Here is a 461,373-nt window from a genome sequence, read left to right as displayed (position 1 = left end):
AGCTGCTGTGGTACGGGCTATAGCACGTAACACCTTTTCTTTGTCACCAGTAAAAGTCTCCTCTAACAGATTACGATACGTATAAGGACATTCGGACTTTAGGCTCACAAAGTAGCTACGGCCAAACAACAACCATGTTCCCGTAGAATAAAATCCAACAGGAGCAGGAGAGCCAATACCTGCTTTACGCAGCATCTGTGCGTATTGATAAGAACGGCGGGCTTTAGAGGCACGAAAAGAATTATAAACAACTCGATTAATCAGGTGAGGAAGCTGATATGACTTCACTATCAACTTTCTACCATGTATTTCAAACTCTTTCAATTTATTTCTTCCTTCATATATCAACGTTCCTCCATTCTCAAAATGCACAGGTAATACACGTACAAAAGAAGATAAGTCCTGAAAATCATCTCCAACGAAGACTCTCCGAGGGTGGATTATTCGGGAAATCCGATTGATTAACCTTGACCAGGAACGCTGATAACGTAACGGCCCTCCCAATTCCCGCTCAAAGAAATCAGGATGTCGTCTATTTAGGACGTCAATCACATGCTTTTTTAGCAAACGGTCAGTAACACGTTTAGACTGTTCGCGCACCCGATAAAACAAACCTATTTCCGGCAACTTTACAACCTTTCCTCCATCCTTTAACATTGAGATCCAAAATTCCCAATCTTCACGAGCCACGATCTCCGCACAGTATCCTCCAATTCTTTCCCATTCGGACTTACGGTAAACAGCACAAGTATCCATCATATTTTTACGAGCAAGCAATGATAGCGAGAAAGGTGGTAATACCCATTCGCCCGAACGGTCTCCGAAAAACTCGGCACGTGGACAGACCACTTTTACTTCCGGATCCGACTCCAGTATATCTACAGCAGAATGAATCAATTCTTTACTAATACGATTATCAGCATCGACCGGCAAGATATATACTCCGCCTGCTTTAGAAATAGCATGATTACGAGCCGTAGCAACGCCACTATTTACTTGTGTGTAAACCCTTACATTTTCATACCGGGACTTATAGCTTTCGGCAATTTCAAAAGAACGGTCTTTCGAACCATCATCCATCACAATCACCTCAAAGTTCGGATAATCAGAAGACAGGACAGAATCCAGTGTCTCCTCCAGAAACTCCTCCATATTATATACAGGAATAACTACAGATACTAACGGCTTTGCCATACCATCAAATTTTATCCAATCCTTTAGTGAACTTCAACCAGTAATATTTAAGCGGATTCGTATATTTCAACTGTTTCCATGGACGACTACTATGCGGGCGATGCCATACAGTCAAAGTAGTAAACAGATAATTGACAAAACCTTTTTCAAGTGCTTGATGGGAAATGGTTACATCAAACCAGTTCTTTTCCGGATTCAAAGAATGAAAATCAAAAGCACGCAGAAAGTCGGTTGTCAGCAAAGAACAGCAGAAACTAAGATGTTTCTTTTCCGGAAACACCTGATTTTCTTTGCCTTTCGCATATAAATAGGGATAATTAATTACCTCGTTCTCATCTACTGTCACAGCAGCAGCTATTCCACAGTTTTGTCTGGACCGCGCACCATCAAAAAGAGCCTGCAAAGTGTGTTTTTTCACAATTACATCAGATTCAACGATCAGCAAGCCTGCTTCAGCGGCAACAGCCTTTTCTTGTGCCATCTGAAGCACCAGCAAATAATTGGGAGAAGGATGAGAAGTGATCTCGCACAGATTAATTAACTCAAATCCCATCGCCAGGGATGCTTCTTTCAGTCGTTTCGTGTTTTCATCGGTGCTGAAATCATTATAAATAGTATAATGAAAAGGAACGGTGAAATCTGATTTTAAAATAGCCTCAGCTGTTTGCAACGTCAACTCAATAGAATCTTTTACCGGAGTAATAATGTGGATACACTTCATTATTGATATAAATTGTCTAAGTTCAAACTTATCGTAATGCGCATTACCGGGCAAATCTATGCAATATTTTCCATATAGCCAATCTTTCCTGCTTTTTATTTCCTACCTTTGCATGCAAACCCCTGATCAATCATGAAAGTTATTGTAGACAACAAAATACCTTACATCAAAGAGGCTATTGAGCAAATAGCCGATGAAGTAGTATATGCTCCGGGAAAAGATTTCACCCCGGAACTGATACATGATGCCGATGCATTAATTATCCGCACACGTACGCATTGTAACCGTTCACTGCTTGCCGGAAGCAAAGTAAAATTTATCGCAACCGCTACAATAGGATTCGATCATATCGACACAGCCTATTGCCGGGAAGCAGGTATCACATGGACCAATGCCCCGGGATGTAATTCGGCATCCGTTGCACAATATATCCAATCTGCCCTGTTCATTTTACAACAAACCCATGCAATGAAGTTGCATCAAATGACCATTGGCATCGTAGGCGTAGGAAATGTAGGAAGCAAAGTAGCTGATGTAGCCCGAAAATTAGGAATGCGAGTAATGCTGAACGATCTTCCCAGAGCAGAAAAAGAAGAAAGCACAATGTTCACTACTTTAGAGAATATAGCCAAAGAGTGTGACATAATCACATTTCATGTACCTTTATATAAGGAGGGAAAATATAAAACTTATCATTTGGCAGACAAGCACTTCTTCCGTTCACTGAAAAAGGGGGCGATAGTCATGAACACCTCACGCGGTGAAGTTATCGAAACAGAGGCACTGCTCGATGCTCTTCAGTCAGGTACCTTGTCCGATGCTGTCATTGATGTATGGGAACATGAACCGGATATCAATCTTAAATTATTAGAGAAAGTAATTATAGGCACTCCTCACATCGCCGGATATTCCGCAGACGGAAAAGCAAACGCAACCCGAATGTCACTTGAAGCCTTATGCCGGTTCTTCCGGATTGAAGCCGGCTATCAGATTGTTCCTCCGGAACCGGAAAACAAAATAATTTCCGCAACAACTTATGAAGCGGCCTCCCTGCAAATTTACGATCCCCGACGGGACAGCGATACACTAAAGACCCATCCGAAGCTATTTGAACAACTCCGGGGAGATTACCCATTAAGGAGAGAAGAAGGAGCATATAAGATTAATATCGGTTGATTTACTATTTAACCCTGATAATGCCGATCCTCAATAAGAGGATATTAAATATCGCATGAGGCTGTGGTGAAAAGAGTTTCGACACAACCTCATACGATACTATAAAACATTTCCTCAGAAAACCAGCTCTATAAGAAGGTATTTACGGTTTGTTCTATGATCCTGGGAAACCATTCATATTCCAATGCATGAACTTTTTTAGCCACTTCCGCAGGGGTATCTCCGGGAAGTACTGAACATTTAGCTTGAAAAATGATACTTCCCTCATCATAATGCTCGTCTATATAATGTATAGTAATACCACTTTCGGACTCTCCTGCCATTACCACCGCCTCATGCACCCGATCGCCATACATCCCCTTTCCCCCAAACTTAGGTAAAAGAGCCGGATGAATATTTATAATTTTATTAGGATAAGCATGCAAAAGTGCATCCGGTATACGCAACAAGAAGCCGGCTAACACTATCAGGTCAATCTGATGTTCACGCAGCAAATCCAAGATGGATTCCGCTATTTCCCAATCAGACTTCGGAAAAGCCCTACAGGGCACTCCTAAACGATGTGCACGCTCCAAAACATGCGCGTCCTTCCTGTTAGAAAGAACTAATTTTACCCTGACTGAATCATTTCCCTCGAAATACCGGATAATGTTTTCAGCATTTGTACCAGAGCCGGAAGCAAAAATAGCGATGTTTTTCTCCATAATCAGACCTTTTAGTGCACAAAACAGTGAAAAATGTGCAAAAGATTGCATTTATTTAATCAAAAATTTGCGCAGGACGATAAATATTTATTCCTTTGCACCGCAAATTTAAAGAAATAAAACTAATTATTAATTAAAAACTTAAAGTTATGTCTGAAATTGCATCAAGAGTGAAAGCGATTATCGTCGATAAATTGGGCGTAGAAGAATCAGAAGTTACAGAAACAGCAAGCTTCACTAACGACCTGGGAGCTGATTCTCTTGACACTGTAGAACTTATCATGGAATTCGAAAAAGAATTCGGTATCTCTATTCCTGATGACCAAGCTGAAAAGATTGGCACAGTACAGGATGCTGTAGCTTACATCGAAGAACACGCTAAGTAATTCGATTTCATCAGTATGGAATTAAAGAGAGTTGTAGTAACAGGTCTGGGCGCCATTACTCCTGTTGGCAATACTGTCCCGGAATTTTGGGAAAACCTCGTGAACGGGGTTAGTGGAGCAGGACCTATTACTCATTTCGATGCATCGCAATTCAAGACTCAATTTGCATGTGAAGTGAAAGGCTTCGATGTAACTCAATATATCGACCGCAAAGAGGCACGTAAAATGGACTTGTACACACAGTATGCCGTTGCCGTTGCCAAAGAAGCGGTTGCAGACTCGGGTCTTGATATCGAAAATGAGGATTTAAACAGAATCGGCGTTATTTTTGGTGCCGGTATCGGTGGTATACGTACATTTGAGGAGGAAACAAGCAATTATGCCCTTCACAAAGAAAACGGTCCTAAGTATAATCCGTTCTTCATCCCTAAGATGATTTCAGATATTGCTGCCGGACAGATTTCTATTATGTATGGTTTCCACGGCCCGAACTACGCAACTTGTTCTGCATGTGCAACTTCTACTAACGCCATCGCCGATGCATTCAACCTGATCCGTCTGGGTAAGGCAAACGTGATTGTATCCGGTGGTTCGGAAGCCGCTATCGCAGCAGCCGGTGTAGGAGGTTTCAACGCTATGCATGCATTGTCAACTCGTAACGACGAACCACAATCAGCATCTCGTCCGTTCAGCGCGAGCCGCGACGGTTTTGTAATGGGTGAAGGTGGAGGATGTCTGATTCTTGAAGAACTTGAACATGCAAAAGCCCGTGGCGCAAAAATATATGCAGAAGTAGCCGGTGTAGGTATGTCTGCTGACGCTCACCACCTGACAGCATCTCATCCGGAAGGACTTGGTGCAAAACTGGTGATGATGAATGCCCTGGAAGATGCAGAAATGGATCCTAAAGAAGTGGATTACATCAACGTTCACGGTACATCCACTCCGGTGGGTGATATATCGGAAGCCAAAGCAATCAAGGAAGTATTTGGCGAACATGCTTTTGAGTTGAATATCAGTTCAACCAAATCAATGACAGGTCACTTGTTGGGTGCTGCCGGTGCGGTAGAGTCTATTGCAAGTATCCTTGCCATCAAGAACGGCATCGTTCCTCCGACTATCAATCATGCCGAAGGTGATAACGACGAGAACATCGACTATAACCTTAATTTCACGTTCAACAAAGCACAGAAACGTGAAGTTAACGTTGCCCTTTCGAATACATTCGGATTTGGTGGTCACAATGCTTGTGTAATCTTCAAGAAATACGCTGAATAAAGTCGTGTTACGTAATAAAATAGATAAGATAAGGCTCCTGTTCTGTAAGGATAGAGAGTCTTATTTTTGTTTTTATCGCATACTTGGATTCTATCCACGCAACATCCGGCTATACGAGCAGGCTCTCCTGCATAAATCGACAGCTGTACGTTCGGAGAAAGGACGTCCGTTGAACAACGAACGCCTGGAATTCCTTGGTGACGCCATTCTTGACGCCATCGTAGGGGATATTGTCTATCAACATTTCGAAGGTAAAAGAGAGGGATTCCTGACAAACACCCGTTCTAAAATAGTTCAGCGTGAAACATTAAATAAGCTGGCAGTCGAAATAGGCCTGGACAAACTTATCAAATATTCTACACGTTCTTCTTCCCACAACAGCTATATGTATGGGAATGCGTTCGAAGCTTTTATTGGAGCCATTTATCTTGACCGGGGATATGAATGTTGCAAACAGTTTATGCAGAAGAAAATCATCGAGCCCTATATAGATCTGGACAAACTCTCACGCAAAGAGGTGAACTTCAAGTCTAAACTGATTGAATGGAGCCAGAAAAACAAGATGGAAGTTTCTTTCGAATTAATAGAACAGTTCCTTGACAAAGAGAATAATCCCGTGTTTCAGACAGAAGTCCGGATTGAAGGCATACTCGGAGGATCCGGTACAGGATACTCCAAAAAGGAATCACAACAGAATGCCGCACAGATGGCCCTCAAAAAAATCAAAGGAGATCCTGAGTTCATGGCAGGTGTACAAGAAGCCAAAGTACAGAATAATATCTCCACAGAAGATACACCCGACGATCCTGAAATAAACCAGACAGAGGAATCTCCGCAAGTTGATAAAATAACATCAACTGAAAATATCAGTATATAATCTAAACACCTCCGATTATTATCCGAAGCATATTCCCATCCTGCGCCCTTGTACAACAAGGTCATGTTCTTCAGTCACTAATTTCAACTTTCCGGCCACTTCTTCTAATGCAACGGAAGATATTTCATCACCTTTCAATGCAATCATACGTCCAAACTGCCCATTAGCAATCAGCTCCGTTGCATGCCCTCCCATTCGGGTAGATAAGTTACGGTCGAAAGGTGTAGGTGAGCCACCGCGCTGAATATAGCCAAGCACCGTTTCACGCGTCTCAATACCTGTCTCATATTCAATTTCCTGGGCGATGTATTCGGCAGCACGCTTACGCCCATCAGTCTGGATACCTTCGGCAACGACCACAATCGAATAAGGTTTCCCCTTTTTTAAACGATTTAAAATTGTATCCCCTATATTTTTTATATTATAAGGTATCTCCGGAACCAAGATTACATCTCCTCCTCCTGCCATACCCGAGTATAGAGCAATCCATCCTGCTTTATGCCCCATCACTTCGATTACCATCACCCGCTTGTGAGAGCTTGCCGTAGAGTGAAGCCGGTCGATAGCATCTGTAGCAATGCTCACTGCCGAATCGAATCCGAAAGAGATATCCGTACCCCAGATATCATTATCGATCGTCTTAGGAACAGAAACGATATTAATTCCCATCGCTGCAAATTTTGCGGCAGTCTTTTGCGTACCATTTCCACCGATACACACCACGCAATCAAGTCCCAATTCAGCAATATTACGTTGTATCAGCGCCGGTTTATCCACATCCGAAATAATACCTTGCTTACGGAACGGCTTCTCGCGTGAAGTTCCCAACATAGTACCACCCAGGTTTAGCAATCCGGACAAGGATTTTTCAGTAAACGATTCTACCTCTTTCGTCAGCAATCCCTGAAAACCACTGTGAATCCCCACAACTTCCATTCCATAATGATTAATGGCCGTTTTACACACCCCGCGAATCGTAGCGTTTATGCCGGGGCAATCTCCTCCGGATGTAAGAATTCCGATCTTCATTGCTGCTCTTTTTTTATTGAATATTACGTATTTAAAAGAAAAAAGTTACTCATCTGTCTGCAAAAGCATGACATATCTTCACTTTTAACTATTATTTCCGTCGTAAAGATAGAAAAAAAAGATAATTAAGGCTATTTTTGCACGACTAAACATTATATGTTAAAGAGCAATGAATATTACAAAGATTATAAGCAAAGTATTTGATTCCCGTTTAAAAGCCATAGATCTTTATGATACACAAGCCGGAGATATACAGCACCGGGTATTGACCCGTCTCGTAAAACAGGCAGAAAATACTGAATGGGGAAAGAAGTATGATTATAAATCTATCCGCAATTACGAAGACTTTAAAAACCGACTCCCCATACAAACCTACGAAGAAGTAAAGCCCTATGTGGAACGTCTCCGTGCAGGCGAACAAAACCTATTGTGGCCTTCAGAAATACGCTGGTTTGCAAAATCCTCGGGCACCACAAACGATAAAAGCAAGTTTCTTCCGGTTAGCAAAGAGGCCTTGCAGGATATTCATTACCGGGGAGGAAAAGACGCGGCCGCAATCTACTTCCGCATGAATCCCGACAGCCGTTTTTTTTCCGGTAAAGGACTGATTCTGGGAGGCAGCCATAGTCCGAACCTGAACTCCAACCATAGTCTGGTAGGTGACCTTTCAGCCATATTGATCCAGAATGTAAGTCCGCTGATCAACCTGATACGTGTGCCAAGCAAGCAAATAGCATTAATGGACGAATGGGAAACCAAAATTGAAGCTATCGCCAACAGCACCATACCGGTAGATGTAACCAATCTTTCGGGTGTTCCTTCCTGGATGCTGGTCTTAATCAAACGTATTCTTGAAAAAACAGGCAAGCAGACCTTGGAAGAAGTATGGCCCAATCTGGAAGTATTCTTCCATGGAGGCGTCGCTTTTACCCCTTACCGTGAACAATATAAGCAAGTCATTCATTCTTCTAAAATGCATTATGTCGAAACCTACAATGCATCGGAAGGCTATTTCGGGACACAAAACGATTTCTCCGACCCATCTATGTTATTGATGATTGACTATGGTATTTTCTACGAATTTATTCCTTTGGAGGATGTGGAAAAAGAGAATCCCCGCACCTATTGCCTTGAAGAAGTAGAGCTAAATAAAAATTATGCTATGGTGATCTCCACTTCCTGCGGATTATGGCGGTACATGATCGGGGATACTGTGAAATTCACCAGAAAGAATCCGTATAAGTTCGTCATTACAGGACGTACCAAGCACTTCATCAATGCTTTTGGTGAAGAGTTGATCGTAGATAATGCAGAAAAAGGGCTTGCCAAAGCATGTGCTGAAACTGGTGCTCAAGTCAGCGAATATTCCGCTGCCCCCGTATTTATGGATGAAAATGCCAAATGCCGTCATCAATGGCTTATTGAGTTTGCCAAAATGCCCGATTCCATCGAAAGATTTGCGGCGGTACTGGATACTACACTGAAAGAAGTAAACTCCGACTACGAAGCAAAACGATGGAAAGATATCGCTCTCCAACCATTGGAAGTGATTGTCGCACGCAAAGGACTTTTCCATGACTGGTTAGCTCAAAAAGGGAAATTAGGTGGTCAGCATAAAGTACCGAGACTCAGCAATACAAGAGACTACATTGAAGAAATGATTTCTTTGAATAAACAATGAACGATAATCGATAAACGATGAACGATGAATGGGCTGTGTGCTATCCGCATACGATTCATCGTTCATCATCCATCGTTATAATCCCTCCTCCCAACAACAAACCATCCTTATAGAAAGCGGCTGCTTGTCCTTCTGCAATGGCGGACAAAGGTTCGTGTAGTTGTATATGTAATAATCCCTCCGGAGTGATTGTGACAGAACAATGGTTTTCCTGTTTCCTATAACGTATTCTCACAATAATATCATCATAGCCCAGCAGGCGGGATTCGTTGATTATATTCCAGTCTTTCAACCACATCTCTGACTTTTCAAGGGACTTTAAAGGAGCCAATATCACTTCATTGGTTTCAGGATGGATCTCCTTTACAAAAACAGCACGGTTCAGTTGGATGCCTAACCCCCTGCGTTGCCCTATAGTATAAAAAGGATATCCCTCATGCCAGGCAATAAAATTGCCGCTTTCATCGAGGAATCTGCCTTTGCCCACTTCCCGGATTATTTTATTGCTCCTGTCGCCTCCCGCATCGCAAAGATGCTTTTTCAGAAAACTACGATAATCAAGTGGACAGAAACAAACCCCGATGCTATCTTTCTTTTTTGAAACTTTCTCAAAACCTCTTCCGGCAGCATAAGCACGTGCTTCAGGTTTAGTCATCTCACCCATCGGAAGCAACATACGTTGCAAAATATCCTGTTTTAATCCCCACAGAAAAAATGACTGGTCTTTATCCGGATCTGCGGCAAGCGTAATATAATAGCTTCCATCCATCCATTTCTTTCTCACATAATGACCGGTAGCTAAATAGAAAATACCCATTTCATCGGCAATCTTGGCCAACAAAGGCCATTTTAACCAGTTGTTGCAAAGAGTACAGGGGACCGGAGTATGTCCGGCCATATATTCATCGATAAAGTAATCAACAATTTTCTTCCGGAAAATCTCGCGCGCATCATAAGTGATGTGTTCGATACCTAAACGAGTTGCTAATGCACGGGCATCTTCCAAGTATTCCGTAGAATCATTAAACTCATAGAAACGAAAGGTAACTCCCGTTACTTCATAACCGGCTTCAAGTAATAGCATGGCAGCCACAGAGCTATCCGTACCACCGCTCATTCCCAATAAGACTCGTTTGTTTTCCTCCATCATACCGCAAAATTACATAAAATCCCGTATCTTTGACCTTCCAAACCGGACAGAATGAAAAAAGCACTTTCCACCAACCAAGTTGTCATTGTACTCGTAGAGCACCCTGTTCTGGGGATATTACTCATCCCCTACACTGTCAGCCGAACCCCTGACAACACGTTGGAAGTGATCGAACAAGCTTTCCATGCCTCTCCCGATGCGATCAAAAAAATGAATGAAGCAGAACAAAAAGCCATTGACATTGCTTCTCATTATACTGAAAAATATCTGATGGGAGTCTATTCCCGTGAAAAAACAGTCCCTAAATTCCTCCGCAAACTGGCCGAGGACAATAACAAACTTAAAGAACAAATCCGTCCTTTCATAGAGAAGAAACTGTTGGAGATGTTAGAACTGATACGCACCAGGCAACTTCCGTTTTATCAGAAACCAAGTGGAAGCAAGCAACTCTATGAACACCATGCATACCGTGTCCATCCCCACGATTTAGAAGCCCATTTCTCTTTTAAAGTAACCGAGGAATATTTCAGCTATCAACTGCAATGCTACTATGACGACCTGCCGGTTTCACTGATGGAACAAAAACCTGTCACTGTCCTCACCTCCAATCCTGCCACCTTATTGCTGGGTATGGATTTATTTACTGTCCCCCATATTGAAGCTTCACGCTTACTGCCTTTCACCAAGAAAGAACGTATCAGCGTGGACGCTTCATTGACTGAAAAATACATAGACAATATCATGATTCCCCTTGCGTATTACCATGAAATCAATATTCAAGGAGTCAAAGTGATCAGAGAAAGACGTCCGTGTGATGCTTATCTCTACCTTGAAGATACAATCTATAATGATACTTTGTTACGGCTTGATTTTCGTTATGGAGACCGGACTTTTTCACCTCATGGTTCCGATGGAATCAAGAAAATCATCTTCCGGGAGCAAGAGAATGGACAAACTGTCATCCACTATTTCCAACGTAACTCAACTGCCGAGAAGCAGGCAATCCGTCTGCTTCAAAAAGCCGGATTACAATGTGTCAGTGATTCCCATTTCAAACTATCGCCTATCGCTCCCGAAAAAAACATTACCGAGTGGGTCAGCCGTCACCGGGAAATGCTACTGGAAAAGTTTATCTTATCAAGTGATACGCACAAGAAGCCATACTATCTTCCGGATATCCGGATAGAACAGGATTACGAAGATAGCCCCGACTGGTTCGAATTACATATCAATGTCGTCATAGACAATCAGAAAATTCCCTTTAGCCGATTCCGCAAAAATATACTGGACAACAACAGAGAATATCCCCTCTCTGACGGACGCATTATCCTCCTCCCCGAAGAATGGTTCACCAAATATGCCAATCTGCTTGAGATAGGTAAAGAATCAGGTAAGAACATCCGACTGAAGCGTCCTTTTGTGGGTGTAATAAAATCGATCCTGGAAAAAGGTCCAGGTATAGTAACCGACGTCCGATTGGAGAAACCAATCCCTGTACCTGCAGGACTCAAGGCCAATCTTCGCCCCTATCAGCAGAAAGGTTTCTCATGGATGGCAAACCTATACCTCGAAAAATTCGGAGGATGTCTGGCCGATGATATGGGCCTTGGAAAGACCTTGCAAACCCTTACACTTTTACAATACATCTACAAACCGGGAACAGCCGCCTCAACAAATCAGGAAACAAACAGCCTGGAAGAGAAAGAAAACACTCAAGGCTCTCCTGTACAAAAGGAAGCTTTCTTCGATGAAAAGGGGCAGTTATCACTTTTTCCGGTAAAAACCGAAGCCCTCAACGCCTCCCGAAGCGGACAAAACGACTTGCAATGTGCTGTACTAAATCAAAAGAAAAGCCAGACACCACGTCTGCATGCCACCCTTATTGTTGTGCCTACCTCGCTTTTGCATAACTGGAAACGGGAAGCATCCCGTTTTACCAGCCTGTCAATGACGGAATATAACGGAAACTCCGCCAATGAAATCAATCGTTTGTCAAAGCACTTCGACCAATATCATCTGGTCTTTACCACTTATGGCACGATGCGCAATAATATTGCGACTTTATCCCAATATAAGTTTGAGTACATAGTTCTCGATGAAAGTCAAAACATAAAAAACAGCGAATCACTTACATTCCGTTCAGCGATACAATTACAAAGTAAACACAGGCTAATTCTGACAGGAACTCCTATTGAGAATTCCCTGAAGGATCTTTGGGCACAGTTTCATTTTCTACAGCCTGAACTTTTAGGAAACGAGACAGCGTTCAGCAAACAGTTCATCAACGCCATCCGTCAAGGTGACGAACGGATGAAGTTTCGTTTACGACAACTCATTTCCCCATTTATACTACGCAGAAGCAAGCAGGAAGTAGCTCCGGAACTACCGTCATTAACCGAAGAAGTGATTTATTGCGACATGGCAAAGAAACAGAACGAGCTCTACCAACATGAAAAGAACAGTCTCCGGAACATTCTGCTGGAACAGACCGTAGAGAAGGGTCAGCAACCGCTCATAGTACTCAACGGGATTCTCCGTTTAAGGCAACTCGCCTGCCATCCGCAGATGATTTTACCCGGTTTCATCGGTGAATCCGGTAAACTAAACCTGATTATAGAGACCTTCGAAACACTCCGGAGCGAAGGCCATAAGGTCCTGATCTTTTCTTCTTTCGTTAAACATCTGGAATTGGTGGCCGATGAGTTTCGTAAACGTCAATGGGATTATGCTCTTCTAACAGGCTCTTCTACCAATCGCCCGGAAGAGATTGCACGCTTTAGCCGTGACCCCAGGATACAAGCTTTCCTTATCTCACTAAAAGCCGGAGGAGTGGGCCTCAACCTGACACAAGCAGACTATGTGTTCATCATCGATCCCTGGTGGAACCCGGCAGCCGAAGCACAGGCCATTGCCCGCGCGCACCGTATCGGACAAGACAAACAAGTAATTGCTTACCGTTTCATCACGCAAGGAAGCATAGAAGAGAAAATCATACAGCTACAAGAGGAAAAACGAAAACTGGCGGAAACTTTCATCACAGAAACAGATCAGCTCCCCACACTAACCAATCAGGAGTGGGCGGGACTTTTGTAAACTTTCCCCTCTATTAAATATTTAATAATGAGTATTATCGCTGAGTGCGCTACGAGAAAAGTCATTGTTTTGTAGTTTGAAGACTTGTTGGCAATTACTAAAATATTGTATTGATCTTGGTACGACATGTAATATCATCTCTTCATGTAGTCCAGGCTTATCTGTAACTCTTTTTACAAATCACTCAATATTGAAAACAACCCCAGAAGGTGTGTTTTTATCAATAAAAATCCGCAAACACAAAAACATTATTACTTTCCTCATCTTCAAGAAGTGAAGCAACCTGTTCTTTGAGTTTACCGCTGAGCTTGTTTTTGTAATATGCTTCTTCGAGTTCAGCAAAATCCAGTTCAAAGTGGTATGCATGTTCATAATAATTTAAAAGCCGGGGATTGATATACAACTCTTTTCCTTCAAAATCGGAAAGAGTTATTTTGGGGCGAAACAGTTCTCCTGTTGCTTTGTTGCGCATATAATACTTTGGTGTCGGAGATTTCGCTGTTTCCCGATAAGGGTAAACCGCTATAAACTGATATTTTCCCGCATCCATGCAGATATCCATAACCGTCATTGAGGTTTGACTGCTCAATATTGGTTTTTTGTGCATATATGGAGTTAAATGCTTTTCTTTGCTGTAATGAAAAACGGTGTCGGATTCAGGATTGTATAAAAGTAATCCGTCAGCCGACTTTCTCACACGTCCGTAACTCACCTGACCAGTAAATACACTGTTCAAATCTTTATAACTCAGATCTATATTTTTGTTTGGTAGTGAGATATAATCCAGCACTGTACCATCCAATTTGGAAATAAGAAAGAAAGCTGAATCAATGGTTTGTACTATACCTGGGGCATTGCTTTGCATGATAGATTTCCACAATTTCGTGTTATCATACACCAATATGGACACATCGTCAAATAAGGCCATTTGTCCGTTAACATTCGTCTGAGGTAAATTTATTTTCCTTTTGAATTCACCCAATGATGAATAGACCATAATATGATCGCTAAAGTCGGGCGAAACAAACACTTCATCATTTGCTTCGTCATACATTACCGAATATGCATCTCTGTATTCTTCCGATCCCTGTCCCCTACGGTTAAAATGTGATTTGGGATTTCCCTCTTTTGAGAAAAACAGCACGCTGTTCTGAGAGCGGTCTATAACAATAATATTGTTTTCGGTTACATAATCAATGCTGCCTTTATAGAGATAATCATCATTTTTCGAATTGAGGTACAGATAAGAGACATCCGCAATATCGGTGAGCTCAATTTTCTTTTCGGGATATTCTTTGGTGACATCAATAAATGCCAGTTTCTCTTGCAGTTCCTTATTAGAGGTGCAACTTGCAATTACAAGTGATAGAACTAAATAAAATACTTTTCTCATATTCATGATCTTCAATTTTAATTAATTAACAGAGCCTTATCATCCACCAAAATAGATGATAAGCATTTAATAAAGAGTAAGTTGTCAATTATGGACAACAAACAGACTCTGAATTAACTTTGCAACAATGTAGATTGCCATTAGAACACCTGAATACATACGGATAACCATCTGGGCACAACGAAGACCCGCTTCCCCCGAAAATCACCTTCATTTCCAGACCTTCCAATACTACTGCATTTTGCAGTTTGTTTAGAGGCGGTAAAAAAAATTCTAACAAAGTTTCCATATCAGTCTGATAGTTGCTTTCTTTGAAGTGACCAAACTTAAAAAAGATGTACCAAACTGATTTAACGGAAACAGAGTGGCAATATATAACAAAAGTGTTGAACCCGCAAGCAAGAAAGCGAAAATATGATTTACGAATGATTTGGAATGCAATCTTTTATTTAGTGAAGACCGGTTGTCAATGACGTATGCTCCCTCTTGACTTGTTGTTAGAGAAACTACGTGGATATGTACTTGTAAAACGGGGTCAAAATATAGAACCAAGTGTAAAACGATATTTCTTGATAAAAAGAAAACCAAATAAATATTCTACCATATTAATTTAAAATACTTCAAGCACCCCAAACAAGATTAACAAATTTTGGAAAAGAATATTTGCTATCATCTATAAGACTTACCATATTTGTAAACAACACCATAATATTATGAAAAGAACAAGCTTGATTTTAGTAATTCTGAGTCTATGTTTTTCATCATATGCTCAATATACTGATCATGAAGAATGCTAATGGCAAATACAATGGCTATTTAGGAGTTAACTATTTCAAAAATTGCAAAGAGATACTTTTAGATTTTAAAAATATGATAATAATGGTAGAATAAGAAAAAACAATAAAGTTCAGTTTCTATACAATAGACAGGATTCACCGAATGCTTACCTTTTATTGTTATAATAATAATCGATTTCTGTTTTATCAAATTCTTTCAGATCAATACTATATACATTGCGCGAGGGATCTCCCATATAAAATCCTCCCAAAATATATAATTTCCCATCAAAGTAATACAAAGCTGGAGATTTCAATTTCAGATCTATCATATACGAACGAACTTGCCTGCTTTTTATATTGAACGTCTGCACAACACCTTGTTCAAAAATATAAATTATATCATTATGATAAGCTAAACTGGGCCAGCCAAGCCGATATAACAAATGTCCGGCATTGGTCCATGCGCCTGTCAATAAGTTATAACATTCAAGACTCCGTCCGCCACCGTTACTATTTCCGATTAAATAAATACAATGATCAACCAGAATTGCATCAGGAGCTTGCCTAATCGGCATTTTTCCCAACTCATACCAGTAGCCGGATTTTAAATTCCATAAATGCATTTCATCCGAATAGACTCCTTCATTATTTTGCAAAACCTTTTTAACACCGCCTAAAACAATCATATTATCTTTATACACAACGGATCCCAATAGAGTCGCTTGATGCGGATTAGTATAATCTGTCCAAACGGTATCACGCTTAATATCATATATTTCTATTGCATTATCCAGATAATCAACAATTCTGGTTTCAGACAATCTCTTTCCACCTAAAATAAAAATTTTTCCATCATAATAACCCGCCGTATGATATGCCCTTTCTCTAAACTTATGCCTGATCGTCTCCCACTTATCTTGCTTGATATCATATCTATACATCATGTTACTATATTTTTCCCAAAATAGAGTAGAACGTATATTACTCTGAAAGGGACCGCACGACGTACTCCCTCCTACAATATAAATCTGCCCATCTACCAAGACCGAAGCAAACGAATAGACTCCTCTTTTCAATGGAGACAATATTTCATAATGCAAAAAGCGATTTAAATGCCTATTGCTAAAAATAGATACTTCTTCCAAAACCCGATTATTCTCTATTAAAAAAACGGTACATCTATTTTTAATTAAATCACCATAAGACAATTTCTTGTGCAAATAATTAATATGAGAAAAATATAAAGTATCATTCAATGACAACGAATCATATTTCTCTAATGAGAACACACCCTTTTCATCACTGATAGCTATGACTCTCCTATCTTTCAAACAGATATATACATTTGAAAGAGGAATGCTATCCTTTTCACTCACGACACACGCTCTGTCCTGGGCTTTCCCAGTTACATAGCAAAAAAGGAATATTAAAAACAGATTTCTCATATAACAAATATTAAATAAAAATCAACCTTGAACCATAACATTAATAGGTTCCAATGCAATGATCCAAGGTTGACTACCTATATTTAGCAACATATATCCGAACTAAGGGGACATACATATATAAATAATATAAATGCCTGTCAGCAAGGATTCACAAGAGTAATATAGCAATTATTTTTTATACCCTTTAATAATATAGATACCCGATTATGTCATTGCCATACAATGATCATCATCAAAATCATCTCCCCAACAGGAAGAATCCGAATTGCACCCTTGATGTTCATCAATGCCACAACCAACAAAATAAGGATCACAACTTTCCGTTGGACAAATTGTCATACCTTGTAAAGCACACTTGCAAGAGTCCATTAAAGTACAATCTCCTCCGCCTCTCATGTTTTGCAGATCTTGCATACTCAATAACTCAAGTCTTTCTTCAAGACCCATCTCATCATTAAACTCAACTATTTGAGTATTTAATGAAAACATTTTATCTTTTTTCATGATTTCAATAATTAATTAATATATAATTTTCAAAATAATTGCGCATCAAAAACAATGAATTACCATGATAAGGTAGACACACTTTCAACAAATTATATAAATATGCATCCTTTTTTTTAATCAAAGTAAAAGGATCTCGTCCTTCTATCTTAGATGTAACCTTGTTAGAATACTCTTTCAGGACAAAGAGAGTAACCACCTTATTTACAACCAAATACAGCACCTCCTTTCTATGAATAATATCTAAATTGTTTCTGTTCAATAGATGTAAAATATGATCTTTTATTTCTCTGGATAATATACTCTTGAACAATTGCCTTTTCAAACAAGCATCATCTATTTCACAACATATAGCATTCAACATATTTCCACTATCATATACACACTGCGAAGAATAGACATATCTTAGAGGCATATTATGATAACTATATAAATATTTATCCATATTCCGTCGAATACAAGCCTTAGAAAACACAAATATACTGATACTCTTTCCTTTATATAAAAAGCTCACCGCATATGAGCATTTCAGTCTTTCTGACAATAATAGTAAGTCAATATCACTATTCTTTTTGAAAGTTCCATCTGCAACAGAACCTGCTATGGCTATGGAATCATTCGGAAAAACTAAATGCAAATAATCAATAATTTCATGTGCAATTTCTATGTGCTTCATCTTATTTTCTTCACAATTATTGGTCTCTTCCTATTTTTATAGTTCATATCTTCAAGAATATCTAATAATAAAATAACAGATGCTTCTGAAAAATCTTCTTGCAATAATCCCCGAAGGCGAATAGCACTACTAGATTGATCTATCAAATCCGATTCAATACAATTTAATAATTTCACAGTTTGCTTTTCCAATTGAAATAAAAAAAAGTCAGGATTAAATAAATCTCTATTCTCTATATACCTCAATACATTCTCTATACAAAACTCGAAATTAGAAATAGCACATTTTTCTAATAGATCCTCTTCCGTCAGCAACATAACAATAGTAGAAATATCCACCTTCATAAAACATCATAATTATTCTCTAGAATCTCCTTACAAACTGTTTTCATCAAATATTTGAAACTTTGTGGATACTCATTACAATTTCCAAAACTTATTTCACCAGATTTTCTTAAAGATCTGACCAAACACCCACCACCACAAAAAAGTACAAATTTACATTGTATACATTTTGTATCGCTAACTCTATGGCCAAACCATTTAATCGATTTAGTATCATCAATACAAAAATCAGGTATATATCTTCCAACCCTATGTTCTGGCAAACCAACTACATCCCAACAAGAATATAAATCTCCAAAAGGATCAAAAATAATATTATTTGTCTGAGCTCCACAGAAACTCCCCTTATATGAATGTTTTCTATTCAATAATAAATTTTTCAACAGAGCCAAAGTCCCACAGTCTTGACAAAAGATCTTTCGTTCAGTTATCTCTTTGTTCTTTATTTTATCATTATAGTATTTCAATAAATCCAACTGCCCCATTTGAGAATGTTGAATTTGTTGTTTAACATCAACCTCCTGACGTAAAAGGGCACAATAAGCTCTGAAATTTTTATATTTATACCACCCTTTATCTTCAAAAAAACTGAGTAAGTTATGAATCTTATTGATTGTATACAAATCAGAATTTATCCGCACATTAACAGGAATACCGCACTTTAATAAAAAATCAATATTATTAGTTATTTTCATAAAAGAATCGCTATTCTTAAAATGAGGTTTTCTCTGATTTTGAATTTCTTCAACTCCATCAACAGTTATCTGAAACGAAAATAAATTACTATTTTTTTGTAACATAAAAGCATAAGCATCTATATCATATCCATTAGAAGTAACCCTAAAAGTATGATCAATCCGCTTTCCTTTTTCCACTATATATGATATGACATCATAGTTTTCTCTTAAAAGGGGCTCCCCTCCGTACAATGCTATTGTTTTAGAACTTTGATTTACCTTATCCTTTTCAGTAATTATTTCAAAGGCTTTATCAACCTGTTCCAAAGTCATCGTCCTCTTAGATAAAGAATTACACCCATTTAATATATTATCTTCATAACAATATATACACCTCAAATTACATGCATATGAAACTATAAAATGAAAATTATATTTTTGAAATAAATGATTCTCACGAGCTCTATCGGACAGACCTTGAACCAATTTTATTTCTTCACTTTTTGTTAATGGTGTCACATATCCTCTTTTCTTCAATTTACTTAGAATAACATCAGGCAAGTCTTCCAGTTTTTGTCCAGTTTTCAGAGCCCAATAAACATCTTCATTTACTATGTCAAAAGCTTGAGTATATCCGTTTAAAATAGCGAATAAGTTTAGCTTACTATCTACATTCACTAATATATTATAAGATGATGTTCTCATATTATTTTATTATAAGATTATAGTATTGGAATTTCATCACTCACAAATTTCTGGATCTCGGCACTACTATTTTAAATTGTTCCTTCAATCCAAACCCATCCCGTATCAGTCAAAACCCAAGTTCCACCTTTTATAGAATCTAATTCTTCTGGTGACAATTTTTCTAATATTTTTTCCATCTTATTATAATTTTGGTATGTTGCAAACATAGTGCAATATCCTTTAATTCTTTATAACAAACACCTAATACCTATATACTCAAAACTATATTTTTTAATTATATAAATTATTAGAAACCATTTCTTTCATCAATTAAATATCTATTTATATCTTTGTCACACTTCAAACAAAAAAAATCATGAAAAAAGAACTACTGCTTACCATCTTAGCTTCTATAGCCTTAATCCTTCTTCAAGTTTTCTGGATAAACAGTATGTATCAGAAATATGAGAATCAATATACGGAAAAAATAAATAAAGCATTTCTTAACGCCATCGAAAAGGAAGTAGGCCTTCGTTCCATGCATATAGAACAATCAAAGCACTCTACAATCTTTATAAAATCTGTTGAATATATGTCCGAAGAAGAACGAGCCGGATATAAAGGAGACACCATTGATTTAGTGCATTTAGAACAAAATGGAGTAGCACGAAACGTCTCTGAACTCCTTACACAAATTAAGCAAGATGGATTACTAGCGATTCAAAAACCTCCGATTCTATCAATCATTGATAGTCTTTTTCAAGATGAACTCTACGACCTAAACATTAATCACTATATTACTCTACGTAATAAAGAAAAACAAATAATAGATTCTGTTGGAAACGCTCATCTACAATCCCATTTTCAAATCATTACAAACCAAAAGCCAATTGGCACCAAAGGACTCCTCTACATACAAATAGAATCAGGACTTCCCAATGACACGATCTTATCTCAAATGCTCTATTCTCTAATAGCATCCATATTGATTGTCGCTATAGTATTAGGATGCCTTATTTTTCAGCTAACCGTCATTCGTAAAAAGAACGAAATATTAAAAAATCGCGAAGCAAGTGTAAATGGAATAGTCCACGATCTAAAATCACCATTAAATGCACTTATAACTCTAACTTGTTGGCTCACAAAAAATGAATCAGACCACAAAAAGAAACAACTAATGAACGAAGTTATCAAACGAGCCAAACACTTAACAACACAAATTGAGTCCATATTAATCTGTGCCAGAGGTACAACACAGCACATCATTTTACAAAGGACAAAAATAAACATAGAAAAAGTAATTAAAACAGCCATCGGAAATATCTGCATAGACTTAAGTTCAAAACCGCATAGTATTGAAATAGTGAACGAGTCACCAAACATAGAGTGTTTAGCCGATCAACTCTACATAGAGAATGCCATAAAGAACCTAATAGAAAATGCTCTGAAGTACTCTAATGATGGAGTGAAAATACAAATAAAAATAGTTGAAATTAGTCAAGGCATACAAATAGAAGTAAAAGACAATGGCTGGGGAATCGCTCCTAAATACCAAAAGAAGATATTCAGTCAGTACTATCAGGTTCCCCGAAAAACATCGCAAATCCAGAAAGGATATGGCATAGGATTATCATACGTTAAATATATAATTCAGGCACACGGTGGAAAAATACAGCTAAGAAGCCGAGAAAATGAAGGAAGTACGTTTACTTTTTATATTTCAAAATAAGATAAAAAGATGGAAGAAAAACTCAAAATTTTTTTTATTGATGACGATATCGCACTTGGACATATATATACCATGATTCTGCAGGAAGAAGGTTATGAAGTTCTTTATCAAACTTCACTAAACGGAGCAAAGGCTTGTATCGTTGAAACACATCCAGACATGATCGTACTCGACGTAGAAATCGGAAATAAAAATGGCATTGAGGCTGTACCGGAATTGAAGGCAATAGCCCCTAATACTCCTATATTATTTATATCTTCACACACAAATAGCCAATTGATAGTCCAAGCACTAAGTGCAGGTGCAGTAGCTTATCTGAAAAAACCTTTTGAAATTGATGAATTAATTGCATATATCAAAAGGTATGCAATTTCACATCCATATCAAATAAAGATAGGTTCTCTTTTATTAGACACAGACACCCAATTGCTATGCACTAAAGAATTGAAAGTTATTAAACAACTGAGCGAAGCAGAATACAAACTACTTAAACTTTTGGTTGCTTATAAAGAACAACTTGTTGAACGTCGGCAAATAGAAGAAGAACTATGGGGGAAAGCAAATGGAAATGAACAAGGAATAAATAATTTAATATCAAAACTACGCAAATACCTGTCTATTGACCCTACCATAGAACTCGTAACTATACCCAGAAATGGTTATAAGCTCTCAGTAAATCTAAGTTAATTCAATATTCATCTCAGAAAAACCACTACCTTTGCACCCTCAAAACCCAAACAAAAGCGACTGATGAAATACAAACTCCTCGTACTCGACTTGGACGGAACACTGACCAACGCTAAAAAAGAGATAACTCCACGCAACCGAGAAGCACTGATACGTGTACAGCAACAGGGTGTGAAACTGATACTTGCATCGGGACGTCCTACCTTTGGTATTGCACCCTTGGCCGACGAACTGCGCATGAAGGAGTTCGGCGGATTTATCCTCTCCTATAACGGCGGAGAAATTATCGACTGGAGTACCGGAGAGATCGTTTATGCCAATGTATTGCCGGACGAAGTGATACCTCGGCTATACGAATGCGCCACACGCAACCAACTCCCTATCCTGACTTACGACCGGCAATATATCATCACTGAATATCCCGATGACGTGTATGTCCGGAAAGAGGCTTTCCTCAATAAAATGCAGATATATCCTTCCAAGGATTTTCTGAAAGATATCCGTCTGCCACTTCCTAAGTGCTTGATCGTGAGTGAGCCACATCGTCTGATTCCCATTGAAGCCGAACTTTCGGTAGAACTGCAAGGTCAACTGAGTATTTACCGCTCGGAGCCCTTCTTCCTCGAACTGGTGCCACAGGGAATAGACAAGGCACAATCTTTATCTGTCTTACTTAACAAGCTGAACATGAACCGGGAAGAGATGGTGGCTGTAGGCGACGGCTACAACGATCTTTCAATGATTCAATTTGCCGGATTGGGTGTAGCCATGGGCAATGCACAGGAACCGGTAAAGAAAGCCGCCGACTACATTACCCTTAGCAACGAGGAGGACGGTGTAGCTGCGGTCGTAAACAAGTTCTTTACAAAAGCACCCGAGAAGGGGGAGACAACAGTTTAAACACAGAAATTAATAAGAAAGCAAGTTGATTTCTCCATGATATTAACGCGTTATATATAAGTATATTATCATTCATCATACTAAACTTATCTCAGCCCGTATACCCGGGCCGGTGGGCCCGGGTATACGGGCTCATGGGCACAGGCATACGGGCTCATGGGCACAGGCATACGGGCTCATGGGCACAGGCATGCGGGCTTATGGGCCCGGGCATGCGGGACGAGATAAAGTCCGGACCATTTTCACTAAAGATACTAAGGAAAAGGAAATGCTTTAAACGGCATAAACAGATAGATAACACACTATATACAATTACAGATCAATACCTTATCCATCAAAAACAGTGGGTGGAAGATGGAAGATAAAGGTGGAAGATAAACGGCTTGAAAACGCTATCTTCCACCCATTCATTTCGTTGATAATTAGACAAATAAACAGAAAAAGGTGGAAGATGGAAGATCGGAATGCATTTTTCGTATGAGTGGCCCGATCTTACATCAGACACATATACTTACAGAGAATAATCCGGCAGAACACGTCCCAATTCAAATTATTTATTCTAACTTTGTGGTTTAAAACAGAATAAATCTCAAACGTTATGGAACATCAACTGACGATTTACAACACTTTAGATAGAAAAAAAGAGCTGTTTGTGCCTTTGCACGCTCCACATGTGGGCATGTATGTCTGCGGACCGACGGTATATGGCGATGCACATCTGGGACATGCCCGTCCGGCCATCACGTTCGACGTACTCTTCCGTTATCTCACCCGGTTGGGTTATAAAGTGCGATACGTGCGTAATATCACCGACGTAGGCCACCTGGAACATGACGCAGACGAAGGGGAAGATAAAATTGCCAAGAAAGCCCGTTTGGAACAACTGGAACCCATGGAAGTAGTGCAATACTACCTGAACCGGTACCATAAAGCCATGGAGGCACTGAACGTACTTCCCCCCAGCATTGAACCACATGCCTCGGGACATATCATCGAGCAGATCGAATTGGTAAAAAAGATTCTGGATGCCGGCTATGCATACGAAAGCCAGGGTTCGGTATACTTCGATGTAGCCAAATACAATAAAGACTACCACTATGGCAAACTCTCGGGACGCAATCTGGACGATGTACTGAATACAACCCGCGAACTGGACGGACAGGAAGAAAAACATAATCCTGCCGACTTTGCCCTTTGGAAGCGGGCACAACCGGAACACATCATGCGCTGGCCTTCGCCATGGGGTGACGGTTTCCCCGGCTGGCATGCCGAGTGTACAGCCATGGGACGTAAGTATCTGGGCGAACACTTCGACATTCACGGAGGAGGCATGGACCTTATCTTCCCGCACCACGAATGCGAAATCGCACAGTCGGTAGCTTCACAGGGTGACGATATGGTTCACTACTGGATGCACAACAACATGATCACCATCAACGGCACCAAGATGGGCAAGAGTCTCGGAAACTTCATCACGCTGGATGAATTCTTCAGCGGCTCACACAAATTGCTGACTCAGGCTTACAGCCCGATGACCATACGATTCTTTATCTTGCAGGCACACTACCGCAGTCCGGTGAATTTCAGCAACGAAGCATTACAGGCAGCAGAAAAAGGACTGAGCCGACTGATGGAAGCAGTGGATGGTCTGGAGAAAATCACTCCTGCAGCTACTTCGAACGTCGACGTAAAAAGCTTGCGCACGAAATGTTTTGAAGCGATGAATGATGACTTGAACACTCCGATTGTGATTTCACATCTCTTTGACGGAGCCAAGATGATCAATAATATCATTGCCGGAAACAATACCATCTCTGCCGATGACCTGAAAGAACTGAAAGAAGTATTCCATACATTCTGCTTCGATATCCTGGGCCTGAAAGAAGAAATCGGCTCGTCAGACGGACGTGAAGCCGCTTATGGGAAAGTGGTCGATATGCTGCTGGAACAGCGGGTGAAAGCAAAAGCTAACAAGGACTGGGCTACGAGTGACCTGATCCGCAACGAACTGACTGCACTGGGATTCGAAATTAAAGATACTAAGGACGGATTTGAGTGGAAACTGAATAAATAAAATCTCAGAAAATTATTTAAAAGCACCACAAAGGACGCGGAGGGAACAGGACTGATAACTTTTTCTGTATACTCCGCGTCCTTTTGTAATAAATCGGAACAGATATTAAAATGACAGCACAAGAATTCTTTAAAAATGACCTTTTTGCCACCAACGCAGGTGTAGAGTTGATTGAAATAAGGGAAGGATACAGTAAAGCAAAACTGGAAATCAAGCCCGAACATCTGAATGCAGGACAACGGACACAGGGAGGTGCCATCTTTACTTTGGCTGACCTGGCACTGGCAGCGGCAGCCAATTCACACGGCACACTGGCCTTCTCCCTTTCTTCCAACATCACCTTCTTACGGGCCAGCGGACCGGGCGACACGCTTTATGCCGAAGCACGAGAACGCTATACAGGACGCAGTACGGGTTACTATCAGATAGATGTAACCGATCAGGAAGGCAGGCTGATAGCCACCTTTGAGTCAAGCGTATTCCGAAAAAAAGACGAAGTTCCGTTTACTTTGTAATGATAGAGGTCTGGGGATGACGGTAACCGCTGACACTCCGCAGGAATGCTTTGGCCGAACCAAAGTTAAGGTGCATATCCAACCGTACCGGAAGATGATTCCGGTCGTCTGTTACATAAAACGTTATAACCTCTTTCTCCTTTCCCTTTTTATTGTACTCTACCAGTGAGAATATCAGACAGCGATAGGTCGTATCGTTTTCGGCAGTAATCTTCTTGATACCCCTGTAAATGAGGGTCTGCTCCTCTACCTTACGCCCTGTCGCCATCGGAAACTGAATACGTTGGCCGACGGTGTAATCTTTCGGATCGAACGAACGGGCCTGCGCCAGAATACTCAACATATCATAAATACACCGGGTATCGCTTTGCTCTGTCTCTGTGACACTCCCATCTTTACGCACCCGTTTCTGGTTGACGTAGCACATCCCGTTCCGGAAAGAAAAACGGGCTTCATCAACGGTATAACGTTTTCCTTCTTCGGCACCTTTCCTGAAATAACGTGGCTCGAGTTTCTCCGTCATGACACTCGTTAAGGTGTCCCGCATCTTAAAAAAGAAATCGGCTTCCTTACTGCTGATGGCCAGCAGATTGACCCGATAGGCAGGTTCGGAATGATACGTTGTGGAATTGGTGGTCAGACTGGCCAAGCCTACTTTCTTCCAGATGAATTTCCAGTTGAAATAGAGTTCGTACATGACGTGCTCACCGGATTTAAACGCATCGTTTTTCGCTTCACATTGTGCGTTACCCGACAATGGGAAAGCAAAAAGCAGAGCAATAATAAGACATACCAACTCTTTCCGCCTAATTGTTACGGCGGTTACGGTTAGCATTTTGACTATCTCGGGTCTTTTTCTTCTTGTCTTCATCTGGTTTCTGTTTTTTAAGTTCGTCCGGCTTTTGCTTATCCAGAGACACAGCCGTCACATTCCAGTCCTGAGTGGCATCCCAGTTCGCTTTAAATTCAATGATATGCGGATAGTAGTATACCATCTCCGGCTGTATACCCTTTTCGTAGTCACCGGGATCCCATACTCCGTTACCGTTGGTGTCATTAATCAACCGGGCTCCATATTTGCCGGGATTCAGATAATAGAACTCCGCCCTCCCGTCAACCACCGGACGCCGTCGAAGCACTTTATCCTGATTATCCAACAGTTCGACAAAAGCAATAGAATCTGCTCCGGTTATATTGAGGAACACGTTACCATATTCTTCGATCTGGCGAACCTTGAAAGCTTGTTTTATTTTATTGGTAAACAAGCCATAAATACCATGAAAAGCTGTAGAGTCAACGGCAAACTCATACTCTCCTCCGGGTTCCCAGTCATAATAGAGATTATAGCGGCGCACATCCAGTGAATCATGTTCGAACTCAAAAGAAACATCCGTCCATATCGTATCTACCTTCTGTCGAAGATGGATAGCGGCACTGTCAAAGCGCGCGACCGGTTCTTCGAAAGTCAGGGTAATATAATCGAATACGTCCATAGATGAAGGCGCGTGAGTATTTACCGACAAAAACTTGGTAGGTTCGGGCTCATCGTCTTTCTTCTTTTTCTTTTTAGGTTCTTCTTTCTTCACTTTCTTCGCAGCCAACCTCAGCGTATCTGTACGTGGGACCAACTGATTTAACGTATCTGTGTACAAATAGTTCAAACTCAACGTAAGCGTATCCTGCTTATAGAGCAACGAGTCGCGTATCCAATAATGGATAGTATCGTTACGGAATGTTTTTTCTACAATAAAAGCGTCCTTTTCATCGAAGTTCAGTCCTTTCAGTACAGGTAAAGAGTCCGCCGGAGCCGAAAAATACAAAGAAAACTTTTGGGGAGTAAGGCGTTCACTCTTAACCAGATATTGTGAAACAGAAGGTGTTTTGAACGAACGGAGCACAATATTATCGGGCAGGTAATAAGTATACTTCTGTTCAACAATAGTATCGATAGTCAGTGAGTCGACCCATGTGGTATCCTGACGTATCCTCTCTTCAAAGCGGGGAATAATCAATGAATCATTGAAAGCTACAGCTTCGGCTTTCTGATTATAGAAAAAGTTCTGATCGGCATCCATCAAACCGAAAATACGATATTTACCCGGTGCAACTCCACGAATCGTAAAATGCCCACGACTATCGGTGCGAGCCACACGATCAAAAGGTAATTTGGTAAAAGCCGAGTCATTCAGGTTGGAATGAAGCCCCACTAACATACCTTTTATAGGCTCCAGATCGGAAGCCTCAAGTAATGTGCCCGACACCTCCATCGTATCAATGGAAGCTCCCGTAGAGAACGTAAACGCAAAGTTACCAAGCGGGTTACCTTCATTGTTATCAACAATGGCATCGGAGAAATCGATAGTATAAGTTGTATTGGGTTTTAAAGAGTCGAGAAGATTTACGGTGATCCGCTTTCCTCCGGGTTTTATTTCGGGTTGTTGCAACTGGGGGGGCGAAACCACTACCTTTTCATTAGCCTTCTCGAGCTTAATGAACTCATCGAAATCAAGAACAATCTTTGACTTTTTATTATTTACAGCTCCTGCTGCCGGCGCACTGCCGATGAAGCGGGGTGGCGTTTCATCAAAAGGTCCTCCATCCGGACGCCCCATACTGGCACAAGAATAAAGAGTAGCCATCAAAATAGCGACGCCCAACAGACTACGGATGAATCGTTTTTTTCTATGTATACTGTCTTTTAACATGCTGCAAAAATAAACCTTATCCATTAATTAATGCTATACTTTACACTAATTTATTCAAAAAGAGTCTGCTTGACAAGACAAAAAACGTATCTTTGACCAACAATTTACAAACCTAATAAGATTAACCCCATGAAAAGACAACTGCTGACTTGCTGCCTGGCGATATGTAGCCTCGCAACCATGGCTCAACATGACGAATGGAAAAACCCCGAAATTAATGCGGTAAACCGTGCACCGATGCACACCAATTACTTTGCTTACTCTTCAAGTGAAGAAGCAGCGAAAGCTGACAAAGAAAACTCAAGTAACTTTTTAACCCTGAACGGAATCTGGAACTTCAACTGGGTGAAAGATGCCGATGCACGTCCGACCGACTTCTACCGGACTGACTATAACGACAAAGGATGGGGACAAATGAAAGTTCCCGGTGTATGGGAAATGAACGGTTACGGTGATCCTATTTATGTGAATGTAGGTTATGCCTGGAGAAACCAATACAAAAACAATCCGCCTTTTGTACCCATAGAAAACAATCATGTAGGTTCATACCGGAAAGAGATCATCATCCCTGCCGAATGGTCAGGAAAAGAGATATTCGCTCACTTCGGCTCGGTAACCTCAAATATGTATTTATGGGTCAACGGTAAATATGTAGGCTATAGCGAGGACAGTAAGCTGGAAGCCGAATTTAACCTGACCAATTACCTGAAACCCGGTAAAAACCTGATCGCTTTCCAAGTATTCCGCTGGTGTGATGGAACATATCTGGAGGATCAGGACTTTTTCCGCTACTCCGGAGTAGGACGTGACTGCTACCTATACAGCCGCAATAAGAAATATATTCAGGACATTCGTGTAACGCCTGATTTGGACGCCAATTATACAAACGGTACACTGGATATAGCACTCAACCTAAACGGAAGCGGAACGGTAGAACTGAATCTGGCAGATCCGACAGGGAAAAACGTAGCCACAGCCCAAGTTAGCGGAAACGGTAAAAAGTCTGTTGGCATGAACGTAGACAATCCCGCAAAATGGACCGCAGAAACACCCAATTTATACACATTGACTGCAACATTGAAAAGTGGTAACAATACCACCTTGGAAGTGATCCCGGTCAAAATAGGTTTCCGCAAAATAGAACTGAAAGGCGGACAAATCCTGGTAAACGGTCAGCCGGTGCTTTTCAAAGGCGCCGACCGTCATGAAATAGATCCGGACGGCGGATATGTTGTTTCACGTGAACGCATGCTGCAAGACATCTTACGAATGAAACAGCTGAACATCAATGCCGTACGTACCTGTCACTATCCGGACGACAATCTGTGGTACGACCTTTGCGACCAATACGGCATTTACGTAGTGGCGGAAGCCAATGTAGAATCACACGGAATGGGATATGGCAAAGAGACACTTGCCAAAAATCCATCTTATAAAAAAGCACATCTGGAACGCAACCAGCGCAACGTACAAAGAGGGTATAACCATCCTTCCATCATCTTCTGGTCTTTAGGGAACGAAGCCGGATACGGTCCGAACTTCGAACAATGCTACACATGGATCAAGAATGAAGACAAAACGCGTGCCGTACAATACGAACAGGCAGGCACCAATCAGTTCACAGACATTTTCTGCCCGATGTATTACGATTATGATGCCTGCAAGAAATATTGTGAAGGCAACATAGACAAGCCCCTGATTCAGTGCGAATATGCCCACGCCATGGGTAACTCACAGGGTGGTTTCAAAGAATATTGGGATCTGATACGTAAATATCCGAAATACCAGGGCGGATTCATCTGGGACTTCGTTGACCAAGCCAACCACTGGAAGAATAAAGACGGTGTAGATATTTACGGATACGGCGGCGATTTCAATAAATATGACGCTTCGGACAATAACTTTAATAATAACGGTTTGATCAGTCCCGACCGCCGTCCGAATCCGCATGCCCATGAAGTAGGATATTTCTATCAGTCCATCTGGACCACTCCCGCAGACCTTGCCAAAGGAGAAATAAAAGTATATAATGAAAACTTCTTCCGCGACTTGTCTGCATACTATATGGAGTGGCAATTACTGGCAGACGGCGAAGTAATGCAAGCCGGAGTGATTCAGGACCTGAACGTGGCTCCACAACAAACAGCTACCCTTAAACTGAATCTGAATACGGAAAATATCTGCCCATGCAAAGAACTGCTACTCAACGTTGCTTACAAACTGAAATCCGCCGAAACATTGATGCCGGCAGGAAGTACAGTGGCATATGACCAGTTGACCATCCGTCCGTACAAAGCCCAAACTCCGGAATTAAAGAACCGGAAGGCATCTAACATTGCCGTTCATGTACCGGTTATCAAAGATAACGATCATAACTACCTGATTGTAGAAGGTGAAAACTTCATTATTGAATTCAATAAACACAATGGCTATCTTTCTCGCTACGAAGCAGACGGCATACAGTTATTGAATCAGGGAGCCCAACTGACTCCCAACTTCTGGCGTGCTCCTACCGACAACGACTATGGGGCAGGATTGCAGCACCGGTATGCCGTATGGAAAAATCCGGGACTGAAGTTAACTTCTCTGAAACAGAATATTGAAAACGAGCAGGCGGTTATTCAGGCAGAATATGACATGAAAGCCGTAAAGGGTAAATTGTTCCTGACTTACGTCATCAACAATGAAGGCGCCATCAAAGTAACTCAAAAGATGGAAGCCGGCAAAGAAGAGAAAGTTTCTGATATGTTCCGCTTTGGCATGCAAATGCAAATGCCCGAGAACTTTAATGAAGTAGAATATTATGGCCGCGGTCCGATAGAAAATTACGCCGACCGTAATCACTCTACCATGCTTGGCAAATATCGCCAGACAGTTGCCGAACAATTCTATCCATATATCCGACCGCAGGAGACCGGAACCAAGACCGATTTACGTTGGTGGAGAGTATTGAACGTCAGCGGAAACGGCTTGCAGTTCGTAGGCGATACTCCTTTCTCTGCTTCTGCCCTGAACTACAGCATCGAATCTTTGGATGACGGAGCACAGAAAGACCAACGTCACTCTCCTGAAGTGCCGAAAGCTCCTTTCACCAATCTGTGCATTGACAAGGTGCAGATGGGATTAGGATGTGTCAACAGTTGGGGAACACTTCCGCTTGAAAAGTACCGCGTACCTTATCAGGATTATGAATTCAGTTTCATCCTGACACCTGTACGTCATAAAGTCAACATGTAAGGAATTAAAAAGAAACTCCTCAAAGCAACAATCAAACAGTGATCCGGAGTGTTCCGGATCACTGTTTTTATATATACCTTCTCCCGCTCCACTTATGCAGTGTTTCCAACGAGAATGACAGATACCTTTTGACAGCTTTTTACGCAACACCTATATTAATTAGAGAAAAACATAGTTAAAAAACAGCTATTCAAAGAACATCAAGATGGAAAAAAGAGTACTTTTGCGCAAAAAACTGATTAAGTACATTCGGTTTTCTCTCCCTTATCATTGAAGGGTTAGCACGATAAATCACATTACCACAAAATGGACATCATTATAAATTGAATATAAAGAAGGTATGAAAAGTAAAATTGTTTTATTTGCATTTTGTTTAGCCCTCCTGTCGAGTTGCGGCAAAAAGGGATTTGACCTGAGCGGGGGAACCCCGGAATGCGCAGTGCAGGTGCTGCAACCCACTACAGTAAATCTGAAGAGTTCCTATCCGGCCACTATCAAAGGTAAACAAGACGTAGAAATCCGTCCGCAAGTATCGGGATTCATCACAAAAGTTTGCGTAGACGAAGGTTCTATGGTACGCAAAGGACAGATATTGTTCATCATCGATCCGGTACAATATGAAGCCGCTGTCCGTTCGGCCAAAGCAGCTGTAGCTACTGCAAAAGCCGGAGTGAACACACAAGAAATCACAGTGAACAACAAACGTGAATTAAATAAAAAGAATATCATCAGTGATTATGACCTGGCGATGGCAGAAAACTCTCTGGCATCTGCCAAAGCACAACTGGCTTCCGCACAGGCACAACTGATAAGTGCAGAACAAAATCTAACCTTCACCAATGTAAAAAGCCCTTCAGATGGTATTGTCAACACAATTCCTTATCGTCTGGGAAGCCTTGTCAGCCCTTCTATCCAAACTCCGCTGACCATCGTTTCGGACATTAACGAAATGTATGTCTACTCTTCACTGACTGAAAAAGATCTATTGGCACTGGTACGTAAAGACGGTTCTCAGATTTCAGCTGTAGAGTCTTATCCGGAGGTAGGGCTTGAACTATCGGACGGAACCACCTACGCCGATAAAGGTAAAATGTCCACCATTAGTGGTGTCATCAACCAAAATACCGGAGCAGTAAGTATTCGGGCCACTTTCCCTAACAAAGAACATTTGCTGAGAAGCGGTGGTATGGCCAACCTGATCGTACCCTATCATCTGGAAAATGCAATTGTTATTCCGCAAAAAGCTACAACGGAAATACAAGACAAGAAATTTGCTTTCGTATTGCAGCCGGACAATACTGTAAAGATGACTGAAATAAATGTTTTCAATGTGGATAACGGACACGATTACGTAGTGACTTCCGGCTTGAAAGCTGGTGAAAAAGTGGTCTTGGATAATGCCAGCACCCTGAAAGACGGACAGGCAATCAAACCAGTTACTCCGGAACAGGCTAAAGCCAACTTCCAACAAGCACTTGAAGAGAAAAAACAAGGAAAATAAAATCAGCATAGCAAGTTAAATATGAAACTAGATAGATTTATTAATCGTCCGGTACTATCTACGGTGATCTCCATCGTTATAGTAATCTTGGGTATTCTGGGCTTGATTTCGCTGCCTATTTCCCAATATCCGGATATTGCCCCACCTACGGTAAGCGTTTCGACCACTTATCAGGGTGCTAATGCACAAACGGTATTAAACAGTGTAGTCGCCCCGCTGGAGGAGCAAATCAACGGTGTGGAAAACATGATGTACATGAGTTCCACAGCAACCAATACCGGTGAAGCCCGTATTGACGTATACTTTAAACAAGGCACCGATCCGGATATGGCCGCGGTAAACGTTCAAAACCGCGTAGCCAAAGCACAAGGTCTGCTACCCGCCGAAGTAACCAAAGTAGGCGTCATCACTTCAAAACGACAGACCAGTATGTTGCTGGTATTCTCTTTATATAGTTCCGACGACAAATACGATAACGAATTTCTGGAAAATTATGCCAAGATCAATCTGGTGCCGGAAGTGCAACGCGTACCGGGTGTAGGTGACGCCATGGTGCTTGGTGCAGACTATTCAATGCGTATCTGGCTGAAACCGGATATCATGGCCCAATATCACCTGATGCCTACCGATGTTTCCGCAGCATTGGCCGAACAGAACATTGAGGCTGCTCCGGGAGCATTCGGTGAAGAGGGTAACCAGACTTTTCAATATACTCTGAGATACAAGGGGCGCCTGCAAAGTCAAGAAGAATTTGAGAATATTGTAATCCGTGCTACTGAAGACGGACAGGTACTTCGACTGAAAGACATCGCCAGTGTAGAATTGGGACGTCTGACTTACGGATTTACCAATAAAGTGAACGGGCATCCGGCAGTAACCATCATCGTATTCCAGACAGCCGGTTCGAATGCGACAGCTATTATCAACGACATCCTCGCCTTACTGGATAAATCAGCTTCTACCTTCCCACCGGGCGTCAAAGTAAATGTATCACAGAATGCCAATGACTTCTTGTTCGCCTCTATTCATGAGGTAGTCAAGACATTGATCGAGGCATTTATTCTTGTATTCATTGTGGTATACATTTTCCTGCAGGATCTACGCTCTACATTGATTCCTGCTATTGCCATCCCGGTTGCATTGATCGGTACGTTCTTTGTCTTATATCTGATTGGGTTCAGTATCAACCTTCTGACACTATGTGCCATGGTACTTGCCATAGCGATTGTGGTCGATGATGCGATCGTCGTCGTGGAAGGCGTCCATGCAAAACTTGACCAAGGCTATAAATCAGCCCGTCTGGCTTCCATCGACGCCATGAATGAATTGGGAGGTGCCATCGTTTCTATCACATTGGTAATGATGTCTGTATTTATTCCGGTAAGTTTCATGTCCGGTACTTCCGGTACATTCTATCGCCAGTTCGGTCTGACAATGGCTATCGCTATTGCACTTTCGGCCTTGAATGCTTTGACATTGAGTCCTGCACTGTGTGCCATCCTACTGAAACCACACGATCCGAACAAAAAAGAAAAAGTGACGCTTGCCAAACGCTTCCATGCTTCATTCAATGCGGCATACGATACGATTTTGAAAAAATATAAGAAAAGGGTACTTTTCTTCATCCAGAAACCTTGGCTTACAATCAGTGCGGTAGTAGCCGGCTTTGCCCTGATGATTTTCCTGATGAATATCACCCCGACCGGTTTGGTTCCGAATGAAGATACAGGTACCATCATGGCTGTTGTCGACATGCCCCCGGGTAGTTCTAAAGAACGTACCGAAGCGGTGATGCAACAGGTAGACAGCCTGATAGCTTCAGAGTCGGCAATCGACAGCCGTACGATGATTGTAGGCTATAGCTTCATAGCAGGACAGGGACCCAGCTACGGTTCATTTATTTGTAAACTGAAAAACTGGGATGAGCGATCCATCAAAGAACGTTCAGACTTTGTTTCGGGCATGTTATACCTCAAAGCTCGTGAAGTGATTAAAGACGCCCGTGTACTGTTGTTCGCTCCACCGATGATTCCGGGTTATAGTGTGTCCAACGGTTTTGAGATGAACCTACAGGATAAAACGGGAGGTAGCCTTGACAAATTCTATGAGGTGGCTCAGGATTTCATCTCTAAATTGCAGGCCCGTCCCGAAATTCAATCAGCGCAAACATCGTTCAATCCGAACTTCCCGCAATACATGATAGACATCGACGCAGCTGCCTGTAAGAAAGCCGGACTATCACCTAACGATATTCTGACCACTTTGCAAGGCTACTACGGTGGTTTGTATTCTTCAAACTTCAACCGCTTCGGTAAAATGTATCGCGTAATGATTCAAGCGGAACCGAACAGTCGCACCAACCTCGAGTCGCTGAAGTCAATCAAGATACGCAATGGTAACGAAATGGCGCCTATCACTCAGTTTATGAATATTAAGCGCATCTACGGACCGGATAATATCAAGCGATTCAACATGTTTACCGCTATGACCATCAACGGTTCTCCCGCTGACGGCTATAGTTCCGGTCAAGCCATCCAGGCAATGCAGGAAGTAGCCGAACAGACTTTACCTACAGGATATGGCTATGAATTCTCGGGTATGACCCGCGAAGAACAAAGCTCCAGTGGCAGCTCCACAGCTATGATCTTCGTTCTTTGCTTCGTATTCGTTTATTTGTTGCTGAGTGCCCAGTACGAAAGTTATATTTTACCATTGGCTGTATTGCTTTCTATTCCTTTCGGTCTGGCAGGCAGCTTCATCTTTGCCCACCTGATGGGATTGGCCAATAATATCATCCCTATTTTGGGAGCAGCTACCAACAACATTTATATGCAGATTGCATTGATTATGTTGATAGGTTTGTTAGCAAAGAATGCGATCCTGATTGTCGAATTTGCCCTCGACCGTCGTAAGATGGGTATGAGCATCACCTGGGCTGCCGTATTGGGAGCAGGTGCACGTCTCCGTCCTATTCTGATGACCTCTTTAGCAATGGTAGTAGGTTTGATTCCGTTGATGCTTGCCATGGGAGTAGGTGCCAATGGTAACCGTGCTTTGGGTACAGCTGCGGTAGGCGGTATGTTTATCGGTATGATATGCCAGATATTTGTGGTTCCTGCTTTGTTCGTTCTCTTCCAGTATTTACAGGAGAAGGTGAAACCTATCGAATGGGAAGACATCGATAATACAGATGCAGAAACAGAAATTGAACAATACGCTAAATAGGAATAAAGAAAAGAATATGAAGAAACAAATTATAGGTATGTTGTGTGCAACTGCTCTCCTGAGCAGCTGCCACATCTATAAATCATATGACAGACCTAAGGATATAGAAGCTTCCGGGCTTTACCGGGATACAGTATCTGTTGCCGATACTTTGGTATCCGATACTGCCAACTTCGGAAATCTGCCTTGGAGAGAGGTCTTCACAGATCCTCAGTTACAAGCGTTAATCGAACAGGGACTGACTCACAATACTGACCTGCTGACTGCCGCACTGAAAGTGAAAGAGGCACAGGCATCGCTGATGTCAGCCCGCTTGGCTTATGCTCCTTCACTCGGATTGTCACCACAAGGAACCATCAGCAGTTTCGACAAACATGCGGCAACGAAAACTTATTCACTGCCTGCAACTGCCAGTTGGGAGATCGATTTGTTCGGCAAACTGCTGAATGCCAAACGGGGTGCACAAGTAGCATTGTTACAAACGAAAGCATATCGCCAAGCTGTACAGACCCAGATCATCTCGGGAATTGCCAATACATACTACACGTTATTAATGCTCGACCGTCAGCTCGACATCACCGAACAGACCGCCGACATCATGAAACGTAATGTTGAAACTATGCAAGCTATGAAGGATGCCGCTATGTTCAACACGACCTCTGCCGGAGTGGAACAAAGCAAAGCTGCCTATGCACAAGTATTGGCCTCTATCCCGGCCATTCAGCAGAGTATCCGCGAAACCGAAAATGCCATGTCTATGCTGCTGGCACAGGCGCCGCAGACTATTCAACGGGGAGTCCTTGAAGAACAGCAATTGCCGGAAGAGTTTTCAGTAGGTGTTCCTTTGCAGCTACTTTCTAACCGTCCGGATGTAAAAGCAGCCGAAATGGCTCTGGCCAGCACTTATTACAATGCAAACTCAGCCCGTGCCGCCTTCTATCCGCAGATCACAATCAGTGGGTCAGCCGGATGGACCAACAGTGCCGGTAGCGCCATTGTCAACCCGGGTAAACTGCTGGCATCCGTACTTGGTTCACTTACTCAGCCGCTGTTCTACCGGGGTGCAAACATCGCCCGTCTGAAGATAGCCAAGGCACAACAGGAAGAAGCTAAACTGGCTTTCCAACAGAGTATACTGAATGCAGGAAGTGAAGTAAGCAATGCACTGTACCAGTATCAGAGTGCTTCCGAAAAAACGGCTTCCCGCAAAATACAAGTGGAATCATCAGAGAAAGCATCTGAATATACAAAAGAATTGTTTAAATTAGGGACGTCTACTTATCTGGAGGTATTGTCGGCCGAACAATCTTTGCTCAGTGCCCGTTTATCTCAGGTAAACGATACTTTCGACCGGATGCAGGCTGTAGTAAGCCTTTATCAGGCATTAGGCGGCGGAAGAGAAGATTAACTTTAAATACAATACAATTATGATTAGTCCATTAGCATCGATAGCCCCCGGGGCAAAAATCGGTAAGAATGTCACCATTCAACCGTTCGCTTACATTGAAGATAATGTCGAAATAGGGGACGACTGCATCATTATGTCTTATGCCAGCATACTGAATGGTACGCAGCTGGGAAAAGGTAACAAAGTGCATCAACACGCCGTACTCGGAGCGGAGCCACAGGATTTCCATTACAAAGGAGAAGAAAGTTCACTGATCATCGGTGATAACAATCATATCCGCGAGAATGTAGTCATCAGCCGGGCCACTTTCGGCGGAAACGCCACAAAGATCGGCAACGGCAACTTCCTGATGGACAAGGTTCATGTCTGTCATGACGTACAAATCGGTGACAATTGCGTAGCCGGTATCGGTACTACAATTGCCGGAGAATGTGCCTTGGACGATTGCGTGATCCTGAGTGGAAACGTCACACTCCATCAATATTGCCATGTAGGACAATGGACGTTGATTCAGAGCGGTTGCCGCATATCAAAAGACGTACCTCCTTATGTTATTATGGCCGGAAATCCGGTAGAATATCACGGAGTAAACGCTGTAGTATTGCAACAACATAAAAATACGAGCGAAAGGGTCTTGCGACATATTGCCAATGCTTACCGTTTGATCTATCAGGGCAATTTCAGCCTGCAGGATGCAGTACAAAAAATTGTAGACCAGGTTCCCATGAGCGAAGAGATAGAAAATATCGTTGCATTCGTCAAGGAGTCAAAACGTGGAATCGTAAAATAGGCACAATCATCTGCCGATAAAGAAAAGGTGTAGTCATCCTGGGATGGCTACACCTTTCTTTTATTATTTTCCATGCTTTTACACAGGCAGGTTCATTCTATTCAAACTCCAAGGTATCGAAGAAATCGGGACGATGGAAATCCGGTTTCTCTATTTTAATCGGATTCCATGAAAGGAAATGCGGGGTCTGCAATTCGTCTCCACATTTGTAGAAGTTCGCAGTAATCGTTTTTCCGTCCAGAGAAGTAATATTGTGTTTAAAGAATGCTGTATATGGAATGATCAGCGCCACTTCCCAGTTACACTCTTCAATGCGTTCATTGAACGGCTGGCGTCCCAGGCTGGCCCAACGCTTTACCTGATCCATCACTTCCTGAGAGGCACGCTCCCGGTCGTTACGTTCTGCTCCGGCACCTATAAGAATCGTCCCGATACAGTTGCATTCGATGTTATAATAAATACCGTCACCGGCAGGCACAGAAAAGAACTCCACGCAAGAGTCCGTCCACACAGACCCGTTGTCCTCTCCGTACTTAGCCCTCACACTGGCCTCTTTCACATTAAAGTGCAACAAAACAGCATCATCGCTATGGGCTATACGGAACTCCACTTTCGGACGATAAGGATAAGCTTCCCAATTCACATTATCAATAGTCTGGAAACCGATCTTTTCTTTATCCAGTAATTCGGGAAGTGCATCGACCTCCACATTAGCAATACTGATCTTTTTTACTTTCATGGTCTATTCTATTTTTATCTTGCAAAAATATATACTTTATTCCAGTATTTCATTCTCCATCCGGTGCTATTTTACAACCTTTTCCGAAAACGTTTACTTTCGGGTATCCTTTTTCATGGTCAGTCAGATGATTTCCTTACCTTTGCAGCGTGAAACAACCATCTTACATTGATTTAAGATAATAACTTCAACGGGTAAATCCCCATTGTATATAACAAATAACACAAAAAATGAAGAAGCATCTAATTTTATCTGCCTGCCTGATGATGGCAGTAAGCAGTTTTGCTCAAAAGAAAGACTTTAGTTATAAGTTTTACGGACAGATTCGCACAGACCTTTATTACAACAGCCGTGCTAACGAAGAGACAGTAGACGGATTGTTTTACATGTATCCCAAAGACGAAGTACTCGATGAAAACGGCAAGGACCTGAACGCAACTGCCAACGGTAGCTTTTATACCTTATATACCCGCCTGGGAATAGACGTAGCCGGCCCTAAATTGGGACGTGCCATGACTTCTGCCAAAGTAGAAGTGGACTTCCGCGGCTCAGGAACTTCCTACTCCACCATCCGCTTACGCCATGCCTACCTGAACCTGGATTGGGGACGTTCAGCTCTCTTACTCGGCCAAACCTGGCATCCACTGTTCGGTGATGTATCACCACAAATACTGAATCTTTCGGTGGGTGCACCTTTCCAGCCATTCAGCCGTGCCCCTCAAATTCGCTATCGCTATACACATAAGGGATTCCAACTGACAGGAGCCGCAATCTGGCAATCGCAGTATTTATCGCAAGGCATTGCCGGCAAGAGCCAGGCTTATATAAAGAACAGCTGTGTCCCCGAATTCTATCTGGGACTCGATTATAAAGCCAACGGATGGATAGCCGGAGCAGGCATAGAACTTCTCTCCCTGAAACCCCGTACAGAATCTAAAATAGATGATAAAGTTTATAAAGTGAACGAACGCATCACCACTTTATCTTATGAAGGACATGTAAAATACAGCAATAAAGACTGGTTTGTAGGGGCCAAAACCGTATTGGGCTCTAATCTGACACAAACTTCGATGCTCGGTGGATTCGGAATCAAATCGATCGATAAGCAGACCGGAGAACAGAAATATACACCGATCCGGGTATCCAGTTCATGGCTGAACGTTGTATACGGACAGAAATGGAAACCGGGTATCTTCCTGGGATATGTCAAGAATCTGGGGACAAGTGATGCTTTAGCATCCGGTCAACTGTACGGAACAGGAACCAATGTAGACCAGGTAGTAACTGCCGGAGCCGAACTGACATACAACGTCAATCACTGGAAGTTTGGAGTGGAATATACCTATACTTCCGCTGCTTACGGTTCACTGAATCTTAAAAACGGCAAAATCATCGATACGCATTCCATCGGTAACAACCGTATCGTAGGTGTAGCCATGTTTATGTTTTAAAAACAGATGAATAATACATTACCTATCCACTTCGCTCCGCTTCAGGGATATACCGAGGCAGCCTATCGTAATGCCCATGCCGCCGTTTTCGGCGGCATAGATGTCTATCATACTCCTTTTGTACGAGTAGACCGGGGAGAGTTCCGCCACAAAGACGTTCGGGACATTCTACCCGAAAACAACCGGGTGGCCCGCCTTATCCCGCAACTCATAGCCTCCGAAGCGGATAAAACAGAGCGTATGATCGCCCTCTTCATCGAACAGGGCTATCGGGAGATAGACATCAATCTCGGCTGTCCTTTCCCGATGTTGGCAAAACGACAATGCGGGTCCGGCATGCTGCCTTATCCCGACAAGGTGGAGGCATTGCTAAAACAAACGGAACAATTTCCCGACATACGCTTTTCGGTAAAGATGCGTCTGGGATGGGAAAAACCGGATGAATGCCTGTCACTGATACCGTTGCTTAACGCTGCTCCCCTGACCGAAATCACACTCCATCCCCGGTTGGGCATCCAGCAATACAAAGGCGAGGTAGACATGGAGGGATTTACCTCTTTCTACGAAGCATGCAGACATCCCGTAGTCTATAATGGGGATATCCTGACCATAGCGGACATCCACCGCATTACCGACAAGTTCCCAAGCCTTGCCGGAGTGATGATCGGACGCGGATTACTGACAAACCCTGCATTAGGCTGGGAGTACAAAGAAGGCAGAAAGCTTTCTCCCGAAGAGTGGCATGAAAAGCTTAAGGCACTGCACACAGCCGTTTTCCTTCATTATGAAGAGCAGATACAAGGTGGCGAAGCGCAACTGGTAACCAAGATGAAAACATTCTGGGAATATCTGGCTCCACAGATCGACCGGAAAAGTTGGAAAGCTATCCATAAAAGCACTACGCTCACCAAATACAACATTGCCGTCCGTTCGGTATTCTGACAGAAAGTTCATCCGGACAATGCGTAGTTTGGCATCCGTTTCATTATCACTGATAGTCAGCAAATTATATTTACCTGTATTTTCCTTTCGATGTAAAAGCATTTACCCCGGCATGTAAAGGCTTTTACGTCGGCATGTAAAGCCATTTACCTCGGTACGTAAAACCATTTACTCCGGTACGTAAAATCTTGACCAGCACACGGCGATGTTAGTCGACCTACATACCTTGGAGCAGTAACCTATCTTTTCTTTAAAAGAGAGGGAGTCCTTGAGTGATCCTCCCCCTGATACCAGATTCTCTACGGATGCAATTCTTTAAAAGTCTGATTCTCTTCTTTCACCTGCTTCACAGTTTCATTCAAATCGTCAATCGGCAGATCGTATCCATACCACCCGGTATAGCAATCAGTTACATACCATTTACCGTCAATCAAGTCGAATATCACACGTAAGTCAACTTCCGACTCCTCATACCCAGCTTCAAACTCTTTATGGGTAGGTTCGTTCACCGTAAATTTAGAAACATAGATTCCTCCTTCCTCCTGGGTAATGCGTTCCTCTTTTAGAGTCTCGCCATCCAGCAACGGCCATTTCTCTTGTGTAAAGGGGAAGGTTTTCTCGCTATTTCCATCGTCCGTCATCAGAGTGATGGGAGTTTTTAACGGAAATTTCACACGGGTATACTGGAAAGAAGCACTTGAGGTGAACTTCTTCAGAAACGTCTGGAAAGGTTCATCAGCCGTTTCCGCAGTAGCGGCACTCTCTGCCTTCGCTTTCGAAGTATTTCCACAGGAAATAAAGCAAATGCCTCCCATCAGGGTAAGCATAAACAGACAAAGCACAAATCTTTTCACTTTCATAATGAATGGGTTATTAAGACGGGGAATCCCACCCCGCATTTTCAGCGGGCAAAGATAATATATCTTCCTAATATCCAATCGGGAAGGACAGAATTATTTATGTTTCAGGTATTCATATCCGAAGCGGCAATAAAGACATTTCTTCTTGTCGCAATATTCCTTCTGTAACTGTAATAACGCCTGACTGTCCGCTGCTGTCCGGACAGGAATTCCGGCTTCGCTCCACATGCGGGTGACGTAGTTGTTTTCAGCTTTCAACTCTTCAAGCAATGAAGCTGCGCGTTCACACAACCTTTCGTCTGCCTTATGCAAACCGTAAGCATACAGAAAAGGTATGACCGTATTGATAATGATCAGTTCCCTTGCACCGGAACCGATGCTTTTCTCCTTCCGGGGAGAGGTCCTGCCAAACATGAAGTGCTCCTCCCAATAAGCAGAAGTATGGCCGGAGAAGATCGACTTTAACTCTTTCAGGGTTTGCGCTTCCATGACACGTGAAAACAAGGAACGTTCTTTGTAATATAGGGAAGCCAGTTGTGCCAGCCTCACATGTGGAAAATTGCCGGGACGAAGACGGAGAAAACGCCACAAAGAAGCATTCATCACCGGCGGAAGTTCAAACTTATGTTGCAGATAACGGAATTCCTTCTGCATCCAACTGAAATAATCGTCAACAGGTTCTCCCTCCAGCAAACCGGCCTGTCCAAAGAAGAAAGCTTCCACTTGTGTCAGGTCGTCACGATGCTTATCGATGGAGCGGAACGGAAGCAGATTCGCCCAGGCTTCAAAAGCATCTCCATTCAGTCCGAAACCAAAATTACGTGCCAGCGTGATGAAAAAGGCGTCCTCCCAATGTTGGTTGCAGCGCTGAAGCCGCCGGGATATGGTCTGGTTCTTCTGATCGAAACGCTCGGTCTGTAAAGCTGTCAGCCAGGAATGAACCGTTAGTTTGGAAAGAGTTTCCAAGATCGAATAGCAAGGTGGATGTACGTCTGCCCGGCAAAGCTCGTCATAATGTTCCCTCACCCGGCGGGGACAGGCCAACCGGAGTTGCGGGACAGGTTCACCATTGGTGCGGTATATCTCACAATCTATTTCCGTGGCAATGTGTAAAATCACTGAGTCATAGGCTATATCATGATCATGCCCGTGACGGAACCAATCGGAAGAGACTGCATGTATTTCGACATTACCTACCCAAAGCGTACCGTCAATCTTTAGTTTGGCATTAAAAAAATCGGGGCCTGCATTAGGATTCGGCAGTCCCGTATCAATCACTTCAACAGGCAGCCCGGTGGTTGTTTGCAGTTCATGAAGAGGAAAGATTTTGTGTTTCCACACATAGTGTAGGAGGTGTTCCATTGTTAACAAGACGTTAATGTGCTCGACAAATGTAATAAAAATCCTATCTTTGCGACTAATATTTTGGATATAAAGTCTATAAAGTCAGTAAAACAATGAAAATAGCATTAATAGGTTACGGAAAAATGGGCAGGGAAATCGAAAAAGTAGCCCTCAGTCGCGGACACGAAATTGTCAGCATTATCGACATCAATAATCAGGATGATTTCGAATCCGAAGCGTTTAAATCGGCAGATGTGGCTATTGAGTTCACTAATCCCATGGTAGCCTACAGCAATTATATGAGAGCTTTCAAAGCAGGTGTAAAGTTAGTTTCGGGCAGTACCGGATGGATGGCAGAGCACGGCGATGAAGTAAAGGAACTATGCAGCAAAGGTGGAAAAACCCTGTTCTGGTCATCCAATTTCAGCCTGGGCGTAGCCATCTTCTCGGCAGTCAATAAGTATCTGGCTAAAATAATGAACCAGTTCCCGGCATATGACGTGACCATGAGTGAAACCCACCACGTGCACAAGCTCGATGCACCAAGCGGAACGGCCATCACGCTGGCAGAAGGTATTCTTGAAAACATGGAACGTAAAAACGTTTGGGTAAAAGAGGAAGCACACTCAGCGAACGAGTTGCCGATTCACTCCATCCGTGAAGGCGAAGTATTCGGTATCCACACCATCCGTTACGATTCGGAGGCGGACAGTATCTCCATCACCCACGATGCCAAAAACCGGGGAGGTTTTGCTTTGGGTGCGGTACTTGCCGCAGAATACACAGCAACCCATGAAGGCTATCTGGGTATGAGCGATTTATTCCCATTCTTAAAAGACTAACATCATGAGAAAAGCAACACGTACTCAATGGATAAAGTGTTCCATTGCCATTCTTCTTTATCTGATCTTCCTGATCTGGGTGAAAAGCTGGTGGGGACTGATTGTGGTTCCTTTCATTTTCGATGTTTACATTACCAAGAAAATCCCCTGGTCATTCTGGAAGAAGTCAAAGAACCCGACTGTCCGAAGCGTAATGAGTTGGGTAGATGCCATCGTTTTCGCTTTGGTAGCAGTATATTTCGTGAACATCTATATCTTTCAGAATTATCAGATCCCATCCTCCTCACTGGAAAAATCATTGCTGGTGGGAGACTTCCTGTATGTAAGCAAGATGAGCTATGGTCCCCGTGTACCGAATACTCCGCTATCGATGCCATTGGCACAGCATACACTGCCGATACTGAACACCAAGTCGTACATTGAGTGGCCTCAGTGGAAATACAAACGTGTGCCCGGGTTCGGTAAAGTAAAACTGAACGATATTGTAGTGTTTAACTTCCCTGCAGGAGACACTGTTGCGCTGAACTTTCCGGATGCCGACTTTTATACACTGGCATACAACATCGGGAAGCAGATTTATCCGAATCCGATCAATATGGACAGTCTGACCCGGGAACAACAGAAAACAGTATACGATTTATATTACAATGCCGGACGAAAAGAAATAATGTCCAATCCCCAACGGTATGGCAAAGTTGTCACCCGTCCGGTGGACCGCAGGGAGAATTACGTAAAACGTTGTGTAGGGCTGCCGGGCGATACACTCCAAATTATCAACGGTCAGGTGATGATTGACGGGAAGGCAATAGAAAACCCTGAGAACCTGCAATTCAACTACTTTGTGCAAACTACGGGTCCGTATATCACAGAAGAGATGTTCCGCGAACTGGGGATCAGTAAAGCCGACCAGGGATTAACTCCCGAAGGAGCAGGTTATGAAGAAGGGTTGGTTGAGTTAGGAATGGATGGACGAAACGCCCAAGGCAGGCTGAATCCTGTATATCACCTTCCGCTCACAAAAAAAATGTATGATACTCTGTCCGCCAACAAAAAGTTGATCAGCAAAATCGTGATAGAGCCGGAAGATTATGCCGGAGACATGTATCCTCTGAATTTATATACTCACTGGAACCGCAGCAATTACGGCCCTATCTGGATTCCGGCAAAGGGAGCCACTATCACGCTGACTCCGGATAATCTGCCTATCTACGAACGTTGCATCACTGCCTACGAAGGCAATAAACTGGAACAGAAAGAAGACGGAATCTACATTAACGGTGTGAAGACAGACCAGTATACTTTCCAGCTGGATTATTACTGGATGATGGGTGATAACCGGCATAATTCGGCTGATTCCCGTTATTGGGGATTCGTACCCGAAGACCACGTAGTAGGTAAACCGATCGTCGTATGGCTGTCATTGGATAAAGACCGTGGCTGGTTTGACGGTAAAATCCGCTGGAACCGCATCTTTAAGTGGGTAGACTAAGTAGTAATGAGAAAGGGATTTAAATGGATTATAGCATTTGCCGGAGCAATAGTTATCGTATTATTGCTCCGCGGCTTTGCTTTTACCTCATGCCTGATACCTTCATCGGGCATGGAGAACTCCCTTTTCCAAGGCGAACGTATTCTGGTCAATAAGTGGAGCTACGGACTTCGGGTACCTTATATGTCACTGTTCTCCTACCACCGCTGGAATCCAAGGCGCATTGATAAAGACGACATCGTCGTATTCAATAATCCCGCGGCTATCAAAGAACCGGTCATCGACCGGAGAGAAATCTATATCAGCCGGTGTATCGGTGTACCGGGAGATACTTTGCTTATCGATTCACTATTCAATGTAGTAGACCGCAACACACAACTCGGACCGGACCGGAAACAACTCTACACTTATCCACAGACCAAGGAACAGCAGTTAGACTCACTACTTTCCATTCTTTCCATCGGCTCCAACGAACTGATGGGGCAGCATGAAGGCAAGAATGTACGAAGCTTCAGCCGTTACGAATATTATCTGCTTGAACAGGCGATGAACGGAAAAAGCTGGATACAACCTCTGAGCCAAAGCCGGCAGGAAGAAACTAAACCGCTCATCATCCCGGGCAAAGGAAAGGCCGTCAGAGTTTATCCGTGGAACAGGACCCTGTTGCGGAATACGCTGGTGTTGCATGAAGGCAAACAAGCGGAAATCCGGAACGATACGCTCTACATCGAAGGTCGCCCTTCACAGCATTGCTATTTTACTAAAGATTATTACTGGATGGCTTCCAATAACTCGGTAAATCTCTCCGATTCCCGCTTGTTCGGCTTTGTGCCGCAAGACCATGTCATTGGGAAAGCTTCACGAATCTGGTTCTCAAAGAAAGACCATACGGGAATCTTCAACGGATACCGCTGGAACCGATTCTTCCAACCGGTGAAGTAGTCAGTCCCACAAACCACAAATTAGATATCAGCAACCAAGTAATCATAAAGTATCAACCACCCATGAAAGTCGCTTATCTCTCTTCTGCCTACCTGGCACCCATAGAATATTATAGTAAACTGTTGAATTACGATAAAATATTCATCGAGCAGCACGATCATTACATGAAACAGACCTACCGGAACCGCTGTACTATTGCAGGTCCGGAGGGAGAACTGGCACTTTCTGTTCCTACCGTAAAACCGGAAAACCCGAAATGTCCGATGAAGGATATCCGGATTTCCGACCATGGCAACTGGAGGCACCTGCACTGGAATGCAATGGAGTCGGCCTATAACAGCACCCCTTTTTTTGAATATTATAAAGACGATTTTCGCCCTTTCTATGAAAAGAAATATGAATTCCTCACAGATTTCAATGAAGAATTGTGCCGGCTTGTATGCAAGCTGATAGATATACAACCTGATACGGAACGAACCACCGAATATAAAGCGGACTTCGCCCCGAACGAAATAGACTTCCGGGAAGCCATCCATCCCAAAAAGAATTTCCGCCAAGCCGATCCGGAGTTTATTCCCCAACCTTATTATCAGGTTTTCGAAACCCGTCACGGGTTCCTGCCCAACCTGAGTATCATCGACCTCTTATTCAATATGGGACCGGAAAGTTTGTTAATACTGCAACAAACAATAGCCAATCCCCGATAAAAGGAGTCGAGCAGAAATTAATTTCCTTCCTTTTTTGAACCGTTCCATCAACTTTATAACTATATTTGCATGCTGCGTGTGCGATAACGGAGCTATAGAAGAAGTTTAAACTTAAAATATAATAGTATGGCAAACTTATTTAGTGTAAAGGATAAGGTAGTGGTCATTACCGGTGGAACAGGAGTATTGGGAAAAACAATTGCAGTCCATCTGGCAGAAGAAGGTGCCAAGGTCGTTATCCTCGGACGTAAAGCCGAAGTGGGCAACGAGATAGTAAAAACAATATGCGCCAAAGGGGGCGAAGCTCTGTTCCTGGCAACCAATGTACTCGACCGGAACATCCTTGAACAGAACCTGGCAGATATATTGAAAGCTTATGGGCGGGTAGACGCATTGCTCAATGCGGCAGGCGGCAATATGCCGGGAGCTACGATTGCACCGGCAAGTGACATCTTCGATCTGAAAATAGATGAATTTCAGAAGGTAGTGGATCTTAATCTGACCGGTACCGTATTGCCGACACAAGTATTTCTAAAACCGATGACAGAGCAGAAAAGCGGAGCTATTGTCAATTTCTCCTCAATGGCAGCTTTCCGGCCTTTGACACGTGTGGCCGGTTATTCGGCTTCCAAAGCAGGCATTTCCAACTTTACCGCATTTATGGCCACAGAAATAGCCAAAAAGTTTGGTGAAGGAATCCGTATAAATGCCATTGCCCCCGGTTTCTTCCTGACAGAGCAGAACCGCACTTTACTAACCAATCCGGACGGAACATATACTCAACGAGGACAGGATGTCATCCGCCAAACCCCATTCGGACGTATGGGACGCGCTGAAGAGTTATGCGGCACAATACAATACCTGATCAGCGACGCAGCAAGCTTCGTAACGGGCACTGTGGCCATAGTGGACGGCGGATTCAATGCTTTTGCAATGTAAAGAGACCTCTCCCATGCATCTTCCCTCCCCAGAGATAAAACGAACAGAATGATTAAACCTACTTTCAAAAGTAAAAAATGACTTATGAATCAACCTTATATCACTTCATCAAAGAATAAACTCTTTCTTTCCGAACAAACCTGGCGCTGGTATGGACCGGATGATCCTGTCAGCCTTTGGGACATTAAACAAGCCGGAGCTACGGGAATTGTCAACGCTCTCCACCACATCCCTAATGGCGAAGTATGGACTGTAGAAGAAATTATGAAACGAAAGGAACTGATCGAATCCGTCGGTCTGCGATGGTCGGTAGTAGAAAGTGTCCCGGTACACGAACACATCAAAACCCAGACAGGCGATTACAGAAAATACATCGAAAACTACAAAGAGAGCTTACGTAACCTCGGTAAATGTGGAATTCATATCGTTACCTACAATTTTATGCCCGTACTCGACTGGACTCGCACCGATCTTGCCTATACCCTACCCGATGGCTCCAAAGCACTTCGTTTTGAACGTGCCGCTTTTATCGCTTTCGATCTTTTCTTACTGAAACGACCGGGTGCAGAGAACGACTATACCGATGAAGAAAAAGCCAAAGCAAAAATTCGTTTCGAACAGATGGACGCAACGGAGAAACAACTCCTTGTCCGTAATATGATTGCCGGACTTCCCGGTTCGGAAGAGAGTTTCACGCTGGAGCAGTTTCAACAGGAACTGAATCGTTACAAAGGTATCGACGCGGATAAGCTACGTGCCCACTTAATCTACTTCCTGAAAGAAGTGACTGCGGTAGCAGACGAGGCCGGTGTAAAGCTGGTGATTCATCCGGATGACCCACCCTGCCCCATTCTGGGTTTACCGCGTATCATGAGTTGTGCGGCCGATTTTCAGGCACTGATCGATGCTGTGCCTAATGAATCGAACGGGCTTTGTCTCTGTACCGGATCACTTGGAGTAAGCAGTGCCAACGACCTGGAAGGTATGATGAAACAATTCGGCGATCGTATCAATTTTGTCCACTTCCGAAGCACTCAGCGAGATTCCGAAGGAAATTTCTACGAAGCCAACCACCTGGAAGGAGACGTAGATATGTACCGGGTCATGAAAGCTTTCCTTGAATTACAACAGAGAAGAAAAGTATCTATCCCCATGCGTCCGGATCATGGACACCAAATGGTGGACGATTTAAAGAAGAAAACCAATCCGGGATACTCCTGCATTGGACGCCTGCGCGGACTTGCCGAGCTAAGAGGACTGGAAATGGGAATTGCAAAATCAATCTTTTAAAAACACGAAAAGGCAGTAAAAGACCTTTTCACCCACCGCTGCCTCCACAGATTAACACAGAAATTAAGACCGAGACCTACTCGATCTCTGTTTTTCTGTGGAGCCAGCGATAGTTTTGACACATTTATAAGGCCTCATCCTATCTGCTGCCTATACACTTCCTCTTTAATTCTTTCCACCTGTTCAGACAGTCGGGGAGAATCTTCATTTCCCATAATCCAAAGTGGACAGGCGTTCTCCATAGCATGATAAGAAGGCTGTACATAGGTTTTATCGAGCACCTTGTATCCGTTACGCCGATAATAGTTCACGCGCCGGGTAGTCATTTCATCTTCCGTAGGCTCTACTTCCAGCAGGCGCAGTCCTTTCAGGTGTCCGGCCACATAATCAAGCACCTGCTGCCCTATCTTTTTATTCCGCATTTCCGGGAATACAGCCAGGTGTTCCAAATAGTAGAAGTCACCCATATCCCAGTATACAAACATTCCACTCAACTCTCCATCACATTCAATAGCATTGAAATACATGGGGGTATGGCTCTCAATCATTCGTTTCAACTGCCCGATTTTTCTTCTCTCACTTTCGGGAAAAGACTCCTCGTACAAAGTAATCAAACGGTTCAGACGTGAATCGTCAGCACTCGTAATACGGCTTAATGTCATCATAATTTTTTAGGTTTTCAGGCAAAGATAAGCGGAATAAGCCGGAAGACAGCAGACTTTAAACATTTTTACGCTATCTTTGTGAGCATAACCCCTGATTAATTTAACACATTATGAAAACCTCATCCCCCCAACGAGTCGCTGCGGTCGATGTATTCCGTGCACTCACCATGTTCCTTATGCTTTTTGTGAATGATATTCCCGGACTCAGAAACATCCCCCATTGGCTTGGACACGCAGCAATGACAGAAGACATGTTAGGCTTCTCCGATACTATTTTCCCGGCTTTCCTGTTCTGCATGGGCATGTCTATTTCGTTTGCGGTACAAAACCGATACCAAAAGGGCGATTCACCGCTCCAAGTGATTATGCATATTATCTGGCGAACCGTGGCACTGGTTGTTATGGGACTCTTCTCAGTAAACAGCGGAGGAGTGGCAGGACTCTCCCATCCCTGGTTCTCTATCATTATGGTGATTGGCTTCTTCCTGATCTGGGGAGTATACCCTAAACCGATAACCACCCGAAAGAAATATCTCTATACGGGAATGAAGACAGCAGGTATTTTACTGCTGACTTTCCTGATCCTCTACAAAGGATTTCATGGAGCACCTTTCCAGCAGAAATGGTGGGGAATTCTGGGCCTTATTGGCTGGACCTATGTAATCTGTGCCTCTGTATATTTATTTACCCGGGAAAGCCTGGTACCCAACCTTTTCGTCTGGGTACTGTTTATCGTTCTGGCATTGCTGAATCATGCAGACGTCCTACCGCTTCCATTCATACCAAGTGATATGACATTACACGCATTCGGGATATCGGGCATGCTAACTTCACTATTGATGCAAAAATATGCCAGCCCCGAGCACCCCGGAAAGTTTATAGGGATATTATGCGGTCTGGGCCTCCTTATGCTGGCAGCCGGCTTTGCCTCACATCCTTTCTGGATTATCTCAAAGATACAAGCCACTCCAAGCTGGTTCTTCTTCTGCACGGCAGCTTTCTTCCCGTCATTCGGCTTCTTCTATTGGCTGACTGACATAAAAGGCAAAACCGGCTGGTTCGATATTATCAAACCGGCAGGAACCGCAACCCTTACCTGCTATATCATTCCATATATCTGGTATGCAATGCAACAACTACTTGGCTTACACTACCCCACCGCATTGGGCAGCGGCATACCGGGATTAATGAAATCGGCCATATTCTCACTGATTATTGTCGGTATCACAGGATTACTGGTCAAAGCTAAGATTAAACTAAAAGTATAAATCAAACTCCGCAGACTGAACCATCCAAGGTGACTAATGGCCCCACTGCCGGTCAGCTCCTTTGGACGGTTCAATCTCCTATTATTAAAAATAATTAATAACCCGAGAAAAAGCAAAGCCACCCGAAGTAAAGATCCGTATTAATCCATACATTTGCCGCCAATTATGGCAGCATACATCAAACTATTAATGCTATGCCTGTTATTTTTGGTATTCGGTATCCAGAAAAGCAGTGCTCTACAACCCGCCAATAACGGGGTGACAGTCACTACTGCCGTAAAAAGCCATACTCACAACATACCTTCTTTTGATAACTCAGGACATGACCTATTCGACTTTAATCAAGGGATACTGGTCAAAAAGGCTGTTTCGGATTCGGCCAACCCGTATAAACAAAGCAATAACCTCCATCCGGCTGCCAAGACGGACTCTCAGAAATTAATAACATTCAAAGAATACACTTCTTTTTATACTCTTCATAACAGAGTTAAGCCTGCACCAAAATACTATGTATTTGCGCTCAGGCATATTCTTATTTAGCACTTTCTGTACTACGGGTGTCTATGCGATTCGGCATAGCCCTGATTATGATGTTTTTTTAGTTTATATATTCCAAGGTCAGAGAGTGCATCGTAAAGATTTATATAAGTATTAATTGTGTGTCTAATAGTAATGTCAATCCTCAGATGCACCCTCTTCCTTTTCTTCTTATCTGTAGATCAGTGTAGAAAGATATTCCTCTGCGAACATCTCATTGGCTACCTCCAGCAACCCTTCTGCAGTTAATGCTTCGATTCGCCGGAAAACAGATTCGGATGATTCATACTTGTGGTAATGCAAGAAGGTCTTTGCCATCCCCAACGCATTATTTTCATTATTATCCGAAGCAACTCCAATCTGCCCGATCAGTTGTTTTTTAGCAGCCATCAGCTGCGAAGAGGTCATTTTCACATCCCGCATCCTTTTCAGTTCTTTGTAAGTCAACCGCAGACAAGTATCCACATCCGCAGGATCGGTTCCAAAATAGATGCAGAAAGCTCCCGTATCCGTATACGATGTCAGATTGGACTCCACAGTGTAGACCAATCCTCTTCGCTCTCGGAGAGAAACATTCAGGCGACTGTTCATCCCCGGACCACCCAGAATATTATTCAGCAGATACAAGCCGGTACGTTTATCATCATAAGCATTGTATCCCCTACTGCCAATCATCACATGCGCCTGATGGGTCTCCTTATGGACAACCAAATGCTCCGGTACGTAAAGGGGAGGCGGAGTACGGTGATTATCGACTCCAATCAACGGAAGGTCTGCCAACAGTTTCTCCACCTGACGGACTATTTTCTGAAAGTTGAAGTTGCCCAAAACAAAGAATACCATATTGGAAGGTTGATAGAACCGGGAAGTAAAAGCAACCGCATCCCCGCTTCGGAATTGCTTCAGCAATTCCGGCCTGCCCAGAATGTTGCGTCCCAACGGATGATTCCGGAAAATCATATCTTCAAAGTCATCGAAAATAAGCTCCGAAGGAGTATCTTCGTATGACTGTATTTCGTCGATAATCACTTCCGTCTCCTTTTCTATCTCGTTCTGCGGAAAAGTGGAGTGAAAAACAATATCTGCCAGCAATTCCAGTGCCCGCCCAAAATGTTCGGTCAGGAATGCCGAATAGATCACCGTCTCTTCCTTATTGGTATATGCATTCAGGTCGCCTCCTACATTCTCCATACGATTCAGGATATGCCATGCCTTCCGTTTCCGGGTACCTTTAAAAATCAGGTGCTCCACAAAGTGGGCCATTCCTTGTTCGTTTTCAGCCTCATCACGGGTGCCGGCATCTACGGCAAATCCACAATAAGCCACCTTTGAAAGCGAAGGCTCATGGATGATGCGAAGACCGTTGGACAGGGTATGTATATTATATTGCATTTCTGCACGGGTACTTAACTGCTTCATTCTTACTATTAAGTTAGGTTGAGGATACAAAAATACAATAAAACTTATTGTCGTTTATAGAAAATTGCAGATATTTGTAAGCTATAACATCAATAACCCTTATGGAAAAGATAGGAATTTTCTGTTCCGCGTCCGACAGCATCGACCCGACATTCTTCGATGCAGCCCATCAGATTGGCGAATGGATGGGAAGAAACGGCAAGACACTTATCTACGGTGGTGCCAACCTCGGACTCATGGAATGTGTGGCAAAGGCAGTCAAAGAAAGCGGGGGACGTGTCATCGGTGTAGTACCCTCCAAACTTGAAGAGAACGGCAAAGTGAGTACATATCTCGATGAAATGATCCGCACACACAATCTGAGTGACCGCAAGGATATCATCCTGCAACAGTCGGATGTATTGGTGGCTCTCCCCGGCGGTATCGGCACGCTGGATGAAGTATTTCATGTCATGGCAGCCGCTTCCATCGGTTATCACCAGAAGAAAGTGATCTTCTACAACGCAAATGGTTTTTATAGCCCGTTGCTTGCCGTACTCAGCGAATTACAGGCAAGAGGATTTGCCCGCCATCCGCTGTCCTCCTATTATGAAGTAGCAAACACATTTAATGAATTAACAACTAAGATATAATGATTGAATCGATTCAAGAACTCCTGCAAAAGGAAGCACAAGCCGTGCTGAATATTCCCGTGACCAATGCCTACGAAAAGGCGGTTGAGTTGATTGTGGAACAAATACACAGAAAAAAAGGCAAACTTGTAACTTCCGGCATGGGTAAAGCCGGACAAATAGCGATGAACATCGCCACTACGTTTTGTTCGACCGGTATTCCCTCTGTCTTCCTGCATCCCAGCGAAGCGCAACATGGCGATCTGGGCATCCTGCAAGAGAACGACCTGTTGCTGTTGATTTCAAACTCGGGCAAAACCCGTGAAATCGTAGAGTTAACGCAGTTGGCCCACAACCTGAATCCGGGCCTTAAATTCATCGTTATCACCGGAAACCCCGACAGTCCGCTTGCCAGCGAATCAGATGTATGCCTGAGTACAGGCCACCCTGCCGAGGTTTGTACACTGGGCATGACCCCTACTACCTCGACTACGGTAATGACCGTCATCGGCGATATCCTCGTGGTACAAACAATGAAAAGGACTGAATTCACTATCGAAGAATACTCCAAACGCCATCACGGTGGTTATCTGGGTGAAAAATCAAGAAAACTATGCGTAAAGTAATCGGCATCGGAGAGACTATACTCGATATCATCTTCCGGAACGACCAGCCTTCGGCAGCCGTTCCCGGAGGCTCTGTTTTCAACGGCATCGTTTCTTTAGGACGCATGGGAGTCAATGTATGTTTCATCAGCGAAACGGGCAACGACCATGTTGGAAACATCATCTTGCAATTCATGCGTGACAATCATATCCCGACGGATCACGTCAATGTGTTCCCGGATGGCAAATCGCCCGTATCCCTGGCTTTCCTGAACGAACACAGCGACGCGGAATACATCTTCTATAAAGACTATCCCAAACAGCGGCTGGACGTTTTGTTCCCTCCCATCAACGAAGATGATATCATTGTCATCGGTTCATATTATGCCCTGAATCCGGTTTTACGCGACAAGATTCTGGAACTGCTGGACATAGCGAGAGAGAAAAAAGCGATTGTATATTATGATCCCAATTTCCGTTCTTCACATAAGAACGAGGCTATGAAGTTAGCTCCAACCATTATCGAGAATCTGGAATATGCCGACATCGTAAGGGGATCTCTGGAAGACTTCTATTACATGTACGGAATCAAAGACGCAGAGAAGATCTACAAGGATAAAATCAAGTTTTATTGTCCGCTATTCCTTTGTACAGCCGGAGCAGAGAAAATCTCGCTGCGTACCAACACAATATCGAAAGAGTATCCTGTCACCCCGTTGCAAGCAGTCAGTACCATCGGTGCAGGAGACAACTTCAATGCCGGCCTGATCTACGGCATGTTAAAATATGACGTCCGTTACCGCGACTTGCAAAACCTGAGTGAGGAGACCTGGGATAAGGTGATACAATGCGGTCAGGATTTCTCCGCAGAAGTCTGCAAGAGTTTCAGCAACTCCGTATCGGAGGAGTTTGCGGCAAACTACCGTTAATGCTTGTCAGTTACGAGCTACAAGCAACAAGTAAATGTGCATCATCCGGCATAATTACCCGTAGCGTGTAGCCCGTAGCTAATTACTATTAACGTTGTCTAATTATAGCAAAGTAATTATACCATGTAACAAGAATCCATATCTTTGCAAATAGTGCTCTCAGACAAATACGAACTATGTACAAAAACCTGTTCAATTTACTAACTATTTTACTTATTCTGCCTTCGTGCACAGATATGTCTCCTAACATTTCGGTGGTTTGCGAAGAGAATAATATAGGAAACTGTATTCTTAAATGGGAAACAACCCCTCTCATCAAGGGGCAGGTGAAAGTATATGCATCCGACAACCCGGAGTTCATACCCGAAGACAATCCCGTCGCCATGGCTAACATCTCCGACGCACGGATAACGATTGTGACCAACGATCCTTCCAAACGCTCCTATTATACAATGGTATTCAATGACAAATACCGTGTAAAAGTGGCTCCCCGCAATGTAAATATGCCCGGTATACAGAACTTCCGCGACTTGGGAGGATATAAATCCGCTACAGGAAAGCACGTACGCTGGGGCAAGCTCTACCGTTCGGCACAGATAGACAGCCTGAATTGCTTTGCCTTCAGAAAACTACAGAATCTGGGCATCAAAACCATTCTGGACCTGCGCTCCGAAAGCGAACTCCATAATACGCCTCCTTTGCAAAAAGGATTCAATGTGGTGCATATCCCTATCAGTACGGGTGATATGGAACATATCCTGCACGGCATACAACAAGAGAAGATCAAGACGGATACCATTTACCACATGGTGGAAGGGATGAACCGCGAACTGGTGGTAAAATACCAGAAGGAATACAAGGAAATATTCGATATCCTGCTCGACAAAAACAGCTATCCGGTAGTGATTCACTGCTCGTCGGGAAAAGGACGGACCGGCATCGTATCTGCCCTGATACTGGCTGCTTTAGATGTTAATGCGGATATCATTATGGAAGATTACCGTCTGAGCAACGATTACTTTAATATCCCCAAAGCGTCCAAGTACGCTTATAACCTGCCCGCCAACTCGCAGGAGGCCATTACCACTCTTTTCTCGGCAAAAGAAGATTTCCTTAATGCAGCCAAAGACGAGATAGAGCGCAAATACGGTGATGTATCCACTTATCTGCAGAAAGCAATCGGTCTGCAGCCCGAGGACACACACAGACTACGCAACATCTTGCTGGAATAACGCATTTTTTGTCCATCATTATTTATTGTTATCATTCGTAATTCACAATTAATCCGTATCTTTGCACCCGAATATAAAGATATACAGAGATTTAATGAAGACATTTGAAGAGCTTGGCGTTTCTCCGGAGATACGTAAAGCTATTGAAGAGATGGGATACGAGAATCCCATGCCGGTACAGGAGGAAGTGATTCCATACCTTTTAGGAGAGAACAATGATGTAGTAGCTCTTGCACAGACAGGAACGGGTAAGACCGCAGCGTTTGGCTTGCCCCTCATCCAAAAAATTAACGTAAAAAACAGAATCCCCCAATCACTCGTTCTATGCCCTACACGTGAGCTTTGCCTCCAGATAGCGGGCGATCTGAACGATTACTCCAAATACATTGACGGGCTGAAAGTATTGCCCGTATACGGTGGTTCGTCCATCGACAGCCAAATACGCAGCCTGAAACGGGGTGTGCACATCATTGTTGCCACACCGGGACGTCTGCTCGACCTGATGGAACGCAAAACAGTATCGCTTGCCACTGTCACCAACGTGGTAATGGACGAAGCGGACGAAATGCTTAACATGGGCTTTACGGAGAGTATAAACGCTATTCTGGCCGATGTTCCGCAGGAACGCAACACACTGCTTTTCTCGGCTACGATGAGCCCCGAAATAGCCCGTATTTCGAAGAACTACCTTCACGATGCAAAAGAGATTACCATCGGACGCAAAAACGAAAGTACAAGCAATGTGAAGCATGTGGTATATACCGTACACGCAAAAGATAAATATGCTGCACTGAAACGCATCGTAGACTATTATCCGCAGATTTACGGTATCGTCTTCTGCCGTACCCGTAAAGAGACCCAGGAGATTGCCGATAAACTGATGCAGGAAGGCTATAACGCCGATTCACTGCACGGAGAACTTTCGCAGGCACAGCGTGACACGGTGATGCAGAAGTTCCGTATTCGCAACCTCCAGATACTGGTAGCCACAGACGTTGCCGCACGCGGACTGGACGTAGACGACCTGACACACGTCATCAACTACGGGTTGCCGGATGATACGGAAAGCTACACACACCGCAGCGGACGTACCGGACGTGCCGGTAAGACAGGTACATCGATTGCGATTATCAACCTGCGTGAAAAGGGAAAAATGCGCGAAATAGAGCGTATCATCGGCAAGAAGTTCATTGCCGGCGAAATGCCTACCGGCAAACAGATTTGCGAGAAACAGCTTCTTAAAGTGATCGATGACCTTGAAAAAGTAAAGGTAAACGAGGAAGACATTAACGACTTCATGCCCGAAATTTATCGTAAACTGGAATGGCTGAGCAAGGAGGACCTTATCAAGCGCATGGTATCGCACGAGTTCAACCGGTTCGTGGATTATTATCGCAATCGTGAAGAAATAGAGGTGCCGACAGACAGCCGCAGCGAACGTGCCGTAAAAAGCCGTGACGGCAAGAGTGGCCGCCAGGCTGAACCGGGCTTCACCCGACTTTTCATCAACCTGGGTAAGATGGATAACTTCTTCCCCCATGAACTGATTACCCTGCTCAACAATAACACCCGTGGAAGAGTGGAACTGGGACGTATCGACCTGATGAAGAACTTCTCGTTCTTCGAAGTAGAAGAGAAACAAGCGCAGAACGTAGTAAAAGCATTGAACCGGACAAACTGGAACGGACGCAAGGTTACGGTAGAGGTTGCCGGAGAAGAGGCACCTACAGAACGCAGAGGACTCGGAAAACGGAATGAAGGCAGTGACCAGGGCGGCAAAAGAAGAAATACAGCCGCATCGGCCGACCGCAAGGATAAAGGCAGAGCCGGTAAAGACGGAAAACAGGCGGACACCCGGAAAGCCCAAAAGCCCAGCCGCGAGGAACGCGGATATTCCGCAGCACGTGGTCCCAAAGGTAAAGATGAATGGAAGCAGTTCTTTAAAGATGCCGAACCCGACTTCAGCGAAGAGGGATGGGCAAGAAGAAAACCCAAGAAGAGCTAAGGACAAAAAGATAGGAAGAACGGCCTGTCAACTTTCAAAAAGACCTGATTAGCCGTTTCCTGCTTACTTCCCTTTCTTATAAAATTTCTCTTTCGGAGAGAAGCCGGATGAAAGCCCGGCTCTTCACTTCACTTAGCAACGGTCTGAGCGGGGTGAAGAGCCGGGCTTTCTCACTCCGAAGAGCAGGCTTCCGGACGAAATGCAACCTGCATTTCCCCCGAAAGGTTACTCCATCCGGAGCAAATGCTTACTCCATCGGAGGAAGAGACCTTCTTCATTCCCACTTTTTCCGAAAAAGCTTCTGTTCACAAGCTGGTTCATTTCAATAGAGCAGCAACCGAAAACTATCAAAAAGAGTTCAAACAAGGAAATTAAGTAACTATTTATTTGCAATCATCCGACATTCTCTAAAAATAGAAAGCAGATCAAGCGAATCAAAGACAGCACATTGCGAACCTAATGCAAATTCCGGACGTTTTTTCACACCAACCGGAGAGAAGTCCGAAATAAACGATTCTGGAAGGGTCAGAAAAGCAAAAAGTCAAAATGATAAGAAAAGATTAAGTCAAGGTTCCCTTATTTATATTGTCCCCAAAAACACTACCTTTGCATGAATTAAAAAAACAGGTAATAGTTTTCGGGTATGAACAAATTTAATGGTTTCCTTTACGGTCTGCTTTCATCGGCCTCCTTCGGGCTGATTCCTCTTTTCACCATCCCTGCCATGCGTGAGGGAATGCACTTCGAATCCATCCTGTTTTATCGGTTCCTGTTCGCCTGCTTAGCTTTGGGATGTATCCTGTTGCTCGACAAACAGTCTTTCCGTATCAGCCGCAAAGAAATCCCTTCGCTGTCGCTACTTGCCTTCCTCTATCTGATGTCCGCAGTCTTCTTGTTCTGGGGATATAAATTCATGGCAAGCGGGGTAGCCACTACCATCCATTTCATGTATCCGGTACTGACCACGCTGATTATGATGATCTTTTTCCGCGAAAAGAAGTCAGCCTGGCGCTTCTTCGCCATCGCTCTTGCCGTAGTCGGTGTCTCCTGCCTTTCTTACGGCGACAGTTCCGGTGGAATTACTGCCATCGGATTGTTCATCGTTCTCCTGTCGGCTTTGGGATATGCGCTTTACCTGGTTACGGTGAGTCAACTCAAGATCGGACAGATGAAAGGGCTAAGGCTTACTTTCTATGTTTTTCTGTTCGGTACGCTTTTCCTGCTGGTGGGGATAGGCGCGACCACGGGTATTCAAGCCATTCCCGACTGGCATACGGGAGGAAATCTGCTGCTGCTGGCATTGATTCCAACCGTAATCTCTAACCTGGCATTAGTACAGGCCGTAAAAAGCATCGGCTCCACGCTCACTTCCGTACTTGGAGCCATGGAGCCGGTAACAGCTGTTTGTGTAGGTATCTTTATGTTCGGCGAACCCTTTACGCGAAGCATCGGAATCGGCATTCTGCTCATAATCTCAGCAGTAATCGTAATCATACTGAGACGTTAGGGTAAGGGCTTACTTCTTTCGGTCTTCTATTTTCAGTTCTTGTATCAGCTGGCTTGCTTTTCCGAACTTTTCGATAATGAAGAGCATATATCGTACATCGACCCCGATACAGCGTTGTACTTCGGGTTCGAAAACGATATCGCTACTCATCGCTTCCCAATTCCCGTCGAATGCCAACCCCAGCAATTCACCGTTGCCGTTGAACATGGCACTGCCGGAATTGCCACCCGTAATGTCATTGTTTGAGATGAAACATACATTCATATCTCCCTTTTCGTCGGCATAACGTCCGAAATCACCTGATGCCAGCAGGGACAGGACCTCCGGCTGTACAGCAAAGTCGGGGTCACCACTGTGCTCCTTTACCTTCTCGAAAATTCCCTTTACCGTGGTATAATAGTCATAGTCGGCACCGTCGTAAGGTGAATAGCTGCCTATGGTACCGAAACTCAGCCGCATTGTCGAGTTGGCATCCGGATAGAAATTGCGGTCGGCATACATCCTTCTCATGGCGGCATTAAACTCGCGTTCGTCCTTTTCTATATTATCAGAAGCCTCAGCCATCTGACTACGCATATCGAAAAATTTCACAATCAGATCAATGCCGAGCGAAACTGCAGGGTCATCAACCATATGGAAAGTAGTATCGCGTTCCAGGAAACGCTTCAAGCCGCGTGGAGAAGTGATCTCAGAATGAGCATACAATGAATCAACATACATCTGCTCATTGCCTCCGTAAAGCGTATCTATGGTTTGGTAAAGATCGGGCAGATATGCCTGGTCCACTTTGCTCCGATACTCCTTCAACATGGCTACAAACACTTCTTTATCAATGGTCACATCATAGTTTGCATATTTATCGAGCAACTTCTGGAGCTGAGCCACCACCTGCTTCTGTTCCGCTTCGAAGTCGAAGTTCAGGATGGTCAGCGCAAATTGCACCAATTCAGGACCGTTAATAAACGACTCTCCGAAATAGGCCATCGCCCGGTTCACCTCTTTACGATCCTTGTAGTTCAGTTCGAGCGACGACATCAGGTGCAGCAACTTCTCCCGTTCTGACGGAGTCTTCTGAATCCACTTTCGGAGCGCGTCTTCCGCCTGACGCTTCTTATCCAGCACCTTTAGTTTACGTATGGCTTTATTGGTCCCGATACTGTTTTTCCAGTAATTGGAACTTTCGTCATATTTCGACGCATATTTGATACGGATAGAATCTCTCCGGTCCATCTCACGTTTCCAAATGGCCTGTTTCACTCCGCGGACGTCGATCATAGCCTGATTCATCCCGTTCATCATTTCCTCGATACCAAACGAAGAAAGATAACGTTCTGTACTGCCGGGATAGCCCAACGTCATGCAAAACGAACCTTCTTTATATCCATCCAACGTAATCGGAGCTACATATTCGGGGTGATAGGGCACGTTATCGGGCGAATAGTCCGCAGGGCGGTTCTCCTGATCGGCATAAATGCGAAAGACACAGAAATCGCCTGTATGACGGGGCCACATCCAGTTGTCCGTGTCCCATCCGAACTTACCGATAGAGGACGGTGGCGCAAACACCAGACGCACATCGTTGAAATCGCGGTAAACGGAAAGCCAAAACTCATTGCCTCCGTAATAAGCATCTACAATGCCAACCAATGTGGAGTCTTTTTTCGAGACTTCATCCTCTATTAATATCATCATCGAATCGATGGCTAAACCTCGTTCAGCTTCGGTCATACCGGGTGTTGTAGCTTTCAGGACCCGGCGGGTAACGTCTTCTGTACGTAGCAGGAAGCGGACATACAACTCGGGATTGGGCAACTCTTCTTCCCGGCTATGCGCCACGAACCCGTCTTTCAGATAATCGTGGTCAACCGAACTATGTTGTTGTATGCTGCTGAACCCGCAGTGATGATTGGTAAATACCAGGCCATCCTCGGAAACGACTACTCCCGAGCAGAATCCTCCGAAACTGACCACAGCGTCTTTCAGCGACGGACGCTTCGTACTGTAAAGCCGGTCGGCAGGCATCTGCAATCCCAGTTCTTTCATCGCTTTACGGGTTTCTTTATTCAGATTGCCCAGCATCCACATACCTTCATCGGCATGCAATGAAGCCGGGTAGAGAAAAAGCAAAACCAGACACAGAACTTCCCCCCATCTCTTTCTGCTACAGAAAGAGTTAATTACTTTGTTTCTATTCATTTATATTAATCATGTTTATTCATCTTCTTCTCTCCCGCCATATGCTTCCCGTCATTCTTCAACAATCAACCGGAGTTTCTTGGCTCCTACCCGCGCCTGAAGCCACGCACTGATTTTCTCCTTTTCATCGTTCTTCGGATGGCGGGTAAACTTCAGCACGGCAAGTGCAATTGTATCTGTTTTCATCGAATCGACCGTCGTCTCAATCGTATGCGAAATAGATAAAGCCGTCACCGAAGGATAAAGTACTTTCAGTTCCGGAATGATTTTCCGGCTCATTTCATCGTAAGACTTATATCGTTCAAGGCTCTTCTGGAGTGTGGTTATCTTGACTTGTTGTTCCTGCAAACGTTGCTCGCTATTCTTATAGAAATCTTCCATTACCATGGCACGAATTGACGAGAGGTCCATCGCATCGTTATTGTTCATTCCCTGCAAAACAATCAGCTTCGTATTTTCCAGTTTATAGTCTTTCATCTTGCTGCGGGCAATGGCGATGGAAGCTTCCGGCACTTCCGGACCGATCAGCACGACACGGATCTCGCATGAATCTCCTTCGTAATGGATCTTCTTATTCAGAACCTGGGTATTATCAAAGTTGAGTTGTTCGGAGACAAAACGATTGGCCGCCGTCTCGAAAAAGGTACTCCGGATAATTCCCATCGTAAGATAAATAGCCGGACACATAGTCAGAATCACGATAAATACGATATATTGACGTACCTTCTTTTCACGGTTCTTGTCTACAAACTCTTTTCGCTGGAAGTGCATCAGCCGTACACCGATAAACGTGGCAAGACTGATAAATACGGAATTGATGAAATAGAGGTAGAATGCTCCCAGAAAATAGATCAGATTGCCGGAAGCCAACCCATAACCTGCCGTACAGAGAGGCGGCATCAATGCAGTAGCAATGGCAACACCCGGAATTACATTTCCTTTCTCTTTGGTAGAAAGGGCAACCACTCCGGCAAGTCCACCGAAAAGTGCGATGAAAACGTCATAAATTGTCGGTGACGTGCGTGCCAGCAACTCCGACTGCGCTTCGGCAATGGGAGTAAACAGGAAAAAAATAGTAGCCGTCGTCACGCTGAACGCCGTAGTAATCAGGAAGCTTTTCAGAGAGCGTTTCATCAACTCAAAGTCGTTCAGCCCTACCGATAGCCCCACTCCCATGATTGGTCCCATCAACGGTGAAATCAACATGGCACCAATAATGACGGCCGTCGAATTGACATTCAGTCCGAGTGAGGCCATGAAGATAGCAAAAATCAGAATCCAGAGGTTAGCCCCTTTGAACTCCACACCTTTCCGGATGGAATCAACCGTTGCCAGTTCGTTGTCTTTGTCCTTTCTCAGGTCCAGATATTCTCTGAGAAATGCCTTAACGGCAAAAATGTTTCGATTGTCTGCCTTCATAACTATTTCTTCTTAATAAATCGGTTAATCACAGGAATCTGGCTCAATGGCAAATCCGTCCGGATAACATAAGCCACAAATATCAGTAACAAAACGGTACGGAAAGCCAGGCGAAGTACCACATTTTGAATAGGTATCAGCTCTCCTGCCGCATAGAGCACTGCTGTAAGCAACACATACATACCGAGGTGCTTCAAGTCATAATGGATGGGGTATTTTTTCTGTCCGATCCAATAAGACAGAACCGTAATTACCCCATATCCGGCTACCGAAGCCCATGCCGAGGCCACGAATCCGTAAGTGGGAACCAGCAGTACATTCATTCCGACGATAATAGCACATCCGACCATGGAGAAATAAGCTCCCCAACGAGTTTCATCGATCAGCTTATACCAGAACGAGAGGTTAAAATAGATGCCTTTGAATATTTCCGCGCCAATCACGATGGCTACCACACTAAGTCCAGCCCAATAGTCGGGCGGCACCATATAACGCAAAATATCGAGATAGAACATGACTGCCAGAAAGGCAAGCAGCGCAAAAATAAGGAAATACTTCATCGCCTGGGCATACATCCGGCGATTGTCTCCTTCTCTTTGCTTACCAAACACAAACGGCTCATAGGCATAACGAAAAGCTTGAGTGAACATAGCCATCACCATGGCAATCTTGGTGGCAGCACCGTAAATGCCAAGTTGCACCAACCCTTCCTGACGATCGGTAAAGAGGAAAGGATAGATAATCTTATCCACCGTCTGGTTCAAAATGCCCACCAGGCCAAAAATCAATATCGGAAAAGAATAGACAAGCATCCGCTTCAACAGTGCCTTGTCCACCCGATAGGCAAAGCCACGAAGCTCGGGAATCAGGCAAAGAAGTTGCAAACAGGTCGTTATCAGATTGGTGACAAAGATGTACCCTACCAGATAGGTCGGATTATAGAACCAATCCACCGATGCGGGAAAATGCACATGCAACCACGGGCAAAGCAACAGGAAGAACAGGTTCAGAACGATATTGGCAATGATGGAAATGAACTTAATGGCAACAAATTTAATGGGACGCTTTTTATAACGCAGATAAGCGAACGGGATGCACAGGAAAGAATCGAGCGCCATGACCACTATCATCATCCCGATGAAGTCAGGATGATCGCCATAGTCCAGAAAATTAGAAACAGGCTGAAGGAATGTCAGACAAAGGACGGCAAAGATAAGTGAAATACCTCCTACCGAGATCAGTGAATTGGCATATACTTTTGCCGGATCTTCTTCCGACTTATTGGCAAAACGGAAAAAACCGGTCTCCATCCCGAACGTCAACAGTACCATAATCAACCCCGCCCAGGCATATACGTTGGTGACAACCCCATATCCGCCGGATGCGGCAGGTAAGACCGCTGTATGTAACGGCACCAACAGATAGTTCAGAAACCTACCAACCATACTACTCAGCCCATACAGGGCTGTATCTTTTACCAATGACTTTAATCCGGCCATGTTGTTTTTGTGTATCTAATCATTAAACAGTGTCTTCTGACTATCGTAAAGGCTGCGCCCAAGATGTTTGTAAGCCAGTTCCGTCACCTCACGTCCCCGGGGAGTACGCTTCAGGAACCCCTCCTTGATAAGGAATGGTTCGTATACTTCCTCAATCGTTCCGGCATCCTCACCCAGGGCAGTGGCAATCGTTGTCAATCCCACCGGGCCACCCTTAAACTTGTCAATAATGGTGCAGAGAATCTTATTATCAATTTCATCCAGTCCGTATTTATCGATGTTCAGTGCTTCAAGCGCATAGTTAGCAATCTCCGTGTCGATAGACCCGGAACCTTTCACCTGTGCAAAGTCGCGCACCCTGCGCAGCAGCGCATTGGCTATACGAGGGGTTCCACGACTCCTTGAAGCTATCTCACCGGCTGCCTGAGACGAACAAGGCACGTCGAGTATACCTGCCGAACGGCGGATAATGCCACTTAATATATCGTCGTCATAATACTCCAAATGCAGATTGATACCGAAACGGGCACGCAAAGGAGCCGTCAGCAAACCGCTGCGAGTTGTTGCCCCCACCAGTGTAAACGGGCTCAGATCAATCTGGATACTACGGGCCGAGGGCCCCTTATCGATCATGATATCGATACGATAGTCTTCCATGGCCGAATAGAGATATTCTTCCACTACCGGTGAAAGACGGTGAATCTCGTCGATAAACAACACGTCATTCGGTTCAAGACTGGTCAGCACCCCGGCCAGATCACCCGGTTTGTCGAGTACCGGTCCGGAAGTTATCTTAAATCCCACACCCAACTCGTTAGCGATAATATTCGATAAAGTAGTCTTCCCCAATCCGGGAGGTCCATGCAGCAATACATGATCCAGCGCTTCACCCCTCAAGCGAGCCGCCTTGACAAAAATGCGGAGATTATCGACCACCTTGTCCTGCCCGTTGAAGTCTTCAAAGCTCAATGGACGGAGGGCGTTCTCGAAATCCCGTTCTCTGCTGGTCAGTTGATGATCCCGTATATTAAAATCTTCTTCCATTTCTTTTTTATAAATAGGTAGCAAAGATATAGATTTCATCACAGAGTAGCACAGCGTTTCACAGAGTTTTTCCTTTGAAACGAGAAGTTCACCACAGAGGACACAGAGTTCACAGAGGATGACATCCCTATAAGCAAGAGATTAAATCTCTCGGTTCCCCGGATCCCTGTAGCCAATCCTGCAATACCCCAATTAACGCTTCATGTAATATTTTCGTTCGGCTTCCGTCAGTTTTTCTATCGAATAACGCAACATAGTTCGTGGCATCACCATCCTGTATTTATCCAAGAATTGCAACAGCAAGTCCCGGTCCTTCTTTCCCATCTCACGGAGCATCCAGCCTATAGCCTTCTGCATCAGGTCGTGCTTATGCTGCAACAACAACTCTGCCAGACGAAGAATATCGGTGAAATCGTTATTTCTGATCAAAGTAACAGTAGCCACTACCGCGATGCGCTGCTCCCACAGCAGATTACTCTCAGCCAGCCGATAAAGATCGTCACGTGATTTATCTCTCAGATATTCGCCTACAATATAAGGAGCCGACAGGTCTACCAAATCCCAGTTGTTAATACGTTCCGTTTGAGACAGATAGAAACGATAGATAGCCTCCCGCTCTTTCTCGTCGGACTTTTTAAACCGTTCCACCATCATCAGCAATGCACACAACCGGCATTCGTGCCACTCCGACTGAAGCAATTCGGCCATTACCTCAAAAGGGATGTCCTTATGCCTTTTAGCCACAATACGAGTATTGGGCACTACTACCCCAAGAAACTTGTCACCTTCGCCATACTGCCCTTTTCCGGTTTTAAAGAATCCGGGAAGATATTCCCGCTTCACCGGATCAACATAAGTCTCCAGTTCTTTTTGAATTTCTATCGATTTCATCGAGACAATTGAGTTTATAAAGTTACATCCTGACAAAAATAGGCAAAAAAGCCACAATGAATAGAAACATATTCTTAATTTTGTAGGAAAATTAACGGGCATATTTATGGTTCTAAATTATATCTGGATTGCGTTCTTTGTGATTGCTTTCGTAGTTGCCGTCTGCAAACTCCTGTTCTTCGGCGATACCCAAATATTCACGGAGATTATCAATTCTACTTTCGACTCTTCTAAAACAGCATTCGAGATTTCCCTCGGACTCACCGGTGTCTTGTCCCTTTGGCTCGGAATAATGAAAATCGGTGAAAACAGCGGACTGATCAATGCCCTTTCACGCTGGCTGAGTCCGGTCTTCTGCCGCTTGTTTCCGGACATTCCGAAAGGACATCCGGTCATGGGTTCTATTTTTATGAATATGTCTGCCAATATGCTGGGACTCGACAATGCCGCTACCCCCATGGGACTGAAAGCCATGAAAGAGTTACAGGAACTGAACCCTAAAAAAGACACCGCCAGTAACCCCATGATTATGTTCCTGGTGATTAATACTTCCGGATTGATCATCATCCCTATCAGCATTATGGTCTACCGGGCACAGATGGGAGCTGCACAGCCAACGGATATTTTCATCCCCATCTTGCTAAGTACCTTTATCTCCACACTGGTAGGAGTCATCGCTGTCAGTATTTCCCAGCGCATCAATCTGATAAACAAAGCGATATTGACACTTATGGGTTGCCTGAGCCTTTTCTTTGGCGGAATCATTTACCTGACAGCTACGCTTTCACGCGAAGATATGGGAATTTATTCAACCTTGACAGCCAATGTGATCCTGTTTTCTGTCATCATATTATTTATCGGCACAGGCATTCGAAAAAAAATCAACGTATACGATTCTTTTGTAGAAGGTGCCAAAGAAGGCTTCACCACAGCAGTCCGCATCATTCCTTACCTGGTGGCATTCCTCGTTGGAATCGCGGTTTTCCGTACTTCGGGGGCTATGGATATACTCGTTGGAGGTATCGGCTCCATTGTGGCATTCTGTGGACTTGACACCGGTTTTGTAGGTGCACTGCCGACTGCCTTAATGAAATCACTCAGTGGAAGCGGTGCCAATGGCTTGATGATCGATACCATGAAGCAATTCGGACCCGATTCATTTGTCGGTCGCGTGAGCTGTGTGGTTCGCGGAGCTTCCGATACCACTTTCTATATTCTGGCTGTTTACTTCGGCAGCGTAGGCATCACGAAAACACGTAATGCGGTGACGTGCGGACTGATTGCCGATTTTGCCGGAATCATTGCAGCAATTCTAATCAGTTATTTATTCTTCTTTTAAAAAGAGTCGAATATATTAACCGGACAAATTATGATTATGGAAAAGAAAACCACTACCATCCGTCTTATCTATCCCCAGTGGTAAGGGGAAGTGATAGCTCACTGAATGCCGGATATTCCGGCAGAAAATGCCTCAAGAGGCTATTATTGGAGAGCACAGTTTCTAAGCATGTTGGCACCTGAAAGCACTCACCGTACAATTGAAGTGCCAGTTTCTATGGACATAAATGACCGGGCGACAGAAAACGGCATTTGTTCGTACCGGGTTACATTGGAACAGACCCGATCAGCACTCCATTCTTTACAGGAAAACAATCCAGATAAGATAATTACACTCGGTGGCGAATGCTCGGTAAGTGTTGTCCCATTTACCTACCTGGCCGAGAAATATCCTGATGATTTGGCCATTGTCTGGATAGATGTACATCCCGATGTAACCCTCCCCTATGATGAATACCAAGGATATCATGCCATGGCATTGACTGCTTGCTTAGGAATGGGTGATAAAGAGATTATAAGCCTTTTCCCGGGAAAAGTCAAAGCATCTAATACTCTCGTGGTAGGTCTACGTTCTTGGGATGCAGGAATGAAAGAACATCAACAAGAATTAGGTATCCAAGGGCTATCTCCGGCAGAAGTCCGTAACGACAGTTCGGCAGTACTGGGATGATTGAAAAGCACCGGAGTATCTAAAGTAGTCATTCACTTAGATTTAAATGTTTTAGATCCGGCAGAGATCATTGCCGGTGTAGGTGTCGAATCGGACGGGATGAAAATAAATGAAGTGGTAAGAGTAATCAATAATATTGCTTCCGGATATGATTTGGTAGGACTCACCATAGCGGAGCCGATGCCCCGAACGGCAATCAAACTGAGGAACCTGCTCCATCAGTTGCCACTCATAAGGTAGAAACAATCCCCGGCGTTTGGCGTACAAGAAAAGAAATGGTGAAATTCAAATTATATGTGTGCTTAGAACTAAACATAAAATCCTCGTACCGCTAATCAGTTTAAATGATATCGTCTTCCAATTTCCCATCTTCCGAGAGTATTTCTTTGCCATTTTTCTCTACAACAAGAGTGATGTCTGCAATCCCCGACACGGCTATTTTATTACGGAACACCTTGTATTCATAGATATTATTTTTAAATGTAATCACGTGATTTCCTCCACTTCCACTAAATTCTATTTTTCCGTTTTCCAAGACTAAATCCGGCTTGGTCGATTCCGAGTTCTCTTTCTTCCAACAGGCATACCGGTACGTGCCCTTTTTCAGTTCATCTATCCTTATAAGATAGTTTTTTGTCTTAAATTTATATACTTCCCCCTTGAAGTCATGTCGCAAACCTGGGGATAGGCCACCTTTTACTTTGGAGGTAAGTTTCTTGGCAAGCTTTTTCTCATATTTGCTTTGATAATTCACAGCTGTAATTTTTCCGTCGTAATCCATCCAAAGTATGCCATCGTCGAACATTATTCCTCTCCATCCCATTTCCGACCATTGATCAAGATTCGAACTCGTAATGATACGGATTAAATCTTCATCGAAGATTGAATCGAATCTTTCTTTCAATTCCACTGCATTCTCAACACTTGGTATAGGAGATATCCTCTTCAACGGATAAACTATATTTTCGGATATTTCGTCGACAGCCTTTTGCCGGAACAATTTTTTGAGATATTCGATGTTTTGTATATTAGGATTCTGCCCATCGTTACTTTGTACGTTCTTTTGCATCGTATCAATTTTGGATATTGACCAAACGACTGCTTTTTTACCGCCTTGTTCCTCTGCCTTGTAACCATACGCCGAAAGTCCTATGAAGCTGAATAGGGAAATCAAAATATACGGTATTACTTTTTCCTTTATTACTATTTTCATTGATTCAGTTATTCTTCTTAAACGATTTATATTTCATCTTCGGGCGGTACAAAAAACTACTTGGTCAGTACCGCTGAACAATATATTCCCAAAATTGCTCTTAGCTTGCGAATTTTGCTTACCCCAAAGGCTTCCCATCTCATCTTCCCCCGGGTGTTACTCCTTATGCGATTCTTCTCCTTAGGAACTCCAGATCGTTTTTGATAAGGGCATTCAGACATTCAATAACATCCTCTTTTGTTTGACCAGTGATCTCACTGACATAATCCTCCACGACCGTTTGTGGTTGACGAAAAAACTGCTTCTTCACCACGCTTATAGGACGTTTGTAAAAGATATAAAATTCGGGATCTTCGGGATCACCGACAGCCGAGATCGTAAGCCCGTTTTTATTCGCTTTATTCTCCACTTCCAGCGAGGGGGAAAAATAAATGTCCATCTTCCTCGTTTCAGCGACTTCTATCTGCTTCAGATAATAGCCCCACTGAAAATCATTGAACAACCCAATAACGCAGTCAGGGGCTATCATTCCTTTTTCTATCACTTTCGGATTAAGTGGTTCGCAAACACTGTATCTAAACTCTGTCATAGTATTGCATGTAAATAGTAATATCTGACTTGGATAATTGTCATTTGCAAATATATAAAAAACAAAATAATTACGGTCTCAAAAGATAGTATTCTTTCTGTCCAATGATACTCCGATCGGACAACCTACCCAATTCAACATTTCACGATTTTTCCTCTATACCGCTTCTACTTTCCGAAGATTTGGTTATATTTGCAAGCAAATAGTGTCTGAAAACCAGGCAAATAAGTTCTTTGAAAACGATCTTAAATCCTACTACCAACCCAAAGGAAGTAACGGAACAGTATAATTCATCAGCCTTATTACTGCGATTTACGCTTATCCTCAATTTTAATTCTTATCTTTGTCTTTGAAAGAAGGAAACACTTTTTTTAAAGTACATCGGAAGCACGGTAATTCTCCCCAAAAACTGCGTATTCCGATCATTATAAAAAATCAAATAATATGGCCGTAACTTATCAAACAGAGGGTATCAAAATGCCTGATATCAAGAAACGCGAGACTACCGAATGGATCAAAGCTGTAGCTGCCACTTATGGGAAAAGGATCGGTGAAATCGCCTATATATTCTGTTCGGATGAAAAAATACTGGAAGTAAACCGCCAGTACTTACAACACGATTACTATACAGACATCATCACCTTCGACTATTGTCAAGGTGACCGTCTTTCTGGAGATTTATTTATTAGCCTGGAAACGGTAAAGACTAACTCAGAACAATTCAATACGACTTATGACGAGGAATTACACCGTACCATCATTCATGGAATCCTCCACCTTTGCGGCATTAATGACAAGGGACCCGGAGAGCGGGAAATCATGGAAGCGGCAGAAAACAGGGCATTGGCTATAAGGAAACAGTGATACTTGAAAAATAATAAGGTGGAATGAAGTAATTTCTTCATCTTTACTCCACTCCACCTTTACAGGTAAACTCAAGTTCAGGTTATTTTTTTAGCAGACACTTTGACAAAGGAATATAAACAGAGAATTGCCAGTTTGAGAAACGGCTATCTTTAAAAGCCGAAATCTTATTATTTTTCACAAGTCCTTGTTTATAAGAAAAGGCAAGTTCAGCAGGCCCAAAATCATAGCCAATTTTAGCCAATACAGGAATATCAAATGTTCTTGTTTCCCATATATAATAGGTTGGTTGTACTCCCACACCTACATGAAGTCCTTTCACTATTTGAAAGTTACATGTTCCTGCCAATGACAAAAACAAATTCTGTTTATCACCGGATGCCTCACTATATATCGTATTCTCTTCAGCAGACAAATAGCTAATCCTATAATCACACTTACTATATCTAAACAGTGCGTCTACATCATAAAAAAACGTCCTTTCTGAGGAATACATTAATACATTATGGTCTTCAGTAAAGAATCACATTGATAAGAGCGATAAAACGCATCAAACGCTTTCTGATAAAGAGATTGAGTAAAAATAAATCGATGGTATTAATTGGGCTAAAGCTTGGCTTTATAAAGGGCGGATCCAAAAACAAATGAATATGACTGAACAGGCTTTGAAGAGTTGCTTTACTGCTTTGCAGGGAGTTGAAGGAAATACCGGGGAGGAATTAAAGCTGAAAGGAATGCTATATGAAGATATGGGATCTTTTTTAGCATAATAATCTAGTGCGGCATCAATCGTGAATCGCAGGGAAGAAGTCGCAAAAAGTTTTTATCAGTAGCCTGCGTCAAAAGTAAACTGAAATATGCTCGGTCACCCGCTGAATAAGTAGAAACATCAAGTTTACGAAGATAAGCCAACGTACGTTCAGGAGATATCTCCATCAAAGAATCGGCATATCTCAAAGAATACGGATACGGTGACGAAGAGCGTTGACAAGAAACTACTCCGCTCACTAAAGACAATAAAAAGATAAAACCAACAAATGTCTTATTCATAATTATAATGCTTTATGATGACAAACTTACGATTCTTTTCAGCCACTTCCAAATTTTTCAAGGGAAGACAACTGTCTATCTGTCATTCTGTATTTTTAAACCTTTCTAAAACGCTCTATTTCCGTCCAACCAAACAATACTCAAAAAAACGCTGGCATTTTGAATTAGATAAATTCAATAAGATAAGAATTTATACCCTTCCCAAGCAAAAAGACCAAACAGAAAACCAGAACATGGATATTAGAAAGCAAAAAATAGATGCATTCAACAAAAAGACATTTAATAGCATAAACACTTCTGATGAATTTCAGAAAAAGAAAAGGTGTTTTTTACACTATTAAATAGCTTATTGAGTGTAAAGTTCATCCTCTTTTAACAAAAAACCAACTTCATGCTAATACGATGTTAACTTCGTACTTGGAAAGAATTAGTATCTTATCAACAAAAAGTTAACTTCCCGAAGGTATGAAGTTAACTTCATTTGACCGCCTACGCTCCAAAAGAGCCCCAATTGCTCATATTTTTGGCTATTGAGAACATTTCGTCCCAAATAGCGTTTTTTAAAACGTTCAAATCACAAACGTTTTGACAGTAAAAAGGCAAAATTAAGATCTTATCGATAAATTAAATCATTGGTTTGTGATACCTATAAACACTTAAAACTTATTGCATAAAACCCGCAACTGGCAACTTTTTCGTAACTTTGCGCGGTTAAGAAATAAACATTGATTCAATGGATTTTAAGTACGACGTTATTGTAATTGGTGCTGGACATGCAGGCTGTGAGGCTGCTGCAGCGGCAGCAAATTTAGGCTCAAAAACCTGCCTTATCACTATGGATATGAACAAGGTGGCGCAAATGAGCTGTAACCCTGCTGTAGGGGGGATTGCTAAAGGACAAATTGTACGTGAGATAGATGCTTTGGGTGGCTACATGGGATTGGTAACAGATCAGACAGCTATCCAGTTCCGTATACTAAATCGTTCGAAAGGACCGGCTATGTGGAGCCCGCGTGCACAGTGCGACCGGAATAAATTTATCTGGACCTGGCGTGAAATATTAGAAAATATACCTAATTTACATATCTGGCAGGATACCGTAAAGGAAATCATCGTTGAAAACGGAGAGGTTGTGGGACTGAAGACTTTCTGGGATGTGACGTTTCACGCCAAATGCATCGTATTGACCGCAGGAACTTTCCTGAACGGACTGATGCATGTAGGAAAAACAAAACTTCCGGGTGGACGTATGGCAGAACCGGCCTCTTACGAATTAACCGAATCCATCGCGAAACATGGCGTTGAATACGGACGAATGAAGACCGGCACTCCTGTACGTATTGACGGAAGAAGCGTACATTACGAACTGATGGACACCCAGGATGGTGAATGCGACTTCCACAAATTCTCCTTCATGAATACCAGTGTGCGACATCTTAAGCAATTGCAATGCTGGACGTGCTTTACAAATGAAGAAGTACATGACATTCTGCGCAACGGCCTATCCGATTCTCCCCTTTTCAACGGGCAAATACAAAGTATCGGACCACGCTATTGCCCGAGTATCGAAACAAAGATCGTAACCTTTCCCGATAAAGAACAGCACCAGTTATTCCTTGAACCGGAAGGGGAAACTACGCAGGAATTATATCTGAATGGATTCTCTTCATCTTTGCCGATGGATATACAGATAAAAGCACTGAAGAAGATTCCCGCTTTCAAAGACCTCGTTATTTATCGACCGGGATACGCTATCGAATACGACTACTTTGATCCGACACAACTAAAACACACGTTGGAATCGAAGAAAATCAGAAATCTCTTCTTCGCCGGACAAGTAAATGGTACTACCGGATATGAAGAAGCCGGCGGACAAGGTATCATTGCAGGTATTAATGCACACATCAATTGCCATGGCGGGGAGCCTTTCACCTTAGCAAGAGATGAAGCATATATTGGCGTATTAATCGATGACCTCGTGACTAAAGGAGTTGACGAACCTTATCGCATGTTTACTTCACGAGCCGAATATCGCATTCTTCTTCGCATGGACGATGCAGATATGCGACTCACAGAAAGAGCATACAAATTGGGGTTAGTAAAAGAGGACCGCTATGCTTTATTAAAGAGCAAGCGTGAAGCAATAGAAAGCATCGTAAACTTTGCCCGTAACTATTCAATTAAAGCTGCATTAATAAACGATGCACTTGAAAAATTAGGGACTACTCCCCTACGCCACGGATGCAAGTTGATTGATTTGATTAATCGTCCGCAAATTACAATAGAGAACATCTCCGAACACATACCGGCATTTAAACGCGAATTAGAAAAAATCACAGATGAAAGGAAAGACGAAATTCTGGAAGCTGCAGAAATTCTAATCAAATATGAAGGCTACATTGGACGGGAACGCATCATCGCTGACAAGTTGGCGAGACTTGAAAGTATTAAGATAAAAGGCAAGTTCGATTATGACAATCTTCAATCACTTTCGACTGAAGCCCGGCAGAAGCTTAAGAAAATCGATCCCGAAACAATAGCGCAAGCAAGCCGGATTCCCGGTGTTTCGCCAAGCGACATCAACGTATTACTGGTCCTTTCCGGACGATAGGGCACTTGCGTTTCACGTGAAACAAAACATTTAAAGAAACGATATAAAACAATGATTATGAGCAAAGAGAAGCTTAAAAAAAGCATCCGGGAAATACCGGATTTCCCAATACCCGGAATTTTATTCTATGATGTCACTACACTGTTCAAAGACCCGGAGCGCCTCCAGGAGCTCTCGGATATTATGTACGAAATGTACAAAGACAAAGGGATCACCAAGGTAGTAGGTATCGAATCACGGGGCTTTATTATGGGCCCGATTCTCGCAACCCGCCTCGGAGCAGGATTCATACCTATCCGCAAACCCGGGAAACTCCCTGCCGAGACAATGGAAGAAAGCTATGACAAAGAATACGGCAAAGATACAGTGCAGATACATAAAGACGCCTTGAACGAAAATGATGTAGTATTATTGCACGATGACCTGCTGGCAACCGGAGGCACAATGAAAGCCGCCTGTAATCTCGTAAAGAAACTCCATCCGAAGAAAGTATATATCAACTTCATTATTGAATTAAAAGAGTTGAATGGGAAAAAAGTATTCGAAAACGACAAAGACGTAGAGGTACAATCCGTATTGTCGTTATAAATAAAATGAATATATTTGCAGGGCATAGTGATAATCACTATGCCCTTTTTTATGAATACAGATCAAGAACTTAAAACCAGCGAATACTTAAAAGGAATTGTTTCAAACCTTCCTGAAAAGCCCGGCATTTATCAATATCTGAATGCCGAAGGCACCATTATCTATGTAGGAAAAGCAAAAAACCTGAAACGAAGAGTTTATTCCTATTTTAGCAAAGAACATCAACCCGGAAAAACCCGTGTATTAGTAAGCAAGATCGCAGACATACGCTACATCGTAGTAAATTCAGAGGAAGACGCGTTACTGCTTGAAAATAACCTGATCAAGAAGTATAAGCCGCGCTACAATGTCCTGCTGAAAGACGATAAAACATATCCGTCCATCTGTGTACAGAACGAATACTTTCCAAGAGTATTCAAAACCAGGCGTATCATCCGAAACGGTTCATCCTATTACGGCCCATATAGTCACGCTCCGTCCATGCATGCCGTACTCGATTTGATAAAGCACTTATACCCTTTACGCACATGTAGCCTAAACCTTTCACCTGAGAATATTCGTGCAGGGAAGTTCAATGTATGCCTTGAATATCACATCAAGAACTGTGCCGGACCATGCATCGGACTGCAATCACAAGAAGAATACCTGAAAAACATCTCTGAAATAAAAGAGATCCTTAAAGGGAATACTCAGGAAATAAGCAAAATGCTGTACCAACAGATGCAGGAATTAGCCGCTGAAATGAAATTCGAGGAAGCACAAAAGGTGAAAGAAAAATACGCATTAATCGAAAATTACCGTTCGAAATCCGAGGTTGTCAGTTCGGTGCTGCATAACATAGATGTATTCTCGATCGAAGAAGACGGTGAGAAATCAGCTTTCATCAATTATCTCCATATCACAAACGGAGCTATCAATCAGGCTTTCACTTTTGAGTACAAGAAGAAACTGAATGAAACAAAAGAAGAACTGCTCACATTGGGCATTATCGAAATGAGAGAACGTTACAAAAGCGCTTCGCGTGAGATTATCGTTCCTTTCGATATAGAAATGGAGTTGAACAACGTCACATTTACCATACCTCAGCGAGGCGATAAAAAGAAGCTGCTGGAACTATCTCTACTCAACGTAAAACAATATAAGGCTGACAGGATGAAGCAAGCTGAAAAACTGAATCCCGAACAACGCAGTATGCGTCTGATGAAGGAGATTCAGCAGGAGCTACATCTGGACAGATTACCGATGCAAATAGAATGTTTTGATAACTCAAATATCCAGGGGACAGATGCAGTGGCAGCCTGCGTAGTCTTTAAGAAAGCAAAGCCATCAAAGAACGATTACAGAAAATACAATATCAAAACAGTTGTAGGTGCCGATGATTATGCCTCAATGAAAGAGGTTGTCAGAAGACGATACCAACGCGTCTTAAAGGAAGAATCTCCCCTGCCCGACCTGATTATCACTGACGGTGGAAAGGGGCAAATGGAGGTAGTCAGACAAGTAATGGAAGAGTTGCAACTGGACATCCCTATTGCCGGGCTTGCCAAAGACCGCAAACACCGAACTTCTGAAGTGCTTTTCGGTTTCCCACCTCAAACAATCGGCATCAAACAGCATAGCCCTTTATTCCGGCTATTGGAACAGATCCAGGATGAAGTACACCGCTTCGCCATTACTTTCCATAGAGACAAACGTAGCAAACGACAGGTATCATCCGCTCTGGACAGCATCAAGGGAATCGGGGAAAAAACGAAAACCCTCCTGCTGAAAGAGTTCAAAAGCGTAAAACGTATCAAAGAAGCTTCTATGGAAGAAGTGGCCACGGTAATAGGTGAATCGAAGGCAAAAATCGTAAAAGAGGGTCTCAATAATCGCTAAAAATAGCTATCTTTGCAATAGTAAAGATAAGCAATATAATTCGAATGAGAGTAGTTATACAACGCGTCAGCCACGCTTCAGTCACAATTGACGGACACTGTAAATCCGCAATTCGGGAAGGAATGATGATTCTGACAGGTATTGAAGATACGGACGGACAGGAGGATATTGACTGGCTATGCAAGAAAATCGTAAATCTCCGCATCTTTGATGACGAAAACGGAGTTATGAATAAATCAATCTTAGATGCAGGAGGTGATATATTGGTAATCAGTCAGTTTACGCTACACGCATCTACAAAAAAAGGAAACCGTCCATCCTATATTAAGGCCGCCAAACCGGAAATATCAATCCCGCTTTATGAACAATTCTGCAAAGATTTGAGTTGTGCATTAGGGAAGGAAGTGGGAACAGGAGAATTCGGAGCCGATATGAAAGTAGAATTATTGAACGATGGGCCTGTAACTATTTGTATTGATACCAAAAACAAGGAATAATGACATTAGAAGAAGCACAGAAAGCCGTCGATTCGTGGATACACGAATACGGTGTACGTTATTTCAGCGAACTGACCAATATGGCTGTTCTCACGGAAGAAGTAGGCGAATTGGCCCGCATTATGGCTCGCAAATATGGCGATCAATCTTTTAAGGAAGGCGAAAAAGACAACATCAGTGACGAAATAACAGACGTACTCTGGGTGCTCCTGTGTATCGCGAACCAAACCGGCGTAAACCTCACAGAGGCATTTGCACGAAATCTGGAAAAGAAAACTCAAAGAGATAATAAAAGACATATCAACAATCCAAAACTGAGAGAACATGGAAATGAATGATACTCCTCAAGACAAGTACCTGACCGCTCTGGCTAAGTACAACACGCAACTGAACGATGCTGACGTACAGGCTCAAGTTGCAGCATTAATCGATAAAAAAGTACCGGAGAACAATACGGAGGAGGTAAAAAAATTCCTTTTCAACTGTATTGATCTGACCACACTCAATACGACAGACAGCGATGAAAGTGTCATGAGATTCACTGAAAAAGTGAATCAGTTCGATAATGAATTTCCTGATCTGAAGAACGTTGCGGCAATCTGTGTATATCCTAATTTTGCACAGGTGGTAAAAGACACACTCGAGGTGGAAGGTGTAAATATCGCTTGCGTATCAGGAGGATTCCCCTCTTCGCAAACATTTACTGAAATAAAGATAGCAGAAACCGCAATGGCAGTGGCTGACGGAGCCGACGAAATAGATATCGTGATTCCTGTAGGGGCATTTCTAAACGGTGACTACGAAACGATGTGTGAAGAAATTATGGAGCTAAAGGAAACTTGTAAAGAGCATCATCTGAAAGTAATCCTTGAAACAGGTGCTCTAAAGACTGCCTCTAACATTAAAAAAGCTTCTATCCTATCGATGTATTCCGGAGCCGATTTCATCAAAACATCCACCGGAAAACAGCAACCAGCAGCAACTCCGGAAGCAGCTTATGTAATGTGCCAGGCCATCAAAGAATACCACGAACAAACCGGAAATAAAATAGGTTTTAAGCCGGCTGGCGGCATTAACAGCGTAAATGATGCCTTGACTTATTATACCATTGTAAAAGAGATATTAGGTGAAGAATGGCTCAGTAACAAACTGTTCCGTTTGGGAACCAGTCGTTTGGCAAATCTGCTCCTGTCTGAAATTAAAGGCGAAGAACTAAAATTCTTCTAAAGGCTACATTAGCAATCAAATATGTCATGCCGTGTCGTCCCCTTTATTAATGTGGGGTGACACGGTATTTTTATTTAAGAAAAACTAAAGTTACCTATAGAGAAGTCAGAAGATTTTTCTATCTTTGCGTTGATATTAGCCCACAGAGAATAGGCTAAATCATTGTATTAGAGAACGTTTCAATTATTATCTTTTTCCTGGAATTCGGCAAAATTCATGTTATGAAAGGTAATAAGCAAACGGGTCTCACGCACCTTCACGTATATACTCTTGTTATATATCGAACGGAGCGTGAGACTGTTGCTTGTATCATCATAACGGCTTGCCGAAGCCCCAGGAAAGATACAGAGCAACAGTTCTCACGCTTTTCGGTTAACAAAGAATTAAAATAAACAAGAGTATGACAGAACAGGCATTATTTCAACAATTCAACCGGAACCAACAAAGGGAGAGTTTAGACAAGGCAAAGGAAACCGGATTATTTATCAGTCTGATTCCAAGTCTGCAAGAGCATTTCTATGTAGATAGTCTGACAACAGGAGCAAACCAAGAAACCCTCTCTAAACTTCTTCAGAGAAGTCCAAGAATCAAAAACGAAACGGCTGTTATTGAAATGATTCACTTCCTGCATGATGAAGGCGACCGTACTTCATTCAGTATTCTCCTACCCTTTCTACTGTCAGAATATGCTCCCAAAGAACTGGAGGAAAAACTACGGGAGCGTTTTTTCGGCATTGAACTTTTCATACGAAAATGCAACAACCTACACAATTTTATCACTTGTACAAAAGCTGGTCAGGCTGTTGAAATCAAAGAAGAAGACTTAAAAAAAGGGGTATTAGCATGGGATATGGGAAGAATGGTATGTCTGGTACGGATAGCCTACGATACCGGATATATTAATGAAGACCTTGCGTGGAATTATATTTGTTCGGCGGGCCAACAATGTATGCAAGCTTTTAGCAATTGGACTGAAGTAGGAAAAAGTTTCCTTTTGGGACAAGCAATGGAGGCTTCTGAAAAAGAAAAACAGGAAAGAAATATTAGCCTCTACCGAAAAGCGACAGAAGATGAAGAAAGCCCATGGAAAAAAAGAACACTGAAATAAAAAAGTTATTTATCTCGATCAACGACATAATCCACATATGTAATCAGGGCAGTCTTTACTGCCGAATCCGGGAGTATACGCAGTAAATCAAGAGCGCGTTCTTTATATTCGTACATTACTTTTATGGCATACTCTATCCCTCCGTTTTGTTTGATAAACTCAATCAAACGGGCTATTTCGTCTACTGTAGCCGTACCATCCTTCACTTTGAGAGCCATTTCCTGCGCCCATGCATCATTAGTAGTATTAAGTACATACAATGCGGGTAAAGTCAACTTACCCTCCAGCATATCGTTTCCGGTAGGTTTACCAATCTCTTTACTCTCAAAATAATCGAAAATATCATCTTTTATCTGGAAGCAGATTCCAATATTTTCGCCAAAAAGACGCGCAAATTCAGCCTTTTCATCGGTTATTTCTACCGAAAGCGCTGCAGCCTTGGTACATGCTGCAAAAAGAGCAGCTGTCTTCTTGCGGATAACATCAAAATAAATCGTTTCGGAATATTCCCGGTTACTGACATTGGAAAGTTGCAGTATTTCTCCTTCTGCCAGATCTTGTCCTAAACATGCTACCACACCGATAATATCATGGTTGCGAGTGCGCTCGGCATGTACCAGACTCGTTGCCAAAAGAAAATCCCCCACCAATACCGCTACTTTATTATTAAAAATAGCATTTACTGACAGTTGACCACGACGTTCCGTGCTTTCGTCCACTACATCATCATGCACCAGACTTGCCGTATGAAGAAGTTCAAGGGATACAGCTGCATGTAAAGTAGCAGGCTTTATTTCTCCATAAAGCTTTGCTACAAGCAACACAAGAATAGGGCGCATCATCTTACCATTCCTCTGCCGGATGTGAGCAATCACATTATTAAGCAAAAGATTTGAACTGGACAGAGAACTATCAAACAGATTTTTGAAATCTTCCAGCTCCGTAGTAATCGGGGACTTTATTAAAGATAAGCTATCCATGCACACACTATTTGAGCACAAAAGTAATAATAAAACGGTTAATACGGTATTTTTTTGTACTTTTACCATGAAAAAACTGAAAAATATGAATCAAAACAGCAAACTGTTCCTCTTAGATGCTTATGCTCTTATATATCGGGCGTACTATGCGTTCATAAAAAATCCCCGCATTAATTCCAAGGGATTTAATACATCGGCCATACTGGGATTCGTTAACACTCTGGAAGAAGTATTGAAGAAAGAGAACCCCACTCACATCGGAGTTGCATTCGACCCATCAGGCCCCACGTTCCGCCACGAAGCTTTTGAGCAATACAAAGCCCAACGCGAAGAAACTCCGGAAGCAATCCGCCTTTCCGTACCTATTATAAAAGATATCATCAGAGCTTACCGAATTCCCATCCTCGAAGTGTCGGGATACGAAGCAGATGACGTAATCGGGACTTTGGCAACAGAAGCCGGGAAACAGGGTATCACCACTTACATGATGACTCCCGACAAAGATTATGGTCAACTGGTAACAGATCATGTATTCATGTATCGCCCCAAATATGGAGATAAGGAATTTGAGGTAATGGGGATAGAACAAGTAAAAGCTAAATTCGATATCCAATCTCCGGCACAGGTTATCGATATGCTCGGACTGATGGGTGACTCCTCCGATAATATTCCGGGATGCCCGGGAGTAGGAGAAAAAACAGCTCAGAAATTAATTGCTGAGTTTGGCAGCATTGAAAATCTCCTTGAACATACCGATCAGTTGAAGGGAGCATTGAAGACAAAAGTTGAAACGAACCGGGAAATGATCATTTTCTCAAAGTTCCTGGCAACAATTAAAATAGATGTACCGATCCAACTCGACATGAATTCACTTGTCCGCGAACAAGCAGACGAAGAAGCACTCCGCAAAATCTTTGAGGAGCTGGAATTTCGTACATTGATGGAACGGATATTCAAAAAAGAATCATCACCGTCCCCCTCTCCTGCCGGACCACTGTTTAGTCAAGAAAATAGTCCCATTCAAGGTAATCTATTCGAAGAATTTACGCCCGACACTCCAACTGAAGAGAAAAAATCAAATCTGGAAAGCTTAAATTCATTAACCTACGACTATCAACTCATTGATACTGAATCAAAAAGACAGGAAATAATTAAAAAATTGCTGACATCAAAAATTCTTGCGTTAGATACGGAAACAACCGGAACAGATCCGATGGATGCAGAGTTGGTCGGAATGAGCTTTAGTATCGCCGAAAATCAGGCATTTTATATTCCGGTACCAGCGGGACGAGAAGAAGCGACTAAAATCGTTCAGGAATTTGAATCTGTTTTCAAAAACGATAAGTCACTCAAGGTTGGACAAAACATAAAGTATGATATGCTCGTTCTTCAGAACTATGGCATTGAAATCCGAGGCAGACTCTTTGATACCATGGTGGCACATTATGTACTCCAACCGGAGCTTCGGCATAACATGGACTATCTGGCAGAAATTTACCTGCATTATCAGACGATCCATATTGAAGAGTTAATTGGGCCGAGAGGAAAAGGACAAAAAAACATGCGCGACCTCTCTCCCAAAGATGTTTATCTGTATGCCTGTGAAGATGCAGATGTCACGCTTAAGCTAAAAAATATCCTGGAACAGGAATTAAAGAAGAATGATGCTGAGAAATTATTTTATGAAATAGAAATGCCTCTTGTTCCCGTTCTTGTCAATATCGAAAGCAACGGAGTCCGTTTAGATACGGAAGCATTGAAACAATCGTCAGAGCACTTCACCACAAGATTACAGAGTATCGAAAAAGAGATCTATAACCTCGCCGGAGAAGAATTCAACATTGCATCCCCCAAACAGGTAGGAGAAATACTGTTCGATAAATTGAAAATAGTAGAAAAAGCTAAAAAAACAAAGACCGGACAGTACGTCACCTCAGAAGAGGTCTTAGAAAGCTTACGCAACAAACATGATGTTATCGGTAAAATACTGGAATACCGAGGGCTAAAGAAACTATTAAGCACTTACATTGATGCTCTTCCACAACTGATCAATCCAAGAACAGGCCGCATACATACCTCATTCAATCAAACTGTTACTGCAACAGGAAGACTCAGTTCCAGTAACCCTAATCTGCAAAACATTCCGATCCGGGACGAAGATGGCAAAGAAATCCGTAAAGCCTTTATTCCCGATGACGGTTGCAGCTTCTTTTCCGCCGACTATTCACAGATTGAATTACGTATAATGGCGCACTTGAGCAAAGATAAAAACATGATTGATGCTTTTCTCAGCGGCTATGATATTCATGCTGCTACAGCGGCTAAGATCTATAAAGTAGATATAAAGGAGGTAACTGCAGACATGCGGCGTAAAGCCAAGACTGCCAACTTCGGCATCATTTATGGTATTTCCGTTTTCGGTTTGGCCGAACGTATGAATGTAGACCGCAAAGAAGCCAAAGAACTGATAGACGGTTATTTTGAAACTTATCCGCAAGTAAAAGCCTACATGGACAAAAGTATTCAAGTGGCGCGTGAACACGGCTATGTTGAAACCATTTTCCATCGCAAACGCTTCCTGCCGGATATCAACTCACGCAATGCGGTAGTGCGGGGATATGCAGAACGCAATGCAATCAATGCTCCGATACAGGGAAGTGCAGCGGACATAATCAAAGTTGCTATGGCCCGTATTTATGAACGTTTTAAAGCTGAAGGCTTGAAAGCTAAAATGATTTTGCAAGTACACGATGAACTGAACTTCAGTGTACCGGTAAAAGAAAAAGAGATAGTAGAGCAAGTGGTTATTGAAGAAATGGAGAAAGCCTATCGTATGCATGTCCCTTTAAAAGCAGATTGCGGATGGGGTACAAACTGGCTGCAAGCACATTGATAACAATCATTAACCATTCATTCAGAAAGCTACTTAAAAAGCATCTAAAAATACTTACTGTTTATATAAATATCCGGCAAACTACCTGCCGGATATCTTTTTTCTATTAAATGGATCAAAAAGTAATCTCAACCGGAAGCCAACAATTGACAATATGATAAAAAACTTCGGGTTTTATGCATTTATATCCGTTTTATATGTAACTTTGTCGCCGTTAAAACCAACTAACATTGGAAATTTGACAATTCAAAGACTTAAAAACAGATATCATGAAAACAACAGGATTTTTAAAAACAGCAGTATTATCAGCAGTTCTTTTAGTAAGCAGCATTACAGTTTGTGCACGGAACTATGATAACAATCTTATTTATAACTCTGAAGAAGAAAACGGCATGCTTGTAGGACAAACCGTTTATAAAATGGAAGGTTCTTCTTTGGCCAATTACATGAAATACAACTATAAATACGATACCAATAAACGTATGATTGAAAGTCAGACCATGAAATGGAACAGCTATAAAAATAACTGGGAAAATGATCTGCTCGTTCGCTATACATACGAAGGCAAAACTGTTACTACAAACTATTATAAATGGAATAACCGGAAACAAGAATTTATACTGGCTCCGGAAATGACTGTTACAATGGATAACCCTAATCTATAGTTCTCCAATACTTTACTCTCTTAAAGATCTAACACAATACATACTCTGAAAAGACCGTTGCAGTAGCTTCGGTCTTTTTTTTGTGTCACGTGAAACATAAAAGAGTAAATCAAAGAAATGACCTTTAAAAGTACCCCGACAAAATAGCCGGAGTTTTTTCACAAAAAGCTCCGGCTTTACCCAACCAGTCAACTATCAAGAGAATTGTTTAATTGTTTAATACTGTTCATCTCAGTATTTTTTAAGAGTAATCGTACCTCACAAAGATACAAGCAAAGAGAGAGTACAACAACTCCTCTTTATCTAAAAATAGGATATATGGTTGCAGACAAGGTATAAATGGCAAAATAAAAGCTTATCTGACAGAAAAACCTTAAATTATACAGAAGCGTTCTTGCAACTCCTTCAAAAATCCCCGTGAAATAACTAAGTCCTCTTTATCACTAAAAGGAGGATAAAGCAGGCACTGCTTACTTTTAATCATTGCCAAATAATTGATGTTGATTATAGCCGACTGGCTGATCTGTACGAATGCATCGGAGTAACCGGTTATATCCCCAGCCGTTGTATTTTTCTTCAAACAAAGCTTTGTTTGATTAAAAAGCTCCACTTGCCACAAGCGCTTATCTTTCAAATATTCAAAATATCCTATTTCTTCAAGACGGAGAAATCTGAAACCTGTCACTGTACTGATCATAAATAGATCCCTACCGGGAATTAAAGTACCGACAGCAGAAGAGAAAGAGGGAATGGGTTGGGCAGCAGCCATTGTTTTACGGTAACGCTCAATAATCAAGTTCAGTTCTTCAGTATCATAAGGTTTCAGCAAATAATCGAAGGCTGACTCACGCAGAGCCTGCAGCAAATATTTATCATAAGCAGTATAGAAAACGACTTTCATGTCCCACAAGACCTGCTCACGAATCTCACTAAGCAAACGGATTCCTTGAATATCAGGCAATTCTATATCCAGGAACAAAAGGTCAGGATGTATATCCATGATAAGCTTCTTCCCTTTTGCCCCATTGCCGGCTGTCCCTTTTATCTCCAGATCAGCCTGCATTTCCAGATCCCGACGCAAAGCCTCAATAGCAGCCTTCTCATCATCTATAATAATCACCTTATACATATTTCCTATCTTTATAAATTGTAAGAATAGCCAAATGGTATATAGACTAAAACCTGTGTTCCGGTCTGCCCATTATTCGCCAGATTTTTTATCTCGAAACATATCTTCTCTCGATTTTTATCATTCAATAGCTGAATGGTCTGATAAAGTACCTTCAACCCTGTTCCTGTCCCACGCGCAGATGACATAGTTTGTGGTGAATATCCACGCCCATTATCACAAATATCAACCAATATACCATTGCCTCTCCGGCAGACTGATATGCGGAGCGACTTTAAACCTTCGATTCCGGCCAGCCCATGTTTTAATGCATTCTCTACCGGTATCTGTACAATCATTGAGGGGATGATCACTTGTTGAATATCCAAGCCCCCTTCGATCTTTATATCCATTGAAAAATCATCTCCGAGCCGTCCCTGCTCCAGACGAATATAGGTTTTCACAAATTCCAGTTCATCATAAAGAGAAACGCTAAGTTTCTCCGTAAACTCCAAACTCTTACGAAGCAGCCTGACCAGCTCCGTAAGATCATCACACAAAGCCCCGTCACCCTTAAACTGACTAATCTCACGATTCAGCACATTAAATGTAAAATGGGGTGAAATACGGTTTCGAATATTCTCCATGCGAAGACGCCCGATCTGATTGATATGCCGTTCCTGAAGAAACATACGCTTCTTCTTCATATACCAATAAATACATCCTGCCACGACAACAGATACAATACAAACCAAAGCCCATATATATGCTGTCAGTTTCAGTTCCTTCATCTCCCCTCTTTGCTTCTCAATCACCAACTCTCTACGCATCACAATCGTATCCTGCCGATAACGCATATCCAATTCTGCAACGCGAGTACGAACCCGTTCATTGCGAATAGAATCATTAAGTTGAAGATCGTATTTCTGATATTCATAAGCCTTTTTATAATCCCCTACCCGTTCGTAATAATGCTGAAGGTAGTGATTACGTATGTTTATCATATTGGCATCTATATGTCCATAATTGGCCGAACGTTTGATAATTTGTCCGGCAAGAGCCACATTCCCCTTTTTAAGTGCAAGCTCAATCATTTGTGTCTCTATGTAATAGAGCGCCGATTGATTCCCGATTTCGGAGAAGAATCTATAACTTTCGTCCAGATATAGTTGCGCTGAGTCCAGTTTATTGGTTATCACATAAAGCTCACCGAGATTTGCCTTACAAAGATTCTGCTCAAAAACCATTTGCGGATAAGACTCTACCACATCCAATGCACGACTGATGTAACAGACAGCCTGGGGGTAATCTTTCTTATAATAAAAATGATTTCCCCGGTTATTCAGATAAGTCCATTTCTCAGAAACGCTCATCCGGTCAAAAAAAGCCCCGGCCAACTCATAATAATGATTGGAAAGTTCAAAGTCGCGCAATTCCATGTATGTCTGTCCGAGACCATAATAAACCGGAAACTTATTACGATCCGGTAATCCGAGGGAATCACAAAGAAACAAGGCCCGGCGATAGTAATACGCAGCATACGTATAATCTCCTTTATGAACATTGGCATCAGCCAGATTTATGCATAAGTCCGGCAGATAGTCCGGCTCCTTTCCCTGTAACCTTTCTTTGTATGCTTTTTCATAGGAGATGATTGCAGAGTCGGGCTGAGTACGCTGCATCAGAACGTTACCCTCTATATTATAAACGGTAGAAAGCAAATCATGTACCTCCGGTGAAGGTGTAACCTTGTCGCAAAAACGCTTAATAAACTGGTTATAATACAGGATTGAATCAAAATCCGCCGTAACAAAATAAGATTTGGAATAGAATGATAAAAGACGGTAATAGGATAGGCTGTCAGAGGTGCCCGATAAGGCTTGTCGCAACAGATGACGTGAATATTGAGTATTGGTAAACAATGAATCCTGGGCGCACCGTTCCACAGAGTCCGGACTCATGCCCGGAAAAGCTAAATCAGAATGGCTTGTGTTTTGTTTACAGCCCGTTAACAGTAATAACAAACAAAAAAATACAATTGCCCGGTTTGTTTTATGCCTCATTGTTTTGATTTCACGTGTAATACCCAACAAAAATACATCCTTTTTTTAAATTCGATAACAAACGAACTACTTTTTATGCGCAATTATTCATATCTTTGTAGCCAATATAATTAGAATAGCCTCATAATGAGTCCACTGAACTTCACTCACATCCTGACACAAACAGTCGATGAGCTATCGGAAAGCGAATCATACAAAGGACTGTTTCACCAACATAAAGACGGTGAGCCATTGCCCTCGCCACGGGTATTGTGCGATGTTATCGAATTAGCGCGCTCCATTCTCTTCCCGGGATATTACGGAAACTCAACAGTCAACAGCCGCACTATCAACTACCATATCGGTGTCAATGTAGAAAAACTGTTCAATCTGCTCACAGAGCAAATTCTTGCCGGATTGTGTTTTGGCAATGGTGACCAATGCAATGAATGCACCGAGTCGAAACGTGAAGAAGCGGCTCGTCTGGCGGCTAAGTTCATCAGTAAACTCCCCCATCTGCGTCGTGTTTTGGCCACAGATGTGGAAGCAGCCTACAATGGTGACCCTGCCGCACAAAGTTTCGGTGAAGTGATCTTCTGCTATCCCGCCATTAAAGCGATCAGCAACTATCGCATCGCACACGAACTCCTGGAATTAGGAGTACCGCTAATTCCGCGTATCATTACCGAAATGGCACACAGTGAAACCGGAATCGATATACATCCGGGTGCAAGAATCGGCACACATTTCACCATTGACCACGGTACCGGTGTGGTGATCGGAGCCACAAGTATCATTGGCAATAACGTGAAACTCTATCAGGGAGTGACACTGGGTGCAAGAAGCTTCCCCCTGGATGCTGACGGCAAACCGATTAAAGGTATTCCACGCCACCCCATTCTGGAAGACAATGTGATCGTCTACTCCAACGCTACCATTCTGGGGCGGATTACCATCGGACGTGACGCCACCGTAGGCGGTAATATTTGGGTAACCGAAAACATACCGGCAGGAGCCAGAATCGTACAGACAAAAGCAAAAAAATAATATAATTAACAACATTAAAACGCCGGTCGCACGGTCCATAACCGGAGCATTAACACACTGGCATGCTATCCATTTTATGAGCGAACAATTTGAAATGATTGCCAAAACCTTTCAGGGACTGGAAGAGATACTGGCAGGGGAATTGACAACACTTGGAGCAAACGACGTACAAATAGGACGCCGTATGGTTTCTTTTACCGGTGACAAAGAGATGATGTACAAAGCAAATTTCTGCCTGCGTACTGCAATCCGTATTCTAAAACCCATCAAGCACTTCACCGCAAAAGATGCTGACGCTGTTTACGAACAGATCAAAGCCATTCGCTGGGAAGAGATCTTGGATGTAGACAAGACTTTTGCCGTTGACGCAGTAGTATTCAGCGATGAATTCCGTCATTCCAAGTTCGTCTCTTACAAAGTAAAAGATGCCATTGTCGACTATTTCCGCGAATTGAACGGAAAGCGTCCTTCTGTACGCATCAGCAAGCCGGATGTACTACTGAACATCCACATTGCACAGACCACCTGTACCCTCTCACTCGACTCTTCGGGTGAATCACTTCACCGGAGAGGTTATCGCCAGGAAGCTGTAGAAGCTCCATTGAACGAGGTTCTGGCAGCCGGGATGGTTTTAATGACGGGATGGAAAGGCGAGTGCGACCTGATTGACCCAATGTGTGGTTCGGGTACTATTCCCATCGAGGCGGCTTTAATTGCGCGTAATATTGCCCCGGGAGTGTTCCGAAAAGAATTTGCTTTTGAAAAATGGGGAGACTTCAATCAGGATCTGTTCGACCGGATATACAACGATGACAGCCAGGAACGTGAGTTCACTCATAAGATATATGGTTACGACAATAACCCGAAAGCCAATGAGATAGCAACCCATAATGTAAAGGCAGCGGGAGTATCGAAAGACATTATCCTGAAATTGCAACCATTCCAGCAATTTGAACAACCGGCTGAAAAGTCGATTATCATAACCAATCCCCCTTACGGAGAACGTATCTCGACCAACGACCTTCTGGGACTGTATAATATGATCGGCGAACGCCTCAAACATGCTTTTGTCGGAAACGATGCATGGATACTGTCTTACCGTGAAGAATGCTTCGACCAGATCGGACTGAAACCGAGTATAAAAACCCCGTTATTCAATGGTCCCCTGGAGTGTGAGTTCCGCAAATACCAGATCTTCGACGGTAAATATAAGGAATTCAAGGGTCAGGAAAGTGGTGATGAAAACAGCGAACGTGCTCCAAGAGAAAGAAGAGAATTCAAGCCACGCCGGGAAGAAGGCGGATTCAGAGGGGAAAGAAGACCGCGTGAAGAACGTAGTTCGGGATATGGAGACAGAAAACCGAGAGAATTCAAAGGGAATCGTGAGCCAAGAATCGAGAAACCTCAGGAAGACTAAGCTATTTCCCGACAGAAGCCTGTAAATGGATGAATCGGCTGCCATCCGGCTCTTCGTACCTGAGCACATCGTTCTTGCCCGGATAAGCGCTGTCATCCAGTCAAGAACGACGAACTTGGGCAGAGTACAAATCAAAGGATCTAAATAATGATAAAGCAAATCATGAAAACCAACAGTAAACAAAAGAATGCTTTATTAGTAATGCTCTTATCTTTACTAATACCAAACGTTATGGCACAAGAACCCAAAACGCCGACCTTGGAAGACCTGATCCCAGGCGGAGCCACCTACCGTTCTGCTGAGAATCTGTTCGGCCTGCAATGGTGGGGCGATGAGTGTATCAAACCGGAAATAGAGGTAGTGTTCATGATAAATCCCAAAAACGGGAAGGAAACACCACTGACCACCCGTAATATAGTAAACAAGGCGTTAGAAGCCGGCAACCACGGTAAATTGCAACACTTCCACAATGTCAGCTTCCCATGGCCGAAGAAAAGCCTGATGCTGATCAGTCTGCCGGACAAATACATCGTTTACGATTTCGACTACCGCGAGATTATCAGTACGCGCCCAGTTCCCAAAGAAGGCGTCAACAGAGATTATCAGCCCGAAACGGGGCATGTGGCCTATACCATCGGCAATAATCTTTATGTAGACGACAAAGCCGTAACCAACGAACCGCAAGGCATCGTATGCGGCCAGGCTGTCCACCGCAGAGAATTCGGAATCAAAAAAGGGACCTTCTGGAGTCCTTCGGGCAACCTGCTCGCTTTCTACCGCATGGACGAAAGCATGGTGGCCCAATATCCTTTGGTTGACATCACCGCTCCCATTGCCGAAGTCAACAACATCCGTTACCCGATGGCGGGAATGACCAGCCACCAGGTGAAAGTGGGCATCTATAACCCTGCTACCGGAAAAAGCATCTATCTCAATGCCGGAGACCCGACCGACCGCTATTTTACCAATATCAGCTGGGCGCCGGATGAAAAGAGCCTCTACCTGATAGAACTGAACCGCGACCAGAATCATGCCAAGCTCTGCCAGTATAACGCCGAGACAGGCGACCTGATGGCTACTCTTTTTGAAGAGGAAAACGACAAGTATGTAGAACCTCAGGAACCGATTATTTTCCTGCCTTGGGACAGCAGCAAGTTTATCTACCAGAGCCAGAAAGACGGCTTCAGCCACCTCTACCTGTACGACACAAGCGGCAAGCAACTCCGCCAGTTGACCGAAGGCGAATGGCTGGTTAAAGAGGTGCTGGGTTTCGATGCCAAGAAGAAGGAGATTATCATAGCAAGCACGGAGTTCTCGCCCTTGCAGAGCAACCTGTTCCGCGTGGATATCAAAACCGGGGCACGTACTCCTCTGGGCAGTGGCGAAGGTGTGCACAGCGGCAAACTAAGCCCTTCGGGACGTTACCTGATTGACCAGTACAGTTCTCCAAGCGTCCCGCGCAGCATTAATATCCTTGACGTACAGAACGGTAAAAGTGTCAACCTGCTCACGGCAGCCGATCCCTTTGCAGGCTATAAGATGCCAAGCATCGAAACCGGTACCATCAAAGCGGCAGACGGCAAAACAGACCTGTATTACCGCCTGATCAAGCCGGCAGACTTCGATGCGAACAAGAAATATCCCGCCATCGTCTATGTATATGGCGGCCCCCATGCACAAATGGTCACCAACGGTTGGCAGAATGGGGCACGCGGCTGGGACATTTACATGGCGAACAAAGGCTACATCCTGTTTACCGTGGACGGACGCGGAAGCGACAACCGCGGACTCGACTTTGAGAACGTCACTTTCCGCCATCTGGGCATCGAAGAGGGAAGAGACCAGGTGAAAGGAGCCGAATTCCTGAAAAGCCTCCCTTACGTCGACGGAAACCGCATCGGAGTACACGGCTGGAGTTTTGGCGGACACATGACCACTGCCCTCCTCCTCCGCTATCCCGAGATCTTTAAAGTAGGTGTAGCCGGCGGTCCGGTCATCGACTGGGGATATTACGAAGTGATGTACGGCGAACGCTACATGGACACTCCGCAAAGCAACCCGAAAGGATACAAGGAGTGCAACCTGAAAAACCTGGCGGGTAACCTAAAGGGACATCTGATGATTATCCATGACGACCACGACGATACTTGCGTGCCGCAACACACCCTTTCGTTCATGAAAGCCTGCATCGACGCCCGCACGTATCCGGACCTCTTCATCTATCCGTGCCACAAGCACAATGTGTCGGGACGCGACCGTGTGCATCTGCATGAAAAGATAACCCGTTATTTCGAAGACTATTTATAAAGATATAAATCCTCAAAAAGACATGAAGATATTACTGTTAGGTTCGGGCGGCCGTGAACACGCCCTGGCATGGAAGATCGCCCAAAGCCCGAAAGTAGAAAAGCTGTTCATCGCGCCCGGCAATGCCGGAACCGCTGAAGTAGGCGAGAACGTAAACATCAAAGCAACCGATTTCGACTCTTTAGGAGCATTCGCGCTTGAAGAGAACATCGACATGATTGTAGTAGGGCCGGAAGACCCATTGGTAGAAGGTATCTACGACCGTTTCCAGAACAATCCCTGCCTGAAAGAGATTGCCGTCATCGGCCCGTCGAAGGAAGGAGCCAAGCTGGAAGGCAGCAAAGAGTTCGCCAAGGAATTCATGCAGCGCCACCACATACCGACAGCCCGCTACCGGAGCGTAACGGCCGATACACTGGACGAGGGACTGGCATTCCTCGAAACGCTCGAAGCCCCCTACGTGCTGAAAGCAGACGGACTTTGCGCCGGTAAAGGTGTACTGATCCTGCCTACCTTGGAAGAGGCTCAAAAAGAGCTGAAAGAGATGCTCGGCGGTATGTTCGGCAATGCCTCGGCAACGGTGGTCATCGAAGAGTTCCTGAGCGGCATCGAGTGCTCCGTATTTGTGCTGACGGACGGCGACCATTATAAGGTGTTGCCTGTGGCCAAAGACTACAAACGCATCGGTGAAGGAGACAAAGGGCTCAATACCGGCGGCATGGGCAGCGTGACTCCCGTCCCGTTTGCCGACGAGGTGTTTATGGAGAAGGTGCGCACCCGCATCATCGAACCGACCGTCAACGGACTGAAAGCCGAAGGCATCGTCTACAAAGGCTTCATCTTCCTGGGACTGATCAACGTAAAAGGCGAACCGATGGTGATTGAATACAACGTCCGCATGGGTGATCCCGAAACGGAAAGCGTGATGCTGCGCATACAAAGCGACCTGGTAGAATTGCTGGAAGGCGTGGCCGAAGGCAACCTCGACACCCGGTCACTCGTCATCGACCCGCGCACAGCCACTTGCGTGATGATGGTCAGCGGAGGATACCCCGAAGCCTACCGGAAAGGGTACGCCATCAGCGGACTGGAAGCAGCCCGGGCAACGGACAGCATCCTGTTCCACGCCGGAACAGCCATGAAGGACGGTCAGGTGGTGACCAGTGGCGGACGCGTGCTCGCCATCTGCTCTTACGGCAACGACAAGGCCGGGGCACTGGCACAATGCTACAAGGTGGCCGACATGATTGACTTTAAGGACAAGAACTATCGCCGCGACATCGGCTTCGATTTATAATGAGAAACCAAAGACTACAAGGCCGGATAACGGCGGGCAGATTCACACTGCCTGTCGTTATCTTTACGTGTATCGCCTGTTGGGTGCTGACCTCCTTTCTACTGCCCGGACTGGAGACGAAAGAGTCGGCCTACTCTCTATGGGATATCGTAAACATACCCGCATGGGCCAACCGCATTGTCAGCTTCCTGCTCTTTGCCGCCATCGGCTATTTCCTGATAGAGCTGAATAATACGTTTGCCATCATCCGCATGAGGGCATCCGTGCAGACATCGCTTTACTTTCTGCTCATCACGGCCTGTCCCGGCATGCACCTGCTCTATGCGGGCGACATTGCCGCCGTAGCCTTTCTCATCTCGCTTTATTTCCTGTTCAAGAGCTATCAGGACCCCCGGCCCGCCGGATACCTGTTCCACTCGTTCGCCTTTCTGAGCGCGGGCAGCATCGTGTTTCCGCAACTGACGTACTTCATCCCCATCTGGCTGTTGGGGGCATCCAACTTCCAGGCGCTCACGTTCCGCAGCTTCTGTGGGGCAATGACAGGCTGGAGCGTCCCTTACTGGTTCTTACTGGGACATGCGTTCTTCCACAACGAAATGGCGCTTTTCTATCAGCCGTTCGTCAACCTGATCAGCTTCCGGCCCATCGACTTCGGGCACGATTTCCGTTTGTGGGAAGTCGTCACGTTAGGCTATCTGTTCATCCTGTATGTGGTCAGCTCGGTGCATTGCATCGTGGCAGGATACGAGGATAAGATACGGACGCGCGCTTATCTGCATTTCCTTATTTTCCTCAACTTCTGCATCTTCCTGTTCATCGTGCTGCAACCCACCCTGAGCATGAATCTGCTTTCGCTGCTGCTGATTGGCGTCAGTATCCTGGTGGGACACCTGTTCGTACTGACCAACAGCCGGACGTCCAACCTCTTTTTCATCGGTTCGATGGTTGCCCTCATCGCCTTATTCTGCTTTAACATATGGACGCTTTTATAGAAACCGTTTCACAGATACTCATTGACTGGGGTTATCCCGGCCTGTTCATTTCGGCGCTGCTGGCCGGAAGCATCGTCCCATTCAGTTCGGAGATCGTACTGTTAGGGCTGGTGAAATTAGGGCTCGACCCTGCTCTCTGCCTCATTTCCGCTTCGTTAGGGAACACAGCCGGAGGGATGACGTGCTATTACATGGGGCGCCTGGGCAGAGTAGACTGGATTGAGAAATACTTCAAGGTCAAGAAGGAGAAGATAGACAAGATGCAGCGTTTCCTCCGGGGGAAAGGCGCCCTGATGGCTTTCTTTGCCTTCCTGCCGGCCATCGGCGAGGTGATATCGATGGCCTTAGGATTCATGCGGAGCAACGTGTGGCTGACCACCGCTTCGATGTTTGCCGGGAAACTGATACGTTACATCATCTTGCTGAAAGCGATGCAGGAAGCCCTGAACCTGGTTATGTAAAGAACTGAAAGATGGAAAGAATCATTGAATATACTGCCGACGGAAGTGCCACTCTCTTCGTTCCCGAACTGGACGAGCACTATCATTCCGTCAAAGGGGCCCTGACGGAGTCCTCGCATATCTTCATCGACATGGGGCTGAAGACTTCCGCCGCCCCCTCGCCCCGCATCCTCGAGATAGGGTTCGGAACGGGGCTGAACGCACTGCTCACACTGATCGAAGCGGAAAAGTCGGGCAGGCAGGTACACTATACAGGTATCGAGCTCTATCCCCTGCCGTGGGAAACGGTGGAGAAGCTCGGATATACTAACGGGGAACGGCAGGCGACCGGCGACGAACAGGCTGCGCAATGGATGAAGGCTCTCCATACATCGCCCTGGGGAGAAGACGTGCGGATCACTCCACATTTCACCCTGAGGAAGATACAGGGAGACTTCACAAGCATGGAGTGTCCGTCGCCGATCGCTGATCATTCACCGTCCATCGCTGATCATTCACCGCTATTCTCCCTTATCTACTTCGACGCTTTCGCGCCGGAGAAGCAGCCGGAGATGTGGACGCAAGAACTATTCGACCGCCTGTACGTTATGATGGAAAAGGACGGAATACTGACTACGTATTGCGCCAAAGGAGTGGTACGGAGGATGCTGCAGGCAGCAGGATTCACCGTGGAACGGCTTCCGGGCCCTCCGGGTGGCAAAAGGGAAATATTGAGGGCGAAGAAGATACCTCTCACCACGGAGGACACGGAGGACACAGAGAGCATTTTCCCTTTCATATCTTAAAAGCAAGAGATTAAAACTCTGTGCCCTCTGCGTCCTCTGTGGTGAACTAAAACGATAACAAGGATAACCATTATGAAAACCAACCGAATACAACAGCCGACAGTCGCCCCCGCCTTCCCCTTCCCGGGGAGAGGAACCGGAGGTGCGGCCGTCTTCGCTTTTCTTTTTCTGCTCCTCCTTTCCGCCTGTTCCGGGCGTGGAAAGGACAGTACCGGCAAACGGATCATCACCGTCACCATGGAGCCGCAACGGTATTTCACCGAAGCCATCGCCGGAGACAAGTTTACCGTACGCAGCATGGTGCCCAAAGGCAGCAGCCCCGAAACATACGACCCCACCCCGCAGCAACTGGTGTCGCTGGGCGAGAGCGAGGCGTACCTGCGCATCGGATACATCGGCTTCGAACGTTCGTGGATGGACCGGCTGATGAACAATACGCCCCACATCCAGGTGTTCGACACTTCGAAAGGGGTAGACCTGATCTTTGAATCCGCCTTCGATCACGGCGACCACCGCCACGAGGGAGGCGTGGAGCCGCACATCTGGAACTCGGCAGCCAACGCACTGATCATAGCCGGAAACACGTTCAAGGCACTCACCGTGCTCGACAAGGAGAACGAGGCATACTACAAAGCCCGCTACGACTCGCTCTGCCAACGCATCGAGCAGACGGACAGCCTGATCCGCCGGACGTTGTCGGCACCCGGAGCCGACCGTGCCTTCATCATCTACCACCCGGCCCTCTCTTACTTTGCACGCGACTACGGGTTACACCAGATCAGCATCGAGGAAGGGGGTAAGGAACCCTCACCCGCCCACTTGAAAGGGCTGATGGATCTCTGCCGCAAAGAAGGGGTACGGATCATCTTCGTGCAGCCGGAATTCGACCGCCGCAACGCTGAAATCATTGCCCGGCAGACCGGAACACGGGTGGTACCCATCAATCCGCTTTCGTACGACTGGGAGGAGGAGATGCTGAACGTAGCGAAAAGCCTCAGCGGATTCACCACAGAATAGTCATGAATAAGAGTTCACCACAGATTACACGGATTAACACAGACCTTTTTATCCCAGAACCAACAAGACAGAATATCAATCTGTGCTAATCTGTGTAATCCGTGGTGAACTCCCAATCCCCAACCAACCTATGGATAAAGAAAAAAACAGCCACAAGCATACGGAAGGAACAGCCTCTGCCTCCCTCCTCTCCATCCGGGGCCTTTCGGCCGCCTACGACGGACGCACTGTGCTCCACGATGTCAACCTGGAAGTCTACGAGCGTGACTTTCTCGGTATCATCGGTCCCAACGGAGGGGGTAAGACCACCCTCATCAAGTGCATCCTGGGACTGCTCCGCCCCACGGGAGGAGAGATCGTCAAGCATCACGAACCGCTCACGACGGGCTATCTGCCGCAGTACAGCTCGATCGACCGCTCCTTCCCCATCTCGGTTCTGGAAGTGATCCTGTCGGGACTGAGCTCAAAGAAATCGCTGATCAGCCGCTTCGACGACCCTCAACGTGAGAAAGCCCGCCAAGTCATCCTCCGCATGGGACTCGAGGGACTGGAACACCGTGCTATCGGGCAGCTGAGCGGCGGACAACTGCAACGCGCCCTGCTGGGACGCGCCATCATCAGCGACCCGCAACTGCTCATTCTCGACGAACCGAGCACCTATATCGACAAGCGCTTCGAAGCCCGCCTCTACCAGTTGCTGGCCGAGATCAACCGCGACTGCGCCATCATCCTTGTCAGCCACGACATCGGGACGGTGCTGCAACAGGTGAAGAACATCGCCTGTGTGAACGAAACACTGGACTACCATCCGGCCGCAAGCGTCAACACCGAATGGCTGGAACGGAATTTCAACTGCCCCATCGAGCTGTTAGGACACGGCACGCTCCCCCACCGGGTGCTGGGCCCGCATTGCCATTGCCACGAGAGCGGCGAGGAGCGGTGAACGCCGCCGCACCCTATACAAAAACTCCGCTCTGCACTACCTCACATAAAATCTGAAGTAATGCAGAACGGAGCCCTTACACAATCCTCCTTCCCCAGCCGAAGAACGGCGCCCTCCCTACATTTGGAAGAAAGCCTTCCTTGAACTGGGAAATCCTCTTTCCCCGAAATCAGGCTGTAGGATCATCTACGATACCACCATCTCCTCCTGAAGGAAGACCGATAACCAGATTACGGATCACCGTACGAGGCACTTTCAGTAGCTTATTACCGGTTGAAAACTGTGTAGTCAATCTCAGTTCATAGGTTCCGTCTTTCAAGTCGGCAGGAAGTAGCACCAATACTTCCGAGGGGTTGTTTATGGCAATCATATCCATCGGTAACTTCGTTTCTGTGCCTTTTTCGTCAATCAATACGATACCTACGGCAGAGTCTGTGCCTGCTACTTTGATATTCTTGCCCTGCAGGCGATAGTTACGTCCGGCAGTTGCACTGCCATCTGTGGCACGGGTGGCGGCGTCTTCACCACCGATGAAGTAGGCCGGGTCACCTTTGGCTCCCAGAATTTTCACATTGGTCCGTGCGATAGCTTCACGTAAATCCTTATCCTGATTGAAGGAAACATAGATAGAATTTTTCTCGGGATTCCATACTCCACCGTCTATTACCCCTCGAAACTGTGGTACGGCACGAAAAAGCCCCGTATTGACAGAGTATCCGTTCAGTACCAGTTCTGATACCGTACGCTGAAAAAGATCGACGGCATGCTTTAAAGTCTCTGCCCGCAAACCGGTATCTTCTTTCTTCATTTCATCCAGTACATCGGATAGCGTCAGGTTTCCGGCGCTCTCCAATATCAGGATTTTGTCTTCTTTGTTGTCGGTGGTCACGGTATTGTCCGCAAGCCAGCCTTTGAGTTCGGTTTTCATGATCATTACGATTTTAATAATTTATAAATCTATTATTTTACACAGCGGACACTAAATCCGTCTCCTTTAGTACTTGAATTAACTTCCGCTTTATTATTCTCAAAATTAAGTGAATATGCAATACTACTACTATTGTTAGTACTGGTCCAATAACGTGCGTATCCACTTTCTGTAGCGGTAGTGCCACTTCCCCCACTCCAAGTTCGCGCACCTGCCAAGGGTAAAAATAAACCTTTGGAATTATTCATAAACCACATTCCCTTATTACCTCCGCTAGTTACAGCAGCTTTATCCGTACATCTGGATAGCGATAAGCATTCATTCCTTGATGGAGTACGCCAGCCCGTTCCGTAATCACTTTTAAGTCTTGTACATGGGTCTATATTATTTCCACTATAATCTTTATACCATGGATAATAATATCCGTATTCTGAATAAGTTCCCCACACATAATTAGCAGATCCTGTGCTTTTCAGATTCCCATCTGCCCAGGTCAGTTTGGCTAAATTTGTTTTATCAGTTGCAGAACAACCATTTGCAGTTAAATTGATACTTCCGGAAGGTACATTAATTCCGATGGCTTTCTTAAATTGTATTTTCATCGTATAGCTTTTTCCCTCTTTCAGTTGCACGCTTTGGGTGGAGGTGATTTCCGTATTGTTGGGCACGGTCCGTCCGCTTATTGTCAGCGTATTGAAATGCACTGTAATGGTCCTGGCCCCTGCAAACGGAACCATGCGTATGATTGTACTCAGGGTCGTGTTCGGACTGAATGCGGCCGTATTATTCGTGTTGGCAGCTACCACATTGGTCGAAGGACCGATCTTCCACGATGTGGAATTTCCCCCTTGCTTTACGTATACACCCGTGCAATTGCTGATCGTATTGCTTGGAAACCCGGTAGGACTGATGGTAATCGTCAATTTACATAGCTTCTGGCCGAAGCTCACCGGAAGAAGATTGTGGCTGAGGCTGTTTACATTCGTTATATCTCCGGAATCGAAGGTCATGAAGTCCTTGCTCATGTTAGGGATAGACACTGTACTGCTGTTGTAGGCATACGTGGAAGGCATAGTTCCCAAGTCGGCAGCGGCAGTGGTATTAAAGGAGTAGCCCACCACGCGTATCGTTCCCGAGCGTGTCAGCAATTTCCCTTGTTTGAGTACAGGAGTGCCCGTACCATTGGAGGTGTAATCGGCGGCCGACTGGAAGACATAGTTATTTCCGGACTTCCAGAAAACAATCAGCCGGAAATAAACTCCCGCAGGCACTGTTGCACGGGTATTTGCACAGGGTAGAGTATCTTCCGTCAGTTCCATCGAGGCTATCCGGGGACCTTCATAGTCCGGTTGCTCTCCCGTGCGTGTAGGGGAGAAAGCTTTTACCCCCACCCATTCGGCGATCAGGGGAGAGTGGTTACGGGGCGAAGCGTCATTAAAAGAAGATGAATGATAGTTGTTGTCACCCGTCAGGCTGATATGGATGGGGATTAATTCGTCGGCAGTATCCCCGCTGTCAGCAGACAGGGGAGTCATTCTGTCATCTTCCGCACATCCTGCTATCGAAAGGCAAAAACACAGCCATAAGGCTTTACCGAGACACTCTCGCATAATAAAAGTTCTATTCATATACTAAGATATTAAAGTGAATAATCGTATCAAAGACACATTGCGGACCTATACATCCTCGTATAAGTCCGGAAAGGCTGTTTGATACCACTTTTATTATGCGTAAGTTTGTGTATTACAATCAGATATAACGGTCTTGGACACACAATGGTGTTTCAAAAAACGTACGTCTGATGAAACACCGTTTTTACTCTTCACACTGGATGCAAGGGAAATAGATAAATAATTGATAATTAAAACAATGTGGAAATATTTGCACAGATAAAAAAAGCGTCTTATCTTTGTTGCATCAGACGTACGTCTTTTGAAACATCGTTCCCAAAAGTTAAATTTGCATCTTAATAAACCTTCTTGGTCCATAAAGGGTGATTCATAAATTGATCTCCACTTCTTCTCAAAAATTGCCCAATAATCTAATTACGTGCGCGTTGTATAAAAGTCTTTATTTAGTGGCTTTTATTATTCAAAATATTTAATCGATCCATAACTTATATACTTTTGAAGGTCTTGGTCATAAATAACAATTAATTATTTAACACAACGAACTGCCAGTCCAGATGCCAAATAATCAAGGCCTATTCCTGCCGAACCATTGGAAAAAACGAAGCGTTTAGAATCATTTTTATTATATGTCGAAGTCCAATACTGTCCTTCTGTGCCTCCACCACTAGTAGGATTACCGGTCGAACTGCCTCCACCCCAACCTATCCCTCCAGAAGCCAATAGGAAAATACCAATACTCTTATTCATAAACCACATGCCACCATTTGTTAACACCTTATCTGTACATCGGGATAATGAAATGTAGTCACTTTCAGATGGGGTACGCCATCCTGTACCATAATATGCAGTATTCAATTTAGAACATGGATCTGTGTTATTTGTAGTTTTGTTCCCTGTATAAGTGCTATACCAAGTATAATAATAACCTCTATCTGTTGCAGTAGTCCACACGTAATTCGTATTTCCGGTACTCTTTAAATTTCCTGTTGCCCATCTCAGCTTTGCCAAATTATTTTTATCACTTGCTGTACATCCGTTTTGTGTCAGGTTAATGTCACTTGCCGCCAATTGTACTCCCAATTCAAACTTTAGCGTAATGGTATAACTCTTTCCTGGTAGCAACTGTACATTCTGGCTCGAGGTGATATTCCGGTTATCCGCGTTAAAGTAATTACTAAGTTTCAGCGTACCGATATGCACCGTGATCGCCCGTGAACCCGAAAAAGGAACTAACCGCACAGTGGCAGTAGAATTATCGCCAATATTGAATGTAGGTGTATTTCCGGTATTGGCACTTACATTATTTGTAGAGGGACCTATCGTCCAGGCGGACGCATTACCGCCCTGAAAAACATATACGCCCGTACAGTTGGTAAACGTGTTGCTTCCAAACTGCGACAAGGAGAGCTTAACCGTCAGCTTGCAGAGTTTTTGCGTGAAACTAACCGACAGGTTGTGGTTGATTGTACTCACATTCGCTATGTCCCCCGAGTCATAAACCATAAAGTCATTACTCATATTCGGGATAGTGACGGAAGTACCGTTATAGGCATAGGATGAAGGGATCGTTCCCATCGCTGTCGTACTATTGAACGAGTATCCGATCACACGGACAGTTCCCGCTCTGGTGAGTAACTTTCCTTGCCTGAGTGTGGGAGCGGAAGCCCCGTTCGTCGTAAAATCCGCTGTCGACTGGAACACGTAATTACTGCCCACCTTACGGAAAGCGATCAACCGGAAATAAATGCCGTTGCCCAATGTAGCGGCACGGGTAGTGACTTGCGGCTCTTCGCGGAGTGTCATCCGGACCACTGAAGGACCCTCGTAAGGTACGGCAGCAGGTATGGCCCTGCTGGCGGGTGATTCCTTAACCGGTACCCATTCGTCTACAAGCGTTCTTCCCCCGGTTGTGGCGGGAGTATCAACATGACTTTCCATATAGCTGCCATCCTCAACCCGGCTGACCGTAATAGGGATCACATCCCCTCCGTCCGGTTCGGGGCTGTCGGGGTTCACAACATTGTCTCCACACGATGTTATCATTAAAAAAGCCGCGCACACACAGCATGTGCTTAACGCACGAAAGCCTACATACAGAAGTTTTGCCTTTGTATTCATAATTCAAATGTTTAAAAGTGAATAAAATAGATCGTACTCAGCATGGCCTTCCCATTAAGAATGGACAGGCCGGCTATAGCAGGCTGTGAATACAGCTTTTATTTTGCGGTAAGTTTGTGTAAGTTAGATAGATAGAACGGCTCTTGTGTTTCAAAAGACGTTCGTTTTTTGAAACACGGTCTTTGCTCTGTGCGCTGAATACAAAAAGAAGAGATAAATGGCTGATAATTAAAATGATGTAAAAAGATTTGCACAGATGAAAAAAGCGGCTTATCTTTGTTGCATCAGACGAACGTCTTTTGAAACTCCTGTTTTGATTCTCCCATATGATAATTCTTCATCTTCAATTATTCTTATTCTTAAATTTAAGAACAACCGTTACCGTTTCTTAATTCTCCCCTCCAAACTCCTAAAACTCTACACTTTCTACGGCTATCTTCACGTAAATCATTATCTTTGCGCCCGTCTATCATGTTAACAAATAACTAACTATAGTCTGAATGAAACAGTACAAAACCGTAAACAACCTCGTGGGTTGGATCACCTTCCTGATCGCCGCTACCGTCTATTGCATGACGATAGAGCCCACAGCCAGTTTCTGGGACTGCCCGGAATTTATCACTACCGCCTATAAACTGGAAGTAGGACACCCCCCCGGAGCACCCTTCTTCATGCTCACGGCCAACCTTTTCACGCAATTCGTCAACGACCCGGCACTGGTAGCCAAAATGGTCAACTACATGAGTGCTCTGATGAGCGGCGCCTGCATCCTGTTCCTCTTCTGGAGCATCACGCACCTGGTCCGCAAACTCGTCATCACGGACGAGAACGCCATCACACGCGGACAACTGATCACCGTCATGGGTTCCGGACTGGTAGGCGCACTGGCCTATACATTCAGCGACACATTCTGGTTCTCGGCCGTCGAAGGAGAAGTATATGCCTACTCCTCGATGTTCACCGCCATCGTATTCTGGCTGATACTGAAGTGGGAAGACGTTGCCGACCAACCGCACAGCGACCGCTGGATCATCCTCATCGCTTATCTCACAGGCCTCAGCATCGGCGTGCACCTGCTCAACCTGCTCTGCCTGCCGGCCATCGTACTGGTATACTACTACAAGAAAGTGCCGGGCGCCAACGCTAAAGGCTCCCTGCTGGCACTCGCCGGATCGATGGTACTGGTGGCAGCGGTGCTCTACGGCATCGTACCCGGCGTCGTAAAAGTGGGCGGCTGGTTCGAACTGCTGTTCGTCAACTCCCTCGGAATGCCGTTCAACACCGGCGTGATCGTCTACATCGCCCTGCTGGCAGCCGCCATCATCTGGGGCATCTACGAAAGCTACAACGAGAAGAGCCGCACCCGCATGAACCTCTCCTTCCTGCTGACCATCGCCATGCTCGGCATCCCGTTCTACGGACACGGAGCAGGCGCCGTCATCATCGGCATCCTCGTACTGGGCGCACTGGCCCTCTACCTCTTCTACGCATCGAAGCTCAACGCCAAGATACGCATGTCCGCCCGCACCATGAACACGGCGCTGCTCTGCACCATGATGATCATGGTGGGATACTCCTCGTATGCCCTCATCGTGATCCGCTCGGTAGCCAACACGCCGATGGACCAGAACTCACCGGAAGACATCTTCACGCTGGGCGAATACTTAGGACGCGAGCAATACGGCACACGCCCGTTGTTCTACGGCCCGGCCTACTCCTCGAAAGTAGCGCTCGACGTGGAAGACGGCTATTGTGTTCCCCGCCAGAAAAGTGCGGACACCAAATACGTCCGCAAAGAGAAAACCTCACCGGACGAAAAAGACTCGTACGTCGAACTTCCGGGACGCGTGGAATATGAATACGCGCAGAACATGCTCTTCCCCCGCATGTACAGTTCGGCACACGCCGCTTATTACAAATCCTGGCAAAACATCACCGGATATGACGTCCCCTACGACCAATGCGGAGAGATGCTGATGGTGAACATGCCCACACAGTGGGACAACATCAGGTTCTTCTTCTCCTACCAGCTCAACTTCATGTACTGGCGCTACTTCATGTGGAACTTTGCCGGAAGACAAAACGACATCCAGAGCAGCGGCGAAATAGAGCACGGCAACTGGATCACCGGCATCCCGTTCATCGACAACCTCATGTACGGCGACCAAAGCCTTCTGCCACAGGAACTGAAGGACAACAAGGGACACAACGTCTTCTACTGCCTCCCGCTTCTGCTGGGAGTCATCGGACTCTTCTGGCAGGCATGGCGCGGACAGAAAGGCATCCAGCAATTCTGGGTGGTATTCTTCCTGTTCTTCATGACCGGTATAGCCATCGTGCTCTACCTCAACCAGACACCGGGACAGCCCCGCGAACGTGACTACGCTTACGCAGGCTCCTTCTACGCCTTCGCCATCTGGATCGGCATGGGTGTAGCGGGCATCGTCCACCTCCTGCGCAGATACATGAAAGAAGTTCCCGCAGCAGCCCTTACGTCGGCAGTCTGCCTGCTCGTACCCATACAGATGGCCAGCCAGACATGGGACGACCACGACCGCAGCGGACGCTACGTGGCACGCGACTTCGGACAGAACTACCTGATGTCACTTCAGGAAAGCGGCAACCCCATCATCTATACCAACGGCGACAACGACACCTTCCCGCTGTGGTACAACCAAGAGACAGAAGGTTTCCGCACCGACGCACGCACCTGTAACCTGAGCTACCTGCAGACCGACTGGTACATCGACCAGATGAAACGCCCGGCTTATGACTCCCCCGCACTGCCCATCACCTGGGACAGAACCGAATACGTGGAGGGACAGAACGAATACGTACCCATCCGCCCGGACTTCAAGAAGCAGATAGACAAAGCCTACAAAGCCGCCGAAGAAGAAGTCCTGAACGGCAAGAACCCGGAAGCCCTGAACAACATCCGGGCACAATTCGGAGACAATCCTTACGAACTGAAGAATATCCTGAAATACTGGGTACGCACCAAAGACGGACAAGCGGTGATACCGACCGACAGCATCGTTGTCAAGATCGACAAAGAAGCCGTACGCCGTTCGGGTATGATGATCCCGGCAGCGTTGGGCGACTCCATCCCCGACTATATGCACATCTCGCTCAAAGACGAAAAGGGCAACCCCAAACGCGCCCTCTACAAGAGCGAGCTGATGATGCTCGAGATGCTGGCCAACGCCAACTGGGAACGCCCCATCTACATGGCCATCACCGTAGGCACGGACAACCAACTGAATATGCGCGGGCATTTCATCCAGGAAGGCCTCACGTACCGCTTCACCCCGTTCGATACGGAAGCGCTCGAAGCAACCATCGACAGCGAGAAGATGTACGACAACCTGATGAACAAATTCAAGTTCGGAGGCATCGACAAGCCGGGCATCTACATCGACGAGAACACAATGCGCATGTGCTACACCCATCGCCGCATCTTCGCCCAACTCATCACACAGCTGATGAAAGAAGGCAAGAAAGACAAGGCGCTGGCCGCATTGGAATATGCCGAAAAGATGATTCCCGCCTTCAACGTACCCTACGACTTCCAGAACGGGGCACTCGAGATGGCAGAAGCCTACTACCAGTTGGGAGATACCGCGAAAGCCGATCAGATCATCGACGAACTGGCGAACAAGTCTGTGGAATACCTCACCTGGTATCTCAGCCTGGACGACAATCATCTGTTGATGTCGCAGCGTGAATTCATCATGCACCTCAGCGCACTGGATATGGAAGCCAAAATGATGGAGAAATACAAGTCGAAACTGGCCGGCAACTATACTCCGAAAGTGAACGAACTATATAACATTTACGTAGGACGCATGAAAGTCCATCAGTAATCTGTAACCGAAGAAGATGTTTATAGAGCAACCGCCTTGGTTTTTCCGTGCAATCTATCCCGACGCTATCTTCCGGATGGACCCTGACGAGAAGGCAGTTTACCTGACCTTCGACGACGGCCCCATTCCGGAAGTGACGCCCTGGGTACTGGAGTTGCTGGACAAACACAACATCAAGGCTACTTTTTTCATGGTAGGCGACAACATCCGCAAGCATCCGGATGTGTTCCGTATGGTAGTGGAACGCGGACACCGCATCGGCAACCATACGTTCAACCACATCCGCGGCTTCGAATATCTGTCGGTAAATTATCTGGCCAATACAGACAAGGCCAACGAGCTGATGAAAACGGACCTGTTCCGTCCGCCTCACGGGCACATGCGCTGGATGCAGTACATGACGCTGAAGCGCCACTATAAGATCGTCATGTGGGACCTCGTCACACGAGACTACAGTAAGAAGCTCCGCCCGCCGCAAGTGCTGGCCAATGTAATGAGATATGCCCGCAACGGGTCTATCATTACCTTCCACGATTCGCTGAAGTCCTGGAACAACGGAAACCTGCAATACGCACTTCCCCGTGCCATCGACTTCCTGAAAGAGGAAGGATACGAATTTAAGATCCTATAATGGAAACGAAGATAAACAGTAAAGCCCTGAAAGCCGAAGCCTTGCGCCTCGGCTTTTCTGCTTGCGGCATAGCACCGGCCGGGCCGGTCGATCCCGTACACCGGGACTTTCTGAAGGAATGGCTGGGCTCGGGCAGGCACGCCGAAATGGCTTATATGGCCAACCATTTCGACAAGCGCTGTGATCCGGCTCTGCTGGTCGAAGGCACCCGTTGCGTAGTCTCCGTAGCCCTGAACTACTACCCCGCTACCCGGTTACCCGAGGACGAGTACCAATTCGCATGGTATGCCTATGGGATGGATTATCACGACCTCATGCGTGAGAAGCTGACCACCCTGTTCCGCTTCATACAGGAATCAGACGTACCGGAACTGGACGGACGTGTGTTCTGTGACACCGCCCCCGTACCCGAACGCTATTGGGCCTGGCGTGCCGGCCTCGGATGGATCGGGAAGAATACCCAACTGATCATCCCCCATGCCGGATCTGCCTTCTTCTTGGGAGAACTCTTCCTGAACACGGAAGCCGACACATACGACCGCCCCCGGCCGAATCGCTGCGGGACGTGTAACCGCTGCCTGCAAGCCTGCCCCACGCAGGCTTTAGAAGCCCCGTACGGCCTGGATGCACGCCGTTGCCTTTCATACCTCACTATAGAGAATAAAGGCGAAATTCCGGCCTCTATTTCCCCTCTGATGGGAAACCGTGTTTATGGATGTGACGAATGCCAGAAAGCTTGTCCCTGGAACCGGTTTGCCACTCCTTGCCGGACACCGGAGCTGCAACCCTCGCCGGAGTTTATGAATATGAAGAAAGAAGACTGGCAACAACTAAGCGAGGAGAAATACAGAACCCTCTTCAAAGGCAGTGCCGTGAAGAGGGCTAAGTATAGCGGACTAATAAGGAATATAAAGCAGATGGAAGACTAAGAGTCGGGCTATGACCGGTTCTTCAAAGCCTTTCGCTCTTCACTGGTCAGTCTTCTTCCTACCTTCTTCACGTAACCCAATTATTATCCGCATGTTCTCGCTATATCATCTACCTGCAACCCCTTCCCGACATAGCGATCGTTTTGCTGACACCAGCAAAATGATCGATTATTTGTCAGGTAACTCTTTTATTTCACCGTTACCGTCAGCGGATTACGTATCTTCCGGGCAAAATCGGCCATATAGGCATTCCAGGCAGCAGCGTCTTTTATATCGGCTTTATCCCAGGCAGCTCCCCAGTAATAAGTAAAGTCAGCTCCCGGTTCATACTCGCTGATAGCCAGCACATGCCCGTCGGCACCTCCGCGCAGCTCTTTCTTCTCTTTCTCCGGGAACAGAACAGGTTTCGCCTCCTTCACCAAAGTAGGGAACGCAGCACCCACAAAGATTTTACCGTTGTCATTACCGGCATTATCCGTCGGGTCCACATAAGTGATGTATCCCTCTGCCGCATTCGCCACCACAGCTCCATCGGGTTCATGCAATACGATGCCGACGGCCAGAGGCATTGTCTCTTTCAGATTGGTATAAGAAACAATCGTTTTGTTCAGATGCGAACCCGCATCCAACGTAATCACACGTGTTTCGATCACGCCGGAGTCTCCCCTTACCACCAACGGATGATACACCAGCCTCACAGTGAAACGCAACGGACCATTATCCAGTATCTCCTGGGTAGCGTAACAATACGGATAAATAATTGTATCACCTGCCATTAACGCAGCTGTGCCCCCTCCCAAAGTAGGACCGACCTTATAACAGTCCAGTCCGTTGCCATGGTCCACATGATAAGAAACCGACCGGTAAAGCTCCTGCGCGGCTTTAGGATCCGTCTTCCCGAGTTCTGCTATTTTAGCTTTTGTATCCGGGTTCAATTCGCCTTCATAGCGAGCTTCCACCACCGGCTCAGTGGTGTTGTACTTCGTCCAGATATCATATCCGAAAGCACGCTCTCCGGTTTCCTGTAAAGCAGGTCCGTAAGTACGGAAAGCCACCAAATCGTTCTCCCAGGCCACGTCATCCACCCGTTCGGGATAATATCTTCCGCAAGCCTTCACCGGACACTCCTGGGGAATGCCCGCCTTTATCGTGTAAACAGTCGAACCATTCGCCTGTACACTGACCGGAAATATCACTTTCTCGTCGGAAGTTATCTGATAGGGTACTTGCTGCCCTTCGGCATCCACCACGACTATCTGCGCGGTATCGGGTAACTGCAATTTAGAGGAAACCTCGCTCATGGATACTTCTGCCATCTCACCGTCACGTTCCAGCGAAGTGGCATTGGATACCGTAACAGAAACCGACTTACCCGCTTCATTGCAAGCCAGACACAACAAAGCGAGTGCGGCAAAAAGAAAAACTTTCTTCATTGATTCAATTGTATTGATCAGATTCATTTAGGTTGTTTACCGATATAAGCCAAAATACCGCCATCTACATAAAGCACATGACCGTTCACGAAATTCGAAGCATCCGAAGCCAGGAATACGGCCGGTCCCATCAGGTCTTCCGGTGTTCCCCAACGGGCAGCAGGAGTCTTGGCTATAATGAATGAGTCGAACGGATGGCGCGAACCGTCCGGCTGCACTTCACGCAAAGGCGCCGTCTGAGGTGTGGCGATATACCCCGGGCCAATGCCATTACACTGGATATTGAACTCACCATACTCGGACGCAATGTTGCGGGTGAGCATCTTCAGCCCGCCCTTGGCAGCGGCATAAGCAGATACTGTCTCACGCCCCAGCTCACTCATCATCGAACAGATATTGATGATTTTTCCATGCCCCTTCTTAATCATTGAAGGAATCACGGCTTTCGACACAATAAACGGGGCATTCAGGTCCACGTCAATCACCTGCCGGAACTGCTCCGCTGTCATCTCACACATCGGGATGCGCTTAATAATACCGGCATTATTTACCAGAATATCAACCACTCCGACCTCTTTCTCGATCCGTGCAACCAAAGCATTTACCTGCTCCTCACGCGTGACGTCGCACACATATCCACTGGCCTCAATCCCCAGTTCCTTATATGCAGCCAACCCCTTGTCGACCAGCTCCTGACTGATGTCATTAAAAACGATCTTCGCGCCTGCCTCTGAGAAAGCAGTAGCCAATGCAAAACCGATACCGTAAGATGCACCTGTGACCCATGCCACTTTGCCCTTTAATGAAAAGTTTACCATACTTATAATGTTTTAAAAAAACTCATCTCACTTCCATTCTCTAAAAAGAAATATTCATATCAAACACCTTATTTCAAGTCCGTGATTAACGAAAAATCCTGGTCACCATAATCAAGGTTCTCCCCCCCCATGCCCCAGATAAAAGTGTAACTGTGAGTTGCCGCTGCCGAATGAATGGACCATTCCGGTGACAATACTGCCTGATCGCCCTTCATCCATACATGACGGGTTTCGTCAACCTCACCCATGAAATGGCATACGGCATGCTCCTCCGGTACCTCAAAATAGAAATAAGCCTCCATACGGCGGCTGTGAACATGTGCGGGCATCGTATTCCACACACTCCCCGGAGCCAGTTCGGTCATTCCCATCTGCAACTGGCAGGTAGGTAGCACCTGGTTTACAAGCATCTTATTAATATTGCGATGATTCGAGCCTTCCAACGTACCCATTTCAGCAACCACCGCATCGGCTTTCGTTACTTTCTTATCAGGATAATTTCGGTGAGCGGTCAGCGAATTAAAATAAAATTTAGCAGGATGTGCGGCATCTACACTCTCAAAAGTTACTTCCCGATCGCCCGAACCCAAATAAAGCGCTTCTTTATAAGCTAACTGAAATATCGCATTCCCCGCTCTCACAACGCCGGGACCTCCGACATTGAAAATACCCATTTCACGACGGGTCAGGAAATAAGGAGCTTTCAAAGGATCGATAGCTTCCAACTTCAACACTTCATTTACCGGCATGGCTCCACCCACTACCATACGATCATACATGGAGTATACCATATTCACTTCGTCGGCCGAAAAAACCTTCTCTATCAGGAAATCTCTCCGGATTCTCTTGGTGTCATAGCTTCTTGCGTCTTCCGGATGGGCAGCATAGCGAATCTCATAGTTTGTTTTCATATTTCTTATTTATAAGTTTACATTAGGTGCCGCTCAGACAAACATCGTTTGCGTACACGACACAAAAATAAGAAAAGAAAACGGGATTTGAGAATAAATTGCGCCCAATTATCCTGCACAGATAAATAACATTAATCTTTTGGATAATTAGGGCTATAAAGTAAGGTCTGATCTCTTACTACCAGCTTTCCATCTTTTACAAAATCTGTTCCCCTCTCTTGCAAGTGACAGACCATTGCTTTACGCATCTCAGCCAACCGGTCTGCATAACGACTGTCTCCAAAAAGATTTCTCCGTTCTCCGGGATCTGCACTTAAATCGAACAATTGCTCTTCGCCCGTATGAATAAACCAGATATACTTCATTTTACCGTCAGTAAGCGCACACCAATAATTATCGGCACTATAGCAGGTGGCATGTTCCAGATCAATATATTTCCGCCAGCCATCATTATTTCCTGAAACCAGTGCAACCAAAGACTTGCCGTCCATATCATCCGGTACCGTTCCCCCTGCAAGTTCGATGAAGGTAGGCAAAAAATCACGTAACTCTACCGGCTGTTCTATTCGTTTTCCTTTAATAGCCTGTGTAGTCATGGCAGAAGGCCATTTTATAATATAAGGAATCTTCGCCGAACCTTCATAGGCATAGGTTTTCCGCCAATGATAATGGTCACCCAACATATCACCGTGGTCAGCCGTATAACAAATGATTGCGTTCTCGTACATTCCTTTCTCTTTCAGGGCCTGAATAATCTGCCCAATCTGATCATCAATAAACGTCACATTCGCATAATAATGGCGTCGGGAATTGACAGCGTATTCTTCTCCTAAATTCGCGAAAGGGGCGTCTTTCGCAACCTTTTCCGGATCTTTACGTTCAGCATACTTTCCACACCAATCCCCAACAAACGGTACAGGGATATCTGCCTTTTCATACATATCCAAATATCGCTTCGGAGGATCATACGGACTATGAGGGCGGGCAAAAGAGACTTTCAGGAACAGCGGCTGATCACTTTCATAATTCCGTATTAATTCACAGGCTGTTTGCCCCGTCCAGGCCGTAGGATGTAATCTTTCCTCAAGTTTATAAGTTCCGGCATTATGATTGTTCCACCCGATTCCCGTTAAATCCGGGTTCTTCCCGGGCGCCTGCAACTGAAACCATTCCCGATAGTCACTAATAAAATCACGGGTTTCACTACGCCCGCTCTCGTCTACCAATGTAGCATGAAAGCCATGCAAGGCTTTCTGTGGAAACCAGTGCATCTTCCCTATTCCAAAAGTATAGTAGTCCAAATCGCGCAACATCCGGGGCATTTCATATTTATATTTGGAAGCGACCTTTCCATACCCCAACATCCCATGGTGCCATGGAGACATCCCCGTAAGCAAGCCGGCACGCGCGGGCGTACTACTGGGGGCAGAACTATAACCACATACAAACAAGCTGCCTTCCTGAGCCAACTTATCTATGTTAGGAGAAATGACGGCTTTATTCCCCATGCAATGTAAAGCATCTCCACGATGCTGGTCACTCATAATAAAAATGATATGTGGTTTCCCTCCTTTTGTGGCAGGAGCCTTAGAGGAGCCGGACGAATCATTGTTTGACTCTTGGTTTTCACCATTAAATGCATAAGTCAACGGAGAGGTTGCCAAGCCTGCTCCTACAGCAAGTGAACACTTCAGAAAATCGCGACGTTTCATTGATTATTAGATTTTAGTATTAACGAATAGGCAAAAATAGGCAAAAAGAAAGAGAAAGAAGAAAATTTTTTCCCCAATTTACCCACTCATACGGAAAAAGTATTTCCATCTTCCATCTTCCACCTTTTTGTAGTTTACCATCTGATATTCCGCAATTTATCATGGTGGAAGATCGTCTTTTTAGGCTATCAATCTTCCACCCTTATCTTCCATCTTCCACCCTCCATTTTTGGCAGAAAGCATATAGTAAACTGCTGTTATATAGACATATAAAGTTAATTCCCTATCTATTTATACCTTGAAAAGTATTTCATTTTCCTTGCTATCTTTTATATAAATGGTCAAGGCTCTATCTCGTCCCGCATACCCGTGCCAATGGGCACGCATACCAAGGCTAATGAGCACAGGTACACGGGCTAATAAGCCTGCGTACACAGGACGAGATAAAGAACGTACCATCTCAATTAATTATTAAGGTAAATAGCATAACATGAATAGGAGATGATGGATAATACAAGCTGACCTAAAGGAAATTCGGTCATACAAAAAGAAAAATGCCTTGGAAATAATTTACTTTCAAGGCATTTGGGGGTTGTCCTACCAAGATTCGAACTTAGACAAACAGAACCAAAAACTGTTGTGCTACCATTACACCATAGGACAAGCTCATGCGCTTTCTGTTAAAAAGCGATGCAAAGATAATGCCATGCAAGTTATTTTCCAAATCTTTTTAGACTTTTTTGTATAATAAGTCTCGTTAGCCGCGGCTAATTGCTACCTTTGTACTTACAGAAATCAATAAAGTAAACGAATAAATTCAGTAAGTATGAGAAAACTTTTTGTATGCATTGCATTGGGTCTCACCACGCTTACCGGCAATGCCGCATCACCGCTATGGATGCGTGACGTACAGATTTCGCCGGACGGAACAGAAATAGCATTCTGTTACAAAGGAGATATTTACAAGGTACCTGCCGGAGGAGGGGTAGCCACCCAGCTTACAACACAACCATCGTATGAATGCACACCGATTTGGTCGCCGGACAGTAAGCAAATCGCTTTTGCCAGTGACCGTAATGGCAATTTTGACATTTTTATAATGCCGGCGACAGGAGGTACGGCACAAAGACTGACTACCAATTCTGCATCCGAACTCCCTTCAACTTTTACACCGGACGGAAAATATATTCTATTTTCAGCATCCATCCAGGATCCCGCACAAAGCGCCATGTTCCCGACAACAGCCATGACAGAGCTCTACAAGGTCCCTGCAAACGGAGGACGTACGGAACAGGTGCTGGGCACCCCGGCCGAAGCAGTTTGTTATGCAACATCGGGGGAATTCTTCCTTTATCAGGACCGTAAAGGTTTTGAAGATGAATGGCGGAAACATCACACTTCGTCCATCACCCGTGACATCTGGATGTACAACACTCAAACAGGAAAACATACCAACCTGACCAATCACGCCGGAGAAGACCGCAACCCCATCCTTTCACCGGACGGAAAAAGTGTATATATATTAAGTGAACGCGAAGGCTCGTTCAATGTCTACAACTTCCCATTGGACAACACACAGTCTCTTAAAACGGTGACATCTTTCAAAACACATCCTGTGCGTTTCTTGTCAATGAGTCATGACGGAACATTATGCTATGCGTATGACGGGGAAATATATACTCAAAAAGGTAATGCCACTCCACAAAAAACGGACATAGACATTGTCCGCGATGATCAGGATAAAATAGCAGACCTGACTTTTACAAACGGAGCGACATCGGGAACCGTATCGCCGGATGGAAAACAGATTGCGTTTATCGTACGGGGAGAAGTATTTGTGACCTCGACAGATTATGCCACCACAAAACAAATCACCCAAACACCTGCACGCGAAGCCGGACTCACTTTCGCCCCGGACAACCGTACCTTGGCCTACGCAAGCGAACGTAACGGCAACTGGCAACTTTTCCTGGCTAAAATAGCCCGTAAAGAGGAGGCCAACTTCCCGAATGCCACTATCATCGAAGAAAAAGTGTTACTGCCCTCCACAACCGTGGAACGGGCTTATCCGCAATTCTCACCGGACGGTAAAGAACTGGCGTTTATAGAGGACCGCAACCGCTTGATGGTAGTTAATTTAGACACGAAAAAGGTTCGCCAGATCACCGATGGATCCACTTGGTTCAGCACCGACGGAAATTTCGACTACCAATGGTCACCTGACGGAAAATGGTTCACACTCGAGTTTATCGGTAACCGGCATGATCCATATTCAGACATAGGATTAGTGAGTGCACAGGGTGGCAGCCCGATCATCAACCTGACTAACAGTGGTTACATGAGCGGATCTCCCCGTTGGGCACTGGACGGCAATGCCATCTTGTTCACGACCGAACGATATGGGATGCGTGCACATGCTTCCTGGGGTTCACAAAACGATGCCATGCTGGTATTCCTCAATCAGGATGCTTTCGATAAGTTCCGTCTGAGTAAAGAGGATTATGAATTGCAGAAAGAACTGGAAAAGGAGCAACAGAAGGATAAAGAAAAAGCTTCTGCTAACCTGAAAAAAGGCAAAAAGAAAGATCCCAAAGCAGAGACTGAAAAGAAAGACGAGGTAAAAAACATCGTAGTGGAGCTGAATGGGCTCGAAGACCGTATCATCCGCCTCACTCCCAATTCTTCGAATCTGGGCAGTACCATCATCTCAAAAGACGGTGAAACCCTCTACTATCTGTCAGCATTCGAAGGTGGATTTGACCTATGGAAAATGGATCTCCGCAAAAAAGAAACCAAGCTGCTTCATAAAATGAATGCCGGATGGGCTTCTATGAATATGGACAAAGAAGGAAAAACCCTGTTTGTCCTGGGAGGCAACACCATGCAGAAAATGGACCTCAGCGGAGAGACTCTGAAGCCGATCAGCTATAAAGCAGAGATGAAAATGGATTTAGCCGCAGAACGAGAATATATGTTCGACCATGTATATAAGCAGCAGCAGAAACGTTTCTACAACACCAACATGCACGGAGTAGACTGGGATGCCATGTCTGCTGCTTACCGCAAATTCCTGCCGCACATCAATAACAACTACGACTTTGCCGAATTGCTGAGCGAATGGCTGGGTGAACTGAATGTATCGCATACCGGCGGCCGCTTCTCTCCATCCATTCCGGGAGATGCCACAGCCAGTTTGGGAGTGCTTACAGACTGGAATCACAAAGGAAAAGGTGCATTGATCATGGAAGTGATTGAAAAAGGGCCGTTCGATCACGCCCGCTCGAAGGTGAAAGCCGGAACTGTCATTGAAAAGATCAACGGGCAGGCAATAACTCCCGAAACAGATTATCTGACGTTACTGAATGACAAAGCCAATAAGAAGACGCTTGTTTCGCTATACAATCCGCAAAACGGTGAACGGTGGGAAGAAGTAGTAATCCCGGTCGGCAACGGAACCCTCAACAATCTGCTTTACAAACGCTGGGTGAAACAACGGGCGGCCAATGTAGACAAATGGTCCAACGGACGTCTGGGATATGTACACATACAGTCGATGGGTGATGGCAGTTTCCGTTCCGTCTACTCGGATATTTTAGGAAAATACAATAACCGCGAAGGTATCGTTATAGACACCCGTTTCAATGGTGGTGGCCGCCTTCACGAAGATATCGAAGTATTGTTCAGCGGCAAGAAGTATTTCACTCAGGTTGTTCGCGGACGCGAAGCATGCGATATGCCCAGCCGCCGATGGAACAAACCATCTATCATGCTGACATGTGAAGCCAATTACTCGAATGCGCACGGTACACCATGGGTATACAGCCACCAGAAATTGGGTAAATTGGTAGGTATGCCCGTACCGGGAACTATGACCAGTGTTTCATGGGAACGCCTGCAAGACCCATCTCTGGTATTCGGTATTCCTGTCATAGGCTATCGACTCCCGGATGGAAGCTATCTGGAAAACACACAGCTGGAACCGGACATTAAAGTTGCCAACTCACCGGAAACAATCGTCAAAGGTGAAGATACGCAATTGAAGACGGCAGTAGAGGAATTACTGAAAGAACTCCCGGCAGATAAAGCAGGAAAGCATTAATCTGCCACTCCACAAAGAAAAAGGATGTCTCACAGGGTCAATTTGCCTATTACATGGCACCCCCTTTTGAGACATCCTCTTTTTTATATTAAAGTTTCACTCAACCCGCCCCCTGAATGAAAGGCGGAAAAGAAAACTCCTTATTTAGCGATAATCAAATAATAGTTTTTCTTACCACGCTGAACCAACAGATACTTTTCATCAAGCAGATCAGCAGTAGTAATCACCTGATCAAAAGCAGCCAACTTCTCTTTATTCAAAGAAACACCGCCACCCTGAACCAGTTTACGCATTTCACCTTTTGAAGCAAATACAGCAGCATTGTCAACGAACAGGTCAACTGCTTTCACTCCCTCTGTCAATGCATCACGTGAAATCTCAAATTGAGGAACACCTTCGAACACAGCCAGAAGTGTGTCTTCGTCCAGCTTTCTCAACGCATCGGATGTAGCATTGCCAAACAAGATATTAGATGCATCTACCGCAGCATTGTAATCCTCTTCAGAATGAACCATTACAGTTACTTCCTTTGCCAAACGTTTCTGAAGTGCTCTCAAATGCGGAGCTTCATTATGTTCAGCAACCAACCCGTCGATTTCTGCCTTATCAAGCGAAGTAAATATCTTGATATAACGTTCTGCGTCAGAGTCACTCACATTGAGCCAGAACTGATAGAATTTATAAGGAGATGTATAACGAGGATCCAACCAGATATTACCGGATTCTGTCTTACCAAACTTTCCACCGTCAGCTTTGGTAATCAACGGACATGTCAGTGCATAAGCCTCACCACCATTGGTACGGCGAATCAACTCAGTACCGGTAGTGATATTTCCCCACTGATCGGAACCACCCATCTGCAATTTACATCCTTTGGTTTCATAGAGGTGAAGGAAGTCATAACCCTGCAACAACTGATAAGTAAACTCTGTAAACGACAATCCGTCACGGGCTTCACCGTTCAGGCGCTTCTTTACTGATTCCTTAGCCATCATGTAGTTTACAGTGATGTGTTTACCCACTTCACGAACAAAATCCAAGAAACTGAACTCCTTCATCCAATCATAGTTGTTCACTAATTCGGCTCTATTAGGAACATCAGATTCGAAGTCCAAAAACTTAGCCAGCTGCTTCTTGATACAAGCCTGATTGTGGCGTAAAGTCTCTTCATCGAGCAGATTACGTTCTGCCGACTTACCCGAAGGATCGCCAATCATACCTGTTGCACCACCAATCAAAGCCAATGGTTTATGGCCGCAACGCTGGAAGTGTCGCAAGATCATCACACCGCATAAGTGTCCGATATGCAACGAATCGGCTGTCGGATCAATACCCAAATAAGCAGTAACCTGTTCTTTCGCCAATAACTCTTCTGTGCCGGGCATCATGTCATGCACCATTCCACGCCATCTTAGTTCTTCTACAAAATTCATCGAATGATAATAAGTTTTAAAGTTTAATTAGGGCAAAAGTACGACTCTTTATCGGAACAAGCAACTCTTATTGCCTAAAAAAGACGTTATTAATGTTTTGCTGTACTTGTTGCATGAGTTTGCAAACAGGCATCTCCAGAAGTAAAGCAGCTCGCTCATAAAGGCTATGGATATCTATCAGACTTTCATCTGTCTCCAGAAACAAGTATTCCGAAGGTATCTGTCGAAGCGCTTCCTCCTGATACTTCTCTCCCAGTGAAAGATAAATTCCCTCCCGGATATATTGCAGAGCCAATTCTTTTTTCCCGCGGAAACCATGTATAATCCAGGGGTTAGAAGGCTGCATTTTCCTTTTAAAGCGGATAATTTCATCTGCTGACCGCACTGCATGAATTACTAACGGATATCCCATTTCGTGTGCAAGTATAGCCTGCTTCTCAAATGCTTCTTGCTGCAACACATAGTCCGTCTGTGCCAACTTGTCGAGACCTGCTTCGCCAATTGCAAGAACCTGAGGAGAATGGATAGCTGACAACAACAGTTCCCACTGGCGGACGAAACTCTCACGGGTCAGGTACCAGGGATGAATCCCCACAGAATAGTAAGCACCGGCCAGCGGAATAAATTCTGCCGGCTGACAATTTTGTATTGCCTGCCCCGGTTCTGCAGGCAGCCGATGTGTATGTATATCCAGAATATTCATAAATCACTAAGGAACGGGATCATACCCAGATCCACCCCACGGATGACAACGAAGTATCCGCCTGACGGCAAGATAAAGCCCCTTAAAAGGACCATGTTTCTTAATCGCTTCAATAGCGTACTGCGAACAAGTAGGCGTAAAACGACATGAAGGAGGGGTCATGGGCGAAATACAAGCCCTGTAAAAGTATATGGGAAGCAATAATATATATGAAAGCAGACGTTTCATACCAATCTCTCGCTGATACGGGCCAGCAGAGTCTTCATTTTCTCCTCTATTTCGGCCGAGGACGTTAATTCGTCCGAAAGATAGATGAAAGCAATAGCCAACTGTTGCTGTTTATCGGTTAAAGTCTGCAATAGTAGATGCTTATGCAACCGGTACGCCTCACGCAATTGGCGTTTCACCCTGTTCCGCTTTACCGCGCGTTTAAATCGTTTCTTCGAAACGCTCAATAAAACAGATGCCTGAGCATCCTGATTTTCCACAGGCATATACACCACACGCAACGGAAAGATGGAAAACGACTTAGAGCCGCCTGCAAACATCTTCTCAATCAGAATCTTACTATTCAGCCTTTCGGCCTTGCACAGGGTATTTGCCATAATAATTATAAACGGCAAACAACAAACAGTAAACAATGCTACAGATAAATATGCCTGTTCATTGTTTACCGTTTGCTGTTCACCGTTTCATTTATTTTCCTTTATTGTTTTCCTTAATAAACAAATCGAGAGCAGCCGTCATTGAAGGAGACTTCACATTAGGTGCTTCCAAATCCAGACGAAGTCCTGCATCACGAACAGCCTGTGCTGTTGTCGATCCAAATGTTCCGATCTTGATATCCTTCTGATCGAAATCAGGGAAGTTCTTTTTTAATGAAGAAACTCCCGCAGGGCTAAAGAATACCAGCATGTCATAATCAAACTCCTCTCCTTCCATAAAGTCGTTACTAACAGTACGATACATTACGCATTCGGTATGCTGAATATTATTCTTATCCAACAGATTCTTCACGTCATCGTTATGTACATCCGACATCGGAACGAGATATTTCTCTGTTTTATGCTTCACAATCGAAGGAATCAAATCTTCAATCTTACCCGTAGCTCCGAAGAAAATCTTACGCTTACGATACTGCACATATTTCTGAATGTAAAGAGCAACAGCTTCTGTTACACAAAAATACTTCATCGTCTCAGGGATCGTCACACGTAACTCCGTACATAAATGGAAGAAATGATCAATCGCATGGCGTGAGGTAAATATAACAGCCGTATGATCAAGAATCGATACTTTCTGTTGTCTGAATTCTTTCGCAGAGACGCTCTCAACCTTGATGAAGGGGCGGAAATCTATTTTTACACCATACTTTTCAGCAATGTCGTAATAAGGAGATTTCTCTGAAGCAGGCTTAGGCTGCGACACTAATACTTTCTTAATTTTCAACGTCCTAAAAATTTATTATCAAAACATTATTTAGCTGAATCAGACCCTGATAGACTATTAAACAAGGTATGATTTCAAGGGCACAAAAGTATAAAATTAAAAGGAAAACCCCATAAATATTACAGGAAAAAAGCTTTAGCCACTTGTAAAACATCAATATTTTAGTAAAAATTACCAAAATGCAACCAATTGAAACTAAAAAGGTAACATTCAGATCAAAATAAACCAGAAACAAAACAAACGGAAATAAAGCAAATCCAAGGTAGTAAATCAGCGTAGAATAAGACTCCAGCCATATATCTGTTTTACTTTTGTCAAAAAACACCCATCCCAAAAACGAATATATAATCCACTTGAATAAAAAATAGAATATGCACACAGCAACATAAACTCCCAAGAGCACATGAGGCGAAACGCGCTCCATCAGTGAGGGCCGGACATCATTAAAATAGTTAAAGATACATACACCTCCAAGAACACAAGTCTGCACAGTCAACAATAACAGATAACGCATATCAGCTGCTGTAGAGGAAGCAAAAATACTTGTTCTTTCACGATGCAACATAAAATCTTTAACTTGTTGCAACAGGAATTTCTTACTGCGCGCCAATACATACGAAGAAATAAAGAAACATCCCAGCAGTATCATTGCCAACCCGTCATCCGTCCTTGGAGAGTAAGGGATCGATATGCCATCCACTCCCGTAACCGTCTCGCTCACCGCCTGTAAATCAACCGCCGCCAATGTATCTTTCGGAACACAAGCTTCATGGAAGGTCTGCGGCAAAGTATCTGCCACCTGCACACCGACAGAGTCCTGAGGAGAAATCATATAGCAGCAAACTTACGGATGGAACTGTCCCATACGGGTATTGAATAAACCAGATCCACAGCCTCTTCCGGAGTATGGGCTACATGCCAGATATCTCCATGCTGTTTCCTCATGAAATTACCGTCTATGGCTTTGTCGAGCATTGTCAACAAAGGATCGAAAAAGCCATTGGTATTCAATATCACGATCGGTTGAAGATAAAGCCCCAACTGTTTCCAGGTGATAATTTCAAGTAACTCTTCCAGGGTCCCGCATCCTCCGGGCAATGCAATCACAGCATCACTCTTTTCAGCCATCAGTCGTTTACGTTCGTGCATACTGTCCACCTCGATAAGCTCCGTCAAGCCGGTATGATGCCATCCTTGCTCTACCATAAAGTGAGGGATCACTCCGGTCACTTCGCCTCCGTTCTGTAATACGGCATCAGCCACCGACCGCATCAACCCTATATTTCCCGCTCCATTTATCAAACGGATATGCCGGGTTGCCAACAACTGTCCTAATCGCACAGCTGCATCAAAATAAATCTGATCTATTTTCGTACTTGAAGCACAATATACACATACGGAAGCTATTTGGTTCATTTCTTGCATGGGTTTGGTTAAACACGATGCAAAAGTACCAAATTTCAAGGAGAAAAGAAGAAGGCCGCCTTGTTTTCTCCCCATATGGGATAAAAACAAGTACGGCCCCCTATAATAAATAGCTGTAAAGCTACGCTGATTACAAACCGAAAGCTTCTTTTACTTTGTCCACATAGTCAAGTTTTTCCCATGTAAACAACTCTACCTCCATAGTCCGGTCACCTTCATAACGAGAGTGGAAATGCTTAGTCACTACCTGAGGTTCACGCCCCATGTGTCCGTAAGCGGCCGTTTCACTGTAAATCGGATAACGGAGTTTCAAGCGATCTTCAATAGCCTTTGGCCGGAGGTCAAACAACTCATCAATCTTTTCGGCGATTTCACCATCACTCATTTTCACATTACTGCGGCCGTATGTATTTACATAAATATTAATCGGACGCGCCACCCCGATAGCGTAAGAAACCTGTACCAACATTTCGTCGGCAACACCGGCAGCTACAAGGTTTTTAGCAATATGACGAGCAGCATAAGCAGCACTGCGGTCTACTTTACTGGGATCTTTACCAGAAAAAGCACCACCACCGTGAGCCCCTTTACCACCATAGGTATCAACAATAATCTTACGTCCGGTTAACCCTGTATCTCCGTGCGGACCGCCAATAACGAATTTACCGGTCGGATTTACGTGATAAACAATATTATCATTGAACAAGGCAAGAACCTTCGGGTGATTGATAGACGCAATGACACGAGGCATCAATACCTCAATCACATCTTTCCGGATTACCGCCAGCATCTCTTCATCCGCCTTCAGTTGGGCAGCAGCAGAACCATCAGCCGGCAATATAAATTCATCATGCTGTGTTGAAACAACAATTGTATCAATACGCACGGGAGTACCGTTATCGTCATATTCAATAGTTACCTGGCTCTTTGCATCCGGACGGAGATAAGTCATTTCTTTACCTTCCCGGCGGATATCGGCCAATACAAGAAGTATTCTATGTGCCAGGTCAAGCGACAACGGCATATAGTTCTCAGTTTCGTTGGTTGCATAACCAAACATCATTCCCTGGTCGCCTGCCCCCTGATTCATAGGGTCCTCACGTTCTACACCACGGTTGATGTCGGCACTCTGTTCATGAATGGCAGAAAATACACCGCACGAATTACTTTCGAACATGTATTCGCCTTTCGTGTAACCAATCTTTTGGATCACTTCACGTGCTATCAGTTGTAAATCAACATAAGCACCTGTTTTCACTTCTCCCGCAAGTACCACCTGTCCGGTAGTCACTAAGGTTTCGCAAGCTACTTTCGAACTGGGATCGTAAGCCAACAGTTTGTCAAGCACAGCGTCCGATATTTGATCGGCCACTTTATCGGGGTGTCCTTCAGACACCGATTCGGATGTGAATAAATATCCCATAATAAAATTATGAATTATGAATTATAAATTATGAATGCGGACAGAAATCAAAAAGAGTAGAAAACGCATACAGAAGGGAATGTTGTTTTAGCATTTTTTTCTGTGGTTGCAAGCTACTCAAATCTTTCCACACTTCATTTCATTGGCAAAGGTAGATAATATTTTGGATTTATTGCTACTTTTGCTTCGTATTAACAGACTATCTTATGAAAAATAAACTAAAAACCGCTATTATACTATTGGTGTATATTGCTGTCACAGTGGGTATTTATGCCTTTATTTGTTATCTGAACCATCAACCGTTTGACGACCTGCGCATATTGTATGCCGTATTGATCGGCTGTGTGGCTTACCTTCCACGGCATTTGATGATCCGTAAATTACGAAAGAACCAGAAATAGCTCTCTAATTGTTTTATGAAGTACCGGATGGACAACGTCCGGTGCGATTTCGGCAAGCGGCTCTAAAACAAATTTTCGTTCGTCCATCAATGGATGAGGCAATGAAAGCCTTTCGTCCTGTAATATCTTATCACCATAAAGCAAGAGGTCAATATCAATCAGACGGTCGCTATATACCCCATCATGTGATTTATGTAAACGCCCTATTTCCTGCTCTATCTGTTGGGTCCTTTCAAGTATATCGAAAGGAGACAGAGACGTCTCCACTCCCGCCGCAGCATTCAGAAAGTTATTATCAGATTGAAATCCCCAGGGGGCAGTAGCATAAAAAGCGGACAGGGAAATCACTTTCCCTATCCGCTCTTCTATTTTCTGTACAGCGACACGAAGATTCAACTCCTTATCACCCAAATTAGTACCTAATCCCAGATATATTCTCATCACTTATCCAAAATCAGCATCGCATCTCCATAAGTACCAAAACGGTAGCCTTCTTTCAATGCTATGTGATATGCATCCATTACCTGCTCGTAACCACCAAAGGCAGCCACAATCATCAACAGAGTAGAAAGTGGCATGTGGAAGTTGGATACCATAGCATTAGCCACTGTAAAATCATACGGCGGGAAAATAAACTTATTCGTCCATCCTTCATATTCTTTCAAATGCCCGTCTGTGCTCACCGTGCTTTCAATGGCGCGCATCACAGTTGTTCCCACAGCACATACATTCCTACCAAGATCCTTGGCACGGTTCACAATCTTAACAGCTTCTCCGGTTACGAACATCTGCTCAGAGTCCATCTTATGCTTTGTCAGATCCTCTACGTCGATGTCACGGAAGTTACCGAGCCCTGCATGCAATGTGATATACGCAAAGTCTATGCCTTTTATTTCCATACGCTTCATCAATTCGCGGCTGAAGTGCAGACTCGCAGTAGGTGCTGTCACGGCTCCTTCGTTTTTAGCGAAAATAGACTGGAAACGTTCTGCATCTTCTTCTTCCACCGGACGGTTAAGAATCGTATGCGGCAGCGGAGTTTCACCTAACGCATACAATGCTTTTTTAAATTCGTCATGAGGACCGTCATATAGAAAACGGAGCGTACGTCCGCGTGAAGTAGTATTATCAATTACCTCAGCCACCATTGAATCGTCATCACCGAAATAAAGCTTATTGCCTATACGGATTTTACGTGCCGGATCCACCAATACGTCCCACAAACGCAGCTCTTCATTCAGCTCACGCAGTAAGAACACTTCGATACGTGCACCGGTTTTTTCCTTATTTCCGTACAAACGGGCAGGGAATACCTTGGTATCGTTGAATACAAACACGTCTTTATCATCAAAATAGTTCAGGATGTCCTTAAACATCTTGTGCTCAATCTCTCCCGTACGCTTGTGGAGTACCATCAAGCGCGATTCATCCCTATACTTTGTAGGGTGCAAAGCAATCTTTTCTTCGGGTAACTTAAATTTAAATTGCGACAGTTTCATGATAATAATGTGCGTTTATTAATTATTTTATTTCTTACTTTTCTATTTCAATCAGATATCTCAACTTCCTGCTGATCTATCCATTCTGCAAATTTTGCAGGATCCAGGCATTGCTCCAACTTTATCTCCCCCACACGGGTACGTATCAATCCGGTCAGATGTGCACCGCTTTGCAAGGCTTCCCCGATGTCGCGTGCCAATGCACGGATATAAGTTCCCTTGCTGCATACCACCCTGATCTTAATTTCCGGTAAGTTACATTCCAGCAGTTCTATCTCGTCAATCACCAGCAATTTGGGCTTCAACTCCACTTCCTGACCTTTACGGGCCAAATCATAAGCACGCGCACCATCTACTTTGCAAGCCGAGAATGCCGGAGGCACTTGCTGTATTTCACCAACAAATGTTTTCAACGTCTCTTCCACCAACTCCCGGGTGATATGCTCCGTAGGATAGGTAGCATCAATCTCATGTTCCAGATCGTACGATGGAGTAGTGGCACCCAACTGAATGGTAGCAATATATTCCTTTGTATGATACTGAAATTCCTCTATTCTCTTGGTAGCTTTACCTGTACAAACAATCATTACCCCTGTTGCCAGCGGATCGAGTGTACCTGCATGCCCCACCTTCAATTTCTTCACTTTCATCCGTCGGCAAATATGGTACCGGGCATGCCCTACGACCTTAAAAGACGTCCACCCCAACGGTTTATCAAAATAAAGTACTTCTCCTTCTTTAAAATTCATCCGTTACTTATTGCAATTGTGAAACAACGATGGTGACCACTCCTGCTATTGCACAATAAATAGCGAAATAAATCAGTTTTCCTTTTTTGACGATATTAATCATCCACTTGCAAGCCAGGCACCCTGAGACAAAAGCGGCAATAAAACCCACTATCAGTGACAAAGCCGGAATATCTCCCGCAATAGCCTCACCTTTTATCATCTTCATAGCATCCAGCAAAGCTTCTCCCAATATAGGCGGTATCACCATCAGGAAGGAGAATTGCGCCAGTTTTGCTTTATTATCACCTAATAATAAACCTGTAGCAATTGTACTGCCCGAACGAGACAGTCCCGGCAATACGGCACAAGCCTGCGCCAGCCCAATGATAAACGCGTCTTTCATCGAGATGTTCTCTTTCTGACGTGGTTTTGCATAATAAGAGAACGACAGCAAAGCAGCCGTAAGCAACAGCATGCAGCCAACAATCAGCAATCCCGAACCGAAAACAGCCTCAACTTCATCCTTGAAAAACACACCGACGATACCAATAGGAATCATCGAAATTAAAATATTGATCACATAACGTGTTTCGCTGTTCATCTTAAACTTAAACAGGCCACGGAATATCCAATCTATTTCTTTCCAGAGAATGACCAATGTACTGAACACGGTTGCAACATGTACTACAATGGTAAATGCCAGATTCTCTTCTCCCTCTATACCAAACAAAGCCGAGCCAATAGCCAAATGCCCGCTACTGCTCACCGGTAAATATTCAGTCAGTCCCTGAATCAATCCAAGGATCAGTGCTTCAAACCATTCCATCCTGTTTTATTCTTTTGTTTTAGGTTTGCGCATTACGCCATATATCATAAAGATAAAACCCAGGAAGCAAACCACCGGAGCCACTTTAATTCTTCTCACACTGAAAATATCCGCCTGAAACACCGCTTCCGACGATGAAGGTCCTGTCATCAGGATAAAACCCAAGATAACCACTGCCATGCCGATGGCAAGCAAAATGAAGTTCGTTTTATCGAAGGCAAATTTCTGTTTATCACCCATTGTTATTTACAATTAATTTATTTACATCTATAAATCCAGAACTACACGTAGTACAGCGTGCTTGCTTTCATTCTCAGATATTTATTAATAGAAAGATAAGCACACAAGAAAGTGATGACCACTCCGAATACCAGTACTGCACCCGATACCAACAACATGACTTCAGGTGTAATCACCCGAATTAATTCCGGCTCGTACGACACAAGCCAATAAGCGGCTCCCATCAGGATTGTATCTGCAATAAAAGCAGCTAAAACCCCACTCCATATATTTCTTTTCAAAAATGGCCGACGGATAAATCCCCAGCTTGCTCCCACCAGTTTCATGGTATGAATCAGGAAGCGTTTTGAATAAATAGCCAGCCGGATCGTATTATTAATCAGCGCGAAAGAGATAAATGTCAGCATAATGGCCAATCCCAGCAGCACCAAGCTGATGTTACGTATGTTTTCATTGACCGCGTCAATCAGATCTTTCTGATATAACACATCTTGTATGTTGGTATTCCTTTTAATCAATTTCTCAATCTTCGCGATACTGTCAGAGTTCGCATAATCAGAATGCAATTTAATCTCTATTGAGGCCGTAAACGGATTATACCCTAAAAACTCTTGCGGATCGGTGCCCATAGCCTCGGTCTGCTCTTTCAATGCTTGTTTCTTTGAAATATATTCCGTCTCTTTCACGAAAGGTTCATTATTCAGCCGTTTCTGAAGCTTCAGAATATCCGTTTCTTTCATATCATCGCTGATCAATACAGAGAAATTTATATTTTCGCGTACATAAACAGACAAGTTATTGGCTGCCAACACAAAGAACACCACAAGCCCCAGTAACAGCAATACCAACGTGGTACTGATGCTGGAAGTTATGAACTGCATATCAAAATATGACACAGCGTTATTTCTGCTTTTACTCTTCATCAGCGTTTCTTTCTGAATACATAAATCATTGAACTGCTTCGTTCCTTTTTGGCCTGGGCACTCAACCAAGCCGCCGATCCGGTCCACATACCTTTTGCAAAAGAGTAAGCACTCCCTTTATGTTTCTCAGTCAGCATCGACACATAAAAAGCATCGAATGGCATCGGATGACGGGCTGCCAGGATAAATCCATGTTTCGACCCAAACTGCTGAATCGTGGCAGGCGTAAAATGCCATAAATGACGGGGTACATCATAAGCAGCCCAATATTTCCCATATTTTATTGCATCGTATGACGAACAATTGGGCACAGCCACTATCAAGACACCTTTCTCGGTCAATAATTCGCGCAACAACTCCCACGTTTCATCCAGATGCTCCAAATGTTCCATAACATGCCACAGCGTAATCACATCAAAAGAACCGGAAACGAACCCTTTCAATGCAGACTCCGGCTTTACATCCAATCCGAAATGTTCGCGGGCAAACCCACGGGCCTGCACACTCTTTTCCACGGCCTCCACTTCCCATCCCCTATTCTGCATCGTATGGGCAAAATAACCTGTTCCCGTACCAATATCCAATATTCTACCGGTTTTACGATGCGACTCTTTCATAACCAAACGTGCCTTACGGCCAAGCATATACTGACGTACATGATGGTAAATGGCATTCATGGCACCTTTCTTCGTGTCCGAATGGGAAATATAATCAGGTGTTTCGTAATATCTGCCTATCTCCGCCTCTACCGGGACTCCTTGTGTAAAAGTAAATCCGCAATCTTCGCAGGTGTACAAGTCAAACTGTTCACCGGAAGCATAAAAATCAGTACAGGTCATAGCACATTTCAAATGTGTGCTCCCACATAGCGGACAGGCATTTATAGTGAGTTTATTCATTGGTTTTATCTGCATATTTAAGCGTACCCCGAAACGTCAGGACACACTCCACCCGAATTTGGTGCAAAATAACAAATAAAAAGTGACGGATAGGCATTTCCTTAAGGAGGTTTAACAATAATGGCAAGGCAACTGTTCGTTCATAGCAATCATTCCCACTTCACATCTCCTTTTTCATAAGTAAATATACGCTCCGCCGTCTTTCCTTTCCAGCGGCAGTTCTTCAACATCAACAATGCTCCCCGGGGTACTTTCTCAAATACAAGATACCCTTTGTTATCGGCTTGCTTACGCTCCACAGTCTTCCAACCATTGTTCCAATATCTTAACTCAAATTCATCCGGACAGAACAATTGTGTTTTCAGGTAAGAAGTCATTCCAATATGACTGACCATATACTCTTTTCCCAGATCTATATCTACCAGCCTTTCTGCCACCCTGCCTCGATAGCCCGTCGCCCCCAAACCATCGGTTATCATCCCGGGCACTTCATTCCTTCCGGTAGCCCTCATCGGAGTAATTATCCTCACATTCCCGATCCGTCCTTCTTCCGTATAAAAAGAAAGCTCCCCCAAAGCAATGCTATCCGACGGTAATAATAACCTTACAAAGCGGTAAGGTAATCGTGCGGACACCTTCCGTACAACCGGCTCCAGAGCCAGCGAGTCCGTCCATCTGCACAGTTCTTCTTCTGATTTTCCATCAAGTAATCCTACTATCCGGCTTCCTTTCATACACCCCAGATATTCCCTATTCTGATCATAAGCCGGCGCTCCCGTCACCATCCTCACGGCAACCTCCTCTGTTTCTTCATTTCCGCTCAGCTTCTCCATCGTTCCGTCATTCCGCAATCTGAAAGGTTCTGCTGCGGGCAATAATCCCCCCCGCTTGTAATAAACGGGTAAATAAACCATGTCCTTACCCATTTCCCGAAAGACAGCCCTCCCGTTTTCTATCTTTGCCCACTGCACAGGGTGCCAGTCCTGATATCCGAACACAGCCAAATAAGCATATTTCACCCCTTGAGGCGCCTCACCTGTCAACTCCACCGTTACGTCGGCCGTTTCAAAATACTCCGAAGAAACATCCACCTTTTTCACACTACGAAATAGCTCCGGAATATCAGCTTTATCCACCTCTACATCTGCCAACGGTCCTTCAATATGATTTGAGTAGGTATATCTGTATACCTTCGGAAGGCGGAATCTTCCCCAAAGCTCATCATCATCCCGGTTATTATAAATCCGCTTATATTTCCAGCGATCATTATCCCAAAACGCCTCAAAAGCATGCGATTCCCCGTCTATTAGCACCACATTCCAGGTATGCGAATTATTTCGGTTTCCCCATGCCGGGACAAAGTCAATGGCAACCGGAATCCCCAACGATGATAATAACAAAGAGTTATACCAACAGCGCTGTGCACATAACCCATGACGCATCTTCTCAAAAGTCGCCGCATTCCATATCGGAATCTTCGTCCCCCAAAAACCGGAATGAGTCAGATACTTATATTCGTATAACAACGAATCGATCTCTTGTTGCCAATCCTTTCCCTCTTTCACAAAATACTTTCCCTGATGCCGTTTGTTGAACTCCCGGCGTGCATTGTCAATCGATAAGCCATTCTGTCGCCTATAAGGCAGTATATACTCACAAAAGTCTTCAAACGAACAGTTTCTTGAATGCACATTCTCCACCCATGCCCGAAATGCCAGATCAATTTCCCGGATTAAATCTTCCGCCTTCATGCGGGTAATATCATAGTTAAGTTCCTGCCTCACCCGATGTCGATTACTAAAATCTTTCCAAAGACTATCTACCTGTTTCCCCCATTCCGTTCCTACCCGATAGCCATACTTTTGTCCCAATGAATCATAAGCCTCATAAAAAGCAGAACAATCCTGCTCTACTATCGGATTAGCTCCATAACTTCCGGGCATATTGCCAATCAAGAAGCGTGCCGCCTCCAGCTTCCGGCCATCTCCTTCATAATGCTTCAGCACCGCTTCAAGTTCATTACGGTTATTGCCCGAAAGGGATAAGGCCTCCTCCACTTGCCTGTCCCGATCCCCACATGAGGAAACAAGGCAAAACAAACCGATCGCTATAAATATTCCACTCCTTTTCATTCTATTTTTTTAGCAATAAACTCTAAATAGCATTGTGTCAACTCAAGGTGGTCCTTAAGAGGATAAAAAGAAAACAATATACTAATTGTACCTTTTTTCAAAGTATCGCTACAACAATCCATATAAGAAAAAAGTTACTGACAGCCAGTCCTATTAATACTATCTTAATCTTTATATTCATAATACAATAACACCGGATTTGCATCACCATCCAAAGAATCCAAATCATTTTTCCCAATCACTTCATCCTTCACAAGGCCTTGAGAGATAAAATACTTCATCTCAGGCAAATGACAGGGTTTAAGAGAATAGAAAACACCTCTATCACTCGCATACAAAAAAGTAGGTATCTGCCTGTGTGATGGTTGCTCTCCGAACAACACATCATCTTTAGAGCGATCAAACACCATAGTTTCACCCGTACTCTTATCATACAACGCATCCGTCCCCATCATTCCTTGCATATACGAAAACCCAATAACAGAGTCGTTCACAAACACATCAGATAGATTATAGGCCCTTCTTTGTGCCCCTAAATGCTGAATCAGCTTCATCATAGCCAATCCTTTGGTCGAAGGATTATCAGTAGTCCCAAGTATTTCTAAATCTGTTTTACACACCCAATCCTGACTCTTCACTACCATATAAGGAATAACCTGATCCCCATTCACATAGATAATCGTATCCATAAAGTCCTGAACAAAAAGAGCAGACTCAGTTCCTAAATTAAAAAACATATTCCCTTGAAGAGCTATCCCGTCCCAACCCTTTTTGTAATCAGCTACTTTAAAAAACATTTCTACATTACCTTCATTATCAAAGTCGATTCTTTGTAATAGGTAATGCTCTTGTCCAGGTTCATCTTCCAATTGATAATCAATATTTGCGTACAAGTACCCCTTTGAGAAAAACATCCGATTCAATCGATGTTCAACATTGCAAACTCCTAAATACTTTCCCGAAGCAATATCATACTTAAATATCTTTTTTTGATTATAATCGAATATATATATTTCCCCTTTTTTTGTATCAATCGTAAAATCTGCCGGCTTAGAATATTCTCCCGGTCCACTGCCCACATCACCTATCTTACGGATAAACCGCCCTTTAGAATCGAAAAGATATACTCCGCATGCTATCTCTTCATCAAGTACAATATAATGACCTTTATAAACCTGCATTTTATTAACGTCTCCCATCAACACAGATTTATCCATTGCCAAAGGAATCACTCTTACAGATTTAAACACATCAGAATACAAATACCAATCTTTCTGAATGGCACTATCCAGATCAGCTATATATATTTCGTTCTTTGAAGAAGCATTCTGTTTCTCCCCCAAAGAACAAGAAGAAAAAGCACTAAGAAACAATAAAACCGATACTATACGGTACCAAGCAATCTTTTTATTGACAAGGTATTGATCTCGTAAAATCATTTTCTGCAATTTGTGCTCCATAACAATCATAAAAATAAACCGCAGTTCCACATCCACCCGGACTGCCCCCTATTTCATCTTCAGCCAAAGCTTCTAAAGCTTCAATAGAAGCCAACCAGTCTTCTATCAGAAGACTTCTCCGCTCTTGTAAACATTACATTTGTAACAGTACCTAAAATCAATAGAACACCCATCACACTTAAAACAAGTTTTTTCCTCATAATAATCAAATTTAAAGTTCAACAAATATATTCAATTAACTCTTCATTTCAAACTATTTAGCATTCCCCATTATCTTTAATCGCAATGGAGACGCGGAAGAGTTACAGTATACCGTAATAGTTTTATTAAAGTGCTCCGGATGATCCGCTTTATAAGTTACAATGATATCCAAAGACTTCCCTGGTGAAACCGGTTCTTTTGAATACTCCACGGAAGTACACCCACAAGAGGTAACCACATCATCAATAACAAGCATATTCTCACCGGTATTATATAAAGTAAAAATACAATGCTGAGCCTTCTCCCAAGAAAACTCTCCAATGTCGATAAAGGAGTTAGAAACAGAGACTTCCGTCATTTTTTTTTGCAATTTTCCCCATTCTACATTTTTCCCTGAAATAATGTTAACATATAATTCTGAAATTTTAGAACTATAAACTGGATTCCCCATCGCCAACACTTTATTGTTCTCATTTAACAAAAATGTTTGAAGCATTATTTCATGTGGAAAATGATTCAATTTATTAAGAGAGTCGTTCTCATCAATATAGACAAACTGATTAAACTTATTCCTCTGCAAAATTGAACGCAATTCTTCCACATCAGAAGGATATGCATAAAAGAGAAACCTAACAGAAAAATCTCCTAAAGAATCTATTAAAGCCATAAATAACTTCCATTCAGACAATTTCATTTTACAATTTAAGCATCCAGCAGAATCTACATACGTTAATATCGTATAATTTACACTATCATTTAAACCCATTCCCAAATGAGAGAAAGCTTCATTATCAGGGAATACAATTTCTCGACCAACCCAATCATTTACAATTTTTTCAGCCCGAAAATCAGAACATCCCATAAACAAACAAATGCCCCAAAGCATGACTGCGGCTCTATATCCCATTACTCTTAAATATTTATTTGGCCTAAATCAATATAATATAAAGCAGGATTTAAATAGGTATCCAAACCAAGGCATATAATCATATTCTTATTTCTCCAATAGGACAAACTTCTTATTTTTTTATCCAAATTTAAAACCTTATATGGCATTCCTTCCCAATCGAAAATTAAAATTTTATTAGAATAAAACACTTCATCTTTTAATTTTATCGCATCTTCTAAAGTGTTTTCGTTATAAAGGGCAAAAAGAAATTGATCATTAGTCGCTACGGAAGAAACTCCCAGTTTTGTTTCTTTTTCTAAAGCAGCACTATTCATTCCTCCTACAGTAGAAAAGACAGGAAGTGTACCAACAACAGACCTGATCAATCTGATATTTTCAAAATCCGTAAAGTCATAGACTTCAAAGACATCTCCATATACTGAAAACCACGCCATCCTCTTTTTAGCAGGAGAAACTACAGAAGGTCCTTGCAAAATTTGGGTAACAGCTTCAGGAGTTTTATTCTCAAGGTAAATGTCATTACCAAAGTCTATGAACTTATTCAAGTTAGTTCTTACAGCAAAGTGCTTAACCGTACCTGCTTTAGTAAAAAAAGCCAAACTATCATCATAGGAGATCGAACAAATTCTTTCTTCAGGCAAAATGGCATCTTTCGTTAGAATAGAAAAAGTATCCTTCAAAAGAAATGTTGAAACAGATTGCCCCATAACATCATGAACATAAAACCCTTTCTCATTATTACAATATCCCATTGTTTGCACATTAATAACTTCATTTGCACCTTGTCCTTTAGATAAGAAACGTTTAAAATAGGCTGTTTTATAATTATAACACGATAATAGAGAATTCAATTTGGGTTCAGATAAAATTATATAATCTCCAACTCCTAGAATCATGTCTGGAGCTTGTAGCGAATCCATTGGATATCCTTTTATTTCAAACAATTGTACCTCTTGATTTTCAGCAAACAAATCTAAAAATAATTGACTTTTCTCTTGCTTACAAGAAATTAGTAACAACAGCAATAATACACTCACATATTTCATAAAATTCAAATTATTAGAAATTAAAAACAAGAGGTATCCGAAAAGTTAATATTAGCCTCTCTCTTTCAGAAAAATCGGAAGCACGATTGACCTTAGGGATACCCCACTTTCTCACTTATTAATTCGATGTAATGGTACACGTTACTTCAGGAGCTTTTACCTCATCGTGACAAGTTCCCCACAAAGCAAGACAACATGTATATGTTGTTTCAGTACCGGCTAATGCTTCAGCATTAGCTAGCACTATATTCGACATTGTCATTTCTGCTCTCTGTGACTGATATATATTGTAGCCTGCAAAAGTTGCGACTACAGCGACTATCAGGGCCGCAAAAACCTTTTTACTCATAATCTACTTTTTTATGATGTTAATTATTCTGTTGTTTGTCGTGTCTCTCTTTCGGGGAGCCACCTCCTCCGTAGAAAAAGTAAATGCTACATTTACTCATTCCAATTAATTTTTTGCTATCTTCGTACCGGGCAACCTCCTTTTTTAAAGGTTATCCGGGAGTGGACAATTCTAAGACTTTTCCCAGGACGTAGATCGTTCCACTCCCTTTCTAACCCAAGTTAATAATGCAATGAATGATTATAATGTGATAAGATTTATATAAAAGAGTCCTCACTCCCCAAGACTAAATCCTTGAACCACATATTCTACTTTGATATGGTTAATAGGACAATCTACAGATCCGTCACCTAAGCAACCTAAATTGGTAACGTGTTCACCACCGGCAAGCGCCTCTACATTTTGCAAGAATAGGGAATTCACTCTCTTAGGAGTTTTCGCGGCAGGCCAATACCCGATCAAGGCTATTAAACCAAGCCCAAAGATCAATTTCATATAGTTTTTCATGACTTCAAAGTATAAGTGTTAATAACTGGCAACAAAGGTAAAAAGAGATTTTGGATAAACCGCTATCAATTTTATTGCCATTTATTGCCATTTATGTCAAATCATTGTCAACAAGGTCGTCTATGAACAACATACGATAACGATCGCTTCCAAAACGCCTGAAACAAACACCACAACCAGTTTGCTCTAACCTCTTCCCTAATTTGTTTCCGGCAGAACAAAACATATTTATCTGAACGTTCGATTGACCTTTCCAAATAAACTTAATGATATCCTCATCAGTCACAGTATAATCGGGAGCATCTAAAAAAAGCTTTAGAATCTGACACTGTTGGGGGGACAAAGACATTTTCTTGCCATTACAATTAAGAACTCTATTCTGGGCATCAAAAACAACTCCATGACGTAAACTATATAGTTGTCCTTCTACTTTACAAATCTGCTTTATTAGAGGTACCTTTTCTTCCGGAGATGTTTCTTTTTCAACTATTATTTCACGAATCACCTCTTTCTCAACAATAACTTCCTTTTCAACGACAACCTCATAAGGAACCTCCTTTAATTCCGGAGGCCGATTTACCATTTTATAATAAAAGCAGATAAATAAAAGCATCAATAACAAACAAATTACAATCCATCCAAAAGGTTGCCAATGATACCATAATATTGTTTTACAACTAAAATCTAAAAGACCGATGACCTCTATCTCACAACGATTACCTATATATGAAGTCACAACCTCCAAAGAAGTATCCCACACACCATCGTGACTGGATGAACTAATAATCTTTCCTTGAAGATTTTCCATCCGCACATGTATAGTGGACTCTGTATCAATGTGATCTTTCTTAAGCATACTCTGCCAATGTTCATTTAAAGAATCCGGCAATAAATGGGATTTCTCACATAGGATAGAGTGTATTGACCGGTTTCTCAGATTCCGAGAAATGTTCTTTTTACTTTTCAAAGAATCAACCTCGTACGCTTTTTTCCCTTCTGCTGTTGTAATGCAAATTTTCAAAGGTAGAGTATCGGATGAACTCTCAGCAAACAAGTGAAATAGATTTAAATCTCTTTCTTTTCTTTCCATCTCTTCTTGAAGCATCTGTACGAATAGTCTCTCCGCCTGTTTATGTATGCCCATCTTATTTCGTTGATAGAAATAGGCTCCAACCAATAGTGATAGGATTATCACTCCAATAACACACGAAAGCAATTCATTTTTTGTCATTTCGATTTATTTTACTGACAAAAATAATATTATTTCCTAACAAGAAGCTAAAAGACAGAAAAAAATTAAATAACAAATTTAGAGATATACAAAACAGTTTGTAAGCATTCTGTTCATTTCACACGCAAACAAAAACTCTTGTACGAGTCAACTAATTCCAATATTCCTCCAAGATAGATTGTATTCAGTACCGTTCCAAATTCATCACGGTTATTGCCCGAAAATAACAAAGTCTCCTCCCGCTTGTCTGTTCCACCCCTGCATAAAGAAAGATTTGAAAAACAAAAAATATACATATCAAGCAAACTCGTAACATCCTAACAAAAAAGTCAGTTTAACTGATAACAATAATAATGATAGCGCTCTTCTCCACCATCCGTTTCTTTTGTCATCAGGCAGAGTCGTTCATCATTACTATCCACCGAGATGCATATACCCCATCTATCCAATATCACTTTCTTTACAGCACGTCCTTCCCAATCAAATACATAAACTTCATTTGCTATTGCCTTATTTTTCCCAATTTGCCCACTGTAAAGTGCATAAACATAGTTTTCAGTGGCTACCCCACGAAGAAATCCTTTAGGAGAATCGGCAGAGACATTAACAGAAGACACTTCGTTAGTAGATTGATTCTCAAATAACGGCGTATACGTATTCAAATGTACTACACTTTCCAGGCACGTGTCATTTACCACTTTCTGAATAGATAATAAATCGCACTCATACGCCAAGTAAGCAAAACGTTTTTTATCCGGCTTCATAATAAGATCCCCCTGGAACAACAAATAGTTTACATCCCGATTTACCGCTTGCTCTGTTTGTGGAAAAGGGAGATATTGATTTAAAATCTCTTTCTGATTGCATTTTGCTATCAGGCCACTTTCAAAAGTCCCACTCCCGTAAAATATGGAATCCGAATATGCATATACCCTATTCATTCCTAACTTAGGAGCTGAAACACAATCTATCTTTGAAAGACTGCCTTGAGCTAAACTATCAATTCGAAAAGAACTTATAGTTTGCAAAGACTGATCATACAGTACCAAGGTATTTGATAGCCTACTATAGAATCCGCATATTTCATAAAATCCTTCCATTTAGGCAATTGCAATTTACAACTGGAACAACCCAACGAATCGACATAGGTCACGATCTTATAATCCGAAGCAGGGATTTTAAAATCGACAGGAGTTTTTCCATATAACGTAAAACTAAGATTTGTCGGAAATTGTACCTCCTTCCCATTCCAATTTTTAACAAGTTCTTCAAGTTTTTCCTTCTCGGTCTGCTGACATGAGATTAGAAAGAGAAAGCAACCCAGTATAAATATAAGATTTTTCATTTAAAATAAAATTTGATTAAACAGGGGTTATCATCTTCTAAACGCTCTTCCAGCTTCTTATATTCCTCTGGAGGAAGCACTTTTTCATAGTTTGGAAAGTCTTCATTGAAAACAATACAAGTCAGGAAATCTTCATTAAAGGCTAAAGGTTCAAAATGAATGTCTTCTGTTGTTTTTTCAAAAAAGAAACTTTTGCCGTCTTCCTTCCGGTAAAATAGATTTTTCGAATGCTTAAGCCCAAACACCAACATGATATAATAGAATTTATCATTCTGATATTGATCGCATAAAAAATAAGGCACAGTAGAATCACGTAAATACTGCAACATTAATTTATATTCTTCAACCTTTTTATCCTCTAATAAAGTGAATCCATACTCCTTCAAATCAAGATTATCTTTTCCAAAATCCCAACGGTATGCAACCCGTAAGCTATCTGTCCTTACTTCATATACTTCATTTTGATAAGGATTGGAAAAATATACTTTATGTTCATAATTATAAAAAGGTTTAGAATTCAGAATAGTGAAAACGGGAGGCACATGCCAAAATTCTTTCACATTCTTGAAAGACTCTTTAGAAATGACGCTGATACAATTATCACTCTCAGAGGCAGGTAATGTCCATGTAACGAAATACTTACTCTCCAGCTCCTCTATCAATTGATAATTTGCCCTCGTTGGCAGTTCTATTTCTTTTATGAATTTTCCATCCAGAGAATGCACATAAAGAGAGCCAAATGGAGATAGCATATACACTGCATTTTCTTTTTCTTTAATAACGGCATCGTATATTTCACGATACTCTCCGGGACCTTGTCCCTTTTTACCTATTTTATGCAAAAGATGCCCTTCTTCATCAAAAGAAAACACAGCCGGAACCCCTTCATCGACAATATAATATCTGTTATCTTTAATAATAACTTTCACAGGCCTTACAAGAAAGGAGCTATCATTGGTTTCCAATGGAATGACAGATATTTTAGAAAATAATTCTTCCGTTGCAACAGGGCGTTCAACCAAATCGACATGTAATACTTCACAGTCGGTTTTATCTCCAGTACTTTTACATGAAAAAAGTATAAACAAGAGAAGTGTTAACAAGATATTCTTCATAACTTTATTAGATTAGATTAACAATGCAGGAAGTTATACCAAAGTGTTTTTCATGTCTATATACGTTTTAAATACGTGCAAATATAAGCCATATTTTTCTTATACTCACCATATAGTGCGTTACAAAGCGCTACAAGACCTCAATTTCCGGCAGTTGCAACTGAAAAAGATCCCTATTGTGCTGAACAATAGAAATAGAAGGATCGATTTGAAGTACCTTAACTAAGCGGTGCTTAGCTGTCCGGAAACACTCCCGACTCCCTCCGGATAAACACTTCTCGATTTCCTTACGTGTCAATTGACAATCAGTAGCATTTAAGAAAACCAGCAAGAGAGTATAGGACTGGAGATTAAGTGAAATTATTTCCTCATTGCACTCCAGTGTCTTTTTATATACATCAAAGGTCAGTATAGGACTCAATTTATAGATCAAGGATTTTGTTCCCAACAGTTCTTTTGCCTTTTTTAGTTCCGCTATTTGCCCTTCGTACGCCTTTGACTTTTGCTCCAGATCCTTCAACAGCATGTCCTTTTCCCGAGCATCAGATTGCTCCATTTCAACCTGTTGCGCATATTGATCCCATATACTCTCTAACTCTTCTAATTTTTCTTCTTCTTTGTTTAGCTTCTCCACCAATAGTCCACACTCAGACTGTGTTTTAAACAAGTGCTTTCTCACCCTAAACAAATAGATCAAAAAAACAATCAAACACAAAGCTATACCAACAATCATTCCGAATGGAAAGAAATGATATCTACAAACCGACCACCAAGTATAAAATAAAAAACCGGAAACCTCTATTTCACATCTCTCCCCCAAATAAACAACAAACTTCAACTCTGGAGACAGATTGACAGTTTGGCTTTTTCTATATAAGATCCTATTTTCCAAGTCTGTAGTTACTATTTCTATCGCAACTCTTGCCAGAATATGTCGTGTTTGCAGGCTATCCGCCCAGGTCTGACTCAAAGTCATGAGAGATAACTGCTTCTCGGAACAAATAACAGAGTGTAATGAACGTTCTCTCGATATCTGAGAAAGATTTTTCCGGCTCTTCGCAACATCCACTTTATACTGTCTGGATCCGGTTTCGGTCATAATCGAAATACGTGTCACTTGATATCCCTGAAAAAGAATAAAATAAATCCAATGCTTCCCCTTTCTTTTTCATTTCATCTTTCAACACTTGTATAAATAGGTTTTCTGCCTTTATATGCATCAACTTCTTATTCCTTTGAAAGAAATAATAACTAACATACTGCTTATTCATGACAATATATGTATTGTACGGATTTAGAAGAAGCACAATGGCAAGTTATTGAAGTTAACACTCAAATTCCACAAGATGCAGATTAAAGTATCTTATGATTCTTAGAAAAATATTTTCTTCATACAGTCTAAGTTCATCTTGACAGCCAAGATACGCATCTTAAGGCGCAAGATGTGTATCTTGGTGCGTAAGATGTACATCTTGCGTGCTAAGATGAACTTTAATTACTGACCTGAGCAAGTTTACCTCTCGCGTTTTAGAACTTTTAGTAAAGTGATTTGCCGTTTTAAGATTGGTTTCTTAACTTCTTTCTGTTTTTTAGTAGCATCACCCCGTAGTGAATCTATTTAAGCGGAAAACCGTTTATAGACAGCTTGCTTTATTCTTGAAAATTGTAGAATACACATCAATTTAAAGATAAGCAAGACAGTTCATAAGCATTCTGTTCATTTTCCGCAATTACATAGATTAGATTGTTTTTCTCATCCACAGCTATATTTACAAGACCGTGGTTAGCCTTAATTTTACTTGTTGGAAGTCCTTGCCAACTAAATACAGTAATCTCTGAAGGTAAAGCTTCGCTTCCTCTATTATGCAATAATGCATAAATACTATTATTTGTTGCATATACATCTTCGAAACCAATCTGAGTCGTTTCATTGGAAACTACATACGCCGGAATTGCTCCTTCAGCAATACCATATTTAGGTTCGTAAATATAAAGCGTTTTATTCAATGACAAACGACAATTTTCGTCCAAGTCAAATAGCTCCAGGATCCCTCCCAGATAGGTCGCATTCAACATCTTCGTCCTGTCCGGTTTTAACTTGGTTTTGGTATTACTACAGAAAACCGACCATACTTCTTCTTCATTATTTGTATTTAAACAATCAGAGAAAGAATTGTATAATTGAGTAATCTTTCCATCTTTTAATAATCCAAACCGAAGATCCTTATGGTTCGCTTTTACAAGAAAATCCGAATCTTTAAGAGAAAGCATATCATAGATTATTGTGGGTACCTCAGAGTGTGGCAAGCTACCATAATTCACTTGCATAACTTCAGATTTCAATGAATCTTTTAAAAAAGAAGAGACATCATATTTCACTATTTTACGCATTGAAGAATCGTATGCATACATGTTTTTTCCATCTTCAGATAAATTGAATGCCCCCACATTTATAAAATCAGCAGGCCCCTGACCTTTTTCTCCAAATGATTTTACAGGTACTCCCTTTAGAGTAAACAGATGAAAGAAGTTATTATTAACATTATCCAACACCAGTAGCATTGAGTCTATAAGCTCTATTTGCAAAGGATACGAAAATAAAAACGTATCATTTAAAACAACCAGTTCCCGTGATATGCTATCGCTACAAATAACTTCGTTTGAAAACTCAACCTTCTCTTTTGCCGGATGACATCCCCAAAGAATAATCCCTATTAAGATTAATACACTAACATTTTTATTCATAAGCATTCGATTTTAGGCGGACTAAAAGCTTTACTTAGCTTTCAGACCTAAAGGTTTCTACTTTAAAGTCCTTTAGGAAGTGACTGATTTGCCTGTTTTAAAGGGAATAGAAATACTTCCACTCCCTTTGATAAACACGCAGCTATCTTTCTTTAGAGATAAGATACTGAATACAACTTTAATCTCCTAAACTGTATCCCTCATATACAACCTCTACCTTGTCATGGTTTACAGGACAATCTACAGAGCCCGGCCCATAACACAGAGTGTGCGTAAAATCTTCCCCACTTGCCAGAGCTTCTACATTTTGCAATAAAAGAGGATCTACATTCTCAGATTTTTCCACCGGTTTTAGATACCAAACCGAAACGATGGCAACCAAAAGAGAAGCCACCTTCAAATACTTAATTTTCATCAGATATATGTTTTAATTATTCACTGCAAAGTTAAAGGCTATTAACCAATAAAGCATCATTTATTGCATTACAAATTATTACATAGTATAAAAAGCTTCATAAATTACCCCTTTTCAGGAAGTACTAATTGATATTTATCAATATCCCTTTGAAAAATAGTAATATCAGGATCCACACTCAACAAAATACGTAGACGAGAAATAGCCACTCGCAAACGAACCATACCTCCACCACCATTTTTCCACAGGCATTCTAATAATTCGTCGTAAGTTAAAATATACTCGGGAGCATTCAAAAAAGCATTCAAGAGTCGACAAGCCTGCGAAGTAAGAGGAATAGCTCGATCTGCACATATTAATACTTTTGCATAAGAATCAAAAGTAACTTTTGGACTCAATACATAAAGCAATGGTTCTTTACCAGATTCCCTTAATTCTTTAAGCTTTTGAATCTGTTCCTCATACTCTTTCAGCATCTTCTCCATTCTTTTTCGTTCTTCTTCACGCTCTTTACCTCTTGCTGAAAGATCTTTAACTCGATTCTCATATTCTTTTTGCTTTTCCTCTAACCTTTTCTGATCCTTTTCTAATTTCATCCGAACCTTTCTTTCACGATCACAATCAGTGGCCAAACGTATCTTGTCAATTCGAATTTTGGATATATATCTCTTTATCAGAAGCCAACAACAGAAAATAACAATAAGAACAGCTACCACACCACCTATCACTTTAAATGGAGTGGAATGATACTGATATACAGCCCACCATGGATAAGAGTAAAAACCAATAATCTCAAGTTCACATCTATTACCCACATAAAAAGTAAATCTGTGTGTCCCGGAACAAAAGTCATTGCAATCCTTACATTTAAAAAGAGAGATAGTATTATCCAAGTTAGTTACTGATATGTGTATATCAGATTGGACAAAAATTTCCCGCCTTTTGAGCTCCTCGTCCCAAAGTTGGCGTAAAGTGTCTACTGACAAACAAGTCTTCATACAAACAATAGAATGCCAAGATCGTTCTGCCATATTTTGCGAAATATTCTTTTCACTTTTCTTAGCATCTACAGTATAAACCTTAATTCCATCACTGGTTGTAATGCGTACCGTTAGAGGAATAGTATCGGTCGTTACCTTAAAAACATAAAACAGATTCAACTCTTGTTGCTTTCTGTGCAACTCTTTCTTGAGCACTTCTACTAAAAGGTCTTCTGATTCGGTACGCATTGCCTCCACATTTTTCTGATAGAAATGAATGCTGACCAAAAATGCTTGCATTATTATACCCAAAATCCATAAAAATAATCTAGAGCGTTTCATCGTAGTTTGTTTTTGCAAACAAATGTAATACTTTACAATATTATCTCAAAATCTCACTACCAATTTCACTGATTAACAGAGGATAAACATACAATCGCCCGGTTATTGATATAAAAAATAGAACCCTAAATGTTTACCTCAAACAACAATAATCAAAAGATTATTTATTTCACCGCATTTCCCATATTAAATTCTAAAATAATTTAACGATTAGGCTAAAAAAGAAATTTTGACATAATACGTCCATTTCAACGCATTACAATTTATTACATACCATCACATTATTAAAAACCAACCCATTAACAGGTAATAAAAAGTAATACATTCTTTTTAATTAAAAGAAGCACATACAATTAACAGATAAGAAATCGAGGCTGGGTGTCAGGGTAATATTGTTTTAACAGCCTCACTCTCCCCCAACTCAATGTATAAAACAAAAAAATTGTCTAAGGAAAAGATCTCGACATTAAGCAACCGTCTAAATATCAAATATTTAGAAAATGATAAAACATTCATAAAAGCATCTGCAAACATAAAGGGAGCTATTCTGACATTACGATTATTCCACTATCAGAAGGTACCATAAAGTATGTAACCAGGAGTTATTTTTATCCCTGGGAGTTATTTCTACCATTTTTTATGTAATCAATCAGTATCTAAATATAAATAATAAGCGGGCAAAATCTGATAAGTGAAGCATAGATCATGAAAATAAACCTGATTACCTCACAACTATAAAATCCCCTCCATACGGCAAAGTCTAAAACAATCGTAAATATATACATTAAAATCCGTTACCAGATATTACCCATATCTTTTAAAAGATTATACCCAATCAAGCTGTACAAAAAGCCCTATAATTGCAGCACCAACGACTAATTGGGAATTCCCCCCAAAAAAGAAGTTTGAAAAAATGATGGTTTAACTATGAAAACAAAATTAATAATTATCTAAATACAGTTATGGAACCAGTTATTCTATTTTTACAGTTGATCTTATTGGACACACAATTTAATGATGTATGTCCTTGTATGCAAACCGATGTACAACTCGACCTTACAAGTCAGTACCAAACAGCTACTTTTATACCTGCTTTCTTATGGCAGATGTCATGGGTATACCCGATTGAGGGTTTGGTAATAGGGTTGTTTATTGTTCTCATGATACGTTATAGAATCATGTATAACACGAAACTCTTTTCCCACGAAAAACTGGGCATTGTTCAAAACATAGCTCATAAAACTCAAACCCCACTGACTCTGATGCATCACTTACTGGAAGAAATCGCCTCTGACAACCTTCCTGAACCTACATCTCAAAAGTTAAAGCGAGTGCTTGGCTACACCAGCCACATCATGAACAGCTACCAGAATATTGGAATATTCAGCAATATAGAGAATGAAATATATCCTGGTTCTCCCATTGAGTTTGAACTTTACACTTTCATTACCTCAATCACCAATCAATGCCAGAGTTATGCCAATACTCGCCAGATACAATTAAACGTCAGCAAAGATTTCGGCTATATCAGTTGCCGGGTAGACGAAATTACCATGACTGCAGCCTTACAATGCCTATTGAGTAAAATAATCGATGCCACACCTTGCAAAGGTTGCATTAATATGAACGTGTCGCACCTGAACAACCATTGGAGCCTCCGGATTACCAATGGACCAGAATGCAAACAGGACAATAAAAAGTTACTTTCTCTACTCTCTGCCCTTATGTTGATATACCACTGTGGGAATCTTCAAATCATAAAGAAGATAATCCGCTTACATGGTGGAAAATTAATCGGGGATTGCCATAGGCGAATTATTACTTTTCAAGTTATCGTTCCCATAAACGGTTGCTGCAATACAATCCAATGTCCGGAAGTGGAAATTCCTACCATAAAAGATGGCAAGATGGGCCGTTCTGATAAAAATAGGTCACACGTACTGTTAGTCATGTCAGACAATGAGTTGAGTAGCTACTTAAATGAAGCCCTCTCAACCCTCTTCCGGATAACTATTCTTAATAATCCGGAACGTTTATCCAATTTCTCCGGTCAGCGAACACCAGATATTATCATTATTGATGAAATAGTGAACGGTATAGGCGGAAAAGAAATTTATTCCCGGATAAAATCAAATGCCAGCATGGTTCAAACTCCCGCCATTCTCCTGATGAACTTCAATGATAATAGGAGTTATCTCACCCATATCCATTGTGGAGTAGATAAATTGGCACCACGTGCAATCAGTATTTGCAGGCTTAAAGCGGATATACAAGTACTTATAAATAAGCATAAACGTATCAAACAGCTTCTGGAAACCAATTTGCCTGCCGACCTCCCTGAGACAACTTCGAAGAGTGAAGAGAACACCCTATTTATGGATAAAGTAAATAAGCTTCTGGAAAAGAATCTCTCATCAGACAATTATACGGTCGACATGTTAAGCGCCGATATGGGAATGTGCCGTACTACATTCTATACTAAATTAAAAGAGATTACAGATAAAGCACCTGCAGAGTACATGTATTATTTTAAAATGAATAAAGCCAAAATTTTACTGGTTACACAAAAATACACCGTTACAGAACTAAATTAAAAGAGATTACAGATAAAGCACCTGCAGAGTACATGTATTATTTTAAAATGAATAAAGCCAAAATTTTACTGGTTACACAAAAATACACCGTTACAGAAATAGCAACCTATTTAGGCTTTTGCGATGCTAAATATTTCGGAGCAAGATTCAAGAAGTTCTATAAAGTGCCGCCTACGCGCTATATCAAAGAGATTTTATAATGCCCGTAAGGGTTTATAACCTTTTCATGATCTCGTCCCACATACCTGGGCTCATAAGCCCGGGTACGTGGGACAAATCTATTATCAAAAACCTGAATGTTCATTCTTATTCTCATAAGAATCTACTTCCCGGTTTTTCTCACCGGAATAGTTCCATACGATTTCATCGGTATACTCCTTTCCTTTGATTGCGGCTACAGCTTTCAGAACATTTTTCCCATCAGCAAGTACCACATTATCGAAGATGTAATGCACATCGGTATATCCTTTGCGAATACCGCCCAGTTCTTTTCCATTCAGATATACTTTAGGAGTCCCGATATTAGAATAGACAGTAACGGTAGTCATTCGTTTTTCACGATCGACATTACGACGTTGCGTGAGATAAAGAACCGGATTCTCACTCCAGTTGGCCTTGTACCAGAAATAAGAGTCTTTCTTTATTTTACGGTCAAAGGTAACCAGGCCTTTCATATTACGTGCGGGAACACCGCCACGTGTCCACATCGGTACGGCAAAATCAAACATATTCCAAAGATAAGAAGCGATGATATATGGATGGTCTTTGATGACACTCCACTGATATTCGTGTGTCTTAGTCTGGAATGTTTCCGGATAGAACGGCTTGCCCCAATTGAGGGCGTCACCCAAATATTCGGTTTGATGGGCCAAGTTGGCATCGGCACCATATTCAGTCAACATCAGCTTCTGATAAGGATATTCTTTTTCAAGTTGTTCTACCCAAGGCTTGATATCCTGTATCTTCTTCTCGTACCAACCGAAATAACGGTTCATACCCTGTATATCCGCATTCAAATTGACCGGATGTTCCATATGTCCGTATCCATTGACCGAAACGGTATAACGATCCGGATCTTCCGTCTTAGCAAGATCATGAAGAGATTGGGTCAAGGCAGCTGTATATTCATGAGGCTGATATACTTCGTTATGAAGCCCCCATACGTAAATAGAAGGGTGATTGAAGCTTTGACGGATTAGTTCACGAAGCTGGCTTTGGGCATTTTCCGCTTCGTATCCGGTCACCCGGTTTACACAAGGTATTTCGGCCCAGATAATCAGTCCCAGTGTATCACAACGGGAGTAGAGATAATCTGACTGTTGGTAGTGGGCAAAACGGACAGTAGTAGCCCCCACATCCATTATTGTAGCCAGATCGAAGTCATGATGTTCATTCTTAAGCGCACTGCCCAGTCCCCACCAGTCCTGATGGCGGGTTACGCCATACATCGGATACTTTTCTCCATTCAGAAAAAAACCTTTCCCGGCCACAATCTCATATTTACGCACACCAAGAGGTTGCACCACCTCGTCAATTACTTTTCCATCTGCCATCAGCTTGCAGACAACCTTATAGAGATAGGGATCTTTGCGTCCGTGCCAGAGGTGCGGATCTTTCATCTTAAAAGTAGATGTATAGGTCTGTGTTCCTTGCGGAGTCAGGTCGAACGACTGGCTGTGTACACTTACTTTACGCCCATCCTGCGTATAAATAGCATTTTCAAGAGTCAAAGCAGCAGGTTGGAGCCTGGCATTATCCAATTTTACCTTCACAGTTATATCGGCTGACTTTTTTGAAACATTCTTTTGGGTAATATAAACACCCGGAGAGGCACAATCGGTAACCGTAATGTTATTCTGCTCAGTTACAATCAGCCATACGGGACGGTAAATACCACCATATACTCCGAAAAGATTCTGATTGACCGGAATTACGTTGGGACGGGCCTTATTGTCGGCTTTAACAACGATCTCGTTCTCTGTTCCGAACTGAAGGACCGTACCTATTTCACAGGCAAAAGCAGAGTAGCCACCCTTGTGAGTGCCGACCAATTTTCCATTGACGTATACTTCCGAACAAGCCCCTACTCCTTCGAAACGCAGAAATATACGTTTATCTTTCAAATCTTGAGGAAAAAACTGTGTTTTCCGATAGTAACCCACCCCTTCATAGAAAGAGCCCGATTGAACTTGCATATCCTTGGCATTCCAGGTATGTGGAATCTCAACAGTCTCCCACTTTCCGTCCCATTGTGAAGCAGCCCGCATCGGATCGGCTGCAAAAGGACCTTTCTTAAATTGCCAGCCGGTATTGAATGCGGTAACCTGTCGTGCCATCAAGGGAGAAATACTACTGCACAGGCATAAGCATGCAATAATTAAATAAGATAGTTTTCTCATAATATTTTATTTTAATGATTGGTCACCTTTTTGCGGGTGAACGCACAGATAAGGAAATTCTACTATGTCAATGCATCCCGGTACTTGTCTGTCGTAGCGGAAGTTTCTTTAATTTGCAATTTGATTATAAAGGGTTCTCCCGGATTTTGCGAAGGCATAGCTACATTATATTCATTCCGGGTGGTCTCGACAACCTTCAGTTCCTGTCCGTCCGGTAAAGCGGCTTTCTCTATTTTTGTGCCTTTCGGAACCTTTACATCAAGGAAACCCGAATAGGGACAATTGAATACAACCATATAAATCTCTTGACCTTTACGGGTATAGTATCCCCAGTCTCGTTTATCCCATCCGGCATAGCCACAGCCATAAATACACTCACCATACTTCTTCATCCATTTACCCAAAGCTACAGCCAACTCCTTCTCTTCCGAACGGAAATCACCATCGGCCTGAGGACCGAAATTGACTACCATATTCCCTCCCATCGATACAGCATGCACAATACGGTCGATTACTTCTACCGGAGTCTTGACATAACTCAGCGACCAATCCTTATGATATCCCCACTGATTTTCGGGAAGGGTCATACAAGCTTCCCAATCCCATTTAGTCACCTGCAAGTCCTCCACCGGATCAGGAAGACGACGTTCGTACCCCGATTCATAATCTCCCATAAGACAGCCATTGCTATCGAAGTGTCTCTTGCCATAATCATCGGCACGAAGCCGGCTATTGACAGTGACTCCCGGCACAAGATTCTTCAACATCTGCTCTACATGAGCTGTCCACCAACCATTCTTCTTAATACTTGCATCCCAAGTGCCGTCGAACCAAAAGTCCTTAACCGTCGGATAGCGGGTAGCCAATTCCTTCAACTGATTATCGGTGAAAGTGAGAAAACGGCTGAAAGCAACGCTATCTTCTTTCGATGAAATCTCATAACGATAATCCGGATGGCTCCAATCCATTACCGAAAAGTAGAAATGCACGTCGATACCTTCATCATTGTAGGCTTTTACCAACTCGCCTAAGATATCTTTCTTAGATGGAGTCTGCGCTACGGTATATTCACTATACCGGCTCGGCCAGAGACAGAATCCTTCGTGATGTTTCGTTGTTATCTTGACGTATTTTACTCCCATCTCTTTGGCCATTCTCGCCCATTGGCGTGCATCAAATTTTACCGGATTCCATTGTTTCATCAGCCCCAGCCATTCAGAAGCAGGAACTTTAGCCCACGACTTGAGCCATTCGGCAGCTCCATTATATACTTTACCTTTCCATTCGCCACCGGGAATGGCATACAGTCCCCAGTGAATGAATTCTCCCAAACGATTGTCGCGAAACCGCTTCATAGCTTCGTCCTGACGCTTGCCGATGTTAGTGGCACCATATTTTAAAGGAATTTCCTTTTTAGGTTCTTGAGCTAAAACATGAATTGAAATGCAGAGTGCAATTAAAATAAATAGTTTGTTCTTCATGGTGTTCTATTTTCTAAGGTACGCACAAAGATAAAACATTGTAGCCATATAACAAACAAGGTGTAGCCATACGTTCTCAATGACTACACCTTTTATTTTATATGCAAAACTACGGATTATCCGAAAACTTCTTCACCTTTCAGCGTGGCAGAACTGGCTTCCGTAATTCTTACGTTCACAAAATCGCCTATCCGGTGAGTACCACGATCGAATACAACCACCCTGTTCTGCTCGGTACGGCCGAACAACTGATCGCGCGAACGTTTCGAAACACCTTCTACCAATACTTCATAGGTCTTTCCGATACAGCGGGTATTGGATTCAGCAGACAAACGATTCTGCAAAGCAATTATTTCATTCAGACGACGGACTTTTACCTCCTCGGGAACATTGTCTTCCAGATGTTTAGATGCATAAGTACCGGGACGCTCGGAATATTTAAACATAAATGCCGCATCATAGCCACAAGCCTCCATCAGCGAAAGTGACTCCTGATGATCTTCCTCTGTCTCGGAGTGGAAACCGGAGAATATATCCGTAGTAAGCCCGCAATCGGGGACAATACGCTTAATAGCCGATACACGATCCAGATACCATTCACGCGTATATTTACGATTCATCAACTTAAGAATACGCGAGCTACCGCTTTGCACGGGAAGGTGAATGTGTTTACATACATTAGGCACTTGTGCAATCACCTCCAAAGTTTCATCACTCATATCTTTGGGATGCGAAGTTGTGAAACGGATACGTACATCCGGCGCCGCCTCAGCTACCACACGAAGCAACATTGGGAAGGTAACCACTTCTCCTCCCTCCTTCTCAAAACGATAAGAGTTTACATTCTGCCCCAACAAAGTAATCTCTTTGTAACCTTTTGATACCAGATCGGCCACTTCGTTCAGAATACTTTCCACATCCCGGCTGCGTTCACGACCACGGGTGTAAGGCACTATACAATAGGTGCAGAAGTTATTGCAACCACGCATGATGGATACAAATCCGGAGATATGGTTACCGCAGATACGTGAAGGAATCACATCCCGATAGGTTTCCGTAGTCGAAAGCTCTACATTCATTGCCTTCTCACCCGCTTCCACAGAAGCGATCAGTTCCGGAAGAGTCAAATAAGCATCCGGCCCCACTACAAGATCTACATGATGATGTTCAATCAAATCATCTTTCACTCGCTCGGCCATACATCCCAACACGCCTACAATCAGATGCTTCTTCTTTTTCTTCATCGAATGAAAAAACTCCAGACGATTCAGAATCTTCTGCTCGGCATTGTCACGGATAGAGCAAGTATTCATAAATACCGCATCAGCCTCTTCCAGCGTTTCGGCAACCGAATAACCGGCCATTTGCATCACAGAGGCAATTACTTCACTATCGGCCACATTCATCTGGCAGCCATAAGTCTCGATAAACAACTTCTTGTTGTCATCAGCAGTTGCGGATTTAAAGTCCGCTCCCGTCAATTCGTTCATAAATTCAGAATTTAAATTTGTACCTGCAAAGATACAGCTTCATCCTCAAAAAGTTGTGAAATGAAACCAAAATAACACTTTTGCTTATCGATTCAGAGGCAAAAGGATAATTTATGTTAATAGAACAAACATTTATGGCGTAAGGATTTGGCACTATTAATTTTATTTCACACATTTGTGCAATGAAAGAAACATTAGATTTTTTCATAGTTAAGGTTTAGGTTAAAAAAATTAAGGGGAGCTGTGAAGCTGCCCTTTTTTCATACCAAAATATTGGTATCAATCAGATTAAATGTATAACTTTGGCGGACTGTAGAAAATAAAAGTACTATGGATGATATTTTAAAAGTCCTCGTCATTATGGCTGTTTTCGCATTACCTCTTATCAGACAGATCAAAAAGAGCAAAACGGAAAGATCTGCCCAAAAACCTTTCGTACCCATTCCGGATACGGAAGAGGCCGAAGTCCTTCAAACACCGCGAAAACATCAAACATTCCGTTCCCAACCGCTCCCTCCGAAAGCGGAAGTGAAGAAAAATAAAACAATTCCTCCGAAAATGGAAGCATCCCCGACAGATGATCCGGAATTTACCATTCGCTCGGCTGAAGAAGCCCGAAAAGCCATTATCTGGTCCGAAATTCTGAATAGAAAATATTGAAAGATTATTCCTAACACGAAAATAATACTATAATTATGGCATTCAAATCCATTTCTGCAGCAGAAGCTGCCAGCCTTGTAAAACATGGCTATAACATCGGCCTCAGCGGTTTTACCCCCGCAGGAACGGCCAAAGCTGTCACTTCCGAAATAGCGAAAATAGCGGAAGCGGAACATGCAAAAGGAAACCCTTTCCAGATCGGCATCTTTACCGGAGCTTCTACCGGCGACTCATGTGATGGCATATTATCACGTGTAAAGGCTATCCGTTATCGTGCCCCTTACACAACCAATCCCGATTTCCGTAAAGCAGTGAATAACGGTGAGATTGCCTATAATGACATTCACCTTTCACAAATGGCACAAGAAGTGCGCTACGGATTCATGGGAAAAGTGAATGTAGCTATCATCGAAGCTTGTGAAGTGACTCCGGATGGAAAAATCTATCTGACAGCTGCCGGTGGAATTGCACCAACCGTCTGCCGACTGGCCGATCAGATCATCATTGAGTTGAACAGTGCACATAGCCAAAATATGATGGGAATGCATGACGTGTACGAACCGCTCGACCCGCCTTACCGTCGTGAAATTCCAATCTACAAACCGAGTGACCGCGTCGGACTACCTTATATACAAGTCGACCCGAAAAAGATTGTAGGTATCGTAGAAACAAACTGGCCGGATGAAGCCCGTTCATTTGCGGCTGCCGATCCTATTACTGATAAGATTGGTCAGAATGTGGCCGACTTCCTGGCTGCCGACATGAAACGTGGCATTATTCCTTCCACATTCCTTCCGTTACAATCGGGAGTAGGTAACATCGCCAACGCAGTTTTAGGAGCCTTGGGACGCGATAAAACAATCCCTGCTTTCGAAATGTATACCGAAGTTATCCAAAACTCTGTGATCGGATTAATCCGTGAAGGTCGTGTAAAATTCGGAAGTGCCTGCTCACTGACCGTAACCAATGACTGCCTGCAAGGCATTTATGACGACATGGACTTCTTCCGTGATAAACTGATTCTCCGTCCGTCTGAAATCTCTAACAGTCCGGAAGTAGTCCGCCGTTTAGGAATCATCTCTATCAATACCGCCATTGAAGCAGATATTTATGGTAACGTAAATTCTACCCATATCGGTGGAACCAAGATGATGAATGGTATCGGCGGCTCGGGCGATTTTACACGGAATGCTTATATTTCCATCTTTACTTGTCCGTCAGTGGCTAAAGAAGGCAAAATCAGTTCCATCGTTCCGATGGTTTCTCATCTGGATCACAGTGAGCACTCCGTTAATATCGTTATTACCGAACAGGGAGTAGCCGATTTGCGTGGCAAAAGTCCGAAGGAAAGAGCACAGGCAATCATCGAAAACTGTGCACACCCGGATTATAAACAAATCTTATGGGATTATCTGAAACTGGCCGGTAATAAGTCACAGACTCCTCACGCCATTCAAGCTGCTTTGGGAATGCATGCCGAACTGGCTAAAAGCGGAGATATGAAAAACGTGAACTGGGCAGAATACGAAAAATAAACGATAAACGATGAACGATGAACCGACTGTGACTTCTACAAAGTGTTCATCGTTCATCATTTACAATTTACCAGTATTTCGCATACTTTATTTTGAAAATTCCTTGCTTTGGCTGCCGACAATACATTTTGGTTCATAATGGCAAAGGCCACCTGATGACCGTTAGCCATCTTTAGGTAACCGGCTAATGTGTTAATGGCAGTATAAGATCCCGTTTTGGCATGTACATTCTTAAATGCCGACCCTTTTTTCATACGATTCTTAAGTGTTCCATCAATACCTGCAACCGGAAGAGCTTTATAGAGCTTCCGAAAAATATCCGTTCTCGAATAAGCAAACTTCAAAAAATCAACCAACAGGGCAGGAGAGAGGTAATCGTAATTTGACAATCCACAACCATCAGCTATTTTATAATTGTCCGGATCATGCCCCAAATCTTTAATCAGCCGATGGATCTCATCGATCCCGTCTTTAGCCGAAACTTGCTTTTTGCCTGTAGCTTGTGCTCCTAAACGGCAAAGTAATGCTTCCGCACTCAAGTTATCACTTTCTTTCATAATCTGGTCTACTACTTTCTGAACGGGACATTCCCAACGTGCCATGCGGGTAGAAAGACTGTCGGGCTGAAAGCTGTCGAAAGCATACTGCTCCGAAATCTCTATCCCTCTATTACGTAAACGTTCGACAAAGGTATGCAGAAAGAAGTCCTGCGAAGAATACACATTCACATCACCAATTCTTCTATTCTCTACATTTCCACTGACAATAAGATTATTTTTATTCTCTAACCATCCTCTCGAAACAGAAAACTTACCGGCAGAAGGAGTACGTGTCTCAGTTTCATTGATCACAGTATAATAAGAGGACGATGGTTCAAAACTCAGGCGCGCCGAGTCACCACGTATCGTTCCCGGTACAGCCGTTACTTTCACTACACCTTTATGATACATCAATGGCGACAAATAAGGCTGAAAAGAATAGGGAGTATCATCCCATGCCCAACCGCTTCCCCAATAAAGAGAATCTTTCATCGATATATCTCCATAGATTCTCCCTTTCAATACTGAAAAAGGAAAAGTTATCACTTCCTCCACCAATGCATTCATACCTTCATCGTCAAACTCCGGGTCAAATCCGCCAATCACATAAATGTCTCCGCGGAGCGTATCATGTTCTATAGTACCTTTATACCACACTTCGGTCCGGAAAGGTTCATCTGCATCCGGCCGGGCAAGCGCGGTTATAGTAGTTAATAGTTTCATGGTAGATGCCGGACGCGAAAGCTTGGCATCACGGTATGTATAGAGTGATTTCTTTGCAGTCAGATCATACACGGAAATACCAACTTCGGAACCTTGGGGCAATTCCTTCTTAATAAGTGAATCAATTGCGGCGAAATCTACCTGCCCCCGGATAATAATTGAAAAACAAAAAGAGAATAAAATAAATAAATTCAGTTTCTTCATAATGCTTATAAACAACGAATGACAAGTCATAAATTACGGGTTACGAGTAATTGCGCCATTATACGCATGATACTTATAACCCGTAACTTACAACTTGTAACTCTTACAATGCTTCACGGAATATTTCGGCAACAGTAGGATGGGGAAAAACAATCTTCTTCCATTCGGCCGCTTTTAGTTTCATTTCTATGGCCATACCTGCTAATGTGATAATTTCAGAAGCCGGATTGCCTAAAACATGTGCTCCCAAAATCGTATCATCATCTCCAAGCAATACTTTACATACACCGTTTACCCCTTCATTTTCGGCAACAAAACGTCCAGAATATGCCATAGGAAGCTTTACAGCACGATAAGCAATACCTTTCGCAATAAGGGACTCTTCTGTTTGCCCGACTCCGGCTATTTCAGGATTGGTATACACTACACCGGGAATAGCACGATAACTCATTGTATCTGTTTTACCGAGAATTGCATGTACGGCTACTTCCGCTTCACGAACTGCCGTATGTGCCAATAAAGAAAATCCGGTTAAATCCCCACATACATATACTCCGGGCAATGAACTTTCCATCTGCCCGTTTACTAAAATACTTCCGCGCTCTGTCCGTTGAAGATTCAGGTTCTCAAGTCCGAAACCTTTTGTTACCGGACGGCGACCTACACTCATTAGCAATTTCTCCGCAGTCACATTTCCGGCACCATCTGCATTCTCATAAGAAACTAAGCACCCCTCCTCTGATTGTGCCAACGAGACAACTTTAGTACTCAACAGAAATGTAATGCCCCGTTTGGCATAGTCAGCACGCAACAGAGCAGAAAGCTCTTTATCCATGCCTCCCAAGATCTCGTCCATCATTTCAATGACGGTCACTTTCACACCCAGACTGCTGAAGAATGATGCAAACTCCATACCAATCACTCCACCACCTACGATAGCAAGCGAAGCGGGCAATTCCTTATTGTCTAATGCTTCCCGATGTGTCCAATAATTTACCGTATCGATTCCGGAAATAGGAGGAATGAAAGTCTCGGATCCTGTGCAAAGAATTAAGTTATCACATTCATAGATTTCTTCGCCACAGCAGATTTTGTTTTTGTCCAAGATTGTTGCTTCTCCATTTATGATAGTAACATTATTAGACGTTAATTTTGATTTAACCCCCAAAACCAACTTGCGTACTACCTTCGACTTACGAGCAATGATCTTCGAAAGATCAAACGAAGCCTCAGAAACTGTTACAGCATACTTTGAAGCATGTTTAGCCCCATCATATGTCTTTGCCGAATAGAGCAATGTTTTTGTAGGTATACACCCTTCGTTTAAACAAACTCCTCCTAAATTCTGTTTCTCAAAAAGCAACACGCTTAAACCTGCTTTTCCAGCAGCTTCGGCAGCAGTGTAACCGGCAGGTCCCCCGCCGATAATAATAACCTGGTATTTCATAGCTTACTAAATTAAGTTTCTTGTTTTTTCAATCAGTTCTATAAATTCCTTTTCTTTCACCGGAAGTACAGAAGCATATTTTCCATTTCCATATTCTATCAATAAATAGTTTGTCACTGCAAAATTTCCGAATTTCATAGAATGCACTTTGCGGACTGAAGTAATTTCTGCTATGGGAATAGTTTTCTTACGGATAAACCGCCCATAGTTAAGTATCAGCAAACCGTCAGTGGTAACAGTATAAACTGTATGTATGATCTGTTCGATGATAACAATCAGAAACAACATCATCAAAGTAGCCAATATAATATTCTTACACCATAAGAAACCAAAAGCATTAATGCCCAATACAACCAGCAGAAAATACTGGTACCAGACAATGCGAGCATGAAAAATACGGTTCATTTTGTCAGATTTTTGGCGGAAAGTTAGTAAAATTATGAATTAATGGCAACGAAAAGCACAACGAAAAAACTTATTTTGTAGCTTTGCGGTGATAAACACTAAAACTTATGGTTAAAAAGTTCGATTTCCTCGTAATCGGTTCCGGTATCGCCGGAATGAGTTTTGCCCTAAAAGTGGCACATAAAGGAAAAGTTGCCCTTGTTTGCAAAAGTGGGCTGGAAGAAGCAAACACTTATTTTGCCCAAGGAGGAGTGGCCTCAGTGACCAATCTGCTGGTAGACAATTTCGAGAAACATATTGAAGACACAATGATTGCTGGTGACTGGATCAGCGACCGTACTGCTGTAGAGAAAGTCGTGCGTGAGGCTCCTGCGCAAATACAAGAACTGATCAGCTGGGGTGTAAACTTCGACAAAAATGAAAAAGGGGAGTTCGATCTACACCGGGAAGGCGGCCATTCGGAATTTCGTATTTTACACCATAAAGATAATACCGGCGCTGAAATTCAAGACAGTTTGATTCAAGCTGTACAACAACATCCCAATATTACGGTAATTGAAAATCATTTTGCCATAGAAATCCTGACACAACACCATTTAGGAGTAACTGTCACCCGCCAGACACCGGACATAAAATGCTACGGAGCTTATATACTCGATCCCCGAACAGGTAAAGTGGATACGTATCTGGCCAAAGTGACACTAATGGCAACAGGTGGAGTGGGGGCTGTTTACCAGACCACTACTAATCCGCTTGTAGCGACCGGAGACGGTATCGCCATGGTATACCGGGCTAAGGGAACCGTAAAAGACATGGAGTTCGTACAATTCCATCCGACAGCTCTTTACCATCCGGGCGACCGTCCTTCTTTCCTTATTACGGAAGCAATGCGTGGATATGGCGGTGTGCTCCGCACAATGGACGGAAAAGAATTCATGCAAAAATATGATCCACGTTTATCTTTGGCACCCCGTGATATCGTGGCACGTGCCATTGACAATGAAATGAAAAATCGTGGGGACGACCATGTTTATCTGGACGTAACACACAAAGATCCTGAAGAAACCAAAAAACATTTTCCTAACATATACGAGAAATGCCTCAGCTTAGGAATCGACATTACCAAAGAATATATTCCCGTAGCACCATCCGCACACTACCTGTGTGGAGGTATTAAGGTAGACTTGAACGCCCAATCCTCTATTGAACGTTTGTACGCTGCCGGCGAATGTTCGTGTACAGGTTTACATGGAGGCAACCGGTTAGCCTCAAACTCGTTGATAGAAGCAGTAGTTTACGCAGATGCTGCCGCCAAACATTGTTTATCGGTGATTGACCAATATTCTTATAACGAAGAGATTCCGGAATGGAATGATGAAGGTACCCGCTCACCGGAAGAAATGGTACTTATTACTCAAAGTATGAAAGAAGTAAATCAGATTATGAGCACTTATGTTGGTATTGTCCGTAGCGATCTCCGGTTGAAACGCGCTTGGGACCGCCTGGATATCCTATACGAAGAGACCGAAAGCCTGTTCAAACGCAGCGTGGCATCTAAAGAAATATGTGAACTGCGCAATATGATTAATGTAGGTTATCTGATTATGCGCATGGCTATGGAACGTAAAGAAAGCCGTGGTCTGCACTACACGGTTGACTATCCACACGCCGGTAAATAAAGAAACAGTATTATTAATGCATAGAAAAAAGGTGGGGCCATAATTAAACAGCTCCACCTTTCTCCAAAATACAGTCTGATTCTATTAATAATTTTCTTTCTTAATTTCGAAATATGCTTGTGGGTGCAGACATGCAGGACATACCTCAGGAGCTTCCTTACCTGCTTCGATATAACCACAGTTACGGCACTGCCATATAACTTCTCCTTCTTTGGCAAATACAGATGCAACTTCAATGTTCTTCACGAAAGCAAGGTATCTTTCTTCATGACCTTTTTCCGCAATAGAGATATTACGATACATAGCGGCGATCATCGGGAAACCTTCCTGCTCTGCAACATCTGCAAAATGAGGATAATCCATAGACCATTCTTCGTGTTCACCGGCTGCGGCAGCCTGCAGATTCTGAAGAGTGTTGCCGATAACACCAGCAGGATAACTTGCAGTGATTTCAACCATACCCCCTTCAAGGAACTTAAACATACGTTTTGCATGTTCTTTTTCCTGATCGGCAGTTTCTGTAAAGATAGCTGCAATCTGTTCGTAACCTTCTTTTTTAGCCACGCTTGCAAAATAAGTGTAACGCATTCTTGCCTGTGATTCACCTGCAAATGATGTCAGCAAATTCTTTTCTGTCTGAGTGCCTTTAATACTTTTAGTCATAATCTGATATATTTTAGATTGGTAATTACGTTTGTCGGTTACTTGCCTTTATTAATAACGCAAATATAAGGATTTAGTTCACAAAACCCGGAATTTTATTCATTAATAATATCTATTGCAATATAGACAAAACTGATCAAAAATAAATAAGATGTTCAAAAACATCTTATTACCATTTATTTTATGTAATTTTGCAACCTCGACTTTGCAAAACAAGGATTATAACGACATTTATCACATTATATATAAGTAAAGAAAGAAATGAAAGTGTTTGATTTCAAACCAAGGTTATTCTCAGCCTTGAAGAACTACTCTAAAGAAACGTTTATGGCCGATTTGATGGCAGGTATCATTGTAGGTATCGTAGCCTTGCCTCTGGCCATCGCATTTGGTATCGCATCAGGCGTATCACCCGAAAAGGGAATTATCACGGCTATTATTGCGGGGTTCATCATCTCGTTGCTCGGAGGAAGCAAAGTACAGATCGGAGGACCTACCGGAGCATTCATTGTCATCATTTATGGCATCATCCAGCAATACGGAGAAGCAGGATTGATTGTAGCTACCCTGATGGCCGGCATACTCCTTATCTTATTGGGAGTTTTTAAATTGGGCGCAATTATTAAATTTATTCCTTACCCGATTATTGTAGGTTTTACCAGCGGTATAGCCGTCACCATTTTCACAACACAGATTGCTGATATTTTCGGATTAAACTTTGGTGGAGAGAAAGTACCGGGAGACTTTATCGGAAAATGGATGATTTATTTCCGCCATTTCGATACAATCAATTGGTGGAACACTATTGTGAGTATTGCCAGTATCATCATTATTGCCATTACCCCCCGGTTCTCAAAGAAAATTCCGGGTTCCCTTATTGCCATCATTGTAGTAACGGCAGTAGTATATTTATTGAAAACATACGCCGGTATTGACACCATCGATACCATTGGCGACCGTTTTACAATCAAATCCGAATTACCTGACGCGACCATGCCTGCACTCAATTGGGAGGCCATCAAGGACTTGTTCCCGGTAGCTATTACCATTGCCGTTTTGGGAGCAATCGAATCGTTATTGTCAGCAACCGTAGCCGATGGTGTAACGGGCGATAAGCACGATTCAAACACCGAACTGATTGCCCAGGGAACAGCCAACCTTATCACACCGTTATTTGGCGGTATTCCTGCTACCGGAGCCATCGCCCGTACAATGACAAACATCAATAATGGCGGTAAAACACCGGTGGCCGGTATAATCCATGCTGTAGTTTTATTGCTGATCCTCCTTTTCCTGATGCCTTTGGCACAGTACATCCCAATGGCATGTCTGGCAGGAGTATTGGTTATCGTATCTTATAACATGAGCGAATGGCGCACTTTCAAGGCATTACTGAAAAATCCCAAATCGGATGTAACAGTACTGCTTATCACTTTTTTCCTCACCATCATCTTCGACCTGACTATCGCCATCGAAGTAGGCCTGGTGATTGCATGTATCTTGTTCATGCGCCGTGTAATGGAAACTACCGAAATATCTGTCATCAAAGACGAAATAGATCCGAATGACGAACTGGACATCGCGGTGCGCGAAGAACATCTGATAATACCTGCGGGAGTGGAGGTATATGAGATTAATGGTCCGTACTTTTTCGGCATCGCAACCAAATTTGAAGAGACAATGGCACAACTGGGCGACCGTCCCAAAGTACGCGTCATACGTATGCGTAAAGTTCCATTTATCGATTCAACCGGTATTCATAACCTGACCAGCCTCTGCAAAATGTCTCAAAAAGAAAAGATCACCATTGTGCTCTCGGGAGTAAATGAAAAAGTGCACAACACGCTCGAGAAATCCGGCTTCTATGAATTACTGGGAAAACAAAACATCTGTCCGAACATTAATGTAGCACTGGACAGAGCCAAAGAAATTATGAATTTATAATCTGATACTATCTGCACACAACAGGCGGGTGGAAGTGGACGGAGGTCACTTTCATCCGCTTTCCTTATTTTTAATAATCACCAATTCTATGGATTTTGTGTTGCATTATACCTTTTTATAGGTATTGTAGACTCTTTCATGTACACATACCTTTGCGGCTCGCTAATTTTTAATATTAATTTAATGCCGTTAAATGTATGAAGCAAATGTATAGTGCCCTGCTTGTATTAGTTTTACTAATATTCCCATCGTTACTTTTTGCCACAGAATCAGAGTCCGCCGATAGAGTACCCACCATCCGTGGAGTAGTCTACGATGAAACAGATACACCATTGGCTTCGGCCACTGTCCAGATAGAAGGAACCACCATCGGAACAACAACCAATAGTGAAGGCCGTTTTATTTTGCGCAATCTGGCTCATAAGGTTTACAAGATAAATATCAGTTTTGTGGGATATGTCACTCAGACGCGTACTGTTGATCTCACTTCAAGGAATGTGGCACAACTCTCTTTCACCCTCTTACCTGACGAAAACTTATTATCGACAGTAGAAGTATTCGGAGAACGATATAAACAACCGAAAAAACTGGATGCCATCACCCGCATGCCATTACGCCCCAGTGAACAGATACAGAGTATTTCTGTAATCTCAGAAAAATCGATTGCCGAACAGGGAGCACTCACCGTAATCGATGTTACAAAAAATGTACCCGGAGTTACTCTTTTCGGATCGTATGGCGGAGTAAGAGAAAGTATGTCCATCCGCGGATACCGGGGAGTACCCATTTTAAAGAATGGAGTCCGGATAGATTCCGATTTCCGCACCGGATCTGCTTTATCCGAAATGCAGGGAGTAGAAAGTGTACAGGTTATCAAGGGTTCTGCAGCCGTCACACAAGGTATCGGAAACGATCTCGGAAGTGCAGGCGGAGTAATCAACGTAGTAACCAAAACACCCAAGTTCACCAATGAAGGAGAAATATCTTTGCGTGCAGGCAGCTGGGGATTGTTCCGTCCCACATTCGACGTACAGTCCGTTCTGGATAAAAATCAGACGATCGCTTTCCGTATGAACGGTGCCTTCGAACGTTCGGATAATTATCGCCCGGTCATCCATTCCAATCGCGTATATATCAACCCTTCATTAGAATGGCGTCCGGACGACAAAACAAGCATTACCATAGAAATGGATTATCTGAATGATAACCGTACTCCTTATACCAGTTCAGTCAATCTATCGAAAGATACGGAAGAGAATCTCTACGACATGCCACACAACAAATTCCTGGGATTCAAAAACGATAATGTAAACAACAAGACGCTGACTTATGCCGCACGCATCACCCGCCAGCTGACAGATAATATCAGTGTGCGGGCAGCATACTTCGGCTCTTCATATAAAGTGGATAATACAAGTACTTCCGTAAAAACCGTAGTCAATAAAGAATATAACATGCGTAGAAGAACGATTTCACGTTCATTACGCGATGACCGCAACTCAACTTTCCAGCTTGACTTCATCGGCAGAGATATTTTCACCGGCCCTGTTAAACATACATTCCAATTGGGATTCGACTACAAAAACACCGATCTGTCGATCACCAATTATACCCCTGTCAATATAGACACTATCAACGTACTGGCCCCGAGTATCTCGAATGTGCTACCTGTCGCGGTTAAATTTGTTCCCGAGACCCCGGTAAAATCCAATTCTTCAAGTTATGGAATAATGGCACAGGAGGTAATGACTTTTAATAAGTATATAAAAGCTATTCTGGGACTGAGGTACAGTTATATCAGCAGCCAGGACGATACAAGTGCAGGTCCCACTACCGGAGATGCCTGGAATCCGATGTTGGGCATCATGTTGACTCCTATAAAGAACATCAATTTGTTCGGTTCATATACAACCACTACCAGCCTCCTTCATGCGGCCAGACGAATGGAGAACGGAGACGAAATAGGTCCGTCGAATACCCGCCAATTTGAGGTAGGCATCAAGTCTGACTGGCTGAATAACCGCCTGCGCTTTAATCTGACATATTTCGATATCCTTACTAAAAACCTCTCTTATAGTACTTATCATCCGGGAACTACGCAACCTACCGGTTATTTTGATAAAGCGGGAAGCCTGAAAAGAAAAGGTATCGAAACCGAATTAAGCGGAAGTATACTTGAAAACCTCCAAGTAATGATGGGTTACGCTTATCTGGATGCAAAATACGAAAACAGCCCGGCCTTTAAAAATGGTTCAGCCCCGATGAATACCCCTAAACATACTGCTAACGGATGGATTCAATACCGATTTGACAAAGGAGTATTAAAAAGACTATCAGCCGGTATAGGAGTCTATTTCGTAGGTAAACGTCCTGTGAATGATTTTGCAATCAAACCGGACGGACACGGTTCCATGACCAACGAAAAGCCTTTTGACATGCCCGGTTATACTACAATAAACGCCCAGTTGGCCTATAGTATCCACAAGTTTACTGCCCGTGTATACCTGAACAATTTGTTCGACGCATTAGGATATAATTCTTACTATCGTGGAGGATACATCAACCAGATCGATCCACGTAATTTCTCAGCAATAATCTCTTACCGTTTTTAAATGAAGATAAAAAGATATTGCCGTTATATTCATCTTTGGCTCTCCCTTCCGGCAGGGATTCTGATCAGTATTATTTGCTTTACAGGTGCCATCCTCGTATTCAAAGAGGAACTCCTGGCAATGATGGGATATGAATCTATCCGCGAAAGTCCGTTAATGATAGTGATGAAGCTGCATCGGTGGCTTATGGATGATACCCGGACGACAGGCAAAATGATAGTAGGCATCTCCACTCTTTTTTTCATCTTTATATTGATCAGCGGGCTTACAGTTTACTGGCCACGCAAATGGAAAAAAAGCCGGCTGACAATAGAACACCAAAGAGGAAAACGGAGATTCATGTTCGATCTACACTCCGTACTGGGATTCTATGGAGCACTTATCTTGCTGGTATGTGCACTGACCGGATTAATGTGGTCCTTTCAATGGTACAGAGATGTAGTAAGTTTTATCTTTGATGTGGAAGTAAAACGGGGGGCTCCCGTCTGGAAAGTAGTACGTGCCTTACATTTCGGAACCTATGCAGGAATGTTTTCAAAAATCATCACCTTTATTGCTGCTTTGATAGGAACTTCATTACCTATCACAGGATATTGGATGTATTTGAAAAGAAAAAATCTGGTTTAACTTCCTTCCTTCAATAAAGGAAAGGTACTTTTCCGGATAAGAAAATATAAGAGGATGTATCGAAACTCACCACAGAGGACACAGAGTAACTTTAGAGTAAATCTAAAGTAATATTCTTAGTCTATGATAATCTGTGTAATCTATGGTGAAAGAGTTTTGATACAACTCCTCTTACTTACTTTACTCAAGTATTTAATCTTTCCCGGACTGATCGGGATACAGCGATTTATAATAATTGATACGTTCTGTCCATGGCCTGTATTCAAATGGAAATACGTGTTGCTTCTCTGCCCATTCATCCCATTTTTTCTCCAGTGTTTTTACTTTTTCCGGATAATTGGCAGACAAATCGTTTTGTTCAAACGGATCCTGCAATAAATGGAACAACTCCCAGGGTTGCTTACCATTGGCCCTGACTAACTTCCAGTCCCCGGATATGATTCCACAAGATGTCTGATGTTCGAAAAACAAATCTCTTTTCGGTAGCTTCTTTCCTTTTAATGCCGGAAAAATGGTTCTACCTTCCGGAGCATTAATCGAATGATTCCTAAACTCCCGGGGATATTTCACAGAAGCTATATCCAGACAAGTGGGAAAAAGATCGATAATGTGAGTGAATTCATGACAAACCACTCCTTTCTTCCCATCAGGTTGCCCGCCTCCATACATTACAATCAAAGGTGAACTGGTACCTCCCTGAAAACACCATTGTTTGTAACTGCGGAAAGGAGTATTACTCAAATCAGCCCGCAGCTGTGTGATCAGATCACCTTCATTGGTGGCTCCATTATCACTTAAGAATAAAAATACGGTATTATCAAATATACCTTTCTCTTTAGTGGTCTTTATTACTTCTCCAATACCATCATCCATAATTTCAATCATAGCGGCATAAGTAGCCATCTCCGTAATCCAACGTTCCTGTTGCTGCGGAGTAAGACTATCCCAGGCCGGCCGTTTTCCTCTGAATTCCCTCTCAAATATCGGCAGCTGTTTTTCGGAATCCGTTAAACCATTTTTCCGGATGCGCTCGAAACGCTGTTTACGCAACACATCATATCCCACTTTATATCTTTCACGGCAAGCGTCCACTCTTTCTTTAGGAGCCTGCAAAGGTAAATGAGGGGCATAGTGGGCCAAATACATAAACATAGGCTCATCAACCGGATGCTGACGGATAAAACTAACGGCAGAGTCGGTAATGGCTGTGGTATAATAATAGTCTTCTGGAAACTCTGCAATATGCTGTAACCCGGAATATACGGGTTTCGGAGTATAATAACTTCCACCTCCAGAAAGACAACCATAGTATTTTTCGAATCCCCGCTCAACCGGATAGCTTCCATTCGGCTTGGAGAATGCACCGTCAACGGTAACATGCCATTTACCACTCATATAAGTATGATATCCGTTTTCCCGAAACACTTCTGCGATAGTAGGATATTGCTCTGATATTTGACCTCTATATCCGGGACGATGTTCATCTACAGCAGTCATCCAACCCATACCTACTTCATGTTGGTATCTGCCTGTCAACAAAGCAGCTCTGCTGGGACAACTGCGCCCTGTGTTCTTAAACTGGCTGAAACGTATTCCGTTTTCCGCCAAGAAATCTATATTGGGCGTATGCACTTCTCCCCCGTAACACGATAAATCAGAAAATCCCATATCATCACACAAAATCAGAATAATATTGGGTTTCGTTTTATCCGGATTTGTTTTATGGTTTGTCGCTTGGGCTCCCCAAGCATTCTGCATACCCGTGGTAAACAGCAGGGAACATATCAGATAATTGTTTTTCATAGGTTCAAATGATTTAAAATTTACTCTTTTATCCACACTCCTGTAATCTCTGCCACATAGACATGATGCAGACCTCCATGGGTAGTATACCACTGTTCATAGACAGACGGATCCAGAAAATTTTCTTTCTTCAGCACATCTGTGTACATTTTCCGACATTCCATATTAAGCCTTCCCTGTTCAAACAGAATATTACCTTTATCCGTAATAATTGGCTTTAATCCGGTTTCTTTTATCTTATCTACTTCACGTCCCGACTTAGAACCGCATATTTTATGTATGGCCTTATTCTCCTGTCCTAAAAAAGAAAGAGTAAAATAATCGTTATTTTGTATAAAATCGAACGTATATCTTTCCGGACGAATAAAAACATAAACCACCGGTTTATTCCACAAAAAACCAATACCTCCCCAATTGGCGGTCATGGTATTAAACGCATCTTTATTACCAGCAGTTACCAGCATCCATTCTTTACTGATGGACTCAAAGAAATTATCAGTAAGTTCGTTGATATCAATTGATTTCATCCTATTAAAATCTGTTTATAAATGACATATTAAAAATAATTCTCAATAAGAAGCAGAGGCCGAAAGTCCCTCTTTCGTAAGAAGAGCCACAATCCGGTCTAACTCCTCGGGAGTGGCTTTCTGCAAGTCCTGATCGGGAGTTTCCCGATCGATCGTATAAATCATTACCTGTCTCGGGGCGATATCCTTCACAACTTCCAGCCAGGGAAGTACATACTTGTCAGAAGTATTATCCACATCTTTCCCCTTATATTTTCCTTTCATAAACATAGTCTGCACGATACAATTGCCTTTAAAAGCTTTTAAAAGTCCGACTGTTCCATTCAGATCGTATCGTCCGTTCGGACGATCTACAGTCCGGATATACTCTTCATCCACCGTGTCCAACTTCAAAATATTATTATCCACCCGGTTCAATGCATTAAATACAGCCGGACGATTGATAAAAGTAGCATTGCTGAGTACACTTACTTTTGCTTCCGGAAAATATGCATCACGCAAAGCAAGCGTGTCTTCAATTATTTCCGGAAAGTGAGGATGTGCAGTCGGTTCACCGTTTCCGGCAAAGGTCAATACATCAGGAGCCGGACCATTGCTCTTCATTTCTTTAAGTTTATCTTCCAGAGCCATACGGACTTCTTCGCGGGTCGGTAATGAAGATTTAGGACGATGTTCGCCATTGTAACCACATTCACAATAAATGCAATCGAAAGAACATACTTTTCCGTCGGAAGGAAGTAAATTTATTCCAAGTGAGACCCCTAAGCGACGTGAATGAACCGGTCCGAATATGGGAGAAGGAAAAATAATAGTCATACTTAATTCTGTTTAATCTTAGAAACTGTTTTGAATTTCTACAAAATTACTAAAACTTTAGACGCAGCTGCATTTGTATATCCGTTTTTTTATTTCCCCTGATCAGGTCGTTGCCGGAACCTATTTCATCACGATCAAAATACGTAGTTTGTCCGAGCTTGGCAATTGCTGTCCAATGCTTGTTCATATCATAGCGAAAATGAATAGCCAAGCGAATACCTTCTCCCTGAAAAGATGGAGTATAAAAAGAATACAGCAACCCTTTCTCGTAGATATAAATACGTGAATCATAATCGTCTGTATGGAAATAACTACCTTGCAATTCTGTTGTCAGAGGCAACCGGGAAAGTTTCCATCCGGCCTTTTGCGTCAGTTGATAACCTTTCCCCGCCGTTTTCCCGGATGAATGAAAATGGTTATAATCTACCGTTGTCCGGAAAGATAACGAAGAACAGGGTAAATAGTTCAAACGATAACGCAGCCGGTGATGATAGGTAGGCAGAATCACCTTTCCCTTCGTAGCGGTCACATCACGCTCTTTCCGTTTATAACGGTAATTCACATACATATCAACCGTTTTCGACGGAACGTAATCTGCCTGAAAGAACAGATCCACTCCTTTCGAAGCCTTACTTATCCGGTACCTCCACCAGGGAAAAGAAAACAGATCGGCAGAAATGAAAAACGTCCAGCGACTAAAAGGATTTACAGAAGCAGCTAAATACCATCCGTTTTCATTCTGAACACTACTTCCTTCACTAAATGAATGAGCAAACATAGCCCAATAATCATGTGAATAATAACGGTGAACCAACATCAACCGTATATCTTGTAAAGGAGAATAAAGTACCTGATTCATAAAAGCCATACCACTGATCCCCAAAGCAGCTTCTCCTTGTATAGAAAAACGATGAAAACGATATTTATAATCCATACCCAGATTATAAAAAGAACGACCATGCAGATTGTATTTTGAATAGTCTTTAAGTTCCGGTTCATAAGACCTGTTAAAACAGTAGTAAACACCGGTTATACCCAGTTGATAACTATTCCCGGTATAGCTGATATTTCCTCCGCCCATCTGCATAACCAATTGATTCATTTTATCAGCTTCCTTTTTGCTTCGATGTAAACCTGTTTTATAAATCGAGGTAATTTCACCGTCTTTTATCACTCCATCCAACGAACGATGTGAATAAAATACAGAAAGTGTCCATTGTTTCCATTTTAAAGCTATGGCACTCCCACGGAAATAATTATATTCATCGGTAGAAGCATGTCTGCGTATCCCTGTATTTCTGAAAGTGAAAGACGAAGAATAAGCTGTTTTTCCAAACATAGAACCTTGTCCGAGTACCAGTCCCTGACCGAAATTCAACCGATAGTTTCCTACAATTCCCGTTTTCAGTATTCCTATATCATGAAGGAGTAGATAGAAAGAGTAGTAATCGTATCCCTGCTTATTATGTAAAGCTCCGAAAGGTTCGCCGCTATCTTTCTCGGCAACTATGCCTGCATAAACTTTTTCCCGATAGTGAAATCCGTATTTCACCGAGTTATAAACAGCAGGACCCAGGTAATTTTTCTCATATCCCTTACGCCTATACAAAGGCACATCCATACGAGTCACCACTTCATGTTTTCCATATTTTAAAATCTGCTTTAACGTAACAGACTCTTTCTTATCAACAGGCTCTACACAGACAAAAGGAAGCAGATATTGAATAGTCTGCCGATCCAACTCCTCCACTAACTGAAGTTCATAGACAGTCTGCATCGATCCGTGAATATAAATGTACGCAAGTAAATTCTCAATCTGAACATCATTAAGAAAAGGAAACCGCTGTAGCTGCTCTTTGGTGGCAGAGTTTATATTAACAGGGTTGTTAACAAGATCGGTTAATTCCTCCAATTCATTCTCCCAATTGCGCGTATTCCCTTCTTCATCGGCTATTGACAGGTTTTCCATTATGTCCTCCCAAGGATAATCCGAATTATTCTGAGCATGGCAAGTAGAAGTTATCAACGCTATATTAACAAGTAGAAATACACAGAATATAGATATATATCTATTCATTTCATGTGTGATTATTGTGTTCTAAATAGTAAACGAATTGTCGAAGATAATTTAAATAGGTTAATGCTGCAAGGAAAATCATAAATATAAATTTATTCCCTTATTTTTGCAAAATGAATATGAGGCTTATCATAGGACTACTGATGTTATCCATCGCCTTATTGTTTTCTTCTGCATCACAGGCACAGGAAAAAACAAATCTCGGTGGATATCTGGTACCTATGTGTGTTTATAACGGTGATACAATACCTGCCTTTCAGATTCCGACCATCCACATATTCAAGCCTTTAAAATTCAGGAATAAGAAAGAGCAGATGGAATATTACAAATTAGTGAGAAACGTAAAAAAGGTATATCCCATTGCCAGAGAAATTAACCAGACTATCATTGAAACTTACGAATACTTACAAACTTTACCCAATGAAAAAGCCCGGCAACGCCATATTAAACGAGTAGAAAAAGGGTTGAAGGAACAATATACTCCACGAATGAAAAAACTCTCTTTTGCACAAGGCAAGCTGTTGATAAAGTTGGTAGACCGCCAAAGTCATCAGAGTTCTTATGAACTGGTAAAAGCATTCATGGGGCCTTTTAAAGCAGGCTTCTATCAGACATTTGCTGCTCTTTTCGGAGCCAGTTTAAAAAAACAATATGACCCCGAAGGAGAAGATAAGCTGACTGAACGCGTGATAGTATTAGTGGAAAGCGGACAATTGTAAATCCGCTGCTTAATAACCAAGCAATTAATAGCTTCGAAACCAACTATAAATTGTTTATCAACAGCCTACCAATATCCTATTTCAACTTCTTAAATAAGTCCCAGATAACAATTCCCGCTGTTACCGACACGTTCAATGAATGCTTTGTACCATATTGAGGAATTTCAATGCAACCATCCGAATGGTCAATAACCTCCTGCTGCACTCCTTTTACTTCATTTCCCATAACTACAGCATATTTCTTCGAACGGTCCAGTGTTAACTCATCCAACATGATACTCCCTTCCGCCTGTTCGACAGAGTATACCACATATCCTTCACTCCGGAGGTTATCAACCGTTTCAACTGCGTTATTAACATACTTCCAATCCACTGTAAACTCGGCTCCCAAAGCTGTCTTATGCATCTCGGGATGGGGAGGAGTAGCCGTAATTCCACACAGATAAATACATTCAATCCGGAAAGCATCTGCCGTACGAAACACAGAACCGATATTATGCAAACTCCGTATATCGTCCAACACTACAACTAAAGGCAATTTATCAGCTTCTTTAAACTCTTCTATACTTATCCGGTTCAGCTCGGTTATTTTCAATTTTCGCATGATGATGTTGTTTCTGTTAGTATGTTGCAAAAGTAATTCTTTTCTTGTTAACATAGGTGTTGATAACGGTTTAAAACCTGTCAAAAGAATCAGCATATATTTTGAAAACTAATTCTTGCATTATTCAAATGAAGGTATAAGAGCAACGGGATATGAACAATACAAAAAAGTTAGCTTCAACTTTCCAAGCATACTTCAACAGATTTTTCAGTACTAATTAGCCTGTTTATATCCATAAAGTTTTTAACTTTGCACTTTATCAACAAGGTGTTAATGAAGTTAGCAATATAGCTTATTATCAATAAATAGACACGTTCATAAACTGATTATAAACTTAGATAAGTAACTAATAACTTATCCGGCAAGAAAAAGCCGATTTATTTGCTAACACTATTAACAGGCTATAATCACTAACAAAGGATTTCTTTTTAAAAGAAGAGAAAAAATAAGAATATAATGAATCGAGAAGAATGGGTGAATAAGGGATTCGTTGACGAACCCGTAGACAAAAGCATTGATCTGAAAGCAGCCATCAATGAACTGAAAAAAGAAAAGAATGCGGTAATCTTGGGACACTATTACCAGAAAGGCGAAATACAAGATATTGCCGACTACATTGGAGACAGTTTGGCTTTGGCTCAAATTGCAGCCAAAACCGATGCGGATATTCTTGTGATGTGTGGCGTTCATTTCATGGGAGAAACCGCAAAGGTGCTTTGTCCGGACAAGAAGGTACTGGTGCCCGACTTGAATGCAGGATGTTCGTTGGCAGACAGCTGTCCGGCGGACAAGTTTGCTGAGTTTGTGAAGGAACATCCGGGATATACGGTGATTTCGTACGTAAATACAACGGCAGCAGTCAAAGCAGTGACGGATGTGGTGGTTACTTCGACTAACGCAAAACAGATTGTGGAAAGTTTCCCGAAAGATGAAAAAATTATTTTCGGACCGGACCGTAATCTGGGGAATTATATAAACTCGATCACAGGACGTGAAATGCTGTTATGGGACGGAGCTTGTCATGTGCATGAACAATTCTCGGTGGAGAAAATAGTGGAGTTAAAAGCTCAATATCCCGATGCCGTAGTACTGGCACATCCTGAGTGTAAAAGTGTAGTATTGAAACTGGCCGATGTAGTGGGGTCTACGGCTGCCTTATTAAAATATGCAGTGAACAGTGACAAGCAACGGTTTATTGTAGCTACCGAAGCAGGCATCATACATGAAATGCAAAAGAAGTGCCCGCAAAAAACATTCATTCCTGCCCCTCCTAACGATAGTACCTGCGGATGCAATGAATGTAACTTCATGCGGCTGAACACGCTGGAAAAGCTCTATAATTGCCTTAAATATGAATTCCCTGAAGTAACTGTTGACCCGGAAGTTGCTAAAGAAGCAGTGAAACCGATTAAACGAATGTTGGAAATTTCAGAGAAACTGGGTTTATAAACAGGCTGTGAATAAATAGTTAACTTTACGGTTAATAATTGATAGATCTATGATATGAAAGAGTTGTATTATACTTATATATAAAGGTATAATACGGCTCTTTGTTATTAACAGGGATAGTTGAAATCTCTGTTAATAATAGAATATAGGTAATTTGATAGAGCAGGTTCATTCAATCGGAAGCTATTCTTTAAAGAAGGGATGAAAAAGTTGGTAAAGAATGATAGAGAAGTAATGGTATTAAAAGAACTAAAGTTAGAATTATAACGCAAAAACATGGGGATGTTTTATATGAAAAGATCCCCATGTTATATATCAAAACATCCGGATGTTATAACTAATAACATCCGGATGTTTTGATAATGGAGATTTAAAGTTTTGGACTGGATAAAGTGCAAAAAGAGTTCGTTATATACACGCTGTTGTGTTATACTATAATCTCTTTTAGCAGGAGATAGATAAATGAATCCTCCGGAGGAAAATTACATTCCTCCGGAGGATTCATTTATCTATCCGTTTTTATCAATCAGATGGAGCGGAGAAATTCGCATAATTTGTTTACGGCTAAAGCACGATGACTGATTTGATTTTTTATTTCATTTCCCAGTTCTGCAAAAGTCCGGTCATATCCTTCGGGGATGAATACAGGATCATATCCAAAGCCTGAATTACCTCTTTTTTCCTTGATTATTTCGCCTTTTATCACTCCTTCAAAAAGATACTCTTTTCCGTCCAGAATAAGCGAAATGGCAGTACGAAACTGTGCTCTGCGGTTTTCTTTTCCTTCCAGCTCCTGCATGAGTTTCAATATGTTGGCTTCTGCATTATGTCCTTCTCCTCCGGCAAAGCGAGCCGAATATACACCGGGAGCCCCTCCCAATGCTTCAACTTCCAATCCGGTGTCATCACCAAAACAGTCCAATCCATAGTTTTGGTAAATAAAGGATGATTTCAGATACGCATTACCTTCCAGAGTGTCCGCTGTTTCGGGAATATCTGTATGGCAGTTTATATCGTCAAGGCTGAGCAGTTCAACTTTATCTGCTAATATGGATGATACTTCTTCCAGTTTATGTGCATTATTAGTGGCAAAAACAAGTTTACGTTTCATTGTCTGTTATTTATTTTAGATTTTAATCGACTTGACTTAACCGATTGAGAATAATTAGTGAGGTTCTTGAGAAACAGAGATAACAAGTTAGCAATGGTTCGATTTTCAGCGATTTGCGGTGCTATACTGTTAAATAACTCTTTCTGGATACAAAAGTATAACAATTCTCTGAATGTACAAATATTGACTTCTTAATTTAGGTTATTCAATTCTTCATAGATATCTGCTGATGTGTACACCAGCCTGACAATAAATGTGGAAGATAAGGATACAGTGATGAATTTAATCGGACTGAATACTTCTGATTTTTTTCAGCAGTGGAAGAATATTTGAAAGATTCGATATGCCCACTATGAAAATTAAAACGATATTTAAATAAATATAATTGAGTTTGAATTTATTTTTTCTTCAAATATTTTCGTAAAATGGGAATTCGCTTGAATATGTGTCCAATAGAAAGTACGTTCATTAAAATTCCAATTTTATAGTGGCATAACCCTATTGAAGAGTTTGCCCCATCTACGTTGAACAATATAATACCTGTAAGAACAACAAGTGTAAATGTTGCGGATAACCATAATGTAACTCTACTTTTCTGTCCTATTCCTTTGTTTACAATTCCTTTATACCAATTCCAATGAGTTATTATATGGAATATGACGGTTATCAGGAACAATAAACTTGCTATCACATGAAATACCGCCCAATTGTGCCATATTTCATGGTCGTTTTCATGTGCGGCAATATGCAGTCCTATCCCTGTGTATGAGGTAAGGATAAATAAAGGTATTAATATCCAGTCTATTATATATATCCGTTTCATCTTTTTTAATTAGCTGATTTTACGGATACAAAGGTCATGAATTTGATACCTACAGTACGATAACAATTGTAAAGAAATGAATTAACGTCTTTTTCTTATTCGAGATAATGATACAGGGGTAATACCGAGATAGGAAGCTATGTAATGTTGCGGAACTCGTTGTATAATATCGGGATATTCTTTTAGCAGTTCCTCATATCGTTGTTGTGGGGTGTTCTTTATACGGGAAAGAAACAACTGCTGGTAAACATGAAATCGGTCTATGAGCTTTTCTTCATATATTTGTTTTAATGAGGGTGTTTGTTCAATAAGATGATAAAAATCATCTCTTTTTATCGTTGATACTTCCGTGGGCTCAATACTTTCCAATGAAAAAAGACTCGGTTTACGTCTATATAAACTATCGAATGATGCAACAAAATCTCCCTCAAAGAAGAATTGGAAAGTAATGTCTTTGCCTTCATTATAGAAAAAAAGACGTAAACACCCTTTACGAATTAAGTACAGTCTATCGGCAATCTTACCTTCTTCCAGCAATATCGTCTTGGATGGAATAGACAGGTTATTAGTTCCTATCAGGGATTCAAATAGATTATTTAAGTAATTAGCTTTTGTCATAATGCAAAGTTGTGAAAAAAATAAGGTTTCGCGTTTATTCATTTTGCGACTCCTTTTTAGAAATATTTGGGAGGAAATTCTGTGCTGTTTGGCTTTAATGTGGCTTTTCTTTGGCCCTCAATCAAATAAAAATAGAGCGTAACGAATATAGTTTCAAACTTCTTCGCTACGCTCTATTTTCATCTGTTTTTTCGCTCTGGATTTATTTTATTTTCAGGCGGTCGAATCCTTCGCCGTATACACCGATTACTGAGCTTTGTGAAATGAAAGCATTCGGATCGATATCCTTCACCAGGCGGAAGATGTCGAGAGACTGGCGTTTATAGGCAAGCACGACTAATACTTTTACATTGTTTTGGCTATACCAGCCTAATCCGTCAAGCACGGTTACCCCCCGATGGGTTTCTTTCGTTATGCGGTCGGCAATCTTTGCATAATCTTTCGAAAAGATAAAGAATTGTACAGACTGGCGGGCGCTGTTAACCACGTAGTCCAGCACAAAACCAATGATGAACAAGGTAACAAAACCGAATATCACTCTGCGCCAGTCATTGAAGATGAAGTAGCATGAACTGATAATGATGATATCACAAAACATAATCATTCGTCCAAGAGTAACATCCTTGTATTTATTAACAATGGCTGCAATGATATCAGTACCGCCTGTGCTGCCGTTATTATTGAATACCACCCCTAATCCGAGTCCACACATGATGGCACCGATAATACAGGCCATGAAGTCTTGACCTTCTCCTACCAACTGAAGCGGAGCTCCTTTATCGTCCACAATAACCAGTTGGAAGAACCATAAGAAGAAAGTGAGCATAAAGATGGCGTATGTCGTCTTTATACTGAACTTCGGACCAAGTATCTTAATGGCAAATGTCATCAGCACAGCATTGATGATGAAATAAGACCATTGGATAGGAAAGCCTGTTGCATAATAGATGATGGCACCGATACCGGTTGTTCCACCTGTAGTAATCTGATAAGGAATAAGAAAGGCTGTCCAGCCTAACGCATAACTTATCAGTCCGAGAGTGATAAAGATATAATCTCTCAACTCTCGCATTACATCGGATTTTGTGGGTTTGCTTATCATTTTGTGTGTAGGTATTAAATAACAACGTTAACAATCTTCTTCGGAACTACAATAACTTTTTTCGGTGTTTTACCTTCTGTCCATTTCAACGAGCGTTCGTCAGCAAGTACGGTGGCTTGAATTACATCGCTGGCGGCATCTGCAGGAAACTCCATATTGAAACGGGCTTTGCCATTGAAAGAAATCGTGTAATTAACCGTATCTTCTACCAGGTATTGTTCATTAAATGTCGGCCATTGTGCATCACATACGGAAGTGGTGTTTCCTAATGTATCCCATAATTCTTCGCAAACATGGGGAGCGAAGGGAGCGAGGACCACAACGAGCTGCTCCAATATCTCTTTTTTGCTGCATTTCAAACTTGAGAGTTCGTTGACACAGATCATGAAAGCACTTACCGAAGTATTGTAGGAGAACTGTTCAATATCACCGGTTACTTTCTTAATGAGCTTATGAAGTGCCTTTAGTTCGTCTTTGGTAGCCGGTTCGTCTTTTACCAGATACTCGCCGTTTCTGTCATAGAATAGCGACCAGAATTTTTTAATGAAACGATGTACGCCATCTATTCCGTTCGTGTCCCAGGGTTTGGATTGTTCAACCGGTCCGAGGAACATTTCGTACATACGAAGTGTATCGGCGCCATATTTTTCGACAATCATATCCGGATTAACTACATTGAACATAGATTTACTCATCTTTTCAACAGCCCATCCACAGATATATTTACCGTCTTCCAGGATGAATTCGGCAGTTTCGTATTCGGGTCTCCATGCTTTGAAAGCTTCCAGATCGAGAATATCGTTAGATACAATATTTACGTCGACATGAATAGGAGTTACCTCATATTGATCTTTCAGGTTCAGAGATACGAAAGTATTGGTATCTTTGATACGATAAACAAAGTTGCTTCGTCCCTGTATCATTCCTTGATTGACCAGTTTCTGGAAAGGTTCTTCAGCTACAGATATGCCTAAATCATGCAGGAATTTATTCCAGAAACGTGAGTAAATCAAGTGTCCGGTAGCATGTTCCGTACCGCCCACATACAGGTCTACATTTCTCCAGTATTGATCTACGGCAGGAGCAACGAGTGCTTCGTGATTACGTGGATCCATATAACGCAAATAATAGGCAGAAGAACCTGCAAAGCCTGGCATTGTATTCAGTTCCAATGGGAAAATGGTTACATTGTCGATTTTGTCATTGTCTGTCACACACTTGTTGACAGTATCCCATGCCCATTTGGTAGCATGTCCCAATGGGGGCTCACCTGTTTCTGTAGGAAGGAATTTAGCTACTTCCGGCAACTCTAACGGGAGACAACTTTCATCGATCATGTAAGGCATTCCGTCTTTATAGTAAACCGGGAATGGTTCGCCCCAATAACGCTGACGCGAGAAAATGGCGTCACGTAAACGGAAATTTACTTTTACACGTCCCAATCCGGTTTCTTTGATGTATTCTTTGGTTTTAGCAATGGCTTCTTTTACAGTTAAGCCATTCAGTACGAGGCCCCCTTCAGGAGTTTCCGGACGTGGAGAGTTCATCATAATACCCTCTTTGGCGTCGAAGCTTTCTTCACTGACGTCGCAACCTTCAATCAACGGGCGAATTTCCAGATTGAAATGTTTAGCAAAAGCATAGTCACGGCTGTCGTGTGCAGGTACAGCCATGATGGCACCAGTACCGTAACCTGCCAGTACATAATCACTGATCCATACCGGTATAGGTTCATTGGTTAATGGATTAATGGCATAACTTCCGGAGAATACGCCACTAACACTACGATCGGCGATGCGTTCGCGTTCGGTACGTTTTTTGGTACGTTCCAGATAAGCGTCTACTTCTGCCTTTTGTGCAGGGGTCGTTAATTGGGATACCAATTCACTTTCCGGGGCAAGCACCATGAAAGTAACTCCGAATACAGTGTCGGCACGAGTCGTAAAGATGGTAAATTCAAGATCGGAATCTTTCACTTTGAAATTCATTTCAGCACCTTCACTACGTCCAATCCAGTTACGTTGGGTTTCTTTCAGTGAGTCAGTCCATTCTACGGTTTCAAGTCCGTCAAGTAAACGCTGCGCATAAGCAGATACACGCAGACACCACTGGCGCATCACTTTTTGAATGACCGGATAACCGCCTCTTTCAGAAACACCGTCAACCACTTCGTCATTGGCAAGTACGGTACCCAAAGCCGGACACCAGTTTACCATCGTATTGCCTAAATAGGCTATACGGTAGTTCATTAAAATTTCCTGTTGTTCTTTTTCACTCTTAGCTTTCCATTCGTCGGCTGTGAAATTCATTTCTTCACCACAGGCTATATTCATGTTTTTCGTTCCATTGGCTTCGAAGGCTTCGATCAACTCTTCGATGGGACGTGCCTGTTTTTCATCATTACAGTAATAGCTGTTGAACATTTTTATAAATGCCCATTGAGTCCAGTGATAATATTCGGGATCACAAGTACGTATTTCACGGTTCCAGTCGAATGAAAATCCTATCTTATCCAACTGTTCACGATAACGGTTGATGTTATTGATGGTAGTAATTGCAGGGTGTTGTCCGGTCTGGATAGCATATTGTTCGGCTGGCAGTCCGTAAGCATCATAACCCATCGGATTCAGGACATTAAATCCTTGCAGGCGTTTATAACGTGCATAGATGTCCGAAGCAATATATCCGAGCGGATGACCTACGTGTAATCCGGCTCCCGAAGGGTAAGGGAACATATTGAGTACATAGAATTTTTGTTTGGATGCATCTTCATTTACTTGGTAGGTATGGTGGTCTACCCATATTTTCTGCCATTTCTTTTCGATCTCCCTGAAATTATATTCCATAGCGATAACCTTTTGTTTATAGTGATTTATAATATATACTTTAATATGAGGGAGCAAATTTACATGATTATTTTCAGATAACCACGAAGATAGCTAAAAAACAAAATAGGTATGAAAGGGAAGGATCAGAAAATAAAAATCTTATATTTGTTGATAATTTAAATTTTAGTGTTTATATTTGTAATCATTGATTAGACATATGATTACTCAAAAGATAAAAATGATGACATTCATTCAATAGGTTTGAGCACGAAGATGTGCTGAAAGGATAACGATCGGGATATAATCTTTATGGAATATATCCCGATTTTTTTATTTTTCGGCCAATATGATCACCGGATTCTCATCATTTTCTTGTATTTCATACGAGATCAGATATTTTCCGTTATCAGACATGGATTTAGGTATGAATGAGTGTTTTTCCGGTATGGCGAATGAATATTGCGGATAGGGGAGTCGGATATTACCGGATTTCTTTTCTTTTAGATCATAGTAGAGCAGATAATTTTGTTTATTGGCTGTTGCCGAAAAGAAGAGTTTATTATCCCATTTTCCGATAAGAGTCAATATCGCCGCATTATCAAAAACACTTTTTCTGGGATCTGTCAGTGTGTATCGTGCATCTTCCGCTACTTTATATTTTCCTAATTCAATATGCCATTGCGAGACGGGTTGATATTGATTATCAATGGAAAAAATAATCTCTCTTTGAAGAAAGTGTGACCATCTGTGTGGAATGAATTACATTCATTTGGAAGGGAAATTATTGGAATTTGTGGAGTAAGGACATAAAAAAAGGAGCAACGCCTTGCTCCAACCTTTGTTAACCTTAAATCTAATACTATGAAAAACACATTGCAAATGTACGGCTTTTCATGGGAATAGCAAATAATCCAAGAATAAAAGCATGTTTTATAACACGTTTTAAGAAAAAAGTGCGGTTTATTAAATGTTTTAGGATCTTTAATTACTATTTTTTGTGGTGAATCGGATTGAAACGATGTTTATCGTGATTCCCGATGAGACATGGAGTAGGGACATAAAAAAAGGAGCAACGCCTTGCTCCAACCTTTGTTAACCTTAAATCTAATACTATGAAAAACACATTGCAAATGTACGGCTTTCCACGAAAACTGCAAATAATTCTGGTGAAAAACGGTATATTATAATATATTTTAATGGAATTAATAAAGTTATTAATAAATATACCTCCTTTTGAAAGGTTTATTTAGAAATTGGTGTAACCGATTTTATTGGCGGGATAATTGGTAAGGTTAGTAAATATACATCTTTTTAGGTATGGTAAAACTATCTGTTAAGGTAGGTAGATTAGTAGGAAACCCTTATCTTTGCCTTGTTATTTATGAACTTAAAAAAGAAGACTATCCGTGAGCAATGATATTGAATTAACCCCGATGATGAAACAATTCCTTGACCTGAAGGCTAAGCATCCGGATGCAGTGATGCTGTTCCGGTGTGGGGACTTCTATGAAACTTATTCTACCGATGCGATTATTGCGGCTGAAATATTAGGAATTACTCTCACGAAACGCGCCAATGGGAAAGGAAAAACCATTGAAATGGCAGGTTTTCCTCATCATGCATTAGATACTTATTTGCCGAAGCTGATCCGTGCCGGTAAGCGGGTGGCTATATGTGATCAGCTTGAAGATCCCAAAACAACGAAAAAGTTGGTGAAGCGTGGCATTACGGAGTTGGTCACTCCCGGTGTTTCTATCAATGATAACGTTTTAAATTATAAAGAAAACAACTTTCTGGCTGCTGTTCATTTCGGAAAATCCGCTTGTGGAATAGCATTTCTGGATATTTCTACCGGAGAGTTTTTGACAGCAGAAGGACCTTTTGACTATGTAGATAAGCTGCTGAATAATTTTGCCCCAAAAGAGGTTCTTTTTGAACGTGGAAAACGTGGAATGTTCGAAGGAAACTTTGGAAGTAAATTTTTTACTTTTGAACTGGATGACTGGGTATTTACCGAATCCAGTTCCCGGGAGAAGTTACTGAAACATTTTGAGACGAAAAATCTGAAAGGATTTGGAGTTGAGCATCTTAAAAACGGTATTGTTGCTTCCGGAGCTATTCTGCAATATCTGGACATGACGGAGCATACCCAGGTGGGGCATATCACTTCATTAGCCCGTATTGAAGAGGATAAGTATGTACGTCTTGATAAATTTACAGTGCGCAGCCTGGAGTTGATTGGTAGCATGAATGATGGTGGAAGTAGCCTTCTCAATGTAATCGATAAAACTATCAGCCCTATGGGAGCGCGTCTGCTGAAGCGTTGGATGGTATTTCCGTTAAAAGACGAGAAGCCTATTAACGATCGATTAAATGTAGTAGAATACTTTTTTCGTAAACCGGATTTCAGGGAGTTGATCGAAGACGAGTTGCATCGGATTGGAGATTTGGAACGTATCATTTCGAAAGTGGCCGTCGGGCGGGTTTCTCCACGTGAGGTAGTACAGTTAAAAGTTGCTTTACAAGCAATTGAACCTATTAAAGAGGCTTGCCGGCAAGCTGATAACCCCAGTTTGAATCGTATTGGAGAGCAGTTGAATCTCTGTATTTCTATTCGCGACCGCATTGAGAAGGAAATTAATAATGATCCTCCTTTGTTGATAAATAAGGGAGGAGTCATTAAAGACGGAGTGAATCCGGAACTGGATGAATTACGTCAGATAGCTTACTCGGGTAAAGATTATTTGCTTCAGATACAGCAGCGTGAAAGCGAACTGACAGGAATACCAAGTTTGAAGATTGCCTATAACAGTGTTTTCGGATACTATATTGAAGTGCGGAATGTACATAAAGATAAAGTGCCGCAAGAGTGGATACGCAAGCAGACATTGGTAAATGCAGAGCGCTACATTACTCAGGAATTGAAAGAATATGAAGAAAAGATCCTGGGTGCAGAAGATAAGATATTGGTATTGGAGACCCGCTTGTATACAGAATTGGTGCAAGCGCTGAGTGAGTTTATTCCTGCCATTCAGATCAATGCTAACCAAATAGCACGCATTGACTGTTTGCTGTCATTTGCCAATGTAGCTAAAGAGAATAATTATATCCGTCCGGTTATTGAAGACAGCGATGTGCTGGATATTCGTCAAGGGCGTCATCCGGTAATTGAAAAGCAATTGCCGATTGGAGAGAAATACATAGCTAATGATGTGATGCTGGATAATGCAACGCAGCAGATTATCATTATTACGGGTCCGAATATGGCCGGTAAGTCGGCTCTATTAAGGCAAACTGCATTGATCACCCTGCTTGCACAGATTGGTTCATTCGTTCCGGCCGAGAGTGCTCATATCGGATTGGTGGATAAGATATTCACACGTGTCGGTGCCAGTGACAATATCTCTGTAGGAGAATCTACTTTTATGGTCGAGATGAATGAAGCATCTGATATTTTGAATAATGTATCTTCCCGAAGTCTCGTTTTGTTTGATGAATTGGGACGTGGTACTTCTACTTATGACGGAATATCTATAGCTTGGGCCATTGTGGAGTATATTCATGAGCACCCGAAGGCAAAAGCACGTACACTTTTCGCTACCCACTACCATGAACTGAACGAGATGGAGAAATCTTTTAAGCGCATAAAGAATTATAATGTATCGGTTAAGGAAGTGGATAACAAAGTTATTTTTCTCCGGAAACTTGAAAGGGGTGGAAGTGAGCACTCTTTCGGTATCCATGTGGCCAAGATGGCCGGTATGCCTAAAAGTATAGTGAAACGTGCCAATGAAATTCTGAAGCAGCTCGAATCTGACAACCGCCAGCAGGGAATTTCAGGTAAGCCGCTGGCAGAAGTCAGTGAGAATCGTGGAGGTATGCAGTTGAGTTTCTTTCAGCTTGATGACCCGGTCTTATGTCAGATCCGGGATGAGATACTTAATCTGGATGTGAATAATCTGACTCCGATTGAAGCATTAAACAAACTGAACGATATCAAAAAGATAGTCAGGGGCAAATAATTATTTAAGAAATTCTTCCACCTTTTTATAAAATAGAGATAAGTGGTGTCCGTCAATAAACCCATGATGAATGGTCATAGCGATGGGCATCACTAATACACCACCTCTTATGACGGCTTTACCTGCATTCATCAACGGGTAATTACTACCGTGACGATGTTCCTGCGTACAGGTCAGTGAGGTAAAATATAAATCGGGAGTGGCGCTGAGCAGCACTACATCCAGTAGATCATTACCTCCTGTCTTTTCTGCTTCATAAGGGTCTTTATCCGGATTTATTCTGTTAATGATGGCTTTGGCTTCTGTATGGAAAGTTTTAAAATCAGGATGCCAGGGAAGTCGTACAGTAAAAAAACGTCCGTTATCTGCCACTTTAATGGGAGTCAGCATATCCACTGTATCGAAATAGACTACCTGTCCTTCAGAATCGATGCGGAACCGGAATTCTTTAATTTCATTGACAGCACGCAACACGGCATAAAGATAGTGCAGGAAGAAGGATTCTCCGGCAGCTTTGGCACGGGTTTTGGCACCCGAACATTCTACTTCTGAAGTAATAGAAATAGTAGGATTCTGGAAACCAAGGAAAAACTCGTAATTTTCTTTTCTTTCCCAGGTTTTAATATCAATAATATGTTTCATTTTGCACTCTTTTTCTTTCCATAGAAAAACATAAAGTAAACGCCGATGATTACGAACGGAATACTTAACCATTGTCCCATATTCAGTGCCATACCATTTTCAAAGTCCACCTGATTTTCTTTCAGGAATTCAACGAAGAAACGGAAGGTAAAGATGGCTGTCAGGCAAAGTCCGAAGAAGAATCCCCGGTGTAGTTTCTTGCTGTAGTTCTTATAAAGGAACATCATAATCAGGAATAAGATAAAATAGGCTATTGCTTCGTAAAGCTGTGCCGGATGGCGGGGTTGCATGTCTACCCGTTCGAAAACGAATGCCCAGGATACATCTGTTACCTTACCGATAATTTCAGAGTTCATTAAGTTGGCAAGGCGAATGAAACAAGCTGTGATAGGAGTGGCTACTGCAATCATGTCTACCACATCCATATAATTCATCTTTGTTTTACGGCAGTAAAGCCAAAGGGCAATAATCAGTCCGAGCGTACCTCCGTGGCTGGCCAGTCCTTCATATCCCGTGAACTTCCATCCGCCTCCGGGAAGAAATTTGACCGGAAGTATCATTTCCCAGAAATGATTCAGGTAATATGCCGGATCGTAGAACAGGCAATGTCCTAATCGTGCTCCGATGAGGATGCCGAAGAAACAATAAAAGAAAAGCGGTTCGAACTTCTTTTCGTCTATCTTCTTATCACGGTACTGATAGTGGACTACCACATAAGCAAAGAATATTCCGATAGCCCACAGTAGTCCGTAATAACGGATTGAGATGCCGAAAAGATTGAATAATTCCGGATTCGGATTCCAATTGATAGATAAAAGAAGGTTGTTCATAATTATTTCTTTATAGTTTGATGAATTTTTTAGCAACTTCCCGATAGGTAGGTACATCAATGTCCTGTTCTTCAGCTGCTGTTATCATATCGAAAAGCAGACCCTGTACCTCTGATTCGTGTCCGCGTGCTATGTCTTTTTGCATGGATGCCGTGCTCTCAGGAGCCAGCTTATCGATAACTTTCAGATTGTATGTGACTATATCTTCTTTAAATTCGATTCCAAGTTTCTTTCCCAGGGCTGCACTTTCGGTAGAGAGTCCAATGAAAGTGTCGCGTACCTTACCCGGTTTCTGCACTTCTCCCATCGGAACATTATAATAGGCTCCGGTGACTGCCATAGCCGAGATGAAAGACCATTTAATGAAGGTATCACGATTAATATCAGGAGAGATTTCAACTTTAATGCCGCTCTCCTGTAAGTCTCTCTGTACGGCTTCCATCATTCCCACAGGAACGACAGTTCCGCGGTGTGCACCATATACCAGACGGAAAATAGTTCCCATCTGAGTGATTTCGCTCGGCCCGGAAACAAACCCTACGATGTAGATACATCCGTCCAGTACAGTGATTCCCGGTACCAGACGTTGTATGCGCGGCCCGGTACCGTATACGTTTAATATAGGAATTACAATTGTATTTTCATGGGAAGCCCGTTTGATAAGTTCTGTGATGGAGTCTACGGAATATCCTTTAACACATACAAATATCACGTCAGCTTTTCCGTTATATTCTTCTGCCGTGCAAGCGTCCATCCGTAATGTATGTTCACCTTTTAAGTCCGATTTCAGTTTAAGTCCGTCCTGTTGTATCGCTTGCAGATGTGCTCCGCGGGCAATGCAGGTAACGTTTTTACCGGCAAGTGACAGAAAGCCGGCGATACTTCCGCCTACGCCTCCGGTTCCTGCGATAAGATAACGAAGTCTGTTAGTACTTTCCATGTTCATGATATTTTCTTGTGTTGCTTGTTAGGCATAATATACGGGCGCAAAGATAATGATTTGCTTGAAGATAGTGTTAGAAAGCGGGGAGTTTTCGTTTTGAGGGGAGGAGAAAAAAAGAGCTGACCATTTGATCAGCTCCTCAGTCTATAATTGAAAATAGATGTCTTATACATTGAAACGGAAGTGCATGATATCTCCATCCTGTACTACGTATTCTTTTCCTTCTACGCCCAACTTTCCGGCTTCTTTAACAGCAGCCTCCGAGCCATATTGCAAGAAGTCTTCATATTTGATTACTTCTGCGCGGATAAATCCTTTCTCAAAATCGGTATGGATTACTCCGGCGCACTGTGGGGCTTTCCAACCTTTTTCGTAAGTCCAGGCACGTACTTCCTGTACGCCGGCAGTGAAATAAGTTTCAAGGTTCAGCAGTTTGTAGGCCGATTTAATAAGGCGTGCTACGCCCGATTCTTCCAAACCGATCTCGGCGAGGAACATTTGGCGGTCTTCGTAAGTTTCCAGTTCGGCGATGTCAGCCTCTGTTTTTCCGGCTACCACGAGGATTTCGGCATCTTCGTCCTTAACGGCTTCACGTACCATGTCCACATATTTGTTTCCGTTGACTGCACTTGCTTCGTCTACATTGCAAACATACATTACAGGTTTGCTGGTAAGCAGAAACAATTCTTTTGCTATTTTTTGTTCGTCTTTCGTTTCAAAAGTTACTGTACGTGCCGATTTGCCCTGTTCCAGCGCATCCTTGAATTGCACAAGTACGTCATAAGCTTGCTTGGCAGCTTTATCACCTCCCGTTTGGGCTTGTTTCTGCACTTTCTGTATGCGGCTCTCGATGGTTTCCAGGTCTTTTAGCTGCAACTCGTAATCGATGATTTCTTTATCCCGTACCGGATTCACACTTCCGTCCACATGAGTTACATTATCGTCGTCAAAGCAACGGAGTACATGGATGATGGCATCGGTTTCACGAATGTTAGCCAAAAATTTGTTTCCCAGTCCTTCGCCCTTACTGGCACCTTTCACAAGTCCGGCGATATCTACGATTTCTACCGTTGTAGGAACAATACGGTTGGGATGTACCAATTCGGCCAGTTTATTTAAACGCTCGTCAGGTACAGTAATTACACCCACGTTCGGTTCGATCGTACAAAAAGGGAAGTTTGCCGCCTGTGCTTTCGCGTTGGACAAACAATTGAAAAGTGTTGACTTACCTACGTTGGGTAGTCCGACAATACCACATTGCAATGCCATAATATTATAATCTTTTTTATATTATCAATCAGTTGTGTATTTCTATCAAATGGAAGAGTAACCCTATAAAGTTGAAAAAGAGTAATTACTCTAATAATATTCCGTTTTGGGGTGCAAAGATAATCAATTTTAGGCTAATGCAGTCATCTGCTTTCCCTTTTTGTCCAAAATGGGATTGCCTTTTACTACCTGGATCACAGACAATGAGAGAGAATTTATGTCACTGTGCCGTTCTGAAAGAAATTTCATAGGGTTTTATGCCATCTCCTTCCGGAGTGCGGAAAGAAAGCCCTAAAAGAGTGATTCCATACTCTTTTCCGGGTAACAATTCTACTCCGATAATCACAGTACGGTTGTCATTGGCGTAGTTGACGTTTAAAATCTTAGGCATTGCATCCATTCCGAGGTGACCATAATTGATAGAGTATCCGCGGCCCACCAAAGGACGGTCGAAGTGGATAGTAATAGTTTTGATGTCGCTCCGAACGGTTGTATCGCCGTTGGTAAATTCGTCGATCGAAACTACTTTGGGACGGATAGAATCATAGTTTGCGGTGTATTGGGCAAAGCCTGTGTAAGCTTCTGCCAGCCGTGGCATATAGCTGTTGAGAGTCGGGTATGTCGTGCGGTCAGAGGCATACTTCTCGAGTTCATCGACCAGCTTGCTTATCCAGACAAAGCCACGTGTTTTTTGTATGACGGTTTCTTTGGTGATTTCGACAGCCGGGAAGTTATGGTCTTTCATGTATTTTATGACTGCCGCACGTACCATTGCTTCGGTGAGGACAATAGACCATTGTCCATAGGCTTGGTGCGCCATTTGTTCGCCAACCGCAGCATAAATCTGTTCGCCGCTTGTGCGGAACATTTCCGGATCGAAGCTTACGAACGAATGGTTGAATTCGTGGATTAAAATTGGTAAGATTAATTCAGATGGATAAACAACCATTCCTACGGAATCGGTAACCCATGCTCCCATGATTGAAAATACATTATGTACGTTTTCCTTGTCAGTGACACTCGGTCCATAATTTCCCGAACCGTTGCCCATTGAAAGTATAATGTGAAACCGGTCGTTGGACTTCTGCCCATAGAAGTCATTATACCATTGGATATCTATGTTTTTGTAAATAGGCATAAAACGATTTACAGCCTCTTTATATAAGTTTTCGTTTGAGTGATAAAAGGCATCGAAACGACTGTCTTTGACAAACTTCTTTAGCAGTTTGATGAATGGCCCTACTTGATTCCTATTCCAACGAGAGTCCAGTGAACCATAATCTTCGGGCAGATTGAACTGGTCGTCGAGATTGACGGCCATACTCATCACTGCATCGTATGAAACACCGTCAGTCTTGACCAACGAGCGTACGAATAGTATAAGTTCGTGGTTTTTATATGGAGAAAAATGCGATTCGATGCGGTCTGTGTAGAGTTTGAAATCGTTTTTGCTATACTCCGGATTACCCGTTAAACGGAAAACAATGCTAAGTAGTTCGACTCTCTTATCTACTGTCGGCCGGATGAGCATACTGTCAGTTTGTGCCTTTACCTGTTGTGCTGCACAGATTAGCAGCGTAAACATAATGAGGGTGATCTTTCTCATATTGAAATAAGTGTTTGGAGGTTATGATATTGACAAAGGTAATTAAATAGGAATTAATACAGCCACTTCTCTATACTTTTTTGATATTGAGTGCATAAAGGAAGCTATTATTTTTTCAAACAGTGTCGTTATTGTATTATATTTGCCCAAGTAATTCACAAACACTTAATAGCATGAAAAAGTATTTATCATTTATTCTCCTGTTCGTTGCCTTCACCTTACAGGCACAGGAGACGTACAAAACAGTAAAAGACATTTCGTATATTTCTGCGGGGGAAACGGATGGTTACCGTAAGGAACGCTGTAAACTTGATGTCTATTATCCGGTTGGGAAAAAAGACTTTCCAACGATTGTCTGGTTTCATGGCGGAGGATTGGAAGGGGGAGGAAAACACATTCCTGAGATGTTTATGAATCAAGGATTTGCAGTAGTCGCTGTCAATTACAGGCTTAGTCCTAAAGCTAAAAACCCTGCTTATACCGATGATGCAGCCGCTGCCGTTGCCTGGACCTGTAAACATATAGAAGAATATGGAGGTAGTCCCAAACGTGTTTTTGTTACCGGACATTCGGCCGGAGGTTATTTGACTTTAATGGTCGGATTAGATAAATCATATCTTCGGAAATATGGAGTAGATGCTGACAGCATAGCTGCGTATCTTCCTATCAGCGGGCAGACTGTTACACATTTCACCATACGTAAAGAACGCGCGCTGCCCGAAGGTATTCCGGTGATAGACCGGTATGCGCCTTGCAACAAAGCCCGTAAGAATACACCTCCTTTTATATTGATTACCGGTGACCGGAATTTGGAAATGGCAGACCGTTACGAAGAAAATGCTTTGCTGGCTTCAGTACTGAAGAATATTGGTAATCAGAAAGTATCACTTTACGAATTGCAGGGCTTTGATCACGGGCAGGTATATACTCCGGGTTGTTGTCTGGTGGCGAATTATATTCGTCGTTTTACTGTGTCCGGAATGTAACCGGCGGTTCGTTTGGATTCTTTAGAAAGATATTTCTCCCTCATTCGTAGTACGAATTTACCATACTTATGGTATTGAGAATGAACCAAATCTGCACTACTTTTGTCCTATTACTAATAAACAGATATTTAATAATAGATAGATATGGGAAAGATAGCAAAGAAGCTGACAGATTTAGTCGGTAACACTCCGTTACTGGAGTTGAGTAATTATAACGCAAGTAAAGGGCTCAAAGCACGTGTAGTGGCAAAGCTGGAATATTTCAATCCGGCCGGAAGTGTGAAAGACCGTATTTCTCTGGCCATGATTGAAGATGCCGAAGTGAAGGGGACGTTGAGGCCAGGATCTGTTATTATAGAGCCAACCAGTGGAAATACCGGAGTCGGTTTGGCATTTGTGGCTGCTTCCAAAGGCTATAAGCTGATCTTGACCATGCCCGACACGATGAGTATGGAACGCAGGAACCTGCTGAAGGCGTTGGGAGCGGAGCTTGTACTTACTCCGGGAGCAAACGGGATGAAAGGAGCCATTGCCAAGGCTGAGGAACTGCAAGCGGCTACTCCCGGATCTGTCATTCTGCAACAGTTCGAAAATCCGGCTAACCCTGCGGTTCATGTACGTACTACCGGACAGGAGATCTGGAGAGATACCGATGGAAAGGTGGACATCTTTGTGGCCGGAGTAGGAACGGGAGGTACCGTAAGTGGAGTAGGGTCTGCTTTGAAGGAGCATAATCCTACTGTACGAATTGTGGCTGTAGAGCCTACCGATTCACCGGTATTATCGGGTGGTGCTCCCGGTCCGCACAAGATACAGGGTATTGGAGCAGGATTTATACCCAAAACTTATAATGCTGCTGTGGTAGACGAGATTAAACAGGTAGGAAACGATGATGCTATCCGTACCAGTCGTGAATTGGCGGCTAAAGAGGGGCTTTTGGTCGGAATCTCTTCCGGGGCGGCAGTATATGCAGCTACCGAGTTAGCCAGACTTCCGGAGAATGAGGGAAAATTGATTGTTGTATTATTGCCGGATACAGGCGAACGCTATCTGTCGACAATCTTATATGCGTTCGAGGAGTATCCGCTCTGATGCATTGTTCACTACAGATTACACAGGATTTGCACAGATTAATGATTCGTCTTACTAACTATCGGATCAAAATTCTGAGTGAATCCGTGTAATCTGTGGTGAATTTATTTCGTATGCGGCACCGCATACTCTTTTGCCGTAACGTTTTCAATCGGTATCTCCCAGATTTTTACATTTCTCACTGCCGGATCTGAGTATACAAATTCCCGGCTGCTATAATGCCGCATCAATATATTGAGCGCTTCACGTTTTTCTTCCAGGTCTTCGATAAAGTTTACGCGTCCTCTGCAAATCACACTTTTGGCCCGCATCCGATAACTGCATGCCACCTTGGGGTGCTGGAATACCAATTCGTGGTCTACACTGAAAGTGATGCAGACACGGTTATTTTTTGCCAGCATATCGATGCTGCTGCCTGTGGGGCCGGAATGCAGATAGATCACTCCATCCTGATAGCCGAAGTTCATGGGGATCACATAAGGGTTGCCTTCCAGGTCGGTGATACCGACAAAGCAAATATCGCAACGGGAGATAATTTCTTCTACCTGCTCTTTGTTTTCAATGATTACTGTCTTCATAACTATATTCTCTTGATAGGAATACAAAGATGGAAATTTATTTTAATAACTTTGCCTTCCGGGAATATAGAAATACAGTTTTTGAAATGAATTAACCCTGATAGTTATGAAGAAACACATTTTTACCACTCTTTTTTGTTTACTGGAAGCCTGCCTGTTGTTCGGCGGAAATAATCTTTCGCTTTGGTACCGGCAGCCTGCTGCCAACTGGAATGAAGCTCTTCCTTTGGGAAATGGATATTTGGGTGCGATGGTATTTGGAGATGCCGGGAGAGAACATTTGCAACTGAATGAAAGCACACTATATAGCGGTGAACCTTTTTCCGGTGTTGGCGTACCTTCTATCGGAAGTGTATACAATGAAGTGCTTGCCTTGTTGAACCATGGCGATTATGCGGGTGCCCACCGATTGATAACCCGGAACTGGCAAGGCAGGCTTTCGCAGAGTTATCAACCTCTGGCCGACCTTTTTCTAAGCTTTGATGTTCAGGGAAAGGTGGAAAACTATGTGCGTGAACTGAATCTGCAAGATGCCGTACATACTATTCGCTATCAGGCAGGAGGCATCCGCTATACCCGTGAATACTTTATATCCAATCCGGACCGGGTAATGGTGATTCGTATCTCTGCTTCACGTCGGTCGCCCGTAAATGTAGCGGTGAGCTATACATCGGAGCATCCGACAGCGAAAGTTGATGGTACGGGTGAAGAGTTGATTCTTTCAGGACAGGCTCCGGGTTGTGTAGAGCGGCGGACGCTGGACTTCCTCGAAAAGAACAGATTGACAGATCGCCATCCGGAACTTTTCGATAGTCACGGACGCCGAAAGACCGACAAACAAGTGCTGTATGCCGATGAGGTTGGCGGCAAAGGGATGTTTTTCCAAAGCCGGGTGAAGGTACTGAAAGGAAATGCCACCTTGCAAGACAATCAGTTGAAAGTGAGCGGAGAGGGTGAAATAATTCTTTTGGTTGCTGCTGCCACCAGCTATAATGGCTTTGATAGAAGTCCTTCACAGGACGGCAGTGATTATCAGGCCAAGTTGGATACGATTCTTTCCGTTGCCGGGCAGCTGCCTTATGAAGATCTGAAGAAACGTCACTTGGCGGACTATCAACGGCTGTTCGGTCGTGTGGCGTTGACTTTGAAATCGGAGAAAGACTATTCTGGTCTGCCTACCGACCGCCGTATTATCGGATTCAGGGACAATCCGGACAATGCTCTGGCAGCACTTTTGTTTCAGTATGGGCGTTACCTGCTGATAGCATCTTCACGTGAAGGCGGGCAACCCGCCAATCTGCAAGGTATATGGAATAAGGATGTGGTTCCGGCATGGAGCAGCAGTTATACCATTAATATCAATACTGAGATGAATTACTGGCCGGCCGAAACCACCGGACTGCCTGAGTGCAGTGAACCGCTTTTCCGACTGATTCGGGAACTTGCGGTCAATGGTTCCGCTACAGCCGCAAAGATGTATAACCTTCCCGGTTGGACTTCCCATCATATCACCTCTATCTGGCGTGAGTCGGGACCGGCAGACGGTGAACCTACCTGGTTTATGTGGAATATGAGTGCAGGCTGGCTTTGCCGGCATTTGTGGGATCATTACCTATTTTCGGGGGATAAGAAGTTTCTCCGTGAGACCGCCTATCCGCTGATGCGCGATGCCGCACGGTTTTATAACGCCTGGCTGGTGGAAAAAGACGGGATGTGGCAAACTCCGTTGGGAGTTTCACCCGAGAATCAGTTTCTGACTCCGGAAAAGAAAACTTCGGCCGTAGCTCCGGCTCCGGCGATGGATATGGCCATTATTCGTGAACTCTTCAGCAATACGGCCGAAGCAGCCGCGATTTTAGCTGCCGATTCTATTCTTCCTCCTGCCGATACTCTCTTGCTGCACGTAATGGGAGCAAAGCAACTGGTGCCTTACCGTATCGGAAAGCGGGGGCAGATTATGGAGTGGAGTGAAGACTTTGATGAAGTAGAACCGCACCACCGCCATTTGTCACACTTGTATGGATTCCATCCGGGATGTGAAATAACACCGGGCAAGACACCCGAACTTGTCAGTGCAGTCCGCCGTACGCTCGAATTGCGTGGAGATGAAGCTACGGGCTGGAGTATGGGATGGAAGATCAACATGTGGGCCCGTATGCACGATGGAAATCACGCTTATCGTATTATACGGAATTTATTCACCCCCACCGACTTCGGGCCGGAAGTAAATCGGCATGGGGGATTATATAAGAATTTGTTCGATGCACATCCCCCTTTCCAGATCGACGGTAACTTTGGGTATACTGCCGGTGTGGCGGAAATGTTGTTGCAGAGCCATGACGGTGTGATAGACGTTCTGCCGGCATTACCCGATGTATGGGCAGAAGGAAAGGTTACGGGGCTGCGTGCCCGCGGCGGTTTCATTATAGATATTACATGGAGTAAATCAGGTAAAACTGTGGTAAAGGTATTTTCCGAACAGGGAAATGCCTGCCGTTTGAAGATCGGGCGGAAGGTGAAGGAAGTTGTAATTCCGGCAGGTCAGAGTCAGGTCTTTACGGTTAAGCGGTAGTCCGGCATGGGGCAATGACCGGCTGTCTCTGAAGCGGCGTCATTTCTCTTTTTCACCTTTCAGCAAGAACGTTGATGGATGCTTGGGATAATAATCTTTCCTCTTTTCCGGGATCGGCCGGAAGATAAAAGTCCGTCTTTCCGACTTTCATCTTCCGACAGACCGGGTCTACTTGTTTTTTTACTTTCTGATTTTCGGTCGGATGGGGATGTACCGGTGCTTATAGTAAGTGCCTGTGCCTGCTCGATGATGATTCGTTTCCTTGATATAGTTGTTTTCAATCCTCCACTTCAAACTGTTTATATAAATCTTTCAGTTCACGGAGGGTTTTCCGGTAATTCCGTCCTAAAGAACGGTCTATGATCAGCAGGTAAATGGCTATGCCGAGTGGGACAACTACAACGTTCAATATGCCGGGAGTTATATTCATTGCCATCAGATAGAACACATAGAAGCCTATTGCCGAGAGAAAGGAACACGTATATACGATCCAACCATATTTGGTATTGAATTTGACGTCTTTCTCAACTTCTTTTATCCGGTATTCCAACCATTCCTTTACAGCCATGCCGTTGGTGTATTTCCGCATTCTGTAAGCGGAACGTTCCCAAAGGAAATAGGAAACGGACAATACGGCCAAAGCGGCTATATCCACGTACGCTCTTTCCATGCTTTGCTCTCTTATAAACAGCATTACAATAAGGTAAACAACCACGGCGACCACAACGAGTCGGAAGACGGTTCCGGGATACACTGTCTTGATTGATTTTCTCGCGGATTTGATTACCATCTCGTTCAGTTTCTCTTCGGGATACGGTTTGATATTCTTTTCCACCCCCGCTTTCCAGGTTTCTTTAATGTCATGTGCTTCCATGATGCTTTACTTTTTAAATTGTTTTTGTAATCGGCTTTTCAGCCTGTGAATCTTTACGCCGACGGCGGAGCTGCTCATTCCCACTATTTCTGCTATTTCTTCATAACTATAGTCTTCCATATAAAGCAGCATGATGGACTTGTCTATTTCATTCAGCTTTTGAAGGGCATTGACAAGTCTTTGCCAGTTTTCGTCCTGTTCCTGCTGTTCCCAAGGGTCAACGGTCTCTCCCTCCGGCGGCGAGTCATGAAACTCGATGCGACTATCCTTTCTTATTTTCGAAATAGAGGTATTGATTGCTACCCTATAGATCCACGATGCGGGTTTCTCCTTGTTCTGCAATGCCGGGAAAGATCGCCAGAGCTGATAGACGGTTTCCTGAAAGTTGTCCTCTCTGTCCGCTTCCGATCTGAAATATACCCGGTTTACCTTGTGGATAATCCCCTGATAGGCAGTCAACATCTTCAGAAATTCATTTTTGTTCGACTTCATTTGTTTTAATCTTTACTTTATAGTCGGGCGAACGATGTTATTATTACAAGATTGCTTTATTATAAAAGAATAAGAGGGAAAAGAGTATAAAAAGATTAGGTAAGAAAAGCAATAGACAATAAAACAAGAGGCTGAACTCAAAAATAAAATTTTGAGACAGCCTCTTTATCGGTCATTTACCAAAAGCGAATCATTGTACCTGATCCAAAGGTATCTTATAGTAATAAGTTTGATCTGCGCCATTTTCCTCCCGGAGGGCTTTCACATAAAGAGTGGTGTTATCCTTCCAGCAAACGGTTTGCGGGAATATCTTGTCCGACCATAAGCCGAACATGAATTTGAATTCGCCGCCTGAGACCTGAAATACCTTTATAATTCCGGCTCTTTCGCCTTCAAGCTCGGTGCATGCATCCACACAATAACAATTCTGATTCAAAGAGAACAAAGCTTGGGTGCGGAGACCGTATTCTTCCCCGTTCGCTTTAGAGACGTATGAAATTCCTTCCCACTCAAGGCCTTCGTATTCGAATACATAACAATTCATTTCTGCAAGATATCCTTTGTATAGGTATTTGCGATACGCATCGGATTGTTCATAGCAATCGGATAACACTTTTGTGTGCCCATTTTCCAGTGAAACAGAATAGCTCCCTTGATCAGTGGGTAACTGAACCGTGCTGTCCGGCTGTATGTTCTTATAGTTAGCCGATGCAGCTAAAAATTCAGCTTCGTCAATGGGAATGACCCAACGGTCTAAATGATCTTCTTCAGTGCCATATTCAAAGTCCTCGTGCCAATAGGTTATTTCCGGGATCGAGCCATGATCCGATTCCTCTGATGTATTAACCGGCTCCTTCTCCAGCAATATCTTTTGATTGTAAACCCATCCGGCAACCGGAATGACCGGGCTTTGCACATAATATTTTCCCTGTTCGCAGGTAATCAGGGCAACCGTATCGCCCTCGTTTCTAAAAGGTACGGTAGTAGTCTCTTCAATCTTTCTTTTGTAGAGTAACAACAACTGATCTTTGCTTTCCCGGATCGAGCATTCACACACGAAAAACGTCTGAAAGCCCTCTGCTGTAAAAGAAACCATCGAATCCTGAATTTCAAAATCATAACCGACTCCGATGTTGCTGGCATCTTCTTGAATGGTTTCTCCTGAGAGGATATATAAAGAATAGCTCCCAATCCAATGCTGACTGATGGCGTGTTCTGATTGTTCGGTTTCGTTGCCGGGTGATTGAGTCTTCGGAGTGGACGAACGTTTCCCAAAATTTATACAACCGGATAGTAGTATAATGCACAATGTTATTAAGATCCACTTTCTATTCATAAAAACAAATGTGTTTATTCATATTCCTATCTATAAATGTAAAACCGCCTTCCATACTGGTTCCGGCAGAATTACTCTTTCCGCATATCGTTTTCGTAACGGCCTGCTTCGCGGACGGTTCCGTCCTCGTTCAGATATTTAAAAGGGCCATGCTGTTTGTTGGCTTTGTAGGTGAATTCCGACTTTAGCTGGCCGTTGCTATAATAATATTCGCGGCTAATGCCTTCCAACTTGCCATTCAGGTAATTTTTGGAGCTTTCGGGCTTTCCATCAGTGAAATAGCGAATCTCTTCTCCTGTCTTTTCCCCTGCCCGGTAGGTAGTCGAACGTTCGGGGATGCCCGTATCACGGCGATATTCGATCCAGATTCCGTCTTTTTTGCCTTCCTTGTAAGTACCTTTTTTACGGAGATTTCCATTCTTTAGCGTTTCAGAATATTCGCCCGTCAGCAATCCGTTTTTATAGCTGCTGCGACGGGTGAAATCAATACTACCGGACAGATGCTCCACCCAATTTCCATCGGGCTTGCCATCTTTATAATAAGTATCGCGCACGAGGCTTCCTTCCTCATTGTATTTGCGGTCGCATCCGTCCTGGTCTCCCATTTTATAGCAGACCTCCGTTTCGACTTTTCCATTTTGATAGTATGACTTACAGACACCGTGCAACTTTCCTTCCACGAACGTTCCTTCGCCCTGCAGGGTTTTGCCGTCGCCATAATATGTTTTACGATAGCCTTCTCTCCATCCATCCTTGTATGTGCTTTCCTCCGCAAGAACATTCCTCTTGAAATGGCGATACAGCCCGTCGTACATGCCATTCTTGAAAGAAGCCAGGATATATTCCGAATGATAGCCGTCGATGATGCGGTATTCGCCCTGTAACGGTGTTTTTTCCTCGTTCAGTTCCCGGAACAGCAACCGTCCGTCACCATAGTTAATGACGGACACTTCGTTTACTTGAAATACCTTTTCCTGAGCAACACTTGTGAATACCCATGCTCCGAGTAAGAGTAAAAGAATAACTTTTTTCATTGATTTCTTGGTTTATTTTGTGATAATAAATAATTGGAATATCTGCATTCTGCCTTTATCTGCCGTAGCGGATGAAAGTACGTTCGATACAGGGTTGCCTGATCGGTTTTTGTACTGTCAATCTTTACAAAGATTTTTTATTGGGAATAAATGCGCTTAGTATCTCTATGTCTTTGGGACGGACCAGTACGTCTAATTTTAATATTTCTGCGGATTCCTTGTTCCTGAACTCAAGTTCCATAAATCTTTTCTCTAATCTTTTCATTGAAGTATCCATTCTTCTTGAAAGATAAACATGTCCATTACCGCTATCGGCAATATAGCTCTTATTGATAAAAGCTGTGTAGTCAGATGTAAATGCTATCCATAGTAAGAAACCCTTGCCGTTGGAGAAGTCAGTTGAGTCGCTGGCGTTTAAAGTCATTGTATGTATAATTTCTTGCCTGGTGGACTCTTGAACTTTCTTTATAAGTTCAGGTTCTATTATTTTCCAGTTCTTATTATTCTTGATTGCTCTGATAATTATAAAGAAGATGCTGAGTAATGCGATGATTACAAATAGTATTGCTATGATCAGTTTTATTCCAAGCATGTTTGTGATGTTCTTTTTATTGAGTTGTTTTACTCCGTATTCCAACTTTGTTTAGTTGGCGGCAAATATACTGTTTTAATTCCGATGACCGAATGAAAATTGGTTTTATTGTTAAAATGCTAAATGATGAAGCGGCAATGAGCAGAGTTGATAAGCGGGTACGAATGTATATGGTAAAAAGAAGAACTGTCGCATTTACACTTCATCAAAGAATTGCACGGCACCTTGGATACATTACCGGAATGAGTTTTATATATTAAGACTCTTCGGATAATCCGGTTGCTACGTTTTGTCTGTGTTTCATTTCAAAAAGTAAGTAAATGGCTGTTTCCGCTTACATGTACTTTCTCTTTTATCGGGTTGATAGGGAGCACAGGAACACAAAAACAGATTTTTGGACTCCAACAGCCGGGCTTTGGGGATCAGAAACCTGGGCTTTTCGGGTTGAAGCCCCTTGCTTTTCTCGAAAAGAAGTAAGCATTTCCGAAAATGCTTACTTCTTTCGGGTGAAATGCTTACTTCTTTTGAAGAAAAACAAAGGTCTTTTGTTTCACATCTTCTTTTACCGGTGTTTCGGAGCGGTGTGAATCCATATATTTCTCTGGTTGCTTCCGAATGGCGAACGCTTAGGAAAAGATAAAATGATTCCTTATATCCTTTATTTCTTTTTCTTTGTCCGGCTTCTATGTACTTATACTTTCGCTTTTGTGCCAACTTTCCCTATCTGGATAATAAAAAGAAAATCGCCGATCCGTGTGGAAGGCGATTTTTCTTTGCGGACGTACTCTTGCCGGAAATAAGGCAATCTGAGCGGGTCCCGATTATCATTTTGACAAAGTGTTACTCTATCAGTGCGAAGTCCAGTTGTTTCTTCTCCAGATTGGCCCGTGCCACTTTGATGGTGATCGCGTCTCCCAGGCTGTAGATACGGTTCTTGCGACGACCGCGCAGGCAGTAGTTCTTTTCGTCGAACTCGTAATAATCATCGTCCAGATCGCGGATAGGTATCATGCCCTCACATTTGTTTTCGTTCAGTTCTACGTAAAGTCCCCATTCCGTTACGCCGGAGATCACTCCGTCATAAGTCTGTCCCAGATGTTCACTCATGAACTCCACCTGTTTGTATTTGATGGAAGCACGTTCGGCGTTGGCTGCAATCTGTTCCATGTTCGAACTGTGGTCGCACAGATCCTCGTACTTCGTTTCCGATACGCTGCGTCCGCCATCCATATATTTGGTTACCAACCGGTGCACCATCATGTCCGGAAAACGCCGGATAGGAGAGGTGAAGTGGGTGTAATAGTCGAAAGCCAGTCCGTAATGACCGATGTTGTGCGTAGAGTAGCGCGCTTTCTGCATGGCACGGATAGATACGGTTTCAATCAGGTTCTCTTCCTTCTTTCCTTGTATGTCGTCCAACAGGTGATTGATCGATTTAGAGACATCCGTCTTGGTTCCGCTTGTGCGAAGTCTGTAACCGAAACGGGCGATGAACTGTGCGAGGTTGTCCAGCTTTTCCGGATCAGGAAGGTCGTGGATACGGTAAGGCAGCACTTTGGCCTTCTTTCCTTTGGGTGCCTTGCCTATTTTCTCTGCTACGGTGCGGTTGGCAAGCAGCATAAACTCTTCTACCAGCTTATTGGCATCTTTGGATTCCTTAAAGTAAACGCTGATGGGTTTTCCTTTTTCATCGATTTCGAATTTCACTTCGTAACGGTCGAAGTTGATGGCTCCTGCCGCAAAACGCTTTTCACGCAAGGCCTTGGCTATGGTGTCGAGCATCAGTACCTCGTCCTTGAAGTCACCCTCTTTGGTTTCGATGATCTGTTGCGCCTCTTCGTAAGTGAAGCGGCGGTCCGATTCGATGACCGTGTGTACAATGCGCGAGTCTCTCACTTCTCCTTTTTCCGTGATGTCGAATATGGCAGAGAAAGCAAGTTTCTCTTCGTTGGGGCGAAGCGAGCAGATGAAGTTGCAGAGACGTTCGGGCAACATCGGTATGGTGCGGTCTACCAGATAAACGGAAGTTGCACGCTTTTCGGCTTCTTTGTCGATAATGCTTCCCTCTTTGACATAATGCGTCACGTCGGCAATGTGTACGCCGACTTCCCAAAGTCCGTCCTTCAATGGGCGGATGGAAAGAGCGTCGTCAAAGTCTTTGGCGTCTTTCGGGTCGATGGTGAAAGTGGTTACTTTTCGGAAGTCTTCGCGGCGGGCTATCTCTTCGGCGGAAATCTCTGCGGGAATCTTATCTGCGGCTTTTTCTACCGACTGCGGATAGACGTATGGCAATCCGAATTCGGCCAGGATAGCGTGCATCTCAGTCGTATTGTCACCGGCTTTGCCAAGAATGTCGAGCACTTGTCCGATCGGGTTTTTAGCTTTGTCCGGCCACTCTGTGACCTTTACCACTGCCTTGTCGCCGGTCTTTCCGCCCTTCAGTTTATCTTTAGGGATAAAGATGTCGTTGGCAAGCGTACGGTTTTCCGTGACGAGGAAGGCATATGATTTCTCCACTTCCAGTGTGCCGACAAATGTATCGTTGGCGCGTTCCAGTATCTCGATCACTTCTCCCTCGGCCTCGCGTCCGCGACGTTTGGCATAAAAGGCGATGCGCACCTTATCGTTATTCATCGCATGAGCGGAGTTACGCTCGGCGACAAAAATCGGGTCTCCGCCTCCTTCGGGGATAAACGAGTTCTTCCCGTTGCTTTTACGCTGGAAAGTTCCGGTCATTTCAACACCGTGATTGTTTAGTTTATATTTGTTTTTGTCTACTTCGGTAATGTAGTCATCGGCCAGGAGATCGGCCAGGATATCCATGCAGAGCATTTTTAGCGGATGAGTGGTTAACTTCAGTTCCGAGAAAATATATTTCAGGCTGATAACCTCGTCTTGTTTGGCATGGAAGAAATCGAGAACCACCTTTGACAGTTCTTTCTTCTTCATTCTTTTGCCGGCTTTTTTTTCTTTCTTTTTAGCCATAATCGGTTCGTTTTATATCAATCAGTACAAAGTAAGCGATTAAATATTAATAATTCAAGATTTTCATGTACATTTGCCCCTCACATTATGAATAATCTAACAAATGGAAAGTGAAAAGTCTTCCAGGGAGAAGGGAATTTATAAAGTAACGATCGTGGGAAGTATCGTGAACTTCCTTTTGCTCGTTTTTAAATTCTTTGCCGGAATTGCCGGGCATAGTGCGGCTATGCTGGCCGATGCTGTCCATTCACTATCCGACTTCATCACCGATATTGTTGTCATTGTCTTTGTCCGTATCGCCGGGAAGCCCGAAGATAAGGGGCACGATTATGGGCACGGCAAATATGAAACATTGGCTACGGCCATCATCGGGTTGTTACTTTTGTGTGTCGGCTTCGGTATCTTCTGGAATGGTGCCTCTTCCATTTATACTTTTTTGCAGGGCGGACAGTTGGAGTCTCCCGGTGTAGTGGCATTGGTGGCAGCATTGGTGTCGATTGTGTCAAAAGAGATACTGTATCAGTATACCGTGATTCAGGGCAAGAAGTTAAATTCTCAGGCCGTGGTAGCCAATGCCTGGCATCACCGGAGTGATGCGTTGTCATCCATCGGAACGGCTATCGGTATTGGAGGGGCCATTTTGCTGGGAGATCATTGGCGGGTACTCGATCCGATTGCCGCAGTGGTAGTCAGTTTCTTTATTATGAAGGTATCTGTGCAGTTGCTGATTCCTTGTGTGGACGAACTGCTTGAAAAGTCCTTGCCGGACGATGTCGAGAAAGAGATTGAACAGACCGTACTCTCTTTTCCGGGAGTGAGTCAGCCCCACCATTTGCGTACCCGCAGGATCGGCAGTTATTATGCCATCGAAATTCATGTCCGCATGGATGGGAAGATAACTCTGGAAGAGGCGCATGGCACGGCTACTGCTATCGAAAATAAACTAAAAGAGATGTTTGGGAAAGGAACCCATGTAGGCATTCATGTGGAACCAACGAAATAATTATCATTTGATCTGAATTTTATGGAGAGTATTCTAATTACCGGAGCAAGCGGATTTATCGGCAGTTTCATTGTTCAGGAAGCTTTGAAACGCAGGTTTGGTGTCTGGGCGGGGATCCGTGCATCCAGCAGTAAGAAATACCTGAAAGAACGCAAGATTCACTTCCTTGAGTTGGACTTTGCACACCCCAATGAGTTGCGGGCACAACTGTCCGGCCATAAAGGTACGTACAATAAATTCGATTATATCGTCCATTGTGCCGGCGTGACCAAGTGTGCGGACAAGAACGACTTCGACCGTGTCAACTATCTGCAGACCAAATATTTTGTCGATACGTTGCGCGAGCTTAATATGATTCCCAAGCAGTTTATCTATATCAGTACTCTGAGTGTATTCGGTCCGATACGTGAAAAGGATTATACTCCTATCCGTGAAGAAGATACTCCGGCTCCGAATACGGTTTACGGATTAAGTAAGCTGAAAGCGGAACTTTATATCCAGAGCCTGCCCGGTTTTCCGTATGTCATTTACCGTCCGACGGGAGTGTACGGACCTCGTGAGGCAGACTATTTCCTGATGGCGAAGTCCATCCGGCAGCATACGGATTTCTCCGTGGGATATAAACGGCAGGATCTGACATTTGTGTATGTGAAAGATATTGTACAGGCCATTTTCCTGGGAATCGAGAAGGAGGTTTCCCGGCGCGCTTACTTCCTGTCTGACGGGAAGGTGTATAAAAGCCGGGCTTTCTCCGATCTGATTCAAAAAGAATTGGGTGATCCGTTGGTTATTCACATCAAATGTCCGTTAATTGTGCTAAAAGTCGTATCTTTGCTCGCCGAATTTATAGCGACCCGTTCGGGAAAGAGCAGCACACTGAATTCGGACAAATATAAAATAATGAAACAAAGAAATTGGCAATGCGACATAACTCCGGCTGTGAAAGAACTGGGATATGCTCCTGAATACGATTTGGAAAAGGGAGTGAAGGAAACGATTGCCTGGTATAAGAACGAAGGATGGCTTTAGATTTATTTAAACGTGTAGAAAGCCGTAAGGGCTTGTTTGCTGTTGAGAAGATAACATTGATATATAATCTGTTAACTTCTATCTTGATTTTATTCATGTTTCAACGGATGGACCATCCGCTCCACATGTTGTGGGACAGGGCAGTGATTGCGGCAATGACTTTTTTGCTGATGTATCTCTACCGGTTGGCTCCATGTAAATTTTCCGCTTTTGTGCGTATCGCTATCCAGATGAGCCTTTTGTCATACTGGTATCCGGATACCTTTGAGTTCAACCGTGTCTTCCCCAACCTGGATCATCTTTTTGCTACGGCCGAACAGTGGATGTTCGGAGGGCAACCTGCCGTATGGTTTTGCCACGCGTTTCCGCAAATGTGGGTGAGTGAACCCTTCAATATGGGGTACTTCGCATATTATCCGATGATTCTGGTGGTGACGTTGTTCTATTTCATCTATCGGTTCGATCTGTTTGAGAAGATGTCTTTTGTACTGGTCACCTGCTTTTTCATCTACTACCTTATTTATATATTCGTTCCGGTTGCCGGTCCTCAGTTCTATTTCCCTGCCATTGGTATGGATTCTGTCTCACAAGGTGTCTTTCCTGCCATTGGCGATTATTTCAATCACAATCAGGAGTTGCTTCCGGGTCCCGGCTATCAGCATGGATTCTTTTATAGCCTGGTAGAGGGTTCGCAACAAGTGGGAGAGCGTCCTACGGCGGCTTTTCCCAGTTCGCATGTCGGTGTTTCGACTATTCTGATGATTATGGCTTGGCGTGGCAGCAAGAAACTTTTTGCCTGCCTGTTGCCGCTCTATCTGTTGCTTTGCGGAGCTACTGTCTATATTCAGGCACATTATCTGATTGATGCGATTGCGGGCTTTATCTCTGCTTTCGTGCTGTATGTGCTGGTGACAAAGATGTTCAAGAAATGGTTTGCAGTGCCGATGTTTAAGTGATGGGGTGAAGTCCATCGAATATCCGGAAAAGCTCTTCTACCGATTCTGTTCGCAGCATGGCGATGCGTGTTTCCCGGAAGTTGGGTATTCCTTTGAATAAAGGAGTTGCTGCCAGATGGCGGCGGATATGGATAATCCCTCTGCGCTCGTCCAGGCGGGCTACACTGTTTAGCACCTCTTCACGCAATACATTCAGATACCACTCAAAGGATTCCTGCGGCAGTTCTTCTCCGGTTTCAAGATAATGCTTCACTTCGCGGAATATCCATGGGCGGCCGATGCTGCCACGTCCTATCATGATAGCGTCTACTCCATACCGCTCAAAACACTCCTTGGCACCGGTAGCCGAAGTTACGTCGCCATTTCCTATGATCGGTATATGCATACGCGGGTTGTTCTTTACTTCCCCTATCAGGGTCCAGTCCGCTTCGCCCGTATACATCTGTGCTCGGGTACGTCCGTGAATGGCTAATGCCGCAATACCGCAATCCTGTAATTGTTCGGCCAGGTCGACAATGATTTTATGGTCCGCATCCCATCCCAGACGGGTCTTTACAGTAACGGGTATTTTGACTGCATCTACCACGGCACGGGTTATTTCAAGCATCTTCGGGATATTCTGCAACATACCGGCGCCTGCGCCTTTTCCTGCTACCTTCTTTACCGGACAGCCGAAGTTGATGTCTAATATATCCGGTTGTGCTTCTTCTACAATCCGGGCTGCGCCAACCATGGCTTCCGTATCTTTACCGTATATCTGAATAGCGACGGGACGTTCTTCGTCGCAGATGGTCAGTTTTTGAGTTGTTTTGTTGACGGAACGTATCAAAGCATCACTCGAGACGAACTCTGTGTATACCATATCAGCTCCGAACTTTTTGCACATCAGGCGGAAAGCGGGATCGGTGACATCCTCCATCGGAGCCAAAAATACAGGGCGTTCACCCAGGTCTATGTGGCCTATTTTCATCTTTTTACGATTTTCTATTCATTATTTGGCTGCAAAAGTACGGAAAAAACCCCTACCTTTGCACTCCATTCATTTATTTAACTGGATAGAAATTATGAAGAAAAGACTATTTTCCATTGCTCTGTGCCTGACTTTTATCTTGTCTGCCACTTCCGTTTCGGCTCAGGATGCTGCTTATAAAGAGGCGTTAAGCAAGATGCTCGAGGCCTCGGGCGCTATGACTACTGTGAAATCGATGGTTCCGCAGATGATCGGGATGATGAAACATACTTATTCGAACGTTCCGGATGAATTCTGGAAGACTTTTGAAGAGCAGTTGTCCGAAAAGGCAAACACACAGTTTATGGATATATATGTATCTATTTATTACAGGTATCTGACGATAAACGACCTGAAGAAAATTACCCAGTTCTATGAATCGCCTGTGGGAAAGAAGCTGGCCGAGTCCACTCCGGTGATGACTGCCGAGGCCATGGAAGCGGGTCAGCAGATCGGAATGGGGATTGCCCAGGAGATAGTGGCAAACCTGAAAGAAAAAGGATATATTCAGTAGTTACGGACTCGTAACTTATAATTGGTAACTATGTATAAGATAAGTGACTTTGAAATAATGGCCCCGGTTGGCTCACGCGAATCGCTCGCGGCAGCCATCCAGGCGGGAGCCGATTCTATTTATTTTGGTATTGAGAATCTGAACATGCGTGCACGTTCGGCCAATACATTCACCATTGAGGACTTGCGCGAGATAGCGCGGACCTGTGACGAACATGGAATGAAGAGTTATCTGACGGTGAATACCATCATATATGACAAGGATGTTGAACTGATGCGTACCATTGTCGACGCGGCCAAGGAAGCGGGTATTTCGGCTGTGATTGCCGCCGATGTGGCGGTGATGAGCTATGCCAACAAGATTGGTCAGGAAGTGCATCTGTCTACGCAATTGAATATCTCGAATGCAGAAGCCTTGAAGTTTTACGCGCAATTTGCCGATGTAGTGGTGTTGGCGCGCGAACTGAATCTGGAACAGGTAGCGGAGATCTATCGTCAGATTCAGGAAGAACATATCTGTGGACCGGGCGGAGAGTTGATCCGTATCGAAATGTTTTGCCACGGAGCGCTTTGTATGGCTGTTTCGGGCAAGTGCTATCTGTCTTTGCATGAAATGAATCATTCTGCCAACCGGGGAGCCTGCATGCAGATCTGCCGTCGTTCTTACACTGTCCGTGATAAGGATACCGATGTGGAACTTGAGGTTGACAACCAGTACATCATGTCGCCCAAAGATTTAAAGACCATTCATTTCATGAATAAAATGATGGATGCCGGGGTGCGTGTATTCAAAATCGAAGGCCGTGCCCGCGGGCCCGAATATGTACGTACTGTTGTCGAGTGTTATAAGCAGGCTATTCAGGCCTGTCTGGATGGTACGTTTACCGACGAGAAGATTGCGGCGTGGGATGAACGCTTGAAAACGGTATTCAACCGGGGCTTTTGGGACGGTTACTATCTGGGACAGCGTCTGGGAGAATGGACTAAGAATTACGGATCGGCGGCAACCGAACGTAAGATCTATGTGGGGAAAGGTATTAAATACTTCTCCAACATTGGTGTAGCCGAATTCCTGGTGGAAGCGGCTGAAGTGAGTGTAGGCGATAAGCTGTTGATTACCGGCCCTACTACCGGAGCTGTGTTTGCTACGCTCGATGAGGCCCGTGTGGACCTGAAACCGGTAGAAACCGTGAAGAAGGGAGAGCACTTCTCTATGAAGCTGGATAAGATACGTCCGAGTGACAAACTGTATAAATTGGTTTCGACCGAAGAACTGAAAAAATTTAAAGGACTGGAATAAAGATGGAAAAGTATATCTATGAACTTACTTTAAAGGTACGTGACTACGAGTGCGACCTGCAAGGCATTGTGAATAACGCTAATTATCAACATTATCTGGAACATACCCGTCATGAGTTTCTTTCATCGGTAGGCGTAAGTTTTGCAAAACTGCACGAAGAGGGCGTGGATCCGGTGGTAGCCCGCATTAATATGGCCTTCAAAACCCCATTAAAGAGTGGTGATGAATTCGTTTCCAAATTGTATATGAAGAAAGAAGGTATCAAATATGTGTTCTATCAGGACATCTTCCGGAAAAGCGATAATAAGGTTGTCGTTAAATCGACGGTGGAAACGGTATGTGTGGTAAACGGACGTTTGAGCGATAGTGAATTATTCGACCGGATTTTCGCGCCTTACCTGCAATGAGCACCGATGAAGAACGGATATGCAGTATTGCACTGACGCAAATACCGGGCGTTGGGCATATAGGTGCCAAACGTCTGGTAGACGGTATGGAGAGTGCTGCCGATGTATTCCGTTACCGGACTGAATTGCCCGATCGCTTACCCGGAGTGAATCAGGCAGTTGTCGCAGCATTGGATTCTCCACAGGCATTGAAGCGTGCCGAACAGGAATATGAGTTTGTACGGGATAACCGTATCTCTTGCCTTACGATGGCAGATGAGGGCTATCCCTCCAGACTGCGTGAATGCGATGATGCTCCCGTCGTATTATTCTTTAAAGGAAAAGCCGATCTCAATGCTTTCCACATTATTAATATGGTCGGGACCCGTAATGCAACGGATTACGGGAAACAAATTTGCGTCAGTTTCCTGCAGGATTTGCAGGCTTTATGTCCGGATGTACTTGTTGTCAGCGGATTGGCTTATGGGATCGATATCAATGCCCACCGGGCAGCACTGGCTGTTGAACTTCCTACTGTGGGGGTATTGGCTCATGGGCTGGACCGTATTTACCCTTCGTTACATCGTAAAACAGCCATTGATATGCTCCGGCAGGGTGGACTGTTAACTGAATTTCTTTCCGGAACAAATCCGGATAAACATAACTTCATCAGTCGGAACCGTATTGTTGCCGGTATCAGCGATGCCACTATTGTGGTGGAGTCTGCCGCTAAAGGCGGTTCTCTGATTACGGCGGATATTGCCGGAAGTTATCATCGCGACTGTTTTGCTTTCCCGGGGCGGGTCACTGATGAATATTCGAAAGGGTGCAATCAGTTGATACGGGACAATAAGGCTGTTTTGTTGGAGTCTGCGGCGGATTTTGTGAAGGCAATGGGGTGGGATACCGGTTCACATACTATTAAACCGACAACCGTACAGCGGAATCTTTTCCCTGATTTATCTGCCGAAGAACTGAAGATTGTAGATATTCTCGGACGGCTGGGAGATTTGCAGATCAATGCGTTGATGGTGCAGGCTGATATTCCTATCAATAAGATCAGTGTCATTCTGTTTGAGCTGGAAATGAAAGGAGTAATCCGGGCCTTGGCGGGAGGAGTCTATCAGTTACTTAAATAAAGGGGCAAAAAAAAGGAGTCACGCCTGACTCCAACCTTTTGTTAACCTTAAATCTAATACTATGAAAAAAATCACATTACAAATGTAATTCTCTTCGGATGATTCTCCAAATATTTCCCTGAATATTGTCTCTCTTTTGAATTCCTTCACGGTTTTTCACGGATATGCCTTTATAATGTCTCTTCTTCCTGTTTATTTAGCAGTCTTTAGGGAAGGATAAACCCCGTCAAACTTGCAAAATCGTTCCAATCGTTTCACACAACAAACCAGGCCCTTTATTTAGTTAGATTAAGTGTATTTTGTTTAATTTCAAAGCTCTATATTTGCTTTATACAAATAGAGCAACTATGGAGAATCGCATCTATATATTCATCTTTTGGGGGATCCTTTTCTTTTTGCCGGGTGAAGGTTCTGCGATGATGACGATGACGGATGCCATAAGGAAAGAAGGGTTCGATTTTCAAAAAATAGACTGGTCTGTTTTGTACGAGAAGATTGCTGCAGATTCACAGGTGCCCGATCAGAGAGATGTACTGATGTTATTGGATTACCATCGTGATGATCCTGTAAGATGTGAGTCTTTATTGCGTCGGCTTAACGGAGGAAAAGCTTACCATTACATTGCGAACCGGATATTACCGGAACTGTCGGTACCGCAAAGAAAACGGCTTCCGGCAATGACGGTAAAAGAAGTAAAGCCGGTATATGGAGTGGAAACAGCTAAACCGCTTCCCGGTAAACTTGCCGGAGGAGAGCCTGTCATGGTAAATAGGGAAAAATCAGTAATGGAATCGGAGAAGGTGGGGCGGCAAACGGTATTGGCCGTCAAGAACAATCTGCTTTATGACTTGGCGTTGGCACCCAATATAGAAGTGGAAATACCATTAGGTAAGCGTTGGTCTTTGAATGCTGAATACAAATGTCCCTGGTGGCTGAATAGCAGAGAAGAGTTCTGCTATCAGCTGCTTTCGGGAGGGGTGGAAGGACGTTGCTGGTTAGGAAATCGCCGGAAACACGGCAGGCTGACAGGACATTTTCTGGGATGTTATGCAGAAGGAGGTATTTACGACTTCCAGTTTAAGGGAGATGGTTATCAGGGAAAGTATTATGCAGCCTCGGGGGTTACGTATGGATATGCGAAACAGGTAGCCCGCCATCTTTCGTTTGAGTTTAGTGTGGGAGTGGGATACTTGACAACAGAATACCGTAAGTATACTCCTTACGAAGGCTCGTTAGTCTGGACAAATAGCGGACGTTACAATTTTATCGGGCCTACCAAAGCCAAGGTATCATTGGTCTGGCTTATAACGGCAAGGAGATAGAGATGGATGAAAGATATAGGACAGTTGCTTTTTGTGCTTTTCTGCCCGTTGTTGCTGATGACGGGATGCAGCCGGCGGGAACTGCTGGATGATTATCCGGTTAGTGGAGTACGGATCGCGCTAAACTGGGAAGGAGTGACAGAGAAACTACCGGAGGGAATGCAGGTTATCTTTTATCCGAAAGATGAAAGAGGTAAAAAGAAGAGTGCATATTTGTCGGTAACCGGTGGAGAGGTACCGGTACCTCCCGGACATTACTCGGTTGTGGTTTACAATTACGATACAGAAACGGTCTTGATTCGTGGAGAAGAATCTTATGAAACCATTCAGGCTTACACCAATCTCTGTAAGTTTGGGGTTGCCGGAACAGAAAAGATGGTTTGGGGGCCGGATCCGCTTTATGTGATAAACATAGATGATCTGGATGTACGAAATAGTGAGGAGACATTGACGCTGGAGTTGAAACCAAGGCTGGTAGTCAGAACTTACTCTTTTAGTATCAAGGCACAGGGGTTGAGTAATGTTTCTACTGTGATAGGGAGTGTCGGTGGGATGGCAGACCATTATTTTTTAGGAAAAGGTTATGCCATGTGTGATGCCTGTCCGATTAATATTGATCTGAACGTGAAAGCCGGAAAGATAGAAGGGGTATTTACCACTTTTGGGCTACCCGAAGTTGTTATTAGCCGTGCCGAGACCGAACTTCCGGTGATGATGAACCTGATGATTATTAAGGTGGACAAGTCGGTGCAGGAAGTGAAGATTAATATAACGGAAGCCGTACAAGAACCTACCGGTGGTGGTGAAGGAGGAGAAGGAGATGAAACGAAACCGCCGACATTGGTTGAAGTTGAAATAGAAGACGAAATAAAAGTAGACGATGTGGAGGTACCTCCGGGTGGAGGTGGCGGCATTGGCGGTGATGTAGGAGACTGGGACGACGAAACAAATGTGGAGTTGCCCGTTGGATAAGAAAAAAGGAATACATACAGATAAAACATTAATAACTTAAAAAAACATACTATTATGAAGAAGATTTTATTCGCAGCAGTTGCTGCAATGGCAATTACGGGTTGCTCACAGAATGAAGAGATTGAAAAGGCTGTACAGCCGGTGGAAATTGGATTCAATACGGCGGTGGGCAAAGCAACTAAAGCTACACCGATGTTGAATGATAATTTTAAGGACTTTAAAGTGTATGCCTATAACTCGGGAAGTAATCTTATAAAGGACGTTACTAAACTTAGTACTACGGTTTTTATGAATGGGATCAAAACAGAGAAGGGAGAAGAAGGCTTATGGGCTACAAAAGGTACCTATTACTGGCCATTGACTGATAAGCTTCAATTTTTTGCTTATTCTCCTTCTGAATCCGGAGCGTTATCTGCTTGGTCAGCCGAAGGGCAATATCCAAGCTTTAGTTATACCGTCAACCCTGTGGCTTCTCAAGAGGATCTGCTTATAGCTCAGGCTGCCGATAAAAATAAGACTGATGATAGTGGTAGCGGCGTAAGTCTTGGATTTAAGCATATTTTGACTCAGGTTAATTTTTCTGCAACCGGTAGCACGGATGGTTACAAATATGATGTAACAGGTATCGCAATATCGGGTGTCAATCAGACTGCTACATTTACGTTTGATGTAACTGCTGGTACTTGGGGTACTGCAAGTTCGGTTATTACATCTCCTTACGAATATGCTGGAACCTATGCAACAATAACAGGTACTGAGACAAAATCGTTTGATAAATCGGATGGTTCATTGATGCTATTGCCACAGACATTGCCTGCTGATGCTAAAATAACAGTTACTTATACAGTGAAAGACGCTTCAGATGCAACCATATTTAATGGTACCGGAGATGTTGAATTAGGTGGAGTAACTTGGACTGCTGGTAGCAAAATACGTTATACATTGTTGTTAAAAGATAATGGGGCAGAAGTTACATTCGTTCCTAAAGTAGACCCTTGGAATGAGGAAACAGCAGGACCTGAGAAGAATTAAAGGTAAACAGCAGGAGAGTGTTGAAGTTCAGTTTAGAAAAGGAGCACTTTTCATCTGAAGTTTGACTAACTCTTATCAACAAAGAAAAGAGCCATATCATTACTCAAAGGCAGAGTTTGATAGGGCTCTTTTTATATTTGTTGGTTGCAATCTGTAATATTTAGAATGGGCATTTTAGTTTAGAACATCTTTTTAGGTTTATCCGAAGGATGCGTCTTGCCGACGCTTATCCTACGGTAGAGGATCCGTTACTTTGCATGCCGGCTCCATTTACGTACCGAGGTAAACGCTTTTACGCACCGAGGTAAATGCCTTTACATGCCGAGGTAAATGCTTTTACATGCCGAGGTAAATGCTTTTACATGCCGGGGTAAATACCTTTACATTGAAAAGAAAACTATGGTAAATATAATCTTCTGATTATCAATCCTATTGGGAAAGATATCCAGTTACGTATTTGTCGGATGAACCTATTTTTATGCCATTTTCTTCTTTCTTAATTGTTTTTTCAAAAAAATCTCCTACATTTGTCGGCAACATAAACAAAACACAACGCGCTATGTCCGACTCCTTCTGTGGAGATAAGATGAACTGTCAGATATGTCCTAAGGCTGTTGATAATGCCATTATGCACGCTTCTCATCCGAGAGGTTTTCATCGTCCTGCCCAGAAGTGTGAAGAGAACCTGATGATTTTCCTCTTAAAAGGGGAAATATTAGTCAATAGTCAGGAATATGCCGGAACGATGTTACGTGCCGGAGAGTTTATTCTTCAAGCCATCGGATCGAAGTTGGAAGTATTGGCTATGACAGATGTAGAGTGTGTGTGTTACAGTTTTAACCAGCCGGAGCTTTTTTGTGAACAACGCTATAACTACATTATGAATGAAATTCCGGCACCGTTGATTTACTCACCTCTCAAAATTATCCCGGAGTTGCAATATTTCCTTGAAGGATCGAAAAACTATTTGAGTGAAAATAAAATTTGTCGGGAGCTGTTATCACTCAAACGGAAAGAACTTGCTTTTATTCTGGGGTATTATTATTCGGACTATGACCTGTCTTCATTGGTTCATCCGCTCTCACAATATACCAATAGCTTTCAGTATTTTGTTCTGCAAAACTATATGAGGGTGAAAACCGTAGAGGAACTGGCCCACATGGGAGGATATAGCGTGACTACATTCCGTCGCATTTTTAATACCATCTTCCACGAACCGGTCTACGAATGGATGCTGAAACGCCGTAAGGAGGGGATTATGTATGATCTCAAGCATACCAATGCCACCATTTCGGAGATTTGTTACAAATATGGTTTTGAGTCTTTGCCCCATTTCTCTAATTTTTGTAAGAAGTCGTTCGGTGCTTCGCCCCGGGCAATTCGGAATCCCAAGGATAAATAGCTGTTCTGCTCGCAGAAAGTAGGTATTCATCCTTTTCGGAATACCTATATATGGTGATTGCCCCTCTATGGATAGGGTTGTACCTTTGCGCCCTAATTAAACATAGTGATTGATGAACCACAAATTGTTGTACAGAATATTTCTGTTATGCTTCTTTTCTGCTTTGTCTATAAGCGTTTTACATGCCGGTGTTCAACAACAAAGTAAGGGTACGGTTACAGGTCGAATCGTCGATCGGGAGAAACAGCCCTATTATCCGGTTGCCGTTGCTATTGAAGGGGTTTATATCGGCGGATATACCAATGAAAAAGGAATCTATCATATTAATGATGTGCCGGCGGGTAATCAGACTATTGTCGTATCGGGCATAGGAGTAAAGACTAAGAAAGTGCCGGTGCGTGTGATTGCCGGGACGGTAAACCGGATTCCGGACATAGAGATTGATACTCAGGCGGAAGAACTGGATGAAGTGCAAGTGATTGGGAAATCCGAGGCTCGTCGTCAGCAGGAACAGGCGTATGCCATATCGGTACTTGATATCAAAAAGGCCTATAATAGTGCTGCTCCCCTTAATAAATTGCTGAATAATGTATCGAGTGTCCGCATCCGTGAAGAAGGTGGGGTAGGATCCAACTATAATTTCAGTCTGAACGGGTTTTCGGGCAATCAGGTGAAATTCTTTCTGGATGGTATACCGATGGACAACTTCGGATCATCATTTAATCTGGCCAATATCTCCGCCAACATGGCAGAGCGTGTAGAGGTATATAAAGGTGTATTACCCGTGAACTTGGGTGCTGATGCCCTGGGAGGGGCAGTGAATATTGTCAGCCGCAAAGATGCTAATTACCTGGATGCCACTTATTCGTTTGGATCTTTCAATACTCATAAAGTCTCGGTAAATGGGGCTTATACCCATTTGAAGACCGGATTTACTGTCCGCGCCAATGCGTTCTATAACTATTCGGATAATGATTATAAGGTATTTGCACCCATCATAGACCTTGCTACCAATAAAAAGGTGGACGAACGATGGGTGAAACGCTTTCATGATGGCTATCAATCGGGCGGTATCCGCCTGGAAACGGGAATAACCGGTAAACCTTTTGCAGATTATCTGCTTGCGGGCATTATTGTGTCAAAGAACGATAAGGATGTGCAGACGGGTGCTACTATGGATGCTGTCTACGGCGGAGTGAAAATGAAAAGTGAGTCTGTTATCCCTTCTATCCGTTATAAGAAAGACGACTTGTTTCTTGACGGGCTTTCGCTGTCACTTTATGGAACGTATAGTTCGGTAAATTCTTTTAATGTGGATACGATCACCCGCCGCTACAACTGGTTGGGAGAGTCGGTTCCATCTACTTCGGCCGGTGAAGGGTATTATACAGATTCTAAAATCAAGAACCGCGAATGGCTGGGGAACGGAAACATCAGTTATGTGATCGATACTCACCAATTATTGATATTGAATCATGTTGTTTCTGCAATGCGAAGAACAATGAATGATAAAGTACGTCCGGATGACGAAAACAACAATGTGCCTCAACAGCTGACCAAGAACATTACCGGGCTGGGATGGCAGATTCGCTATGACCGCTGGAATGCCAATGTGTTTGGGAAGATGTATAAGTTATATAGCTCTACCTATAAGCGGCTGGATGAATATACCGAAAATGCCCGTTGGGAGAAGGTACGGGACCACAAGACCAACTTTGGTTATGGCGCAGCCGCTACTTATTATATCTTGCCTTCTTTGCAGGCGAAATTCTCTTATGAGCATGCTTATCGTTTGCCGGAAAGTATTGAGATGTTTGGAGACGGATTAATTCAGCAACGGAATCCGGATTTGAAGCCGGAAAGCAGCCGGAACCTGAATCTGGGATTGAGCTTCATTCGAACTTTCGGGGCACACCAGCTTTCGGCCGACGGAAATTTTATTTATCGTTATACGACGGATTTCATCCTGAAAGGAGTCAGCCTGACCAGTAACCCGACTACGGGTTACGAGAATCTGGGCAAGGTCTTGACCAAAGGCGTGGAGGCAGCCGTCAGATACAACTATAAAGATCTGTTCCATATGGGGGCCAATTTCACTTATCAGGATATTACAGACCAACAGCGGTATGAAAAGACTAAAGATAGCTTTGTGGGTGAAGGCATCACAGAGAACATTACCTACAAAGAGCGTTTGCCAAACATTCCGTATTTATTTGCCAATGCCGATGCAGGCTTCCGTTTTCATGATTTGTTTTGGCGAAACTCCGTACTGACGTTTGATTATAATCTGAATTACATTCATTCATATTATCTTTCGTTCCCGGGGCTGGGAGCGAAAAGCTCCAAGAAGGTGATCCCCGAACAGTTTTCGCACGACCTGGCACTGGGATATTCAATGGATAACGGGAAGTACAGTGTTGTTGTTGAATGTACCAATCTGACCAATCAGAAATTATATGATAACTACCGGTTACAGAAACCCGGCCGTGCTTTCAATGTGAAACTAAGATATTTCTTTAGCAAATAAAAAAAGTCTGATGAATACAATTTATCGAATTTATATGTATTTCTTTGCTGCCTGCACTTTATTGACTGTTACGGCGTGCGAAGAAGAGGGGTTGGGGAACGAGGAAACCCCTTTTGCTCCCTATGTGCTTAGCTTGGGTATCAATTCAAATGGAACTACCACTTACTACGTGGTTACTGCATCTGAGCTGATGTCCGGTACGATCAATGCGGTGGGTAAAGGGATTGAGCAGAACGGATACCGTGATTATGAGCAAGGAGAGCAAACCATATTTAGTATAGGTGGACTGGGATTGACCAGTGCAACAGGAATTGTGCGTGATGCAGCCGGCTACCTGGCAGAGCGTGGAGATTTTGTCTTTAATAGTTCGCTGAATGCCTTTACTCAAATGGACGGACAGGCTATGATCGGCCTGGAGCTTCCGGCCAATAAGGAGAGTGGAGACAAGATGACTTTATATACGGTGAATATCAGTGATGTTTCCATCACCTCCCAGGTCCGGACTCCGGTATTTCCACTGAACCAGCTCGAATGGCCGAGTATCACCGGTATGTGTTATAGCGAAGGCAATGTATATGTTACCTATTTCCCGATGAACCCTACAAATTTTGAAACCTTATATACGGATACTACTTTTGTTGCGGTATATTCTTATCCGGATATGAAGTTTAAAACGCTGATGAAAGATACTCGTACCGGCCCTGCCGGTTCGTGGAATGCGTTTAACGGCATTTTTAAGGTAGAGTCCGGTGACATGTATATCATGTCTAATTCTGCCATAGCTAACGGATTCTCGCAGGGCACCAAGAATGCTGCTTTCCTTCGCATCCCTAAAGGTGAAACGCGTTTCGATGACTATTATTTTGACTTTGAAACGGTTTCCGGAGGTTTGAAGCCTGCCCATATCAAATATATCGGCAATGGTTTGGTATTTGCTGAGGTCAGTACCATCAGTCCGCAAACATCGGCTGACCGTTGGGGAGATAAAAGCCTGAAGTGTTGCATCATCGATCTTAATAACAAAACGGTACGTGATATTAAAGAGATTCCGGTGCATAACGGAGATGGTGGGCGACGTTTTGCCGCTTTGGTGGATGGAGGCTATGTCTATCGTCCGGTAACTACCTCAGAAGGTACTTATATATATCAGGTAGATCCTCAGACAGCTACTGCAGTCAGAGGTGCCAAAGTATCAACTACGTTTGTTGGCGGGTTCTTCCGCTTGGATTGATAAGAGATGGGCAAAACTTTTCGGAAGGCTTGTGCAAAACTGCATCTGTGGCTTGGATTGCTTTCGGGAATAGTCGTTTTCATTGTTTGTATCACCGGTTGTCTGTATGCATTCAAAGACGAAATAACCGATGCCATACAGCCCTGGCGTTTTGTAGACCCACAAGAGAAAGAGTTTTTGTTACCTTCCCGTATACTTGCCATTGCAGATTCTGTCATGGAAGGAGCGTCTGCCACAGCCATCACTTACGGAGAAGAATCAGATGCGGTATGGGTGGATTATTATCGTCCGGAGATGGGTATGAGCACGGTTTTTATCGATCCATATGATGGACGGGTATTGAAATCGGTAATAAAGAAGAGCGGTGATTTTGATTTCTTCCGGTTTGTGCTTGGCGGGCATCGCACTTTGTGGCTTCCACGGGAGATCGGGAGTCCTATTGTTGGTTACAGTGTATTGATTTTCCTGATTACCCTGATAACGGGTATTGTGCTTTGGTGGCCCAGGCGCTGGACACGTAAGGCGCTTGTACAACGATTGACAATGAAACGTCCTTGTACATTTTCGAAGCTGAATTTTGATCTGCATAATATCGTAGGTTTCTATGCGTCCTTTCTGTTGTTCATTTTGTGTTTTACCGGATTGATCTTTAGTCTGAACTGGTTTAGTAAGGCCGTATATGGCATTACATCCGGTGGTGAAGAGTTGAAGCCTTATGTGCTTCCTTTATCTGATACGTTACAGGTGGGCAGTCGTGTAGAGGCGCCTTTGGACCTACTTTATACGCGATTACGCAGTGAAGAACCTGCCGCCAAAACCTTTTATTTTGCTTTGCCCGGGCAAGCTGACGGAGTTTTCCGTGTCAGTGTTGTGCATAAGAGAGGTTCTTACTACCGTACGGATAATTTGTTTTTTGATCAATATACACTGGTTCCTTTGAAAGGATCGGGTCCTTATGCCGGTAAATATACCGAAGCTTCTTCTGCTGATAAATTCCGTCGTATGAATCTGGAAATTCATGACGGACGTATCTGGGGGCTTCCCGGTAAAATTCTAATGTTCTTTGCAAGCCTGATAGGTGCTTCACTTCCCCTGACCGGCTTCATTATCTGGTATCGTAGATACCGTAAGAAATAATACTTTTCATATAAAAAAATTCCCCGCCGATGCCGGCGGGGAATTTTCCTACTTATTAATCAAATGCTAAGTTTTGCTTAGTCTTTCAGTTTTGCGATGATGAAATCGCGGTTCAAGCGGGCAATGTTGCTGATGGAGATGTTCTTCGGGCATTCTGCTTCACAAGCACGTGTGTTTGTACAGTTACCGAATCCCAGTTCATCCATTTTAGAAAGCATTGCTTTTGCACGGCGGGCAGCTTCTACTTTACCTTGTGGAAGCAGGTTCAGTTGGCTAACCTTGGCTGATACGAATAACATGGCAGAACCATTTTTACAAGCAGCTACACAAGCACCACAACCGATACATGCGGCAGCGTCCATGGCTTCGTCAGCGATGTCCTTAGAGATAAGAATGGCATTGGCATCCTGAGGAGCACCTGTGTTTACGCTTACGTAACCACCGGCCTGCATGATCTTGTCATAGGCCGTACGGTCAACCATCAAGTCGCGGATTACCGGGAAACCGGCAGAACGCCACGGCTCAACAGTGATAGTATCTCCGTCTTTGAAACGACGCATATACATCTGGCAGGTAGTAGCACCTGTTGCAGGTCCGTGTGGGTGTCCGTTGATGTAAAGAGAACACATACCGCAGATGCCTTCGCGGCAGTCGTGGTCAAATACGATAGGTTCGCCACCATCATTGATGATCTGTTCGTTCAGAATATCCAGCATCTCGAGGAATGAAGTATCGCCCGGGATATCTTTCATTTGGTATGTTTCAAAAGCACCTTTCGCTTTAGGGCTTTTCTGACGCCATACTTTCAGCGTGAATGATATATTTTTATCCATTTTTGTTTTCCTTTAATTGATTAACCGAATTATGACTTGTAGTTACGAGTCTGAACTTTCACGAATTGATAGTTCAAGTCTTCTTTGATCAATTCCGGTTCTGAATCTTCACCGGTGTATTTCCAGCATGCTACGTAAGAGAAGTTCTTATCGTCGCGCAATGCTTCGCCTTCCGGAGTCTGATATTCTGTACGGAAGTGTCCACCGCAAGATTCTTCACGGTTCAGACCGTCACGAGCCATCAACATACCTACTTCAATGAAGTCGATCAGGCGGAGGGCTTTTTCAAGTTCTACGTTCAGTTCGTTTACTTCACCCGGGATGCGAACGTTGGTCCAGAAGTCTTTTTTCACTTCCTGAATACCTGTCAGAGCTTTCTGCAGAGATTCTTTAGTACGAGCCATACCTACGAAGTCCCACATAATGTGACCCAGTTTCTTGTGGATTGAGTCAACAGAATGTTTTCCGTTTACAGCTTTAATCTTCTGGATTTTATCTTTCACTTCTTTCTCTGCTGCCGCAAATTCGGGCAGGTCTGTAGAGAAACGTGGTACCTGAATCTGGTCGGCCAGATAGTTCTGGATAGTATAAGGCAATACGAAATATCCGTCAGCCAGACCTTGCATCAATGCAGATGCACCCAGACGGTTGGCACCGTGGTCAGAGAAGTTAGCTTCACCAATAGCGAACAGACCCGGGATAGAGGTCATCAATTCATAGTCAACCCAGATACCACCCATTGTATAGTGGATAGCAGGGAATATCATCATCGGAGTCTTGTACGGGTTCTCGTCAGTGATCTCTTCGTACATGTCGAAGAGGTTACCATAACGGGCGCGAACTACATCTTCACCCAGACGATCGATGGCATATTTGAAATCAAGGAATACGGCCAAACCGGTGTTGTTGACACCAAAACCTGCGTCACAACGTTCTTTGGCAGCACGTGAAGCTACGTCACGGGGAACAAGGTTACCAAATGCGGGGTAACGGCGTTCCAGATAGAAGTCACGGTCTTCATCAGGAATTTCAGTCGGCTTTTTAGTTCCTGCCTGCAATGCTTTGGCATCTTCAATCTTCTTCGGAACCCAGATACGACCGTCGTTACGAAGTGACTCTGACATCAATGTCAGCTTAGACTGCTTGTCACCGTGTACCGGGATACAAGTCGGGTGAATTTGGGCAAAACAAGGATTAGCAAAGTAAGCACCTTTTTTGTAGCATTGGATGGCAACAGAACCGTTGGAACCCATAGCGTTTGTAGAAAGGAAGAAAGCGTTTCCGTAACCACCTGTGCCGATTACTACAGCATGAGCGGCGAAACGTTCGATTTCACCGGTTACGAGGTTGCGGGCAATGATACCGCGTGCACGTCCTTCGATAACGACGAGGTCGAGCATTTCGTAACGAGTGTAAAGTTTAACAGTACCTTTTTGTACCTGACGGCTCAATGCTGAGTAAGCGCCCAGCAATAGCTGCTGTCCGGTCTGGCCACGGGCATAGAACGTACGGGATACCTGTGCACCACCGAATGAACGGTTATCGAGTGTGCCACCGTAATCGCGTGCGAAAGGTACACCTTGAGCTACACATTGGTCGATGATAGCGTTTGATACCTCGGCCAGACGGTAAACGTTGGCTTCACGTGCGCGGTAGTCACCACCTTTGATTGTATCGTAGAAAAGACGGTAAACCGAGTCACCATCATTCTGGTAATTTTTAGCTGCGTTGATACCACCCTGTGCTGCGATGGAGTGAGCACGACGGGGTGAATCCTGAATACAGAAATTGAATACTCTGAAACCCATTTCGCCCAGAGAAGCGGCAGCAGATGCCCCGGCAAGTCCGGTACCTACAACGATGATGTCAAGGCGACGTTTGTTGGCAGGGTTAACAAGTTTTTGATGAGCTTTATAGTTACTCCATTTTTCGGCGAGCTGGCCTTCAGGAATTTTTGAATCTATCTTAGTCATAATGCTATTTACAATTTAATCATTTACAATTTACAATTTAGCAAGCACCGCATGCCAACGATTTAACGAAGAATACGACTACTACCAGAGCAAAGCATACAACAACGATGGTTGAATAGATGTTGGAGATGCATTTCCAGCGGTTGATCCAAATCTTGTTGTTCCAGCCCAGAGATTGCATAGAGCTCCAGAAACCATGAGTCAGGTGGAACCAAAGGGCGCCCAGCCAAACGAGGTACAGCACTACGTATACGGGGTTAGAAAAAGTGTTCATGATGTGATAAACACCATCGGCAGCATAAGTTGTGTCTGCTACTCCTCCCATGTTGTGTATCAATTCCGGTAACTGCATTTTAGCCCAGAAATTAAAGAGGTGAAGGCCCAAACCTAAGATAACGATGATACCCAGCACCAGCATGTTCTGTGATGCCCATTCTACGGTTTTGGGTTTGTCAACTACGGCGTAACGTTCGCTACCACGTGCTGCGCGATTCTGGATTGTCAGCCAGAAAGCGTAGATAATGTGAATCACGAAGAGGGCAGCCAGGCCCAGCGTAGCTACCAACGCATACCAGTTTGCTCCCAGGAACTCACAAACCAGGTTGTAACCCTCAGCCGAGATGATCGCAACAAGGTTCATCGCCATGTGAAACGTTAGAAACAGGACAAGGGCGATACCGGTAACGCTCATCACCACTTTCCTTCCTACAGATGAATTACTTAACCACATAAATGATTGATTTTAAATTATTTAATTGTTAGAACTATAATTTCTGTTTTACGAGCCTTCTTTCTCATTGTGCAAAAGTACACGAAATACATTGATTAACCAAAGAATTAAAGAAATAATTCTTTAATCTGAAGTGCCCGGAGAGAACAGGATAAATAGGGCCGGTAAAATAGTAACTGATTGACTGAAAGCACTCCATGAGGAAACCTGGCAAAGGATTGCCAGTTGTGTTTATAAGTGATTTATTGTGAATCTGTTAGAAGAGTAAATTATTTGTTCTTAAGAAGTTAACCTTGATCTGTATAAAAAGAAGTTGTTTAGTGCATATTCGAACTGTTCTTTTCTTAATTTTGCATCCCAGAGAAGGAATGATCAAAAGAAACAGGCAATACCGGATTTATGATAAACACACTCACCTCTTTGCGACTTATATTTGCTTTAATGGTTTTTGGAGCACATTGTTATGTAATAGACGACTTTTTCGATCTTCATTTTTTTAAAGAAGGTTTTGTCGGTGTTAGTTTCTTTTTCGTACTAAGCGGTTTTATTATAGCATACAATTATCAAAAGAAACTAAGTGAAAGCAAAATGACCAAACGATCTTTCTGGGTAGCGCGCATAGCCCGTATTTATCCTTTGCATGTCCTGACTTTATTGATTGCTGCCGCTTTAGGAGGCTATGTAATTGCATCGGGATTTACGGATTGGAGCAAGCATTTTTTGGCTTCACTCACATTAACAAATGCCTATATACCTAAAGCTGATTACTTTTTTTCATTTAACAGTCCTTCGTGGAGCTTATGTTGCGAGCAGCTTTTTTACTTCTGTTTTCCATTTCTGGTGCCGATGGCAAAAAACTATAAGGGTTTGTTCTGTGTTTTCTTAATCTCCGCGATATTGGTTATTGTCGGTATGTATTTTACTCCGGAAAGTGATATAAAAGGATATTGGTACGTTAATCCGATTGCTCGATTTCCGGATTTTATAGTCGGCATGTTGTTGTTTCAACTGTACGACCGTTTGAAAAATAAAAACATCACATCTTTCCAAGGAAGTATTATTGAAATAATATCGATCGTCTTATTTTGGGTATTCTATCTATATGCTGCTGAAGTTCCAAAAGTATATCGGTATTCCTGTTACTATTGGCTGCCGATCGCGTTCATCCTGATCAGTTTCTCTCTGCAAAAGGGTTGGGTCTCACGTCTTTTGTCCAATCGTATTTTAGTGATTGGGGGAGAGATTAGCTTTAGCTTTTACCTGATTCATCTTTTTGTTTTGTTATCTTATGCGGAGTGGCAGAAAGAAAATAACTTTCATATAGTCTGGTACGTTTCCATTCCGATTCTATTTTGTGTCATCGTCTCGTTAAGCCTGCTCTCTTACTATTATTTTGAGAAGCCGATGAATAAGCGAATTAGAGCACTGTTAAATAAATAATTCGTGGAATAAGGGTTCTTCTCCAAATTTGGTGGTAAGTTTTCTTTTACTCATGGAATCTAATTCCGTTTTCGGAAGTGTAAGCTCTCGTTTATAGTTGACAAAAAAGCAAGTATCCCGGCTTTCCCCCGAAGAGTCCATCCATGAGGTGAAGAAGCGAATTTTAGAATAAACCATCTGAAAATCAATATCTTTAAAAAGTAAGATTTCTATCCTCAAAAGCTTTGTTTTAACACAGAGTTAAAGCTTGTTCTTTGGATGTGAATAACAAGTTCTTTAAATGCAAAAGCCTTATTATTTGCGCATAAGAACCTGACGAACTGCAAAAGGCGTTAACAATGTTAATTGAAGAAAGGTATAAGGATGAAGATACCGGTCCGGACGGCGCAAATTCACTTCCGAAACTTGAGTTATCTTATTCAGCCGGTGTCTGGTTTTTCTTATTAAAGCAAATAAAAAGGACAATTATCAACTTGAAAATAAAGAAATAAAGAATTTACCACCAAATTTGAAGAAGAACCGGAATAACTCACCAATAAAAGCTTCATCAAGGAAGTGGATGTTTATAAAGTTTTGTGGTAATGGTTATCGTCCTGGTATATAATGGAGGGTATTGGAACAGAAGGTCTGGTTACTATGGATGCCAAATAGCGGACCGTTTCTCTTTTGCCAGGCAAAGGGCGGTTTCTATTCTGTTTTTAGAGTAGTAATTTTTTCACCTTTGGCTGCACGTGTACGAAGGGCACGCGGGGAGTCTCCAAAAGAAGCTTTGCAGAAATGTGCAAAATGTGATAAGGAATCGAAACCATAACGATTGCTGATTTCAGTGATGCGTTGTTTGGTGTGCTGGAGATCTTCCAAGATGCCTTCTCTTTTCTTGCTCAGAATCCATTCGTATACCGGCACTCCATACATATTCTTAAATAAGCGGCGGAAGGTAGTAGTTGTATAGCCTCCCAAGTGTGCGAACTCTTCCACGTTTTTCACTTTTTCGTAATTTTGCATGACGAAATATTGGAAGCTTTCTGTATAACTGCTGATGGGATAAAAGAATCTACTTAATTGGGGTGACGGGTAATAGCAGGTAATCAGATACATAAGTTCCTGACATTTGAGATCGATAAACGCACCGCAAGGAATCTGTTCACTCAGGTAATCACAAATATCTTTCATGAAATTGGTAATACGTTGGGTCATTACCAAAGGCGTATAAGTTAAGGGTGATTCTGATTGTTGGAGGATTTCCTGATAATGTTGCTCACAGATCAAAGGTGGTTCGTTGAACCAATACACTACATAACTTACGTCTGTCAGCGCCAATAATTCTAATTTTGAGCCGATGGACTGGAGGATAAACTGTCCTTCGCGTAACGTTGTGCCGGGATACTCTTCGCTGTTGATCAATAACTCTCCTTGTAGCATAAACAGAATACAGTTTTGTGTGCATTTGTCAGCCGGGAAATGTTGTCCTTTTGGAAACGTCCGATGAACAAGTATGCCTTCTGTAGCTTTGGGACATTGCGCACAATCTGTCTGTCTATTACAAAGAGTTTCTCTGGCCATGAATTAAAGTTAGGTGTCAGGGTAAATAATACTTGGGGAACAAAGATAGGTTTTTTTTGCGAAAACTCTGTCTTTTTAATCTATCTTTGCTGCAAAATAGTAAATTAGTAGAAAAATGAAGAAATTTGTGCTTATTTGTTTTTGTGTGCTTTCTTCGATGGGAGGGTATGCTCAGAACTGGGATATCAATACGTTACATAAAATAAACAGTCTTGATGGTAAGTTTGCGAGGAATTATAGCAAGGCTTTTTCTAAATCGGCACCTTATATCGCAGTAGGTGTTCCGGTGGCGATGGCTGTATATGCAGGGATTGATAAAGATAAAGAGTTATTGAAGGATGCTATTTATATTGGGACGAGTGTAGCCGAGGCAGTTGTAATTACATATGGTATGAAATATGCTTTTGACCGTGAGCGGCCATATGACCGTTATCCGGATCGGGTGAATGCGCGCAGCCATGAATCGAGTCCTTCGTTTCCCTCCGGGCATACGGCAGCCGCCTTTTCGTTGGCTACTTCTTTGAGTATCCGTTATCCTAAGTGGTATGTGATAGCTCCATCAGCCTTTTGGGCATGTTCTGTGGGCTTTTCAAGAATGAACGAAGGTGTGCATTACCCGTCGGATGTAGCGGCAGGAGCTGTGATAGGTGCCGGTTGCGCGGTAGCCAATATTTATGTGAATCGCTGGCTCAATAAATGGTTGTTCGGTGAGAAAAAGCAGGTTACCATAAATTATTAACAATAAACGGTGAATGATGGACACTCTGCCAAAAGCGTAGACTGATCATCATTCACCGTTCATAACTCTCCGTTAGAGAATCATTATTTCAATATCTTCTCGTATTCTTTGTCATTTAAGATTTCCAGTGCCCGCTCCACGCTCTTATTGGTAGCATTCATTACTTGAAAGTATTCATTCATATCCCATAAGTCACGGGCTATCAGAGCTTTTAATTGGGCCTTAATCAGTGGTAAAGCCTTGTTGTACTGCTCTTCGTTGAACTCTATCTTTTCTTTGTCGGCAGCCTCTCTCAGGAAATTCAATATCCGGTCGTCTATTTCAAACTTCTCATTGAATTTCTCAAAGGTCTTATATTTATCCAATAAAGCCTTGCGGTTATTTTCAATAAAGTTCATAGTCGTTTTGATTACTACCCCTTTGGCTACCAGGTTACGATGGTAATCAGTATACAGAGTCGTGTCAACCGGAACAAAATAATCAGGCATGATACCTCCGCCGCCATAGACGGTGCGTCCCAGCTTTTTAGTCTGGCATTTTAGTGAGTCCGGGAAATGGATACTGTCTGCACTTACCATTTCGCCATGATTGTAACGGTCGATAAGGTCCTGATTGTATTTATCGATACTGCTTTCGCTGCTCTTTCCTTTTCCCGGCTTCTCGTTGATGTTGCTATCATAAGGTTTCTGTATGCAACGCCCTGCAGGAGTATAATAGCGGGCTATGGTCAGGCGGATCATGGAGCCGTCGGGCAGGTCGATCGGGCGTTGAACCAATCCTTTTCCGAAAGAACGGCGTCCTACTACAACACCCCGGTCCCAATCCTGAATGGCTCCTGTTACAATTTCGCTTGCCGAGGCCGAATATTCATCTACCAATACCACCAAGCGTCCGCTACGAAAGCTTCCGTTACCTTTGGCAAAGAACTCACTGCGTTGCGCAGAACGTCCTTCTGTGTAAACAATCAGTTCTTTTTGTCCCAGAAACTCATTTGCCAGGTCGATGGCAGCGTTCAGGTAACCTCCCCCATTGCCTTGCAGGTCTAAAATCAAGTCTTTCATTCCTTTCTTCTGTAACTCTTTCAGGGCTTTCAGAAACTCTTCTGCAGTGGTTGCTCCGAAACGGTTGATACGGATGTATCCTGTTTTGGGTTGAATCATATAAGCAGCGTCCAGACTGAGGATGGGGATTTTATCCCTTTTTACGTTGAATAAAAGTGGTTCTTTCACACCTCTCCGGATAATGGTCAGATTTACTTTCGAGTCTTTGGGGCCCCGCAGACGTCCCATGATTTCCTCTGTGCTCATTTTGACTCCTGCGATGGCAGTATCGTTAACTGCGATGATGCGGTCTCCTGCCAGAATACCCACTTTTTCGGAAGGGCCATTACTCACCGGTTGTACAATGAGTAGCGTATCTTCAATCATCTGGAATTGTACCCCTATTCCTTCAAAGTTACCTTGGAGAGGTTCGTTCATTTTCTTAACCTCTTCGGCATCCGAATAGGTGGAATGAGGATCGAGTTGTGCCAGCATTTCGATAATGGCCGATTCAACGAGTTTGTTTTCATTGACCGTATCTACATATAAATTAGAGATGGCGAACTCTGCCAGTTGCAATTTTCGCATGGCAGGTGAGCCGAAGTTTTGTGCCTGTAATCCTAAAACGGAACACAAGCCGATAAGCAGGTATATTATTTTTTTCATGATCACATGGATTTATTACATTTCCATCCCTTCGGGAATAAACATACTGATATCTTTATTATAGCCCAGCAGTTCGCGTACAATGGTAGAACTGACACAAGTGAGTTCCGGTTCGGTAAACAGCAGAATGGTTTCGATTCCTGCCAGTTTCCGGTTGATATCGGCAATGGTTTCTTCGTATTCGAAATCTTTCACGGTACGGATGCCACGGACGATAAATCGGGCATCTACCTGACGGGCAAAATCAATAGTCAGGCAATCGTAAGATTCAACCCTGATCCGGGGTTCGTCTTTATAAAACTTACGAATCATTTCCACACGTTTCTCTATCGGGAAGTACGTATTTTTATTTTCGTTGATACCGATACCGATGACAACTTCATCCATAAATGTCAGGGTTCGTTGTACAACAGAATAGTGTCCGATAGTAAACGGGTCGAACGTTCCCGGAAAGATGGCTCTTCTCATGTCTATGCGATGTCTTCTTCTATAACCAGATTGTCAATAATAAAGTTTTGCCGTTCCATTGTATTCTTACCCATATAGAATTCAAGGAGTTCCTTGACCGTGTCTGTTTTGCGCAACGACACTTGTTCAAGACGCATGTCTTTACCGATAAAGTGTTTGAATTCGTCGGGCGAGATTTCTCCCAGACCTTTAAACCGGGTGATTTCCGGATTCGGGCTAAGTTCTTTGATGGCATTCACCCGCTCTTCTTCGGTATAGCAATAGAGTGTTTTCTTTTTGTTGCGTACGCGGAAAAGAGGGGTCTGAAGGATGTATACATGTCCTTTCTTGATCAGATCGGGGAAGAACTGGAGGAAGAAAGTGATCAGCAGCAAGCGGATGTGCATACCGTCCACATCGGCATCGGTCGCTACAATCACTTTATTATAACGCAATCCCTCTATGCCGTCTTCTATGTTCAATGCGGCCTGCAGCAGATTGAATTCTTCGTTTTCGTAAACCACTTTCTTGGTCAGGCCGAAAGAATTGAGTGGTTTACCACGGAGGCTGAATACAGCTTGTGTGTTTACATCCCGGCTTTTGGTGATGGAACCGCTTGCCGAGTCACCCTCGGTGATGAAGATGCACGATTCCTCTTCCAGCCCTTTGCCTTTCACATCGTTCAGGTGGATACGGCAATCACGCAGTTTCCGGTTGTGCAGATTGGCTTTCTTTGCACGTTCACGTGCCAGTTTCGTAACTCCGGCAATAGCCTTGCGTTCTTTTTCCGAATCCTGTATCTTTTGTAACATGATTTCGGCTACATCTGCATGCTTGTGGAGGAAATTGTCTACCTCTTGTTTTACAAAGTCGCCAACGAACTTGTTTACAGTAACGCCACCCGGCGACATGTTGGTAGAGCCGAGTTTAATTTTAGTCTGGCTCTCGAACATGGGTTCTTCCACATTGACAGCAATGGCGGCTACCAATCCGTTACGGATGTCGGTATAGTCCTGGTTCTTATTATAGAATTCCTTAATAGTGCGGGCAATGTGTTCTTTGAACGCACTTTGATGGGTACCTCCCTGAGTGGTGTGCTGTCCATTGACGAATGAATAGTACTCTTCGCCATATTGTCCTGTATGGGTAAAAGCGATTTCGATATCCTCTCCCTTGAGGTGGACGATGGGGTAGAGTCCGGTAGCTGTCATATTATCATTCAGCAAATCGACCAGACCGTTACGCGAAAGAATCCGCTGCCCGTTATAGATAATGGCCAACCCGGTGTTCAGGTAGGTATAATTGCGGAGCATCGTCTCGATAAATTCGGGACGGAAAGTATAATTCAGAAATAAAGTATTATCGGGTTCGAAGAAGATGTAAGTACCGTTTTCTTCCTCGGTATCCTCGGTGTGATCTGCTATCAACTCACCTTTGGTAAAGGTGGCGCAGCGCACTTTACCATCCCGGTAACTACGTACTTCGAAGTTTGAGCTCAAGGCATTGACAGCTTTCACGCCGACACCGTTCAGTCCGACACTCTTCTTGAATGCTTTGCTGTCATACTTACCACCGGTGTTCAGCACACTGACTGCTTCTACCAGTTTTCCCTGTGGGATACCACGGCCGTAGTCGCGTACGCTGACACGAAGATTCTCTTCAATTCTGATTTCAATCTTCTTGCCGGATTGCATTTTGAACTCGTCGATACTGTTGTCAATAACTTCTTTCAGAAGGACATAAATTCCGTCTTCGGGATGCGAACCGTCGCCCAGCTTACCGATGTACATACCCGGACGGGTGCGCACATGTTCCATGTCGCTCAGGTGGCGGATGTTGTCGTCTGTATATTCTACAGGGTTGTTGTCTACAGGTATCAGTTCGTTCTCTTCCATTGTTTTTAGTCTATCTTCTTAGTAAACGCACGACGTCGTTTATGTTGTTCGGTTTTAAAGTATTCCCATTGTGCCTGAACTTTTCCGTTCATTTCCAGTTCGGGGTTGCTTTCTGCAAAGATAAAACCTAATTTTTGATAAACCGGAATTAAATCGGAAAATAACAAAGCATTAACACCTTTGTTCTGGTACTCCGGTTTTACGGCTACAAGCAGCAAGTCAAGCATTTTGGCTCGTCGTTTCATAAATAATGCCTTCAGCAGATAATACCATCCGAGGGGGAGTAATCGTCCGTGTGATTTCTGCAATGCTTCTGAAAGTGAAGGCATTGAAATTCCTACGGCGATCAGTTTGTCTTCCGCATCGGTAATCAGGGTCACCATCCGCAGGTCGACAATCGGGAGATACATTTTTACGTATTGGTCAATCTGGCGTTGGGAGAGGGGAGAGTAGCCATACAGCGGGCTGTAAGCTTCGTTCATCAATTCGAAGATGGCTTGTCCGTAATCGGCTGCGATCTTTCTGGATGAAGTGTATTTCTTTACCTTGAGGTTATATTTACGTTGGATAAGATCGGATATGCGCTGATGTTTTTCGGGAATGGCATCGGGAATGAAGATTTTATATTCCACCCAATCGGCGTCTTTGCCGAATCCCAGTTTCTCCATATGTTGCGGATAGTAGGGATAGTTATAGATAGTGGCCATGGTGCTGAGTTGATCGAACCCTTCGATCAGCATGCCTTCTGCGTCAAAGTCGGTAAATCCGAGGGGACCCTGAATATTTTCCATTCCTTTGGACTTGCCCCATTCTTCTACGGTTTGCAAGAGTTTCGAAGATACTTCAAGGTCGTCGATGAAATCGATCCAACCGAAACGGACATCTTTCTTGTTCCAGGTGGCATTGGCACGGTGGTTGATGATACCTGCGATGCGCCCTACGATTTTCCCGTCTTTATAAGCCAGAAAGTATTCGGCTTCACAAAATTCGAAAGCCGCGTTTTTCTTCTTATTGAATGTGTTCAGCATGTCGTCGTAGAGGTCAGGTACGGAATAGGGATTCTCTTTGTATAATTCGTAATTAAAACGAATGAATTTCTTAAGTTCTCTTTTCGTCGATACCTTTTTAATTGTAATGGCCATAACTTGTATTTATGATGAGGCAGCAAAGATACGTGATAATCTTTAAATTACCACGTACAGAAACTAAAAACTGTGTGCCTCAATGTTTTCAGATCTGATAGATAAGATAGGTTGTATAGGCTATATAGCACAAGACCAGAATGCTTCCTTCGATCCGTGTGATGGTGCGTTTGGCGAAGAATAATCCGAAAAACCAGAGCAGGATGCCTGATCCGACCAACGTGAAAAGATCGAAATTATTGATGCCTGCCAACTGTAAGGGGGTGATGGAGGCACTGCACCCCAACACAAAGAAGATATTGAACAGATTGCTGCCTATGACGTTGCCGATGGCTATTTCGGGATTCTTTTTCAAGGCAGCCACAATGGAGGTAGCCAGTTCGGGCAGGGAGGTGCCTCCGGCTACGAGTGTGAGTCCGATAACGGATTCGCTGACACCCAGATTACGGGCGATGTTACTTGCTCCTTCTACAAACCACTGTCCTCCGAAGATAAGTCCGCCTAATCCGCCCAGAATAAAAAGTACGGATTTCCACATCGGGAGACTTTTGATTTCTTCTTCCGGTGGCTGGGCGTCGTTCGTATTACGAGAAGCTATGGCAAATGTGTAGCCCAGAAAGATAGTGAAGAAGCAGAGCAGAATCAGTCCGTCTGAAATACTTAATGTATTACGGGGAGCTTTGTCCAGAAAGACATCGTTGGCACATATCAGCAGAACAATGGAAGAAAGAATACACAAGGGAATTTCTTTTCTCAAGGTGTTCTGGGTGATTACAATGGGAGCGAAGAGGGCTGTGCAACCCACGATCATCAGGGTATTGAAAATGTTGCTTCCCACAACGTTGCCGACAGCGATGTCCGCACTGCCTTTCAAGGCGGATGATACACTTACCGTCAGTTCCGGTGCCGATGTCCCGAAAGCTACAATGGTCAGTCCGATCACAATGGAAGGAATATGGAAACGTTTGGCTACGGACGCAGCTCCATCCGTCAGGCAGTTGGCGCCCACTAAAATAAGGAGTAATCCTCCGATAAGTAGTAATATATCCATGTTGATACCTTAAATTACTGATTCGGGTGCAAATATAGTGATTTCACTCTATGCTATGTCAAAAACAATCTGTATGTTTGGCACGTTTATCCATTTTAGTGACAATGACTATATGAGTTTTTGATATGAAGAAGAACAGATTATTCAGCCTTTTGTTGTTTCTGTTAGTGGCCAACAGTATGTTTGCCCAGTTAGGGAAAGCGGTCCGGGAGATACTGACCGGCGACAGTGCCGTTACCCATACCACGGTCCGGAATGATTCGGATTCCATACGGATGGCAAATATGAAAAGGGAGTTGGAAGAGGCACGTCTGAATGAAGCCAATATGCGTATGGAAATGGAGCAGTTGAGGTTGAAGGCCTTTGCTGCCGATTCTGTGAAGCTGGCACAGCAGAAAGCACGCATCGACTCACTCCGTCAGTTCACTCCGGGCGTACCGGTGGTGGTTGAGGGTGATACGTTGTTTTATCTCTACACCAAGCGTGGAGGATATACTCCGTTGCAGAGGGCTGAAATGATTGACGCGGCCATTACCCAATTGGGTAAACGGTTTACGCTGCATCCCGATTCGGTATATATAGAGAGCAGTGATATAGTGTCCGATTTGATGTATGGCAATAAGGTCATTGCTTCGTTTACCGACCAGGACGGGTTGTGGGAAGGACGTTCCCGTGAGCAACTGGCGGCAGATAAGCGTATCGTGGTAGTGAAGAAGCTGAAGGAACTGAAAGAGGAACACAGCTTCTGGCAATTGGGTAAACGGATTCTCTATTTCGTTTTAGTATTGGTGGGGCAATATCTCTTGTTCCGGCTTACTACCTGGCTTTTCCGTAAGCTGAAAGTACGTATCCAGAAGCTGAAGGACACAAAGTTGAAACCCATTTCCATTCAGGACTATGAACTGCTGGACACACAACGGCAGGTTAATTTGCTGATCTTCCTTTCCAACCTGTTGCGTTATGTGCTGGTGTTTCTCCAGTTGTTGATTACTGTTCCGCTTCTATTTGTTATTTTTCCGCAGACCAAGGGGTTGGCCGACACGATCTTTTCGTATATCTGGAATCCGGTGAAGGATATTTTGGTAGGCATCGTCGATTATATTCCCAATCTGTTCACCATCTTTATTATCTGGTATGCTATTAAATATCTGGTGCGTTTTGTCCACTATCTGTCCCGTGAGATTGAAGCCGGGCGGCTTAAGTTCGGCGGTTTTTATCCCGACTGGGCAATGCCTACTTTCCATATTATCCGCTTTTTGCTTTATGCATTTATGATTGCGATGATCTATCCTTATTTGCCGGGATCCAGAAGCGGGGTGTTTCAGGGAATATCGGTCTTCGTCGGATTGATCGTTTCGTTGGGGTCCAGTACGGTGATCGGTAATATCATTGCGGGACTCGTCATTACCTATATGCGTCCTTTCAAGTTAGGGGACCGCATCCAGCTGAATGATACTACCGGGAACGTGATAGAGAAAACACCTTTGGTGACCAGGATCAGGACACCGAAGAATGAAGTGGTGACAATCCCCAACTCGTTTATCATGTCGTCCCATACGGTGAACTATAGCTCTTCGGCGCGCGAATACGGATTGATTATTCACTCAGAGGTGACCATCGGTTACGATGCTCCCTGGCGTCAGGTGCACCAGTTGCTGATAGAAGCCGCCTTGAATACTCCCGGAGTGATTGATGATCCTCGTCCGTTTGTACTTGAAACGTCATTAAGCGACTGGTATCCGGTTTATCAGATCAATGCTTATATTCGCGAGGCGGATAAGTTGGCGCAAATTTATTCGGATCTGCATCAGAACATTCAGGATCGTTTTAATGAAGCGGGCGTCGAAATCATGTCACCTCACTATATGGCTATGCGTGACGGCAACGAGTCTACCATTCCGAAAGATGATCTGAGACCTAAAACCGATAAACAGTAGTAAGCAGATGAGTCAAAAACTCACACCACGGAGGATCCCAAGCGGTTAAGTTGCCGGTTAATTAAGAATAAATACTTTATGGCACACTCTATGTCTTTTATCGTAAGAAATAAGTTTTCGCCCTGTTTTTTTGCTTTCTCAAACGATTGTTCCTATCTTTACGGAGATTAAAAAGAAGAATCCCGCCTGCTTGGTCAGTATCTGGATAGATCCTCTAAAAAAAAGCAGAAATCAAGATAAGTAAAAATCAAGACATAATACCATTAGAAACCGCTATCAGTAGCGGTTTTCTTTTTATACAAAATCAGGAAAATTGAAAATCGTCGTCCAGAGGGCGATATACCGTCGTCACGATCTCAACAAAACATCGTCTCGATGACAAAAAATCGTCGTCGTGATCTCAATTTTTCGGAGGGTAAACGCCCTTAAATCGATTTTGGTAATTATAGAATACATTTTATCGGTTGTTGATTTGTTTTTGAATATTAACAAGTAGAGCCTCTCAGAGAGTCGGTTCTCCGATTCATTGCAGAGTGAAGAAGCAGGAGTACCACAGAGCTTTCAGGTTCTGATTTACTATAGAGGATATAGAGACTGATTCTATCTTATATATTCCTAAAGATTAAAACTCAGTGTCAGTTTGCGTAATTGGCTCCTGTGTCCCATAAAACAGAGCCGGCTCTTTCGTCGCGAAGAAGCCGGCTCTTTGAAAGTTGTGTATTTTTCAAGAGAGAGTGATTTATTTCTTTCGGGTCACTGTATAGAGTATATTCCCTTTTTTATCGATCATACGTAAGTTCAATTCCTTTTTATCGGCAGAGCATACAGAAAAGCCCGGTTCGGGACTACAGAATTGAGTACCTTCAACCGGTTTCACCTTACGCGCCAGCGATCCGGCAGAGTTTACGATATAGTCGGTATCACTGCCCGGTACACGGATATGCTGGAAGTTGTGAATGTGTCCGCAGATGTACATATCTACCTTATGCTTCCTCAGGATAGGGTCGAGCCGTTTTTGCAAATCACCGCGTTCACTCTGGTCTTTCGGTGTTTCGGCATAGATAGGATGATGGCCGGCAACGATTACCCAGTCCTCTTTGGCAGCAGTCAGCACAGAGTCCAGCCAAGCCAGTTGTCCGTTCATATCCTGCCGGCAGGCATCGGGATAAGTTTCGGTTTCGTTGCGGTATTTGTCGATCAGGGGAGCGGTATCTATCCAGACAATGCGGATGGTGGCACCTTTTTCTTCAAACGTCTTGGTGTAATAACGTGCAGGCATGGTCCAGCGGCGGCTCACCCGGCTGTAGTCCAGTACAGCCTGCGTATTACCCCGATATTCGTGGTTTCCCAACACAGGATACCAGTCAATCATCAGCTCCGGATGACTGTAGATCAGCTCAAAGTTGGTCATCCAAAGCGGGTCGTCCACGCTGCGTACTCCTTCGAAGTGATGGACGTCTCCGGGAGCCAGTACAAATTCAGGGCCTATTTCCTCGCCCATAGTTCCCATTAATTCGGCGATTGGTTTCTGGTCGTAGTAGCCGTTACGTCCCAGATCGTTGGCAATATAGAAGTTAAATTTCTTGTCGAATATAGAGTAGTCTCTGATCTGGGCTGAGGCTACCGCCCCGATGAAGATAAACAGAAGTGTCAGTAAGTTCTTTAATTTCATAAATATGGTTTTTTATATTGATTATTAATGAATTGAATACGTTTTTTCATCAGTGATGCGAGAAGACGGTTTTAATCTCAGACCCACGGTGCACCGTTTTTTAATCAGCGGTGCACCGTTGATTCAACCTCCTCTGATAGCCGGTTAGAAGTTGATCTTAAACCCGGCATTAATCTTTACGCCATAATATTCCGCCTGCATCGTACGGTCTTTTGTCCCCTGATAATAGCGGAGCGGCTGATTCAGCAGGTTGTTTGCTTCGGCATAGAGGGTGTAGTGTTTTGCAAAAGTGTAACTGGCGTTTACGTCCAGATAGCTCACACGGTCATAATAGCGGTCGTGAAAGGCGTCTTCACCCATCTCGTCAATAAAGGCGGAGGCAAAGTTATAACTCAGGCGGAGATTCAGCCCGCTTTTCTCAAAATAAAGTGATGCGTTGGCGGTATGCTTCGGAGAGCCCGGCAGGCTCAGGTCCTTTTCGTTCTCGCGTCCTTCGAAGTTGAAGTCTTCTACACGGGAGTGGGTGAAAGTATACGTGCCATAGAAGCCGACACATTTCAGGGCAGGAGCGATAAATCCGAAATCACGCTGGTAAGAGAGTTCCATACCTATCAGATTGGCATTGCCTGCATTCTTGGGTTGGATAAAGCGGTTGTATAGGTTGCCGTTGTATTCGTAGTTCGTAGCCACCTGGTTGACAATGAAGTCGTCTATCTTCTTGTAGAATACTCCTGCGCTGACCAGCCCGATACTCTTGAAGTAATAATCCGCGCTCAGGTCGAAGTTATAAGAAAGAGTCGGTTTCAGGCCGGGATTACCCACTGTCACTTCGTTATCCGAACGTTTAATGTTGACGCTGGGCACCAGGGCGGAATACTTCGGGCGCGACAGCGTCTGGGTAAACGAACCGCGTACCTTGAATTCTTCATTTATGCTCCACTTCATAAGGAGTGACGGAAGGAAGTTGATGTAACTGTTTGTTTCTCGGGCAGTCTTTGAGGTTTGGTCTGTTTCGTCGTCATACGTCCGTCCGGTATAGCTGAGGCTGGTATTCTCAATGCGTAGTCCTGTCATCAGCTCCACGTTGTCGGTGAGTTTCTGGTCGAAGCGGATGTATCCCGAGCTTACAGTCTCGCGTGCTTCGAAGTTGCCCGCCAGTTCTTCCTGTACCTGTTCTTTGTCAAATAAGGAAGGATTGTTCAGATCCAGTGAGCCTGCATATTCTTTGCTGGCATAAACACCTGCCTTGTATTTGTTACTCGGCATGAAGTTTTTGTTAGTCTGATCTACCGTATTTTGCAGGCTGTTCGTCATAAACGCCTCTTCATCTTTCGGGGTATATTCATAGAAATCCACCTCCTTGTCTTTGGTTTTGCGCACTACTTTGGCTCCAAACTTCAGTTTGTTTCCATTTTGGAACGGAAGCTTGAAGTTCATAGAGAATTTCAGATCTTCTTCTTTAATATCTTGTTGTTGTTCGGTAAGTTCTTTCAGGCCGAAATCCTTGTTCAGCGTCATTGTAGAGCCGGGCTTCGGAGTAGCCAATGGTTCGCGTTCGTTACTCAGATCTATATCGAATTGCTGTTTCTTGAGCTGAAAGTCGATGTAACGCTCGTTCGGACGCTCCTCGGTTGCTTGGGCATAACTGGCGTTCCAGTCCATAGATAGCGGTCCGAACAGATGCTCCCCGCCCAATGTGAAGTCCATTGTGCGCTGGCGTTCCAGACGGGCATTCCGATTGTCGGGTGTGCCGGCTTTAGTCTGTACGCGTACGGTTGCTTTGCCTTCTTCGTCCAGATCTTTAAGAGTAGTGCGGTACCGGTTTTCCCAGTCGTTCCGGTTATTGAAAATACCTTTGAACATCAGTTTATGGTTTTCGTTGATGTCCCAATCCAGGGCTGCCGAATAGCTCTGGCGTTCGCGGGTCACATAATACTGGCGTATCTGATAGTCATTGATGTATACATTGCCTTTATCGTCTTTCTTCCAGAGGAATTCCGTATCGTACGAACCCGAAGGGGCATTTTGATACGAAGCCGATAGCATGACTCCCAGTTTATCATTAAAGAAGCGGTCGCCATAAGTCAATCCCAGGTTCAGCTGTGCCTTTTCGCTGATCCAGTTGTAGCCGGAACCGGCTGTGGCTGTCAGCGTACGTTTATAAGGAGAGTTCTTGGTGACCAGATTGATCGATCCTCCGATGGCGTCGCCGTCCATGTCCGAGGTTACCACTTTGCTCACTTCGATGGTCTGAATCATATCCGCCGGAATCAGGTCAAGCTGCACGTTACGTGTATCACCTTCTGCCGATGGGATGCGGTTACCGTTGATCGTGACAGAACTGAGGTCTGCCGATGTACCGCGCACCTGTCCGAAACGGGCTTCACCCTGGTCATATTGAACGTTGATACCCGAGATGCGTTTCAGCGCATCTCCGATGTTCGAGTCCGGAAACTTACCTACCTGATCGGCAGAAACCACATTCTTGATGCCCAGACTGTTCTTTTGTGAGTTGATGGCGCGGCGCTGGCCTTGAAAAGCACCGCCTATTACAATTTCCTGCAATTCGACCCCTTCATTCAGTATGACATCTCTTTCGAGCGTCTTGCCTTCGGGAATCGTTATTTTCATTTCTACGGGAGCATATCCCACATAGCTTACTTTTACGGTGTAAGTGCCCGGATTGAGATTGGCGAAGGTATAAAAACCGTTTACGTCGCTCGTTACTCCTGTTTTCAGGTTCTCGATGTAGATCGATGCCCCCGGTAATGTCTGTTTGGATGTGTCGATGATACGTCCCCGGATCGTACCTTGTTTTACTACGTTTGCTTTTTCATCGGCGTAGAGATGACCGCCCATGTTCGATAATAAAAGAACGAATGATACCAGTTTCAGAATTCGTTTCATATTTGTTAGTATGCGTTAATAATTTGTTGCAAAAGTAGAGGGAGGAAGTTTCGTCACTTTTACAGTTGTTTGAACGCTGGGTGACAAAGATGTTACATCTGTATGACCGTAAAGCTTCTTTCGGGTAACTTGAGTGATACGTTTTGTACGCTGAGTGATAGCTTATCCCTGAAAAAATGCGTAAAATTGCACTCAGGTTTTCCATTATTAACTAACAAAATAAAACTATGCATTTGACTACAAAATTATTTCTTGCCGCAACGCTGCTTGCCGGTAACCTGTTTGCTTCATTTGCCGGCGATGTTACGCTGAAGATTACGAAGAAGTATATCAACCTGCCCGTGTCCCACCAAATGGACCGGAAGAAAATGACATTCGAGGTGAAAGGGGCTCCGGAACGTAATTTCGTGATTCGCCTGGCTGACGGGAAACCCGATTATTGGGTATTTTGCGATGTTTCTTCCTGGAAAGGCAAGACACTCCGAATCAGCTATGAAGGAGAGTCTGCCGGATTGGAGAAGATCTATCAGGACGATGTGATTGCGGGGCAAGACAGCCTGTATAAAGAGAAGAACCGTCCGCAATTTCACTTCACTACCCGTCGCGGATGGATTAACGATCCTAACGGATTGGTTTACTATGAAGGTGAATACCATCTTTTCTATCAGCATAATCCTTACGAACGGGAATGGGAGAACATGACCTGGGGACATGCCGTGAGCCGTGACCTGGTACATTGGGAGGAACTGCCGGATGCTTTGCACCCCGATGAACTGGGAACCATCTTCTCCGGTTCGGCCGTGATCGATTATGATAATACCGCCGGATTTAATAAAAAAGGAGAGCCGGCACTGGTAGCCGCCTATACAGTGGATAATCCGGAGAAACAGCGGCAGTGCATTGCCTACAGTCTCGACCGGGGACGTACGTTTACCAAATACGAAGGCAATCCGGTGATAGACTCAAAGGCAAAATGGAATAGTAAAGACACACGTGATCCGAAAGTTTTCTGGTACGCACCCGGCAAACATTGGGTGATGGTGCTCAACGAGCGGGACGGACATTCCATCTACAACTCTTCCGACCTGAAGAACTGGGAGTACAAGAGCCATGTTACCGGTTTCTGGGAATGTCCCGAACTGTTTGAGCTGCCGGTCGACGGAGATAAGAATCACACGAAATGGGTGATGTACGGAGCCTCGGGTACTTATATGCTGGGATCGTTTGATGGCCAGACATTTACTCCGGAGGCGGGTAAGTACTACTATTATACAGGAAGTATGTATGCTGCCCAAACCTATAGCAACCTGCCTGCCAGTGACGGACGTCGCATCCAGATAGGCTGGGGACGAATTTCACACGATGGCATGCCGTTCAACGGAATGATGCTGCTGCCCAATGAACTGACCCTTCGTACTACTTCAAAGGGAGTCCGTTTGTTTAGTGTTCCTGTCAGGGAGGCAGAGCAACTGTTCCGGCCGGTAGGAAACTGGACATCACTTACTTCTGATGCAGCCAACGGGCGGTTGCAATCATTTTCCGACAAGGACTGTTTGCGGATACGGACTACCATCAAGTTATCACATGCCACCAGTGCCGGACTGAATCTTTACGGACAGCCTCTGGTGGATTATGACATGAACTCCAATCTGATAAACGGTGTGTTCTATTCACCCGACGACCGTACCAGTATGGAACTGACAGCCGACATATACATCGACCGTACCTCCATCGAAGTCTTCATCGACGGAGGAGCTTATTCGTATTCGATGAAACGGAGCCCGCGTGAAGGAAATCGCGAAGGACTTCACTTCTGGGGTAACAACATAGAAGTCAAGAACTTGGAAGTGTTCTCGGTAAAATCCATCTGGTAACGAACATTTTCTTTTGATAAGGCGTCCTGTTTCTTTGCTTCAGGACGTCTTATATACGTATTATTAAGGAAAACACAGCATGAAAAACACAAATCTATTTCGGTTCGGCATTTTGCTTTTTGCAGGCCTGTTCGTATTCCTGTCTTCTTGCCAACGGAAGGAAGAGACGGACAGAAAATATGTTATCGGTTTTTCTCAGTGCACTTCCGATTCCTGGCGCGAAGCCGTATTGCTCGAAATGCAGATTGAGGCCTCCAATTACCGCAACGTGGAGTTGGTAGTATATAATGCAATGGATAACAGCAGCCGGCAGGTAGCCCAGATCCGTAAACTGATCTCGCAGAATGTGGATGTACTTATCATTTCACCCAACGAAGCTGTTCCCATTACCGACGTGGCAGTAGAAGCCTACCGGAAAGGTATTCCTACCATTATCCACGACCGTAAGATACAGTCGGATGAGTATACGGTTTCTATCGGCGCCAATAATTACAACATCGGTTCTGCCATCGGCGAATATATCAACGGACAACTTTCTCCCAATTCCCAAATACTTGAAATATGGGGACTGGAAGGCTCTTCGCCCGCCATGGAACGCCATGACGGGTTTATTGACCATCTCCGCAGCGACAAAAACTTCCGGGTGACCCAGGTTTTTGGTAAGTGGCACTATAACAGTGCTTACGATGCTGTCAGCAAGCTGCCTGCTTTTACAGATATCGACTTGGTGTATGCCCATAATGATGTAATGGCCCTTGCTGCACGTGATGTCATTATGAAGCGTGACTCTGTGTCCGGCAGACGTATCCGGTTTATAGGTATCGACGGAGTATATGGTGATGGAGCCGGGTTGCAGGCTGTAGCCGACGAGAAATTGGAAGCCTCTTTTCAGTATCCTACCGGAGGAGCTATCTCCATTCAGGTGGCCATGGCCATTATCAATGGGGAGAAGGTGAAGAAAAACTACGTATTGAATACCGCTATCATTAACCGGGGAAACGCAAAAACCATTCTGGCACAGTCCGAACAACTGAATCATTACCAGAAGCGGATCAACCGCCAGAAGCAGGAAGAAGACAATCTGCTGTCTCGTTTCAAGTTCCTGCGCAACTCCACCATACTGATCCTGGCGTTGATGTTACTCATTATCCCTCTGTTGGGATATGTCATGTACATGAATCTTCGTATCAAGAACAAAAACAAAGAGCTGTATGATAAAAACCAGCTTGTAGAGGCGCAGAAGGAGGAACTGGCGGTCAAGAATAACCAGATAGAAAACATCTCGAACCAGAAACTGCAGTTCTTTACCAATATCTCCCACGAAATCCGTACTCCCCTTACGTTAATACTGGGGCCGGTAAACAAACTGATTAAAAACTCCAGGCTCGATCCTTCTATTCAGGAAGATGTGGCTTTGATGAAGCGGAACGTAGACCGGCTCTACCGGATTGTCAACCAGATACTCGATTTTCGCAGGATTGACAACGACAAGATGAAACTGATTCTGCGTCAGGTAGATCTGATAGGAATGGTCAGAGAGGTCTTCGATTACTTTACCGGTATTGCCCAGGAGAAGCAGATCCATTATCAGTTCTGCACCAACATCGACAAGCTGAATATCCATATCGATGTCAATAAGATAGAGCAGGTATTGGTGAATATCATTTCGAATGCTTTTAAATATTCGGATGGCGGCGGAGATATTTCCGTCAGGGTTATCGGTGAGGCAGAAACTGTTCTGGTGGAAGTGGAGGACCACGGGCGGGGGATTTCAAAAGAGAGCATGGAGCATCTCTTCGAGCGGTTTTATACCGGTAATAAAACATTCGGTACGGCAGGTTTCGGCATCGGACTTAATCTTTCGAAAGAATACGTCGATTTGCATGACGGTGAAATTCGTGTAGAGAGCCAGCCCGGAGAATATACCTTGTTCAGCGTCCGGCTTTACAAAGACATGGCTCACTATACCCACGAATATATATTGGAAGAGACCGACCGTTTCAATCTGAGTTATCATGACATGGAAGTGGATACGACGATAGTGAATGAAATGCTGTCCACGACCTACGATTATCATATTCTGGTGGTGGAAGACGACCCCGATGTGCGATACAGCCTGCGGAAGGAGCTGTCCGACAATTTCCGGGTCGAAGTGGCGGGTAATGGCAATGAAGCGTTGGATCTGTTGGGGAAGGACGTCGCTTTCCACCTGATTCTGAGTGATGTGCTGATGCCCGGTATGAATGGTTTCCAGTTAGTCAACCGGGTGAAGAACGATCTTGCTTTCAGCCATATCCCTATCATACTTCTGACTGCTTTGTCCGAAGACAGCCAGCGCATTTACGGCATTGCCGAAGGGGCGGACGAGTATATTCCCAAACCTTTCAACATCGACTTCCTGAAAATACGTATCATCAACATGATTTCGGAACGGCAAAAGATGAAGGAAGCTTATATGAAGAATCTCCGGGCCGGTACGATGGACAATGTGGAGGTATGCAAACTGATGAAGGTAGACGAGTTGTTCAGGGACAAGCTGCTGAGCATTGTCGACACGCAATATGAAAACTCCGATTTCAGCATCGAAGACCTGAGTGAACATCTGGGATTGTCGAGGGTGCACCTTTACCGGAAGATGAAAACACTGTTCGGGGTTTCACCCACTGATTACCTGAGGAATTACCGGCTCAATAAAGCAATGCTTTTGCTTAAAGCCCGGCAGTATAATATCAGTGAGATAGCTTATATGACCGGTTTTACTTCGCCCGCCTATTTCACTAAATGTTTCCGTACACTTTATGGGGTCACTCCGACAGAGGCAATGGTGGCTAACTGAATATGGGAAACAGATCGTTCTGTCTACGCACCGTATGCAACTCTGTATACAGTACGTATATAGAGTAGTATACGAGCCGTAGATAATGCTGTATACGTATTATACAAAATTGGAGGGTGTGTCGAAACTCACCACAGAGGACACAGAGTAACATAGATCAATTTTTAAGTTATTGATTATCAACATTCTTATTCTGTGTAATCTGTGGTAAAAAGAGTTTTGACACAGCCCCACGATATGAAATGTGCCGGTATGTTTACTGTTAGGCCGTTGGATCATCTACAATATCACCATCGCCATCTCCTTGAGATGCGCCGATGTTGATAAATCGACTGACAGTTCTCGGCGTTTTTAGCATTGTCTGCGAACTGTGGCAGTATTGTGTGGTCAGTCGCAGCTCATAGGTTCCGTCTTTCAAGTCGGCAGGAAGTAGCACCAATACTTCCGAGGGGTTGTTTATGGCAATCATATCCATCGGTAACTTCGTTTCTGTGCCTTTTTCGTCAATCAATACGATACCTACGGCAGAGTCTGTGCCTGTTACTTTAATATTCTTTCCTTGCAGGCGATAGTTACGTCCCGCAGTTGCACTACCGTCCGTAGCACGGGTGGCGGCGTCTTCACCGCCGATGAAGTAGGCCGAGTCACCTTTGGCTCCCAGAATTTTCACGCCGGTCCGTGCGATAGCTTCACGTAAATCCTTATCCTGATTGAAGGAAACATAGATAGAATTTTTCTCGGGATTCCATACTCCACCGTCTATTACCCCTCGAAACTGTGGTACGGCACGAAAAAGCCCCGTATTGACAGAGTATCCGTTCAGTACCAGTTCTGATACCGTACGCTGAAAAAGATCGACGGCATGCTTTAAAGTCTCTGCCCGCAAACCGGTATCTTCTTTCTTCATTTCATCCAGTACATCGGATAGCGTCAGGTTTCCGGCGCTCTCCAATATCAGGATTTTGTCTTCTTTGTTGTCGGTGGTCACGGTATTGTCCGCAAGCCAGCCTTTGAGTTCGGTTTTCATGATTTTTTAAGTTTAAAAGTGAATATTATTGTTTGGTGCCTTTTACGCAACGGACAGAATGCCCGTCACCTTTCGGACCATCAGCTTGTATTTCTATGCTAAGTGTAGATCGAGCATCAAGAACAAGCCTACGCGCCCAATTATTATTACTATTATTATTATCACTACTCCAATAAAAGCCAACTTCTCCGACAAAGTGTGTCCCTACTGTACCACATCCTCCTTCTCCTCTTGCTCCTGCTACAGTGAGAAAGATTCCTTTGCTGTTATTCATAAACCATACGCCCTTATTAGTCACTATTTTATTTGTACATCGAGAAAGTTTAGTCAATTCGTTTATCGATGGTGTTCGCCATCCTGAACCATATGTCGTAGGGTTAAGTCTTGCGCATGGATCTATATTGTTTCTATTATAATCTTGACTCCAAGTATAATAATATCCATAATCAGTTGAAGTAGTCCACACATAATTATTACTCGCTCCTGTACTTTTCAGATTCCCATCCGCCCATATTAATTTGGCCAGGTCTTTCTTATCCTGAGCCGTACATCCGTTTTGCGTAAGATTAATATCACTCTCCAACACATTGATGCCGGGACCTTTTTTAAACTGTATTTTTAGTGTATAGCTCATTCCCTCTTTCAACTGTACGCTTTGGGTGGACGTGATTTCGGTGTTGTTGTTCACAATCCGTCCTCCTACCGTCAGCGTATTGAAATGCACTGTAATCGTTCTGGCCCCTGCAAACGGAACCATGCGTATGGTTGTACTCAGGGTCGTGTTCGGATTGAATGCTGCCGTATTATTCGTGTTGGCAGCTACCACATTGCTCGAAGGACCGATTGTCCATGATGTGGAGTTTCCCCCTTGCTTTACGTATACACCCGTGCAATTACTGATCGTATTGCTCGGGTATCCGGTGGGACTAATGGAAATTGTCAGTTTGCATAGCTTCTGACTGAAACTCACCGGAAGGTTGTGGCTGAGGCTGTTTACATTCGTTATATCTCCGGAATCGAAGGTCATGAAGTCCTTGCTCATGTTAGGGATAGACACTGTGCTACTGTTGTAGGTATATGATGCGGGCATAGTTCCCAAGTCGGCAGCTGTAGCGGTATTAAAGGAGTAACCCACCACGCGTATCGTTCCCGAGCGTGTCAGCAATTTCCCTTGTTTGAGTACAGGAGTGCCCGTACCATTTGAGGTGTAATCGGCGGCCGACTGGAAGACATAGTTATTTCCGGACTTCCGGAAAACAATCAGCCGGAAATAGACTCCTGAAGATACTGTTGCACGGGTATTTGCACGGGGTAGGGTATCTTCCGTCAGTTCCATCGAGGCTATCCGGGGACCTTCATAGTCCGGTTGCTCTCCCGTGCGTGTAGGGGAGAAAGCTTTTACCCCCACCCATTCGGCGATCAGGGGAGAGTGGTTACGGGTCGAAGCGTCATTAAAAGAGGAAGAATGATAGTCGTTGTCACCCGTCAGACTGATTTGGATGGGGATTAACTCGTCGGCAGTATCCCCGCTGTCAGCAGACAGGGGAGTCATTCTGTCATCTTCCGCACATCCTGCTATCGAAAGGCACAAACACAGCCATAAGGCTTTACCGAGACACTCTCGCGTAATAAAAGTTCTATTCATATACTATGATATTAAAGTGAATAATCGTATCAAAGACACATTGCAGACCTATACATCCTCGTATAAGTCCGGAAAGGCTGTTTGATACCACTTTTATTATGCGTAAGTTTGTGTATTACAATCAGATATAACGGTCTTGAATACACAATAATGTTTCAAAAGACGTACGTCTGATGCAACAATATGTTAAGATCGCTTTTTTTATATGTGGAAAGATTTCCACAGTGTTGTAATTATCAGACACGTTTAAATATTCTCTTATATTTAATGTGAAGAGTAACATATCATTGTTTCAAAAGACGTACGTCTTTTGAAACACCGTTCCCAAAAGTTAAATTTGCATCTTATAAGTCTTCTCATTTACTTGTCTTGTATTCCTATTCTCTTATATGTAACACAACATTATTCTCACGCTGGCTTTTGAATTAAGTTCCCATAATCGGTTTATTTAAAGTGAATATTATTGTTTAATATCTATTGTAAATAGACTGCTACTATTTAAAGAATATTCAGAAAACTCATTAATCTCCTTTTACACAACGTACTGTTTTACCATCTTTCTTTTGGTAAGCCTGAATTTCGGCCGTTCCATTTCTTAAAAGCATAAAATACGAAACAGTTCCCCCTGCATCGTCTCTACTTTGATAATATCCTTCAGTATCAGGACCTGTTGTGGCTTCAGTGCCACTGCCTCCCCTATTGTCATTACGATATCCTGCAGCAGGTAAAAAAAGCCCTATACTACTATTCATAAACCACATGCCTTTATTAATCAATGCTTTGTTTGTACACCGAGATAGCATTGCTAAGGTATTCCTACTTGGAGTACGCCATCCTGTACCATAATATGCAGTATTTAATTTAGAGCAAGGATCTGTATTATTAGTATTTGTATTTCCGGTATAAGTACTATAAAACGTATAATAATAACCTCTATCTGTTGCAGTAGTCCACACGTAATTCGTATTTCCGGTACTCTTCAAATTTCCCGTAGCCCATCTTAACTTCGCCAAATTATTTTTATCACTCGCTGTACATCCGTTTTGTGTCAGGTTAATGTCACTTGCCGCCAATTGTACTCCCAATTCAAACTTTAGCGTAATGGTATAACTCTTTCCTGGTAGCAACTGTACATTCTGGCTCGAGGTGATATTCCGGTTATCCGCGTTAAAGTAATTACTAAGTTTCAACGTACCGATATGTACCGTGATTGCCCGTGAACCCGAAAAAGGGACTAACCGTACAGTGGCAGTAGAATTATTGGCTATATTGAATGTGGACGTATTTCCGGTATTGGCACTTACATTATTTGTAGAGGGACCTATCGTCCAGGCGGACGCATTACCGCCCTGAGAAACATATACGCCCGTACAGTTGGTAAACGTGTTGCTTACAAACTGTGACAAGGAGAGCTTAACCGTCAGCTTGCAGAGTTTTTGCGTGAAACTAACCGACAGGTTGTGGTTGATTGTACTCACATTTGCCATATCCCCCGAATCATAAACCATAAAGTCATTACTCATATTCGGGATAGTGACGGAAGTACCGTTATAAGCATAGGCTGAAGGAATCGTTCCCATCGCTGTCGTACTATTGAACGAGTATCCGATCACACGGACAGTTCCCGCTCTGGTGAGTAACTTTCCTTGCCTGAGTGTGGGAGCGGAAGCCCCGTTCGTCGTAAAATCCGCTGCCGACTGGAACACGTAATTGCCACCCTCATTACGGAAAACGATCAACCGGAAATAAATGCCGTTGCCCAATGTAGCGGCACGGGTAGTGACTTGCGGCTCTTCGCGGAGTGTCATCCGGACCACTGAAGGACCCTCGTAAGGTACGGCAGCAGGTATGGCCCTGCTGGCGGGTGATTCCTTAACCGGTACCCATTCGTCTACAAGCGTTCTTCCCCCGGTTGTGGCGGGAGTATCAACATGACTTTCCATATAGCTGCCATCCTCAACCCGGCTGACCGTAATAGGGATCATATCCCCTCCGTCCGGTTCGGGACTGTCGGGGTTCACAACATTGTCTCCACACGATGTTATCATTAAAAAAGCCGCGCACACACAGCATGTGCTTAACGCACGAAAGCCTACATACAGAAGTTTTGCCTTTGTATTCATAATTCAAATGTTTAGAAGTGAATAAAATAGATCGTACTCAGCATGGTCTTCCCATTAAGAATGGACAGGCCGGCTATAGCAGGCTGTGAATACAGCTTTTATTTTGCGGTAAGTTTGTGTAAGTTAGATAGATAGAACGGCTCTTGTGTTTCAAAAGACGTTCGTTTTTTGAAACACGGTCTTTGCTCTGTGCGCTGAATACAAAAAGAAGAGATAAATGACTGATAATTAAAACGATGTAAAAAGATTTGCACAGATGAAAAAAGCGACTTATCTTTGTTGCATCAGACGAACGTCTTTTGAAACGTTACCTTCCTTTTGATAAAAGACAACCCACTTATTACAAGAATCATTTTTTCCCAAATGCTTCATTATTAGCTTTATCCTTTCGTTACATCAGTGGGTAACCGGATTGATAGTCTGGCAGTATTTTTGCCGGATGTTACTATTCTTATATTATTTGTTTCCTGCGTTATATCGCTTCTGTACTATTCTGGCTAACCTTGCATCAACAATCACACATCGTATAACTACTATAAATTTAAAATCAAAATGAACAGAGAGAACAAACCTTTATTCCTATATACCTTTATCACCGTCTTTGGTGGATTGATTGTGGGATTAAATATGGCAGGTATTTCCGGAGCCGTTCCTTTTTTACAGGAACAATTCATGTTGGATGATATGGCTTTGGGATTGGTGGTAAGTATTCTGACCGTAGGTTGCCTTTGCGGTGCTTTGCTGGGAGGAGGTTTCAGTGACCGTTATGGCAGGCAGAAAGTAATGTTCTCGTCAGCTATCTTTTTTATTGTTTCTTCTTTAGGTTGCGCATTGTCTGTCAATCTGGTTTCACTGCTGGTTTTTCGCCTGATATGTGGGCTGGGGATCGGCGTGATTTCTGCCGTAGCACCTATCTATATATCCGAGATTTCTCCTGCCCGGTTGAGGGGAACACTGGTCTCTTACAATCAACTGGCCATTGTGATAGGAATTCTGATTGCTTATATTGTAGATTATATATTGCTGGACTACGAGCGGAACTGGCGCCTGATGCTGGGATTCCCGTTCTTCTTTAGTGTAGCCTACCTGCTACTGTTGGTTATATTGCCCGAGAGTCCGCGATGGCTTTCGGCCCGCGGAAAAGCAGGCAGAGCCAGACAGGTGGCCAGTAAGCTGAACCTGGAAGCCGGTGAGATGACCGTGTCCGACACAAACACACAAGAAGGTAGAGATAGGATAAAGGTAACAGAATTGTTTAAGGGTAACTTGGCTAAAGTGGTTTTCATAGGTTCTATACTGGCCGCCTTACAGCAAATTACGGGTATTAACGTCATTATTAATTACGCTCCTTCTATTTTTGAGATGACAGGTGTTGCCGGGGATATTGCCCTTGTGCAATCCATCCTGGTGGGCGTGGTGAATCTGTTGTTTACCCTGATTGCTGTATGGCTGGTCGATAAAGTGGGACGCAAAATCCTGCTTCTCGCCGGAAGCTTGGGAATGAGTCTTTCGTTGCTTTATTTGGTCTATACCTTCGTTGTACCTGCTGCCAATGGCATCGGCGCATTGATAGCCGTGCTGTGTTACATCGGGTTCTTTGCAGCTTCGCTGGCACCGCTGATGTGGGTGGTAACTTCCGAAATCTATCCTTCCCGTATCCGTGGAACGGCCATGTCACTCTCTACCGGAGTAAGTTGGTTATGTACGTTCCTCACCGTTCAGTTTTTTCCTTGGATACTGAATAACCTGGGCGGATCGGTCGCATTCGGAATCTTTGCTGTTTTCAGCATTGCTGCATTCGCATTCATTTTATTTTGTGTGCCCGAGACTAAAGGAAAGTCGCTGGAGGCAATAGAAAAAGAATTGGGAGTGGATAAAGAAGCTGAAAAGACCGCAAAAGAAGAACATGCTTTCTCGAAAATATAATAAACACAAAATTAGATATAAGTATGAAACAAAGTAAAAGAAATGTATGGTTGTCCGTTTGCGCAGGACTCTTGTTTTGTTCGTGGGGATGCGGCTCTCAAGTGTCGGATAAGCCGGTAACACTGGAAACGCTGTTGGACGAAATGGTATCGGTGGAGGAGCAGGCGCTATATCCGGTTCCCTCTTATACTTGTCGTCAGGAAAGTAGTTATGACCGTGCATCGGTATCACCCGATTCTGCCGGTTGGTTTGCCAACAGCGATGGGTTTGGAATCAAGCGGGTAGATACGATAGCAGGCCGTATCGAGAAAGTAATGTTCGACGAAGTCGGACCGGGGGCTATCACCCGCATCTGGATTACTACTATTGACAAACGCGGTACATGGAGGTTTTATTTCGATGGTTCCGACCAGCCGGGCTGGATTATTCCCGCCTATGACCTGATGCGGATCAATGTGCCCGGACTGGGAAGAGGAATGTTGCAGGCACACACCAGCTATACGCCCGAAGGTAAGGGAGGAAATACCCTGTTCCTGCCTATCCCGTATGCCCGTGGATGTAAAGTGACGTTCGAAGACGAGCCGGGAGTGAATCCTACTCCAAAATATTACCACATCAACTTCCGTAAATATCCGGAGGGTACACAGGTGGAGACTTTCTCTAAAGAAGTGGTAGAGAGAGCAGCACAGAAAATAGCTGAAGTAGACGATCGTCTTCTCCATCCGATGGCCGGACGTAAAGGTGAAATGATCCGGGAGAATAAGAACCTTCTTTCTTCCGATTCACTGACCATTCCGCTGCCGACAGGTGAAAATGCGGTGTATGAAGTGAAGTTCAATATCCGTGTTGATAATCCGGAGCAATATGCGCAATTGATGCGGGAATTGGTGTTCAGTGCCACATTCGACGGGAAACAGACCGTATGGGTGCCCTTGAGTGATTTCTCCGGAGGTGGCATGGGTGCTCCCAAAGTGGATAGTTGGTATCTGACGTCCGACGGGAAAGGGAACATCTCCAGTCGCTGGTTGATGCCTTACCGCAAATCGGGAGTCTTGAAAGTACTGAACCTTTCTTCCCAGCCGGTTGATGCTGAACTGGAGGTAAACGTGGCCCCGTTGAAGTGGAATAAAGACCGGTCATTGTATTTCTATGCTTCATGGAGGCAGGAGAACGGTATCTACATCCATGATAAACCCGAAGAGGCCGATCAGTGTGTAGAATGGAACTTCGCTACACTGAAAGGAAAGGGGGTCTATAAAGGTGATTTACTTTCACTGTACAATCATGCTCCGTTGTGGTATGGCGAAGGTGACGAGAAAATTTGGGTAGACGATGATACTTTCCCTTCACACTTCGGCACCGGTACGGAAGACTACTATAATAGCTCATGGGCACCGGTAGTGCCTTTTTATACTCCATTCGGAGGAGCTCCGAGAGCCGATTTGGAAAGCTCTCACGGTTATAATGCTTTCTATCGCACCCGCCATCTGGATGGCATCCCTTTCAATAAGAGCTTTAAGTTCGATATTGAAATGCTGGGATGGAAACGGGGTGAGGCTGATTATGCCACTACCATTTACTGGTATGGCGATCCGGAGGCACAGGTATTTGGAACTTCAGGTATTGAAGAAGCTCGCCGGCAGTTGCTGCCTGCTGTCGAAGCTTCGGCAAACTGAAAAACATATGATAGTATTATTTAAATTTTTAATTAAATCTAATTGGTGAATATGAAACATGAAAGACCTTGCCTTGTGGCCTCCGGAAGTGACTGGCTGCAAGAAGTGTTGAGAAGGCTTTTGGTCTGGGTGGTTGTCTTGTTCTCGGGGACAATGATGGCATACGCAGGCAATCTGGATATCAACCAGGTGAAAGTCATTACGGGTACGGTGACCGAAAAGGAAACAGGTGACCCGCTGATCGGAGTAAACGTGTCGGTAAAGGGCACTTCGAAAGGTACGATTACGAATCTGAATGGTGAGTATTCGGTTGATGTGAATTCGGATAAAGATATTCTGGTATTCTCATTTATTGGAAAGGCTACACAGGAGAAAGCTGTGAAGGGATTAAGCAAGATTGACGTGGTAATGGCCGATGATGCCACGATGTTGGGCGAGGTGGTTATCCAGACCGGATATATGACGCAGCGCAAAGCCGATCTGACCGGTTCGGTTGCCATTGCTAATACCTCGGATTTGGCTCAGAATCCTTCGACTAACGCACTGAAGTCTTTGCAGGGAAAATTGCCGGGTGTATTTATTACTGCCGATGGTAGCCCCGGTGGAAATGCTTCGATACAGATTCGCGGACTTACGTCATTGAATGCACAACCCAACCCGCTGATCGTACTCGACGGATTGGCAGGCGATTACAACTTGAGGGACATCAACCCGGCGAACATTGAATCTATTCAGGTGTTGAAGGATGCTGCTTCGGCCAGTATTTATGGTTCGAGAGCTGCCGGTGGTGTGATCATTATCGAAACGAAGAAGGGTAAAAAGGGTGAATCGAAAATCAGCTACGAAGGTCGTGTACAGTTTTCCAAGTGGGTTAATAAACCCGACTTGCTGAATACTGAAGAATATGGACGTGCCATCTGGCAGGCGTATGCCAACGATGACAAATTGGGTGAGATCAAACAAAGTGTTCGTTTCTTCGATTACGACTGGAGTTATGACGGTAACGGTTATCCGGTGCTTAACTCCGTGAAACCGGTGGAATGGCTGAATACAGCCAAGACTATGCGCTCGGCCGATACTAACTGGATCGACGAAATATCCCGTACCGGAGTATCGCAGAATCATCAGATCTCAGTATCGAGTGGTACTGAAAAATCACGTACTTTCTTCAACCTGGGTTATGAAAATACGGAAGGTATCCAGATTGAAACCTTCTGGAAGAAATATTCGGCCCGCTTGAATTCGGAATACGATTTATTGAATGGTCGTCTGAAAGTAGGTGAGAATCTGGAGTTGAACTACATGAACTATCGCGAAGCCAATCATACTCAGCTTGCAGCGAATGAACCCCCTATCATTCCTGTATATACCGAAACCGGTGGTTGGGGTGGTGCCTCTCTCGACGTGGGTATGGACGATTATCGTAATCCGGTGAAAGACCTTATCCTGGGGAAAGACAATGTCAATAAGTTCCTGAAGGTAATTGGTAATACGTATGCCGATTTGATGATTATCAAAGGTTTGAACCTGAGAACATCGTTCGGTGTAGACTATCGCGGTTCATACTATCGGGCAGTCGATAAAAAATGGGGTGAAGCAGATGGTTCGGGCCGTGATGAAAAATTTAATTATGTCCGCAATGATCAGACCCATTTCCTTGAATACCAATGGACCAACCAGATCAACTATAACGGGCAATTCGGAAAACACTCGATAGGAGCTGTAGTCGGAATGGAATTCACGAAAGCTGAAAGCGAAGCATTCTATGCACGGAAAGACGGTTTGACCCTGGAAGACAGAGACTATGCTTTTTTGAGTTCGGCTACCGGCGACAAGATTACAGAGGCTACCGGTTCGGGTGATGCTTATGCTCTGTTGTCATACTTCGGTAAGTTTAACTATTCGTATGCTTCCAAATATCTGGCATCGGCAACGTTACGTTATGACGGTTCTTCCAAGTTCGGTGCTGATAACCGTTGGGCAGTTTTCCCAGCATTTTCGCTGGGATGGAGAATCAAGAACGAACCGTTCCTTGAGAATGTAGATTTTCTTTCGGATCTGAAATTGAGATTCAGTTGGGGGCGTAACGGTAACTCGGCTATCCCGAGTGGATACTTGCAAAGCAGCTATGTAGCCGATTATAACGGAACTTCTTATGCTATGAACGGACAGGAAAGCGGTTCTTTACAGTCTGGTTTCCGCAAATATCTCACCGGTAATTCGACACTGAAATGGGAAACGGTGACACAGACCAATTACGGTATCGATTTCGGTTTCTTCAATCAGAGCCTGGTCGGAACTATCGACTATTTTTATAAGAAAACAACCGATATGCTTTATTTACCCCCTTATATCGGTGCGTTTGGTGAAGGTGGAGATACTTATGTGAATGGTCCGAGCATGGAAAACCGAGGAGTTGAAATCTTGTTGACATACCGGAATAACCTTCCGTCCGGATTTAGTTACAGCATTACGGGAAACCTTGCTACCTTCAAGAATAAGATTACCGAATTGCCGGACAACGTGAGAAGTGTATATGGTGGAAACGGTATGTTGGACGATATTATCGGACGTCCTCGTAACTCTGTCTACGGATATGTGGCAGACGGAATCTTCAAAACTCAGGAAGAGGTGGACAACTCACCGCAACAGGCTGGAAAAGGTTTGGGACGTATCCGTTACAAGGACCTTGATGGCGACGGACGCATTACTCAGGATTATGACCGTACGTGGATTGGTGTCAGCGATCCGGACTTTACTTATGGTTTGAACCTTCAGGCTTCATATAAGAATGTAGATTTGGCTCTCTTCTTCCAGGGTGTACATGGCGGAGATGTTTGGGATTCATGGATTGAATACAGTGACTTCTGGAACATTCAGGATGTGAATAATACCAATCACCTGAAAGGCGTATTTAATGCCTGGTCTCCCCAGAATCCGGATTCTAACATTCCGGCTCTGTCTACCCGTAACACCAATGATGAAAAGCGTACATCTACGTATTTCCTCAAAGATGGTTCGTACCTGAAACTGAGAACAGTGGAATTGGGATACACTTTCCCGGAAAGTCTGGTGAAGAAAGCCATGATCAGCCGCTTGCGTGCCTATGTTTCGGCTAACAATGTATTCACTATCAAGAAATGGTGGGATAGCAACCGCTTCTCGGGTCCCGATCCTGAAATCCGTGACTTTGGCTATGTCATTCCATTTACCGCTACAGTTGGAGTTAATATAACCTTTTAAATAGAAATAGTATGAAAACCTTTTATAGTTTATTTCTGTCATCTGCCCTTTTGCTTTCCTTGTTGGTGACGAGCTGTGCCGACCAATTGAATATTAACCCTAAAGGGGTGCTGGCTGATGATTTATTATTAGGAAAGCCTGAACATATTGATGATTTTGTGACTCCGTGCTATTCGCTGATCCCTTATCTGCCTTGGTCGGAAGCTCATGCATGGTGGATGCATGGTTCCATCCGGTCAGACGATGCTTACAAAGGCGGATCGGGTGTAAGTGACCAGTCTGCCTGGCACGATATGGAAGTTTTCTCTTCTGTGACCGCTAATGTAGGCAATAATGACGGACCTTGGTTCAAGGGATATGTAGCCATATCCAGATACAATCTGGCACTCTATGCTCTGTCTAAAGTTACCGATGAAAACTATCCGTTGAAGGGCGTACGTACCGGTGAAGTGAAATTCCTGCGCGGAGCTACCTATTTCTTTATGAAGACGCTGTGGAGATATATTCCTTGGGTAGATGAAGAGAACGGAAGAACGGTGGAAGATGTGACCAATATCTCGAACCGTCCTAATGGTACTGATGATACATATTTGTGGGAACACATTGTGGCCGATCTGGAAGAAGCTGTCAGACTGTTGCCTGAAAAGCAGGAAGAGATAGGCCGTATCAATAAGAATGCCGCACGGGCTATGGCTGCCAAAGCGTTGTTGTTCATGGCATACAAGCAAGATGAAAGACATCAGGTGGTTGAGGTAGATAAGGCGATTCTGGAACGCGCTCTGGTTTATATTAACCAGATCACCGATCAGGAAGGTGGAAATGTAGGTTTATGTGAAGACTTTGCCGAAAATTTCTTGCCGGAATATGATAATGCTACCAAAGAAGCAATTTGGGAAATCCAGTATTCTATCAATGACGGAACATCAAGTGGAGGAAATACAAACAACGGTGCAGAATTGAATGCTCCTTCCTGGGAACCTTATTTCCCATGTTGTGACTTCCATAAGATGAGCTTTAATATGGCAAATGCTTTCAGAACTGATAAAGACGGTTTGCCTTTGTTCGATACGTTTAATGATGCGGAACTGAAAGGAAGATTCAAAGAGTATTTCAGTGAAAATACTTTCGATCCTCGTCTGAGTCATACAGCAGCCATTCCGGGATATCCTTATAAATATAATCCGGACTTGTTGTATGAAGAGAAGGCTTCCAGAAGCCCCGGTGATTATGGTTATCTGAAATCTGTTAAGGAATTGGTACCTGCCGGTTGCGATTGTATCATTGTAAACCGCAACTCAATGAACGTGAAACAAATACGTTATGCTGAAGTTTTATTGTGGAAAGCTGAAATTCTGATTCAGTTGGATCGCCATAAAGAAGCTCGTCCTATCATCAATAAGCTACGCGAACGTGCCAATAACAGTAGAATCCGTCTATTGATGGCAGACGGTACTCCTTATATGAATTATAAAGTTAGTTTATATACTGACGAGGCTGCATGGACCAAAGAGTATGCATGGAAAGCACTGATGTTTGAGAATCGTCTTGAAATGGCATGTGAGGGAAGACGTTTCTTCGATCTGCAAAGATGGGGAATTCTGGAACCTACGATGAATGCTTATTTCAAGAAAGAAAAAACTCGCTTCTCGTGGATGAATAATGCTGTCTTTGTTGCAGGAAGAGATGAATATAAGCCTATTCCTCAGCAACAGATGAACTGGGCGAAAGGAAATTATATACAGAATCCGGGTTACTAATAAAAAACAGACGATTATGAAAAGAATACTATATTTTTTCTCTGTGATGCTTTGTATACTTGCTGTCACAGGTTGTCAGGATCGCGATATCATTGATTTCAAGGATGGGGTTTCTTTGCCCCCGGTGACCGATTTGAAATCGTCACTATCACCTGATAATGAAGCTTTGATTGAATGGAAATTGCCTACAGCGATTCCGGAAGAGGTGGAACGTCCTTTATCCGTTTATGTTCAGGTTTACAAGGGGGCGGTGTTAGAGCATCAGATTTCTTTGGAAGGTGAGCCTACTTCGTGGGAATATACACTGAAAGAACCTGAATCGAAATACAGGATTGTGGTTAAAGTTCAGGGGATGTTGAAAGAAAAGCCTTATGGGCAGTCAGACGAGATTTATTCGTTGGGACAAACAGTTTCTATAAATTGATTGAGAGAAAGAGGCAGCGTCGGGACGACGTTGCCTCTCTTCATTTTATGCTTTCTCACATCGGATGATGATTTTTCTTTCATCGTTCAGGGTAGTAGCAAACAGATAGATATCACCTCCGTCAGCTATTTTTAGCCGTTTTCGTAGTTCTGCCACAGATTGTGGGAAGTTGCGGACAGTGAGGTTGGCTTTATCCACTTCATTTAAGAGATTCTTCAGTTCTTTTTTGTTGAGGCCTGAGTAGCCGGTCACCCGGAAGATTCGGCCTGGAAATTCTTCTATCCGTTCATCCGAGGTGTAGAGATGGCTGTTGGGATGGAGCTTGCTTAAATGAAACGCAGAAGCGATGCTGCGGAAAGCACCGGCTTTGAGAATAGAGGCGTTGGGTTCATACAAGTAAGTACCTATTTTATGGGTGTAAGAGCAATCGGTGCTCTGCTCTGCTTCGCGCGTAAAGACGAAACGCTGTATTTTTCGGTTTGCAAAGTTGATGCAGACGATAGGCTGCGATAGGGTAGGCAGGATCATCGGAGATGTCTTTTCAGACCGCAACATTAACAACAGTTCCTTACATTCGTTGTTGACGGAGATAATGTGGACCTCAGAAACATGCTTCATGTCCCGTATAGCCAGAGAAAGGTCGAGCATTGGGGAAAGTTTGATTATAACCTGTTGCCCTTTTTCGAGCAATAATTCCTCCAGTGCGGCTGCATTAGGTTCACAGTCGGATATGGCTACTGTTTTTCCGCCATGTTCATTGCGGCGTGCCGGGTCCAGGAAGATACAGTCTGTGGGCGACATTGTTTGCAAGTACTCTACTCCGTCGGCATTTTGTATCCGGATCTGCTTTAATCCCAATAATGGAAAATTGTGAGCGGCAATCTCGCAAAGTTCTTTTTGGCGTTCGATGTAGGTGACTGTTTTAAACCGGGCTGCGAGAAAAGCACAATCAATACCGAATCCGCCCGTAAGATCGACCAGCGTTTCTCCCTGTGCCAGTGAGGCTTTGTAGAGTGCGGTGATTTCCGATGAACATTGTTCCAATGATAAATGACGTGGATAAAGAAGATTTTCCGTAGCATGCCAACTTGGTATTTTTGAAGCGGCGGCTTGCCATCCGGCTATCTGGACGATAGCAGAGGACATGTCAACCTGGGGATATTTCTTTGCCTGTAATGCGAGGGAGCGTATATCGTCATTGCGATGCTCCCGGATAAACAGGACTGTTTCCGGAGAAAGGTACATATCTTATTTTAGTTTATAAGTTTATACTTTTGTTTTGCTTCGTCTCGGCTGCACAGGTTAAAGTGCCACCATTCGCTGGGGAGTGCACGGAATCCTGCACCTTTCATGACTCTTCTTAGTAGAATTCGGTTTTCGCGTTCTTGTTGCGTTATTTTTCCTTTTTTCACGAGTTCTGCTTCGTTTGTGATATGCGATGTTGCACCCATATAATCAACTTCGGTTCCCATAGAAAGTGGGTGCCCGAGAGAGTCTACTATGCCGATGTCTACTGCCAGGCCATAATTATGCAGTCCTCCTCCTCGTGCCGGATTAGATACATAGAAATATTTAGAGGTTCCTTTTACAACATCCCACATCTTTTTCTGAACGGACATCGGACGTGCTGCATCATAAATCACCAGGCGATAGCCAGGATGCTCTGCTTTGAGTAACAGGTGTGCCTGCAAAAGGGCTTTAGCTGCGTCCGGATGGAGATATGCCTCTTTCAAATCACCATAAAGAAGTTGACCGGTGAAATTATCCGGGGTGGCATACATCAGGTTGATTATGAATGTAGAGTCGAGTTCGGAGATATTTACCAGTCCGATTGAGTCCAGATAAAGAGCTGTTTGACTTTTGGCTGCAATCGGTTGTGGCTTTTCTGGGGCTACAAGATTTATGGAGTCCATAGGTACGGGATAGAACTGCGTTTCCTTATTCCGGCAAGAGGTTGTGATAAACAGTAATAGGATGAAAGTTGCTAAAGATCCGGGCTGCATATGATTTTTTTAGTTGAATTATTAAATGCAAAAGTATAAAAACATATGCGCATATTTTAGAAGTGAGGAAGTTTTTCGTTTTTAAGGCTTGTCCTATATGTACCTCATCGGATTTACAATGCATTATAAATTAGATTTTCCCGATAGCTTTTTTGAGTAAAAAGCATTAGTCTTTTCATCGTGCCTGTCTTTCCTGCCATACTTGTTTTCCTCTGATATTTGCTTTGAGAGGATCATTTGCTTTCGGTTTATTGTTGTAATCGTTAATTTACTTAAAATGAAGAAGATCAGGAGTAGGCTAATGAATGTGAAGCTATTCCTTTTCGTACATTTGGCAGAAAGGAGTAAAAGCTGTATTGCTACGAATGTAAACTATAGGATTTAGAATGATATGGAACATGTTAATGGTCAAAATAATGAAATTACATTGATTTTCCCACATAATCGGATTGACTGTATGGCTTCTCAGAACGAACGGTTTAATCGGATTATAAATCAAGCTAACATAACGATCATTGGGAATAACAATCACATTTCAATGTATTGCGATTCTGAAGATAGTGCGGAAGAATTGTTGCTAAGTGATGGATTTCTTCTGGTTGTAAAAGGAGATAATAATATAGTAAATATAGGGACGATTATTTTACGCTATTCTACCATATTGGGTATGACGGGATTGAAGCTTATCATTGGGCAACTTCCGGGACTGGGAGCCGGTGTTTCAAGAATGGCTAATAATTGTCGGGTAGATATTGGAAATCGTGTAGTAATTAATGGCGTTACGTTATATTTGCAAGAAGATGATTCGTGCATCAGTATTGGAGACGATAGTCAGTTGAGCTGGGGCGTTGATATATGGTGTACCGACGCACATACGATAACGAATTTAGAGGGTGAGCCGATAAATTTTGCTAAGAGTATCGTAATAGGTAAGCATGTATGGATCGGAAAAGATGTGAAGGTTTGTAAAAATGTGAAAGTCTCTGATAATAGTATTATTGGTTGGGGGAGTATCGTAACGAGGGTATTTAATGAACCCAATGTAATTATTGCGGGTGTTCCGGCTAAAGTTGTAAAACAGGGAATTAACTGGGACCGTAGATGTATCAATAAGTATTTAAAAGGATGACTACTGTTAGTTGCAAAAGAAAAGTGAGGGTATGGGTAGAGGTAATTGTAAATAGGGGCGCTGCTCTCTATGGAGAGTCCTCTCTATTTACACAAAATCGTGGACAGTGCCTTTTCTGTCCTCTCCTCCGCGAAATGCATTTCTATCTTCCATCTTCCACCTTTTTCCATCTTTTTCCATCTTTTTATCTGATTATCATTTATTTACCCTGGTGGAAGATCGCGTTTTCAGCCTGTTTATCTTCCACCCTCATCTTCCATCTTCCACCCTCTGCCATCGCTTGAAAAACTTCCATAATTCCCTCGTATTCAGAATTATACTTTCTGTTTCTTGTCAGTTTTCCCTTTAAAAAGCATTTTCATATCCCCGCTTGTTTGTTTGAAAATGCTCTGCTTTTTTCCGGAAGTCCTTTGTTATTTGCCGCTTGGGATATTCTTTGCCCCCCGTCCGCCCCATTCCTTGTCCGCTATTCCCTTTCTCCTGCCTTCCTGAATAGACGGCGCTTACCCTTTACCTTGTCCTCCCGGCTTTCCTTCCGCCGGCGCTTTCCCTCAAGCATGGTCTGTCCGAAGCATACGTTGCCTTGACGCTGCCTTTACGCGCGTACCCCCGTAACCTCGAATGCGGGTTCCATTTACCAACCGGGGTAAACGCTTTTACATGCCGAGGTAAATGGCTTTACATGCTGAGGTAAATGCTTTTACATGCCCGGGTAAATGGCTTTACATCAAGAATAAAATTCAGGTAAATATACTCTTCTGATTATCAATGATATTTAACTGCTGACTCAGCTACACATTTATCCGGGTGCCCCCTGAGAATCCCTTTCCCATATCCCCCCCCCCCGGAGAAATTTGAAACCGCCTGTCGGTTCGTTCCCAACACAGAGATTCCCCTCCCTCCCCAATGAATCCCCCCCTCCTTGTTTTCCAAGTATTCCCCCCTCTATATATTATAATTATGTGTCCCCTTGGCCCTCCCTTTTCCCTTCTTTTTAAAGTATGCTTTAAAACCTACCTCTCCCTCAGCCCTTTACATATAAATTTATATTTTTATTTAAAAAACTTCCTTATATATTTGCCTTGTATTGGTAAATCGCGTACTTTTGCACCCGCTTTCCAAGAGACGGAGAGCCGATTGAAATTGACATGTTGCAAGTGCGTATTGATTGCCTTAACGGATAACCAAAATAATCTCCTTTTTCTTTGGAGTTTAATATTAAAATTCGTTATCTTTGCAGTCCGATTCGCGATAAAAGGCGTTTATTCCGGTGCCTTTCCCTTTCGCTAAGAGAGTCGGAGAACAGACCGGAAAAACATTTTAAAAAAAACTTCCAAAACATTTGGTGTTTTAAAATAAACCTTTTACCTTTGCACCCGCTTTTGAAACGAAGCACAATCGAAAAGAAGAGTTCTTTGAAAAATTGATAAACAATACAAGTAGTACAAGTAAATTTAGAACCGTCAATACTTATTATATAGGTATATGAAAAAATGACCGTCAATAAATTTTCGACATCCTGAACAGAGCTAATATTGTCCCTTATTGGGATTATAACAATACTTTTACAATGAAGAGTTTGATCCTGGCTCAGGATGAACGCTAGCTACAGGCTTAACACATGCAAGTCGAGGGGCATCAGGAAGAAAGCTTGCTTTCTTTGCTGGCGACCGGCGCACGGGTGAGTAACACGTATCCAACCTGCCCTTTACTCGGGGATAGCCTTTCGAAAGAAAGATTAATACCCGATGGTATAATCATTCCGCATGGTTTGATTATTAAAGGATTCCGGTAAAGGATGGGGATGCGTTCCATTAGGTTGTTGGTGAGGTAACGGCTCACCAAGCCTTCGATGGATAGGGGTTCTGAGAGGAAGGTCCCCCACATTGGAACTGAGACACGGTCCAAACTCCTACGGGAGGCAGCAGTGAGGAATATTGGTCAATGGGCGCGAGCCTGAACCAGCCAAGTAGCGTGAAGGATGACTGCCCTATGGGTTGTAAACTTCTTTTATATTAGAATAAAGTGCAGTATGTATACTGTTTTGTATGTATAATATGAATAAGGATCGGCTAACTCCGTGCCAGCAGCCGCGGTAATACGGAGGATCCGAGCGTTATCCGGATTTATTGGGTTTAAAGGGAGCGTAGGTGGACTGGTAAGTCAGTTGTGAAAGTTTGCGGCTCAACCGTAAAATTGCAGTTGATACTGTCAGTCTTGAGTACAGTAGAGGTGGGCGGAATTCGTGGTGTAGCGGTGAAATGCTTAGATATCACGAAGAACTCCGATTGCGAAGGCAGCTCACTGGACTGCAACTGACACTGATGCTCGAAAGTGTGGGTATCAAACAGGATTAGATACCCTGGTAGTCCACACAGTAAACGATGAATACTCGCTGTTTGCGATATACAGTAAGCGGCCAAGCGAAAGCATTAAGTATTCCACCTGGGGAGTACGCCGGCAACGGTGAAACTCAAAGGAATTGACGGGGGCCCGCACAAGCGGAGGAACATGTGGTTTAATTCGATGATACGCGAGGAACCTTACCCGGGCTTAAATTGCAGTGGAATGATGTGGAAACATGTCAGTGAGCAATCACCGCTGTGAAGGTGCTGCATGGTTGTCGTCAGCTCGTGCCGTGAGGTGTCGGCTTAAGTGCCATAACGAGCGCAACCCTTATCTTCAGTTACTAACAGGTCATGCTGAGGACTCTGGAGAGACTGCCGTCGTAAGATGTGAGGAAGGTGGGGATGACGTCAAATCAGCACGGCCCTTACGTCCGGGGCTACACACGTGTTACAATGGGGGGTACAGAAGGCAGCTACCTGGTGACAGGATGCTAATCCCAAAAGCCTCTCTCAGTTCGGATCGAAGTCTGCAACCCGACTTCGTGAAGCTGGATTCGCTAGTAATCGCGCATCAGCCACGGCGCGGTGAATACGTTCCCGGGCCTTGTACACACCGCCCGTCAAGCCATGGGAGCCGGGGGTACCTGAAGTACGTAACCGCAAGGAGCGTCCTAGGGTAAAACTGGTGACTGGGGCTAAGTCGTAACAAGGTAGCCGTACCGGAAGGTGCGGCTGGAACACCTCCTTTCTGGAGCGATGTTGGAAACGACGTTCATTGGTTCTAAAATTGTACTACTGGTACTTGTTTATTTATAGAATATAGATCGACCATCTATAGCAATATAGATAGAGATAAACAAGAGAAAAACAGAAGCCGAGTCTAAAAACAGGACACGGTTGAACTAGTCCTATAGCTCAGTTGGTTAGAGCGCTACACTGATAATGTAGAGGTCGGCAGTTCAACTCTGCCTGGGACTACCAAGACGAGATTACTATCTTGTATGATTGGGGGGATTAGCTCAGCTGGCTAGAGCATCTGCCTTGCACGCAGAGGGTCAACGGTTCGAATCCGTTATTCTCCACCATTGATACTCCGGCAACACAAGTTGCCGAATGTTATCATACGATCTTTGACATGATGTACAAAAAAAAGTAAATTTAGTAAGAGCTAAAAGTATATATCGAACCATTTGGTTCAGATCCTTTTTAAGAAAAGGAGATGAACCTGGCGATAAAAGAAAGTAAATAAGGGCGCATGGCGGATGCCTTGGCTCTCGGAGGCGATGAAGGACGTGATAAGCTGCGATAAGCTTCGGGTAGGTGCAAATAACCTTTGATCCGAAGATTTCCGAATGGGACAACCCGGCATTCTGAAGGAATGTCATCCAACCAAGTTGGAGGCTAACGCAGGGAACTGAAACATCTTAGTACCTGCAGGAAAAGAAAATAAATAATGATTCCCCTAGTAGTGGCGAGCGAACGGGGAATAGCCCAAACCACCCATGTTACGGCATGTGTGGGGTTGTAGGACCACGCTCTCGCAAGAAAGTTATTGAGAAGAAGCGACTGGAAAGTCGCGCCATAGACGGTGATAGCCCGGTATTCTAAGGTAACTGAAGCGTAGTGGTATCCTGAGTAGCGCGGAGCACGAGGAATTCTGCGTGAACCAGCCGGGACCATCCGGTAAGGCTAAATACTCCCGAGAGACCGATAGCGAACCAGTACTGTGAAGGAAAGGTGAAAAGCACTTCGAATAGAAGAGTGAAATAGTCCCTGAAACCATGCGCCTACAAGCGGTCGGAGCAGCTTATGTTGTGACGGCGTGCCTTTTGCATAATGAACCTACGAGTTACTTTTTCCGGCAAGGTTAAGCATCTTGAGATGTGGATCCGAAGCGAAAGCGAGTCTGAACAGGGCGGATAGTCGGAAGGAGTAGACGCGAAACCAAGTGATCTACCCTTGGGCAGGTTGAAGGTTAGGTAACACTAACTGGAGGACCGAACCGATAAGCGTTGAAAAGCTTCCGGATGACCTGAGGGTGGGGGTGAAAGGCTAATCAAACTTGGAGATAGCTCGTACTCCCCGAAATGCATTTAGGTGCAGCCTTGAGAATTACTAATGTGAGGTAGAGCGACTGATAAGATGCGAGGGCTTCACCGCCTATCAAGTCTTGATAAACTCCGAATGCGCATTAGTTCGATCTCAGGAGTGAGGGCATGGGTGCTAAGGTCCATGTCCTAAAGGAGAAGAATCCAGACCATCAGCTAAGGTCCCCAAATAAACACTAAGTTGAACTAACGAAGTCAGATTGCTAAGACAGCTAGGATGTTGGCTTGGAAGCAGCCATTCATTTAAAGAGTGCGTAACAGCTCACTAGTCGAGGAGTTTGGCGTGGATAATAATCGGGCATTAAGTGTTTTACCGAAGCTATGGGATACGTAAGTATCGGTAGGGGAGCATTCCACTCTGCGTTGAAGGCGAAGCGTGAGCTTTACTGGAGCGTGTGGAAAAGCAAATGTAGGTATAAGTAACGATAAAGGGGGTGAGAAACCCCCTCGCCGCAAGACTAAGGTTTCCTGATCAACGCTAATCGGATCAGGGTTAGTCGGGTCCTAAGGCTCAGCCGAACGGTGATGCCGATGGCAGAACAGGTTAATATTCCTGTACTAGCATTAAGAGTGACGTGGAGACGGAGGAGTGACAACGCCGCGGACTGACGGAATAGTCCGTTAAAGGGTGTAGATGTTGATTATCCCAGGCAAATCCGGGATAAGAGTCGAACCTGACAGTATACCAATTTCCTCGGAAAACGGTAATAGTGCGTGTAAACATACTCCCAAGAAAATCCGCTAAACTTAATCTTAATGGTACCCGTACCGCAAACGGACACACGTAGTCGGGTTGAATATACTCAGGCGCTTGAGTGAATCACGGTTAAGGAACTAGGCAAATTGACCCTGTAACTTCGGGATAAAGGGTCCCTACCCGGTGACGGGAGGGCGCAGAGAATAGGTCCAGGCAACTGTTTAACAAAAACACAGGGCTGTGCAAAATTGAAAGATCACGTATACAGCCTGACACCTGCCCGGTGCTGGAAGGTTAAGAGGAGATGTCATCGCAAGAGAAGCATTGAATTGAAGCCCCAGTAAACGGCGGCCGTAACTATAACGGTCCTAAGGTAGCGAAATTCCTTGTCGGGTAAGTTCCGACCTGCACGAATGGTGTAATGATCTGGACACTGTCTCAACCGTGAGCTCAGTGAAATTGTAGTATCGGTGAAGATGCCGATTACCCGCGATGGGACGAAAAGACCCCGTGAACCTTTACTATAGCTTAACATTGAATTTGGGTAATTGATGTGTAGGATAGGCCGGAGACTTTGAAGCAGGTACGCCAGTATTTGTGGAGTCGCTGTTGAAATACGGCCCTTTGATTATTTGAGTTCTAACTCGCAGTCGCGAGGACACTGTTTGGTGGGTAGTTTGACTGGGGTGGTCGCCTCCAAAAGTGTAACGGAGGCTTCTAAAGGTGCCCTCACGCCGATTGGTAACCGGCGGCAGAGTGTAATGGCATAAGGGCGCTTGACTGGGAGACTCACAAGTCGATCAGGTAGGAAACTAGAGCATAGTGATCCGGTGTTTCCGTATGGAAGGGACATCGCTCAAAGGATAAAAGGTACTCCGGGGATAACAGGCTGATCCCTCCCAAGAGCTCATATCGACGGAGGGGTTTGGCACCTCGATGTCGGCTCGTCACATCCTGGGGCTGGAGAAGGTCCCAAGGGTTGGGCTGTTCGCCCATTAAAGTGGCACGCGAGCTGGGTTCAGAACGTCGTGAGACAGTTCGGTCTCTATCTATCGTGGGCGCATGAAATTTGCGTGGCTCTGACACTAGTACGAGAGGACCGTGTTGGACTGACCTCTGGTTTACCGGTTGTGCCGCCAGGTGCATTGCCGGGTATCTAAGTCGGGATTGGATAAGTGCTGAAAGCATCTAAGTACGAAGCCAGCCACAAGATTAGATTTCTTTTAGGGTCGTTGTAGACTACAACGTTGATAGGACGCAGGTGTACAGGTGGTAACATCACAGCCGAGCGTTACTAATTGCCCGATGACTTTCTTTTATTGTCTTTTATGGTTTATATATCCGTTTAGCTTTACTATTTAGATAATAGACAGCTAAGTTTACTTTTGTACATTATGTCTACCTTATTCAGGTGACTATAGCATCAGGGTTCCACCTCTTCCCATTCCGAACAGAGAAGTTAAGCCTGATCACGCCGATGGTACTGCGTAACAGTGGGAGAGTAGGTAGTCGCCGTTTTTTTCAGAGAGTTCATCCCCTCGGGTCAGAAGACACGAGGGGATGACTTGTTTTTGGGTATAAGCAATATCTCCTGATAATCTTTTTATCGGCTTCATCCCATATACTCCTGACTCAATCTTCATTTTTCCGGTCTCAGAATCTTTACTTCCTTATTACATCGTCTGATTATCTATTTTTGTCGGGAAATTAAAAAAATAAGATATGAAGATAGGTGCATTATTAGTTACTCTCTTACTGCTATTTTCTTGCACAGATAAGGACAGTAAGCAAAGTCAGGACTTTATTGTCAGGACAACACAAGCTATTCCGGGCTTTGGACAGAACACAACGGAGTTTCCGTTCATTGCGCAACCTTTCCGTACATCGGAATTGTCGTTTCGCGTAGGAGGCCCCATCGATCGTTTTGAAGTATATGCCGGTAACTCTTACAAACAGGGGAGTATTATTGCTGAAATAGATCCGCGTGACTTTCATATTCGTAAAGAACGGGCCGAAGCGATCTATTGCCAGGCTAAAGCTGAGTTTGAACGAATAGAGAAGTTGTACGAGAAGAATAATGTTTCGGCCAGTACATACGAAAAGGCCAAGGCTGATTATACCACTGCTAAAGCAGCTTTTGATACCGCCTCTTACGAATTGGAGGATACTCGCTTGATAGCTCCATTTAATGGATATGTGGGAGAAGTGTATATAGAGAAGTTTCAGGATGTGAAGGCTACTCAGCCGGTCATTTCATTTATTGATATAGACCGGCTGAAAATGGAGATTTATGTTACTCAAGATATTGCATTTACTTCACATCCCGGAGATACTGTTCAGATACGTTTTGATGCCCGGCCGGATAAGATTTATAAGGCAGGGATTATGGAAATATCGAGGGGGACAACCCGCAACAACCTTTCTTATTTACTAACGGCCATTTTACCAAATGGAAAAGGGGAATTACTGGCTGGTATGTCGGGTAAGGCAATATTTGATGTTTCCCGGGTAACAAATCCGGTTGGTGTTTCCATTCCGCAGACAGCTCTATGCCATCGTCCGTCGGAAGGTGATTATGTGTGGGTTGTAAACACTGACACTCATCAGGTGAACCGTAGACAGGTGAAAAAGGGAAATCTGCTTCCTAACGGTTATATTATCATAATCGAGGGATTACAGGATAACGAGACTGTGGCTACAAGCGGACTACGCTTTTTATCAGACGGCATGAAAGTAACAATCTCTTCTAAGGCGAATTCATTATGAAAATGGTAAAGTACTTTCTACAGAAAAGAGTTGTTACAATCTTATTGTTGGTGCTGATATTGGCAGGAGGCCTGTTTTCTTATTTTAAAATGGGAAAATTGGAGGATGCCCCTTTTACTATTAAGCAAGCATTGGTTCTGACTTCTTATCCCGGAGCTTCACCGTCAGAAGTACAGTCGCAGGTGACCGACATTCTGGAAGAAGCCATACAATCTTTGGGTGAGCTTTATTATCTGAAAACAGAAAATCGTGCCGGACTATCGAAGATTACAGTTTATGTGAAGAAAGAAATCCGTGCTGACGAGATGCAGCAGCTATGGGATAAGTTGCGCCGGAAAGTGAATGATGTGCAGGATAAATTGCCGGCCGGTGCGGGAACTTCTATCGTGAACGATGACTTTGGTGATGTGCTCGGCGTATTTTATGGACTGACGGGGGATGGCCATACGTATAGAGAACTGGAAGATCAGGCTAAACTGATAAAGAATGAATTACTAAAAGTCAAGGATGTGGCGAAGATTGAGATCTATGGTGTGCAAACACCGACGATTGATATTCTAATCAGTCCTGCTGTGATGGCACAAAGTGGAGTTACGACTTCCGACATTGCACGAGCTTTTGAGGCTCAGAATAAAGTTGTGGATGCCGGTGGTATGGATGCCGGTACCAATCGTATCCGTATTGAGTCTACCGGTAACTTTTATTCGCTGGATGATATCCGGAATCTTACTATTGTTTCACGTAACGGTGAGCATTTTCGTTTGGCTGATATTGCGAAGATCGAGGAGAGTTATCAGACTCCTCCTGCAAACCAAATGCGTATAAATGGTAGTCCGGCAATTGGAATTGCCATTTCTACTGTACCGACAGGAAATGTCGTGGATATGGCAGAGGCTGTTAAAGCACGTATTGGTGAGTTGTCTCAAACCATGCCCGATGGTTATGAGTTGACTCCCATCTACGATCAAGGCTATGAATCGGCGGTAGCAAATCAAGGGTTTATCTTGAATCTGATTATTTCGGTTATCACTGTTGTTGCTATTCTGTTGTTCTTTATCGGATTCAGGAATGGGGTTCTGATAGGTAGCGGATTGGTTTTCTCTATCTTTGCCACCCTTATTGTTATGATGGCATGTGATATTGCTCTTCAGCGAATGTCGCTTGCCGCGATTATCATTGCTATGGGAATGCTGGTTGATAATGCCATCGTCGTATCCGATTCTGCACTGATTAACATGGAACGGGGAATGCGCAAGCGGGTTGCTATCATGCGTGCATGTTCGTCAACCGCTATGCCTTTATTGGCAGCGACAGTTATTGCTATCCTTACTTTCCTGCCGATTTACTATTCACCCCATATTACCGGAGAGCTATTATCATCATTGGTCGTGGTGATCGGCGTTTCGTTGATGTTCAGTTGGGTATTTGCCCTGACACAGACTCCATTTTTCATTCAGGAGTTTGTACGACGTCCGCGTCCCGAAGAGTTGAAAGCATCCCTGTTTGACGGGAAGTATTATAATCTTTTCCGTAAAGCATTGCGTTGGGTACTTCGGCATCGCACGGTGACGGTTGCTTCGTTGATTGTTTTGTTGTTCTTTTCGGCCTGGAGTTTCAAGTATATTCCCAAGGTTTTTGTACCCGCTCTGGATAAGCAATACTTCACTGTCGATATGTGGTTGCCTGAAGGGACAGCGATTGAGGAGACTGACCGTATGGCGGGCGATATAGCCGATTATATTCGTAGGCATGAAGAAACGGAGATGGTTTCATCTTATATAGGTCGTACTCCGCCCCGTTATTATTTATCGAATATATCTTTTGGTCCACAATCCAACTATGCCCAATTGTTAGTGAAGTGTAAGAGCTCCAAAGAATCAAGGACGCTGAATGCTCTGTTGCAGGATTCTATCCGGCTGAAATACCCGGAACCTCTGATCAAGGTGAATAAGTTTGAATTAAGTCCACTAACGGAGGCTATGATAGAAGCTCGCTTTCTGGGGCCTGATCCTGCCGTTTTGGACTCGTTGACAGGCGTAGCGATAGAAATTATGCGTCGTAATCCTAAAGTGGCAGATGCACGCAATGAATGGGGAAATATGACGATGGTGATACGGCCGGTTTACGATCCGGTGAAGGCCGGTGTCCTTGGCATAACCAAAGCACAGATGATGGAGTCTGTAAAATCGATTAGCGACGGAACCAGAGTGGGAGTTTATCGCGACGGTGAAAAGAAAGTTCCTGTGTTATTGAAGTCAGAGGGAGTTGACATTACAGATGTCCGTTCTTTGGGTAATTTCTCGGTGTGGAACGGAGAACATTCGGCGCCTCTGTCGCAGGTGACGGAACGTATCGAGTCAGTATGGGAATGGCCGCAGATCCGTACTTACAACCGGCAGCTGTCTATGGCTGCTATGTGTGGAGTGAAACCTGGTCATACAATGGCCGAAGTGCATGGAGAGATTCGTGAAGAGATAGAAGCGATGGAGCTGCCCGAGGGTTATACTTTCTTTTGGGACTCGCAGTACAAAGATCAGGGGGAAGCGATGCAGGCAATCGGTAAATTCTTTCCGTTGGCTTTTCTTGTGTTGGTAGTTATTCTGGTCGCTTTGTTCGGTAACTTCCGTGATCCGGTTATTATCCTGTGTGTACTCCCGTTATCCATCATTGGAGTAGCCATAGGTATGCTTCTGACTGGATTTGATTTCGGTTTCTTTCCGATTGCCGGATGGCTGGGATTATTGGGTATGGTTATCAAGAATGTGATTGTATTGCTTGATGAAATAGATGTGCAGCGCCGGGAGGGGGTTGTTCCTTATACGGCTGTGATTGAATCTACGGTTTCGAGAACTCGTCCGGTGTTAATGGCCGCCACGACAACAATTCTGGGTATGGTTCCCCTGTTGTTTGATATAGCATTTGGAGGAATGGCAGCTACTATCATTTTCGGGCTGACATTTGCCACATTGCTGACCCTTTTTGTGACTCCGGCACTTTATGCTATGTTTTATAAGATAAAAGAGAAATGACGATGAAGAAAATAAACAGATGGCTTATCCTTTTGTTGTGTGTTCCGACAGCTTCTTTTGCTCAGCAAAATAATCTGCTGCAGAAGTACAGGTCGATGGCTGTAGATTATAACCACGACCTGAAAGCTGCGGATAAGAATATCGCTGCAAGTATCGAATTGGAGAAAGCGGCACAGAAGGACCTGAGACCCAAATTGTCGGGGGATGCGAATTTTCAGTATACCGGTAATCCCCTTCAGTTGAATCTTGATTTACCCTCGATGCAAAATCCGATGACTTTTGAAGGGAGAAATATGAAGTACGGGGCTTCACTCTCTTTATTGCAACCTGTTTATACGGGTGGACGATTGTTGGAGAATATCCGGTTAGCTAAACATCAGCAAAGTCTGGCCACATATCAAGCCGATTATTTCCGTTCGGCTGTGTGTTATCAGACAGATATGCAATACTGGAATACTGTTGCGCGTTCGGAAATAGTCCGCATAACTACCGAATACCGTAATTCGGTCGCTACTCTCTCTCAGACCATTCGGGAACGGGTGGAAGCTGGATTGGTCGATCCTCAGGATTTGCTCATGGCGGAAGTGAAACTGAATGAAGCGGAGTATCAGCTGTTGCAGGCTAAGAGAAATCTTGAAACAGGGCGTATGGCACTAAACTCTCTGATTGGTGTAGAACTTCATGCCCCGACTGAAATAGAAGATACGATTTCTGCAGTTGTATTAGATGGGGAGTTATGGGAGACTGGTGGAACCGACCGTCCGGAGTTGAAAATGGCTTATGCTCGGATTAAAATGGCAGAAAGCTCAAAGAAATTGACAGATGCTAAATATAAGCCTCAATTTTATGTAGGTGTGGATGGAAGTTATTCTTCACCCGGTTATGATTTCCATTCTGATCTCGACCCTAATTATGCGGTTTACGCCAAGCTGTCCGTTCCATTATTCGAATGGGGGAAAAGACGTGATGAAAAGCGGGCTGCGTCTTTGAAAATAGGTATGGCAACCGACAACTTGAACCTGGTAACCGATCAGGTAAAACTGGAAGTTGAAACAGCCCGCGTTTCGCTTTCCCAAGCCTTAGAGCAGGTACGGCTTACCGAAAGCTCACTGGGCAAGGCTCTTGAAAACGAATGTATGGCATTGGAACGGTACACTGAAGGGAAGGTCTCTGTCATAGAAGTGATTGAGGCACAAACGTATCGGCAGGCCTCCCAAATCAACCATGTACAAGCGAAAGTCTCGGCACAAGGATCTTATTCCGAATTGATCAGAGCTTTGAATAAATATTAAATAGTTTATGATAATTACCCGAAATATAATAGCTTTGTTCGCATGAAATGGAATACCCTGTTATATGGTCTGCTATTCTCGGGATTAGGTATCTTTTCCTACCTCCTGCTTGTCAACTATACGGAGCTTACTCCTAAAGTAGCGGATGTTCTCTATTCAAAGGGAGCATTCGTCTTCTTTATTGCAGCTCTCAATGTGCTGGGATATTCTACACTTCGGATCAGTTCGTGGATAAACAATCAGTATGCACTCAATATCCGCCATCGTTGGAAAATAACAGCTACTTATCTCGTCGTAACCCTGTTGTTCCTTCTGCTGAACTATGGTCTGCTGATTACTGCCAAATTATTGGCAGGCCTGCCCAATCTGTTCACTTTCTCGAATGGCGGTTGGCGTATCCTGATTGTAGTCTGGTTGGTAGAACTTGTGATTGTAGGCTTACTATTGGCAAATCGTTCCATCCAGAACAACCTGAAACTGCAACAAGAAGCTGCAAAATTGCAAACGGAGAACGATACTGCCCGTTATGCGGCTTTGCAAAGTCAGTTGAATCCTCATTTCCTGTTCAACAGTCTCAATACATTGATTGCTGAGATAGAATACAATCCGGGCAATGCGGTACGTTTCACCAAGCATTTGTCCAGTGTATACCGTTATGTATTACAATGCCAGGATAAAACATTGGTTACGTTGGCAGAAGAATTGGAGTTTTTACAATCTTACTTGTTCCTGCACGAAGTTCGTTTAGGGGACTGTATTAGCTATAACTGTTGTATTCCTTCCGGATATACCGGTTGCATGCTGCCCCCGCTGACTTTGCAGTTGTTGGCAGAGAATGTTATTAATCACAATTCCATCACATTGAGTAAACCCATGAAAATAGAGATCTGCTTAGAGGAAGAGTATCTTGTGGTGAGTAATCCCATACAACCGAAGAAGAGCCATGAGTCTCCGGGCGTAGGGTTGAAAAATTTATCCAATCGTTGCCTGTTAATGCTTGGCAAAGAGATAATCATCCAAAGGGAAGAGAAAGTATTTACCGTAAAAGTTCCTTTACTGTATGAATAAGTTAAATGTAGTTATTATAGAAGATGAAATTCCGGCAGCACGTCTGCTGCATTCAATGGTGTCCGGACTTCGTCCACAATGGACTCTGACTATGATTCCGGGCAATGTAGACGAAGCTGTAGCTTGGTTTCATGAGCATCCCCATCCTGATCTTATCTTCCTCGACATACATCTGGCAGACGGGAATGCCTTTGATTTTCTTTCTGCGGTACATCCTTCCTCTGTCATTATCTTTACTACAGCGTATGACCAGTATGCCATCCGTGCATTTACGGTCAACAGTATTGACTACATACTTAAGCCGATAGACGAGAAGCGCTTGTCGGAAGCTATTGTGAAATATGAAAGCTTACTGAATAATGCAGTTCCCCGGCCGGAAGATTATCTGGGTGTCCTGCTTGAAACACTTCAACACAAAGAGAAACGTTACCGTACCCGTTTCCTTATTTCCGGGGTAGACCGTTTCTGGTCTTTACAAGTTGCGGATATTGCCTACTTTTATTCCGAGAATAAAGTGACGTTTGCTGTTACCCGGAAAGGTCAGGAACATATCATCGATCTGTCTTTGAATAAGCTGATGGAACAGTTGGATCCGGAACGTTTTTTCCGTGCCAACCGTCAGGTCCTTGTCAGTATCGATGCAATCGACCATGCCGAGCCTTTTTTTAACGGAAAAATAGTAGTAACCGTCCGTCCGCCTTATAAATCGAAAATTACGATCAGCGAAGAGAAGCTTTCTGCTTTCAAACTATGGCTGAATCATTGAGAAAATAATTGTTAAGGTATGTATAAAACGAAATCGACCATAGATTATATAATCTATAGTCGATTTCAGTGGGCCAACTAGGGCTTGAACCTAGGACCTCCAGATTATGAGTCTGTTGCTCTAACCAACTGAGCTATAAGCCCGATGTATCCTTTGTATCGGATGCGGGGACAAAATTAATGCTTTTGGGTGAATTATGCAAATATTTCAGCCAAAAACTGACTCTTTTACGTATGTCTCAAAACTTGTATGTCCGTTTGGGATTCTTAGGGAACCAACCTTTTTTCACTCGTTCTTCTTGTTCAAAGACTTCTTTGATAGTCCAGAAAGAAGAAAAAGCAAATACACCCAGAAGAGACGAAACAAGTATGTTGTCGGTGCTCAACGAGGCAGCTACTCCTGCGATACCCAATATCAGGAAGATCCACCAGCATTTCGTTCCCCAATAATATTCCGCTTTTACCACAACAGGGTGAAATAAGCCTATAATCAGAAACGTGCAGATCCCAATAAGTAACCCTGACAGGTGATATTCATTCAACCACTCCATCGGTTATTTATCTGCGTGGATAGGGATTTCTTTCTTGATGCTTTGCTCCAGCGAGATCAGGGTTTCGGTGGCAGTCACTCCCGGTATCTCCTGCATTTTGTTGTTTAGCAAGTCCATCAGGTGTTCGTTGTCGCGTGCATATACTTTGGTCAGCATGGTATATGGGCCGGTCGTGAAGTGACATTCTACGATTTCCGGAATATTTTGTAACTCGGCTACTACAGCTTTATACATAGAGCCTTTTTCCAGTTTGATACCAACATAAGTACAGGTACGATAGCCCAGAGATTTCGGGTTTACATGATAACCTGAGCCTACAATGACTCCCAGGTCAATCAGTCTCTGCACGCGTTGATGGATAGCCGCACGTGAAACGCCGCATTCTGCTGCCACATCTTTAAAAGGGATACGGGCGTTCTGAGAAATAATCTCCAGAATCTGCCTGTCAAGGTTGTCTATTTTTTCCATAATAATAAATGTAAATTCCAATTGTTATCAAATAGTAAGCAAATATAGAGATTTATTTTAATTTCTCTATATAAAAGTCAGAAAAAACAGAAAAATCGTATACTTTCTATTGTAATTATCCGGATGCAAAAAAAGAGATGCCGGATACAATTATCCGGCATCTCTCCTGTTTGTTTTTCAGCAAAGCCTGACTGCTTCTTATTTTTCTATACCCAGCAATTCGATTTCGAATACCAATGCTGAGAACGGTTTAATCTGTCCCATGGCTCTTGAGCCGTAAGCCAGTTCTTGCGGGATGTAAAGTTCCCATTTAGAACCTACAGGCATCATTTTCAGAGCTTCTGTCCAACCTTTGATAACTCCGCCTACGTTAGTCACGAACGGTTCGTTACGTGTGTAAGTGCTTTCGAACTCTGTTCCGTCAATCAGTTTGCCTCTGTAGTTTACTTTCACTTTACATGTATCGTTAGGAATTTCACCCTTACCTTCAGTGATCACTTTGTACTGTAATCCGCTTGCAGTGGTTTTTACTCCTTCTTTTGTTTTGTTTTCAGCAAGGAATTTCTCACCTGCAGCTTTGTTATCGGCATATTTTTTCTCGGCAGCTTTTCCTTTGATGCTTTCCATCATCTTTTGAATCAGCACCTGAGCTTCTTCTGGAGTGATTTTCATATCTTTGTTAAGTACACCTGCGAACACACCTGCAAGGATATCGCTCTTGTTGACAGTCATAGTCGAGTCGTCAGCGAACAGCTGATGATTCATACCTTTGATAGCCTGAGGACCAGCCATCTGTGATCCGATCTGCAGACCGAGCAGATAAGCCTGGTCTTTTTTGCTTGTTTTATTGGCAGCATCGTTTACGCCTTTCAGGAAGTCTGCAATGTATGCTGTATCCATCTCCATGCGCTGTGACAGATAGTCTTTCAGACCGTTAGTCTGGCTGATGCCGATAGCGTATGACAGTGAATCTACATCGGTTTTGAGAGTGGCTTTAGGAGCCTGAGCCGTACATGAAGCTAAGCCTGTTGCTATGGCTACAGCAGCTAAAATACTTACTTTTTTCATTTTGCTTTACGATTTTATTTTTATAATACTTCGATTAATTCTACTTCGAATACGAGTGTGCTGTGAGGAGGGATCATTTCTCCTGCTCCCTGTGCGCCGTAAGCCAATTCAGAAGGGATATAAAGTTTCCATTTTGAACCTTCCGGCATCAACTGCAAAGCCTCTACCCATCCCGGGATTACCTGATTTACACCAAAAACGGCAGGTTGTCCGCGTTTGATAGAGCTGTCGAACAAAGTTCCGTCAATCAGTGTACCTTCATAGTGGCATTTCACCTGATCGGTAGCCTGGGCTTTCTTTCCTTTACCTTCAGTGATTACTTCGTATTGTAGTCCACTGGGCAGGGTAACAATATTCGGTCTTTTTTTGTTTTCTTCCAGGAATGCTTTTCCTTGTTCGATGTTAGCTGCATTCATTTTGGTTTCCAGCTCTTCGAAATATTTATTCACGATTTCGCGGGCTTCCTGATGGCTGATGGCTGTCTGGTTTCCTTCGAGCACATCTTTTATAGCTTGAGCAAAGTCATCTACTGCGATGCCTTTAGCACCCATTCCTAATAAATTCTGGCCGATTCCGAGGCCAATTGCATAACTAAATTTATCCATATATTTTTTTGTTGGAGACCGAATGTTCTATTTCACTTTCAGTCAGTTGCAAATTAACAAGCGGCAAAAGTAAGTGTTTTATTTGAATGATTTTACTTTTTGGTTTTAAAATTTCTTATTATCGGCTAACTTCGTAACCGGGATGGAAGATGTTTATTGAAAGGATTGTTTGTATTATCCAATGCGATCCGGGTCAGGCGGTCATGGGAAAGGCATTGGGAAGAAGTGGAATGTTTGGTGGTTTCTTCGTTTATTCGGAGATTTTAGTTAAATTTGTGAGGCTCCATCTTCTGGCTTTTCTCGAAAACGGGCAGAGGGGGCTTTTCTTTAAATTAATAGTTGGTATGAAGAATCTGGTTGTATTGTCAGGCGCCGGTATGAGCGCCGAAAGTGGTATCAGTACCTTTCGTGACGCAGGAGGGTTGTGGGATCGTTATCCGGTGGAGCAGGTAGCTACCCCCGAGGGGTATGCGCGTAATCCCGAATTGGTGGTCCGTTTCTATAATGAACGACGTAAGCAGTTGCTGGAAGTAGTACCCAATCGGGGGCACGAATTGCTGGCCGAACTCGAGAAAGATTTCCGTGTAACGATTGTAACGCAGAACATAGACAACCTACACGAACGGGCAGGCAGCAGCCACATCATCCATTTGCATGGTGAACTGACTAAGGTATGTTCAAGCCGGGATCCGAATAACCCCCACTACATTAAAGAACTGAGGCCGGAGGAGTTTGAAGTAAAGATGGGTGATCTTGCCGGAGACGGTTCGCAGCTTCGTCCGTTTATAGTTTGGTTTGGTGAGTCGGTCCCGGAGATAGAGACAGCTATCAATTGGGTAGAAAAAGCCGATATCTTTGTGATTATCGGTACATCGATGAATGTATATCCTGCAGCGGGGTTGCTTAATTACGTACCTCGGAATGCAGAAGTATACCTTATCGATCCCAAACCGGTGGATGTGCATAGCTTCCGCCCGATACATGTCATTCAGAAAGGAGCGTCGGAAGGAGTGGCTGATTTGATGAAGAGACTTCTTACCACAAACCAGGCATGATATGCAAGGGTACTCAGTAAACCATAATATCGGGTCATGATGCGGAACCGTTCGAGAAGTGATTTCTTGCGGTTCTGCGTTGTCATCCCCTCTTCCAGATAATCAACCAGAGTGAGATGTGTGTTGTGTAAGGTGCGTGCCTTCTTCATGATACGTATGCACCAGTCAAAGTCTGCCGAGAAGCGATACTGTAAGTCATATGGTTCGACGAGTGTGTGGCGGGCAAAGAAAGCCTGATGGCATACGAGCATTCCCTGTTTGAAACTTTTCCAGGACAGGGTCTCCGGTGCCGATAACCTGCGCATGCGGAGGAAGTGTCTTTCTGTGTCTACCAAGGCGGTTTGCCCATACAGCACGTCGGGCAGTTCATTGGCATTGATGGAGTGAACCATCTTTTGCAGTGTATCGTCTTCATGGAAACTGTCTCCGGCATTCAGAAAACAAAGATAGTCTCCTGTTGCCAGGGCAATCCCTTTGTTCATTGCGTCATAAAGTCCTTTGTCCGGTTCACTCACCACTCGGCTGATCCGGTCCCGGTATCGGTTTACAATCGCCATAGTGCCGTCTTTCGATGCACCGTCGATGATGATATATTCCACATGATGATAGGTCTGTGAAATCACGCTCTGTATGGTATCCTCCAATACCTTTTCGGCATTGTAAGTCACCGTGATGACCGAGAATCTGGGGCTGAGGTGGCTATGCATATCTTCCTGTAATTTTGTTGTAGACATCGATGTATCTCTTGGCGATGATACTTTCCGAATAGTTGGCAATCGCTTTCCGGTTAGCTTGTTCCGAGAGGGAGGGATAGTCCGGATCGGTCAGTGCCCAGTAGATACCGTTGGCAAAATCTTCGGATGATTTGTATTGTGCTACATATCCGTTATGCAGATGATCTATCATTTCCGGGATGCCGCCTACGTTAAAGCCAATGCAAGGTACACCGCATGCCATAGCTTCCATGATGGTATTAGGCAGATTCTCTTCCAGTGAGGGGGTGACAAAGAGGTCGACTGCATTGTAGACATCCACCAACTCGTGTTCGTTGCTTACATAGTTAAGCGGGTATACTTTGAAGGGAAGAAGTGATTTCAGTTGTTCCGATTGCTTGCCAAAGACAACCACACCAAGCGATTCTTTCAATTCTGGATGCCTATCTGCCAGTAACTTGCACGATTCAATCAGATAATCGATGCCTTTCCGCTTATCGGTAATTTTTGCCGAACCGAAAAGGATCAGTTTACCATTTTGGGGTAGATGACATTTGCGGCGCGCTTCTTTTTTGTCTCTGGGCTTGAAAAGATTGGTATTTATGGGGTTAGGAATACTGATTACTGTCTCTCCTGCCAGCAAGGCACTCTTTTCGGCCTGTCCTTTCAGCCATTGGCTGCAAGTGATGAAAGTGATCGGGGCTTCTTTATAGAGTTGTTGCTTCTTATGAAAGATACGGTTTGACAAATCTTTCTTGCTTCCTCCCCCGTATAGGTACGGGCAGTGATGGCATTCCTGATGATAGTTGGTACATTCGCGGGCGTGATGGCAAATGCCCGTGCAGGGCCACATGTCATGCATGGTCCATACGACCGGTTTACCGGATTTCAGTATCTTCCGGATATCGTTTAATGACAACATTCCCTGATTCACCCAATGCAGATGGATGACGTCTGCCTGCTGGAACTCGGGCAAGCTTGTAATATCCGTACCCGTATTGGCTATATCGACTGCGAAAAGATTATTTTTCTTGAAGCGGTTGGCTTTCCAGATGACGATACGTTCCCAAACGAACCTCCATACTTGCCACCAGTTGCGTTGCAGACCTACTACACTGATCTGGTCGGTTTGCTTGTCGCGCACCAGCATTTTGGCTTTGATACCGTTGTTTTTCAACGATTCCATCAGGCGGCTTGCCGCGACGGCTGCTCCACCCATACGTTCGGAAGTATTGATAATTAAAACTCTCATTCGATCGAAATGTTTTGGCAAAAGTAGTGGTTTTCGGTGAGAAACCGTACAAAGTCACATATTATTTGTACTTTTGCGGCACTTATAGATAAGGAGATATACGTATGAAAAAGGTTGTTTTTTTAGGATTAGGCTATATTGGACTTCCTACGGCTGCCGTGGCTGCCGGTCATGGTTATGAGGTTGTAGGTGTGGACGTTAATCCTTCGGTTGTAGAAACCATCAATCAGGGTAAGATACATATTGTGGAGCCGGAACTGGACCAAATTGTCAAAAAGGTAGTGCGGACAGGAAACCTTCGTGCGGTTTCAAAGCCCGAGCAGGCAGACGCCTTCTTTGTGGTAGTGCCTACTCCTTTCAAGCAAAACCACCGTGCAGACATCACCTATGTGGAATCGGCTACCCGTTCCGTAATTCCTTATCTACGGGAAGGCAATTTGTTCGTGATAGAATCCACCTCACCGGTATTTACTACCGAACGCATGGCCGAAGTCATTTATAAGGAGCGTCCCGAACTCAAAGATAAGATATACATAGCTTATTGTCCCGAGCGTGTGTTGCCCGGCAATACACTTTATGAACTGGTTCATAACGACCGGGTTATCGGTGGTATCAATCCCGAATCGACAGCAAAGGCCATTGAGTTTTATTCTGCCTTTGTACAGGGTAAACTGCATCCTACCAATGCCCGGACAGCAGAAATGTGTAAACTCACCGAGAATTCCTCGCGCGACTCACAGATTGCTTTTGCCAACGAATTGTCTATGATTTGCGACAAGGCAGGTATCAACGTATGGGAACTGATTGATTTAGCGAATAAGCATCCGCGTGTAAATATCCTCCAACCCGGTTGCGGAGTGGGCGGGCATTGTATAGCGGTTGACCCCTGGTTTATTGTTTCGGACTATCCCGAACAGGCACAGATCATCAAACGTGCCCGTGAAACGAATGATTATAAAGCCGATTGGTGTGCCAACAAAGTAATGGAAGCCTGCCAGCAGTTTGTGGAGAAGAATGACCGGGAACCGGTAGTAGCCTGCATGGGGCTTGCCTTCAAACCCAATATCGATGATTTGCGTGAGTCCCCTGCCAAATATATCGCTTCCCGTATCGTATCCGAGTCGCGTGCTGAAGTATTGATTGTTGAACCTAATGTCGCTTCACACGCCAGCTTTCATTTGACAGATTATCGGGAGGCTTACAAAAAAGCCGATATTGTTGTATGGCTCGTGCGCCACACTCCGTTTGTAGAATTACCCCGCGAAGAGGGAAAACTGGAACTGGATTTTTGCGGAGTCAGAAAATAGAAATTGTCTAATCTCAATCGTAATCGTTCAATGAAAAAGATATTACTTGTTTTCGGTACCCGTCCCGAAGCCATTAAAATGGCTCCGTTGGTAAAGGCTTTGCAAAAAGATACGGAACACTTTGATACGAAAGTGTGTGTGACGGCGCAACATCGCCAAATGTTAGACCAGGTGCTCGAGGTATTCGACATCATTCCTGATTACGATTTGAACATCATGGCACCCAATCAGGATTTATATGATATTACGACTAAAGTGTTGTTGGGGTTGCGTGATGTACTGAAAGACTTCTGTCCCGACACGGTATTGGTGCATGGAGATACCACAACATCCATGGCTGCTTCGTTGGCTGCGTTCTATCAACAGATTGCCGTGGGACATGTTGAAGCCGGTTTGCGTACCTACGATATGCTCTCTCCCTGGCCGGAGGAGATGAACCGTCAGGTGACGGATCGTATTTGCACTTACTATTTCGCTCCTACCGGGAAGTCGAAACAGAATTTGTTGCAGGAAAATATTGATGAAAAAAAGATCTTTGTTACGGGCAATACGGTGATCGATGCTTTGCTGATGGCGGTCGATATCATTTCGGAGAAACCGGGAGTCAAAGAAAGACTGCATGAAGAACTTCGCGACAAAGGTTACGAAGTAGGTAGACGCGAATATATTCTGGTTACCGGGCACCGCCGCGAGAACTTCGGAGAGGGATTCTTGCATATCTGTAAAGCAATTAAAGAACTCGCTGCACTGCATCCCGATATGGATATTGTATATCCGGTACACCTGAATCCGAATGTTCAAAAACCTGTATACGAGCTTCTGTCCGGGGTGGATAATGTGTATCTTATTTCACCGCTCGATTATCTGCCGTTTATTTTCGCAATGCAACATTCTACTTTGTTGCTGACTGACAGTGGCGGGGTACAGGAAGAAGCTCCTTCGCTCGGCAAGCCGGTGTTGGTAATGCGGAATACTACCGAACGGCCGGAAGCAGTAGAAGCCGGGACGGTGAAACTGGTGGGAACGAATGCTGAGGCCATTGTCGGTAATGTGACCGAATTGCTTCACAATAAAGAATTATACAGGCGTATGTCCGAAACACATAACCCTTATGGTGACGGGCATGCGTGCGAACGTATCATAGCGGCACTGATCCGTTAGATTCTTTTGCCGGAGTGAGATGGGGAGCTATTCCCCTTTCAGTTCGGTACTGTTATCCTTATAAGCGGCAAACCCTTTGATTCTGACCCGTTCTTTCTTTTCCATATCGGGCATTCCGTTGCCCAATTGTTTCAGGTTTTCCTTAATGGTATTGTGAGTTGTGAAGAAACTGTCCAGCAAATCGGTGAAACTTTTCTCCGGTTCCTCTTCTTCCGGTGCAAAAAGCATGTGGCATTTGCTGTGGATACCCAGTGTTTTCTCATCTTCGTCCAGTGCATAGACAGTGGTCACTAATGAATTCATATTGACCGCATTGATAATCTCTTTGAGATAAGGCAACGCTTGATTATCGATGCTGATAGAGGCCCACCAGGGGTTCCATACAATGATCAGCCGAAGTCCGTCCTCGGCTGCAACAAGAAAGTCGTCTCCCTGATACTTAAAGCTGATGTGGTTTTCTTCGTTCACTTCCGGCTGGCAACCAAGCTGTTGAAGGATACTCATAACCAGTGCGGAGGTGGCCATTTCCTCTGTTTCCTCTTCTGTTTCGGAAGAGGCTGTGTCCCCCGAGGGTTTTGCAAGCTTGTTCCTCTCGTGCAGGATACGTGATATAAGGAATACAATCGGCCATAGAGCCAATGCGATGACTGCGATAAGGATGGTAAGATCGGTCATAGTAGTAGAGCTATTAAATGATTATTGTCTGCCTAAAGATAATCATTCTTTTTTATCGTACTCCATTTTTACTGCATAAAAGTTCGGAAAGCTTGCAAATAACGTTCGCTTACCGTTTCAATGTTGATTTTCTCGCGGATGATTCGTTCCGATTCACGTCCCATCTCGGCACAACGTCCGGGAGAGGCGAACAGTTCGTTAAGTTTGTCGCTCAGACTGCCGGCATCACCTTCCCTGAAGAAGAGTCCGTTCACTCCGTCCGTTACCAGATCACGTTCAGTGCTGTCGCATACCGAGCAGACTACAGGTAATCCGTAAGTCATGGCATCATTGATGGATAGACCTCCCATGCCTGCCAGTACATAGACTGTTGATTCGTTCATATAAGCTCCCAATTCTTTGGGGTTATATACTGCACCGATGAAACGAATCCGATCCGTCAGGTTCCGTTCGGCTGCTTGCTTCTTTAAGTTATCCAGTTCCGGTCCGTCACCTACTATGACCAGTTCTGCGTCCGGATGATTAGCGATAACCTTGGGAAATGCGTCGATCAGCAGATCTACTCTTTTCCATTTCACCAACCGGCCGATGTGCAAGGCACGTTTGGCGGAGTGGGGAAGAAGCGGAGCCGAGGCGAGAACAGCTTCTTTTTCCTTCAGCAACGATTCTGTGTCTGTAGAGTTGTAAGTAACATGTATCTGTTCCCGCTTCACACCATACGAAGGGAGGATATCGTATGCGGCCGTTGAGTAATTCAGTGTTCCAGTGGCACGTGCGTAGCAATATTTGCGTATTTTGGCCGTGAGCCATTGTTTAAGGTAAAAGCCGGTTCCGGTACTCACCAGCCTCATATTTTCGTCGTACATCGGGTTTTTCCGGAAATACTCTTTAATTTTTCCATAGGGAGGGGTTTGGAAAGGAATCTCGCGAATCACCAACCGTGTCCGGCACTCCTTCATAGCTTTTCTCAATCCGGGTTGGAAGAATACTTGCAGGAAGTAGGGCCATCCCATTACTAAAATGTCCGGTCGTTCTTCACGCACTATTTCCGGTAAGGCAGGGTAAGCGCTTTTTCCGTAAAATGCTTTCTTTTCGGTACTGGTGAGATGCCTGTATGTACCTCCTTCTACCATTTTTACCCCTTTGCCGATGGTGGCATTTCCTTTTTGTGGAGTAACGACTGTGACTTCCACTCCCTTTTCGTGGAGCTTGTTGAGCATGGCGTTCAGGTAATGGGGCATTCCGCCGAATGTATAGAGAACTTTCATAACTGTATTATTTTCTGAAGTAAATTTTGGAATTCTTTGCCGAATTCGTTCCAACTGTGTGTGTCGAGGAAGCGATTGTAATCGGCTATGTTTACCGCCTTGTTTGCTTTGTTGACAAGGTCCGGTATGTCTTCAAACGTATGAAAAGTATATACGTTCAGTAAAGGATCGGCTGCATAGTCCTTGAAAGAGCCTACATCCGGTCCGATTACTTGAGCTCCGAATGAAAGAGAATCCATCAGTATTCCCGAACTCAGGATTGATTCGGCAGCATAGGGTATCAGTACGAAGCGTGATTTGCGTATCTCTTGTTTTAATTCGTCAAAAGGGATACTCCGGTCCTCAATACTGATCCTGTCGTTACCTTCTGTCCGCAACTCTTCCAGCAGTTCCGTAGAGCTGCATTTGCCGATAATTTTAGTCTTGAGCTTTAGTGAATGTCGCGCGGCAAAGCGCACGAATTCCGGCACTCCTTTGTATCGGGAGATATTACCCCAGATCAACAGGTCGGTTTCTGCCGGTTGAGGCATATATTCTTCTATCCGGTTCTTTGTGGGGTGATGTAAGAATATCGTTCTGGGAACGGCTTTCGGGTATTGATCCTGAACAACTTTTATACCTTCTGTGGCGTGGGTCACTATCAAATCCGCTTTGCGGAGAAGGAGGTGTATCAATAGCTTTTTCGACCATCGGTGCTTCATTATGTGAGGCTGCTTGTTGTGCAGGAACCATATCACTTTTTTGTTGTGCAGTTTGATTTTGAAAAGGAGCCAGATCGCAGCGAGGGTTTGTAATACTCCGTATTTATAATCCGGTACATTCTCCAGCCAGTGAAAAATATAAGCGTCACTGTCCGTTTTCTGCGGGATAAGGCTGAACAGTGGATTCTTATGTGGAGGATTGGCTATTATCATTCCGTTTTGTTCCAATGTTTGGATAAAGTCGCTGATATACGGGTTAACCCGTATATCGCCCTTACTGGTAGAATGAGGATAGATCGTTACTTTCATGGTGTTCTTCTGTTAAATTAATCCGTGTCTGCGGAAAGTGTCCATCCATAGCGGGCCTACATGCTCGATGTCGTACCTGCTTTTACGGGTTTGTGCTTTATGGGCTATCTGGCAGCGAAGTGTGTCATCTCCGGCTAAACGAAGAATAGTTGCCGCATATTGCTCATAATTGTTGTCGGGGATAATAAATCCGTCTACTCCGTCATCTATCATATCGTAGATTGCATTGAAAGAGTCGAATCCGATGGGAATTACCCCTAATGACATCGCTTCCGTAAATACGGTGGGCAATCCTTCTATGACAGAAGTCAGACAGATGATCCGTGCACGGTCGATATAGGGAATAGACATTTGATGACCTGTCAGTCGGACACGTTTCAATTCTTTTTCCCTGATGATCTGCCGGCATGTGTCGAATCGCGGTCCGTCTCCTACGAGTGTAAGTTTCCAGTCCGGCAGTTTATCCTGAATCATTTCCCATATTTTCAATAATCTGGGTAATGCCTTTTCGGTTGCCATTCTGCCCACAAAGATAATTTCTTTATCCTTCTGTTCTATTGGGATGACGCTATGTACAGGTTGTATGGCATTGGGAATGGCAGATAGCCTCCGGGCATCTTTTTTACCGATAAGTTTTCTGAACTCGGGGATATAGGCAGGCGAAAGCAGCACTACTTCATCAAGCGTGTCGTAGGCTGAACGGTTCTGGTGGCTGACCACTCTTTTTAACAAGTTGATATAAAGTTGTGGCAACATCCATTGAAAGAATTGTTTTGCCCCGCGTACATCCTTAAAACGGAGTGTAGACAATTCGTATTGTTTCAACTGCGTCGTGTGGCTGGGGCAGTTGTGAATCATCGTGAATATTTTTATACCGGGATTTCTTTTCCTGATTTCAAGGTAATATCTGCGTGTGTCTCCGGTGATGACATGTGAGTAGTCAAGAATTACATTTATTTTCTTATCGGCAATAAATTCACAGATTGCCTCGATGTTCCGGGGAGTGTAGAACTGAGGATAATGATCGGGTAGCAAGAGCCCGTTCTCAAATTCACTGTCAGCCAGTTCCAGGTACGAAAAGTAAAGTTTGCTATCTACCCCGTGTGCAGTCAGCCATTCGGTCAGTTGCGCATAGAACCAATAAAAACTATTGGCACGGTGAGGAAATGCTTTGGTTTGTTGAATCAGGATATTCATAGCTTATTTCTGGAGTTTTTTCCGGATAAACTGTACACTTTCAAAGAAAATCACCGATTTGCCGATCCACATGATGAATACATAAAGGCTCACGGCTATTGTTATCTTGAGTATCAGCAACACATAAAGGTTGTGGAAGCCGAGTGTTAAGAAATGGCTGGCGCCTATGACTGCTATGGAAATCAGTAGGTACGGGGTGATATCTTTCAGGGCCTCCCACAGGGTAATGTGTATCTGCTTGTTTACGAAGTAATGCCATATCAACAGCCAGCCGATGTTGATAACCGTATAAATCGCGACCATGACGAGTATGCCTTGTGAGATCGTACAAAGAAGTATTGTGAGTTGAACCAGGCTCTGTGCAATGGTATTCCACATAAACAGATTCGATTTTCCTTTACTGATCAGCAGATTGGAGTACATATAAGTAATGGGGACAAATGCTCCCCAGATGCAAAGAATCTGCATGATGGGTACACATGCCTGCCATTTGGCGGTGACGGCAATTACGATGAACTCGTTGGCTATCAATGCCAGTCCGAACATGGAGGGAAACGATACGAAGGCTGTAAAACGCAGCATCTTCCGAAATATATTTTTCTGTCGCATGGCGTCGGAAGCGGTTTCGACCAGGACAGGCTGAGACACCCCGTTGATCATGTTGCTGATCAGTGAGAATCCCATATTGGTCCATTTGTTGGCTTGCGTATAATATCCTACATCCTGACTGGTATAAAAACGTCCCAGAAGAACAGAGAATATATTATCATTGATGTAATGGAATACATTGGTGATAAGTAGCTTACTACTGAATGGAAGCATCTCTCTGATGGGTTTGAAATTAAATGAAAAAGTGGGACGCCATTGAGAGAAGTGCCACAGCAACGCATTGGCGATGGAAATATAAGTGATCTGCTGTACGGCCAGGCCCCAGAAAGCCATTCCGTTGTATGCCATTACGATTCCTATGGTCCCCGAGCAAAGTAGTGCGATAATCGTAGCTTTCGCTTTCTCTTTTACCATTAGTTTTTTAAACAACACCGCATTGTGGGCGGTCCCGCAACTGGAGATCAGAAAGCCTAAGAAGAGGAAACGGGATAAGGGAACGAGCTGTGGAGTCTTATAAAAATCCGCTATAAGAGGGGCACAGAAAAAGAGTAGCAGATAAAGCGATGCCCCCATCAGAAAACTGAACCAGAACACCGCATTGTAATCTTCATGACGGAACACTTGCTTATTGGCGAGAGCGGCAGTAAAACCACTTTCCTGTATGGAATTGGCTATAGCGGTAAATATGGCCAGCATGCCTATCATACCGTAGTCCGTTGCATCCAGTATACGGAGGAGGATGATTCCGAACAGAAGGTTCAGTAATTGCTGGATGCCATTGCTGAATCCTCCCCAGAATAATCCTTTGGCTGTTTTCTCTTTTAGCGATTGCTCTGTCATATTAAAGCAGATTCCTCCTTTTCGTTCTTAAAACGTTAGTACGGTTGAATAAAAAAACAGAGGGTGCACCCGGAGCCCCATTCAATAGAGCCCTGAGTACACCCTTTATTTTATTACTTATTTCACTTCACTTCCGGGTTTCACTTCCCGTCCGGGCATTACGACAGCCAGGCTGCCGTCATTGTTTTCGGCACTCAGGATCATACCTTCGCTGACGATGCCTTTCAGTTTACGTGGAGCCAGATTGGCGATGAAGCAGACCTGCTTGCCTACCAGCTCTTCCGGTTTGTAGTGTTGTGCGATACCGCTGACGATGGTACGTGTCTCCAGTCCGTCGTCTATCTTGAACTGTAACAGTTTGTCGGCCTTAGGCACTTTCTGACATTCGAGAACGGTGCCTACACGGATATCGAGTTTCATGAAGTCGTCAAACTCGATATTGGCGCGGATTGGTTTGGCTTTGTAGTTTGCTTCTTCGTTTGCCTTCTTCGTATCGAGCAGCTTCTGTACTTGTGCTTCAATAGTGGCATCTTCTATCTTTTCGAACAGTAGTTCCGGCTTGTTCAGTTGATGTCCGGCAGGAAGCAGGTCGTTCCGTCCCAATTCTGCCCAGTCGAAGCTATCCATATTCAGCATCCGGCGTAAGCGTTCCGAACTGAACGGAAGGAACGGTTCGAAAGCAATGGCCAGGTTGGCTACCAGTTGCAGAGAGATATTCAGGATAGTGCCTACACGTTCCATGTCAGTTTTTGCCAGCTTCCAGGGTTCTGTGTCAGCCAGATATTTATTACCGATACGGGCCAGGTTCATCGCCTCTTTCTGCGCGTCGCGGAATTTGAATACATCGAGTAGTTTTTCAACTTCAGCTTTAACGTCGGAGAACTCTTTCAGCGTCTCTTTATCATAATCAGTAAGTTCACCCGCAGCAGGTACTTTACCTTCGAAGTATTTCTGTGTCAATACCATCGCACGGTTCACGAAGTTCCCGTAAACGGCTACCAATTCGTTATTATTGCGTGCCTGGAAGTCTTTCCAGGTGAAATCGTTATCCTTGGTTTCGGGTGCATTGGCTGTCAATACATAACGCAATACATCCTGTTTTCCAGGGAAGTCTTCCAGGTATTCGTGCAGCCACACTGCCCAGTTACGCGAGGTCGATATCTTGTCTCCTTCCAGGTTCAGGAATTCGTTGCTCGGTACGTTATCCGGTAGAATATAGCTGCCTTCAGCCTTCAGCATGGCAGGGAATACGATGCAGTGGAATACGATGTTATCTTTTCCGATAAAATGAACCAGGCGGGTTTCAGGATCTTTCCACCAGGTCTCCCATGAATCGGGAAGCAGCTCTTTCGTATTTGAGATGTAACCGATCGGGGCATCGAACCATACATAGAGGACTTTACCTTCGGCTCCCTCTACCGGCACAGGAATACCCCAGTCCAGATCACGGCTGACTGCACGTGGCTGCAAACCCATGTCGAGCCAGCTTTTGCACTGTCCGTATACATTCGGACGCCATTCTTTGTGATCTTCCAATATCCACTGGCGCAGCCATGTTTCATGTTTGTCAAGTGGCAGATACCAGTGTTTGGTTTCTTTCATGACCGGCTTGCTTCCGCTGATGGCACTTTTCGGGTTAATCAAATCGGTAGGTGAAAGTGAAGTTCCACACTTTTCACATTGGTCGCCATAAGCACCTTCCGAGTGGCAATGCGGACATTCTCCGGTGATATAACGGTCGGCCAGGAACTGGTGTGCCTCTTCGTCATAATATTGTTCTGAAGTTTTTTCGATGAACTCACCCTTTTCATACAAAGTCTTGAAAAAGTCGGAAGCCAGTTCGTGGTGTGTTTTGGACGATGTACGGCTGTATACGTCAAACGAGATACCGAATTCTTCGAATGATTTCTTAATCAGGAAGTGATAGCGGTCTACCACATCCTGCGGAGTGATACCTTCCTTTTTGGCACGGATGGTGATGGGTACCCCATGTTCGTCGGAACCTCCGATGAAAAGTACATCTTCTTTTTTCAGTCGCAGATAGCGGACATAGATGTCTGCCGGTACATATACACCGGCCAAATGGCCGATATGGACGGGACCGTTCGCATACGGCAGTGCCGATGTGACGGTAGTTCTTTTAAAGTTCTTTTCCATTGATATATTGCGTGTATTTATTGTTATCTACTTGGGAACGTGCAAAGATAACGACTTTCTGATGAATTCTTTATAAATAAGGTGGATGATTTGAATAATACCCCCATACTCTTTGTTAATTTCAATAAAGATCATGATCTTAAGGAATGAATAAAATGGCGGGGTGGAACAGTTGGACTGAGAGTTCTTTTGTGTCTCCGGTTGCATGCTTCCGGTTTGGGATATAGGTGTGATGGACCAATATTGTCCGTTAAGGGAAAGATCAATGTTAAGGGTTTGATTATAAATAGCACACTGTTCTTCTCAAAAAGTTAAAGAACCGGAAGTAAACTTGTTCTTGTCGGTAGTTATAGTTCATCTTAGCTGCTGAGATGTGCATCTTGCGTGCTAAGATGTATATCTTGTACGCCAAGATGTGTATCTTCAACGCTAAGATGAAGAAAGATGTGTGAAGGAAACTGTTTCTCTGAGGGTTCGGATAAACTTTGAATGCCATCTTTAGGACTTCTGATTTTAACTTCGTGGTGAGTATATTCAATGTTATATATAAAGTGTGTCCGAAAAATTGGGAGTGACAAATCGGGATGTATTAAAATAACGTACTGTTTTCTCTGTATCGTTATAAAAAAGATATATCTTTGGGAAAGAACAATTTTGTTAACTTTGAAAAACTAAAGACTGATTTCTGATGAAACACTTTATTGGCATATTGCTTTTGTCTTTGCTTCATTTTTCTTGTTCGCCGATACATGATGCTCCGTTAAAGTTGGCTCTCACAATGGCAGGAGACAATCGGAAGGAACTTCAACAAGTATTAGGGCATTACGAAGACGATTCGTTGAAACATAGAGCTGCCTGCTTTTTGATAGAAAATATGATTGGTAAAGGGACGATCCGTTATTCGCTTCAAGAAAGTGATAGCTGTTATATACGGCAAGAGCCTGAACCGGACTTAACGTGTATTACTGCCGACTATTTGATAGAAAACATTGATTTAGCTTTTGAGGTCTGGCAAAAATATCCTTGGTGCAAACAATTGTCTTTTGGAGAGTTTTGCCGGAATATATTGCCTTATCGGTTAAAACAGGAGCCTTTGGACCGGTGGCGTTCTTACTACTATATGCGTTATAAGACGACGGCCGACTCGTTGGCACGGGCAGGAGCTACCATGCAGGAGGTCGTTTTCTTCTTTAACTCACAACATGGAAAGAAATATCTTCATGATGCTGCCAAAATACCGGGGGACTTCTCTATCGAGTTGATAGAGAAGCTGGGCGGAGGTACCTGTGATCATCTGGCATTGAATGCGGTTCAATTGATGCGCGCTGTCGGTATCCCGCTGAATCTGGATATTCTTCCATACCACGGTAAGGTAAACGGAGGACATGCTTACAACAGTTTTACCGATGAAGACGGAAAATTTTTCTACTTTTCTCCTTATGAGCGTGAACCGGAGCGGAATCGATGGATTGCTCCTTTGGTGCAGCGTGTTTGTTATGAACGCCAGCCAGAGCCGGAAATAGAGCGCAACCGTTGGAATGCGCAATTGGTCAATCGCTTACTGAAGGGGGTGACTGCCCAGTATTATTTGTCCGACAGTGTCCGGTTACCTGTGCATACATCGGATACGGTGGCTTATATCGCTACTTTTAATCGTGGAACTTTCAAGGTAGTGTCGCAGGGAAGAGTGAAAGATAACAGTGTATTGCACCGCGTGTTGCCTTACGGATTACTTTATTTTCAGGTGGCGGATAAGGAGGGAAAGTTGTTTCCGATAGGTGATCCGTTTGTGATGACCCCGGATAGCATTCACTTCATTACTCCGACTCGGCAGCCTACTTTGTTGGATGGTATTCTTACTTATGATGTAAAGCGGGTTTTGAAGTTGGGTGACGAACCTTATACGCTGCTTTATTGGAAAGATGGCTGGCAACCACTAAAAGAAGTAACCTCTAAAGATTCTCGTACACTGGATTTTGGAGAGGTACCTGTCCGCTCACTGTTTCTGGTATACGGCGATACATATATGGGGCATATGCAGCGTCCTTTCTTATTGGAGGGTGGCAAGCCGGTGTACTATTGACAGATGAAACTTTTGCCGGTATCTGTTTTTATATTATAAATAAGAAAATGTTTTGAATTTGTTTTTATTTTTTATTATATTGCGCAAAATTATAAAAATGAAATATATGAAAGTTAAATTTTCAGTAGTTGGTGTATTATTAATAAGCTTGTTTACGGTAGTTAATATCGTTAAGAGTAATCAAAAAAATAAGAAAATAGAAGACATTATGTTGGTTAATGTTGAGAGTCTCGCCTTTCCGGAAGGTGGAATAGGTAGTGATATGAGAATAGCAACTAAACATGTGTGCTATCTTAATAATGAAGTTTTTGATGAAAGCACGGGTAGGTTAGAGCATATCCCTGTTGAAGGCAGAATTGGTATTTGTGATGGTACCGAAGGGGCATGTAGAAGTTGGCCATGCACAGAAGTCTGGTTATAATCAAATAGAGGATGAAACAACTGTATTTATTTATATTAGTAGTTTTTTGCTGCATAGGTTGTCAGCGAAATACATTGCAAGGTCCTATTCCTACTATTGCTATGCATCCGGATAGTTGCCTGAAGAGCTTAGATATCTCTGTTATGATGAAGGACTCGATAGAAGTAATCAAATTAGAGACAACGGACAGTTGCCTTATTGGCTTTATTAACAAGATTTCATTTACTGACAAGTATATATTAGTCTCGGATGCACGTGTAAGTCAAAAGATATATCTGTTTGATAAAGAGGGCAAGTTTATCCGTTATATTAGCAATAAGGGAAACGGTCCTGGTGAATACAGTGTAATTGGAGATTTTACGATAAAAGGGGATTCTGTATTTATCCAGGATTATTATCAGAATAAGTATGTTGTATATGATATGGTAGATGATGAAATTAAAGATGATATACCCTATAATGCTCATCATTCCGGAGTGGTTGCACTTGATAATTATCTTTATTTTATATCTAACTATTTTACTTCTCCAATAGGTGATTATAATTGTTTCCGATATGATTTAAGTATGCGGAAAACAGAAGGTTATTTGCCTTTTACGGCAGATCGTATTGCAAACGAGCCGGCTTGGACAATAAATCATCCTTGTGGGCGGATAGATAAATTAAAGTCTTTTGCTTATTATCGATCAAATGATACCATATATCAGATTGATAAATTGACAGTCTCACCTCAATGCGTCATTCACTTCCCTAATGGTGAAGACCGGACATCTTCTACACAAGGAGGACATATTTCCGGAATTGTTCATTTACAACAATCTGCTGGATATATATTAGGAACTTACACAGAAGGAAAAGGACTCAGATATTTTTTGATTGATAAGCGCGATTATAGTTCCCAGATGGGAAAACTGTTGCGTTTTAATAGTTTGGATAGAAAATCTATAAATAATGAATTTTTTATAGAGGATAACTATCTGATTTTTTGGGATACTATGCAAAGTTTGAAGTTATGGAGGAGGTATTTTGATAAAGCTGAATTTACTAATCCGGCTGACAAACAAAGAATACAATCTATCATTGATTTATCTCAAGATGATGATAATCCCGTCATATTTAGATGCCGGGTGAAATAAGAGAAACATAAATAATTAACTATAAATTAATAGATTATGAGAAGTACAAAATGGATGGTAGGTATTATTCTATTTGCCAGTGTATCGACTTTAATAGGCGTTACAAAAAGTGTAAGGGGTGAAAACTAATTAGAAAAATTGACATTTCTGGGTATTGAGAGTTTAGCTGATGGTGAAGGAGGAGGGAGTGACTATCGAGAGGCGACTCCTCATGATTGTAATTATTCTAAGGATGTATTTCTTGAAGGTGCGGACCATATCATAAATGTAACGGTTCCTGGCAAAAAAGGAATTTGTGATGGTACTAATGGCACATGCAATAGCTGGCCGTGTAGAGAGGTAAAATAATCATGTGGCATTAGTATAGAAAACATGCAAAAATATCTGTTATTATTATTCTTATTTATTTGCGCGAGTTGTATTGGTTCAAAAAATGGAATTCTGGAACAAAATAAAACTTTTGACATTATAATAGATCCGGATCGTTTTACCGATGATTTGGATTTATCATGCATCTTAACTGATTCGATTGAAATTATAAAATTGGAAACCAGTGATGAGTGTCTTATAGGAGAAATAAAAAAAGTATCATTTACCGATCAATTTATTTTTGTTTCTGATCCTTATGTTAGCCAAAAAATATTCATGTTTGATAAAAATGGGAAATTTGTAAAAAGTATAGGTAGCCAAGGAGGGGGGCCTGGAGAATATAGCACAATTAGTAATTTTACTATAACCGGAGATTCGTTACTGATTCAAGATTATAATCTTCATAAATATTTGGTATATAGTATAAAAGAAAATCGGTTTGTAGGTGATATTCGCTATGAACCTCATCATCACTCGATTGTTGCATATCCGGATATCCTTTACTTTGTCTCGGGATATTTCCCTGCTGATTCTGGATGTTATAATCTCTATCGGCTTGATCTTAGAAATTCGAGTATGGAGTCTTATTTACCTTTTTCTCAAAAAATTGCGGTAAATAGAAGTGCGTGGTCTATTGAGGAGCAATGTAGTCGGGTTTGTGAGCGGTCGTTTATTTTTTATGCCCTTAGTGATACAATCTATCAAGTAAATAAAGATAGAGCTATCCCCGTATATACATTGAAGTTTTCAAAACGAAGTATACCTGATGATTTTAAAGAAAGTCATAGTGGAGATGAAATAATGGATTTAGCTTTCCAAGAGGGGTATGTAAGAGGTCCAATTCACCTTCAACATTCAGACCAATGGATGTTAGGTACTTATGTTGATGGTAAGGAATATAGGTATATGTTAGTTGATAAAAAAACGGGGCAATATCAAATAGGGAGACAATTGGGAGTCAGGAAAGAAGGTAATCTGACTATTCCACATAATTTTTTGATTGAAGATAATTACTTTATTTCATGGTTACCTATTAAACTCCTGAATTTGTGGAAAAATCATTTTAGTCCTAATACCTTTAGAGATAAAGGTAGAGTAGAAACATGGAAAAGATTAATTGATTCTCTGGATATAGATGATAATCCAGTACTTATAAAGTGTAAAATAAGAAACGATGAAACTTAATTATTTTTTAATTCTGATTATATGTGTACTATTACTCTGTTTTAACATATATATATTTAAACGGAATAGTACCTCTGATAGGATGCAGGATACTATTATACGATTAGTTAATGAAGACTCTGTAAAAAAGAGTAGTCATCGAATTGAGCGGGAAATTAGAAACTATGAGTTGAGGGCTAATGGGAAGGTGTTGAATCCTTCATTGGAAGTCTTTGATACTAACGGGAATAAAAGAACCCTTTCAAAGATTATTGATGGAAATAAGTTAGTGTTACGTTACTCTGAATTAAATTGTAATACTTGTGTAAATAAGCAAATAGAATTATTGAATCTGTATGTTGACTCAATAGGTGCTGATCATATTATATTGCTTACAAATTATGATAGTAATTTCTATATGAAGCAATTTAAAAGAATTTCAAAAATAAAATATCCAATATTTAATATAGGTGCTAATCTGAATGAATGTATTCCGGATATAGAACGGCCCTATTTTTTTATAATTGATTCTAATTTTAGGATAAATAGCACGTATGTTCCGCAAATAGATGAAAGTAGCGTAACAAAAACATATCTTCGCCAGATTTTACAATATTATTTTAGAATTTCTTAGATAAAATTTGATTGACTCGTAGAAAACAGTGTTGTTGTTATTTCTTTGGAGTGTGTGGTATTCTCACTTAGGATGTAAAGCGGGTTTTGGAGTTGGGTGACGGACCTTATATCCTGTTTCCGTACACTGGATTTTGGAGAGGTACCTGTCCGCTCACTGTTTCTGGTATACGGCGATACATATATGGGGCCTATGCAGCGTCCTTTCTTATTGGAGGGTGGCAAGCCGGTGTACTATTGACAGATGAGACCGGATAATCAACGATAAAATAGGTGGAAATACCACGTCTTGTCATCTTTTCCTTTTGCCAGGTTGTGTTTTTTAGGAAGTGAAATTATGTTGTTGAACACTTCCGGGAAATAAAAAAACAACTTTATTCAAAAGCTTGAATTAATTATCTACATTTACGACCACATGAAATAAATAATACGTTGTATCTATAAAAACCATAGGCAAAAGGTATTTGAAGAGATATACGTAAATACACAACGGCAAATCGGTAAATATCCTATCTTGTAGTATACAGATGTGCCTTATTTAGAATTTTAAATGAATTAAAGAATGGGAGATTTTGTTTTTAGTATAAAACATCTGTGTACTTGTACCGGAATGTCAAAAGTCAGAACCCTGACAATTATGGGGGCACTGTTTCTCACCTTTTCTTGTACGCAAAACAAATCTGTACAAGACCCTATACAAAGTGTTACGTTTACCGTGAATGGAGAAGATTTTGAGATGATCCAAATACAAGGCGGTACATTTATGATGGGATGTACAGATGAACAAGGGTGTGATTGTGAGGACAATGAAAAGCCTGCGCATAAAGAAACTGTATCTACTTTTTACATGGGTAAATATGAGGTCACACAAAAATTGTGGAAAGCCGTGATGGGAAGTGATTCTAATCCGTCTGCAAATACCGGCTGTGATGATTGCCCGGTAGAAAATGTAAGCTGGAATGAAGCCCACGAGTTTTTAAGTAAGCTAAATGCTCTTACTGGTAAAACTTTCCGCCTTCCAACAGAAACAGAATGGGAGTATGCAGCACGTGGCGGGAAGCGAAGTGAAGGATATAAGTACAGTGGAAGTAATAACATAGATGAGGTGGCGTGGTATGTTAAGAATTATCAAGAGGGTGGAACTGGAGAAATGAAAACCACACATCCGGTAGGGCTCAAAAAGCCCAATGAGTTGGGGTTGTATGACATGAGTGGAAATGTGTGGGAATGGTGCGAGGATACGTACACTAAAGAATATTATCACGATGGCAAATCAGTCAGTCCGGAATGGCCGTTAAAAGGAGCTACTCTTTTCTTTAGGCGTGTATTGCGGGGAGGTAGTTGGGGAGGTACTTCCCTGGGGTGTCGAGTGTCATATATTGATTATGATATAGGAAACTATAATGATGAATATGGAGGCTTCCGGTTCGCTTTAGATTCAAACCAAGAGTAAACTTAAAACATATATTATGAGAAGAGTAGAGATTATTATGTCGTTATTCCTGATGATGGGATTGTTGGGATGCGTGGAAAAAGAGGAAAAGACAAATGTAATCACAGTGGATGTTACTACAACTTATCCTAAGAAAGAATTGGTTCTTCAAGATCTTATGGATGTAGAATATATCCCGTTGGAAACGAACGATGAATTTATAACTCAGGGTAGTGTGATGGCTATAGGTGAAAAATATATATTAGTAAAAAACTGGAGCCATGATGGTAATATTTTTGTTTTTGACAGAAAAACCGGTAAAGGGATAAGAAAAATAAACCGGAAAGGACAGGGGGATGGAGAATATAGTTTTATCAACGGAATTATTTTAGATGAAGATAACAACGAAATGTTTGTCAACTGTGCTTCGACAAAGAAAATATATGTATATGATTTATCGGGAAACTTTAAACGGGACTTTAAGCATGTAGAAGGTGGTGAATATTTAGAAGTATTTAATTACGATAAGAACAATCTGATTTGTTATGATATGTCTTTGTATTATAAGGAGGGACAACCGAGAGAAGAAAACAGATCCTATCACCTGATAATATCGAAGCAAGACGGAAGTGTCACCCAAAAAATTTATATACCTTTTGATGTCATTAAAACTCCGGTTGTACAGAAGGGTGGGGCGGTTGCAATGACTTCTATACGTTCTATAATTCCATATCAGAAAGAATGGTTACTTGTTGAAACTTCCTCCGATACGGTATATAACTATGTACCGGAAAAGAATCAATTAAATCCTTTTCTTATAAAATCTCCTACCAGGGATCTGGAGATACTTCTCACAATGGGAGTTGTTACAGACCGCTATTGTTTTATGCATACTGTAAAGAAGGATTTTGATTTTACTACCGGAAGAGGATTTCTTATTACCGATTTAATGTACGACAAGCAGGAGAATGCAGTTTTTGAAGCCAATGTGCTCAATGGTGATTTTGTAGAAAAACAAAACGTAGATATGCTTTCAGATCCTATGAATGGCGATGAAATAGTAGCCATCCAACCATTGGCAGCCAACAAAATTGTTGATGCGTATAAAAATGACGGATTGAAAGGGAAGTTAAAAGAAATAGCTGCCGGACTGGATGAAGAGTCAAATCCGGTGATTATGCTGGTGAAAAATAGAGAATAATATTTAAGGTTTCCGGTGAGAATTTCGCAGGGGGATTTTTAATATTTATACCTAAATATCAGGTTTATAAGAATTAATCGGTTACCGTTTTATTTGCAATAAAACATAAATTCGAAATATATGAAGCAGCTAATTTTTTCGTGTATACTTGTCTTGGGATTTTTCTTTCTTCCGATTTTTGTGAGTGGCACGGATGCCCAAGAAAGTCATCAGTTTAGCATTTCCGGTGAGATAGACGGATTAATGCCCAATGATACTCTTTCCTTCCGGAAAACCACTCTTCCTTATAAAGGAGAGGAGGGGGAAGTCGCTTTTAACGTAATTGTAAGTGATCCCAATAAATTCTTTTACTCAGGTGAACAGCCACATACTCAATATTATAGTATGATATATAAACCCGTTTCAGGTGGATATCAAGCGAGTTCACGACAAGCCCTGATGATTATTGTGGAAGAAGGGGACTATCACCTAAAGGGAGAAACTGATTTTATATACTATAGTACCATTAGCGGTGGACTGTATAACGATCCTTCGTTGAAAGAAATAGTACACCTGGAAGACTCTTTGGAAATCATACGAGCAAAATATGGAAAGATTATCGATGAGGCAAGAAAGAAAGGTGATATGGAGAAGGCTAAGGAATACGTTGATAAGTTCAATCGTTTTCGTAGCAATCATCAAGAATCTTACACTCTCTTACGGCAAAAGATAAAAGAATTGATAGCAAACAATCCATCATCTACTTGGGTGACAGTGGAATATCTTCAAAAGGTTTCGTATGCTGCCCCGGAGGAAATGAAATCTGTGCTGTCGAACATGAACCAAGAGGCTCTGAATAGTTATTATGGGCAGATATTTAGACGGGAGGTGGAGGCAATAGAAAGACTTGCTCCCGGTAATGAGGCTCCTTTATTCTCTGTCACTACTACTGACGGGAAAAGGATCACTTCTGACGATGCCAGAGGTAAATATCTTCTTCTTTATCATTGGGGGCTGTGTCCCGGTTCTATTTCCGTCGATAAGCGGGTCACTGCCTTCTATGAAAAATATAAGGATCATCTTTCCGTTATTGGAATAACGGATGATATGGAAACTATTTGTGAACTGAATAAAAATGTGGGAGAAGATGACGAGGTATTGGGAATGAAACTGAAACCTGTTCTCGAAAATATGGTGGCACATCCATGGCCTGAAGTAGAAAGTAAGGGAGATAATCATAAGATTATAGAAGATTTTGCCTTTGCAGGTCTACCTTATTTTGTTTTTATTTCACCGGATGGGAAAATTATCTCTCGTGACTTTCATAAGGCTTTTGACAAAGCACAGGAGGTGATGAAATCGGAGTTTGGTGATTGAATTTATATTTTGAACTGATAATATATGGAATGAGTTTTATTTGGCGATGCGACTGGTGTCATTTTTACCGGAAGGACAACTTAAAACCGCATTGCAACAAATGACTCCTAAGGATAATCCCATTATTATCCGTTATAGTATTAATTTCCCTGAAACATGAGTGAGTCCGGTTCGGAGATCTTCTTGCTTTGTATCTTTTAGGTAAGATTTGTTTGTCGGTTGTTTCTAAAACGATATATTTGTGAATGAATAATCGTATAATATACAATCTATGATTACAACCCAGTTACTTCATCCCCAAAGCATTGTTGTGGTAGGGGCGTCGAACAATACACATAAGCCGGGCGGTGCTATCTTGAAGAATCTGATAAACGGTGGTTATCAGGGAGAGCTCCGGGCTGTCAACCCCAAAGAAACAGAAGTGCAGGGAGTGCCTTCTTTTGCCGATGCAAAGGAGTTACCCGATACAGATCTCGCTATTCTTGCTATTCCTGCGGCTCTTTGTCCGGAGGTGGTGGAAACACTGGCCGGAGAGAAGCAGACGCGGGCTTTCATAATTCTTTCGGCCGGATTTGGAGAAGAAACGCGGGAAGGCGCTTTATTGGAAGAGCGCATTCTTGAGACTGTTAATAAATACGGTGCTTCACTGATTGGTCCGAATTGTATCGGATTGCTCAATACGTGGCATCACAGTGTGTTTACTCAGCCCATTCCGAACCTGAACCCCCAAGGAGCAGACCTGATCTCCAGTTCCGGGGCTACCGCTGTTTTTATTTTGGAGTCCGCAGTAGCTAAAGGTCTTCAGTTCAATTCTGTTTGGTCAGTAGGAAACGCCAAACAAATTGGAGTAGAGGATGTCCTGCAATACATGGATGAAACTTTCGATCCACAAAAAGACTCAAAAATTAAACTTATCTATATTGAAAGCATTAAGAATCCCGACCGACTGTTGTTCCATGCTTCTTCGTTAATTCGGAAAGGATGTAAAATCGCAGCTATTAAAGCAGGCAGTTCGGAAAGCGGTAGTCGTGCGGCATCTTCACATACCGGAGCTATTGCCAGTTCCGATTCGGCAGTTGAGGCTTTATTTCGTAAAGCCGGCATTGTGCGATGTTATTCACGCGGAGAGTTGACAACGGTTGGTTGTATTTTTACCTTGCCTGAATTGAAGGGACGGAATTTTGCTATTGTTACTCATGCCGGGGGCCCCGGTGTGATGTTGACCGATGCTTTGTCGAAAGGAGGTCTGAACGTTCCGAAATTGGAGGGTCCCCTTGCCGATGAGTTGAAGAGTAAGCTGTTTCCCGGTGCTTCAGTAGGCAATCCAATTGATATTTTGGCAACGGGAACTCCTGAACATTTGGGGATCGCCATTGATTATTGTGAGGAAAAGTTTGAGAATATAGATGCAATTCTTGCTATATTCGGTACGCCGGGACTGGTGACAATGTTTGAGACCTATGAGGTGCTGCACCAGAAAATGCTGACTTGTAAGAAACCTCTTTTTCCGGTTCTTCCTTCAGTACGAACTGCCGGTGAGGAAGTAGCCTTTTTTTTGGAGAAAGGACATGTTAACTTTGCCGATGAGGTGATGTTGGGCACGGCTTTGTCGCGTATCATCAATGCTCCTAAACCGGCTGTGCCGGAGATTGAATTGTTTGGAGTAGATGTACCTCGCATTCGCCGGATTATTGATTCTATTCCGCAGAACGGTTATATTGAACCTCATTATGTTCAGGCCTTGCTTCATTCTGCCGGTATTCCGGTAGTTGAGGAGTTTGTGTCCGGCAATAAAGATGAAGTTCTTGCTTTTGCCCGACGTTGTGGCTTTCCGGTGGTAGCTAAGGTTGTGGGACCTGTACACAAGTCGGATGTAGGAGGGGTGGTACTTAATATAAAAAGTGAGCAACATTTGGCACTTGAGTTCGACCGTATGATGCAGATATCTGAGGCGCGGGCCATCATGGTGCAACCTATGCTGAAAGGGACTGAGTTGTTTATCGGAGCTAAATACGAGGAGAAGTTCGGGCATGTAGTGCTTTGCGGTTTGGGTGGTATCTTTGTGGAAGTCTTGAAAGATGTCTCTTCCGGCTTGGCACCTTTGTCTTATGAGGAGGCCTATTCGATGATTCATTCGCTTCGGGCTTATAAGATTATCCAGGGAACTCGCGGACAGAGAGGGGTGAACGAAGATAAATTCGCGGAAATTATTGTACGTCTGTCTACGTTACTTCGCTTTGCTACAGAAATAAAAGAAATGGATATGAACCCTCTGCTGGCCACTGATAAGGAGGTTATTGCCGTAGACGCCCGTATCCGGATAGAAAAATAAATGCTGTTTTCAGAATAAAAAAGAAGGAAAGCAGATGCAGTATTACACTTATTCCTGCGTTTACTAAAAAGAGATGGACTTAAACGCGAATTCTATATATGAAAAAGAAAAACGAACAATGGCTGCGATATAGTAATCGGGCACTTTCTGGACTACTTGTGTTGCTTGGATTTATGTCTTGTGACAATGGAGGGGGCGATACGCCCCTCGAATATGGTATGCCTTCTGCCAAATATCGGGTGAAAGGTAAAGTTATCGACGCTGATACACAGGAACCTGTTCCGGGTATTGAAGTAGTTTCCGGAGCCATACATGAAGGTGACGGCAGAGCATGGCTGAGTTATCCGGATACGTTGATCACTGATAAGGATGGGGCTTTTGCCACTGAAAGGGTAGAGTTTCCGTCTAAGAAATATCGTTTTATCGTCCGTGATGTGGATGGTGATTCCAATGGCAGTTACTCTAAAGATAGCGTAGATGTAGACGCTGGTGGGTTTACAGGCGGAAGCCATTGGTATCGGGGAGAAACAGTTATAGAGAAAACAATTCAAATCAAGAAGGAAACGGTAAAAGACGATGAAAAATAATCCGGGACGATTGTCACTTCGCAAACGCCTGGGATTGGAGATAGCCCTTAAAATGAGAAACAATCTCCGGGAATTGCATCCGTTGCGTCAACTTTTCTGGGAATGTACATTACGGTGTAACTTGGCATGTAAACATTGTGGAAGTGATTGCCGGAAAATGTCGGAACAGAAGGATATGCCTGCAGAGGATTTTCTTCGGGTTATAGATTCGATTACACCGCACGTCAATCCTAATGAGGTTAACATTATTATAACCGGAGGTGAACCGCTGATGCGGAATGACCTTGAGAAAGTGGGGTTAGCTCTTTATCGTAGGGGATATCCATGGGGAATTGTATCCAATGGGCTATATTTAACCCGTGAACGGCTCGATAGTCTGATGGCTGCCGGGCTGCATGCTGTTACAATTAGTCTGGATGGCTTTGCAGAGGAGCATAACTGGTTACGTGGTAATCCGGATAGTTATGAAAAGGCGTTGGAGGCCATTAAGATGTTGGTGCACGAACCCGAACTGACCTGGGATGTTGTTACTTGTGTCAATCGTAAGAATTACTCTCATTTGGGAGAGTTAAAAAGCTATTTGTATACTATAGGAGTGCGTAACTGGCGTATTTTTACTATTTTTCCGGTGGGGCGTGCGGCCAGTCATCCGGAATTTCAGTTGACAAATGAAGAATTTACCGGAGTCCTGGAATTTATCAAGCAGGTACGGAAGGAAGGGCGTGTCCATCTGAGCTATGGTTGTGAGGGCTTTCTTGGTAATTATGAGAGTGAAGTACGTGATCATTTCTATTCGTGTAATGCGGGTATCAGTGTGGCTTCTGTCTTAGCCGACGGCTCTATTTCAGCCTGTCCCAGCATACGCAGTAATTTTCATCAAGGCAATATTTATAAAGATAACTTTATGGAAGTATGGGAGAAGCGCTTTCAGATGTTCCGTGATCGTGAGTGGGCACGTAAGGGTGAATGTGCGGATTGTAGCTTCTTCCGTTATTGTGAAGGTAACGGTATGCATTTGCACAATGACGAAGGGGAGCTCCTCTTTTGTCATCAGAAGAGGATTGTAAAACTTTAGGAGATTATTTGGAGCTATTTTTATAGATTGGGATAATTAGGGACTGATTCATGCTTTATTTAGAGGCTATTATAGTATTTTGATCATATACATGAAGGACTTACCTTTGCAGATACCAAAATCAGACAATGATGAGTGAACACACAAAAAATATTCTATTACTATTATTCACTATGATACTTATAGGATGTGAAAAGCAACACCCATCATTGCCTTTATTACTTAATGCCGAAAGATTAATCGAAACTTACCCTGACAGTGCCAATATAATTTTAGCTGGAATACCTTCTCCTGACGCTCTAAGTATAGCTGAATTCTCTTTGTGGTGTATGCTGAAAGGAAAAGTAGCTGATAAACTGAACAATAACAATCTGCCTTCTCCCTGTAATCTGGATCGTGCACTGGCATGGTACATGAAACATGGAAGTACCGAAGATCAAGCGAAGATGCAGCTTTATTTGGGACGTTCTTATTATGTCGACGGTGAATACGATAAGGCTATGAGTAACTATGTGGAAGCCTTGCATTCTGCCAAAAATAATGGGTTGTTTAATACTTCAGGCTATATCTGTACGTATATAGCTGATTTATATAACTTGAACGATATGCCACAAATGGCAATGAATCAATATAAAGACTCTAAGGTATTGTTTGAGAAAGCGGGAAATAGAAAAAGCCACATCTATGCAATAAGGAATATTGCCCGACAATGGTGTGCTTTGGATTCTTTTGATCGAGCATTGTGTTGTATAAAAGAAGCTGATTCTCTTGCACAAGGTTTAAGTGATAAAAGGATTCAATCAATTATAGAAAATGCTTTTGGGAATATATATCGTGATTTGAAACGGTACGAAGAAGCAGAAGACTATTATATAAAATCGGTTTCCTACGATTCTATTAATACAACTTACAGCTATTTGGGGCTAATCAATCTATATTTAGAAACGGGATTCCCCCAAAAAGCGCGAATGGCATTGAACAAGGTCTCTTCTAAATTCCCACCGGGAGAATTTTCAATTAAAAAGGCTTACTATAGGATTAATAAAGCAGAGGGTAATTACCAGTCTGCATTAGAGAATCTGGAAGAGTATCAACGTGCTGTTGATTCTATTACTATGGCTCAACATGCATCAAGAGTGTTGGAAATAGAGAAAAAGTATAGTAACTTTAAATTAAGAGAAAAAGTTAATGAGCTGACAATCCAGCAACAACGTTACATCATAATCCTCTGTATTTGCGTCTTCTTTCTGAGTGTTATAATTTTCATGTACTTTCTTTATAAACAAAAGATAAAAAACAAACTGGACAAACAAACGATAGAATTAGCTGCAAAGAAAATCGAATTATTGAATTCAACTATTGAATTGGAAGAAAAGAGGCAGCAGCTGTCCCAGTTAGTTGACCTGAAAGATAAAAATGAAGGTGCAATTAATGAATTGCAAGAAGAAATTGACAATTTAACACAAAAATATCATCAGTTGCAAAGAGTGAAAATTAATAGTTCCCCCATTTATAAAAAACTGTTGGAATTAACCAACCATAAAGCTCCCCGGGAAGAGGGTTTATTGACAGAAAAGCTATGGAACTCCATAGTGGAAGAGAGTACGGATACATTTCCAAATCTCAAATCTCATGTATATAGCCTGTGTCTGGAACTTACGGAACAGGAGTGGAAGTACTGTTGTCTGGTTATGTTTAATTTCGATTCTAATATTGAAGCTGACTTGCTGGGTATTTCTCCAAACTCTGTCTCTAAAAAAAGAGTAAGATTACGCCAACGTCTTGGATTAAACTCTTTACCTAAAACAACTCTTTACGAGCATTTACTTACTAACCTATAACTTAGGTACAGCATAAAATCGGTGTCGGATTTTACTTTTTTTCAATATACTTCCAATTATTCGGTATAAATACAATATTTGCTTGAGAAACAGATAGGCATTATTCCCTTTGTCCATCAAAAAATATATAAATTGCTGATATTCAATATGTGATTGTCCATGCCTAATTGCAGCAAAATGGATGTATTTATTAAATTTGCTATTAATTTTGCTGTGTCTAATCAAAAAAACAGCAAGTTATGAAAAAAGTAAAATTACTATTTATTCTATCATTATTATTTTGTTTGGTTCCAAGAGCCATAACAAAAAATACATCTTTGAACGCAGTACAGGAACGGAACATAAGTCTTTCAGAAAGCTGGGAAGTTGTAAGAGGCTTACCGTCTGTTGAAGCATCGATAAATTATGAAGAGGAGTTATTGTATATAAAATTTAATACAACTTTTGATAATGTAAATATTGAGATTAAGGATGCACATAACACTGTCCTTGTCCATGATCTCGTCCATCCAATCGAGAATATGACTTATACTATCTCGATGAAAGGTTTGCCGCTAAATAAAGGATATAAGTTACATATATATAATCAATACGGAGAAGCAACCGGACTATTTTTCTTATAATTAAGCATATAGAGAGATAATGTATTTATAAAAGGTCCTGCAAATCCAACTGTTTTATTTGTTATTTCGGGTTGTTGGGGCATAGCAGGGGTGATTGATAGATTATTACGTACATTTGGTAAATACTGTCTCGGGAAGAAACAGATTCTATATAGCAGGAATTTATTATAAGATTTTAGAAAATTATTCGCAATGGCTTGACAATAAGGGAGGTGCCGAAGGTTAATTCACCGGGGCACTTCCCTTAAGTTATCAATGGCTACTATTTACAATCACTCTTTTACTTTCTCAATTTGGCGAATAATACGATATTATTGTCGTTTTCATTGAGAGACTTAATTAAGTCTTGTACCTTTTTCTTTCTGTCAGCTGCCAGTCCTTTCTTATTGACTTCTTTCTCAAGCATTTCTTTCAATGCCAGTGGTTCCATATTAGTGACATAATACCCATTACTGAATGAAGGATAGATTGTCGAACTGGGAGTAGTAAGGAAGTCGTTGTAAAGACGCACATAATTGCCGTGCAAAGTTTTCTTGTTAACTATGTAATAAGCCGGTTTAGAACTGGAGAATGTGTTTTCGTCTACTTGTACTGGGAAAGATACATCGCCTATGAAATGATTGGGTATCTCATAATAACCGTGCCAAGGCAGATTATCGTTTGATGGATATTTTACAGTAAAACGCCCTTCCAGTTTGTTTTTTGCGGCATTATAGTGGTATAGAGTATCTACACTTGGTTTAGGTATGATTTTGAGTAGCATGACATCATAAGCAGAGGTATTATTTCCCATCAATACTTCGTTGCTGAAATCCTGTGGCATAGAAAGACTGCCCGGTGCTACAAAGTTTTTACGCTTACCCTTTAAATCTTGAGTCCATACTACTGCAGGCCAGTTGGGGAATGGCAAAACGGTGACTGTGACTTCTGATTTAGCAGTATCTACCCGGAATTTTCCTTTGGGAACTCGCAAACATAGGGGAATAGGGTCTAATGCATTGCCTTTTAAGTCAAATACCAATATCTTGTTGCTTTGCCAGGGTAAAATGTAGATGCGGTTATTTGCTTCGTCCAGTTGTTCGGCATATGTATTAAGGTATTCGTTTGGTCCCTGTCCATACGATCCGATAGTGGCAATAAACTTACCCGAACGATCGAATAGTTTGTAAGGGGTCTGTTTGTTATTGCTTACTAAAATATATTTCTCTCCGACGGTCGTCCGTACCCAGCCACCAATAAGCGCTTCATCCCGATTGTCGAGTTTTACAATTTGTAATTCTTCTGTCAACTGACTCAATGGGAAATTTACGGTATCTTTTAGTGCTTTTAAGTCGCAACCGATCAACGGGCCATTGGGAGTATTCGTAAGTTTGGCAACTGTGGGTGATTTTGCGAGTGGATCGTTGTCCCCCGTTGTAAAAGCAAAAGTTGGCAATAAACAGCAGATTGCCAAACTGTGATAAATCATTCTGGTTTTCATAAGCATAAATAATTAGATGAATAATCAAACGCGTTTTGTAATAGCAAAATTAGCTATTAGTGGGAGGGAGGACAAAAAAACAGGCGGACAAAAATAGACGCTTGACTGTTGCTTAGTTTGTTGTTGTTCAGTGTATTAGTTGTGGACTTTCCTTTTCGTCTGGCGGACAACTATTATCAGAAGCTTTGGAGAATGGCGTCTAAACTGAGAGTTTCATCAGAAATATGCATCTTTTCTGTTTTAATTCGGTACTTGCGCTTAGTGATGGCTGCTTTACTGACACAATAGATATCCGATAGGTCTTGTATGTTCACATTGATCTTTACCAGGCAGCAAAAACAAATATCTTTCTCACTGAGTTGCGGATAATTTTCTTGCAGCCGGTCAACGAAATTATTAAATGCATCATTTACCGCTTGTTTTACTTCGCTCCATTCTGCATCATTTACAGTGATTTTCCGGCTGTTTGGACCATCTTCCGGAGAGTTTTCTGTATGGAGGGAAGGAAGCTTCTGGAAGAAAGAGATGTGACGGAATAGGGCTTCACGCATTTCACTTTCTTTATTACGCATGAAAATCTCTTTTTCGCGTAGCGCACTTAGTTCAGCTTCTTTATGCAATAATTCATTCTCGTGTTGCAATCGGCGAGCCTCTTCTTCTGCCTGTTCTGCTTGCAGCTTTCGCTCCGATAGCAATCTTTTCTTCTTTTCCTGATGATAGAAAAATGATATCAGTAGGGCTATGAATAATAGAATAACTGTGATTCCCATCATCCATAATTCTTTTTCTTGCTGAGTGAGACGCAGTTGATACAGCTCATTCTGAAGCTTGGCTTCGTTGTATTTTCTGGTAGTCTCTTCTGTTTTAACGTTTAATGTAAGATTGTCATACAGTATATCTTCATTTTTTGCCAGATAATATGCCTGCTCAGGATATTGCGTCGCATTTATTAACCGGAACAGGCGGGAGGTTGCTTCTGCCGCGATATATGGTGAGGTTGAGATAGCTGCTTGTTTATAATAGTATTGGGCCGAATCCAGTTGGTGCAAGGATTGGAATATTTGTCCGCGGATCAATTGATAGTAGGGTACGTCATAACGATTACGGCGATACGAGCGGAGCTCCAGCATGGATTCCAGTGCTTTGTTGAAATCTTGCTGCTGTAGATGATAATTCACAATATCTTCGGCTATGGAATAGTTTAGATAACGGTATTCTTTTGAAGGGGCAAGCCATTCAAGCATCTTATAATATCCTTTTATTGCTTCGTCTGTCTTTCCCATTTTTTTTAATATTTCCAATCGGCTCCGATGGTCGTAAAATAAAGATAGAGTATCATTAGATGGATTATTCAGTGCCAGTACGCTATTTGCCAGATCAAGAGCCTGCGAATATTTTTTTAGATTAAAGTAGGCAAATTTTTGCATGTTGTAATAATACCTCTGTTGACTATATGTCATATACTTTTTTTTGTTTTGAAGGGATGAAGCGACATGTAAAACAGAATCCGGCTGGTGCTTGTAAAAGTAGCTGTTAGCTTGTTCCAGTTGAGCCTGTAACCATTGGGCTGTATCTCCATATTGTAAAAAAAGTGGGATACATACTTTAAGTAGAGAATCTTTGGGCTTTTGAGTTTTCCACAATGTGGCTTTGTATAATTGGAAGCAGTATTCAGCCCGCTGTTTATTGGTTAGATGGTTTGGTTCTTGTATTTGTTGAAGATAAAACAGCATACTGTCTGTAGAGATTTTTTCCATTTCTACAGACTTACTAAGCAAAGTTCGTGTAGAGTCTTTGCATCCGGTCATTCCATATGATAACAAGATAAGACAGAGTGTGATAAGGAGGTTTTCTTTCATTATAACTTTGCTCTTCATAACATTATCCAGCCCAATTCTCTCGATCTAAGTTCCGGTAGCTGATGGCTTCTGCCAAATGCTCTGGTTTTATTTGTCCGCTTCCTTCCAGATCGGCTATCGTACGAGATACTTTCAAGATACGATCATAAGCGCGGGCTGAAAGATTGAGGCGTTCCATGGCACTTTTCAACAGTGACAAACCTTTTGTTTCAGGCTGTGCAAAAGCCGATAGTTGCTTGCTTGTCATTTGAGCATTGCAATAAGTTCCCGGATAACAAGCAAATCTTTCTTCCTGTATCTGTCGGGCCTTAATCACTCTTTGCCTGATGGCTGCACTGGATTCTCCTTGTCGTTGTTCTGAGATCTTTTCAAATGGTACAGGAACTATTTCAATTTGAATATCAATCCGGTCCAGCAGAGGACCGGATATCTTATTCAGGTATTTTTGTACTTGTCCCGGATTACAGACACATGGTTTGGTCGGATGGTTGTAATAGCCACACGGACACGGGTTCATAGACGCTACCAGCATGAAACTGGCAGGATAGTCGATCGTGCTTTTTACGCGTGAAATGGTGATACGACGGTCTTCAAGAGGCTGACGCAATACTTCGAGCACACTGCGGTTAAACTCCGGTAGCTCGTCCAGAAAGAGGACTCCATTATGTGCCAGGCTGATTTCTCCCGGTTGCGGAAAACTGCCTCCGCCTACCATAGCTACTTGTGAGATGGTGTGGTGTGGATCCCGAAAGGGACGTTGGGATATCAGAGAAGAGTTGCGCCCTAACTTGCCGGCTACTGAATGTATTTTGGTTGTTTCAAGGCTTTCACCTAAGGATAGAGGGGGCAAAATGGAAGGCAGCCTTTTTGCCATCATCGATTTACCGCTTCCCGGCGCTCCTACCATAATGAGGTTGTGGCCTCCTGCAGCCGCCACCTCAAGTGCACGTTTCACATTTTCTTGTCCTTTCACATCTGCAAAATCGTATTCAAAGTCACTTTGGCAGGCATAAAATTCTTCACGGGTCTGGACTGTAGTCGGTGTCAGTTCGTGTTTATCATTGATGAATTCAATAACTTCCTGTATATTACTCACTCCGTATACCGACAAGTGATTGACTACTGCCGCTTCCCGTGCGTTTTGCAAAGGAACGATTAACCCGGTAAATCCTTCTTCCCGTGCTTTGATAGCTATGGGCAAAGCTCCTTTGATGGGTTGGATTGTTCCATCGAGGCTGAGTTCTCCCATTATCATATAGCGAGATAGTTTCTGGGATGAAATAGTCTCGCTGGCAGCCAACATTCCGATAGCCAATGGCAGATCGTAAGATGAGCCCTCCTTGCGGATATCTGCCGGGGCCATGTTGATAACAATATTGCTGGTAGGCATCTTGTACCCGGTTACTTGCAGGGCAGACAGAATACGCTGGTGGCTTTCTTTGACTGCTGAGTCGGGAAGGCCTACCATGTAGAACATGCATCCTCGTGAACTGTTGACTTCTATAGTGATGAGGGTTGCTTCAATGCCTTGTACAGCCGCTCCGAATACTTTTATAAGCACGTGTTTCTAATGATTTTGAGGTTAGTGACTCGATTTTAGCGTTTAGTTCTTCCGGATTTCTTTTCTTCGGTTTTCAGTAATTCTTTTAGTTTATTGGTAAGTGCTTCTCCTTTGATGTCTCTTGCCAGAATTCTGCCAGTTGGCGAGATCAGGATATTGGTTGGTAGCGTCAGTATTGCATACTGCTTGGCTGTTTCTGAGCTTAAACCGGTAAAATCGCATACTTGCTCCCAATTCAGGCTATCTTTACTGATGGCTGTTTCCCATGCTTTCTTATCTATATCAAGCGATATGCCTAATATGGCAAAGTTCTTGTTTCTCTTATATTCCTTATTTAGTCTTTTCAGCTCTGTATTGGTTTCGGATGATTGGTCACACCACGAAGCCCAGAAATTAAGTAGAAGATATTTGTCTCTGAACTTTTCAGCTGAACGTGATAACTTCTCACCTTTTTTATTGGGTAAACTAAAATAAGGAGCAGATTTACCAACAGTCACTTTTTCCAGTTGATCAATATAGTCGCTGATATTTTCAATATAAGGACGATCAAGGAGTGCTCCCGTCATGCTTTCGGTTATTTCTTTTATTTTGGTATAATCCGGCTGTGGTGTCTGCACAAAATATTTGTCGAGGAGATAAATGCTGGCCAGTGAGGAGTTGTGTTGGCGGATAAATGTTTCGGCTTTTTCCTGCATCATTTTATTGGATGCCTGACCCAAACTTTTCTGTTCTTTCATAAAAAGACTCAAGCTTGTGTTCGGTTCATTGCCATCTATGTCCAAATGGCTGAGATCATTGGCATTTCCCTTTATCTTAATTTGGTTTCCTTTGTCCAGGAAGAGCGGATACTCTACATTCCCGTTTATCAGGAGTACAGTTGCTGTGAGCGTATCGATTACTGTCGAATCTACGTTGAGATTGTAGCTAAACTTACCTTCTTGTGCATAAATAGTATCTATGCGATCATATAGAGCGTCTGTTCCATATAAGTAGAGTGTGTCGTTAGTCAGTCCCTTAAGTTCACCTTCCAGACTGATTTGGGTGCTGTTGCTTTTACAGGCAAACAGGCAAAACACAGTAATAAATAGAATCCCTATCTTTCTCATTCTTATTTCTTTTCTGCGAAAGTAAGGGTTTTGTAGATAAAAAAAAAGAATTGCCCGCCATTTATGTGGCGGACAACTCCTTTTTTATATTTTTCTCAATTAAGTCTCGCTTATTTTACGATGTTCATGAAATCAGAATTCGTATAATATTTAGCGAACTCAAGGTCTGTAGCAGCTTTCTTAGCCAAAGCCGGGTTCTTAGCTACAGCGCTCTTCAAGCTGCTTGTCAGCATAGAAGTGTTGTTAGTTCTTGCACCCAGAACAGCCATCAGATAGTCTGTGTAAGCATCCGGAGTTGAGATACCAGCCAAAGTGTTTTTAGCTTTGTTGTAGTCCTTAGCCAGGATCTGTGCCAAAGCAGCACTGTTTGTTTTAGTGTCTCCAAATGCGTTTACTGCTCTTTCGTATTGTCCCTGAGCTACGTACAGGTTACCCAATGTTTCGTTCAGTTCTTTAGCACCGGCAGCTTTACCTAAGTATGACTCAGCAGCAGCTTTGTCACCCTTAGCCAGAGCGATCAAACCTAAGTTCATGTTTACTTCAGGAGCAGCTTTAATGCTTTCTGCTTTTTTCACGTATGATTGAGCCTTGTCCAAATCACCTGCTTGATAAGCCAGTTTACCCAAGTTGTTGAATGCACGGTAGTCATTCGGGAACTGCTGAGAAGCTTTTGTATAGATGTCAGCTTTCTTAGCCGGGTCGTTAGTCAGTGTAGCAGCATACAGGATTTCTTCCAGATTCAACTGTTTCGGATCTGTTGCAGCCAGATTAGCGATTTCTTCATCAGACTTACCGATGATTTCATAGTTCAAAGTCAAACGAGAACGACGCAACTGCGGCAGGATTTCGTCAGCCAAAGTTTTGTATACAGAAGAGATGTTTTTGATTTCTGTCTCTCTTTGTTCCGGATCCTGATACATAGACAGAACACGAAGAATCAGTTCTTTATCCTGAATGTTTGATTTAGAAACCAGTTCCTGGAAACCTTCCCAGTCTTGAGCAGTATATTTAGCATCAACCGGAACTTCGATTTTAGCTTTCTTCAGGTCTTTATTGATCAGTTTAGTAGTGTTACCTTCACGGTTCTCAGCTAAACCTGTGTTCAGTTTCACACCACCATCAGGAGAAGCATAAGCCGAAATTTCGATATTGCTGATCTTTTTGTTTTCTGCATCGTTTACGTTAGCAACTTCCTTGTTGAATTCCTTAGCGGTTTTCAATTCGCTTGAACGGATGTTAGCCTGTTGGATAAGGAACATGATGTTAGCGTTGTGTGCTTCTTTGATGATACGTTGGAAAGCGTCGTCACCCAAAGCCGGATTAGCGCTGCTCAAAGTATTGTTAATCAATTCAGAAGTAGAGATCACACCGTCTGCGATCTTCACTGCAGGGATAGCGATTGTTTTTTTTCCAACTTTTGCGTTGAATTCAAGGTACAGTTCAGACTTAGCCATTTCAGGAACATAGTCGAATGTAGTTTTCATCGTGTAATTACCACCCATCTTGTAAGAGATAGTCTGGTCGTTACCTTCTACCTTTTCACCCTGGAATACAGCAGGCTGTCCTTTCACTTGTCCACCTTCCCATTTCAGGACCGGAGTTACTTCAACAACTGCGTTCTTTTTGAAATACTTTTCAGGGAACTTTCCGTTGATAGTCACAGGAACTTTACCACCTACAGCTTCCAGTACCTGAGGAGTCGTAGTGAAGTAATCAGATGACAGTGCACCCATTTTGTTGCTACATGATGACAATGCAACAACCAATGCCATAAGTAAAGGCAAATACAACTTCTTGATCATTTTAGGTATAAATTAAATGTTTGTAATTGAAATTTTGTCTATTCAATACGCATCTGTGGATTGCCCATAAATGCCACGCAAAGATATTAATTCTTATACATTTAGGCAAATACACCCTTAATTTTATTATAATTTAATGAAAACTGTCGCATTCCTGAGCTGTTCAGCACTATTTCTCTCTCTAAATAACGCCAAACCAGACTTTATTGTTTATTGAAATGCCTTTTTTCTTGCCGATATTTGATGTTGCGCGGATGGTGTTCTATGATTTCACTTCGCAGCATATTACGGTCGATATGTGTGTAAATCTCGGTGGTCGAAATTGATTCATGTCCGAGCATGCATTGAATAGCTCTCAGGTTGGCGCCTCCTTCAAGAAGGTGTGTTGCGAAAGAATGCCGGAATGTGTGTGGACTGATGTTTTTGGTGATACCTGCCATATCGGCCAGTTCTTTGATAAGATGAAAGATCATGATACGTGATAGGTGTGTTCCCCGTCTGCTTAAAAACAGATAATCCTCATAATCTTTTTTTATGTTAATCCGGTTTCGATCCATGAAATAGTATTTTATTTCCTGAATGGCTCTGGGGGAGATGGGCACCAATCGTTGTTTACTACCTTTTCCTTCTACTTTAATGAATCCTTCATTAAAATAAAGATCTGATAGTTTTAAGTTGGTTAATTCCGAAACCCGTAAACCACAGCTATAGAGTGTCTCCAATATTGCCCGATTTCGCTGTCCCTCATTTTTGCTCAGATCTACAGTTGAGATGATACGGTCTATTTCCTCTACAGTCAATACTTCCGGTAGTTTAAAACCAATCTTGGGACCTTCCAGTAATTCACTCGGATCAGCTTCTATATAATCGGCCATTATCAGAAAATGGAAGAAAGACTTGATGCCGGAAATGATGCGTGCCTGTGACCGGGCATGGATACCGATATCATGCAGTCCGGCTGCAAAACGCTGAAGGTCTTTCAGGCTGATTTCCAGTATATCCACACCTTCGGCCGATAAAAAGTTCAATAGCTTGTCCAAATCCGTCAAATAAGCATCCAATGTGTTTTTGGATAATGACTTTTCCAGTTTCAGATACTGTTGGTACTTTTTGATAATCAACCCTTGCACATCCTTCTTTTTTGTTTTTTCGTCTAATTTCATTTCTTTTTTCTACCTTTGCATCTTGAAATATTGTTCTCGAAGACAAAGGTATTAAAAATAGCAGGATTGTGTTATGAGGATACAAATTATTAATGGTCCCAATATTAATCTTTTGGGCAAGCGTGAACCTTCTATATATGGAAGCGTTACATTTGAAGAGTATTTAGGTGAGCTTCGTAAAAAATATCCCGATGTGGAGTTGGGTTATTTCCAGTCGAACGTTGAAGGAGAAATGATAGATAAAATTCAGCAGACCGGTTTCGATGTGGATGGAATCATTTTGAATGCAGGAGCTTATACGCACACTTCCATTGCTTTGCAGGATGCCATCCGTTCCGTTCCCTCTCCTGTGATTGAGGTTCATATTTCCAATGTTCATGCCCGCGAGTCGTTCCGTCATGTTTCTATGATTGCTTGTGCCTGTAAAGGTGTGATTTGTGGATTTGGATTGAACTCATATCGTCTGGCACTTGAGGCTTTATTAGATAAATAGGTATAAATATAAATAGGTAGATAGATTATGTTGCTGAAACAGACTAAAATCGTAGCTTCCATCTCAGACAGACGTTGCGATGTAGATTTTATAAAAGAGTTGTTTGATGCAGGGATGAATGTGGTTCGTATGAACACAGCTCACGCCAGTCGTGAAGGGTTTGAAGCGTTGATTGCCAATGTTCGTACCGTGTCCAATCGCATCGCTATCCTTATGGATACTAAAGGTCCGGAGGTACGTACCACTGCCAATGCGGAACCAATACTTTATCAGATTGGCGAGAAGGTTAAAATTGTGGGGGATCCCGAACGTGAGACTACCCGTGAATGTATTGCCGTTTCTTATCCGAATTTCGTACACGATCTGAATATAGGTGGGACTATCTTGATTGACGATGGTGATCTTGAGTTGCGGGTTATTGATAAAACGTCCGAATATTTACTTTGTGAGGTGCAGAATGAAGCAACCTTGGGGAGCCGTAAGAGTGTAAATGTTCCCGGGGTCCGCATCAACCTGCCTTCTCTGACTGAAAAAGATCGTAATAACATTCTTTATGCGATAGAAAAAGATATCGATTTCATAGCACATTCTTTTGTACGTAACCGTCAGGATGTGCTTGATATTCGTGAAATTCTGGATGCACACAACAGCGATATCCGTATTATTGCTAAGATAGAGAATCAAGAAGGTGTAGATAATATAGATGAGATTCTGGAAGTCGCTGATGGAGTGATGGTAGCTCGCGGTGACTTGGGTATTGAAGTTCCACAGGAACGCATTCCGGGAATTCAGCGTACATTGATACGTAAATGTATTCTTGCCAAGAAGCCGGTAATCGTAGCTACACAGATGTTACATACGATGATAAATAATCCGCGTCCGACTCGTGCTGAAGTAACCGATATTGCGAATGCTATCTATTATCGTACGGATGCTCTGATGTTGAGTGGTGAAACCGCGTATGGTAAATATCCGGTGGAGGCTGTGAAAACCATGACTAAGATTGCTGCACAGGCTGAAAAAGACAAATTGGAAGAAAATGATATCCGTATTCCTCTGGATGAGAATAGTAATGACGTGACTGCTTTCCTTGCCAAACAGGCTGTGAAAGCAACTACTAAACTAAAAATACGCGCTATCATTACTGATAGCTATCAAGGGCGCACTGCACGTAATCTGGCTGCTTTCCGTGGTAAATATCCGGTGCTTGCCATTTGTTATAAGGAGAAAACTATGCGTCACCTGGCACTCTCTTATGGAGTGGAGGCGATCTACATGCCTGAGTTGGCCAACGGACAGGAGTATTATTTTGCCGCTCTGCGTCGTTTATTGAAAGAAGGACGTTTACATCCTACTGATATGGTGGGTTATCTGAGTAGCGGTAAAGCCGGGACACAAACCTCTTTCCTTGAGATCAATGTCGTGGAAGATGCTTTGAAGCATGCCGGTGACAGTGTATTGCCTAATAGCAACCGTTATTTGTAGGATGAGATGAAAGAGACCGATCTTTTAGACGAATATATCCTAAAGCATATCGATGAAGAAGGTGAATACCTGAAAGCTCTTTATCGGGATACGCATGTCAAGCTTCTGCGTCCCCGTATGGCTTCCGGTCATCTGCAGGGGCGTATGTTGAAGATGTTTGTTCGTATGATACGGCCTCGCCAGATATTAGAAATAGGAACTTATAGTGGCTATTCCGCCCTTTGCTTGGCCGAAGGACTTGAGGAGGGTGGAATGCTCCACACATTTGAGATAAATGACGAACAGGAAGACTTTACACGTCCCTGGCTTGAAAATTCAGCTTATGCTGATAAAATTAAATTCTACATTGGAGATGCTCTCCAATTGATACCTGCATTGGGAGTTACGTTTGACCTTGCTTTTGTGGATGGCGATAAACGTAAGTATATTGAATATTATGAGATGACTCTTGCGCATCTTTCTCCCGGAGGATATATCATAGCCGATAACACTTTATGGGATGGTCATGTGCTGGAAGAGCCACATAACAACGACTATCAAACCATCGGTATTAAGGCTTTCAACGAATTGGTGGCACATGATGAACGAGTGGAGAAAGTAATCCTCCCTTTGCGTGATGGACTGACCATTATTCGTAAAAAGTGAGATGTGTATTAGTTGATTACTCTTTAGCATTGGAAGAATAATTCAATAATGAAGATTAAAAATAGTACATATTTTATCTGTCAAACGATATATTTCTCTAATTTTGTGTTCTATTGTAACAAGTGCTAATTGCTTGTTTGATAAAATAATTACGTAGAAAGTTTATGGAAACAACGAGACAGAATAAGATAGCCCGTTTGTTACAGAAGGAACTCAGTGAGATTTTTCTGTTGCAGACCAAGGCTATGCCCGGTGTGTTGGTGTCGGTCAGTGCTGTACGTATCAGCCCTGATATGAGCATTGCCCGCGTATATTTAAGCGTCTTCCCTTCTGATAAAAGCGAAGAAATGGTAAAGAATATCAATAATAATATGAAGTCCATCCGTTTCGAACTCGGTACCCGTGTTCGTCATCAGTTGCGCATTATCCCCGAATTGAAATTTTTTGTGGACGATTCGCTGGACTATATTGAAAAGATAGATGCCTTGTTGAAGTGAATCTTCCCTTCTACATAGCCCGGCGATATCTTTTCTCAAAGAAGAAACACAATGCCATTAATATCATTTCGGCTATTTCCGTGTGTGGAGTAGCATTGGCTACGATGGCAATGGTGTGTACACTTTCCGTATTCAATGGTTTTCAGGATACAGTAGCCGATCTGTTTACTGTGTTTGATCCGGAACTGAAAGTGACGATTGCCGAAGGGAAAGTTTTCGATGCACAGGACCCGCGTATTCAGGCTATCCGGCAGATGCCGGAAGTAGATGTGTTGACTGAAACACTTGAAGAGAATGCGATGGTGCAATACAAGGATCGTCAAACAATGGCTGTTATAAAGGGGGTACAAGATAATTTTGAGCAGTTGACTGCGATAGATAGTATCCTTTATGGAGCAGGCGAATTTTTGTTGAACGATTCTGTTGTGGATTATGGAGTGATGGGGATTGAGCTTGTCTCTACATTGGGGACCGGAATCAGGTTTGTCGATCCTTTGCAGGTATATATTCCTAAAAGGAATGGAAAGGTTAATCTTGCAAATCCGGCTGCTTCCTTTAATATGGATTATTTGTATTCGCCCGGTGTAGTGTTTGTAGTCAATCAGCAGAAGTATGACGGACAGTATATTCTCACTTCGTTGGATTTTGCCCGGCGTTTGCTTGATTATACTACCGAAGTGTCTGCAATAGAACTGAAACTAAAGCCGGGATCTAATATTTCTGTAGTGAAAGAAAAGATCGGGAAGGCGTTAGGAGATGGTTTTGTTATTCGTAACCGTTACGAGCAGCAGGAGGATGTGTTTCGCATCATGGAGATAGAGAAATTGGTTTCGTATTTGTTTCTTACCTTTATTCTCGTGATCGCCTGTTTCAATGTGATAGGTTCGCTGTCGATGCTTATTCTGGATAAAAAGGAAGATGTGAATACACTTCGTAAATTGGGAGCTGACGATCGGCTTGTTTCGCGTATTTTCCTTTTCGAAGGGTGTATGATTTCCTTTTATGGGGCTATAATCGGGATTATACTCGGCTTGGTTCTATGTTGGGTTCAGATGGCCTACGGGATAGTTTCATTGGGTGGAGGTAATGCTGCAGGTAATTTTGTAGTTGATTCCTATCCGGTCAGTGTTCATTTGGGGGATGTCATCGTGATATTTATTACCGTATTTACTGTCGGATTTTTATCTGTCTGGTATCCGGTAAGGTATTTGAGTAAACGTTTACTGAAAATGTAGAGAACATTTTGATCGATTAAATTGTTCTATTAGTCGATTTCCATTTCTTATTTTTATAGAAATGTTTATTTTTGATTTATTAATGAAAATCATCATGTTTATATATAGTGTTAATAGTATCTCTGTGAAGAGAGAATTGTTATGTAAGTGTAATACCTCTCTATGAAAGAAAGTTTCGTTTTTCATAAAAACTGATGATCGGCGCTGTTCTGTCCCAACGGGGAAGAGCAGCGCTACTTCATTTATAATGAAAGGAATAATGTGTAAAGCTTGATGTTTTTTCTTAGAAACTTCAAAGCATCGGATATATGGTGTTCCACTGTTCTTTCCGATATTTGCAGTTTCTCTGCAATTTCACGATAAGAAAGTTCTTCGTCCCTGCTCAGACGGAATACTTCCTGTTGCCGGGGTGGTAACATTGAAATAAGTGATTCGATATGTGTCCGTAGATTGGCTGCATCCAGTTCTTCTTCTATATCATATGACTCTTCTACTGCTTCTATCACTGACAGTTGGTAGAAAGCCTCGTTCAGATTCTTGCGGGAGCGGTTAAAAACAAGGTTACGCATGGTGATGAACAGATATCCTGCAAAGTTTTGCTCTTCATCCAAAGACTCTCTGCTCTCCCAGATTTTAATAAAAACCTCTTGAACGATTTCCTCCACATCAACCAAAGAAGTGACATAAAGTCGCGTAAAGTTGTAAACCTTAGCCCAATAAGAGTGGTACAGGAATGCAAAGGCAGCTTTATCATTGCGGGTCTTCAGTTTAATAATTGCTTCTTTTTCGTTCATTAAGAGTTACGTTTGGATTACAAATATAGCATACTCAATTTATAAAACAGAAAAAAAGCGGAAAACATATAGGGGGGAATTTTATAAATTGTGTATTTATGGATAGATTTATAAATATAGCTTGGGCTTTTGGAAAGAAATATAAAGAATATGAAGATTTCTAATAAATACGATCGGCTTGTCCGCAAATTGATTGCCGGTAAGTCTTCTCCGGGAGAAGTAGAAGAGCTGGCGCACTGGGATGTTGTGGAGACAAAGATGAAAAAACAATTTGATGCTGCAAGGAATATAGTGGATGATGCTGCTGTTGAAAGTAGGATTTGGAATAAGATTGATTCCAAATGTCAGACTCCTTTTGAACGTAAGCAACGGCTCCAGCTCAGGTACTTGAAGATTGCTCTCGCTGCATGTATTACAGTGTTATTGGTTGTTGGGGGAAGTATCTTCTTTTTTAATGAGGAGCCTGTCACTTCGCAACATATCATTGAGTATACTGAGATTGTTTCTTCAAATAGCCGGTTGTACGTGCTCCCCGACAGTTCAAGGGTTTGGATGCAAGCCGGAAGTCGAATCCGTTTTTCACAGGACTTTATGGATAAACGGGAAGTCTGGTTGGAGGGAGAGTCTACTTTTGAGGTAACCAAACGTAAGGGACGTAATTTTAAGGTATATATTGATCAGGCATTTGTAGAAGTCAAAGGGACGGTTTTTCGTGTTCAGTCCACCCGGCAGTATGGTGCGGAAGTGACTCTTTTTAGTGGAGAGGTTGATTTCAACGCTAAGGCTTCGCAGAGGAAGATTGAAATGAAACCTTTGCAACAGATTATTTTTCATCCCGAAAAGGATGAAGTGATATTAAAGAATATAGGTAATATCAGTTGGGATGAGGGACGTTACAAATTTGTCGACATGCGTATGGATGATTTGATAGAAGCCATTCATGATATTTACCATATTCCGGTAGAGCTCGACGAGAAAGTATCCCGAAATGACTTGTTCACAGGCTATATGCGTTATGATGACCCCGCATCTAAAGTTATCGAAAAGATTTGTATCAATATGAATTTGAAATTTAGAAAAGAAACACAGAGAATCATTATTTATAAATAATCGCTTTTTTATCAATCACTAATTAATCGTATAATCAAAAAAATGAAAGACATGAGACAATGTTTTAGCGTCTGTAACAGGCGTTTTCTGGCAGGCGTAATTATGTTTATGCTCCTGTATCCTATGTCCGTTTTTGCCGTGCAGGGACAGATAGCCGTGCAGGGAAAGGCAATGAGCATTAAACAGGCCATCCAGGTTATTGAAAAGAACAGTAAATATACGTTCTTTTACAAGGCAGCCGATTTGGGTAATGCAAAGATCCGTGACATCAATTGTGAAGGCTCCATAGAGGAGGTACTGAATGTGCTGTTTAAAGACAGTGGTATCAGCTATGTCATCAAGGGCAATGAAGTTATTCTGAAGAGTGCTCCGGAGGTAGTTTCCACACCACAGCAGAGTAATAAGATCGTTGTAAAAGGTAATATCAGGGATAACCTGGGAGAATCGATTATTGGTGCTACCATTATGGAAAAAAACAATGCCCAGAATGGTACGATCAGTAATGTAGAGGGAAATTTCTCTTTGTCGGTAAATCCGGGTGCTGTTATCGTTATCTCTTATATCGGTTATGTAACACAAGAAGTGAAAGCCGTGGCCGGTGTTCCTTTGAAGATAGTGCTGAAAGATGACTCTCGTACCTTAGACGAAGTAGTGGTAGTCGGTTTCGGTTCACAAAAGAAAGCAAACTTGACAGGTGCTGTTTCATCTATCAAAATGGATGAGATTATCGGGGACCGTCCTATTATGACAGCTTCCGATGCATTGCAAGGTACGGTTCCGGGACTGCTGGTATCTAATAGCGGGAATGCACCGGGTAGCGGAAAGTCATTCCAACTGCGTGGTGCCTATTCAGTAGGTATCAAGAATAGCGACGGAAGCTATGGTGCCAATGTCGCGCCTCTTATCTTGATTGATAACGTAGAGGGTAGCCTCGACATGTTGAATCCGGAAGATATCGAAACGGTGACGGTACTGAAAGATGCTGCTTCGGCAGCTATTTATGGTGCGCGTGCGGCCGGTGGTGTGGTTCTGGTGACTACTAAGCGCCCGAAAGAAGCTACGGCTTTCCGCCTGAACTATAACAATAATTTCGGTTTTGCTACTGCAATGAATCTGCCGAAGCAAGCATCGTTAATGGATTACCTGCAGGCTTATCAGGATGGAGGATATTCTGATGCTTATTGGTCTTATGGTTCACCCAGTGTTTCAAAATGGAAGGAATACCTGACACAGTACAGGCAGGATCCTTCATCTATCAAAACTGTAGGTGATGGTATTTTTGCCGATACGGACGGAGCCTTGTATTATCTGAACGAACATGATCCATATAAGAATTTTATGGAGACCAGTTTCCAGATGAATCATAATCTTTCTGTATCCGGCGGTACAGATAAGTTGCGTTACCGTATGTCAGCCGGATATGTATCTACGGACGGTGTTTTGATTACCGATAAAGATACGTATGAACGTCTGAATATCAATTCTTATATTTCTGCTGATATTACCAAATGGTTTACTCAGGAACTGACAATGAGCTATGCGCGTACCAATCAGTCACAACCGAGCTCCGGTCTGGGAAGCATGTTCGGTAGTAATCAGGTTTCTTATCAACCGGAAGGTAATATGCCTGCGGACGTTTGTTCTACAATCTCTCAGGATTTGCCTTTCAATACACCGCGTAATCAGGTGTTGTTGGCGAATAAATGGAAAAAGTCATATGACAATCCGCGTGTTTTCGTGAAATCTATTTTGAAGCCATTCAAAGGCTTTGAAGGGGTATTTGAATACACGTTTGACAAAAACATGTATGACTATAATTTCTATACCGGAAAAACTCAGTATACAGACATACAGGGAGGTAACAACATCTGGAATGCTGCAAAAGACTATTTGCAGAAAGAAAAACAGTTCACCGATTACAATGCCTTCAATATTTATGGTACATATAAGTTTGATATTAAGAAAGACCACCATTTTAGCGTAATGGCCGGTTTCAACCAGGAGTCTAAATATACGGAAGGGGTAAATGTGCTGTCTTACAATCAAGCTGTTATCGAAGTGCCGGCCTTAGGTTCAGGTACTGGTGACCTGAAAGCGACAGACAGCTATAATGAATATTCTGTTCGTGGCGGATTCTTCCGGGTTAATTATAACTACATGGATAAATATTTGCTGGAGGTGAACGGGCGTTATGACGGATCATCCAAATTCCCGAAAGATTCCCGTTTCGGTTTCTTCCCGTCTGTATCTTTGGGATGGAACGTGGCTCAGGAAAAGTTTATGGAGGCTACACGCAATTATATTGATGGTCTGAAGATTCGTGCATCTTATGGTGTGATCGGCAACCAGAATGTAGTGAACTATGCATATTTCCCGACTATGAGTGTTAGTAACAAGTACAACGGCTGGTTGTCAGGCGGTGATTATGTAACTGCCATTAACTCTTTGCCGAATCTGGTAAGTACAAGCTTTACCTGGGAGAAAGTAGCGACTACTGATATCGGTTTGGATCTGAACATGTTTGGCAATCGTCTGAATGCCGTGTTCGATTGGTATCAGCGTGACACAAAAGGAATGTTGGCACCGGGTATGCAGCTTCCTGCTGTTGTGGGTGCAAGTTCTCCTTTCCAGAATACAGCTGATATGCGTACCCGTGGTTGGGAACTGGCTGTGAACTGGAGAGACCGCATCGGTAAATTCAACTACCGTGTCGGATTCAATCTTTCTGACAGCTACTCTGAAATCACTAAGTACGATGATAATGCTGCTTCTAAATTGCTGAGTAATTTCTATCCGGGACAAAGACTGGGTGAGATCTGGGGATATGAAGTAGACGGATTCTATACAGTAGATGATTTTGTAGATACCAACAGCTGGAAACTTAAAGACGGGGTAGCCTCTATTAAAGGTGTCAGCCCGCGTCCCGGTGACTTGAAATTCAAGAATCTCCGTGATGACGATAAGAGTACGAACCAGATCGACAGCGGAGACGGTACATTGGATAACCCCGGTGACCAGAAAGTAATAGGTAATAGCCTGCCTAAATACCTGTATGGTATTACTCTCGGTGCCAATTATAAAGGTTTCGACCTGAATATTATGATGCAGGGTACCGGTCAACGTGATGCATGGATTGCCAACAACCTGGTATTCCCGATGTACATTTACTCAGTGAATGATATCAAGTACCAACCGTTATTTGACGGTCTGACCGACTACTGGAAACCGGTAGATGCCGCCAATGGAGATTATACTGCTGTAAATCCGAATGCAAAATATCCACGTATGTACGGACAGAATCCGACAGTCGGCTCCAACTATGGACGTAAGACAGACAGATACTTATCTAACGCCGCTTACTTCCGCATCAAGAACGTTACTTTGTCGTATACTGTTCCTAAAACATGGATATCCCGAATCGGCTTGAATCAGTTGAAGGGTTTTGTCAGTGTAGAGAATCTGGCAACTTTCTCTTCATTGCCTTCAGGTATCGATCCTGAAACCTTGAGCTGGAACTATCCGGCATTCCGTACTGTTTCGTTCGGTATCAACTTTACATTATAAACGCATAACCAAGAATTAAAAATGAAAAAGATATATCTATCATTGGCTATTTTAGCCGGAATCGGACTGGCCGGATGTAATGACAGCTTTTTGGAGCATGCGCCTGTCACCAGTCTGACAGAGAATAATGCTTTTAAATCTTACGATAACTTTAAGTCGTTTGCATGGCCCTGCTATGAGATATTCAAAGACAATAATATAGCCAATACAATCAACGGAACCGGGCAAGGATCTTGTTACGCAGGTGATATGAATGCCGGATACTTGGAGAGTCGTGCCAATGAGTCAGGTAATGACTATGCTTTCGGAAGGGTGCAGAGTGTGGCTTCGGGCAATGGCTGGGGATTTTCCGGCACATTCCGTCGTGCTAACATCTTGCTTGCCAATATCGATAAGTCAGAAATGACTGATGCTGAAAAAGACCATTGGCGTGCGGTGGGATATTTCTTCCACTCATATTGGTACATGGAGCTTATCAACCGTTTCGGGGCAGTGCCTTGGGTCAATACGGTTCTTAACGAAAGTTCTCCCGAAGCTTACGGCCCCCGTGTTGACCGTGAGATTGTAGCAGACTCCGTATTGAATCGTTTGAAATGGGCTGAAGCGAATATCGGGGATTTTGAGAAACAAGACGGTGCGAATACCATCAATCGTGATTGTATTCGTGCAGCTATCTCACGATTTACGTTGCGTGAAGCCACTTGGCGCAAATATCACGGAATGGAGGGTGCCCAGAAGTTCTTTGACGAATGTATCCGGGTGTCTCGCCTGTTGATGAATGATTATCCTACTCTTTACTACGGAACAGACGGTCAGCCTGCAGCCGGATATGGGGAGATGTGGACTACAGAAGATTTGGGCAAAGTGCCGGGAGTCATCCTGTACATGGAGTTTGTTCAGGACATCAAGATGGCCAACTTCAGTGCATTGGAACACATGGATAGCCATAATGTGGAGATGAACCAGCACACAGTTGATCTCTATCTGTGTAAGGACGGTAAGCCGATTGCTACTTCTGAGAACTATCATGGAGACAAAACGCCATACGCTACTTTCCGCGACCGTGACCCGCGTTTATATCATGTGGTGATGCCTCCGTATAAAGTAAAAGCAAAGGCCAAGACGAAAGATGATCCCAGAACATGGGATTATACCGATGATCCTGCCGACCGTGAATACATTGACATAATGGGACCTAACGAATCGTGTGATAACCCCGGTATCGGCATGAAACGTCTGCCCGGACAGAACTGGGCAGCCTCACTGGTTCCTTCTTCACCCAACTTTATGGGAGGTATCGGAGCTACAGGTTTCGTGAGAAGCCGTTCGGGATATTACTTCTGGAAGAACTGGAGCAACTGGGAAACGAACCGAAATGGAGGTATCACTCTGAACACATCGGATAAACCTATCTTCAAAATCGAAGAGGTATTGCTGAATTATGCTGAGGCCATGTGCGAGACAGGGCAGTTCACTCAGGCAGTGGCCGACGAGTCTATCAATAAACTACGTAAACGTGCCGGTGTGGCAGATATGAAGGTTGCCGAGATCAACGATAGCTTTGACCCGAATCGTGGCCGCTATTACCCGAAAGGTAATGAACAAGGTGTTCTGGTAGATCCTGTTTTGTGGGAAGTCCGTCGTGAACGTATTATCGAGTTAATGGGTGAAGGCTTCGGATTCTATGATATCCGTCGTTGGAGAATGGCTCCCTGGTTCCTTAATCGTCAGCTCAAAGGAATGTGGATGACGAAAGATAAGTTCAGACATGGTGCCCAGTTCTTGCTGGATGAAACGACCGGCGGACCGGATCCTGCCGACGGAGCCATGACAGAAGGATATATCTATCTGCAACCCGACCCTATCAAAGCAGGCGAAGGCTGGCAGGAGAGATATTATCTTTATGAAGTTCCCAGCCAGGAGATTATTCTGAATCCTGCACTTGCACCTAACAATCCGGGATGGGAATAACTGAAGCGGAATATAAATGAACCAAACTCACCACAGATTACACAGATTATTTAACTTAGCTCTCAGTGAAATAAATTATTAATCTGTGAAAATCCGTGTAATCTGTGGTGAAATCGAAATAAACCCAACGAATGAACCAGAAAATCATTTATAGCAGTGCATTGCTTGTCGGGCTGGGTAGCTCGCAAGCATTTGCCCATCAAGAGAAGGCACATGACCCTCAAAAACCGAATATCATCTTTATCATGTGCGATGACATGGGGTATGGAGATTTGGGTTGTTACGGACAGCCATACATCAGTACGCCTAACATCGACAACATGGCCCGTGAAGGTATGCGTTTTACGCAAGCCTATGCCGGAAGTCCGGTGAGCGCACCTTCGCGTGCGTCGTTGATGACCGGACAGCATACCGGACATTGTGAAGTACGTGGCAATAAAGAGTATTGGACTCAAGCATCTACGGTGATGTATGGCGATAATAAAGAATTCTCGGTTGTCGGACAACACCCTTATGATCCGGAACATATCATTCTGCCTGAGATCATGAAAGATAACGGATATACTACCGGCATGTTTGGCAAATGGGCAGGGGGATACGAAGGTTCTGTGTCCACTCCGGATAAAAGGGGAATCGATGAATATTACGGATATATCTGTCAGTTTCAGGCCCACCTCTATTATCCCAATTTCCTGAACCGTTATAGCCAGTCGTTGGGCGATACGGGTGTCGTACGTGTTGTGATGGAAGAGAATATCAAATATCCGATGTACGGTCCCGATTATCATAAACGTACTCAATACTCAGCCGATTTGATTCATCAGAAAGCGATGGAATGGATCGATAAACAGAATGAAGATCAACCTTTTTTCGGTGTTTTCACCTATACTTTGCCTCACGCAGAACTGGTGCAGCCGGAAGACTCTATTCTGAACCATTACAAGACACAGTTTACTGATGATAAAGCTTTTGGTGGTCAGAAGGGGTCCCGATATAACGCTATCACCCATGTACATGCGCAGTTTGCAGGTATGATCACCCGTTTGGACCATTATGTGGGTGAGGTCCTGAAGAAGTTAGAAGAGAAAGGATTGGATAAAAATACGATTGTCATCTTTACCAGTGATAATGGTCCCCACGAGGAAGGCGGGGCCGATCCCACTTTCTTCGGGCGTGACGGGAAGTTGCGTGGCTTGAAACGCCAGTGTTACGAGGGTGGTATCCGTGTTCCGTTTATTGTCCGTTGGCCCGGTCAGGTTGCTGCCGGAACAGTGAATGATCACCAATGTGCTTTTTACGACGTCATGCCTACCTTGTGTGATTTGACGGGTGTGAAGAATTTCCCGAAAAAATATGTGAATAAGAAGAAAGAATCCGATTATTTTGATGGTATCTCTTTTGCCCGGACTCTGTTGGGTAAGAAGAACCAGAAGAAACATGATTTTCTTTATTGGGAATTTAATGAAACGAACCAGATAGGCGTACGCATGGGAGATTGGAAAATGGTTGTTAAGAAAGGTATTCCTTTCCTTTATAATTTGGCAACAGATATCCATGAAGACCATAATGTAGCTGCCGAGAATCCGGATATTGTGAAGAAAATGGTTGGAATTATCCACCGGCAACATACGGAAAATCCGAATTTCAAGGTAACGTTACCTGCCGTGATGTAAGAAGGTGCTTAGTAAGAAGTTATATCAAGCGCCATCCTTTATCCTCTATTCAGAGGAAGGATGGCGCTTTTAATTTGATGGTTTAAAATGTGGTTTGGTATCAAAATGTTTGATATTCTACTTATTTGCTGACATCCACTTTGGCGAAATGTAGCGAAATAGAGGAGGAATCATCGGATATTTCTTTTTAGATCACTTGTTACCGGGAAATAATGTGAGAGGTGCCGGCACGAAGTTAACTTCCTGCTGGCAAATAACTAACTTCCTGTCGGCAGAGAATTAATTTCCTGAGAGTAGGAAGTTAACTTCTTATTAATAATAAGTTTGTTTTCTGATGAAAAACGCACTTTTTTTCTTGGAAAAGCCTTTAATTCAGGGGAAGAAAGTGGCTTTTTTTTCTATAATAAAGTTTTAGAGGCCTCTTTTTTTAATATCATTCTGAACGTTCGTTTGTTATCTGGCTTTCTTGTGAATAGTAAATGGGATCGGCTAATTATCTTTCTTATAGTATTTCACTGTATTTGGTGGCTATGTGATTTTTAGAACAACGCTATTTCTGAGTTTTTTTATTCTTTCTTTGTTATGGTGTGCAAAAAAACGACTCTAAAGGGTGTTTAGAATACATTTAGACAAAATGACAAAAAGCTATCGCGGATTTATTTACTTGAATATATTTTTATTGTAACCTTTTTGTATTGGTTGATGTTTAATCTCTAAGATAGAACAAGATGTCAGAATGTTTTTTCTATAACCTTGTGTCGTCCATTGAATAGTTCTGTAGCTGATTCTACGATTTATTCAAAGAATTTAGGGGCAATGAATCGGTTGAATATAGATGAATGGCATAAGAGGTATGGCACATTTGATACAGGCTGTTCTTATGATCGCATTGCTGAATTTACAGAATAGCTTCCTAAGCGATATTGAAGGTCTTGATTTAAGTGTTGGGTAAAAATAATGTGTTTTAATAACTCAAGCGGTGTATATGAATCCGGAATTTATCACTTTCGATGAGGCTACTCTTTTTTAGATGCCATCAATGAAAAAGAAATTATAGAGTATGAAAGAATTAATAATAAATTACGTATAGAATAAAACACAAACTCCTCAGACTACTTCTGTCTGAGGAGTTCGTGTTTGTAAATGATGAACCGGTCTCTGTAGACGGTTATTTTTTTATGCTTTCTCCATATTTTTTCCGGTTGATCCATACCAGAATAATTACTCCTATCAGCAATAATGCCATCGCTCCATATGCAATACCTTCTGTGACGTGCAGGCTTTGCGGATCAAAACGCATTTCGATGGTATGCTTACCCGCCGGTACGTTCATAGCACGTAAGATGTAATCTGCACGGGCAATATCGGCAGGTTTGCCATCAATGGTTGCCGTCCATCCCGGATAATATATTTCCGAGAATACAACTACACCGTCTTTGGGCGAGGAAGTCTCGTATACTAATTGGTTGGGTTCATAGCCGGTCAACCGGATGGTGGACAGTGAGTCTTTGTAGCCCTCGTTCACCCCTTTCAAGGCCTCTTTAAACTTAGAGTCTACTATAGCGGTTTGTTGGAGGTCGACTTGCCCGATGGCATCGATTTCTTCGTTCGCATTGTTCACGTACTGTACTTTATCTACGAACCACGCATTGCCGAAAGCATATGGGTTTTCAATGGGGACTGTTTGGCCTTGTTGCCCGGCAGGGAATATGAAGTACTTTGTATTCAGCATATTCAGTACAGGGAATTTAGCCGCGTTCACACTGTCCATTTGACCGCCTGCTGTTGCTACTTCCTGATAGGCTGCCTGCATCTCTTTGGCAATATGGTGGTCTATCATTTCCTGATAACGGCGGAGTTTGGCAGCATGGTAGCCACCTACGCTCTTGTGCCAATAAGAAGTATTGTTTTCTTCGAATGTATTGCCTGCGAAGTTCAATACACGGTAATCCGGTGATTGATCTTGCAGGATCAGTTCATCTGTCTGACTCTTCCGGAACGTTGCAGCCTGTTCGGATTTCGGGACGAACTGTTCGTCGTACAAATAGCGTTTGTTTACGCTCCACATGTCTCCCAGGCATAGCAGGGCAATAGCGGCAACAGTCCAGGTCGCTTTCAGTTTTTTTGCGTTGTAAGCCAGTAAGAGCAGGGTACCGATAGTAACGATAAAGAAACTGCGCCAAGCGTCAGAAGTGAAAAGGTGCACACGCATCTCTTCAAGATTAGCCACTATAGGTGATAACTGATCGGCGGGCAGAGCATTCTGCAGGGCTGCCATCTCGTTAGCAGGAATATAAGTCGGGAAGAATAGGCGGGGAGCAATGGCAAAAAGTAGCGCAAGTCCCCCGGTCAGTCCGAAACTGATATAGATATATTTCAGTTTCTCTTTCAGCAGCTCCGGCTTGCTAAGTATCTCTTTCAGGGTGAGAATCGCGAGCAGGGGAATGGTAAACTCGGCAATTACCAGAATGGAAGATACGGCGCGGAACTTATTATACATCGGGATGTAATCGATAAAGAAGTCTGTCAGCCCCATAAAATTTTTACCCCACGAAAGCAGGATAGAGAAAATGGTGGCTCCTAACAGTGCCCATTTCATGGGACCTTTTACAATGAAACAGCCCAGAATGAAAAGCATTAGTACAAAAGCACCTACGTAGACAGGACCGCTTGTCATGGGTTGGTCGCCGAAGTACTGGGTCAGTTGTGAGTAGAGGCTGCTGTACATCGGATTGGCTTTTTCCATTGCCTTTTCACTTCGTGACAATGGCACCGAGGCGCCTCCCTTGACATTGGGGACCAGTAATGAGAATGTTTCGCCGATGCCATAGCTCCATTGGGTGATATAGTCACGATTGAGCCCGCTGCTTGTCTGCTTTGCGGCAGCTCCTTCATATTTCAACTCACTTTTGCCACGCATCGTTTCTTTGCTATACTCGTAAGTGTGGTATAGGCTCGAAAGATTGATGGATACACCGATTAATCCGGCGATAATCAGCACACCGGTAGCTTTGAAGAACTGGGGAAGTTCTTTTTTGCGCCAGGCATCTTCGAAGAATGCACCTACCATGAAGAGAATGACAAACAGGAAATAGTAGGTCATTTGCACATGGTTGGACAGAATCTGCATGGCCATGAACAAAGCAGTGACAATCCCTCCTAACAAATATTTTTTCCGGTAAGCAAGTACAATACCTGCTATTGTAGGTGGTATATAGGCAAGGGTGATGAATTTCCAGATATGTCCGGCAGCAATCAAAATGAAGAAGTAGGACGAAAAGGCCCAGATAATTCCTCCCAACCCCGAGAGCCATGCCGGTATGCCGAATGCCCTTAGCAGGATATAGAATCCGAGCATCATGATAAATGTGAGCCATACGTAGTTTGGGAGAAAAAGATGATATACTTTTTGTACGAATGTCAGTGGCTCGGTGGAGTCGTAACTTGGGGACATCTGGTAGGTGGGCATTCCTCCGAAAAGGGCGTTTGTCCAACGTGTGCGTTCACCTGTTTTTTCATAGTACTCTTTAGCTTCCTGTCCGGCTCCGGCTCCGGCTACGGTGTCGTGCTGGAAGAGAATCCGGTCTTCAGTGATCGCCGGGAAGAAATAGATGAAAGAGATGACTATGAATGCCAGAATGGCAATAAGGTCTGGAAGAAACTTTTTCATTTACGATTAGACGATTTACAATTTATGATTGAGGTTTGACTGTAGGATTAGACGATTTACAATCCGGCTTAACCGTTATTCGTAAATCGTCCAATCGTAACTTTTTAATATCTGTAGTGGTCGGCTTTATATGGGCCGTCAACCGAAACTCCGATATAGGCAGCCTGCTCAGGAGTCAGTTTGGTCAGCTTTACGCCGATCTTTTCAAGATGCAGTCGGGCTACTTCTTCATCCAGGTGTTTCGGCAAGCGATATACGTTGATGTCGTATTTCTTGTTGAACAGCTCGATCTGTGCCAGTGTCTGGTTAGTGAAAGAGTTGCTCATCACGAAAGAGGGATGTCCTGTGGCGCAGCCCAGGTTTACCAAACGGCCGTCTGCCAGCAGAATGATGCTGTGCCCGTCAGGGAAATAATAACGGTCTACCTGTGGTTTGATATTGACACGTTTGATACCCGGGTAATGTTTCAGGGCATCTACCTGAATTTCATTGTCAAAGTGACCGATGTTGCAAACAATGGCCTGATCTTTCATCTGTTCCATGTGATCGATACGGATGATGTCGATGTTACCGGTTGTGGTAACAAAGATGTTACCTTCTTTGCAGGCGTCCTCCATGGTCACTACCTCAAAACCTTCCATAGCGGCCTGAAGTGCACAGATGGGATCGACTTCTGTCACTAACACGCGGGCCCCATAAGAGCGCATGGAGTGTGAACAGCCTTTACCTACATCTCCATAGCCGCATACTACAACTACTTTACCGGCAATCATTACGTCTGTGGCACGTTTAATGCCGTCTGCCAGTGATTCGCGGCAACCATACAGGTTGTCGAATTTAGATTTGGTAACCGAGTCGTTTACGTTGAAGGCAGGGAACAACAACTTGCCTTCTTCCTGCATCTGGTATAAGCGATGCACGCCGGTCGTTGTCTCTTCCGAAACTCCGCGCACTTCAGCCGCTACCCGGTGCCAGCGTTCTTTGTCTTCTGCCAGCACTTTTTTCAGTATGGCGTTCAGTTCTATTTCATCTTCGGCATGTACCTCTTTGTCCAATACGGCAGCATTATTTTCTGCTTCATAGCCCACATGGATCATCATTGTGGCATCCCCGCCATCGTCGACAATCACTGTCGGCCCTTTGCCTCCTTCGAAATTCAGAGCCTGCAAGGTACACCACCAATAGTCTGCCAAAGTTTCACCTTTCCAGGCAAATACGGCAACACCTGAAGCTGCAATGGCTGCTGCTGCATGATCTTGTGTCGAATATATGTTGCAAGAGCACCAACGGACTTCAGCTCCCAAAGCCACCAGCGTTTCAATCAGGACGGCAGTCTGGATTGTCATGTGCAGCGAACCCATGATACGGGCACCTTTCAACGGTTTGGATTCTCCATATTTTTCGCGAAGAGCCATAAGGCCGGGCATTTCTTTTTCTGCCAAGTCGATTTCCTTGCGACCAAAGTCGGCAAGTGTGATGTCTGCCACTTTGTAGGGCAGGGTAGAGAATAATTCTGTGGACATAAATGTAAATTGTTTAAAATATAAAGTGGTGCAAAGATAGAACATTCTGAATAGTAGGGCAAAAGCTATCGGATTTTTTAATCAATAATAACTTCGATTTGTAGGATATTTTTCAGATTTATGTATTATATTTGCAAGTAATCAAATGCTATATACAACAATATAGATTTAAACAGACTGAAATCCATGGGATACTACGAGCATAAAACAAAAGAAGAACTACTGGAGATTGTAGAGAAATTGGAGAAAAAAGTAGAGGGGCTCTCTTCTGAACTCGACTCTCTTAAAAAAGGACGGTTTCGCGAGCGGTACAGTACCCGGATTTTGGATGCTTTGCCCGATATGCTTACTGTTTTTGACCATAATGCCAATATAGTAGAGTTAGCTTCATCACCTACTACGAATCATGTTGAAGGTACGACAGCCGAGAGTATTATAAATTCAAATGTAAGAGATATTGTTCCTGAGGAAGCTTATGAAAGTGTTCGTCAGAACATGGATAAGGTGATTCGTACCGGAAAGAGTTCGATAGCCGAACATTCGTTAACGTTGGACGGTGTTCTTCACCATTATGAAAATCGTATTTTTCCGTTGGATGATCAATATTTGTTGTGTATGTGCCGTGATGTATCACAAGAGACTGAAATGGCAAGAACCAACGAGGCTCAGCGAAGTGAGATCGTACGTCTCAATTCGTTGATGAATGATATTCTGAATAATATTCCTGTCTATTTGTTTGTGAAAGATACAGGGAACGACTTTCGTTATCTTTATTGGAATAAAGCTTTTGCCGAATATTCGGGTATCTCTGTCGAGAGGGCCGTGGGGAGTACAGATGCGGAGATATTTCCGGATAAAAAGGATGCGGAGCGTCTCCGGCAAGATGATTTGAAAGCGATGGAGCTGGGGCGCATTGAGTATCTGGAAACTTATACCACTATGAGTGGTGAAGCCCGTACAGTGACCACCATGAAAACAGTGGTTCCTTCAGGAGGACGGTATCCTTATATCATTGGAGTGTCATGGGATGTGACCGAAACAAAGAAGACGGAAAAAGAATTGATAGCGGCCCGGATCAAGGCCGAAGAGGCCGACCGGATGAAATCTTCGTTTTTGGCAAATATGAGCCACGAAATACGCACTCCGCTAAATGCGATTGTAGGTTTCTCCAAACTGATTATCGAGGCGGACGATGAGTATGAAAAGCGGCAATATGCCGATATCGTAGAGCACAATTCGTCTGTCCTGTTGAATCTCTTCAATGATATTCTCGATCTTTCTGCACTTGAGGCCGGTTCCTTGGAACTTTCTTATCATCCTGTGAAGTTGAAAGATATCTGTCTGCAATTGCATGAATTGTATGTGAAATCGGTTAAACCGGAAGTTCGACTTATGTTGGACGAAGTAGATCCGCAGCTATGCATACAAGGAGATTGGGAGCGCATTTCGCAGATTTTGGTCAATCTGATCACCAATGCCATTAAGTTTACTTCTGCCGGAGAAATTCATTTCGGATTTCAGGAAAAGGCCGATATGGTGCAGTTTTATGTATCGGATACAGGGAAAGGAATCCCTGCAGAAAGGGTGGCTACGATCTTCCAGCGTTTCGGAAAGATAGATGATTTTGTGCAAGGCACAGGGTTGGGACTGACTATTTGCCGTATGCTTGTCGAAAAGATGGGCGGACGAATCTGGGTACGTTCCAAACAGGGCAAAGGAACTGTCTTTTATTTTACTTTACCTGTGAAGCGATAATGATAAGTGATTAACGTTTGGAATTTCTCTCCGGTTAATCACTTATCATGTCTGTTTTTATATAATCTGGATACCTTGTTCTTCGCAGAGTTTCAATCCTAAATCCTTCAGTTTGAATTTTTGTATCTTTCCGCTTCCGGTCATAGGGAACTCATCAATAAAGAAAATATATTTGGGTATTTTGTAGCGGGAGATTTTATTACGGCAGAAGTCCTGCACGTCTGATGCCTGCATGGTTACCCCTTCGTGCAGAATGATGAAGGCGCCTACTGCTTCTCCATACTTTTTAGACGGAATGCCTGATACCTGCACGTCTTTTACTCCTTCAAGCTTATAGAGGAATTCTTCGATTTCACGCGGATAGATATTCTCCCCTCCACGTATGATCATATCTTTGATGCGCCCCGTGATGCGATAGTTTCCATTTTCGTCCTTGATTCCCAAGTCTCCTGAGTGCAGGAAGTTGTTTTTATCTATCACTTCAGCTGTAGCTTGTGGGTTCTTATAATATCCTTTCATGGTGTTATATCCGCGATTGCACATTTCTCCCTGTACGCCGATCGGGCATTCTTCACCTGTTTCCGGATCAAGCACTTTTACTTCTGTGAACTCAAAGTCACGTCCTACAGTGTTGCAGCGTACGTCAAATGGATCGTCAATGCGGGTGGCAGTCATACCCGGAGCTGCTTCAGTCAGCCCGTATACGCTGGTCACCTTCATATACATTTTTTCTTCCACCTGTTTCATCAACTCTACCGGGCAGAGTGAGCCGGCCATGATGCCTGTACGAAGACTCGACATGTCGAACATATCGAACATCGGATGATTTAGTTCGGCGATAAACATGGTAGGTACTCCATAGAGTGCGGTACATCTTTCTTTATGGATGGATGCCAGTACGATGAGTGGGTCAAAGCGTTCAACCATCACCTGGGTACAGCCGTGAGTCAGGCAGTTCATGGTGGCTAACACTACGCCGAAGCAATGGAACAGAGGTACGCAGCAACATAGTTTATCGTCGGCTGTGAATTTCATATGCTCGCCGGTCAGGAAACCATTATTGCTTATATTGTAATGTGTCAGCATGACCCCTTTGGGAAAACCGGTTGTTCCGGAGGTATATTGCATATTTACCACGTCGTGACAGTCGACGCCGGCTTTGAGTTCATTGAGTCTGGTGTCTTCTATATTATCGCCTAATAACAGGATTTCCTGTGTATTGTACATCCCGCGGTGCTTCTCTTGTCCTACATAGATCACATTTTTCATATAGGGGAAACGTTCGCTCTTCAGATGTCCGCGTTCACAGGTTTTCAGTTCCGGAAGCATATTGTAGGTCATCTGAACAAAGTCGCTGTCCTTCTCTCCATTAACAATGCAGAGTGTATGCATGTCCGAGTTCTCGCACAAATATTCCAGTTCAGCTTGTTTATAGTTGGTGTTTACTGTCACGTAGACTGCACCGATTTTTGCACAGGCATATAGCAGAGTCAGCCAGTCCGGTACGTTTGCCGCCCAGATGCCTACATGGGTACCTCTTTCCACTCCGATGGCAATCAATCCTTTCGCCATGTCATCCACCCGTTTGTTGAATTGCTTCCAGGTGAAACGCAGGTTACGGTCGGAGTATACAATGTATTCTTTGTCGGGTGTTGTTTCGGCCCAATGTTCAAGCCACTGACCGAGTGTTTTTTCGTATAGTTGCATGTTTTTAGTATGTGTGGAGCGATAATCGTTGATCATTAAATCGGTGTATAGATCACTGCCAGAATTTTGGCAGCCTGTCCTTCGTAGGCATGAACGTGATGAGGGACGATGGAGTCATAATAGATACTATCGCCTTCCTCAAGCAAGTAGGTGCTCTTTCCGTAACTGATTTCCATGACTCCTTCCATGACCATGATGAATTCCTCTCCTTCATGGGAAGATAGCACGAAATCACTGTCTTGTGTAGGGGCTACATCGATAATGAACGGTTCCATGTGGCGGTCGGCTTTTGACTTGGACAGTGAATGGTACTGCATGTGTTTGCGCGAATGGATGGCGTTGTTTGAAAAGCTGATCGTGTCTGTTGCTTCCATTTTGCGCGAAACAACCGGACCTGTTTCATCCTGGTCGTCGAGGAAAGTCCCCAGACGTACGCCCAATACACGGGCTATTTTGATAAGCGGTGCCAATGACGGCAGGTCAATATTGTTTTCGATACGTTCTATCTGTTCGATAGCCAGTCCCGAGCGTTCGGCAAGTTCTTCTATTGAGATTCCTTTGTTCTCACGGAGTGATTTTATCTTTTCTCCTACGATTTTACTTGTATCCATAATGTTTGAATGTATTTTCCTGGTAAAAGGTTATAATTTAATTCGTTTTGCTGCAAAATTAATGAAATTTTATATCCAAGCAAGGGGAAGGGTAAAAAATAAAAGCCGTTTCTTCCCGATGGAAGAAACGGCTTTTAAATTTTGTTCGCGGTAAGTGATTACTTACGCAAGCCAAGCTCTTTGATGATATCACGATATCTGGTGATATCTTTTGCTTTCAGGTAGTCGAGCAAAGCACGACGTTTACCTACTAACATAGTCAAAGCTCTTTCTGTACTATAATCTTTTCTGTTGAGCTTCATGTGCTCAGTCAGGTGAGTAATACGGTATGAAAACAAAGCTATCTGGGCCTCAGCTGAGCCAGTATCAGTGTTAGACTTTCCGTACTTACCGAAGATTTCTTGCTTTTTAGCAGCGTCTAAATACATAATTAATAAAATTATTGATCTATAAAATGTTTCTTTGAGCGTGCAAAGATAGGCATTATCTTTTATCCCACAATGAATTGCAGGAAATATTTTCTATACTATCCCTTTTTTCTAATCCAATTTTTGTACCTTTGTCGCCAAATAATAGGTATTCTATGCAAAATATTCGAAACATTGCAATTATTGCCCATGTTGACCATGGGAAAACGACTCTCGTCGATAAAATGCTTTTAGCCGGAAACTTGTTTCGCGGCAACCAAACAAGCGGTGAATTAATTCTGGATAACAACGACTTGGAGCGTGAACGAGGGATAACGATTCTCTCTAAAAACGTTTCTATCAATTACAACGGAACTAAGATTAATATTATTGATACTCCGGGACACAGCGACTTCGGTGGTGAAGTAGAGCGTGTGCTCAACATGGCCGATGGGTGTATTCTGTTGGTTGATGCTTTTGAAGGTCCGATGCCGCAAACGCGCTTCGTATTACAGAAAGCTTTGGAAATCGGATTGAAACCGATTGTTGTTATTAATAAGGTGGATAAGCCGAACTGCCGTCCGGACGAAGTACACGAGATGGTGTTCGATCTGATGTTCAGCCTCGATGCTACTGAAGAGCAGCTTGACTTCCCGACAATCTATGGTTCGGCTAAGAACAACTGGATGAGTACGGACTGGAAAGAGCAGACAGACAGCATTGTGCCTTTGCTGGATTGTATTGTAGAGAACATTCCTGCTCCGGAACAATTGGAAGGTACTCCGCAGATGCTGATCACTTCACTCGATTATTCTTCATATACAGGCCGTATCGCTGTAGGACGTGTTCACCGCGGTACGCTCAAGGAGGGTATGAATGTATCCTTGGCTAAGCGCGACGGTAGTATTGTAAAATCTAAAATAAAGGAAGTTCATGTTTTTGAAGGGCTGGGTCGCGTGAAAACGACTGAGGTTTCTTCAGGAGATATTTGTGCTTTGGTGGGTATTGACGGATTTGAGATTGGAGATACGATCTGCGATTATGAAAATCCGGAAGCATTGCCGCCTATCGCTATTGATGAACCGACTATGAGCATGCTGTTTGCCATCAACGATTCTCCGTTCTATGGTAAGGATGGTAAATTTGTAACTTCACGTCATATCCATGATCGTTTGACCAAGGAGTTGGATAAGAACCTCGCATTGCGCGTGCGTAAGAGTGAAGAAGACGGTAAATGGGTAGTATCGGGTCGTGGTGTGCTTCACCTTTCTGTTTTGATCGAAACGATGCGTCGTGAAGGTTACGAGTTACAGGTTGGACAGCCGCAAGTAATTTATAAAGAAATAGATGGAGTGAAGTGTGAACCGATCGAGGAACTTACAATCAACGTACCGGAAGAGTATTCAAGTAAAATCATCGATATGGTGACTCGCCGTAAGGGTGAGATGACCATGATGGAGAATACCGGTGAGCGTATTAACCTTGAGTTTGACATGCCTTCACGCGGTATCATCGGTCTTCGTACGAACGTTCTGACTGCTTCGGCAGGTGAAGCCATTATGGCTCACCGTTTTAAAGAATATCAACCGTTCAAAGGTGATATCGAACGTCGTACCAATGGTTCGATTATCGCTATGGAAAGTGGTACTGCATTTGCTTATGCAATCGATAAACTGCAGGATCGTGGTAAATTCTTTATTTTCCCTCAGGAAGAGGTATACGCTGGCCAGGTAGTGGGTGAACATGCTCACGAAAAAGACCTGGTTGTAAATGTGACTAAGTCGAAGAAACTGACTAACATGCGTGCTTCCGGTTCTGATGAGAAAGCCCGTTTGATTCCTCCTGTACAGTTCTCTCTTGAAGAGGCATTAGAGTACATCAAGGAAGACGAATATGTAGAGGTTACTCCGAAGGCTATGCGTATGCGTAAAGTGCTTTTGGATGAAAACGAACGTAAACGCGCTAACAAGAGCTGATATTTCCGGATATTTATATAATGAAAGGCTGTGCAATTTGCGCGGCCTTTTTGCTTATATATACCGTTCTTCTAATATGTAATATAAAAAAGGACATCCTCACGGACGCCCTTTTTCCAATTTTCCTTTTTTAAATTTGTGTAGTTGCTATAAATCTCTTACCACAACAACTTTATTATATACTAAAAATCAATACTTTTTTATATTTTGATTCCTATTGGAAAACTATTATTCGATAGCAGGCTCGCTTGTTTTGTTTGGCCAGTATGGGTTCTGGTAAAGTACAGAACTGTTGACTGAACGGTCCGGAGACAGTAGCTCCATCTGCCGTATCGGCACCGGATACAAGTAGTATGCCTTAGCGAATGTGTAACCGTCGAATACAGCGTTATTTGCTTTTACGATTGAGTATGGACGTACATATTTACCTAATTCTTTTGCTGACATATTGGCTGTTGAACTACCGTCTGATACAATCTTATATTTAGGCTCGCCTTTGTCGTTTTTCATTGCCACATAGTCATCATAAGCTTCATCCCAGAAGTTGAATCCTTCCGGAACATATTTGGTTGTGAGCAATTGGTCCATAGCTCTCCAACGCATCAGGTCATCCCAACGCATACCTTCACCGATGAATTCGCAACGACGTTCACGGCGGATATTGAATAAAGTTGCGTCTACCAATGTAGAACCGGAGTATTTAGCCCAGTCTACTTCTTTGCTCATATCTGTATTGCGGATGGTTTTTTCGTAATCTGTGTCCACCCCACCACGTTTGCGGATGGCGGTCCAGTATTGGGCTGCTTTTCCATCTACCTTGCCATTTCTCAGATAATATGCTTCCAGATAGTTGAGGTAAGCTTCCACACCACGATAGATGATGCATCCTGTGGTCGACTGGTCGGAACCGGAGATAATCTGATCCTTTTTATAAGTCAGGCATTTACGGATGCGATATCCTGTCAAATCTCTTACTTCTTGCAGCTCAAAGAGAGCAGGTTCGCCGAACTCGGGCATAGTGCCGTCACCATCGGCTCTCGGAGCCTGCTTGTCTTTCTCACCGAATAAGAAAAGTTGCAAGCGCTGGTCACGTCCTTCTTTTTCTTCCTGAACCCTGCTGTCGCCTTTAAATCCGCTGTTGCTGGCATACCAAGGCAATCCGTTCTCCATCAGGAAGGTCTGTACATAGCTTCTCAACATTCCATTGTTTCCACCTGAATAAATATAGTTGGGAGCACCGTGGCTGATGTTGATACTTCCCGAACGAAGATAGTCTTTCCAGAAGAGAACTTCGGAATAACCGCTCATATCTTCGGCAGAGAACATCTCAAAGTAGGGATTCCAACCGGAATATTCGCTGTCGCTAAGCGGATTGAATACCCCTGTGTTTTCAGTCAGTGTGATAGCGTCCGCTACTTGTGAAGCTGCATCCATACACTGGTCGAGGAAGAAGTTGATTTCGGCTGCTACATCAAGTGAGAAATTCGGATGTACGCTCTTTCCCGGCCATGTTTCGTCACCCGGCACGCGGCCTGTTCCCTGATGATATTTCTCAAATGTAGCTTCGTATAATGCCACACGTGATTTGATCAGCAAAGCACACTGTTTGTTCAGGCGATTGTTGTTCATGAAGCCTTGGTTTTTCATTAACCCGATGGCTTTGTCGAGATCTTCGAGAATGAAGCGGGCCACTTTATTACGTGGCTGACGTACACTCTTTTCAATCAGTATCGCTTCATCATCCGGAAGCACCTCAGTGATGATAGGGTAATCTCCGTATTTGCGTAGCTGGTTGTAATATACCAATGCACGCATAAAATACATTTCACCGATGTAGTGTTTGAGGTCATCTTCTGATCCCGAGATCTTTCCGGCTTCGTATTTAGGCAATACCTGTTCGAAGAAGTAGTTGCAATAGCGGGCCAGTGACAATCCGTTGGACCAGTTGTCATTGTTTGAAGGTACTTTCCAGATCCCTTTTTCATAGTAGGTAGAGTTATAACCACCTACTACCATGTTGTCTGTACCGCCATCATTGTTTACCGTACCGGCATTCCATCCGCTATGTGTTGAGAACATAGAGTTGTATTTTGAAATAGTATATGCTGCCAGGTGGTCTGCAGTTTGGAAATACTCTTGCGGAGTGACTTGATCCAGCGGCTCTCTGTCCAGAAAGTCGTTGCACGAAGTCAGAGCCATGGATGCTCCCGCTACGAGGCAAGCCTGCGCCACGATATATTTCATTTTAATTTTCATATTCTTGGTGTTTTTTAGAAGTTAACATTTAAACCGACTGAAATGACTCTCTGCAACGGATACAGTTTACCGTTGTTCGCATCATATGTACTTCCGATTGCTTCCGGGTCGAAGATGCCTGTGATATCGGAGAAAGTAAGCAAGTTGTCTCCGGATACATAGACACGTACAGACGACATGCCTGCCTTTTCTGTCCATGTTTTGGGCAAAGTATAACCTATCTGGATATTTTTCAGACGGCAATAAGCTGCGTTTTGCAAATAACGGCTTTGTACATTCGTATTCTTACCGCCGTTTCTTGCTACACGTGGGTAGTAAGCGTTGGTGTTTGCTCCCAGAGGGTCACCTTCCGGACGCCAGAAATCCCAATGTTCCTTGAAGCCGGCAGCCTGCCATTGTCCAAGGCCGGTTGATCCCCAGAAGTACGGGCCCTGCAGCCAATAGTCACGTTTGCCGATGCCCTGGAAGAACGCGCGGAAGTCAATTCCTTTCCAGCTTGCATCGATAGTCAGACCGTAGTTAAAGCGTGGAGTACTGTTACCCAAGATTACGCGGTCGCCTGTATCTCCCAGTTTATTGCTTCCTGTGCTGATCTTGCCATCACCGTCGAGGTCGGCATACATGATGTCGCCTGCTCCCCATTTACTACCCAAGGCCGATTGGTCTACTTTTGCCAGATGGGCGTCCATTTCTTCCTGGCTTTGTGCGATACCGATTGTCTTGTATCCCCAGATATTATTGAGTTTCTGGCCTTTGTAATAAGTACCGATGTTGTAGTCTTCATTCGGATATTTCAGGATTTTCTGCTGAGAATCAGACAGAACGAATTTCACGCCATAAGAGAAATCCTGGATACGGTCTCTCCAACCCAGTTCAAGTTCAAAACCGTAGGACTTCATATCCGCATTATTGATCTTTGGCACTCCTGTACCTAAAGATGCAGCCAATTCGGGAGCCGGACCGATCATATCGTAAGTATAACGAACGAAGTAGTCGAACGAACCGGTCAAACGGTTGTTAAACAATCCCCAATCTAAACCGACATCCCATGTTTCGATGGTTTCCCATGTTTTCTTCATGCTGACAATGCCCGGATTGTTGGCGTAGTTAGGTAATGCACCGTTCAGTAACCAACCATAATTGGAGCCTGTAGGCATAGTCTGATAGAAAGGATACCATGCGTCTTTGGTATCTGTATTACCTAATTGTCCCCAAGAAGCACGGAGTTTCAATGTACCGATGCTGCATTTTTCGGCGATTCTTTCAAAGAATGGTTCTTGTGCAACGTTCCATCCGGCAGAGAATGAAGGGAAGAATCCCCAACGTTTGTCACCTATGAAACGTGACGAACCGTCGTAACGTCCGTTAGCTTCCACCATGTATCGGTCTTTATAATTGTAGTTAATACGTCCAAAGAAACCGGCTACGGCATTGTGGGCATATCCTCCCCATGCTTTCGGGTCTTCAGTGGCTGTATTGATGGTAGGCACTGAACTTGAAATCAGTGTACTCTTTTGAGCCTGGACATAACGGGTTTTATAAAGCTCACTGTTGAAACCGGCCATAACTTTGAAGTAGTGTCCGCTGTCAAACTGTTTAAAGTAGTCCGAATAGATGTTGGTCGTGTAGTAGTTTTCTTTATATGAATACTCGTTTACCTGAGAGAGGCCGAGTGCACCGCCGTTCCATGAAATCAGGTACGGTTCGTTATCTGCGTTGTATGCATACACCGGCAATACATCCCAGTGTTCGTTCGTGTTCGTTGTGCGTAAACTACCTTCCACGTTGATTCTCCAGTTTTTGATGGGTTCGAAAATGAACTGTAGCTGTTGGGTGTTCAGGTCTTTTTGGTTGATCTGTTTTCCACCGTTTTCCAACTGTTCGATTTCCATGCCGTCTACCGGATGTCCGTTCGGGTCGTAAGCCGGGTTAGTCGGCCAGCGGCGGGCGATGTTGTGGAAGAAGAGACCTGTCAGATATGACGGGCGGTCAAAGTCTTCGCGTGTCCATTTGGTTGAGTAAGTGACAGTGAACCAGTCAGCAATCTGGCTTGTGATTTTACCGTTCATCGTATAGCGTTGGAAATTATCGCTACCATGACGAAGCAGACCATTTTGGTCGAGGAAGCTTCCGCTGATAGTATATTGTGTCTTTTCTGTACCTCCGCTGATACTCAGGCTGTGTTCTTGTGACGGAACCCAGTCATTATAGAATTCCTTGAACCAGTCGGTATTGGCATTAGCACCGCCATAAGCCTGCCATTTACGGGTTTGTTCGTTCATGGTCATTGTCTCTTTCAGGGTTCCGGCTTGGTAGGCAAGAATACGGTCGAGTGCTTCTTGGCTGAATGGACCTGAGTCACCGGCATTTTCGGCTGCACGGTTGAAGTATTGTGCGAATTGATAAGAGTCCATCATTTCCGGTACACAGAGTGCGTCAGAGAAACGTACGTTACCGTTATAGCTGACCCTTGCTTTACCGCTTTTACCACTCTTGGTTGTAACGAGGATTACACCGAATGCAGCGCGGGCACCATAGATAGAGGCAGAAGCTGCATCTTTCAGTACAGATACATTTTCGATGTCGTTCGGGTTAACTGAGTTCAGGTCGCCTTCAATGCCATCGATCAAAATAAGAGGAGAAGAACCTGAACCATCACCAATAGTACCGGCACCACGGATATTGATACTCATCGAGCTGTCCAGTGCACCTCCGGAGTTGCCTACCGAGAGGTTCAGACCTGGGACTACACCTTGCAAAGCCTGCGATACGTTTTGTACCGGTCGGGCTTCAAGTACGTCGGAGCTGACCATGCCGACGGCACCGGTCACGTTCACTTTCTTTTGTGAACCATAGCCCACAATAACGACTTCATCCAATACCTCTGCATCTTCTTTCATCGTAATGTTGAGGACTGTACCTTCTGCCTTGACAGTTACGGTTTTGTAGCCGATGTAAGAAATTTCAAGTGTAGCGCCTTTAGGTACGTCAAAAGAGAATTTACCATTCAGGTCGGTGATAGTTCCCATGGTGGCATTGTCTTTCACTTTGACGGATACACCAATCATAGCTTCCCCATTTTGATCTACCACGGTACCGGTAGCTTTTACTTTTTGCTGTTGTACAGTGGTGATTTCGTGTTTTTCGTAAGTATCGGCTGCCGCTTGCTGAGGTGTTGCACACCATAGCATGATAGAAGCAGCGATTGCCATTTTCAGGCGATTTGTTTCTCGAAACCGGATTAGGTTCGGAAACAGGTTAGTTTTTTCTGTCATACACTAAATTGTTCGGTTAAACATTAATTTGATAGTTTGTTTTAGGATTCCGGATTCGATTGTATTTCCGGAATAGGTTTGTAAAGGATTCGTTTTTTCTACTTCATAAGCGCAATTATTAGAGGTTAATGTATGTATGTCATTTCTTTCCTATTCCTTTCAGAACGATGTTGCCCTATTGATTTAACTGTTTGTTTTTTGTGTTAAGTTCTCACGGAACTTGGAAAAAGGTAATAAGTTTGCCATCAGCTATCTTTTGTGTTTGTCTTTCGTTATTTTTCTTTATTGTTGGGGCCTGTATTAGTGGTTACAGAGGGTTCAGATAGTTGATTATGTTAAATGGTTACATAATTATGCTATTCTGATGATGAATATTGCGCAAATAAAAAGTAGTTTCTTTTCTACCGTCTTCTTATAGGATGATATATTTTATTTATTGCTAATCTGTTTTTAATAGATTGGCAGTACTATAAAAAGAGATAATGAAAAATATTATTATGTTTTCTTGCGTATTATTAAAACTTATCGCATCTTTGCCAAAAGATACTGTGAGTTTATAAACACATGATAACCTGTGTTAACGAAAAATATTAAATGGGAATAGGGCGAAGATTAAAGCATACTTGAAGAAAAGATCTAAATGTGATAAGTTCCGTGAGAACTAAATTTCTTCTCTTTTTTTATTTTAGCAATGAGATTCTCTTAATTATAGAAACTTTCTTTTGTTTACTTGATTCTTTTTATTGAGATTTTATTTTTCTTCCGATTTTCTGTCTTGTTTGGCATTGTTCGTTTCTATATTGGAATGATACCCCTCCCTAAAATGGAAATGTTAAATTTGATACTTTGTAGATCTTATAAAAATATGGTAGAACAACAGTAATAGTTGGATACAGCCTGAATGGCATGTGTGTATGGGGGACTGTGTGAAGACTTTCTTTTATAAATAGGAATAACGATGTGACGAAATAATAATATCCCCGGAGGAAAAATATTTTTCCTCCGGGGATATTATTTTATCATCCTACTATGAAGTATTATTTGACGATCAGGCGATCGGCTTCTACTGCCAATTTATAAACTTTGCCTTTGCTTGTTTTGAAAGAAAGAGTTTTATCGCCATATCTTACTGTACATGGTTCACCGGCTTTCGAGAAAACGGTGGCTTCTGCAAGTTGTCCGTTTTTCCATGACATATCCACCTCAAAGTTCCCTTTTGCACAAATTCCGCTTATACTTCCGTCCTTCCAAGCGTCCGGTAATGCAGGGAGTAATTGGATGAATCCCATGTGACTCTGCAACAGCATTTCTGTGATACCTGCGGTACCTCCGAAGTTCCCGTCGATCTGGAAAGGCGGGTGAGTATCCCACAGATTATCCAGTGTACCGTTTTTCAGCAGGTTACCGAAAAGCTTGTAAGCATGGTTGCCATCTTGCAGACGTGCCCATTGATTGAGTTTCCATCCCATGCTCCATCCGGTTGCTCCGTCACCGCGATGTTCAAGTACCACTCTTGCGGCTTTAGCCAAGTCGGGAGTGGTGATAGGCGAGAGGGTATGTCCCGGATGCAGTCCGAAGAGATGGTTTACATGACGATGCTCGTCTTTGGGATCATCGATGTCTTTCGACCATTCCATCAGCTGCCCGTAACGTCCTATCTTGTATGGAGCCAGATGTGCCAGTACCTCTTGCCACTGTTTGCGTTCTTTGTTGTCTACTCCGAGTACTTTGCTTGCCTCGATGGCGTCCAGCAAAATCTCGCGGATCACGGCATGCACAAAGGTAGTCCCTTCGTCAATCGGTCCGTGTTCGGGCGAAGTGGAAGGAGCTGCCGTATAGGTTCCGTCCGGTTTACGCCATAAGAAATCAGTAGCAAACTGAGCACTGCTCTTAATCAAATCGTATCCGGTTTCTTTTAAGAATTTCTTGTCACGGGTATAATCATAATATTCCCAGATGTGTGTTGCCAGCCAGGGACCGGCCATCGGATTAAAGTTCCACGACATATCTTCGCTTTCGAGCGGGGCGGTAAATCCGAAGATATTGGCTGAAATGGATGCGGTCCATCCTCTTGTTCCGAAGTAAGCCTGTGCTGTTTTCTGTCCCGGTTTTACCAGTGTACGGATAAAGTCCACCAACGGAAGTGTACATTCATTGAGGTTAGTCGGGCAAGCCGGCCAGTAGTTCATCTGTATATTGATGTTGTTGTGGTAGTCCACTCTCCATGGTCCATCTACGTTATTGTGCCAGATACCTTGCAGGTTGGCAGGCATGTTACCCGGTCTCGAACTGGCGATAAGTAAGTAGCGTCCGAACTGATAATAGAGTTCTTCCAGATAAAAGTCCGGTTGTCCTTTCCGGTAGTTTTGCAAACGCTTGGCTGTAGGCAGATTGGCACTTTGCTGATCCGGATTCAACTGCAACTTCACCCGGTTGAACAAGGCGGCGTAGTCATCATAATGTTGCTTGAACAATACATCATATCCCATGCTTACGGCATTGTCCATCCATTGGCGGGTGGTTTCGGCAGGGTTTACTCCTACATATGTTTTGGGATCCTTGAAGTCCGGATCAAAGTTTATTTTATAGTCCGTATCCGCAGTGATGAGGAATACTGCTTCGTCCGCGTCTTTTACGGTTATTTTTCCGTCTGCGTTTGACAATGTTCCGCCTTTAGTGGTGGCATGGATGCGTACAACATACTGCATACCGTTGTTGTCCAGGTGGGCGGTGTATGTGAGTCCGTTACTGCCATCGGTTGTCATACTTCCCGTTGACACCGGATTGGGAGCATAGCTGAAAGTCAGGTTTTGCTTGCCCGGGCGGTCTGCCTTGAAACGGATTGCCATCACATTGGCCGGATAGGAAATGAAGTAACTGCGCTCGTAGGCTACGTCATCTTTCTTGAATTGCACTACGGCCAGTGCCGAGTCCAGTGATAGAATACGTTTGTAACCACTCATGTTCACAGCACTCAGCCCGGTTTCTACGTAAAATTCTCCCATAGTGGTAAAGTTGCCAAAGCGGAAAGGCTTTTCACGATTCGATTCGTAAGGCACTTCGCTATTGAAATTTTTACGTGTCAGCATTGCAGCCTTCTTCTGGTCTCCTTCACTGAAGGCCTGGCGTATTTCGTCCAGTACGTGTGCCGATTGCTTGTTCACATTCCAGTAGGCTTCTGCTCCTTTTGAGGTGTTAGGCCCCCCTCTCCAGAGGGTTTTCTCATTGAAAGTGATGCGTTCTGCCTCTATCGAGCCCATGATGTTGGCACCGATGCTTCCGTTTCCTATCGGTAAAGATTGTGACTCCCAGTTGGCATCCGGGTTTCTGGCTGTGTCTCCTGCACTTTCCGGTTTGTTCTCGCCTTTCCAAAGGTCGGGACGGCTTCCGTACCAGATAGCTCTTCCTTGCAGTGTGTTCGGTGTGTCGAACCAGATGGTGAGTCCTTGTGTGTAATCGGTAGCATGAACATGTGCAGCCGGCAGGGCAAACAAGGCAGTGAAGAGAAGTGAGTAAAGTTTCTTCATGTTTTTGGTGTTATTAGGATTAGTTAGTATTGGTTGATCATAGTCTGCACAAAGATAAAGAAAAACCTTGAATCTTGTGCAGACTATAAAATGTTTACTTTGGGATTATATAGATCAGCCAACCTTTTCGGGGAGCTGTCACAATCGGAGCGTTGATATCCCATTCAGTGGCTTGTTGCATGTCCGGAATCCCGGGTGCCATGAGTTTCACCTGTTGTGGATCCAGCCCAGTCTGTTCCCAGTCTATGTTCAGCTTTATGGTCTTCACTTCATCCGAATAATTACCTAAGGATAACAGGACTTTTCCCGGCTTGCGGTAGGCAGTGACTTTGACAGCTTCGTCGGATGTGGAGACGGCCGGGTGTTCTTCCCAGAATCCGAGCATGGCGGCATCTGCAATGCCGAATGAATCCCATACCTTCCATACCTGTCGCGGATCGCAGTTGACTCCTTCCGTATACCATGGATAACGAACGGTCATTCCATATTGCATTCCCAACCATGCGTTACCTCCTCTGTACAGCATGTCGCCTGTTAGTCCGAACGGAATACCTGATGACTCTACGAGCCAGTTGGCCGGAGTCATTTTATCATAAAGGAAGCTCTCGCCGAACCATAGTTTGTCTACATACGGGAAGAACTCCGTATATTGATTGGCAGGTCCCCTGGAAAATCCAGTATTCGAATGCAAGTCGATCAGGCATCCCTGTTTTACGCTTTCCATTGCCCGGCGCATTCGTTTCAGGATACGGCGGTCGAAGGAAACGTCATCCAGATAGATACCGTCGATATCCAGGTTCTGTACCATCCAACGTAATCCTTCTATATAGTAGTTATACCATCGGGAGTCTCCTTCCGCTGTTAGTATGGATGCATCGGCCGTGATACCCTGTTCGTTGGTATAGTCAAAGTGCTCGTACCACTGCGGTGTATAATCCGTTACGAAGTGTTCGCGGCACCAAGGGAATCCTCCGCCGTCTCCGCCTCTCAGTATTTCATGTCCCAAGCTGCGGATGGCCCATATCTCGGCGGTAGCGTTGCTTAGTTCGCGCAGCGTATAGTATATCTTTACTTTGCATCCCCGGGCATGCCACTCTTTGGTGAATTCTTTTATCTTATCGACTGTCAGGAAGGGATAGTTGATAAACGGGTTGTAGCCGTTTCCCTGATGGACGTTGATGATGCGTACTCCTGCGTCGATGTCCGCCTGTGTCGGTGTGGGTTTGGGGCCATTGTGATAATAGCGGTCCGTGAACTGACTTTTCATATTCAGTGGTTTTACCGGGGTGACAATCATGGCAAAGTCGAAGGTAATGGATTGGTCGGTTTCCAGCGTACGTGCTCCGCTATATGCCACGGCTTTCACTCCATCAGCCTCTTTCCGTATAGAGAAGCCGCCCTTACCGCCGTTAAACCAGCTTTCCGGATAGGCCGGACGATACAGATTCAACAGCGGACCGCTGTAGGTGCTGCCTCTGAATTCACAGTGGATACCTGCATGTTCGTTTCCGATCCAGAAACTGTCGAATGGCCATAACCATTGTTGTTCTTTGGATGTGGGGATAGACACTCCGAAATTATTCACCGTTTTCTCGGGGGCATCCCATTTTCCGTCATACTGTTGAGGAGTGGCTTGTCCCGGAAGACCCATGCCCAGGAAGTAAGTTCCTATTTCATTTCTGACCGGCAATACCAAACGGATATCTTTCACCTCTATTCGTTTTTTAGGGGTAATGGTATATATATAATTCATCCATCCGTCGAACTCCATGATTGCTTTGCAGTCTACGGCTACATCTTCATCTTCGGCTCTCCAACTTCCTGCGATATGGCCTGCTGTCTGTTCCGTCAGTTGGGGGCCTGCTTTCAGTTCTTTCACTCCGCTGTCCGTTTGTATCACAAACTGTACGGGACTACTCAGCACATCGTTATTCCACGAACGTATTTGTGCCGGTAATCCTGTGGTTTCGTCCACCGTTATGGTGCGTCCCAGACATCCGATACGGTTTTCTTCCATCGTCATAGCTGTGTAAGGAGCAGTGGGGGTGTCGGCAATGCCCAAGGTTGAATTCAACCATCTCAGGCGGCTGTATCTCCACAATTCACTGTCCCCTCTGTCGGGCAGTGGATTCCCCGTGATCCGTATGCTTACGGGGATTGTACCTTGCGCCCCGTCGGCATTGCTGATAGTGATAGTGCCCGTGTAAACGCCTTCTTTCTGTCCTCCGGGAATATCTATTCCAAACCAAAGGGCCTGCACTTTTCCTTCGGCTACGTTTACTTCTTTCTTGAAGGTCTTTCCGTAAGGGTCTGTACCTTCCACATTAAAACAAGTGATGGCGGTTGCCGGAATTATTTCTTCGCCACACCGGAGGGAAGAAGCCTGATAACCGATCCGGTCGGTCTTGTTTCCGGCAGCCCATACTCCGATTTGGAAAGTATAGTATTCATTGGGAGCTGCTTCTCCTTGAAACAGCTCCCCCTGTTTATGTGTCAACCATTTAGTGGGGAGGTCGTTGCGCATCCGGATGGGATATCTGCGGTCCTCTGCAAACAGATAGAGTGCAGCTTTGTTCCGATTGATGTAGTTCTCTTTCTCTTTTGCCGTGGAGGCTATTTCCATCGGGTAAAAACTGTCGAAAGCCTGTCGTGCCTCAACTTTTACCACTGTGGCTTGCGGGTTTCTCCGGGTCGTTTGGGCTTGGATCAGCCAGGTTGTGTCCGGTGTACTCTCTTTCGGAAGATATCCGCCGCCATAGAACCCATATCCTGTTTGTACCCGGTAGGGCAAGTAATAGAAGTAGTAAGTACCTTCTTTCTCTACCGGACCGAATTGCAGACGGCAGTGTTCATTGTTCACTTCCATCCGGCGGATGTTGCGGACGGTATCTCCGGTTGTTGCATGGATAATCAGGAACCGCTTGTTGTCCACATCCTTATCCGGACGCCGCCATTCAAAATCGAGAGTCACGACTTGTGCCGGTTTTTCTATTTGCAGTACGGCCCGGTGATTTCCGAAGGACTCTTCCCACGGGCGGGAAGGAACTTCGTACAGATAGTTCTGCGATTTTTGGGCTTTTATCAGCCCTGTGCCTCCTGCTATAAATAACAAGAGTGCGAGTGATAGTACATGTCTTTTCATACTTATAAAGATTGTTTGTTAAACGCTCTGTCTGCTTGTATGTGATTAGATCTTCAGGAATATCTTCTGTTTATACATGATCCTCAGAATAAGAAATACAATCAGATAATTGGCAAAGCTGAGCCATACCGGATAATAACCGCCCAGGTATTGCTCTAATCCGTAACTGACAGATGCTGCTATGCAGCGGAAGTTGACCACCTCCCCTAAAATATAGGCTGTAATTGAGTTCATTCCATATATTTTCAGCCAGTTCAGTCCGCGGCTGTGTCCTTTATAGTCTATCCAGTAATAGAAGGCACCCATCAGCAGAAAGCAAAGTCCTCCTGAGAAAAGTGTCATGCTGCTTGTCCACAGCCGTTTGATGATCGGCATTTGCAGACTCCATACCAGCGAGAAAGCCACCAGGGCTATGCCGATCACCAGCAATGTCCGTACTACTTTCCGGCGGTTATCTTTACCGGCTTTCATTATCTTTCCGGCAAAAGTACCCAGCATTACGGTAGCTCCGAAGGTGAGGCTGCTCCATATCCAGGTGTAGTTATAATGCGGAGAGAAGTTCCAGGTACCGTCTTCATTCCAATATATCCCGTCACGGAAACGTCCCAATACCAGCTTGTCTATCTTTTCGGCAAAGTTTCCTTCCGGTGTAAAGTCCCCCAGAAAGGTCATTGGGGCCCAGTAGATTAATAATAGCAGGGCAGTAACGATCAGTTGCCGGCGGAAGCTGCAATGCAACAGGATGATGGCTGCAATCAGATAGCCTGTAGCAATGGCTTGCAGGGTATTGGAATATAGATACAAATATTTGGGGTTGAGGCCCAACAGATTGCCTTGTACAATCATTCCGAAAATAAACAATAGGATGAAACGCCTGATGATTTTACGGTAGATGGTACCCTTATCCGGATCGTCTTTAAACTTCGAGAAAGAGAAGGGCATGGAAGCTCCTGTCATGAAGAGGAAAAGGGGCATCACCAGATCCCAGAAGCGGAACCCTTCCCACACTTCATGATCGAACTGAGAAAGGATACTGTTCAGCCAGGGAGCGTTGAGTTGGTGTGCCAATGCCCATAACACCGGTTGGAAAAAGACGAGTAGAAAGAGGTCGAATCCTCGCAGAATGTCCAGTGACGCCAAGCGGGGCGGGGTGGTCGATAAAGGTTTGTTCATAAGTTGGGTGGGTTATTTAAGCGTTGTTTTCAGATGGTTTCTTTTCATGTTTTCTGTTTTTATGTTCCGCCCCAACACTTCTCCTTCGAACACGGTGCTTTCTATCACTGCATTTTTGCAGCCGTTCAGATAGAAGGTATACGGATTGCCGGATGTGGCGGGGAAGGTTCGTGTACGGGTAATGGTGTTATTCCTGAATAAGAGTCCTGCCGTACTTTTGGCATAGAGTACCGGACAATCGAATGTCTTGAAAGTATTGTTCTCGATACGGATGTTCTGATGAACCGGATGCGAGGCATCAACGATTTTGTTGGAAGGATGTATGGCGATGACGGCATGCCCCGGACCTCCGTTGTAGGCACAGTCTATGAAAGTATTCCCTTTGATCCATACATCTTTTACCGGTCCCGATTCATACCATCCCTCGGCATCAGCTTCGATCAGGATAGCACTCATTCCTGTTTTGTAGTACGTATTGTTTTCTATCACTACTTTTCTTGGAGTAGTAACCAAAGTACCTCTTGTGCTGGTTCGTGTAAAGTAACTGTTACGTATTTCCACTTCCGGCGTGCAAGTCATGTTTTCTACACAATCATGGTTGAGTTCCATACCTGTCGGTATATCCCGGTCAAAGCGAACTTCCAATATCCTGTCCGATATTCGTGTTACATTCCGGATTGTTGCCCGGGCAAAGCGTTCCATGGTAGCCGCCCTGACAAAAGCCACTGTGTCTCCCTTGAAATAAGCGTTGAATCCATAGCTTTGTCCGTGCATAAATCGTAATCTGAGTGTTTGCGCATCTACTTTTTCAATGGCTCTCAGATTGGTTCCGTGCACATTTACCGGATCGTCTTGCGCTCCGGCAAAATAACAGCTATCGATAAGGATTTTTCCCTTGCATCCTGAAAAGTGCATCATGTCTGCTGAGGCTGCCAGTAGTCTGCCGCTTCCCGGGCGGGGGGCACACCTGACTCTGTCCATCGTTACATTCTCGGTATACTGGCTGACGATACCTAACCCATGCATATAGTGCATTTGCACCCTGCTTAGTGTAATGTCTTTGCTTTCGAGTATGAAAAGCCCTACCTGGTCACGGATTATATCACGAATGGTCAGCGTATTTCCCACTTTAGGCGTGAATCCTGCCGGGGTTGTAAAACGAATGATTCCGGGAGAAATCTCTTGGGCGGCAGAGTTTGCCAGTATTTTCCATCCTTGGCTGTATGTGAAAGATTCCGTATCCGGGTTGTATTCGATGCAATGATTCTTGTTTGAACGCCATCCTTCGCCATACAGGTTGATTTTTCCATTTACGATTTGATAGCGTGTGTCGGGGTGTACGGATACTTCTGTTTCTCCTTCGGTCACTTTCTTATATTGAACCTCAGAACCTGCGGGCCGTTCAAAGTCGATATGCAGGTTGTTGATTCTTATGTGGCTACAATGCTCCAGAGCAAGGGTTGTCATCTTTCCATGATACATCAGTGTGGCTCCGTTTCCTTCGATGGTCAGGTCATTGATTTTGTCCAGCATCAGTCCCACAGTCTTTACTTTCGAAGGGCATTCCTGTTCTGTCGATGTATTTGAAATGAAGTATTCTTTGCGGGTAGCCCCTTCGGGCCAGATGTCATAGCGTCCGTTGGGGAGTGAAAGCACCTTGGCTCCTGTACGTTTACATTCATCAATAGCCGCCTGTATTTGCGTAACGCAGTTTTCGTACGAGTACGGGGTTGCTCCGAAATCGGTGATGTAGATGGTATCTTTCTGTTGCGCATAGGCGGTAGCGCAAAGCAAAGAAAATGCGGATAAGATGTGCAGATACTTTTTCATGGTATTTAATCTCTCGTTTTTATATATTATTTAATAAGATCAGTGACGGAAACTATTGAGGGATCTAAAAGTATATAATTTTTCTGAATTAGAGATCGGTGAGGAGTTAGATAAAAGCCGTTGGATTACGATTTATTCTCATAAACGCGTTCACCAACGGCTTTAAAAAACATTTAATAATTAAGCAATACTTACCTATTGAAATCTGTGACTTTTATAAGCCATAATCATGTGGACTATTTATTAAGACTAACTTTTATGGTCCAGATTTTCTTTGTACCGTCAGCAGCCATTACGCTATATTTATGCTCTTGGGTCCAATCGGCAGGTACACCGAACTTAGGTGAACCGTCCAATGGGGTGACACGTGCAGCGGTAGATATATTGACGTAAACTACGAGGTTGTTCAATGATACCTTGGCGCGTTCAGCCTCTGTAAATTTGCCTCCTGCGGCAGGAATTGTAAATACGGCTGTAGCAATTCCGTTGTCGGAGTCAATGTCGTTTGTACGGTCCAATTCCTTTTCAGCCACAATGTTTTCTCCGGTGAGGGCATCCTTGTCACCGGAGTAGAAGCGGTGGTAAGCGCCTACTTTGGTTATTTCCGCCTCTTCATAGGCGGGCAGGTCTTCTTTACTGCATGAAGCGATGAGTGGCATACACATCAATAGCAACATGAGCCATTTCGTATCAGATAATTTGATTCTCTTCATATTACTTTTCTTTAGTTTATTAATGAAATACTACGTTTACCATCCCGGGTTCTGGTCACTGTCATTGATGGCAGAGTTGGCATTGATAATGCTTTGTGTAATCGGGAACAGGTAACGCTTCTTAGAGAATGTACGGTCGGCGTTGGTGTAACCTACGGTACCTACAAACATGCGGTGTCTGTCCTGGCTGATTTCAATAAACGTTGCCGGTGAACTCAGTTCAGGAATAATGTCTCCCGCAGGCTTTCCGTGGTTGGCTTCTCCTCCGTACATGCCCCAACGCAACAAGCTCCAGTAATAATCACCCTCCAAAGCTAAGTCTACATGACGTTCAATCTTGTAATCGTTCCATGCGTCAGCCAGTGAAGTGGCAATAGAAGGAGGAAGATTGCCATGAGTGGTACGCGTCTGGTTGAATGTAGCTACCGCACTGCTCACTTTCGATGCATCGTATTTGGCCAGTCCGAGCAACGCTTCGGCTTTATTCAGCAACGCGCGGCCATAGCGGAAGATGACATAATGGTAATCCGTTGGATTGTTCCAAAAAATACGCTCGGCATTGATATAGATATATTTGCGCCAGATGTAGTTTGTTATAGGGATATATCCGTTGCCCGGTGTTTTACCGTCTACAGCTGTTCTGTGTAGGTTTCCTCCCTTGTGGAGGGTGATCAGTTCATTGTAGAACATACATGAATCATACTGGATGGAGTGGTAGAAGCGCTGGTCGCGGTTTTTATAGATAAAATCGTTGATCTGTACATTGGGATCACTGCTGTTTGTCCTGTATGCCAGACTGCTGGCGTCCAGTTCTTTGGCATCTACGGCCATGTCGGCTACATCGGCATTGGATAACGCGGTTGTATTGTTCAGAAACTGTGTCGACTTGTTCCATTTCACACCTTGGTTGGTGGTCTGGTCAATCACTAAATAATCGTCTACCAGGTTTTGAGAAGGCGAGTGTTCCAGCCAGCATTCAAACACCAGATCCTGATTAAAGAACGGACGTCCTCCGTAGTCCTCCAAGCGCTTGTTGCTTTGGTTAGGCAGCATCTCCTGCATAAGTGTTCCTGCACCATTTGTGTTATCTTTGCTATAATATCGTGCCAGGATGATTTCGGGAGAAGTTTTGGCGCCATCCTGATTGAACATGCTGCCATAATTGCTGTCCAGTGTGTATCCTTGTATACCGTCTACAGCAGCTACAGTTTGCTCAAAGAGTGACTTTTTACGTGTGTCGTCTGTGCTGTAGGCAGCTGCCGTTAAACAGACTTCTGATTTCAACGCACGTGCGGCATTGGCATTGATACGTCCCTGCAAGGATGATTCGGGCAATCCTGCGATGGCATCGTCTATATCTTTCAGAATCAAATCGTATGTTTTGTCGATAGATTCTGTAAGAGGCAGATTGAATTCATCGGTTTCTGCCAGTACATGGTCAACCCAGATTACGCGTCCGCAATGTTTGGCAATGTAATAATAGGTCATGGCACGCAGCATTTTTCCTTCGGCTACCAGTGCTTTTTTATCAGCATCGGACAGGCCTGTAGACGCTTGCGATTTTTCGATGATCAGATTGCATCGGCGGATGGTACCGAACTGGTTGAATCCCCATCCCCAGTCGCGGTTCATAAGGTCTCTGGCTTCATTCGGGCAATTTTGCCGCATGACCGAGTTTAGAGTCCATTGCTCTTCGGTACGGATATCGTGGTAGAATGGCAGGACGTTGTTGTAAGTTTGCAATACAAAGGCGTCCGCTGTTGATTTCAGACTCCAGACAAGGTCTTCCGAATAAGATTCCATGGGCTTCGTATCCAGGAAGTGTTCACAGCTCTGGAGTGTCAGTGCTGCGCAAAAGAGCGCGGGAGTGATATATTTTATGAATTTCATATATTGTCTTCTTTTTAAGTTCATATTATTAGAATCCTACATTGACACTGATGGAGTATACTCTTGAAACCGGATAGGTATAAAGGTTTCCGTCACCGATTTCCGGGTCGATATCGAACTTATTCGCTTTACTGAAAGTCAATAAGTTATAACCATTCAGAGAAACGTTGCATTTATTCATCCATGCTACTCTTTTCAGTAATTTATGTTTGAAATCGTAACCGATGGATAGTGTCTTCAGACGAAGATAACCTGTGTTGATCAGCCAGAAGTCCGAACTGCCGTAGTTGTTACTGCCATTGTAGCTTGCCGTACTTCTCAAACGTGGATAGCGGGCTCCCGTATTATTCGGAGTCCATACATCGGTCTGGAAGTCATAGATAACAGGGGGATAGCCGCTGCCGCTTTGACTTCCCTGAATCATACCACCCATGTAGAGATCGGCGGGAGTGGCTCCCTGCCACAGCATGTTCATGAACCAACCCTTATAGTTCAAGTCGGCACTGAAACCATATTGACCGCGAGGCATACTATTTTTACCGATACGGTGTTGGTCGGAACCATCAATGATACCGTCACCGTTGAAGTCATTGTATTTCAGGTCTCCTGCACCCAGGTTGGTGGAACTCTGCCTTTTAGGTGAGTTCATTATATCTTCCTGATTCTGGTAATAGCCCAGACAGTCGTATCCGATACCCCAATATCCTTTGGCTTGAGTCGTGCGTTTGTATGGGTTCTTGGTATCTGTCTCCGCTTCATTCGGGTTGATATTCCAGTATTGGTCAAAGTAAGTAAAATTGCCCGAAAGTGTATATTCGAAATCACCTCTCTTCTCTTTCCATTGCAGAATAAACTCAGCACCTTGGCGGATGAATTCACCGTTTGACTTTACTTTGGGTAATGCGATACCCAACGGGTCAGTATAAGCTACTGCTGACGGAGAGGTCAGATAACCTTTGGTACTTTTGCGGAAATAGTCTACAGAACCAGAAAGACGATTGTTGAGTGATCCGAAGTCGAAGCCGATATTGAAGTCACGGGTGGTGTACCACGTAATATCTTTGCTTACCAGAGCGCCTTCGGAAAATCCCGGATACCAGCTTCCGTTCAGCAGGTAACCACGATCATTTAGTCCGTATGATTGGAGATAGGCATAGCGTCCGATGGCATCTGAACCGATCTCTCCATAAGAAGCTCTCACTTTGAACTGATCGAAAATATGACGGTCCTTTAATGTCTTCCAGAAACTTTCTTCCGAGATGACCCATGCAAGAGATCCGGCATAGAATGTTCCCCAGCGTTTGCCTCGGGGGAAGTTGTCGCTACCGTCGTAACGGAAACTAACTTCGGCCACATATTTGCTGGCATAGTCGTATTTCAGTCGGGCTACTACACCGGCACGTGCTTGTTCCCCTTCCGAAGAACTGTTTTTGGCTGTAGATACAGGACCTGCACCGATTTGGTCTACATCCAGCAAATACTCTTCGCGGGATAATGATGAGTCGTCAGTGAAGAGCTTGTAAGCTTCGATACCGGCTGTGGCGCTGATCGTGTGTACCTGATTGAAAGTGCGGTCGTAATTGGCAAAACCTTGCACGGTGTACGATGACCAGTTTGAGTAAGACTTACTCAGTGAAGGTTTGCCCGGATCGTTGGGATTGCCGTCCCAGTCATATGCTAAAGGTGATTTTTTCCAGCTCTTTGACTTGTCGTTGTTGATGCGGTAGTTACCCAGTGCTTTTAATCGCAGGCCCGGTACATAAGGTACACTCCATTCCAGTGCGAGGTTGGCTATGGCACTGAGGTTTTCGTTCTTAGTGTATCCGGCTTCGGGGGAGATTTCCAGCAATGGGTTGTCCGGCGTGTTGAATATCTGTCCGTTCGGATTATAAGCTATTTCCCAGGGAGCTTTATTCTGGATATGTCCCCAGGTGTGATAATAGCTGTCTCCTGATTTGGCATTGGGCGATCTTAAGTCCGTCTTATAAGCTTCGATGCTGGAAGTAACTTTCAAGCCTATTTCTTTGAAGTCCGCTACAATGTTTGTACGGAAGTTATAGCGTTTGAAGCTGTTTACGTCGAACTTATAGAGTGACTTCTGATCGTAGAATCCCAGTGAAGTGTATGCTTTTATCTTTTCACTACCACCGGTAACGGTCAGGGTATGCTGCATTTCCGGTGCGAAGTTCTTCAAACAGAGTTTTTGCCAGTCTGTATTGGGGTACTTACGTGGATCTGACCCGTTACGGAACAATTCCAGCTCGGCATCCGTATAAGCCGGTGCCAATCCGTCATTGGTCATACTCATGTTCTTGTAGAAGGCTGCATCGTGAGCATCCAGTTTATTGGGCATATTGGCAGGCTGGCTCCAGTTATAGTTAAAGTTATAGTTGACGCTCATTTTTCCTGCTTTACCTTGCTTGGTGACTATCATTACAATACCATTGGCGGCACGTGCTCCGTAAACGGCGGTAGAAGCGGCGTCTTTCAAAATTGTGATCTGTTCGATATCCTCAGCATTCAGGTTGCGGAAATCGCGTTCTTCCGAGATAACATCGTCGATTACATATAGAGGAGTACCGCCACCGCGGATAGAAATACTGGAGAAATTGTTCAGACCTCCACCGCTGGTTGTAACCAATAGACCCGGCGCACGTCCCGCCAGGCTTTGGGTGATGTTTGCCGTTGGTGCTTTGATGATGTCTTCGGTGTTGACACTGGCAATGGCAGCAGTGGTTTTACGTTTGGAAGTCGTGCCATAACCTACCACGATGACTTCATCTAATGTCTTGGTGTCTTCTTCCATGGTGATACGCAAATCTCTGGACTTTCCAATAGCGATTTCCAACGGTTTGTATCCGATGTAGCTGATTTCAAGTACGGCCTTGCGAGGGGCATTGGACAGAGTGAATTCTCCTTCCAGGTTGGTAATGGTGCCGATAGTGCTTCCTTGTACTTTTACAGAGGCACCGATAATGGCTTCTCCGTTTTCATCGACTATTTTACCTGTGAGTTTCTCCGTTTTACTCTGCTGTGTGGCTGTGACAGCATATGTTTCATAAGTGTCTGCTACGGCAACTTGTGATGTCGTGCAGAATAACAGGAGACTGATGCCTGCTATTTTCAAAAAGTGCATTTCTCGAGGGCATGTGAGCTTCGGAAACAGGTTAGTTCTTTTTGTCATACATTAAATTATTCGGTTAAACATAAAAATGTGATTTGGAGGATATAGATCAGACTGTCTAATCTACATCGGTTTGGGAGGATTCTTTCAGGTTCTCATAGGCATTAGCTTTTGGTTTATAATATTAAGTTTGTTCAATAACCTTGCTGAACTATGCTGATTGTTATCTGGAAAAAATAGAGCTAAATGAGATAGGTTCTTTCAGTACTTTTACCATCTGTATTAGATTGATTATTAATGGTGTACTAAGTGGAGTGTAAAACGGTGAAGATGCTTGGCCGAATATTTTAATGCTTTTGAGTGGGAGGTATAATACCTATTTTCTACCTTTTACTTATATATGCATCTGGAATATAGTTGATTATCGTTTATGGGAAGAGTTGTGAACGCTATCCGCATGTTTCTTCTGCCATTTCAGTGCTAACCGAATGAATGAAAATCTTAATGATATTAAATCCTTATTATATAAATTATGTTGGCATAAAAAAATATAGTAAAAAGTTGCAGGGATATTAACTTATTGTTATCTTTGGCCCCATAATAAATGCTAATAATTGCAAATGCAATGGTTAACTGGTTCTAAGAGCTATCTGTTGTCTTTTCGTATAATTCCTAAGTACTGAAAGAACTTGGGAAAAAATCACAAGCTATTTTGATAATAATTTGAAAAGGCACGGAAAAACAATCGGATTCCCCCATACCCTCTCCAAGGAAGAAATATAAAATAGAAATATTAGATTGATGGAGTCATCGGTCATGCACTTGAATGTAACTGAAAGTGGAGATGAACGGTGTGACTTTATAGTGTTTCCGGTGCACCATATTTTACCATCTCACTCTTGTCTCTGATAAAAGCTATAATAAGGAATAACAAAAATGGCACTTAATACCATTTAAAAACAACTTACCCAAGAATACGCTGAACTGCGTAAACTTGGGTAAGATTTTTTAGGTTAGTGAGGCCTTAGGATTCGATTTCCTTTTACAGCCCTCACATAGTAGCGATAAATTGCTTATTGAAAATAACCTATTGAAAAATGTCAGGTTTTTCTTTATCTTTAATTCGGTAATTCCAATGCTGAAGCGCCATCTTCAATAGGCCATCCCGGATTTTGATAAATAGGTGAGTTTTTCACATCACCATCAGGGGATGAAAGCATGAAATCGCTGAATACGATTGGGTACAAGTAACAAGCCGGTGTCCATGTATATCCATTATACATCGTATTGTTTTTTTCTGTCATTCTGTAAGGACACAAGTTATTGCCGCTTGCAGTCTGATTTGAAACATTTGCTTGATCACCGGTTGTAATCAACCGACTTTCACCTTTATCGTCTTTATAAAGTTCAGCAGCACCGCCTCCCCACAAGTTAAATCCTTCGATAACATAATTCTTCACTTGGTCGAGCGCACGCCAACGTTTCAAATCCCACATTCGCATGCCATCTGCAATGAACTCACATCTGCGTTCACGACGGATATTATACAGCGTTTTATCTATCGGCTGACCAGCTGAATAAACTGCCCAGTCATCTTCTTTAGAGTAATCAGTAGCAGCAATTGTTTTGTTGAAATCCGGATCTACACCTGCACGTGTACGAATTGCTTTCCAATAATTTTCTGCGGTAGCATCTAAGTTGCTGTTCTTTTCGTAACAAGCCTCCATATAATTTAACATAGCTTCTACACCACGGAATACAATGCAGCCGTAATCAGACAAGAAGTGAGTATCGCCACCACTTCCTTGTGCTGTTTCGTACGACATGGCTTTACGTATATGATAACCGGTTACGTTTCTTCCTTCCGGTAACTCCAGGATCTTTGGTACATTCCATGTCGTCGGATCATTCTCTACCGGCTCTTGTTTCATTTGTAGTCTATCCAGCTCTGAGGCCGAGAACAGTCTCAAACGGTAGTCCCTGTTCTGAAATTCTTTATAGATATGGTCATCCCCTTGATATTGGCTGTTCGAAGCATACCATGGTAAACCGTTCTCCATCAAGAATGTCTTGACGTATCCTTTTGTAAAACCATAATTACCACCTCCACGAGATGTGTAATAAGTAGCATTGTGATTTACGCTGAGTGCTTTATCATAAGCCTTCCAGAATACAACCTCTGACAGATCTTCCAAGTTTTTAGAATTATACATTTCAAAGAACGGATTCCATCCCGAAGCAGAAGCGGTAGGATTCACCTCTTTGCTATTCGCGGTCAATGTTACCTGATCTCCTACTTCTTTCGCAGCAGCCATAGCTTCTGTTAAGAAGAAGTTAATTTCCTGATTGACGTCAATGGTAAAGTCCTTCAAATAATCTTTTTGTTTTCCCGGCCACGTATCGTCACCCGGTACGCGTCCGGTACCTCTATGATATTTCAGCCAAGTAGCTTCAGATAAAGCGACTCTTGACTTCACCAGTAACGCCGCATTACGTGTCAGACGATTCTTTCCACCTACGGGGCTGTTAGTCATCAGTTCGGCAGCCTTATCCAGGTCGCTAAGGATGAAACGTGCCACTTCGTTACGCGGACGACGCTTACTTGCTTCGATAAGATCTTCTTTCTTATCAGATAATACCTTAGTGAGGATAGGGAAGTCTCCAAGATTCTGTAGCTTGCTGAAATACTCCCATGCTCTGAGGAAATATATCTCGCCGATATATTGTTTAATATTCTTTTCAACACCTTCGATTTCTCCTGCTTCCCAACGCGGGATAACCGTTTCCAGGAAATAGTTCAGGTTACGGATAGTGCCGAATCCCCATGCGTCATAAGTACCTACACGCCACTGTCCCGGTTCCCAATAAGTTGTGTTGGGTGATGCAGTAGCTTGATTATCAGTGCCATTGTCTGATACGATCGGCCCCCCATTATATCCACTATGAACATTGAAACTGTATGCATTGATAGCATAAGCTGCCAATTGACTTTCATTCTTAAGATATGTATCCGGAGTAACTGAATCCAACGGCTCTCTGTCCAAAAAATCTTCGCAAGAGGTCAATAAAGACGCTCCGGCCAACAGAGATAGAGTTATATATTTGAATGTTATTTTCATAAAAAGTATCAATTAAAAGTTTACGTTAAGACCAACAGACCACACTCTTGCCAAAGGATATGCTTTTCCTGCATCACTAGTGCTACCTAATACTTCCGGATCGAATACCCTCATCTTTGTACCTGTCCACAAATTATCTCCTGAGACATATACACGAAGTGAATTTACAGCAAATTTCTTAGTAATAATGCTCGGTAAAGTATAGCCAAGCTGCAAATTCTTCAAACGAATATAAGCACCGTTTTGTACGTAACGTGACTGTGTCAGAGTATTCTTTCCACCTTCACTGCTGCCACCGCCAAAGATGACTCTCGGATAGTAGGCATTTACATTCGGTCCAAATACACTTTCTGTATCTTCCGGACGGAAATAATCTATGTGATCTTTGAAAGCGGCAGCCTGCCACATTCCCTGTCCGTTGGCTCCCCAGAAATATGGTCCTCCGACAACAACATCACGTTTGCCTACTCCTTGGAAGAAAGCACTGAAATCGAAACCTTTCCATGATGCATCTACTGTCAAACCATACTTAAATCGTAATTGAGTATTGGCTACCACCTTCAAGTCGCCGAGATCATTTAAAGTACCGTCTCCTGAGGAAATTTTACCATCTCCGTTCAGGTCTTTGTACATGATGTCACCGGCGGCCCACTTACTACCTAACTGGCTCTGTCCTCCATTGGGTAATGAAGCCAGATGTGCTTCCATTTCCGCATCTGTTTTGGCAATACCTACTGTCTCATATCCCCAAACCAGACCATCCATTCTTCCTGCATACCACTGGTTTCTATTCAGTTCCTCGTTCGGATAGCGTGTTACCTTTCTCTGGTCATCAGAAAGGACAAACTTCACTCCGTAATTAAAATCTTTAATGCGGTCTCTCCAAGAAACTTCCACCTCAAAGCCCCATGCTTTCATATCCGCATTGTTTATTTTAGGAACCGTAGCACCCAATGTTGCCGGTAATTGTGGAGCCGGACCAATCATATCAAGTGTATTACGAACGAAATAATCAAATGAACCCGTCAAGCGATTGTTGAGTAAGCCGAAGTCGAAACCAATATTCCATGAACGAACGGTTTCCCATGTCATCTCAGCACTCACAATACCCGGTGCAGAAGCTGTATTTGGTTTCTTTCCATTAATCAGCCAACCACTGTTTTCAACACCTGTAGGCATCGTCTGATAGAAAGGATAGAAGGCTTTCGTGTTACAGTTGCCCAATTCACCCCATGAGCCTCTGATCTTGAAGTTATTCACAATGTGTTCCAGATCTCTCCAGAATGATTCGCGAGAAACATTCCAACCGGCAGAGAATGATGGGAAGAAGCCCCAACGTTTATCTCCGATGAAACGAGAAGATCCGTCATAGCGGCCATTGATTTCCAGCAAATAACGTTCTTTATAGTTATAATTAATACGACCAAAGAAACCGGCGTTTGCCCAGTGGGAATAACCGCCATTCGCTTTTTGTTCAGTAGTAGCAGTATTCAATGTCGGAACATCCGGAGTTATTAGCTCATCACGCTGTCCTGATAAGTTTGTCTTTTTATACAACTCGGCATTAAAACCTCCCATCACTTTGAAGTAATGATCACCAATCTGCTTGAAATAGTCAGTATACAAGTTGAGAGAATAATTGTTTTCTTTCCAATAACTCTGGCTGACGCGTGACATCCCCGGAGTATATCCGTCAAACCATGACATGGCAACAGGGCTCCCCTCGTCATCATGATAATATACAGGCAATATTTCCCACTGATTTTGATTATTGACAATCTTCATGTTACCTTCAGCATGGATCAACCAGTCCTTCAAAGGTTCAATAACCAACTGAAGCTGTTGGTAGAACTGATCTTTCTGAGTCACATCACGTCCACCATCTTCCATCTGAATAATTTCACTATGATCCAAGTAATATCCATTGGCATCTTTTACCGGATTGGTCGGCCAGCGGCGAGCGATATTATGGTAGAAATTACCCGTCAGATAAGAAGGGCGGTCATAATCCTCACGAATAAACTTGGTATTGTACATTAACTTCACATATTTAGAAAGTGTTGCGTTAATTTTGCCCGAAAGGTTATAACGAGTCAGACGGTCATCTCCATGGCGGGTCAGTCCCTTATCACCCATGTATCCGGCCGAAACCATGTAGGTCACTTTATCTGTACCTCCATTCACTGATATATTATGCTCATTAGATACGATACTGTGATACTGCTCTTTAAACCAGTCAGTATTGGCCCATGCACCGGCATATTTCTTCCACTGACCGTTTTCCCAGGAAATTCCGGATGCATCCGGCCCTGTTAATGTTCCCTGTTGGAATGCCAGAATCTTATCCATCACATCTTGAGTGAACTTAATATTACCGTTCTGATTAATACCGGCCTCGTTCCAATAATTGGCAAAACTCCATGAATCCATCATCTCCGGCATTGACATAGGAGATTTAAAACGGACATTAGTGCTATAATTAACACTTGTGCGACCTGCTTTACCACTCTTGGTAGTGATCAGGATAACACCAAACGGCGCACGTGAACCATAGATAGAAGATGCGGCAGCATCTTTCAATACAGAAATAGTCTCTATATCATTAGGGTTAATGCTGTTCATATCTCCTTCCATACCATCGATAAGGATTAAAGGAGAAGAATTAGATCCGTCACCAATCGTACCCGCACCGCGAATACTAATATTCATTCCTGCATCCAATGCGCCACCCGCAGCAGGCACTGTTAAGTTCAAGCCCGGAACGACTCCCTGTAAAGCCTGTGATACGTTAGAGACCGGACGTGATTCGATCACCTTAGCGTCTACCATGCTTACGGCACCGGTTACGTTTACTTTTTTCTGTGAACCATAGCCCACGATAACAACCTCATCCAGTACCTCGGTATCCTCTTTCATTGTAATCTGGAGGGCTGTACCTTCTGCTTTAACTGTAACTGTTTTATAACCAATGTAGGAGATCTCAAGTGTAGCGCCTTTGGGGGTATCGATAGAGAATCTTCCATTTAGGTCAGTGATGGCACCCATGGTAGCATTGTCTTTTACTTTGATGGATACGCCAATCATGGCTTCTCCGTCTTGGTCCACTACCGTACCTGTTGTTTTCACTTTCTGCTGCTGTACAGTGGTGATTTCGTGCTTTTCGTAAGTATCGGCTGCCGCTTGCTGAGGTGTTGCACACCATAGCATGATAGAAGCAGCGATTGCCATTTTCAGGCGATTTGTTTCTCGAAGCCGGATTAGGCTCGGAAACAGGTTAGTTTTTTCTGTCATACACTAAATTGTTCGGTTAAACATTCATTTGTTAATTCTTTTAAAGTTTGATTATACAGATGGAACTTTATTCCTCTGTATCATTTAGTTTTTTGTGTCTTTACTTTATCATAGGCATTTCTTAAAAATTATATTTTAGTTATTTAAAGGGGCATTTATCTTATCTTGTCTTGTCATGTTTTATAGTCGTGTATATATATTATTATAGTATCAGTATGACCACTATCTCAGTTCTAACTGAACTTAGGCTTTGTCCTATATATTGTTAGTCCTAAATTCATTTTTTCAAAATCCCATCAACTGTCGATAGAATGCTACTATGCCTTTAAGCCCTTACTTTGGGCAAAAGTAAAACAAATATTAATAAGAAACAAGAGATATTAATAAAAGATTGAAAAATATAGGTCTGCATTTGCCATTTTATTTTTGATAGCTAAAGTAGCTTTTGTAAAAAATGAAAGAATAAATTTTTCCGGGTAGAAAATTTAAATTGATTCTTCGTTCATATTATTGTTTTTTTTGTGATATTTTTTTATCAAATTGGTCATTTGTCTATTATACATTTACATATATCTATCTTTTATATCACATTTTGTGTGATAATCAATCTTATATATTCTCTCCATCTAAGTTCAGTTAGAACTTAGGCTATTTTTCTGCTGAAATTTTTATCATTGTTTTTATTATATATCATTTATAAGGGTTGTTGATCCTTTCAATGTGGTTTATCGTATTCTGAGAAATTAGATAATTCCGTTCTTTCCGCAAGTATCATTTTTGCAAAATTTATTCCGTATCCGTATCGGAGGCTTGTATCGGTCAGTTAACGTTTTTTTTTCTATCTCCAAGCGGGGGCCTACTTATCAGAACGACAATTATGTCTTTGAGAAAAGAATGGCGATATATTTAAAGAATAGGGCTTGTTTTTTATCTGATATCTTGAAAATCAGCAAAATGGAGTGTGAGATTTCTGATATTGAAACGCTTGTTTTAACACCTTGTTAAAACAAGCGTTCTGCTAACAAATAACAAGTCTTTTACAAGCAGAAGACTTGTTGTTTGCATATAGGAAAAAAGTAGTATGAAAACGGTATTAACAATGTTAATTGAGAAAAGATGCTAATCGGTGGGTTTTGTAGTATAGGATAAAAAGAAAGGCGACTCCGCAAGGAGCCGCCTTTCGATTATTTAAAGTTGTTAACTTTGTCTGATTAGAGTTTCGGACCAGCAGCAACCAACTTCTTACCAGCTTCGTTTCCAGTGAACTTAGCGAAGTTCTTGATGAAGCGACCGGCAAGGTCTTTTGCTTTTTCGTCCCACTGTGCAGGATCAGCGTAAGTATCGCGAGGATCAAGGATCTTCGGATCAACACCCGGAAGTTCTGTAGGAACAACAAAGTCGAAGAAAGGAATAACCTTAGTAGGAGCTTTGTCGATAGAACCGTCAAGGATAGCGTCGATGATACCACGAGTATCTTTGATAGAGATACGTTTGCCGCTTCCGTTCCATCCTGTGTTAACCAAGTATGCTTTAGCACCGGTCATTTCCATCTTCTTAACCAATTCTTCTGCATATTTAGTCGGGTGCAATGACAAGAATGCAGCACCGAAGCAAGCAGAGAATGTCGGAGTCGGTTCAGTGATACCACGTTCTGTACCAGCCAATTTAGCTGTAAATCCAGACAGGAAGTAGTACTGAGCTTGTTCCGGGTTCAGGATAGATACCGGAGGCAATACACCGAAGGCATCAGCTGACAAGAAGATAACTTGTTTAGCGTGAGGACCTTTAGACACCGGTTTAACGATGTTTTCGATGTGGTAGATAGGATAAGAAACACGAGTGTTTTCTGTTACTGATTTATCAGCGAAATTGATTTTGCCATCAGCAGCTACTGTTACGTTCTCCAACAGAGCGTCACGTTTGATAGCGTTGAAGATATCCGGTTCACTTTCTTTATCCAAGTTGATAACTTTAGCGTAGCAACCACCTTCGTAGTTGAATACACCTTCGTTGTCCCATCCGTGTTCATCGTCACCGATCAATTTACGTTTCGGGTCAGTAGACAAAGTAGTTTTACCTGTACCGGACAAACCGAAGAAGATAGCAGAGCTGGTTCCTTCCATATCTGTGTTAGCAGAGCAGTGCATAGAAGCGATACCACGAAGCGGGTTCATGTAGTTCATGATTGAGAACATACCTTTCTTCATTTCACCACCGTACCAAGTATTCAGGATAACTTGTTCTTTAGTCTTCAGGTTGAAAACTGTAGCAGTTTCTGAGTTCAGACCCAGTTCTTTGTAGTTGTCAACTTTTGCTTTAGAAGCGTTGAAGCATACGAAATCAGGTTCTCCGTAGTTAGCAAGTTCTTCAGCTGTCGGGCGGATGAACATGTTAGTTACGAAGTGTGCCTGCCAAGCTACTTCCATGATGAAACGTACTTTCATGCGAGTACCTTCGTTAGCACCACAGAAAGTATCAACAACGAACAGGCGTTTGTTAGAAAGTTCTTTAACGGCTTTAGCTTTCAGGTCAGCCCAAGCTTCTTCTGAACAAGGTTTGTTGTCGTTCTTGTATTCTTCAGAAGTCCACCATACTGAATTTTCAGAAGCTTCATTCTTAACGAAGAATTTATCTTTAGGAGAACGGCCTGTGTAAACGCCAGTCATTACGTTTACAGCACCCAATTCTGTTACTTGACCTTTTTCAAAGCCTTCCAGACCTGGTTTTGTTTCTTCAGCGAACAAAACATCGTAAGACGGGTTGTGCAGGATTTCAGTTACACCTGTAATACCGTACTTGCTTAAATCTAAATTTGCCATTTTCTTTTGAATTAATTAAAATTGGTATATTGTTTATTATCTCTTTCTGGCATTTGGAGAGGAATGTTTTTAAACATACCCTTGTAAATCGACTACAAAAGTAATGCTTTCTTTGGAAACAAAGAATATATTAGAGAAATTTTTCTTTAATAGAAACCGTTTTATGTTTACGTAACAATATCTGCAAACTGAACGTTGCAAATTGAAAGATTATCACTTACTTTGCACCGTATAAAACCTGAATATTAAAACGCAGTTGAAAAGATGAAGATTATTAATTTAAGTGAGACAAACTCAATATTGAATCAGTATGTATCAGAGATAAGGAACGTTGAGGTTCAAAACGACCGCTTGCGTTTTCGCCGTAATATTGAACGTATCGGCGAGGTAATGGCTTATGAAATGAGCAAGACGTTCGCTTATTCGGTAAAGGAGATACAGACCCCGTTGGGAATAGCACCTGTCAGTACACCGGACAATCAGTTAGTTATCAGTACGATACTTCGTGCCGGACTGCCTTTCCACCAGGGGTTCCTGAGCTACTTCGATTATGCTGAGAATGCGTTCGTTTCAGCTTATCGCAAGTACAAAGATACGCTGAAATTTGACATACATATTGAATATATCGCTTCACCGCGTATTGATGGAAAAACTCTTATCATTACAGACCCGATGCTTGCCACAGGCGGAAGTATGGAGCTGAGTTATCAGGCTATGTTGACCAAGGGGCATCCTTCAGAGATTCATGTCGCTTCGATTATTGCCAGCCAAAGGGCTGTGGACCATATAGCCTCTATTCTGCCGGAAGATAAAACTACGATCTGGTGTGCCGCTATCGATCCTGAGATTAACGAGCATTCGTATATTGTTCCAGGATTGGGCGATGCGGGTGATCTTGCTTTTGGTGAGAAAGAGTAAAAAGATAGAAAAGATAATGGCCGGGCAGCCTGCCTTCTTGCTCCCTGATTATGGATCGGGGGGAAAGAAGGCAGGCTGTTTTTTTATAAAATGGTTTCTAATAGCAAACAAGAAAGAAGAGATTTATGTATCTTTGTCACCACTATATAATGAAACGTGGAAAGATACAATTAGAGTGAAAAATAAATTTTCTAAAATATTCTCAATAGCTGTTTATACGTCTTTTGCTTTATCGGTCGGGGCTTGTAAGAGTGATCCCGTCCGGTTGCCGGAACTGAGCGGGCACCGGGGAGCCGATTGTATCGCGCCGGAGAATACGCTGGCTTCGGCGGATTCTTGTATAAAGTATAAGATTGACTTTATGGAGTGTGACGTCTGTATCAGCAAGGACAGTGTGTTTTATTTGTTACACGACTCTACTTTAGACCGTACGACGAATGGAACAGGACCGATTGCCGGATGGCTTTCGGCGGATATTGATACGCTGGACGCAGGTTCGTGGTTCGGAGAAGAGTTCAAGGGGCAGCGCGTACCCCGGTTGGAGGTTTTGTTGCGCAAGGCCAAACAGAACGGATTAAAACTGACCCTCGATTATCGTTCGGGGGACTTCGGGCAATTGCTCAGTCTGGTGCGCAGAGAAGGAATGCTGGAAAATTGTACATTCACTTTTTGGTCGGACAAACAAGCAAAAGCATTTCGTGAGGCGGCTCCTGAAGTACGGACTTTGCAAGCGTATGTGGGAGGTGGTGCCGAACTTGATAAGGTTATAGCGGAAATAAACCCTAATATTGCAGTTATCCGGATCGATTCATTGGATGAGCATTTGGTGGAGCGTTGCCATAAAAAAGGGTTGAGAGTGCTTGCGTTAGCATTGGGCACCGACAATGTGGAAGAGTCCGACCGGAAAGCTATTGAACTTGGAGTGGATGTGTTGGCTACGGACAGACCGGAATTGTTTGTGAAGAAATACAGACCAGAGCATACATGGAAGGAGTGAAACGATGCGGGGACAGATATGATCTAAAAATAAGGGGTATCGTTCAACGATACCCCTTATTTTTAGATCATATGAATTAACGGGAAGGGTGTTTTATTTTACTTCCCATGTTTCATTGGTCATCAGTAACTCCTTGAAGTTGTGATACTTCTTTTTGCCTTTCACTTCGTCGATCTGTTCAACGATTGCATCGTTATAGGTTGGAGCTTCCACGTCACGAATCACACCGAGTGCAATCGGGAAATCCGGTCCTTCCATCAGTGCTAACTTCAGTTGCAAAGTGTTGTCTTGGCTGTGGGCATCGTGAACCAGGATGTCTTTTTCCGTAATGCCGTTTTCGCCTACTTTCACCACTTTCAGTCCGAAACCTTCCTGCATCAGTCCGAATTCTTTGTTCTCACCGAAGAGCATCGGTTTGCCATGCTCCAGATAGATTGCATTCTTAGAACGTCCCTCTTTGGTTGCTACCGATTCGTGTGTGCCGTCGTTGAAGATGACACAGTTTTGCAAAACTTCTACGACTGATGCCCCTTTATGGTTGGCGGCAGCTTTCAGGACTTCGACAGATGCCGGTCCGTCTACTGCTACACAACGCGCAAAGAAACGTCCGCGCGCTCCGAAGCAGAGCTCTGCCGGATGGAAAGGGTCTTCTACGGTTCCGTAAGGAGACGATTTGCTGACGAAACCACGGTCGGAAGTCGGAGAATATTGACCTTTAGTCAGACCGTAGATACGGTTGTTCAACAAAATCATATTCAGGTCGATATTGCGACGTACCGCATGGATAAAGTGATTGCCGCCAATGGCCAGCCCGTCACCGTCACCGGAAATCTGCCAGATGGTTAAATTCGGATTAGCTACTTTGGCGCCTGTTGCGACAGCAGCTGCACGTCCATGAATGGTATGGAAACCGTAAGTGTTGACGTAATAAGGCAAACGGGAAGAACAACCGATGCCGGAGATTACGGCAATGTTGTGTGGAGCTACTCCCAGTTCGGCCATGGCCTTGTGCAGAGAGTTCAGGAAAGCGTGGTCACCACATCCCGGGCACCAACGAGGCTGGCCTGATTTATAATCTTTTGCTGTATATACTGTTTCGCTCATCTCTTATTCCTCCAATAATTTAGTAAATGCTTCTACAAGTTCTCTCGTTACGAACGGCTGGCCCTTTACTTGGTTGAACTGGCTGATATTCAATCCGGGCACTTTCATGCGCAGATATCCTGCAAATTGTCCCAGGTTCTGTTCGGCCACCACGATCTTTTTGTATTTCTTCAGTACTTCAGCAGTGTTCTTAGGCAGCGGATTGATATATTGGAAATGGGCAAGTCCCACTTTCTTTCCGTTTTTGCGCATATGTTCCACAGCTGAATAGAGATGTCCATAAGTACCGCCCCAGCCAACTACCAACAGGTCGGCATCAGTATCGCCCTGTACTTCAAGTTCGGGGATGCTGTCGGCTATCTTTTCTATTTTAGCCTGGCGTAGAAGCGTCATTTTCTGGTGGTTCTCAGGTTCTGTAGAGATCACACCTGTTTCATTACTCTTTTCAAGTCCGCCGATGCGGTGCATGAATCCTTCTGTTCCGGGAACGGCCCAATAGCGCGCGCCGCTCTTTTCGTTACGTTGGAACGGAGTCCATGTTTCGGCCATCTCCGGTGTCACATACGGCGGTTTGATAGCCGGATATTCGTCCAGGTCAGGAAGTTTCCAGGCCGCAGAACCGTTGGCGATGAAGGCATCGGTCAGCAGTACTACCGGAGTCATGTGCTCAAGAGCTATTTTGGCTGCCATGTAGGCGGCATCAAAGCAGTTAGTGGGCGAAGTGGCTGCAATGACGGGCATCGGGCTTTCGCCATTGCGTCCGTAGAGGGCTTGCAACAGGTCGGTTTGTTCCGATTTGGTTGGCATACCGGTAGAAGGTCCCCCGCGCTGTACATTAATTACGACCAATGGCAGTTCGGCAATAACAGCCAGGTTCATGGCTTCGCTTTTCAGGCAGACACCCGGTCCCGAAGTCGTTGTTACAGCCAGATCGCCTGCAAAAGCCGCACCAACGGCCGAAGCACATCCGGCAATTTCGTCTTCACACTGAACGGTTTTCACCCCCATTGATTTATGTTTTGCAAGCTCGTGCAGGATGTCGGTAGCGGGAGTAATAGGATATGATCCTAAATAGAGTTCCAACCCGGCTTTTTCCGCAGCGGCGATCAGGCCGTACGATGTAGCTTTGTTACCATTGATATCGGTATAGAGTCCTGCGGCTTTCGGAGTTTTACTTTCAATTTTGTAAGTGGAAGTAGAAGCGTGCGTATTGGCTCCATAATTGTAACCGTCGTTCAGCACTTTGATGTTGGCAGCGGCAATTTCCGGTTTCTTGGCGAACTTCTCGTTCAGCATTTTCTCTGCGGCGGACAGGTTACGGTTGAACAACCAGCATACTAATCCGAGGGCGAACATATTTTTGCAACGCAGCATGGCTTTGTTGTCCAGTCCGGAGTCTTTGAGGCTCTCCTTGCACATCGATGAGATGGGCACTTCGAGCACTTGTTGTTTGATTCCCAGCTCTTCAAAAGGGTTGCCTGTTTTAAACTGTGCTTTTTCCAGATCTTTTTCTCCGAAGGAGTCGGAGTCAGTGAGGACCAGTCCCTGCGGTTTACAGAATTTAATTTGAGTTTTCAGTGCGGCGGGATTCATGGCTACCAATACGTGGCAATGATCACCGGGGGTGAATATTTTACTTGCGCCAACGTGTACCTGAAAACCTGACACACCTGTCAGCGACCCTTGCGGAGCACGGATATCTGCCGGATAATCGGGAAATGTACAGATGTCATTTCCAACCGTAGCCGACACGTTCGAGAAGATGTTGCCGGCCAACTGCATACCGTCGCCGGAATCGCCGGAGAAGCGAACAACCACTTCCTCCAATTCTTTAACCATCATTTCGTCTGCCATAATTCTATTTATATATTTAAATTTAGGATTAACATTAACCGGTGTTAGTGTGTTCTTAGAATATTAACCACCAGCGTGTCTTTTTTGTTTGTCACTTCCTTGTATATGTGGCAGGCAAAGTTCGCAAAGTTAAGTGACTTAACAAAATCTTTTCTGATTTATCTGTAGGGCTTTATTAAAAGATACCCGTTTTGCTGCTATTTTGTTCTCCGGAGTAAGCAAAATGTCTGCATTTTGTCCGAATATAGGCATTCTGACAAGCAGATTGATATTGCTTCTTCACCCTTCTTCTGACGAATTGCTCTTCAATCGGCTTGATAGGTAGATATATGATTGTATTTTAATTGAATTTTCTTTCGTTTTTTGTGTTTTGAGTTCATTCTTGTGATCGCTCGTCTATTCTTTATTGATATAGGAGGTATTTGCATATTCTTCTTGTATAAATCTATTCTTCGGGGTTTGCCAAATCGGGAGAATGCGTTATCTTTGCAGTCGATATCTATCATGGCCCTGTAGTTCAACGGATAGAATAGAAGTTTCCTAAACTTTAGATAGGGGTTCGATTCTCCTCGGGGCTACCATAAAACAAAAAGCCTCCTTCGCATAATCGCGAAGGAGGCTTTTTTATTACCTTATAATATATCAGGCTTTATTCTTCTGTAGTAGTTGCCGGTGCCGAACCTTTTTTGTTTTTCAGCATCATATAAGCAATCGGAGAAGCTACGAACAGTGATGACAGTGTACCGATAACAACACCCAGAATCATTGCGAAGGCAAAGCTGCGGATAGAATCACCACCCAGGATGAAGATACACAGCAATACGATCAACGTACTCAATGAGGTATTGATGGTACGTGCCAGAGTTGTGTTCAGAGAGTCGTCGAACAACTGTTTCACATTGCGTTTCGGATACAGACCGAAGAACTCACGAACACGGTCGAAGATTACCACTTTATCGTTGATTGAGTAACCGATAGCGGTCAAGATGGCACCGATGAAGGTCTGGTCAATTTCCAGAGAGAACGGCATCCAGCCCCAGCACAGGGAGTATGCACCTAAGATCATCAGTGTATCACTGGTCAGAGCTACAACGGAACCCGCACTATAAGCGATGTTACGGAAGCGGATCAGGATGTACAGACCAATGGCGATCAGGGCGAATACAACCGACCAGATAGCTGAAGTCTTGATATCGTCGGCGATACTCGGACCTACTTTCTGTGAACTGATAATACTGCCGCCTGTGTGGTTGTCACGGTCGATGAATGTAGCCAGGGTGATGTTCTGAGTCAGCATGGGTTTCAATGCTTCGTACAGGTAAGATTCGATTTCCGAGTCCACGTTGTTACCTTCGTCCTGAATGCGGTAGTTGGTACTGATACGTACAGTCTTCTTGTCGGTACCGATAGAGATGACACTTACGTTGGCATCGCCGAATTTGTTAGAAATCAGCTCACGTACCTGTTCCGGTTCAATCGGATTTTCGAACTGAACCTTGAAGTTACGTCCACCGGTGAAGTCGATACTCTGGCTCAAACCGCGGGTTACCAATGAACCGATGCAGATCAGCAGGATCACGCCTGTGATAGTCAACCATTTCTTGTTGCCACCCATAAAGTCGAAGTGGGTATTTACCAGCATCTTCTTTGAGATAGGTGAAGTAAATGTCAGATTCAGCAGTTTGTCTTTGTTCATGAAGTGTTCGTAAACCAGACGGGTCATGAACACGGCTGTGAAGAATGAACAGAGGATACCGATGATCAGGGTTGTGGCGAAACCACGGATCGGACCTGTACCGAAGTAGAACAGGATGATACCGGTGATGATAGAAGTCAGGTTGGAGTCGAAGATAGCAGAGAAGGCATTTGAATAACCGTCCGCCAATGCTTTCTTCACGCCCTTACCGCTACGAAGCTCTTCTTTGGTACGTTCGTAGATCAACACGTTCGCATCCACCGCCATACCGAGTGACAGCACCATACCGGCAATACCTGACATAGTCAGTGCGGCCTGGAAAGATGAAAGGATACCCAGCGTGAAGAAGAAGTTCAGCACCAAAGCGCCGTTGGCAATCATACCCGGGATGAATCCGTACATAGAGCACATATAGATCATCAACAGGATCAGAGCGACAACGAATGAGAAGATACCTGCGTTAATGGATTCCTGACCTAATGACGGACCAACGATGTCTTCCTGAACGATGTGTGCAGGAGCCGGCATCTTACCGGACTTCAATACGTTAGCCAAGTCCTTTGCCTGTTCCGGAGTAAAGTGGCCGGTGATCTGTGAGTTACCGCCTGTGATTTCGTTACTTACGTTCGGTGCGGAATATACATAGTTATCCAATACGATGGCGATGGACTTATTGATGTTCTGTTTGGTCAACAATGCCCAACGGCGTGCACCGTCAGAGTTCATCGACATGCTTACAGACGGTTTGCCATATTGGTCGTAGTCGTCTTTGGCATCGGTTACAACGTCACCTTCCAGCGGTGCTTTGCCATTACGTTCGGTCGATTTGATAGCATACAATTCGAAAGTCTGTCCTTTCGGATCGTATTCGAACGGAGAAACACCCCATTTTAAACGGAGATCTTTCGGCAGTTCGGCAGCTATTTCCTTCATAGCGAGGTATGAATTGACAGTAGCTGTATCTTTGTAGTTGGCGTAACCTACTACGGGACCTCCGTTGGGGTTTACACTCAGGATGGCCAGTAGCGGATGTTCTTTTTTCAATTGTTCCAGATCGGCAGAAGAAGCCTGCTGTTTCTTTTCTCCACCTTTCAGTGCGGCAGCAAGGCTGTCGGCGGCGCTGACTGCTTTATCGGGAGTAGCTTCTGTTGCAGCCAAGGCTGTCGAATCTACTGCGGCAACAGTATCGTTGGCAGTAGTTTCGTGTGCCAGGACTGCGCGGAGTTTAGAGTCGGCAGCCTGCAAGTAAGGAGCTACTTCTTTGGCGTTGTATGTTTCCCAGAATTCAAGGTTAGCCGATCCCTGGAGCAACTTTCTTACACGTTCGGGTTCTTTGATACCCGGAAGTTCCACCATGATACGTCCCATTTTGTCCTCGAGGCTCTGGATGTTGGGCTGAACCACACCAAAGCGGTCGATACGTGTACGAAGCACGTTGTAGGAGTTGGTTACGGCAGCTTTTACTTCTTCTCTCAACACCTTCTCAACTTCGGCGTCAGATGATTTCTGGTTTACTTTGTCTTTGAGCTGTTGTGTTGCGAAGAGTTCAGAAAGCTTGGCACCCGGGGCAGTCTTGTGATACTCTTTAATAAAAAGCGTGATCACGTCGTCCTGGCTGGTAGTAGCTTGTTTGGCAGCTTCGGCCAGTGCTTTGTTGAAAGCTTCGTCGGGCTTGTTGTCAGCCAATGCTTTGATAACATCGGGTACAGACACTTCGAGGATAACGTTCATACCTCCCTTAAGGTCCAGACCTAAACTGATTTCCATTTCACGACACTGTTTCAGCGTATAGTTACCCAACCATACTTTCTCGTTGGAGAGAGAGTCGAGGTAGTCCTGCTCCACTTTCACATCGCCTTTCGCAAACTCTTTTGCCTTATTGGTATAATGGCGAGTCACGAAGGAGAAAGAGAGGTAGAACACGCATACCAGCGTGAGTAATACCGCAAAAACCTTTACAAATCCTTTGTTTTGCATTTTACTTTTAATTTATTATGATTACATTTTAATTGATTTCTGTCGCATACAAGGCTGCAAATATAGTTTTTTTTTCACATTCAGAAGTAATTAGGAGGCAAATATTTGAATGTGAAGGGGATTTTTGAGACGCTTTGGCGGATATTGGCGGAAGTATCGTTTGTCATTTTGGCAATATGTCAAATGAAGGCTCTCAGATTTCATTTTTTCGGCTCTTGGCACAGGTTCCCCCGCAAAAACGGCTCTATTTCGTTCCGGAGTTTATCGCATTTTCGGTTTTATCTTTCATTTTCTTTCAGAAAGAAAGCTGTGTGGACGTAAATGTTCCCGATACGTCTTCCGGGGAGGATAATCTGTCTTTTTGATGTTCCGATAAGGACTGTTGAGAGAAGGCTGTTAGAAGATTATAAGGTCCGGATAAGTGTTATTTTTCGGGACAATAGATGTAATTTGAATAACATATAGAGATATGGGGGAAAAGAAGTAAGCATTTTCCGAAAATGCTTACTTCTTTTGGGGTAAATGCTTACTTCTTTTCCCGAAAAGAAAGGGTCTTTTTGCCCTAAACCCCGGCTCATGTCGATGTAAACCCCGGCTTTCCGGTTCCAATTCACCGTTTTTTCTTCTGTCCGGCTCCTGGTTTGAGACTTTTTTCACCGGGTATGGTTAGCGAATAGCGCTTTTTACTGTCTTTTTGTTACTGAATCGGATTGGCGGGAAACAAAAGCGCACATTCCGCTTGTTGTGTCCCAAAGGCAGTACTGACGCGTACGGGGCTGTGTGGATGCTGTAGGAACGAACTGTTTCCTACGATTAATCGGGGAGCGTGATGTAGCACCAGATGGGGTAATGGTCTGAGTCTTTGATCGAATTGTCTACCGTACATCCCGATGCTTTCAGATTCTTGCTGATCAGGATATTGTCGATCCGGAAGTAGAATTTATTCTGGTTGTACGAGATACCCAGTCCTCGTCCCGATTCGGTGAATGCGTCATCCAGATCTTGCGAAATAACCCGGTGGGCATACGATATGGGAGAGTCGTTAAAGTCGCCGCAAACGATGACCGAGGGGTAGGGCGAACGGGCTATTTCCTGAGCAATGGCGCGTGCCTGTGCCGAGCGGATAGCCGAAGCTTCAGCCAGTTTATTGACGAGTTGCCGGATACCGCTTTTCACTTTTCCTGCTTTCGGGTCTTTCAGCATGTCTTCGTATACTACTTTATCTTCGCGGGTAAGCTTGTTCGATTCAAGATGATTGTTTATCAGCAAGACGGTGTCTTTTCCTATTTTTATATCGTAAACCATGCTGCCGTTGTAGTTGCTCTGATAGTCGAGCATACGGGCGGAAAGAATGGGGAATTTGGAGTAACAGGCTATCTGGCTGCCGGCTCCCGTCTTTCCCACCTGTTTGATGTGACGATACGGGTAGTCTTTTAAGGCTTGCCTGATCTCCTTATTGTTGAGGTGTATCTTGGCTGTTTCGGAACCCGCATACTCCTGCATGCAGACAATGTCGGCTTTGCTGTTCTTTATATAGTTCAGAATAGGGTTCTGTCCATTCTCTTTCTTCATGTTGCCAAAGGACATGATGTTGTACGAAAGGAGTTTAATGCTGTTCTCCGGCTGTCCGGACGGCCCCATGTTGAAGGGCATATACGTCCTGATCTGCGGATAACAAAGCAGGAATCCTAAAAGAGGTACCAACGCGAGACGGTAGCGCACGATAAGCCAAAAGACCAGAAAGCAGAAATTGATGACGAGAAAGATGGGGAATGTCAGTCCCAGACACGACTGCACCGGGTGTACTTCAGGGTTGATGTACGGACTGTAAGCTGTCAGCAGCAACATTCCGATGAAGAATGCGTTGACGGCCAGGAACAGGAATAGGGCTAATCTGCCTATATGCTTCATGCGTTATCTTTTGCTTGCGTCGAACAAGCTCTTTTTTTCTTCCGTAGTCAGGCTCTCGTAACCCGATTTCTTCAGTTTGTCGAGAATGCGGTCTATCTCGTCCGACTGTGCCTTTTTACGGGCATTGTAGTCGTAATCGTTCTGACGGGTATTGTTTCCGTAATGCACCTTCATTTTGGGTTTCCGTTTCCAGGTTTTGGCGCTGAACAGGGCGGCGATTGCGTCGAGCGCTTTGTTAACCCATGAAGTGATGTCTTTCCCTTTGTTCAGGCTGGCCGCAAACCAGAGTCCTGCCAGTGCCCCGCCCAGGTGGGCGATGTGCCCGCCTGCATTGCTTGAGGTGATAAAAAACAAATCGGTCAGCACAACGATCAGGGCCAGATACTTCAGACGCACATTGCCGAAAAAGAGAAGGCGTACAGGATAATTGGGCTCCCGATAGGCGGTTGCCACTACGATGGCCAGCACCGAAGCCGATGCGCCTACCATGGTGGAGTAGGCGGTCATTGGGCGAAAATACGGAAAGACATTATAAGAGATCATATACAGCAGCCCGCCACAGATTCCGCCTACAATATAAAGGCCTCTCAGGTGTTTGCCCGAGAAGAAATACAGGAATAGCGAACCGAACCAATAAAGCCAGAGCATGTTGAACAGGATGTGCAGGAATCCTGCATGCATAAACATATAGGTAAAGATGGACCATGGTTGCCATACAAACCGTGTGAAGGATGCCGGCAAAGCTAATAATTCAAAGATCCCTGCCGCGCTCCGGTTGAACAACTGCAACAGGATACCGATCAGCGTCGTAACAACGAATACACCGACGTTGATGAATATCAGTTGGATATAGACGTTTCCTCTGCGAAACGCTTCTTTCAGGTCAGTTATAATATGTCCCATTGTTTCTGTTCTTTTTTCTCCAGTACATGATCAGGATAAATCCGAATATCATTCCTCCGAGGTGTGCAAAGTGTGCCACGTTATCACCCGGATTGTTGGCAAAGCCTGCGTACAACTCTATCAGGGCATATCCGATGACGAAGAACTTTGCCTTGATGGGGAAGGGCAGCGGGAAGATGAACAACTGCTGGTTGGGGAACAACATTCCGAAAGCCAGCAAGATGGCATATACGGATCCCGAAGCTCCCACTGTGGTCATCATGTTCAGGTATTCACTCATGGGGATAATACCCGTACCGATGTTTACACTGGTATATTGCGACAGTTCGGTCACGTACTGTATGTATTGCACCACCTCCTGAAGTAGGCCTGCGCCCACGCCGCAGAGGATATAATAGAATAAAAAACGTTTCGGTCCCCATACTTGTTCAAGAATCCGGCCGAACATCCATACTGCGAACATATTGAAAAAGATGTGGCTGAATCCTCCGTGCATAAACATATAAGTGAATAGCTGTGCCGGATTGAAGTTGTCGGCGAGGAAAAAGTGGAGACCCAGATAATCGGATAAGTTAATCCCGTAGCTTTGCGCTACAAGTTGACCGAGGAATAGGAGAACATTGATAATTATCAGGTTTTTTGTTACAGTTGGCATTCTTCTAATTTGTTAATGTAATTAATGTGATAATGTGTGCATTAGCTCCTTTACACATGATAATAGACGCAAAAATACGAATAAATTCTGTTCTACAGCAGAAAAATAATCTACTATTAGTTCTTTTTCAACAATTTGATGTGTTTTTTTGATGTTTTTATTTGATATGTTGTTTTGTTACTCTATATTTGTGAGGATTTTAAGGATATCTTTTGTGTAACATATATTAATTAATCATTTACGTATTATGAATAAGGCTGAACTTATTAATGCAATGGCAGCAGAATCCGGTTTAAGTAAAGTGGATTCTAAGAAAGCACTTGAAGCTTTCTTTTCTTCGGTTACAAAAGCTTTGTCAGCTGGTGACAAAATCTCTTTGGTTGGTTTCGGTACATTTTCTGTAGCTGAAAGAGCCGAAAGATCAGGTATCAATCCTTCTACAAAGAAAGCGATTATTATTCCCGCAAAGAAAGTTGCTAAATTCAAGCCAGGTGCTGAGCTGGCAGATGCTATAAAATAAGCATTTATAGTTGAAAAGAAATTAAGAGAGGAGACGCTGATGCGTCTCCTTTTTTTGTATCTTTGCGCGCAGAATAATAACTTGGATATGAAGATAGAAGATAAACTTGTGGCGTCCGTAATCAGCGGACTCAAAGCGCTTTACGGACAGGATGTGCCTGCCGCGCAAGTGCAGTTGCAAAAGACAAAGAAAGAGTTTGAAGGACACCTCACCCTTGTGGTATTCCCTTTCCTGAGAATGTCGAAGAAGGGCCCGGAGCAAACCGCACAGGAAATCGGTGAGTATCTGAAAGCCAATGAACCGGCTGTAGCAGCTTTCAATGTGATCAAGGGCTTCCTGAACCTGACCATCGCGTCGGCTACCTGGATCGAGCTGTTGAATGAGATTCATGCCGATGCACAATACGGCATTGTCTCAGCGGATGAAAATGCTCCGCTGGTAATGATTGAATATTCGTCACCCAATACCAATAAACCTCTTCATCTGGGCCATGTGCGCAATAACCTGTTGGGTAATGCACTGGCCAATATCGTCATGGCGAACGGAAATAAGGTAGTCAAAACCAATATCGTCAACGACCGTGGTATCCATATCTGCAAGTCGATGCTGGCATGGCAGAAGTATGGCAATGGTGAAACACCCGAGTCGTCGGGTAAAAAAGGCGACCATCTGGTAGGCGATTATTACGTCGCTTTCGACAAGCACTATAAAGCTGAGGTAGCGGAGTTGATGGAGAAAGGTATGACCAAGGAAGAAGCCGAGGCAGCCTCTCCGCTGATGAATGAAGCGCGTGAGATGTTGGTGAAATGGGAGGCGGGTGATCCAGAAGTGCGTGCACTCTGGCAGATGATGAATAACTGGGTATACGAAGGCTTTGATGAAACCTACCGTAAGATGGGAGTGGGCTTCGATAAAATCTATTATGAATCCAATACATACCTGGAAGGCAAAGAGAAAGTGATGGAAGGTCTTGAAAAGGGTTTCTTCTTTAAGAAAGAAGATGGCTCGGTCTGGGCTGACCTGACGGCGGAAGGATTGGATCATAAACTGCTGCTTCGTGGAGACGGAACCTCGGTATACATGACTCAGGACATTGGTACGGCCAAATTGCGTTTTGCCGACTATCCTATTAATAAGATGATCTATGTGGTAGGAAACGAACAGAACTATCACTTCCAGGTATTGTCCATCTTGCTTGATAAGCTCGGATTTGAGTGGGGCAAGAGCCTGGTACATTTCTCTTATGGTATGGTGGAACTGCCTGAAGGCAAGATGAAGTCGCGTGAGGGTACGGTGGTAGATGCTGACGACCTGATGGCGGAAATGATTGCGACAGCCAAGGAAACTTCTCAGGAATTGGGCAAGTTGGACGGGCTGACACAGGAAGAGGCAGACGACATTGCACGTATCGTCGGACTGGGAGCACTGAAATACTTTATCCTTAAAGTGGATGCCCGTAAGAACATGACCTTCAACCCGAAGGAATCTATTGACTTTAACGGTAATACAGGTCCTTTTATCCAGTATACTTATGCACGTATCCAGTCCGTTCTGCGTAAAGCAGCCGAAGCAGGCATTGTGATTCCGCAAGTGCTTCCGGCCAATATCGAGCTGAGTGAGAAAGAGGAGGGATTGATTCAGATGGTTGCCGACTTTGCCGCAGTAGTGCGTCAGGCCGGTGAAGACTATAGCCCGTCAGGTATCGCCAACTACGTTTACGATTTGGTGAAAGAATACAATCAGTTCTATCATGACTTCAGTATCCTGCGTGAAGAGAATGAAGACGTGAAACTGTTCCGTGTCGCTCTGTCTGCCAATATTGCCAAGGTTGTCCGTTTGGGAATGGGATTGCTGGGCATTGAAGTACCGGACAGAATGTAAGATATTCTTTGAATAAAAATAGAAACTACGGGATTTCTTTAGTCAGAACAACTGCTAAAGGAATCCCGTAGTCGTATTTGCCTCATAAGTTCCGGAGAAATTATTGCAGATCCTGATAGTCCCAGATTTTATGTGACTTGCCATCTTCACTTATGATGCCACCGGAACAATATTTGTAAACGAGTTCCTTTTGGAAGCTGCCGATGGAACTTGCTTTTCCGTTTATCCAGTCGCTAAAACCGGGGTAAGTCTCAAAAAGACTGTTCTTTTCCTGCGGATAACTGAACGTACCGTTACCACTCGCTACGGCAAGGCCGTAAGGCATATTCTCCTTATTTACCATATCGTATACTTTGTAATCGATATCTGAACTGGCAGCGTACATCCGTTTTCCGTCTACTTCGATAAACCAGGCTACCCATGCTGCTTTTTGTTCTGTTTTGGCGAAAGCATAGTTTTGTATATTGGTTGAGGAGAGCCTATAACGTATGGGAGTATTGTCGTCAACCGTATTGATGAATCCCTGTTTTCCTGAAAACAAATCAGTCCTTACGTCATTACTGATAATATGTTCGGAACCATCGGACAAGATGCATCCCAATTTTATCGTTTTAATACTTCCTAAAGCAATCGGTTGGATTTTTATGCTTTGCCAGGTTTCGTCAGGGTGTTGGTAAGCGTGATTGCTTGCAGTGTTTTGTACGTGAATGATTAAGTCATTGTAATCATAATCACCGTTTTGCGTATCTTCAAACATGACTGCCTGCCAGGTCTTGGCGTAAGTGGTCTCGGCACCTTCTTTTAGAACATCATAACTAATGTTGATACCATCTCCCGCACGGGTCGAAACTGCCGTATTTTTAGGTATACGGATGGTGATGGGTTCATTGGCTACGGCTATGGTGTCTTCTCCGTAAGTCACAAAGGTCGTATACCCTTCTTTGATAGGCACGTCGAAATCCTGAGAGGTTTCGCAGTTTGCCACACGTGTTTCAATAATCTGAGAATAATCTTTCTCGTCTTCGATGCAGGAAGCCCACAATGCAATAGAGGCAACTGCTAAAATGACTTTCTTCATAGATTGTTTGTTTTGTTTGTCCGGCAAAGATATGCAATAAAAGTGATAACTTGCTGAATAATAGTTGGGAAAATAAAAAAAACACAAATGATACAGATGCTGCACACTTCTCGGGAAAGTTGGCAGATTCTGTATCATCCGTGCTTTTTAATCGGGGAGCCTTGAGTATGGCTATTTCTTCTTGGCATAGCGTCCGCGTTTTGGAGCGCTTTCTGCCTTTTCGCTTTGCAGTTTAATGATTTCCAGACAAGTCTTGTAATTCAGGTCGGTCGGTACTACATCTTTCGGGATTTTATAGTTACTTCCTTTATAGGTAATGTATGGGCCATACCTGCCGTTAAGGATTTCCATTTCCGGATCTTCATCGAATCTTTTGATGTGCTTTTTCGCTTCTGCTTCGCGCTTGGCCAGAATCAGTTCGATAGCTTCGTCCAGTGTAACTTCCAGCGGATCGTAGGTTTTGGGCAAAGACACATATTTAGAGTCATGGTATACATAAGGTCCGAAACGTCCTGTACCGATGGTTACGGTTTTTTCTTCAAATTCTCCTACTTTGCGCGGCAATTTGAATAAATCCAGTGCTTCTTCCAGTGTGATGGTCTCCATGGACTGCCCTTTCTTCATCTGTGCGAAGCGGGGTTTGTCCGTATCGTCGGCTGTGCCGATCTGTACAACGGGACCGAAGCGTCCGATTTTTACCGATACGGTTTTTCCGGTTTTAGGTTCTTCTCCCAAGATACGTTCGCCTACCTTATGTTCGGTTTTAGTAGCCAGTGTCGTTTCCACTGACGGATGGAACTCCTTGTAGAAGTCCTTCATGATGCTTGTCCATTTTTTATCACCTTCGGCTATTTCGTCGAATTGCTTTTCTACGTTAGCTGTGAAGTTATAATCCAGGATGTTGGGGAAATATTCGGTAAGAAAGTCATTTACTACAGTACCGATGTCGGTCGGCAACAGTTTCGATTTCTCCGCCCCGACAACTTCCGTGTGTTTGACATCTGTAATTTGATCATCCTTCAGAGTCAGTATGTCGAATGAACGTTCTTCTCCGGTTTTATCGCCCTTCTCTACATATTCGCGTTGTTGGATGGTGGAGATAGTCGGTGCGTAAGTTGACGGACGTCCGATTCCCAATTCTTCCAGTTTGCGCACCAGGCTGGCTTCAGTGTAACGCGACGGGCGTTGTGTGAAGCGTTCGGTAGCTACAATGCCCTGATGTTCCAGTATCTGTCCTTTTTTCAGAGGAGGCAGCAGGTGGCTCTCGTCTTCCTGTTCGTTATCATCGTCATACGACTCTTTGTATACGCGCAGAAAACCATCGAATTTAATAACTTCTCCGGTAGCGGTGAATTTGTCGCTTCCGCTACTGATACCAATGGTTGCCGTTGTTTTCTCCAATTCGGCGTCTGCCATTTGTGAGGCTATGGTACGCTTCCAGATCAGGTCGTATAGCTTTCTTTCCTGCGCCGATCCTTCGACAGTCTGGTTTTCCATATAAGTCGGACGAATGGCTTCGTGCGCTTCCTGGGCACCCTTGGTTTTTGTAGCAAAGTGGCGGGGATGCACATACTGTTCACCCATCATCTGTGCGATGGCAGCCTTGCTACCTTCTGTGGCGTATTCCGACAGGTTGACCGAGTCGGTACGCATATAAGTGATCAATCCCGATTCATAAAGTTTCTGGGCAACCATCATGGTCTGTGCTACAGTGAACCCGAGTTTGCGGGCTGCTTCCTGTTGCAGGGTAGAAGTCGTGAAGGGAGCCGCCGGACTTTTCTTTACCGGGCGGGTTACGATATCTTCAATGGAGAATGTGGCAGCTTTGCATGACTCGAGGAACTTTTGGGCTTCCTTTTTCGTCTTCAGGCGACGAGCCAGCTCCGCTTTCATCTCTACCAGTTTACCATCGGTATCTGGTACCAGGAAAACCGCAGTGACACGGTATGAGGCTTCACTTTTGAAAGCCTGTATCTCGCGTTCGCGTTCTACAATCAGTCGTACTGCTACCGATTGTACCCGGCCTGCAGAGAGCGCCGGTTTCACTTTCTTCCACAGCACAGGTGAAAGTTCGAAACCTACGATGCGGTCTAAGATGCGGCGGGCCTGCTGAGCATTCACCAGGTTTATGTCAATGTCGCGCGGCTGTTCGATAGCCTTCAGTATGGCTGTTTTGGTGATTTCGTGAAAAACGATACGCTTCGTATTTTCAGGTTTTAGTTTCAGTACCTCGTAAAGGTGCCATGAAATAGCTTCTCCCTCACGGTCCTCATCGGATGCGAGCCATACGGTTTCCGCTTTGCTTGCTTCCTCTTTCAGTTTATCGACCAGCTCTTGTTTCTCTTCCGGTATTTCATATTTGGGTTTGAAATTCTTTTCTATATCAATAGAAAATTCTTTTTTCTTCAGGTCGCGAATATGTCCGTAACTTGAGAGAACTTTAAAATCTTTCCCAAGAAACTTTTCAATCGTTTTTGCTTTTGCTGGAGATTCGACAATGACAAGGTTTTTCTGCATATCTGTGATATTAAAACATATAAATTGCCCGCAAAAGTAGAAAAAAACGTTTTCTTTACCTTATAATATAGAGAGAATCTGATATTTTTGCAAAAAAAGACCTTTTTTATAAGAATCTTTTAAAACTGGAAGCTAAGTCCTCCTACAAAATTGATTCCCTCAACCGGATAATACAAGTAGTACTGATATTTCTTATTCAGCAAATTGTCAGCCTTTACATATGCCGAGATTCCCTTGAAAATTTTATATGTAGCTCCCAAGCTCAGATTGCTGACGGCAGGAATACTTTTCCCGTAAGCTACGCTGTATCGTTCGGCTCTGCGGGTATATTGGTAGCCTGCGTTTAGCCAGAGTGCGGGTATCGGATGAACTTCTGCATGAATACCAAAATCAAACTCCGGTTTCATCAACAATGCTTCATCGTAGCTGGAAGCTCCCGAATCGGTTCCTTTGTTGTCCGTATCCCAGTGATAATAGGTTCCTCCTGCCGATAGGGCGAATAGGTCCTTGTATTCGTAGCTGGCTTTGATGCCTGCGTAAAAGTTATCCGTATTGGTTTGTCCCAAAGCGATATAATTTGCTCCGCTTCCACCAATCCATTGGTCTGCCGACTGGTACAAATCATCTTTCAGATTCTGGTATCCGCCGAATATATCGAACCAGAGGCCCGGTGTCGGACTGGCTTTGAATCCTAATCCGGCATTCAGTTGCTCATAAGTGTCTCTGACTTCCTGTCCCGGATCGAGGTATGGATTGTAAGTCTCCAATCGGCGGAAATCATTCAACTGTCTGCCTCCGGTTGCTTTGGCGTATAGTACGTAACTGTCGGAGAACACATATTGAGCTTTTACGTCCGGAGAGACACGTACTGCTTTTCCATTTCCGAAAGAGAGGTCTACGTTGGCTCCGACATGTACTCTCCAACTGTCATCATTCAATTCGTAGTAGGGATTCAGATCAAGCGTTGTACGGCTCTTGAAAATATTCTTTATCCGGTCTTTATTTTCTTTCAGTTCGTTCCCGTAGATCAGATTGTTCATGGCAAATCCGATAGCTACTGTCTGCTCGTCGCTGATTGAACCGCTTACGGTTGCCAAGGTGCGTATCAGCGTTTCGTTTACTCCTCCGAAGAGCTGACATTGTTGGCGTCCGTATAACATCAGGTTGGTCTCCGCCCGGTATTGCAGCGGTAGGGTCTCGTCAGTCGATTTCACTCCGAAGTGCACATCACCGGAAGTAAACTTCTGCTTCTTGAATCCGTAGGGTTCGTAATTGAAGTTGCTCAGGCCGAAATTACCGGCTACGTTCAAATCCAGTTTGGCAAATTGGTGAACATAATCTACGTTTGCCCTTGTGCGGTAATAGAAGGCATTCCATTTTCGGGTATCACCGAAAGGCATATCTAACTTTCCGTCCATTCCGTCCATCTTGAAGTTTACGTTCAGTTTGTCCTGATCCGAGAGCCGGAACAGGTAATTGGCCAATATATCCAGATTGCCATAATTACCGTATCCCAGACGGACGTATCCCGGAATGAAGCCCGGTTGTATTTCCTTGCCGGTGTAAGCTCCTATTGTCCCTATCGGAATTGAAGTAGCGGGCGTAGTGAATGTAGCATATTCCACCTCTTTTTTACTGACAGTAGGCTCTTCTACTTTAGGGAGGACATTTACTTTGGAAGCATCCATTATGTCCGGGTTATATTGCTGCTCTACCACTACGGTGCGGTTTACAGTCGTATCTTTGGGTTGCGTCTGAGCCAGTATCGAAACAGGCAGCGCGGTAAAAGCAATTCCTAAAAGGATATAATTGTTATATTTCATACTCTGTTACTTATTAAGGTTGTTCAGTCTGCTTTCAATCATATTCTCGATATCATCGTCAGCATGGTAATTCTGTTGCAGGCTCAGCAAGTACTGGCGGGCATCCAGCTTTTTATCCATAGCTACGTATACATCCGACAGGAGGATGAACCCGCGTGCCAGCCAGTAGGCATGTGGTGTGCTTTGGTCGATGAAGTTCAGCAACTCTTTCTCTGCGGCTGCATAATTCTGCGTGTTGTACAACTCTTGTGCAACCAGGAATTTTGCTTCCGCACCATACAGGTTGCGTGTATCTTTGGCCAACTCTTTTAAATCTGCCATGGCTGCCTTATCTCCTTTCTGGTTCAGGTAAGCCTTTGCCCGATAATACAAAGCTTCATTCTTGAGTTCAGGACTCAGTTTGGCTTCGGATAGCAAGGCCGTTGCCGCATGGATGGTTTCCGTATCGTCTTTCAGCAAATAAGCTGCACGGAGCATACCCGTTTCAGCAAGCAATCTTCGTTCGGCAGTGGTTGCTTTCTCTTTCAGCATTTTGTAACTTGCCAATGCATCGGCAAACTGCACTTTGTTGAACTGAACTTCCGCACGCATAATCAGTGCTTCTTCCGAGAACGGATTGTCCGGATATTCAAGCAACTTGCCCGAGTGTTCCAGAATCATATCATAATTTTTCTGTTCTTTACCTATCAAGCAGAGATAATAGTGGGCATTCAGTCCGAATGCTCCGTCCGGGAAAGTTTGCAGATACTTTCCGAAGCTTTCTTTAGCCTGTTCCACCCGTCCGCGCATATAAATCTTCTCAGCTGCCATGTAGGTCAGTGAATCCTGTTCGCTGGCATCGAAGCGGATGTTGCCCGGCATGGCCGAAGCCAGTGCGGCAAATTCGTCGATGCGGTTCATGTCTACATAGATCGACTTCAGGTCGCGCATGGCCAGGCGGGCTTCGTCGCTTCCCGGATATTTCTGTACTACCTGTTTATAAGCGTCAATGGCCTGGTTATAATCTTCATTCTGGTAGTAGAGCAAACCGATTTCCGCTGCTGCCTTGCGGCTGACTGGGCTTTCGGGATATTTGGCCAATAACTCCTTGAAAGAGGTGATGGCCTGTTGGTTATTATCCATCAGGACATAAGAACGTCCTTTTTCGTACAGAGCACTGATGGCATAGGGTGAAGCGGGATATTTACCTGCCAGGCGGTTCAGCCAGGTGATTTTGCCTGAATAGTCTTTTTGCAGTCCCGATACCAGTGCGAGTTGGTAGAATGAATAATCTCCCGAGGGAGTATTCATTGCTTCTGCCTGTGAATAATAGTGTTTGGCTTCATCGAAGTTACGTACATCCAGGTAGCAGTCACCGATGCGGTTGTAGGCATCGGCCAGTGCCGTTTTATTTTCTCCTTTCTCCAGGCTGATGTATTTTCGGAACCAGTTTTGTGCTTGTACATAATCTTTTTGATGAAATGCGATATAGCCTAAGTTATAATGTGCCAGGGCATACATTTCGTTATTGGTCTGTTGAGTCAGTTGCAGATAATCGGTGAAGTTACGTTTGGCTTCTTCCATCCGGTTCAGTCGATAGTATGCTTCGCCCCTCCAGTAGAGGGCGTCTGCTTTGGTCTGCCGGTTGTATTGTCCGAGTCCGAGTGAGCGGTCGAAGTAGCCGATGGACTGTTCGAATTGCGTGTTGGCAAACGCTTGTGTACCCAGTTGGAATAAGATACGCTGTTTGGCTTCCAGAATACGTTTGCCGGGGTGGGCGATACGGTCGATTGACTTCAGTGCCGCTTCATAGCTCCGCGTATTCATATATACCTCTACCAGATAGCTGCTTACCATCTCGGCATATTCGGAGGTAGGGAATTCATTGAGGAATTTTTCAAAGACAGTCACCGATTCTCCGAAAGCCGAATAAGATGTTTCGTGGATACATAACGCATAATTGTAGGCAGCTTGTTCTTTAATCTTCGGATTTGCGTTCGAAGCGGCAGCCTGTTCGAATGCCATGCGTGCTTTGTTCTTTTCAGCCAGATGCAGATAGGCAAGTCCCATGTGCAAGTAAGCATTCTGTGTCAACGCGTCGTTTTCGGTAGTGACTTCTCCAAGTGTTTCGGCAGCTTTAGAGAAAACACCGGTCTGGAAATAAGACAGCCCCAGCATATAGAGTGCATCTCTTCGGGGTGCATTTTCTTTTTCCAGATAATTTCGGAAAGAAGTGACCGCCTTGTGATAATCTCCGAAATGATAATATGCATCTCCCAGAATCCGGTACATTTCAGCGGCGTGTTCGTTTTGCGGATAGGCAGACAGGTAATTCTGAGCCACGATCTGAGCCTTGTCATAGTTCTTCTTGATGGCATAGATTTCAGCAATGTAATAGGGTACCAGGGCTTTGTATTTAGCGTCATCCTGTAATGGGAGAAAGCCTTTCAGTGCTTCATCGTACCGTTTCTGCGTGTATCGGATGTATGAGATATAGTATGAGCAGTCATTCGCATACTTGGGACTGCTTGCTTTCAGGGTTTCGAACCAGATGGCCGCTTCTTTGACATTGCCTACTTTCAGGTAGCAGGTAGCCAACTGGTAGGTCATGTCGTCCCGTTCTTCATTGCCCAGCAGGTCGAGACGTGAAGAGTTGAACAGGGCAAGTGCTTCGTCATAGTTCCCCTGGTAAAAATAAGCGGAAGCTATCAGTGCATAAATCCGGTTGGCGTGAGGAGTGTCCGGATAGGTATCCAGATAGCTGCGCAGTTGTGCGATGGCATTGCGGTCTTTCAATTCATATGCCGAGCATACCAACATGTATTCAGCCTCTTCTTTCAGGTTCACATCCGCTTTCTGGCGGACAAATGTGCGCAGGGGAGGCATTGCGGCTGCATAGTTCTTTTGCAGGAACAGCTCTTTCCCTTCTTTATACAGATTTACGGGAGACGTTATTTTCTCGCTGGTTTGTGCCTGCAGAGCGACAGGCACACAACATGCCACGGCACATATCAATCGTGATATCTTTTTTTTCATAATTCAGAGTTTTGACAAAAGTACTTGTTTTTATGTATTTTACCTCTCTTTCAGGAATCTTTTTAACCCTTTTTTGATAGAGCCGAGTCCGAACTCTTCGGGATTAATTTGGTTCAATGGGACGAAAAACGAGTCTGCTACATCATCCATTGCCTCAAAGTGACTTGTGTTTTCCACTTGGCAAAGGAAAAACATGTCGAGCGTATGTACAGGAAACCCGGAATAGATATAAATGTTCGGAAGTGAAAACAGGTAGGTTGCCTTTTTCACTTTTAGTCCGGTTTCCTCTTCTACTTCCCGAGCCACTCCTTCTTCACCCGTTTCGTTCATGTCGATGAAACCGCCCGGAAGGTCCAGCGTGTCTTTAGCCGGTTCTTTGGCACGACGACATACCAACAGTTCGTCTTGCTCATTCAGAATCAGTGCCACTGTAGCCGATGACGGGTTGAAATAATAAACGAACCCGCAATCGGTACATTGTTTAGACTTCTCGTTATGAATCTCAAAATGGGCTGAACCACATTTCGGACAGTATTTGAATTGGTTAAGTGGGTGTTCCATCCTTCTCATTGTTTTTGTACGGGCAAAAATAATGAAAAAGAAGCAGTTTCAGGTGATATGTCCGTCAGTATTGTATGTTTGATAATATAAAGCGTATAAATCCGTATGGAAATTAATGCAGCGCATTTTTGCACATTGCACTGCATTTGGCTTTTATATTGTCTATATTATGGCATTTGTCTGATTATTAGCTAATTTTCTACGATCATTTCGTATATTACTGATAAACAAATATATATGCATGTATTTTTTAGTGCGAAAGTTTGTCCCTTTCAAATATATTCCCTATTTTTGAAGAACCGATTCCGAACCTTATATTTAATAAACAGGCAGGATTATGAAAAAGTATATATGTCTTTTCTTGACGCTTTGGGGATTATTGCCGGGCTTTGCCCAGCAGACCGACACTGTAGTACTGAATCTTTCGGAAGCCATTACCCATGAACCCAAGGTGATAATGCTTAGCGAAATAGCTTCCGATATTCACTTTATTTCTTTGGAAACAACGGATGACTTTTTCTTGTGCGATGAATATCGCATCATCTATACCGGAGATGATATTCTGGTATATGACCGGCAGATGAGAAATTATTTTCGTTTCGATAAGAACGGGAAGTTACTCAACCGGATTGGTGAGTATGGTCAAAAGACGGAGAATTATCTTGTGGGACTGTCGTTCTCTTATGATTATTCGGAGAAAAGAGTATATGTACATGATATAAGAACACTGGTCTGCTATGATCTGGATGGAAAATTTATAAAACGTATACCGGTTCCGCATCTCAATGGCGATGCCTGTGCGGTATTTGATAAAGGGCATATCCTTTATAGTGATAGCCGGTTTTACATAGATCGGGATAATCCGTTACAACTCTTTCTGACAGACGAAACCGGTAAGGAGTTAAAAGTGTGGCAAGGATATGTTGAGAAATATAAGTCTTATAAAGCTCTGATGTCTACTCGCGATTTGATGTACAATTATCAGGGAGCTGTTTATTTTAAACCTGCATTTGAGAATCTTATTTATAGGATAGATGGACAGGGAGAAAAGACGGTTGCCTGGCAGTTTGATTGTTCAGGTTATGAGATCAATGTTTCTGTCAATGAAGCTGATCCAAAGAATCGTTATCAGGCTATTTCTGTTCAGCAAGTGTTTGAATCGGATCACTACTTATTCGTTTCCTATATTCTAAGGAACAACAATTTCACAGGTTTGTATGATAAAGATCAAAGGACGTTTTCGAATGTAATTGTAAAGGATGACTTATCCGGAGGTTTTGATTTTATCTTCTCCGGTATAGGTTTTGGTAATCAGTTGATAAACGCTCATGCTGTTTCCTATGCAAAAAAGGCAGAACGCTATCCGGAAGCTTTATTACCATCCCGCAGGCAAGAATTGGATTCATTGGTCAATCAATTACGTATGGGAGATAATCCGGTGATATCCATAACGACTTTAAAATAATAACGACTAAAACGAACGATATGATGCAGAAAGACTTTTTTATCAGTGTGTTAACTTTAGGGCTGATCCTTTGTTTTATTGCTTGTGGAGAGAAAAAAATAGCCGTAAAGTCCGCGCTTGAGAGGGTGGAAGCTTTTGCTTTTGATGTAAATGACGATTATCTACAGAGCTACGCCGGTAGTTTTTGTTATTCCACATCAGCCCGTATTGATGGTAAACAGTGTTTAGTAGTCTATAATGGTAAACTTCACTCTGTTGATATTTTGAATCTGACCGATTGTCAGCCTTTGCGGCAAGTAATTTTGGCTAAGGAGGGGCCGGATCAGATCCTTACTCCCAAAGGGGTTGGCTATTATAAGGATTCATTTATTATATTTACTACCAATGGTTTGTATCGCGTTGGTCAGGACGGGAAAGTATTGTCTAAGAAACTGCTGAATGATTTGCCTCAGGTTAAGGAAGATGGATATGGCATAGCCGTACCCGGTCTTTCTATTTATTTTAGTGTGTATAGTTTCTTTGGATTTGATGCCAGTAAGGGGGTAGTGGCATTACCTCTTTATTCTTATGAGAAAGATGCTACAGGAGAATATCCTAAGAAAGTATTGGTCATTTCGTGCGATGATTGGACTATACGGAATGAAGTGGAAATAGATTGTCCTGATATCATAAAGAAGGAGGGAGACATGCAATTATTGAGTTGCATCAATGTACTTCCTCACGGAGACTGGCTGATTTATAATTTTCCGGCATCTTCCAAAGTTTATGTTTACGATTTGTCGGCAAAGAAGAGTAAAGAATATGATTTCCCTTCTACATTTACAGATTCTTTTTTCCGTTTACCGGATATGAACGAAGAGGAATCCGGTTTCGGATGTCTGAAAACCGGTTATTATTTCCCATTGTGCTATGATGCGTACCATGACGTGTTCTGGCGAGTTCAGCAGGGACCATTGGATGGGCATGGAGTAGCAGGCAAGCCTTTTTCTGTCATGTGTATATCTACTGACCTGATGAATAGTGCAGAATACGTGATTCCTGCCGGTTCAAAAATTTATCCGGATCTGGCTTTTACGGATTCATTGGTTTTATTGCCTTATACGGGAGGAGATAAGATAGGTGAAAACAATATGTGCTTCTATGGATTGAAGTATTAAGGCTTTCCATCTTCTCCTCTCATACGAAAAGTGCATTTCGATCTTTCATCTTCCACCTTTTTTGAGATTACCGATTGATTATCTGTAGTTTAATAGGGTGGAAGATAGCGTTTTAAGGCCATTTATCTTCCACCTCTATCTTCCATCTTCCACCCTCTTTTTTAGGAGGAATATTCGTTTTAATGACTTGATATATAGATAGATAATGTTTGTTTTTTAACTGTTTAAGTCTTTAAAAGCATTTTGTATTCCTTGCTATCTTTAGTGGAAATGGTTGTTTCTTTATCTGAGTCCGGGTGTGGGGGCTAATGGGCCCGGGTATGCGGGCTGATGAGCCCGGGTATGTAGGCTGAGGAGCCCGGGTATGCGGGCTTAGGTAAAGATACCGTTTGTAATGTAAATGTTCTTATTAATAATGGTTTATGAAACGAATAAAATAGGTTTGCTTCCTTGTAAATGATTCGTCTGATATTTATATTATTCTGACATTCTTTATATGTAGTATAGGTGGCGTAGGAAAAAGGTTCTAGTAAATATTTAGGCTTTATGAACCTCTTGAATTAAAGGATTTATTGGAGGGTGTCCTTCAGGACAATATATTTCTTTGCTCGATAAAAGCGAAGCGGGTTGACCAAACTGAAAGATAATTTGCATGAAATGATAATAATGTTCTCTTAATAGGTAAACTGAAGACAATCCTGTAGTGGCCCTATCAGAGCAATAAACTAATTAATTATTGAATTTGAGAATCAGACATAAAGAAATTGGATATTGTCTGTTTGGAGAGCAAGTCGAATGCGAATTTCAGGACTCATTTGTGGCGGGATTTTGGTGAATAAAAGCTGATATCAGGCTGAAAAAAGGAAATTAACCCCTATAAAAGATCTGTGATTGTCCGGTCGTTTTAGATTGTTGTATGTGTATTTTGCTTATATATAGGCGTCTAACCCTTAAAAAATTGTCCGGGTCTATAACTTGCGAATTTGTTTACCATGATTTAACTTTGAACCAAGGAGGGAGGTCTCTTTTGAGTTATATAATTTAAAACGGTTAGTCATGGATAAAATCGAGTTTGGAGAAGGTAAGATAACGTTTTCATATAAGAAATCGTATGGGGATTGTTTGTATCAGGATTTGATTGCCGTGGAATATGGCAAGCCTTATTGTATGATACAAATAGAAGGAAGAGGTAGTCTTCTGTTTTTGATAAGCTTGCATGATGTTCTGGAAAAATTGCCTGCAAATTTTCTTCTGATAAATAGGGGAATAATAGTAAATATAGAACATGTTACAGATCTTGTATGTCTGGATGGAGTATATCATGTAAAGATGGATAATAATAAAATATATAGGATTAGCACTCGTAAAGTGGCTATACTCAAAAGGACCCTTATGGCAAAAAGTGACACGATCCAAGTTTAGTCTTTAGAAGAATATATAGAAGAAAAATGCCAAAAAGTTTTATATACTACGAAAATGTAGTATATTGTAGCCGTGAAAGTATCATGTAGGGAGATACTCGTTTCTAATATGGGGCAAGTGGGATCCTTATGCACAAACAATAAATCTTAATTCGATTGTGGCTATGAAACACATGTTCTTATTATTGATCGGTGTATTTGTATTATTGGGATGCAGTTCCAATAAGAAGCAAGAACCTATATCCAAGTCAGGAATACCTGTCATTAATCTTTCTGAGGATGTATCGACTGTACCTTCACTTCTTTTGAGTGAGGTGGCGGAGAAATTGGAAATCGTTCCTTTGGAAATGACAGATGAATCTGTATTGAGTGACATTACGGAAATGCAAGTAACTGATCATAATATATGGATAGATCATGGACGCGAATTCTACATTTATCGTTTTTCCCGTTCAGGAAAATTTCTTAATAAAATAGGTAGTATCGGACAGGGTCCGGGTGAATATACCAATTATTCAACTTTTCTTGTCGATGAAGATAAAAAAGAAGTGTATATTATAGCCAATACTAACGGCGTTTTAGCATACGATTTTGAAGGAAACTTTAAAAGAAAGATTGTTGACATTCAAATGATTTTGCAGTTGTTTGCATCTCCGTATGATCAATATATCTTGAATAATCAAAAATTCTTTGCTACTCAAAATTTCGGATTGTATAGGCCGATAGATAAAGATTCATTGTGGTCATTCGTTTCTTTGGGCGACGACTTTCAAAAAAAGAAATATTTTAAAAATCCGGCACATGTAGGTAAAGAAGAACAGATTATAGCCAACCGTGCCAATATGGATCGGATGGTTAATTATTGGATGGAGTATCTTACCAGTGTGGATACTTACAATGGTCAATTGACCCTCAAATATCCGGATACCGATACTATTTATTGTTATGATGATGCGACAAACCAACTTTTGCCTCAATATGCAATCTTTACAGATGAAGAAAAAGGGGATTATGAAGCGACTCATTTATGGTTTAAAGACAGAAAGGCTTTCGATTATTTTTCGATCAAGTCCTACTATCCGACTAAAGATTTCATTTATTTGGTGGGTAGTAAAGGCGAGGAGGTATATACCTATTGCTATAATAAAAAAGATGGAAGTGTTAGATTGCAGAAGCGACAAAGCGCAATAACCGAGCGTGATGTGCCCTGGTTCAGCTTTCCTTTGCGCCAAATGAAACGTGATTTTGTGTTAGATAATGATTTAGGTGGAGGTGATTTTACTGTTGACAGCCGTTCTTCCGGTAAATACTGGATAGATATATTAGAACCCGGTGGTGATGAAAACTGGATTGATATCGACCAAATAAAATCATCTACTGTAATAGATGAGTCCAAGAAAAAGGAGCTAATCCGAGTTCTGGAAAGTGTGACTGAGGATAGCAATCCGATTTTGATGATTGCAACTTTAAAATAATAGAGTAGGTTCCTATGATGGAAAAATATGTTGTTTCTAATAAATAAATTGTGATGAAGTCTATATTATTATTACTAATAATTACGCTATTGGGATGCAGTTCCAATATGAAGCAAGAGCCTATATCCAAGTCAGGAATACCTGTCATTAATCTTTCTGAGGATGTATCGACTGTACCTTCACTTTTGCTGAGTGAATCTGCTGAAAAACTAGAAATTGTTCCTTTGGAAATGACAGATCAATCTATGTTAGGTGAAATAAGACGAATACAAGCGACAGAACATGATATATGGATTCATGATTTTAATAAATTTTATATTTATCGTTTTTCCCGAACGGGGAAATTTTTGAATAGAATTGGCAGTATAGGGCAAGCTCCAGGAGAATATGTCAATTTTTCAACCTTTCTCGTTGATGAATATAAAAAGGAGGTCTATATTATTTCTAATAACAATGGTATTTTGGTATATAATTTCAAGGGAGAGTTTAAAAAGAAAATAGTTGATCAGCAGACAATCAATAATCTATTCTCATCTGTATATAGTCAATATATCTTATATAATGGAAATTTCTTTGCTGCTCAGAATATAGCTTTATATAAATTAATAGATAAAGATTCATTGTGGTCTTTTGCTTTTTTGGACACGGCTTTTCAAGAAAAAAAATTATTTAAGAATCCAGCACATATGGGTAGAGAAGAGCAAATTATAGCTAACTGTGTCGATAAAGGTAGAATGATTAATCTTTGGATGGAATATCAAACCAGTATAGACACTTACAATAATCAACTTACCCTTAAATATCCAGATACTGATACAATTTATTACTATGACGATGCGACGAATGACCTCTTGCCTCAATATGTAATTTGTACAAGAGAAGAGAAAGGAGACTATGAGGTTACTCATTTATGGTTTAAAGATAGAAAGGCTTTCGATTATTTTTCGATCAAGTCCTACTATCCGACTAAAGATTTCATTTATTTGGTGGGTAGTAAAGGAGAGGAGGTATATACCTATTGCTATAATAAAGAAGATGGAAGCGTCAGATTGCAGAAACGACAAAGCGCAATAACCGAGCGTGATGTGCCCTGGTTCAGCTTTCCTTTGCGCCAAATGAAACGTGATTTTGTGTTAGATAATGATTTAGGTGGAGGTGATTTTACTGTTGACAGCCGTTCTTCCGGTAAATACTGGATAGATATATTAGAACCCGGTGGTGATGAAAACTGGATTGATATAGACCAAATAAAATCATCTACTGTAATAGATGAGTCCAAGAAAAAGGAGCTAATCCGAGTTCTGGAAAGTGTGACTGAGGATAGCAATCCGATTTTGATGATTGCAACTTTAAAATAGAAGAATTATTATTGAGAAGTTAGGGTACTTGTATTCACCTTTTTATTCATTAAATAGGTAGTATAAATGAAGCCGATTTTTTATTCATATTTCTGCTTAAATATAAATAGGTATGGATAAAGTTCGATTAGTTTTGTATTGGGGTATATTGGCGTATCTGATGGGTTGCTCTTCTCTCTATTCAGAGAAAATAGATTTATTAGTTTAGATGCTATCTGATTGTCCGATTGTTGAGATGACAAGTGTTTTAGATAGAGAGGATTCTATTTCAGTGGAGGAATTGGTAGATAGCATTTCGTATGTCCTGTTGGATAATTTTGTGAAATTGCCGGTTCGTGCAAGTATACTTGGTACGGCGGTAACATAGTTTCACTTATCAATCAGATGGGAGCATGTTGGTTTGGAATAATGGGGGAACTGTCCCCCCCCCTAACAGGGTGTATTTCTCTCATTTTAGCAGTTAAACCGTATTTGCGGGGGAATATCTAAAGACACAAAAAAGCCAACTGGTTTATTACGAGTTAGTTAGCTTTTTTGTAGTTATTGGGGGATATCTCTAATTAATGTATAATGTATTAAGTAACATATACTCTTTATTCTTCAAAAAAAAGAGTATATGTTTTTATTTAAAATTTTATGTGCCAATTGTTCGTATATTGTAGTTTATATAGTTTTACTTATTTTATACGATTTTCTTCTCTAAATTGTTTCGGAGTCACTCCTTTCATTTGTTTAAATGTTGAACTAAAATATCGGGGGTAAGTGAAGCCTACTTCACTGGCAATTTCATTTATATTTAAATTTGTATTAATAAGCAGTGATATTGCTTCTTCAATTCGTAATCTATTTATATAGTCATTTACACCTAATCCTGTTATAATCTTTATCTTGCTGTATAATGAAGATCGACTTATTGTCATGGTGTCTGCTAATGTTTGGACGGAAAACTCCTCTTCAGATAGATGTTCATGTATAATTGCATTTATCTTTTTCATAAAATCCTCATCGGCTTTACTATTTGTTGAAGTCTGGAGGGAAATTGTCTGGTTCGTAGTAATGTATTGACTGTGTATTTTTTCTCTATTTTGAAAGATGTTTCCAATGACGGCCTTTAGAGAGTCTATATCAAACGGTTTGGGAATGTAAGCATCAGCTCCAGATTTATATCCAGTTGTTATTCCTGTATGGTCATAACGTGCTGTTAAGAGTATTACGGGGATATGGCTTATCTGGATGTCATTTTTTATTTGACGGCATAATTCAAAACCGTTCATTTGGGGCATCATAACGTCACTGACAATGACAGATGGCTGTTTCTCTCTGCATATTTCTAATGCTGAGATAGCGTTGTCTGCTGCATAAACTTTCTTAAAAAACTCTGTTAAAGATTCTATTAGGTATTCCCTTAATTCCTTTTCATCCTCTACGATAAGTATAGTCTTTTCGGTGCAATCGAAATGTGAATCTTGTATTATGTCAGTAAGGGGAGATTCTTTTAGTTGTAGCCTTGTGGATTCTTCTTTTTCATTTGTATTAAGAAACGGCAACTCTAAATAGAATGTAGCTCCTTTGTTGATGTTATTATGTGCCCCAATATTTCCTCCATGCATTTCCATGATTATTTTGGCATAATATAATCCGAATCCACTCCCTTTTTCCTTGTGATTGCCTTTATAAAATCGTGTGAAAAGATTTGCCATATCCGAATCTTGTATACCGGTTCCTTCATCTACAACTGATATTCTGAACTTGTCTTCAAATCTTTGTGTGCATACTGTTATACAACTATCAGCCATGCTGAATTTCAGTGCATTCATTAGCAAGTTTGATAGTACAGTATGGCACTTTTGTCTGTCAAACCATACCTCATCTATATTGGGGTCTAGTTGCAATTTTATATATATTCCTTTTTCTTTTGCTTCATCAGCAAAATATTTGATAATATCGGTTAGCCATTCATTTAATTTATTTCTTTGTATTTTCAATTTACTATAGCTTGCTTCTAGGCTATTCCAGTCCAGCACCATGTCCACTATTTCCCTCATATGTTGCGCTTGATTGAATATCGATTGTAATTGTGGTATCAGATATTGAGGCAGGTCTTGTGACCTACTTTTTTCTATTAGGCGTTTTAGCGGGGAATAAATTAATGTCAAAGGAGTACGTAATTCATGGTTTATGTGGATAAGGAAATCTATCTTCTTTTCATTAAGATATTGTCTGTATTCTTTTAATCTTTTTTGTATTCTAATTTCTTTTCTTGTATTAAAAATAAACATTCCTGCAATGACTCCCCCTGCGATGCAAGTGCAACATAATACAACAAACCAGTTCGTTTTATACCATGGTGGGGTGACATGGATATCTGTGAGATGGATGGGGGTAGTATAGTTTCCATCTTTTGTCATACATGCTACTTCAATGTGATATTTACCTGGAGCCAAATTGGACAGCTCCAGCATCGGATTGTATGATTCAATACTCTTATAAACATCTCCGTTTATGATGTATCGGAATGGAACGCGCTGGAAAATATCTTTGTTTTTAATATATATACGTAGTACCAGTGTATTATATTTCCATGGAATCTTTATATTTTGGATATCTATCTCGGATGTTTGTGGCTGTCCGTTTAGTTCTATACTATATAGCTCTATTTCAGGGTATGGCTCATTAGGGTTCGGGATATTTGTGTTAATTCGGACCAATCCTTCTATGCCGCCGAAATAAAGATATCGGTTATTTTTTTCAGTCCGTTGTTGATAAGTAAATATTATTTCATTGGGATGGAATCCGTCGCTTCTGTTCCATTGAATAAACTTGTTTTCTTTTATACAATAGGAAAACAGATGGTTTTGTGCGCAAATCCATATCCTCTCTGAAGATAGGTCATAGTGGAGCGCAGTAATGTCACTGAATAGCTGTGACCCAATTTTAAAATATTTTCTTTCTTTTATGTTGTAATATCCCATTCCTGCTGTTGTTCCCACCCATATTTTATTTTTCCCGTCATAATCAACTGCAGTGATGACTTCTTTTTTGTCTATTTGGAAAAGAAGTTTGATACTGTCATTTTTGTTAGTAATCTGGAATACTTTGTTCCCACTCATTGTCAGAGATATCCTTTCATCAGAATATGCCATGACTGAGGTTGGCAGTTGATAATTCTTATCAGTTTTGATCGGAGAGAATTTTTTATTATTTATATCGTATACCCATATATCCTTGCTTAGTATATATATTTTATCGTTTGTCACCCGATGGGCGCGTGGAATATATCCGTAAAAGCACTGCCTGAAATTAATACTGTCGTTTTTTATCAAAAACGGTCGATAAAGTCCCGTATGCTTTTCGAATATAAAAAATCCCTTTGTGTAAACAGATACCATTAGTTCTTTTTCTGATACTGGGGCTATAGAAACCACCTTATCTCCATAAGTAGACGGGAAATGCTTGAAACTTCCTGACTGAGGATCATACAGGTTTATTCCACCCCCGTCCGTACCAATCCACAGTTTTCCATTAGGCTCTTCGTAAAAACTCGTCACTGATTTTTCGCTCAATCCGTTAATATATCCTAAGGGGGAGTCCTTATAGGTACGTATATAACTTTCTTTGATGTTGAAAACTCCTCCTCTAACACTTCCAGCCCATAAAGATCCATTGTCATCCTCGTATAATATAGTAATAGAGTTTACAGGGAGTGAATTTTCATCTCCAGCAATATGGTAAAAATTCGAGAATTTTTCATTAGACAGTTTTAAATGATTGATTCCCCCTCCATCAGTGGCTAACCATAGATATCCTTTTTTTTCTATTATATCCAATACATAATTGTTTGTTAATCCAGAGTTTTCGCTTGTATACTGTTTTATAAGTTTTCCTGTTCTTTCATAACAAAATAGTCCTTCTCCCCAGAATGATAAATATATACATCCGTTTGAAGACAGACATGCCCCTTGCAAAATATTGTTTGAGCAAGAGAAAAAATGTCGTAGCTGCATAGTCTGGTGGTTTAATATGTATATCCCATCTCTTCTGGTGGCAATTAGTACCTCCTTTTCAGAAAAGGCTATAATTCTCTGTACTCTATATTTTGTAGTATCATTGTCTGTATCCCCCTGTGGGTTGATACAAACAGATTTGAAAGAGCGCTTTTGATAGTCATATTTGTATATTCGATTCTCGCTTCCAAAAAGTATTCCCCCTTTTACACATAAAGAGGAGTAAATTATATTCTGGTTAATGGGAATGAAAATTCCGTGTTTTTCATCATATGTCACCATACCTTGTCTGGTGGATATCCATATATTATTAAGAGAATCCTGGGTTAGATGTATAATGTCATTATTGGGTAAAGAATATCTGTCGTTGGAGAGTTTTTTGAATACTTTTAAATTTTGTCCAGTATAAAAGTTCAAACCATTTTTGGTTCCTATCCATAATTTCCCTTTTTTATCTAACAGTATGGATTGAACGGTGGACTGAGATAATCCTTCTGCAATGGAAATAGACGTAAACTGGTAGTTTATGTCATGACCTAAAATTGAGAGTGTATTGATAAATGTCAATATTATAAATAGGGTAAATGTTCTGTGCATTTTTGCTTTTTGTGATATTTTAAGTTCGTTTTTTGTTTATAAACAGCATTTGAATAAGAAATGTTCATTAATTCTTTATACTAAGTAAAAAAATATGGTATTGGATAATGCATAATTCTTTCCACATGATTTTTCTCTCTCTGTACCTAATATTTATAGGAATCAACTATTGGGGATTAGTTTGTAAAAGAAGACGTATGTTTCTTTTATGTTGGATAAAGTTTCAGCCAAGATTCTGCTGTTAAAGTTGATGGCATAGTTTTCTTTATACACTACATGCTGTTTTACTGGGGATATGACTCATAAATAAAAGGAATGGGCGTGCGTTATGCTGATGATGACGGCTCGGCCGCTTTCAGCATTCTTGATGTATCAGCATCTTATTTAAGGATAATTTAAAACGTGTAGGTGGTATTAACTATGATATTTTTTGAGGATATCATTAGAGAGCGTTATTAAAGAATCGTAAACCTGATTGTTTTTTGTAGACTGTAGAATAATACTGTTTTACTAATTGGTTGTTGGCGTATAGTATGGTTGGGCAAATAGGAGTGTTTTATTGCCTATTTCTGGTGTTGGTTAGTCCAGATATCTCATTGATGTTGTTTGGTGATACTGTGTTAATTAGCGGTAAGCTTAAGCAGAGAGTCCTTGATATCTACAAAATATCTCTTCAAAAGCAATATGTAGGGGATGGAATTAGTGTTAGATTTTTGTCGCTTCTGTATTGAAGCGTTTTTTTATGTTTTTGGATGTTATAGGAGTTTTTTTAAATGATTTCTGACTGTTTTTGGATTTATGCACATTTCCTTTGCATCCATAAATAATCCTAAATTAATATATATGATTTTATTTACTCTTTGTGATGTTTTGGGGGTGGATATTTGGATGTCTCTTGTTGATGGACGTTTTAAATATGAACTTAAAAAAGTATGAAAAATAATTTTATTTGTTTTTTTCTTCTGTGCTCCTTGGTGGATGGCCTTCGAACTGGGATGACGGTGATGTCCTGCTGCGAAAGTCTGATGAGAAAAATAACAAGTGACATGCTTTATAGAAAAAATAGAGTTTATAATCTTTTCAAAATATAATTATATGAGACGAATCTTATATTATTTGCTATTTATTGCGGGTGGAATTGCTACCCATGTATGTGCTGGAGAAAAAGTAAAAGTCGGATCGAGTACATTGGACAATGTCTTATTTGTAGACGGTTTTGACGGGAGTTCCGTCGTACTTGATACGGCGGTATGGAAACTCTGCACGTACGCCCACAATGCCTGGTCACAGCATTTCAAGGCCGTGGATGGGTATGAAAATGTAAGAGTGGAAAATGGTTATTTGAAGTTGAGAGCCTGTAAAGATAATGGGATTTATAAAAATGGTGGGGTGTTTTCCAAAATAGGTTTTCCCTGTGATACCCGTTTAGAGGTTAAGGCTAGATTAACAGGGTTGGTTCGTGGTGGATTTCCCGCAATCTGGCAAATGCCCATAGGAGCACCGGAATGGCCCAGAGGGGGAGAAATAGATCTTATGGAATGGGTTCAAGGCACTCCCATGCAGATCTATCAGACGGTACATACTTATTATATAAATGGAGAAAGCGGTTCTGCGGGGGTAACCAACAAGAATCCTGACAAAAATTTTGATGTGACTGAGGATCATATATATGCAGTGGAGCGGACTGAAAAGGAACTTGTATTTTATGTAGACGGCAAAGAGACCTGGAGATATGAGAACCAATATTTGGATAAGGAGAAATTACAGTATCCGTTTTGTGAGTACACTTTCAATATAATTCTGAACTTCTCGTTGGGAGGCGATTTGAACGGTAGGGTGACATGGCCGGGAGAAATTCACGATGAAGATTTGCCGGGAGAGATGTGGGTCGATTGGGTACGTGTTGTGTCGTTGAACAATAACAAACAGTCCGATACGACCAATCAATAAATATCACTTGTCGCAAGGCGATATTAAAGCTGGTCAGTGGAAATAACATGTGTCATTACACCCATATTCCACACCAATATTGGCGCCACCGTTTGCAGATGATGAAAGGAATGGGGTTTAATATCGTGGTGGCTTATATCTTTTGGAATCTCCACGAGATTGAACCTGGAAAATAGGATTTTCCGGAGATAAGAATCTGGTGGAATATATAAGGATCGCTGGAGAGGAAGGGAGGAGGGGCATTCTTCGTTCCGTATCTTATGTCTGTGCCGAGTGGGAGTTGAGCGGTTATCCGTGGTAGCTGCGGAAGATACCTGGTATGGAAATAAGGAGGGATAACACGGGATTTCTGAAACATACGAAAAGATATATCTGTGGTCTGTATCAAGAAATGGGCTACTTACAATGTGCAAAAGTTACTCATTTGTGGTATTGATTAAATAAGGAAGTTGTTTGTAATTACTTTTCATAGATGTGCGTATTGATAAGCATGAGGTCTGAATTGATAAGCTTTATCTTGTGTGATTGTTGGATATTTGTAGAAATAATAAATATTAGAATTATAATGCACGAAAATAATAAAGTTCATAAACTGACCGCTGCCAATAGTTGTCCGATAGCTCATAACCAGAACAGTCAAACAGTAGCCAGTGACACTGATTCATTCGGTGTAAGTATCGGTGTGCTGACAAGAGTACCTCCGTCATGTTGTACGATGATATCGGTGATTCTTACTCTGCTTAAATAAAGGCGACAGCCATATTTTGCTGTATAAATGGAAAGGTCTTTTTCATAACTTGTGATGCTTCCCTCACAGTATCTCGGAGGCGGGTAAACGACTTCATATAAAAGTAATGGCTTCGATTAATGACAAAGAAGTTAACCGTATGGAGAAGGAGTATGCAACGGATGTAAATTTCCTTATTGAGAGTTTTAATGTGTCAACCAAGGAGATATAATATAGGAGAATGTAATTTATGTATTGAAATTTTGTAATGCCTAAGAGTATTTTTTAATTAATTAACTTATGAATGCACTTCAAAAAACAGCGGGAGCAATTCTGTCGCTTTCGCTTTTGTGTGGGATGCAGGTTTATGCGTTCCCTGATCCCTCTTCTTCGGGGGGACAAATTGTACAACAGAATGATATCTGCCATGGGGTTGTCAAGGATTCCAATGGTGAAAGTATTATCGGAGCATCCGTGTTGGCTAAAGGAACAACTAACGGTGTTATTACGGGGCTCGATGGTGATTTTTCCTTGAAGAATGTAAAAAAGGGGGATACCATTGTTATTTCTTATGTAGGTTATCAGGCCAAGGAGATTTCTTGGACAGGGGGATCTTTGAATGTTGTTCTGAAGGAAGATACTGAAATATTGGATGAAGTGGTTGTAATTGGTTATGGTGTGGTAAGAAAAGCGGATATGGCAGGTTCCGTTGCCGTACTGGATAATAAGAATTTTAAAGATCAGCCGATAACTCAGGTTGCAGATGCTCTTCAGGGGCGTGTCAGTGGTGTTCATGTAGAGAACAGTGGTGTCCCTGGCGGAAGTGTGAAGATTCGTGTCCGCGGTGCGAACTCTATCAGTAAAAGCAATGATCCTTTGTATGTGGTCGATGGAATTGTCCGGGAAAGTGGTTTGGATGGTATCAATCCTGAGGATATCCGTTCCATGCAGGTTCTCAAGGATGCTTCATCTACGGCCATATATGGTTCCAGAGGTTCGAACGGGGTTGTTCTGATCACCACTAAAAGTGGTAAGGCTGGTGTGCGAGAAATTATGTTTGATGCATCAGTGGGCATTTCCAATGTTTATAAGAAATATGACATTTTGGGATCTTACGATTATGCTCTGGCATTGAAGGAGGTCAAGGGTATCGATTTTTCGGATGAGGAAATGCAATCCTATAAGAATGGTTCAGCCGGTATCGACTGGCAGGATGAGGTATTTCGGACCGGGATTACCCAAAATTATAAATTGGCTGTATCCAATGGTAGTGAGAAGACCCAATATTATATTTCTGCCAATTATATGAGTCAGGAAGGTGTGGTCATTGAGTCGAAGAACGAACTTTATCAGGCTAAGGTAAACATCTCCTCACAACTTGCAGACAGGTTGCATATTACGGCCGATGTCAATGCTTCCCATGGTATTCGTCATGGTGGTTCTTTTGCATCAAGCAAGGACAATCCGATATGGATTGCTTTGAATTATTCGCCGACAATGGCAATGATGGCCGAAAATGGGAACTATAATACCGATACTTATAATTCCATAGCTTCCAACCCGGTTGGTATCCTAAAGTTACAATCGGGAGAAACAATGACCAACGTTTTCAACGGACGTGTGGATTTACGTTTCGATGTAATGAAAGGGTTAACATTCACAACAACCAATGGAGTGGACTATTATGACGAGAAAAACTATAGTTTCAGTTCTAAAAGGGTAGGTACCAAGAGTGGAATGGGTAATAATGATATTTACCGCCTGATGTTGCAAAGCTCTAACAATCTGACATATACAGGTTCCTGGAACGACCACCATTTAACAGCTACGGCCGTATATGAAGTGACCTCGTCCGAAATCAGGACTATTGGTATAACGGGTAATAACCTGCTGACCGAAGGTGTGGGCTGGTGGAATGTGAGTATGGCTTCCTCTCGTGATGCAAACAACGGTTACAACCAATGGGCGCTGATGTCTGGAGTCGTCCGCGTCATATATAATTACAGAGATCGGTATATGTTGACTGGTACATTCCGTGCCGACGGCTCCTCTCGCTTCGCCAAGAAGAAATGGGGGTGCTTCCCTTCTATTGCCGCAGCTTGGACGTTGAGCAATGAGGATTTTATGAAGAACGTTTCTACGGTTCAGGATATTAAACTTCGCGCAAGCTATGGTATTGTGGGTAGTCAAGCCATCAGTCCTTATGCGACTATGGGGCTTATGAGTGCTACTGCATACAATTTCGGGACAACCAGTAATTTTACCGGTTATTGGGCAAATGACATAGCGACTCCGGACCTTACGTGGGAGAAGACCAAACAGTTCGACCTAGGGGTGGAGTTTTCTTTGTTTGACAGAAGATTGAATTTCAGTGTGGACTATTTCTACAAGCGCACTACTGATGCGTTACTCAAAAGAAGTATCCCCGGATATGTCGGCGGTAACTCTTTCTGGGTGAATGACGGTGAGATCAGTAATCGTGGTATTGATTTGAGCGTGACCGCCCGAATCATACAGAATGATCAATTCCAATGGTCCTCCACCTTGAATGGCACTTATTTGAAGAACCGTGTAGAACGTCTTTCCGGCGGTGAGAATGATTTTATTAACGGATCCAGTCCGGCTTCCGGTATGGTCGATTATGCTACTATCATCAAGCCGGGTGAGGCTATTGGCACTTTCTGGGGTTATGAATGGACCGGTTTGGATGAAAAAGGACATGATACTTACAAGGATGTAGATGACAATAAGACGATAGATGGTGGAGACCGCAAAGCTATCGGTAAGGCTACTCCTGATTTTACTTTGGGATGGAATAATTCTTTGTCTTACAAAAATTGGGATCTGAACTTGTTTTTTAACAGTTCTTTCGGAGCCAAACGTTTGAATCTTGTAAGATACACAATGGCGTCTGCTGAAGGAAACTCCCGCTTCGTGACCTTGGCAGATGCTTATTTGAAGGGGTTTGACAAGGTAGGTTTGTCAGCAATTTATCCGAGTCTGACCGCAGGTGGCAATAATTTGCAGCCTGTCTCAACCAAATGGTTGGAGAACGCAGATTTTCTACGTCTGGAAAATATAAGCCTTTCATATACCTTCCCCAAGAAGGCAACGGGCTTTGCTGATTTGCGGCTTACTTTTAGTTGTCAAAATCTATTTACGATAACTGGGTATAAAGGAATGGATCCTGCCGGTACCACATTCTCAAACAATAGTGTTGATGTGGATGCAGGTATTGATATGGGTGCCTATCCGTCCCCGAGAACATTCACTTTCGGTCTCCGGATGAATTTTTAAATCTAAAAATGAGATACTTTATGAATATTAGAATAATTGTAGGCAGCATGCTTACCTTATCATTGTTATTATCATCATGTAGTGATTTTTTAACAGAGAATCCCAGAGGTACACTGACTCCTAAAAATTTTTTTTCAACACAGGATGAGTTGAACATGAGTGTATATGCCCTTTATCAGAAGGTTAATGCTTCTCAGATATATGCAAATATGCAATTACCTCAGTGGCAGGGGGATGATATAACAACTAACCCGGGGAGTAACAAGCAGCCGGCCGCTGAAATGGATAAATTTGCAGCAGTAAATAATAATAAGGGAGTGAAAGATGCATGGAACATGCACTACGCTATTGTAAAGGCTGCTAATTTAATTATACAAGGGGCATCGAAAACACCTACCACGCAGGATGAAATAAATATTGCTTTGGGACAAGCGAAGTATTGGAGGGCATATGCTTATTTTACTCTTGTACGTCTTTGGGGAGCATTGCCGATGAATCTGGACAATGTTAATGACGATTATACCAAGCCCCTAACACCAGTGGAAGAAGTATATGGACAAATTATACAGGACCTGACCGAAGCCGAGGCCATATTGCCTACAGTGTATAGTGCAGCTCCTCGCTTTATGAATGGTGTAAACGTGTATGTAACCCGACAAGCTGTAAAGTCAACTTTGGCAGCAGTATATATGGCTATGGCCGGTTGGCCCATGAATAAAACGGAATACTATGCAAAGGCTGCTGAAAAGGCAAAGGAGGTCATTGACGGGGTGAACAAAGGTGAATATGAGTACAAGCTCGATAAGGATTACAAAGATGTGTATGCCATGAGCAATAATTATAACTTGGAAACAGTACTCGGTATAAACTATTCTCCATTCGTGGATTGGACTCAGGATTCGGAACTCACCTCCTGTAACCAGTTTGAATCGCTGGGTGGCTGGGGAGACGCTTGGGGGGAAATTCGTTTCTGGAAGGAGTTTCCTGACGGTCCGAGAAAAGATGCGACCTATGATCCCAAGATTCGTCTGAAAGACGGAACCTTGGTTGACTGGTGGGAGTTAAAGGAGGATGGTACCCCCGTCGTTCCGGAACACCACCCAATGTTCAGTATATTCTCCGTAAACTGGGATCCTGCGTTAAAGGTGAATACTGATGCCCCGTATGACTATACAAAGCCGGCCAGTCAGAACATGTGCAATGATCATCGGCATAGAATCATTCGTTATTCGGAGGTTTTGTTGTGGTATGCGGAAGCCAAGGCCAGGACGGGTCAGACAGATGAGTTGGCATTTAAGTGTCTGAATGATGTCCGTGGGCGTGCCGGACTGGGAGCACTGAATGGACTTTCTGCTTATGAACTTGCCGAAGCAGCTTATAAGGAACATGGCTGGGAGGTGGCAGGTTACTGGGTGGCTCTCGTCACACGTCGTGCAGATCAGTTCCGTATGAATAAGCTGAAGGACACTTTTGAGGAAAGAGTGGCCAACGAGTACGTAGAAGTCGGTAATGGCGTTAAGGTGAAAGAAGCAGTGGAATATCCGAATAAAGTGTGGAATGACGGCCTGATGTACCTTCCATATCCCGATACTGATTCTCAAAAGAATCCGAATCTGACAAGATAATTTTTTTATTTTTAGTTAAGAGGACGTCCGTCAATCAGTTCAGTGATTGACGGGTGCTTCTCACTGATTTTTTTAATGTATATTTTTTGTACTTATATTGTGGGTTGTAATACTAATTAGACAATGAAATAGGTATTTGTTGTATAAATGTCTGATAATTAGAGAAATAATATTGAGCTCCAATAAGAAGAGAATAAACTATGAAACTTTTTTATTTGAACGAACACAAGTCTTGTTACAATTATGCGAGATGTGTGCAAGAGGGGTTCCAGTACTATATATTTGATGAGGGGCTGGAACACGAGGAAGAGTTACAGAATGACTGCATACTGTTTGTGCTGAAGGGAAGCCTTCGCCTTTCGTGTAACGAATTCCAATTTACGATTTCAGAGGGGAAAATGGTCTTTGTTTGTCGTGAGAGTCTGTTCAGCACTTACTCGTTGGAAAAATGTGAGGTTGTGGTTGCCCTGTTCGAGGGCGGTATTTGGCCTTGTCAGAAGGTCTCCTTTTCAGAACTGTTCCATTTGAGGGATGTTATCGAATATCGTATGGAACCTCTTGAGATTAAGGACCGATTATACAGATTTCTTGAACTCCTTGAGTGTTATCTGAAAGATGGGGCGAACTGTATCCATTTTCATGAGATAAAAATTAAGGAGCTTTTCTGGAGTATGCGTTTTTACTATTCTAAGAAGGAATTGGCAGGTTTCTTCTACATGATTATAGGTCGCTCTCAGGACTTTAGAAACAAGGTCCTGAATAATTACAAAAGGTGTAAAACAGTGAAAGAACTGGCATCGACCTGCGGGATTTCCCTGTCCGCTTTCAAGAGACAGTTTTTGGCAGAATTCGGGAAAACACCGGCTGTATGGATGGAGGAACAGTTAGTGCGAGAAATCAAGTATAAACTTTCGGTTACAGACATACCACTCGGAAGTATTGTCTATGAACTGAACTTTTCATCTTTAGCGCATTTCTCTAGATTTTGTAAGAGATGCCTGGGATGTTCTCCAAAAGAATGGAGAGAGCAGATAAAAAGTGAGTCGAAAACACCTTAAGTAGATAGTAGTAAGTGATTGGTAAATGATAGAGCCAAAATGAGAATAGTTATGTGTGTTTTTATTATAAAAACTAAAGAATCTATTCGCTCTAATATTTTTTATACCGTCTCAGACGGCGAGTAATCTGAATCTCACACTATCATAAGATTTCTTTTGTGCTTTGGACTTACTTAAAAAGAGGTTACAACAATGAGTATTCTTTATTTTTCGATTGTCTTTTCACTTTTTCTTGTATATTCTGTTTCATATTCCTTTTGGGAATTCCTGCTTACATAACAAGTCGATTAGCGACAATTAAAATAAAATCTGCTATTTTATTAGTATAGAATGATTCAGGTCCTTCAGAAATATCCTTTGTGTGTATTTGTATCTTAAAACTCGGTGATAATAGAAAACTTTGTCAACTCTAAAAGTCAAAGTATACCCGTGTGACTACATCAAACTAATGTTGAAACAATCGGCAAGAAATGTAAAATCACAGAGTTAAGAGAGGTTTTACAGCTCTTAGAGAAAGAGTTAAAAACAGATCTATTGATTAATAGCTTATGAAAAATTATATTTTATCCTGTAAGTGTGGCATGGGTATGGTGTCTTTCTCTAATGATAGCTTAATAGGATTAATGTCAGTAATCTGGCAGGAGCGGATTTAATGTGTGAATGGCGTAATTATTAACGTCAACAGAATATCCTTGTAAATGGAATCTGTAGCTTCACCACCATAATACGCAATATCCACTGTGCCATTGTAGCTGTTTTTCATATCGAAAAACACTTGTAGAGTTTGGGCAACCGAAAATTTAGATTATCGTTATTGCAACTGGTAAATCCTGCTATATAAAAGAATAGTACTGTTATTCTTAACAACAGTTCTTTGATTTTCATTGCACTATTGATTAGTCACTTTCTTTAACTTATTATATAATTCATTGTCCTATTATTAATGCCAAACCGTTGTGTAATTCGACAAAATTCCTAACTAAATATACTTTTTTAGGAATATGATTGTTCCTTAAATCATAATGGTAAAAAAAAGAGCTGAAATGGAAATGGTGGATTTTGCAAAAACACCAATATTTGCAAGACAATTAAAACATAAAGCCTTATGAAGAAAATTTTTGTGAGTTTGTTTTTGGCAGGTATTGTTGTGTGTCATACAAATGCCCAGACTGCTGTAGAAGGTAACAAGTTCCTGGACAATTGGTCCATCGGCATCAGTGCGGGAGGGACAACCCCGTTGACACATTACTCTTTCTTTGGAAACTTGCGCCCAATTACGGGGATAGAATTGAATAAACAATTGACACCGGTTTTCGGTTTCGGCCTGGAGGCAGTTGGGAGCTTTAACACTTCACAAAGCAGGACCGCTTTCGACCGTTCCAATGTCAGTCTGTTGGGGCTGGTGAACCTAAACAATCTCCTTGGAACCTATACGGGAGTTCCCAGACCCTTTGAAATCGAAGCTGTGGCCGGGATTGGATGGTTGCATTATTACATGAACCGGAGAATGGGTTCCGATCAGAACAGCATGTCAACAAAACTGGGACTGAATTTTAATTTCAATCTGGGAGAGAGCAAGGCATGGACATTGGCCCTTAAACCGGCTTTGGTCTATGACATGAACGCTATGGGGGCTGAAGCCGTGCGTTTCCATTCTAAACGGGCCGTATGGGAAATATCTGTTGGACTGAAGTATCATTTGGGGTGTAGCAACGGGAAACATTACTTTATAAAGGTGAAACCCTACGACCAGCAGGAGGTAGATATCCTGAATGAGAAAATCAACGAACTTCATTCACAAGTCGGGAAAAATACCGAAGCGTTGGAGGAAGCAGCCCGGAAAGTGACGGAACTGAAAACTGCGCTGGACAAATGCCGGAATCAAGAGCCGAAAATTGTGAAAGATACCATTGACAACAGCAGGAAGACATTGGAATCCGTCATAACTTTCCGTCAGGGCAGGACAACCGTTGACAACTCCCAACTCCCGAACGTCGAACGTATTGCGACTTATTTAAAGAACCACAAGGAAGCAAGCGTGGTCATCAAAGGATATGCTTCCCCTGAGGGAAGCGTGGAAGTTAACGATCGAATCGCCCGACAAAGAGCGGAGATCGTGAAAAAAATGCTGGTGAACAGGTATGGAATTGCAGAAGAACGGATTGTGGCCGAAGGTCAGGGAGTAGGAAATATGTTTGAGGAGCCTGACTGGAACCGGGTAAGTATCTGTACGATCAACGCGAGAACGGAATCACGCAACCGCTGAATGCTGCCGGGAAATAACTGGGAAAGTGCAGTCACATGAACTGAATGTATTGACTGTATTTAATTCCACATGTAATTTGAAATGTTATGAACAGGTATGTGTTTGAGATGATCGGGGTGTCCGGCTGTCATATAAACCCAGCGATCACGCTGGGTGTGTACTGCTCGGAAGGAAAAGAAGGAAGGTGGCAAATTGGCAGACTTGGCCTCGGGTTGACACTTGTCCTCGTGCATATCGTGTGTATTCATAGTGACAAACAGCGATGATAGAAAGGGGATGACTGGAGAACGCGCTTTTCCTGTCATTCCTCTTTGTTTGATACATTAACAACTAAAATAGAAATATGTCAAGAAGTAGTTTTTTACAAGATTTCAAGGCGTTTGCTATGCGCGGAAACGTGGTAGACATGGCCGTGGGTATAATCATAGGTGGTGCCTTCGGGAAAATAATCTCTTCAATGGTGGCAGATATCATCATGCCCCCGATAGGACTGCTGGTGGGCGGGACCAATTTCTCGGAACTGAGATGGGAGTTGGAGCCTGCCCGGGTGGTCAACGGGGTTGAACGGGCGGCTGTCACGATAAACTATGGAAACTTTATCCAGACCATGCTGGATTTTGTAATTATCGCTTTTGCCATTTTCCTGTTTATCCGCCTGCTTTCCAACCTCAGGCGTAAGAAGGAAGAGGCTCCCTTGCCTCCACCTGCCCCGAGCAATGAGGAAAAGCTACTTTCAGAAATACGTGACCTGATAAAGAAACAATAACTGTTTGTTCAAACGGTATTAACGATATCGGGCAGGGACATGTCTGAAGAACGGACTGCTCCTTGGTGGTGGGGATTTTCCCCTGCTCCTAAACGACAGAAATAGTACGAACATTAAAACTGTAATATGACTAAGGCTGATATTATAAACCGGATCTCCGAAGAGCAGGGGATTGACCGTAAGACTGTTGCCCTGGTAATCGAGGGTTTTATGAAATGCGTGAAGGATGCACTCGGCAGGGGCAGAAGTGTATTCCTGCGCGGGTTCGGTACCTTTTCTTTAAAGAAAAGGGCAGCAAAGAAGGCGCAGAATATCCAACAGCATATAACCATATGCATCCCGACTCGCAAAGTCCCCCATTTTAAACCCTCGGAATCTTTCCTATCTTGCCGGGAAGGAGATAATCGAAAATAGGTCGGTCGGAAATCGCTATCTTTTGTTGTTAGGGGGAGATTTGATATGATACATGGGGTTTTATCAATCACGTTTCACTCCTATTTTCCCGCGCTCGAAAGGTATAGATGCGAATCTTCATTACGGCAGCAATTCCTTATGTATTTGGGGGTTCCAGCAAAATATATTTGGGGAATCTTCCACAAAGGTTAGTAAAACTAATAAAATAGCCTACACATATAGAAATGATAAATAATAGAGCTGAAGTGGAAATAATAAGACGCGTCATAGATCTTAATTTTGCAGCGTGATTAAAAAGAAGAGGATTATGCTGTTTTTGATAGATCATTTAAATATTTCTGATTTTTTAGGAGCGGGAATATAGAATTAAAAATCACACAAAATTTGTTTATGTTATGTGAATGAGTTATGAAATATTTAATACGGAATAGTGCAATACGGATTCGATTTACCTTTACATACAGGACGGTTTTGCCTATTCTGCTTTTGCCAGATCGGCGGAAGGACTTTTTTATACATGTTCTCCATTTGGGAGAAGTATTTTGGCGCGGTCAAGAGTTTGCATCTATTCACTCCATACGCATAAGAAAAGTTTTAGATTTTTTCCCTGGAAGTTGCATTCCCGTTAATGCTTGTTATGTAAAAATAATCCTTGTCTGTCCTCTTTTAATAAACAATGAAAATAAATGAATAATAGTATGATGAAACAGATTTTTCTTCTGGTATTTTTGCTTTGTTCGGTAGGGGCCTTTTCGCAAAAGGTCGCCATTAAGAACAATCTGGCGTATGACGCCTTGAAGACTCCGAACCTCTCCCTTGAGTTCTCAATGGGAAGGAAATGGACGCTTGACACCCAGGTGGGTATGAATTTCTTTTTTTATACGAAAGATGCCACCTCCTCCCGGTATAAGACAAAAAAGCTCAGCCACTGGCTGGTACAGCCCGAGCTCCGTTACTGGACGTGTGACGTTTTCAACGGTTGGTTCTTCGGATTGCATGCGCATGGCGGGCAGATGAACATAGGTGGCATTGACGTGCCTTTCGTCCTCCAAAAAGGGGATGGAAAAATGAAGGACCACCGCTACGAGGGCTATTTCTGGGGAGGCGGGTTGAGTGCTGGTTACCAGTGGGTGATTTCCAACCGTTTCAATATCGAGGCCTCTTTTGGAGTAGGTTATGTGCATACCCGTTATGATAAGTACAAGTGCACGACCTGCGGGAAAAAGGAGGGAAAGGGGGATGCTGACTATATCGGTCCCACCAGAGCGGCAATTTCCATTATTTATATGTTGAAATAGTTGATTTGCGTACCCGAGTTTTTATTCTTTTACACTAAAAAGTATATTATGAAATCGTTACAATATTACAAGAAGCAGATTTTTATTATTGGTTGCTTGGGGGTGTTTCCCCTGTTGATCTTTGCCCAGGAAACTTTATCGTCAGATGGTGGCTTGTATTGGGATTATTCCGGAAGCCGTGTAGAGAGACGTATGGATGGGAATAAGCTGGATATAGAATTCTCAATAGGGCTTGTCGAAAAGTTGAAAAGCCAGCAAATGATGTGTATTTCTCCTCGCTTTGTTTCAGTGGATGGTACAAAAAGTGTGGAGTTGAAGCCTATATGTATTTCCGGTCAAAAGAGGTATAAGGTCATTAAACGCCGCAAGACCCTGCATAATCTGAAAAGTGACCAGTTTGGCTACGGAGAGGTATATTCAGTCAAGAAGTTGAAAGAAACACCTCTGACGTTCAAAAGCAGTTTTCCTTTTGAAAGATGGATGGCTGACGGTCATCTTGTTGTGGATGAAAAGTTATATGGCTGTGCCGAATGTGGTGTGAGTGAGAATGAAGGTGTTGTGTTTCAAGCTGGCATTCCACTTTTTGGATCGAAGGATTATGCCTACAACTTCATTGAACCGGAGAAAGTGCTGGTCAAGTGCTACAAGGACTCCTTTGACTGCAAGGTGGCTTTTCCCGTGGCACGTCACGACCTGCAGAAGCAGTTTGCCGGCAACGCTCAGGAGCTTGACAGACTGAAGGGGTTCCTTTCGGAGAACCTGAACATTCAGGGAACGGAACTCAAGGAGGTGAATATAAAAGGCTATGCCTCTCCTGAAGGAGGTTTCGACTACAACAAATCCCTCGCACAACGACGGACTCAAACCCTTTCAGAATATATTTCCAGTCAATACCCCGCCTTGAAAAAAGCATCGGTTTATCGTACCGAAGGTGTCGGGGAGGACTGGGAGGGCCTTAAGGCGGCGGTCAGCAGCTCCACTCTTGCCAACAAAGAAGAAATCCTTTTTATCATCGCACATAACGGGCGTGATACCGAACGCGAGACAGCCATCCGCGCTCTGGATGACGGCAGGAGCTATCAGGTGCTCTTGAAAGAGTTCTACCCGTCCCTGCGACGCACAACCTTCAGTCTCAGTTTTGACGTGAGACCCTATACGGTGGAGGAACTTCCTGGAATTTTTGAGATGAAACCCGAGTGTCTCAGCCAGTACGAGATGTACCAGCTGGCCGGACTGTATGCTTCCCAAGGTGAGAATCCTCTACCGGTGTACAAGAAGGCATACGAACAGTTCCCGGATGACATCGTGGCAATCCTTAACTATGCCAACGCTCTGTTGAAGTACGGGAAGGATGCGGACGGTGCGTTGCGGGTATTGGAGGCGGTGAAGAATGACAGCCGTGCCCTTTTCCCCATGGCTGTAGCCTATAACATGAAGGGTGACTGGAGACAGGCGGAAGAATTGCTGAAGAAAGCCGGTGTGAGCGGTGGCTCCATGCAAAAACTTTCCGAATAGCCGAAGGACGAGAAAATAAACAAGGGATACGGATGTAACTCAGATATATATAGTATTAGTATTTTAAATTTAAAAACAATTCAAATCATGAAAGTAATGAAGTATTTTGCAGTGGCTTCGCTGGCGTTGTTTGCTGCATGTAGCAATGAAGAAAATCTGGTTGTACCGGAGGGTGCTAATCAGCCGGTTGACGTGATGATGTCAGTAGCATTGCCCGGTCCCGGGACACGTGCCGTCATGGGCGATTTGCAGGACACTGCCAACAATGGTGATCCGGCAACGGTTGAAAAACTGCATGTGTACTTGTTAAATGGAGATAGTATTGTCTTTGCGAAAGAGTTTGCGAAGGGGTCTGATGATTTTAACAAGCTGACTTCAACTATCGCTGTGGGACCCGGTGAAGCGACAGGAGGTTATAAATTCCTTAATGTGGACAAAGGTGCAACAAAAGCTCTTGTTATTGCAAACCCTCAAGGAGCGTTGGTTGAGAACAAACCTGTGTCTGATATTAGCAAACAACTGTTGAAGGCAAAAATTAATGAAGTGATTTATGCTGGTTCCGAAGTACTTACCACTGTTGGAGCTGAACCTTATGGTGTCAGTCCCCAGCAGGATAAGCGTACTGTTAAGAAAGCGGAACTTACCTTGGCTGCCAGCATGAACCGCTTCCAAGTGACTGGAACTAAATTTATCAAAGTTACTTGGAAAGACGGAAAAAAGGCCGAGGCAGAACTGTGGTGCAAGACATGGCTGGGTAAGGCTGAAAACAACGGAAAAACCAGTGATGATGCATGGACGGCTTTCAAGGCTGCTGCCGATGGCTTCAATAAGGAAGTGTGGGATGGTAAGTCTGACCTTAGCAAGAAAGCCGCTTTGAGCAAATGGTTGCAGGTTGTTGACGTGACCTCTGCGAACCAGGGTATCCTGATGAACCGTTTCAGCAGAACGCTTTCTATTCCTGCACTTACAGTGGAAGAAGAGGCAAACTGGTTCTGGGCCAAGACTTATGCAGGTGACAGATATAATTTTACCAATGGAACATTCAAACCTGATGGCAAGACAGACCTGTCCGATGTATCTTCCTACTTTACAGCAACTGCCTTTGATTTCGGAGCAGGTAAAAAAGCTGCGGCATTTAACTTTTTCGCAAATGGAATTACCGGTTACGGAAAGACTAATAATGCTCCCAAACTTGCTTTCGTTTTCAAAACTGGTGATGCGGGCGTATCTGCAGACAGACGTTTTGTAGTTATATCCGGTTATGCGAAGACAGAAGGTGCGACAGACGGTACGACTGATGTTCCGGCCGGTAAGGGTGGTTACCTGATTAATCTGAATCTTAGCACATTGAACAACGGACAAGGTATCCTGGTGGATACAGATCCGACCATTCCGGAAGGAGTGACTCCCGAACCGGGCGGTCAGGAAGATTTGGAAGATGAAAATGTGAATGTTATTGTTCGTGTTCAAGTACAAGCTTGGACTGCTGTGAACGTATTCCCTATCCTTGACTGATAATAGATAGGAGAGTAATAGCCACTTGCCGGAGCGGTTCTCCCGTGTTGGCTCTGACAGGTCAATACCGGATCCGCCTGTACTCTCGGGGAGGGGAAAGGTTATCCCCTCCCTTTTTTATTATTCCCGGGAGAAGTATATGTTATCTATTCGGGGAAGTTATCTGTATTGAATTATAATAATTAGTATAAAGTATGAACATAAGATACATACCCACTTGGCTGGGGCTACTACTCACTTTATATCTCGTGACCGCCTGTGATCGGGTATATGACGATTTGAGCGGCTGTCTTGGCAACACGATTGTCTTTTCCTATCTGGCTGATGACAATCAGGAACATCTACAGGAATATGTGGATGGTATTGATGTCTTTATTTTTGATGCCAAAGGCGAAGTTCTTGTAGAAAGGCATCACTTGGAGAGGGAACGGTTACTTTCACCGCTGGAGGTCACGCTTCCGGAAGGGGATTATAAAGTGGTGGCCGTAGGCAACGCTTTGACAGAAACGATTATCGGTAAAGAGGACAGCTACAAAGGTTCGTTGGTTTCCCGCCCCGAACTTATGGAAAAGGACGGACGGGCATCCGGTACGTTTGACAGGTTATACCTGGGAGAAACAGCTATTACATCTAAAGTTATGAACGAGTCCCGTGACGTAGTTCGCCTTTATTCCCAGCATGTGAAAATCCATGCGGTAGTCCTTTCCGATGATGATAACAATTCGCAGACTTGGTTTGAGCAGAACAAGGAGGCAGGTTTTCGCCTGACAATGGAATCACTTTCCGCACGTTTCTATCTTTCCGGACAGCGGGCTGGTGAAACTTCTTTTGACCTTCCGTTTGTCACAGGCGAGGAGAATGATCGCTTCGTGCTTGACTTCAATACCCTGCGCTTTGATGACAAGGACCCGCTAACGATCCGTCTTATGCAGGGTGACAAGGTTCTTTGTACTGTAGATGTGGCACAATATATCGCACAATATCCCGAGCAGATACGGATAACGGGACGGCAAGAAGCGGTTCTTCCACTGTTTTTCCGCCAGAATCCCCTCTCACTGAGTATAAGTGTAAAACCATGGGAAGCTGTTGATGTGGTTCCTATAACTGATTGATTAATATTATGTTGAAAAATATTAAATATATTCGTATGATGAAGGCTGTGAGGTATTCTATGATAACGATGTCATTGGTCCTTTGCTTTATTTCGGTATCCTGCCAGAAGGAAGATACTGTTTCGGAACAGTTTTCCGATGAGGATGCTGTGACTGTCAGACTAAATCTTACAACCAGAGGTGTTGAAACCGGTGACAGCGATCTGCTGGATGAACTTTCCTCTGATCCTTTTCAGTGGTTTAAGACCGGTACGCTGTTTCCTCAAGCTCCCGCCCAGCCAAGGATAGTACTTATGATCTTTAACAGGGATTTGAACCGGTATGTGTATAATCAACTGCTTCCCTTCAATTCAACCGGGGTGGACGGACAATATCAGATCAATATACGTATTCCTAAGGGGGAAACCGAGTTTTATGCATTGTATGCTCCTAACCAGACAGGAAAGGATCTACCTTATTATACTCCTGAAGGCAATCTTCAGAATAAGATTCCATGGGACTTCTTAGGATCTGGTACGGAGGAAATCTCCAAAGAGGAATTTGCAGGTGCTGCTTTTCCTGCTATTATTAAGGAACAGCAGGATGGAAGTCTGGGATTACCTGTGAATAATCCTTATGACGGTGTAACTCCTTCTCCTGCAGATGAAAAGATTATTGACTGGAAAGGAACTTCTGTTGTCGCTTGGGCAGATTTGCCCGGCGTGTCTAACAGACTACATTTGAGTTTGCTTTCGGGGAAAACGGTGGCATCTGTTCTGCCCGCATCAGGAAAGTTGGCGCAAGAGATAACAGTTCCCCTATTCCGTGATTTTGCCCGTATCAGAGTATATATAGCAAGCGCACCCCGTTACGGTCAGGTTACGTATAATTACCAAGGGATTTCCTTTTTGAACTTTCCTGTATTGATGTCTCCCTCTTTCAGGGAAAATGATTCCGAGAAAACTCAGCTGGCCGCCTCCACCCCAGGAACAGGAAAGGCTATGGAACATACAGGTACATATTCTTATGGGGTAAAAAATGAAGGAGCACAATTGACTGTATACGAGGCTCCCCTTACTGCCGAGGGAGAGATTGATTATGTGGCAATGGAAGCTCGATTATACGAACAGTTTGTTGTGCCCCAGTATCTGGCTCCTTATATTCCGGAAAGTAATTCCTGGCAGAAAAAGCAAAATCACCCGAAAATACAGTTGACATTGGATTATTTTACAGGAGGAGATGAATCACAAACAAAAACGAGGACTTTCCTGCTTGATGTTGGTGAGGAGACTTCTCCCGGAGTATATTCCGGTCCTATTTATCCGAATCGGGATTATAAAGTATTCATAGTCCTGCCGGAATCTTCAGATAAAGAGATTATTTACCGGGTTGAGCCTTGGAATAGTAAAAAGGTAGATCTTCCTCCATTCCAATGATGTATACGAGAATTTATCACGATAATTTTTATTATTTATGAAACGATACAAGCTGAAAATAACTTATTTTATTCTGCTGTTACTGTCCCTCTTTGCATCCTGTACGGATGAAGAAATTTTTCAAGGGAGCGGTGTCACGGAGGGAGTTCCCACGACGGTGGACATAAGTGTCGGTACGGCAGCTAATACGGCCAAGACACGTTCCGTCTTACTGGAAAGTGAAGAGAGAAAAATCTATAACCTTTACCTGTGGGTTTTCAATTCTTCCGGTAACGTGGAATACTCACGTGAATATTCAAGAGCCGATCTTATTCAGGCTGCAACTGATCTTACAACATCCACAGGTGAAGTGGATGCAGATGCGCCCACCAGCATGGGATTATTGAAAAATATCAGTCTTACAACAGGGAAAAAGACACTGTTTCTTCTGGGGAACTATAAATCGGACGCTGACGGGTTGTTTCATGTGGAGCCTGAAGTATTAAATGGGATTTCAAAATATTCAGACCTGGAAAAAGTAAGAGCGGCCATGACTGTTCATACCCTGTTTCGTCCGAATGGTAACTTATTGATGTCGCTAACCCAAACAGTAACGGTTTCTACCGCTACAAAACAGATCGAAGTCTCCTTAAAACGCTCGGAAGCCAAAATTACATTGAACCTGCAAACAATTGCCGGACTCACATTTGAGCCTGGAACATATCGTCTTGGTAATGTGCCGGGATCGACCTTCATTGTGGAACATGCAAAAGGAGCTGATCAGACTGCTTCATGGGATGCTGACGGGGTGGACAAAAAATTATACTGGGTCTCGGAATATTTCCAGTTCGAGGGTGATGCCGACAATGTCACCACTTCATTCTATATGCCCGAAAACCGAAAGGTTGCAAAGAAGGCTATTTCCCCGGCTTCCCCCGGTTATAGTGCGGAAAGGAAGGGGTATGACCTGAGGCAGAAGCAACTGAAGTCTCCCGTTGCAGGTGCAACTGACAAACCTAATCTGCAAAACGGTGAGACGGAATATGCCCCGGATCTGGCTCCCTATATTGAATTTACAGGTGAGTTACGTCAGAATCTTGCAACCGGTGATACTTCTACCGAACGTTTCGGAAGGGTGACTTACCGCATTTATCTGGGATATACGGCAGAAAATGATCCGGTCAATGATTATGATATAGAACGTAACGTACATTATACCTATAATGTGACCATTAAAGGCATGAATGATCTGGTTGTAGAAGCAAAATCGGACAAGGCAAAAGAGGAGGAATCTGCTCCTGGAGTAGAGGGACTGGTGTATGACGCACACCGGTCATTCAATTTTGACTGTCATTATGAACAGGGGCTGATGCGTTTTAAGAAAGATGAACTTGCCATCTTCAACCCGGATGGTACTCTGAAAGATGACGCCATGATTTCTTTTGCTATACGCACACCGTTCTGTGACAAGATTATCTCTTATACGAAAGCGGAATTGGAACAGTTGAAGAATAACAATTATATTCCTTCTAAAGAAAAAAAGGCTGATACGGACTGGCTCAAATTCTATATCCATCCAAGCACTCTGGCCGACAATGGAAACGAGGATATGCAATATTTCTCCGATACGGGTGCTAATCTGCTTTCGCTGGAGCAGTTCCTTTACAGGCTGATGAATGAACCTGATTATGTATTCAATGCGGCTTCGGGGCTTTGTAAAGTAACTGTTTATGCCAATGAATTTTTTTACGAACAAAATCCTATGCAGGAGAATGCTCCCAAGGATAAAAATTTGTGGAAAACCTTTGCCAACTCCCCGGATCGTACGTTTGATTTGCTGGTGAACACGTCGCATGAAATTTCTCCTGACGGACAGTCACGCTATCATCAAGCCATTGTTACTATTCGGCAAATGTCCATAAAAACGGTGTTTGTCAACAGTCCTGACGGTATGCGCGTTTGGGGCGTGGAGAATGTGAATGAAACCCCTGATTTGGATTGGTCGGTAAGAGCTCCTAGTGAACCGGATGCTTTTTATAATAAATACTATTCCAATGGTTGGGCAAACACATGGTCTTTGATGAGCAGGCGTACCGGAGGATTAACTGATAATATAATGCCTGATCCTATGCTTAGAGGAAAAGAGAAAACTTTATGGCAAGTTATGACAAAGGTCAATAATGCGAAGTTGACACTAAGTATGGATCACACTAACCTGGCCATGAAGAATTATCATGCTACATATGCCTGCTTCACCCCGTTCTTGCGAAACAGGGACAACAACCGTGACGGACAGATGCAAGCGAATGAAATGCAATGGTATATTCCTTCTGTTTGTGAAACAAACATGTTGTATGTGGCAGAGCGGGTATTGCCGTTAAAGAGCAGGCTTGTTGGGCACGCTCCGTCGGATAATGCTACAGCATTATTCACCTCAAGAGCTTTTATGGGAAGTACCAACTTGACATTGAACAGCCCTAATACTATTATCTTTGTAGAAGAATCGCATAGTATGACTCCTATATATAATTTTGATTACCAGAAAACGGCAAGTCCTGGAGAAAGAACTCCTTTTTCGGATGTGAGACTGATCAGGGATCTGGGAATCTTGGAAACCTCGGAGGATCATAGTTATCATCTTGATGAAATAGCTAAGGAACTCAGTAAGACACTGATCAACAAATGGACAGAGGATGAGTATCTGATTTTCAGGGCTGACAATTTACCTTCCAACACTACCAGATCTGCAAGGGCTATTTATGAACTTCCGGCACATAACGAGACCTCACAGATTAATACGATTTATCAGAAAGGATTCGAAGTTGCCAAATATATAGCCAATAGAATAGACAAGCGGAAGGATTTGGATAATCCGAACAGGAGTGGTGAATATTACTACGAAACTTGGACTACCTTGATGAACGATATAGAGAAAGGAAACTCTCCGTGTACTTATTATTTTCAGAATCCGGATCAGAGCGATTTGGGAACATGGCGCTTACCCAATGAAGCCGAACTGATGATAATGGCCGGAAGTCTGTTTGACTGGGATGACCGTGAGAGACCTAAAGTCTATGACTTTGGTGGAAATTTATCTTCTTTGAATATGAAAGATGGACAAGTTATTCATTCTCGGACAGGATTTTCCAGACGGGATATGAACGGAGGAAGATCATTTAGTGCCGGCTATCAGATGTATTTTGATGGTTATCTCAGGTTTGTTACGACTGTAGACACGCAGTGGGGAGGTGATAAAAATAGGCTTGTGAATGATAGGAACGGATATGTGCGTTGTGTGCGTGATCTTAAATAGAAAGAATCCATTTATGGCTCTTTGAATTTATAGCAGAGAAAGATGTTTTTTATCTTTCTCTGCTATTTTTTTATCCAAATACATGTAATATTGAAAATGCTAAAATGTGAAAACGTCATTAATATATGCTTTGGGGGGCAATGAATGTGATAATTATACTTGGGGCACAAAATCATTTCAGGCTGTGTTGAAGTATGTAAATCTGGAAATAAGTCTTTTGGATTTATTAAATCTATCAGCTCCAGAAAATTTAAAGATAACAATAGTAGAATTTTGTAACAAGGTGGCAAAATTGTGTAAGCTAAAAGATGTGAAATGATTTTCCCCTTTTAGAGAAATATTCTTTTATTTTTAAAGCTGTGGGAGTGCTGAAGTTTTCTCTTGCACATAGACGTAAATAGAAATAGTAAGCTAAGCCCGAAACTCCCTTTCTTAATCCGAGGGCAGTCAAAGACTTTTGTTCAATGACTGAATATACAGCGGAGTCTATTTGATGTAGTATTTCATCACTATTGCCTTCGATCAGTTTCTTTTGCAGTAAATATTCGATTCCCGTTCCAATGCCACATAACCCATTCTCGTAAGTGATAGGAACAGCCAGAGAGCAGTGGTCTATTATCTTGTTCAGTAATTTATCTGCCCCCTCTTCTAATTCTGTATCGTTCGTTTTTTGGCTTAATTGAAAAAGCTCAATCGTTCGTTCCATCCACCTTGATAAAAGTCGATCTTTGATTTTGTTCATAGAGCTATTGTATTTGCAATATAGCTCTTTTAATACTTGCCAAGGGTACTCTTGATGCCATGGCTTTATACTTCCGGTATAATGAATGATGATGATGCCGGATAACATTTCAGGGGTATGCAAAGTTTCACTGGTAGTGAAATTGTAGATATTGGGAATCAGCTTTATTTTGCCTTTACATATACAGTTAATCGCATCTTGATCCTGATATCGATCCCGGTTTATATAGATTGATGTGTGTTGCAATAGCTTTTCCTGTATTTTATCTTTTCTAAGGTCTTTCAGATTCAACAGCAGTACGCCTGCATTGATGTATACATCCTTTTCCGTTAGTTCCAGTATCTTTCTATAATTGATTCGTCTTATAAAGATATCATCCACTCCTGCGCAATAATAACCTTCCAAATCCAGTTTCCACAATGGCTCTATGCTGCCATTGATTACTAAATCTGCATCCAAGTACAGGGCTTTATCCAGATTGGGAAAAAGATCTACAATGGCATAACGATAAAGAGCGTGTTCGGTGATGTATCCTTCTTTTTTCTTGAGTTGCTTGAATGATTCTGAATCTATTATCTCCCATTGGATCGTTACACAGGTAAATACATTTTCTATTTCCTGAAGGAGCTCTTTGCTTTCTAACGAAATACAATCTGTCAGAATGTGTATGCTTATATTCAAAGATCTATTATTCTCAAGAATAGATACTATAGAGGTACAGCAATGGTCAATGTATTCTTCATTGATTGCAAAGAAGATTGGTATTGTGGTTTTCATGCTTGTGTGGTTAAAAAGGATTATTTGTCAGAGGCAAAGGTATCAGTTTTTTAGATATATTTCTGTTTATAAGGATTATTTCTATAGGTATATGACGTTCGGTATAAAAAAAGGCTACGTTCGGTACATTTTTTCTGATAATATTTGGATATGAAGTAAAGTGGACATACCTTGCAAACAAATCTAATAGAATAATATTGTAGCCGGTTAATAAGAAGTTGAAAATCTATATTATGAAACACTTATATATAATTGATCAATGTAGTTCTGCATCCCTTTATGGTATAGGCACATATATTCAACAAATTATTAATATTTGGAGAATGGATGTTTGTAGTGCGTTGACAATTGTAAAGTTGGAATCTGGCACTAATGTAATAGAAGAAGGGTGGTCAGATGGAGTTCGATATTTATGGTTTCCTTCTGAAACAGAGGAAGAAGAGATGCGACATGAAAGTTACTGTTTGGATTTAGCAGAGTCGCTGAGATTTTGTATGAATGAAGAAGAAGATAATATATTTCTGGTAAATTATTTGAATCATTCAGAACTCATTCTGAACCTAAAGAAGATTATTTCTAGTTGTCGTATTATAATTGTAATACATTACGTTGGATGGTACACCATGAAAAGGAGAAACGGAAGCTATTTGGAATGTCTTCTGGGTAAAGTATCCACTGACAGGGATGCTACAGAGAAAATTGTCTATAAAGAATTTGTTGCAAATAAGGACTTTTTTCTGAAAGCAGACAGAGTGGTCTGTTTATCGGAGCATACTTATAATTTGCTTCGAAATGTTTATGGGATTGTGGAACAAAAAATAAGATTATTATATAATGGTCTGGTGGACGAAGCACGGATTTTAGATATAGAACAGCGTAAAATTCAAAAAGGTAATTTGTCATTTAAAGTGGAAGATCAAATAATTCTTTACGTGGGACGACTAAATCAGATCAAAGGTGTGTACTATCTAATTAATGCATTTCGAAAGCTTTTAGATTGCTTGCCTAATGTTCATTTGTTAGTGGTAGGTGATGGGGATTATTCTGCTTATTTGTCTGAGTGTGAGGGTATTTGGAGCCATGTTACTTTTACTGGTCGAATCAGAAAGGAGAAATTATATCAGTTATATCAAATATCAGATATAGGTGTTCTTCCTTCTCTTCAAGAACAATGCAGTTATGTTGCTATAGAAATGATGATGCATGGAATACCTCTCATTGGCACAGCTTCTACAGGTTTAGAAGATATGATTCAGGAAGGGCTAAATGGATATGCTATATCTATAGAGGATGTGGATGCTTACCCGGAAGTATTTATTGAGAAATTGAAATCCAGTATGGTTCGAATTTTGTCTTTATCAATTGACGAAAAGAATGCTATGCGGCAGCAAAGTAGAAATGTCTATTTGAAACACTATACTTTGAATGTCATGCAAGAGGGAATGAAAGAGCTAGAGTGGATTTGAAAGGCCACTCTGCTGAATTTATAGTATTAACTTATAAAAATTATTATTATGAAAAAAATTTCAGTATTGAAACTTGGTAATCTAGACAAAAAATGTCTGGAGGAGAAAGAAATGGATCGATTGGTTGGAGGTAATTATTGTGCGGGTACTACTGCAAATCAGGTGGCCAATACTTACGCAGGTAAATGTTCTTGTATGTGTGAAGGAAGTGGGGTATACTCTTACTATAATACAATTAACTCGGAAGCTCATCTATATAAATCTAATGGAACAATAGTAAAATGATGAAAAATCTGTGCTTATTGTAAATAAGTAGTTTATGCTTAGAAAGAATGATAGGAAGGAGTGGGGGCGATTGCGTTTTCCACTTCTTGCTTATTTAAATATTATTGTAGATGGAAAAAATATATTTGTTTTTATTTGTTTCTCTATTCTTGTCCTGTTCTTCACATAGTGTAAAGCGGGAGGAGGTTAAGGTTATTGATTCTATTATTCGTATTGGAGATGCCATAGCTAACCCTCTGTCGATGAGTCTTTCTTCCTTTGTAGATAGTATTACTTACGTTCCTTTAGAAACAACTAAAAGTTATGTAAGAAATAAGGAGCTTATTTCTTATGTGAAGCCATATTGGATTGTTTTTCCAGGAGATGTATTTGACGAAAAAGGGCGATTTATATCACATATTGGTGCATTAGGTCAAGGTCGTGGTGAGGAAACCAATGGCTGGGGATATAGTATTTTCTATGATAACCATCGGATGTTTTTCTATACAATTGGAGATAAAATCATACAGTTTGATACCAATGGGAAGTTCACTGGAAAAGAAACTCGAATATCTTATCGTGAAGGAAATGCAATGCAAGTAGCTAGGGGATTGAAAAATGTTGTTGCTTTGTTGAAAGCAAATACAAAATATGTGGTGATAAATTACCCGGATTCTATCTTTTGGATGAATTCTGATTTAGAGATAATACAAGGTATTCGAATTATTCCAGATAGTTTATTCCTTGATCCTCCGGGAGATGCTAATGGAATGTCATATACTTTTTCGGAGTATAAAGATACAACTCTTTTTTATAATTGTTTCACGGATGCTGTTTATGTTGTAGCTGATGTTGGTCTACAAAAACGATGGGACTTGGATTTAAAAGGATTAAAACCAGACAATCGTTGTTTTTTAAATGATTATAATCGATTGTATCTGCGAGAAATGTCTAAAATTGTTCGTTCCTCAAATGGGAATGAAAATGTAATAAGATCGAAAGCTGAAAATTGTGAACTAGCTCGCTTGATTGATGATAAGAAATGGATAAGTCGTGTATATGAAAGTGAACGTTATGTACTGATATCTTGGGTCAATTTAAAAGCTTTTCCAGGTTGGAGAGAAATAAAAGAGGGGCCGCACTTAGCTTTTTATGACAAGCTGTCAGGAAAGACAGTAGCTGTTGCAGGAAATGGTTTAATAGATGATATTGATGGTGGAATGATATTCTATCCCTCACTTGGGGTGTCTGGTAATACGATGGTATATTCTGTTTGGCCGTACGAACTGAAAGATTATGTTCAGAGGAAAAAAGAGGAGGGAGGAACAGTAAGTGAACGCTTAGTAACTTTTGTAAATTCATTGGATGATGAACAAAATCCAATTCTTGTGATAGCTCATTTAAAAAAATAAGTATATATGGAATCTACTATCTATTTTGAAAGTAAAAGGGGGAATGGATATTTGTATGATATGCAAAATTCATCCATGGTAAATTGCCATCCCATAGTTGAAGAATTAATGAAATTGCCATCAGATAAAAATAGGAGTAATATATACGGTTTTCTTCAGGAGAAATTTCCTTCAGTGCCGATAGAGGAGATAAAGTTTTATTATAGAAAATATAATTATTTAAAAGAAAATGGTTTTTTTAAGTGTGTTGATTTGAAGAAATATTTGGCAGGGCGAATTTCTGATGCAATTGTAGTGCAACAGTTGGCTAATGTGAATAATGTAGTATTCCAAGTTACACATCAATGTAATTTAAATTGTGTCTATTGCTGTTACGGAGACTTATATGATCATGCAGGTATGAATACACGAAATAATTCTATGAGTTTTGAGCAAGCTAAGAAAGTGATTGATTATTTAGTTGATTGTTGGAATTCAGATCTAAATTTGTCACAAGGTGGAAATATCATGTTTGGTTTTTATGGTGGGGAGCCTTTGGTTAATTTTGAATTAATTGAGCAAATTGTAAAATATGCAAAAACGTTTCAATTAAAAAATCATTTGACTTTTTTATTTAGTATGACAACTAATGCCATATTGCTAGATCGCTATATGGATTTTTTGGTGAAAAATGAGATTTCTTTATTGATAAGTTTAGATGGAAACCGTGTGCATAATCAGTTGAGAATAGATAAAAGAGGAAAGCCCTCATTTGACAGGGTCTACGCTAATGTGAAATTATTGGCAAAATGTTATCCTGACTATTTTAAACGTAAGGTGCATTTTAATTCTGTTTTGAATCATTACTCTGATATAGAGGAAGTGCATCGGTTTATTTATGGAGAGTTTAATAAAGTTCCTGGGATAGAAACGATTACCTATTCTGGAATAAAGTTGGATAAATTGAAATTATTTCAGAGGATATATCGTCCTTTTATAGAGTCTACTGAGTTATTAAGGACTCGCGAAAAAAATTCAGTTCAAATAAAGGAGGCAGGTTATTTTTTCTATTATCATATAGGTAACTCGTACAGACATTACGTAGAGTTACTTTTGAATAAGAAGAAAAAAAAATCACGTATACCTGCGGGTACGTGTTTGCCTTTTGGAAGAAAGCTTTTTGTGACTCCGAGTGGTGATTTGTTGGCCTGCGAAAGAATTGGGTTTCAACATGTATTGGGGAAGATAGAGGAGGTCGTAAAAATTGATTGTGTAAAAATTGCGGAAAAGTACAATCGCTATTATGAGGCGATAAGTAAGCAATGTGAGCATTGCTATCAAGCGGATTTTTGCCCTCACTGTCTATTTCAATTCGATTTTAAAGGCGGTCTTCCTGTCTGTGAAGTTGCTATGGATGAGAACGAATATAAAGAATATTTAAGCGATAAGATTTCTATGTTGGAGATCGCTCCAGATTTATATAATAGTGTTAATACAATGATTTTTGCGTGATGAAGAGATTTTGGTTTTTTTTAGAATCGTATGTTTTCGTATGGACAAACCATGAAGCCGTATTGCTATACGATTCTCTGTCTGGGAAAGGAGTGACATGGAAACTTACAGATCCTGTCCGTACGATTGTTATGGAATTGATGAAAAAAGAGAATTTGTATTGTATGGAACTAACAGAGGATGATTTGAATGTTCCTGAAGTAACGGAATTTGTGTCCGAAATTCGGCGAAATTTTATCGGTGACTTATATTCGCAGGAAGAGTTTAGGCAGAAACCATTAGTTATTGTGCCTGAAGTTAGTGTGAATGAGAATTTGGAAAATGATGTCGAAACAATGAATAATTTGGAACTTTTTGGACAAAAGATTGTAAATAATCTACGTGTTGTAACGATGCGTCTGACCGGTGAATGTTCCATAAATTGTCGTTATTGTCAAACTGTTGATAAACAAATTGTATGGTGCCGTAAACAAGATAATCGGCTTTCCTACAATGAGATATGTCGTTTGTTAGAACAGCTTAAACACACTCCAGTCACTTTAATTAATTTTGTAGGTGGAAATGTACTGTCATATCCTTTCTTAGATGAGTTGTTGAATGAACTTAAAAAACATTCTTTTGGAAAGTGTTTTTATCTTTATTATAAACAATCTGTTGATTATGAGCAGATTAGAGCTAAGCTATTGAATGACCCATCTGTGTCTATAAAATTTTTGATTGATTATCCTGTAAATGAATATGCAATAAGTGCCTGTGTTGCTTTACCTAATGAACGTGTAGAATACTGTTTTGCAGTGACTTCTGAAGAAGAATTTCAAGAAGTGAGCCGAATTATTGATGTTTATAAATTGAAAGCTAATATTTATCCATTTTATACAATTGATAACTTGGATTTCTTTGAAAAATATGTTTTCCAGACCCTTGAGGATGTGATGGCTTTGTGTCGAACGAAAAAAGATATTTTTGCTCACCAGTTAGTGAATACGCACTTTTTTGGTACATTATACATTGATTGTGACGGAAAGGTATACCCAAATTTTAATTCAAAGTCAATAGGAACAATTGATGGTTATGTAAAGGACTGGGTATTTCAAGAGATGAAACAAGGGAAGATGTGGCATTGGACTCGTGATTCATTGCCTGCTTGTAAAGAATGTTTATACAAATATCTTTGTCCTTCACCCTCTAATTACGAATTAGTAATTGGAAAACCTAATTTGTGTCATGTTAAACCGTGGAAATGCTAGCTTATCTTCATAATACTCGGTTGGATGTCGTGGCAGTACTTCCTGTTTGAGATAGGAAAAGAGGAATTGTATGAAGAGTCAGCCGGAGTTAGGAACTTAATAAGGGGGCAGATATGCAGGCTATTATATTGGCAGCAGGAATGGGCAGGCGTCTGGGAGAATTGACCCGGTACGACACTAAGTGTATGATTGAGGTGAACGGTATCCGGATCATAGATCGGTTACTGGCAAACCTGGCAGTCGCAAGACTATCGAGGATTGTGCTTGTGATTGGTTTTCAAGGTGACAAACTACGGGCGTATCTGGGAAATGAATATTGCGGAATTCCTATTTATTATCTGGAAAACCCTTACTATGCACATACTAATAATATTTATTCTCTGTTTCTGGCACGGCATCACTTAGCGTCTGATGATACTTTATTGTTAGAATCGGATATTGTTTTTGAGAAGAGAATACTTGAAAGAGTGCTCGAAGAACCGTATCCAGATGTAGCAGTAGTAGACCGTTATAAGAGTTGGATGGACGGGACTATGGTGACTGTGGATGAAAAGCAGTTTATTGTGGACTTTGTATCTAAACATACTTTTTCGTACGAAAAAACTCCTACTTATTTTAAGACGGTGAATATCTATCGTTTTAGTAAGGAGTTTTCTGTAGGTAAGTACGTACCTTTCCTGGAAGCCTATTGCAAATGTTTTGATAATAGTGCATATTACGAACAAATACTGGCCGTTTTGTCTTTGTTGGATAAAGCCGGGCTGAAGGCTTTGCCGCTTGAGGGTGAAAAGTGGTATGAGATAGATGACATGCAGGATTTAGATATTGCCGAAACGCTATTTGGTAAGAAAGAAGGGCTTTTGCCCGGTTACCAGAAACGTTATGGAGGGTATTGGCGCTTCCCTTTCTTGTTTGATTTTGCTTATCTGGTGAATCCACATTTCCCGACAGAAAGGATGCTGGAAGAGCTGAAGGCTAATTTTGATAAACTGCTCAGGCAATACCCTTCGGGGAGTTATGTAAACAGGCGATTGGTGGCGAAGCACTGGAGCATTCCTGCGGAGGCTGTCGCGGTGGGGAATGGCGCGGCAGAGTTGATAAGAAAGCTGATGGAGCTGCTTCCCGGTAGAATGGGGGTGATTCTTCCTACATTTGAAGAATATCTGGTGCGTGATGACCGGATAGAGACTTTCTTGCCGTTGGGGCCAGGTTATCGCTATACCGTAAGTGACCTGAAAACATTTTTTGAGGATAAGGGAGTGACTTCGTTACTGTTGCTGAATCCGGATAACCCCTCCGGAAATAGTATTCCTTACGAGGATTTGATTTCATTAGCGGGATGGACTCAGGAGCGTTCGATACGGCTGATTGTGGATGAGTCTTTTATTGACTTCTCGGAGGGAGGAGAGGAAACTTCTCTGATTGATGACAAGATACTGAAGGAGTATAATCATCTGGTGGTGATAAAGAGCCTGTCTAAGTCACATGGAATTCCCGGATTACGATTGGGAATTGCTGTTTCCGGTGACCATAAATTAATGGATGAATTACAGCAGAAACTTCCGGTCTGGAATATAAACTCTTTGGCGGAGTACTATTTACAGATTCAGGACAAATACACCATCGACTACCGGCAGGCATGTGCCCGCTTTAGAGAGGAAAGAGCGCTCTTTTTTGAAGAACTTCAGGAGGTAGGCTATTTAGCGGTATTTCCTTCACAAGCAAACTTCTTTTTATGTGAAGTGACCCATAAGTACAGCGCCCGAGAGCTTGCGGAAGTTTTGCTGAGAGAGCATGATATTCTGGTAAAAGACTGTAGCTTGAAGAGGGGAATGTATGGAAAGCAGTATATTCGTATTGCTATCAGGAGTAAAGAGGAAAACCGGTATTTGGCCGGAATATTAAAATATAAATTATGAATATAGATATAAAGGAGGCACATCGGAGGATGCTTTATTTATTGCAGTCTTTCGATACTGTCTGCAAGAAGCACGATATTGATTATTGGCTCGATTATGGTACACTGCTGGGAGCTATCCGGCATCAGGGGTTTATTCCTTGGGATACAGATACGGATGTGGGGATGTTGAGGAGTGATTATGGAGTATTTCTGGAGAAAGGTGTGCCGGAACTGCCTCAGGATATTTTCTTTCAGACTCCGGAAACAGAACCGGCCATGGCTCCATGGAGCTGGTTGGTTGAGGCACGGTTGAGAGATCGGCACAGCCGGTATGTTCCGGATAAAAAGACTCCGGCCGAGCCGATGCAGTTCGGTGGATTACAGTTGGATCTTTTCATCTATGATTGGGATGGTAAGTATGAGAATGCTTTGTCGAACAGTTTTGAACGGAATTTGAGTGAGAGCCGTATTCATTTGCGGCTGGATGAGGTGGAATATCTGGATACTGCACGATTTGAAGGAGTGGAGTTTCCGGTTCCGTCAGGATACGATACTTATCTGACCCGTTGTTATGGAGATTATAGAACGTTTCCCCCGGAGGAGGAAAGGCAAATTCCGGAAGTGGTTGCCTGGTCGGTGTAATAAAATGATTGATTACGTCAATAAAGAAAATATGGAAAGCGTAAGAGGGATAGAAAATCCGGGGATGATGGGAGAAATGGGGAAAATCATCGGATTCTATCGTCTTTATCGGCAGACGGCTGAAGAAGAGTGGGAAGAGAAAGCAGAAGTGTTGCTGGATGAGGTGATGGAGAATTGTTCTTTGGAACTTCCGGTGACTTATGGTGACGGTTTGTGCGGAGTAGGTGTCGGAATTGAGTATCTGTTGCAGGAGGGTTTTGTGGAAGGGGATGCCGACGAGATTCTGTGGCAGATCGATTGCAGGGTATTTAACACGATTAATAGTAGGGCGATCGGAACTTTAGGCATCGGGAAAGGTATTTGTGGTCTTGCTTATTATCTGTATTACCGGTTGTCCCGGAGGAAAGGTGAGGAAGACATCAAGGTGCTGCGAATGAAAGAGCATTTAATTTACCTGATTGACTGGATAGCAGACTCACTGCCCGGAGTCAGGGAAAGTTCACTTTTCGAAGAGGTGTTTTTTATTCTTTGCTTGTTGCATCGGTTGGATGTATTCAATGCAAAAGTCGAGAAACTGATGGAGTACTGTGAGAAGGGCATGATTACATCTGGAAGGGAGGCGGTATGGATCTGACAAGAGAGGTTAGCATTGTCATCCCCTTGCGGGTAGATAATCCGGAGAGGGCGGAGAATCTTCGGTTTATCCTTTCTTTGCTGCTACAGCAGACAGAGGTGTCTGTGGATATTCTTGAGGCGGATACGGAGCAACGTTTTTATTTGTCTGAGACGTGTGAGAGGTTACGCTATCGGTTTGTGAAAGATGATGATCCGGTGTTCTACCGGACACGTTATTTAAATATATTGTTGCGATCGGCTAAGTTCCCGATTGCAGGTATCTGGGATACGGATGTGATTATTCCGCCGGTTCAGTTGAGAGAAGCGGTCGGTAGGATTTGTTCGGGCTGTGTGATGTGTTTCCCGTATGACGGGCGTTTTATCTTTCTGAATGAAGCTATGAGTGACAGAATCCGCAAGGACGTATCAGTGTTGGAAAAGGTGGATGCTACTTCAATAGGGATGAGACCTTCGGTGGGAGGAGCTTTTCTTGTGAACAGGGTTGCCTATCTACGCGCAGGCGGAGAGAATGAAGCGTTTTATGGTTGGGGTCCCGAAGATGCCGAAAGAGTAAAACGCCTGGAAATATTAGAGTTGCCCATTGCGCGTGTAAAAGGACCGTTATATCATCTTCATCATCCGAGGGGCATCAATTCGGGTTTTGATATGGGGGAGCGGGATAAACGTAATTTAGAAGCATTGTTAGCTACTTGCAGAAGGAGTAAAGCCGAGATGTTGAGGTGGCTTGAAAAACTAATTTTTCCGGACTGACTATACTAAGTTTATATGATATTTGATTGTCGGATTTATAATGGGGAATAAAAATAGATTGATTTTAAGTGATTTTTCAAATTGAAGAAGTATCTTTGTATATACACTTCCCTAAAAATAATATTAAAGAGACAATCATTATGAAAAACACAATATTATTGTTGAACAGCTTGTGGCTGTTCGGGCTGGTGGCTTGCCAGCCGAAACCTGTAGCTTCTTTATCCGAATGTCCGGTTGTCAATATCCGCTCTGCTTTGCAAGAAGAGGCTCCGATCTCCATGAAGGAAGATGTGGAGAGTATAGAATACGTTCCTTTGGAAACGACTGATTCATGTCTGATAAGTAATCTGATGAATCTACAGGTGACGGCAGATTACATGTTTATGTATAATGGAAAGACTGAAGAGGTGCTGCAATTCAATCGGGAAGGTAAATTTATACGCAAGATCGGCTGTCAGGGAAACGGTCCGGGAGAGTATGGCATGATAAGTGATCTGGCGGTTGATGACAGGAATAAGGAACTGTCTTTATTTCAGTATGGAGGAGATGCTTTGGTTTATTCGTATGACGGAACTTTTCTACGAAATGATACAACTGTGAAACAAGCAGGCGGGATGTATGTTTTTCCGGATGGAAAAAGAGCATTGAAAGGATTGGTTATAAAACCTTTTCAGCAGGCACCATGGGCAGGAGCATTACAACAACCCAATGGTTCGTTACAAGAGTGTAAGGCCCTTTTCCCATCGGGGCTTTCCCGGGATGTTTGCTTTATGAAAGAAATCTGTTTCTCTCCTTCGGACGAAAGGGTATTAGTATTTACTGCCTGCAATGATACGGTATCTGCGATTTCTAATAATGGAATAGAACCGGCTTATGTGCTGAAGAGAGAAAATCCGGTTGAATATTATATGGACATTGCCAATATTAATAAGTTTGGAGATAAGACAGTCGAAACGGATCAGGTCATTGGGCTTTACGATCTGTTTGAATCTTCTCATTATCTTTATTTACGCTTGTATAAAGGAGATGTGTTGTTTATACAACGATTTGATAAAAAGACCGGTGAATTGAAATCACAACGCATTCCGAAAGATTATTTGGAATGCAGCAATAGTATTCCGGGTAGTAATATAATTGGCATTGATAATGATATAGATGGGGGAATACCTTTTTGGCCGGAGTATGCACAGGCTGACGGGGAACGTGCACAGGTGGTCAATGCGGATATACTTTCTTCTTTACGGGAGAAAGGATACCTGAAAGAGGCTCCTGCTGCGCTGAATGTAGGGGATGATGCCAATCCGGTAGTGATTCTTTATAAATTTAAAAAATAGGAGGTCCCATGAAATCGTTTACATTTTGTATTTTATTGGCCCATGTATTGGCATTTCCGCTTTTTGCCCAGAAAAATGCAGCCATAACACTGAATCTGGCGAAAGCCATTACGCAGAGCCCTAAAACGGTAATGCTGAGTGAACTGGCATCTGATGTGCGTTATTTCCCTTTAGAGACAACTGATAATTGTCTGTTGGGTAATGAGTGCAGTATTGTTTATGCCGGAAATTCTATTATTGCAGGTGATGCACAGACCAGAAGTTTTTATCGATTTGATAAAAATGGTAAGTTTATGAATAAGATAGGTCAGCATGGACAAGGGCCTGAAGAATATGCGGTAGGATTGTTGTTTTTTACTGATCCTGATAACCAAAAGCTGTATGTTCAGGATTTTCAGGATTTAATCTGTTATGACTTCAATGGCAAATTTATCCGTCGTATACCGGCTCCTCATTTAAATATGGGTACCGGAGCTGTAAGTAGCGGAGAATCCATCTTATATTGTGATAATAACTATTTCATAAGGAAGGATAATCCTCAACAACTGTTTCTTATTGACGGGAATGGTAAGAAGCTGAAAAGCTGGAAAGGGTATATTGAACCAGGCAAGAAGTATGGTATTAACTTGTCCACCCGTGACGTAATGTATCTTCATGGTGGCAGTGTTTATTTTAAACCGGCACTGGAGAATCTGGTTTACAAGATTGATGCCGATCGAAAGAAGACTTTGGCTTGGAAACTTGATTGTTCGGGTAAAGATGTGGATGTCTCGGCCAATGAGATAGATCCCGCAAAACGTTTTAAGTCTATCGCAGTACAACAGGTTTTTGAGTCAGACCGTTATTTCTTTGTGCTTTATGTTCTGAAGAATGAAAGTTTTGTGGGATTGTATGATAAACAGAAGAAGAGTTTTTCAAATGTGATTATAAAAGATGATTTGGCGGCAGGATTTGATTTTACTCCTCCCGGAACAGGGTTGGGAAATCAGTTGGCAAATGCCCGGATGGTAGGTTATCTGAGTAAAGGTAAACGCTATTCGAAAGCTTTACTGCCGGAAAGAAAAAAAGAACTGGATGAATTGATAAACCGATTGGATGAAGAGGATAATCCGGTAATGGTTGTTGTAACATTAAAATAAAATCTATATAAATTCTTTTTAAACGTATGAAAATTACAAGTTATGTTTCTTTTTTATATTGCTTATGTGTGATGCTGGCGAGTCCGACAGTACAGGCGAGCGAAGTGCGAACCGCTATTTTTGAGGGGAAACCGTGTATTAATCCCCCTCATGTGGTGGGAAACTATCCTGCTACCCCTTTTTTGTTTTATATTCCCACCTCCGGAGAACGACCGATAAAGTGGCATGCTGAAAATCTTCCCGAAGGATTGAAGCTGGATAAAAAAACAGGGATTATCAAAGGGGAAGTAGCTGAGAAAGGAACATATAAAGTGGTGCTGAAAGCAGAAAATGCCCTCGGATCTGATACACGGGAGTTATTGATTAAGATAGGTGATGAGTTACTGTTGACTCCCCCAATGGGATGGAACAGCTGGAATACATTCGGACGTCATCTGACAGAGGAATTGGTGTTGCAAACTGCGGATGCAATGGTAGAGAATGGAATGCGTGACTTGGGATATGCCTATATAAACATTGATGACTTTTGGCAATTGCCTGAAAGAGGGGCAGACGGACATATCCAGGTTGATAAAACAAAGTTTCCAAGGGGCATCAGATATGTAGCTGACTATTTGCATGAACGGGGATTCAAGCTTGGAATTTATTCGGATGCCGCGGACAAAACCTGTGGTGGGGTTTGTGGCAGTTACGGGTATGAAGAAACGGATGCACGGGATTTTGCTTCCTGGGGTGTCGATCTTTTAAAATATGACTACTGCAATGCGCCTGCCGGACGGGTAGAGGCGATGGAAAGATATGAAAAAATGGGGAAGGCACTCCGGGTGACCGGACGTTCTATGGTATTCTCTGTTTGTGAATGGGGACAGCGTGAACCCTGGAAATGGGCAAAGAAAGTGGGCGGACATCTTTGGCGTGTATCCGGTGATATCGGTGATTTATGGAATCGGTCTACAGATCAGAAAGGCGGCCTTCGTGGAGTTCTGAATATTTTAGAGATAAATGCTCCGCTTAATGAATATGCGGGGCCTGCCGGATGGAATGATCCGGATATGCTTGTTGTGGGGATTGACGGAAAGAGTAAGAGCATCGGTTATGAATCGGAAGGTTGTACGAACGAGCAGTATCAGTCACATTTTGCTTTGTGGTGCATGATGGCTTCTCCGCTACTCTGTGGCAATGATGTACGGCAGATGAATGACAGTACGCTGCAGATTCTTCTGAATAAAGATTTGATTGCTATCAACCAGGATCCGTTGGGTATTCAGGCGGAACGTGCCATTCGTGCCGATCATTATGATATCTGGGTAAAGCCGTTGAGTGACGGAAGTAAAGCGATAGCCTGCCTGAACCGGATATCCGGTCCGGTGGATGTGGAGCTGAATGAAAAGACGGTGGAAGGATTGTCGTTGGACAAGGTTTATAATGTCATGGAAGGTGGAATTGTTCCTGATACTTCTACCGGATGGATAGTAAAGCTTGCTCCCGGTGAATGTAAGGTATTTATATGCAGATAGGTAATAAAATGGGCTATCCGGTAAAATTGGCGGTACCGGACAGCCCTCTCTTCATAGCCAGGTCTATATTGGATCGATTATTTTAACCGTATGGCAGGACCTACCCTGTAAGTATTTTCCCATTGTCGGGTGGCAGCATTGTAGCTTCTGTCGGTGCCGAGATTAAGGTCGATGCCATACTCTTTCTTTTCCAGAAGGTTTATACGGAACAAAGCGCCGTAATGAGATTGTGGAGATAATGGGAAACCTTGTACGCCGGAGTTGGGAGTGCAGTTTAGCCTGTATTGTCCGTAAACATAAGCGGTCAACCAATTATTGAGGCGATAGGTAAGGTCCGCATTCAGTGTGAAGTCATTGAACATCCGCCCGTTGGAACGGTATTGATAAGCATTACCGCCTATCCGAATAGTCAGTTGTTTGTTGAGGTGATATACCAATCTGCCACCTGCCATATTTTGAGTTCCTACTCCCCGGAGTGAATAACTGGAGCCGTATAATTCATATCCGAAATAATGGGAATTGAGCAGCCGGTGTTGCTCTTGATTGAAATAACTGGTGAAGACAGGATCCAGATAGGAGAATCTTTTTCTTAGTTCATATTGTTCGGCTAATGGCAGGCTGTTGCTGAAAACCGGATTCGTTTCTGACAGAGTACTCTTTATGTCGGGAAGTCCGGAGATTTTGGGGAACTTCATTTCTTTTTGTGGCATAAAGGGGAGTATAGGCGTTTCATTGAACGTTTGTGCGTAAGCAAGTCCGTTACTACAAATAATCAATAGTATTGTCAATCTGAATTTCTGCATAGTTAAGTTTTTTATGTTTTTTAGACGCAGAGATATGCTGAATGCTGCAATGTTTTTTCAAAAGAATCATTTATCTTTGCCGAAATACGTTAAAAGTCGAATATGGAACTGGAACTTCAACAACTTACTACTGAGGTGCGCCGGATAGCAACCGAAGCGGGGAATTTTCTGAGAAAAGAACGGCAGAGCTTTAGCCGGGAGAGCGTAGTAGAGAAGCATGCGCATGATTATGTATCATATGTCGATAAGGAATCTGAGAGGCTGTTAGTGGGGCAACTGTCTGCTCTGTTGCCCGAGGCCGGGTTTATTGCCGAGGAAGGTTCTGGTGTTTATAAAGATGAGGCATATTGCTGGGTAATTGATCCGCTGGACGGAACAACTAATTATATTCATGACAATGCTCCATATTGTGTCAGTATTGCCCTCCGGAGTCGTACGGAGCTACTTTTAGGTGTAGTATACGAAGTTTGCAGGGATGAGTGTTTTTATGCCTGGAAGGGTGGAAAGGCTTGGATGAACGGAGAAGAGCTGCATGTCTCGAAAGTGGGGAACATTGAAGAGGCGTTTGTAATAACCGAACTTCCCTATAATCATCAACAGTATAAACGGACGGCAGAATATCTGCTGAAGCAATTGTATGGGGTGGTAGGGGGCATTCGGATGAATGGTTCGGCCGCATCGGCTCTTTGTTATGTGGCTGCCGGACGTTTTGATGCCTGGGCAGAAGCATTTATCGGGAAATGGGATTATTCGGCTGCGGCGTTGATTGTATTGGAAGCGGGTGGAAAAGTAACTGACTTTTATGGAAGTGAACATTTCATAGAAGGGCATCATATAATTGCTACTAACGGTCCTTTGCATGCTGTCTTTCAGCAGTTGCTGGAAGAAGTTCCTCCGTTGGATATGTAGTTTCGGACATTGATCAAATAGAAAAACACATCATGAATACCTGGTTCCATTCTTTCTGGTCTCTTTTGTTTCCGCGTTGTTGCGTAGTCTGTGGTTCGCCATTGTCAAGAGGGGAGGAGTGTTTGTGCACCTGTTGCAATATAAATTTACCCCGTACCGGATTTCATTTGCGGAAAGATAATCCGGTAGAGTGTCTTTTCTGGGGACGTATTCCTGGCCTAAAAAGAGCTTCTTCTTTTCTTTTTTATCGTAAGGGTAGTGATTTCAGACGCATCCTGCATATGCTGAAATATGGCGGATATAAAGAATTGGGAGAGGTGATGGGACGCTATATGTCAGCAGAACTATCTTCGGGAGAATTTTTTGATGGCGTGGATATGATAATTCCTGTACCTTTGCACAGAAAGAAACAGAAACTTAGAGGATACAATCAAAGTGAATGGATTGCCCGTGGGATAGCTTCTGTAACGGGTATTCCATTATGTGCAGAGTGTATGATACGTGAAAAAAATACGGAAACTCAGACCCGTAAGTCTACTTTTGAACGTTGGGAGAATGTGGAAGGAATCTTCAGGCTATGTGATACTGTTCATTTTGAGGGGAAGCATGTTTTGCTTGTTGATGACGTGTTAACTACCGGAGCCACGACTGTGGCTTGTGCATCTGCGTTCGCAGGGGTGAGCGGAATACGTATCAGTGTGTTGACGTTGGCGGTAGCTGAGTAAATGGAGTGATGAGTTAATAGAGGGTACATTAAAGCACCCTCATATTCATTTAGAAAGTTTCAATTATCAGGTCGGATGCCAACATTCCTTTGATCGCTTCTCCAAAAGTCTGGAAATGGGGTGATGCTGCATGTACATCCATAGCATGCTGGTCTTTGTACTCTTCGTAAAAGATGAAAGCTACAGGTTGAGAGGGGTTTTGATACAGGTTATAGCTAATGTTGCCTTCTTCTGCCCTTGTACCTTTAATCAAAGCATCGGCTGCCTGTAAAAATGCTTGTTCTTTGCCGGGGAGCACTTCTACGCGTGCCACGATTGTTTTCTTTTCCATATGATATTTTATAATTAAGATGATTCTTGTTCCGCAAATTTACGTATAAATGGCGATACATTATTTTTCATTTGAGATAAATTTGTAGTAATCATCTGTTTCTTTACTCCTGGGGAATCCATACTTTGTAACTATGACTCTCTTTTCTGTTGGCTACAGCATAATATGGGATGGCTTTTGCCGGAATTTTACTCTGGCATTTGATGATATTGACTCCATGAAGCAGATCGTTGTCGTGAGAAAGCTCCAGTGGCGTTTGTGGCTGAAGTGTCAGTGTAGGCAATTCCGGATTATCCGCATCCTCAAAGCAGTAAATAACGGGGCCTGATGCCAGCGCAACTTGTCCACGTAAGTCTTTGACTGCTTCGTTCGCAGTGATCAGGCGAGGTTGCATCGGTAATTCAAGTTCGATGTGATCGCCTTTTTTCCATTCCCGGCTGATTTCCGCATATCCATCGACAATTCTCAGGAGAATATCCTTTTGGTTGACTTTCAATTTAACGGGGGCTTTCAGGTTCGACTGGTAAAGCCCATATGGGTTTTCTGTACCTTGTGCCCATCCGGGAATACGCACTTTTATAGAAAAGGTACCGGCTTTATCGGGATTGACTTGAATGGAAACGGCACCGTGCCACGGATAAGAGGTTAACTGTTTCAGGCGGACACTGTTATTTTTATCGATCGGTATGCGTACTTCACTTCCTATGAATAAGTTGACATAGATATTATCTCCCTGATATGCATAGATGTAACTGGGCATGGCGGACATGATTTTCAGAAACATCGGTGGGCAACAGGGGCATACATGCCATTCCCATCTGTCAGGTTTGTCAGTATTCAGGGGATTCTGATAAGTGTATTTATCACCAGACAAAGAAACGCCTGTCAGTACATTGTTATAGAGTACTCTTTCCACTTCGTCCATGTAGCGGGCATTACAGGTCAATTGATTCATGCGTTGATTAAAGAAACCTGCTCCTACGGCTGCACAGGTTTCCAAATAGGCGTCGGTAGGCAGGAAGTAGTCCGGACCGAACTTTTCATCTTCGTGGATGGCACCGACTCCACCTGTGATGAACATCCGTTTGCCTGCCATGTTTTCCCAAAGACGTTTAGCCGTTTCAATGTATTGAGGAGATTGGTTTTCAAGTGCGGCTGCGGCTAAACCGGTTGCCATCAAGGTAGCTCGTACAGCATGTCCTTCGATTGTTTTTTGTTCAAGTACCGGGATGGAATCTTGTGAATATTCCCCCCAACAGGGACGGGAATGGGGACCGAATTCCGTTTGGTGATAGCAAGCGTCTTTAATCCATTTTTCAGATTTTCGATATCCCCATGTTCCCCATAGCGGATAACCGCAGTGATGTCCTCTGTTCTCAATCCAGAAAGTGACCAGGTCGTAGTAATCTGACTCACGGACAGGTATGGAGAGTTTATCTTTCAATTCCGGTTCATTTTTATACAACCAGTAGAGGGTCATTACGGCTTCTTCGGGACCGGAATGCGCAGGAACGACATTTTTACGTGGTTCCGGTCCCATATAATCTGCCATATAGTTGGCAAATCGGGTTGCTATTTCAAGTAAGCGTGTTTTTCCGGTTGCCTGATAATAGTGTACTCCGGCTTCGATCAGCATTCCGGCGTTATATACGTCGTGTTGTCCGCGCAGGAGCCCCCCATTATCTCCCCATCTATGGTCATTTTCCATGAGTTGGGTGTGGGTGTTGATATAGCCGGTAGGTTCTGTTTGCTGAGCGGCATAAATACGGTCGATATATCCGTCGATTCGTTTTTCCATTTCTTTATTGGGATGTCCGGCAAGGAAGTCTGCAATGCCCCGGATACTTTCGTAAACGAGTCCGTCATACCATTCTGGCCCATCGTGTTGTTTGATATCTCTCTGTCCTTCGGCAACACGGTCGAAATTCCGGAAGGCATCTCGTGTATCGTCCCATCCGGGGAAAGGAGTATACTTTCCTTCGAATTTGTCTAATACATCATTAGCTGTTACTTTTCTCCAGGTTTCAAGTTTCGGACTCCAGAAAGCATCTTCTATCCGGACCTGGTCTAACTCCGGTAGGTGGAGTATTTGCCGGGTGTCAGTTGCAGGAGACTGGCACCCCATCTGCATCAGTACTGTGAGTACCGCTGCAACGGATAAATGTGTTGTGATTTTCATTGTACATTGATTTTATAGATGCATATATGTTTATAAGTATCGCCGGGGTGAAGGTTTGTTGACGGGAAGGCAGGTTGATTCGGACTGTCAGGATAGTGTTGCGTTTCGAGTGCCAAAGAAGCCCGGTAGTTGTATCTTTTACCATGCTTTCCGGTCATTGTGCCGTCGAAAAAGTTACCACCGTAAAATTGTAGTCCGGGTTCAGTAGTCCATACCTCAAGAAAGCGTCCTGATGTTGGTTCATAAACGGTTGCTGCCAGTTCGGGCTTATCGGAGGTCTTGCGGTTCAGTACCCAATTATGATCGTAGCCATGGCCGAAACTTAATTGCTCAAATAAGTCGTTGACACGTTTTCCAATGGCTGTAGGATGGCGAAAATCCATTGGAGTTCCTCCTACTTCCTGAAGAATACCGGTAGGGATTAGGGTATGATCGACAGGAGTAAACTTATCTGCATTGATCATGAGTATGTGATCGTTGATATCTTTGTTGCCTGCTCCGTGTAGATTGAAAAAGGAGTGGTGGGTGAGGTTGATAATCGTTTCTTTGTCTGTGCGAGCTTGGTGAATGATGATAAATTCGTTTTTATCCGTCAGTTGGTAACTCATGGATACTTGTAAATTTCCCGGGTATCCCTCTTCTCCGTCTTTAGACAGATAGGTAAGTTGTAAAGTTTGACTATCCGGCTGTTCAACATCCCATACTACCATGTCGAATCCTTTGAATCCACCATGAAGACTGTTGGGAATATCATTGATTGGCAGTTGGTAGGCTTTTCCGTTCAGAGTGAATTTTCCTTTCCTGATTCGGTTACCATATCGTCCGATAGTGGCTCCCAGAAACCTTTCACCTTTGTAGTGGAGGTATTTGTCCACATGGTCGTGTCCGAGGACAATATCCTCAAAATGACCGTTTTTATCCGGGGCCCAGAACTCAACGACTCGTCCTCCGAAATTGGTAATGGCAATCTCGATTCCGTTTTTGTTTCTCAGAAAGTAGAGATCGGTTTGTTTCCCGTCGATTACTTGCTGAAAGTCGGCTTTTTTCAATTGTGAATGTTGAGCTTGTACTGTGTTTGTGTGTATCATGGCAGTGAGTATTAATAAAATGATGAGTTTAGTTTTCATACGATTCATGTTTTTAGTTTATTATTCGCAAATGGTTAATTGGTCAGTTCTTTTTGTATTTGTTCCAGGGATTTGTTCTTTGTTTCTGGAAGTCTGAGGGCAAAGAAAAAGCTTAAGAACATCATAATGGCAAAGAAACTGAAAATGAAAGTACCTCCTGTACGGATGAAGACAGGAAACATCCAAGAAAGCAGGGCGGACCATACCCAGTGTGTCATGCTACCCAGCACTTGCCCCTTAGACCGGATACTATTGGGGAAAACTTCAGAGATTAAAACCCAAATAACCGCACCCAGTGAAATAGCAAAGAATGCGATAAATCCCATCAGACAGGCAAGCATATAGTAACCTGAGAAAGTATCCTGACAGAATCCTTTAGCTACTAATGCCAAAGAAATAGCCATACCGATAGAACCGATGTAGAGTAGCTTTTTTCGTCCTACCTGATCTATCAGAATCATTCCGATCATGGTAAATGTGAGGTTTGTCAGCCCGATTACTATAGATTGCATCATGGCAGAGTCAGTAAATACACCTGACATCTCAAAAATTCTGGGAGCGTAGTAAAGGATAGCGTTGATTCCAGATAACTGGTTAAAGGTAGCAATAAGGAAAGCATAGAGGATTGGTTTACGGTATTTGCGTTGGAAGAGCTTTTCGCCACAGTTTCCTGTCGCTACCAGAGATTCTCTGATTTCATGTACTTCTTGTTCAATATCCGCATTACTGACTTCTTTTATGATGCGACGGGCTTCGGTTTCCTTGTTTTGCTTTACCAGCCAACGAGGGCTCTCCGGTACGGTGTATAGTAGGAGTGCAAACACAATGGCGGGAATGGCTTCGACTCCCAACATCCATTGCCAGTCGTGTGCAATGCCATGTATCCAATAGTTGGAGAAGTAGGCAAGTACAATACCCAGGACAATATTGAACTGGAAGAATGCGACAAAACGTCCACGCCAGCGTGAAGGAGATATTTCGGCAATGTACATGGGACCGACTACGGATGAGGCTCCTACGGCCAGTCCACCGGCAAAGCGGAAAAATAAAAAGGAATACCAGTCGATGATGGCAGCACTGCCCACGGCAGAAACAAAATAGAGGAAAGCAATTATTTTTAGTGCTTTCAGGCGTCCGTATTTCTCTACGGGTTTACTACAGATGAAAGCTCCGATGATAGTACCGATTAAAGCGATGGCAATGGTAAAACCATGGCTGAAATCGGATAGGCCATATACTGTTTGGATGGATTTTTCGGCTCCGGATATTACTGCGGTATCGAATCCAAAAAGTAATCCTCCCAGGGATGCCACGAAGGCAATGTAAAACATGAAATTCTTTACTGTATTTTTCATAATGCAGATGTTTTATAGACCGAATTCGATCCGGTTAATAACATGATTCTGGTAACATTCGTCTAACTCTACAAAGTATCCACTCCATCCCCATACCCGGACAATCAGGTTCTTGTGTTGTTCGGGGTGTTTACGGGCATGTAGCAGTTTCTCCCGGCTGACTGTATTTAACTGTAGCTGGTGACCACCAAGGACAACATAGGTTTTCACAAGCATACCCAATTTTTCAATGGTTTCGTCGTTGCTGAATACAGACTGGTCGAATTCCAGGGTGAGGGGGCCGCCATTGACAACACGATCCAGGTGCTGCTTGGTAAATGATTTAATAACAGATATCGGTCCTTTTTGCTTGAGAAACAGGCTGGGGGAATAATTTGCCGGGATCATTTCACCATCGTTACGTCCATCGGGAGTAGCACGCAATTGATTGGAATGAAAAATGTAGTACATGGCTGTTCCGGTACCTGCCCGATAAACTCCTCCGCGTTCATTTCGTTTATCGGCTAACGACTGATCGAAAGAGTCGAGTAGAGCTCCGGCTATCAGGTCGGCATAATCATTATCCTGTCCCATTTTGGGAGCTTCTTCTCTTAGCTTTTTCTGTAACTCTTCATAGCCTTGGAAGTTGTTTCTTATAGCAGTAAGCAGAGTGATATAATCTATGTTCTGTTCTTCAAAATAGTATTTTTTCAGAGCAGCAAGGGCGTCGGTGGCAGTTGCAATGCCGGTCCCGTGAATGCCATAGTTATTATAGTAAGATCCTTCTGAAATATCTTTGGCTCTTTCGATGGTGCCATCCATAAGCAAAGACATCATAGGAGAAGGGATAATGTAGAGATTCCGGTGTTTTTCGCAGATTGTATCGACTTCTTTTTGTATTTCCTGTTCAACCAGTGTATAAAAAGATGGATAATCCGGGCAAGTGTTGAGCTTTTCAATGCATCGGTCTACACATCCTATTAAAGAAACAGCGTCTATATTGGGAATATCCATGGCTTTACCGGGGATGATGAACTCCCAGCAGGCAGCCACGACATAGTTGTATGCGTCCTCTTTCGAATATCCTTTGCGGATAAGTCCCGGAATGATGACGTCGTCATTGCTGTATTGTGGAAAGCCCAGCCCTATTTTTGTCAGGCGGGAACCTAAAGTGAATATCTCGTTGGGAGTACCTTGGTCTACACGAATGTTGATTTTGGGATCAATCAGCTTCAATTCGTAACTTGCTTGCAAACACATGCGTGACAGGTCGTTGAACAAGTATTCACCGTTTGCGTTGCGTCCTCCCAATACTAAGCTCTGACCGTTGTCGCCTTGCTGCATACCCGGATACAGGTCACTGTCTTTGTTGCATACCAGGAAAAATTCTTCAAGTAAGTCAAATGCTTCCTCTTTGGTAAGTGTTCCATTTTCCAGGTCTTTTTGATAGAAAGGATACATATATTGGTCGAAACGACCGAGTGTGTTGTGATAGTTACCTGCTTCCCAAATGGAGAAATGGAGAATCCTCAAAAGTTGTAGGGCCTGTCTGAAGTTTTGGGCCCCTTCTGTTTTGACGGTGTGCAAAGTATATGCTGTTTCTGTCTCGTTAATGGATAATGCATATTGCTCGTATTTCTCAATTAAATTTTGTATGGATATGATGCTTTGATACATTGCTTGCAGGAATGTTTTTTCTCTTTCATTTAATGAGGGTGTTTCCTGACGTTTCCGAATCTCTTGTTTCCGTGCTTCCAACCCATGTCGGATTGTGTAAGCATAATTAGGAGAGATGTTACATACCGTACCTTTTTCATGGATATAATGTTTGCTTTTGATTTCATTCCATTCTTCCGGGGTATAGGGATCCGGTATTTGGGTGAGGGTGCGGGTAAAAACGATTCTTTCACCCGGAAGTATAACCGGAGTTTCGGCATCCATTGAGGCAGCAAAGCAAGCTGTGGCGCGTTCTACAGGAGATAAACCTTGTAGAGCATAGGACGTACTCAATTTATCAAGTCCTACGCTCTGTAGTGTTCTTCTTTGTGAGTGGTGTTGTTTATCTAAAATATACGTTTTTAGATAGTTAATTCTTTCGTTCATACAATTAGATTTTTGATATTATTTTCTTCGAATACATTATAGATTTGTGGTGTTTTTCCGGTATCGAACGGAGGGTGATACTTTTCTCCGATCATTGCGTATTTGGCACCTGCTGTCCGGTGATATCTGAGGATCTCGACGCGTATCAGGTTTTGGGCATTTTTGATTCTTTCGAAAATGGCTGTCATATTTTCCCGGGTATCGTTGACACCTGGAATCAGTGGTATCCGAAGGATGAAATCCTGCCCTGAATCGCAAAGTACGGTAAGGTTTTTTAGTATGATCGTATTATCTACACCTGTATATTTTCGATGCATCTCCGGATCTGTGTGTTTGATGTCGAACAGGATCAGATTTGCCAAGGAAATAACTTTGCTGAAAGTATGAGTGTTTGCATATCCGCTTGTTTCGATAGCAGTATGTATATCCGGAAGTTGTTCGAGCAATTCGGTGATGAAATCCGGTTGAAACAAAGGCTCTCCTCCTGTTAGTGTTATTCCTCCCCGGTTAAGCCTATAGATATCCCGGTTCTTTTCAATTATGGCAATCAGTTCTTCTACAGTTATCTGATATCCACAAATGCTTTTGACTCCTTTCTTAATCATGTATTGTGGTTGTGGTGAGATGCCCTCGGGGTTATGGCACCATGCACAGTGTAAAGGACATCCTTTTAAGAATATCGTTGTTCGGATTCCCGGTCCGTCGTGGATGGCAAACTCCTCTATGCTGAATATTGTTCCTGTTTTCATTGTGTTTGGATTAACAATGGCAAATATATACATAATATTTTAAACAGGTACGAACTGGTATGTATGTTGTTGAGCATGTATTCGTGTTAAAATACAGAATATTAATAGCTCTTATTATTCATATGGGTAATGTTTATGGGAGTAGAGGCTATTATCCGGCATTTACAAAAAACGAATGTATCTGACCACTTTTAGAATGTATTTTTCCGAATGGGTGATGAACCGGTCTGTTTACTGACCTTTGCCGTTCTTGAATTCATTGGGTGTCACTCCACAGAAACGCTTAAATGTTTTGCTGAAGTAGCTGGGATTATTGAATCCAAGCTGCCATGAGATTTCGGCGATAGTCAGATTGGTTTTTATAATCTTTACTTTGGCAACATCGATCTTGATTTTATTTATAAATTCGGTGGCACTCAGATTTAACAGTTTCTTCAGCTTATTGTATAGTTGGGTTCGGCTGATGTTCATGTGTGCAGTCAATTGATCGACACTCAATTCCGGTTCTTCGATATGTTCGATGACGAATTGGGTCAACGATTTGATAAACTCTTCGTCTTTGTTGTTAAGTTCTTCGTTGAGTTCGAATATTTTCATATCGTGATAATGTTCGCGGATATTACTTTTAGCTTTGAGTAAATTGGTGATTCTGAGGTTCAGTTCATCAAAAGTGAAAGGCTTTTCAATATAGGCATCTGCTCCTGCCGATAATCCCTGCAGCTCGTTCTCTTTCGAAGGTTGAGAAGTGATAAGAATGACCGGAATGTGAGAATACTCCCGAGAGGTTTTAATATACCTGCTCAATTCATATCCGTCCATATAAGGCATCATGATGTCACTGATAATGATGTCGATAATGTGTGTTTTCAGCAATTCGACTGCTTCCTGCCCGTTATAAGCTGTTTTCACTTTATATAAACGTAGTAATTTACTTTTTAATATGTTGTTGATATCCGGATTATCTTCTACCAGTAGTACAGTCATTTTCTTTTCTGTATTTGCGGCATTCATATCTTCTTTTAACCCGGAGTTATTGAGTAGGTATACAGTGTCTGCTACTACGTCGGGGGAATTGACGATATCCAGCGTTTCATCGGGAACGATCATATCTTTGGAGTCTTCTACCAGAGGCAATCTTACTTTGAAGGTCGTGCCACTATTTTGATGGCTTTCTATCTCAACCGTGCCTGAAAGTAGTTGAACTAATCCATTCACCAAAGCCAGACCGATACCTGTATTAGAATATTTCTGATCAGACGAATCGGTTTTGTGGAAAGGTTGCATGACAGCCTCCCGTTGTTCCGGATGAATATAAGAGCTGCTGTTGTGGCAAGAAAGAATCAGTTGTCCGGCATTCTTATCCACATCAATCCTGAAGTTTATTTCACTCTGAGGATCAGAATGTTTGAAGGCATTGCTGAGCAGATTGCTGATGATTTTTTCAATCTTGTCTCTGTCGAAGACCGTATAGTAGGAATCTGTTGAGGTTGTATATTGAAAGACAACCTGTTTTTGTCTGAAGACAGGGATGAACAATTCGAAGATACTACGTCCGTATGTCATGATGTCTCCTTTCACATATTCTATACGGGCGTGATCGGTTTCTACGGAACGAAACTCCAGAAGCTGATTGATAAGAAACTGAAGGCGTTGGATGTTCCGATTGATTATTTTCATTTCTTCTCCGGTGATTGTGTTGTTCCGGCTGATTGATATATCTTCAAATACGGCCATCAGTATAGACAAAGGAGTCTTAAATTCGTGGGTAATATAAGTGAAGAAATTTAGCTTATGCTTGTTTAGTTCGCGCAGGTTGTTCTTTTCCATGCGTTCGATGCGTATATCCATTTTATCACGCATGCGAATGCGGTAGAAGCGGACAATTATAAAGCCGATCAGGAGCCCGATTAAAGAGTAAATGGTGATCATGAAGCCACTCAATAGAAAGTGAGGAAGGATGTTTACAGTGATTTCACGGCGGTCGAATACAACTCCGTTTTTCCCGATAACCCGTACATGGAATTTATAAGTTCCGGGATCGAGGTTGGTATAAGTGACTGATTGTGGGATTTGTTGTGTTGTGTTCCACTCGGTCTCCATACCTTCCAGATAATACTCACAAGAAAGTTGTGACTGACAGTTTTCATTGTAGTTGATTACCAGGAAGTCAAAAGTCAGGGTATTCATACCGTGAGGTAAGCGGATAAGGGACGTACTGTCGATATTGCTTTGCAGGATGCCATCCGGTGACGGCTGCACATGCTTATTGAAAACCTTGAAGTCTGAGAAAGTCAGGTGGATATCGTTTGTAGGGTTGTTATGGTTCAGTCCTTCCGGCCGGAAAAAGCATACGCCATTGATACTTCCGAAGTAGAGAGTACCGTTTGTATCTTTATAACCCGGACAGGTATTAAACTGATTCGAAATCAGATTGTCGGATACCTTGTAGTGGGCAAAACTCTGACTTTCCGGATTAAATGAGAAAATACCGTTGTCCGTACTCATCCATAGATAGCCGAAACTGTCTTCCTGTATGGAATAGATGTCTCTCTGCCGGAGTTCGTTCTTTTTCCCGAAAACCTGTATACTGTCTGCATTTGCATCATATTTCATCAGTCCTCCATTACTGGTGCCAAACCAGACATCTCCTTTCGAATCGATAAAGCTGCAATAGATGTTATCGCTGGTCATAGTTTTACAACCTGTCGCTCCTTTCTGGTATCGGTGGATGCTATGGGTAGGAATATGATACCGGAAGATGCCGTTGAAGTGTGCAGAAAACCAGATATTATCTTTTTTATCACGTATGATGTCGTCAATGCGTATAAGTCGGAATATATCCGGAAGAAAGGGGGTGAATGAATCTGTCTGAAAATGATAGATATTGACTCCCTGGCTTGTGCCTATGAACATAGTATCGGGGTTGTGAACATAGAGCTTATAGATTGAATTATTGGATAACCCCGTATCTCTTCCTGCCAAATTCTTATATGAGCGGATATATCCCCTCTCCAAATCCACCTTTTGTAGGCCGTCGACAAAATTGCCAATCCATATATTGCCGGAGTAATCTTCGGCTAATGCGTGTACGTTGTCTCCGTTTAGCGATGGATGGGTCGATTTGTTTAGGTACCTGATGTGACCGTCCGGATAAAGAATGGAGATTCCGTGATCTTCGGAAGCAAACCATAACGCTCCCTTTTTATCTTTGATGATGTTACTGATCGCTTTTCCTTTCAGGTATTGTTTCCCATTATCTGCTATCAGGTAGTGGAAGTTGTTTTCAGTCAGGCTAGTATAGTTGATACCTCCAAAGAATGTACCGATCCACATAATATCTCCACGACTTTTATAAATGGTGTAGATTGCATTATCGTTCAGTCCGGACTGGACATCTTTCGCATGCTGGCGGTATTGTACGTAACTGTTGTCCGTGTAGTCGTAGATGAAAAGTCCGTTTTCGGTTCCGATCCATAGATTTCCCCGCATATCTTCCTGAATGCAGCGGATATAGCGCATGTCTTTTCTGTCTTGTGAAGAGAACTCCACTGAAACGAACTGGTTATAATTCTTATTATATCGGTACAACCCGTTTTCGGTAGTTCCCAGCCATAGAGTGCCCTGAGAATCTTTGTAGATGGAAGTGAATTCGACAGGATAGTCGGAAGAGACTTCTGCCGCTGTGATTTTCCGGGTCATTTGTCCGTTGGGGCGGAAACAATAAATCGTATTCGGACCGACAGCCCATACATTTCCGTTAATATCCAGTGTTACTTTTATAATCAATCCTTTGTAGAGCAGTGCCATGCTTTGCTCTACTTTATTATACGCATAGAGTCCGGAATCTGATGCGATGAAGACTGAACGTCCGTCGTAGACCATGTCCAGCACGTATAGTGGGGTCTTGGTTTGCGGAACAATAGTGGTGAACTTCTCTTTCATCATATCGTATAAGCACACCCCCTCATTAGTTCCCATCAATAGAGTATCTTTCCCAAGCAGAAGCAGTTTCTCGATGCAGTTTGAAGAAAGTCCGTCATCCGACTTGTAGTATTGTTTAATGTTGTATCCGTCATACCTGTTCAGTCCTTTGAGGGTTGCAATCCAAATATATCCTTTCGAATCCTGCACAATATCGCGTACGGCACTATATGTAAGTCCGTGTTGACTGCCCAGAGAGTGGAACATAAGTTCATTCTGTTGTGCATTTAGTATAACAGAAGAAATAAATAAAATCAGGGTAAAAAAGCTCTTCTTCATTCGTCTCTTAATTACGTACAACACAAAAGTCTGAAATAAAAACGAATCAGAAAGGCACTTATGGTCACAAACTGATATTTATGTTCACTATGGTAATGTTTGGTGTAAATATGAATATGAGTATCAGTGAATAATTTATTGTTCTATGGTTCGGGTCTCTTTTCGCCTACTTTTGCTGAAACAACAAAACAGTAAAATACGAATGCAAAAACAACTGAGTATGGAACCACACAAAATGGACTCGTCCTGATTTGGCTTCGGGACTTAACAAAGAAACTAAAAATGTATGAATCCTTTTTAATGACTAAATTACTAATATTATGAATCTAAAAGATCTGAACAACCTTAGAGCAGATACCGAAGGCAGGATAAAAGCCGTCTTCTTAATATGCATGTTTGTGCTGGTGTCTGCAGGTGGATTTGCTCAAAACACAAAGAGCATTTCGGGTACAGTGAGAGAGAAAGGCAGTAATGAAACTGTTATTGGAGCCACTGTACAAGTGAAAGGGACACACAACGGGGTGATTACTAATGAAAACGGAGAGTATACGATTAAAAACGTATCTCCGGGACAAGTACTTGTTTTTTCGATGATCGGCATGAATACGGTTGAGAAAACCGTAGGCAGTCAGAATCGGATAGATGTACTGATGGATTCGGGAGTGCTGATTGATGAAGTGGTGGTGACTGGTTATCAGACTCAGCGTAAAGTAGACTTAACCGGATCTGTATCCAGTTTGAGCTCCGACCAGTTTATGCAAACCAATCCGTTAAGCCTGGAACAAGCCTTGAAAGGCAAAATATCCGGTGTACAGGTAATGAACAATGATGGTGCGCCGGGTGGCGGAATCACGATTAAGATTCGTGGAGCCAGTTCTATTACGGCAGGTAGCTCGCCTTTGTATGTCATCGACGGTTTCCCGCTTCCTATCTCGGACGATCCGCTGGAGAGTCCTTTAGCAACTATCTCTCCCGATGCCATCGAGAGTATCTCTATCTTGAAAGATGTATCGTCTACTGCCATTTATGGGGCGCAGGGTGCCAATGGTGTTGTGCTGATTACTACCAAGAAAGGTGCGGCCGGTATGAGTGAGATTTCCGTAAAAGCTACTTATGGTATCAGTAAACTGGCAAATTCAATCCCGATGCTGGGTGCCGAAGATTACATGCGTGCATATATGCGTGATATGATTATGAGCGGACGCTGGCAGAATGCCGATTTCTACCAGGAGTATAAAGATCAGGTATGGAATACCAATCCTTCCCGTTTCCAGTTCTATCCGGATCTCTGTTTGCAGAATGGTACCAAGCAGAATTATGAAGTGTCTTACAGAGGCGGAACCGAACGGATACAGAACTCTACCATTTTCTCGTTGATGAACGAAGACGGTATCGCAATCAATACCGGGTTTAAGCGATTCTATTTCCAGACGAATAACAGCATCAAACTGCTTCCACAACTGACTTTGAACACGAATATCTCGTATGAGCACAATATTCGTAGCGGTGCTTTCTGGACAGAAGGAAACATTTTCAATGAAATACAGACTTTCTCTCCGCTTGTTCCCAAAGAGTGGACTTTCCAGGAGATAGATGACAACCTGTACTATACAGGTAAAATGGATAATCCTTATCGGAAGCTGAAAGACATTGATTACAATAATAAAAATAATACTTTCTTCGGTCAGGCGGAATTGGTATACAACATTAATGATAACTGGTTTGTAAAAGGCGGTATTGGCGTTCGTATCCCTAAAGGGGAAGTCAAAGAATTTGTTCCGAAGACCATCCAGCGCGGTTATGATAATAATGGCTTGGCTACGTATGCTACACAAAGCGGATTAAATATGCGTGGAGTGATACAGGCCGGATTCAATAAAGTATTCAACAAGGTACACAGTCTTTCGGTGAATGCCGTGTATGAGGCCAATACCAATAAGTATGAAACCTTTAATCAGGAATATTCCCAGTTCAATACCGATTTGGGGTGGGAAGGTATTTATGATGCAAAAAGTGGTAACCATGTGAAGTCTCCCGGTGTATCTTACGAAAAGATAGCCATGCTCTCGGGAGTGTTTATGGCCAACTATTCTTATAAAGGCCGTTACTTGCTGAAAGCTTCCATGCGTGCTGACGGTTCTTCTAAATTCAGTCCCGATAACCGTTGGGGATTCTTTCCATCCGGTGCGCTGGGTTGGAGAGTTTCAGAAGAAGAATTCTTCAAGAATGTGCCTTGGCTGGAGAAGAACGTAAGCAACCTGAAGTTGCGTTTCAGCTATGGCCAGGTGGGTAACGACCAGATTGCTCCTTATGCTTATGCACAGACATTGTCTTCCAGCCAGCGTCAGGCTATCTTTGGTGACGGAGCTATCCCGGCTTTGTATACCAGCCGTATGGCGAACCCGGAGATCAGTTGGGAGGTGACGGAAGAGTTTAACGGTGGTCTCGACCTGGATATGTTCAATAACCGCCTGAATGTGTCATTGGACCTCTATACAAAGACTACCCGTGATATGCTGCTCGAACAAAATCTGCCACGTACTTCCGGTTTCGGGAAGGTGACCCGTAACATT

At 43.0% G+C, this 461,373-nt stretch carries 337 protein-coding genes, 5 tRNA genes, 3 rRNA genes and 4 pseudogenes (2 of these 349 cut by a window edge); 178 read left to right on the top strand and 171 right to left on the bottom strand.

Annotated elements, in window-relative coordinates; translation table 11 throughout:
- Positions 1 to 1,194: the 5' portion of a glycosyltransferase gene (locus R3O62_RS05545; protein WP_080714248.1), read on the bottom strand. It extends 261 nt beyond the left edge of the window; the window shows 1,194 of its 1,455 coding nt (coding positions 1-1,194); the start codon lies at positions 1,192 to 1,194; its stop codon lies off the left edge, out of view.
- A 4-nt stretch (positions 1,195 to 1,198) separates the two neighbouring features.
- Positions 1,199 to 1,915 (bottom strand): glycosyltransferase family 2 protein, encoded by a 717-nt coding sequence (locus tag R3O62_RS05540; RefSeq protein ID WP_032530642.1) that lies wholly within the window; start codon positions 1,913 to 1,915, stop codon positions 1,199 to 1,201.
- A 132-nt stretch (positions 1,916 to 2,047) separates the two neighbouring features.
- On the opposite strand from R3O62_RS05540, the gene pdxB reads away from it, so the two are divergent.
- Positions 2,048 to 3,091, top strand: a complete 1,044-nt coding sequence (gene pdxB, locus R3O62_RS05535) for a 4-phosphoerythronate dehydrogenase PdxB (protein ID WP_032540419.1) — start codon at positions 2,048 to 2,050, stop codon at positions 3,089 to 3,091.
- Positions 3,092 to 3,219: 128 nt separating this feature from the next.
- On the opposite strand, the gene purN is transcribed toward pdxB, so the two are convergent.
- Positions 3,220 to 3,846, bottom strand: coding sequence for a phosphoribosylglycinamide formyltransferase (gene purN / locus R3O62_RS05530; protein WP_032537628.1), 627 nt, complete (start codon positions 3,844 to 3,846; stop codon positions 3,220 to 3,222).
- Positions 3,847 to 3,944: 98 nt separating this feature from the next.
- Here purN and R3O62_RS05525 point away from each other — a divergent pair, with 98 nt between their 5' ends.
- Genes R3O62_RS05525 through rnc form a run of 3 tightly spaced genes read left to right on the top strand, consistent with a single transcriptional unit; the run spans position 3,945 to position 6,336 of the window.
- On the top strand, positions 3,945 to 4,181 hold the full coding sequence (locus R3O62_RS05525; protein WP_005779510.1) for an acyl carrier protein: 237 nt from the start codon (positions 3,945 to 3,947) through the stop codon (positions 4,179 to 4,181).
- Positions 4,182 to 4,196: 15 nt separating this feature from the next.
- On the top strand, positions 4,197 to 5,459 hold the full coding sequence (gene fabF, locus R3O62_RS05520; RefSeq protein WP_005779512.1) for a beta-ketoacyl-ACP synthase II: 1,263 nt from the start codon (positions 4,197 to 4,199) through the stop codon (positions 5,457 to 5,459).
- A 4-nt stretch (positions 5,460 to 5,463) separates the two neighbouring features.
- Complete coding sequence (gene rnc / locus R3O62_RS05515) at positions 5,464 to 6,336, top strand: ribonuclease III (RefSeq protein WP_032530639.1); 873 nt, start codon at positions 5,464 to 5,466, stop codon at positions 6,334 to 6,336.
- A gap of 18 nt (positions 6,337 to 6,354) precedes the next feature.
- On the opposite strand, the gene R3O62_RS05510 is transcribed toward rnc, so the two are convergent.
- Positions 6,355 to 7,365 (bottom strand): ATP-dependent 6-phosphofructokinase, encoded by a 1,011-nt coding sequence (locus R3O62_RS05510; RefSeq protein WP_005779516.1) that lies wholly within the window; start codon positions 7,363 to 7,365, stop codon positions 6,355 to 6,357.
- Between the two features lie 169 nt (positions 7,366 to 7,534).
- Between R3O62_RS05510 and R3O62_RS05505 the strand changes: the two genes are divergently transcribed.
- Positions 7,535 to 9,046, top strand: coding sequence for a GH3 auxin-responsive promoter family protein (locus R3O62_RS05505; RefSeq protein ID WP_188520637.1), 1,512 nt, complete (start codon positions 7,535 to 7,537; stop codon positions 9,044 to 9,046).
- Positions 9,047 to 9,101: 55 nt separating this feature from the next.
- Here R3O62_RS05505 and mnmA read toward each other — a convergent pair whose 3' ends face one another.
- On the bottom strand, positions 9,102 to 10,193 hold the full coding sequence (mnmA, locus tag R3O62_RS05500; protein ID WP_032541678.1) for a tRNA 2-thiouridine(34) synthase MnmA: 1,092 nt from the start codon (positions 10,191 to 10,193) through the stop codon (positions 9,102 to 9,104).
- A gap of 54 nt (positions 10,194 to 10,247) precedes the next feature.
- Between mnmA and R3O62_RS05495 the strand changes: the two genes are divergently transcribed.
- Positions 10,248 to 13,289, top strand: coding sequence for a DEAD/DEAH box helicase (locus R3O62_RS05495; protein WP_317472451.1), 3,042 nt, complete (start codon positions 10,248 to 10,250; stop codon positions 13,287 to 13,289).
- A gap of 220 nt (positions 13,290 to 13,509) precedes the next feature.
- Here the strand turns inward: R3O62_RS05495 and R3O62_RS05490 are convergent, their stop codons facing one another.
- Positions 13,510 to 14,688: a 6-bladed beta-propeller gene (locus tag R3O62_RS05490; protein WP_122142639.1), complete on the bottom strand. Its 1,179-nt coding sequence runs from the start codon at positions 14,686 to 14,688 to the stop codon at positions 13,510 to 13,512.
- 329 nt (positions 14,689 to 15,017) lie between these two features.
- Here R3O62_RS05490 and R3O62_RS05485 point away from each other — a divergent pair, with 329 nt between their 5' ends.
- Positions 15,018 to 15,155 (top strand): transposase, encoded by a 138-nt coding sequence (locus tag R3O62_RS05485; protein WP_032542923.1) that lies wholly within the window; start codon positions 15,018 to 15,020, stop codon positions 15,153 to 15,155.
- Between the two features lie 470 nt (positions 15,156 to 15,625).
- On the opposite strand, the gene R3O62_RS05480 is transcribed toward R3O62_RS05485, so the two are convergent.
- From R3O62_RS05480 to R3O62_RS05460, 5 genes are all read right to left on the bottom strand, one after another.
- Complete coding sequence (locus tag R3O62_RS05480) at positions 15,626 to 16,906, bottom strand: Kelch repeat-containing protein (protein ID WP_269098021.1); 1,281 nt, start codon at positions 16,904 to 16,906, stop codon at positions 15,626 to 15,628.
- A gap of 207 nt (positions 16,907 to 17,113) precedes the next feature.
- Positions 17,114 to 17,413: a hypothetical protein gene (locus tag R3O62_RS05475; protein WP_269098020.1), complete on the bottom strand. Its 300-nt coding sequence runs from the start codon at positions 17,411 to 17,413 to the stop codon at positions 17,114 to 17,116.
- 4 nt (positions 17,414 to 17,417) lie between these two features.
- The gene (locus R3O62_RS05470; RefSeq protein ID WP_005812275.1) at positions 17,418 to 18,089 is read right to left on the bottom strand and encodes a nucleotidyltransferase domain-containing protein; all 672 of its coding nucleotides are present in this window, start codon (positions 18,087 to 18,089) and stop codon (positions 17,418 to 17,420) included.
- A complete protein-coding gene (locus R3O62_RS05465) occupies positions 18,086 to 18,433 on the bottom strand; it encodes a hypothetical protein (RefSeq protein WP_317472452.1) in 348 nt (115 codons plus the stop codon). Before R3O62_RS05465 ends, R3O62_RS05470 begins: the two co-directional genes overlap by 4 nt.
- On the bottom strand, positions 18,430 to 19,815 hold the full coding sequence (locus R3O62_RS05460) for a radical SAM/SPASM domain-containing protein (protein WP_005812277.1): 1,386 nt from the start codon (positions 19,813 to 19,815) through the stop codon (positions 18,430 to 18,432). Before R3O62_RS05460 ends, R3O62_RS05465 begins: the two co-directional genes overlap by 4 nt.
- Before the next feature lie 358 nt (positions 19,816 to 20,173).
- Between R3O62_RS05460 and R3O62_RS05455 the strand changes: the two genes are divergently transcribed.
- From R3O62_RS05455 to R3O62_RS05435, 5 genes are all read left to right on the top strand, one after another.
- The gene (locus tag R3O62_RS05455; RefSeq protein WP_032542254.1) at positions 20,174 to 21,526 is read left to right on the top strand and encodes a sensor histidine kinase; all 1,353 of its coding nucleotides are present in this window, start codon (positions 20,174 to 20,176) and stop codon (positions 21,524 to 21,526) included.
- Positions 21,527 to 21,535: 9 nt separating this feature from the next.
- On the top strand, positions 21,536 to 22,213 hold the full coding sequence (locus R3O62_RS05450; RefSeq protein ID WP_005812282.1) for a response regulator transcription factor: 678 nt from the start codon (positions 21,536 to 21,538) through the stop codon (positions 22,211 to 22,213).
- Between the two features lie 63 nt (positions 22,214 to 22,276).
- Complete coding sequence (locus R3O62_RS05445; protein ID WP_032542256.1) at positions 22,277 to 23,113, top strand: Cof-type HAD-IIB family hydrolase; 837 nt, start codon at positions 22,277 to 22,279, stop codon at positions 23,111 to 23,113.
- 598 nt (positions 23,114 to 23,711) lie between these two features.
- Positions 23,712 to 25,187, top strand: a complete 1,476-nt coding sequence (cysS, locus tag R3O62_RS05440) for a cysteine--tRNA ligase (RefSeq protein WP_317472453.1) — start codon at positions 23,712 to 23,714, stop codon at positions 25,185 to 25,187.
- A gap of 110 nt (positions 25,188 to 25,297) precedes the next feature.
- On the top strand, positions 25,298 to 25,702 hold the full coding sequence (locus tag R3O62_RS05435) for a PaaI family thioesterase (protein ID WP_005779558.1): 405 nt from the start codon (positions 25,298 to 25,300) through the stop codon (positions 25,700 to 25,702).
- Here R3O62_RS05435 and R3O62_RS05430 read toward each other — a convergent pair.
- Both R3O62_RS05430 and R3O62_RS05425 read right to left on the bottom strand, forming a co-directional pair.
- Positions 25,692 to 26,573, bottom strand: a complete 882-nt coding sequence (locus R3O62_RS05430) for a DUF3108 domain-containing protein (RefSeq protein ID WP_032530739.1) — start codon at positions 26,571 to 26,573, stop codon at positions 25,692 to 25,694. The two genes, R3O62_RS05435 and R3O62_RS05430, sit on opposite strands and share 11 nt — an antisense overlap.
- A complete protein-coding gene (locus R3O62_RS05425; RefSeq protein WP_005822637.1) occupies positions 26,509 to 28,431 on the bottom strand; it encodes an Ig-like domain-containing protein in 1,923 nt (640 codons plus the stop codon). The genes R3O62_RS05430 and R3O62_RS05425 overlap by 65 nt, the downstream gene beginning before the upstream one ends.
- A gap of 105 nt (positions 28,432 to 28,536) precedes the next feature.
- Here R3O62_RS05425 and R3O62_RS05420 point away from each other — a divergent pair, with 105 nt between their 5' ends.
- The 5 genes from R3O62_RS05420 to lpxA all read left to right on the top strand — a co-directional run bounded on the left by R3O62_RS05420 (position 28,537) and on the right by lpxA (position 38,568).
- Positions 28,537 to 31,644 (top strand): glycoside hydrolase family 2 TIM barrel-domain containing protein, encoded by a 3,108-nt coding sequence (locus R3O62_RS05420; RefSeq protein WP_005812290.1) that lies wholly within the window; start codon positions 28,537 to 28,539, stop codon positions 31,642 to 31,644.
- 340 nt (positions 31,645 to 31,984) lie between these two features.
- The gene (locus tag R3O62_RS05415; RefSeq protein ID WP_005812297.1) at positions 31,985 to 33,145 is read left to right on the top strand and encodes an efflux RND transporter periplasmic adaptor subunit; all 1,161 of its coding nucleotides are present in this window, start codon (positions 31,985 to 31,987) and stop codon (positions 33,143 to 33,145) included.
- Positions 33,146 to 33,166: 21 nt separating this feature from the next.
- Entirely contained in the window at positions 33,167 to 36,370 is a 3,204-nt protein-coding gene (locus tag R3O62_RS05410; protein ID WP_005779563.1) for an efflux RND transporter permease subunit, read from the top strand.
- A 16-nt stretch (positions 36,371 to 36,386) separates the two neighbouring features.
- Positions 36,387 to 37,778 (top strand): efflux transporter outer membrane subunit, encoded by a 1,392-nt coding sequence (locus R3O62_RS05405; RefSeq protein WP_217738011.1) that lies wholly within the window; start codon positions 36,387 to 36,389, stop codon positions 37,776 to 37,778.
- Between the two features lie 19 nt (positions 37,779 to 37,797).
- Entirely contained in the window at positions 37,798 to 38,568 is a 771-nt protein-coding gene (gene lpxA / locus R3O62_RS05400; RefSeq protein ID WP_005779566.1) for an acyl-ACP--UDP-N-acetylglucosamine O-acyltransferase, read from the top strand.
- A 97-nt stretch (positions 38,569 to 38,665) separates the two neighbouring features.
- Here the strand turns inward: lpxA and R3O62_RS05395 are convergent, their stop codons facing one another.
- Entirely contained in the window at positions 38,666 to 39,307 is a 642-nt protein-coding gene (locus R3O62_RS05395) for a carbohydrate-binding family 9-like protein (protein ID WP_317472455.1), read from the bottom strand.
- A 230-nt stretch (positions 39,308 to 39,537) separates the two neighbouring features.
- On the opposite strand from R3O62_RS05395, the gene R3O62_RS05390 reads away from it, so the two are divergent.
- Positions 39,538 to 40,758 carry a hypothetical protein gene (locus R3O62_RS05390; RefSeq protein ID WP_005812304.1) on the top strand — a complete coding sequence of 407 codons (1,221 nt, stop codon included), beginning with the start codon at positions 39,538 to 39,540 and terminating at the stop codon, positions 40,756 to 40,758.
- Between the two features lie 6 nt (positions 40,759 to 40,764).
- Positions 40,765 to 41,700 (top strand): tRNA-dihydrouridine synthase family protein, encoded by a 936-nt coding sequence (locus R3O62_RS05385; protein WP_317472456.1) that lies wholly within the window; start codon positions 40,765 to 40,767, stop codon positions 41,698 to 41,700.
- Between the two features lie 299 nt (positions 41,701 to 41,999).
- Here the strand turns inward: R3O62_RS05385 and R3O62_RS05380 are convergent, their stop codons facing one another.
- Complete coding sequence (locus R3O62_RS05380; protein WP_005812309.1) at positions 42,000 to 42,560, bottom strand: DUF4348 domain-containing protein; 561 nt, start codon at positions 42,558 to 42,560, stop codon at positions 42,000 to 42,002.
- Between the two features lie 93 nt (positions 42,561 to 42,653).
- Entirely contained in the window at positions 42,654 to 43,922 is a 1,269-nt protein-coding gene (locus R3O62_RS05375) for a DUF2851 family protein (protein ID WP_022011660.1), read from the bottom strand.
- 95 nt (positions 43,923 to 44,017) lie between these two features.
- On the opposite strand from R3O62_RS05375, the gene dapB reads away from it, so the two are divergent.
- From dapB to uxuA, 6 genes are all read left to right on the top strand, one after another.
- A complete protein-coding gene (gene dapB, locus R3O62_RS05370) occupies positions 44,018 to 44,746 on the top strand; it encodes a 4-hydroxy-tetrahydrodipicolinate reductase (RefSeq protein ID WP_005812312.1) in 729 nt (242 codons plus the stop codon).
- Between the two features lie 4 nt (positions 44,747 to 44,750).
- A complete protein-coding gene (locus R3O62_RS05365; protein WP_005779578.1) occupies positions 44,751 to 46,235 on the top strand; it encodes a S26 family signal peptidase in 1,485 nt (494 codons plus the stop codon).
- A 6-nt stretch (positions 46,236 to 46,241) separates the two neighbouring features.
- On the top strand, positions 46,242 to 47,177 hold the full coding sequence (lepB, locus tag R3O62_RS05360) for a signal peptidase I (protein WP_005779579.1): 936 nt from the start codon (positions 46,242 to 46,244) through the stop codon (positions 47,175 to 47,177).
- A gap of 62 nt (positions 47,178 to 47,239) precedes the next feature.
- Positions 47,240 to 47,884, top strand: a complete 645-nt coding sequence (locus R3O62_RS05355; RefSeq protein ID WP_101604111.1) for a WbqC family protein — start codon at positions 47,240 to 47,242, stop codon at positions 47,882 to 47,884.
- Positions 47,885 to 48,010: 126 nt separating this feature from the next.
- Entirely contained in the window at positions 48,011 to 48,823 is an 813-nt protein-coding gene (locus R3O62_RS05350) for an SDR family oxidoreductase (protein WP_005779582.1), read from the top strand.
- Positions 48,824 to 48,907: 84 nt separating this feature from the next.
- Positions 48,908 to 50,113 (top strand): mannonate dehydratase, encoded by a 1,206-nt coding sequence (uxuA, locus tag R3O62_RS05345; RefSeq protein ID WP_032541103.1) that lies wholly within the window; start codon positions 48,908 to 48,910, stop codon positions 50,111 to 50,113.
- Between the two features lie 134 nt (positions 50,114 to 50,247).
- Here the strand turns inward: uxuA and R3O62_RS05340 are convergent, their stop codons facing one another.
- The gene (locus R3O62_RS05340) at positions 50,248 to 50,778 is read right to left on the bottom strand and encodes a GNAT family N-acetyltransferase (protein ID WP_317472457.1); all 531 of its coding nucleotides are present in this window, start codon (positions 50,776 to 50,778) and stop codon (positions 50,248 to 50,250) included.
- 110 nt (positions 50,779 to 50,888) lie between these two features.
- On the opposite strand from R3O62_RS05340, the gene R3O62_RS05335 reads away from it, so the two are divergent.
- Together R3O62_RS05335 and R3O62_RS05330 are read left to right on the top strand one after the other, a co-directional pair.
- Positions 50,889 to 52,046: a DUF5009 domain-containing protein gene (locus tag R3O62_RS05335; RefSeq protein ID WP_044299571.1), complete on the top strand. Its 1,158-nt coding sequence runs from the start codon at positions 50,889 to 50,891 to the stop codon at positions 52,044 to 52,046.
- Positions 52,047 to 52,211: 165 nt separating this feature from the next.
- The gene (locus R3O62_RS05330; RefSeq protein WP_032536491.1) at positions 52,212 to 52,586 is read left to right on the top strand and encodes a hypothetical protein; all 375 of its coding nucleotides are present in this window, start codon (positions 52,212 to 52,214) and stop codon (positions 52,584 to 52,586) included.
- Between the two features lie 168 nt (positions 52,587 to 52,754).
- On the opposite strand, the gene R3O62_RS05325 is transcribed toward R3O62_RS05330, so the two are convergent.
- Positions 52,755 to 53,975 carry a M16 family metallopeptidase gene (locus tag R3O62_RS05325; protein WP_005779593.1) on the bottom strand — a complete coding sequence of 407 codons (1,221 nt, stop codon included), beginning with the start codon at positions 53,973 to 53,975 and terminating at the stop codon, positions 52,755 to 52,757.
- A gap of 128 nt (positions 53,976 to 54,103) precedes the next feature.
- On the opposite strand from R3O62_RS05325, the gene R3O62_RS05320 reads away from it, so the two are divergent.
- The 6 genes from R3O62_RS05320 (at position 54,104) to R3O62_RS05295 (ending at position 60,891) form a co-directional block, all read left to right on the top strand.
- Complete coding sequence (locus R3O62_RS05320; protein ID WP_005812321.1) at positions 54,104 to 54,634, top strand: TIGR00730 family Rossman fold protein; 531 nt, start codon at positions 54,104 to 54,106, stop codon at positions 54,632 to 54,634.
- Entirely contained in the window at positions 54,634 to 55,239 is a 606-nt protein-coding gene (locus R3O62_RS05315; protein WP_005779596.1) for an SIS domain-containing protein, read from the top strand. The genes R3O62_RS05320 and R3O62_RS05315 overlap by 1 nt, the downstream gene beginning before the upstream one ends.
- Complete coding sequence (locus R3O62_RS05310; RefSeq protein ID WP_005779597.1) at positions 55,227 to 56,147, top strand: carbohydrate kinase family protein; 921 nt, start codon at positions 55,227 to 55,229, stop codon at positions 56,145 to 56,147. The genes R3O62_RS05315 and R3O62_RS05310 overlap by 13 nt, the downstream gene beginning before the upstream one ends.
- 176 nt (positions 56,148 to 56,323) lie before the next feature.
- Positions 56,324 to 57,379, top strand: coding sequence for a tyrosine-protein phosphatase (locus tag R3O62_RS05305; protein ID WP_005779599.1), 1,056 nt, complete (start codon positions 56,324 to 56,326; stop codon positions 57,377 to 57,379).
- 94 nt (positions 57,380 to 57,473) lie between these two features.
- Positions 57,474 to 59,384 carry a DEAD/DEAH box helicase gene (locus R3O62_RS05300; RefSeq protein ID WP_250718222.1) on the top strand — a complete coding sequence of 637 codons (1,911 nt, stop codon included), beginning with the start codon at positions 57,474 to 57,476 and terminating at the stop codon, positions 59,382 to 59,384.
- 643 nt (positions 59,385 to 60,027) lie between these two features.
- Entirely contained in the window at positions 60,028 to 60,891 is an 864-nt protein-coding gene (locus R3O62_RS05295) for a DMT family transporter (RefSeq protein ID WP_005779605.1), read from the top strand.
- Positions 60,892 to 60,900: 9 nt separating this feature from the next.
- On the opposite strand, the gene R3O62_RS05290 is transcribed toward R3O62_RS05295, so the two are convergent.
- From R3O62_RS05290 to R3O62_RS05270, 5 genes are all read right to left on the bottom strand, one after another.
- Positions 60,901 to 63,087, bottom strand: coding sequence for a S46 family peptidase (locus R3O62_RS05290; RefSeq protein WP_317472459.1), 2,187 nt, complete (start codon positions 63,085 to 63,087; stop codon positions 60,901 to 60,903).
- Positions 63,088 to 63,138: 51 nt separating this feature from the next.
- On the bottom strand, positions 63,139 to 64,506 hold the full coding sequence (locus tag R3O62_RS05285) for a TIGR00341 family protein (protein WP_005779608.1): 1,368 nt from the start codon (positions 64,504 to 64,506) through the stop codon (positions 63,139 to 63,141).
- Positions 64,507 to 64,508: 2 nt separating this feature from the next.
- The gene (locus tag R3O62_RS05280; protein ID WP_044299575.1) at positions 64,509 to 66,005 is read right to left on the bottom strand and encodes an oligosaccharide flippase family protein; all 1,497 of its coding nucleotides are present in this window, start codon (positions 66,003 to 66,005) and stop codon (positions 64,509 to 64,511) included.
- 15 nt (positions 66,006 to 66,020) lie between these two features.
- Positions 66,021 to 67,049, bottom strand: coding sequence for a Holliday junction branch migration DNA helicase RuvB (gene ruvB, locus R3O62_RS05275; protein ID WP_005779612.1), 1,029 nt, complete (start codon positions 67,047 to 67,049; stop codon positions 66,021 to 66,023).
- A 192-nt stretch (positions 67,050 to 67,241) separates the two neighbouring features.
- A complete protein-coding gene (locus tag R3O62_RS05270; RefSeq protein WP_005812333.1) occupies positions 67,242 to 67,940 on the bottom strand; it encodes a DNA alkylation repair protein in 699 nt (232 codons plus the stop codon).
- A gap of 106 nt (positions 67,941 to 68,046) precedes the next feature.
- On the opposite strand from R3O62_RS05270, the gene R3O62_RS05265 reads away from it, so the two are divergent.
- Both R3O62_RS05265 and R3O62_RS05260 read left to right on the top strand, forming a co-directional pair.
- Positions 68,047 to 69,279, top strand: a complete 1,233-nt coding sequence (locus R3O62_RS05265) for a nucleoside recognition domain-containing protein (protein ID WP_005812336.1) — start codon at positions 68,047 to 68,049, stop codon at positions 69,277 to 69,279.
- A 90-nt stretch (positions 69,280 to 69,369) separates the two neighbouring features.
- Positions 69,370 to 70,188, top strand: a pseudogene (locus R3O62_RS05260) (arginase family protein).
- A 100-nt stretch (positions 70,189 to 70,288) separates the two neighbouring features.
- Here the strand turns inward: R3O62_RS05260 and R3O62_RS05255 are convergent.
- Both R3O62_RS05255 and R3O62_RS05250 read right to left on the bottom strand, forming a co-directional pair.
- Positions 70,289 to 71,161: a hypothetical protein gene (locus tag R3O62_RS05255; protein ID WP_032530749.1), complete on the bottom strand. Its 873-nt coding sequence runs from the start codon at positions 71,159 to 71,161 to the stop codon at positions 70,289 to 70,291.
- A gap of 163 nt (positions 71,162 to 71,324) precedes the next feature.
- Entirely contained in the window at positions 71,325 to 71,750 is a 426-nt protein-coding gene (locus R3O62_RS05250; protein WP_032530750.1) for a hypothetical protein, read from the bottom strand.
- A gap of 444 nt (positions 71,751 to 72,194) precedes the next feature.
- Between R3O62_RS05250 and ybeY the strand changes: the two genes are divergently transcribed.
- Positions 72,195 to 72,614: an rRNA maturation RNase YbeY gene (ybeY, locus tag R3O62_RS05245; protein ID WP_032530751.1), complete on the top strand. Its 420-nt coding sequence runs from the start codon at positions 72,195 to 72,197 to the stop codon at positions 72,612 to 72,614.
- Between the two features lie 82 nt (positions 72,615 to 72,696).
- Here ybeY and R3O62_RS05240 read toward each other — a convergent pair whose 3' ends face one another.
- Positions 72,697 to 73,029 (bottom strand): hypothetical protein, encoded by a 333-nt coding sequence (locus R3O62_RS05240; protein ID WP_234168558.1) that lies wholly within the window; start codon positions 73,027 to 73,029, stop codon positions 72,697 to 72,699.
- 229 nt (positions 73,030 to 73,258) lie between these two features.
- On the opposite strand from R3O62_RS05240, the gene R3O62_RS05235 reads away from it, so the two are divergent.
- Complete coding sequence (locus tag R3O62_RS05235; RefSeq protein WP_255469881.1) at positions 73,259 to 73,384, top strand: hypothetical protein; 126 nt, start codon at positions 73,259 to 73,261, stop codon at positions 73,382 to 73,384.
- On the opposite strand, the pseudogene R3O62_RS05230 reads toward R3O62_RS05235, so the two are convergent.
- Positions 73,365 to 73,664: pseudogene (locus tag R3O62_RS05230) on the bottom strand (tetratricopeptide repeat protein); the annotation flags it as partial. The gene R3O62_RS05235 and the pseudogene R3O62_RS05230 overlap by 20 nt on opposite strands.
- A 14-nt stretch (positions 73,665 to 73,678) precedes the next feature.
- Here R3O62_RS05230 and R3O62_RS05225 point away from each other — a divergent pair.
- The 8 genes from R3O62_RS05225 to R3O62_RS05190 all read left to right on the top strand — a co-directional run bounded on the left by R3O62_RS05225 (position 73,679) and on the right by R3O62_RS05190 (position 81,573).
- On the top strand, positions 73,679 to 74,005 hold the full coding sequence (locus R3O62_RS05225; protein ID WP_269110224.1) for a hypothetical protein: 327 nt from the start codon (positions 73,679 to 73,681) through the stop codon (positions 74,003 to 74,005).
- Positions 74,006 to 74,397: 392 nt separating this feature from the next.
- Positions 74,398 to 76,275 (top strand): tRNA uridine-5-carboxymethylaminomethyl(34) synthesis enzyme MnmG, encoded by a 1,878-nt coding sequence (gene mnmG / locus R3O62_RS05220; protein ID WP_005779630.1) that lies wholly within the window; start codon positions 74,398 to 74,400, stop codon positions 76,273 to 76,275.
- 51 nt (positions 76,276 to 76,326) lie between these two features.
- Positions 76,327 to 76,863, top strand: coding sequence for an adenine phosphoribosyltransferase (locus R3O62_RS05215; RefSeq protein ID WP_080546255.1), 537 nt, complete (start codon positions 76,327 to 76,329; stop codon positions 76,861 to 76,863).
- A 51-nt stretch (positions 76,864 to 76,914) separates the two neighbouring features.
- The gene (uvrC, locus tag R3O62_RS05210; protein WP_186993241.1) at positions 76,915 to 78,741 is read left to right on the top strand and encodes an excinuclease ABC subunit UvrC; all 1,827 of its coding nucleotides are present in this window, start codon (positions 76,915 to 76,917) and stop codon (positions 78,739 to 78,741) included.
- Positions 78,742 to 78,785: 44 nt separating this feature from the next.
- Positions 78,786 to 79,238, top strand: a complete 453-nt coding sequence (dtd, locus tag R3O62_RS05205) for a D-aminoacyl-tRNA deacylase (RefSeq protein ID WP_005779633.1) — start codon at positions 78,786 to 78,788, stop codon at positions 79,236 to 79,238.
- A complete protein-coding gene (locus R3O62_RS05200; protein WP_005779634.1) occupies positions 79,238 to 79,576 on the top strand; it encodes a nucleotide pyrophosphohydrolase in 339 nt (112 codons plus the stop codon). Before dtd ends, R3O62_RS05200 begins: the two co-directional genes overlap by 1 nt.
- Positions 79,563 to 80,465 carry a deoxyribose-phosphate aldolase gene (gene deoC, locus R3O62_RS05195; protein ID WP_186993242.1) on the top strand — a complete coding sequence of 301 codons (903 nt, stop codon included), beginning with the start codon at positions 79,563 to 79,565 and terminating at the stop codon, positions 80,463 to 80,465. The genes R3O62_RS05200 and deoC overlap by 14 nt, the downstream gene beginning before the upstream one ends.
- Positions 80,466 to 80,865: 400 nt before the next feature.
- The gene (locus tag R3O62_RS05190; protein ID WP_005779637.1) at positions 80,866 to 81,573 is read left to right on the top strand and encodes a DUF1266 domain-containing protein; all 708 of its coding nucleotides are present in this window, start codon (positions 80,866 to 80,868) and stop codon (positions 81,571 to 81,573) included.
- A gap of 5 nt (positions 81,574 to 81,578) precedes the next feature.
- Here R3O62_RS05190 and R3O62_RS05185 read toward each other — a convergent pair whose 3' ends face one another.
- Positions 81,579 to 82,553: a polyprenyl synthetase family protein gene (locus R3O62_RS05185; RefSeq protein WP_022011643.1), complete on the bottom strand. Its 975-nt coding sequence runs from the start codon at positions 82,551 to 82,553 to the stop codon at positions 81,579 to 81,581.
- An 85-nt stretch (positions 82,554 to 82,638) separates the two neighbouring features.
- On the opposite strand from R3O62_RS05185, the gene polA reads away from it, so the two are divergent.
- A complete protein-coding gene (gene polA, locus R3O62_RS05180; protein ID WP_269110223.1) occupies positions 82,639 to 85,446 on the top strand; it encodes a DNA polymerase I in 2,808 nt (935 codons plus the stop codon).
- Positions 85,447 to 85,715: 269 nt separating this feature from the next.
- Positions 85,716 to 86,111, top strand: coding sequence for a DUF3836 domain-containing protein (locus R3O62_RS05175; RefSeq protein ID WP_005779642.1), 396 nt, complete (start codon positions 85,716 to 85,718; stop codon positions 86,109 to 86,111).
- Between the two features lie 373 nt (positions 86,112 to 86,484).
- On the opposite strand, the gene R3O62_RS05170 is transcribed toward R3O62_RS05175, so the two are convergent.
- Positions 86,485 to 87,240: a LytR/AlgR family response regulator transcription factor gene (locus R3O62_RS05170; RefSeq protein WP_005779643.1), complete on the bottom strand. Its 756-nt coding sequence runs from the start codon at positions 87,238 to 87,240 to the stop codon at positions 86,485 to 86,487.
- A gap of 11 nt (positions 87,241 to 87,251) precedes the next feature.
- On the bottom strand, positions 87,252 to 89,282 hold the full coding sequence (locus R3O62_RS05165; RefSeq protein WP_032530757.1) for a tetratricopeptide repeat-containing sensor histidine kinase: 2,031 nt from the start codon (positions 89,280 to 89,282) through the stop codon (positions 87,252 to 87,254).
- 126 nt (positions 89,283 to 89,408) lie between these two features.
- On the opposite strand from R3O62_RS05165, the gene R3O62_RS05160 reads away from it, so the two are divergent.
- The 9 genes from R3O62_RS05160 (at position 89,409) to R3O62_RS05120 (ending at position 99,527) form a co-directional block, all read left to right on the top strand.
- Positions 89,409 to 90,308, top strand: a complete 900-nt coding sequence (locus R3O62_RS05160; protein ID WP_005779645.1) for a serine O-acetyltransferase — start codon at positions 89,409 to 89,411, stop codon at positions 90,306 to 90,308.
- A 76-nt stretch (positions 90,309 to 90,384) separates the two neighbouring features.
- Positions 90,385 to 91,725, top strand: a complete 1,341-nt coding sequence (locus R3O62_RS05155) for a THUMP domain-containing class I SAM-dependent RNA methyltransferase (protein WP_005822583.1) — start codon at positions 90,385 to 90,387, stop codon at positions 91,723 to 91,725.
- Positions 91,726 to 91,887: 162 nt separating this feature from the next.
- Complete coding sequence (locus tag R3O62_RS05150; RefSeq protein ID WP_317472471.1) at positions 91,888 to 94,032, top strand: S9 family peptidase; 2,145 nt, start codon at positions 91,888 to 91,890, stop codon at positions 94,030 to 94,032.
- 22 nt (positions 94,033 to 94,054) lie between these two features.
- A complete protein-coding gene (gene purD / locus R3O62_RS05145) occupies positions 94,055 to 95,329 on the top strand; it encodes a phosphoribosylamine--glycine ligase (protein ID WP_022011637.1) in 1,275 nt (424 codons plus the stop codon).
- Positions 95,329 to 96,321: a hypothetical protein gene (locus tag R3O62_RS05140; protein ID WP_005822576.1), complete on the top strand. Its 993-nt coding sequence runs from the start codon at positions 95,329 to 95,331 to the stop codon at positions 96,319 to 96,321. Before purD ends, R3O62_RS05140 begins: the two co-directional genes overlap by 1 nt.
- Positions 96,306 to 96,782 (top strand): YqaA family protein, encoded by a 477-nt coding sequence (locus R3O62_RS05135; protein WP_005779653.1) that lies wholly within the window; start codon positions 96,306 to 96,308, stop codon positions 96,780 to 96,782. The genes R3O62_RS05140 and R3O62_RS05135 overlap by 16 nt, the downstream gene beginning before the upstream one ends.
- 11 nt (positions 96,783 to 96,793) lie before the next feature.
- Positions 96,794 to 97,567, top strand: coding sequence for a tRNA (5-methylaminomethyl-2-thiouridine)(34)-methyltransferase MnmD (gene mnmD / locus R3O62_RS05130; RefSeq protein WP_317472462.1), 774 nt, complete (start codon positions 96,794 to 96,796; stop codon positions 97,565 to 97,567).
- Positions 97,568 to 97,639: 72 nt separating this feature from the next.
- The gene (locus tag R3O62_RS05125) at positions 97,640 to 98,584 is read left to right on the top strand and encodes a metal ABC transporter solute-binding protein, Zn/Mn family (RefSeq protein ID WP_317472463.1); all 945 of its coding nucleotides are present in this window, start codon (positions 97,640 to 97,642) and stop codon (positions 98,582 to 98,584) included.
- A gap of 130 nt (positions 98,585 to 98,714) precedes the next feature.
- Positions 98,715 to 99,527 carry a metal ABC transporter ATP-binding protein gene (locus R3O62_RS05120; RefSeq protein WP_317472464.1) on the top strand — a complete coding sequence of 271 codons (813 nt, stop codon included), beginning with the start codon at positions 98,715 to 98,717 and terminating at the stop codon, positions 99,525 to 99,527.
- 169 nt (positions 99,528 to 99,696) lie between these two features.
- On the opposite strand, the gene R3O62_RS05115 is transcribed toward R3O62_RS05120, so the two are convergent.
- The 3 genes from R3O62_RS05115 to R3O62_RS05105 all read right to left on the bottom strand — a co-directional run bounded on the left by R3O62_RS05115 (position 99,697) and on the right by R3O62_RS05105 (position 104,204).
- Positions 99,697 to 100,455, bottom strand: a complete 759-nt coding sequence (locus R3O62_RS05115; protein ID WP_250703257.1) for a DNA-binding domain-containing protein — start codon at positions 100,453 to 100,455, stop codon at positions 99,697 to 99,699.
- Between the two features lie 32 nt (positions 100,456 to 100,487).
- Entirely contained in the window at positions 100,488 to 102,083 is a 1,596-nt protein-coding gene (locus R3O62_RS05110) for an FISUMP domain-containing protein (protein WP_317473087.1), read from the bottom strand.
- 528 nt (positions 102,084 to 102,611) lie between these two features.
- Complete coding sequence (locus R3O62_RS05105; RefSeq protein ID WP_413958301.1) at positions 102,612 to 104,204, bottom strand: hypothetical protein; 1,593 nt, start codon at positions 104,202 to 104,204, stop codon at positions 102,612 to 102,614.
- A gap of 500 nt (positions 104,205 to 104,704) precedes the next feature.
- On the opposite strand from R3O62_RS05105, the gene R3O62_RS05100 reads away from it, so the two are divergent.
- The 3 genes from R3O62_RS05100 to queG are packed head-to-tail and all read left to right on the top strand — an operon-like array spanning position 104,705 to position 109,627.
- Positions 104,705 to 108,067 (top strand): protein O-mannosyl-transferase family, encoded by a 3,363-nt coding sequence (locus R3O62_RS05100; protein ID WP_005812378.1) that lies wholly within the window; start codon positions 104,705 to 104,707, stop codon positions 108,065 to 108,067.
- 16 nt (positions 108,068 to 108,083) lie between these two features.
- The gene (locus tag R3O62_RS05095) at positions 108,084 to 108,698 is read left to right on the top strand and encodes a polysaccharide deacetylase family protein (RefSeq protein ID WP_005779672.1); all 615 of its coding nucleotides are present in this window, start codon (positions 108,084 to 108,086) and stop codon (positions 108,696 to 108,698) included.
- The gene (gene queG / locus R3O62_RS05090) at positions 108,698 to 109,627 is read left to right on the top strand and encodes a tRNA epoxyqueuosine(34) reductase QueG (RefSeq protein WP_065739800.1); all 930 of its coding nucleotides are present in this window, start codon (positions 108,698 to 108,700) and stop codon (positions 109,625 to 109,627) included. The genes R3O62_RS05095 and queG overlap by 1 nt, the downstream gene beginning before the upstream one ends.
- A 188-nt stretch (positions 109,628 to 109,815) precedes the next feature.
- On the opposite strand, the gene R3O62_RS05085 is transcribed toward queG, so the two are convergent.
- From R3O62_RS05085 to R3O62_RS05065, 5 genes are all read right to left on the bottom strand, one after another.
- Positions 109,816 to 111,060, bottom strand: a complete 1,245-nt coding sequence (locus tag R3O62_RS05085; protein ID WP_188521414.1) for a DUF4861 domain-containing protein — start codon at positions 111,058 to 111,060, stop codon at positions 109,816 to 109,818.
- Between the two features lie 23 nt (positions 111,061 to 111,083).
- On the bottom strand, positions 111,084 to 111,878 hold the full coding sequence (locus tag R3O62_RS05080) for a gluconate 5-dehydrogenase (protein WP_250719345.1): 795 nt from the start codon (positions 111,876 to 111,878) through the stop codon (positions 111,084 to 111,086).
- 68 nt (positions 111,879 to 111,946) lie between these two features.
- The gene (kduI, locus tag R3O62_RS05075; protein ID WP_005779680.1) at positions 111,947 to 112,789 is read right to left on the bottom strand and encodes a 5-dehydro-4-deoxy-D-glucuronate isomerase; all 843 of its coding nucleotides are present in this window, start codon (positions 112,787 to 112,789) and stop codon (positions 111,947 to 111,949) included.
- Positions 112,790 to 112,920: 131 nt separating this feature from the next.
- Positions 112,921 to 114,501, bottom strand: a complete 1,581-nt coding sequence (locus tag R3O62_RS05070; protein WP_022012694.1) for an arylsulfatase — start codon at positions 114,499 to 114,501, stop codon at positions 112,921 to 112,923.
- 592 nt (positions 114,502 to 115,093) lie between these two features.
- Positions 115,094 to 115,164, bottom strand: a tRNA-Gln gene (locus R3O62_RS05065).
- A 163-nt stretch (positions 115,165 to 115,327) separates the two neighbouring features.
- On the opposite strand from R3O62_RS05065, the gene R3O62_RS05060 reads away from it, so the two are divergent.
- Positions 115,328 to 118,600 (top strand): S41 family peptidase, encoded by a 3,273-nt coding sequence (locus R3O62_RS05060; protein WP_269110401.1) that lies wholly within the window; start codon positions 115,328 to 115,330, stop codon positions 118,598 to 118,600.
- A 140-nt stretch (positions 118,601 to 118,740) separates the two neighbouring features.
- On the opposite strand, the gene tyrS is transcribed toward R3O62_RS05060, so the two are convergent.
- The 8 genes from tyrS to metK form a co-directional block, all read right to left on the bottom strand.
- Positions 118,741 to 120,033, bottom strand: coding sequence for a tyrosine--tRNA ligase (gene tyrS, locus R3O62_RS05055; protein ID WP_005779687.1), 1,293 nt, complete (start codon positions 120,031 to 120,033; stop codon positions 118,741 to 118,743).
- Between the two features lie 67 nt (positions 120,034 to 120,100).
- Positions 120,101 to 120,736, bottom strand: coding sequence for a TatD family hydrolase (locus R3O62_RS05050; protein ID WP_005779689.1), 636 nt, complete (start codon positions 120,734 to 120,736; stop codon positions 120,101 to 120,103).
- Between the two features lie 6 nt (positions 120,737 to 120,742).
- Entirely contained in the window at positions 120,743 to 120,964 is a 222-nt protein-coding gene (yidD, locus tag R3O62_RS05045; RefSeq protein WP_005779696.1) for a membrane protein insertion efficiency factor YidD, read from the bottom strand.
- The gene (gene rnpA / locus R3O62_RS05040; RefSeq protein WP_005779698.1) at positions 120,961 to 121,341 is read right to left on the bottom strand and encodes a ribonuclease P protein component; all 381 of its coding nucleotides are present in this window, start codon (positions 121,339 to 121,341) and stop codon (positions 120,961 to 120,963) included. The genes yidD and rnpA overlap by 4 nt, the downstream gene beginning before the upstream one ends.
- Before the next feature lie 91 nt (positions 121,342 to 121,432).
- On the bottom strand, positions 121,433 to 122,185 hold the full coding sequence (locus tag R3O62_RS05035) for a uroporphyrinogen-III synthase (protein WP_005779700.1): 753 nt from the start codon (positions 122,183 to 122,185) through the stop codon (positions 121,433 to 121,435).
- A 4-nt stretch (positions 122,186 to 122,189) separates the two neighbouring features.
- Positions 122,190 to 123,017: a DUF4271 domain-containing protein gene (locus R3O62_RS05030; protein WP_032541083.1), complete on the bottom strand. Its 828-nt coding sequence runs from the start codon at positions 123,015 to 123,017 to the stop codon at positions 122,190 to 122,192.
- Positions 123,014 to 123,601 carry a TIGR00730 family Rossman fold protein gene (locus R3O62_RS05025; protein ID WP_032541101.1) on the bottom strand — a complete coding sequence of 196 codons (588 nt, stop codon included), beginning with the start codon at positions 123,599 to 123,601 and terminating at the stop codon, positions 123,014 to 123,016. The genes R3O62_RS05030 and R3O62_RS05025 overlap by 4 nt, the downstream gene beginning before the upstream one ends.
- Before the next feature lie 139 nt (positions 123,602 to 123,740).
- On the bottom strand, positions 123,741 to 125,033 hold the full coding sequence (gene metK, locus R3O62_RS05020; RefSeq protein WP_022012690.1) for a methionine adenosyltransferase: 1,293 nt from the start codon (positions 125,031 to 125,033) through the stop codon (positions 123,741 to 123,743).
- Between the two features lie 206 nt (positions 125,034 to 125,239).
- On the opposite strand from metK, the gene R3O62_RS05015 reads away from it, so the two are divergent.
- Positions 125,240 to 125,434, top strand: coding sequence for a hypothetical protein (locus tag R3O62_RS05015; protein ID WP_005812400.1), 195 nt, complete (start codon positions 125,240 to 125,242; stop codon positions 125,432 to 125,434).
- On the opposite strand, the gene folK is transcribed toward R3O62_RS05015, so the two are convergent.
- The 20 genes from folK to R3O62_RS04915 all read right to left on the bottom strand — a co-directional run bounded on the left by folK (position 125,414) and on the right by R3O62_RS04915 (position 145,330).
- The gene (gene folK / locus R3O62_RS05010; RefSeq protein ID WP_022012688.1) at positions 125,414 to 125,875 is read right to left on the bottom strand and encodes a 2-amino-4-hydroxy-6-hydroxymethyldihydropteridine diphosphokinase; all 462 of its coding nucleotides are present in this window, start codon (positions 125,873 to 125,875) and stop codon (positions 125,414 to 125,416) included. The genes R3O62_RS05015 and folK overlap by 21 nt on opposite strands.
- Entirely contained in the window at positions 125,875 to 126,933 is a 1,059-nt protein-coding gene (queA, locus tag R3O62_RS05005) for a tRNA preQ1(34) S-adenosylmethionine ribosyltransferase-isomerase QueA (RefSeq protein ID WP_005779710.1), read from the bottom strand. The genes folK and queA overlap by 1 nt, the downstream gene beginning before the upstream one ends.
- 47 nt (positions 126,934 to 126,980) lie before the next feature.
- Positions 126,981 to 127,682: a tRNA pseudouridine(55) synthase TruB gene (gene truB / locus R3O62_RS05000; protein ID WP_005812404.1), complete on the bottom strand. Its 702-nt coding sequence runs from the start codon at positions 127,680 to 127,682 to the stop codon at positions 126,981 to 126,983.
- A 7-nt stretch (positions 127,683 to 127,689) separates the two neighbouring features.
- On the bottom strand, positions 127,690 to 128,490 hold the full coding sequence (locus tag R3O62_RS04995) for an undecaprenyl-diphosphate phosphatase (RefSeq protein WP_005812416.1): 801 nt from the start codon (positions 128,488 to 128,490) through the stop codon (positions 127,690 to 127,692).
- Between the two features lie 6 nt (positions 128,491 to 128,496).
- Positions 128,497 to 128,730, bottom strand: a complete 234-nt coding sequence (locus R3O62_RS04990; RefSeq protein ID WP_005812418.1) for a DUF3098 domain-containing protein — start codon at positions 128,728 to 128,730, stop codon at positions 128,497 to 128,499.
- Positions 128,731 to 128,771: 41 nt separating this feature from the next.
- Positions 128,772 to 129,653, bottom strand: coding sequence for a cell division protein FtsX (locus R3O62_RS04985; protein ID WP_005812419.1), 882 nt, complete (start codon positions 129,651 to 129,653; stop codon positions 128,772 to 128,774).
- Entirely contained in the window at positions 129,653 to 130,552 is a 900-nt protein-coding gene (locus R3O62_RS04980; RefSeq protein WP_032541084.1) for a class I SAM-dependent methyltransferase, read from the bottom strand. The genes R3O62_RS04985 and R3O62_RS04980 overlap by 1 nt, the downstream gene beginning before the upstream one ends.
- A 149-nt stretch (positions 130,553 to 130,701) precedes the next feature.
- The gene (locus R3O62_RS04975) at positions 130,702 to 132,684 is read right to left on the bottom strand and encodes a hypothetical protein (RefSeq protein WP_022012686.1); all 1,983 of its coding nucleotides are present in this window, start codon (positions 132,682 to 132,684) and stop codon (positions 130,702 to 130,704) included.
- 164 nt (positions 132,685 to 132,848) lie between these two features.
- The gene (locus R3O62_RS04970) at positions 132,849 to 134,180 is read right to left on the bottom strand and encodes a 6-bladed beta-propeller (protein ID WP_022012685.1); all 1,332 of its coding nucleotides are present in this window, start codon (positions 134,178 to 134,180) and stop codon (positions 132,849 to 132,851) included.
- A gap of 217 nt (positions 134,181 to 134,397) precedes the next feature.
- Positions 134,398 to 135,252 (bottom strand): DUF1573 domain-containing protein, encoded by an 855-nt coding sequence (locus tag R3O62_RS04965; RefSeq protein WP_005779729.1) that lies wholly within the window; start codon positions 135,250 to 135,252, stop codon positions 134,398 to 134,400.
- 5 nt (positions 135,253 to 135,257) lie between these two features.
- Positions 135,258 to 136,301, bottom strand: coding sequence for a BF3164 family lipoprotein (locus R3O62_RS04960; RefSeq protein ID WP_005779732.1), 1,044 nt, complete (start codon positions 136,299 to 136,301; stop codon positions 135,258 to 135,260).
- Between the two features lie 118 nt (positions 136,302 to 136,419).
- Positions 136,420 to 136,650: an NVEALA domain-containing protein gene (locus R3O62_RS04955; protein ID WP_005779735.1), complete on the bottom strand. Its 231-nt coding sequence runs from the start codon at positions 136,648 to 136,650 to the stop codon at positions 136,420 to 136,422.
- Between the two features lie 273 nt (positions 136,651 to 136,923).
- Complete coding sequence (locus R3O62_RS04950) at positions 136,924 to 137,145, bottom strand: NVEALA domain-containing protein (protein ID WP_005822536.1); 222 nt, start codon at positions 137,143 to 137,145, stop codon at positions 136,924 to 136,926.
- A gap of 103 nt (positions 137,146 to 137,248) precedes the next feature.
- Positions 137,249 to 138,388, bottom strand: coding sequence for a winged helix-turn-helix domain-containing protein (locus tag R3O62_RS04945; protein WP_032535587.1), 1,140 nt, complete (start codon positions 138,386 to 138,388; stop codon positions 137,249 to 137,251).
- Between the two features lie 329 nt (positions 138,389 to 138,717).
- The gene (locus R3O62_RS04940) at positions 138,718 to 139,488 is read right to left on the bottom strand and encodes a BF3164 family lipoprotein (RefSeq protein WP_250705002.1); all 771 of its coding nucleotides are present in this window, start codon (positions 139,486 to 139,488) and stop codon (positions 138,718 to 138,720) included.
- 241 nt (positions 139,489 to 139,729) lie between these two features.
- A complete protein-coding gene (locus R3O62_RS04935) occupies positions 139,730 to 140,848 on the bottom strand; it encodes a 6-bladed beta-propeller (protein WP_032535585.1) in 1,119 nt (372 codons plus the stop codon).
- Between the two features lie 130 nt (positions 140,849 to 140,978).
- Positions 140,979 to 141,947: a hypothetical protein gene (locus tag R3O62_RS04930; protein ID WP_233481225.1), complete on the bottom strand. Its 969-nt coding sequence runs from the start codon at positions 141,945 to 141,947 to the stop codon at positions 140,979 to 140,981.
- A 578-nt stretch (positions 141,948 to 142,525) separates the two neighbouring features.
- Positions 142,526 to 143,593, bottom strand: a complete 1,068-nt coding sequence (locus R3O62_RS04925) for a BF3164 family lipoprotein (protein ID WP_032535600.1) — start codon at positions 143,591 to 143,593, stop codon at positions 142,526 to 142,528.
- A gap of 178 nt (positions 143,594 to 143,771) precedes the next feature.
- Positions 143,772 to 144,008, bottom strand: coding sequence for an NVEALA domain-containing protein (locus tag R3O62_RS04920; RefSeq protein ID WP_032530142.1), 237 nt, complete (start codon positions 144,006 to 144,008; stop codon positions 143,772 to 143,774).
- A 104-nt stretch (positions 144,009 to 144,112) separates the two neighbouring features.
- Positions 144,113 to 145,330 (bottom strand): winged helix-turn-helix domain-containing protein, encoded by a 1,218-nt coding sequence (locus R3O62_RS04915; protein WP_032535584.1) that lies wholly within the window; start codon positions 145,328 to 145,330, stop codon positions 144,113 to 144,115.
- A 962-nt stretch (positions 145,331 to 146,292) separates the two neighbouring features.
- On the opposite strand from R3O62_RS04915, the gene R3O62_RS04910 reads away from it, so the two are divergent.
- Positions 146,293 to 147,924: a transcriptional regulator gene (locus R3O62_RS04910; protein ID WP_413958300.1), complete on the top strand. Its 1,632-nt coding sequence runs from the start codon at positions 146,293 to 146,295 to the stop codon at positions 147,922 to 147,924.
- Positions 147,900 to 148,124, top strand: a complete 225-nt coding sequence (locus tag R3O62_RS04905; RefSeq protein ID WP_413958311.1) for a helix-turn-helix domain-containing protein — start codon at positions 147,900 to 147,902, stop codon at positions 148,122 to 148,124. The genes R3O62_RS04910 and R3O62_RS04905 overlap by 25 nt, the downstream gene beginning before the upstream one ends.
- 84 nt (positions 148,125 to 148,208) lie before the next feature.
- Here the strand turns inward: R3O62_RS04905 and R3O62_RS04900 are convergent, their stop codons facing one another.
- The 3 genes from R3O62_RS04900 to miaB form a co-directional block, all read right to left on the bottom strand.
- Positions 148,209 to 150,323 carry a glycoside hydrolase family 2 protein gene (locus R3O62_RS04900; RefSeq protein ID WP_122296852.1) on the bottom strand — a complete coding sequence of 705 codons (2,115 nt, stop codon included), beginning with the start codon at positions 150,321 to 150,323 and terminating at the stop codon, positions 148,209 to 148,211.
- A 62-nt stretch (positions 150,324 to 150,385) separates the two neighbouring features.
- Positions 150,386 to 151,804: an alpha-L-fucosidase gene (locus R3O62_RS04895; RefSeq protein ID WP_032540947.1), complete on the bottom strand. Its 1,419-nt coding sequence runs from the start codon at positions 151,802 to 151,804 to the stop codon at positions 150,386 to 150,388.
- A 116-nt stretch (positions 151,805 to 151,920) separates the two neighbouring features.
- The gene (gene miaB / locus R3O62_RS04890; protein ID WP_032540946.1) at positions 151,921 to 153,294 is read right to left on the bottom strand and encodes a tRNA (N6-isopentenyl adenosine(37)-C2)-methylthiotransferase MiaB; all 1,374 of its coding nucleotides are present in this window, start codon (positions 153,292 to 153,294) and stop codon (positions 151,921 to 151,923) included.
- Positions 153,295 to 153,624: 330 nt separating this feature from the next.
- Between miaB and R3O62_RS04885 the strand changes: the two genes are divergently transcribed.
- Entirely contained in the window at positions 153,625 to 153,954 is a 330-nt protein-coding gene (locus R3O62_RS04885) for a hypothetical protein (protein WP_032543393.1), read from the top strand.
- A gap of 35 nt (positions 153,955 to 153,989) precedes the next feature.
- Positions 153,990 to 155,489, top strand: a complete 1,500-nt coding sequence (locus R3O62_RS04880) for an acetyl-CoA hydrolase/transferase family protein (RefSeq protein WP_269110402.1) — start codon at positions 153,990 to 153,992, stop codon at positions 155,487 to 155,489.
- Positions 155,490 to 155,545: 56 nt separating this feature from the next.
- Here the strand turns inward: R3O62_RS04880 and dacB are convergent, their stop codons facing one another.
- The 3 genes from dacB to R3O62_RS04865 all read right to left on the bottom strand — a co-directional run bounded on the left by dacB (position 155,546) and on the right by R3O62_RS04865 (position 158,807).
- Positions 155,546 to 156,955, bottom strand: a complete 1,410-nt coding sequence (gene dacB, locus R3O62_RS04875) for a D-alanyl-D-alanine carboxypeptidase/D-alanyl-D-alanine endopeptidase (RefSeq protein WP_032535580.1) — start codon at positions 156,953 to 156,955, stop codon at positions 155,546 to 155,548.
- 103 nt (positions 156,956 to 157,058) lie between these two features.
- Entirely contained in the window at positions 157,059 to 158,402 is a 1,344-nt protein-coding gene (lpdA, locus tag R3O62_RS04870) for a dihydrolipoyl dehydrogenase (protein ID WP_032540944.1), read from the bottom strand.
- Between the two features lie 6 nt (positions 158,403 to 158,408).
- Entirely contained in the window at positions 158,409 to 158,807 is a 399-nt protein-coding gene (locus R3O62_RS04865) for a PH domain-containing protein (RefSeq protein WP_032531545.1), read from the bottom strand.
- 107 nt (positions 158,808 to 158,914) lie between these two features.
- Between R3O62_RS04865 and nadB the strand changes: the two genes are divergently transcribed.
- Positions 158,915 to 160,486, top strand: a complete 1,572-nt coding sequence (nadB, locus tag R3O62_RS04860) for an L-aspartate oxidase (RefSeq protein ID WP_005782820.1) — start codon at positions 158,915 to 158,917, stop codon at positions 160,484 to 160,486.
- Between the two features lie 84 nt (positions 160,487 to 160,570).
- Here nadB and rbr read toward each other — a convergent pair whose 3' ends face one another.
- Positions 160,571 to 161,149, bottom strand: a complete 579-nt coding sequence (gene rbr, locus R3O62_RS04855; RefSeq protein ID WP_005782823.1) for a rubrerythrin — start codon at positions 161,147 to 161,149, stop codon at positions 160,571 to 160,573.
- A 261-nt stretch (positions 161,150 to 161,410) separates the two neighbouring features.
- On the opposite strand from rbr, the gene R3O62_RS04850 reads away from it, so the two are divergent.
- From R3O62_RS04850 to R3O62_RS04840, 3 genes are all read left to right on the top strand, one after another.
- Positions 161,411 to 163,093: a SulP family inorganic anion transporter gene (locus R3O62_RS04850; protein WP_005782825.1), complete on the top strand. Its 1,683-nt coding sequence runs from the start codon at positions 161,411 to 161,413 to the stop codon at positions 163,091 to 163,093.
- A gap of 197 nt (positions 163,094 to 163,290) precedes the next feature.
- The gene (locus R3O62_RS04845; RefSeq protein WP_032540942.1) at positions 163,291 to 165,705 is read left to right on the top strand and encodes a TonB-dependent receptor; all 2,415 of its coding nucleotides are present in this window, start codon (positions 163,291 to 163,293) and stop codon (positions 165,703 to 165,705) included.
- Positions 165,706 to 166,332 (top strand): PepSY-associated TM helix domain-containing protein, encoded by a 627-nt coding sequence (locus R3O62_RS04840; protein WP_005782830.1) that lies wholly within the window; start codon positions 165,706 to 165,708, stop codon positions 166,330 to 166,332. It begins immediately after the preceding gene.
- A 192-nt stretch (positions 166,333 to 166,524) separates the two neighbouring features.
- Here R3O62_RS04840 and R3O62_RS04835 read toward each other — a convergent pair whose 3' ends face one another.
- From R3O62_RS04835 to R3O62_RS04820, 4 genes are read right to left on the bottom strand one after another with little or no spacing between them, the layout of a single operon-like run.
- A complete protein-coding gene (locus R3O62_RS04835) occupies positions 166,525 to 168,135 on the bottom strand; it encodes an arylsulfatase (protein ID WP_032540941.1) in 1,611 nt (536 codons plus the stop codon).
- A 20-nt stretch (positions 168,136 to 168,155) separates the two neighbouring features.
- Positions 168,156 to 168,662 (bottom strand): flavin reductase family protein, encoded by a 507-nt coding sequence (locus tag R3O62_RS04830; RefSeq protein ID WP_005782834.1) that lies wholly within the window; start codon positions 168,660 to 168,662, stop codon positions 168,156 to 168,158.
- A gap of 42 nt (positions 168,663 to 168,704) precedes the next feature.
- Positions 168,705 to 169,478 carry a radical SAM protein gene (locus R3O62_RS04825; protein WP_032540940.1) on the bottom strand — a complete coding sequence of 258 codons (774 nt, stop codon included), beginning with the start codon at positions 169,476 to 169,478 and terminating at the stop codon, positions 168,705 to 168,707.
- A gap of 49 nt (positions 169,479 to 169,527) precedes the next feature.
- Entirely contained in the window at positions 169,528 to 171,555 is a 2,028-nt protein-coding gene (locus R3O62_RS04820; RefSeq protein WP_032540938.1) for a helix-hairpin-helix domain-containing protein, read from the bottom strand.
- A gap of 119 nt (positions 171,556 to 171,674) precedes the next feature.
- Here R3O62_RS04820 and R3O62_RS04815 point away from each other — a divergent pair, with 119 nt between their 5' ends.
- Complete coding sequence (locus tag R3O62_RS04815; protein WP_022011333.1) at positions 171,675 to 172,274, top strand: DUF4294 domain-containing protein; 600 nt, start codon at positions 171,675 to 171,677, stop codon at positions 172,272 to 172,274.
- A gap of 76 nt (positions 172,275 to 172,350) precedes the next feature.
- Here R3O62_RS04815 and R3O62_RS04810 read toward each other — a convergent pair whose 3' ends face one another.
- Entirely contained in the window at positions 172,351 to 172,878 is a 528-nt protein-coding gene (locus R3O62_RS04810) for an RNA methyltransferase (protein WP_005782842.1), read from the bottom strand.
- A 456-nt stretch (positions 172,879 to 173,334) separates the two neighbouring features.
- Here R3O62_RS04810 and nadA point away from each other — a divergent pair, with 456 nt between their 5' ends.
- A complete protein-coding gene (gene nadA / locus R3O62_RS04805) occupies positions 173,335 to 174,327 on the top strand; it encodes a quinolinate synthase NadA (RefSeq protein WP_032540937.1) in 993 nt (330 codons plus the stop codon).
- A gap of 526 nt (positions 174,328 to 174,853) precedes the next feature.
- Here the strand turns inward: nadA and R3O62_RS04800 are convergent.
- The 6 genes from R3O62_RS04800 to R3O62_RS04775 form a co-directional block, all read right to left on the bottom strand.
- Positions 174,854 to 175,438 (bottom strand): non-canonical purine NTP diphosphatase, encoded by a 585-nt coding sequence (locus R3O62_RS04800; RefSeq protein ID WP_032540935.1) that lies wholly within the window; start codon positions 175,436 to 175,438, stop codon positions 174,854 to 174,856.
- A 397-nt stretch (positions 175,439 to 175,835) separates the two neighbouring features.
- Complete coding sequence (locus tag R3O62_RS04795) at positions 175,836 to 176,261, bottom strand: DUF4405 domain-containing protein (RefSeq protein ID WP_032540934.1); 426 nt, start codon at positions 176,259 to 176,261, stop codon at positions 175,836 to 175,838.
- Positions 176,262 to 176,342: 81 nt separating this feature from the next.
- A complete protein-coding gene (locus tag R3O62_RS04790) occupies positions 176,343 to 176,879 on the bottom strand; it encodes a Crp/Fnr family transcriptional regulator (RefSeq protein ID WP_032540933.1) in 537 nt (178 codons plus the stop codon).
- A 202-nt stretch (positions 176,880 to 177,081) separates the two neighbouring features.
- Positions 177,082 to 177,981, bottom strand: a complete 900-nt coding sequence (locus R3O62_RS04785) for a YitT family protein (RefSeq protein ID WP_005782852.1) — start codon at positions 177,979 to 177,981, stop codon at positions 177,082 to 177,084.
- Between the two features lie 14 nt (positions 177,982 to 177,995).
- Positions 177,996 to 180,827: a leucine--tRNA ligase gene (gene leuS, locus R3O62_RS04780; RefSeq protein WP_186993711.1), complete on the bottom strand. Its 2,832-nt coding sequence runs from the start codon at positions 180,825 to 180,827 to the stop codon at positions 177,996 to 177,998.
- Positions 180,828 to 181,139: 312 nt separating this feature from the next.
- Complete coding sequence (locus R3O62_RS04775) at positions 181,140 to 181,394, bottom strand: hypothetical protein (RefSeq protein WP_234072666.1); 255 nt, start codon at positions 181,392 to 181,394, stop codon at positions 181,140 to 181,142.
- Positions 181,395 to 182,215: 821 nt separating this feature from the next.
- Between R3O62_RS04775 and mutS the strand changes: the two genes are divergently transcribed.
- Entirely contained in the window at positions 182,216 to 184,831 is a 2,616-nt protein-coding gene (gene mutS / locus R3O62_RS04770) for a DNA mismatch repair protein MutS (protein WP_005782858.1), read from the top strand.
- Here the strand turns inward: mutS and R3O62_RS04765 are convergent, their stop codons facing one another.
- The 5 genes from R3O62_RS04765 to R3O62_RS04745 form a co-directional block, all read right to left on the bottom strand.
- On the bottom strand, positions 184,832 to 185,473 hold the full coding sequence (locus R3O62_RS04765; protein ID WP_005782860.1) for a chloramphenicol acetyltransferase: 642 nt from the start codon (positions 185,471 to 185,473) through the stop codon (positions 184,832 to 184,834).
- A complete protein-coding gene (gene lgt, locus R3O62_RS04760) occupies positions 185,470 to 186,303 on the bottom strand; it encodes a prolipoprotein diacylglyceryl transferase (RefSeq protein WP_005782862.1) in 834 nt (277 codons plus the stop codon). The genes R3O62_RS04765 and lgt overlap by 4 nt, the downstream gene beginning before the upstream one ends.
- Positions 186,304 to 186,313: 10 nt before the next feature.
- A complete protein-coding gene (locus R3O62_RS04755; protein WP_032531553.1) occupies positions 186,314 to 187,243 on the bottom strand; it encodes a ketopantoate reductase family protein in 930 nt (309 codons plus the stop codon).
- Positions 187,244 to 187,411: 168 nt separating this feature from the next.
- On the bottom strand, positions 187,412 to 188,515 hold the full coding sequence (ychF, locus tag R3O62_RS04750) for a redox-regulated ATPase YchF (RefSeq protein WP_005782865.1): 1,104 nt from the start codon (positions 188,513 to 188,515) through the stop codon (positions 187,412 to 187,414).
- 220 nt (positions 188,516 to 188,735) lie between these two features.
- Entirely contained in the window at positions 188,736 to 190,121 is a 1,386-nt protein-coding gene (locus tag R3O62_RS04745; RefSeq protein ID WP_270722033.1) for a DUF4932 domain-containing protein, read from the bottom strand.
- Positions 190,122 to 190,294: 173 nt separating this feature from the next.
- Here R3O62_RS04745 and R3O62_RS04740 point away from each other — a divergent pair, with 173 nt between their 5' ends.
- On the top strand, positions 190,295 to 191,107 hold the full coding sequence (locus tag R3O62_RS04740) for an alpha/beta hydrolase (RefSeq protein ID WP_005812493.1): 813 nt from the start codon (positions 190,295 to 190,297) through the stop codon (positions 191,105 to 191,107).
- A gap of 144 nt (positions 191,108 to 191,251) precedes the next feature.
- Entirely contained in the window at positions 191,252 to 192,199 is a 948-nt protein-coding gene (gene cysK / locus R3O62_RS04735; RefSeq protein ID WP_250710504.1) for a cysteine synthase A, read from the top strand.
- A gap of 104 nt (positions 192,200 to 192,303) precedes the next feature.
- Here cysK and R3O62_RS04730 read toward each other — a convergent pair whose 3' ends face one another.
- On the bottom strand, positions 192,304 to 192,777 hold the full coding sequence (locus tag R3O62_RS04730; RefSeq protein WP_005782870.1) for a pyridoxamine 5'-phosphate oxidase family protein: 474 nt from the start codon (positions 192,775 to 192,777) through the stop codon (positions 192,304 to 192,306).
- 106 nt (positions 192,778 to 192,883) lie between these two features.
- Here R3O62_RS04730 and R3O62_RS04725 point away from each other — a divergent pair, with 106 nt between their 5' ends.
- Positions 192,884 to 195,349 carry a glycoside hydrolase family 95 protein gene (locus R3O62_RS04725; RefSeq protein ID WP_032541934.1) on the top strand — a complete coding sequence of 822 codons (2,466 nt, stop codon included), beginning with the start codon at positions 192,884 to 192,886 and terminating at the stop codon, positions 195,347 to 195,349.
- 277 nt (positions 195,350 to 195,626) lie between these two features.
- Here R3O62_RS04725 and R3O62_RS04720 read toward each other — a convergent pair whose 3' ends face one another.
- From R3O62_RS04720 to rnr, 6 genes are all read right to left on the bottom strand, one after another.
- Positions 195,627 to 196,223 (bottom strand): hypothetical protein, encoded by a 597-nt coding sequence (locus R3O62_RS04720; RefSeq protein WP_005782874.1) that lies wholly within the window; start codon positions 196,221 to 196,223, stop codon positions 195,627 to 195,629.
- Between the two features lie 6 nt (positions 196,224 to 196,229).
- On the bottom strand, positions 196,230 to 196,715 hold the full coding sequence (locus tag R3O62_RS04715) for an RNA polymerase sigma factor (protein WP_005782877.1): 486 nt from the start codon (positions 196,713 to 196,715) through the stop codon (positions 196,230 to 196,232).
- Positions 196,716 to 196,905: 190 nt separating this feature from the next.
- Positions 196,906 to 198,051, bottom strand: coding sequence for a DUF5991 domain-containing protein (locus tag R3O62_RS04710; RefSeq protein WP_032540928.1), 1,146 nt, complete (start codon positions 198,049 to 198,051; stop codon positions 196,906 to 196,908).
- A 71-nt stretch (positions 198,052 to 198,122) separates the two neighbouring features.
- Entirely contained in the window at positions 198,123 to 199,085 is a 963-nt protein-coding gene (locus R3O62_RS04705; RefSeq protein WP_005782880.1) for a toxin-antitoxin system YwqK family antitoxin, read from the bottom strand.
- A gap of 124 nt (positions 199,086 to 199,209) precedes the next feature.
- Positions 199,210 to 199,722: a hypothetical protein gene (locus R3O62_RS04700; protein ID WP_269110407.1), complete on the bottom strand. Its 513-nt coding sequence runs from the start codon at positions 199,720 to 199,722 to the stop codon at positions 199,210 to 199,212.
- A 795-nt stretch (positions 199,723 to 200,517) separates the two neighbouring features.
- Positions 200,518 to 202,662: a ribonuclease R gene (rnr, locus tag R3O62_RS04695; protein WP_195341624.1), complete on the bottom strand. Its 2,145-nt coding sequence runs from the start codon at positions 202,660 to 202,662 to the stop codon at positions 200,518 to 200,520.
- Between the two features lie 103 nt (positions 202,663 to 202,765).
- Between rnr and R3O62_RS04690 the strand changes: the two genes are divergently transcribed.
- The 3 genes from R3O62_RS04690 to R3O62_RS04680 are packed head-to-tail and all read left to right on the top strand — an operon-like array spanning position 202,766 to position 205,650.
- Positions 202,766 to 203,665, top strand: a complete 900-nt coding sequence (locus R3O62_RS04690; RefSeq protein ID WP_005782889.1) for a cation diffusion facilitator family transporter — start codon at positions 202,766 to 202,768, stop codon at positions 203,663 to 203,665.
- A gap of 21 nt (positions 203,666 to 203,686) precedes the next feature.
- Positions 203,687 to 204,694, top strand: a complete 1,008-nt coding sequence (locus R3O62_RS04685) for an NAD-dependent epimerase/dehydratase family protein (protein ID WP_186993716.1) — start codon at positions 203,687 to 203,689, stop codon at positions 204,692 to 204,694.
- Complete coding sequence (locus tag R3O62_RS04680; RefSeq protein WP_005782893.1) at positions 204,685 to 205,650, top strand: phosphatase PAP2 family protein; 966 nt, start codon at positions 204,685 to 204,687, stop codon at positions 205,648 to 205,650. Before R3O62_RS04685 ends, R3O62_RS04680 begins: the two co-directional genes overlap by 10 nt.
- Here R3O62_RS04680 and dusB read toward each other — a convergent pair.
- Positions 205,643 to 206,620, bottom strand: coding sequence for a tRNA dihydrouridine synthase DusB (gene dusB / locus R3O62_RS04675; protein ID WP_005812515.1), 978 nt, complete (start codon positions 206,618 to 206,620; stop codon positions 205,643 to 205,645). The two genes, R3O62_RS04680 and dusB, sit on opposite strands and share 8 nt — an antisense overlap.
- Before the next feature lie 94 nt (positions 206,621 to 206,714).
- On the opposite strand from dusB, the gene R3O62_RS04670 reads away from it, so the two are divergent.
- The 11 genes from R3O62_RS04670 (at position 206,715) to R3O62_RS04620 (ending at position 219,620) form a co-directional block, all read left to right on the top strand.
- Positions 206,715 to 207,173, top strand: a complete 459-nt coding sequence (locus R3O62_RS04670; RefSeq protein ID WP_005822479.1) for a DUF2059 domain-containing protein — start codon at positions 206,715 to 206,717, stop codon at positions 207,171 to 207,173.
- A gap of 57 nt (positions 207,174 to 207,230) precedes the next feature.
- Positions 207,231 to 208,472: a peptidase U32 family protein gene (locus R3O62_RS04665; protein ID WP_005812518.1), complete on the top strand. Its 1,242-nt coding sequence runs from the start codon at positions 207,231 to 207,233 to the stop codon at positions 208,470 to 208,472.
- 2 nt (positions 208,473 to 208,474) lie between these two features.
- Positions 208,475 to 208,879, top strand: a complete 405-nt coding sequence (locus tag R3O62_RS04660; RefSeq protein ID WP_005782900.1) for an acyl-CoA thioesterase — start codon at positions 208,475 to 208,477, stop codon at positions 208,877 to 208,879.
- Positions 208,876 to 209,997: a DNA-processing protein DprA gene (dprA, locus tag R3O62_RS04655; RefSeq protein ID WP_234185348.1), complete on the top strand. Its 1,122-nt coding sequence runs from the start codon at positions 208,876 to 208,878 to the stop codon at positions 209,995 to 209,997. Before R3O62_RS04660 ends, dprA begins: the two co-directional genes overlap by 4 nt.
- 299 nt (positions 209,998 to 210,296) lie before the next feature.
- Positions 210,297 to 211,319 (top strand): DUF3575 domain-containing protein, encoded by a 1,023-nt coding sequence (locus tag R3O62_RS04650; RefSeq protein ID WP_394854563.1) that lies wholly within the window; start codon positions 210,297 to 210,299, stop codon positions 211,317 to 211,319.
- 6 nt (positions 211,320 to 211,325) lie between these two features.
- Positions 211,326 to 212,291, top strand: a complete 966-nt coding sequence (locus R3O62_RS04645) for a DUF5119 domain-containing protein (protein ID WP_005782906.1) — start codon at positions 211,326 to 211,328, stop codon at positions 212,289 to 212,291.
- Positions 212,292 to 212,345: 54 nt separating this feature from the next.
- Positions 212,346 to 213,323: a fimbrillin family protein gene (locus R3O62_RS04640; RefSeq protein WP_234185346.1), complete on the top strand. Its 978-nt coding sequence runs from the start codon at positions 212,346 to 212,348 to the stop codon at positions 213,321 to 213,323.
- Positions 213,324 to 213,882: 559 nt separating this feature from the next.
- Positions 213,883 to 214,725: a helix-turn-helix domain-containing protein gene (locus R3O62_RS04635; protein WP_032540919.1), complete on the top strand. Its 843-nt coding sequence runs from the start codon at positions 213,883 to 213,885 to the stop codon at positions 214,723 to 214,725.
- Between the two features lie 112 nt (positions 214,726 to 214,837).
- Positions 214,838 to 217,252, top strand: coding sequence for a TonB-dependent receptor (locus tag R3O62_RS04630; protein WP_005812527.1), 2,415 nt, complete (start codon positions 214,838 to 214,840; stop codon positions 217,250 to 217,252).
- Between the two features lie 10 nt (positions 217,253 to 217,262).
- Positions 217,263 to 218,483: a DUF4374 domain-containing protein gene (locus R3O62_RS04625; protein ID WP_005812529.1), complete on the top strand. Its 1,221-nt coding sequence runs from the start codon at positions 217,263 to 217,265 to the stop codon at positions 218,481 to 218,483.
- A gap of 6 nt (positions 218,484 to 218,489) precedes the next feature.
- Complete coding sequence (locus R3O62_RS04620) at positions 218,490 to 219,620, top strand: PepSY-associated TM helix domain-containing protein (protein WP_317472978.1); 1,131 nt, start codon at positions 218,490 to 218,492, stop codon at positions 219,618 to 219,620.
- A 77-nt stretch (positions 219,621 to 219,697) separates the two neighbouring features.
- Here R3O62_RS04620 and R3O62_RS04615 read toward each other — a convergent pair whose 3' ends face one another.
- The 3 genes from R3O62_RS04615 to R3O62_RS04605 are packed head-to-tail and all read right to left on the bottom strand — an operon-like array spanning position 219,698 to position 223,156.
- Entirely contained in the window at positions 219,698 to 220,453 is a 756-nt protein-coding gene (locus R3O62_RS04615) for a succinate dehydrogenase/fumarate reductase iron-sulfur subunit (protein WP_005782917.1), read from the bottom strand.
- A gap of 29 nt (positions 220,454 to 220,482) precedes the next feature.
- Positions 220,483 to 222,426 (bottom strand): fumarate reductase/succinate dehydrogenase flavoprotein subunit, encoded by a 1,944-nt coding sequence (locus R3O62_RS04610; protein WP_005782919.1) that lies wholly within the window; start codon positions 222,424 to 222,426, stop codon positions 220,483 to 220,485.
- Positions 222,427 to 222,463: 37 nt separating this feature from the next.
- The gene (locus R3O62_RS04605) at positions 222,464 to 223,156 is read right to left on the bottom strand and encodes a succinate dehydrogenase/fumarate reductase cytochrome b subunit (RefSeq protein ID WP_005782920.1); all 693 of its coding nucleotides are present in this window, start codon (positions 223,154 to 223,156) and stop codon (positions 222,464 to 222,466) included.
- Between the two features lie 399 nt (positions 223,157 to 223,555).
- Between R3O62_RS04605 and R3O62_RS04600 the strand changes: the two genes are divergently transcribed.
- Positions 223,556 to 224,596, top strand: a complete 1,041-nt coding sequence (locus tag R3O62_RS04600) for an acyltransferase family protein (protein WP_269110419.1) — start codon at positions 223,556 to 223,558, stop codon at positions 224,594 to 224,596.
- A 687-nt stretch (positions 224,597 to 225,283) separates the two neighbouring features.
- On the opposite strand, the gene R3O62_RS04595 is transcribed toward R3O62_RS04600, so the two are convergent.
- Positions 225,284 to 226,159, bottom strand: coding sequence for a helix-turn-helix transcriptional regulator (locus R3O62_RS04595; RefSeq protein ID WP_005782925.1), 876 nt, complete (start codon positions 226,157 to 226,159; stop codon positions 225,284 to 225,286).
- Positions 226,160 to 226,274: 115 nt separating this feature from the next.
- On the opposite strand from R3O62_RS04595, the gene R3O62_RS04590 reads away from it, so the two are divergent.
- Entirely contained in the window at positions 226,275 to 226,898 is a 624-nt protein-coding gene (locus R3O62_RS04590) for a phosphatase PAP2 family protein (protein WP_005782927.1), read from the top strand.
- An 83-nt stretch (positions 226,899 to 226,981) separates the two neighbouring features.
- Here the strand turns inward: R3O62_RS04590 and R3O62_RS04585 are convergent, their stop codons facing one another.
- The 5 genes from R3O62_RS04585 to R3O62_RS04565 form a co-directional block, all read right to left on the bottom strand.
- Positions 226,982 to 228,604 carry a S41 family peptidase gene (locus R3O62_RS04585; protein ID WP_235331276.1) on the bottom strand — a complete coding sequence of 541 codons (1,623 nt, stop codon included), beginning with the start codon at positions 228,602 to 228,604 and terminating at the stop codon, positions 226,982 to 226,984.
- Between the two features lie 15 nt (positions 228,605 to 228,619).
- Positions 228,620 to 229,072, bottom strand: coding sequence for a pantetheine-phosphate adenylyltransferase (gene coaD / locus R3O62_RS04580; RefSeq protein WP_005812543.1), 453 nt, complete (start codon positions 229,070 to 229,072; stop codon positions 228,620 to 228,622).
- Between the two features lie 2 nt (positions 229,073 to 229,074).
- Complete coding sequence (locus tag R3O62_RS04575) at positions 229,075 to 230,946, bottom strand: DNA topoisomerase IV subunit B (RefSeq protein ID WP_022012250.1); 1,872 nt, start codon at positions 230,944 to 230,946, stop codon at positions 229,075 to 229,077.
- A 5-nt stretch (positions 230,947 to 230,951) separates the two neighbouring features.
- Positions 230,952 to 232,088: a hypothetical protein gene (locus R3O62_RS04570; protein ID WP_005782935.1), complete on the bottom strand. Its 1,137-nt coding sequence runs from the start codon at positions 232,086 to 232,088 to the stop codon at positions 230,952 to 230,954.
- An 88-nt stretch (positions 232,089 to 232,176) separates the two neighbouring features.
- Entirely contained in the window at positions 232,177 to 233,139 is a 963-nt protein-coding gene (locus R3O62_RS04565) for a calcium/sodium antiporter (protein WP_165016822.1), read from the bottom strand.
- 125 nt (positions 233,140 to 233,264) lie between these two features.
- Here R3O62_RS04565 and R3O62_RS04560 point away from each other — a divergent pair, with 125 nt between their 5' ends.
- Positions 233,265 to 235,076 carry a mechanosensitive ion channel family protein gene (locus tag R3O62_RS04560; RefSeq protein WP_022012251.1) on the top strand — a complete coding sequence of 604 codons (1,812 nt, stop codon included), beginning with the start codon at positions 233,265 to 233,267 and terminating at the stop codon, positions 235,074 to 235,076.
- 739 nt (positions 235,077 to 235,815) lie between these two features.
- Here the strand turns inward: R3O62_RS04560 and R3O62_RS04555 are convergent.
- A complete protein-coding gene (locus R3O62_RS04555; protein WP_005782938.1) occupies positions 235,816 to 236,748 on the bottom strand; it encodes a metallophosphoesterase in 933 nt (310 codons plus the stop codon).
- A 144-nt stretch (positions 236,749 to 236,892) separates the two neighbouring features.
- Complete coding sequence (locus R3O62_RS04550) at positions 236,893 to 239,655, bottom strand: TonB-dependent receptor (RefSeq protein ID WP_317472977.1); 2,763 nt, start codon at positions 239,653 to 239,655, stop codon at positions 236,893 to 236,895.
- Positions 239,656 to 239,882: 227 nt separating this feature from the next.
- Here R3O62_RS04550 and R3O62_RS04545 point away from each other — a divergent pair, with 227 nt between their 5' ends.
- Together R3O62_RS04545 and R3O62_RS04540 are read left to right on the top strand one after the other, a co-directional pair.
- Positions 239,883 to 241,529, top strand: coding sequence for a glycoside hydrolase family 32 protein (locus tag R3O62_RS04545; protein WP_005782940.1), 1,647 nt, complete (start codon positions 239,883 to 239,885; stop codon positions 241,527 to 241,529).
- 79 nt (positions 241,530 to 241,608) lie between these two features.
- Positions 241,609 to 244,365 carry a substrate-binding domain-containing protein gene (locus R3O62_RS04540; protein WP_250713213.1) on the top strand — a complete coding sequence of 919 codons (2,757 nt, stop codon included), beginning with the start codon at positions 241,609 to 241,611 and terminating at the stop codon, positions 244,363 to 244,365.
- Positions 244,366 to 244,627: 262 nt separating this feature from the next.
- Here the strand turns inward: R3O62_RS04540 and R3O62_RS04535 are convergent, their stop codons facing one another.
- The 3 genes from R3O62_RS04535 to R3O62_RS04525 all read right to left on the bottom strand — a co-directional run bounded on the left by R3O62_RS04535 (position 244,628) and on the right by R3O62_RS04525 (position 249,160).
- Complete coding sequence (locus R3O62_RS04535) at positions 244,628 to 245,392, bottom strand: DNA-binding domain-containing protein (protein WP_032531514.1); 765 nt, start codon at positions 245,390 to 245,392, stop codon at positions 244,628 to 244,630.
- Positions 245,393 to 245,417: 25 nt separating this feature from the next.
- Positions 245,418 to 247,037, bottom strand: a complete 1,620-nt coding sequence (locus R3O62_RS04530; RefSeq protein WP_317473085.1) for an FISUMP domain-containing protein — start codon at positions 247,035 to 247,037, stop codon at positions 245,418 to 245,420.
- Positions 247,038 to 247,558: 521 nt separating this feature from the next.
- Entirely contained in the window at positions 247,559 to 249,160 is a 1,602-nt protein-coding gene (locus R3O62_RS04525; RefSeq protein WP_234212691.1) for a fimbrillin family protein, read from the bottom strand.
- Positions 249,161 to 249,712: 552 nt separating this feature from the next.
- Between R3O62_RS04525 and R3O62_RS04520 the strand changes: the two genes are divergently transcribed.
- From R3O62_RS04520 to R3O62_RS04500, 5 genes are read left to right on the top strand one after another with little or no spacing between them, the layout of a single operon-like run.
- Positions 249,713 to 251,086 (top strand): sugar porter family MFS transporter, encoded by a 1,374-nt coding sequence (locus tag R3O62_RS04520; protein WP_005812555.1) that lies wholly within the window; start codon positions 249,713 to 249,715, stop codon positions 251,084 to 251,086.
- A gap of 23 nt (positions 251,087 to 251,109) precedes the next feature.
- Positions 251,110 to 252,762, top strand: a complete 1,653-nt coding sequence (locus tag R3O62_RS04515; RefSeq protein ID WP_032529724.1) for a glycoside hydrolase family 172 protein — start codon at positions 251,110 to 251,112, stop codon at positions 252,760 to 252,762.
- 51 nt (positions 252,763 to 252,813) lie between these two features.
- Positions 252,814 to 256,005 (top strand): SusC/RagA family TonB-linked outer membrane protein, encoded by a 3,192-nt coding sequence (locus R3O62_RS04510; RefSeq protein ID WP_186993838.1) that lies wholly within the window; start codon positions 252,814 to 252,816, stop codon positions 256,003 to 256,005.
- Positions 256,006 to 256,016: 11 nt separating this feature from the next.
- Positions 256,017 to 257,762, top strand: coding sequence for a RagB/SusD family nutrient uptake outer membrane protein (locus R3O62_RS04505; protein WP_022011746.1), 1,746 nt, complete (start codon positions 256,017 to 256,019; stop codon positions 257,760 to 257,762).
- A 16-nt stretch (positions 257,763 to 257,778) separates the two neighbouring features.
- The gene (locus R3O62_RS04500; RefSeq protein WP_005782981.1) at positions 257,779 to 258,186 is read left to right on the top strand and encodes a DUF4945 domain-containing protein; all 408 of its coding nucleotides are present in this window, start codon (positions 257,779 to 257,781) and stop codon (positions 258,184 to 258,186) included.
- 45 nt (positions 258,187 to 258,231) lie between these two features.
- On the opposite strand, the gene R3O62_RS04495 is transcribed toward R3O62_RS04500, so the two are convergent.
- Both R3O62_RS04495 and R3O62_RS04490 read right to left on the bottom strand, forming a co-directional pair.
- Positions 258,232 to 259,431: a class I SAM-dependent methyltransferase gene (locus R3O62_RS04495; RefSeq protein WP_317473082.1), complete on the bottom strand. Its 1,200-nt coding sequence runs from the start codon at positions 259,429 to 259,431 to the stop codon at positions 258,232 to 258,234.
- An 8-nt stretch (positions 259,432 to 259,439) separates the two neighbouring features.
- Positions 259,440 to 260,189 (bottom strand): M15 family metallopeptidase, encoded by a 750-nt coding sequence (locus R3O62_RS04490; RefSeq protein WP_005782985.1) that lies wholly within the window; start codon positions 260,187 to 260,189, stop codon positions 259,440 to 259,442.
- A 391-nt stretch (positions 260,190 to 260,580) separates the two neighbouring features.
- Here R3O62_RS04490 and R3O62_RS04485 point away from each other — a divergent pair, with 391 nt between their 5' ends.
- The 11 genes from R3O62_RS04485 (at position 260,581) to R3O62_RS04435 (ending at position 275,392) form a co-directional block, all read left to right on the top strand.
- On the top strand, positions 260,581 to 261,318 hold the full coding sequence (locus tag R3O62_RS04485) for an acyltransferase (RefSeq protein WP_005812561.1): 738 nt from the start codon (positions 260,581 to 260,583) through the stop codon (positions 261,316 to 261,318).
- A gap of 1,567 nt (positions 261,319 to 262,885) precedes the next feature.
- A 16S ribosomal RNA gene (locus R3O62_RS04480) occupies positions 262,886 to 264,414 on the top strand.
- 156 nt (positions 264,415 to 264,570) lie between these two features.
- Positions 264,571 to 264,647, top strand: a tRNA-Ile gene (locus R3O62_RS04475).
- Positions 264,648 to 264,674: 27 nt separating this feature from the next.
- A tRNA-Ala gene (locus R3O62_RS04470) sits at positions 264,675 to 264,751 on the top strand.
- Positions 264,752 to 264,901: 150 nt separating this feature from the next.
- Positions 264,902 to 267,789, top strand: a 23S ribosomal RNA gene (locus R3O62_RS04465).
- An 89-nt stretch (positions 267,790 to 267,878) separates the two neighbouring features.
- Positions 267,879 to 267,989 (top strand): 5S ribosomal RNA (rrf, locus tag R3O62_RS04460).
- Together the 16S, 23S and 5S rRNA genes with 2 tRNA genes alongside form the textbook arrangement of a ribosomal RNA operon.
- Before the next feature lie 204 nt (positions 267,990 to 268,193).
- Complete coding sequence (locus tag R3O62_RS04455; protein ID WP_413958299.1) at positions 268,194 to 269,237, top strand: efflux RND transporter periplasmic adaptor subunit; 1,044 nt, start codon at positions 268,194 to 268,196, stop codon at positions 269,235 to 269,237.
- Positions 269,234 to 272,266 (top strand): efflux RND transporter permease subunit, encoded by a 3,033-nt coding sequence (locus R3O62_RS04450; RefSeq protein WP_317472899.1) that lies wholly within the window; start codon positions 269,234 to 269,236, stop codon positions 272,264 to 272,266. Before R3O62_RS04455 ends, R3O62_RS04450 begins: the two co-directional genes overlap by 4 nt.
- Before the next feature lie 2 nt (positions 272,267 to 272,268).
- Positions 272,269 to 273,558, top strand: coding sequence for a TolC family protein (locus R3O62_RS04445; protein ID WP_317472898.1), 1,290 nt, complete (start codon positions 272,269 to 272,271; stop codon positions 273,556 to 273,558).
- Positions 273,559 to 273,600: 42 nt separating this feature from the next.
- A complete protein-coding gene (locus R3O62_RS04440; protein ID WP_005781652.1) occupies positions 273,601 to 274,626 on the top strand; it encodes a sensor histidine kinase in 1,026 nt (341 codons plus the stop codon).
- Entirely contained in the window at positions 274,619 to 275,392 is a 774-nt protein-coding gene (locus tag R3O62_RS04435; RefSeq protein ID WP_005822438.1) for a LytR/AlgR family response regulator transcription factor, read from the top strand. The genes R3O62_RS04440 and R3O62_RS04435 overlap by 8 nt, the downstream gene beginning before the upstream one ends.
- A 69-nt stretch (positions 275,393 to 275,461) precedes the next feature.
- On the opposite strand, the gene R3O62_RS04430 is transcribed toward R3O62_RS04435, so the two are convergent.
- From R3O62_RS04430 to R3O62_RS04410, 5 genes are all read right to left on the bottom strand, one after another.
- Positions 275,462 to 275,535, bottom strand: a tRNA-Ile gene (locus R3O62_RS04430).
- Positions 275,536 to 275,630: 95 nt separating this feature from the next.
- A complete protein-coding gene (locus R3O62_RS04425; RefSeq protein WP_005791909.1) occupies positions 275,631 to 275,942 on the bottom strand; it encodes a DUF4491 family protein in 312 nt (103 codons plus the stop codon).
- A gap of 3 nt (positions 275,943 to 275,945) precedes the next feature.
- Complete coding sequence (locus tag R3O62_RS04420) at positions 275,946 to 276,410, bottom strand: Lrp/AsnC family transcriptional regulator (protein WP_032529828.1); 465 nt, start codon at positions 276,408 to 276,410, stop codon at positions 275,946 to 275,948.
- A 198-nt stretch (positions 276,411 to 276,608) separates the two neighbouring features.
- On the bottom strand, positions 276,609 to 277,478 hold the full coding sequence (locus R3O62_RS04415; protein ID WP_317472897.1) for an FKBP-type peptidyl-prolyl cis-trans isomerase: 870 nt from the start codon (positions 277,476 to 277,478) through the stop codon (positions 276,609 to 276,611).
- Positions 277,479 to 277,498: 20 nt separating this feature from the next.
- Positions 277,499 to 278,083, bottom strand: a complete 585-nt coding sequence (locus R3O62_RS04410) for an FKBP-type peptidyl-prolyl cis-trans isomerase (protein ID WP_005781661.1) — start codon at positions 278,081 to 278,083, stop codon at positions 277,499 to 277,501.
- A 344-nt stretch (positions 278,084 to 278,427) separates the two neighbouring features.
- Between R3O62_RS04410 and R3O62_RS04405 the strand changes: the two genes are divergently transcribed.
- Positions 278,428 to 279,138, top strand: a complete 711-nt coding sequence (locus R3O62_RS04405; protein ID WP_005781663.1) for an SIR2 family NAD-dependent protein deacylase — start codon at positions 278,428 to 278,430, stop codon at positions 279,136 to 279,138.
- Here R3O62_RS04405 and R3O62_RS04400 read toward each other — a convergent pair.
- Together R3O62_RS04400 and R3O62_RS04395 are read right to left on the bottom strand one after the other, a co-directional pair.
- A complete protein-coding gene (locus tag R3O62_RS04400) occupies positions 279,072 to 279,845 on the bottom strand; it encodes a glycosyltransferase family 2 protein (RefSeq protein WP_223127686.1) in 774 nt (257 codons plus the stop codon). The genes R3O62_RS04405 and R3O62_RS04400 overlap by 67 nt on opposite strands.
- Entirely contained in the window at positions 279,838 to 281,103 is a 1,266-nt protein-coding gene (locus R3O62_RS04395; RefSeq protein WP_005781668.1) for a glycosyltransferase family 4 protein, read from the bottom strand. Before R3O62_RS04395 ends, R3O62_RS04400 begins: the two co-directional genes overlap by 8 nt.
- Positions 281,104 to 281,207: 104 nt before the next feature.
- Between R3O62_RS04395 and wecC the strand changes: the two genes are divergently transcribed.
- A complete protein-coding gene (gene wecC, locus R3O62_RS04390) occupies positions 281,208 to 282,410 on the top strand; it encodes a UDP-N-acetyl-D-mannosamine dehydrogenase (RefSeq protein WP_005781671.1) in 1,203 nt (400 codons plus the stop codon).
- A gap of 30 nt (positions 282,411 to 282,440) precedes the next feature.
- Complete coding sequence (wecB, locus tag R3O62_RS04385) at positions 282,441 to 283,571, top strand: non-hydrolyzing UDP-N-acetylglucosamine 2-epimerase (protein WP_005811822.1); 1,131 nt, start codon at positions 282,441 to 282,443, stop codon at positions 283,569 to 283,571.
- Positions 283,572 to 283,598: 27 nt separating this feature from the next.
- Here wecB and R3O62_RS04380 read toward each other — a convergent pair whose 3' ends face one another.
- The 6 genes from R3O62_RS04380 to metG form a co-directional block, all read right to left on the bottom strand.
- Positions 283,599 to 284,246, bottom strand: coding sequence for a hypothetical protein (locus R3O62_RS04380; RefSeq protein ID WP_032539110.1), 648 nt, complete (start codon positions 284,244 to 284,246; stop codon positions 283,599 to 283,601).
- Positions 284,247 to 284,314: 68 nt separating this feature from the next.
- Positions 284,315 to 285,514, bottom strand: a complete 1,200-nt coding sequence (locus tag R3O62_RS04375; RefSeq protein WP_032539111.1) for a glycosyltransferase family 4 protein — start codon at positions 285,512 to 285,514, stop codon at positions 284,315 to 284,317.
- Positions 285,511 to 286,524, bottom strand: coding sequence for a glycosyltransferase (locus R3O62_RS04370; protein ID WP_317472896.1), 1,014 nt, complete (start codon positions 286,522 to 286,524; stop codon positions 285,511 to 285,513). The genes R3O62_RS04375 and R3O62_RS04370 overlap by 4 nt, the downstream gene beginning before the upstream one ends.
- A 12-nt stretch (positions 286,525 to 286,536) precedes the next feature.
- The gene (locus tag R3O62_RS04365) at positions 286,537 to 287,721 is read right to left on the bottom strand and encodes a glycosyltransferase (RefSeq protein WP_195317491.1); all 1,185 of its coding nucleotides are present in this window, start codon (positions 287,719 to 287,721) and stop codon (positions 286,537 to 286,539) included.
- 3 nt (positions 287,722 to 287,724) lie between these two features.
- Entirely contained in the window at positions 287,725 to 289,170 is a 1,446-nt protein-coding gene (locus tag R3O62_RS04360; RefSeq protein WP_269110272.1) for a lipopolysaccharide biosynthesis protein, read from the bottom strand.
- Positions 289,171 to 289,287: 117 nt separating this feature from the next.
- Positions 289,288 to 291,327: a methionine--tRNA ligase gene (metG, locus tag R3O62_RS04355; protein ID WP_022012088.1), complete on the bottom strand. Its 2,040-nt coding sequence runs from the start codon at positions 291,325 to 291,327 to the stop codon at positions 289,288 to 289,290.
- 688 nt (positions 291,328 to 292,015) lie between these two features.
- Between metG and R3O62_RS04350 the strand changes: the two genes are divergently transcribed.
- The 13 genes from R3O62_RS04350 (at position 292,016) to R3O62_RS04290 (ending at position 307,580) form a co-directional block, all read left to right on the top strand.
- Positions 292,016 to 293,410: a hypothetical protein gene (locus R3O62_RS04350; protein WP_269110273.1), complete on the top strand. Its 1,395-nt coding sequence runs from the start codon at positions 292,016 to 292,018 to the stop codon at positions 293,408 to 293,410.
- A 106-nt stretch (positions 293,411 to 293,516) separates the two neighbouring features.
- Positions 293,517 to 293,831 carry an NVEALA domain-containing protein gene (locus tag R3O62_RS04345; RefSeq protein ID WP_005822424.1) on the top strand — a complete coding sequence of 105 codons (315 nt, stop codon included), beginning with the start codon at positions 293,517 to 293,519 and terminating at the stop codon, positions 293,829 to 293,831.
- 11 nt (positions 293,832 to 293,842) lie between these two features.
- On the top strand, positions 293,843 to 294,967 hold the full coding sequence (locus R3O62_RS04340; RefSeq protein WP_269110274.1) for a 6-bladed beta-propeller: 1,125 nt from the start codon (positions 293,843 to 293,845) through the stop codon (positions 294,965 to 294,967).
- Positions 294,968 to 295,339: 372 nt separating this feature from the next.
- On the top strand, positions 295,340 to 296,521 hold the full coding sequence (locus R3O62_RS04335; RefSeq protein WP_269110275.1) for a 6-bladed beta-propeller: 1,182 nt from the start codon (positions 295,340 to 295,342) through the stop codon (positions 296,519 to 296,521).
- Positions 296,511 to 297,134, top strand: coding sequence for a hypothetical protein (locus tag R3O62_RS04330; protein ID WP_413958298.1), 624 nt, complete (start codon positions 296,511 to 296,513; stop codon positions 297,132 to 297,134). The genes R3O62_RS04335 and R3O62_RS04330 overlap by 11 nt, the downstream gene beginning before the upstream one ends.
- A gap of 561 nt (positions 297,135 to 297,695) precedes the next feature.
- Positions 297,696 to 298,586 carry a formylglycine-generating enzyme family protein gene (locus R3O62_RS04325; RefSeq protein WP_022012091.1) on the top strand — a complete coding sequence of 297 codons (891 nt, stop codon included), beginning with the start codon at positions 297,696 to 297,698 and terminating at the stop codon, positions 298,584 to 298,586.
- A gap of 16 nt (positions 298,587 to 298,602) precedes the next feature.
- Complete coding sequence (locus tag R3O62_RS04320; protein WP_269110276.1) at positions 298,603 to 299,766, top strand: 6-bladed beta-propeller; 1,164 nt, start codon at positions 298,603 to 298,605, stop codon at positions 299,764 to 299,766.
- A gap of 120 nt (positions 299,767 to 299,886) precedes the next feature.
- Positions 299,887 to 301,122, top strand: coding sequence for a TlpA family protein disulfide reductase (locus R3O62_RS04315; RefSeq protein ID WP_032536902.1), 1,236 nt, complete (start codon positions 299,887 to 299,889; stop codon positions 301,120 to 301,122).
- Positions 301,123 to 301,393: 271 nt separating this feature from the next.
- Positions 301,394 to 303,454 carry an acetate--CoA ligase family protein gene (locus tag R3O62_RS04310; RefSeq protein WP_032529841.1) on the top strand — a complete coding sequence of 687 codons (2,061 nt, stop codon included), beginning with the start codon at positions 301,394 to 301,396 and terminating at the stop codon, positions 303,452 to 303,454.
- A gap of 98 nt (positions 303,455 to 303,552) precedes the next feature.
- The gene (locus tag R3O62_RS04305) at positions 303,553 to 304,041 is read left to right on the top strand and encodes a radical SAM-associated putative lipoprotein (protein ID WP_032539115.1); all 489 of its coding nucleotides are present in this window, start codon (positions 303,553 to 303,555) and stop codon (positions 304,039 to 304,041) included.
- Complete coding sequence (locus R3O62_RS04300; protein WP_005822416.1) at positions 304,031 to 305,116, top strand: TIGR04133 family radical SAM/SPASM protein; 1,086 nt, start codon at positions 304,031 to 304,033, stop codon at positions 305,114 to 305,116. Before R3O62_RS04305 ends, R3O62_RS04300 begins: the two co-directional genes overlap by 11 nt.
- A 173-nt stretch (positions 305,117 to 305,289) precedes the next feature.
- A complete protein-coding gene (locus tag R3O62_RS04295; RefSeq protein ID WP_269110277.1) occupies positions 305,290 to 306,957 on the top strand; it encodes a hypothetical protein in 1,668 nt (555 codons plus the stop codon).
- Between the two features lie 239 nt (positions 306,958 to 307,196).
- A complete protein-coding gene (locus tag R3O62_RS04290; RefSeq protein ID WP_005822412.1) occupies positions 307,197 to 307,580 on the top strand; it encodes a DUF3244 domain-containing protein in 384 nt (127 codons plus the stop codon).
- A 280-nt stretch (positions 307,581 to 307,860) separates the two neighbouring features.
- Here the strand turns inward: R3O62_RS04290 and R3O62_RS04285 are convergent, their stop codons facing one another.
- From R3O62_RS04285 to xerD, 6 genes are all read right to left on the bottom strand, one after another.
- Positions 307,861 to 309,060, bottom strand: a complete 1,200-nt coding sequence (locus R3O62_RS04285) for a 6-bladed beta-propeller (RefSeq protein WP_269110278.1) — start codon at positions 309,058 to 309,060, stop codon at positions 307,861 to 307,863.
- 176 nt (positions 309,061 to 309,236) lie between these two features.
- Entirely contained in the window at positions 309,237 to 310,919 is a 1,683-nt protein-coding gene (locus tag R3O62_RS04280; RefSeq protein WP_269110308.1) for a hypothetical protein, read from the bottom strand.
- A gap of 22 nt (positions 310,920 to 310,941) precedes the next feature.
- Positions 310,942 to 312,480, bottom strand: coding sequence for a YifB family Mg chelatase-like AAA ATPase (locus R3O62_RS04275; RefSeq protein ID WP_005811785.1), 1,539 nt, complete (start codon positions 312,478 to 312,480; stop codon positions 310,942 to 310,944).
- Between the two features lie 35 nt (positions 312,481 to 312,515).
- A complete protein-coding gene (locus R3O62_RS04270; protein ID WP_005811784.1) occupies positions 312,516 to 313,586 on the bottom strand; it encodes a TlpA disulfide reductase family protein in 1,071 nt (356 codons plus the stop codon).
- 110 nt (positions 313,587 to 313,696) lie between these two features.
- Complete coding sequence (locus tag R3O62_RS04265; RefSeq protein WP_005811783.1) at positions 313,697 to 315,388, bottom strand: tetratricopeptide repeat protein; 1,692 nt, start codon at positions 315,386 to 315,388, stop codon at positions 313,697 to 313,699.
- 203 nt (positions 315,389 to 315,591) lie between these two features.
- The gene (xerD, locus tag R3O62_RS04260; RefSeq protein WP_005822405.1) at positions 315,592 to 316,551 is read right to left on the bottom strand and encodes a site-specific tyrosine recombinase XerD; all 960 of its coding nucleotides are present in this window, start codon (positions 316,549 to 316,551) and stop codon (positions 315,592 to 315,594) included.
- 73 nt (positions 316,552 to 316,624) lie between these two features.
- On the opposite strand from xerD, the gene aroQ reads away from it, so the two are divergent.
- The 5 genes from aroQ to R3O62_RS04235 all read left to right on the top strand — a co-directional run bounded on the left by aroQ (position 316,625) and on the right by R3O62_RS04235 (position 320,906).
- A complete protein-coding gene (aroQ, locus tag R3O62_RS04255) occupies positions 316,625 to 317,044 on the top strand; it encodes a type II 3-dehydroquinate dehydratase (protein ID WP_005781735.1) in 420 nt (139 codons plus the stop codon).
- A gap of 27 nt (positions 317,045 to 317,071) precedes the next feature.
- Entirely contained in the window at positions 317,072 to 318,529 is a 1,458-nt protein-coding gene (gene pyk / locus R3O62_RS04250) for a pyruvate kinase (RefSeq protein ID WP_005781737.1), read from the top strand.
- Positions 318,530 to 318,535: 6 nt separating this feature from the next.
- Positions 318,536 to 319,174: an O-methyltransferase gene (locus R3O62_RS04245; protein WP_005811781.1), complete on the top strand. Its 639-nt coding sequence runs from the start codon at positions 318,536 to 318,538 to the stop codon at positions 319,172 to 319,174.
- Between the two features lie 164 nt (positions 319,175 to 319,338).
- The gene (gene rbfA, locus R3O62_RS04240) at positions 319,339 to 319,671 is read left to right on the top strand and encodes a 30S ribosome-binding factor RbfA (protein WP_005781741.1); all 333 of its coding nucleotides are present in this window, start codon (positions 319,339 to 319,341) and stop codon (positions 319,669 to 319,671) included.
- Positions 319,668 to 320,906, top strand: a complete 1,239-nt coding sequence (locus R3O62_RS04235) for an FtsX-like permease family protein (RefSeq protein WP_005781743.1) — start codon at positions 319,668 to 319,670, stop codon at positions 320,904 to 320,906. Before rbfA ends, R3O62_RS04235 begins: the two co-directional genes overlap by 4 nt.
- 242 nt (positions 320,907 to 321,148) lie before the next feature.
- Here the strand turns inward: R3O62_RS04235 and R3O62_RS04230 are convergent, their stop codons facing one another.
- Positions 321,149 to 321,700 (bottom strand): RNA polymerase sigma-70 factor, encoded by a 552-nt coding sequence (locus tag R3O62_RS04230; RefSeq protein ID WP_005781745.1) that lies wholly within the window; start codon positions 321,698 to 321,700, stop codon positions 321,149 to 321,151.
- A gap of 129 nt (positions 321,701 to 321,829) precedes the next feature.
- Between R3O62_RS04230 and R3O62_RS04225 the strand changes: the two genes are divergently transcribed.
- The 4 genes from R3O62_RS04225 to R3O62_RS04210 all read left to right on the top strand — a co-directional run bounded on the left by R3O62_RS04225 (position 321,830) and on the right by R3O62_RS04210 (position 330,018).
- Positions 321,830 to 322,810, top strand: coding sequence for a FecR family protein (locus tag R3O62_RS04225; protein WP_317472894.1), 981 nt, complete (start codon positions 321,830 to 321,832; stop codon positions 322,808 to 322,810).
- A 51-nt stretch (positions 322,811 to 322,861) separates the two neighbouring features.
- The gene (locus R3O62_RS04220) at positions 322,862 to 326,374 is read left to right on the top strand and encodes a TonB-dependent receptor (RefSeq protein ID WP_044300378.1); all 3,513 of its coding nucleotides are present in this window, start codon (positions 322,862 to 322,864) and stop codon (positions 326,372 to 326,374) included.
- A 21-nt stretch (positions 326,375 to 326,395) separates the two neighbouring features.
- Positions 326,396 to 328,345 (top strand): RagB/SusD family nutrient uptake outer membrane protein, encoded by a 1,950-nt coding sequence (locus tag R3O62_RS04215; RefSeq protein WP_005781752.1) that lies wholly within the window; start codon positions 326,396 to 326,398, stop codon positions 328,343 to 328,345.
- Between the two features lie 131 nt (positions 328,346 to 328,476).
- Positions 328,477 to 330,018 (top strand): arylsulfatase, encoded by a 1,542-nt coding sequence (locus tag R3O62_RS04210; protein WP_032529820.1) that lies wholly within the window; start codon positions 328,477 to 328,479, stop codon positions 330,016 to 330,018.
- Positions 330,019 to 331,186: 1,168 nt separating this feature from the next.
- On the opposite strand, the gene R3O62_RS04205 is transcribed toward R3O62_RS04210, so the two are convergent.
- Together R3O62_RS04205 and ahcY are read right to left on the bottom strand one after the other, a co-directional pair.
- Positions 331,187 to 333,688 carry a YfhO family protein gene (locus tag R3O62_RS04205; RefSeq protein ID WP_032536909.1) on the bottom strand — a complete coding sequence of 834 codons (2,502 nt, stop codon included), beginning with the start codon at positions 333,686 to 333,688 and terminating at the stop codon, positions 331,187 to 331,189.
- Between the two features lie 104 nt (positions 333,689 to 333,792).
- Positions 333,793 to 335,211, bottom strand: a complete 1,419-nt coding sequence (gene ahcY, locus R3O62_RS04200; protein ID WP_005781763.1) for an adenosylhomocysteinase — start codon at positions 335,209 to 335,211, stop codon at positions 333,793 to 333,795.
- Positions 335,212 to 335,397: 186 nt separating this feature from the next.
- On the opposite strand from ahcY, the gene R3O62_RS04195 reads away from it, so the two are divergent.
- Positions 335,398 to 336,966 (top strand): sensor histidine kinase, encoded by a 1,569-nt coding sequence (locus R3O62_RS04195; protein ID WP_005822395.1) that lies wholly within the window; start codon positions 335,398 to 335,400, stop codon positions 336,964 to 336,966.
- Positions 336,967 to 337,023: 57 nt separating this feature from the next.
- Here the strand turns inward: R3O62_RS04195 and R3O62_RS04190 are convergent, their stop codons facing one another.
- From R3O62_RS04190 to rpsO, 3 genes are all read right to left on the bottom strand, one after another.
- A complete protein-coding gene (locus tag R3O62_RS04190) occupies positions 337,024 to 338,673 on the bottom strand; it encodes an AMP-binding protein (RefSeq protein WP_032535413.1) in 1,650 nt (549 codons plus the stop codon).
- A gap of 35 nt (positions 338,674 to 338,708) precedes the next feature.
- Positions 338,709 to 339,284, bottom strand: a complete 576-nt coding sequence (locus R3O62_RS04185) for a helix-turn-helix domain-containing protein (RefSeq protein WP_005781772.1) — start codon at positions 339,282 to 339,284, stop codon at positions 338,709 to 338,711.
- 158 nt (positions 339,285 to 339,442) lie between these two features.
- Positions 339,443 to 339,712 carry a 30S ribosomal protein S15 gene (rpsO, locus tag R3O62_RS04180; protein WP_005781774.1) on the bottom strand — a complete coding sequence of 90 codons (270 nt, stop codon included), beginning with the start codon at positions 339,710 to 339,712 and terminating at the stop codon, positions 339,443 to 339,445.
- Between the two features lie 155 nt (positions 339,713 to 339,867).
- On the opposite strand from rpsO, the gene typA reads away from it, so the two are divergent.
- A complete protein-coding gene (gene typA / locus R3O62_RS04175; protein ID WP_005811760.1) occupies positions 339,868 to 341,667 on the top strand; it encodes a translational GTPase TypA in 1,800 nt (599 codons plus the stop codon).
- A 228-nt stretch (positions 341,668 to 341,895) separates the two neighbouring features.
- On the opposite strand, the gene R3O62_RS04170 is transcribed toward typA, so the two are convergent.
- The 12 genes from R3O62_RS04170 to pckA form a co-directional block, all read right to left on the bottom strand.
- Positions 341,896 to 343,923 (bottom strand): RagB/SusD family nutrient uptake outer membrane protein, encoded by a 2,028-nt coding sequence (locus R3O62_RS04170; protein ID WP_005781777.1) that lies wholly within the window; start codon positions 343,921 to 343,923, stop codon positions 341,896 to 341,898.
- 14 nt (positions 343,924 to 343,937) lie between these two features.
- On the bottom strand, positions 343,938 to 347,198 hold the full coding sequence (locus R3O62_RS04165; RefSeq protein WP_032529822.1) for a SusC/RagA family TonB-linked outer membrane protein: 3,261 nt from the start codon (positions 347,196 to 347,198) through the stop codon (positions 343,938 to 343,940).
- A 1,037-nt stretch (positions 347,199 to 348,235) separates the two neighbouring features.
- A complete protein-coding gene (locus R3O62_RS04160) occupies positions 348,236 to 350,725 on the bottom strand; it encodes a glycosyl hydrolase family 95 catalytic domain-containing protein (RefSeq protein WP_165016533.1) in 2,490 nt (829 codons plus the stop codon).
- Positions 350,726 to 350,819: 94 nt separating this feature from the next.
- Positions 350,820 to 353,867 carry a glycoside hydrolase domain-containing protein gene (locus R3O62_RS04155; protein ID WP_317472891.1) on the bottom strand — a complete coding sequence of 1,016 codons (3,048 nt, stop codon included), beginning with the start codon at positions 353,865 to 353,867 and terminating at the stop codon, positions 350,820 to 350,822.
- A gap of 45 nt (positions 353,868 to 353,912) precedes the next feature.
- Complete coding sequence (locus R3O62_RS04150; RefSeq protein ID WP_032539122.1) at positions 353,913 to 355,040, bottom strand: acyltransferase family protein; 1,128 nt, start codon at positions 355,038 to 355,040, stop codon at positions 353,913 to 353,915.
- A gap of 12 nt (positions 355,041 to 355,052) precedes the next feature.
- Positions 355,053 to 356,870: a right-handed parallel beta-helix repeat-containing protein gene (locus tag R3O62_RS04145; RefSeq protein WP_032539123.1), complete on the bottom strand. Its 1,818-nt coding sequence runs from the start codon at positions 356,868 to 356,870 to the stop codon at positions 355,053 to 355,055.
- Positions 356,871 to 357,106: 236 nt separating this feature from the next.
- Positions 357,107 to 357,583, bottom strand: a complete 477-nt coding sequence (locus tag R3O62_RS04140) for a DUF5018-related domain-containing protein (RefSeq protein ID WP_005781788.1) — start codon at positions 357,581 to 357,583, stop codon at positions 357,107 to 357,109.
- Positions 357,584 to 357,619: 36 nt separating this feature from the next.
- The gene (locus R3O62_RS04135) at positions 357,620 to 359,473 is read right to left on the bottom strand and encodes a RagB/SusD family nutrient uptake outer membrane protein (RefSeq protein ID WP_005822374.1); all 1,854 of its coding nucleotides are present in this window, start codon (positions 359,471 to 359,473) and stop codon (positions 357,620 to 357,622) included.
- A 28-nt stretch (positions 359,474 to 359,501) separates the two neighbouring features.
- The gene (locus tag R3O62_RS04130) at positions 359,502 to 362,657 is read right to left on the bottom strand and encodes a SusC/RagA family TonB-linked outer membrane protein (RefSeq protein WP_269110281.1); all 3,156 of its coding nucleotides are present in this window, start codon (positions 362,655 to 362,657) and stop codon (positions 359,502 to 359,504) included.
- A gap of 1,058 nt (positions 362,658 to 363,715) precedes the next feature.
- Positions 363,716 to 365,716 carry a RagB/SusD family nutrient uptake outer membrane protein gene (locus tag R3O62_RS04125; protein WP_044300342.1) on the bottom strand — a complete coding sequence of 667 codons (2,001 nt, stop codon included), beginning with the start codon at positions 365,714 to 365,716 and terminating at the stop codon, positions 363,716 to 363,718.
- Positions 365,717 to 365,728: 12 nt separating this feature from the next.
- A complete protein-coding gene (locus tag R3O62_RS04120; protein ID WP_005811737.1) occupies positions 365,729 to 369,007 on the bottom strand; it encodes a SusC/RagA family TonB-linked outer membrane protein in 3,279 nt (1,092 codons plus the stop codon).
- A gap of 1,211 nt (positions 369,008 to 370,218) precedes the next feature.
- Positions 370,219 to 371,826 carry a phosphoenolpyruvate carboxykinase (ATP) gene (gene pckA / locus R3O62_RS04115; protein WP_005811735.1) on the bottom strand — a complete coding sequence of 536 codons (1,608 nt, stop codon included), beginning with the start codon at positions 371,824 to 371,826 and terminating at the stop codon, positions 370,219 to 370,221.
- A gap of 264 nt (positions 371,827 to 372,090) precedes the next feature.
- Between pckA and upp the strand changes: the two genes are divergently transcribed.
- On the top strand, positions 372,091 to 372,744 hold the full coding sequence (gene upp, locus R3O62_RS04110) for a uracil phosphoribosyltransferase (protein WP_005811733.1): 654 nt from the start codon (positions 372,091 to 372,093) through the stop codon (positions 372,742 to 372,744).
- Between the two features lie 175 nt (positions 372,745 to 372,919).
- Complete coding sequence (locus R3O62_RS04105) at positions 372,920 to 373,741, top strand: glycerophosphodiester phosphodiesterase family protein (protein WP_050496871.1); 822 nt, start codon at positions 372,920 to 372,922, stop codon at positions 373,739 to 373,741.
- A 93-nt stretch (positions 373,742 to 373,834) separates the two neighbouring features.
- Here the strand turns inward: R3O62_RS04105 and R3O62_RS04100 are convergent, their stop codons facing one another.
- Both R3O62_RS04100 and R3O62_RS04095 read right to left on the bottom strand, forming a co-directional pair.
- Positions 373,835 to 374,845: a 2-oxoacid:ferredoxin oxidoreductase subunit beta gene (locus tag R3O62_RS04100; protein WP_005781799.1), complete on the bottom strand. Its 1,011-nt coding sequence runs from the start codon at positions 374,843 to 374,845 to the stop codon at positions 373,835 to 373,837.
- Positions 374,846 to 374,848: 3 nt separating this feature from the next.
- Positions 374,849 to 376,699, bottom strand: a complete 1,851-nt coding sequence (locus R3O62_RS04095) for a 2-oxoacid:acceptor oxidoreductase subunit alpha (protein ID WP_005811730.1) — start codon at positions 376,697 to 376,699, stop codon at positions 374,849 to 374,851.
- 506 nt (positions 376,700 to 377,205) lie between these two features.
- On the opposite strand from R3O62_RS04095, the gene R3O62_RS04090 reads away from it, so the two are divergent.
- Positions 377,206 to 377,280 (top strand) — tRNA-Arg (locus tag R3O62_RS04090).
- Positions 377,281 to 377,348: 68 nt separating this feature from the next.
- Here R3O62_RS04090 and secDF read toward each other — a convergent pair.
- The 4 genes from secDF to R3O62_RS04070 form a co-directional block, all read right to left on the bottom strand.
- Positions 377,349 to 380,372 carry a protein translocase subunit SecDF gene (gene secDF, locus R3O62_RS04085; RefSeq protein ID WP_269096424.1) on the bottom strand — a complete coding sequence of 1,008 codons (3,024 nt, stop codon included), beginning with the start codon at positions 380,370 to 380,372 and terminating at the stop codon, positions 377,349 to 377,351.
- Between the two features lie 813 nt (positions 380,373 to 381,185).
- The gene (locus tag R3O62_RS04080) at positions 381,186 to 382,283 is read right to left on the bottom strand and encodes an endonuclease/exonuclease/phosphatase family protein (protein WP_005781809.1); all 1,098 of its coding nucleotides are present in this window, start codon (positions 382,281 to 382,283) and stop codon (positions 381,186 to 381,188) included.
- Between the two features lie 3 nt (positions 382,284 to 382,286).
- Positions 382,287 to 383,186: a rhomboid family protein gene (locus tag R3O62_RS04075; protein ID WP_005781812.1), complete on the bottom strand. Its 900-nt coding sequence runs from the start codon at positions 383,184 to 383,186 to the stop codon at positions 382,287 to 382,289.
- The gene (locus tag R3O62_RS04070; RefSeq protein ID WP_005781814.1) at positions 383,167 to 383,841 is read right to left on the bottom strand and encodes a rhomboid family intramembrane serine protease; all 675 of its coding nucleotides are present in this window, start codon (positions 383,839 to 383,841) and stop codon (positions 383,167 to 383,169) included. The genes R3O62_RS04075 and R3O62_RS04070 overlap by 20 nt, the downstream gene beginning before the upstream one ends.
- Positions 383,842 to 384,088: 247 nt before the next feature.
- Between R3O62_RS04070 and R3O62_RS04065 the strand changes: the two genes are divergently transcribed.
- Together R3O62_RS04065 and argS are read left to right on the top strand one after the other, a co-directional pair.
- Positions 384,089 to 384,361: an HU family DNA-binding protein gene (locus R3O62_RS04065; protein ID WP_005781816.1), complete on the top strand. Its 273-nt coding sequence runs from the start codon at positions 384,089 to 384,091 to the stop codon at positions 384,359 to 384,361.
- Positions 384,362 to 384,448: 87 nt separating this feature from the next.
- On the top strand, positions 384,449 to 386,242 hold the full coding sequence (argS, locus tag R3O62_RS04060) for an arginine--tRNA ligase (protein WP_032538267.1): 1,794 nt from the start codon (positions 384,449 to 384,451) through the stop codon (positions 386,240 to 386,242).
- 100 nt (positions 386,243 to 386,342) lie between these two features.
- Here argS and R3O62_RS04055 read toward each other — a convergent pair whose 3' ends face one another.
- The 5 genes from R3O62_RS04055 to R3O62_RS04035 form a co-directional block, all read right to left on the bottom strand.
- Positions 386,343 to 387,320, bottom strand: coding sequence for a DUF4842 domain-containing protein (locus R3O62_RS04055; protein WP_032530943.1), 978 nt, complete (start codon positions 387,318 to 387,320; stop codon positions 386,343 to 386,345).
- 171 nt (positions 387,321 to 387,491) lie between these two features.
- Complete coding sequence (topA, locus tag R3O62_RS04050) at positions 387,492 to 389,837, bottom strand: type I DNA topoisomerase (RefSeq protein WP_317472890.1); 2,346 nt, start codon at positions 389,835 to 389,837, stop codon at positions 387,492 to 387,494.
- Between the two features lie 119 nt (positions 389,838 to 389,956).
- Positions 389,957 to 391,660, bottom strand: coding sequence for a TonB-dependent receptor (locus R3O62_RS04045; protein ID WP_005811719.1), 1,704 nt, complete (start codon positions 391,658 to 391,660; stop codon positions 389,957 to 389,959).
- Positions 391,661 to 391,666: 6 nt separating this feature from the next.
- The gene (locus R3O62_RS04040) at positions 391,667 to 394,675 is read right to left on the bottom strand and encodes a tetratricopeptide repeat protein (RefSeq protein WP_032530941.1); all 3,009 of its coding nucleotides are present in this window, start codon (positions 394,673 to 394,675) and stop codon (positions 391,667 to 391,669) included.
- 39 nt (positions 394,676 to 394,714) lie between these two features.
- Positions 394,715 to 395,236 (bottom strand): NUDIX domain-containing protein, encoded by a 522-nt coding sequence (locus R3O62_RS04035; RefSeq protein WP_005822363.1) that lies wholly within the window; start codon positions 395,234 to 395,236, stop codon positions 394,715 to 394,717.
- Between the two features lie 337 nt (positions 395,237 to 395,573).
- On the opposite strand from R3O62_RS04035, the gene R3O62_RS04030 reads away from it, so the two are divergent.
- From R3O62_RS04030 to R3O62_RS04010, 5 genes are all read left to right on the top strand, one after another.
- Positions 395,574 to 396,701 (top strand): 6-bladed beta-propeller, encoded by a 1,128-nt coding sequence (locus tag R3O62_RS04030; RefSeq protein ID WP_005822362.1) that lies wholly within the window; start codon positions 395,574 to 395,576, stop codon positions 396,699 to 396,701.
- A gap of 20 nt (positions 396,702 to 396,721) precedes the next feature.
- The gene (locus R3O62_RS04025) at positions 396,722 to 397,858 is read left to right on the top strand and encodes a DUF4221 family protein (protein ID WP_269110289.1); all 1,137 of its coding nucleotides are present in this window, start codon (positions 396,722 to 396,724) and stop codon (positions 397,856 to 397,858) included.
- Between the two features lie 1,056 nt (positions 397,859 to 398,914).
- The gene (locus R3O62_RS04020) at positions 398,915 to 399,280 is read left to right on the top strand and encodes a LytTR family DNA-binding domain-containing protein (protein ID WP_032530937.1); all 366 of its coding nucleotides are present in this window, start codon (positions 398,915 to 398,917) and stop codon (positions 399,278 to 399,280) included.
- Positions 399,281 to 399,443: 163 nt separating this feature from the next.
- Positions 399,444 to 400,754, top strand: coding sequence for a 6-bladed beta-propeller (locus R3O62_RS04015; protein ID WP_005822358.1), 1,311 nt, complete (start codon positions 399,444 to 399,446; stop codon positions 400,752 to 400,754).
- Between the two features lie 53 nt (positions 400,755 to 400,807).
- Positions 400,808 to 402,112 (top strand): 6-bladed beta-propeller, encoded by a 1,305-nt coding sequence (locus R3O62_RS04010; RefSeq protein WP_269110290.1) that lies wholly within the window; start codon positions 400,808 to 400,810, stop codon positions 402,110 to 402,112.
- A gap of 677 nt (positions 402,113 to 402,789) precedes the next feature.
- Here R3O62_RS04010 and R3O62_RS04005 read toward each other — a convergent pair.
- Entirely contained in the window at positions 402,790 to 406,713 is a 3,924-nt protein-coding gene (locus R3O62_RS04005; RefSeq protein WP_317472889.1) for a two-component regulator propeller domain-containing protein, read from the bottom strand.
- Positions 406,714 to 407,808: 1,095 nt separating this feature from the next.
- On the opposite strand from R3O62_RS04005, the gene R3O62_RS04000 reads away from it, so the two are divergent.
- The 16 genes and pseudogenes from R3O62_RS04000 (at position 407,809) to R3O62_RS03925 (ending at position 428,963) form a co-directional block, all read left to right on the top strand.
- The gene (locus tag R3O62_RS04000) at positions 407,809 to 408,663 is read left to right on the top strand and encodes a glycoside hydrolase family 16 protein (protein WP_234071400.1); all 855 of its coding nucleotides are present in this window, start codon (positions 407,809 to 407,811) and stop codon (positions 408,661 to 408,663) included.
- Positions 408,660 to 409,078, top strand: a pseudogene (locus R3O62_RS03995) (beta-galactosidase); the annotation flags it as partial. The gene R3O62_RS04000 and the pseudogene R3O62_RS03995, both read left to right, overlap by 4 nt.
- 150 nt (positions 409,079 to 409,228) lie before the next feature.
- On the top strand, positions 409,229 to 409,411 hold the full coding sequence (locus R3O62_RS03990; protein ID WP_005781856.1) for a hypothetical protein: 183 nt from the start codon (positions 409,229 to 409,231) through the stop codon (positions 409,409 to 409,411).
- A 106-nt stretch (positions 409,412 to 409,517) separates the two neighbouring features.
- Positions 409,518 to 409,622 carry a hypothetical protein gene (locus R3O62_RS03985; protein ID WP_005781858.1) on the top strand — a complete coding sequence of 35 codons (105 nt, stop codon included), beginning with the start codon at positions 409,518 to 409,520 and terminating at the stop codon, positions 409,620 to 409,622.
- A 68-nt stretch (positions 409,623 to 409,690) separates the two neighbouring features.
- Entirely contained in the window at positions 409,691 to 412,687 is a 2,997-nt protein-coding gene (locus tag R3O62_RS03980) for a TonB-dependent receptor (RefSeq protein WP_317472888.1), read from the top strand.
- 20 nt (positions 412,688 to 412,707) lie between these two features.
- Positions 412,708 to 414,312 (top strand): RagB/SusD family nutrient uptake outer membrane protein, encoded by a 1,605-nt coding sequence (locus tag R3O62_RS03975; RefSeq protein ID WP_188521011.1) that lies wholly within the window; start codon positions 412,708 to 412,710, stop codon positions 414,310 to 414,312.
- A 200-nt stretch (positions 414,313 to 414,512) separates the two neighbouring features.
- Positions 414,513 to 415,370 carry a helix-turn-helix domain-containing protein gene (locus tag R3O62_RS03970; protein ID WP_032530930.1) on the top strand — a complete coding sequence of 286 codons (858 nt, stop codon included), beginning with the start codon at positions 414,513 to 414,515 and terminating at the stop codon, positions 415,368 to 415,370.
- Between the two features lie 1,105 nt (positions 415,371 to 416,475).
- On the top strand, positions 416,476 to 417,636 hold the full coding sequence (locus tag R3O62_RS03965; protein ID WP_269110292.1) for an OmpA family protein: 1,161 nt from the start codon (positions 416,476 to 416,478) through the stop codon (positions 417,634 to 417,636).
- Positions 417,637 to 417,979: 343 nt separating this feature from the next.
- Positions 417,980 to 418,402: a large-conductance mechanosensitive channel protein MscL gene (gene mscL, locus R3O62_RS03960; RefSeq protein ID WP_005781870.1), complete on the top strand. Its 423-nt coding sequence runs from the start codon at positions 417,980 to 417,982 to the stop codon at positions 418,400 to 418,402.
- Between the two features lie 126 nt (positions 418,403 to 418,528).
- A complete protein-coding gene (locus tag R3O62_RS03955) occupies positions 418,529 to 418,816 on the top strand; it encodes an HU family DNA-binding protein (protein ID WP_005781872.1) in 288 nt (95 codons plus the stop codon).
- 701 nt (positions 418,817 to 419,517) lie between these two features.
- Entirely contained in the window at positions 419,518 to 420,114 is a 597-nt protein-coding gene (locus R3O62_RS03950; protein ID WP_032530970.1) for a DUF3575 domain-containing protein, read from the top strand.
- A gap of 48 nt (positions 420,115 to 420,162) precedes the next feature.
- A complete protein-coding gene (locus tag R3O62_RS03945) occupies positions 420,163 to 421,629 on the top strand; it encodes a DUF3868 domain-containing protein (protein ID WP_317472887.1) in 1,467 nt (488 codons plus the stop codon).
- An 87-nt stretch (positions 421,630 to 421,716) separates the two neighbouring features.
- Positions 421,717 to 423,144: a hypothetical protein gene (locus tag R3O62_RS03940; protein WP_101604019.1), complete on the top strand. Its 1,428-nt coding sequence runs from the start codon at positions 421,717 to 421,719 to the stop codon at positions 423,142 to 423,144.
- 194 nt (positions 423,145 to 423,338) lie between these two features.
- The gene (locus R3O62_RS03935) at positions 423,339 to 424,256 is read left to right on the top strand and encodes a FimB/Mfa2 family fimbrial subunit (protein WP_188521009.1); all 918 of its coding nucleotides are present in this window, start codon (positions 423,339 to 423,341) and stop codon (positions 424,254 to 424,256) included.
- An 8-nt stretch (positions 424,257 to 424,264) separates the two neighbouring features.
- Complete coding sequence (locus R3O62_RS03930; protein WP_188521008.1) at positions 424,265 to 425,671, top strand: DUF5042 domain-containing protein; 1,407 nt, start codon at positions 424,265 to 424,267, stop codon at positions 425,669 to 425,671.
- Between the two features lie 37 nt (positions 425,672 to 425,708).
- Positions 425,709 to 428,963: a fimbrial protein gene (locus tag R3O62_RS03925; RefSeq protein WP_317472886.1), complete on the top strand. Its 3,255-nt coding sequence runs from the start codon at positions 425,709 to 425,711 to the stop codon at positions 428,961 to 428,963.
- Between the two features lie 337 nt (positions 428,964 to 429,300).
- Here R3O62_RS03925 and R3O62_RS03920 read toward each other — a convergent pair.
- A pseudogene (locus R3O62_RS03920) lies at positions 429,301 to 430,482 on the bottom strand (glycosyltransferase family 8 protein); the annotation flags it as partial.
- A 233-nt stretch (positions 430,483 to 430,715) separates the two neighbouring features.
- Here R3O62_RS03920 and R3O62_RS03915 point away from each other — a divergent pair.
- The 12 genes from R3O62_RS03915 (at position 430,716) to R3O62_RS03860 (ending at position 444,280) form a co-directional block, all read left to right on the top strand.
- The gene (locus R3O62_RS03915; protein ID WP_175413976.1) at positions 430,716 to 431,948 is read left to right on the top strand and encodes a TIGR04157 family glycosyltransferase; all 1,233 of its coding nucleotides are present in this window, start codon (positions 430,716 to 430,718) and stop codon (positions 431,946 to 431,948) included.
- 48 nt (positions 431,949 to 431,996) lie between these two features.
- Positions 431,997 to 432,233 (top strand): TIGR04149 family rSAM-modified RiPP, encoded by a 237-nt coding sequence (locus R3O62_RS03910; protein WP_008770117.1) that lies wholly within the window; start codon positions 431,997 to 431,999, stop codon positions 432,231 to 432,233.
- Between the two features lie 110 nt (positions 432,234 to 432,343).
- The gene (locus tag R3O62_RS03905; RefSeq protein ID WP_008770119.1) at positions 432,344 to 433,624 is read left to right on the top strand and encodes a 6-bladed beta-propeller; all 1,281 of its coding nucleotides are present in this window, start codon (positions 432,344 to 432,346) and stop codon (positions 433,622 to 433,624) included.
- Between the two features lie 6 nt (positions 433,625 to 433,630).
- On the top strand, positions 433,631 to 435,115 hold the full coding sequence (locus R3O62_RS03900; RefSeq protein WP_008770120.1) for a radical SAM peptide maturase: 1,485 nt from the start codon (positions 433,631 to 433,633) through the stop codon (positions 435,113 to 435,115).
- The gene (locus R3O62_RS03895) at positions 435,115 to 436,362 is read left to right on the top strand and encodes a TIGR04150 pseudo-rSAM protein (RefSeq protein ID WP_008770121.1); all 1,248 of its coding nucleotides are present in this window, start codon (positions 435,115 to 435,117) and stop codon (positions 436,360 to 436,362) included. Before R3O62_RS03900 ends, R3O62_RS03895 begins: the two co-directional genes overlap by 1 nt.
- Before the next feature lie 113 nt (positions 436,363 to 436,475).
- Positions 436,476 to 438,281 (top strand): aminotransferase class I/II-fold pyridoxal phosphate-dependent enzyme, encoded by a 1,806-nt coding sequence (locus R3O62_RS03890; RefSeq protein ID WP_317472885.1) that lies wholly within the window; start codon positions 436,476 to 436,478, stop codon positions 438,279 to 438,281.
- On the top strand, positions 438,278 to 438,904 hold the full coding sequence (locus R3O62_RS03885) for a LicD family protein (RefSeq protein ID WP_032542989.1): 627 nt from the start codon (positions 438,278 to 438,280) through the stop codon (positions 438,902 to 438,904). Before R3O62_RS03890 ends, R3O62_RS03885 begins: the two co-directional genes overlap by 4 nt.
- Positions 438,905 to 438,935: 31 nt before the next feature.
- On the top strand, positions 438,936 to 439,538 hold the full coding sequence (locus tag R3O62_RS03880) for a hypothetical protein (RefSeq protein ID WP_005822342.1): 603 nt from the start codon (positions 438,936 to 438,938) through the stop codon (positions 439,536 to 439,538).
- Positions 439,529 to 440,290 carry a galactosyltransferase-related protein gene (locus tag R3O62_RS03875; RefSeq protein ID WP_317472884.1) on the top strand — a complete coding sequence of 254 codons (762 nt, stop codon included), beginning with the start codon at positions 439,529 to 439,531 and terminating at the stop codon, positions 440,288 to 440,290. The genes R3O62_RS03880 and R3O62_RS03875 overlap by 10 nt, the downstream gene beginning before the upstream one ends.
- 140 nt (positions 440,291 to 440,430) lie before the next feature.
- Entirely contained in the window at positions 440,431 to 441,624 is a 1,194-nt protein-coding gene (locus R3O62_RS03870; RefSeq protein ID WP_032530291.1) for a 6-bladed beta-propeller, read from the top strand.
- 8 nt (positions 441,625 to 441,632) lie between these two features.
- Positions 441,633 to 442,763, top strand: coding sequence for a 6-bladed beta-propeller (locus R3O62_RS03865; RefSeq protein ID WP_005781916.1), 1,131 nt, complete (start codon positions 441,633 to 441,635; stop codon positions 442,761 to 442,763).
- 26 nt (positions 442,764 to 442,789) lie between these two features.
- Positions 442,790 to 444,280: a putative Ig domain-containing protein gene (locus R3O62_RS03860; RefSeq protein WP_032539152.1), complete on the top strand. Its 1,491-nt coding sequence runs from the start codon at positions 442,790 to 442,792 to the stop codon at positions 444,278 to 444,280.
- A 77-nt stretch (positions 444,281 to 444,357) separates the two neighbouring features.
- On the opposite strand, the gene R3O62_RS03855 is transcribed toward R3O62_RS03860, so the two are convergent.
- Positions 444,358 to 445,083, bottom strand: a complete 726-nt coding sequence (locus R3O62_RS03855; protein ID WP_032530294.1) for a hypothetical protein — start codon at positions 445,081 to 445,083, stop codon at positions 444,358 to 444,360.
- A gap of 102 nt (positions 445,084 to 445,185) precedes the next feature.
- Here R3O62_RS03855 and R3O62_RS03850 point away from each other — a divergent pair, with 102 nt between their 5' ends.
- On the top strand, positions 445,186 to 445,992 hold the full coding sequence (locus R3O62_RS03850; protein WP_032530295.1) for an inositol monophosphatase family protein: 807 nt from the start codon (positions 445,186 to 445,188) through the stop codon (positions 445,990 to 445,992).
- A 32-nt stretch (positions 445,993 to 446,024) separates the two neighbouring features.
- A complete protein-coding gene (locus R3O62_RS03845) occupies positions 446,025 to 446,717 on the top strand; it encodes a ComF family protein (protein WP_032542995.1) in 693 nt (230 codons plus the stop codon).
- 49 nt (positions 446,718 to 446,766) lie between these two features.
- Here R3O62_RS03845 and R3O62_RS03840 read toward each other — a convergent pair whose 3' ends face one another.
- From R3O62_RS03840 to R3O62_RS03810, 7 genes are all read right to left on the bottom strand, one after another.
- Complete coding sequence (locus tag R3O62_RS03840; RefSeq protein ID WP_005781928.1) at positions 446,767 to 447,048, bottom strand: putative quinol monooxygenase; 282 nt, start codon at positions 447,046 to 447,048, stop codon at positions 446,767 to 446,769.
- Positions 447,049 to 447,151: 103 nt separating this feature from the next.
- A complete protein-coding gene (locus R3O62_RS03835; RefSeq protein ID WP_044300284.1) occupies positions 447,152 to 449,227 on the bottom strand; it encodes a glycoside hydrolase family 127 protein in 2,076 nt (691 codons plus the stop codon).
- Positions 449,224 to 450,354 (bottom strand): aldose epimerase family protein, encoded by a 1,131-nt coding sequence (locus R3O62_RS03830; RefSeq protein WP_005811653.1) that lies wholly within the window; start codon positions 450,352 to 450,354, stop codon positions 449,224 to 449,226. The genes R3O62_RS03835 and R3O62_RS03830 overlap by 4 nt, the downstream gene beginning before the upstream one ends.
- Before the next feature lie 35 nt (positions 450,355 to 450,389).
- Positions 450,390 to 451,709: a sugar porter family MFS transporter gene (locus R3O62_RS03825; protein ID WP_005811651.1), complete on the bottom strand. Its 1,320-nt coding sequence runs from the start codon at positions 451,707 to 451,709 to the stop codon at positions 450,390 to 450,392.
- A 12-nt stretch (positions 451,710 to 451,721) separates the two neighbouring features.
- Positions 451,722 to 453,791, bottom strand: a complete 2,070-nt coding sequence (locus R3O62_RS03820; RefSeq protein ID WP_165016459.1) for a pyruvate formate lyase family protein — start codon at positions 453,789 to 453,791, stop codon at positions 451,722 to 451,724.
- Positions 453,788 to 454,573, bottom strand: a complete 786-nt coding sequence (locus tag R3O62_RS03815; RefSeq protein ID WP_032530302.1) for a glycyl-radical enzyme activating protein — start codon at positions 454,571 to 454,573, stop codon at positions 453,788 to 453,790. Before R3O62_RS03815 ends, R3O62_RS03820 begins: the two co-directional genes overlap by 4 nt.
- Before the next feature lie 198 nt (positions 454,574 to 454,771).
- Positions 454,772 to 458,800, bottom strand: coding sequence for a two-component regulator propeller domain-containing protein (locus R3O62_RS03810; RefSeq protein ID WP_317472883.1), 4,029 nt, complete (start codon positions 458,798 to 458,800; stop codon positions 454,772 to 454,774).
- A gap of 320 nt (positions 458,801 to 459,120) precedes the next feature.
- On the opposite strand from R3O62_RS03810, the gene R3O62_RS03805 reads away from it, so the two are divergent.
- Positions 459,121 to 461,373, top strand: the 5' portion of a protein-coding gene (locus R3O62_RS03805; RefSeq protein ID WP_005811643.1) for a SusC/RagA family TonB-linked outer membrane protein. 918 nt of this gene lie beyond the right edge of the window; the window shows 2,253 of its 3,171 coding nt (coding positions 1-2,253); it begins with the start codon at positions 459,121 to 459,123; its stop codon lies beyond the right edge, outside the window.

The organism is Bacteroides hominis, assembly GCF_033042785.2.
GTDB lineage: Bacteria > Bacteroidota > Bacteroidia > Bacteroidales > Bacteroidaceae > Bacteroides > Bacteroides hominis.
The sequence above is the reverse complement of the archived record's forward strand: the minus strand, read 5'-3'. Positions and strand labels throughout refer to the sequence as shown.

Coding starts and splice junctions, on each gene's coding strand:
- R3O62_RS05540 (WP_032530642.1), bottom strand. CDS start 1,915: ATGAAGTGTATCCACATTATTACTCCGGTAAAAGATTCTATTGAGTTG.
- pdxB (WP_032540419.1), top strand. CDS start 2,048: ATGAAAGTTATTGTAGACAACAAAATACCTTACATCAAAGAGGCTATT.
- purN (WP_032537628.1), bottom strand. CDS start 3,846: ATGCAATCTTTTGCACATTTTTCACTGTTTTGTGCACTAAAAGGTCTG.
- R3O62_RS05525 (WP_005779510.1), top strand. CDS start 3,945: ATGTCTGAAATTGCATCAAGAGTGAAAGCGATTATCGTCGATAAATTG.
- fabF (WP_005779512.1), top strand. CDS start 4,197: ATGGAATTAAAGAGAGTTGTAGTAACAGGTCTGGGCGCCATTACTCCT.
- R3O62_RS05510 (WP_005779516.1), bottom strand. CDS start 7,365: ATGAAGATCGGAATTCTTACATCCGGAGGAGATTGCCCCGGCATAAAC.
- R3O62_RS05505 (WP_188520637.1), top strand. CDS start 7,535: ATGAATATTACAAAGATTATAAGCAAAGTATTTGATTCCCGTTTAAAA.
- mnmA (WP_032541678.1), bottom strand. CDS start 10,193: ATGGAGGAAAACAAACGAGTCTTATTGGGAATGAGCGGTGGTACGGAT.
- R3O62_RS05495 (WP_317472451.1), top strand. CDS start 10,248: ATGAAAAAAGCACTTTCCACCAACCAAGTTGTCATTGTACTCGTAGAG.
- R3O62_RS05490 (WP_122142639.1), bottom strand. CDS start 14,688: ATGAATATGAGAAAAGTATTTTATTTAGTTCTATCACTTGTAATTGCA.
- R3O62_RS05485 (WP_032542923.1), top strand. CDS start 15,018: ATGTACCAAACTGATTTAACGGAAACAGAGTGGCAATATATAACAAAA.
- R3O62_RS05480 (WP_269098021.1), bottom strand. CDS start 16,906: ATGAGAAATCTGTTTTTAATATTCCTTTTTTGCTATGTAACTGGGAAA.
- R3O62_RS05475 (WP_269098020.1), bottom strand. CDS start 17,413: ATGAAAAAAGATAAAATGTTTTCATTAAATACTCAAATAGTTGAGTTT.
- R3O62_RS05470 (WP_005812275.1), bottom strand. CDS start 18,089: ATGAAGCACATAGAAATTGCACATGAAATTATTGATTATTTGCATTTA.
- R3O62_RS05465 (WP_317472452.1), bottom strand. CDS start 18,433: ATGAAGGTGGATATTTCTACTATTGTTATGTTGCTGACGGAAGAGGAT.
- R3O62_RS05460 (WP_005812277.1), bottom strand. CDS start 19,815: ATGAGAACATCATCTTATAATATATTAGTGAATGTAGATAGTAAGCTA.
- R3O62_RS05455 (WP_032542254.1), top strand. CDS start 20,174: ATGAAAAAAGAACTACTGCTTACCATCTTAGCTTCTATAGCCTTAATC.
- R3O62_RS05450 (WP_005812282.1), top strand. CDS start 21,536: ATGGAAGAAAAACTCAAAATTTTTTTTATTGATGACGATATCGCACTT.
- R3O62_RS05445 (WP_032542256.1), top strand. CDS start 22,277: ATGAAATACAAACTCCTCGTACTCGACTTGGACGGAACACTGACCAAC.
- cysS (WP_317472453.1), top strand. CDS start 23,712: ATGGAACATCAACTGACGATTTACAACACTTTAGATAGAAAAAAAGAG.
- R3O62_RS05435 (WP_005779558.1), top strand. CDS start 25,298: ATGACAGCACAAGAATTCTTTAAAAATGACCTTTTTGCCACCAACGCA.
- R3O62_RS05430 (WP_032530739.1), bottom strand. CDS start 26,573: ATGAAGACAAGAAGAAAAAGACCCGAGATAGTCAAAATGCTAACCGTA.
- R3O62_RS05425 (WP_005822637.1), bottom strand. CDS start 28,431: ATGGATAAGGTTTATTTTTGCAGCATGTTAAAAGACAGTATACATAGA.
- R3O62_RS05420 (WP_005812290.1), top strand. CDS start 28,537: ATGAAAAGACAACTGCTGACTTGCTGCCTGGCGATATGTAGCCTCGCA.
- R3O62_RS05415 (WP_005812297.1), top strand. CDS start 31,985: ATGAAAAGTAAAATTGTTTTATTTGCATTTTGTTTAGCCCTCCTGTCG.
- R3O62_RS05410 (WP_005779563.1), top strand. CDS start 33,167: ATGAAACTAGATAGATTTATTAATCGTCCGGTACTATCTACGGTGATC.
- R3O62_RS05405 (WP_217738011.1), top strand. CDS start 36,387: ATGAAGAAACAAATTATAGGTATGTTGTGTGCAACTGCTCTCCTGAGC.
- lpxA (WP_005779566.1), top strand. CDS start 37,798: ATGATTAGTCCATTAGCATCGATAGCCCCCGGGGCAAAAATCGGTAAG.
- R3O62_RS05395 (WP_317472455.1), bottom strand. CDS start 39,307: ATGAAAGTAAAAAAGATCAGTATTGCTAATGTGGAGGTCGATGCACTT.
- R3O62_RS05390 (WP_005812304.1), top strand. CDS start 39,538: ATGAAGAAGCATCTAATTTTATCTGCCTGCCTGATGATGGCAGTAAGC.
- R3O62_RS05385 (WP_317472456.1), top strand. CDS start 40,765: ATGAATAATACATTACCTATCCACTTCGCTCCGCTTCAGGGATATACC.
- R3O62_RS05380 (WP_005812309.1), bottom strand. CDS start 42,560: ATGAAAGTGAAAAGATTTGTGCTTTGTCTGTTTATGCTTACCCTGATG.
- R3O62_RS05375 (WP_022011660.1), bottom strand. CDS start 43,922: ATGGAACACCTCCTACACTATGTGTGGAAACACAAAATCTTTCCTCTT.
- dapB (WP_005812312.1), top strand. CDS start 44,018: ATGAAAATAGCATTAATAGGTTACGGAAAAATGGGCAGGGAAATCGAA.
- R3O62_RS05365 (WP_005779578.1), top strand. CDS start 44,751: ATGAGAAAAGCAACACGTACTCAATGGATAAAGTGTTCCATTGCCATT.
- lepB (WP_005779579.1), top strand. CDS start 46,242: ATGAGAAAGGGATTTAAATGGATTATAGCATTTGCCGGAGCAATAGTT.
- R3O62_RS05355 (WP_101604111.1), top strand. CDS start 47,240: ATGAAAGTCGCTTATCTCTCTTCTGCCTACCTGGCACCCATAGAATAT.
- R3O62_RS05350 (WP_005779582.1), top strand. CDS start 48,011: ATGGCAAACTTATTTAGTGTAAAGGATAAGGTAGTGGTCATTACCGGT.
- uxuA (WP_032541103.1), top strand. CDS start 48,908: ATGAATCAACCTTATATCACTTCATCAAAGAATAAACTCTTTCTTTCC.
- R3O62_RS05340 (WP_317472457.1), bottom strand. CDS start 50,778: ATGATGACATTAAGCCGTATTACGAGTGCTGACGATTCACGTCTGAAC.
- R3O62_RS05335 (WP_044299571.1), top strand. CDS start 50,889: ATGAAAACCTCATCCCCCCAACGAGTCGCTGCGGTCGATGTATTCCGT.
- R3O62_RS05330 (WP_032536491.1), top strand. CDS start 52,212: ATGGCAGCATACATCAAACTATTAATGCTATGCCTGTTATTTTTGGTA.
- R3O62_RS05325 (WP_005779593.1), bottom strand. CDS start 53,975: ATGCAATATAATATACATACCCTGTCCAACGGTCTTCGCATCATCCAT.
- R3O62_RS05320 (WP_005812321.1), top strand. CDS start 54,104: ATGGAAAAGATAGGAATTTTCTGTTCCGCGTCCGACAGCATCGACCCG.
- R3O62_RS05315 (WP_005779596.1), top strand. CDS start 54,634: ATGATTGAATCGATTCAAGAACTCCTGCAAAAGGAAGCACAAGCCGTG.
- R3O62_RS05310 (WP_005779597.1), top strand. CDS start 55,227: ATGCGTAAAGTAATCGGCATCGGAGAGACTATACTCGATATCATCTTC.
- R3O62_RS05305 (WP_005779599.1), top strand. CDS start 56,324: ATGTACAAAAACCTGTTCAATTTACTAACTATTTTACTTATTCTGCCT.
- R3O62_RS05300 (WP_250718222.1), top strand. CDS start 57,474: ATGAAGACATTTGAAGAGCTTGGCGTTTCTCCGGAGATACGTAAAGCT.
- R3O62_RS05295 (WP_005779605.1), top strand. CDS start 60,028: ATGAACAAATTTAATGGTTTCCTTTACGGTCTGCTTTCATCGGCCTCC.
- R3O62_RS05290 (WP_317472459.1), bottom strand. CDS start 63,087: ATGAATAGAAACAAAGTAATTAACTCTTTCTGTAGCAGAAAGAGATGG.
- R3O62_RS05285 (WP_005779608.1), bottom strand. CDS start 64,506: ATGAAGGCAGACAATCGAAACATTTTTGCCGTTAAGGCATTTCTCAGA.
- R3O62_RS05280 (WP_044299575.1), bottom strand. CDS start 66,005: ATGGCCGGATTAAAGTCATTGGTAAAAGATACAGCCCTGTATGGGCTG.
- ruvB (WP_005779612.1), bottom strand. CDS start 67,049: ATGGAAGAAGATTTTAATATACGGGATCATCAACTGACCAGCAGAGAA.
- R3O62_RS05270 (WP_005812333.1), bottom strand. CDS start 67,940: ATGAAATCGATAGAAATTCAAAAAGAACTGGAGACTTATGTTGATCCG.
- R3O62_RS05265 (WP_005812336.1), top strand. CDS start 68,047: ATGGTTCTAAATTATATCTGGATTGCGTTCTTTGTGATTGCTTTCGTA.
- R3O62_RS05255 (WP_032530749.1), bottom strand. CDS start 71,161: ATGAAAATAGTAATAAAGGAAAAAGTAATACCGTATATTTTGATTTCC.
- R3O62_RS05250 (WP_032530750.1), bottom strand. CDS start 71,750: ATGACAGAGTTTAGATACAGTGTTTGCGAACCACTTAATCCGAAAGTG.
- ybeY (WP_032530751.1), top strand. CDS start 72,195: ATGGCCGTAACTTATCAAACAGAGGGTATCAAAATGCCTGATATCAAG.
- R3O62_RS05235 (WP_255469881.1), top strand. CDS start 73,259: ATGAATATGACTGAACAGGCTTTGAAGAGTTGCTTTACTGCTTTGCAG.
- R3O62_RS05225 (WP_269110224.1), top strand. CDS start 73,679: ATGATGACAAACTTACGATTCTTTTCAGCCACTTCCAAATTTTTCAAG.
- mnmG (WP_005779630.1), top strand. CDS start 74,398: ATGGATTTTAAGTACGACGTTATTGTAATTGGTGCTGGACATGCAGGC.
- R3O62_RS05215 (WP_080546255.1), top strand. CDS start 76,327: ATGATTATGAGCAAAGAGAAGCTTAAAAAAAGCATCCGGGAAATACCG.
- uvrC (WP_186993241.1), top strand. CDS start 76,915: ATGAATACAGATCAAGAACTTAAAACCAGCGAATACTTAAAAGGAATT.
- dtd (WP_005779633.1), top strand. CDS start 78,786: ATGAGAGTAGTTATACAACGCGTCAGCCACGCTTCAGTCACAATTGAC.
- R3O62_RS05200 (WP_005779634.1), top strand. CDS start 79,238: ATGACATTAGAAGAAGCACAGAAAGCCGTCGATTCGTGGATACACGAA.
- deoC (WP_186993242.1), top strand. CDS start 79,563: ATGGAAATGAATGATACTCCTCAAGACAAGTACCTGACCGCTCTGGCT.
- R3O62_RS05190 (WP_005779637.1), top strand. CDS start 80,866: ATGACAGAACAGGCATTATTTCAACAATTCAACCGGAACCAACAAAGG.
- R3O62_RS05185 (WP_022011643.1), bottom strand. CDS start 82,553: ATGGATAGCTTATCTTTAATAAAGTCCCCGATTACTACGGAGCTGGAA.
- polA (WP_269110223.1), top strand. CDS start 82,639: ATGAATCAAAACAGCAAACTGTTCCTCTTAGATGCTTATGCTCTTATA.
- R3O62_RS05175 (WP_005779642.1), top strand. CDS start 85,716: ATGAAAACAACAGGATTTTTAAAAACAGCAGTATTATCAGCAGTTCTT.
- R3O62_RS05170 (WP_005779643.1), bottom strand. CDS start 87,240: ATGTATAAGGTGATTATTATAGATGATGAGAAGGCTGCTATTGAGGCT.
- R3O62_RS05165 (WP_032530757.1), bottom strand. CDS start 89,282: ATGAGGCATAAAACAAACCGGGCAATTGTATTTTTTTGTTTGTTATTA.
- R3O62_RS05160 (WP_005779645.1), top strand. CDS start 89,409: ATGAGTCCACTGAACTTCACTCACATCCTGACACAAACAGTCGATGAG.
- R3O62_RS05155 (WP_005822583.1), top strand. CDS start 90,385: ATGAGCGAACAATTTGAAATGATTGCCAAAACCTTTCAGGGACTGGAA.
- R3O62_RS05150 (WP_317472471.1), top strand. CDS start 91,888: ATGAAAACCAACAGTAAACAAAAGAATGCTTTATTAGTAATGCTCTTA.
- purD (WP_022011637.1), top strand. CDS start 94,055: ATGAAGATATTACTGTTAGGTTCGGGCGGCCGTGAACACGCCCTGGCA.
- R3O62_RS05140 (WP_005822576.1), top strand. CDS start 95,329: ATGAGAAACCAAAGACTACAAGGCCGGATAACGGCGGGCAGATTCACA.
- R3O62_RS05135 (WP_005779653.1), top strand. CDS start 96,306: ATGGACGCTTTTATAGAAACCGTTTCACAGATACTCATTGACTGGGGT.
- mnmD (WP_317472462.1), top strand. CDS start 96,794: ATGGAAAGAATCATTGAATATACTGCCGACGGAAGTGCCACTCTCTTC.
- R3O62_RS05125 (WP_317472463.1), top strand. CDS start 97,640: ATGAAAACCAACCGAATACAACAGCCGACAGTCGCCCCCGCCTTCCCC.
- R3O62_RS05120 (WP_317472464.1), top strand. CDS start 98,715: ATGGATAAAGAAAAAAACAGCCACAAGCATACGGAAGGAACAGCCTCT.
- R3O62_RS05115 (WP_250703257.1), bottom strand. CDS start 100,455: ATGAAAACCGAACTCAAAGGCTGGCTTGCGGACAATACCGTGACCACC.
- R3O62_RS05110 (WP_317473087.1), bottom strand. CDS start 102,083: ATGAATAGAACTTTTATTATGCGAGAGTGTCTCGGTAAAGCCTTATGG.
- R3O62_RS05105 (WP_413958301.1), bottom strand. CDS start 104,204: ATGAATACAAAGGCAAAACTTCTGTATGTAGGCTTTCGTGCGTTAAGC.
- R3O62_RS05100 (WP_005812378.1), top strand. CDS start 104,705: ATGAAACAGTACAAAACCGTAAACAACCTCGTGGGTTGGATCACCTTC.
- R3O62_RS05095 (WP_005779672.1), top strand. CDS start 108,084: ATGTTTATAGAGCAACCGCCTTGGTTTTTCCGTGCAATCTATCCCGAC.
- queG (WP_065739800.1), top strand. CDS start 108,698: ATGGAAACGAAGATAAACAGTAAAGCCCTGAAAGCCGAAGCCTTGCGC.
- R3O62_RS05085 (WP_188521414.1), bottom strand. CDS start 111,060: ATGAAGAAAGTTTTTCTTTTTGCCGCACTCGCTTTGTTGTGTCTGGCT.
- R3O62_RS05080 (WP_250719345.1), bottom strand. CDS start 111,878: ATGGTAAACTTTTCATTAAAGGGCAAAGTGGCATGGGTCACAGGTGCA.
- kduI (WP_005779680.1), bottom strand. CDS start 112,789: ATGAAAACAAACTATGAGATTCGCTATGCTGCCCATCCGGAAGACGCA.
- R3O62_RS05070 (WP_022012694.1), bottom strand. CDS start 114,501: ATGAAACGTCGCGATTTTCTGAAGTGTTCACTTGCTGTAGGAGCAGGC.
- R3O62_RS05060 (WP_269110401.1), top strand. CDS start 115,328: ATGAGAAAACTTTTTGTATGCATTGCATTGGGTCTCACCACGCTTACC.
- tyrS (WP_005779687.1), bottom strand. CDS start 120,033: ATGAATTTTGTAGAAGAACTAAGATGGCGTGGAATGGTGCATGACATG.
- R3O62_RS05050 (WP_005779689.1), bottom strand. CDS start 120,736: ATGAATATTCTGGATATACATACACATCGGCTGCCTGCAGAACCGGGG.
- yidD (WP_005779696.1), bottom strand. CDS start 120,964: ATGAAACGTCTGCTTTCATATATATTATTGCTTCCCATATACTTTTAC.
- rnpA (WP_005779698.1), bottom strand. CDS start 121,341: ATGGCAAATACCCTGTGCAAGGCCGAAAGGCTGAATAGTAAGATTCTG.
- R3O62_RS05030 (WP_032541083.1), bottom strand. CDS start 123,017: ATGATTTCTCCTCAGGACTCTGTCGGTGTGCAGGTGGCAGATACTTTG.
- R3O62_RS05025 (WP_032541101.1), bottom strand. CDS start 123,601: ATGAACCAAATAGCTTCCGTATGTGTATATTGTGCTTCAAGTACGAAA.
- metK (WP_022012690.1), bottom strand. CDS start 125,033: ATGGGATATTTATTCACATCCGAATCGGTGTCTGAAGGACACCCCGAT.
- R3O62_RS05015 (WP_005812400.1), top strand. CDS start 125,240: ATGAAAAATAAACTAAAAACCGCTATTATACTATTGGTGTATATTGCT.
- folK (WP_022012688.1), bottom strand. CDS start 125,875: ATGAGAATATATCTGGGATTAGGTACTAATTTGGGTGATAAGGAGTTG.
- queA (WP_005779710.1), bottom strand. CDS start 126,933: ATGAAACTGTCGCAATTTAAATTTAAGTTACCCGAAGAAAAGATTGCT.
- truB (WP_005812404.1), bottom strand. CDS start 127,682: ATGAATTTTAAAGAAGGAGAAGTACTTTATTTTGATAAACCGTTGGGG.
- R3O62_RS04995 (WP_005812416.1), bottom strand. CDS start 128,490: ATGGAATGGTTTGAAGCACTGATCCTTGGATTGATTCAGGGACTGACT.
- R3O62_RS04990 (WP_005812418.1), bottom strand. CDS start 128,730: ATGGGTGATAAACAGAAATTTGCCTTCGATAAAACGAACTTCATTTTG.
- R3O62_RS04985 (WP_005812419.1), bottom strand. CDS start 129,653: ATGAAGAGTAAAAGCAGAAATAACGCTGTGTCATATTTTGATATGCAG.
- R3O62_RS04980 (WP_032541084.1), bottom strand. CDS start 130,552: ATGAATAAACTCACTATAAATGCCTGTCCGCTATGTGGGAGCACACAT.
- R3O62_RS04975 (WP_022012686.1), bottom strand. CDS start 132,684: ATGAAAAGGAGTGGAATATTTATAGCGATCGGTTTGTTTTGCCTTGTT.
- R3O62_RS04965 (WP_005779729.1), bottom strand. CDS start 135,252: ATGGGATATAGAGCCGCAGTCATGCTTTGGGGCATTTGTTTGTTTATG.
- R3O62_RS04960 (WP_005779732.1), bottom strand. CDS start 136,301: ATGAAATATGTGAGTGTATTATTGCTGTTGTTACTAATTTCTTGTAAG.
- R3O62_RS04955 (WP_005779735.1), bottom strand. CDS start 136,650: ATGAGTAAAAAGGTTTTTGCGGCCCTGATAGTCGCTGTAGTCGCAACT.
- R3O62_RS04950 (WP_005822536.1), bottom strand. CDS start 137,145: ATGAAATTGATCTTTGGGCTTGGTTTAATAGCCTTGATCGGGTATTGG.
- R3O62_RS04945 (WP_032535587.1), bottom strand. CDS start 138,388: ATGACAAAAAATGAATTGCTTTCGTGTGTTATTGGAGTGATAATCCTA.
- R3O62_RS04940 (WP_250705002.1), bottom strand. CDS start 139,488: ATGGAAGGATTTTATGAAATATGCGGATTCTATAGTAGGCTATCAAAT.
- R3O62_RS04935 (WP_032535585.1), bottom strand. CDS start 140,848: ATGAAGAATATCTTGTTAACACTTCTCTTGTTTATACTTTTTTCATGT.
- R3O62_RS04930 (WP_233481225.1), bottom strand. CDS start 141,947: ATGACCGAAACCGGATCCAGACAGTATAAAGTGGATGTTGCGAAGAGC.
- R3O62_RS04925 (WP_032535600.1), bottom strand. CDS start 143,593: ATGAATAAAAATGTTAGTGTATTAATCTTAATAGGGATTATTCTTTGG.
- R3O62_RS04920 (WP_032530142.1), bottom strand. CDS start 144,008: ATGAAAATTAAGTATTTGAAGGTGGCTTCTCTTTTGGTTGCCATCGTT.
- R3O62_RS04915 (WP_032535584.1), bottom strand. CDS start 145,330: ATGAAACGCTCTAGATTATTTTTATGGATTTTGGGTATAATAATGCAA.
- R3O62_RS04910 (WP_413958300.1), top strand. CDS start 146,293: ATGGAACCAGTTATTCTATTTTTACAGTTGATCTTATTGGACACACAA.
- R3O62_RS04900 (WP_122296852.1), bottom strand. CDS start 150,323: ATGAGAAAACTATCTTATTTAATTATTGCATGCTTATGCCTGTGCAGT.
- R3O62_RS04895 (WP_032540947.1), bottom strand. CDS start 151,804: ATGAAGAACAAACTATTTATTTTAATTGCACTCTGCATTTCAATTCAT.
- miaB (WP_032540946.1), bottom strand. CDS start 153,294: ATGAACGAATTGACGGGAGCGGACTTTAAATCCGCAACTGCTGATGAC.
- R3O62_RS04885 (WP_032543393.1), top strand. CDS start 153,625: ATGGATGATATTTTAAAAGTCCTCGTCATTATGGCTGTTTTCGCATTA.
- R3O62_RS04880 (WP_269110402.1), top strand. CDS start 153,990: ATGGCATTCAAATCCATTTCTGCAGCAGAAGCTGCCAGCCTTGTAAAA.
- dacB (WP_032535580.1), bottom strand. CDS start 156,955: ATGAAGAAACTGAATTTATTTATTTTATTCTCTTTTTGTTTTTCAATT.
- lpdA (WP_032540944.1), bottom strand. CDS start 158,402: ATGAAATACCAGGTTATTATTATCGGCGGGGGACCTGCCGGTTACACT.
- R3O62_RS04865 (WP_032531545.1), bottom strand. CDS start 158,807: ATGAACCGTATTTTTCATGCTCGCATTGTCTGGTACCAGTATTTTCTG.
- nadB (WP_005782820.1), top strand. CDS start 158,915: ATGGTTAAAAAGTTCGATTTCCTCGTAATCGGTTCCGGTATCGCCGGA.
- rbr (WP_005782823.1), bottom strand. CDS start 161,149: ATGACTAAAAGTATTAAAGGCACTCAGACAGAAAAGAATTTGCTGACA.
- R3O62_RS04850 (WP_005782825.1), top strand. CDS start 161,411: ATGAAAGTGTTTGATTTCAAACCAAGGTTATTCTCAGCCTTGAAGAAC.
- R3O62_RS04845 (WP_032540942.1), top strand. CDS start 163,291: ATGAAGCAAATGTATAGTGCCCTGCTTGTATTAGTTTTACTAATATTC.
- R3O62_RS04840 (WP_005782830.1), top strand. CDS start 165,706: ATGAAGATAAAAAGATATTGCCGTTATATTCATCTTTGGCTCTCCCTT.
- R3O62_RS04835 (WP_032540941.1), bottom strand. CDS start 168,135: ATGAAAAACAATTATCTGATATGTTCCCTGCTGTTTACCACGGGTATG.
- R3O62_RS04830 (WP_005782834.1), bottom strand. CDS start 168,662: ATGAAATCAATTGATATCAACGAACTTACTGATAATTTCTTTGAGTCC.
- R3O62_RS04825 (WP_032540940.1), bottom strand. CDS start 169,478: ATGACTATTATTTTTCCTTCTCCCATATTCGGACCGGTTCATTCACGT.
- R3O62_RS04820 (WP_032540938.1), bottom strand. CDS start 171,555: ATGAATAGATATATATCTATATTCTGTGTATTTCTACTTGTTAATATA.
- R3O62_RS04815 (WP_022011333.1), top strand. CDS start 171,675: ATGAGGCTTATCATAGGACTACTGATGTTATCCATCGCCTTATTGTTT.
- R3O62_RS04810 (WP_005782842.1), bottom strand. CDS start 172,878: ATGCGAAAATTGAAAATAACCGAGCTGAACCGGATAAGTATAGAAGAG.
- nadA (WP_032540937.1), top strand. CDS start 173,335: ATGAATCGAGAAGAATGGGTGAATAAGGGATTCGTTGACGAACCCGTA.
- R3O62_RS04800 (WP_032540935.1), bottom strand. CDS start 175,438: ATGAAACGTAAACTTGTTTTTGCCACTAATAATGCACATAAACTGGAA.
- R3O62_RS04795 (WP_032540934.1), bottom strand. CDS start 176,261: ATGAAACGGATATATATAATAGACTGGATATTAATACCTTTATTTATC.
- R3O62_RS04790 (WP_032540933.1), bottom strand. CDS start 176,879: ATGACAAAAGCTAATTACTTAAATAATCTATTTGAATCCCTGATAGGA.
- R3O62_RS04785 (WP_005782852.1), bottom strand. CDS start 177,981: ATGATAAGCAAACCCACAAAATCCGATGTAATGCGAGAGTTGAGAGAT.
- leuS (WP_186993711.1), bottom strand. CDS start 180,827: ATGGAATATAATTTCAGGGAGATCGAAAAGAAATGGCAGAAAATATGG.
- R3O62_RS04765 (WP_005782860.1), bottom strand. CDS start 185,473: ATGAAACATATTATTGATATTAAAACCTGGGAAAGAAAAGAAAATTAC.
- lgt (WP_005782862.1), bottom strand. CDS start 186,303: ATGAACAACCTTCTTTTATCTATCAATTGGAATCCGAATCCGGAATTA.
- R3O62_RS04755 (WP_032531553.1), bottom strand. CDS start 187,243: ATGGAAAGTACTAACAGACTTCGTTATCTTATCGCAGGAACCGGAGGC.
- ychF (WP_005782865.1), bottom strand. CDS start 188,515: ATGGCATTGCAATGTGGTATTGTCGGACTACCCAACGTAGGTAAGTCA.
- R3O62_RS04745 (WP_270722033.1), bottom strand. CDS start 190,121: ATGAGAAAGATCACCCTCATTATGTTTACGCTGCTAATCTGTGCAGCA.
- R3O62_RS04740 (WP_005812493.1), top strand. CDS start 190,295: ATGAAAAAGTATTTATCATTTATTCTCCTGTTCGTTGCCTTCACCTTA.
- cysK (WP_250710504.1), top strand. CDS start 191,252: ATGGGAAAGATAGCAAAGAAGCTGACAGATTTAGTCGGTAACACTCCG.
- R3O62_RS04730 (WP_005782870.1), bottom strand. CDS start 192,777: ATGAAGACAGTAATCATTGAAAACAAAGAGCAGGTAGAAGAAATTATC.
- R3O62_RS04725 (WP_032541934.1), top strand. CDS start 192,884: ATGAAGAAACACATTTTTACCACTCTTTTTTGTTTACTGGAAGCCTGC.
- R3O62_RS04720 (WP_005782874.1), bottom strand. CDS start 196,223: ATGGAAGCACATGACATTAAAGAAACCTGGAAAGCGGGGGTGGAAAAG.
- R3O62_RS04715 (WP_005782877.1), bottom strand. CDS start 196,715: ATGAAGTCGAACAAAAATGAATTTCTGAAGATGTTGACTGCCTATCAG.
- R3O62_RS04710 (WP_032540928.1), bottom strand. CDS start 198,051: ATGAATAGAAAGTGGATCTTAATAACATTGTGCATTATACTACTATCC.
- R3O62_RS04705 (WP_005782880.1), bottom strand. CDS start 199,085: ATGAAAAAAGTTATTCTTTTACTCTTACTCGGAGCATGGGTATTCACA.
- rnr (WP_195341624.1), bottom strand. CDS start 202,662: ATGGCTAAAAAGAAAGAAAAAAAAGCCGGCAAAAGAATGAAGAAGAAA.
- R3O62_RS04690 (WP_005782889.1), top strand. CDS start 202,766: ATGGAAAGTGAAAAGTCTTCCAGGGAGAAGGGAATTTATAAAGTAACG.
- R3O62_RS04685 (WP_186993716.1), top strand. CDS start 203,687: ATGGAGAGTATTCTAATTACCGGAGCAAGCGGATTTATCGGCAGTTTC.
- R3O62_RS04680 (WP_005782893.1), top strand. CDS start 204,685: ATGGCTTTAGATTTATTTAAACGTGTAGAAAGCCGTAAGGGCTTGTTT.
- dusB (WP_005812515.1), bottom strand. CDS start 206,620: ATGAAAATAGGCCACATAGACCTGGGTGAACGCCCTGTATTTTTGGCT.
- R3O62_RS04670 (WP_005822479.1), top strand. CDS start 206,715: ATGAAGAAAAGACTATTTTCCATTGCTCTGTGCCTGACTTTTATCTTG.
- R3O62_RS04665 (WP_005812518.1), top strand. CDS start 207,231: ATGGCCCCGGTTGGCTCACGCGAATCGCTCGCGGCAGCCATCCAGGCG.
- R3O62_RS04660 (WP_005782900.1), top strand. CDS start 208,475: ATGGAAAAGTATATCTATGAACTTACTTTAAAGGTACGTGACTACGAG.
- dprA (WP_234185348.1), top strand. CDS start 208,876: ATGAGCACCGATGAAGAACGGATATGCAGTATTGCACTGACGCAAATA.
- R3O62_RS04645 (WP_005782906.1), top strand. CDS start 211,326: ATGAAAGATATAGGACAGTTGCTTTTTGTGCTTTTCTGCCCGTTGTTG.
- R3O62_RS04640 (WP_234185346.1), top strand. CDS start 212,346: ATGAAGAAGATTTTATTCGCAGCAGTTGCTGCAATGGCAATTACGGGT.
- R3O62_RS04635 (WP_032540919.1), top strand. CDS start 213,883: ATGTCCGACTCCTTCTGTGGAGATAAGATGAACTGTCAGATATGTCCT.
- R3O62_RS04630 (WP_005812527.1), top strand. CDS start 214,838: ATGAACCACAAATTGTTGTACAGAATATTTCTGTTATGCTTCTTTTCT.
- R3O62_RS04625 (WP_005812529.1), top strand. CDS start 217,263: ATGAATACAATTTATCGAATTTATATGTATTTCTTTGCTGCCTGCACT.
- R3O62_RS04620 (WP_317472978.1), top strand. CDS start 218,490: ATGGGCAAAACTTTTCGGAAGGCTTGTGCAAAACTGCATCTGTGGCTT.
- R3O62_RS04615 (WP_005782917.1), bottom strand. CDS start 220,453: ATGGATAAAAATATATCATTCACGCTGAAAGTATGGCGTCAGAAAAGC.
- R3O62_RS04610 (WP_005782919.1), bottom strand. CDS start 222,426: ATGACTAAGATAGATTCAAAAATTCCTGAAGGCCAGCTCGCCGAAAAA.
- R3O62_RS04605 (WP_005782920.1), bottom strand. CDS start 223,156: ATGTGGTTAAGTAATTCATCTGTAGGAAGGAAAGTGGTGATGAGCGTT.
- R3O62_RS04600 (WP_269110419.1), top strand. CDS start 223,556: ATGATAAACACACTCACCTCTTTGCGACTTATATTTGCTTTAATGGTT.
- R3O62_RS04595 (WP_005782925.1), bottom strand. CDS start 226,159: ATGGCCAGAGAAACTCTTTGTAATAGACAGACAGATTGTGCGCAATGT.
- R3O62_RS04590 (WP_005782927.1), top strand. CDS start 226,275: ATGAAGAAATTTGTGCTTATTTGTTTTTGTGTGCTTTCTTCGATGGGA.
- R3O62_RS04585 (WP_235331276.1), bottom strand. CDS start 228,604: ATGAAAAAAATAATATACCTGCTTATCGGCTTGTGTTCCGTTTTAGGA.
- coaD (WP_005812543.1), bottom strand. CDS start 229,072: ATGAGAAGAGCCATCTTTCCGGGAACGTTCGACCCGTTTACTATCGGA.
- R3O62_RS04575 (WP_022012250.1), bottom strand. CDS start 230,946: ATGGAAGAGAACGAACTGATACCTGTAGACAACAACCCTGTAGAATAT.
- R3O62_RS04570 (WP_005782935.1), bottom strand. CDS start 232,088: ATGGCCATTACAATTAAAAAGGTATCGACGAAAAGAGAACTTAAGAAA.
- R3O62_RS04565 (WP_165016822.1), bottom strand. CDS start 233,139: ATGGATATATTACTACTTATCGGAGGATTACTCCTTATTTTAGTGGGC.
- R3O62_RS04560 (WP_022012251.1), top strand. CDS start 233,265: ATGAAGAAGAACAGATTATTCAGCCTTTTGTTGTTTCTGTTAGTGGCC.
- R3O62_RS04555 (WP_005782938.1), bottom strand. CDS start 236,748: ATGAAATTAAAGAACTTACTGACACTTCTGTTTATCTTCATCGGGGCG.
- R3O62_RS04550 (WP_317472977.1), bottom strand. CDS start 239,655: ATGAAACGAATTCTGAAACTGGTATCATTCGTTCTTTTATTATCGAAC.
- R3O62_RS04545 (WP_005782940.1), top strand. CDS start 239,883: ATGCATTTGACTACAAAATTATTTCTTGCCGCAACGCTGCTTGCCGGT.
- R3O62_RS04540 (WP_250713213.1), top strand. CDS start 241,609: ATGAAAAACACAAATCTATTTCGGTTCGGCATTTTGCTTTTTGCAGGC.
- R3O62_RS04535 (WP_032531514.1), bottom strand. CDS start 245,392: ATGAAAACCGAACTCAAAGGCTGGCTTGCGGACAATACCGTGACCACC.
- R3O62_RS04530 (WP_317473085.1), bottom strand. CDS start 247,037: ATGAATAGAACTTTTATTACGCGAGAGTGTCTCGGTAAAGCCTTATGG.
- R3O62_RS04525 (WP_234212691.1), bottom strand. CDS start 249,160: ATGAATACAAAGGCAAAACTTCTGTATGTAGGCTTTCGTGCGTTAAGC.
- R3O62_RS04520 (WP_005812555.1), top strand. CDS start 249,713: ATGAACAGAGAGAACAAACCTTTATTCCTATATACCTTTATCACCGTC.
- R3O62_RS04515 (WP_032529724.1), top strand. CDS start 251,110: ATGAAACAAAGTAAAAGAAATGTATGGTTGTCCGTTTGCGCAGGACTC.
- R3O62_RS04510 (WP_186993838.1), top strand. CDS start 252,814: ATGAAACATGAAAGACCTTGCCTTGTGGCCTCCGGAAGTGACTGGCTG.
- R3O62_RS04505 (WP_022011746.1), top strand. CDS start 256,017: ATGAAAACCTTTTATAGTTTATTTCTGTCATCTGCCCTTTTGCTTTCC.
- R3O62_RS04500 (WP_005782981.1), top strand. CDS start 257,779: ATGAAAAGAATACTATATTTTTTCTCTGTGATGCTTTGTATACTTGCT.
- R3O62_RS04495 (WP_317473082.1), bottom strand. CDS start 259,431: ATGTACCTTTCTCCGGAAACAGTCCTGTTTATCCGGGAGCATCGCAAT.
- R3O62_RS04490 (WP_005782985.1), bottom strand. CDS start 260,189: ATGCAGCCCGGATCTTTAGCAACTTTCATCCTATTACTGTTTATCACA.
- R3O62_RS04485 (WP_005812561.1), top strand. CDS start 260,581: ATGGAACATGTTAATGGTCAAAATAATGAAATTACATTGATTTTCCCA.
- R3O62_RS04455 (WP_413958299.1), top strand. CDS start 268,194: ATGAAGATAGGTGCATTATTAGTTACTCTCTTACTGCTATTTTCTTGC.
- R3O62_RS04450 (WP_317472899.1), top strand. CDS start 269,234: ATGAAAATGGTAAAGTACTTTCTACAGAAAAGAGTTGTTACAATCTTA.
- R3O62_RS04445 (WP_317472898.1), top strand. CDS start 272,269: ATGAAGAAAATAAACAGATGGCTTATCCTTTTGTTGTGTGTTCCGACA.
- R3O62_RS04440 (WP_005781652.1), top strand. CDS start 273,601: ATGAAATGGAATACCCTGTTATATGGTCTGCTATTCTCGGGATTAGGT.
- R3O62_RS04435 (WP_005822438.1), top strand. CDS start 274,619: ATGAATAAGTTAAATGTAGTTATTATAGAAGATGAAATTCCGGCAGCA.
- R3O62_RS04425 (WP_005791909.1), bottom strand. CDS start 275,942: ATGGAGTGGTTGAATGAATATCACCTGTCAGGGTTACTTATTGGGATC.
- R3O62_RS04420 (WP_032529828.1), bottom strand. CDS start 276,410: ATGGAAAAAATAGACAACCTTGACAGGCAGATTCTGGAGATTATTTCT.
- R3O62_RS04415 (WP_317472897.1), bottom strand. CDS start 277,478: ATGAAAAAAGTAAGTATTTTAGCTGCTGTAGCCATAGCAACAGGCTTA.
- R3O62_RS04410 (WP_005781661.1), bottom strand. CDS start 278,083: ATGGATAAATTTAGTTATGCAATTGGCCTCGGAATCGGCCAGAATTTA.
- R3O62_RS04405 (WP_005781663.1), top strand. CDS start 278,428: ATGAAGAATCTGGTTGTATTGTCAGGCGCCGGTATGAGCGCCGAAAGT.
- R3O62_RS04400 (WP_223127686.1), bottom strand. CDS start 279,845: ATGCATAGCCACCTCAGCCCCAGATTCTCGGTCATCACGGTGACTTAC.
- R3O62_RS04395 (WP_005781668.1), bottom strand. CDS start 281,103: ATGAGAGTTTTAATTATCAATACTTCCGAACGTATGGGTGGAGCAGCC.
- wecC (WP_005781671.1), top strand. CDS start 281,208: ATGAAAAAGGTTGTTTTTTTAGGATTAGGCTATATTGGACTTCCTACG.
- wecB (WP_005811822.1), top strand. CDS start 282,441: ATGAAAAAGATATTACTTGTTTTCGGTACCCGTCCCGAAGCCATTAAA.
- R3O62_RS04380 (WP_032539110.1), bottom strand. CDS start 284,246: ATGACCGATCTTACCATCCTTATCGCAGTCATCGCATTGGCTCTATGG.
- R3O62_RS04375 (WP_032539111.1), bottom strand. CDS start 285,514: ATGAAAGTTCTCTATACATTCGGCGGAATGCCCCATTACCTGAACGCC.
- R3O62_RS04370 (WP_317472896.1), bottom strand. CDS start 286,524: ATGAAAGTAACGATCTATCCTCATTCTACCAGTAAGGGCGATATACGG.
- R3O62_RS04365 (WP_195317491.1), bottom strand. CDS start 287,721: ATGAATATCCTGATTCAACAAACCAAAGCATTTCCTCACCGTGCCAAT.
- R3O62_RS04360 (WP_269110272.1), bottom strand. CDS start 289,170: ATGACAGAGCAATCGCTAAAAGAGAAAACAGCCAAAGGATTATTCTGG.
- metG (WP_022012088.1), bottom strand. CDS start 291,327: ATGGAAAAGAACTTTAAAAGAACTACCGTCACATCGGCACTGCCGTAT.
- R3O62_RS04350 (WP_269110273.1), top strand. CDS start 292,016: ATGAAACACTTTATTGGCATATTGCTTTTGTCTTTGCTTCATTTTTCT.
- R3O62_RS04345 (WP_005822424.1), top strand. CDS start 293,517: ATGAAAGTTAAATTTTCAGTAGTTGGTGTATTATTAATAAGCTTGTTT.
- R3O62_RS04340 (WP_269110274.1), top strand. CDS start 293,843: ATGAAACAACTGTATTTATTTATATTAGTAGTTTTTTGCTGCATAGGT.
- R3O62_RS04335 (WP_269110275.1), top strand. CDS start 295,340: ATGCAAAAATATCTGTTATTATTATTCTTATTTATTTGCGCGAGTTGT.
- R3O62_RS04330 (WP_413958298.1), top strand. CDS start 296,511: ATGAAACTTAATTATTTTTTAATTCTGATTATATGTGTACTATTACTC.
- R3O62_RS04325 (WP_022012091.1), top strand. CDS start 297,696: ATGGGAGATTTTGTTTTTAGTATAAAACATCTGTGTACTTGTACCGGA.
- R3O62_RS04320 (WP_269110276.1), top strand. CDS start 298,603: ATGAGAAGAGTAGAGATTATTATGTCGTTATTCCTGATGATGGGATTG.
- R3O62_RS04315 (WP_032536902.1), top strand. CDS start 299,887: ATGAAGCAGCTAATTTTTTCGTGTATACTTGTCTTGGGATTTTTCTTT.
- R3O62_RS04310 (WP_032529841.1), top strand. CDS start 301,394: ATGATTACAACCCAGTTACTTCATCCCCAAAGCATTGTTGTGGTAGGG.
- R3O62_RS04305 (WP_032539115.1), top strand. CDS start 303,553: ATGAAAAAGAAAAACGAACAATGGCTGCGATATAGTAATCGGGCACTT.
- R3O62_RS04300 (WP_005822416.1), top strand. CDS start 304,031: ATGAAAAATAATCCGGGACGATTGTCACTTCGCAAACGCCTGGGATTG.
- R3O62_RS04295 (WP_269110277.1), top strand. CDS start 305,290: ATGATACTTATAGGATGTGAAAAGCAACACCCATCATTGCCTTTATTA.
- R3O62_RS04290 (WP_005822412.1), top strand. CDS start 307,197: ATGAAAAAAGTAAAATTACTATTTATTCTATCATTATTATTTTGTTTG.
- R3O62_RS04285 (WP_269110278.1), bottom strand. CDS start 309,060: ATGAAAACCAGAATGATTTATCACAGTTTGGCAATCTGCTGTTTATTG.
- R3O62_RS04280 (WP_269110308.1), bottom strand. CDS start 310,919: ATGAAAGAAAACCTCCTTATCACACTCTGTCTTATCTTGTTATCATAT.
- R3O62_RS04270 (WP_005811784.1), bottom strand. CDS start 313,586: ATGAGAAAGATAGGGATTCTATTTATTACTGTGTTTTGCCTGTTTGCC.
- R3O62_RS04265 (WP_005811783.1), bottom strand. CDS start 315,388: ATGATCAAGAAGTTGTATTTGCCTTTACTTATGGCATTGGTTGTTGCA.
- xerD (WP_005822405.1), bottom strand. CDS start 316,551: ATGAAATTAGACGAAAAAACAAAAAAGAAGGATGTGCAAGGGTTGATT.
- aroQ (WP_005781735.1), top strand. CDS start 316,625: ATGAGGATACAAATTATTAATGGTCCCAATATTAATCTTTTGGGCAAG.
- pyk (WP_005781737.1), top strand. CDS start 317,072: ATGTTGCTGAAACAGACTAAAATCGTAGCTTCCATCTCAGACAGACGT.
- R3O62_RS04245 (WP_005811781.1), top strand. CDS start 318,536: ATGAAAGAGACCGATCTTTTAGACGAATATATCCTAAAGCATATCGAT.
- rbfA (WP_005781741.1), top strand. CDS start 319,339: ATGGAAACAACGAGACAGAATAAGATAGCCCGTTTGTTACAGAAGGAA.
- R3O62_RS04230 (WP_005781745.1), bottom strand. CDS start 321,700: ATGAACGAAAAAGAAGCAATTATTAAACTGAAGACCCGCAATGATAAA.
- R3O62_RS04220 (WP_044300378.1), top strand. CDS start 322,862: ATGAGACAATGTTTTAGCGTCTGTAACAGGCGTTTTCTGGCAGGCGTA.
- R3O62_RS04215 (WP_005781752.1), top strand. CDS start 326,396: ATGAAAAAGATATATCTATCATTGGCTATTTTAGCCGGAATCGGACTG.
- R3O62_RS04210 (WP_032529820.1), top strand. CDS start 328,477: ATGAACCAGAAAATCATTTATAGCAGTGCATTGCTTGTCGGGCTGGGT.
- R3O62_RS04205 (WP_032536909.1), bottom strand. CDS start 333,688: ATGAAAAAGTTTCTTCCAGACCTTATTGCCATTCTGGCATTCATAGTC.
- ahcY (WP_005781763.1), bottom strand. CDS start 335,211: ATGTCCACAGAATTATTCTCTACCCTGCCCTACAAAGTGGCAGACATC.
- R3O62_RS04195 (WP_005822395.1), top strand. CDS start 335,398: ATGGGATACTACGAGCATAAAACAAAAGAAGAACTACTGGAGATTGTA.
- R3O62_RS04190 (WP_032535413.1), bottom strand. CDS start 338,673: ATGCAACTATACGAAAAAACACTCGGTCAGTGGCTTGAACATTGGGCC.
- R3O62_RS04185 (WP_005781772.1), bottom strand. CDS start 339,284: ATGGATACAAGTAAAATCGTAGGAGAAAAGATAAAATCACTCCGTGAG.
- rpsO (WP_005781774.1), bottom strand. CDS start 339,712: ATGTATTTAGACGCTGCTAAAAAGCAAGAAATCTTCGGTAAGTACGGA.
- typA (WP_005811760.1), top strand. CDS start 339,868: ATGCAAAATATTCGAAACATTGCAATTATTGCCCATGTTGACCATGGG.
- R3O62_RS04170 (WP_005781777.1), bottom strand. CDS start 343,923: ATGAAAATTAAAATGAAATATATCGTGGCGCAGGCTTGCCTCGTAGCG.
- R3O62_RS04165 (WP_032529822.1), bottom strand. CDS start 347,198: ATGACAGAAAAAACTAACCTGTTTCCGAACCTAATCCGGTTTCGAGAA.
- R3O62_RS04160 (WP_165016533.1), bottom strand. CDS start 350,725: ATGAAGAAACTTTACTCACTTCTCTTCACTGCCTTGTTTGCCCTGCCG.
- R3O62_RS04155 (WP_317472891.1), bottom strand. CDS start 353,867: ATGAAAAGACATGTACTATCACTCGCACTCTTGTTATTTATAGCAGGA.
- R3O62_RS04150 (WP_032539122.1), bottom strand. CDS start 355,040: ATGAACAAACCTTTATCGACCACCCCGCCCCGCTTGGCGTCACTGGAC.
- R3O62_RS04145 (WP_032539123.1), bottom strand. CDS start 356,870: ATGAAAAAGTATCTGCACATCTTATCCGCATTTTCTTTGCTTTGCGCT.
- R3O62_RS04140 (WP_005781788.1), bottom strand. CDS start 357,583: ATGAAGAGAATCAAATTATCTGATACGAAATGGCTCATGTTGCTATTG.
- R3O62_RS04135 (WP_005822374.1), bottom strand. CDS start 359,473: ATGAAATTCATAAAATATATCACTCCCGCGCTCTTTTGCGCAGCACTG.
- R3O62_RS04130 (WP_269110281.1), bottom strand. CDS start 362,657: ATGACAAAAAGAACTAACCTGTTTCCGAAGCTCACATGCCCTCGAGAA.
- R3O62_RS04125 (WP_044300342.1), bottom strand. CDS start 365,716: ATGAAAATAACATTCAAATATATAACTCTATCTCTGTTGGCCGGAGCG.
- R3O62_RS04120 (WP_005811737.1), bottom strand. CDS start 369,007: ATGACAGAAAAAACTAACCTGTTTCCGAGCCTAATCCGGCTTCGAGAA.
- pckA (WP_005811735.1), bottom strand. CDS start 371,826: ATGGCAAATTTAGATTTAAGCAAGTACGGTATTACAGGTGTAACTGAA.
- upp (WP_005811733.1), top strand. CDS start 372,091: ATGAAGATTATTAATTTAAGTGAGACAAACTCAATATTGAATCAGTAT.
- R3O62_RS04100 (WP_005781799.1), bottom strand. CDS start 374,845: ATGAGCGAAACAGTATATACAGCAAAAGATTATAAATCAGGCCAGCCT.
- R3O62_RS04095 (WP_005811730.1), bottom strand. CDS start 376,699: ATGGCAGACGAAATGATGGTTAAAGAATTGGAGGAAGTGGTTGTTCGC.
- secDF (WP_269096424.1), bottom strand. CDS start 380,372: ATGCAAAACAAAGGATTTGTAAAGGTTTTTGCGGTATTACTCACGCTG.
- R3O62_RS04080 (WP_005781809.1), bottom strand. CDS start 382,283: ATGAAGCATATAGGCAGATTAGCCCTATTCCTGTTCCTGGCCGTCAAC.
- R3O62_RS04075 (WP_005781812.1), bottom strand. CDS start 383,186: ATGGGACATATTATAACTGACCTGAAAGAAGCGTTTCGCAGAGGAAAC.
- R3O62_RS04070 (WP_005781814.1), bottom strand. CDS start 383,841: ATGCCAACTGTAACAAAAAACCTGATAATTATCAATGTTCTCCTATTC.
- R3O62_RS04065 (WP_005781816.1), top strand. CDS start 384,089: ATGAATAAGGCTGAACTTATTAATGCAATGGCAGCAGAATCCGGTTTA.
- argS (WP_032538267.1), top strand. CDS start 384,449: ATGAAGATAGAAGATAAACTTGTGGCGTCCGTAATCAGCGGACTCAAA.
- R3O62_RS04055 (WP_032530943.1), bottom strand. CDS start 387,320: ATGAAGAAAGTCATTTTAGCAGTTGCCTCTATTGCATTGTGGGCTTCC.
- topA (WP_317472890.1), bottom strand. CDS start 389,837: ATGCAGAAAAACCTTGTCATTGTCGAATCTCCAGCAAAAGCAAAAACG.
- R3O62_RS04045 (WP_005811719.1), bottom strand. CDS start 391,660: ATGAAATATAACAATTATATCCTTTTAGGAATTGCTTTTACCGCGCTG.
- R3O62_RS04040 (WP_032530941.1), bottom strand. CDS start 394,675: ATGAAAAAAAAGATATCACGATTGATATGTGCCGTGGCATGTTGTGTG.
- R3O62_RS04035 (WP_005822363.1), bottom strand. CDS start 395,236: ATGGAACACCCACTTAACCAATTCAAATACTGTCCGAAATGTGGTTCA.
- R3O62_RS04030 (WP_005822362.1), top strand. CDS start 395,574: ATGAAAAAGTATATATGTCTTTTCTTGACGCTTTGGGGATTATTGCCG.
- R3O62_RS04025 (WP_269110289.1), top strand. CDS start 396,722: ATGATGCAGAAAGACTTTTTTATCAGTGTGTTAACTTTAGGGCTGATC.
- R3O62_RS04020 (WP_032530937.1), top strand. CDS start 398,915: ATGGATAAAATCGAGTTTGGAGAAGGTAAGATAACGTTTTCATATAAG.
- R3O62_RS04015 (WP_005822358.1), top strand. CDS start 399,444: ATGAAACACATGTTCTTATTATTGATCGGTGTATTTGTATTATTGGGA.
- R3O62_RS04010 (WP_269110290.1), top strand. CDS start 400,808: ATGAAGTCTATATTATTATTACTAATAATTACGCTATTGGGATGCAGT.
- R3O62_RS04005 (WP_317472889.1), bottom strand. CDS start 406,713: ATGCACAGAACATTTACCCTATTTATAATATTGACATTTATCAATACA.
- R3O62_RS04000 (WP_234071400.1), top strand. CDS start 407,809: ATGAGACGAATCTTATATTATTTGCTATTTATTGCGGGTGGAATTGCT.
- R3O62_RS03990 (WP_005781856.1), top strand. CDS start 409,229: ATGCACGAAAATAATAAAGTTCATAAACTGACCGCTGCCAATAGTTGT.
- R3O62_RS03985 (WP_005781858.1), top strand. CDS start 409,518: ATGGCTTCGATTAATGACAAAGAAGTTAACCGTATGGAGAAGGAGTAT.
- R3O62_RS03980 (WP_317472888.1), top strand. CDS start 409,691: ATGAATGCACTTCAAAAAACAGCGGGAGCAATTCTGTCGCTTTCGCTT.
- R3O62_RS03975 (WP_188521011.1), top strand. CDS start 412,708: ATGAATATTAGAATAATTGTAGGCAGCATGCTTACCTTATCATTGTTA.
- R3O62_RS03970 (WP_032530930.1), top strand. CDS start 414,513: ATGAAACTTTTTTATTTGAACGAACACAAGTCTTGTTACAATTATGCG.
- R3O62_RS03965 (WP_269110292.1), top strand. CDS start 416,476: ATGAAGAAAATTTTTGTGAGTTTGTTTTTGGCAGGTATTGTTGTGTGT.
- mscL (WP_005781870.1), top strand. CDS start 417,980: ATGTCAAGAAGTAGTTTTTTACAAGATTTCAAGGCGTTTGCTATGCGC.
- R3O62_RS03955 (WP_005781872.1), top strand. CDS start 418,529: ATGACTAAGGCTGATATTATAAACCGGATCTCCGAAGAGCAGGGGATT.
- R3O62_RS03950 (WP_032530970.1), top strand. CDS start 419,518: ATGAAACAGATTTTTCTTCTGGTATTTTTGCTTTGTTCGGTAGGGGCC.
- R3O62_RS03945 (WP_317472887.1), top strand. CDS start 420,163: ATGAAATCGTTACAATATTACAAGAAGCAGATTTTTATTATTGGTTGC.
- R3O62_RS03940 (WP_101604019.1), top strand. CDS start 421,717: ATGAAAGTAATGAAGTATTTTGCAGTGGCTTCGCTGGCGTTGTTTGCT.
- R3O62_RS03935 (WP_188521009.1), top strand. CDS start 423,339: ATGAACATAAGATACATACCCACTTGGCTGGGGCTACTACTCACTTTA.
- R3O62_RS03930 (WP_188521008.1), top strand. CDS start 424,265: ATGTTGAAAAATATTAAATATATTCGTATGATGAAGGCTGTGAGGTAT.
- R3O62_RS03925 (WP_317472886.1), top strand. CDS start 425,709: ATGAAACGATACAAGCTGAAAATAACTTATTTTATTCTGCTGTTACTG.
- R3O62_RS03915 (WP_175413976.1), top strand. CDS start 430,716: ATGAAACACTTATATATAATTGATCAATGTAGTTCTGCATCCCTTTAT.
- R3O62_RS03910 (WP_008770117.1), top strand. CDS start 431,997: ATGAAAAAAATTTCAGTATTGAAACTTGGTAATCTAGACAAAAAATGT.
- R3O62_RS03905 (WP_008770119.1), top strand. CDS start 432,344: ATGGAAAAAATATATTTGTTTTTATTTGTTTCTCTATTCTTGTCCTGT.
- R3O62_RS03900 (WP_008770120.1), top strand. CDS start 433,631: ATGGAATCTACTATCTATTTTGAAAGTAAAAGGGGGAATGGATATTTG.
- R3O62_RS03895 (WP_008770121.1), top strand. CDS start 435,115: ATGAAGAGATTTTGGTTTTTTTTAGAATCGTATGTTTTCGTATGGACA.
- R3O62_RS03890 (WP_317472885.1), top strand. CDS start 436,476: ATGCAGGCTATTATATTGGCAGCAGGAATGGGCAGGCGTCTGGGAGAA.
- R3O62_RS03885 (WP_032542989.1), top strand. CDS start 438,278: ATGAATATAGATATAAAGGAGGCACATCGGAGGATGCTTTATTTATTG.
- R3O62_RS03880 (WP_005822342.1), top strand. CDS start 438,936: ATGGAAAGCGTAAGAGGGATAGAAAATCCGGGGATGATGGGAGAAATG.
- R3O62_RS03875 (WP_317472884.1), top strand. CDS start 439,529: ATGGATCTGACAAGAGAGGTTAGCATTGTCATCCCCTTGCGGGTAGAT.
- R3O62_RS03870 (WP_032530291.1), top strand. CDS start 440,431: ATGAAAAACACAATATTATTGTTGAACAGCTTGTGGCTGTTCGGGCTG.
- R3O62_RS03865 (WP_005781916.1), top strand. CDS start 441,633: ATGAAATCGTTTACATTTTGTATTTTATTGGCCCATGTATTGGCATTT.
- R3O62_RS03860 (WP_032539152.1), top strand. CDS start 442,790: ATGAAAATTACAAGTTATGTTTCTTTTTTATATTGCTTATGTGTGATG.
- R3O62_RS03855 (WP_032530294.1), bottom strand. CDS start 445,083: ATGCAGAAATTCAGATTGACAATACTATTGATTATTTGTAGTAACGGA.
- R3O62_RS03850 (WP_032530295.1), top strand. CDS start 445,186: ATGGAACTGGAACTTCAACAACTTACTACTGAGGTGCGCCGGATAGCA.
- R3O62_RS03845 (WP_032542995.1), top strand. CDS start 446,025: ATGAATACCTGGTTCCATTCTTTCTGGTCTCTTTTGTTTCCGCGTTGT.
- R3O62_RS03840 (WP_005781928.1), bottom strand. CDS start 447,048: ATGGAAAAGAAAACAATCGTGGCACGCGTAGAAGTGCTCCCCGGCAAA.
- R3O62_RS03835 (WP_044300284.1), bottom strand. CDS start 449,227: ATGAAAATCACAACACATTTATCCGTTGCAGCGGTACTCACAGTACTG.
- R3O62_RS03830 (WP_005811653.1), bottom strand. CDS start 450,354: ATGAAAACTAAACTCATCATTTTATTAATACTCACTGCCATGATACAC.
- R3O62_RS03825 (WP_005811651.1), bottom strand. CDS start 451,709: ATGAAAAATACAGTAAAGAATTTCATGTTTTACATTGCCTTCGTGGCA.
- R3O62_RS03820 (WP_165016459.1), bottom strand. CDS start 453,791: ATGAACGAAAGAATTAACTATCTAAAAACGTATATTTTAGATAAACAA.
- R3O62_RS03815 (WP_032530302.1), bottom strand. CDS start 454,573: ATGTATATATTTGCCATTGTTAATCCAAACACAATGAAAACAGGAACA.
- R3O62_RS03810 (WP_317472883.1), bottom strand. CDS start 458,800: ATGAAGAAGAGCTTTTTTACCCTGATTTTATTTATTTCTTCTGTTATA.